The 444829-nt window shown below is 64.0% G+C and carries 461 protein-coding genes, 5 tRNA genes and 3 pseudogenes (1 of these 469 cut by a window edge); 260 read left to right on the plus strand and 209 right to left on the minus strand.

Going from position 1 to position 444829, the window contains the following annotated elements; translation table 11 throughout:
• Positions 1 to 470: 470 nt before the first annotated feature.
• Complete coding sequence (locus tag EPL01_RS07100; protein ID WP_168215833.1) at positions 471 to 1478, plus strand: methyltransferase domain-containing protein; 1008 nt, start codon at positions 471 to 473, stop codon at positions 1476 to 1478.
• An 87-nt stretch (positions 1479 to 1565) separates the two neighbouring features.
• On the plus strand, positions 1566 to 2420 hold the full coding sequence (locus EPL01_RS07105; protein WP_135824570.1) for a TrmB family transcriptional regulator: 855 nt from the start codon (positions 1566 to 1568) through the stop codon (positions 2418 to 2420).
• Positions 2421 to 2423: 3 nt separating this feature from the next.
• Here EPL01_RS07105 and EPL01_RS07110 read toward each other — a convergent pair whose 3' ends face one another.
• The 3 genes from EPL01_RS07110 to EPL01_RS07120 are packed head-to-tail and all read right to left on the minus strand — an operon-like array spanning position 2424 to position 5647.
• Positions 2424 to 3416 (minus strand): NAD-dependent epimerase/dehydratase family protein, encoded by a 993-nt coding sequence (locus EPL01_RS07110; RefSeq protein WP_135824571.1) that lies wholly within the window; start codon positions 3414 to 3416, stop codon positions 2424 to 2426.
• The gene (locus tag EPL01_RS07115) at positions 3413 to 4399 is read right to left on the minus strand and encodes an NAD-dependent epimerase/dehydratase family protein (protein WP_135824572.1); all 987 of its coding nucleotides are present in this window, start codon (positions 4397 to 4399) and stop codon (positions 3413 to 3415) included. Before EPL01_RS07115 ends, EPL01_RS07110 begins: the two co-directional genes overlap by 4 nt.
• A gap of 24 nt (positions 4400 to 4423) precedes the next feature.
• Positions 4424 to 5647: an NAD-dependent epimerase/dehydratase family protein gene (locus EPL01_RS07120; protein WP_135824573.1), complete on the minus strand. Its 1224-nt coding sequence runs from the start codon at positions 5645 to 5647 to the stop codon at positions 4424 to 4426.
• A 446-nt stretch (positions 5648 to 6093) separates the two neighbouring features.
• On the opposite strand from EPL01_RS07120, the gene EPL01_RS07125 reads away from it, so the two are divergent.
• Positions 6094 to 6558, plus strand: a complete 465-nt coding sequence (locus tag EPL01_RS07125; RefSeq protein WP_135824574.1) for a DUF4330 family protein — start codon at positions 6094 to 6096, stop codon at positions 6556 to 6558.
• 3 nt (positions 6559 to 6561) lie between these two features.
• Positions 6562 to 7038 carry a hypothetical protein gene (locus EPL01_RS07130; protein WP_135824575.1) on the plus strand — a complete coding sequence of 159 codons (477 nt, stop codon included), beginning with the start codon at positions 6562 to 6564 and terminating at the stop codon, positions 7036 to 7038.
• 1 nt (position 7039) lies between these two features.
• On the opposite strand, the gene glmS is transcribed toward EPL01_RS07130, so the two are convergent.
• From glmS to EPL01_RS07155, 5 genes are all read right to left on the minus strand, one after another.
• Entirely contained in the window at positions 7040 to 8830 is a 1791-nt protein-coding gene (gene glmS / locus EPL01_RS07135) for a glutamine--fructose-6-phosphate transaminase (isomerizing) (RefSeq protein ID WP_135824576.1), read from the minus strand.
• A gap of 42 nt (positions 8831 to 8872) precedes the next feature.
• Positions 8873 to 10126: a sugar phosphate nucleotidyltransferase gene (locus EPL01_RS07140; RefSeq protein ID WP_135824577.1), complete on the minus strand. Its 1254-nt coding sequence runs from the start codon at positions 10124 to 10126 to the stop codon at positions 8873 to 8875.
• A gap of 231 nt (positions 10127 to 10357) precedes the next feature.
• Positions 10358 to 10810, minus strand: a complete 453-nt coding sequence (locus tag EPL01_RS07145; RefSeq protein WP_135824578.1) for a toxin-antitoxin system TumE family protein — start codon at positions 10808 to 10810, stop codon at positions 10358 to 10360.
• A 22-nt stretch (positions 10811 to 10832) separates the two neighbouring features.
• A complete protein-coding gene (locus EPL01_RS07150; RefSeq protein WP_135824579.1) occupies positions 10833 to 11387 on the minus strand; it encodes a DUF7342 family protein in 555 nt (184 codons plus the stop codon).
• 67 nt (positions 11388 to 11454) lie between these two features.
• Entirely contained in the window at positions 11455 to 12339 is an 885-nt protein-coding gene (locus EPL01_RS07155; protein ID WP_135824580.1) for an undecaprenyl-diphosphate phosphatase, read from the minus strand.
• A gap of 179 nt (positions 12340 to 12518) precedes the next feature.
• On the opposite strand from EPL01_RS07155, the gene EPL01_RS07160 reads away from it, so the two are divergent.
• Positions 12519 to 15899, plus strand: coding sequence for a PKD domain-containing protein (locus EPL01_RS07160; RefSeq protein ID WP_135824581.1), 3381 nt, complete (start codon positions 12519 to 12521; stop codon positions 15897 to 15899).
• On the opposite strand, the gene EPL01_RS07165 is transcribed toward EPL01_RS07160, so the two are convergent.
• Complete coding sequence (locus EPL01_RS07165) at positions 15896 to 16528, minus strand: class I SAM-dependent methyltransferase (protein WP_135824582.1); 633 nt, start codon at positions 16526 to 16528, stop codon at positions 15896 to 15898. The two genes, EPL01_RS07160 and EPL01_RS07165, sit on opposite strands and share 4 nt — an antisense overlap.
• Positions 16529 to 16978: 450 nt before the next feature.
• Here EPL01_RS07165 and EPL01_RS07170 point away from each other — a divergent pair, with 450 nt between their 5' ends.
• Entirely contained in the window at positions 16979 to 17671 is a 693-nt protein-coding gene (locus EPL01_RS07170) for an ERCC4 domain-containing protein (protein ID WP_135824583.1), read from the plus strand.
• A 58-nt stretch (positions 17672 to 17729) separates the two neighbouring features.
• Here EPL01_RS07170 and EPL01_RS07175 read toward each other — a convergent pair whose 3' ends face one another.
• Positions 17730 to 18065 carry a DsrE family protein gene (locus tag EPL01_RS07175; RefSeq protein WP_168215834.1) on the minus strand — a complete coding sequence of 112 codons (336 nt, stop codon included), beginning with the start codon at positions 18063 to 18065 and terminating at the stop codon, positions 17730 to 17732.
• Positions 18066 to 18162: 97 nt separating this feature from the next.
• Between EPL01_RS07175 and EPL01_RS07180 the strand changes: the two genes are divergently transcribed.
• From EPL01_RS07180 to EPL01_RS07195, 4 genes are all read left to right on the plus strand, one after another.
• Entirely contained in the window at positions 18163 to 18453 is a 291-nt protein-coding gene (locus tag EPL01_RS07180; RefSeq protein ID WP_135824585.1) for a hypothetical protein, read from the plus strand.
• Positions 18450 to 18971, plus strand: coding sequence for a PIN domain-containing protein (locus tag EPL01_RS07185; protein ID WP_135824586.1), 522 nt, complete (start codon positions 18450 to 18452; stop codon positions 18969 to 18971). The genes EPL01_RS07180 and EPL01_RS07185 overlap by 4 nt, the downstream gene beginning before the upstream one ends.
• A gap of 36 nt (positions 18972 to 19007) precedes the next feature.
• Complete coding sequence (locus EPL01_RS07190) at positions 19008 to 20378, plus strand: tRNA pseudouridine(54/55) synthase Pus10 (protein WP_135824587.1); 1371 nt, start codon at positions 19008 to 19010, stop codon at positions 20376 to 20378.
• A 289-nt stretch (positions 20379 to 20667) separates the two neighbouring features.
• A complete protein-coding gene (locus tag EPL01_RS07195) occupies positions 20668 to 21429 on the plus strand; it encodes a DUF2270 domain-containing protein (protein ID WP_246045643.1) in 762 nt (253 codons plus the stop codon).
• 24 nt (positions 21430 to 21453) lie between these two features.
• On the opposite strand, the gene EPL01_RS07200 is transcribed toward EPL01_RS07195, so the two are convergent.
• Positions 21454 to 22902, minus strand: a complete 1449-nt coding sequence (locus EPL01_RS07200) for an MATE family efflux transporter (RefSeq protein WP_135824588.1) — start codon at positions 22900 to 22902, stop codon at positions 21454 to 21456.
• A 165-nt stretch (positions 22903 to 23067) separates the two neighbouring features.
• On the opposite strand from EPL01_RS07200, the gene EPL01_RS07205 reads away from it, so the two are divergent.
• Positions 23068 to 23457: a DUF7383 domain-containing protein gene (locus EPL01_RS07205; RefSeq protein ID WP_135824589.1), complete on the plus strand. Its 390-nt coding sequence runs from the start codon at positions 23068 to 23070 to the stop codon at positions 23455 to 23457.
• A gap of 50 nt (positions 23458 to 23507) precedes the next feature.
• On the opposite strand, the gene EPL01_RS07210 is transcribed toward EPL01_RS07205, so the two are convergent.
• Positions 23508 to 23822 (minus strand): hypothetical protein, encoded by a 315-nt coding sequence (locus EPL01_RS07210; protein WP_135824590.1) that lies wholly within the window; start codon positions 23820 to 23822, stop codon positions 23508 to 23510.
• A gap of 408 nt (positions 23823 to 24230) precedes the next feature.
• Between EPL01_RS07210 and EPL01_RS07220 the strand changes: the two genes are divergently transcribed.
• The 3 genes from EPL01_RS07220 to rnhB all read left to right on the plus strand — a co-directional run bounded on the left by EPL01_RS07220 (position 24231) and on the right by rnhB (position 26184).
• Positions 24231 to 25001: a hypothetical protein gene (locus tag EPL01_RS07220; RefSeq protein ID WP_168215835.1), complete on the plus strand. Its 771-nt coding sequence runs from the start codon at positions 24231 to 24233 to the stop codon at positions 24999 to 25001.
• Positions 25002 to 25113: 112 nt separating this feature from the next.
• The gene (locus EPL01_RS07225) at positions 25114 to 25389 is read left to right on the plus strand and encodes a phage repressor protein (RefSeq protein WP_135824593.1); all 276 of its coding nucleotides are present in this window, start codon (positions 25114 to 25116) and stop codon (positions 25387 to 25389) included.
• Positions 25390 to 25521: 132 nt separating this feature from the next.
• Positions 25522 to 26184, plus strand: a complete 663-nt coding sequence (gene rnhB / locus EPL01_RS07230) for a ribonuclease HII (RefSeq protein ID WP_135824594.1) — start codon at positions 25522 to 25524, stop codon at positions 26182 to 26184.
• Between the two features lie 318 nt (positions 26185 to 26502).
• On the opposite strand, the gene EPL01_RS07235 is transcribed toward rnhB, so the two are convergent.
• The 5 genes from EPL01_RS07235 to secF form a co-directional block, all read right to left on the minus strand.
• A complete protein-coding gene (locus EPL01_RS07235; protein WP_135824595.1) occupies positions 26503 to 26784 on the minus strand; it encodes a hypothetical protein in 282 nt (93 codons plus the stop codon).
• Between the two features lie 54 nt (positions 26785 to 26838).
• On the minus strand, positions 26839 to 27192 hold the full coding sequence (locus EPL01_RS07240; protein ID WP_135824596.1) for a type II toxin-antitoxin system PemK/MazF family toxin: 354 nt from the start codon (positions 27190 to 27192) through the stop codon (positions 26839 to 26841).
• Between the two features lie 3 nt (positions 27193 to 27195).
• Positions 27196 to 27462, minus strand: a complete 267-nt coding sequence (locus EPL01_RS07245; RefSeq protein ID WP_135824597.1) for an AbrB/MazE/SpoVT family DNA-binding domain-containing protein — start codon at positions 27460 to 27462, stop codon at positions 27196 to 27198.
• An 83-nt stretch (positions 27463 to 27545) separates the two neighbouring features.
• Complete coding sequence (locus tag EPL01_RS07250; protein ID WP_135824598.1) at positions 27546 to 29123, minus strand: preprotein translocase subunit SecD; 1578 nt, start codon at positions 29121 to 29123, stop codon at positions 27546 to 27548.
• On the minus strand, positions 29123 to 30004 hold the full coding sequence (gene secF / locus EPL01_RS07255; protein WP_135824599.1) for a protein translocase subunit SecF: 882 nt from the start codon (positions 30002 to 30004) through the stop codon (positions 29123 to 29125). Before secF ends, EPL01_RS07250 begins: the two co-directional genes overlap by 1 nt.
• Positions 30005 to 30184: 180 nt before the next feature.
• On the opposite strand from secF, the gene EPL01_RS07260 reads away from it, so the two are divergent.
• Positions 30185 to 30850, plus strand: a complete 666-nt coding sequence (locus EPL01_RS07260; RefSeq protein ID WP_135824600.1) for a hypothetical protein — start codon at positions 30185 to 30187, stop codon at positions 30848 to 30850.
• Positions 30851 to 30954: 104 nt separating this feature from the next.
• On the plus strand, positions 30955 to 31320 hold the full coding sequence (locus tag EPL01_RS07265) for a DUF7968 family protein (RefSeq protein ID WP_135824601.1): 366 nt from the start codon (positions 30955 to 30957) through the stop codon (positions 31318 to 31320).
• A 12-nt stretch (positions 31321 to 31332) separates the two neighbouring features.
• Here the strand turns inward: EPL01_RS07265 and EPL01_RS07270 are convergent, their stop codons facing one another.
• The 5 genes from EPL01_RS07270 to EPL01_RS07290 all read right to left on the minus strand — a co-directional run bounded on the left by EPL01_RS07270 (position 31333) and on the right by EPL01_RS07290 (position 34365).
• The gene (locus tag EPL01_RS07270) at positions 31333 to 31812 is read right to left on the minus strand and encodes a DUF5812 family protein (RefSeq protein WP_135824602.1); all 480 of its coding nucleotides are present in this window, start codon (positions 31810 to 31812) and stop codon (positions 31333 to 31335) included.
• A gap of 66 nt (positions 31813 to 31878) precedes the next feature.
• Positions 31879 to 32424 (minus strand): DUF8056 family protein, encoded by a 546-nt coding sequence (locus EPL01_RS07275; protein WP_135824603.1) that lies wholly within the window; start codon positions 32422 to 32424, stop codon positions 31879 to 31881.
• 95 nt (positions 32425 to 32519) lie between these two features.
• Positions 32520 to 33800, minus strand: coding sequence for an RNA-guided endonuclease TnpB family protein (locus tag EPL01_RS07280; protein ID WP_135824604.1), 1281 nt, complete (start codon positions 33798 to 33800; stop codon positions 32520 to 32522).
• A complete protein-coding gene (gene tnpA / locus EPL01_RS07285; protein ID WP_135824605.1) occupies positions 33797 to 34171 on the minus strand; it encodes an IS200/IS605 family transposase in 375 nt (124 codons plus the stop codon). The genes EPL01_RS07280 and tnpA (EPL01_RS07285) overlap by 4 nt, the downstream gene beginning before the upstream one ends.
• Positions 34168 to 34365: a hypothetical protein gene (locus EPL01_RS07290; RefSeq protein WP_135824606.1), complete on the minus strand. Its 198-nt coding sequence runs from the start codon at positions 34363 to 34365 to the stop codon at positions 34168 to 34170. The genes tnpA (EPL01_RS07285) and EPL01_RS07290 overlap by 4 nt, the downstream gene beginning before the upstream one ends.
• Positions 34366 to 34540: 175 nt before the next feature.
• Between EPL01_RS07290 and EPL01_RS07295 the strand changes: the two genes are divergently transcribed.
• From EPL01_RS07295 to EPL01_RS07315, 5 genes are all read left to right on the plus strand, one after another.
• Positions 34541 to 34774 carry a winged helix-turn-helix transcriptional regulator gene (locus EPL01_RS07295; protein WP_135824607.1) on the plus strand — a complete coding sequence of 78 codons (234 nt, stop codon included), beginning with the start codon at positions 34541 to 34543 and terminating at the stop codon, positions 34772 to 34774.
• Between the two features lie 374 nt (positions 34775 to 35148).
• Entirely contained in the window at positions 35149 to 36441 is a 1293-nt protein-coding gene (locus tag EPL01_RS07300; RefSeq protein ID WP_135824608.1) for a glucose-6-phosphate isomerase, read from the plus strand.
• A gap of 120 nt (positions 36442 to 36561) precedes the next feature.
• Positions 36562 to 37734, plus strand: coding sequence for a BGTF surface domain-containing protein (locus EPL01_RS07305; RefSeq protein WP_135824609.1), 1173 nt, complete (start codon positions 36562 to 36564; stop codon positions 37732 to 37734).
• A 76-nt stretch (positions 37735 to 37810) separates the two neighbouring features.
• The gene (locus tag EPL01_RS07310; protein WP_135824610.1) at positions 37811 to 38908 is read left to right on the plus strand and encodes a CPBP family intramembrane glutamic endopeptidase; all 1098 of its coding nucleotides are present in this window, start codon (positions 37811 to 37813) and stop codon (positions 38906 to 38908) included.
• A gap of 151 nt (positions 38909 to 39059) precedes the next feature.
• On the plus strand, positions 39060 to 39203 hold the full coding sequence (locus tag EPL01_RS07315; protein WP_135824611.1) for a CopG family transcriptional regulator: 144 nt from the start codon (positions 39060 to 39062) through the stop codon (positions 39201 to 39203).
• Between the two features lie 137 nt (positions 39204 to 39340).
• On the opposite strand, the gene EPL01_RS07320 is transcribed toward EPL01_RS07315, so the two are convergent.
• Both EPL01_RS07320 and EPL01_RS07325 read right to left on the minus strand, forming a co-directional pair.
• Entirely contained in the window at positions 39341 to 39805 is a 465-nt protein-coding gene (locus EPL01_RS07320) for an NOB1 family endonuclease (protein WP_135824612.1), read from the minus strand.
• Positions 39806 to 40051: a PRC-barrel domain-containing protein gene (locus tag EPL01_RS07325; RefSeq protein ID WP_135824613.1), complete on the minus strand. Its 246-nt coding sequence runs from the start codon at positions 40049 to 40051 to the stop codon at positions 39806 to 39808.
• 729 nt (positions 40052 to 40780) lie between these two features.
• On the opposite strand from EPL01_RS07325, the gene infB reads away from it, so the two are divergent.
• The gene (gene infB / locus EPL01_RS07330) at positions 40781 to 42583 is read left to right on the plus strand and encodes a translation initiation factor IF-2 (RefSeq protein WP_135824614.1); all 1803 of its coding nucleotides are present in this window, start codon (positions 40781 to 40783) and stop codon (positions 42581 to 42583) included.
• A 227-nt stretch (positions 42584 to 42810) separates the two neighbouring features.
• On the plus strand, positions 42811 to 43083 hold the full coding sequence (locus tag EPL01_RS07335; RefSeq protein WP_135824615.1) for a DUF8015 family protein: 273 nt from the start codon (positions 42811 to 42813) through the stop codon (positions 43081 to 43083).
• A gap of 20 nt (positions 43084 to 43103) precedes the next feature.
• On the opposite strand, the gene EPL01_RS07340 is transcribed toward EPL01_RS07335, so the two are convergent.
• The 4 genes from EPL01_RS07340 to EPL01_RS07355 form a co-directional block, all read right to left on the minus strand.
• Entirely contained in the window at positions 43104 to 43496 is a 393-nt protein-coding gene (locus tag EPL01_RS07340; protein ID WP_135824616.1) for a DUF5811 family protein, read from the minus strand.
• Between the two features lie 81 nt (positions 43497 to 43577).
• Positions 43578 to 44096 (minus strand): pyruvoyl-dependent arginine decarboxylase, encoded by a 519-nt coding sequence (locus tag EPL01_RS07345; RefSeq protein ID WP_135824617.1) that lies wholly within the window; start codon positions 44094 to 44096, stop codon positions 43578 to 43580.
• 73 nt (positions 44097 to 44169) lie between these two features.
• Positions 44170 to 44544 carry a hypothetical protein gene (locus EPL01_RS07350; RefSeq protein ID WP_135824618.1) on the minus strand — a complete coding sequence of 125 codons (375 nt, stop codon included), beginning with the start codon at positions 44542 to 44544 and terminating at the stop codon, positions 44170 to 44172.
• Positions 44545 to 44682: 138 nt separating this feature from the next.
• Positions 44683 to 45636, minus strand: coding sequence for a hypothetical protein (locus EPL01_RS07355; protein WP_135824619.1), 954 nt, complete (start codon positions 45634 to 45636; stop codon positions 44683 to 44685).
• A gap of 176 nt (positions 45637 to 45812) precedes the next feature.
• On the opposite strand from EPL01_RS07355, the gene EPL01_RS07360 reads away from it, so the two are divergent.
• The gene (locus EPL01_RS07360) at positions 45813 to 46355 is read left to right on the plus strand and encodes an XTP/dITP diphosphatase (RefSeq protein ID WP_135824620.1); all 543 of its coding nucleotides are present in this window, start codon (positions 45813 to 45815) and stop codon (positions 46353 to 46355) included.
• A gap of 407 nt (positions 46356 to 46762) precedes the next feature.
• Here EPL01_RS07360 and EPL01_RS07365 read toward each other — a convergent pair whose 3' ends face one another.
• Positions 46763 to 47707: a winged helix-turn-helix domain-containing protein gene (locus EPL01_RS07365; RefSeq protein ID WP_135824621.1), complete on the minus strand. Its 945-nt coding sequence runs from the start codon at positions 47705 to 47707 to the stop codon at positions 46763 to 46765.
• 147 nt (positions 47708 to 47854) lie between these two features.
• On the opposite strand from EPL01_RS07365, the gene EPL01_RS07370 reads away from it, so the two are divergent.
• The 10 genes from EPL01_RS07370 (at position 47855) to EPL01_RS07415 (ending at position 54148) form a co-directional block, all read left to right on the plus strand.
• Positions 47855 to 48055 (plus strand): hypothetical protein, encoded by a 201-nt coding sequence (locus EPL01_RS07370; RefSeq protein WP_135824622.1) that lies wholly within the window; start codon positions 47855 to 47857, stop codon positions 48053 to 48055.
• Between the two features lie 88 nt (positions 48056 to 48143).
• A complete protein-coding gene (locus EPL01_RS07375; protein WP_135824623.1) occupies positions 48144 to 49376 on the plus strand; it encodes a translation initiation factor IF-2 subunit gamma in 1233 nt (410 codons plus the stop codon).
• A 1-nt stretch (position 49377) separates the two neighbouring features.
• Positions 49378 to 49758 (plus strand): PIN domain-containing protein, encoded by a 381-nt coding sequence (locus EPL01_RS07380; RefSeq protein ID WP_135824624.1) that lies wholly within the window; start codon positions 49378 to 49380, stop codon positions 49756 to 49758.
• Between the two features lies 1 nt (position 49759).
• On the plus strand, positions 49760 to 50332 hold the full coding sequence (locus EPL01_RS07385) for a DNA-directed RNA polymerase (RefSeq protein ID WP_135824625.1): 573 nt from the start codon (positions 49760 to 49762) through the stop codon (positions 50330 to 50332).
• Between the two features lie 2 nt (positions 50333 to 50334).
• On the plus strand, positions 50335 to 50532 hold the full coding sequence (gene spt4 / locus EPL01_RS07390) for a transcription elongation factor subunit Spt4 (RefSeq protein ID WP_135824626.1): 198 nt from the start codon (positions 50335 to 50337) through the stop codon (positions 50530 to 50532).
• Between the two features lie 40 nt (positions 50533 to 50572).
• Positions 50573 to 51091 carry a GTP-dependent dephospho-CoA kinase family protein gene (locus EPL01_RS07395; RefSeq protein WP_135825018.1) on the plus strand — a complete coding sequence of 173 codons (519 nt, stop codon included), beginning with the start codon at positions 50573 to 50575 and terminating at the stop codon, positions 51089 to 51091.
• Between the two features lie 52 nt (positions 51092 to 51143).
• Positions 51144 to 51830 carry a hypothetical protein gene (locus EPL01_RS07400; protein WP_135824627.1) on the plus strand — a complete coding sequence of 229 codons (687 nt, stop codon included), beginning with the start codon at positions 51144 to 51146 and terminating at the stop codon, positions 51828 to 51830.
• Positions 51831 to 52071: 241 nt separating this feature from the next.
• Positions 52072 to 52389, plus strand: a complete 318-nt coding sequence (locus EPL01_RS07405; RefSeq protein WP_135824628.1) for a 30S ribosomal protein S24e — start codon at positions 52072 to 52074, stop codon at positions 52387 to 52389.
• Positions 52389 to 52523 carry a 30S ribosomal protein S27ae gene (locus EPL01_RS07410; protein WP_135824629.1) on the plus strand — a complete coding sequence of 45 codons (135 nt, stop codon included), beginning with the start codon at positions 52389 to 52391 and terminating at the stop codon, positions 52521 to 52523. The genes EPL01_RS07405 and EPL01_RS07410 overlap by 1 nt, the downstream gene beginning before the upstream one ends.
• A gap of 5 nt (positions 52524 to 52528) precedes the next feature.
• Complete coding sequence (locus EPL01_RS07415; RefSeq protein ID WP_135825019.1) at positions 52529 to 54148, plus strand: bifunctional N(6)-L-threonylcarbamoyladenine synthase/serine/threonine protein kinase; 1620 nt, start codon at positions 52529 to 52531, stop codon at positions 54146 to 54148.
• A gap of 18 nt (positions 54149 to 54166) precedes the next feature.
• On the opposite strand, the gene EPL01_RS07420 is transcribed toward EPL01_RS07415, so the two are convergent.
• Entirely contained in the window at positions 54167 to 55123 is a 957-nt protein-coding gene (locus EPL01_RS07420) for an AEC family transporter (RefSeq protein WP_135824630.1), read from the minus strand.
• Between the two features lie 105 nt (positions 55124 to 55228).
• Here EPL01_RS07420 and EPL01_RS07425 point away from each other — a divergent pair, with 105 nt between their 5' ends.
• Together EPL01_RS07425 and EPL01_RS07430 are read left to right on the plus strand one after the other, a co-directional pair.
• Positions 55229 to 55504: a ribbon-helix-helix domain-containing protein gene (locus EPL01_RS07425; protein ID WP_135824631.1), complete on the plus strand. Its 276-nt coding sequence runs from the start codon at positions 55229 to 55231 to the stop codon at positions 55502 to 55504.
• Positions 55497 to 55781, plus strand: a complete 285-nt coding sequence (locus tag EPL01_RS07430) for a type II toxin-antitoxin system RelE family toxin (protein ID WP_135824632.1) — start codon at positions 55497 to 55499, stop codon at positions 55779 to 55781. Before EPL01_RS07425 ends, EPL01_RS07430 begins: the two co-directional genes overlap by 8 nt.
• Positions 55782 to 56192: 411 nt before the next feature.
• Here EPL01_RS07430 and EPL01_RS07435 read toward each other — a convergent pair whose 3' ends face one another.
• Both EPL01_RS07435 and EPL01_RS07440 read right to left on the minus strand, forming a co-directional pair.
• On the minus strand, positions 56193 to 57098 hold the full coding sequence (locus EPL01_RS07435; protein ID WP_135824633.1) for an acyltransferase: 906 nt from the start codon (positions 57096 to 57098) through the stop codon (positions 56193 to 56195).
• A gap of 135 nt (positions 57099 to 57233) precedes the next feature.
• Positions 57234 to 58808 carry a heme-binding protein gene (locus tag EPL01_RS07440; protein WP_135824634.1) on the minus strand — a complete coding sequence of 525 codons (1575 nt, stop codon included), beginning with the start codon at positions 58806 to 58808 and terminating at the stop codon, positions 57234 to 57236.
• 170 nt (positions 58809 to 58978) lie between these two features.
• On the opposite strand from EPL01_RS07440, the gene EPL01_RS07445 reads away from it, so the two are divergent.
• Positions 58979 to 59473, plus strand: a complete 495-nt coding sequence (locus EPL01_RS07445; protein ID WP_135824635.1) for a hypothetical protein — start codon at positions 58979 to 58981, stop codon at positions 59471 to 59473.
• 8 nt (positions 59474 to 59481) lie between these two features.
• Here the strand turns inward: EPL01_RS07445 and EPL01_RS07450 are convergent, their stop codons facing one another.
• Positions 59482 to 60483 carry a twin-arginine translocation signal domain-containing protein gene (locus tag EPL01_RS07450; protein ID WP_168215836.1) on the minus strand — a complete coding sequence of 334 codons (1002 nt, stop codon included), beginning with the start codon at positions 60481 to 60483 and terminating at the stop codon, positions 59482 to 59484.
• Between the two features lie 147 nt (positions 60484 to 60630).
• On the opposite strand from EPL01_RS07450, the gene EPL01_RS07455 reads away from it, so the two are divergent.
• Positions 60631 to 61155 carry a PadR family transcriptional regulator gene (locus EPL01_RS07455; RefSeq protein ID WP_135824637.1) on the plus strand — a complete coding sequence of 175 codons (525 nt, stop codon included), beginning with the start codon at positions 60631 to 60633 and terminating at the stop codon, positions 61153 to 61155.
• 144 nt (positions 61156 to 61299) lie between these two features.
• Positions 61300 to 61452, plus strand: a complete 153-nt coding sequence (locus tag EPL01_RS21510; protein WP_168215837.1) for a hypothetical protein — start codon at positions 61300 to 61302, stop codon at positions 61450 to 61452.
• Positions 61453 to 61909: 457 nt separating this feature from the next.
• Here the strand turns inward: EPL01_RS21510 and EPL01_RS07460 are convergent, their stop codons facing one another.
• The 4 genes from EPL01_RS07460 to pyrH form a co-directional block, all read right to left on the minus strand.
• Positions 61910 to 63724, minus strand: a complete 1815-nt coding sequence (locus tag EPL01_RS07460) for a site-2 protease family protein (RefSeq protein ID WP_135824638.1) — start codon at positions 63722 to 63724, stop codon at positions 61910 to 61912.
• A 115-nt stretch (positions 63725 to 63839) separates the two neighbouring features.
• Positions 63840 to 64160 carry a hypothetical protein gene (locus EPL01_RS07465; protein ID WP_135824639.1) on the minus strand — a complete coding sequence of 107 codons (321 nt, stop codon included), beginning with the start codon at positions 64158 to 64160 and terminating at the stop codon, positions 63840 to 63842.
• A 323-nt stretch (positions 64161 to 64483) separates the two neighbouring features.
• Positions 64484 to 66286: a lysine--tRNA ligase gene (gene lysS, locus EPL01_RS07470; protein ID WP_394346243.1), complete on the minus strand. Its 1803-nt coding sequence runs from the start codon at positions 66284 to 66286 to the stop codon at positions 64484 to 64486.
• Positions 66283 to 67008 (minus strand): UMP kinase, encoded by a 726-nt coding sequence (gene pyrH / locus EPL01_RS07475; RefSeq protein ID WP_135824640.1) that lies wholly within the window; start codon positions 67006 to 67008, stop codon positions 66283 to 66285. Before pyrH ends, lysS begins: the two co-directional genes overlap by 4 nt.
• Before the next feature lie 616 nt (positions 67009 to 67624).
• Here pyrH and EPL01_RS07480 point away from each other — a divergent pair.
• The 3 genes from EPL01_RS07480 to EPL01_RS07490 all read left to right on the plus strand — a co-directional run bounded on the left by EPL01_RS07480 (position 67625) and on the right by EPL01_RS07490 (position 70311).
• Positions 67625 to 68479 (plus strand): molybdopterin synthase, encoded by an 855-nt coding sequence (locus EPL01_RS07480; protein WP_135824641.1) that lies wholly within the window; start codon positions 67625 to 67627, stop codon positions 68477 to 68479.
• 302 nt (positions 68480 to 68781) lie between these two features.
• Positions 68782 to 69033 (plus strand): DUF7123 family protein, encoded by a 252-nt coding sequence (locus EPL01_RS07485; RefSeq protein WP_135824642.1) that lies wholly within the window; start codon positions 68782 to 68784, stop codon positions 69031 to 69033.
• A gap of 183 nt (positions 69034 to 69216) precedes the next feature.
• Complete coding sequence (locus EPL01_RS07490; protein ID WP_135824643.1) at positions 69217 to 70311, plus strand: PQQ-dependent sugar dehydrogenase; 1095 nt, start codon at positions 69217 to 69219, stop codon at positions 70309 to 70311.
• Positions 70312 to 70333: 22 nt separating this feature from the next.
• On the opposite strand, the gene EPL01_RS07495 is transcribed toward EPL01_RS07490, so the two are convergent.
• Positions 70334 to 71602, minus strand: coding sequence for an aryl-sulfate sulfotransferase (locus EPL01_RS07495; RefSeq protein ID WP_135824644.1), 1269 nt, complete (start codon positions 71600 to 71602; stop codon positions 70334 to 70336).
• A 132-nt stretch (positions 71603 to 71734) separates the two neighbouring features.
• Between EPL01_RS07495 and EPL01_RS07500 the strand changes: the two genes are divergently transcribed.
• The 4 genes from EPL01_RS07500 (at position 71735) to EPL01_RS07515 (ending at position 75361) form a co-directional block, all read left to right on the plus strand.
• Positions 71735 to 72007, plus strand: coding sequence for a DUF7577 domain-containing protein (locus EPL01_RS07500; RefSeq protein ID WP_135824645.1), 273 nt, complete (start codon positions 71735 to 71737; stop codon positions 72005 to 72007).
• A 93-nt stretch (positions 72008 to 72100) separates the two neighbouring features.
• Positions 72101 to 72799 (plus strand): Nmad3 family putative nucleotide modification protein, encoded by a 699-nt coding sequence (locus EPL01_RS07505; RefSeq protein ID WP_135824646.1) that lies wholly within the window; start codon positions 72101 to 72103, stop codon positions 72797 to 72799.
• A 354-nt stretch (positions 72800 to 73153) separates the two neighbouring features.
• Positions 73154 to 73843, plus strand: a complete 690-nt coding sequence (locus EPL01_RS07510; protein WP_135824647.1) for a hypothetical protein — start codon at positions 73154 to 73156, stop codon at positions 73841 to 73843.
• A gap of 270 nt (positions 73844 to 74113) precedes the next feature.
• Entirely contained in the window at positions 74114 to 75361 is a 1248-nt protein-coding gene (locus tag EPL01_RS07515; RefSeq protein WP_135824648.1) for a hypothetical protein, read from the plus strand.
• Positions 75362 to 75376: 15 nt separating this feature from the next.
• On the opposite strand, the gene EPL01_RS07520 is transcribed toward EPL01_RS07515, so the two are convergent.
• Positions 75377 to 75447, minus strand: a tRNA-Gly gene (locus tag EPL01_RS07520).
• Positions 75448 to 75652: 205 nt separating this feature from the next.
• Between EPL01_RS07520 and EPL01_RS07525 the strand changes: the two genes are divergently transcribed.
• Positions 75653 to 76450, plus strand: coding sequence for an NAD+ synthase (locus EPL01_RS07525; RefSeq protein ID WP_135824649.1), 798 nt, complete (start codon positions 75653 to 75655; stop codon positions 76448 to 76450).
• Between the two features lie 55 nt (positions 76451 to 76505).
• On the opposite strand, the gene EPL01_RS07530 is transcribed toward EPL01_RS07525, so the two are convergent.
• A complete protein-coding gene (locus EPL01_RS07530; protein ID WP_135824650.1) occupies positions 76506 to 77126 on the minus strand; it encodes a hypothetical protein in 621 nt (206 codons plus the stop codon).
• Between the two features lie 104 nt (positions 77127 to 77230).
• On the opposite strand from EPL01_RS07530, the gene EPL01_RS07535 reads away from it, so the two are divergent.
• The 3 genes from EPL01_RS07535 to EPL01_RS07545 all read left to right on the plus strand — a co-directional run bounded on the left by EPL01_RS07535 (position 77231) and on the right by EPL01_RS07545 (position 79059).
• The gene (locus tag EPL01_RS07535) at positions 77231 to 78349 is read left to right on the plus strand and encodes a site-2 protease family protein (protein ID WP_135824651.1); all 1119 of its coding nucleotides are present in this window, start codon (positions 77231 to 77233) and stop codon (positions 78347 to 78349) included.
• A gap of 238 nt (positions 78350 to 78587) precedes the next feature.
• Positions 78588 to 78797, plus strand: coding sequence for a hypothetical protein (locus tag EPL01_RS07540; protein WP_135824652.1), 210 nt, complete (start codon positions 78588 to 78590; stop codon positions 78795 to 78797).
• Complete coding sequence (locus EPL01_RS07545) at positions 78772 to 79059, plus strand: type II toxin-antitoxin system RelE family toxin (RefSeq protein WP_135824653.1); 288 nt, start codon at positions 78772 to 78774, stop codon at positions 79057 to 79059. The genes EPL01_RS07540 and EPL01_RS07545 overlap by 26 nt, the downstream gene beginning before the upstream one ends.
• A 56-nt stretch (positions 79060 to 79115) precedes the next feature.
• On the opposite strand, the gene thiL is transcribed toward EPL01_RS07545, so the two are convergent.
• Entirely contained in the window at positions 79116 to 80015 is a 900-nt protein-coding gene (gene thiL / locus EPL01_RS07550) for a thiamine-phosphate kinase (protein WP_135824654.1), read from the minus strand.
• A gap of 490 nt (positions 80016 to 80505) precedes the next feature.
• Here thiL and EPL01_RS07555 point away from each other — a divergent pair, with 490 nt between their 5' ends.
• The 7 genes and pseudogenes from EPL01_RS07555 to truA all read left to right on the plus strand — a co-directional run bounded on the left by EPL01_RS07555 (position 80506) and on the right by truA (position 86182).
• Positions 80506 to 81549, plus strand: a complete 1044-nt coding sequence (locus EPL01_RS07555; RefSeq protein WP_135824655.1) for a lysylphosphatidylglycerol synthase transmembrane domain-containing protein — start codon at positions 80506 to 80508, stop codon at positions 81547 to 81549.
• Between the two features lie 68 nt (positions 81550 to 81617).
• Positions 81618 to 82073 carry a 30S ribosomal protein S19e gene (locus EPL01_RS07560; RefSeq protein ID WP_135824656.1) on the plus strand — a complete coding sequence of 152 codons (456 nt, stop codon included), beginning with the start codon at positions 81618 to 81620 and terminating at the stop codon, positions 82071 to 82073.
• A 119-nt stretch (positions 82074 to 82192) separates the two neighbouring features.
• Positions 82193 to 82534 (plus strand): DNA-binding protein, encoded by a 342-nt coding sequence (locus tag EPL01_RS07565; protein WP_135824657.1) that lies wholly within the window; start codon positions 82193 to 82195, stop codon positions 82532 to 82534.
• Between the two features lies 1 nt (position 82535).
• Positions 82536 to 83117, plus strand: a pseudogene (locus EPL01_RS07570) (DUF7411 family protein); the annotation flags it as partial.
• A 112-nt stretch (positions 83118 to 83229) separates the two neighbouring features.
• A complete protein-coding gene (gene hisS, locus EPL01_RS07575; RefSeq protein WP_135824659.1) occupies positions 83230 to 84537 on the plus strand; it encodes a histidine--tRNA ligase in 1308 nt (435 codons plus the stop codon).
• 45 nt (positions 84538 to 84582) lie between these two features.
• Complete coding sequence (locus EPL01_RS07580) at positions 84583 to 84969, plus strand: SHOCT domain-containing protein (protein WP_135824660.1); 387 nt, start codon at positions 84583 to 84585, stop codon at positions 84967 to 84969.
• A gap of 409 nt (positions 84970 to 85378) precedes the next feature.
• Positions 85379 to 86182 (plus strand): tRNA pseudouridine(38-40) synthase TruA, encoded by an 804-nt coding sequence (truA, locus tag EPL01_RS07585; RefSeq protein WP_135824661.1) that lies wholly within the window; start codon positions 85379 to 85381, stop codon positions 86180 to 86182.
• A 235-nt stretch (positions 86183 to 86417) separates the two neighbouring features.
• On the opposite strand, the gene EPL01_RS07590 is transcribed toward truA, so the two are convergent.
• Together EPL01_RS07590 and EPL01_RS07595 are read right to left on the minus strand one after the other, a co-directional pair.
• A complete protein-coding gene (locus EPL01_RS07590) occupies positions 86418 to 87059 on the minus strand; it encodes a hypothetical protein (protein ID WP_135824662.1) in 642 nt (213 codons plus the stop codon).
• A 52-nt stretch (positions 87060 to 87111) separates the two neighbouring features.
• Complete coding sequence (locus tag EPL01_RS07595) at positions 87112 to 88452, minus strand: M28 family metallopeptidase (protein WP_135824663.1); 1341 nt, start codon at positions 88450 to 88452, stop codon at positions 87112 to 87114.
• A 189-nt stretch (positions 88453 to 88641) separates the two neighbouring features.
• Between EPL01_RS07595 and pepF the strand changes: the two genes are divergently transcribed.
• The 3 genes from pepF (at position 88642) to pan2 (ending at position 93994) form a co-directional block, all read left to right on the plus strand.
• Entirely contained in the window at positions 88642 to 90435 is a 1794-nt protein-coding gene (pepF, locus tag EPL01_RS07600) for an oligoendopeptidase F (RefSeq protein ID WP_135824664.1), read from the plus strand.
• 473 nt (positions 90436 to 90908) lie between these two features.
• Positions 90909 to 92627: a methyl-accepting chemotaxis protein gene (locus EPL01_RS07605; RefSeq protein WP_135824665.1), complete on the plus strand. Its 1719-nt coding sequence runs from the start codon at positions 90909 to 90911 to the stop codon at positions 92625 to 92627.
• 131 nt (positions 92628 to 92758) lie between these two features.
• Complete coding sequence (gene pan2, locus EPL01_RS07610; protein WP_135824666.1) at positions 92759 to 93994, plus strand: proteasome-activating nucleotidase Pan2; 1236 nt, start codon at positions 92759 to 92761, stop codon at positions 93992 to 93994.
• A gap of 469 nt (positions 93995 to 94463) precedes the next feature.
• On the opposite strand, the gene EPL01_RS07615 is transcribed toward pan2, so the two are convergent.
• Both EPL01_RS07615 and EPL01_RS07620 read right to left on the minus strand, forming a co-directional pair.
• Positions 94464 to 94748: a DUF5808 domain-containing protein gene (locus EPL01_RS07615; RefSeq protein ID WP_135824667.1), complete on the minus strand. Its 285-nt coding sequence runs from the start codon at positions 94746 to 94748 to the stop codon at positions 94464 to 94466.
• A 394-nt stretch (positions 94749 to 95142) separates the two neighbouring features.
• On the minus strand, positions 95143 to 95844 hold the full coding sequence (locus EPL01_RS07620; RefSeq protein ID WP_135824668.1) for an enoyl-CoA hydratase/isomerase family protein: 702 nt from the start codon (positions 95842 to 95844) through the stop codon (positions 95143 to 95145).
• 60 nt (positions 95845 to 95904) lie between these two features.
• On the opposite strand from EPL01_RS07620, the gene EPL01_RS07625 reads away from it, so the two are divergent.
• On the plus strand, positions 95905 to 96603 hold the full coding sequence (locus EPL01_RS07625) for a DUF7114 family protein (RefSeq protein WP_135824669.1): 699 nt from the start codon (positions 95905 to 95907) through the stop codon (positions 96601 to 96603).
• Between the two features lie 65 nt (positions 96604 to 96668).
• Positions 96669 to 96740: transfer RNA gene (locus tag EPL01_RS07630), tRNA-Thr, on the plus strand.
• Positions 96741 to 96821: 81 nt separating this feature from the next.
• Here EPL01_RS07630 and nirK read toward each other — a convergent pair.
• From nirK to EPL01_RS07650, 4 genes are all read right to left on the minus strand, one after another.
• Positions 96822 to 97886, minus strand: coding sequence for a copper-containing nitrite reductase (gene nirK / locus EPL01_RS07635; RefSeq protein ID WP_135824670.1), 1065 nt, complete (start codon positions 97884 to 97886; stop codon positions 96822 to 96824).
• Positions 97887 to 98115: 229 nt separating this feature from the next.
• Positions 98116 to 100410: a nitric-oxide reductase large subunit gene (locus EPL01_RS07640; RefSeq protein WP_135824671.1), complete on the minus strand. Its 2295-nt coding sequence runs from the start codon at positions 100408 to 100410 to the stop codon at positions 98116 to 98118.
• A 425-nt stretch (positions 100411 to 100835) separates the two neighbouring features.
• Entirely contained in the window at positions 100836 to 101141 is a 306-nt protein-coding gene (locus EPL01_RS07645; RefSeq protein WP_135824672.1) for a cupin domain-containing protein, read from the minus strand.
• Between the two features lies 1 nt (position 101142).
• A complete protein-coding gene (locus tag EPL01_RS07650; RefSeq protein ID WP_135824673.1) occupies positions 101143 to 101370 on the minus strand; it encodes a DUF2249 domain-containing protein in 228 nt (75 codons plus the stop codon).
• 244 nt (positions 101371 to 101614) lie between these two features.
• On the opposite strand from EPL01_RS07650, the gene EPL01_RS07655 reads away from it, so the two are divergent.
• From EPL01_RS07655 to EPL01_RS07665, 3 genes are all read left to right on the plus strand, one after another.
• Positions 101615 to 102373 (plus strand): creatininase family protein, encoded by a 759-nt coding sequence (locus EPL01_RS07655; protein WP_135824674.1) that lies wholly within the window; start codon positions 101615 to 101617, stop codon positions 102371 to 102373.
• 129 nt (positions 102374 to 102502) lie between these two features.
• Positions 102503 to 103036 (plus strand): halocyanin domain-containing protein, encoded by a 534-nt coding sequence (locus EPL01_RS07660; protein ID WP_135824675.1) that lies wholly within the window; start codon positions 102503 to 102505, stop codon positions 103034 to 103036.
• Positions 103037 to 103043: 7 nt separating this feature from the next.
• A complete protein-coding gene (locus tag EPL01_RS07665) occupies positions 103044 to 104153 on the plus strand; it encodes a radical SAM protein (RefSeq protein ID WP_135824676.1) in 1110 nt (369 codons plus the stop codon).
• Between the two features lie 153 nt (positions 104154 to 104306).
• Here the strand turns inward: EPL01_RS07665 and EPL01_RS07670 are convergent, their stop codons facing one another.
• The 3 genes from EPL01_RS07670 to EPL01_RS07680 form a co-directional block, all read right to left on the minus strand.
• Complete coding sequence (locus tag EPL01_RS07670) at positions 104307 to 104927, minus strand: helix-turn-helix domain-containing protein (RefSeq protein ID WP_135824677.1); 621 nt, start codon at positions 104925 to 104927, stop codon at positions 104307 to 104309.
• Positions 104928 to 105130: 203 nt separating this feature from the next.
• Complete coding sequence (locus tag EPL01_RS07675; protein WP_135824678.1) at positions 105131 to 105364, minus strand: DUF7511 domain-containing protein; 234 nt, start codon at positions 105362 to 105364, stop codon at positions 105131 to 105133.
• A gap of 30 nt (positions 105365 to 105394) precedes the next feature.
• The gene (locus tag EPL01_RS07680) at positions 105395 to 105868 is read right to left on the minus strand and encodes a universal stress protein (protein WP_135824679.1); all 474 of its coding nucleotides are present in this window, start codon (positions 105866 to 105868) and stop codon (positions 105395 to 105397) included.
• 204 nt (positions 105869 to 106072) lie between these two features.
• Here EPL01_RS07680 and EPL01_RS07685 point away from each other — a divergent pair, with 204 nt between their 5' ends.
• Entirely contained in the window at positions 106073 to 106546 is a 474-nt protein-coding gene (locus tag EPL01_RS07685) for a universal stress protein (protein ID WP_135824680.1), read from the plus strand.
• A 99-nt stretch (positions 106547 to 106645) separates the two neighbouring features.
• Positions 106646 to 107218 carry a DoxX family protein gene (locus EPL01_RS07690; RefSeq protein ID WP_135824681.1) on the plus strand — a complete coding sequence of 191 codons (573 nt, stop codon included), beginning with the start codon at positions 106646 to 106648 and terminating at the stop codon, positions 107216 to 107218.
• A gap of 88 nt (positions 107219 to 107306) precedes the next feature.
• Here EPL01_RS07690 and EPL01_RS07695 read toward each other — a convergent pair whose 3' ends face one another.
• Together EPL01_RS07695 and EPL01_RS07700 are read right to left on the minus strand one after the other, a co-directional pair.
• Positions 107307 to 107582: a DUF7521 family protein gene (locus EPL01_RS07695; protein ID WP_135824682.1), complete on the minus strand. Its 276-nt coding sequence runs from the start codon at positions 107580 to 107582 to the stop codon at positions 107307 to 107309.
• A 1-nt stretch (position 107583) separates the two neighbouring features.
• A complete protein-coding gene (locus EPL01_RS07700; RefSeq protein WP_135824683.1) occupies positions 107584 to 107961 on the minus strand; it encodes a winged helix-turn-helix domain-containing protein in 378 nt (125 codons plus the stop codon).
• A 147-nt stretch (positions 107962 to 108108) separates the two neighbouring features.
• Here EPL01_RS07700 and EPL01_RS07705 point away from each other — a divergent pair, with 147 nt between their 5' ends.
• From EPL01_RS07705 to EPL01_RS07715, 3 genes are all read left to right on the plus strand, one after another.
• A complete protein-coding gene (locus EPL01_RS07705) occupies positions 108109 to 108468 on the plus strand; it encodes a response regulator transcription factor (protein WP_135824684.1) in 360 nt (119 codons plus the stop codon).
• Positions 108469 to 108519: 51 nt separating this feature from the next.
• On the plus strand, positions 108520 to 109203 hold the full coding sequence (locus tag EPL01_RS07710; RefSeq protein WP_135824685.1) for a potassium channel family protein: 684 nt from the start codon (positions 108520 to 108522) through the stop codon (positions 109201 to 109203).
• 714 nt (positions 109204 to 109917) lie between these two features.
• Entirely contained in the window at positions 109918 to 110784 is an 867-nt protein-coding gene (locus EPL01_RS07715) for a dihydrodipicolinate synthase family protein (protein WP_135824686.1), read from the plus strand.
• Between the two features lie 296 nt (positions 110785 to 111080).
• Here EPL01_RS07715 and EPL01_RS07720 read toward each other — a convergent pair whose 3' ends face one another.
• Both EPL01_RS07720 and EPL01_RS07725 read right to left on the minus strand, forming a co-directional pair.
• On the minus strand, positions 111081 to 112277 hold the full coding sequence (locus EPL01_RS07720; protein ID WP_135824687.1) for a carboxylate--amine ligase: 1197 nt from the start codon (positions 112275 to 112277) through the stop codon (positions 111081 to 111083).
• A 224-nt stretch (positions 112278 to 112501) separates the two neighbouring features.
• Positions 112502 to 113194 carry a TOBE domain-containing protein gene (locus EPL01_RS07725; RefSeq protein WP_135824688.1) on the minus strand — a complete coding sequence of 231 codons (693 nt, stop codon included), beginning with the start codon at positions 113192 to 113194 and terminating at the stop codon, positions 112502 to 112504.
• Positions 113195 to 113255: 61 nt separating this feature from the next.
• On the opposite strand from EPL01_RS07725, the gene EPL01_RS07730 reads away from it, so the two are divergent.
• The 12 genes from EPL01_RS07730 to mobA all read left to right on the plus strand — a co-directional run bounded on the left by EPL01_RS07730 (position 113256) and on the right by mobA (position 123628).
• On the plus strand, positions 113256 to 114347 hold the full coding sequence (locus EPL01_RS07730) for a substrate-binding domain-containing protein (RefSeq protein ID WP_135824689.1): 1092 nt from the start codon (positions 113256 to 113258) through the stop codon (positions 114345 to 114347).
• A gap of 3 nt (positions 114348 to 114350) precedes the next feature.
• Positions 114351 to 115406: an ABC transporter permease gene (locus EPL01_RS07735; RefSeq protein ID WP_246045644.1), complete on the plus strand. Its 1056-nt coding sequence runs from the start codon at positions 114351 to 114353 to the stop codon at positions 115404 to 115406.
• A gap of 25 nt (positions 115407 to 115431) precedes the next feature.
• Positions 115432 to 116436 (plus strand): ABC transporter ATP-binding protein, encoded by a 1005-nt coding sequence (locus EPL01_RS07740; RefSeq protein WP_135824690.1) that lies wholly within the window; start codon positions 115432 to 115434, stop codon positions 116434 to 116436.
• A gap of 161 nt (positions 116437 to 116597) precedes the next feature.
• Positions 116598 to 118421 carry an LEA type 2 family protein gene (locus EPL01_RS07745; RefSeq protein WP_135824691.1) on the plus strand — a complete coding sequence of 608 codons (1824 nt, stop codon included), beginning with the start codon at positions 116598 to 116600 and terminating at the stop codon, positions 118419 to 118421.
• A 128-nt stretch (positions 118422 to 118549) separates the two neighbouring features.
• Complete coding sequence (locus EPL01_RS07750) at positions 118550 to 118999, plus strand: GNAT family N-acetyltransferase (protein ID WP_135824692.1); 450 nt, start codon at positions 118550 to 118552, stop codon at positions 118997 to 118999.
• A 465-nt stretch (positions 119000 to 119464) separates the two neighbouring features.
• Complete coding sequence (locus EPL01_RS22405) at positions 119465 to 119596, plus strand: hypothetical protein (protein WP_281275345.1); 132 nt, start codon at positions 119465 to 119467, stop codon at positions 119594 to 119596.
• On the plus strand, positions 119589 to 120068 hold the full coding sequence (locus tag EPL01_RS07755; protein ID WP_135824693.1) for a DUF7384 family protein: 480 nt from the start codon (positions 119589 to 119591) through the stop codon (positions 120066 to 120068). The genes EPL01_RS22405 and EPL01_RS07755 overlap by 8 nt, the downstream gene beginning before the upstream one ends.
• Positions 120069 to 120281: 213 nt before the next feature.
• The gene (locus EPL01_RS07760; protein ID WP_135824694.1) at positions 120282 to 120563 is read left to right on the plus strand and encodes a hypothetical protein; all 282 of its coding nucleotides are present in this window, start codon (positions 120282 to 120284) and stop codon (positions 120561 to 120563) included.
• Positions 120564 to 120648: 85 nt separating this feature from the next.
• Positions 120649 to 120945 (plus strand): hypothetical protein, encoded by a 297-nt coding sequence (locus EPL01_RS07765; protein WP_135824695.1) that lies wholly within the window; start codon positions 120649 to 120651, stop codon positions 120943 to 120945.
• 212 nt (positions 120946 to 121157) lie between these two features.
• On the plus strand, positions 121158 to 122120 hold the full coding sequence (locus EPL01_RS07770; RefSeq protein ID WP_135824696.1) for a DUF5787 family protein: 963 nt from the start codon (positions 121158 to 121160) through the stop codon (positions 122118 to 122120).
• A 69-nt stretch (positions 122121 to 122189) separates the two neighbouring features.
• A complete protein-coding gene (locus tag EPL01_RS07775; protein ID WP_135824697.1) occupies positions 122190 to 122831 on the plus strand; it encodes a universal stress protein in 642 nt (213 codons plus the stop codon).
• Between the two features lie 140 nt (positions 122832 to 122971).
• A complete protein-coding gene (gene mobA / locus EPL01_RS07780) occupies positions 122972 to 123628 on the plus strand; it encodes a molybdenum cofactor guanylyltransferase (protein WP_135824698.1) in 657 nt (218 codons plus the stop codon).
• A 267-nt stretch (positions 123629 to 123895) separates the two neighbouring features.
• On the opposite strand, the gene yqeC is transcribed toward mobA, so the two are convergent.
• The gene (gene yqeC, locus EPL01_RS07785) at positions 123896 to 124639 is read right to left on the minus strand and encodes a selenium cofactor biosynthesis protein YqeC (RefSeq protein WP_135824699.1); all 744 of its coding nucleotides are present in this window, start codon (positions 124637 to 124639) and stop codon (positions 123896 to 123898) included.
• 60 nt (positions 124640 to 124699) lie between these two features.
• Here yqeC and EPL01_RS07790 point away from each other — a divergent pair, with 60 nt between their 5' ends.
• Both EPL01_RS07790 and EPL01_RS07795 read left to right on the plus strand, forming a co-directional pair.
• Entirely contained in the window at positions 124700 to 125071 is a 372-nt protein-coding gene (locus EPL01_RS07790; protein ID WP_135824700.1) for an Ig-like domain-containing protein, read from the plus strand.
• 47 nt (positions 125072 to 125118) lie between these two features.
• Positions 125119 to 126579: an arylsulfotransferase family protein gene (locus EPL01_RS07795; protein WP_246045645.1), complete on the plus strand. Its 1461-nt coding sequence runs from the start codon at positions 125119 to 125121 to the stop codon at positions 126577 to 126579.
• A gap of 15 nt (positions 126580 to 126594) precedes the next feature.
• Here the strand turns inward: EPL01_RS07795 and EPL01_RS07800 are convergent, their stop codons facing one another.
• From EPL01_RS07800 to EPL01_RS07825, 6 genes are all read right to left on the minus strand, one after another.
• Positions 126595 to 127416: an MBL fold metallo-hydrolase gene (locus EPL01_RS07800; RefSeq protein ID WP_135824702.1), complete on the minus strand. Its 822-nt coding sequence runs from the start codon at positions 127414 to 127416 to the stop codon at positions 126595 to 126597.
• 98 nt (positions 127417 to 127514) lie between these two features.
• Positions 127515 to 127763 (minus strand): type II toxin-antitoxin system HicA family toxin, encoded by a 249-nt coding sequence (locus EPL01_RS07805; protein WP_135824703.1) that lies wholly within the window; start codon positions 127761 to 127763, stop codon positions 127515 to 127517.
• 9 nt (positions 127764 to 127772) lie between these two features.
• On the minus strand, positions 127773 to 128048 hold the full coding sequence (locus tag EPL01_RS07810) for a type II toxin-antitoxin system HicB family antitoxin (RefSeq protein ID WP_135824704.1): 276 nt from the start codon (positions 128046 to 128048) through the stop codon (positions 127773 to 127775).
• A gap of 403 nt (positions 128049 to 128451) precedes the next feature.
• On the minus strand, positions 128452 to 129315 hold the full coding sequence (locus EPL01_RS07815) for an SDR family oxidoreductase (RefSeq protein ID WP_135824705.1): 864 nt from the start codon (positions 129313 to 129315) through the stop codon (positions 128452 to 128454).
• A 178-nt stretch (positions 129316 to 129493) separates the two neighbouring features.
• Complete coding sequence (locus EPL01_RS07820; protein ID WP_135824706.1) at positions 129494 to 130885, minus strand: ATP-binding protein; 1392 nt, start codon at positions 130883 to 130885, stop codon at positions 129494 to 129496.
• An 84-nt stretch (positions 130886 to 130969) separates the two neighbouring features.
• A complete protein-coding gene (locus EPL01_RS07825) occupies positions 130970 to 132757 on the minus strand; it encodes a flippase activity-associated protein Agl23 (protein WP_135824707.1) in 1788 nt (595 codons plus the stop codon).
• Between the two features lie 739 nt (positions 132758 to 133496).
• Here EPL01_RS07825 and EPL01_RS07830 point away from each other — a divergent pair.
• The gene (locus EPL01_RS07830; protein ID WP_135824708.1) at positions 133497 to 134645 is read left to right on the plus strand and encodes a thiolase family protein; all 1149 of its coding nucleotides are present in this window, start codon (positions 133497 to 133499) and stop codon (positions 134643 to 134645) included.
• 98 nt (positions 134646 to 134743) lie between these two features.
• Here EPL01_RS07830 and EPL01_RS22590 read toward each other — a convergent pair whose 3' ends face one another.
• The 4 genes from EPL01_RS22590 to EPL01_RS07850 form a co-directional block, all read right to left on the minus strand.
• On the minus strand, positions 134744 to 134974 hold the full coding sequence (locus EPL01_RS22590) for a type II toxin-antitoxin system RelE family toxin (protein WP_210424111.1): 231 nt from the start codon (positions 134972 to 134974) through the stop codon (positions 134744 to 134746).
• 110 nt (positions 134975 to 135084) lie between these two features.
• Positions 135085 to 135357 (minus strand): ribbon-helix-helix domain-containing protein, encoded by a 273-nt coding sequence (locus tag EPL01_RS07840; protein ID WP_135824709.1) that lies wholly within the window; start codon positions 135355 to 135357, stop codon positions 135085 to 135087.
• A 117-nt stretch (positions 135358 to 135474) separates the two neighbouring features.
• Positions 135475 to 137160, minus strand: a complete 1686-nt coding sequence (locus EPL01_RS07845) for an aldehyde ferredoxin oxidoreductase family protein (protein ID WP_135824710.1) — start codon at positions 137158 to 137160, stop codon at positions 135475 to 135477.
• Between the two features lie 340 nt (positions 137161 to 137500).
• The gene (locus EPL01_RS07850; protein ID WP_135824711.1) at positions 137501 to 139372 is read right to left on the minus strand and encodes a cation:proton antiporter domain-containing protein; all 1872 of its coding nucleotides are present in this window, start codon (positions 139370 to 139372) and stop codon (positions 137501 to 137503) included.
• Between the two features lie 142 nt (positions 139373 to 139514).
• Between EPL01_RS07850 and EPL01_RS07855 the strand changes: the two genes are divergently transcribed.
• Complete coding sequence (locus EPL01_RS07855) at positions 139515 to 141797, plus strand: N-6 DNA methylase (RefSeq protein WP_135824712.1); 2283 nt, start codon at positions 139515 to 139517, stop codon at positions 141795 to 141797.
• Here the strand turns inward: EPL01_RS07855 and EPL01_RS07860 are convergent, their stop codons facing one another.
• The 6 genes from EPL01_RS07860 to EPL01_RS07885 all read right to left on the minus strand — a co-directional run bounded on the left by EPL01_RS07860 (position 141798) and on the right by EPL01_RS07885 (position 148642).
• Entirely contained in the window at positions 141798 to 143780 is a 1983-nt protein-coding gene (locus tag EPL01_RS07860; RefSeq protein ID WP_135824713.1) for an AMP-dependent synthetase/ligase, read from the minus strand.
• 63 nt (positions 143781 to 143843) lie between these two features.
• A complete protein-coding gene (locus EPL01_RS07865; protein ID WP_135824714.1) occupies positions 143844 to 145103 on the minus strand; it encodes a Gfo/Idh/MocA family protein in 1260 nt (419 codons plus the stop codon).
• Between the two features lie 190 nt (positions 145104 to 145293).
• Positions 145294 to 146448, minus strand: coding sequence for an RNA-guided endonuclease InsQ/TnpB family protein (locus tag EPL01_RS07870; RefSeq protein WP_135824715.1), 1155 nt, complete (start codon positions 146446 to 146448; stop codon positions 145294 to 145296).
• Between the two features lie 2 nt (positions 146449 to 146450).
• Entirely contained in the window at positions 146451 to 146840 is a 390-nt protein-coding gene (gene tnpA, locus EPL01_RS07875) for an IS200/IS605 family transposase (protein ID WP_135824716.1), read from the minus strand.
• A 130-nt stretch (positions 146841 to 146970) separates the two neighbouring features.
• Positions 146971 to 147510 carry a hypothetical protein gene (locus EPL01_RS07880; protein ID WP_135824717.1) on the minus strand — a complete coding sequence of 180 codons (540 nt, stop codon included), beginning with the start codon at positions 147508 to 147510 and terminating at the stop codon, positions 146971 to 146973.
• A 217-nt stretch (positions 147511 to 147727) separates the two neighbouring features.
• Positions 147728 to 148642: an MBL fold metallo-hydrolase gene (locus EPL01_RS07885; protein ID WP_135824718.1), complete on the minus strand. Its 915-nt coding sequence runs from the start codon at positions 148640 to 148642 to the stop codon at positions 147728 to 147730.
• 612 nt (positions 148643 to 149254) lie between these two features.
• Between EPL01_RS07885 and serS the strand changes: the two genes are divergently transcribed.
• The 3 genes from serS (at position 149255) to EPL01_RS07895 (ending at position 151350) form a co-directional block, all read left to right on the plus strand.
• Positions 149255 to 150637 (plus strand): serine--tRNA ligase, encoded by a 1383-nt coding sequence (gene serS / locus EPL01_RS07890; protein WP_135824719.1) that lies wholly within the window; start codon positions 149255 to 149257, stop codon positions 150635 to 150637.
• A 74-nt stretch (positions 150638 to 150711) separates the two neighbouring features.
• A complete protein-coding gene (locus EPL01_RS21515; protein WP_168215838.1) occupies positions 150712 to 150870 on the plus strand; it encodes a hypothetical protein in 159 nt (52 codons plus the stop codon).
• A 9-nt stretch (positions 150871 to 150879) separates the two neighbouring features.
• On the plus strand, positions 150880 to 151350 hold the full coding sequence (locus EPL01_RS07895) for a hypothetical protein (protein ID WP_135824720.1): 471 nt from the start codon (positions 150880 to 150882) through the stop codon (positions 151348 to 151350).
• Positions 151351 to 151495: 145 nt separating this feature from the next.
• Here EPL01_RS07895 and EPL01_RS07900 read toward each other — a convergent pair whose 3' ends face one another.
• A complete protein-coding gene (locus EPL01_RS07900; protein WP_135824721.1) occupies positions 151496 to 151909 on the minus strand; it encodes an EamA family transporter in 414 nt (137 codons plus the stop codon).
• Between the two features lie 141 nt (positions 151910 to 152050).
• On the opposite strand from EPL01_RS07900, the gene EPL01_RS07905 reads away from it, so the two are divergent.
• On the plus strand, positions 152051 to 153412 hold the full coding sequence (locus EPL01_RS07905) for an FAD-dependent oxidoreductase (protein WP_135824722.1): 1362 nt from the start codon (positions 152051 to 152053) through the stop codon (positions 153410 to 153412).
• 10 nt (positions 153413 to 153422) lie between these two features.
• Here EPL01_RS07905 and EPL01_RS07910 read toward each other — a convergent pair whose 3' ends face one another.
• Positions 153423 to 153791 carry a nuclear transport factor 2 family protein gene (locus EPL01_RS07910; protein ID WP_135824723.1) on the minus strand — a complete coding sequence of 123 codons (369 nt, stop codon included), beginning with the start codon at positions 153789 to 153791 and terminating at the stop codon, positions 153423 to 153425.
• Between the two features lie 459 nt (positions 153792 to 154250).
• Here EPL01_RS07910 and EPL01_RS07915 point away from each other — a divergent pair, with 459 nt between their 5' ends.
• Positions 154251 to 155318, plus strand: a complete 1068-nt coding sequence (locus tag EPL01_RS07915) for a DNA primase large subunit PriL (RefSeq protein WP_135824724.1) — start codon at positions 154251 to 154253, stop codon at positions 155316 to 155318.
• 381 nt (positions 155319 to 155699) lie between these two features.
• Here EPL01_RS07915 and EPL01_RS07920 read toward each other — a convergent pair whose 3' ends face one another.
• Entirely contained in the window at positions 155700 to 155900 is a 201-nt protein-coding gene (locus EPL01_RS07920) for a DUF7472 family protein (protein WP_135824725.1), read from the minus strand.
• Positions 155901 to 156365: 465 nt separating this feature from the next.
• Here EPL01_RS07920 and EPL01_RS07925 point away from each other — a divergent pair, with 465 nt between their 5' ends.
• On the plus strand, positions 156366 to 157091 hold the full coding sequence (locus tag EPL01_RS07925; protein WP_135824726.1) for an SWIM zinc finger family protein: 726 nt from the start codon (positions 156366 to 156368) through the stop codon (positions 157089 to 157091).
• A 310-nt stretch (positions 157092 to 157401) separates the two neighbouring features.
• Here EPL01_RS07925 and hjc read toward each other — a convergent pair whose 3' ends face one another.
• Complete coding sequence (hjc, locus tag EPL01_RS07930) at positions 157402 to 157896, minus strand: Holliday junction resolvase Hjc (protein WP_135824727.1); 495 nt, start codon at positions 157894 to 157896, stop codon at positions 157402 to 157404.
• Between the two features lie 169 nt (positions 157897 to 158065).
• Between hjc and EPL01_RS07935 the strand changes: the two genes are divergently transcribed.
• The gene (locus tag EPL01_RS07935; RefSeq protein ID WP_246045647.1) at positions 158066 to 158899 is read left to right on the plus strand and encodes a formate/nitrite transporter family protein; all 834 of its coding nucleotides are present in this window, start codon (positions 158066 to 158068) and stop codon (positions 158897 to 158899) included.
• 12 nt (positions 158900 to 158911) lie between these two features.
• On the opposite strand, the gene EPL01_RS07940 is transcribed toward EPL01_RS07935, so the two are convergent.
• The 6 genes from EPL01_RS07940 to EPL01_RS07965 form a co-directional block, all read right to left on the minus strand.
• On the minus strand, positions 158912 to 159871 hold the full coding sequence (locus EPL01_RS07940; protein ID WP_168215839.1) for an alpha/beta fold hydrolase: 960 nt from the start codon (positions 159869 to 159871) through the stop codon (positions 158912 to 158914).
• A gap of 106 nt (positions 159872 to 159977) precedes the next feature.
• Positions 159978 to 161282 carry a methyl-accepting chemotaxis protein gene (locus EPL01_RS07945; protein ID WP_246045648.1) on the minus strand — a complete coding sequence of 435 codons (1305 nt, stop codon included), beginning with the start codon at positions 161280 to 161282 and terminating at the stop codon, positions 159978 to 159980.
• A gap of 312 nt (positions 161283 to 161594) precedes the next feature.
• Entirely contained in the window at positions 161595 to 162878 is a 1284-nt protein-coding gene (locus EPL01_RS07950) for an adenosylhomocysteinase (protein WP_135824730.1), read from the minus strand.
• Between the two features lie 387 nt (positions 162879 to 163265).
• Entirely contained in the window at positions 163266 to 164039 is a 774-nt protein-coding gene (locus EPL01_RS07955; RefSeq protein WP_135824731.1) for a hypothetical protein, read from the minus strand.
• Between the two features lie 186 nt (positions 164040 to 164225).
• Positions 164226 to 165524, minus strand: coding sequence for an amidohydrolase (locus EPL01_RS07960; protein WP_135824732.1), 1299 nt, complete (start codon positions 165522 to 165524; stop codon positions 164226 to 164228).
• Between the two features lie 45 nt (positions 165525 to 165569).
• A complete protein-coding gene (locus tag EPL01_RS07965; protein ID WP_135824733.1) occupies positions 165570 to 166889 on the minus strand; it encodes a threonine synthase in 1320 nt (439 codons plus the stop codon).
• Positions 166890 to 167415: 526 nt separating this feature from the next.
• Here EPL01_RS07965 and hisG point away from each other — a divergent pair.
• Together hisG and EPL01_RS07975 are read left to right on the plus strand one after the other, a co-directional pair.
• Positions 167416 to 168282 carry an ATP phosphoribosyltransferase gene (gene hisG / locus EPL01_RS07970; protein ID WP_135824734.1) on the plus strand — a complete coding sequence of 289 codons (867 nt, stop codon included), beginning with the start codon at positions 167416 to 167418 and terminating at the stop codon, positions 168280 to 168282.
• Positions 168283 to 168353: 71 nt separating this feature from the next.
• Positions 168354 to 168695, plus strand: a complete 342-nt coding sequence (locus EPL01_RS07975; protein WP_135824735.1) for a DUF7967 family protein — start codon at positions 168354 to 168356, stop codon at positions 168693 to 168695.
• 55 nt (positions 168696 to 168750) lie between these two features.
• Here the strand turns inward: EPL01_RS07975 and EPL01_RS07980 are convergent, their stop codons facing one another.
• A complete protein-coding gene (locus tag EPL01_RS07980; protein ID WP_135824736.1) occupies positions 168751 to 169098 on the minus strand; it encodes a DUF7473 family protein in 348 nt (115 codons plus the stop codon).
• A 108-nt stretch (positions 169099 to 169206) separates the two neighbouring features.
• On the opposite strand from EPL01_RS07980, the gene EPL01_RS07985 reads away from it, so the two are divergent.
• Positions 169207 to 170079 carry a DUF8172 family protein gene (locus tag EPL01_RS07985; protein ID WP_135824737.1) on the plus strand — a complete coding sequence of 291 codons (873 nt, stop codon included), beginning with the start codon at positions 169207 to 169209 and terminating at the stop codon, positions 170077 to 170079.
• 200 nt (positions 170080 to 170279) lie between these two features.
• On the opposite strand, the gene EPL01_RS07990 is transcribed toward EPL01_RS07985, so the two are convergent.
• Positions 170280 to 170840 (minus strand): TATA-box-binding protein, encoded by a 561-nt coding sequence (locus EPL01_RS07990; RefSeq protein WP_135824738.1) that lies wholly within the window; start codon positions 170838 to 170840, stop codon positions 170280 to 170282.
• Between the two features lie 216 nt (positions 170841 to 171056).
• On the opposite strand from EPL01_RS07990, the gene EPL01_RS07995 reads away from it, so the two are divergent.
• The gene (locus tag EPL01_RS07995) at positions 171057 to 172073 is read left to right on the plus strand and encodes a methyltransferase domain-containing protein (RefSeq protein WP_135825023.1); all 1017 of its coding nucleotides are present in this window, start codon (positions 171057 to 171059) and stop codon (positions 172071 to 172073) included.
• Between the two features lie 6 nt (positions 172074 to 172079).
• Here the strand turns inward: EPL01_RS07995 and EPL01_RS08000 are convergent, their stop codons facing one another.
• From EPL01_RS08000 to EPL01_RS21520, 4 genes are all read right to left on the minus strand, one after another.
• The gene (locus EPL01_RS08000; protein WP_135824739.1) at positions 172080 to 172517 is read right to left on the minus strand and encodes an acyl-CoA thioesterase; all 438 of its coding nucleotides are present in this window, start codon (positions 172515 to 172517) and stop codon (positions 172080 to 172082) included.
• 71 nt (positions 172518 to 172588) lie between these two features.
• A complete protein-coding gene (locus EPL01_RS08005) occupies positions 172589 to 173608 on the minus strand; it encodes an AAA family ATPase (protein WP_135824740.1) in 1020 nt (339 codons plus the stop codon).
• Positions 173609 to 173787: 179 nt separating this feature from the next.
• A complete protein-coding gene (locus EPL01_RS08010; RefSeq protein WP_135824741.1) occupies positions 173788 to 174837 on the minus strand; it encodes a DUF4382 domain-containing protein in 1050 nt (349 codons plus the stop codon).
• A 160-nt stretch (positions 174838 to 174997) separates the two neighbouring features.
• The gene (locus tag EPL01_RS21520; RefSeq protein ID WP_210424099.1) at positions 174998 to 176722 is read right to left on the minus strand and encodes a DUF7282 domain-containing protein; all 1725 of its coding nucleotides are present in this window, start codon (positions 176720 to 176722) and stop codon (positions 174998 to 175000) included.
• Positions 176723 to 177069: 347 nt separating this feature from the next.
• On the opposite strand from EPL01_RS21520, the gene rnz reads away from it, so the two are divergent.
• Positions 177070 to 177996 (plus strand): ribonuclease Z, encoded by a 927-nt coding sequence (gene rnz, locus EPL01_RS08020; protein ID WP_135824742.1) that lies wholly within the window; start codon positions 177070 to 177072, stop codon positions 177994 to 177996.
• A 65-nt stretch (positions 177997 to 178061) separates the two neighbouring features.
• Positions 178062 to 178643 carry a hypothetical protein gene (locus tag EPL01_RS08025; protein WP_135824743.1) on the plus strand — a complete coding sequence of 194 codons (582 nt, stop codon included), beginning with the start codon at positions 178062 to 178064 and terminating at the stop codon, positions 178641 to 178643.
• A gap of 51 nt (positions 178644 to 178694) precedes the next feature.
• Here EPL01_RS08025 and EPL01_RS08030 read toward each other — a convergent pair whose 3' ends face one another.
• Positions 178695 to 178904 (minus strand): hypothetical protein, encoded by a 210-nt coding sequence (locus EPL01_RS08030; protein WP_135824744.1) that lies wholly within the window; start codon positions 178902 to 178904, stop codon positions 178695 to 178697.
• Positions 178905 to 179376: 472 nt separating this feature from the next.
• Here EPL01_RS08030 and EPL01_RS08035 point away from each other — a divergent pair, with 472 nt between their 5' ends.
• Positions 179377 to 181383, plus strand: coding sequence for a DUF460 domain-containing protein (locus EPL01_RS08035; protein WP_135824745.1), 2007 nt, complete (start codon positions 179377 to 179379; stop codon positions 181381 to 181383).
• A 113-nt stretch (positions 181384 to 181496) separates the two neighbouring features.
• Entirely contained in the window at positions 181497 to 182477 is a 981-nt protein-coding gene (locus EPL01_RS08040; RefSeq protein ID WP_135824746.1) for a tyrosine--tRNA ligase, read from the plus strand.
• A gap of 135 nt (positions 182478 to 182612) precedes the next feature.
• Here EPL01_RS08040 and EPL01_RS08045 read toward each other — a convergent pair whose 3' ends face one another.
• Positions 182613 to 182816 carry a DUF7470 family protein gene (locus tag EPL01_RS08045; protein WP_135824747.1) on the minus strand — a complete coding sequence of 68 codons (204 nt, stop codon included), beginning with the start codon at positions 182814 to 182816 and terminating at the stop codon, positions 182613 to 182615.
• A 99-nt stretch (positions 182817 to 182915) separates the two neighbouring features.
• On the opposite strand from EPL01_RS08045, the gene eif1A reads away from it, so the two are divergent.
• The 6 genes from eif1A (at position 182916) to thsA (ending at position 189715) form a co-directional block, all read left to right on the plus strand.
• Positions 182916 to 183206, plus strand: a complete 291-nt coding sequence (gene eif1A, locus EPL01_RS08050; RefSeq protein ID WP_135824748.1) for a translation initiation factor eIF-1A — start codon at positions 182916 to 182918, stop codon at positions 183204 to 183206.
• A 320-nt stretch (positions 183207 to 183526) separates the two neighbouring features.
• The gene (locus EPL01_RS08055; RefSeq protein ID WP_135824749.1) at positions 183527 to 184195 is read left to right on the plus strand and encodes a nitroreductase family protein; all 669 of its coding nucleotides are present in this window, start codon (positions 183527 to 183529) and stop codon (positions 184193 to 184195) included.
• Between the two features lie 284 nt (positions 184196 to 184479).
• A complete protein-coding gene (gene rio1 / locus EPL01_RS08060; protein WP_135824750.1) occupies positions 184480 to 185343 on the plus strand; it encodes a serine/threonine-protein kinase Rio1 in 864 nt (287 codons plus the stop codon).
• Positions 185344 to 185568: 225 nt separating this feature from the next.
• Positions 185569 to 186792, plus strand: a complete 1224-nt coding sequence (locus tag EPL01_RS08065; protein ID WP_135824751.1) for a tryptophan--tRNA ligase — start codon at positions 185569 to 185571, stop codon at positions 186790 to 186792.
• Between the two features lie 212 nt (positions 186793 to 187004).
• Positions 187005 to 187553, plus strand: a complete 549-nt coding sequence (locus tag EPL01_RS08070) for a KH domain-containing protein (protein ID WP_135824752.1) — start codon at positions 187005 to 187007, stop codon at positions 187551 to 187553.
• Between the two features lie 479 nt (positions 187554 to 188032).
• The gene (gene thsA, locus EPL01_RS08075) at positions 188033 to 189715 is read left to right on the plus strand and encodes a thermosome subunit alpha (RefSeq protein ID WP_135825024.1); all 1683 of its coding nucleotides are present in this window, start codon (positions 188033 to 188035) and stop codon (positions 189713 to 189715) included.
• 350 nt (positions 189716 to 190065) lie between these two features.
• On the opposite strand, the gene EPL01_RS08080 is transcribed toward thsA, so the two are convergent.
• Together EPL01_RS08080 and lrp are read right to left on the minus strand one after the other, a co-directional pair.
• Positions 190066 to 190725, minus strand: a complete 660-nt coding sequence (locus EPL01_RS08080) for a helix-turn-helix domain-containing protein (protein ID WP_135824753.1) — start codon at positions 190723 to 190725, stop codon at positions 190066 to 190068.
• 73 nt (positions 190726 to 190798) lie between these two features.
• Positions 190799 to 191260 carry an HTH-type transcriptional regulator Lrp gene (lrp, locus tag EPL01_RS08085; protein ID WP_135824754.1) on the minus strand — a complete coding sequence of 154 codons (462 nt, stop codon included), beginning with the start codon at positions 191258 to 191260 and terminating at the stop codon, positions 190799 to 190801.
• A 125-nt stretch (positions 191261 to 191385) separates the two neighbouring features.
• Here lrp and glnA point away from each other — a divergent pair, with 125 nt between their 5' ends.
• Positions 191386 to 192756, plus strand: coding sequence for a type I glutamate--ammonia ligase (gene glnA, locus EPL01_RS08090; protein WP_135824755.1), 1371 nt, complete (start codon positions 191386 to 191388; stop codon positions 192754 to 192756).
• Between the two features lie 18 nt (positions 192757 to 192774).
• On the opposite strand, the gene EPL01_RS08095 is transcribed toward glnA, so the two are convergent.
• The 4 genes from EPL01_RS08095 to EPL01_RS08110 form a co-directional block, all read right to left on the minus strand.
• Positions 192775 to 193602, minus strand: a complete 828-nt coding sequence (locus tag EPL01_RS08095) for a phosphatase PAP2 family protein (RefSeq protein WP_135824756.1) — start codon at positions 193600 to 193602, stop codon at positions 192775 to 192777.
• Positions 193603 to 193635: 33 nt separating this feature from the next.
• Entirely contained in the window at positions 193636 to 194874 is a 1239-nt protein-coding gene (locus EPL01_RS08100; RefSeq protein WP_246045649.1) for a YihY/virulence factor BrkB family protein, read from the minus strand.
• A gap of 71 nt (positions 194875 to 194945) precedes the next feature.
• On the minus strand, positions 194946 to 196055 hold the full coding sequence (locus tag EPL01_RS08105; RefSeq protein WP_135824758.1) for a tRNA (guanine(26)-N(2))-dimethyltransferase: 1110 nt from the start codon (positions 196053 to 196055) through the stop codon (positions 194946 to 194948).
• A 95-nt stretch (positions 196056 to 196150) separates the two neighbouring features.
• Complete coding sequence (locus EPL01_RS08110) at positions 196151 to 196693, minus strand: hypothetical protein (RefSeq protein ID WP_135824759.1); 543 nt, start codon at positions 196691 to 196693, stop codon at positions 196151 to 196153.
• A gap of 393 nt (positions 196694 to 197086) precedes the next feature.
• On the opposite strand from EPL01_RS08110, the gene EPL01_RS08115 reads away from it, so the two are divergent.
• Together EPL01_RS08115 and EPL01_RS08120 are read left to right on the plus strand one after the other, a co-directional pair.
• The gene (locus EPL01_RS08115) at positions 197087 to 197314 is read left to right on the plus strand and encodes a hypothetical protein (protein ID WP_135824760.1); all 228 of its coding nucleotides are present in this window, start codon (positions 197087 to 197089) and stop codon (positions 197312 to 197314) included.
• 279 nt (positions 197315 to 197593) lie between these two features.
• Positions 197594 to 197941 carry a hypothetical protein gene (locus tag EPL01_RS08120; protein ID WP_210424101.1) on the plus strand — a complete coding sequence of 116 codons (348 nt, stop codon included), beginning with the start codon at positions 197594 to 197596 and terminating at the stop codon, positions 197939 to 197941.
• Between the two features lie 96 nt (positions 197942 to 198037).
• Here the strand turns inward: EPL01_RS08120 and EPL01_RS22185 are convergent, their stop codons facing one another.
• Positions 198038 to 198340, minus strand: a complete 303-nt coding sequence (locus EPL01_RS22185; protein WP_246045650.1) for a hypothetical protein — start codon at positions 198338 to 198340, stop codon at positions 198038 to 198040.
• Positions 198341 to 198659: 319 nt separating this feature from the next.
• On the minus strand, positions 198660 to 199322 hold the full coding sequence (gene hisH / locus EPL01_RS08130) for an imidazole glycerol phosphate synthase subunit HisH (RefSeq protein WP_135824763.1): 663 nt from the start codon (positions 199320 to 199322) through the stop codon (positions 198660 to 198662).
• Between hisH and EPL01_RS08135 the strand changes: the two genes are divergently transcribed.
• The 5 genes from EPL01_RS08135 (at position 199321) to EPL01_RS08155 (ending at position 206658) form a co-directional block, all read left to right on the plus strand.
• A complete protein-coding gene (locus EPL01_RS08135) occupies positions 199321 to 200904 on the plus strand; it encodes a thermonuclease family protein (protein WP_135824764.1) in 1584 nt (527 codons plus the stop codon). The two genes, hisH and EPL01_RS08135, sit on opposite strands and share 2 nt — an antisense overlap.
• A gap of 228 nt (positions 200905 to 201132) precedes the next feature.
• Positions 201133 to 202158: a PhnD/SsuA/transferrin family substrate-binding protein gene (locus tag EPL01_RS08140; RefSeq protein ID WP_135824765.1), complete on the plus strand. Its 1026-nt coding sequence runs from the start codon at positions 201133 to 201135 to the stop codon at positions 202156 to 202158.
• Between the two features lie 48 nt (positions 202159 to 202206).
• The gene (gene phnC, locus EPL01_RS08145; protein ID WP_135824766.1) at positions 202207 to 202989 is read left to right on the plus strand and encodes a phosphonate ABC transporter ATP-binding protein; all 783 of its coding nucleotides are present in this window, start codon (positions 202207 to 202209) and stop codon (positions 202987 to 202989) included.
• A complete protein-coding gene (gene phnE / locus EPL01_RS08150; protein WP_135824767.1) occupies positions 202982 to 203977 on the plus strand; it encodes a phosphonate ABC transporter, permease protein PhnE in 996 nt (331 codons plus the stop codon). Before phnC ends, phnE begins: the two co-directional genes overlap by 8 nt.
• A 425-nt stretch (positions 203978 to 204402) precedes the next feature.
• Positions 204403 to 206658 carry an outer membrane protein assembly factor BamB family protein gene (locus EPL01_RS08155; RefSeq protein ID WP_135824768.1) on the plus strand — a complete coding sequence of 752 codons (2256 nt, stop codon included), beginning with the start codon at positions 204403 to 204405 and terminating at the stop codon, positions 206656 to 206658.
• On the opposite strand, the gene EPL01_RS08160 is transcribed toward EPL01_RS08155, so the two are convergent.
• The 7 genes from EPL01_RS08160 to EPL01_RS08190 form a co-directional block, all read right to left on the minus strand.
• Positions 206655 to 206951, minus strand: a complete 297-nt coding sequence (locus tag EPL01_RS08160) for a hypothetical protein (protein WP_135824769.1) — start codon at positions 206949 to 206951, stop codon at positions 206655 to 206657. The genes EPL01_RS08155 and EPL01_RS08160 overlap by 4 nt on opposite strands.
• Positions 206952 to 207029: 78 nt before the next feature.
• Positions 207030 to 207620 (minus strand): uracil-DNA glycosylase, encoded by a 591-nt coding sequence (locus tag EPL01_RS08165; protein ID WP_135824770.1) that lies wholly within the window; start codon positions 207618 to 207620, stop codon positions 207030 to 207032.
• 137 nt (positions 207621 to 207757) lie between these two features.
• Entirely contained in the window at positions 207758 to 208138 is a 381-nt protein-coding gene (locus tag EPL01_RS08170) for a hypothetical protein (RefSeq protein WP_135824771.1), read from the minus strand.
• A gap of 73 nt (positions 208139 to 208211) precedes the next feature.
• Positions 208212 to 209408, minus strand: a complete 1197-nt coding sequence (locus EPL01_RS08175) for a hypothetical protein (protein ID WP_135824772.1) — start codon at positions 209406 to 209408, stop codon at positions 208212 to 208214.
• 75 nt (positions 209409 to 209483) lie between these two features.
• Positions 209484 to 210455 carry a hypothetical protein gene (locus tag EPL01_RS08180; protein WP_135824773.1) on the minus strand — a complete coding sequence of 324 codons (972 nt, stop codon included), beginning with the start codon at positions 210453 to 210455 and terminating at the stop codon, positions 209484 to 209486.
• A gap of 173 nt (positions 210456 to 210628) precedes the next feature.
• Complete coding sequence (locus EPL01_RS08185) at positions 210629 to 211189, minus strand: endonuclease dU (protein ID WP_135824774.1); 561 nt, start codon at positions 211187 to 211189, stop codon at positions 210629 to 210631.
• Position 211190: 1 nt separating this feature from the next.
• Positions 211191 to 211373: a DUF5786 family protein gene (locus EPL01_RS08190; RefSeq protein WP_135824775.1), complete on the minus strand. Its 183-nt coding sequence runs from the start codon at positions 211371 to 211373 to the stop codon at positions 211191 to 211193.
• 83 nt (positions 211374 to 211456) lie between these two features.
• Between EPL01_RS08190 and EPL01_RS08195 the strand changes: the two genes are divergently transcribed.
• Both EPL01_RS08195 and EPL01_RS08200 read left to right on the plus strand, forming a co-directional pair.
• Positions 211457 to 212068: an MBL fold metallo-hydrolase gene (locus EPL01_RS08195; RefSeq protein WP_135824776.1), complete on the plus strand. Its 612-nt coding sequence runs from the start codon at positions 211457 to 211459 to the stop codon at positions 212066 to 212068.
• Positions 212069 to 212149: 81 nt separating this feature from the next.
• Positions 212150 to 212455, plus strand: coding sequence for a MazG nucleotide pyrophosphohydrolase domain-containing protein (locus EPL01_RS08200; protein WP_135824777.1), 306 nt, complete (start codon positions 212150 to 212152; stop codon positions 212453 to 212455).
• Between the two features lie 15 nt (positions 212456 to 212470).
• Here the strand turns inward: EPL01_RS08200 and EPL01_RS08205 are convergent, their stop codons facing one another.
• Together EPL01_RS08205 and EPL01_RS08210 are read right to left on the minus strand one after the other, a co-directional pair.
• On the minus strand, positions 212471 to 212653 hold the full coding sequence (locus EPL01_RS08205; protein WP_135824778.1) for a hypothetical protein: 183 nt from the start codon (positions 212651 to 212653) through the stop codon (positions 212471 to 212473).
• A gap of 129 nt (positions 212654 to 212782) precedes the next feature.
• Positions 212783 to 212932, minus strand: a complete 150-nt coding sequence (locus EPL01_RS08210) for a 50S ribosomal protein L40e (protein ID WP_135824779.1) — start codon at positions 212930 to 212932, stop codon at positions 212783 to 212785.
• 140 nt (positions 212933 to 213072) lie between these two features.
• Between EPL01_RS08210 and EPL01_RS08215 the strand changes: the two genes are divergently transcribed.
• Complete coding sequence (locus tag EPL01_RS08215; protein WP_135824780.1) at positions 213073 to 214293, plus strand: right-handed parallel beta-helix repeat-containing protein; 1221 nt, start codon at positions 213073 to 213075, stop codon at positions 214291 to 214293.
• Here the strand turns inward: EPL01_RS08215 and EPL01_RS08220 are convergent, their stop codons facing one another.
• The 3 genes from EPL01_RS08220 to EPL01_RS08230 form a co-directional block, all read right to left on the minus strand.
• On the minus strand, positions 214294 to 214818 hold the full coding sequence (locus tag EPL01_RS08220) for a DUF367 family protein (protein ID WP_135824781.1): 525 nt from the start codon (positions 214816 to 214818) through the stop codon (positions 214294 to 214296).
• A gap of 582 nt (positions 214819 to 215400) precedes the next feature.
• The gene (locus EPL01_RS08225) at positions 215401 to 216564 is read right to left on the minus strand and encodes an acyl-CoA dehydrogenase family protein (protein ID WP_135824782.1); all 1164 of its coding nucleotides are present in this window, start codon (positions 216562 to 216564) and stop codon (positions 215401 to 215403) included.
• Positions 216565 to 216645: 81 nt separating this feature from the next.
• On the minus strand, positions 216646 to 217062 hold the full coding sequence (locus EPL01_RS08230) for a DUF7344 domain-containing protein (RefSeq protein WP_135824783.1): 417 nt from the start codon (positions 217060 to 217062) through the stop codon (positions 216646 to 216648).
• 158 nt (positions 217063 to 217220) lie between these two features.
• Here EPL01_RS08230 and EPL01_RS08235 point away from each other — a divergent pair, with 158 nt between their 5' ends.
• Complete coding sequence (locus EPL01_RS08235; RefSeq protein WP_135824784.1) at positions 217221 to 217748, plus strand: HPP family protein; 528 nt, start codon at positions 217221 to 217223, stop codon at positions 217746 to 217748.
• 40 nt (positions 217749 to 217788) lie between these two features.
• Here EPL01_RS08235 and EPL01_RS08240 read toward each other — a convergent pair whose 3' ends face one another.
• Both EPL01_RS08240 and EPL01_RS08245 read right to left on the minus strand, forming a co-directional pair.
• Positions 217789 to 219360 carry a DUF7537 family lipoprotein gene (locus EPL01_RS08240; protein WP_135824785.1) on the minus strand — a complete coding sequence of 524 codons (1572 nt, stop codon included), beginning with the start codon at positions 219358 to 219360 and terminating at the stop codon, positions 217789 to 217791.
• Positions 219361 to 219632: 272 nt separating this feature from the next.
• Entirely contained in the window at positions 219633 to 220349 is a 717-nt protein-coding gene (locus tag EPL01_RS08245) for a type 1 glutamine amidotransferase (protein WP_135824786.1), read from the minus strand.
• 331 nt (positions 220350 to 220680) lie between these two features.
• On the opposite strand from EPL01_RS08245, the gene EPL01_RS08250 reads away from it, so the two are divergent.
• Positions 220681 to 221724 (plus strand): DHH family phosphoesterase, encoded by a 1044-nt coding sequence (locus EPL01_RS08250; protein ID WP_135824787.1) that lies wholly within the window; start codon positions 220681 to 220683, stop codon positions 221722 to 221724.
• A gap of 18 nt (positions 221725 to 221742) precedes the next feature.
• Here EPL01_RS08250 and EPL01_RS08255 read toward each other — a convergent pair whose 3' ends face one another.
• Together EPL01_RS08255 and EPL01_RS08260 are read right to left on the minus strand one after the other, a co-directional pair.
• Positions 221743 to 223203 (minus strand): class I adenylate-forming enzyme family protein, encoded by a 1461-nt coding sequence (locus EPL01_RS08255; protein WP_135824788.1) that lies wholly within the window; start codon positions 223201 to 223203, stop codon positions 221743 to 221745.
• A gap of 430 nt (positions 223204 to 223633) precedes the next feature.
• Entirely contained in the window at positions 223634 to 224437 is an 804-nt protein-coding gene (locus EPL01_RS08260; RefSeq protein WP_135824789.1) for an alpha/beta fold hydrolase, read from the minus strand.
• Between the two features lie 102 nt (positions 224438 to 224539).
• Here EPL01_RS08260 and EPL01_RS08265 point away from each other — a divergent pair, with 102 nt between their 5' ends.
• Entirely contained in the window at positions 224540 to 225706 is a 1167-nt protein-coding gene (locus EPL01_RS08265) for an HD domain-containing protein (protein WP_135824790.1), read from the plus strand.
• A gap of 107 nt (positions 225707 to 225813) precedes the next feature.
• On the opposite strand, the gene dps is transcribed toward EPL01_RS08265, so the two are convergent.
• Positions 225814 to 226566, minus strand: coding sequence for a DNA starvation/stationary phase protection protein Dps (dps, locus tag EPL01_RS22010; protein ID WP_210424102.1), 753 nt, complete (start codon positions 226564 to 226566; stop codon positions 225814 to 225816).
• A 240-nt stretch (positions 226567 to 226806) separates the two neighbouring features.
• Between dps and EPL01_RS08275 the strand changes: the two genes are divergently transcribed.
• The gene (locus EPL01_RS08275) at positions 226807 to 227439 is read left to right on the plus strand and encodes a DUF7529 family protein (protein ID WP_246045652.1); all 633 of its coding nucleotides are present in this window, start codon (positions 226807 to 226809) and stop codon (positions 227437 to 227439) included.
• Positions 227440 to 227554: 115 nt separating this feature from the next.
• Complete coding sequence (locus tag EPL01_RS08280; RefSeq protein ID WP_135824792.1) at positions 227555 to 228604, plus strand: DUF7972 family membrane protein; 1050 nt, start codon at positions 227555 to 227557, stop codon at positions 228602 to 228604.
• Positions 228605 to 228617: 13 nt separating this feature from the next.
• On the opposite strand, the gene EPL01_RS08285 is transcribed toward EPL01_RS08280, so the two are convergent.
• Positions 228618 to 229382, minus strand: coding sequence for a DUF5806 family protein (locus EPL01_RS08285; protein WP_135824793.1), 765 nt, complete (start codon positions 229380 to 229382; stop codon positions 228618 to 228620).
• A 106-nt stretch (positions 229383 to 229488) separates the two neighbouring features.
• Here EPL01_RS08285 and EPL01_RS08290 point away from each other — a divergent pair, with 106 nt between their 5' ends.
• Genes EPL01_RS08290 through EPL01_RS22410 form a run of 4 tightly spaced genes read left to right on the plus strand, consistent with a single transcriptional unit; the run spans position 229489 to position 231055 of the window.
• A complete protein-coding gene (locus tag EPL01_RS08290) occupies positions 229489 to 229857 on the plus strand; it encodes a universal stress protein (protein ID WP_135824794.1) in 369 nt (122 codons plus the stop codon).
• Positions 229854 to 230375 carry a GNAT family N-acetyltransferase gene (locus tag EPL01_RS08295; RefSeq protein WP_135824795.1) on the plus strand — a complete coding sequence of 174 codons (522 nt, stop codon included), beginning with the start codon at positions 229854 to 229856 and terminating at the stop codon, positions 230373 to 230375. Before EPL01_RS08290 ends, EPL01_RS08295 begins: the two co-directional genes overlap by 4 nt.
• Before the next feature lie 57 nt (positions 230376 to 230432).
• Complete coding sequence (locus tag EPL01_RS08300; protein WP_135824796.1) at positions 230433 to 230903, plus strand: hypothetical protein; 471 nt, start codon at positions 230433 to 230435, stop codon at positions 230901 to 230903.
• Positions 230904 to 230926: 23 nt separating this feature from the next.
• Positions 230927 to 231055 carry a hypothetical protein gene (locus EPL01_RS22410; protein WP_281275347.1) on the plus strand — a complete coding sequence of 43 codons (129 nt, stop codon included), beginning with the start codon at positions 230927 to 230929 and terminating at the stop codon, positions 231053 to 231055.
• An 8-nt stretch (positions 231056 to 231063) separates the two neighbouring features.
• Here EPL01_RS22410 and EPL01_RS08305 read toward each other — a convergent pair whose 3' ends face one another.
• Both EPL01_RS08305 and EPL01_RS08310 read right to left on the minus strand, forming a co-directional pair.
• Entirely contained in the window at positions 231064 to 231519 is a 456-nt protein-coding gene (locus tag EPL01_RS08305) for a universal stress protein (protein WP_135824797.1), read from the minus strand.
• 65 nt (positions 231520 to 231584) lie between these two features.
• Positions 231585 to 233930, minus strand: coding sequence for an ATP-dependent DNA helicase (locus EPL01_RS08310; RefSeq protein ID WP_135824798.1), 2346 nt, complete (start codon positions 233928 to 233930; stop codon positions 231585 to 231587).
• 307 nt (positions 233931 to 234237) lie between these two features.
• Between EPL01_RS08310 and EPL01_RS08315 the strand changes: the two genes are divergently transcribed.
• From EPL01_RS08315 to EPL01_RS08330, 4 genes are all read left to right on the plus strand, one after another.
• The gene (locus EPL01_RS08315) at positions 234238 to 235392 is read left to right on the plus strand and encodes a thiamine ABC transporter substrate-binding protein (protein ID WP_135824799.1); all 1155 of its coding nucleotides are present in this window, start codon (positions 234238 to 234240) and stop codon (positions 235390 to 235392) included.
• Between the two features lies 1 nt (position 235393).
• Positions 235394 to 237196, plus strand: a complete 1803-nt coding sequence (locus EPL01_RS08320) for an ABC transporter permease (RefSeq protein ID WP_135824800.1) — start codon at positions 235394 to 235396, stop codon at positions 237194 to 237196.
• Complete coding sequence (locus EPL01_RS08325) at positions 237193 to 238248, plus strand: ABC transporter ATP-binding protein (RefSeq protein ID WP_135824801.1); 1056 nt, start codon at positions 237193 to 237195, stop codon at positions 238246 to 238248. The genes EPL01_RS08320 and EPL01_RS08325 overlap by 4 nt, the downstream gene beginning before the upstream one ends.
• A 254-nt stretch (positions 238249 to 238502) precedes the next feature.
• Positions 238503 to 239492 (plus strand): AI-2E family transporter, encoded by a 990-nt coding sequence (locus EPL01_RS08330; protein WP_135824802.1) that lies wholly within the window; start codon positions 238503 to 238505, stop codon positions 239490 to 239492.
• Between the two features lie 23 nt (positions 239493 to 239515).
• Here EPL01_RS08330 and EPL01_RS08335 read toward each other — a convergent pair whose 3' ends face one another.
• Both EPL01_RS08335 and EPL01_RS08340 read right to left on the minus strand, forming a co-directional pair.
• On the minus strand, positions 239516 to 242827 hold the full coding sequence (locus EPL01_RS08335) for a right-handed parallel beta-helix repeat-containing protein (RefSeq protein ID WP_135824803.1): 3312 nt from the start codon (positions 242825 to 242827) through the stop codon (positions 239516 to 239518).
• 439 nt (positions 242828 to 243266) lie between these two features.
• A pseudogene (locus EPL01_RS08340) lies at positions 243267 to 243605 on the minus strand (sulfurtransferase); the annotation flags it as partial.
• Positions 243606 to 243803: 198 nt separating this feature from the next.
• Between EPL01_RS08340 and EPL01_RS08345 the strand changes: the two are divergent.
• Complete coding sequence (locus EPL01_RS08345; RefSeq protein WP_135825026.1) at positions 243804 to 244649, plus strand: sulfurtransferase; 846 nt, start codon at positions 243804 to 243806, stop codon at positions 244647 to 244649.
• A 118-nt stretch (positions 244650 to 244767) separates the two neighbouring features.
• Here the strand turns inward: EPL01_RS08345 and EPL01_RS08350 are convergent, their stop codons facing one another.
• Complete coding sequence (locus EPL01_RS08350; RefSeq protein WP_135824805.1) at positions 244768 to 245631, minus strand: SDR family oxidoreductase; 864 nt, start codon at positions 245629 to 245631, stop codon at positions 244768 to 244770.
• 112 nt (positions 245632 to 245743) lie between these two features.
• Here EPL01_RS08350 and EPL01_RS08355 point away from each other — a divergent pair.
• From EPL01_RS08355 to EPL01_RS08385, 9 genes and pseudogenes are all read left to right on the plus strand, one after another.
• Positions 245744 to 246396, plus strand: a pseudogene (locus tag EPL01_RS08355) (rubrerythrin family protein).
• Between the two features lie 344 nt (positions 246397 to 246740).
• On the plus strand, positions 246741 to 246902 hold the full coding sequence (locus EPL01_RS21525; protein WP_168215842.1) for a hypothetical protein: 162 nt from the start codon (positions 246741 to 246743) through the stop codon (positions 246900 to 246902).
• A 274-nt stretch (positions 246903 to 247176) separates the two neighbouring features.
• Positions 247177 to 247719: a hypothetical protein gene (locus EPL01_RS08360; RefSeq protein ID WP_135824806.1), complete on the plus strand. Its 543-nt coding sequence runs from the start codon at positions 247177 to 247179 to the stop codon at positions 247717 to 247719.
• Positions 247720 to 247784: 65 nt separating this feature from the next.
• The gene (locus EPL01_RS21530; protein WP_168215843.1) at positions 247785 to 247946 is read left to right on the plus strand and encodes a hypothetical protein; all 162 of its coding nucleotides are present in this window, start codon (positions 247785 to 247787) and stop codon (positions 247944 to 247946) included.
• A gap of 75 nt (positions 247947 to 248021) precedes the next feature.
• Entirely contained in the window at positions 248022 to 250082 is a 2061-nt protein-coding gene (uvrB, locus tag EPL01_RS08365) for an excinuclease ABC subunit UvrB (RefSeq protein WP_135824807.1), read from the plus strand.
• A gap of 273 nt (positions 250083 to 250355) precedes the next feature.
• On the plus strand, positions 250356 to 251591 hold the full coding sequence (locus EPL01_RS08370; RefSeq protein ID WP_135824808.1) for a putative manganese transporter: 1236 nt from the start codon (positions 250356 to 250358) through the stop codon (positions 251589 to 251591).
• An 8-nt stretch (positions 251592 to 251599) separates the two neighbouring features.
• Positions 251600 to 251935: a hypothetical protein gene (locus tag EPL01_RS08375; protein ID WP_135824809.1), complete on the plus strand. Its 336-nt coding sequence runs from the start codon at positions 251600 to 251602 to the stop codon at positions 251933 to 251935.
• A 430-nt stretch (positions 251936 to 252365) separates the two neighbouring features.
• Positions 252366 to 253463, plus strand: a complete 1098-nt coding sequence (locus tag EPL01_RS08380) for a sulfite exporter TauE/SafE family protein (RefSeq protein ID WP_135824810.1) — start codon at positions 252366 to 252368, stop codon at positions 253461 to 253463.
• Between the two features lies 1 nt (position 253464).
• On the plus strand, positions 253465 to 253902 hold the full coding sequence (locus EPL01_RS08385) for a universal stress protein (RefSeq protein WP_135824811.1): 438 nt from the start codon (positions 253465 to 253467) through the stop codon (positions 253900 to 253902).
• A 21-nt stretch (positions 253903 to 253923) separates the two neighbouring features.
• On the opposite strand, the gene EPL01_RS08390 is transcribed toward EPL01_RS08385, so the two are convergent.
• Positions 253924 to 254124 (minus strand): hypothetical protein, encoded by a 201-nt coding sequence (locus EPL01_RS08390; protein ID WP_135824812.1) that lies wholly within the window; start codon positions 254122 to 254124, stop codon positions 253924 to 253926.
• 328 nt (positions 254125 to 254452) lie between these two features.
• Between EPL01_RS08390 and EPL01_RS21535 the strand changes: the two genes are divergently transcribed.
• Together EPL01_RS21535 and EPL01_RS22015 are read left to right on the plus strand one after the other, a co-directional pair.
• Positions 254453 to 255325, plus strand: a complete 873-nt coding sequence (locus tag EPL01_RS21535) for a transposase (protein WP_210424103.1) — start codon at positions 254453 to 254455, stop codon at positions 255323 to 255325.
• Between the two features lie 24 nt (positions 255326 to 255349).
• Entirely contained in the window at positions 255350 to 255703 is a 354-nt protein-coding gene (locus EPL01_RS22015; protein WP_210424104.1) for a zinc ribbon domain-containing protein, read from the plus strand.
• Here the strand turns inward: EPL01_RS22015 and EPL01_RS08400 are convergent.
• Entirely contained in the window at positions 255690 to 256733 is a 1044-nt protein-coding gene (locus EPL01_RS08400) for an SPFH domain-containing protein (protein WP_246045658.1), read from the minus strand. The two genes, EPL01_RS22015 and EPL01_RS08400, sit on opposite strands and share 14 nt — an antisense overlap.
• A gap of 198 nt (positions 256734 to 256931) precedes the next feature.
• Between EPL01_RS08400 and EPL01_RS08405 the strand changes: the two genes are divergently transcribed.
• The 3 genes from EPL01_RS08405 to EPL01_RS08415 are packed head-to-tail and all read left to right on the plus strand — an operon-like array spanning position 256932 to position 257979.
• Positions 256932 to 257273 carry a hypothetical protein gene (locus EPL01_RS08405; RefSeq protein ID WP_135824814.1) on the plus strand — a complete coding sequence of 114 codons (342 nt, stop codon included), beginning with the start codon at positions 256932 to 256934 and terminating at the stop codon, positions 257271 to 257273.
• Between the two features lie 50 nt (positions 257274 to 257323).
• Positions 257324 to 257527: a hypothetical protein gene (locus EPL01_RS08410; RefSeq protein WP_135824815.1), complete on the plus strand. Its 204-nt coding sequence runs from the start codon at positions 257324 to 257326 to the stop codon at positions 257525 to 257527.
• A gap of 2 nt (positions 257528 to 257529) precedes the next feature.
• A complete protein-coding gene (locus EPL01_RS08415) occupies positions 257530 to 257979 on the plus strand; it encodes a type II toxin-antitoxin system VapC family toxin (protein WP_135824816.1) in 450 nt (149 codons plus the stop codon).
• Positions 257980 to 257981: 2 nt separating this feature from the next.
• Here the strand turns inward: EPL01_RS08415 and EPL01_RS08420 are convergent, their stop codons facing one another.
• On the minus strand, positions 257982 to 259790 hold the full coding sequence (locus tag EPL01_RS08420) for an excinuclease ABC subunit C (protein ID WP_135824817.1): 1809 nt from the start codon (positions 259788 to 259790) through the stop codon (positions 257982 to 257984).
• Between the two features lie 9 nt (positions 259791 to 259799).
• A complete protein-coding gene (locus EPL01_RS08425) occupies positions 259800 to 260408 on the minus strand; it encodes a hypothetical protein (protein ID WP_135824818.1) in 609 nt (202 codons plus the stop codon).
• A 234-nt stretch (positions 260409 to 260642) separates the two neighbouring features.
• Between EPL01_RS08425 and EPL01_RS08430 the strand changes: the two genes are divergently transcribed.
• The 5 genes from EPL01_RS08430 (at position 260643) to EPL01_RS08450 (ending at position 264046) form a co-directional block, all read left to right on the plus strand.
• Complete coding sequence (locus EPL01_RS08430) at positions 260643 to 260906, plus strand: DUF7967 family protein (RefSeq protein ID WP_135824819.1); 264 nt, start codon at positions 260643 to 260645, stop codon at positions 260904 to 260906.
• 167 nt (positions 260907 to 261073) lie between these two features.
• A complete protein-coding gene (locus EPL01_RS08435; RefSeq protein WP_135824820.1) occupies positions 261074 to 261997 on the plus strand; it encodes an ABC transporter ATP-binding protein in 924 nt (307 codons plus the stop codon).
• A complete protein-coding gene (locus tag EPL01_RS08440; protein ID WP_135824821.1) occupies positions 261994 to 262884 on the plus strand; it encodes an ABC transporter permease subunit in 891 nt (296 codons plus the stop codon). Before EPL01_RS08435 ends, EPL01_RS08440 begins: the two co-directional genes overlap by 4 nt.
• A gap of 69 nt (positions 262885 to 262953) precedes the next feature.
• Positions 262954 to 263568 carry a winged helix-turn-helix domain-containing protein gene (locus EPL01_RS08445; RefSeq protein WP_135824822.1) on the plus strand — a complete coding sequence of 205 codons (615 nt, stop codon included), beginning with the start codon at positions 262954 to 262956 and terminating at the stop codon, positions 263566 to 263568.
• The gene (locus tag EPL01_RS08450) at positions 263561 to 264046 is read left to right on the plus strand and encodes a toxin-antitoxin system TumE family protein (protein ID WP_135824823.1); all 486 of its coding nucleotides are present in this window, start codon (positions 263561 to 263563) and stop codon (positions 264044 to 264046) included. The genes EPL01_RS08445 and EPL01_RS08450 overlap by 8 nt, the downstream gene beginning before the upstream one ends.
• A gap of 23 nt (positions 264047 to 264069) precedes the next feature.
• Here the strand turns inward: EPL01_RS08450 and ligA are convergent, their stop codons facing one another.
• Complete coding sequence (ligA, locus tag EPL01_RS08455; protein ID WP_135824824.1) at positions 264070 to 266142, minus strand: NAD-dependent DNA ligase LigA; 2073 nt, start codon at positions 266140 to 266142, stop codon at positions 264070 to 264072.
• 218 nt (positions 266143 to 266360) lie between these two features.
• On the opposite strand from ligA, the gene EPL01_RS08460 reads away from it, so the two are divergent.
• Positions 266361 to 267227: a hypothetical protein gene (locus EPL01_RS08460; RefSeq protein WP_210424105.1), complete on the plus strand. Its 867-nt coding sequence runs from the start codon at positions 266361 to 266363 to the stop codon at positions 267225 to 267227.
• Between the two features lie 4 nt (positions 267228 to 267231).
• On the opposite strand, the gene EPL01_RS08465 is transcribed toward EPL01_RS08460, so the two are convergent.
• The 3 genes from EPL01_RS08465 to EPL01_RS08475 all read right to left on the minus strand — a co-directional run bounded on the left by EPL01_RS08465 (position 267232) and on the right by EPL01_RS08475 (position 269607).
• Complete coding sequence (locus EPL01_RS08465; protein ID WP_135824825.1) at positions 267232 to 268671, minus strand: globin-coupled sensor protein; 1440 nt, start codon at positions 268669 to 268671, stop codon at positions 267232 to 267234.
• A complete protein-coding gene (locus EPL01_RS08470) occupies positions 268671 to 269219 on the minus strand; it encodes a hypothetical protein (protein ID WP_135824826.1) in 549 nt (182 codons plus the stop codon). The genes EPL01_RS08465 and EPL01_RS08470 overlap by 1 nt, the downstream gene beginning before the upstream one ends.
• A gap of 151 nt (positions 269220 to 269370) precedes the next feature.
• Entirely contained in the window at positions 269371 to 269607 is a 237-nt protein-coding gene (locus EPL01_RS08475) for a PRC-barrel domain containing protein (protein WP_135824827.1), read from the minus strand.
• Positions 269608 to 269751: 144 nt separating this feature from the next.
• On the opposite strand from EPL01_RS08475, the gene EPL01_RS08480 reads away from it, so the two are divergent.
• The 4 genes from EPL01_RS08480 to EPL01_RS21540 all read left to right on the plus strand — a co-directional run bounded on the left by EPL01_RS08480 (position 269752) and on the right by EPL01_RS21540 (position 272202).
• Entirely contained in the window at positions 269752 to 270939 is a 1188-nt protein-coding gene (locus EPL01_RS08480; RefSeq protein WP_135824828.1) for a pyridoxal-phosphate-dependent aminotransferase family protein, read from the plus strand.
• Positions 270940 to 271000: 61 nt separating this feature from the next.
• The gene (locus EPL01_RS08485; protein WP_135824829.1) at positions 271001 to 271369 is read left to right on the plus strand and encodes a hypothetical protein; all 369 of its coding nucleotides are present in this window, start codon (positions 271001 to 271003) and stop codon (positions 271367 to 271369) included.
• Positions 271362 to 271844, plus strand: a complete 483-nt coding sequence (locus EPL01_RS08490) for a hypothetical protein (protein WP_135824830.1) — start codon at positions 271362 to 271364, stop codon at positions 271842 to 271844. The genes EPL01_RS08485 and EPL01_RS08490 overlap by 8 nt, the downstream gene beginning before the upstream one ends.
• A 184-nt stretch (positions 271845 to 272028) precedes the next feature.
• Positions 272029 to 272202, plus strand: coding sequence for a hypothetical protein (locus tag EPL01_RS21540; RefSeq protein WP_168215844.1), 174 nt, complete (start codon positions 272029 to 272031; stop codon positions 272200 to 272202).
• Between the two features lie 30 nt (positions 272203 to 272232).
• On the opposite strand, the gene EPL01_RS08495 is transcribed toward EPL01_RS21540, so the two are convergent.
• Together EPL01_RS08495 and EPL01_RS08500 are read right to left on the minus strand one after the other, a co-directional pair.
• Positions 272233 to 273456 carry an MFS transporter gene (locus EPL01_RS08495; RefSeq protein WP_135824831.1) on the minus strand — a complete coding sequence of 408 codons (1224 nt, stop codon included), beginning with the start codon at positions 273454 to 273456 and terminating at the stop codon, positions 272233 to 272235.
• A 51-nt stretch (positions 273457 to 273507) separates the two neighbouring features.
• Complete coding sequence (locus EPL01_RS08500; RefSeq protein ID WP_135824832.1) at positions 273508 to 274614, minus strand: S66 family peptidase; 1107 nt, start codon at positions 274612 to 274614, stop codon at positions 273508 to 273510.
• A 63-nt stretch (positions 274615 to 274677) separates the two neighbouring features.
• Between EPL01_RS08500 and EPL01_RS08505 the strand changes: the two genes are divergently transcribed.
• Entirely contained in the window at positions 274678 to 274902 is a 225-nt protein-coding gene (locus EPL01_RS08505) for a hypothetical protein (protein WP_135824833.1), read from the plus strand.
• A complete protein-coding gene (locus EPL01_RS08510) occupies positions 274903 to 275109 on the plus strand; it encodes a hypothetical protein (protein WP_135824834.1) in 207 nt (68 codons plus the stop codon).
• Here EPL01_RS08510 and EPL01_RS08515 read toward each other — a convergent pair.
• Positions 275083 to 276177 carry a family 43 glycosylhydrolase gene (locus tag EPL01_RS08515; RefSeq protein WP_135824835.1) on the minus strand — a complete coding sequence of 365 codons (1095 nt, stop codon included), beginning with the start codon at positions 276175 to 276177 and terminating at the stop codon, positions 275083 to 275085. The genes EPL01_RS08510 and EPL01_RS08515 overlap by 27 nt on opposite strands.
• A 101-nt stretch (positions 276178 to 276278) precedes the next feature.
• Between EPL01_RS08515 and EPL01_RS08520 the strand changes: the two genes are divergently transcribed.
• Both EPL01_RS08520 and metX read left to right on the plus strand, forming a co-directional pair.
• Positions 276279 to 277583 (plus strand): O-acetylhomoserine aminocarboxypropyltransferase/cysteine synthase family protein, encoded by a 1305-nt coding sequence (locus EPL01_RS08520; RefSeq protein WP_135824836.1) that lies wholly within the window; start codon positions 276279 to 276281, stop codon positions 277581 to 277583.
• Positions 277580 to 278806: a homoserine O-acetyltransferase MetX gene (metX, locus tag EPL01_RS08525; RefSeq protein ID WP_135824837.1), complete on the plus strand. Its 1227-nt coding sequence runs from the start codon at positions 277580 to 277582 to the stop codon at positions 278804 to 278806. The genes EPL01_RS08520 and metX overlap by 4 nt, the downstream gene beginning before the upstream one ends.
• Positions 278807 to 278856: 50 nt before the next feature.
• Here the strand turns inward: metX and EPL01_RS08530 are convergent, their stop codons facing one another.
• On the minus strand, positions 278857 to 279075 hold the full coding sequence (locus EPL01_RS08530) for a hypothetical protein (protein WP_135824838.1): 219 nt from the start codon (positions 279073 to 279075) through the stop codon (positions 278857 to 278859).
• 280 nt (positions 279076 to 279355) lie between these two features.
• On the opposite strand from EPL01_RS08530, the gene EPL01_RS08535 reads away from it, so the two are divergent.
• On the plus strand, positions 279356 to 281938 hold the full coding sequence (locus EPL01_RS08535; RefSeq protein ID WP_135824839.1) for an Hvo_1808 family surface protein: 2583 nt from the start codon (positions 279356 to 279358) through the stop codon (positions 281936 to 281938).
• On the opposite strand, the gene EPL01_RS08540 is transcribed toward EPL01_RS08535, so the two are convergent.
• Complete coding sequence (locus EPL01_RS08540; protein ID WP_135824840.1) at positions 281939 to 282220, minus strand: DUF7964 domain-containing protein; 282 nt, start codon at positions 282218 to 282220, stop codon at positions 281939 to 281941.
• A gap of 103 nt (positions 282221 to 282323) precedes the next feature.
• Between EPL01_RS08540 and EPL01_RS08545 the strand changes: the two genes are divergently transcribed.
• The 3 genes from EPL01_RS08545 to EPL01_RS08555 all read left to right on the plus strand — a co-directional run bounded on the left by EPL01_RS08545 (position 282324) and on the right by EPL01_RS08555 (position 285095).
• On the plus strand, positions 282324 to 283415 hold the full coding sequence (locus EPL01_RS08545) for a S1C family serine protease (protein WP_210424106.1): 1092 nt from the start codon (positions 282324 to 282326) through the stop codon (positions 283413 to 283415).
• Between the two features lie 86 nt (positions 283416 to 283501).
• The gene (locus EPL01_RS08550) at positions 283502 to 284395 is read left to right on the plus strand and encodes an NAD(P)H-binding protein (protein ID WP_135824841.1); all 894 of its coding nucleotides are present in this window, start codon (positions 283502 to 283504) and stop codon (positions 284393 to 284395) included.
• On the plus strand, positions 284388 to 285095 hold the full coding sequence (locus EPL01_RS08555; protein ID WP_135824842.1) for a DUF7530 family protein: 708 nt from the start codon (positions 284388 to 284390) through the stop codon (positions 285093 to 285095). The genes EPL01_RS08550 and EPL01_RS08555 overlap by 8 nt, the downstream gene beginning before the upstream one ends.
• A 6-nt stretch (positions 285096 to 285101) precedes the next feature.
• Here EPL01_RS08555 and EPL01_RS08560 read toward each other — a convergent pair whose 3' ends face one another.
• The 3 genes from EPL01_RS08560 to serB all read right to left on the minus strand — a co-directional run bounded on the left by EPL01_RS08560 (position 285102) and on the right by serB (position 287921).
• Positions 285102 to 286130, minus strand: coding sequence for an NAD(P)/FAD-dependent oxidoreductase (locus tag EPL01_RS08560; protein ID WP_135824843.1), 1029 nt, complete (start codon positions 286128 to 286130; stop codon positions 285102 to 285104).
• A gap of 334 nt (positions 286131 to 286464) precedes the next feature.
• Positions 286465 to 286938: an Hsp20/alpha crystallin family protein gene (locus EPL01_RS08565; protein ID WP_246045653.1), complete on the minus strand. Its 474-nt coding sequence runs from the start codon at positions 286936 to 286938 to the stop codon at positions 286465 to 286467.
• Positions 286939 to 287282: 344 nt separating this feature from the next.
• On the minus strand, positions 287283 to 287921 hold the full coding sequence (gene serB, locus EPL01_RS08570; RefSeq protein ID WP_135824845.1) for a phosphoserine phosphatase SerB: 639 nt from the start codon (positions 287919 to 287921) through the stop codon (positions 287283 to 287285).
• A 108-nt stretch (positions 287922 to 288029) separates the two neighbouring features.
• On the opposite strand from serB, the gene EPL01_RS08575 reads away from it, so the two are divergent.
• From EPL01_RS08575 to hisA, 3 genes are read left to right on the plus strand one after another with little or no spacing between them, the layout of a single operon-like run.
• On the plus strand, positions 288030 to 288296 hold the full coding sequence (locus tag EPL01_RS08575) for an antitoxin VapB family protein (protein WP_135824846.1): 267 nt from the start codon (positions 288030 to 288032) through the stop codon (positions 288294 to 288296).
• On the plus strand, positions 288293 to 288682 hold the full coding sequence (locus EPL01_RS08580; protein ID WP_135824847.1) for a PIN domain-containing protein: 390 nt from the start codon (positions 288293 to 288295) through the stop codon (positions 288680 to 288682). The genes EPL01_RS08575 and EPL01_RS08580 overlap by 4 nt, the downstream gene beginning before the upstream one ends.
• Before the next feature lie 54 nt (positions 288683 to 288736).
• Positions 288737 to 289465, plus strand: coding sequence for a 1-(5-phosphoribosyl)-5-[(5-phosphoribosylamino)methylideneamino]imidazole-4-carboxamide isomerase (gene hisA / locus EPL01_RS08585; RefSeq protein ID WP_135824848.1), 729 nt, complete (start codon positions 288737 to 288739; stop codon positions 289463 to 289465).
• Here the strand turns inward: hisA and EPL01_RS08590 are convergent.
• A complete protein-coding gene (locus EPL01_RS08590) occupies positions 289462 to 289641 on the minus strand; it encodes a hypothetical protein (protein ID WP_135824849.1) in 180 nt (59 codons plus the stop codon). The two genes, hisA and EPL01_RS08590, sit on opposite strands and share 4 nt — an antisense overlap.
• Positions 289642 to 289772: 131 nt before the next feature.
• Between EPL01_RS08590 and hisB the strand changes: the two genes are divergently transcribed.
• Positions 289773 to 290360, plus strand: coding sequence for an imidazoleglycerol-phosphate dehydratase HisB (gene hisB, locus EPL01_RS08595; protein WP_135824850.1), 588 nt, complete (start codon positions 289773 to 289775; stop codon positions 290358 to 290360).
• A gap of 201 nt (positions 290361 to 290561) precedes the next feature.
• Here hisB and EPL01_RS08600 read toward each other — a convergent pair whose 3' ends face one another.
• The gene (locus EPL01_RS08600; protein ID WP_135824851.1) at positions 290562 to 291131 is read right to left on the minus strand and encodes a hypothetical protein; all 570 of its coding nucleotides are present in this window, start codon (positions 291129 to 291131) and stop codon (positions 290562 to 290564) included.
• Positions 291132 to 292056: 925 nt separating this feature from the next.
• On the opposite strand from EPL01_RS08600, the gene EPL01_RS08605 reads away from it, so the two are divergent.
• On the plus strand, positions 292057 to 292560 hold the full coding sequence (locus tag EPL01_RS08605; protein WP_135824852.1) for a TrpY family transcription regulator: 504 nt from the start codon (positions 292057 to 292059) through the stop codon (positions 292558 to 292560).
• Between the two features lie 16 nt (positions 292561 to 292576).
• Here the strand turns inward: EPL01_RS08605 and EPL01_RS08610 are convergent, their stop codons facing one another.
• Positions 292577 to 293044: a GNAT family N-acetyltransferase gene (locus tag EPL01_RS08610; protein ID WP_135824853.1), complete on the minus strand. Its 468-nt coding sequence runs from the start codon at positions 293042 to 293044 to the stop codon at positions 292577 to 292579.
• Positions 293045 to 293139: 95 nt separating this feature from the next.
• On the opposite strand from EPL01_RS08610, the gene EPL01_RS08615 reads away from it, so the two are divergent.
• The 4 genes from EPL01_RS08615 to EPL01_RS08630 all read left to right on the plus strand — a co-directional run bounded on the left by EPL01_RS08615 (position 293140) and on the right by EPL01_RS08630 (position 296801).
• The gene (locus EPL01_RS08615) at positions 293140 to 293325 is read left to right on the plus strand and encodes a hypothetical protein (protein WP_135824854.1); all 186 of its coding nucleotides are present in this window, start codon (positions 293140 to 293142) and stop codon (positions 293323 to 293325) included.
• 155 nt (positions 293326 to 293480) lie between these two features.
• On the plus strand, positions 293481 to 294896 hold the full coding sequence (locus EPL01_RS08620; RefSeq protein ID WP_135824855.1) for a PQQ-dependent sugar dehydrogenase: 1416 nt from the start codon (positions 293481 to 293483) through the stop codon (positions 294894 to 294896).
• 65 nt (positions 294897 to 294961) lie between these two features.
• Positions 294962 to 296191 carry an AI-2E family transporter gene (locus tag EPL01_RS08625; protein WP_135824856.1) on the plus strand — a complete coding sequence of 410 codons (1230 nt, stop codon included), beginning with the start codon at positions 294962 to 294964 and terminating at the stop codon, positions 296189 to 296191.
• Entirely contained in the window at positions 296184 to 296801 is a 618-nt protein-coding gene (locus EPL01_RS08630; protein ID WP_135824857.1) for an IMPACT family protein, read from the plus strand. The genes EPL01_RS08625 and EPL01_RS08630 overlap by 8 nt, the downstream gene beginning before the upstream one ends.
• 245 nt (positions 296802 to 297046) lie before the next feature.
• Here EPL01_RS08630 and EPL01_RS08635 read toward each other — a convergent pair whose 3' ends face one another.
• Positions 297047 to 298228 (minus strand): sodium:calcium antiporter, encoded by a 1182-nt coding sequence (locus tag EPL01_RS08635; RefSeq protein ID WP_135824858.1) that lies wholly within the window; start codon positions 298226 to 298228, stop codon positions 297047 to 297049.
• A gap of 387 nt (positions 298229 to 298615) precedes the next feature.
• On the opposite strand from EPL01_RS08635, the gene hisI reads away from it, so the two are divergent.
• Both hisI and EPL01_RS08645 read left to right on the plus strand, forming a co-directional pair.
• Positions 298616 to 299044: a phosphoribosyl-AMP cyclohydrolase gene (gene hisI / locus EPL01_RS08640; protein ID WP_135824859.1), complete on the plus strand. Its 429-nt coding sequence runs from the start codon at positions 298616 to 298618 to the stop codon at positions 299042 to 299044.
• A gap of 2 nt (positions 299045 to 299046) precedes the next feature.
• Positions 299047 to 300195 carry a DUF7118 family protein gene (locus EPL01_RS08645; protein WP_135824860.1) on the plus strand — a complete coding sequence of 383 codons (1149 nt, stop codon included), beginning with the start codon at positions 299047 to 299049 and terminating at the stop codon, positions 300193 to 300195.
• Positions 300196 to 300212: 17 nt separating this feature from the next.
• Here EPL01_RS08645 and glmM read toward each other — a convergent pair whose 3' ends face one another.
• Positions 300213 to 301577 (minus strand): phosphoglucosamine mutase, encoded by a 1365-nt coding sequence (gene glmM / locus EPL01_RS08650; RefSeq protein WP_135824861.1) that lies wholly within the window; start codon positions 301575 to 301577, stop codon positions 300213 to 300215.
• A 227-nt stretch (positions 301578 to 301804) separates the two neighbouring features.
• Between glmM and EPL01_RS08655 the strand changes: the two genes are divergently transcribed.
• From EPL01_RS08655 to EPL01_RS08670, 4 genes are all read left to right on the plus strand, one after another.
• Entirely contained in the window at positions 301805 to 302704 is a 900-nt protein-coding gene (locus tag EPL01_RS08655) for an HVO_0234 family beta-propeller protein (protein WP_135824862.1), read from the plus strand.
• A gap of 165 nt (positions 302705 to 302869) precedes the next feature.
• Entirely contained in the window at positions 302870 to 303286 is a 417-nt protein-coding gene (locus tag EPL01_RS08660) for a hypothetical protein (protein ID WP_135824863.1), read from the plus strand.
• A gap of 20 nt (positions 303287 to 303306) precedes the next feature.
• Positions 303307 to 303915 (plus strand): hypothetical protein, encoded by a 609-nt coding sequence (locus EPL01_RS08665; protein ID WP_135824864.1) that lies wholly within the window; start codon positions 303307 to 303309, stop codon positions 303913 to 303915.
• Between the two features lie 70 nt (positions 303916 to 303985).
• Positions 303986 to 304849 (plus strand): ribose-phosphate diphosphokinase, encoded by an 864-nt coding sequence (locus tag EPL01_RS08670; protein WP_135824865.1) that lies wholly within the window; start codon positions 303986 to 303988, stop codon positions 304847 to 304849.
• 21 nt (positions 304850 to 304870) lie between these two features.
• Here the strand turns inward: EPL01_RS08670 and ileS are convergent, their stop codons facing one another.
• A complete protein-coding gene (ileS, locus tag EPL01_RS08675; protein ID WP_135824866.1) occupies positions 304871 to 308113 on the minus strand; it encodes an isoleucine--tRNA ligase in 3243 nt (1080 codons plus the stop codon).
• A 192-nt stretch (positions 308114 to 308305) separates the two neighbouring features.
• On the opposite strand from ileS, the gene EPL01_RS08680 reads away from it, so the two are divergent.
• The 4 genes from EPL01_RS08680 to EPL01_RS08695 all read left to right on the plus strand — a co-directional run bounded on the left by EPL01_RS08680 (position 308306) and on the right by EPL01_RS08695 (position 311020).
• Positions 308306 to 308707: an Ig-like domain-containing protein gene (locus tag EPL01_RS08680; protein WP_135824867.1), complete on the plus strand. Its 402-nt coding sequence runs from the start codon at positions 308306 to 308308 to the stop codon at positions 308705 to 308707.
• 240 nt (positions 308708 to 308947) lie between these two features.
• Positions 308948 to 309580, plus strand: a complete 633-nt coding sequence (locus EPL01_RS08685) for a hypothetical protein (RefSeq protein ID WP_135824868.1) — start codon at positions 308948 to 308950, stop codon at positions 309578 to 309580.
• 248 nt (positions 309581 to 309828) lie between these two features.
• Positions 309829 to 310341 (plus strand): hypothetical protein, encoded by a 513-nt coding sequence (locus EPL01_RS08690; protein ID WP_135824869.1) that lies wholly within the window; start codon positions 309829 to 309831, stop codon positions 310339 to 310341.
• Between the two features lie 247 nt (positions 310342 to 310588).
• Positions 310589 to 311020 carry an HIT family protein gene (locus EPL01_RS08695; RefSeq protein ID WP_135824870.1) on the plus strand — a complete coding sequence of 144 codons (432 nt, stop codon included), beginning with the start codon at positions 310589 to 310591 and terminating at the stop codon, positions 311018 to 311020.
• A gap of 234 nt (positions 311021 to 311254) precedes the next feature.
• On the opposite strand, the gene EPL01_RS08700 is transcribed toward EPL01_RS08695, so the two are convergent.
• Both EPL01_RS08700 and EPL01_RS08705 read right to left on the minus strand, forming a co-directional pair.
• Complete coding sequence (locus tag EPL01_RS08700) at positions 311255 to 312253, minus strand: cytochrome d ubiquinol oxidase subunit II (protein WP_135824871.1); 999 nt, start codon at positions 312251 to 312253, stop codon at positions 311255 to 311257.
• Positions 312246 to 313676, minus strand: a complete 1431-nt coding sequence (locus EPL01_RS08705) for a cytochrome ubiquinol oxidase subunit I (protein WP_135824872.1) — start codon at positions 313674 to 313676, stop codon at positions 312246 to 312248. The genes EPL01_RS08700 and EPL01_RS08705 overlap by 8 nt, the downstream gene beginning before the upstream one ends.
• Before the next feature lie 233 nt (positions 313677 to 313909).
• Here EPL01_RS08705 and EPL01_RS08710 point away from each other — a divergent pair, with 233 nt between their 5' ends.
• Positions 313910 to 314320, plus strand: a complete 411-nt coding sequence (locus EPL01_RS08710) for a DUF8146 domain-containing protein (RefSeq protein WP_135824873.1) — start codon at positions 313910 to 313912, stop codon at positions 314318 to 314320.
• A 21-nt stretch (positions 314321 to 314341) separates the two neighbouring features.
• Here the strand turns inward: EPL01_RS08710 and EPL01_RS08715 are convergent, their stop codons facing one another.
• Complete coding sequence (locus EPL01_RS08715) at positions 314342 to 314797, minus strand: DUF5814 domain-containing protein (RefSeq protein WP_135824874.1); 456 nt, start codon at positions 314795 to 314797, stop codon at positions 314342 to 314344.
• Between the two features lie 175 nt (positions 314798 to 314972).
• Here EPL01_RS08715 and EPL01_RS08720 point away from each other — a divergent pair.
• Both EPL01_RS08720 and EPL01_RS08725 read left to right on the plus strand, forming a co-directional pair.
• Positions 314973 to 315045, plus strand: a tRNA-His gene (locus tag EPL01_RS08720).
• Positions 315046 to 315216: 171 nt separating this feature from the next.
• Entirely contained in the window at positions 315217 to 315975 is a 759-nt protein-coding gene (locus EPL01_RS08725) for an HNH endonuclease (RefSeq protein ID WP_135824875.1), read from the plus strand.
• A 303-nt stretch (positions 315976 to 316278) separates the two neighbouring features.
• Here the strand turns inward: EPL01_RS08725 and EPL01_RS08730 are convergent, their stop codons facing one another.
• Both EPL01_RS08730 and EPL01_RS08735 read right to left on the minus strand, forming a co-directional pair.
• Positions 316279 to 316959: an SOS response-associated peptidase gene (locus EPL01_RS08730; RefSeq protein ID WP_135824876.1), complete on the minus strand. Its 681-nt coding sequence runs from the start codon at positions 316957 to 316959 to the stop codon at positions 316279 to 316281.
• Positions 316959 to 318146 carry a CBS domain-containing protein gene (locus EPL01_RS08735; RefSeq protein ID WP_135824877.1) on the minus strand — a complete coding sequence of 396 codons (1188 nt, stop codon included), beginning with the start codon at positions 318144 to 318146 and terminating at the stop codon, positions 316959 to 316961. The genes EPL01_RS08730 and EPL01_RS08735 overlap by 1 nt, the downstream gene beginning before the upstream one ends.
• Before the next feature lie 146 nt (positions 318147 to 318292).
• Between EPL01_RS08735 and EPL01_RS08740 the strand changes: the two genes are divergently transcribed.
• Positions 318293 to 319504 carry an RNA-guided endonuclease InsQ/TnpB family protein gene (locus EPL01_RS08740; protein ID WP_135824878.1) on the plus strand — a complete coding sequence of 404 codons (1212 nt, stop codon included), beginning with the start codon at positions 318293 to 318295 and terminating at the stop codon, positions 319502 to 319504.
• A gap of 14 nt (positions 319505 to 319518) precedes the next feature.
• On the opposite strand, the gene EPL01_RS08745 is transcribed toward EPL01_RS08740, so the two are convergent.
• Both EPL01_RS08745 and EPL01_RS08750 read right to left on the minus strand, forming a co-directional pair.
• The gene (locus EPL01_RS08745; protein WP_135824879.1) at positions 319519 to 319965 is read right to left on the minus strand and encodes a hypothetical protein; all 447 of its coding nucleotides are present in this window, start codon (positions 319963 to 319965) and stop codon (positions 319519 to 319521) included.
• A 114-nt stretch (positions 319966 to 320079) separates the two neighbouring features.
• On the minus strand, positions 320080 to 320532 hold the full coding sequence (locus tag EPL01_RS08750) for a helix-turn-helix domain-containing protein (RefSeq protein WP_168215846.1): 453 nt from the start codon (positions 320530 to 320532) through the stop codon (positions 320080 to 320082).
• A gap of 443 nt (positions 320533 to 320975) precedes the next feature.
• On the opposite strand from EPL01_RS08750, the gene EPL01_RS08755 reads away from it, so the two are divergent.
• Complete coding sequence (locus EPL01_RS08755; protein WP_135824881.1) at positions 320976 to 321350, plus strand: cupin domain-containing protein; 375 nt, start codon at positions 320976 to 320978, stop codon at positions 321348 to 321350.
• Positions 321351 to 321361: 11 nt separating this feature from the next.
• Here the strand turns inward: EPL01_RS08755 and EPL01_RS21545 are convergent, their stop codons facing one another.
• Positions 321362 to 321538 (minus strand): hypothetical protein, encoded by a 177-nt coding sequence (locus tag EPL01_RS21545; RefSeq protein ID WP_168215847.1) that lies wholly within the window; start codon positions 321536 to 321538, stop codon positions 321362 to 321364.
• Positions 321539 to 321754: 216 nt separating this feature from the next.
• Here EPL01_RS21545 and EPL01_RS08760 point away from each other — a divergent pair, with 216 nt between their 5' ends.
• The 11 genes from EPL01_RS08760 to EPL01_RS08810 all read left to right on the plus strand — a co-directional run bounded on the left by EPL01_RS08760 (position 321755) and on the right by EPL01_RS08810 (position 333820).
• The gene (locus EPL01_RS08760; protein ID WP_135824882.1) at positions 321755 to 323809 is read left to right on the plus strand and encodes a DEAD/DEAH box helicase; all 2055 of its coding nucleotides are present in this window, start codon (positions 321755 to 321757) and stop codon (positions 323807 to 323809) included.
• Positions 323810 to 323904: 95 nt separating this feature from the next.
• Positions 323905 to 324201, plus strand: a complete 297-nt coding sequence (locus EPL01_RS08765) for a HalOD1 output domain-containing protein (protein WP_135824883.1) — start codon at positions 323905 to 323907, stop codon at positions 324199 to 324201.
• A gap of 106 nt (positions 324202 to 324307) precedes the next feature.
• Positions 324308 to 326134 (plus strand): SLC13 family permease, encoded by a 1827-nt coding sequence (locus EPL01_RS08770; protein WP_368279251.1) that lies wholly within the window; start codon positions 324308 to 324310, stop codon positions 326132 to 326134.
• Between the two features lie 138 nt (positions 326135 to 326272).
• Positions 326273 to 326345: transfer RNA gene (locus EPL01_RS08775), tRNA-Pro, on the plus strand.
• 149 nt (positions 326346 to 326494) lie between these two features.
• Entirely contained in the window at positions 326495 to 330163 is a 3669-nt protein-coding gene (locus EPL01_RS08780; RefSeq protein WP_135824884.1) for an LAGLIDADG family homing endonuclease, read from the plus strand.
• Positions 330163 to 330441 (plus strand): DUF7854 family protein, encoded by a 279-nt coding sequence (locus EPL01_RS08785; protein ID WP_135824885.1) that lies wholly within the window; start codon positions 330163 to 330165, stop codon positions 330439 to 330441. Before EPL01_RS08780 ends, EPL01_RS08785 begins: the two co-directional genes overlap by 1 nt.
• Positions 330442 to 330561: 120 nt before the next feature.
• The gene (locus EPL01_RS08790; protein WP_246045654.1) at positions 330562 to 331194 is read left to right on the plus strand and encodes a DUF7504 family protein; all 633 of its coding nucleotides are present in this window, start codon (positions 330562 to 330564) and stop codon (positions 331192 to 331194) included.
• Positions 331195 to 331231: 37 nt separating this feature from the next.
• Positions 331232 to 331594, plus strand: coding sequence for a DUF7855 family protein (locus tag EPL01_RS08795; RefSeq protein WP_135824886.1), 363 nt, complete (start codon positions 331232 to 331234; stop codon positions 331592 to 331594).
• A gap of 50 nt (positions 331595 to 331644) precedes the next feature.
• Positions 331645 to 332496 (plus strand): DUF7856 family protein, encoded by an 852-nt coding sequence (locus EPL01_RS08800; protein WP_135824887.1) that lies wholly within the window; start codon positions 331645 to 331647, stop codon positions 332494 to 332496.
• Positions 332497 to 332666: 170 nt separating this feature from the next.
• On the plus strand, positions 332667 to 333143 hold the full coding sequence (locus EPL01_RS08805; protein WP_135824888.1) for a DUF7857 domain-containing protein: 477 nt from the start codon (positions 332667 to 332669) through the stop codon (positions 333141 to 333143).
• On the plus strand, positions 333140 to 333820 hold the full coding sequence (locus EPL01_RS08810; RefSeq protein WP_135824889.1) for a nucleotide-binding protein: 681 nt from the start codon (positions 333140 to 333142) through the stop codon (positions 333818 to 333820). The genes EPL01_RS08805 and EPL01_RS08810 overlap by 4 nt, the downstream gene beginning before the upstream one ends.
• Here EPL01_RS08810 and EPL01_RS08815 read toward each other — a convergent pair.
• The gene (locus EPL01_RS08815) at positions 333809 to 334684 is read right to left on the minus strand and encodes a transcription initiation factor IIB (RefSeq protein WP_135824890.1); all 876 of its coding nucleotides are present in this window, start codon (positions 334682 to 334684) and stop codon (positions 333809 to 333811) included. The genes EPL01_RS08810 and EPL01_RS08815 overlap by 12 nt on opposite strands.
• A 171-nt stretch (positions 334685 to 334855) precedes the next feature.
• Here EPL01_RS08815 and EPL01_RS08820 point away from each other — a divergent pair, with 171 nt between their 5' ends.
• Complete coding sequence (locus EPL01_RS08820) at positions 334856 to 335386, plus strand: DUF7858 family protein (protein WP_135824891.1); 531 nt, start codon at positions 334856 to 334858, stop codon at positions 335384 to 335386.
• A 27-nt stretch (positions 335387 to 335413) separates the two neighbouring features.
• Here the strand turns inward: EPL01_RS08820 and EPL01_RS08825 are convergent, their stop codons facing one another.
• Positions 335414 to 336247, minus strand: coding sequence for an AAA family ATPase (locus EPL01_RS08825; RefSeq protein WP_135824892.1), 834 nt, complete (start codon positions 336245 to 336247; stop codon positions 335414 to 335416).
• Positions 336248 to 336337: 90 nt separating this feature from the next.
• Here EPL01_RS08825 and EPL01_RS08830 point away from each other — a divergent pair, with 90 nt between their 5' ends.
• Positions 336338 to 337171, plus strand: a complete 834-nt coding sequence (locus tag EPL01_RS08830; protein ID WP_168215848.1) for a mechanosensitive ion channel family protein — start codon at positions 336338 to 336340, stop codon at positions 337169 to 337171.
• A 120-nt stretch (positions 337172 to 337291) separates the two neighbouring features.
• Here EPL01_RS08830 and EPL01_RS08835 read toward each other — a convergent pair whose 3' ends face one another.
• Positions 337292 to 337936 (minus strand): helix-turn-helix domain-containing protein, encoded by a 645-nt coding sequence (locus EPL01_RS08835; RefSeq protein ID WP_135824894.1) that lies wholly within the window; start codon positions 337934 to 337936, stop codon positions 337292 to 337294.
• 596 nt (positions 337937 to 338532) lie between these two features.
• Here EPL01_RS08835 and hutU point away from each other — a divergent pair.
• The 4 genes from hutU to hutH are packed head-to-tail and all read left to right on the plus strand — an operon-like array spanning position 338533 to position 344216.
• The gene (hutU, locus tag EPL01_RS08840) at positions 338533 to 340320 is read left to right on the plus strand and encodes a urocanate hydratase (protein WP_135824895.1); all 1788 of its coding nucleotides are present in this window, start codon (positions 338533 to 338535) and stop codon (positions 340318 to 340320) included.
• Positions 340317 to 341291, plus strand: coding sequence for a formimidoylglutamase (gene hutG, locus EPL01_RS08845; protein WP_135824896.1), 975 nt, complete (start codon positions 340317 to 340319; stop codon positions 341289 to 341291). The genes hutU and hutG overlap by 4 nt, the downstream gene beginning before the upstream one ends.
• Positions 341288 to 342541, plus strand: a complete 1254-nt coding sequence (hutI, locus tag EPL01_RS08850; protein WP_135824897.1) for an imidazolonepropionase — start codon at positions 341288 to 341290, stop codon at positions 342539 to 342541. Before hutG ends, hutI begins: the two co-directional genes overlap by 4 nt.
• Complete coding sequence (hutH, locus tag EPL01_RS08855; protein WP_135824898.1) at positions 342534 to 344216, plus strand: histidine ammonia-lyase; 1683 nt, start codon at positions 342534 to 342536, stop codon at positions 344214 to 344216. Before hutI ends, hutH begins: the two co-directional genes overlap by 8 nt.
• A gap of 78 nt (positions 344217 to 344294) precedes the next feature.
• Here the strand turns inward: hutH and EPL01_RS08860 are convergent, their stop codons facing one another.
• The gene (locus tag EPL01_RS08860; protein ID WP_135824899.1) at positions 344295 to 344825 is read right to left on the minus strand and encodes a DoxX family membrane protein; all 531 of its coding nucleotides are present in this window, start codon (positions 344823 to 344825) and stop codon (positions 344295 to 344297) included.
• 167 nt (positions 344826 to 344992) lie between these two features.
• Here EPL01_RS08860 and EPL01_RS08865 point away from each other — a divergent pair, with 167 nt between their 5' ends.
• Complete coding sequence (locus tag EPL01_RS08865; RefSeq protein WP_135824900.1) at positions 344993 to 345397, plus strand: universal stress protein; 405 nt, start codon at positions 344993 to 344995, stop codon at positions 345395 to 345397.
• Between the two features lie 151 nt (positions 345398 to 345548).
• Here the strand turns inward: EPL01_RS08865 and EPL01_RS08870 are convergent, their stop codons facing one another.
• The 5 genes from EPL01_RS08870 to EPL01_RS08890 form a co-directional block, all read right to left on the minus strand.
• Positions 345549 to 345938, minus strand: coding sequence for a hypothetical protein (locus tag EPL01_RS08870; RefSeq protein WP_135824901.1), 390 nt, complete (start codon positions 345936 to 345938; stop codon positions 345549 to 345551).
• Entirely contained in the window at positions 345931 to 346167 is a 237-nt protein-coding gene (locus EPL01_RS08875) for a DUF8118 domain-containing protein (protein WP_135824902.1), read from the minus strand. The genes EPL01_RS08870 and EPL01_RS08875 overlap by 8 nt, the downstream gene beginning before the upstream one ends.
• A 208-nt stretch (positions 346168 to 346375) precedes the next feature.
• On the minus strand, positions 346376 to 347029 hold the full coding sequence (locus EPL01_RS08880) for an RPA family protein (protein ID WP_135824903.1): 654 nt from the start codon (positions 347027 to 347029) through the stop codon (positions 346376 to 346378).
• A 1-nt stretch (position 347030) separates the two neighbouring features.
• The gene (locus EPL01_RS08885) at positions 347031 to 347969 is read right to left on the minus strand and encodes a replication factor A (RefSeq protein WP_135824904.1); all 939 of its coding nucleotides are present in this window, start codon (positions 347967 to 347969) and stop codon (positions 347031 to 347033) included.
• Between the two features lie 128 nt (positions 347970 to 348097).
• Complete coding sequence (locus tag EPL01_RS08890; RefSeq protein WP_135824905.1) at positions 348098 to 348772, minus strand: LysE family translocator; 675 nt, start codon at positions 348770 to 348772, stop codon at positions 348098 to 348100.
• Between the two features lie 111 nt (positions 348773 to 348883).
• On the opposite strand from EPL01_RS08890, the gene EPL01_RS08895 reads away from it, so the two are divergent.
• The 6 genes from EPL01_RS08895 to EPL01_RS08920 all read left to right on the plus strand — a co-directional run bounded on the left by EPL01_RS08895 (position 348884) and on the right by EPL01_RS08920 (position 351647).
• The gene (locus EPL01_RS08895; RefSeq protein ID WP_135824906.1) at positions 348884 to 349120 is read left to right on the plus strand and encodes an AbrB/MazE/SpoVT family DNA-binding domain-containing protein; all 237 of its coding nucleotides are present in this window, start codon (positions 348884 to 348886) and stop codon (positions 349118 to 349120) included.
• Positions 349121 to 349125: 5 nt separating this feature from the next.
• The gene (locus EPL01_RS08900; RefSeq protein WP_135824907.1) at positions 349126 to 349557 is read left to right on the plus strand and encodes a type II toxin-antitoxin system VapC family toxin; all 432 of its coding nucleotides are present in this window, start codon (positions 349126 to 349128) and stop codon (positions 349555 to 349557) included.
• 73 nt (positions 349558 to 349630) lie between these two features.
• Complete coding sequence (locus tag EPL01_RS08905; protein WP_135824908.1) at positions 349631 to 349900, plus strand: DUF7322 domain-containing protein; 270 nt, start codon at positions 349631 to 349633, stop codon at positions 349898 to 349900.
• Between the two features lie 40 nt (positions 349901 to 349940).
• Positions 349941 to 350219, plus strand: coding sequence for a DUF7091 family protein (locus EPL01_RS08910; protein ID WP_135824909.1), 279 nt, complete (start codon positions 349941 to 349943; stop codon positions 350217 to 350219).
• A 2-nt stretch (positions 350220 to 350221) separates the two neighbouring features.
• Entirely contained in the window at positions 350222 to 351250 is a 1029-nt protein-coding gene (locus EPL01_RS08915) for a mannose-1-phosphate guanylyltransferase (protein ID WP_135824910.1), read from the plus strand.
• Between the two features lie 127 nt (positions 351251 to 351377).
• Positions 351378 to 351647 carry a hypothetical protein gene (locus EPL01_RS08920; RefSeq protein ID WP_135824911.1) on the plus strand — a complete coding sequence of 90 codons (270 nt, stop codon included), beginning with the start codon at positions 351378 to 351380 and terminating at the stop codon, positions 351645 to 351647.
• Positions 351648 to 351657: 10 nt separating this feature from the next.
• Here the strand turns inward: EPL01_RS08920 and EPL01_RS08925 are convergent, their stop codons facing one another.
• From EPL01_RS08925 to ahaH, 18 genes are all read right to left on the minus strand, one after another.
• Entirely contained in the window at positions 351658 to 352161 is a 504-nt protein-coding gene (locus tag EPL01_RS08925) for a Dph6-related ATP pyrophosphatase (protein ID WP_368279279.1), read from the minus strand.
• On the minus strand, positions 352083 to 352331 hold the full coding sequence (locus EPL01_RS22190; RefSeq protein ID WP_246045655.1) for an adenine nucleotide alpha hydrolase family protein: 249 nt from the start codon (positions 352329 to 352331) through the stop codon (positions 352083 to 352085). The genes EPL01_RS08925 and EPL01_RS22190 overlap by 79 nt, the downstream gene beginning before the upstream one ends.
• On the minus strand, positions 352332 to 353117 hold the full coding sequence (locus EPL01_RS08930; RefSeq protein WP_135824912.1) for an SDR family oxidoreductase: 786 nt from the start codon (positions 353115 to 353117) through the stop codon (positions 352332 to 352334).
• A 76-nt stretch (positions 353118 to 353193) separates the two neighbouring features.
• On the minus strand, positions 353194 to 354582 hold the full coding sequence (locus EPL01_RS08935) for an ATP-binding protein (RefSeq protein ID WP_135824913.1): 1389 nt from the start codon (positions 354580 to 354582) through the stop codon (positions 353194 to 353196).
• Between the two features lie 107 nt (positions 354583 to 354689).
• Positions 354690 to 355169 (minus strand): Tfx family DNA-binding protein, encoded by a 480-nt coding sequence (locus EPL01_RS08940; protein ID WP_135824914.1) that lies wholly within the window; start codon positions 355167 to 355169, stop codon positions 354690 to 354692.
• A 174-nt stretch (positions 355170 to 355343) separates the two neighbouring features.
• Positions 355344 to 355811 carry a TRAM domain-containing protein gene (locus EPL01_RS08945; protein ID WP_135824915.1) on the minus strand — a complete coding sequence of 156 codons (468 nt, stop codon included), beginning with the start codon at positions 355809 to 355811 and terminating at the stop codon, positions 355344 to 355346.
• Positions 355812 to 356009: 198 nt separating this feature from the next.
• Positions 356010 to 356189 carry a hypothetical protein gene (locus EPL01_RS08950; protein ID WP_135824916.1) on the minus strand — a complete coding sequence of 60 codons (180 nt, stop codon included), beginning with the start codon at positions 356187 to 356189 and terminating at the stop codon, positions 356010 to 356012.
• A gap of 119 nt (positions 356190 to 356308) precedes the next feature.
• Complete coding sequence (locus EPL01_RS08955; protein ID WP_135824917.1) at positions 356309 to 356524, minus strand: DUF6684 family protein; 216 nt, start codon at positions 356522 to 356524, stop codon at positions 356309 to 356311.
• Positions 356525 to 356634: 110 nt separating this feature from the next.
• On the minus strand, positions 356635 to 357045 hold the full coding sequence (locus tag EPL01_RS08960) for a DUF6276 family protein (protein WP_135824918.1): 411 nt from the start codon (positions 357043 to 357045) through the stop codon (positions 356635 to 356637).
• A gap of 91 nt (positions 357046 to 357136) precedes the next feature.
• The gene (locus tag EPL01_RS08965) at positions 357137 to 357832 is read right to left on the minus strand and encodes a V-type ATP synthase subunit D (RefSeq protein WP_135824919.1); all 696 of its coding nucleotides are present in this window, start codon (positions 357830 to 357832) and stop codon (positions 357137 to 357139) included.
• Positions 357833 to 358033: 201 nt separating this feature from the next.
• A complete protein-coding gene (locus EPL01_RS08970; protein WP_135824920.1) occupies positions 358034 to 359449 on the minus strand; it encodes an ATP synthase subunit B in 1416 nt (471 codons plus the stop codon).
• A 3-nt stretch (positions 359450 to 359452) separates the two neighbouring features.
• Positions 359453 to 361213 carry an ATP synthase subunit A gene (locus tag EPL01_RS08975; RefSeq protein ID WP_135824921.1) on the minus strand — a complete coding sequence of 587 codons (1761 nt, stop codon included), beginning with the start codon at positions 361211 to 361213 and terminating at the stop codon, positions 359453 to 359455.
• Complete coding sequence (locus tag EPL01_RS08980; RefSeq protein WP_135824922.1) at positions 361210 to 361551, minus strand: V-type ATP synthase subunit F; 342 nt, start codon at positions 361549 to 361551, stop codon at positions 361210 to 361212. Before EPL01_RS08980 ends, EPL01_RS08975 begins: the two co-directional genes overlap by 4 nt.
• Entirely contained in the window at positions 361548 to 362609 is a 1062-nt protein-coding gene (locus EPL01_RS08985) for a V-type ATP synthase subunit C (RefSeq protein WP_135824923.1), read from the minus strand. The genes EPL01_RS08980 and EPL01_RS08985 overlap by 4 nt, the downstream gene beginning before the upstream one ends.
• Positions 362606 to 363187, minus strand: coding sequence for a V-type ATP synthase subunit E (locus EPL01_RS08990; protein ID WP_135824924.1), 582 nt, complete (start codon positions 363185 to 363187; stop codon positions 362606 to 362608). The genes EPL01_RS08985 and EPL01_RS08990 overlap by 4 nt, the downstream gene beginning before the upstream one ends.
• Positions 363188 to 363210: 23 nt before the next feature.
• The gene (locus EPL01_RS08995) at positions 363211 to 363483 is read right to left on the minus strand and encodes a F0F1 ATP synthase subunit C (RefSeq protein WP_135825031.1); all 273 of its coding nucleotides are present in this window, start codon (positions 363481 to 363483) and stop codon (positions 363211 to 363213) included.
• Between the two features lie 214 nt (positions 363484 to 363697).
• Positions 363698 to 365902 carry a V-type ATP synthase subunit I gene (locus EPL01_RS09000; RefSeq protein ID WP_135824925.1) on the minus strand — a complete coding sequence of 735 codons (2205 nt, stop codon included), beginning with the start codon at positions 365900 to 365902 and terminating at the stop codon, positions 363698 to 363700.
• Entirely contained in the window at positions 365889 to 366221 is a 333-nt protein-coding gene (gene ahaH / locus EPL01_RS09005) for an ATP synthase archaeal subunit H (protein WP_135824926.1), read from the minus strand. The genes EPL01_RS09000 and ahaH overlap by 14 nt, the downstream gene beginning before the upstream one ends.
• 175 nt (positions 366222 to 366396) lie before the next feature.
• Here ahaH and EPL01_RS09010 point away from each other — a divergent pair, with 175 nt between their 5' ends.
• Positions 366397 to 367023 carry a methyltransferase domain-containing protein gene (locus tag EPL01_RS09010; protein ID WP_135824927.1) on the plus strand — a complete coding sequence of 209 codons (627 nt, stop codon included), beginning with the start codon at positions 366397 to 366399 and terminating at the stop codon, positions 367021 to 367023.
• A gap of 252 nt (positions 367024 to 367275) precedes the next feature.
• On the opposite strand, the gene EPL01_RS09015 is transcribed toward EPL01_RS09010, so the two are convergent.
• Both EPL01_RS09015 and EPL01_RS09020 read right to left on the minus strand, forming a co-directional pair.
• Positions 367276 to 367737 carry a type IV pilin domain-containing protein gene (locus tag EPL01_RS09015; RefSeq protein ID WP_135824928.1) on the minus strand — a complete coding sequence of 154 codons (462 nt, stop codon included), beginning with the start codon at positions 367735 to 367737 and terminating at the stop codon, positions 367276 to 367278.
• A 180-nt stretch (positions 367738 to 367917) separates the two neighbouring features.
• Positions 367918 to 369171 (minus strand): DUF7096 domain-containing protein, encoded by a 1254-nt coding sequence (locus EPL01_RS09020; protein ID WP_135824929.1) that lies wholly within the window; start codon positions 369169 to 369171, stop codon positions 367918 to 367920.
• A gap of 155 nt (positions 369172 to 369326) precedes the next feature.
• On the opposite strand from EPL01_RS09020, the gene EPL01_RS09025 reads away from it, so the two are divergent.
• The 5 genes from EPL01_RS09025 (at position 369327) to EPL01_RS09045 (ending at position 374352) form a co-directional block, all read left to right on the plus strand.
• A complete protein-coding gene (locus EPL01_RS09025) occupies positions 369327 to 370526 on the plus strand; it encodes a helix-turn-helix transcriptional regulator (protein WP_135824930.1) in 1200 nt (399 codons plus the stop codon).
• A gap of 113 nt (positions 370527 to 370639) precedes the next feature.
• Positions 370640 to 371431: an electron transfer flavoprotein subunit beta/FixA family protein gene (locus EPL01_RS09030; RefSeq protein ID WP_135824931.1), complete on the plus strand. Its 792-nt coding sequence runs from the start codon at positions 370640 to 370642 to the stop codon at positions 371429 to 371431.
• Positions 371428 to 372381, plus strand: a complete 954-nt coding sequence (locus EPL01_RS09035; protein WP_135824932.1) for an electron transfer flavoprotein subunit alpha/FixB family protein — start codon at positions 371428 to 371430, stop codon at positions 372379 to 372381. The genes EPL01_RS09030 and EPL01_RS09035 overlap by 4 nt, the downstream gene beginning before the upstream one ends.
• Positions 372382 to 372556: 175 nt before the next feature.
• On the plus strand, positions 372557 to 373210 hold the full coding sequence (locus tag EPL01_RS09040) for a DUF8172 family protein (RefSeq protein ID WP_135824933.1): 654 nt from the start codon (positions 372557 to 372559) through the stop codon (positions 373208 to 373210).
• 299 nt (positions 373211 to 373509) lie between these two features.
• A complete protein-coding gene (locus tag EPL01_RS09045) occupies positions 373510 to 374352 on the plus strand; it encodes a polyprenyl synthetase family protein (RefSeq protein WP_135824934.1) in 843 nt (280 codons plus the stop codon).
• Positions 374353 to 374375: 23 nt separating this feature from the next.
• Here EPL01_RS09045 and EPL01_RS09050 read toward each other — a convergent pair whose 3' ends face one another.
• Positions 374376 to 375482: a DUF373 family protein gene (locus tag EPL01_RS09050; protein WP_135824935.1), complete on the minus strand. Its 1107-nt coding sequence runs from the start codon at positions 375480 to 375482 to the stop codon at positions 374376 to 374378.
• A 95-nt stretch (positions 375483 to 375577) separates the two neighbouring features.
• On the opposite strand from EPL01_RS09050, the gene EPL01_RS09055 reads away from it, so the two are divergent.
• From EPL01_RS09055 to EPL01_RS09060, 3 genes are all read left to right on the plus strand, one after another.
• A complete protein-coding gene (locus EPL01_RS09055) occupies positions 375578 to 376327 on the plus strand; it encodes a hypothetical protein (RefSeq protein WP_135824936.1) in 750 nt (249 codons plus the stop codon).
• Positions 376328 to 376419: 92 nt separating this feature from the next.
• Positions 376420 to 376587, plus strand: a complete 168-nt coding sequence (locus tag EPL01_RS21550) for a hypothetical protein (RefSeq protein ID WP_168215849.1) — start codon at positions 376420 to 376422, stop codon at positions 376585 to 376587.
• 99 nt (positions 376588 to 376686) lie between these two features.
• Positions 376687 to 377679: a radical SAM protein gene (locus tag EPL01_RS09060; protein ID WP_135824937.1), complete on the plus strand. Its 993-nt coding sequence runs from the start codon at positions 376687 to 376689 to the stop codon at positions 377677 to 377679.
• A gap of 439 nt (positions 377680 to 378118) precedes the next feature.
• Here the strand turns inward: EPL01_RS09060 and EPL01_RS09065 are convergent, their stop codons facing one another.
• Positions 378119 to 379336 carry an RNA-guided endonuclease InsQ/TnpB family protein gene (locus EPL01_RS09065; RefSeq protein ID WP_135824938.1) on the minus strand — a complete coding sequence of 406 codons (1218 nt, stop codon included), beginning with the start codon at positions 379334 to 379336 and terminating at the stop codon, positions 378119 to 378121.
• A gap of 70 nt (positions 379337 to 379406) precedes the next feature.
• Here EPL01_RS09065 and EPL01_RS09070 point away from each other — a divergent pair, with 70 nt between their 5' ends.
• Positions 379407 to 379628, plus strand: coding sequence for a hypothetical protein (locus EPL01_RS09070; RefSeq protein WP_168215850.1), 222 nt, complete (start codon positions 379407 to 379409; stop codon positions 379626 to 379628).
• A 289-nt stretch (positions 379629 to 379917) separates the two neighbouring features.
• On the opposite strand, the gene prf1 is transcribed toward EPL01_RS09070, so the two are convergent.
• Positions 379918 to 381159: a peptide chain release factor aRF-1 gene (gene prf1 / locus EPL01_RS09075; RefSeq protein WP_135824940.1), complete on the minus strand. Its 1242-nt coding sequence runs from the start codon at positions 381157 to 381159 to the stop codon at positions 379918 to 379920.
• Positions 381160 to 381351: 192 nt separating this feature from the next.
• Here prf1 and minD point away from each other — a divergent pair, with 192 nt between their 5' ends.
• From minD to EPL01_RS09090, 4 genes are read left to right on the plus strand one after another with little or no spacing between them, the layout of a single operon-like run.
• Positions 381352 to 383301 carry a cell division ATPase MinD gene (gene minD / locus EPL01_RS09080; RefSeq protein WP_135824941.1) on the plus strand — a complete coding sequence of 650 codons (1950 nt, stop codon included), beginning with the start codon at positions 381352 to 381354 and terminating at the stop codon, positions 383299 to 383301.
• 42 nt (positions 383302 to 383343) lie between these two features.
• Positions 383344 to 383478 carry a hypothetical protein gene (locus EPL01_RS22415; protein WP_281275349.1) on the plus strand — a complete coding sequence of 45 codons (135 nt, stop codon included), beginning with the start codon at positions 383344 to 383346 and terminating at the stop codon, positions 383476 to 383478.
• Between the two features lie 44 nt (positions 383479 to 383522).
• Complete coding sequence (locus EPL01_RS09085) at positions 383523 to 383843, plus strand: DUF433 domain-containing protein (protein ID WP_135824942.1); 321 nt, start codon at positions 383523 to 383525, stop codon at positions 383841 to 383843.
• Positions 383840 to 384169 (plus strand): DUF5615 family PIN-like protein, encoded by a 330-nt coding sequence (locus EPL01_RS09090; RefSeq protein WP_135824943.1) that lies wholly within the window; start codon positions 383840 to 383842, stop codon positions 384167 to 384169. Before EPL01_RS09085 ends, EPL01_RS09090 begins: the two co-directional genes overlap by 4 nt.
• Before the next feature lie 174 nt (positions 384170 to 384343).
• On the opposite strand, the gene argS is transcribed toward EPL01_RS09090, so the two are convergent.
• The 3 genes from argS to EPL01_RS09105 form a co-directional block, all read right to left on the minus strand.
• A complete protein-coding gene (argS, locus tag EPL01_RS09095) occupies positions 384344 to 386119 on the minus strand; it encodes an arginine--tRNA ligase (protein ID WP_135824944.1) in 1776 nt (591 codons plus the stop codon).
• A 48-nt stretch (positions 386120 to 386167) separates the two neighbouring features.
• A complete protein-coding gene (locus EPL01_RS09100) occupies positions 386168 to 389110 on the minus strand; it encodes a transglutaminase-like domain-containing protein (protein ID WP_135824945.1) in 2943 nt (980 codons plus the stop codon).
• Positions 389111 to 389261: 151 nt separating this feature from the next.
• Positions 389262 to 390824 carry a Na+/H+ antiporter NhaC family protein gene (locus tag EPL01_RS09105; protein ID WP_135824946.1) on the minus strand — a complete coding sequence of 521 codons (1563 nt, stop codon included), beginning with the start codon at positions 390822 to 390824 and terminating at the stop codon, positions 389262 to 389264.
• A gap of 313 nt (positions 390825 to 391137) precedes the next feature.
• On the opposite strand from EPL01_RS09105, the gene twy1 reads away from it, so the two are divergent.
• On the plus strand, positions 391138 to 392115 hold the full coding sequence (gene twy1 / locus EPL01_RS09110) for a 4-demethylwyosine synthase TYW1 (RefSeq protein WP_135824947.1): 978 nt from the start codon (positions 391138 to 391140) through the stop codon (positions 392113 to 392115).
• On the opposite strand, the gene EPL01_RS09115 is transcribed toward twy1, so the two are convergent.
• Entirely contained in the window at positions 392116 to 393195 is a 1080-nt protein-coding gene (locus EPL01_RS09115; RefSeq protein ID WP_135824948.1) for a helix-turn-helix domain-containing protein, read from the minus strand.
• Positions 393196 to 393308: 113 nt separating this feature from the next.
• On the opposite strand from EPL01_RS09115, the gene EPL01_RS09120 reads away from it, so the two are divergent.
• Entirely contained in the window at positions 393309 to 394091 is a 783-nt protein-coding gene (locus EPL01_RS09120) for a DUF8170 family protein (RefSeq protein ID WP_135824949.1), read from the plus strand.
• Between the two features lie 21 nt (positions 394092 to 394112).
• Here EPL01_RS09120 and EPL01_RS09125 read toward each other — a convergent pair whose 3' ends face one another.
• Positions 394113 to 394520 (minus strand): cupin domain-containing protein, encoded by a 408-nt coding sequence (locus tag EPL01_RS09125; RefSeq protein ID WP_135824950.1) that lies wholly within the window; start codon positions 394518 to 394520, stop codon positions 394113 to 394115.
• A gap of 184 nt (positions 394521 to 394704) precedes the next feature.
• On the opposite strand from EPL01_RS09125, the gene EPL01_RS09130 reads away from it, so the two are divergent.
• Complete coding sequence (locus EPL01_RS09130) at positions 394705 to 395412, plus strand: DUF120 domain-containing protein (RefSeq protein ID WP_135824951.1); 708 nt, start codon at positions 394705 to 394707, stop codon at positions 395410 to 395412.
• The gene (ribB, locus tag EPL01_RS09135) at positions 395409 to 396065 is read left to right on the plus strand and encodes a 3,4-dihydroxy-2-butanone-4-phosphate synthase (RefSeq protein ID WP_135824952.1); all 657 of its coding nucleotides are present in this window, start codon (positions 395409 to 395411) and stop codon (positions 396063 to 396065) included. The genes EPL01_RS09130 and ribB overlap by 4 nt, the downstream gene beginning before the upstream one ends.
• Before the next feature lie 999 nt (positions 396066 to 397064).
• On the opposite strand, the gene EPL01_RS09140 is transcribed toward ribB, so the two are convergent.
• Positions 397065 to 398420 carry an aspartate aminotransferase family protein gene (locus EPL01_RS09140; RefSeq protein ID WP_135824953.1) on the minus strand — a complete coding sequence of 452 codons (1356 nt, stop codon included), beginning with the start codon at positions 398418 to 398420 and terminating at the stop codon, positions 397065 to 397067.
• A 187-nt stretch (positions 398421 to 398607) separates the two neighbouring features.
• On the opposite strand from EPL01_RS09140, the gene EPL01_RS09145 reads away from it, so the two are divergent.
• On the plus strand, positions 398608 to 399543 hold the full coding sequence (locus EPL01_RS09145; protein WP_135824954.1) for a branched-chain amino acid transaminase: 936 nt from the start codon (positions 398608 to 398610) through the stop codon (positions 399541 to 399543).
• Positions 399544 to 399637: 94 nt separating this feature from the next.
• On the opposite strand, the gene EPL01_RS09150 is transcribed toward EPL01_RS09145, so the two are convergent.
• Together EPL01_RS09150 and EPL01_RS22725 are read right to left on the minus strand one after the other, a co-directional pair.
• Positions 399638 to 400246, minus strand: coding sequence for a DUF502 domain-containing protein (locus EPL01_RS09150; RefSeq protein WP_135824955.1), 609 nt, complete (start codon positions 400244 to 400246; stop codon positions 399638 to 399640).
• Between the two features lie 119 nt (positions 400247 to 400365).
• Positions 400366 to 400722 carry a DUF7718 family protein gene (locus EPL01_RS22725; RefSeq protein WP_449272270.1) on the minus strand — a complete coding sequence of 119 codons (357 nt, stop codon included), beginning with the start codon at positions 400720 to 400722 and terminating at the stop codon, positions 400366 to 400368.
• A gap of 297 nt (positions 400723 to 401019) precedes the next feature.
• Here EPL01_RS22725 and EPL01_RS09160 point away from each other — a divergent pair, with 297 nt between their 5' ends.
• A complete protein-coding gene (locus EPL01_RS09160; RefSeq protein WP_135824957.1) occupies positions 401020 to 401397 on the plus strand; it encodes an HVO_A0114 family putative DNA-binding protein in 378 nt (125 codons plus the stop codon).
• A gap of 104 nt (positions 401398 to 401501) precedes the next feature.
• Here EPL01_RS09160 and EPL01_RS09165 read toward each other — a convergent pair whose 3' ends face one another.
• Positions 401502 to 402338 (minus strand): proline dehydrogenase family protein, encoded by an 837-nt coding sequence (locus EPL01_RS09165; RefSeq protein ID WP_135824958.1) that lies wholly within the window; start codon positions 402336 to 402338, stop codon positions 401502 to 401504.
• Between the two features lie 32 nt (positions 402339 to 402370).
• Between EPL01_RS09165 and EPL01_RS22420 the strand changes: the two genes are divergently transcribed.
• The 8 genes from EPL01_RS22420 to EPL01_RS09200 all read left to right on the plus strand — a co-directional run bounded on the left by EPL01_RS22420 (position 402371) and on the right by EPL01_RS09200 (position 409652).
• Complete coding sequence (locus tag EPL01_RS22420; protein ID WP_281275350.1) at positions 402371 to 402499, plus strand: hypothetical protein; 129 nt, start codon at positions 402371 to 402373, stop codon at positions 402497 to 402499.
• Positions 402500 to 402749: 250 nt separating this feature from the next.
• A complete protein-coding gene (locus tag EPL01_RS09170) occupies positions 402750 to 403295 on the plus strand; it encodes a CDP-2,3-bis-(O-geranylgeranyl)-sn-glycerol synthase (RefSeq protein WP_135824959.1) in 546 nt (181 codons plus the stop codon).
• 504 nt (positions 403296 to 403799) lie between these two features.
• Positions 403800 to 404174 carry a winged helix-turn-helix transcriptional regulator gene (locus EPL01_RS09175; RefSeq protein ID WP_135824960.1) on the plus strand — a complete coding sequence of 125 codons (375 nt, stop codon included), beginning with the start codon at positions 403800 to 403802 and terminating at the stop codon, positions 404172 to 404174.
• A gap of 77 nt (positions 404175 to 404251) precedes the next feature.
• Complete coding sequence (pyrE, locus tag EPL01_RS09180; RefSeq protein WP_135824961.1) at positions 404252 to 404773, plus strand: orotate phosphoribosyltransferase; 522 nt, start codon at positions 404252 to 404254, stop codon at positions 404771 to 404773.
• 395 nt (positions 404774 to 405168) lie between these two features.
• Positions 405169 to 405885, plus strand: coding sequence for a phosphoribosyltransferase family protein (locus EPL01_RS09185; protein ID WP_135824962.1), 717 nt, complete (start codon positions 405169 to 405171; stop codon positions 405883 to 405885).
• A 176-nt stretch (positions 405886 to 406061) separates the two neighbouring features.
• Complete coding sequence (locus EPL01_RS09190) at positions 406062 to 407483, plus strand: NCS2 family permease (RefSeq protein WP_135824963.1); 1422 nt, start codon at positions 406062 to 406064, stop codon at positions 407481 to 407483.
• Between the two features lie 271 nt (positions 407484 to 407754).
• Entirely contained in the window at positions 407755 to 407988 is a 234-nt protein-coding gene (locus EPL01_RS09195) for a hypothetical protein (protein ID WP_135824964.1), read from the plus strand.
• A gap of 248 nt (positions 407989 to 408236) precedes the next feature.
• On the plus strand, positions 408237 to 409652 hold the full coding sequence (locus EPL01_RS09200) for an arylsulfotransferase family protein (RefSeq protein ID WP_135824965.1): 1416 nt from the start codon (positions 408237 to 408239) through the stop codon (positions 409650 to 409652).
• Positions 409653 to 409750: 98 nt separating this feature from the next.
• On the opposite strand, the gene EPL01_RS09205 is transcribed toward EPL01_RS09200, so the two are convergent.
• From EPL01_RS09205 to EPL01_RS09220, 4 genes are all read right to left on the minus strand, one after another.
• A complete protein-coding gene (locus tag EPL01_RS09205; protein ID WP_135824966.1) occupies positions 409751 to 410428 on the minus strand; it encodes a peroxiredoxin in 678 nt (225 codons plus the stop codon).
• Positions 410429 to 410721: 293 nt separating this feature from the next.
• Positions 410722 to 411558, minus strand: coding sequence for a DUF1641 domain-containing protein (locus EPL01_RS09210; protein WP_135824967.1), 837 nt, complete (start codon positions 411556 to 411558; stop codon positions 410722 to 410724).
• A gap of 9 nt (positions 411559 to 411567) precedes the next feature.
• The gene (locus EPL01_RS09215; protein ID WP_135824968.1) at positions 411568 to 412740 is read right to left on the minus strand and encodes an NAD(P)/FAD-dependent oxidoreductase; all 1173 of its coding nucleotides are present in this window, start codon (positions 412738 to 412740) and stop codon (positions 411568 to 411570) included.
• Between the two features lie 110 nt (positions 412741 to 412850).
• On the minus strand, positions 412851 to 413948 hold the full coding sequence (locus EPL01_RS09220; protein WP_135824969.1) for a rhodanese-like domain-containing protein: 1098 nt from the start codon (positions 413946 to 413948) through the stop codon (positions 412851 to 412853).
• Positions 413949 to 414173: 225 nt separating this feature from the next.
• On the opposite strand from EPL01_RS09220, the gene EPL01_RS09225 reads away from it, so the two are divergent.
• The 5 genes from EPL01_RS09225 to EPL01_RS09245 all read left to right on the plus strand — a co-directional run bounded on the left by EPL01_RS09225 (position 414174) and on the right by EPL01_RS09245 (position 419371).
• Positions 414174 to 415352, plus strand: a complete 1179-nt coding sequence (locus EPL01_RS09225; RefSeq protein WP_135824970.1) for an MBL fold metallo-hydrolase — start codon at positions 414174 to 414176, stop codon at positions 415350 to 415352.
• A gap of 336 nt (positions 415353 to 415688) precedes the next feature.
• Entirely contained in the window at positions 415689 to 415946 is a 258-nt protein-coding gene (locus EPL01_RS09230; RefSeq protein WP_135824971.1) for a glutaredoxin family protein, read from the plus strand.
• A 363-nt stretch (positions 415947 to 416309) separates the two neighbouring features.
• The gene (locus EPL01_RS09235) at positions 416310 to 418592 is read left to right on the plus strand and encodes a prolyl oligopeptidase family serine peptidase (protein ID WP_135824972.1); all 2283 of its coding nucleotides are present in this window, start codon (positions 416310 to 416312) and stop codon (positions 418590 to 418592) included.
• 20 nt (positions 418593 to 418612) lie between these two features.
• Positions 418613 to 418924: a YuiA family protein gene (locus EPL01_RS22020; RefSeq protein ID WP_135824973.1), complete on the plus strand. Its 312-nt coding sequence runs from the start codon at positions 418613 to 418615 to the stop codon at positions 418922 to 418924.
• Positions 418925 to 419371 carry a hypothetical protein gene (locus EPL01_RS09245; RefSeq protein ID WP_135824974.1) on the plus strand — a complete coding sequence of 149 codons (447 nt, stop codon included), beginning with the start codon at positions 418925 to 418927 and terminating at the stop codon, positions 419369 to 419371.
• A 16-nt stretch (positions 419372 to 419387) separates the two neighbouring features.
• Here the strand turns inward: EPL01_RS09245 and EPL01_RS09250 are convergent, their stop codons facing one another.
• Positions 419388 to 420347 (minus strand): transcriptional regulator, encoded by a 960-nt coding sequence (locus EPL01_RS09250; protein ID WP_135824975.1) that lies wholly within the window; start codon positions 420345 to 420347, stop codon positions 419388 to 419390.
• A 150-nt stretch (positions 420348 to 420497) separates the two neighbouring features.
• Here EPL01_RS09250 and EPL01_RS09255 point away from each other — a divergent pair, with 150 nt between their 5' ends.
• Positions 420498 to 421808 (plus strand): tRNA(Ile)(2)-agmatinylcytidine synthase, encoded by a 1311-nt coding sequence (locus EPL01_RS09255; protein ID WP_135824976.1) that lies wholly within the window; start codon positions 420498 to 420500, stop codon positions 421806 to 421808.
• A 78-nt stretch (positions 421809 to 421886) separates the two neighbouring features.
• Here the strand turns inward: EPL01_RS09255 and EPL01_RS09260 are convergent, their stop codons facing one another.
• The 3 genes from EPL01_RS09260 to EPL01_RS09270 form a co-directional block, all read right to left on the minus strand.
• Complete coding sequence (locus EPL01_RS09260; protein ID WP_135824977.1) at positions 421887 to 423038, minus strand: threonine synthase; 1152 nt, start codon at positions 423036 to 423038, stop codon at positions 421887 to 421889.
• 3 nt (positions 423039 to 423041) lie between these two features.
• The gene (locus EPL01_RS09265) at positions 423042 to 423998 is read right to left on the minus strand and encodes a succinylglutamate desuccinylase/aspartoacylase family protein (protein ID WP_135824978.1); all 957 of its coding nucleotides are present in this window, start codon (positions 423996 to 423998) and stop codon (positions 423042 to 423044) included.
• A 76-nt stretch (positions 423999 to 424074) separates the two neighbouring features.
• Positions 424075 to 425283 (minus strand): inorganic phosphate transporter, encoded by a 1209-nt coding sequence (locus EPL01_RS09270; protein WP_135824979.1) that lies wholly within the window; start codon positions 425281 to 425283, stop codon positions 424075 to 424077.
• Between the two features lie 123 nt (positions 425284 to 425406).
• On the opposite strand from EPL01_RS09270, the gene EPL01_RS21555 reads away from it, so the two are divergent.
• The 6 genes from EPL01_RS21555 to EPL01_RS09290 all read left to right on the plus strand — a co-directional run bounded on the left by EPL01_RS21555 (position 425407) and on the right by EPL01_RS09290 (position 430146).
• The gene (locus tag EPL01_RS21555) at positions 425407 to 425580 is read left to right on the plus strand and encodes a hypothetical protein (protein WP_168215851.1); all 174 of its coding nucleotides are present in this window, start codon (positions 425407 to 425409) and stop codon (positions 425578 to 425580) included.
• Between the two features lie 57 nt (positions 425581 to 425637).
• On the plus strand, positions 425638 to 426966 hold the full coding sequence (locus EPL01_RS09275) for an MFS transporter (RefSeq protein ID WP_135824980.1): 1329 nt from the start codon (positions 425638 to 425640) through the stop codon (positions 426964 to 426966).
• Positions 426967 to 427544: 578 nt separating this feature from the next.
• Complete coding sequence (locus EPL01_RS22430) at positions 427545 to 427673, plus strand: hypothetical protein (protein ID WP_281275352.1); 129 nt, start codon at positions 427545 to 427547, stop codon at positions 427671 to 427673.
• A gap of 118 nt (positions 427674 to 427791) precedes the next feature.
• Complete coding sequence (locus tag EPL01_RS09280) at positions 427792 to 429066, plus strand: MFS transporter (protein ID WP_135824981.1); 1275 nt, start codon at positions 427792 to 427794, stop codon at positions 429064 to 429066.
• A 342-nt stretch (positions 429067 to 429408) separates the two neighbouring features.
• The gene (locus EPL01_RS09285) at positions 429409 to 429702 is read left to right on the plus strand and encodes a DUF7536 family protein (protein ID WP_246045656.1); all 294 of its coding nucleotides are present in this window, start codon (positions 429409 to 429411) and stop codon (positions 429700 to 429702) included.
• Positions 429703 to 429807: 105 nt separating this feature from the next.
• Positions 429808 to 430146: a DMT family transporter gene (locus EPL01_RS09290; RefSeq protein WP_135824982.1), complete on the plus strand. Its 339-nt coding sequence runs from the start codon at positions 429808 to 429810 to the stop codon at positions 430144 to 430146.
• Positions 430147 to 430173: 27 nt separating this feature from the next.
• On the opposite strand, the gene EPL01_RS09295 is transcribed toward EPL01_RS09290, so the two are convergent.
• Positions 430174 to 431391: a potassium channel family protein gene (locus tag EPL01_RS09295; protein WP_135824983.1), complete on the minus strand. Its 1218-nt coding sequence runs from the start codon at positions 431389 to 431391 to the stop codon at positions 430174 to 430176.
• A gap of 113 nt (positions 431392 to 431504) precedes the next feature.
• Here EPL01_RS09295 and citZ point away from each other — a divergent pair, with 113 nt between their 5' ends.
• Complete coding sequence (gene citZ, locus EPL01_RS09300) at positions 431505 to 432644, plus strand: citrate synthase (RefSeq protein WP_135824984.1); 1140 nt, start codon at positions 431505 to 431507, stop codon at positions 432642 to 432644.
• A gap of 347 nt (positions 432645 to 432991) precedes the next feature.
• On the opposite strand, the gene EPL01_RS09305 is transcribed toward citZ, so the two are convergent.
• Both EPL01_RS09305 and EPL01_RS09310 read right to left on the minus strand, forming a co-directional pair.
• Positions 432992 to 433567: a hypothetical protein gene (locus EPL01_RS09305; protein ID WP_135824985.1), complete on the minus strand. Its 576-nt coding sequence runs from the start codon at positions 433565 to 433567 to the stop codon at positions 432992 to 432994.
• Positions 433568 to 433659: 92 nt separating this feature from the next.
• A complete protein-coding gene (locus EPL01_RS09310) occupies positions 433660 to 435009 on the minus strand; it encodes an MATE family efflux transporter (RefSeq protein WP_135825033.1) in 1350 nt (449 codons plus the stop codon).
• A gap of 426 nt (positions 435010 to 435435) precedes the next feature.
• On the opposite strand from EPL01_RS09310, the gene ilvA reads away from it, so the two are divergent.
• The 4 genes from ilvA to EPL01_RS09330 all read left to right on the plus strand — a co-directional run bounded on the left by ilvA (position 435436) and on the right by EPL01_RS09330 (position 437969).
• A complete protein-coding gene (gene ilvA / locus EPL01_RS09315; RefSeq protein ID WP_135824986.1) occupies positions 435436 to 436647 on the plus strand; it encodes a threonine ammonia-lyase in 1212 nt (403 codons plus the stop codon).
• Between the two features lie 452 nt (positions 436648 to 437099).
• Positions 437100 to 437480, plus strand: coding sequence for a Rid family detoxifying hydrolase (locus tag EPL01_RS09320; protein ID WP_135824987.1), 381 nt, complete (start codon positions 437100 to 437102; stop codon positions 437478 to 437480).
• Between the two features lies 1 nt (position 437481).
• Complete coding sequence (locus tag EPL01_RS09325; RefSeq protein ID WP_246045657.1) at positions 437482 to 437691, plus strand: DUF7981 family protein; 210 nt, start codon at positions 437482 to 437484, stop codon at positions 437689 to 437691.
• Between the two features lie 196 nt (positions 437692 to 437887).
• Positions 437888 to 437969, plus strand: a tRNA-Ser gene (locus tag EPL01_RS09330).
• 105 nt (positions 437970 to 438074) lie between these two features.
• Here the strand turns inward: EPL01_RS09330 and EPL01_RS09335 are convergent.
• Both EPL01_RS09335 and EPL01_RS09340 read right to left on the minus strand, forming a co-directional pair.
• On the minus strand, positions 438075 to 438485 hold the full coding sequence (locus tag EPL01_RS09335; protein ID WP_135824988.1) for a Rieske (2Fe-2S) protein: 411 nt from the start codon (positions 438483 to 438485) through the stop codon (positions 438075 to 438077).
• Positions 438478 to 439563 (minus strand): amidohydrolase family protein, encoded by a 1086-nt coding sequence (locus EPL01_RS09340; protein WP_135824989.1) that lies wholly within the window; start codon positions 439561 to 439563, stop codon positions 438478 to 438480. The genes EPL01_RS09335 and EPL01_RS09340 overlap by 8 nt, the downstream gene beginning before the upstream one ends.
• A gap of 529 nt (positions 439564 to 440092) precedes the next feature.
• Here EPL01_RS09340 and EPL01_RS09345 point away from each other — a divergent pair.
• Complete coding sequence (locus EPL01_RS09345) at positions 440093 to 441421, plus strand: MFS transporter (protein ID WP_135824990.1); 1329 nt, start codon at positions 440093 to 440095, stop codon at positions 441419 to 441421.
• A gap of 43 nt (positions 441422 to 441464) precedes the next feature.
• Here EPL01_RS09345 and EPL01_RS09350 read toward each other — a convergent pair whose 3' ends face one another.
• The gene (locus tag EPL01_RS09350) at positions 441465 to 442175 is read right to left on the minus strand and encodes an acylneuraminate cytidylyltransferase family protein (RefSeq protein ID WP_135824991.1); all 711 of its coding nucleotides are present in this window, start codon (positions 442173 to 442175) and stop codon (positions 441465 to 441467) included.
• 281 nt (positions 442176 to 442456) lie between these two features.
• Here EPL01_RS09350 and EPL01_RS09355 point away from each other — a divergent pair, with 281 nt between their 5' ends.
• Positions 442457 to 443557: a sialidase family protein gene (locus tag EPL01_RS09355; RefSeq protein WP_135824992.1), complete on the plus strand. Its 1101-nt coding sequence runs from the start codon at positions 442457 to 442459 to the stop codon at positions 443555 to 443557.
• On the opposite strand, the gene EPL01_RS09360 is transcribed toward EPL01_RS09355, so the two are convergent.
• Positions 443558 to 444235, minus strand: coding sequence for an FkbM family methyltransferase (locus EPL01_RS09360; RefSeq protein WP_135824993.1), 678 nt, complete (start codon positions 444233 to 444235; stop codon positions 443558 to 443560). It abuts the gene before it with no gap.
• A 248-nt stretch (positions 444236 to 444483) separates the two neighbouring features.
• Here EPL01_RS09360 and EPL01_RS22435 point away from each other — a divergent pair, with 248 nt between their 5' ends.
• Positions 444484 to 444618, plus strand: coding sequence for a hypothetical protein (locus EPL01_RS22435; protein WP_281275353.1), 135 nt, complete (start codon positions 444484 to 444486; stop codon positions 444616 to 444618).
• Positions 444619 to 444719: 101 nt separating this feature from the next.
• On the opposite strand, the gene EPL01_RS09365 is transcribed toward EPL01_RS22435, so the two are convergent.
• Positions 444720 to 444829, minus strand: the 3' portion of a protein-coding gene (locus EPL01_RS09365; RefSeq protein WP_210424107.1) for a carbamoyltransferase family protein. Its footprint extends 1618 nt past the window's final position; 110 of the gene's 1728 nt are visible here — the last part of the coding sequence; its start codon lies off the right edge, out of view — the gene reads right to left on this strand; its stop codon occupies positions 444720 to 444722.

Raw genomic sequence — 444829 nt, forward strand, 5'->3', positions numbered from 1 at the left:
CGTCCGCTCCCGCTGCCAACATTCAAGAGTCGCGGTGTCTAACGTCCTTTTGAGCAGGTTTGCGGCTTGCATGGACACAACCGCTACAACCTGCTCACTTCTTAAACCGCGCTAACTAGACAGTGCCGTGAAACCGAACACCCCAAAGTGGAAAAACCACGTAGTATTTACGCCCCGTTGAACAATCACCCGCCATGGATAGCCGGTTGTTAGACGCTCTTCAATGCCCACTTTGTAAAAACGTGTTCAGGAAGCGTAAGAGGGGAAGGTCAGACAGAGGTTCCGATTTCGGTGTCATAGAGTGTCGATGTTCTGAGTTTCCGGTCGTCGCTGGTATCCCTATCCTGCGGAACGACGCGTTAACGGAACACGTCAAAGACGTAATTCTGAACGACAATCCCTCCGTAGCACTTCACCTACTGCTCAATCGGCCGACCAACTTTCTGCCGGGGCGGCCCTCGTTGGCCAAATTGGCCTCGAAAGTTCGACATCTCCCCGACCCCTTTTCTCTCGTTTCGAGGTATCTCACCGGTGGGGCAACGATAGAGTCTCAGTTCAACTCGGTCGAGTCAATCGACACGTTCGATGAGGCGGTTCGAACAGTCGGCATCACGAACAGATATTGCCAGTATCTCCTCCACCGACCATTCGCGCAGAGCTTTTGGAACTGTCACGCTGTTTTACCGCTCGTTACGGCCGAGACAGGCCCTGTTCTCGACTACGGAGGTGGATGGGGGCACACTGCGCAACTACTCAAGATAGCGACTTCCCGACCGATATTCTCACTCGAAGTCGATTTCAAACCGCTCTACTTTACGAAACGATACCTAGAACCGGAAACGAAGGGAGTCATTATCGAGCGAGGCAACGACCTCCCCTTCAGCGAGGACGCGTTCAAGACCCTCATCGATCTCGACGGTTTCCACTACGTACACAACAAAAACGGGACCGCAAGCGAGTACGAACGAGTTACCCGCGCCGACGGTTCTATCCTGTTATTACACACTCACAACAGTAACATAAATGAGAGAGCGAATTTCGGAGCGCCGTTACGGGCTAGTGAGTACGCTGAATGTTTCTCCCGGGAGACGATAGGTGTCCCAGAGCGCGATTTCCTCACCGACTTCGTAACTGCCTCTGACACGTACACGGCATCTGACACCTCGGTAAGTGAGACCCAGGAGTTCAACTTCTTCATTGGTCACGACGAAGTTTCGATTGACTGGACGGACCACCCGTTGTCGAATCCGAGCGGCGAGTTCACTCTCAATCCACTCTACGAGAAATCTGCCAACGGAATTACACGGGGAACCGTTCTGCCAGCGTTCGCACGAGAATTCGACCTCAGCATGGAAGCCACCAACGAGTATTATTCCCGGGACGAAATCCACGACCGGGCACGAGAGCTACTCTACAAGGGTGTCTTGACGACCCTTCCCCCGACGTACACTTCGTCTGACCGTCGGATTTCTATTTAGTGATCTAGCAACCCGAGCTTCGAAAGGAGAAGCCCCCGTAGCAGTAACGAACAGTCGTTAAGTACTACGAACGAACACAGCTACTATATGCCAGACCCCTCGGACACTTCTCGCCTCTTGGACAAACTCGACCTCAAGGAGTACGAACAAACCGCACTCGAACACCTCTTCTCACTCGGCCGCACGACAGCGCCGAACCTCGCGGAAGCCACCGGCATCCCCAAGGCGCGCATCTACGGCGTCCTCGACTCGCTCGCGGATCAAGGCCTCGTCAAGATAATCCCCGGTCGCCCGAAGAAGTACCAACCCAAATCACCAGCAGAAATCCTCAACCGGGCGCAGGAGAACCGCCGCCAGTCGTTCGAATCCTACCGCAGAGAGATCGAGTCTGTTCGCGGCGAGTTCCTCGACACCTTCGGACCGCTGTACGAGCAGGCGAGCGAAGACATCACTCCGACAGAGGAACTGTTCTACGTCGTGGACGTGGGCGACCCGAGCGAGACCGAGACGCGCCAGCTGTACCACGACGCCGACGAGACCGTCAACGTCCTCACGAAGAGTTTCGAGTACTTCGAGGAGGTCGAACCCGCTTTCGCCGACGCTGTCGAGCGCGACCTCGACGTACAGCTCATCTTTCTCGAACCGGAGTACCTCTCGGAGGAGAACGAGACCGTCCAGCGGGAAATCGTCTCGGCCATCGACGCGACCTACCCCGAGGTCGAGTATCGATTCAGTAAGGAGAAACTCCCGTGGCGGGGGACCCTCGCGGACCCGAGCATGGAGTACGAGACCGGGAAAGCCATCTTCCTCGTCGAGGAGAAGGACGTACCGCTCCACATGCGACAGGCCGCGGTCACGGAGAACGGGTCGTTCGTGGCCGGGATGAAGCGGTACTTCGACCTCATCTGGGAACACGACAGCCGAGAGACGGCCTGCGAGTGAAAATCAGTTCGCCTTCTGCCGAATCAGCTCTCGAATCGACTCCTCGACGGAGTGGGCCGTCTCCCAGCCAAGTTCCTCGTGGGTTCTCGTCGTATCGACCGCGAAGTCGCTAACGAGCGTCTCACCCTCGCGGGGGTTCTCGACCAGCGAGACCTCAGTCTCGATATCGGCCTCGTCGGCCGCAATCCCTTGTACCAGTTCGGCCACTTCCATCACGCTCGGGTCCTCTTCGCTGGCGAGTTCGTACTTCCGGACGCCCGTCTCGTTCGCGTCGAGTTGGTCGAGCATGACTTCCGCGCTCCGGAGGTACGCCCGCGCCACGTCCTTGACGTGGACGTAGTTGCGCGACTGGGTGCCCGGTTCGTAGACGGTCAGCGGTTCGTCGGAGAACACTCGATTCACGAAGAAGTTGATGACCGTGCCCTTCGAGACGGTACGGCCGTCAATCTCGTGTTCGCCATAGAGGTTCGATTTGAGGAAGAGATGGGCGGGGAACTCACCGTCGGCCATGTCCTCAACGAGGTGTTCGCCCAGTAGCTTCGTCCGTCCGTACCAGTTCATCGGGTCGCGCGGCAGGTCGCTGGTGATGGGGAAGGTCTCGGGGTCGCCCAGCACGGCCATGCTGAACGGGAAGACGAGCCCGGCACCGGTCTTTCGGCAGAACCACGCGACGTTGGCGGTCCCTTGGACGTTGACCTCGTAGGCGAGGTCCCGGTTCTCCTCGCAGTCCTCGACCCCGCTGATGGCCGCCAAGTGCATCACGATGTCCGCACCGTCGAGCGCTTCCTCCAATCGGTCTCGGTTTCGGATGTCGAGGTGTCGGACCGAGATGTCTTCGATTTCGCGCACGTCGCCGAGGTAGAAGTTGTCCACGGCGACGACGTTCCAGTCGGGGTGGACCGCGCGGAGTTGCTGTACGACTCGACTGCCGATGTAGCCTGCGGCTCCGGTGACGGCGATCGTGGGATGGTCGCCTTCGGACGTCGTTTCGGTCATGGCTCGAAAGACTCGTCGGCCGCGTTAAACTCGGTCGGTTCGCCGCTCGACGTGAACCGGTCGGCGAGGTCGCGCACGCCGTCGCGGACGGTCCACTTCGGTTCGAAGCCAGTCTCGGCCAGTCGGTCGAAGTTGACGTGGTACGACGGGCCGGGGTGTTCGTCTTCGAGGTACGTAATGTCGAGGTCGCCGTCCACCTCGTCGCGGACGATTTCGGCGATTTCGGCGATGCGGTAGTTCTCGTCGTTCGCGCCGACGTTGTATACTAGTTCGGACCACGCGTCGGGATTGCACGCGGCGTGTTCGAACGCCCGCGCCGCGTCTCGGACGTGGATGAACGGCCGCCAGTTGCTCCCGTCGCCGTAGACGGTCAGCGGTCGGTCGGTCAGCGCGCGGAACACAAAGTAGTTGACGACGAGGTTGAACCGGATGCCGGGCGCGTAGCCGTAGTTCGTGCTCATCCGGAGCGCCGTGCCGTCGAAGTCGCCCGCCGCGACGTGGTCGGAAAGCAGTCTCTCGGCCTCGTGTTTCGTCTCGGCGTACGGATTGAGCGGGTCGGGTTCGGTCTCCTCGTCGATGTCGGTGCTGGTCGCGCGGCCGTAATTATTACACGACGACGCGAACACGACGTTCTCCACGTCGAGCTTTTCGGCCGCGGTCAGGACGTTCTCCGTCCCGTCGAGGTTGACGGCGTAGGTCTCGTCCTCTCGGTCGTGCGTGCTGTTTGCGCCGGTGATGGCCGCGAGGTGGACGACCGTATCGACGGTCCGCATCGCGCTCTCGACGTCACCGTACTCGCGGACGTCGCCGCGTTTGAACTCTAAGTCCGCGTCGGCACCGACTCGCGCCGCGAGGAGATTCCGGGGAGAACCGGACGCGAGGCTGTCAAGAACGGTGACGTTCCCGACCTCATCGTTGGCTTGGAGTCGCGGAATCAGCACGCTACCGATGTATCCGCAGCCGCCGGTCACTAAGACGTTCATTATGGAAGTAAGAAGGGTATCAGGTCAGTCGAGTTCGGCCGCGACCTCGTCTGCGTCTGCCTGCTCTTCCTCGATGCGGTCTTCGAGGACGCCGGGCAGGAAGCGGTCCTCGTAGGCGGTGATAGTCTCCTCGTACTGAGTTAGCGTCTCGAAGATGTCGCGGACGCCCTCCTCGAACGACTGGGCCTGCTCGCCGACGAGGTCCATGTACCGGTCGTTCTCGATCTCCATCTTGTGAGTCTCGTCCTCGTCGCGCGGGTTCTCGAAGTGTTCGACCGCGACATCGTAGCCGAACTCCGAAGCGACGTCCGAAATCGTTTCGGCAATCTCTACGATGCTTATGGCACGCGTGACTTGGTTGTACACTGTGTAGTCGTCGGGGCGCTCGTCGGGGTCGGTCAGCGCGAGTCGAGCGAGGCCTTCGACGGCGTCCTCGAGGCTGACGAACGGCTTGCGCTGCTCGCCCTTGCCGTACACCGTCACGGGGTAGCCAGCGATGGCCTGCGCGCAGAAACGGTGGGCGACGGTCCCGAAGTAGTAGTCGAAGTCGAACCGGGTCTTGAGGTGGTAGTCGTCGCCGCGGGTCTCGGCGGTCTCGGTCCCGTAGGCGATGGCGGTCCGCACGTCGCTGATGGGGATGTCGAACTGCTGGTGGGCCAGCCGCATGTTGGCGGCGTCGTGGGACTTGGTGAGGTGGTACCAGCTCCCCGCCATCGCGGGGAAGGGCACGTCGTCACGCTCACCCTGATTCTCCATCGTGGCACCGCCCTCCGGAATCGGGAACTCGGGGGCACCGTACACGCCGGTCGTGGTCGTCTCGATGAAGTGGGAGTCGGTCAGGTCGTGTTCTTCGAGGCCCCAGAGGAGGTTGCGAGTCGCTTGGAGGTTGTTGTGCTGAGTATAGTTCGCGCGCTCGCCGTTGATCTGGGAGTACGGCGCGGACGGCTGGGCGGCCGTGTGGACCACGGTGTCGGGTTCGTGGACCGAGAGGAGTTCGTCCACGAAGTCCTTGTCCGTCAGGTCACCCTCGACGAACGAGAGGTTGTACACGTCGAGTTTGGCCTTGGCCGCGCCCAGTCGCTCCTCCATCTCGCGGATGGGAATCGCGCTTGTGCTACCGATTTCGCTGACCCACTCGCGTCGCGCAAAGTTGTCTACGGCGACGACGCGGTCGTCAGTACGTTCGGCGATTCGGAGAGCAGTCGGCCAGCCGATGTACCCATCGGCGCCCGTAACTAGTATCGTCATGGGTTACTCAGACTGCGAGTAACCACCCTAAAAAGTATTGTTATTTTAGATTTGGCTGGCGGTTTCACTTGCCGAAGCTGAGACTAAGCAGTACGCTTTCTGTGATAGAACCTTCGAGCCTCCAAAATCGAACGAAACCGACGCTATTCGTCTTCGCGCTGTTCGCTCAGTCGTTCCGCAATCTCGATGCAACCGTCTCCGTCGCCGAGACACTCTAGGTGGTCACTCGCGTCGTCTTCCGGAGCCGAATTAGAGTTACTCATTGTCTGAGTAACCCACCTCATTCGGGACGTATCAGTGTATCGGAACCATCGGGACATATACGACGAAACCGTTCGAGGCCACCGGACGAGCGAGTTCGGGGCATCCAAGTCGGCACCCAAAACACAACAGTTTAGCGGCGCGACGAACCACGGCTTCGAATACGAAGACGGAGTTACGAACCTATGGATATCATCGACGACAAGGGCCGACTCTTCGGCACCGTCAACATCATTGACGCGCTCGCAGTTCTGCTCGTCCTCGCAGTTGCCGCCGCAGGCGCAGCATTTGTCCTCGGTCCGAAAGAGAAAGCGACCGACCGCACGAAAACGACGGTCACGTTCGAGGCAACCGGCGTCCAACCGTACGTCGCCGACGCCATCCCCGAAGGTACCATCGACTCGGACCGCATTGCCGCCGTCGAGAACAAATCGGTTCGTCCGACCGAAGTGGTCGTCACCGACCAGAACGGGACATTCCACGAGCGGAAGCACCCACAGAAAAAAACAGTCACACTTCGCGTTGCGCTTAACACCACGAGCGCGGACGGCGAATCCCAGTTCGACGGCGAACCGCTCGAAGTCGGCCAGCAACTTACGCTCGACTTTGGCCCCGTCACCGTGAAAGGGGCCGTCACGAAGACCTCCTAATCTATGCCGACCGACACCCAGCGCGCGGGCTATGCTGCCGACTCCATACTTGTTAGCCTCACTCGGCACATTGTCGCTCAGCTTCAGATGTGGATAGCCGCCTCGTGGCTCGCCCGCGCGGGAACAGCATTCGTGGATCGCCTTGCCACCGCCGCCGACGCGTCAGTGATAGCCAAGAGCGGCCGTACGTTCGCATTCTGGATACACTTCTCGTTCTTCTATCGTTGGCTCACTAAGAAACCGAACCCGGAGGTTGTCGTCATCGACCTTCGGGAGACCTACACCGTTGGGCCGTTCATTAGACTTCTCAACCGCCTCGCGCCGACCGTCGCTCGCATATGGCAAGGGTCGTTCGTCGCCCGAATCACAATACGACTCCGGACGGCCGCGAATGCAGCGTGGCTGACGGAATCAAAAACGGTTCGACTGCTCCGGGCGGCGTTGGAACCCCCAGAGTTGCCAGACGAAAACGAACGGTAGCCTACTCCACCGTCACGCTCTTGGCTAGATTACGCGGCTTATCAATCGACCGCCCCAGCTTGTTCGCCGCGTGGTACGCCACCAACTGCAACTGCACGTTGGCCAACACCGGAGCCACCCGCGGATGGGTCTCGGGAATCTCCAGCACCTCGTCGGCGTACCGCTCGACCTCCGAGGCCCCGTCCGTAACCGCGACCACGGGAGCGTCCCGCGCTTCGACCTCTTTGACGTTGCCGACGGTCTTGGTCGCGGTCTCGTCGTTACCCGTCACAATCGCAAACACCGGCGTCTTCTCGGTCACCAACGCTAGCGGGCCGTGCTTCAGCTCGCCCGCGGCGAACCCCTCGGCGTGCTTGTAGGTAATCTCCTTCATCTTGAGCGCGGCCTCCATGGAGACGGGGTGGTTGTAGTCCCGACCGATGAAGAAGTAGCCCTCTGCGTCGAGGAACCGCTCTGCGACTTGCTCGGCCCGCGAGGAGTCCAACAACTCCTGCACTTGCCCCGGCAGGTCCCGAAGCGCCTGCACGACCTCACGAGCGTCGCCTCGCCGGGCGAGCGACGACGCGAGCAGGTTGGCCGCCACGACCTGCGAGGAGAACGTCTTGCTCGCGGCGACGCCGATTTCCGGCCCGGCCCGAATAAAGAGCGCCCGGTCGCACTCCCTCGCCGCGGTCGAACCCACGACGTTGGTCATCGCCAGCGTTCGGACGCCCCGCCGCTGGGCCTCGCGGAGCGCGGACAGGGTGTCGGCGGTCTCGCCGCTCTGGGTGATGCCGACGACGAGCGCGTCGTCGGGAATCGGCGGGGGCGCAATGGCGTACTCGCTGGCGAGGAAGGCCTGTGCGTGGACGCCAGCCTCGCGCAAGGCCTGCGCTCCAAACAGCGCAGCGTGATAAGACGTACCACAAGCAACGAACTGCACAGAGCCAGGATTCAACCCTTCGAGGGCCTCGACTTCGACCGACCCCGTGAGTTCGTCCACGCGGCCCCGCAGACACTTCCGGAGCGCGCGGGGTTGCTCGTGAATCTCCTTGAGCATGTAGTGGTCGTAGCCGCTCTTGGCGGTCTCCTCGGCGTCCCACTCGACGCGGGAGACCGACTTCTCCAACAGTTTGCCCTCGGCGTCCGAGACGGTCCACGACCCGGATTCGAGGCGGGCGAACTCGCCGTCTTCGAGGTAGACCACCCGGTCGGTGTAATCGAGGAATGCGGGCACGTCGCTGGCGAGGTAAGCCGCCTCGTCGCCGACGCCGACGACCAGCGGGGAGTCCCGGCGCGTGGCGAGGAGGGCCTCCGAGTCCTCGGAGACCGCCGCGAGCGCGTAGCTGCCGTCGAGTCGCCCGACCGCGGACCGAAACGCCTCCTCGAAGGTCGCGCCCTCGGCGAGGCGCTCCTCGATGAGGTGGGGGACGACCTCGGTGTCGGTGTCGCTGTCGAACTCGTGGCCGCGGTCGGCGAGGTCGGCCTTGAGGTCGTCGTAGTTCTCGATGATGCCGTTGTGGACCACCGCCACGTCGCCCGAGCAGTCGGTGTGCGGGTGGGCGTTCTGGTCGCTCGGCGGGCCGTGGGTACTCCAGCGCGTGTGGCCGATGCCGACCGGCCCGTCGAGACCGCCGTCCACGGCCTCCTGGAGGTGGTAGAGTTCGCCCTCGCGCTTGCAGACCGAGAGGTCGCCGTTCGAGAGCGCGACCCCCGCCGAGTCGTAGCCCCGATATTCGAGGCCTTCGAGACCGTCGAGGAGCACGTCGAGGGTGTCGCCGCTCTGGCCGGCGTAGCCGATGATGCCGCACATCAGCGGACCACCCTAAACGTCTGCAACGAAACAGCACTCATGTCAACGAAACACCTCGGCGCGTTCGTTTATATTTTCGGATACGGTGACGCCGGTGTGGAGGGTGGCGCTCGGCGCGACCAGCGTGCCGGGAGCGACGCTCACGTCGCCCTCGGCCCGGACGCGGTCGGCCAGCACCGCGCCGAGTCGCTGGTCCTCGAAGACGGTGTCGCCGACGCGCACGTCGCCCGGGCCGCCGGGGACCGTGGTGTCGGCCCCCAAGGCGACGCCCTGCCCGGTCACGCAGTCCAGCAGGGTGGAGTTCGGGCCGACGCGGGCGTCGGTGTCCAGCACCGACCGGGAGACGACCGCGTTCGCGCCGACGGTCGCGTTCCGGCCCAAGGCGGCGTAGGGGCCGACGACCGCGCCGGGGCGGACCTCGGTGTCGGGACCGACCACGACCGGGCCTTGCAGGGTGGCGTCGTCGTGGACCGTCGCGCTGTCGGCCACCCAGACCGACTCCTCGCGCTCGGGTTCGGTCACTCGACCGTGGAGCAGGAGGTCCCGAGAGACGTCGAGCAGGTCCCACGGGTAGGTCGCGTCCTCCCATAGCTCCTCGGTGACGACGCCCCGGACCGTGGCGTCGCCGGGCGCGGCGCGGCCGGTTTCCGCGGCGTCGCCATCCTCGGCGTCGACTCCCTCGATGAGGCGGACCAGCGTGTCGGTCAGCGCGAGTTCGCCCTGCACGCGCGGCGTCGCCTCGATGGCGTCGAAGATGGAGGGGTCGAAAGCATAGACGCCCGCGTTGAGCAGGCGGTACTCGTCGGTGTCGGGCTTCTCGACCAGCTCCACGACGCGGTCGCCGTCCATCACGACCGCGCCGTAGTGAGAGACGTCGGCCTGCTCGGTGACCGCGAGCGTGGCGTTGCCGTCGTCTTCCTCGAAGGCGTCCAGCACGTCGGCGACCATCTGGCGCTCGATGACCTGGTCGCCGTTGACCACCAGAAAGCCGTCCTCTTGGGAGACGGCGTCGCGGGCCTGCAAGAGGGCGTGACCGCTCCCCAACTGCTTGTCCTGTGAGACGTAGTTGACCGGGATGTTCCGGTAGGTCGGACCGAAGTGGTCCTGCACCCGGTCGCGCTTGTAGCCGACGACGACGTGGAGGCGCTCGATACCGGCCCCGATGAGCGCGTCGAAGACGTGTTCGAGAATCGGCCTGTCCGCGGCCGGAAGCATCGGTTTCGGACGATTACGCGTCAACGGCCGCAGCCGGGTTCCCTCACCCGCGGCCAGCACGACGGCGGCGCGAACTGTCATGTCCGGATAATCGGCAACGTGCGGTATCAACCTTCGGCTTCACGGGATGGAGATGTTCAGATACGGAGGTCGAGCCGTAGTTCGGGTCGGAAGAAATGTAACTATTTCTTTAATATAGAATTTGATTTGCTAAAGAATTGTTCTCCTATATGACCAGCGCCGCGCCGCCGACCATCGCCAACACGCCGAGGCCGATGCCGACGCCCCAGAACGGGACGCGTTTGACCGACCTCACTCCAAATCGCTCGTCTCGTGGAGTCGCTCGACGCGCTCGCTCGTCCAGTCGAGGACCGTGAACAACACCTCCAGAAAGTGGGCGTCGAGCGGCGACTCCTCGGCAGTACCCGCGTCCGGCGGCGGGTGGAAGTGCGTCCTCGGCGCGTCGGACTTCGGGTGGCGGTCCCATCGACATTGGTACTGGTCGTCGCCGCGGCGCTCGACGTAGTGCAAGGAGTAGTCGTCAGTCGTGAACCAGCGAACGTCGAGCCGAACCGCGTCCACCGCGGCCGGATACGTCTCCGCGTCGATTCGGAGTTCGAGCAATCGCGGCGCGGCGCTCGACGGGTCGAACTGCCACGACTCGACCAGCGGATGCGTATCGGCGCGTCTGCCGATGGTCCGAAGCGTGGGCACGTCGAGTTCCCCCATCGGAACCGAGTCGCCGTCTCGTGGTGACTCAGACATCGCGTTACGGCACCTCGGGAGTTCAGACGGACGCCGCGTCGTTCGCGTCTCCGCCGCGCTCGGCGCGATGGGCGGCCTGCTGAAGCAATTGCAGGTCGCGCCGGACGGTCCGCCAGCGAGTCAGCGCCTCCCACGAGTCGTGAATCTCGTCGTGGTCGCTGGTCTCGAACGTCTCAGGCGAGACGGCGTCGGGGTCGGGCGCGTCGAATCGGTCCTGAAAGTCCTCGTCCTCCGCGAGGAGGTCCTCGATTCGGTCTCGCAGTTCCGCCGCGGAGTTGTTCGTGGCGAGGTCCTCGATTCGCTTCCACCGGAAGTACGAGTCGTTCCGGCGGTAGGTGGCCGGGCGGCCCTCTCGACGTTCCGCGACGCCCATCTCGACCAACTGGGAGAGAGCGTCCCGAGCGCCGTCGGCCGAGCAGTCGGCCGCGTCGGCGATGTCGCTCGCCGACGTGTAGTCTGACGTGCCGGTAATCACGTCGTAGACGCGCTGGAACGTAGTTTGTCCCTCACGCCACCGCCGTTTGCTGTCGCCGGAGTGGGAATTCGACGGTGTGGGTCCGCTCGGCCCGTCGGTCATACGACACGTTTCGAGCTAGTGGAGGATATATCTTTCCCGAAGACGAGATATATCGCTTCCAACCCGCTCAAATCACCAGCGCCGCGCCGCCGACCATCGCCAGCGCGCCGAGACCGATGCAGACGCCCCAGAAGGGAACGCGCTCGACCACTCGCATCAGCGCGTCGATGGTCAGATAGCCAACGACCGCCGCGGTGCCCAGCGCCAGCGCGGCCTCGGTCGGCGCGACCGACGGGATGCCGGTGTCGAGCAGGACGAGGACGCCAGCGCCGAGCGCGGCCGGAATCGACAGCAGGAACGAGAGGCGGAACGAGGAGGGGCCGTCGTGGCCGCGGAACAGGAGCGCCGAGGCGGTGGTGCCCGACCGCGAGACGCCGGGGAGGATGGCGAGTCCCTGCAGAGCGCCGACCAGCACGGCGTCGATGAGGTCGGGGGACTCCCGTCCACCGAACTCGAAATCGTCCGCGACTCGCTGAAGGACGCCCGTCAGCACCAGCAGGACGCCGACCAGCGCGACGAACGCGCCGCCGGTCAGCGCCGAGACGACGTGGTCGAGGGTCTCGTACGCCGCGATGCCGACGACGCCGGAGGCCAGCGTGGCGACCCCGAGGAAGGAGAGGGTCGGGCGCTCGCTGGCGGTTCGTGGTCTGCCGGTACTGTTCGAGGCCGCGGACCCGCCGGACGGCGCGGCCGGTTCGCCGGGGTCGAACGCCGACCGCGGCCGCCACGTCGGAAGCGCACCCAGCACCTCGCGGAGTTCGTCGCGGTAGTACACTGTCGCCGAGAGCGCGGTCCCGGCGTGGAGGAACAGCGAGAACTGGACCGCGGCCTCCGGCGAGGAGCCGAGCGCGGTCAGAAAGACGGTGATGTTGCCCTCGCTGGAGATGGGCAACCACTCGAAGACGCCCTGCAAGGCTCCGGCGACGACCGCAATCAGCGCGGACCGATTCATACAGGGTGGGCGAACGTCGGAGGTAAAAACTGCTCGGAAGTCCGCCGAGTCGAGGACGCGGCGAGCCGGGAAGCGCAGAAAACACTAGAATTTAACTTTTCAATTTGATTTCCAGTATTTTAATAAGGGCCTAGATGAACCAACCGACAACGACCTTTCGGTCGGCATGGCACGCACCTATGGCACGCAAGCACCCCTCTCTTCGCGTCTCCGATAGCGGCGGCGCTCGTCGCACGGTCGCCCTCTTGGCGACGTTTCTCCTCGTGGCGAGCGTCCTCGCGCCAGCACCGATGGCCGCGGCCGTCGGCCTCGGCGACCACGCGCCGGTCGTCGGGGCCGCAGGCAACGCGGACGAAGCGACGGTCGCTAACGACGCCTCGACCACCGTCGCCAACGACGATTCCACGACCGTCACCAGCGATGGCTCGACCACGACCGTCGCCGAAGGCGATACGACCGCCGTCGCCAACGACGACTCGGTCACGATACGCGGCCAAGTCGAGGCCAGCGACGGCGCTCCCGCGACGAACGACAGCGTCCTCCTCGGGTCTGCCGACCGAAACCGGACCGACGAGCGCGGGCGCTTTCACGTTTACAGCGACGACAACCGGAGCTACGACCTGACCTACCGCCAGCGAAACGGGACGACCGGCGACGGTCTCCCGGCAATCTACGCCATCGGGCGAGTGAATTCGACCGACCGGAATCGGACCGTCTCGCTCCCGGCCGCGTCGGTGCTGAACCTCACGGTGGTCGCCGAGAACGGGACCGCAGTCCCGAACGCGACGGTGCGACTGACCCACGCCCGAGGCGGCGCGAACGCGACGCTCTCGGGGGAGACCGACGCGCAGGGGCGGGTCAGGGTCGGCGGTCACGTCGGCGTCGAACTCGCCGGAACCGTCACCGTGTCGGTCGAAGCGCCGAACGCCTCGTTGGCCGACCGCGAGGTCACCGTCCCGGCCGACGCGGGCGACCGGCGGGTGGTCCTCGACCTGACCGAGGAGACCCCGCCGACGCTCCGGTACGACGTGAGCGCCCGGACCGCGAACGTCTCGGAACTGGTCACCTTCGACGCGACGAACTCGACTGACCCGTCGGGTATCGCGGAGACGACGTGGACCTTCCCGGCCGACACCGTCTCGCGCGCGGCGGTCGGCTATCGCTTCTCCGAGCGGGGCAACTACTCGGTGAACCTGTCGGCGACCGACGGCGCGGGCAACGTGAACCGCACGACAGTCCCGATTCGCATCGTGGACCGGCGAGACCCGGTCGCCGACCTCGCGGTGACTGAGGCCGGGGAGAACGCGACGAACCGCGAAGGGAACGCGACCACCGTCACGGTGAACGAGTCGGTCACGTTCGACGCGACCGACTCGTTCGACAGCGAGACGGGCATCGCGGAGTACCGCTGGGACTTCGACGGCGACGGGTCGTTCGAGCGAAACACCTCCGCGGAGTCCCCGGCGACGGCCTCCCCGGCGACGGTCTCGCACGCCTACGCCGACAGCGGCAGGTACAACGCCACGGTAGAAGTCACCGACGCGGCCGGAAATCTGGCGAGGGCCGAGCGGCGAATCGTCGTCGAAATCCCGCCGCCGACCGCGAACTTCACCATCTCCGACGCCCGGCCGAGCATCGGGGAGGCGGTCGAGTTCAACGCCTCGGTGACGGCCGCGGTCGGAACCGTCACCGAGTACGCGTGGGAAATCGAGTACCCGTCCTCCTCGTTCGTCCTCGACGGCAGAGTGGTCAATCAGGAGTTCCCCGACAGCGGAACCTACAACGTGACGCTGACCGTCACCGACGAGGAGGGCCAGACCGACGAACTGACCCGGAGCGTCGAGGTGCCGAACAAGCCGCCGGAGGCCGACGCGCGGGCCGGTGAGTCGGTCGTCGCCGGGTCGCTGTTCGCGCTCGACGGACGCTACTCGACCGACCCGGACGACTCCTTCTCGGTCGCGTGGAACCAGACCGAGGGACCGCCGGTCGAACTCTCGAACGACTCAGCAGAGAACCCGGCGTTCACCGCGCCGGAGGTGAACCGGACGACCACCCTCCGATTCAACCTGACCGTCACCGACGACCACGGCGCGACCGACGAGGACGCAGTCGCAATCGCGGTCGTACCGAGTTCCCTGCCGAACGTCTCGCACGCGCCCGAGGAACCGACCGTCAACGAGTCGGTCGCGTTCGAGGTCAACCGGTCGGGCGAGTACGGCTGGGACTTCGACGGCGACGGAACCGTCGAGGCGACTCCCGAGTCGGCGAACGTGACCGAGAGGAACGCGACCCACCGGTTCGACGCGCCGGGCGAGTACGACGTGACGCTCGTGGACGCCGCGGGCCGCGAGGTCGTCCGGAACGTGACCGTCGCGCTCGCAAACGAGTCGGAAACAGGCGGCTCTGGAACCGGTGACTCCGGAGCAGACGGGAACGCGACCGACGGGGGCGAGAACGCGACCGAAACAGGCGGAAACGCGACGGAGAACGAGACCGATACGAGCGGTGGCGGCGCAGGCGGCGGGTCCGGAGCGCCCGCTGGCAGCGGTGGCGGAAGTAGTGGCGGTAGTGGCGCAACCGGTGGAACCAGCGGCAATTCGGCAGATGGTGCAACCGGCGGCGACTCGACCGGCGCTACCGGCGGCGGTGGAGCAGGAGGCACCGGCGGTGCGACAGGCGGCGCGGCCGGAGGAGCGACCGGCGGTGGCTCGGCAGGCGGCACCGGGGGTAGCGATTCGGCAGGCGGTTCGGCAGGCGGCACCGGGGGTAGCGATTCGGCAGGCGATTCGGCAGACGACAATGCCGGTGCAGACGAATCCGAACGGGCCGAGAAAGCACCCTCCCCTGCGGTGACCGTCGAGCGAGTCGGCGACAGCTCGGACCGCGTCGTCGCGGCGGTCGAGAACGCCTCCGGCGGCGACCGAGCGGCGGTCGAGTTCCCCGAGGAGTTCGGCCGGAATCGCTCGGCGTTCGAGACGCTGTCGGTCGTCACGGACGGCGCGTCGAAGTTCTCGCTTTCGGTCGGTGCGCTCTCGACGCCGCCGACCGGGACGCCGAGTCCGAACGCGGACGCGGTGGTGTCGTACCTCCGAGTCGGCGAGCGGAACATCACCGACACCGCGATTCGGTCGGCCCGGTTCCGGTTCCGAGTCGCCGCGTCGGCGCTCGACGAGTTGGGTGTCTCGCCCGACACGGTGGGACTCTACCGCTTTCACGACGGCGAGTGGCAGACGCTGGAGACGAGGGTGCTGAAGCAAGTCGGCGATTTCTACCGCTTCGAGGCGACCTCGCCGGGGTTCTCGGTGTTCGCGGTCGGCGTCGGTTCGGCAGGCGAAGACGACTCGGAAGCTGCCAAGAACGCGACGACGGCGGACGAGAATTCAGCCTCGGATGAAGATTCCGAGAGCAACGACCGAGCCATGTCCGACCAGAACGTCAAGTCCGGGACGCCGCCGTCGCAGGCGGACGAGTCGAGCGGCATCAGCGACAGCATGCTCTCGCTCGGCCTGTTCGTGGCGGCGCTGTTGGCCGCCGCGCTGTGGGGGTATCTGCTGAGCTAATCGGCCGACGAGTCGAGGCGCGCCGCGAAGAACACCCACTGCTCGTCCTCCTCCGCGAACTGGTTGCTGGCTCCCCACTCGTCGGTGATCTCGAACCCGGCGCTCCGGAGGTGGTCGCGGGTCGCCTCCGCGCCAGCGATGTGCCACTGCATCTCCGCGCCGGCGTCGAGCCAGTCGGGGTTCGACCCGCTCCACTCGTTCGGACCCTCGGAGACGAGGAGTCGCCCGCCGGGTCGCAGGACGCGGGCGAACTCGTCGACGACCGCCTGATGCTCGCCGCGCGGGACGTGAATCAGCGAGTGGAAGGCGGTGAGCGCGTCGAACGCGTCGTCGCGGACGGGGAGTCGCGTCATGTCGCCCTGCAAGACCGGGACGCCCGGGACGTTCTCGGCGGCGAGTTCCAGTTGCGAGCGCGAGAAATCGACGCCCATCGCAGTCGCCGACTCGGCCAACCGGTCGAGGACCGGCGTGCCCTGTCCGCACCCCACGTCGAGGACCCGCACCGACTCCCCGACGGATTCGAGGAACTCGGCGAGGATGCCAGTCTGGCGACTCCCATCGTGGCGCTGCTCGGCGTACGTCTCGGCCAACTCGTCGTACCCGCGGCGAACCGCGTCCTTCTCGACCATTGCAGACGAGTACCGAGCGAGGACTGTTCAATTTTTGCATGGGTTGGGAAGCGTTCGCAGTCGAGCGTCGAACCATGTACCGCATCCACCGACTGGTTTCGACCGGTGAAGCATGTGCTGTCCTGGTGGAATGAAAGGGCGAGCGGGGTTCGCGGTCGTCGTGAGCGAAGCGAACGACTGCTCGGCGGACGCGGTTTGTCCGCCGGTGGCCGCGGCCCGTGGTCGTCTCCGATGGGTCACTATTCGGCGCGCGCAGTTCTGCGCCCGCCGAATAGCCCTCGGATCGACCGCGAACCGCGCGAGGGCTTTCGAAGACTCTGCCGTTCTCTCCGTTCCTGCGGTCCCGAGCGCGAGGGCTTTCGAGACCGATACCCTTCCGGCTGCATTTTCGTCTCTGAATCGACTGAGGAGCCGAGATACTGATACGCGCCAAACCCCTACCCACGGCTAATGCCACTCTCGGTCGTAGTAGACGACAGAGAACCCGAGGGAATCCGACGCGCGGTCGAGGCCCACGGCGACGTGTCCGCGGTCGAGGTCCGCCGACTCCCCGCGGCGGACTTCGCGGTGCTGGACGGCGACGGTGATTCCGGCGGCGAGACGACCAGTTCGGTCGGCATCGAGCGCAAGACCGTCTCGGACTACGTGAACTCCGCCATCGGCACGACCGGCACGGACCTCCGCGAGCAAGTCGCAAAGATGGGGTCGGCCTACGACCACGCTTACGTCCTGCTCGAGGGCGACCTCTCGGAGGTCGGCGCGCGCAGGCCCGGCCTCGACTCGGCGGCGGTCCACGGCACGATGGCCTCGTTCGCCGCGCGTCACGACACGCCGGTCCTGCCCTGCTCGGACCGCGAGCGACTGGTGGACGTGGCGATTCGCCTGCTCCGCAAGCACGGCGAGGAGCCGTCCGCGAGGCCGCTCCCCGGCGGGACGATTACCGGCTACGCCACCCCGACGACGAAGAAGCTGTTCGGCTGTATCGAGGGCGTCGGCCCGCAGACCGCGGGCGCGATTTACGAGGAGTTCTCCTCGGTCGAGGCCCTGCTGGCGGCGACGCCCGAGGAGTTGCAAGAAATCGAGGGCGTGGGCGAGAAACGCGCCGCCGCGATTTTCGAGACGCTCCGCGGTGAACGGGACTAAGCAATATTTCTATGCTTTTTGAATGATTCTGATTGTCTAAGACACTTATAATTATTTCTTAAAGTCGGATATAGGCGTACCCCGCGTCCTGAAGCCGGGTCAGTTCGCCGACGCCCGAGGAGACCACCTCGACGCCCTCCAACAGGTTCTCCTCCGACACGTCGGGGTGCCGGGCCGCGTTGCTACACGCCTTGAGTTCGACGCCCTCGCCGAGCAAGCCCCGGAGGTCGTCGGCGAGGTCCGAGTCGGCGTGGAGTCGCGTGATGGCCTCGCCGTTGTCGAGGACCACCGCGACTGCGTCCATCTCGACCGTCTCGTCGGCGAGCAAGTTGCTGACCTTGGCGACGACGACCCGCACGTCCTCGGGCGTCGAAACGTGGAAGACCGTTCGCATGGCCGGGGAGTCGCGCGGCGGAGCGAAAGGGGTTGCGGTGATGTCCGACTTCTTAGAAGCCGGAAGTTTTGTATTCATTGCATACATTGCATACATCATGGGTACTATTTCATCCCGCATTCCGGACGACCTCGAAGACGATTTGCAGTCGTACATTGAGGAGGAGAATCTCGATAAGAGTACTGCGGTTCGGAAGCTCCTCACGGAAGGACTCGGTGATTGGCGAAAAGAAAAAGCGCTGGAAAAGCTTGAGGCCGGTGAAACAACTCTCTCGGGGGCTGCTGCAATTGCGGAAATGAATGTTTGGGAGTTCGCCGCGCTAGCTAAAGACCGAAACGTGACGTTGGTCTCTGATGACCACTTAGAGTCGGATTTGGACGACCTATGACACTGGTTTTCGACGCGACTCCTCTCATCTATCTCGGGAAAGCCGACCGATTAGGTGTGTTGACGAACTTGGAGGATGACCTCGTCATTCCTGGCCGAGTCTGTAAAGAGGTCGTTGGCGATGGTATGAAACGGGGGTACCCCGACGCGAAGCGAATCAATAACCGTCTTCGGGACGGTCTCTTCGAACAGCGGACTTTCGAGAAAAACGAACGTTTCGCGAATCTCGTGGAAAATACCTCCCTTAGCCCAGCAGATGTAGCGGTCTTGTTACTTGCCGACGATGCAGATGGCACCGCCGTGATGGACGAACGACATGGCCGGGAAATCGCCGACGTAGAGGGTATCGAAACACGCGGAACGGCCTACCTCCTGCTGTCGCTGGTAAAACGCGGCGACCTCCCTGCCGAAGAGGCGCGAGATACTATCGACGAGATGCTCGACGCTGGTTGGCATTGCTCGCCCAATCTCTATGCCAAGATTATCCGCAAACTCGACGAACTTGCGCCGGAGGAATGAGAAACCCGTTTACGGCCCGACCCACTCTTTTCGGACATGACTACCCTCGAAGACGCCCGCCGAGTCGCCGAGAACGGCCCCGTCTGCGATTCCTGTCTGGGCCGGTGCTTCGCCGACCGGAGTTTCGGGCTGACCAACGAAGAGCGCGGCCGGTCGCTCCGGGTCGCGGCCGCCATCGAAGACGACGAACCCTTCGAGCCGACCGACCCCGAGAACTGCTGGGTCTGCGAGGGCGAGAGCCAACGTTTCGACGAGTACGCCGAGAAAGTCGCCGAGTCCTTGGAGGGCTGGAACTTCGACACCTATCAGGTCGGGACGCGCACCCCGCCGCTCGTCGAGGAGAACGAGAGTCTCCTGCGCGAATCCGCCGAACTCCCCGAGGACGCGGGCGAGTCGTTCAAGTCGGAGTTCAACCGCGAGGTCGGCAAGCGCGTCGGCCAGTTGACCGGCGCGGAGGTCGATTTCGAGCGCCCCGACGTGCTGGCTCTCCTCAACGTCGATCCCGAGCGCGAGGACCTCTCGGACCACGCCGTCGAGGTCCAGATCAACTCGGCGTTCGTCTACGGCCGGTACAAGAAGTTGGAGCGCGACATTCCCCAGACCGAGTGGCCCTGTCGGGAGTGCGGCGGGTCGGGCAAGCAACTCGCCGTTGGCGGCGTCTCCGAGCAGGGCTCGGAGGCTCGCGAGACGGAGTCTCGCGGCGGCGAGGAGCCCTGCGACCACTGCGGCGGGTCGGGTTACCTCTACGACGAGAGCGTCGAGCAACTCACCACGCCGCCGGTTCTCGACGCGATGGACGGCGAGGAGGCGCTGTTCCACGGCGCGGGCCGCGAGGACGTGGACGCCAAAATGGTCGGCACGGGCCGCCCCTTCGTCATCGAGGTCAAGCGCCCCCGGACGCGGAACGTCGATACCGACGCGCTCGAAGCCAAAATCAACGAGTTCGCCGACGGGAAAGTCGAGGTCACCGACCTCGCGCTGGCGACCCACGAGATGGTCGAGCGCGTCAAGGAGCTGGACGCGAGCAAGACCTACCGGATGGACGTGACCCTCGAGGGCGACGTGACCGAGCAGGCGCTCGAAGAAGCCATCGAGGAGCTTCGGGGCACCACCGTCGAGCAGGACACGCCCCAGCGCGTGGACCACCGCCGAGCGTCCATCACCCGAACTCGGACCGTCTACGACATCGAGGGGCACCTCGAAGACGCCCGGACCGCCGAGCTCGAAGTCCACGGCGAGGGTGGCCTCTACGTCAAGGAACTCGTCTCGGGCGACGAGGGGCGGACCACCCCGAGCCTCGCTGGCCTGCTGGGCGTCGGCGCGGAGGTCACGGCGCTCGACGTGATTGCGGTCGAGGGCGAAGACGAGGCCTTCGACGACCCCGAGTATCTGAAAGAAGAAGTCTGAAGGTTTCTATGACCTGATTCTGCGACTGACAAATACTTAGGTTGAACCGCAACTGAGGTTTCGAAAGCCCTCGCGCGGTTCGCGGTCGCCCTTTCAGTCCGCCAAGGGTTCGGTTGATTAGCCGAGCGAACCCAGTCGGCTGTAGCACCGAGCGACCCCGGTCGGCTGTAACACCGAGCGCAGTCCGCGGTTGGTCGGCCGAGCGCAGTCGGCGGTCGGTCACGCCTGTCCGAACCTAACCGTCTGAGCCGCCACAAGCAGTAGATACCGGAGCGTCGTACCGCCGGACATGGCGGACTCGAACGACCGACAGCGAGACGGTGGCGGCGACGACGCCGACGCCCGCGAGGAGTTGCCCGACGACGACCCCGGCGACGCGCTCGGCCGGGTTCTCGGCGAGAGCGTGGCTGGCGACCCCTCCGCGATGACGGGGATGCTCGGGCACTTCTACCGCGGCCAGATGTCGCGGGTCACGACGTGGCGGAGCAGACTCGACCAGACCGCCTACTGGGCGGTCACGCTGATGGCCGCCCTGCTGACGTGGGTGTTCTCCAGTCCGAACAACCCCCACTACCTCCTGCTCATCGGGATGGGCGCGATGGTAGTGTTCCTGACGGTCGAGACCCGGCGCTACCGGGCCTACGACGTGTGGCGCGAGCGAGTTCGCCTGCTGGAACAGGACCTCTTCGCCGAGATATTCGACCCCGAGGCCGACCTCCCGCACCCCGACTGGCGGCAGCGCCTCGCCGCCGACCTCCGGAATCCCGCGGTCAAGACCCCGGCCAGCGTCGCGCTGGCCCGACGCCTCCGGCGGATTTACTTCCCGCTCCTGCTGGTCCTGCTGGCGTCGTGGCTGGTCCGCATCACGGTCTTTCAGCCCAACGAGACGTGGCGGGCGACCGCCCGAATCTTCGGGATTTCCGGCCCCGCCGTGGTCGCCGGAGTCGGCCTGTCCTACCTCGCGGTCACGGCGCTCGTGATTTACGGCGTCGTGAGTCGGGGCGAGCGCGAGTTCCACGAGCGCGAGAGCACCGACCCGTGGCAGGAGTAGCGAGACAGGGAAGGAGTGACAGAATCAGTCGTCCGCGGGCGTTCCCTCCTCGGGCCGGAACTCTCGGCTGATGTCCTTCCACTTGCCGGTCGAGAACCGGTAGTAGTTGATGACGGCCGGGACCGACGACTCGGCGAGCAGCGAGAGGTAAATCCCGACGATGCCCAGCGGCGTGACCGCGCCGAGGTACGCCAGCGGGATGGCGACTCCGAACATGCCGAGCGCTTGGCTGTAGAAGGGCCACCGGGTGTCGCCGCTGGCGGTCAGCGGGCCGGACGCCGCGCCCTTCACGGCCTGCGGGACGACCGCGACGCAGGCCGCGTAGACCAGTCCCACCGCGACCGGGACCGTTTCGGACCCCGCGTCGCCGACGAACAGGAGGACGATGGGCTTGGCGAACGCCGCGACCAGCGCGGCCGCGACGAGGTATGTCGCCACCGAGAACAGCACGATTTCCCGGCCGAAGGCCTCGGCGGCGCGCTCGTCGCCCTCGCCGAGTTCCTGTCCGACGAGACTGCTCGACGCCAGACTGAACCCCCAGCCGGGAGTGTTCATCAGGCCGAGGATGCGCCGCGTGATGACGTAGGCGGCCACGACCGTCGGGCCGAACAGGCCGACGATGGCCAGCATCGGGAACTTGGCGACGGTCCAGATGCCGTTCCGGCCGACGACGGGCGCGCCGATTCGCACCACGTCCTCGACGGTCTCGCGGTGGAGGTACGAGCCGAAGGGGTCCACCGAGAGGGGGAGGTCGCCCACGCCGGGGAGGCGACCCCACACGAGGCCCGCGACGAAGGCGGCGGTCACGAGGACGTTGGCGAGGACCGTCCCCAGCGCCGCCCCGGTGACGCCCATCCCGAGGCCGAAGATGAACGCGGCGTTGAACGCGATGTTCGAGAGCGCACCGCCGCCCCGCACGAGCATCGGGGTCCACGAGTCGTCCGCGCCGATGTAGATGCGACTCCCGACGAGGTTGAGGCCCGCGAACGGGACCCCGAGCGCGAGGAGTCGGAGGTACTCCGCGCCGAGTTCGACGGCCCGCGCGTCGTCGCTGAGCAGGGAGACGAGTTCGGTCGGAAACAGCCAGAAGGCGGCCGTGACGGGGAGGGTGATGGCGACGACCACCGCCGCGCTGGCCCGAATCGCCACGCCGAGTTCGTCGTAGGCCTCCGCGCCGTAGCGCTGTGAGACTAAGGCGATGGTCCCGCCCGCGATGCCGCCGCCGAGCGAGAAGGCGACGCCCCAGTAGGGGCTGGCGAAGCCGATGCCCGCGATTGCGACGGGACCGACCGCGAGGCCGACCATCGCCACGTCCACCGCGTTTTTCGACATCCGCGCGAGGCCGGTGACGATGCGGGGCCACGAGAGGTCCGCGGTCCGACGCGCCCGCTCGCCGTCGATGAGTCCGGCGCGGGCCAAGGCCCGACCGACCGCGAGGATGAGCAACCGAACCGGATTCGGGAAGCGTGCCACGTTGTTCGGAGTATTTCGAATCGAAACTAAAATAGTTTCTATGTGTGTGGGAACGCGCCAGAAGGCGGCGCGGACCCACCGGCGCGGCCCCGCGTCGAGAGTCCGGCCGGAGCCGACTCCGAGGAGGCCCCTACGAATTTGGGGACTCACGTCGTGAGAGGGGGTATGGCCTACCGAGCTAACTACGCGCTGGTGAACGTGAGTTGCCACCTCGGACCGGAAAGAGACGCGCTGGACGTACCGTGGGCGGAGTACGTCGGCGACGCCACGCCCGCGTTCGAGTTCACGATTCCGACCGAGAAACCGGTGGACGCCTACGTCGGGATTCAGGCCTTCCGGGTCAGCGAGTACGGCCACGAACTCCAAATCAACGGCGAGTCGCTCGGCGGGTTCGACGTACCGCCCGCCAACGGGTGGCAGTACTGGGAGGACGCGATTACCGACGCCGAACTCGACGAGGGCACCAACACCCTGCGAATCCGGCGCGACGAATCCGCCGACGACAGCTTCGCCGTGAACAACGTCACCGTTCACTGGCGCGAACCCGTCGAGTAGGCCGGCAATGTGGTCCGCGACATTCTCGACTGATGTCCTGATGCCGGGACTCACTCTGTCCGGTCCGCATCGTCTGAGTGCCACGGCGGCATCTCCTCGGAATCACGCCACGATGGCGCTCGCTCGCTATTGTCGGCCCACGGCTCGGCGTCCGCGCAGAACCGTGCTAGGTACTCCTCGGTGACGTACTGGAGTTCGAAAACGACCTGTCGCATTCGTTCGACCTGTTCGGTCGAGAGGTCGCCGTTCCAGTAGACTGTACTGGCGACTTCGTCGGCCGTGATGGTTGCGTCCTCGGCGAGGCGTTTCAATACCTGAAATGTCGCTTCGCGGGCGATGCGCTCGAACTCGTCGGACTTGGTCATCCTGTAAGACATATCCCCCTTGACAGCTACGTTAATCTTCCCATATGCACATTTTTAGAATCCTATCTGCACAGAATTTGTGTTCCATCGGAGCGGTTAACCGACTGTTTCGCCGCGTATTCGCTATGCGCCAGCGTGCAGAGTGGATGAAACCAGCAGACGACGCAATTCTCGAATATGTCCGAGACGCTGGTGAGGTTCCACCTGCGGTCATCGCTCGGAATACGGATATGCATCGAAATTACGCGGGCGAGCGATGCCGAGAGTTGACGAACTATGGACTACTCCAAAAGCGAGAGGGAGGGTACTATCAACTTTCCGACCTTGGTGAGGCGTATTTGAATGAAGAGCTAGACGCGACGACGCTAGAATCCGACGATCAATAAACCCATGAAACCGTCTGCTTCGGTGGTAATTAGTAGTATTCTATCACTTTTTACCTTTTTAATATTCTTATTTTCATATGTATTTATAGCCCTAACACGGCAGGAGAATACATCAACCAAATCAAAAACCAAGCTATTAAAAGAGAGTGGGGCTGGTCTTCGAACTCTCTTGTCAGTTCCCCTAATTATGACGGTGGAAATCGCGCTCAATATCGATCTTCGTCGTGCAGATCGCATCCGAGTAGTTATTAGGAATATTAAGACTCACACAATGTTGATCTCAGCTGTTTTTCTAGCTCTTTGGTATTCCCGCGGTATTTCAGGGATGAAAAATACCGCTTTACAAGTAATCCAAGGGTATGGAAGTCTTGTACTTGCTTTAGAGGCAGTTCGTAGCGGTAAAATCACGATAGGAGAGGTATCAGAGGTAAATACTCATGCTGAAGAAATTCGCAGTCTTATGGACCGTTTCTTTGGTGGCCTATTTTTATTCGGCGGCTTTACCGTCCTGTTGCTTTCAAAAATTGGTGGCCAGCCTGTAGCACAAGAATCAGACCCTCTTTTTATTGCTCTTCTTGTTTTCCTTGCTCTATTCTTCGGTTTTGACTATCTTATTAAGATATTATCTTCGGCATTTTATCTTGTGGTCACAATATTTGCATTCATATATATTTCCTCAAAATACAATATTTATATCGGTGGATCAATCACGATTATTATACTTCTTCTTGGGATAGTTCTCGGTCTCAAGGTATTTAGTAAAAGTTTGGGAGAAGAGATGTTTGACTCATAGCACAGAAACAATCTCTCCATTCACGAAACCTATCTCATGTCCTATTAGACAAATCTTTGCATTGCTAAAACACACAACTATATATACCTCGATAATGAAAATCAGCGTGACCATGCGCAAACACGCTAGCTGGCTGACCCAGACCGACGAGCGAGTCCTCGAATTCATCCGCGAACACGGCAACCACCCGCCGACGGCGATTCGCAACCGACTCGCCGAAATCGGCGACGACCTCGACTACTCGGCCAACCACATCGGCATGCGCTGCCGCGAACTCGACGACTACGGCCTGCTGGAGAACCTCGGCGGCGGCACCTACGCCATCACGGACCTCGGCGAGCAGTTCCTCGACGGCGAGTTCGACGCCGGCGACATCGAGAGCAACTAGTAGCGCCGACGCCGATTTTCTCTCTTTCGCGCACTCCGGAGCGACGGCGACGCTCGACCCGCCGCCGCGCCGGTCCGTGCCAGTCCGCGCCGGTCCGTAAAAGCCAATTAGTCGCGCGCGGACTTCGAGAGCGTGTTCGGAGTAGACGAGGCTGGCAAGGGTCCGGTGTTGGGGTCGATGTTCGCGGCCGCGGTCCGAGTGCCCGACGCGGGTCTCCTCCCCGCGGACGTGGACGACTCGAAGAAGCTCTCGGTCGAGCGCCGCGAGGAGATGGCGGCCGAACTCCGCGCGGACGACCGCATCACAGTCGGCGTCGCCGAGATTCCGGTCGAGCGAATCGACGACCCCGAGACCGACATGAACACCCTCACCGTGGCGGCCCACGCCGAGGCCATCGCAGAAGTGGTCGGAGCGGACGAGGAGAGTCAACAGGAGGGAATCGTAGACGCTGGCGACACCAGCGAACAGCGGTTCGCTCGCCGGGTCGCCGACCGCGTGCCCGCGGCGGTGGATTTGACCGCGGAACACGGTGCCGACGAGGACCACGCGGTCGTCGGCGCGGCCAGCGTCGTCGCCAAAGTCGAGCGCGACGCCCACGTCTCGGCGCTGGCCGAGGAGTATCGCGGCGAGTTCGGCGACGTGGGGTCGGGCTACCCGCACGATTCGGTCACCCGCGAGTTTCTGGAGACCTTCGTGGCCGAGCAGGGGCGGCTTCCGGACTGCGCGCGCCGGAGTTGGTCCACCTGCGAGGACGTGTTGGCCGAACAGCAACAGGCAGGTCTCGGGGATTTTTGAGATAGTCGAGGCTCAGTTACGGAGTGGACTTCTTCGGAGGGTTCGGGGACTGCTACCGGTGATTTGGCGGGAGAGGCGAAGCTAGCTCTCTCCGACTCTGTGGAGTCACCGCGACCGCCTCGCACAGTACCGCGACCGCGTGCCTCACGCCTCCCCACCCTCCTGCGGTCCTCGGTCGCTTCACTCCCTGCGGTCCTCGTCCCTCACGCGAGTCACTCCTTCACTTCGTTCAGTCGCTCCCGCGCGCCGGGTGGAAGGTCTCGCTCCCGCGCGCCGGGTGGAAGGTCAAATGTAGCCCATGTCACCCGAGATGGGAAGCTACACCCGACCGCCTTCGGGAGAGTACGGCGGCAGGTCCCACTTCAGCAGGAGCGTCCGAATCCCGAGGCCGATTAGCGCGACACCGAGCGCGAGGAACGCACCGGTGGCGAGGTTCCACCCCGCGGCGTTGAAACTCATGGTCACGAGTCCGAACCCGGCGAAGATTCCCACGGTGGCGACGAGCGTCCAGAAGATGCGACCGGCGAGCAGTTCGAGTTCGGCGCGAACCGCGCGCCGGACGACCCGGTCTAACTCCTCGTCGGAGGTCTCGGAGGGCATAGCACGGAGTTATTCGGCTTCGTACAAGAAGGTTCGCGTCCAAACTAATCGCCGTTAAACGTCTCGCAGACCGAGACTGTATTCGAGAGCCGTATCAACCGAGGTCATCCGGTCGTCCGGAACTGACCCGAGATTCTCTCGAACACGGTGTTCGACGGAAATAGTCCGTACTTGACTACAAAGTGCGACCGAGTCCTCTCGGAGTGGACACTCCTCGGCTTCTATCAGTGCTTCGAACGGATACAGTTGGTCGCCGAACGAGGTGGTAAATGGGACGACGACTGTTGTCGGTGCGTTTTCGTTTCCGATGTCGTTCTGTACCACTAGACACGGACGAGTTCCGCGCTGTTCGGACCCACGAGTTGGGTCGGGTTCGACAATTACGACATCGCCACGACGAACCTCCATCGCCTACCAGTCCGGAGCATCGCCTAGTTCTTCGTTCGCTTCGCGCGAGACTCCGTCGAACGACTCCGCGATTGGCTGGTCGCGGTCCGCACGGCGACGGTAGCCCTCTGCGAGTTCATCACGAGTTACTGGCTTCTCTATGACTATTTTACCGTCTTCGTTACTGACGACTACCTCGTCACCTCCATGGATACCGAACTGCTCCCGAATCCGTTTCGGAAGCGTCACTTGTCCCCGCTCACCGACTTTTCGGCGTTCGCTCTCACTCATAGAAATTCATATTTAATTCATATCCGTTAGTCTTGCGGTCGAATGACTGCTATCAGGCGAGCAGGAATAGAAAGCAGATAGGGTTACTTGTCCGTTAGCAGGCTCCGCAGGATGTCACCGTAGGCGGGCCGGGTGATCAGCACGCCGATGAGGACGCCGAGGATGGTGACGATGGCGAACCCTTGCAGGTCGCCCAGCGAGAGGACCGCCAGCGGACTCATGGCGATGATGGTCGTCGCGGCCGCCGCGCCGATGACCCAGAACGCCTTGCGGAAGCGGCTCTGGAACACCCGCGAGGAGGACACGTCGCCCTCGGACATGACCTCGTCGGCGATGATGATGAGGTCGTCCACCCCGGTCCCGATGACCGCGATGAACCCGGCGATGTGTGAGAGGTCCAGCGGGAGTTGGACCGCGGCGGCGAACCCGAGCAGGATGACGACCTCCGAGAGCGCCGTCACCAGCATCGGGGCCGCGACCTTCGGGTCGCCGTACCGGAGGAAGACCACGGCGCTGACCGCGCCGACCGCGACCAGTCCGGTGATGAGCGAGTAGAGCTTGAACTCCTCGGCCAGACTCGGCGCGAGGAAGTACGACGTCCCCTGCTCCATGTTCAGCGAGGCCGGGAGCGCACCCGCGTTCAGGTGAATCTGGAGCTCGCGGGCCTCGGACATGTTCGTCGTGCTCATGACGAAGTTGGGGCTCTGGGTGAACTTCTCCTGACGGAAGGTCCCGGCGAGGCGCGACCCCATGTTGGCGGCGTAGACGGTCTCGCCGTCAACCACCGTGTAGAGACAGTAACCGGGGTCGTCGGGGTTGGTCTGCCAGCGACACTGGCCGACGCCCTCGGTGACGAAGCCGAACTTCCGCATCGAGTCCGAGAAGTTCTGGGCCGACTGCTGGTTCAGGACCACCGGGACGTTCGGGCCGAGGGTCCGAGACTCCTGTGCGGTCCCGATGCTCTGAAAGTCGCCCTGCGAGAGGAGCGGAACCCGGCGGTACTGGGTGTCGTTCCCGGTCTGGTTCCGGGCCGGGAACCCCGCGACGATTTGGACCTTCCCGCGCTCGGTCACGAGGTCCTCGACTTGGCTCCGGTTGGTGTTGGGCATCTCGATGACCACGAAGTGTTCGCCCTGCGCGGTCTCGACCTGCTGGACGCGACCGCCGGAGAGTCCGGCCTTCGAGATTTTGTCCCGCAGGATTCGGACGACGGTGTTGCGCGTCGCCTCGGTGACGCCGGACCGGACGTTGCTGTAGTCGTATCCGGACTGGTCGAGCGCCGAGGTGAGCTGGTCTCGCGTGACGTTGTTGCTGAACACCTCGACGGTCGTGGTCTCGTTCTGCGCTCTGGCGAGACGCACCTTCACGTCGCCAGCGCCCACGTTCGAGAGGTTGCCAGCGACCGACTTCTCGACCGTTCCGGGTTGAGTTTGGGGCGAGAGGCTGACCTCCGCGGTCATCCCGTCGACGGGCGCTCTGATGCGAGTCCCGCCGGAGAGTTCGAGGCCGAACTTGAGGTTGGTCGGACCGCTGTCGGTCTCCTCGACGACTGCGCCGCTACTGGTGCTGTCGCCGCCGACGCCGGGGGCGAAGATTGCGAACGTGCTGACGACGAGGAAGATGGCGAGCAGGATGACCCGCCAATTGTCGCGGATGTCCATTACTTGGCCACCCCCTCGTACTTGTACCAGCGAAGCAGACTGAGATTGAGCATGTAGGTGTTCATCAGGTCAGTTGCGAGGCCGAGCACGAGCACGATACCGATGGACGCCAGCAGGTCGATGCCGAACAGGTAGGCGACGAACGCCATGACCGCCATCGACGACAGCGACGTGACGGTCATGGTCACACCGGTCCGCATCGCGCGGTGGGTCGACTCGTAGAAGCCGCCCGACCGCCGCAGGATGTGGTTGTTCAGCAGGATGTCGGAGTCCACCGAGTAACCGATGAGCATCAGGAGGGCCGCGACCGTCCCCAGCGACAGGGGAATGCCCAGCAGATTCATCAGCGCGACCGGAATCATGATGTCGCTGAACGCCGAGATGACCACCGCGATGGAGGGCACGAACGACCGGAACATCAGGAAGACCAGCACGCTCATGCCGACGAACGCCAGTCCGATGCCCATCAGCGCGAGGCGCTGGGTCGATTCGCCGAAGCTCGCCGACGTTCCCTGCACGGATTTCACGATGTCGGCCTTCTGTTGCCCTTGTACGGGCTGTAAGTTGTTTCTGGCCTGATTGGCAATGTTTTGGGCCTCCGGTCCGAACGTCACGATGTACGTGTTTTGAGTAGTTTGAACGGGCGTGACTGTCGCTTCTGAACTAAACGCAGCTGGAATTTCAGAGGGCGGTGTCGACGTCTGAGCTCGTAGCTCCGTACCACCAGTAAACTCCATCCCGAGCTGTACCGGCGCGCCGGTGAAGACGTACCACCCGAGGATTACCAACAGTGCGACGGCGAGCACTGCCAACGGAATCGCCGCCAACTGCCGGTTAGTGTACTGGGTGTAGTCCACCTCCGGCACTTCGAACGCTACCATATGGGTGAGAAATGAGGTGGGGCCGTGAATAAGTGTTCTTATCCATCTTGTTCAGTAGACCAATCTGAGAGTAAATAGGAGACATTATCCCCCTCACCTTCATATATCCGTTCATACATTATTGCCGGTTCTGTATTTTATAGTAATACTTAAGTAATTATATATATATTTTACACGAATATGTCTGAAGAAGACAAAGTGAGCAAACGGCGTGCGCTACAAGCAGTCGGACAGTCTCAACAAACGAATCAAGGAGAAGAAACTGAGCGGCGAGGAATATTAAAGGGAGTTGCGACGAGTCTGTTGGGAATTACAGTCTCGTTACTCGGGATCTCCGACACGGGAAGTGCAACTGGTCAAAAAGACTTCGACACGCAGCCATTAGAGGTTAATCCGAGGCGTGCCCAAGAAGCTATAAAAGGAGTTAACCAACAGTTGTTAGATGCTTTAGTTGCCGATGGGCATATTTCTGAACCATCGGCCAGCGTTTTCCCCACCCATAAAATGTCTGGTGAGGAACGCATAGGCGGTGTGGAACGGCTTTTAGCTGGGGAGATTGACCAACGGATTTTCCACAAGCAAACGAATCAGGGAGGTCGATTGTCGCTTAATGTTCCAACTGGGGAGCATTCATCCTTTGCGGTATTTCACCCAAAGGATGGGTCAAAGCGGGTCTTCTATGATGCCAAAGGTAACAAGGAAGAAATTTCTACCTCCGACCACTGTAATGGGTGTTGGTGTACGTGGGATGCTGCTTGTGTTGGCGATGCATGGGTTTGTGATGAACATTGCCCGAATTGCTGGGTAGGTGATTGTCAAACAGTCAAATATCACTGTGGGTGTTGAAATTTGTGATTTTGGCCCAATAAACAACCCCCTAATAGCAGGACAACCATACTTTTGGTAGGGGTAGCGTTGTGGTTTTATAATTAGAACACGAACCACGAGTCATGGTACGTGGAAACAAGGAGAAGGACCTGAGCCAGCGACACGAAGACCTCGCGCCCGCCGAGCGCGTCGTCGTCTCCTACCCGGAGGACCTGAGCGAGTGGGGTCGGTTCCAAGTCGAGAAAGACGCCTTCGTGGCCTACCTCCGCAAGACCAAGACCGACAGGGTCCGGCAGGGCGACGCGTGGGAGGAGTTCGTCGGCGTCGGGTGCTGCGGGAGTACCCTCGACGTGCCACTCCGCGTCGAGCGAATCGAAGGCGGGGAGACGCTCGGCCCCGAGACGGAGATCGAGTGGGAAATTCGGGAGGCCTGCGGGATTCAGGGCGGCTGGCAAGTGCAGAGCCAGAGCGGACCGAACGAAGTGTAATCAACTCCCTTCTCAGGGCATGTAGCGCACGCTGACGACGCCCTCCTCGGACCGGACCTCGACTCGGGAGACGCCGAGTCGGGCCGCCCGCGAGAGGGTTCCCTCGTCGTCGAGCACGTCGGCGACCGCGTCCTCGGTGTCCTCGGGCGGCACCGTGAGGACGTGAATCTCGCCGTCTCCGGCGCGCTCGGTCCGGGCGATTTCGCCCACGTCCTGCTCGGCGGCGAGGTCACGCTCTTGGGTTGTCGGGGGTTCCTCGCTGCGCTCGGTCGAGAGTTGGCGGCGCTCCTCGACTTCCACGACCGACCACGTGAGGTTCATCGGCGGGTCGGGCGCGACGGTCGCTTCCACGGCGTCTTCCTCCTCGACACCGGGGTTCGAGGAGAGCGTGTGGACCTGCCCGTCGTGGACGTCCTTCAGTACCGCCGAGTCGCCCTCGGCGTGGGTGACGAGGAAGCTGCTGGTCTTCTCCTCGGGGTCAGGGTCGGACATGAACGTAGGTACGACGGCCGTGCTTTTTTCGGTTGCGTTCCCGGTCGCATTGGAGCATATATTCGCTCACTCGGCGAAGTGATGCACGACCAGAACGAGCGCCGCGGCGACGAGGGGCGGCGCGACGGCGTACGTCGCCGGGAGCGAGTAGAGGAACTCCACGATGGGCGCGACCAGCGCGGGCGGGGCCTCGCGCTGGTCCGGCGGCGCGGAGATGAGAAGCGAGACGTACAGCGAGAGGACGAAGACGTAGCCCGAGAGCGCGAGCGACACGTCAGCGCGGGTGTTTCCGGTCCCGCGGGCGTGGCGTCGTCCGGCAGAGACTACCGGCGCGACCAGCGCGACCAAAAGCAAGACCCCGCCGACGATGAGGAAGGCCCGCGAGAAGGTAGCGAGTTCCGAGCCGCCTGCGGTGTTCAGCACCCAGACCGGGAGCGCGAGCAGGAGCAGGAGCGCGAGCAGGCCACCGAGGAAGAGGCTCACGACGACGTAGGACTTCAGCAGTCGGGACTCGGTGTCGGCGTACGCTCGGCGGAAGGACCCCACGAGGACGCTCCGCGACTCCTCGGTCCGGGGCGCGTCTGGTTCCGTGCCGGTCTCTGCGTCGGCCATCTCGTCCGGAGGTTGGGAAGGCGGGGACAAAAGGGGTGCGGTGACATCCTCCCCGCGCTAAAGCGCCGAGCTTCCCACACGGTGGGAATACCAGCCTAAGCGTTCTCATTCCTGGTAGAGGGTTTCGACCCGGAGTAGGCCGAGAGGGTCATCTGCGAGGGTGTCTCGCTCGTCTCTCGGTGGGTCGTGGCGGTGTCACTACCGCTCCCGTCCCGTGGCGAGTCATTCCCGTCCGGATTCAGTGGACAGGTCTCTCCCCACGGGTATATCCGTCGTGCGATGTTCGCGGCCGCGTTGATGTCTGCCTGAAACGTTGATACGTGGCACTCGTCGTTCGGACACCGGAACTCCGCCTGCGAGTCTCGCCGACCGAGACGCTGGCACGAGTGACACGTCTGACTGGTGTACTCCGGCCGGACGTACTCAACCGGAATCCCGGCTTCGCGGGCCTTGTCTTCGACGCGGCCCTGTAACCGGGCGAACGCCCAGTTATGCAGGCGTCGATTCATGTACTTCCCGTAGTCCAAGTTCTCGCGGATGTACGCGAGGTCCTCCATCACCAGCACCGGATTCTGGTAGTCCAGAGCGTAGTCTACGGCCGCCCTGCTGGCTTTCTCCACGATGTCGGTCAGGGCGTTCTGGTAGTAGTCGAAGCGGTCGTCACGCCGCCACTCCGACGCTTCGCGCTCCTGTAGGCGTTTTAGGGTGGTGTGCATCTCGTTCCGCAACTGTCGGGCGCGGCCGCCGTTCCACACGAACGGGTCGGTCGGTAAACCGTCCTTCAGGGCACAGCCCGTAATCAGGGCCGATTCACCGATGTCCAAACCGATGTGCGTCACGTCGCCGTCGGTCGGCGAGTAGTCGGGTGATTCGACGGGGAACTCCACGGTCACGTGAAGCGTCCACGTCGTGCGATTCTGCTGGAGGGTAAGGTCGCCCGCACTCGCGGGGTGGTCGTCGTCGAGAAGGTCCATCCAGCGGTCGCGTTGCTCTGGGTTCAACCGAAGCGGTATCCAGAAGTTGGTGCCGCGACCGGGTTGCGGGACGTTCCAGCAGACGCCGTACTCCCGCGAATCGTCGTAGTCGAACTTCGCGGCGCGGTTGACCAACCGAACCGGGTGGTCGTCGTCCAACTCGCGGGCGTCGTAGGTGTCCCGAAGCTTCGGGACATAGCTCTTGAGCGCGTCTTTCGTCTGATACGGGAGGTCGTAGGGCGTCACGATGTCGTTGGTGGCGGTCATCGTCGTACAGCCCGCGTCGAACGCTTCGTGTAGGGCTTCCCGGTAGGTAGAGAGAAGCGTTTGTAGCTTCTGCTCCTTGTGCTGGGTCGGCGGGGCGAGGGTGGCCTCCAACGTCTTCGTGACGGTCTGGCTCATTGGTTTTCGACATCCTCCTTGAGGTCGTCAAGCGTAACCTGCCCGGTCGTGCAGAGGAAGTATCCCGGTTGCCAGAGCGCGTCGGAGAGTTGGCGTTTCAGGCCGGGAAACTCGTCGCGGAGCGTCTTCGAAGTCGCGCTTTTAAAGTGGCCGACGAACTGCGAGAGGTCGATATCGGGTTCGGCCCGAAACAGCAGGTGGGCGTGGTCGAGGTCGACGTTGATGTCCGAGACCTCGCACCCGTAATCATCGGCAATGTCACGCGCCAGTGTGCGAAACCGTCGGAGAATCGCCGGGGAGGGTACCGGCGTCCGGTACTTCGTGACGGTCACGAGGTGGTACTGAAGGGCGACCGCTTCCCAATCGGTCATTCAGCGTCCTCCTGACCGGTGGGGTAGGAGACGACGGGCGTGTACTGGTCGGTGCGTAGGCGGTCGCTGTGAGTGTCGACCTTCGAAGGGTTGAAGCCCTGCTGTCGTGCCGTCTCGACGCACTCAAGCAGGAGCGCGTCTACAGTGTCCATTGAGTCGATACTACTTTCCGTACTGCGGTCTTTCGTTGCCATTGGGTTCTCAACTCTGGCGAACCCGGCCCGCGTGTCGTCAGCACGCGGGCGTTCCTTCGACAGCCACGCCCCGAGTGGCCGGGTTCGTCATACCACTTGCTCACTGGCAACAGGTGTTAAATCTTCCCCTTGCTATTCGGCAAGACGTAAGTGGCCCGAAATTCATAGTGAGCGTATGACAACTCGGAAACGAAGCGATACCGGGGAATACGATTCTGACATCACGGAAACGGATATTCTTGGTGTGGTTCGGCAGAATGAACCGGCAGGAACACAGGAAGTGGCCGACGAGTTAGGGCTGTCTCGACAAGGTGCTGACTACCGTCTCCGGCGATTGTCTGAGGTGGGCAAGGTATTGAGCAAGAAGGTCGGTGGAACCCTCGTGTGGTCCGTCGAAGACGATTCGTAGCCCGGTCGATATTCAGATTCTCGTAGTCCCGTGGATTGGGACGATAGCTTACGTCTTCCCTCCCGGCCTGAAGGCCGGGATTTCCGACTGACTCAAATCGGAGGTAGATCGCATCGAGGAGTTCCGTTCACTTATTGCTGTGGAGCAGTATCTCGAACAATGAAAAACACTCGATGAAATCGATTTGACTCAGATTATTAGAGGAGGGAGTGATTTATTCAACCAACTAAATAAATATTATAATTAAAACTAGCGTTTGAATCAATATATTCCCTAGTCTGTTTCCCGTGATAAAAGGGGATTTCGACAGTTACAGAGACGGCGACGACTGAAGGAGCAACCATTTAGTCGCCCGCCGACGCCGATACGAACACATGCGAGTAGACCTCGGTAACGCACTCTCGGAAGTCGCCGACCCCGGACTCTCCCGCACCGAACTCGACGAACTCGACGAGCGAGTCGCCGACGCTCACGAGCGAATCGAGCGCGGCATGGCCGACGCCGAACACGGCTACGCCGCGCTGAACCTGCCCGAGACCGCGAACCCCGACGAGATTCGGGCCGCGGTCGAACCGTTCGCCGACGCCGAGGCGGTCCTGACCGTCGGCATCGGCGGGTCGGCGCTCGGCGCGGCCACGCTGGCTCACGGTCTGCCCTCCGAGACCGACGCCTACTTCCTCGACAACGTGGACCCCGAACACGTCTCCCGACTGCTCGACTCCCTCCCGCTCGACTCGACCGCTGTCAACGTCGTCTCGCGGTCGGGCACCACCGCCGAGACGCTGGCGAACTTCCTCGTCGTGCGCGAGGAGATGGAAAGTGCCGGAGTGGACTGGACCGACCGCACCTTCGTCACGACCGGCGAGGAGGGTAATCTTCGCAACCTAGCCGAGAAGGAGGACCTGCCCGCGCTCGACGTTCCCGAGGGCGTGCCGGGCCGGTTCTCGGTCCTCTCGACGGTCGGACTGGCCTGCGCCGCGATACAGGGCCACGACCTCGACGCGATTCTGGCGGGCGCGAGCGACGAGGCCGACCGCCTCGCGGGGTCGCTCTACGACTCCCCGGCCTACGCCTACGGTGCTGTCTCCTACGCCCTCGAAGAGCGCGGCGCGGCGGTCAACGCGATGATGCCCTACGCCGAGTCGCTGGAGACCTTCGCCGAGTGGTTCGCTCAGCTCTGGGCCGAAAGTTTGGGGAAGGACGGTCGAGGTCAGACCCCGGCCCGCGCCCTCGGCGCGACCGACCAGCACTCGCAACTCCAACTCTACCGCGCCGGACCCCACGACAAGATGGTCACGCTCGTCCGACCGGAATCGCGCGCCGACCGCGAAATCCCCGCCACCGACCTCGACGGCCTCTCGTACCTCGGCGGCTCGTCGCTCGGCGAACTGCTGGACGCCGAGTTCGAGGCGACCGAGGCCAGCCTCGCCGCCGCGAGCCAGCCGAACGTCCGGGTCGAAATCGACCGCGTGGACGAGCGCAGTCTCGGCGAACTCCTCTACGGCATGGAGGCCGCCTGCGTCCTCTACGGCGAACTCGCCGAAATCTCGACCTTCACCCAGCCCGCGGTCGAGTGGGGCAAAAAGGCCGCCCGCGGACTCCTCGGCGGGGGCGACTTCGAGGAGGCCGACGCGGTGGCCGAGAAGACGACGCTGACGGTCGAGTAGCGCGGCTCGACCGGAGCGAAACGACCGAAGCGAAACGACCAGCGGGACAGGTTTGCTCTATAACAGAAAACTTTTGACACCTGTCTGAGTAGCTTGGCGGGCTGACATCCGCCCTGAATCATGCTCCGAACTCCTCTCCACCGACAGGTAGCGCTCGCCCTCGCGCTGGTTGCGCTCGCTCTGACCGGCGCAGTTGCGGGCGTTGCTGTCGGGCAGACTGACGTATCGACTGTCGAAAACGGCTCCTCAGCCGTCGAGAGCGGTAATCCGACTGCTGAAAACGCTACCGTGACTATCGCCCACGACGAGCCACTCGTGCTACACTCCGCGCCGAACCAGACCGTCTCCGTCGAGTCGAACGCACCGGCGGGAACCGAACTGTCGGTCACGATTCGGTCGGCCAAGTACAACCTCCTCGTGTCGAGCCAGTTGACTGTCTCCGAGGACGGGACCGGCACCGCGACGTTCGACCTGAGTGATACATCCCCCGGCACGACGTTCAGCGTCACCACCAGCGCGGACGCCGACGCCGAAGCCAGCGGCATCGTAGTGAACGAGTCGGCGACGGTCCACCGAGACGCGACGTTCGCCCCCGCCGACACCGACTCGAACGTCACGATTCGCGGTCGAGTGATAGACCCCGCGGTCACGAAACTCGGCGTTCGAGTCGCGCCGAAGAGCGAGGCGGCGGCTCAGAACCAGACCGTTACCGTCGGCGACGACCGGACGTTCGCCGCCGGATTCGACCTCTCGGAACTCTCGACCGGCACCGAAGTCTCGGTCGAAACCGGTGGGATTCCGCGGTCGGTGACCTCCGTGGTCGTGACCGAGGAGGGGCGCGCACCGACCGTCTACGCCTTCGTGGAGACGCTCCCGTCGGTGACGATTCGGTATCCGCAGGAGACGGTGCTAGTTCACCCGGCGGAGAACCAGACCATCTACGGGGAGACGAACCTCCGGCCGGGCACGGAACTCACCGTGGAAGCCGTCCGCGACGAGCGCAACTCGCCGGACGACTTCACCCGGACCGCGAACGTCACGGTGGGTGAGAACGGCCGGTTCGCCGCGGATTTGAACTTCGGCGGCGTCGAACCCGGCACCAACTTCTCGATACGGGTCGGCGACGGACTCGGAATGGAGGACGGCCGCGTCGTCAACGAGTCGGTGGCGCTCCCGACCGTGACGACGACCGAATCTGAAACCACAGCGACCGAGTCCGACGTCCCCGGTTTCGGCGCGGCGATGGCAGTCGGCGCGCTGCTGGCCGGACTCGCGCTCGCTCGCCGGTCCTGAGAGCACCCGGTTTTCCACACCGCTTTCGGCGCGGACAAACACAGGGATTTTAGCTCGCGCCACCCACGTAGCAGGCATGGACGACCGTTCTGCTGCAAACGTGGGCGTCGTGGTGGCCGGATTCGCGCTGGCGGCGGCCGCGCTTCCGTGGGGAACGCCGGGCGTCGGTCCGGTCGAGAACGTCGCGCTGGCGGCTCTCGGCGTCGCCGCGCTCGGCGCATTCTCGCTCCGACGGCGCGACCTGCTGGCGCGGCGGTCGGGGTCGCTCGCGGCCGGAATCGCCAGCCTCGGCGTCGTCGGCTACGCCGGGACTGCAACCGCCGGAACGCTCGCGGGCGGCGGCGAGTCGATACCCTCGCTGTGGGGACCGGCGCTCGCGCTCGTCGGCGGCCTCGGCGGCGTCATCGCGGCCTATGGCGACGGGCGGGGCCTCCCCGAGTCGCTCGGACGCGCCGTCAAGGCTACGGCGTGGAGCCTCGCGGTCGGATTCGCCGGACTGTTCGCCATCGCGGTGTGGTCGGGCGTGCTGATTAGCCTGCTTTCGGGACTGTTCCCCGGCAGTATCGGCACGGCCTCGCGGCTCGCGGTCGGTGCGCTCGGTCTCGGACTCGGCACCGGGTCGATTGCGCTCGTCTACTTCCAGTGGACCGACAAGACGGTCGCGTACCTCGACTTCCGGATACCGACCAAGCGCGACGTGGGCTACATCGTCGCGGGCGTCGTCGCCATCTTCGCGCTCCAGATGCTCGTCACGGTCGTCTTCGCGGAACTGGGCATCCAGACCGCGGACCACGACATCGAGCAGGCCGCGGCGGGTGGCAACGCCGGAGTCCTCCTGCTCATGATTCCGGCGTCGTGGCTCATCATCGGTCCCGGTGAGGAGCTGCTCTACCGCAACATCATCCAGAAGGACCTCTACGGGACCTTCGGCGACTGGGGCGCGGTACTGGTCGGTAGCGTCGTCTTCGCGCTGGCCCACATCCCGGCCTACTCCGCCGGAGCGACCAGCGTCGCAGCGCTGGTGAGTACGCTGGGGGTCATCCTCTCGCTCTCGCTGGTTCTCGGCACGACCTACCACCTGACGAGGAACACCACCGTCGCGGCGCTGGTCCACGGGACCTACGACGCCGTCGTCTTCGGCACGATGTACGTCCAGATGGCTGGCGTCGCGTGACCGGGGACACGGCGTCATCGACGGAGGGGCGCGGCGTGACCGGCGAGAGACGTTTGAAGTCGAAGATTTCGAGCCGTCTGCCGTGCGTCTGCCTCGCGTCCGCTCTTCGTCTGACGTAGATTTAACAGCTTCAACTACTTTTGAAAAGTTCATGGAGCGCCGCTACTCGATCACCTGCGAACGCGACCGCGCCAAGCGAATCGAGTCGCTTGCCCGGGAGTACGACCTCACGACGCAGGAAGTCCTCCACCAACTCATCGAGGTCGGACTCGACGAAATCGGGACCGACGAATAGCGAGTGTCGAACACCGCCCGGCGAACACCGACGGGCGAACGAAATCCGGCGGACGGCGACGGAAACACCGTCCGGCAGATGCGCGTCGAGCGTGCAGAGTCGGTCGTAGTGTGGCGAATTGGTCGTGGTGCAGTGAATCAGGCGTTCGACGGGTTCTTTCGGGTGAGTTCGCTCCCGCAGATGGGACACCGGTCTTTGTTCTCGTCGAACTCCCGGCCGCATCCCTGACACTGGAACCGCCAGTCGCGCTGTTCGGCGATACCGTCCTGCGCGATGACCTCCACGCTGACGTTCATGTGTTCGGCGACGTTCTGCATCGCGTAGTCGTCGGTGACGAGTCTGGCGTCGAGTTCGAAGGCGGCGGCGATGAGCCGAACGTCGGTGTTCGACAGTTCGTCTAAGTCACCGGTCTCCCCGGCGGCCCGGCGAACTCGCTCGACAGCGCCGTCTTGGGGGATGTGGATGTGCATCCCCGAACCCTCCATCGCGTCGAAGCGATAGGCGCTCTCGTCTTCGAGCTCCTCGCGGACCATCGGGATGGTCGCGGTGTCTTCTGTCGTGTGATACTCGTTGATGAAGGCTGAGGAGTCTAGAACGTACATTTACCGCTGAACGACGATGTAGTCTTTTACTGCCTGCACTCGCTTCACGGGGACTTGAAACCGACCCTGGTCGTCGGCGCTGAACTCCACCGCGTCGCGTTGCAGTTGCTCGTCCGGTTCCACGAGGAGGTCCGCGAGTTCTCCCGTCTTGAGGTCCATGGTGATGTTGTACAACATGCCGAGTTCCGTTCCGTCTGACCCCATGACGGCCTTCCCCGAGAGGTTTTCGGCGAGGATTTCTGGCATACCGGGGGTTACTGAATGCTTCCATATAAAGGATAGGGGGAGCGACGTGAAGCGTTCTGAAGTTGCGTTCGGTCGCTTTGTCTCGACGTGACTCTGGAAACGAACGACAGAATCGGCATGATGTCGTCTTCTTGAAGCCCCTACCCGTTTCGTACCGCGACAGCTACGACAACAGTCGATGTGATGAAGTTTCTTGAAGCCCCCGCCCGGTCGCGGTCGCTGAGGGACATATCGACGCTCTCTGCACCGCCCGCGCCGATAGGAGTCCCTCAGCGACCAAGCGTTGCGCCGGAAGACAAACCGCGTCTCCCGAGGTCACCCTCACTTCGTTCGCGTGACCGCGACCGGGCGGCCCCTTCATCCACCCATGTCGGCTGATTCCCTGAGCGCACCCTGTCGGTTGGTCAGTCGAGCGCACCCCGATGGTTCAGTCGGCCGAGCGCGTCCCCGCAGCTGGTCGGCCTGCCCTCACATTAAAGACATTTATGTATTTCTTTATAAGATAATATCCTATACTAAGGAACGATATTATGGTGTCTCTCGGTCGAAATGTCGGCCGGGCTTCCGCCGCCGAGCGGTCCGCTCCGGTCCGCCGACGCTCTCCCGTCGCCTCGCTATCCCGTCTCTGCTCGGCACCGTCGCCCGAAACGAGCGCTCTCGCTCGCAACAGTTAAATGCCACGCGCAGTACCTCTTGAGTAAGAAACCTTCTTTCCCCGGTGGTAGACCTATGCCTGATACAGATGCACGCGAGAACGAGCAAGGTCTGCGAACCCCTATCGTCGCCGTACTGGGCCACGTAGACCACGGTAAGACTAGCCTTTTAGACAAAATTCGCGGCTCGACCGTCATCGAGGGCGAGGCGGGCGCGATTACCCAGCACATCGGGGCCACCGCGATTCCGCTCGACGTGGTCTCGAAAGTCGCCGGGAGCCTCGTCAACCCCGACGACTTCGACCTGCCGGGCTTGCTGTTCATCGACACGCCCGGCCACCACTCGTTCACGACGCTCCGGTCGCGCGGCGGCGCGCTGGCCGACATCGCCATCCTCGTCGTGGACGTCAACGACGGCTTCCAGCCACAGACGCTGGAGGCTATCAACATCCTCAAGCAGTCCCAGACGCCCTTCGTCGTCGCGGCGAACAAAATCGACACCGTGCCGGGGTGGAAGCCCAACGAGGACGCTCCCGTCCAGCAGACCAAGGAGGCCCAGAGCGACCGGGTCCAGTCGGACTTGGACGAGAAACTCTACGAGATTATCGGCGAGTTGAGCGACCAAGGGTTCTCCGCAGACATGTACTGGCGAGTGCAGGACTTCCGGGGCAACATCGGCGTGGTGCCCGTCAGCGCCGAGACCGGCGAGGGCGTGCCGGACCTGCTGACCGTCCTGATGGGACTAGCCCAGCGATACCTCAAGGAGGACATGGCAATCGACGTGTCCGGGCCGGGCGCGGGCACCGTCCTCGAGGTCAAAGAGGAGAAAGGATTCGGGACGACCCTCGACGTGGTGCTGTACGACGGCACCGTCCGCGAGGACGAGACCATCGTCGTCGGCGGGAAGAACGAACCCATCGTGACCGACGTGCGCGCCCTGCTGAAGCCCCGACCGCTCGCCGAGATTCGGACCGAGGACCGATTCGAGAAAGTCGAGGAGATCGCGGCCGCGGCGGGTGTGAAAATCGCCGCGCCGGACCTCGACGACGCGATGGCTGGCGCGCCGGTCCGGGTCGTCCGCGACCGAGACATCGAGGAGGTCATCGCCGAGGTGCGGGCCGAACTCTCCGAAATTGAGGTCAGCACCCAAGAGCAGGGTGTCGTGGTCAAGGCCGACACCCTCGGGAGTCTGGAGGCCATCGCCAACGCGATGGACGAGGCCGAGATTCCGGTCATGCGCGCCGAAGTCGGCGACGTAGCTCCTCGGGACATCAGCGTGGCCTCGACCGCCAGCGAGGACAAACACGAGACCATCCTCGCGTTCAACGTGGACGTGCTGGCCGACGCCGAGCGGCAGGCCGAGCAGGACGACGTGAAAATCTTCGAGAGCGACGTCATCTATCGCCTCATCGAGGAGTACGAGGAGTACGTCGAGGAGATGGAGAAGGCACAGCAGGAGACGGTGCTGGACAACATCACTCGGCCCGCCCGGTTCCAGATTCTACAGGACCACACCTTCCGCCAGAACGACCCCGCGGTGGTCGGCGTCGAAATACTCTCGGGCACCGTCAAGAAGAACAGCAACGTCGTCAAGTTCGAGGGCAACGACCCGACGCGCGTCGGCCAACTCAAGGGGATTCAGGAGCAGGGCGACGACGTGGACGAGGCCCGGAGCGGCAATCGCGTCAGCGTCGCCATCGACGGCCCGACGGTGGGCCGCCAAATCGAGGAGGGCGACGAACTCTGGATCGAGATTCCCGAGAAGCACGCCAAGATTCTCGAACAGGAACTCGCCGACGACATCCCGGTGGACGAACTGGAGGCGCTCCAAATGTATCTCGACAAACAGCGCAAGCGCGACCCCTTCTGGGGCAAATAGACCATCTTGTTGGTGTTCAGATACGGACTGTCACCTACTTCGCTCGGTGAGACAACTAGCCTCCTGGTGGACTGAAAGGGCGACCGCGAACCGCGCGAGGGCTTTCGAGGTCTTATTCCTGCTCGTCGAACTGATGACTCTATCCATGTATCAAGACACCACACGCTACCACCGAGCGATAATTTTTAGTCGAACCGGCCCGTAGTATCGTACCGGAAGGTGGTTTCATGCTCGGGCGAAACCTACTACCCAGTGGTAACGCCGGAGTACCGTCGCTCTCGTACTACGACCTCGTTCTCGCACTTCTGCCGGTGCCGCTGCTGGTCGGACTGCTCGTCGGAAAATTCGTCGGGATTCCGGTCTCGACGGGCGTGTCGGTTGGCGCGGTGCTGTCCGCGATGGGGGTCGGCCACGTCCTGTTCCGAAAGCCGCCGACCCGGCGCGGCCCGCGCGGTGGAGATGGCGGCCCGCGCGGTCGGATTGGCGGACCCTCGGCGTAGTGGCAGGCGATTTCGACCGATTACCGCGCGGTCGGCGTGATGTCGTCGCCCATGACCTGCTTGACCTGCATCGCGGCGCTGGCCGCGAGACCGCGGGCGACTTCGCTCTCCTCGTGGGTTTCGAGGTCGTTGCCGTCGAAGTCGTCGAGGCCCGGCTGGAAACCGGCGCTGACCGGGCGGCCGACCGGCGGTTGGACCGACACCTGCGCCTGAGGGCCGCTCCCGTTGTCGGCGACTTTCGACCCGACCACGTACTCGTCGGGGAGGAACTCGCGGGTCAGAGTCGCAATCGCGGTGATGCTGTCGCGGAGCGACTCCTTCTGCTCGGGGGAGAGGTCCGGAACGTCGTTGTTCGCGCGTTTACCGGCCGGTGTCTTACCCGGAACGCCCGCGTAGGGGGTATTTCCGTTCATCTATCTGCTGGGAGTTGGTTAGTGCCCGACGTAATAAAAGTTCTCGGCTTCGGCAGGGCGTGTCACGGAATGAGTTCCCGATTAGCAAATCGGCTCGCTCTCGCCGTAGACCGCCAGCACGACCGCAGTCGCGTAGGTTCCCGACTCGGCGTCGGTCGTCGCGGTCCGGACCTCCTCGTCGGTGAAGTTCCACTCGCGGAGGTCTCGGCCCGCCGCGAGGCCGGACCGCACGCGCTCGGCGATTGCCTCGGGGTCGGTCTCGCCCGCCGACTCGTAGAACAGGCCGGGGCCGGTCTCCGCTCCGGATTCGGCTTCGGTTCCCGCTCCGGATTCGGCCTCGCTCGTGGACCATCCCAGTCCGGCCGAGACGGGGCCGGGTCCGGCGCGAGTCGCGCGGGCCTCGACGACCGTCAGGCGCTCGCCAGCGGGACCGAGGTCCGGGGCCGTGCCGACCGCCTCGACCTCGGCGTCGGCGGGAATCACCGACGAGACCGCCACGAGGTTGTAGTTGTGGAGGTTGGCGTCCGCCAAGGCGGCGTCGTAGGAGGACATCTCGGTGGGACCGGTCCCGGTACCCCACGCGACCCGAATCGTGCTCATGTTCGGATGCAGTCGGTGCGAGAGGTAAGGGGTTGCGATTTCCGAGTCGTGGTCGGTAGAGCTACTATGGCTCTCAGAAGTTGGGTTCCAGTCGACGAAGTCCAGCCACGTAGAAAAGCGCCAGCACAACTGCGAGCAGGACCGAAATCACGGCGTCCGAGGTTACGACGCTAAGGAGAGGAACCGGCCCGAACGCCGCGGCGGCGATAGCAACAAGCAGGAGAAGGGCGACGACGCCGAAGAGACCTCCAACGGCGTACCCCATGGCTCGAAGAGTGTCGTTGGTCAACGCATGGGCAAGAAGTCCGACCGCGGCCACTAATGGAACTGCCCGGTACGGGGAGGTTGGATTTTTGAATAGGAGGGTGATAGCGATTCCGACCGCGAAGAGGTAGATGAGGCTCGTGACTAGGGCCCCAATCGACTTCTTGAGCGTGAGCGCCTCCATGAGATTTGGTATCCGCCGAGAGATTATAATCTTTTTCAGCTGTCCAAAATATTACGTCTGTGTTTAGGACAGAAGGCGATTACTCCCACACATCATTTCCGCAAGGAAACGGTAGCAGACAAGCCGTTGCCGAGGGCTTTAGTCCGGCTTGACCCGAAGACTGTTAATCTTGAGTTGGCGAGTTGAACCGTCGGCGTTGACCGTCTGGAAGTCCACAAGCGCGTCGGCGATACCCGAGATACTTGTCTTCAGACGGATACCAAAGTTGTAGACGGTGTCGCTGTTGAAGTTATACTGCACAGCACGCGTTTTGTTCCCGTAGACCAAGTTACTAGTCGTAGCCAGATTCAGCCATGTTTTGTAGCTTTCACCTTCCTCCTGCACCCAGATATCGTACGACGCATTCCCGCCAAGAACGCCGCCGTTCTGCCAGTAGTCACAGACGATATCGTGGCGACCGCCATTCTGAATGTATGCGTTTCCTTCGAGCCATGCCCACTGGGTCAGGTCGCCGATACCGGCCGTCTCGACGATAGACGTGACGATGTCCTGATCCTCGTAGTAGTGAGAGTCCCGGTATCCGACCCCGGTTCCGCCGACCTGCCCGTCAATGAGCAAAATCTCTTGAGTATCCTGTGTCGTGATGTCGGTGACACTCGGACTTGAACGCTTCAGTTCACTGTTGGCGACCTTCCGCTGATTTTCGGACGCGACCCCGGTACGATCCGACGTTCGCGCCCGGCGGGCGTTGTTGATATCAGTTCGGAGCTCAGGCGAGAGTTTCTTCAACGAACTCATGATCCGATCGAATGCCTGTTGTTCGGTGAGACGACCGTTTAGAACCCGATTAGTGTACTGTTCCCAGATTTGGACGACACGTCGGGCGACCTTCGGGTCGTACTGATCGCTGAACATACGGTAGATACCATCGGTGTCGGTCTTACGAATTCGTTCTTCAAGACCGTCGCTGGGTTCAATTTCCTCGTCAGCGGAGGAGGCACCGAGAGCGGGAACTGTAAGTACCGTACTGCCAAGCACGGTTGCACTACTAGCTCGCAGGAAATGACGCCTGCTTCTGTTATTCTTACTCATTGGTTTCCCCACCACATAATTACATAGAATTAATTTAAACTTTTCTAAGTATTAGATATATGCTTTTTTTAATGGGGAAAGAATTATCGGTGCTTCAGCGTCGGTCAGCAACCCGGACTACCAGAACTCCATAACTCAACGCCTATTTGTTCACATTCACGAACTACAACCAGAGCATGACCATCAGGTTCGTGACGAGCAACGAGGGCAAGGTCGAGGAGGCCCGCGAGTACCTCACCGACGACGTGGAGCAGGTCAACTACGACTACACCGAAATCCAGAGCGACGACCTCGCGGAAATCGCGGTCGCCGGAGCGAAGGAGGCCTTCGAGGAGACCGGCGGCGAGGACCCAGTAATCGTAGACGACGCGGGCCTGTTCGTGGACGCCCTCGGCGGGTTCCCCGGCCCGTACTCCTCGTACGTCGAGGACACCGTCGGGGTGGAGCGCGTCTGGAAGTTGACGGAGATGGAAGACAACAGGCGAGCGCGCTTCCGGTGCGTCGTGGCCTACTACGACGGCGAGGAGGCCCAGACGTTCGACGGCGCGGTGCCGGGCCGCATCGTCGCTCCTCGCGGCGACGGCGGGTTCGGCTACGACCCTATCTTCGAACACGAGGGCACGACGATGGCCGAGATGAGTACCGAGCGCAAGAACGCGATTTCGCATCGAGGGCGGGCGCTGGCGAAGTTCGCTGACTGGTTGGCCGAAAATCGGTGATTTCAGGCGTGAGTTTCGTCTTCTAGAGTACTTCTCGCTACTTCGTCTCGACGTGACGGTGACTGTGAACTGCAGAACTGGAGTTGTTTTGTCTTCTTGAAGCCCCCGCCCGGTCGCGGTCGCTCCGCGGCATATCCTCGGCTCTCCGCACCGCCCGCCTCGGATAGAGGCCGCGGAGCGACTGAAGTGAACGCGACCGGGCGGCCCCTTCATCCCACCCATGTCGGTTTCTCGGCTGAGCGCGTCCTGCGGCGGTTGGTCAGTCGAGCGTTTGCCGGTGGTTTGGTCGGCCGAGCGTCCGCTGGCGGCTGTGGCACCGAGGGCAAGCAACGAGGCGCGAGAGAATTTAGAAACAAATAGATATGCTTGACACAGCTATTTAGTGTCTAAAGAATAAATTTTCATTCTTAGTCCGAAATCGCCTGCGCGCCGTCGTCGGCAGCGGACGCCCCGCACGTCCGTTCGATTTCAAGCGGCGTCAGGTCCCCGTCGAGAGTCACCGACAGCACCTCGTCGTCCAGCGGAATCTCCACGAGGAGTTTCCACGGGTCGGCCGAGAGAACCGTCGTGTGCTGGTCGCTCACGCACCACGGGAGGTCCCAGTAGGGCGTCGTGCAGAGGTCCACGCCGTGTTCCCGGTGGAAGGTGACAACATCCGACTGGTCGAGGAGCGAGAGGCCCACCGCCGAGTAGAGTTGGTGGCGACACTGCTGGCACTCGTGGTCCACTCGCACTTCGAGTCCGAGGTAGTCCTCGGTGTCGCGGGTGACGGTGGTGTCCATCCGGCCGTTGCACTCCGGGCAGACGCCGTCGGCGGCGAGGCAATGGAGGTGGCGCACGCGCTGGTTGAACGCGTCCAGAATCTCCTCGCGGGTGCGGTCGTTCAGGCCGCCCGGCGGGAAGGGGTACTGGCCGTGGTTCTTGGCGCACTCGGTGCATTCGATGGCCAGCATCTCGTCGTGGTAGTAGGCTTGCAGGTTCGACCCGCACTCCGCGCAGGTGCCCTCGGCCTCGAACGGCCCCATCTCGGGATGCTCGTTGAACGACCCCGCCAGAATCGACCGGACGACTTTCTTCCCGGCCTGCCGGAAGTCGTAGCCCTCCTCGGTCTGGACGACGAAGTGGTCGGTCAGTTTCTTCAGGTGGTAGTTGAACTGCGCGCTGTCTCGCATGCCGACCTCGCGTCGGAGCTCCGAGAAACTCACCGGCCGGTCCGGGGCCTGCCAGAGCGCCTCCAGAATCGACAGTCGCGTCTCGTTGGCGATGACCGAGAAGGCCTCGGCCGGGGCCACGCAGTCCTCGCAGTCCCGAATCACCGAGTCGTCTGCGTTCGGCCCAGTTGTTCCGCTCATGAAAGGACCTGCGGCCGCGTCCGGCTAAAGTGTTACCTTGATCGCATTTTTGTAGGTTTTCGTATATATTCTTGACCGCCCCACCGAAGATCGACCACCTCACCGAAACTAGTTTCCCGCTGGAAGTGGTGGTTCGTTCGGAGCAAAATGGCCCTGCGAAACCAGAAACAGCGACCACTGAAACCGAAGCCGACGCCGGAGCGAGCGGGCCTCTTCGGGAGTCGAGAAGACCGGCTCATCGTCCTCGCGGGCGTCGTGATCTCGGCGGGGGTCCTCTACGACGTGTATCGACAGCAGACCCAAAGCCGACGAACGAATCGGCGCGAGAGACCGGCGCGGGGGAAGTGACAGCTCTGTCAGACCCCCGAGCGAGAACAGTAGGTTTATCAGGCTTTCAGGGCGAATCTTCCAGTAGAATTACTTCAGGAGGTCAACTTTGACAGGAAATTACGCCCAACCGGAGGTGAATATCGGACTGGTCGGTCACGTAGACCACGGAAAGACGACGCTCGTGCAGGCTCTTTCCGGCGAATGGACCGACCAGCACTCCGAGGAGATGAAACGTGGCATCTCCATCCGGCTCGGGTACGCAGACGCCACGTTCCGGCAGTGTCCCGGTCTCGACGCGCCGGAGCGATACACGGTAGACGAGGAGTGTCCCGACGGCAGCGAGAGCGAGCCGCTTCGCACGGTGTCGTTCGTGGACGCCCCCGGCCACGAGACGCTGATGGCGACGATGCTCTCGGGCGCGGCCATCATGGACGGCGCGGTACTGGTCGTCTCGGCCAGCGAACCCGTCCCGCAGGCCCAGACCGAGGAGCACCTGATGGCGCTGGACATCATCGGCATCGAGAACATCGTCATCGCCCAGAACAAAATCGACCTCGTGGACCGCGAGCAGGCCGAGCGCAACTACGAGGAGATTCAGGAGTTCGTGGAGGGCACCGTCGCGGAGGACGCGCCGGTCGTCCCCATCTCGGCTCAGCAGGAGGTCAACATCGACCTCCTGATTCAGGCCGTCGAAGAGGAGATTCCGACGCCCGAGCGCGACCCGGACGCCGACCCCCGGATGCACGTCGCCCGGAGCTTCGACATCAACCGCCCCGGCACGACGTGGGACGGCCTCGTCGGCGGCGTCCTCGGCGGCAGTCTGGTCGAGGGGAAGCTGACCTCGGACGAGGAGCTCGAACTCCGCCCCGGCCGCGAGGTCGAGGAGGGCGGCGAGACTCGGTGGGAACCCATCCAGACCAGCGTGCGCTCGCTTCAGGCGGGCGGCGAGACGGTGGACGAGGTGACGCCGGGCGGACTCCTCGGCGTCGGCACGGCGCTCGACCCGAGTCTGACGAAGGGTGACGCGCTGGCCGGACAGGTCGCCGGAACGCCCGGCACGCTCCCGCCGACGTGGGAGCGGTTCACGATGGAAGTGGACCTGCTCGAGCGCCTCGTCGGCGTGGACGACCAGGACATCGACGACATCTCGACCGGTGAGCCGCTGATGCTGACCATCGGCACCGCCACGACGGTCGGTTCGGTGACCAGCGCCCGCGAAGGCGAGTGCGAAGTCGCGCTCAAGCGACCGGTCTGTGCGCCTGCTGGCGCGCAGATCGCCATCAACCGGCGCATCGGCGCTCGCTGGCGGCTCATCGGCGTCGGCACGCTCCAAGAGTAGGATGGTCGTCACGGTCGCCATGGACACCAGCGCGCTCATGATGCCGGTCGAGTGCGACGTTCGCGTCTTCGAGGAGCTAGAGCGACTGCTGGGCGATTTCGAGTGCGTCGTCCCCGAGGCGGTCCGCGACGAACTCGCCAAACTCTCGCAAGGCGGGAGCGCGGAGGCCGTCGCGGCCAGCGTCGGCGCGGACTTGGCGGCCGAGCGGTGTCGGACGATTGAACACGAAGCATCGTACGCAGACGACGTGCTGGTCGAACTCGCGGACGAGTTCGATTACGTCGTCACGAACGACGGTCCCCTCAAGGCGCGCCTGCTCGAAGCGGGCGCACCGGTAATTCATATAAGGGGCCGGAACAAACTCGCAATTAGCAAACCTTAGCATGTACAAACGGGTCAGACTCAAGGATACAGTCGAGGTTCCCCCGGAACACCTCGCGGACGTGACGCCGAATCTAGTGAAGAAGCTCCTGCAGGACAAACTGGAGGGTCGGATGGACGAAGACGTCGGGAGCGTCGTCAGCGTCGTGAACGTTCACGACATCGGCGACGGCGCGGTCCTGCCGAACCGACCGGGCGTCTACTACGAAGCGGAGTTCGACGCGGTCACCTACGACCCCCAGATGCAGGAGGTCGTGGACGGGGAAATCGTGGAGGTCGTCAACTTCGGTGCCTTCGTCGGCATCGGTCCGGTGGACGGCCTGCTCCACGTCTCCCAGATTTCGGACGAGTACCTCGCCTACGACGAGGAGGGCCAGATGCTCGCGTCCCGCGAGTCCAACCGCACGCTCGGCGTCGGCGACTCGGTCCGGGCGCGCATCGTCACCAAGAGCATCGACGAGCGCAATCCGCGCGAGAGCAAGATCGGCCTCACCGCAAAGCAGGTCGGACTCGGCAAGCACGGCTGGCTGGAAGAAGAGCGCCAGAAGCGCGAAGCCACGACTGAGAGTGAATAACGATGGCTAGTGACCGTCTCGCCTGCCGCGAGTGTCACGCCGTGGCCGAACCCGACGAGGACACCTGTCCCATCTGCGGTTCGACCAGTCTCACCGAGGACTGGAGTGGCTTCGTCATCATCGCCCACCCCGACGAGAGCCAAATCGCCGAGGAGATGGAAGTGGACAAGCCGGGCAAGTACGCGCTGAAGGTCCGGTAAGGCGACCGTGAGCGACGCTCTCGTCACGTTGCCCGCCGAGATGCGCGGGGAACTCAAGGAGCCGATGGGGCCGATTTTCACCGACGCCGAGTCGCTCCTCTCCGAAACCGGCGAACTCCTCGTCGCCGTCGGCGACGTGGTGACCTACCACCTCGAACGCGCTGGCGTCACCCCCGACGTGGCCGTGGTAGACGGCCTGACCAAGCGCGAGGAGGTCGAAGACGAAGTCGCCGAGGGCGTCGCCCGCCTCGGCGCGACCGCCAGCGAGGTCCACGTCGAGAACCCCGCAGGGGCCATCTCCCGCGAAATGGTCCGAACGCTCCGGGCGGCCATCGCCGACCCTGAGCCGACCGTCATTGTGGTCGAGGGCGAGGAGGACCTCGTCACCCTCCCCGCCATCGTGGCCGCTCCTCTCGGCGCGAGCGTCGTCTACGGCCAACCCGGCGAGGGGATGGTCCACGCGAAAGTCACAGACGACGCGAAGGCCGAGATGTGCGATTTACTGCGTCGGATGGACGGCGATTCCGAGGCGCTGTTCGAGATTCTGGAAATCGAGTGAGGGTGACCTCGTGTCGGTGCGTTTATCATCCAGTCCCGGGGTAGCGACTGGTATGCCGCGCGCCGGAGCGTTGAAACAGATACTTCGGAGTCTGACGGTCGCCGAACTCCGGTCGGTCAGACGCGAGTATTGTCCGCGGGTGACCGAGTACGACGGCGACAAGTCCGCGTTCGTAGAGCGCATCCGCCGGTCGCTGAAGCGGTCGATGGACGACGGCGAGTGCAGTTACGGGGATCTCGTGGAAACGATTCGAGACGAGCTATCTAGCGACGGTCCGGAGCGCGTGACGACGCGAATCCGTCACGTGCTGAACGAGGTAGAAATCTCCTCGAACGCGGGCAGAGAGAGCAGTCGGTCGGTCAGAGAAGGGTGGATATGCTCGGAGATATTCCAAGGACTCCGATATCGACTTGCTGACCGGCCCTACGAAATCGAGCAGGAGGCCACTTTCGGGCGGAGTAGCGTGGATCTTCTAGTCTCACACGTCCGCGAGGACCGCCAATACGTCGTCGAAGTCAAACTCGCGGGAAGCTACAGTAGCCGCGAGCGCCTCCTCTCGCAACTCCGGAAGTACCGGAAGAAGGTGCCGAACCTCAAGCGGTCGTTCGTGCTGATGGTCGCCGAGCGCGAGCGGGACCTGCCGGAGAACAAAGAGTCAGTCGCCCACGTCGTCACCGAGGCCGAAGGCGAACCGAAGACGGAAGTCGTCCTCAAGCCGCCGAGCGATTTGCGGTACTGACGATTTGCTGTCGAACACCGACGCCCTACCGCGAGCGAACGAAGTGAGCGAGCGGACCAAGGAATCCCTCGAACGAGCGCCTCCGGCGCTCGTGAGGGGGTGACGCCGTGTTTTTGATCGACCTTTTGCAAGCGAGAGAGGGCGAGCGCCGGTGGCGCTCGCCCGAACGAGTGCTGGAAAAGGTCGTTCGTAATCCTTTTACAGTCTACGCGGCCAAGTAGTCAGTAACTGAGCGATACACATGGAAGTCGAAATCCTCTCCGAGGAGCAGAATCCGATGCTCCACCGGTCCGAAGTGCGGTTCCAGATCGTCCACGACGAAGCGACGCCCTCTCGGCTCTCGGTCCGCGACAGTCTCGCGGCCAAGCTCGACAAGGACTCCAGCGAAGTCGTGGTTCACGAAATGAACACCAAGTTCGGGATGCGCAAGACCGTCGGCTACGCGAAGGTCTACGACAGCCCCGAACACGCCCGCGACGTCGAGCAGGACTACATGCTCGAGCGCAACAAGATTTCCGCGGACGCCGACGGCGAGGCCGAGGCGGAGGAGGCTGAATAATGGCTCGACACGAGTACTACAACGACGACGGCACCACCGACAAAGAGCAGTGTCCGCGCTGCGGCGACGCGTTCCTCGCCGAACACGACGACCGAAGCCACTGCGGTCGGTGCGGTTACACCGAGTGGCAGTAAACGAAATGCGGGTCCTCGGAATCGAGGGCACGGCGTGGGCCGCGAGTGCCGCGGTCTACGACACTGAAACCGAAAACACCGATTCGATTTTTATCGAGACCGACGCCTACCAGCCGGAGAGCGGCGGCATTCACCCGCGCGAGGCCGCCGAACACATGAGCGACGCGATTCCGCAGGTCGTCGAGACCGCACTCGCGGAGGCTGACGGTCCCATCGACGCGGTGGCGTTCTCCCGCGGTCCCGGTCTCGGCCCGTGCCTGCGCACTGTCGGAACGGCGGCGCGGGCGCTGGCCCAGACCCTCGACGTGCCTCTCGTGGGGGTCAACCACATGGTTGCCCACCTCGAAATCGGCCGCCAGCAGTCCGGGTTCTCCTCGCCGGTCTGTCTGAACGCCTCGGGAGCGAACGCTCACGTGCTGGGCTACCGGAACGGTCGGTATCGCGTCCTCGGCGAGACGATGGACACCGGAGTCGGCAACGCCATCGACAAGTTCACGCGCCACGTCGGGTGGAGTCATCCCGGCGGCCCGAAGGTCGAGGAGGCCGCGAAAGACGGCGAGTACGTCGAACTGCCCTACGTGGTCAAGGGGATGGACTTCTCCTTTTCGGGCATCATGAGTGCCGCGAAGGACGCCTACGACGGCCGACGCGGCGAGAACGGCGAGAATGACGGAGACGGAGGCGTCCCCGTCGAGGACGTCTGCTACTCCCTGCAGGAGAACGTCTTCGCCATGCTGACCGAGGTCGCCGAGCGCGCGCTCTCGCTGACCGGGAGCGACGAGTTGGTGCTGGGCGGCGGGGTCGGCCAGAACGCCCGCCTCCGAGAGATGTTGCGGGAGATGTGCGACCAGCGCGGCGCGGAGTTTTACGCGCCCGAACCCCGGTTCTTGCGAGACAACGCCGGGATGATTGCGGTCCTCGGCGCGGAGATGGTCCGCGCGGGCGACACCATCCCGGTCGAGGAGTCGGCGGTGAACCCGAACTTCCGGCCGGATCAGGTTCCGGTCACGTGGCGCTCCGACGACGAGTCGGTGGCCCGGTGGCGCGAGGAGGGCGCGGAAGTCAAGGGTGCGGAGGCCACGGTCGAAATCGGCGACGAGCGCGTGACCAAGCGCAGGCTTCCGAAGAGCTACCGCCACCCGCAACTCGACGCGCGGCTCCGGCGCGACCGGACCGTCCTCGAAGCGCGCCTCACGAGCGAGGCCCGCAGGCGCGGCGTGCCGACGCCGGTCGTCTACGACGTGGACCCCGAGGAGGGCGTGCTGGTCTTCGAGCGCGTCGGCGAGGCGGACCTCCGGTCGGAGCTGACCGCCGAGCGCGTCCGCGACGTGGCCCGCCACCTCGCTACGATTCACGGCGCGGGGTTCGTCCACGGCGACCCGACGACCAGAAACGTTCGGGTCGGCGACGACCGCACCTACCTCATCGACTTCGGCCTCGGCTACAACACCGACGACGCCGAGGACTACGCGATGGACCTCCACGTCTTCGCCCAGAGCCTCGCGGGGACCGCCGACGACGCCGAGTCGCTCCAGCGGGAGTTCGAGGAGAGCTACGCCGAAGTTGGTTCGGAGACGGTCCTCGACCGATTGCGGGAAGTCGAGGGTCGGGGTCGGTATCAGTAGTGGTTCGCTCGTCTGTTTTCAAATCAGCATCCCGGCTTTCAGCACCGCGATGAGACCCGTCAGCGTCACCATGCTGGCGATGGTGCTGGCGAAGATGGCGGTGCTGACGTACTCCGGGCCGGTGAGTCCGCCGTCGCCGCCCGAGTCGTACTCGATGGTCAGGATGAGCGGCGTGACCGCGGCGGGCATTCCGGTTTCGAGGACGAAGACGCGGGCCACCGCGGGATTGGTCCCGAGTCCGAGGAGCAGGGCGACCCCGACGCCGACCAGCGGCGCGACGAAGAGTTTCAGGCCGTTCGAGACGCCGACCCGCGAGATGGCCGCGCCGTGCTGGGTGTTGGCGAGTTGGATGCCGAGCATCAGCAACATTACGGGGATGGCGGCGTCGCCGACGAGCTTCAGCGTCTCCATCGCGGCGGTGTCTCCGGCGGGCACGACTCCGAGCCATCGGGCGGCCCACGCCGCGACGACCGCGTAGACCAGCGGGAGGCGGAAGACCTCGGCGAAGGCTCCTCGGAGGTCGGTCTCGTCGCCCCGCGAGGCCAGATAGACGCCGACGGTGTACATCAGGATGGACTGGCCCGCGATGAAGAGGACGGCGGTCGAGCGCCCGACCGCGCCGAACGCGAACGCCGAGAGCGGGATGCCGTAGTTGCCCGCGTTCGGGAAGGACGAGGTGAGGACCAGCGCGCCCAGCGCGGGTTCGGACTCGCCCAGCAAGCGCCCCACGCCCTCGGCCAGCGCGACCATCGCCAGCGTGAAGACGGCGACGGCGAGGATGAGTTTCGCGGCCAGCGTGCCGGACATCGAGGAGGTGGCGAGACTGTGGAAGATGAGCGCGGGCGTCAGGACGTAGATGGTGACGGTCCCCAGCGGGTCCACGTCGATGTCGCGGGCCTTCCCGAGGAGGAAGCCGACCGCCGCGACCGACAGGACCGGCAGGATGGCCGTCCCGAGCGCAGAGACGAGTGACACGTCTCGTGAGGTGGTGGTTCTGAGGTACAAAGGTGTCGAAGGCGGCGAGGTCTGAGCGAGACGAACCGGGAAACGCTTTTGAGATGGCGTATGTAATACGCTTGTATGTCGAGAACGAATACAGACGGTGGGGGCGAACCGGAGAAAACGAACATCAACATCCGTCTGACCGAGTCGTTCCTCGAAGACATCGACGCGACGTGGCACGAGGAAGGCTACAACAGTCGGAGCGAGTTTATCCGCGAGGCACTCCGTGATGCGGTCCGGCATCCAGACCTGACGCGCAAGAGTTGGAAAGAAATCGCCGCCGTCGAACACGCACGTCGGACGGGCGAGAGCGAGACGTTCTCTCGCGAGGAAGTTCTCGAAGAGGATGAGTGACGACGATTGGACGTGGAAGTTTCGCGCACCTGCGAAACGGACGTACGACGACTTGGATGCCCACGGGCAGAACCGCATCACCGACAAGCTGGACGAAATAGTGAACGACCAGTGGCGGACTCCGGACGACTATCTGGAACCACTAACCGGGGTCCCGTATTCGAAGCTCCGAATCGGGCAGTTTCGTCTCGGTGCGGACTGCGACCGCGCGACGAAGACACTGGATGTCTATACCATCGAGAATCGAGGTAGTGCCTACAAACCCGGTGACGACTAGAACCACCTCAATCTAACATATCTATTTATAGTCTAGACACAACAATACCTAATTCTAATATATGATGGTATTTTTCTAAGAATTAGAATTGTTCGTGGTTGGCGCGCGGAGTTTCGCTGAGCGTAGCGAAGCGAGGCTGGGGAGGATGAGGCGCGGTTGCTGTTGCAGTGGCGGTGTCGTGACGAGCGAGTCACGGCTCGTCAGAGCTTTGCTCTGACGGTGCTGTGCGGTTGACTCCTGTGTTCAAGTCTGAAGCTAGCTTCTCCCCAACTCTCCATCCCACGTCACCGATTGACAATCCCTACTGTTCACGTACTCACTATCACCCACACAATCGCTACGCTCACACCATCTGACCAACCGCTCCAAACCGTCGCAGAAAAGTCCAGAACTACCCAGAACAGCAGAATCTCATTCCTCGCCCGGTGGGTTCAGGTCGCGCTGGAATTCGTCGAAGACCTCTAAGTCCTCGGGTAGGTCGTACTCGATGCGGCGGTCCTCCTTCCGGCTCTCGACCTCGGCGTCCACCGGTTCGGCGACCTCCTCCCACCCGGGCTTGACCTTGACGCTCTTGGCTGGCTGACCGGCCGCGACGTGGTGGTCGGGCACGTCGCGCTGGACGATGGACTTGGCGGCGACGATGGTGTTCTCGCCGACGCGGACGCCCGCTCGGACCATCGCGTCGTAGGTGACGCGGGCGTCGTCGGCGATGATGGTGTGGTAGTTTTTGACCTCGGTCTGGTCCACCACGTCGTGGTCGTGGCTGTAGACGTGCGCCGAGTCGGAGATGGAGACGCGGTCGCCGATGGTCAACTTCCCGCGGTCGTCGAGATGCACGTCGTCGTGGACCACCACGTTGTCGCCGACGGTGATGTTGTGGCCGTAGGTAAAGGAGATGCCCTTGAAGAACCGGCAGTTGTCGCCGCAGTCCTCGAAGAGGTGGTCGGCCAGCATCGCGCGGAACCGGAGCGCGAACTCGACGTTGTCGGCCATCGGCGTGGCGTCGAACTGCCGCCAGAGCCACTGGAGGTGCTTAGACTCGCGGAACTTCTCTTCGTCCTTCTCGGCGTAGTACTCGCTTTCGAGCGTGGCGTTGCACGGGTCGTAGCTCTGGAGGCGGACCTCCTCGGCGGGCGAAACGCGCTCGCCGTTCTGCCAGCGCTCGTAGGCGTCCCGGTCGCCGTGGAGGTCGACCAGTACCTCCTCGACGATGGCGCAGGTGTCCTCGTCGCTGGCGAGTCGTCGGTCTACGTCGGCGATGAACTCCTCTAACGAGTGTTCCATCTCGTCAGGGAGCGTGACGTGTCGTTTAGTCATGGCGGGCAATCACTTGCTTATACTTGTCATCCGTACTTGATGGGGGTTTTGGTTGCGGCGGGGAGTGTGGAAACTTCGCCCGACGCTCGCCCGGACCGCGAGAAAGAAACCGCGCAGAAACCGCCAGCGAGCCGATTAGGCCAGGAAGACGTGGCGCGGGCGGTCGGCCAGCACGTCCCGACCCCAATCGACCGTGTCCGAGAAGGCGTCGCTCCGGAAGAAGGCCATCGCGTCGTCTTTCGACTCCCACTGGCTGGCGATGAACATGTCGTTTTCGTCCTCGCGGTTGACCAGCAGGTTCGATTCGAGGTGGCCGTCCGTGTCTTCGAGGACGCCACCGACCGTCTCGAACTTCTCCACGAAGTCCTCGCGCTTGTCGGGCTTGACGGTGTAGAACATCCCCATCGTGCCGAAGCCGCTCTCCTCTCCTGCGTGGCCACCGCCACGTTCACCGGCGCGGGCCACAATGCCGGGCAGGTCGGCGAGGAACCCGCCCGCGGTGTCGGCCGCGCTCTGGGTCTCCCAGATGCTCACGACCGCCGAGCGACTGCTGTCGGCCTCCTCGCGGGTCTGATAGACCGCGGTCTTGACGTGGGTGTCGTAGTGGTCGAAGTTCTTCCGGAGGCCGTCAACCTCCTCGAAAAGCTCCTCGGGGTCGGCCTCGGAGTAGAGGACCATGGCGTAGACGTCCTCGCCGTGGGGTTGGCCCGCGTAGATGTCGAGGTCTTCGAGTTCGCCCCGGATGTCGCCCGACTCGTCGGACTCCGAGTCGTCGGAACCGTGGTTGCCCTCGCTGTCGCCGTGGTGGTGGCCCTCGCCGCCGTGGTGGCTCTCGGAGTCGCCGCCTTCGCCGTGGGAGTGACCGCCCTCACCGTGAGGATGACCGCCTTCGCCGTGCGGACGGCCGGACTCGTCGGTCCCTTCCTCGGCGGGAACCGCCTCGCCCGCCATGAACTGCGGGAGGTCCTCGGGCGGGAACTGCCGACCGAAGTAGAACGGGCCGAACTCGGCGTACTTCGAGCTACTCTCGTCGAAGCGGAGTTCGTAGAGGAGGTCCTTGATGTTCGTCGGGTCGTTGCTGAACAGGTCGACGCCCCACTCGTAGTCGTCCATGCCGATGGACCCGGTGATGATTTGCTTGACCTTCCCGGCGTAGGTCTTGCCGATTTCGCCGTGGGTGTCCATCATCTCTGCGCGCTCGTCGAACGGCAGGTCGTACCAGTTCTCGCCGGGCGCGCGGCGCTTGTCCATCGGGTAGAAGCAGATGAACTCGCTGTCTGGAATCTCGGGGTAGAGTTTGCTCTCGGCGTAGCGGGCCAGTCCCGTGTCCTCGATTTCCTCGGGCGGCTTGGTCATCTCCTCGGAGGTGTAGCCGCCGACTTCCGTGACCGAGACGTAGGAGTTCGATTGGTCGGTGTACTCGGCGAACGCGGTGTCCTCGAAGGCGCGCTCGGCCGTGTCGAGGTCGGCCATCGTCGGTCGGTAGTGGACGACCAACAGGTCGGCCTTGTGACCGAGCATCGAGAAGATGGCCGAGGAGCCCTCCTCGGCGTCGGTCACGTCCACGCGATTGCGGAGGAACGAGACGCCGTCTTCGAGCGCCGCCTCTCGCTCTCTGTCGGGCGCGGAGCGCCACGCGTCCCAGTCGATAGTCCGGAAATCGTGTAGCGCGTACCAGCCCTCGTTCGTCGCCGGGGGTTCTCTGGTCATATCTCCCTCTCGGTTCTGGGGCGGTAATAGGTTTTTGAGTTGTACGCGACGGAAAGCCGAAGGGTTTCCATCACCATATCACTTAATATCTATTATATTACCAAATATATTCTGAAATACCGGACTATATTACACAGGAGTTTATTATTATCCAACTGATTCGGTATCGTATGCCGCCTATAGAAAAGAAACGGCGAAGAGTTATCTTACTCGCGGGTGGGATGATCTTCGGGAGTTCGGGATGCCTCTCGAACTTGGAATCACTATCCGGTCGAGACGACCGCTCTCGTTCAACGACAGACAATCAGAAGCCGATTTTGGAATACGTCGTTCTAAGCAATCATCACTCGGAACCCCACGCAGTTACGCTCAGTATCGAGCGTCAGTCGGAGACAGTCCACGAGCAGACGTATCACGTACCGCAGTTCGACGCCGACTCGGATGTGGCCGGGACAAAAATCATCGAACCGCCGACGTTCGACCGAGAGCGTGGCGATTGGACGGTGGGCGCGACACTCGATTCCGGTTCCGAACAGACTCGTCTCGATTTGACAGACGTACCGCACGAGGGCGGTTGTATAAACGTTACCGTTCGGATCACCGAACAGGGCAAGTTGACAGCACTAAACGATACGCCCGACTGCACGACCACAGAAAAGAAGTAGAAACGGACTTACTTTCGGAGTGTAATCGGAGCCTTGTGCGCGAAGAACACCGGCTTACCCCGTTTTATCCTGTCCTGCAGTCGATTCATTTGGGCCGGTCCGAACCCGAGTGCTTTCCCACGCGGTTCGATTTTCCCAGCAGGAATCTTCTCAACGAGCCATCCCTCCTTCGGCCGGAATAGCGTCGTTCCGAATTTCGTTTTTTCTGAAGTTGTGGACGTAGTGAGCGTCCCGACGGTTCCTTCTGTCGGAGTGTAACTATCGTTGAGTTTGAAGTTGAACGTTACGCTACAATCTTGGTCGAGGTATCCCCACGATTCGGTTCCGATGTCGAAGTGACTCTCACCCTTCGTACAGGCCTCTATCCACCGAATATGGGAAGCATCCGCATATCGGTTATTGTAGTCCCACGTATCCGTTATCGCATAGCTACCGCTGTTGTCGCCCCAGTTTCCAAGTTTAGAGAGGGTCTGGGCGGCAGTCCACGCAAACTGCGTTACCGGATTCGCGGACACCAATTTCGAGATGGCATCCTTCACAACTGCTTTTAAGAAGTCGTCGTGATCGTGATTGTCACTATCGGGTACGGGTGCGGCCCCGTAATATTCAGGTAGATATGAGGCTTTCAGATCGCTAAGCCCTCCCGATGTGACCCATAGCTTGTGCTTTTGTACAGTTGGAACGTGTTTGCTCGGGTCGTTCGTATCGCGACCAGAGAGTGTCGTACCGATACGGAAGTCGTGACACCATCCTTCGCGGTCTCCTTCCCAAGTTGCACCGTACCAACCGACTGATGTACTGTGATACTGACCGAAATCCCACGTATTACCGATTTCTGACGAGTCATTCTTCTCCCAATGCTCTTGTGGATCCGACACAGCAGCAGCGAGAGTCGCCTCGTGTGCTGTTACTCCGAGCGATAGGACTGCACCGCTGATACCGGTGGTCGCCGTTTTCTTTAGGAACGATCTTCGAGTTCTTCCATTCCTAGTTTCTATCTTATTCGACATCCAATTCTGTAAATTCATGGCTTTATTATATAATTTTATGACTTTTAGAGACATGTCATTTTAGATTTCTAATTGTCAGTATGACGCCGAGCCGAGACACTTCCCCGACCGAAAACCTTTCAAAAGCACGGTCGGAATCTTCGGCCAATGCGGAAAAGCGGCCCGCCGAAAGGCCTCATCGCGTATCTCGTACTCGAACTGCTGGACGAGAAGCCCCGATACGGCTACGAGATACTCAAGGAAATCAAGGAAATCAGCGGCGGTCACTGGGAGCCGTCCTACGGCTCCGTCTATCCGATTCTCTACAAGTTCGAGGAGAAAGGCTGGGCCCAGCGCATCGAACGCGAGGACGAACCCGACCGCAAGTACTTCGAGCTCACCGACGCGGGCCGCGAGGAGCTACAGGAAAAACGCGAGGAGACCGGCGGCAAGGCGCGGGACTTCGCGGACGTGATTCTCGGTTTCTACCACGTCTTCGCCGCCTTCGCCACCGACGACCGCTTCGAGGTCGAGGACCGCCCGAACGAGTGGCGGTTCGACGAGGACTTCAACGGCTGGATTGTCGAGCAACTCATCCGCCACTACGAGCGGGACTTCGGCGACTTCGAGCGAATCCCCGACACGCCCGAGGAGTTCGCCGAGCGGATGGGGCTGGAGGAAGACGAGGAGTAGTCGGCGCGGCGTCGAGAATCGGGATTCGTTCTTTCGACATTGTTTTTATTTCTTTAACGGTTGCGTAGTTATCTCGTCCGGACGCAATCGGCGACCGATTGCGTCCGAACGTTTTTGTAGCAAAGCGCGGAACACGTAGTCACGATGGCATCTTCTGACGCGAACGCCGACGTTTCCGACGAGGCCGAGGGAGTGGCAGACGACGACTCCGAGGAAGAACGCGAATTTCTCGGTGCAGGGCCGGAAGAAGGGCTAAAAAAGAACTCGTCCGCCGACGAAGCGTTCTCTTCCGAGTAGGTCCCGACGCCCGTACATTTAAATCGGAAAACGGGACCAACGCTCCCCAGAATTACACGTGCAACGATTAGTTTACTATCTCGAAGACGCACGAGACGCGCTATCCTCGCTCGACGGTTCTCGCGAGACGCGAATCCGAAATAAACTCGAATCGTTTCTCGACACGCCTCGAAGCGCGTTTGCAAAGCAACTCGCTGGGCACGTTCGGCAGGTGAAACACAGGGGAAGCAAAACGCGAGCGTTCGTCACTTGGTGTCGCGGTCACTTTCGAGAGGTACTCGTCGTCCACGCGGTCTATCGAAAACGGAACGAAGACCGGTTTTTCGACTACCTTCAAGAGTACAACCACGAGGGAAAACAGTTCGCAGACCGATTCCGAGAACTCTCCGACGAGGAGTTCGAAGCGTGGAGAGCGTCGGCCAAAAACCGAAGCGACGTCTTGTTGGTCGAGTCCTGACTACCCCGACAGCAGTTGCGGCCCGAACACCATCAACAGCAGACTCACGAGCATCACGAGTCCGATGGTCGTCGTGACCATCGTCGTGAGTTGGCGGCCCTGACTCGTCGGCAACCGCGAGACGACCGCCTCGGTCCCCATCCGGAGGATGTGACCGCCGTCGAGCGGGAAGGCCGGGATGCAGTTGAAGAACCCGAGGTTGAGGTTCACCCACCCGGTCCAGAACAGCAGGTTGGCCAGCAGGAACAGTCCCCAGTCGCCGAGGAAGGAGAACGGCCCGCCCGCCGCGGTGTAGAAGCCGCCGTTCCACGCGACGAACCCGGCGAAGTTGTACGAGGCCCCCAGCGAGACGCTGGCGAACGGGAGCAGGAGGACGCCGAAGATGCCCGAGAGGAAGGACAGAATCGGACCGCCGATGCCCGCGAGTTCGCCGAAGCGACCGCCGAGCAGGCCGAGGTACTGACCCGCCGGGTAGAGTTCGACGCCGACGCTGTTGAACGTCACGCCGCTGTAGCCTTGGACGGGAAGGACGCCGACGATGGCGTCGCCCGCGTTGTTCTCGCCGAGCGTGATGTCGTACTGCTGGCGCTCGTAGCCGCCGGAGTTACTCGCGGCGTAGGCCGTGACGTTCACGGTCTCGCCCGATTCGTACCGGTCGGTCGCGGACCGCAGGTCGCTGGCGTTGAGGATTCGCTGGCCGTCGAGCGACGTGACGACGACCGACTCGCCCGACGGAAGCCCTGCCTGCGCCAAGGGACCGTCGGACTGGACCGTCGCCAACACGCCGACGGGACCAGTCGTCGTCTCGCCGCCCTCGGTTCGCAGGGTGACGACCTGCTTGTCCGCGAGCGCGTTCCGGAACTTCTCCTCGGTGTAGACCGTCGTGCCGTCGACCGCGGCGACGGTCGTGGTGTCGTCCGCACTGACCGAAATCGCCGAGGAGAACGGCGAGTCGGGGTGGACGCCGGTCACGAGCAGGGAACGCTGTAACTGCTTTTCGGTCCCGTCCGCCAACGTCACCGACACCGTCCGACTCTCGGCGCGCGAGAGGACCGCGTCGAGGTCGGCGTTGCTCTCGACTTGCTCGCCGTCCACCGAGACGATCCGGTCGCCCGGCCCGATGTCGGCGGCCTCGGCGGCCGAACCGGGGAGCGACCCGCCGATGGCCGCGCCGGGCGCGACCGCGATGGAACCGACGACCGGCCCGAACAGCAGGAGGAAGGCGACCAGCGTCACCGCGAAGTTGTTGGTGACGCCCGCGGCGAACATCCGGCTCTGGCTCCCGCGGTCGGCGTCGGCCCGGCTCTCCTCGTCGGGTTCCACGAACGCGCCGACCGGGAGGACGGCCAGCGCCGCGATGCCCATCGACTTGACCTCGATGTTCTCGACCCGACACATGACGCCGTGGCCGCCCTCGTGGACCACGAGGCCGACCAGCAGGCCGAACAGGATTTCGGGCGCGACGGAGAGCGGGAGGAACTGGTTGACGCCCGGAATCACGAGGACGTTCCGGGGCTGGGTCGCCGGGGTCGCTGGCGGCGGATTTCGGACGACCGCGATCGCCTGCACGAGGAGCAGCAGGAAAGTGCTGACCATCACGACCAGCGCGATTCCGAGACCGAAGTTACCCCACGCGCGCCAGAAGCGTTTGGGCCTGGCGAGCCAGTTCAGCAGCTTCTTCCCGCGTTTGGTGTGAATCGTCAGAATAGGCCCCTGAAGTCCGATATACGACGGCAAAAGCCCTTGGGAGTCCAGCGCCAGCACTCCGAACCAGTAGAGTGCGATGCCGACGACTACCCACACGAGCGTGTTCATCGGGTGAAAAAAGGGACGCACCGGTCAAAGGCGTTTGGGAACGGCCCGAACCGACCGCAGTCGAGGGCCGTCTCGGTTACCGACTGCGAGGACTACCTTACTTCGACTGCGAGGACTACTCGGCGGTCTGCCAGTCTTCTTCGAGTTCCTGTTGCTGGGACCCGGACTTGCGGCGCTGACGGAGCTTTCGGGCCGCGGCGACGCCCGCCGCGGTCCCGCCGAGGAGGACGGCCCGGCGACCGTACCGTCGGATGCGGCTCTTACCGCCCGACTCGGAGGACTCGTCCGCCTCCTCGATTTCGACCGACTCCGCGGCCTCGACGGCCTCGTCGGGGTTGACCGTGGCCTCGATCTGCTCTTCTTCGACCTGTTTCTCTTCGACCGATTCGACGCGCTTGAGCGCGGGTTTCTCGAGGTTGAGTTCGATTATCGCCATAGTATAATCTCCGTTGGGTCGGTGCGAGCGCCGACTGCATCGCCCGACTTTCCAACTACAGTTAACCGCGGCTAACCACTTTGTTATGCTGGCCATACTTCGAGCGTCGCCGCCTACAGGGTGTGTATACGTCACACGGACTCGTAAAGAGAGCTGATACTTTCGAACGAGAATCGGATATTTCGAAAGACACGCCAAAAAGGCGCTGCAATCGGCCGACGCGGCCTCTCGGAGTCGCGCTGGCGAGGAGGAGACGCGAGGTCGAGTTAGGCGCGAGCTAAACCCCCGAGCGACCCCCAGAAGGCAACGTCAAGTCGGCGGCGCTACTCCTCGCGCCGGAGGCGGGCCAGCACGAACTGTTTGTCGAGTTTGGCGAGGAAGGGACCCAACTTCGGCCCTTGGTCGTCGTCGAAGAAGAGCCGATAGCCGACCGAGAAGAACTCGCCGATGTCGATGTCGTGGCGCTTGGCGGTCTCGTAGATTTCGCCCTGAATCTCGTCGGGGTCGTCGTGATTCTCCACGAAGTCCGCGAGTTCGTCCAGCGCGGCCTCCGTGTCGGCGTCCAAGTCCACGTAGGGCATCTCGGTGCGCTTGAGTTCGTAGTCGAACTCGTTGCCGGTCCGACGTGCCCACTCTCTGGCGCGTTCGACCCGCGAGAGCGCCATCTCGACCGCCCACTCGGGCTCCTCTGCGAGGTGGCCCTCGCGGCGGGCGATTGCCTCGCGGAGGTCCGGGTCGTCGGTCATGCCGAGGACCGCCGCGAAGGTGTAGGGCAGACGGACGCGACTGTGGAACGTCTCGTCTATCACTTCGTCGTAGGTCTCGCGGTCGGCGTCGGCGACCGGCACGCTTCCGGTTTCGGGGTCGGCTATCGGGGTTCCGTCGGTCTCGAATCGGGCCGCGATGGTCGGCCGGACGACCGGCGGGTAGGCCGCCGCGGCGATTTCCTCGTCTGTCTCGCCCGACTCCTCGCCGAAGTAGGCGCGCTCGAAGGCGTCGAACTCGTCCACGAGTTGGTCCAAGTGTTCGACGCTGAAGTCCCGGGCCTTGCTCGGGTCCTTGGTGAAGAAGTACCGCAGGACCTCTGGTTCGAGCATTTCGAGCGTGTCCTGAACCATGATGACGTGGCCCGAGGACGAGGAGAACGGTTCGCCGTCGAGGGTGAACCACTCGTAGGCCATCGGGACCGGCGGCTCGATTTCGAAGACGTTGCGGGCCACGTCCGACCCGCTGGGCCACGAGCCTTCGGCGTGGTCCTTGCCGAAGGGTTCGTGGTCCACGCCGAGGACCTCCCACTGGGCGGGCCACTCGAAGCGCCACGGGAGTTTGCCCTCGCGGAAGGTGGCGGTGCCCTCGTGGCCGCATCCCTCGATGGTCTTGTCGCCAGCCTCCATGTCGGTGCAGACGTACTCGACGGTGCCCGCCTCGGTGTCCACCGAAGTCACGGTCTCGGTGATTTTGCCGCACTCCTCGCAGATGGGGTTGAAGGGGACGTAGTCTTCGTCCACCTTGTCCTGATAGTGGCCGAGGACTTCGCGGGCCTTCTGTTGGTTGTCGAGGAGGTACTCGGTCAGCTCCTCGAACTCGCCCGACTCGTAGAGTTCGGTGTTCGAGACCATCTCGACCGGGATGCCGAGCAGTTCGGCGCTCCGCTCGATGAGGTTCGAGAAGTGTTCGCCGTACGAATCACAGCACTCGAAGGGGTCGGGAATCGCGGTGTAGGGTTTGCCGAGGTTGCGCCCCAAGGCTCCGGCGTTCACGTCGCCGAGGTCCACGACGTTGCCGTCCAAGTCGGCGAGCTTTCGGGGGAGCTTGCGGAGCGGGTCGCGGTCGTCGGCGGTGAACACCTGCCGGACCTCTCGGCCCCGGTCACGGAGGGCCTCCGCGACGAAGTACCCCCGGACGATTTCGTTCATGTTGCCCAGATGCGGGACGCCCGAGGGCGAGATGCCGCCCTTGATGACGATGGGGTCGTCCGGGTCGCGGTCCAGAATCTTCTCGGCGACCGACTCTGCCCAGAACGGGTGGGGCTGTGGTCCCTGTAGGACGTAGGGGTCGTCCTCGGCGTGCATCTCGCGGGCAGTCGAATCAGCTTCCTCGCTGGACTCGGTTGCGTCGTCGCTCATTCTTCGTCTCGGACCCAGTAGGTCATCTGGTCGTCCGCGCCTTCGGGCACGATGTCGGTGCCGTCGTGTTCGCCGTACCGGACCGCGTCGGCGATGCGCTCGGGTTCGGTGCCGTCTAAGACGATGGTTCGGACGCCGGACCGCTCGATGAGTTTGGCCGCGACCAAATCGACGGGGGCGGAACTCCCGGCGGTCAGTTCGATGCCCGCGATGACGTCCACGAGTTCCCCGGCGTCGAGTTGGTCGAACTTCTGGGCGTCCTCGACCTCGTTGGGGTCGTCGCTGAAGACGCCGTTGACGCTGGTGGCGTAGACCAACAGGTCGGCGTTGACGTACTCGGCGAGCGCCGCGCTCACGGCGTCGGTGGTCTGGCCGGGCGTGACGCCGCCCATGACAGCGATGTCTCCTCGGTGCATCGCCGCGCCAGCGGACTCGTAGTCCTCGGGCGGACTCGGCGCGGCCTGCTCGGAGAGCGCCGCGATGAGGAGGCGGGCGTTCAGCCGCGTCACGTCGATGCCGATGTCGTCGAGTTCGATCTCGTTGGCTCCCAAGTCGCGGGCCGCGCCGATGTACTCCCGCGCGACGCCACCGCCACCGACCACCGTTCCGACGGTGCAGCCTTCGGCGGCGAGGTCCTCGATTACGTCGGCGTGGTCGCGTACGCGCTCCGAGCCAAGGTCCGGCGCGAGTACGCTCCCGCCGATGGAGACGACTACTTTCATTCTGTGGCCGAGTAGCCCGGTCGCGGCCTTAAGGATTGCCAACTGCCGGGACCAGCGCCCCAGTTTTCGTCACCCAATCGACGTTCTCGAACGCGCCTCGGCCCCGGCAGGAATGGGTCTCGGTCACAGCGCACACGTCCGATTTGCGCGACCGAATCGCGGTGTGGCATCGGCAGAAACAATTGAATAGGTGTCTTAAACACTATTCTTCAATCGGTAAATAATTGTGTAGTTGTCTATCAGGCTCAAGACGGGCTTCCTTATCTTCTGGCGCGCGCTGTCGCGGTCGTCACGAGCGAAGCGAGTGACTGCTCGGCGGACGCGGTTTGTCCGCCGGTGCCTCGTGCCGCGCCATCGGCGTGCGAGGTCTGCACGAGCGAAGCGAGTGCAGGCTCGGCAGACGCAGTTTGTCTGCCGGTGGACGTGGCCGCCTTGCGCGGCCACGAGGCTGGGGAGGCGTGAGGTCCGCGGTCGCGGTGGCGGTGACTATTTGGATTCGGCAGTAGCTAGCTCTCTCCGTCCTTCAGTCGAGAGTCGTGCCGACCGAACAAATTCTCGGCCCACGCCGTCCCCAGTCACCGAAGGCTACAAGCGCGCCGCAGTCCAAAATCGCGGCATGCACGTACTGAGCGTGGTCGGCTCCGACGCGGCCGCCAGAGGAGTCGCCGACCGACTGGCGACCCGCCTCGGCGAGGCGGGGCGCGTCGCGGAGATTCACCGGACCGGAACCGACGCCGAGACCCACGACGAACCCGCGGACGCGAAGTACGAACTCGACTCCGGAGGCTGGTCGGCGACCGGCCACGAGCGGTCGCTCGGCGCTATTCTAGAGGACCTCGCGCCGCGCTACGACTACGCGCTCCTCGTCGGGTTCCCCGAGGCCGACGTGCCGCAAGTCGCGGTCGGGAATCCCGAGGCGGTGGACGCCGAGTCGCCGGAGAGCGAACTCACAGAAACCGAATTCGAGGAGTCCGAACCGGCGGGCGAGGTGCTGGTGCGCGCCGAGAGCGCCGCCGACGTGGACCCCGCCGAGGTCCGGCGACTCCTCGAGGAGACCGACCCCTACGAGACGCTCGAATCGCTCGTCGCCGAGGTCAAACGGTCCGAGGACGCGCCCTACTCCGGCGCTATCGCCACCTTCACCGGTCGGGTCCGAGCGAAGGAAGACGCCGACGACGAGCCGACAGAACTCCTCGAATTCGAGAAGTACGAAGGCGTGGCCGAACAGCGCATGGCCGCCATCAGCGCCGAACTGGAGGAGCGCGAGGGCGTCTACGAGGTGGTGATGCACCACCGAACCGGCGTCATCGAATACGGTGAGGACATCGTCTTCGTGGTGGTGTTGGCAGGCCACCGCGAGGAGGCCTTCCGGACTGTCGAGGACGGTATCAACCGGCTCAAAGACGAGGTTCCGATATTCAAGAAGGAGGTCACGACCGACGAACAGTTCTGGGTCCACGAGCGTTCCTGACTGTTTATCTCTTTTTGAAATCCGGGTTTCGGAAGGTATGACAAACTTTGTCAGCCCGTGCTGAGACCGTGATTTCTCCGTCGGTGTCAGTCGTTCGCATGACGTTTCCGACGCGATGCTGAAGCAGGGAAACAAAGAGCTAGAGGCGGTTTTAAACGATAAAAGAGTCGCAGAAAACGTCGTAAAAAGTGATTTTCACCCCATTTTCCCGCCTCGTGTCGAATCTGCAACCCAAATATTCGGAAAATCACCCTAACCGACTTCCCTTTATATCATCCCCCAACCCCTACGTGGAAACGAAGATGAGCGCAACTACCCAGCCCTCCGACGCCCCCGAACCGCAGTCCAAGGAACAGCGCCTCAAGCAGTTCCTCCGGCGCAAGGCCGAGGACGGGGAGATGTACTTCAAGAGCAAGTTCATCGCGGACGAAGTCGGCCTGTCGTCGAAGGAAATCGGCGCGCTGATGGTCAAACTCAAGGACTCGGCCACCGACCTCGAAATCGAGAAGTGGTCGTACACGAGTGCGACCACTTGGCGGGTCTGCTCGGCGTAATCGTCCCAGTCGCGTGCGCTCCAGTCGAATCGTCGCGTGACGCTGTCCGATTGGTCCCTTTTCGGACGGTCCCCCTTCTTCCACCCTTCGAACCAACGTCGCCGGACTACACCCTTCCAGACACTTATCTGACACACGACCGGAACCACGCTATTTTTCTCGCGGGGTCCCGTTGTCCCGGCCATGAACCGGCGCGCGTACCTGCAGTCGCTGGTAGCGGCGGGAGCGGTCGGGACCGCCGGATGTCTGCGCACTGCCGGGAGCGAACCCACGACCACGACCGAGGAGGGTCCCCAGTTCCGCATCCAGACCGTCACGATGGAACTGGAGGTGCCGTGGGGGACGGCGTTCGCGCCCGACGGCGACCTCTATCTCACCGAGCGTCCCGGCCGAGTCCAGCGCGTCGTCAGCGAGAGCAACCGGCAGGAACTGGTCGCCGACCTCACCGACACCGTGGCGGCCCGCGGCGAGGGCGGCCTGCTGGGGTTGGCTTTCCACCCCGACGATTCCGACTTGGCGTACACCTACCAGACCTACGAGGGCGACGGCGGTCTCGCCAACCGGGTCGTGCGCCACCGCGTCTCGGAGGACTTCGCGCGCGAGTCGATTATTCTCGACGGGATTCCGGCCTCGTCCATCCACGACGGCGGCCGCATCGCCTTCGGCCCGGACGGCGCGCTCTACGTCACGACCGGCGACGCGAGCAGGGGCGACCTCGCCCAGGACCGCGAGTCGCTGGCCGGGAAAGTCCTCAGGCTGACCCCCGAGGGCGAACCACACCCCGACAACCCCTTCGGCAACGCGGTGTTCACCTACGGCCATCGGAACCCGCAGGGGCTGGCGTGGCGGGACGGAACCCTGTTCGTCACCGAACACGGCCCCTCGACCGACGACGAAATCAACCTTCTAGAAGCCGGGAACAACTACGGGTGGCCCCAAGCGAAGGGACCGACGGAGGGCGACAAATTCACCGACCCCATCGCGGCCTACACGCCCACCATCGCGCCGGGAAGCGCGGCCTTCTACCGCGGCCCCGTCAGCGACTGGGAGGGCGATTTCTTCTTCGGCACGCTCGCCGGGACGCACCTCCACCGAGTCCGGATAAACGACCGAAACGAGGTTGTCGAGCAAGAGCGCCTCCTCGACGGGAAGTACGGCCGACTCCGGACGGTCTTCACCGGGCCGGACGACCACCTCTACGTCACGACGAGCAACCGCGACGGGAGGGGGACGCCCGCGCCTCAAGACGACCGAGTGCTTCGGATTCAGCCGGTCTGAGTTCGGATTCCGGCGGTCCGGGTTATTCGCCGCGGAGGACCGCCATTCCGAGTTCGAGGAGGAAGACGACCGCGCACAGCGCCATCCCGGCGAGCGTCAGCAGTTCCGGAAGTTTCACCCACGCGGGGAAAACGAACGCGGCGTAGGCTTCAGCCTGTTTGAGCGTACTCTGGAGGGTTCCGGTGCCTCGGTAGCGACTCCGGAGTTCCGTGCCGGGGACCGTCTCGTGGTCCTCCTCGGGAAGCGAGAGTCGGTCTGCGGTGTAGGGCATCTGGACGCCCGAGTACGACCAGACGACTCTCCCGCGGTCGTTGATTTCCAGCACGCGGTTGTTGAACGTGTCCACGATGAGCGTGTTCCCGTTGGGCAGGCGGTCGGCGTCCCGCGGCCAGTGCAGGAGTCCTTTCCCGCCGTACTGCCAGACGATCTCGTTCGTCGTGGCGTTCAACTCGACCACGCGGTCGTTCCCGCTGTCGGCGACCAGCACCGTGCCGTTCCGGAGCTTGTAGGGGTTGTGCTGTTCGTTCAGGATGGTGTGGTTGCCGGGCTCGCCCACGACGTTCGTGATGTTGTCGGTCTCCGGGTCCACTTCGATCACCACGTCGAAGTTCCGAACCGAGAGCTGGAAGTTGCCGTTGTCCAGCTTGTCGATGTCGTTCATGTGCGTCCAGTCGGCCTCCCCGCCGGGGTCGGGATGGCCGCCGTACTCCTCGTAGAACTCGGTTCCTTGCGCGAGGTGGTTCTCGGCGTGCCACTCCCAGACCACTCCTCCGGACTCGTTCACCACGAACGCGCGGTCGTTGCCCATGTCCACGATGGCGGTATTGCCGTTGTCGAGGCGGTCGACGTCGTGGACCTCGTGGTGGGTGATGTACTCGTCGTACCACGAGTACTCCCAGACGACCTCCTTGGTCTCGTAGTCGAGTTCGAGGACCTTGGCCTCGATGCACTGGTCGGTGTTGACCACGAGGTGTTCGGCGGGGCACTCCGCGGGCGGGAGTTGGGTCGTCACCGCCACGAGGAAGTTGCCGTTGTCCAACTGTTCGGCGTCGAAGACTCTGGAGTTCGGCGGGTCGAACTCCCAGACGACCTCGTTATTTTCGTCCACTTCGAGGAGTTTCCCGTCCAAGCCGTAGCTCTGGACGCTGATGAGGGTGTGGCCCTCGTAGGGTCCTTCCGCAGCCGAAGTCGCCGAGACGCCCTGCTTGGCGGCCAACCCCTGGGCCCCGAGGACCAGCCCGAGCAGAAGTGCAACCCACGCGAGATACCGCATCCGCCGTCGTCGCTCCATACACGTGCCTGTCTCCTCGGTGGATTAAGGGCTGCCGGTCTCGGTCGAAAGAGGCGAATCGACGGCCATCGACTCCGTCGCTCGGCCCGGACCGACAGAAGAGCAAAGTACCATGATACCGTATGACATGATATGGGCGTTTGGGGCTGGATAGTACTCTACGTACTCCTGTTCTCCCTGCTCCAGTTGCTCATCTACCGATACCTCCGGAGCGACGAGGACGCGCCGCTGTTCCGCTCGACGCCGCCGAACCGGGAGACGGCCGCCATCGAGGAGGTTCGAGAACTGGAGGACCGACACCGGAGCGACGACCCCGCGGTGGTGGTCTGTCCGCGGTGCGGCACGGAGAACGAGACGGGATTCACCTACTGCCGGAGTTGCGTGAGTCCGATGACGGCACGGTGAGAGGCCGGGAATCGAACCGGGAGCGTCGCGCCGGGGGCGACTACCGTCGAGTAACGACAGTCCTTTCTCGCTCGCCCCCGACTCAGTACCCGAATGCCCCGCGCAGTCGCTATCAACGTCGGAGCCAACACCAACGCGCCCGGCGTCCGCGGTCCCATCTACCCGGACGGTTCGTTCGAGTTCGTGCCCATCCCCGAGGAGGCCCCGACCAGCGAACCCGTGCCGACCTACGCCGACCTGAATCTCGATACGGAAGTTCCGGCAGACGCAATCGACTCGCCGGTCCACTTAGACCCGGAGTTCGCAGAGTATCCCGAGTGCGAATCGTACACCTACGGCGACCCCTACGGCGTGAAGGCCCGACCCCTGCTGGACCTCCGCGAGGGCGACTACGCGCTGTTCTACGCCACGCTGACGACCCGCGGAACGCCCGAGCGAGAGTGGATTGCCCCCGACTGGGGCGCGTACCTCGTCGGGCAGTTCCGACTGGCGCGCGACCCGGTAGACGCCGAGGAGTACCGCGACCTGCCGGACGACGAGCGAGCGCGCTTCAGGTCCAACGCCCACGTCAAGCGCGAGGAGTTCGACGCCGCAGTGCTACTGCGAGGCGACGACGGCGAGTCGGGCCTCTACGAGACGGCGGTCCCGCTGAGTTCCCCCGAGAAGGGGTCGGAGGCGAACCGCGTCGTGACGGACCTGTCGAGCGACTCCGGCAAGGGACCGTGGTGGCGACGACCGATGAAGTTCGATGCGACCGCGACGGAGGAGGTTTTGGAATTGGCAAAGAAATAAAATCCTATTTTTAGGAAATAGAATTGTTTCTTTCGGGCGTTCGGATGCGCTTGGCTGACCAACCGGTGGGGTGGGATGAAGGGGCCGCCCGGTCGCGGTCACGCGAGGGAACCGAGCGTGACCGCGACCGGGCGGGGGCTTCAAGAAAACATCACAACGAGGGTACTGCTGTTCGTGGTTCTACTCACACCGAGACAAAGCGGGCGAGGGCTTCAAGAAGACACCACGACCCTCATTCTGCGGTTCGGAGTAGCGGTTACACCGAAAGGTCTGGTGCTGACTTCTCACAGTCGTACTAAAACGGATGTCCGAACCACCCACAAGGCACTTTAGCGACGACACGAACCACACCTCATGTCGAGGCTCGCGGTCGTGGCGCTACTCGCCTGCCTTCTCCTCGCCGGATGCAGCGGACCGCTGGGCGAGAGTACCACGACCGACGCGGAGACGACCGCGAACGCGACCAGAGCAATCGCCGCGCCGGTTTCCGAGACCGGAGTGACCGAGACGACCGAAGCGACCGGTGAATCGACCACCGAGCAGACCGCGACCAGTGCTACGTCTGCCGAGGAGACCGCGGCCGAGGAAACGGCCGCCGACGAGACAGTCGCCGAAATCGAGGAAGCCAGCGCGTCCGGCGGAACCGCCGGGGTTGATGCCGCCGAAGTCACTACTCGGACCGCCCCGCCCGAGACGACCAACGGGACCGCGACGAATCAGACCACCACCGAGACCTACGAGCGCAACATGCCCTACGAGGTCCGCGTCTCGAACTCCGGGACGGCCCACCGGAACATCACGGTCAGCGTCACGGCCGTAAACGACTCCGTCGCCGTGTTCGAGGTCTCGACGCGATTCGCACCGAACGAGACCCGCGAGTTCGACTTCACCGTCGCCGACCCCGGCGAGTACGAGGCCCGAGTCGAAGTCGAGGGGAGCGTCACGACGAAGCGGTGGGACATCGAAACGCGGGACCCCAAGCGGGCGCTCTCGGTCCACGTCTCCTCGGACGGGAGAGTCTACGTCGGCTTCCTCGATATTTGAGTTCCACCTACACTAACGTCGCCTGATACGATTTCCCCACTATTCTCGAATAGAGAGGTTCTTCAGCAATTGTCGATTGGAGCCGATAGAAATCGTCGTGTGCTTTTTAGCCTCCTCCCGGCGACGGTGTTCGGAGTCGCTGGGAATCTGATTCAAGACCTCGCGTATCTGGTTCTCGACCCACGGACAGACACGGAATGAAGGTCGCACTTTTTAGAAGCGAACGTCGGGAACAGAACTTTCATCTGTACCTCGGAAAATCGTATTCGCATGGCTAGCGCGGCGCAGAATCTCACGGAACCCCGCGTTCTCGCGCACACGAAGCGTCGCCTCTTTCCCGACGATAGCGCCGACGATTCGTACGCCGTCGTGGATACCCAGTTCACCGCCGACCGATGGCTCGCCGAGGAGCGACTCGACCGAGAACTCGCCGAGGTTCTGGCCCCCTTCAATCACGTTCGAGTCGGTAGCGGATATCCTGACCTCGTCGGCGTCAGACTCCTCGACGACGAGTTCCTCGCGGTCGAGCGATTCGGTGACGACCCACCATTAGTTGCGATAGAAGCCAAGGGGTACACCGAAAGCGGACGCGTCGGAGTCGAACGAGGCGTCGTTCAAGCGTACGACCGTCTCCACGAGGCGAACGCGGCCTACGTCGCGGCTCCCGCCAAAGCGGTGTCCCAATCGGCGCGGACCCTCGCCCGCGAACTGAACGTCGGCGTTCTCGGCGTCGAAGCCGACGGCTCGGTCGAGCCGCTGGAAACGCCCCGGCTCGTGGGCAGTCGAACGACGACGGAAACCTCGGCGATTCGATTTCAGGCGAGTGCGCAAGGCGTTGCGAACAAGTCCTTCGGCCTCAACCATCCGAAGAACTACCTCGGGTACCCGCTCGCCCACTACGCGGACGGCCCGACAGCGGAGTTGATGAAAGAGAACAAAGTCGTTCGAGAGGTCGATAGCGCACGGCAGGGAGCCGCGTTTCTGAACCTCGTCGACGACCGGCCCGAAGGCGTTCGACTGACGCCGCTCGGTCGGGAGGTGGTCCGATTCGCTCTGCACCGCTACGACTCCGCCGAAGACGCGCTAGCGACGTTCCCGAACTGGTATCGAAAGTCGAAGTGCTTCTACGACCTCGCGCCATCGTGGGGGCAACTCACCCGACGAGTCGTCTTCGCGTATCCCGCGACGCAACTCCTCGTCGAGGAGATACAGCACCTCCACGAGGATGGGTTCCCCGAGCCGATGCTCGTCGACCTCGTCGAGTACCTTCACGAACTTCATCCGTCCTTCACTGTCGAGTTGTTCATCCGGGGGACCGACGACGCCAGAGAGCGCGTTCTAGACCGAGACGGTGAACTCCGGACCGCACCGTTAGCCGATGGGAATATCTACCACTCTCCGACCGTGTTCCAACTGAAAGCGATGCTGTTCCACGCCGGGATTCTGACCGAGAGAGGCGCAGAACCCTCCAATCTCGATCCGGAGAGCGACCTCTGGGCGCTCCGTGAACCGCTGTAACTCGTTCGACAGAAATGCGCCGACCGGGAATTGAACCCGGGCTATGAGCTTGGGAAGCTCATGTCCTACCACTAGACCACCGGCGCACTACGTTCGCTTCGCTCACTTGTGCCCCGAGGCTCGAAAACGCTTCGCGTTTTCTCACCACCGGCGCTTGCTCGTCTTTTCTCCCTGCCCGCACTTCAACGTAGCGCTTCAGCCCACCCCTACAACACGCACAGGCCTGCCCATTCGTCCAGAAATCGAAACCTGACACACGTCTTTTAGTCTCCTCCCTCCCTAGACCAATCCATGATAGACCTCCGATTCTCCGAGGAGGAACTCGAAGCGCGCCGAGACCACGTCGTCCAGTTCGTCCGCGAGACCGCCGAGGACGCCGGAACCGACCGGGCGGTCCTCGGCCTCTCGGGTGGCATCGACAGCACGCTCACGGCCTACCTCGCCGTCGAGGCGCTGGGCGAGGAGAACCTCCACGGCCTCGTCATGCCGGGCGCGGTCAGCCGCGAGGAGAACATGAGCGACGCCGAGTGGGTCGCTCAGGAGCTGGAAATCCCCTACGACGTGTTTGAAATCAATCCCATCGTGGACAAACTGCTGGACGCCTACTCCGAGGCTGAGGGCGACCAGTTGGCGGTCGGCAACGCCAGAGCGCGGACCCGAGCGGTCCTGAACTACCTCGTCGCCAACCACGAGGACGCGCTGGTGTTGGGGACGGGCAACCGGAGCGAGGCGCTGGTCGGCTACTTCACCAAGTACGGCGACGGCGCGGTCGATTGCCACCCGCTGGGGAACCTCTACAAACAGCAGGTACGCCAACTGGCGACCCACGTCGGCGTGCCCGACGAGTTGGTCGAGAAGCCGCCGACCGCGGGCCTCTGGGCGGACCAGACCGACGAGGAGGAGATGGGCATCGGCTACGACAGCCTCGACGCGATTCTCGCGCTCCACGTCGACGGCCCGTTGTCGGTCACCGCCACCGCGCGAGAAGTCGAGGAAGTGACCGTGGAGCAGGTCGAGCGCGTCCGGCAGATGTACGAACGGAGCGAACACAAGCGCCGGGTTCCGCCAGCGCCCGAGCCGCTGGAGTAACCGAATCGCTGGAGTAGCCAAACCGCTGGAACAGCCGAACGGCTGGAGTTGATTTTCAGCTACTGGACTGGTTCGCCACGATTCGGACGCTGTCGCCTTTTTTCAGGACGTACTCCGTGGGGTTCACCGACTCGCCGTTGACCTGCACGACGGCGGTCTCGTTCGGGTCGTCGCCGTAGGTCGTCCCGTCGTAGGCGACGGTCCCGCCGGTCACGTCGATACCGAGCGTCTGCATCGCGTAGGCCAGCGTGACCTGCTCGGCGTGGACGTGCCACCGCTCGCCCTTCCCGTTCTCGAAGTGGAAGGCGTCGGCCTGTAGCTGGAACTTTTGGCGACCGAAGTCGAGTTCCTGCCCGCCGACGGTGGCGTCGATGGTGCCGTGGTAGTGGACCGACCCGACGTTCGTCGGTTGGGTCAGACCGCCGGTGTTCGGGTCGCTGGCTCCGCTCCCGCCCGAGAAAAACAGGACGTAGCCCAGCAGTCCGGCCAGCAGGAGGCCGCCGACGAGCGCCCCGAACATCGCGGCGGTCGGGGTCTCGTCGTCGGACTCCAGTTCGGCCACGCGGCGCTGTTCTATCGGCCCGAGTTCGCCCCGATGCTCGTCTCGAAGGTGTCGCAGGTACTGTTCGTCCTCCTGGAACGATGCTCCGCAGTACGCACACTCCCCCGTCCCCATGAAACCCTGATACGCGCCGAAACCATTCAGTCTTTGCGCCGGGAGCTATATTTCCGGCGTTCCGTCCGGGGGTTTATCAACATTCGCGCCGTAGCGTGCGGTGAATGGGTTCGACCGACCCGCCCGCTGACGGTCCGTCGTTGGAGCGACTGAGTGCCGTATTTCGCGTCTACGAGGCCCGCCGCGACGGCGACCAGTTGGTGTACTACGGCGAACCGCTGGTCCCCCGCGAGCGACTGCTGGAGACCGCGTGGCCTCTGTTCAAGGAACACGGCTACGAGGTCGAGTTGACCACCGACACGGGCGAGTACGTGCTGGTGGCCCAACCCGCGGACAACAGCATCGACGGGATTCCGTGGACCAACGTCGTGCTGTTCCTGCTGACGGTCGTCTCAACGCTCTATGCCGGTAGCCAGTGGTATCACCTTCACCCCTTTGAGAACCCTACCCAGATTATCCGAGCGTGGCCATTCACCGTGGCAATCCTTGGTGTACTGCTCGCCCACGAACTCGGTCACTATGTTATGACTCGGTATCACGGCGTAGATGCGACCCTACCGTACTTTATTCCAATACCATCACTTATTGGGACGATGGGCGCGGTCATCCGGATGAAGGGCCAGATGCCCGACCGCGAGGCGCTGTTCGATATCGGGGTCGCTGGTCCCTTAGCAGGGCTAATAGCGACAATTCTCGTGACCGCAATCGGCGTGAGCCTTCCAGCTGAACCTGTACCGGTCGAGTATATCAATGGTACGAGCACAATCGAGGTTGAGTTCGGGTATCCACCACTATTAAAGCTAATCGCGTGGGCACTTGGCGAGCCGCTCGTCTATGATGACCCAACAAAGATGGTCAACCCCGTCGTCATCGGCGGCTGGGTCGGGATGTTCATCACCTTCCTGAACCTCATCCCGGTCGGCCAGTTGGACGGCGGCCACATCGTCCGGGCGATTCTGGGCGAGCAACAGGAGCGCATCGCCGCGCTGGTCCCGGTCGCGCTGTTCGGCCTCGCGGCCTACGTCTTCTACATCGAGGAGGTGAGCAACGCCTCGGTGCTGTGGGTGTTCTGGGGGCTGTTGACCACCTACGTCGCCTACGTCGGCCCGGCCAACCCCATCGACGACGAGGGGTTGGACCCCAAGCGCAAGGCCATCGGGATTCTGACGTTCGTGCTGGGCGTGCTGTGCTTCACGCCGGTTCCCATCGAGATTATCACGTAGAGGTCTGCTTGCGATATTTTCGGTCATTTTCTGCTCTCGCAGATGTTTCTCTCCCGAAGGTTTATGTTGTAAGCGTTGTAAGGATGTGATATGCTTACAGCGACGATGAGTGTCGTGGAGCCAAAAAATGCCTCGACTCTCGGCACCAAAACCGCTGTAAGTAGGAGTGCTACCCCAATGTGTGACCAACCTGACCAACGTGTGTGCGTGCCCAATCTTCGAGGCAAGGGAGGTGCGTATGTCGGCTGATAAACGCATCCCCACCACCGAAGAAACATGGAAAGAGTTGCACGAATTAAAGGAACCCGGACAGACATTCGACGAACTCCTGACGGAACTGATTCAGGAGCATCGAGAGCGTCAGCTCGCCGAGCGAGCGCGCGAGGTCCGAGAAGCGGACCGGGAGGAGCTGACGAGTCTCGATGAGTTACGAAGTACTACTGAGTGAAGAAGCGCGAGACTTCTTCACCACACTTGACGAGAAAAGCCAGCGTATCTGCACCGAGACGCTCGGCTATCTCGAAGAGAACCCGTATCCGGGCCGCGGGCAGGGCGACAAGAAGAAACTGAAGGCGCAAGACGAAGAAATCTACCGGATACACGTCGGCCGGTCGTACACGGCGTTCTACGTCGTGCTGGAAGACGAGAAGGAAGTGCGCGTCACCGACCTGCTGGACATCGACAAAGCCCACAAGGAATACGACCGGTAGGCGTCCATTCTGGCGGTTTTTCGTCGGAAACTGTTGGCCGATAGCAACAAGTCTGGTTAATCGCCGCCGTGCGTGAACCCGCGGTCCGGTAACTCCTCGCCGTCCATCTCGACACCTGACTCGGTAACTTCCCCAATCATCGAAATCGGCGTCGGCGATTCGTTCCGAATCGCCGACAAGTCGTCCTCAGCAATCGTAAACACCAGTTCGAAGTCTTCGCCGAAGAACAGCGAGCATTCGCGCTCGTCGGCCTCGTCTTCGGCCACTTCGCGGACCGCCTCGGCGACCGGCACGCTGTCCCACGAAATCGAGAACCCGCAGTCGCTGGCCTCGGCGAGTTGGTGGAGCGAGCGCGCGAGGCCGTCGCTGGAGTCCATCATCGCGGTGGCGTGGGTGGCGAGCGCTCGGCCCGCCGTGACTCGCGGCTCGAAGCGGAACAGGTCGTTTGCGCGCTCGATTTCTGCGTCGTCGTTCTCGGGCGCGCCGAGCTCGAACAGTTCGAGCGCCGCGGCGGTCCGCCCGAGCGTGCCGGTGACGCAGACGACCTCGCCCGGACTCGCGCCGGAGCGGTAGACGGGGTCGTCGGTCGCGCCGAGTGCAGTCGTGGCGGTGGTGAACTCCCGGCTCTCGTCCAAGTCGCCGCCGACGTACTCCGCGCCGACCGCCTCGCAGACGTCGCTCGCGCCAGCGACGAACTCCGCGAGGTCGGCCTCCTCGAACTCCGGCGCGGCGTAGACCGCGACCGCGGCGGTGGCCTCGGCACCCATCGCGGCCACGTCCGAGAGGGAGGCACCGACCGATCGCCAGCCAGCGGTGTACCGGGTCGTTCCGGCGGGGAAGTCAGTGGTCTCGTGGAGCATGTCGGTCGTCAGCACGTGTCCGTCTACGACCGCCGCGTCGTCACCGGCGCGAGGCAGTCGGTCGGCGAGGAGCGACAATGCGGCCCGCTCGTCCATGCCTTCGGGTTGTCGGGCCGCGGTGAAAGGTCTGCGGTTTACAAATTTGGAGGTTGGAAGTCGGTCCGTTAGAGAGTAGAACTTCGTTTCAGAAAGCTCTCGCCCGGTCGCTTTGCCCCACAACAGTTTCCGCAGTGACCAGAGTCGTGAACGTCTCTTGAAGCCCCGCCCGAACTATCGGCTGTGTCACGGAGCATTAGCCGGTGGGAAGTCCCACCGAGCGCGGGCCTCACACCTCCCCAACCTCTTCCCTCACTCCCTCCGGTCGTTTCGGTCATCCCTCGCGCGACGATGGTGCGGCACAGGGCCGCGCCAGCGCGCGCCGGAGCAAGACAGATACATCGTTATTAGATAATTGTTCTGTTATCCTAAACAAACAATTTAATTTCTTTCCGGTTCCCGATAAGCAAACCCTACCCGACGCGACCGCCACCGACTCGATGCTCGTCTTCGGTGGCTTCAAGCCGTGACCGGTCGTCGGTGGGAGTCGATGGACGTAGATTTCGGGGACGCGCGCTCGATACTCGTCGGGTTCGGCGCTGGCGTCGTCGTCCTGCTGGCGCTGTACTCGCTGGTCGGACTGGAGGACGTGCTGTCCGCGCTCTCGCGGGCCGACCCCCTGCTGGTCGGGGCGGTCTGCGCCGCGGCGGTCGCGTGGCTGTTCGCGTGGGGGTTGGCGCTCCGAACCGTCCTCGGCGTCATCGCTGTGCAGGTGACGATGTGGCGCTCGTTCCTGCTGTTCTCCGGGGCGACGTTCGCCAACAACGTCACGCCGTTCGGGCAGGCGGGCGGCGAACCCTTCAGCGCCCTGCTGGTCTCGCGCTCGACCGGGACCGAGTACGAGAACGGCCTCGCGGCGGTCGCCAGCGTGGACACGCTCAACTTCGTCCCCTCCATCTCGTTCGCGCTCCTCGGCGTGGGCTACTACGCGACCCAGTTCACGGTCGGCGACCGCGTCGAGTTCGCGGCGGTCGCGCTCCTCGCGCTGGCGCTGGCGGTACCGATTGGGGCCTATCTCGGGTGGCGCAACCGCCACCCCATCTCGGACCTCGTGGTCGGCGTCGTGATTTCGGCCGGAGGAGCAATCGGCCGGGTCGTCCCTCGCGTCGAGGCCCCCGAGGAGTCCCGGGTTCGGGACCGCATCGAGGGCTTCTTCGCGGCCTTGGAACGAGTCGCGGGCGACCACCACCAGTTGGCACTCGCGCTCTCGTTCTCGGCGCTCGGGTGGTTCCTGCTGTCGGTGTCGCTGTGGCTCTCGCTGGGCGCGCTCGGCCACTGGGTCCCGTTCGCGGCCGCGCTGTTCATCGTGCCGCTCGGGAGCGTGGCGGGCGTCACGCCCCTGCCCGGCGGCCTCGGCGGTATCGAGGCCGCGCTGGTCCTCCTCATCGTCCCCATCACGGGCGTCGACGCCCAGACCGCGGCCGCCGCGGCGCTCCTCCACCGCGGCGCGACCTACTGGCTCCCGGTTCTGCTCGGCGGGAGCGCGACCGCGATGCTGGAGGCCGACAACGTCCAAGAGTCGCCCAGCGACTGACAACGATTCGCAAATCCGCCACGTTTCGTAACGATGCTTTTAAACGCCGCGGACGGGAATTCGTGGGTATGACGACGCTCTACGACGTTCCCGCGGACGACCTCATCGACGCGGTCGCCGCGAAACTGGAGGACCGATTCGACCAACCCGACTGGGCCGAGTACGTCAAGACCGGCGAGAGCCGCGAGCTTCCGCCCCAGCAGGAGAACTTCTGGCACCGACGCGCCGCCAGCCTCCTCCGCAAAGTCGCCACCGACGGCCCGGTCGGCGTCGAGCGACTCTCGACGGAGTACGGCGACAAGAAGGACGGCTCGAACCGCTACCAGGTCGCGCCCGAACACCGCACCGACGGGAGCCAGAAGGTCATCCGGACCATGCTTCAGCAGCTCGAAGACGAGGACCTCGTCGACACCGAGGGCAACGCGGGCCGCATCGCTACCGGCGAGGGTCGCAGTCTGCTCGACGACACCGCGGGCGAGGTCATGGAGGACCTCGACCGTCCCGAACTCGAACGCTACGCCTGACGACCGACGAGAGTCGCAGATTTTTCCGACGACCGACTGCTTGGGAGCGGCGAGCCTCTCGAAAACCGTCCTCGCTCCGTAATCATTTTTGGCCGCGGGCGTTAACTACGAGACAACACATGAGTGACCAGCCCGACGACGAGCGACTCGAAGAACTCCGCAAGCAGAAGATGCAGGAGATGCAGGAGCAGGGCGACCAGAGCGAGGCCCAAGAGCAGGCCCAGCAACAGGCCGACGCCCAGAAGCAGGCGATGCTCCGCAAGCACCTCACCGACGGCGCGCGCAAGCGACTCAACTCCGTCCGGATGAGCAAGCCCGACTTCGCCGACAAAGTCGAGCGCCAAATCCTCGCGCTGGCCCAGAGCGGCCGCGTCAGCGGCAAAATCGACGAAGACAAGATGAAGGAGTTGCTCCGCGAACTCAAGCCCGATTCCAAGAGCTTCAACATCCGCCGTCGGTGAGATGGACCTCGGGCTACTCTACAGCGGCGGGAAGGACTCGACGCTCGCCGCCCTCCTACTCGAAGATTTCTACGACGTAACGCTCGTTACGGCCACCTTCGGCATCGCCGACGCGTGGGACCACGCCCGACGGACCGCCGACGCGGTCGGGTTCGACTTCGAGACGGTCGAGATGGACCAATCGGTGGCCGAGGAGGCGGTCGAGCAGATGGTCGAGGACGGCTACCCCCGCAACGGCATCCAGAAAGTCCACCTCCACGCGCTCGAAGTCGTCGCGGGCATGGACTTCGACGCGGTGGCCGACGGTACCCGGCGCGACGACCGCGTGCCATCGGTCTCTCGGGCGCAGGCCCAGAGCCTCGAAGACCGCCACGGAATCGAGTACATCGTCCCGCTGGCCGGGTTCGGCCGGGGCGCGGTCGATTCGCTGGTCGAGGAGACGCTCGAGGTGACGACCGGTCCGAGCGAGCAGATTCCGAAGGCCGACTACGAGGCGGAACTCCGCGCCCTGCTGGTGCGAGAACACGGCGAGGAGGCCGTCAGCGAGGTGTTCCCTGACCACACCCAGACCTACGTTCAGGGATTCGCGCGGGCCGACGACGCGTCGGAGAGCGACGCCGAAGCGCCGACCGCCGGGTCCGGCAAGACCGACGCGAAGTAAAAGTTTCAAGCGCGCGCTCCTCTAACGCTCCCTCATGTACGACCGCATCAAGGGCTTCCGCGACTTCTACCCCGGCGAGATGGGGGCGCGCAGGGAGACGTTCGACGCGCTCGAGTCGACCGCGCGCCGGTACGGCTTCCGAGAAATCGGGACGCCCGCGATGGAGCGCACGGAGATGTACGTGGACAAGAGCGGCGAGGAAATCGTCGAGGAACTCTACAGCTTCGAAGATCAGGGCGGGCGCGACGTGGCGCTGACGCCGGAACTCACGCCGACGGTCGCCCGGATGGTCGTGGCGAAACAGCAGGAGCTATCCAAGCCCATCAAGTGGTTCTCGACTCGGCCCTTCTGGCGCTACGAGGAGCCCCAGAGCGGTCGCAAGCGGGAGTTCTACCAGACCAACGTGGACATCTTCGGCTCCTCGGAACCCGAGTCCGACGCCGAACTGCTGGCGTGCGCCGCCGACGCGCTCACCGACCTCGGGTTGACGAGCGAGGACTTCGAGTTCCGGGTCAGCCACCGCGACATTCTGGGCGGTCTGCTCGAAGCCTTCGACGCCGACGTGGACACCGAGGCCGCGATTCGCGCGGTGGACAAAAACGAGAAGGTCAGCCAAGACGAGTTCTACGGCCTGCTCAACGACGCCGGACTCTCCTACGACCAAGCGCGGGAGTTCGACGGCCTGCTGGACACGCCCGAGGAGGAACTCGACGACCTCGTGGCGTTCGCCGAGACCCAGCGCGTCGAGGAGGCGGTCGAAAACCTGACCGACGTGCTGGACGCCGCCGACGACTTCGGCGCGCGAGACTACTGCACGCTCTCGCTGGACACCGCCCGCGGTCTGGACTACTACACCGGGGTCGTCTTCGAGTGCTTCGACTCGACGGGCGACGTGAGTCGGTCCATCTTCGGCGGCGGGCGCTACGACGACCTCATCGAAGGCTTCGGCGGTCAGCCCACCCCCGCAGTCGGGTTCGCGGTCGGCGACGCGACGCTGACGCTCCTGCTCCAGCGCGCTGGCGTCTGGCCGGACGAGGAGCTTTCGACCGACTACTACGTCCTGCAAGTCGGCGACACCCGCGACGTGGCGGCCGAGATTACCAGAGAGCTTCGGGGAGAAGGCCACGTCGTCGAGACCGACGTGTCGGGCCGGAGCTTCGGCGGGCAACTCGACTACGCCGACTCCATCGGCGCTGAGACGGTGGTCATCGTCGGCGAGCAGGACCTCGCCGACGGCAACGTGACGGTCAAGGACATGAACTCGGGCGACCAGACGCAGGTCCCGGTCGAGGACTTCCCGCCCGAAGACGAACCGCGACCGACCTACGAGGACTTCGAGTAACCGAACAGTTCAACCTTTTTAGCACCGTCCGTCCTACCACCGGACATGCACGAGCGTTCGGTACAGTTCGAGAAGAAGCGACTCCTCGGCACGCTGTCGGTCCTGACGTTCGGCCTGACGGCCCTCGCGGCGGTGTTGCACCTGGATTTCATCGTCCCGGTCATCTTCGTGCTGGGCTACTTCGTCCTCGTTCCGATGGTAGCGATGCTGGGCGACTCACTCCCGATGGTCGCAAGCGAGAGCGACGAAGACGCCGCTGTCGAATCGGTGCAGTCGGCGTCGTCCGGCGACGACGCGATAGACGAACTCCGGGCGCGCTACGCCAGAGGAGAACTCACCGACGCGGAGTTCGAGCGACGACTCGAACGACTGATAGAGACAGAGGACGCCGACGCCAAGCGGTCGAAAGAGCGCGTCTTCGACCGCGAGTGAGCGGTCTCCCGGGTGAACCAATCCGTTGCGGTCGCTCCGGACCGCCAGTCCGAAGCGACCGCTGGCGAGCGCGACAGGGAGCGAGACGAGAGGAGCGACTGTCGAAGTGGCGAACAGACGGCACGCGCGAGACGCGGAGGAGGGTGCCGTGCAATCGCGGACTCCTCCGCGGCGGTTCTCAGGTCACGGACGGGGTTGGTCCCGTGTTCGTATTTAAATTCTCGCGCCGACCGGGCGGTGGCGGTCGGGCGTCTCAGACCGGGCTGAGCGACTCAAGTGGAAATAAATACAATCGGTAAAGAATTATCCCTATGTCTTTAGTAAATATCTTGGTGTCTTTTGTCCCGCCTCGCGCGCGCCGGACGCCCTTCCCGCCGAATTAAGTGCCTCCGCGCTCGACTCCGAGTCGATGCGAGCCTTCCGGGTCGCCTACGACGGTCGGCCGTTCCACGGCTTCCAGCGCCAGCCGGACGTGCCAACCGTCGAGGAGGCGATTTTCGACGCGGTCCGGGCGCTCGGCGTGGCCGACGGAAAGCCCGAGGGCTACGCCGCGGCGGGGCGGACCGACGCCGGGGTCTCGGCAGTCGCCCAGACCGTCGCCTTCGAGTGCCCCGACTGGCTGACCCCCGCCGCGTTGAACAGCGAACTCCCCGCCAGCGTCCGAGCGTGGGCCAGCGCCGAGGCCCCGCCGGGCTTCCACGCGACCCACCACGCCGAGTCGCGGGCCTACGTCTACCACCTCTACGCGCCCGACGCCGACCTCGGGCGGGCCGAGGAGGCCTTGTCGCGGCTCTGCGGCGGCGAGAACGACTTCCACAACCTCACGCCCGACGACGAGAACACCGTCAGAGACCTCCGCGGCGAGGTCCACCGAGACGGCGAGTACCTCGTCTTCGAGCTCCGGGCTGGTGGGTTCGTCCGCGAGATGGTCCGGCGCGTCGTCTCGCTGGTCCGCGCCGTCGCGTCCGGCGACGCGGAGGTAGCGAAAGTCGAGCGCGTCCTCGGCCCGGAGCAAATCGACGGCCCGGCAGGTATCGCGCCCGCTCCGGCGTACCCGCTCGTGCTGGTCGATGCCGTCTACCCGCGACTCGACTTCTCGGTGGACGAGGAGGCCGCCGCGAGCGCGCGCGAGGTGTTCGAATCGCTGCGCGAAGAACGCGCGACGGGGGCACGAGTCGCGTCCGAGATTTCGACGCGAGTCGAGTCACCGTAACGATAGATTACCGTTTCGGACTCTGGGATTCAGTCTGTCGTGGAATCGCCAGCAGAAAATAAGCCGTCTTTAAAATACCACGCTGGCAATTAGCGTTATTATCTCGGAGTCCGAAGGTGGAGGTGACGGTAGCGAGTGCTATCCCATGGCACCACCATTTCGGATACCGCACTCCTACCGTCGTTTTACGTGGCTTGGGAGCGTTCTCTCGTCGTTCCAGTGGTGTCGATGCCGGTCAGTCACGAGGATTCCGTATTCGAGGTCGCCGCTCTCGTGAATCGTCGGTTCGCTCTTCTCGGGAAGAGTCGTTTCCCTCGTCACCTCTCTCTGAGTTTTCCGTATGCTGGGCCGGTCCGGGAATCGCGGACAAAAACGGGAGCGACCGGAGCGCGACGAACGCGAAGCTGGCACCGTAGTACCCCAACAGAAAGAACTGCACCGCCAGAACCCACGCTATCTCGTACCTCCGGTTCTGAATCGAGAAGAGCAAAGCGAGATAGAGGGCGATACCGAACATCGAAAGCCCCTTCGCGTGTTCCGCGAGTCGCTGGTTCGTCCGGTGGACAATTTGTCCGATGACGACCACGAACGCGAGTCGGCTGAGCTTCGGGATAATCATGGCCTGCTCCGGTTCGACCGGGAAGATGGCTCGATATATCCGACGAGCGTCGCCGTCGTTGTCCGCTACGCCGCCGTTCCAGACCTCCGCGCCGCTCAGTATCGTCACCAGCCGGTCGAACGAGACGAGACTCGTCATCGTGACGAAGGTCGTGAGCAAGACGAATACGAACAGCGACAGGAGAGCGAGCTGTTCGGTCTCTACTCCGTCTATCCGGTCGGAGACCGTTCTCTTGACAGATTTACTGCCTGAAGCCATACGATAGATTCGCTGCCACTCGACGAAAAAGTTTTTCAGCGTTTGAGCGGTCTCATTCCCACCCCTCGGGCCAGATTCCGGCCGCCTTCATGCCCTCCTCGTAGTTCCCCGCCCGGAGATTCCCGGCCACCGACTCGGCGCTCGGTCGGGGAATCTCGTCGGTCCGGGCCGCCTCGCGGACCAGCAGGGCGGTCAGCATCGCGTGTTCTCGCAGGTTACGGTCGTCTACCTTGTCGCGGGTGTCGGCGTGGGTGTGACCCCAGCCTCGCCCGCGTTCGCTTGCCGCGGCGGTTTGCGCCGCGCGCTCGCTGTGGAGTTGGAGCGCGGGCACCCCGCGCTTGAGGAAGGGCCAGTGGTCGCTGAAGGGGTGGACCTGCTCGCGGACTGCGATCGGCTGGTTGGCCTCGTCGGCGACCGAGTCCACGATTTCCTCCATCCGCTCCGAGCCGTGAGTGTGAGCGCGCAGGTCGCGGAACCGGCCCGCGCCGTCCACGTTCACGACCGCCTTCACCGAATCGAGGTCGAGACGGTCGGCGAGCGCGTCCGCCCCGAGGAGGCCGATTTCCTCGCACCCGACGCCAGCGACCCGGACCCGCGTGTCGAGGTCCATCTCGGCAAGCAGGTGGGCCGCCGCGACGACCACCGTGATGCCACAGCCGTTGTCGAGCGCGCCCTCCGCGATGTCGTGGGCGTCGTGGTGGCCGACGACGAGAATCTCGTCGTCGGTGTCAGGACCGAGTTGGCCGTGCGTGTTGTGACTCGTCGCGGGACTCGTCTCGGCGTCGACTCGGAGGGCCGCCCGCGCGCCGCGGTCGGCGTAGTCAGTTAGCCAGTCGCCGGTTTCGAGACTCACGCCGACGCCCGGAATCGCGGCCTCGCGGTCGAACCGGAGCGACCCGGTTGGGGGCAGCTGGCCGGGCTTGTGATTCCGAAAGACGAACGCCTCCGCGCCCGCCGCGGCGGCGTGGCCGAACTTCTCCATCCGGTGGATGAACCGCGAGCCTTTCGGGGTGGTCGTGGAGGCGACCACGATTTTGCCCTCGACGTCGAGGTCGTCCAGTTCGTCGGGCGTGCCGTAGCCCGCGTCCACGAGCTCGCCTCGGACCTCGCCCGGCGGCGAGTAGGGGAGCGCGATGGTCTCGAACGAACGCTCGACCGGGTCAGTGACAGCGAGTTCGGCGTCTCCTCGGGTCCAGCGGTGCATCTCGAACGACTCTATTTCGACCTCTCGTGCCCCCGCTCGCTCGAACCCCTCGGCGACGACTTGTGCGGCCCGGCGCTCGCCGGGGTGGCCGCCCATCCGGTCGCCGATTTCGGTCAGTTGCGTGATGAACTCCCACGGGTAGTCGTCGCGCCACGCCTCGCCGAGCGTGGCCGCGGTCTCCGGGTTCATAGCGTGCAAATGAGTCGCCGACGCTCAAAAACCTCCGCCCGCAGATTCCCATCCGCGGGTTCTCACCCGCAGCATCCCGCCCGCAGATTCGGCGGGTCTCGGGCCGCGAGCGGACGCTACCGGCCAAAATTTCCGGAAGTGGTCTCCGAATGACAAAGGCTTACAGTACGGGTTTCCTAATCCATGGGTATGAGTTCGGTTCCCGAGCGGTCGGAGATTGACACGGAATACAAGTGGGACTTAGAGAGCATCTACGCGACCGACGACGAGTGGGAGGAGGCCTACGAGGAGGTCCAAGAGCGCTTGGACGAGTTGGAAGCCTACGAGGGTCGGGTCACCGAGGACGGCGAGACCCTGCTCGAGGTACTCGAACTCCGCGACGAAATCATGCGGCAGGTCGAGATGGTCGTGGGCTACGCCCGGATGCGGAAGGACGAGAACACCGCAGATCAGCACTATCAGGCGCTCTCCTCTCGCGGGTCGGCGCTGGCCTCCCAAGCCAGTAGCGCGAGCAGTTTCATCGGTCCCGAGATTCAGGACCTGAGCCGGGACGAACTCGACAGCCTCGTCGAGGAGACCGACGGACTGGAGCAGTACGACCACTACCTCCACGACGTGCTTCGCCTCTCGGAGCACACTCGTTCCGCGGAAGTGGAGAACGTGCTGGCGGAACTCGGCGAGGTCACCGGCGCGTCGGGCGATATCTACAACATGCTGATGAACTCCGACATGGAGTTCCCGACCGTCGAAAAGCCGGACGGCGACGCGGTCGAAATCACTCAGAGCAACCTCACCAACCTCCTGAAGAACCAAGACCGGGAGTTCCGCCAGACGGTCCACGAGCAGTTCTTCGAGGAACTCGGCGAGTTCCACAACACCATCGGCACGGCCTACAAGAACAGCGTGAAGGCCGACGTGCGCCTCGCCCAGATTCACGACTACGACACCGCCCGCGAGGCCGCCATGGACGGCCCCAACATCCCGGTCGAGGTGTACGACAACCTCCTGGACACGGTCCGGGACAACCTCGACAAACTCCACCGCCACGCGGAACTCAAGCGCGAGGCCCTCGGCGTGGAGGAACTCCAGATGTGGGACCTCTACATGCCCATGACCGAGACCGAGACGCCCGACGTGGAGTACGAGGAGGCCCGCGACCACATCGTGGAAGCGGTCGGCGCGCTCGGCGAGGACTACCAGAACCGCGTGCAGGAAGGTCTGGATTCGCGCTGGGTAGACGTCTACGAGACCGAGAACAAGCGCTCCGGCGCGTACAGCGGCGGGGCCTACGACACCCAGCCGTTCATCCTGATGAACTATCAGGACGACATCTCCTCGATGTTCACGCTGGCCCACGAACTCGGCCACTCGCTCCACAGCCAACTGACCAGCGAGAACCAGCCCTACGTCTACGGCGACTACGAAATCTTCGTCGCGGAGGTCGCCAGCACGGTCAACGAGGCCCTGCTGACCCGCCACCTGCTGGACACCGTCGAGGACCCGACCTTCCGGCGACACGTCCTCAACGAGTATCTGGAGCGGTTCCGCTCGACGCTCTACCGTCAGACGATGTTCGCCGACTTCGAGCATCAGACCCACCAGTTGGTCGAGGAGGGCGAGGCGCTGACCCCCGGCAAGGCCGACGAGATTTACGGCGACCTCAAAGCGGAGTTCTACGAGCCAGCGGTCGTGGACGACCACATCGCCCGCGAGTGGGCCCGGATTCCGCACTTCTTCAACTACACCTACTACGTTTACCAGTACAGCACGGGCATCAGCGCGGCCGTCGCGCTGGCCGACGAGATTCTCGAATCCGGCGAACCCGCCGCCGAGCGCTACCTCGACTTCCTCCAGAGCGGTTCGACGGAGTACCCCCTCGAACTGCTCCGGACCGCGGGCGTGGACATGTCCTCGCCGGAACCCATCCAGCGCGCTCTCGACGTGTACGGCGACCACCTCGACCAGATGGAGTCGCTCATCTAGTCGGGTCGGTGGGGAGGAGTACTTCGGGCAGTAATCGGCGTAGCGATCGAGACCTCGACAGTTCTCGAACTCGAAACCGCAGGAGCAGACGGGACAGCGAAGGTTTCGAAAGCCCTCGCGCGGTTCGCGGTCGCTCAGCGGGATATTTCCGCGCCTCGCTGACGCTCGGCGCGAAAATAGTTGCCCGCTGAGCCGACCACGGCCTCCGGCCGCGAACCCCGCTCGCCCTTTCATTCCACCAGGACAGTAACCGGTCAGTCGAGCGCGCCCAGTTGTTTGTTCACCCGACCGAAGCGAGTCGGTGGACGTGCGTATCGGGGTACTTAGATAACTATAAGTTTCTTTTAGACATAAAATACTTTCTCTAGGATACCTCCACGATTTCCTCGACCGAACCACCGACGAGCGCGGACATTTTCATTTTCTGATAACGCCCGCCCCGGTTTATATAGCCCACGTGTAAAGAGCGGGATATGGAACGTCACCTGCTCGCTCGGTACGAAGACGCACTCTGGTGGTCGATGGACCGACTCGGCGTGACCGAGTCGGTCGAGCGCAAGGTGCTGGCCGCGGTCGCAATCCAGTTCGCTATCTCGATCGGACAGGCTGTACTGCCGTTTCTGGTCTCAGGTGTCGCCCGCGTCGCTCTCACGGTCGGTCTGCTCGCCGCCGCGGGAATCGCGTTCGCCAACACCGTGCTGGTCGCTCGCCGGGACATCACCGAACCCATCGCGGCGCTCGACCAAGCGGCCGACGCCATCACGGCCGGGAACCTCGACGCGCCAGCCCCCGAGAACGACCAGTGCGACGAAATCGGGAACCTCGTGACCTCCTTCACCGACATGCGGTCGTACCTCGGCGTGGTCGCCGAGCAGGCCGCCGCGCTCTCCCGACAGGAGTTCGACGACCCCGTGCTGGACGAGGAGGTCCCCGGGGAGTTCGGTGCCTCCTTGGACCGGATGGCCGAGAGCCTACAGAGCTACACCGCCGACTTGGAGGCGACCACGGCAGAACTCGAAGCCACGACCGCAGACCTCGAACGCCGCTCTGAGAACCTCCGGCAACTCGTGACCGCGTTCGGCGACGCCGCCGAGGACGCCAAGGGCGGCGACCTAACCGCGACCATCGACGCCGGGGTCGCCGAGGAGGACCTCCACGAGGCGGTCGTGGACAACTACAACGCGCTCCTCTCGACGCTGGCCGACGCGGTGGGCGAACTCGCTGACTTCGCCGACGAGGTGGCGACCGCAAGCGAGGAGGCCGACGCCGACCTCCGCGAGGTCAGCGAGGCCAGCGACGAGGTCGCATCGGCGGTCGGAGAGATTTCGGAGGGAGCGGCCCGCCAGACAGACCGCCTCAACGAGGCCGCGGCCGAGATGAACACCCTCTCGGCCACCATCGAGGAAATCGCGGCCTCTGCCGACGAGGTGGCCCGGACCGCCGGGACCGCCACCGAGCGCGCCCGGTCCGGCCGGGAGGCCGCCCGCGAGGCCGCCGACGAACTCGACAGGGTCGAGGACGGCATCGACCGGACCGCCGAGGCGGTCGAGGAACTCGTGGCCGATATCGGCGAAATCGACGAGGTGGCGTCGTTCATCGAGGAGGTGGCGACCCAGACCAACCTGCTGGCGCTCAACGCCTCGGTCGAGGCCGCCCGCGCCGGAGAGCGCGGCGACGGGTTCGGCGTGGTCGCCGACGAAGTCAAGAACCTCGCGGAGGAGACCAGCGAGGCCGCCGACGAGATTACGGCGCGCATCGAGCGGATTCAGGCAGACTCCGAGGAGACGCTGACCGACGTGCGAGAGACCCGCGAGCAGGTCGGCCGGAGCGTCGAGACGGTCGAGGACGCGCTGGGCGACTTCGAGGACATCGCCGACGTGGTGGGCGAGGTCGACGCCAGCGTGCGGGAAATCAGCGACGCGACCGACCAGCAGGCCGAGTCCGCCGAGGACGTGGTGGCGATGGTCGAGGAGGTCGCGGCCATCAGCGAGGAGACCACCGCCGAGTCCGAGACCGCGGCCGCCGCGACAGAACAGCAGGCGACCTCGCTGTCGGGCGTCGCCGAGCAGATGGCCTCGCTCTCCTCGAAGGCCGACGAACTCGACGCGCTCCTCGGGGAGTTCCGACTGCCCGAGGAGAGCAAATCGGCCGAGAGTCGCGGGACGGCGCGGCGACCCGCCGGTGCCGACTGACCGCCGACTAATCGCCGACCGACCACCGAGAGAGAATTTTCCGAGCCAGTTCGGCGAAAGGCTTTTTTGCGGGAGAACGACCGAGACCCAAAGGCACTTTTAAGCCGGTGGCCTAAGGGTGAGTAGCAACGATGTCGCGTAGCCCACCCCTCCCCGACCAACCGACACTCGAACTCGACCCCGAAATGACAGACCGGGAGCGGCTCGCGGCGCTCCGCGAACACTTCGCCGAAATCGTCGAGGTGAACGACACGCTCGAAGAGCGCCTCGACGACGCCCAAGAGCGCCGCCGCGACCTGCGCGAAGAGGTCGATAGGCTCGAACGCGAGAACGAGACGCTGAAGACCACTTCCCTGTACGTCGCCACCGCCGAGGAGTTGACCGACGACGGCATCATCATCAAACAGCACGGCAACAACCAGGAAGTGCTGACCGAGGTCTCGCCCACGCTCCGCGAAGAAATCGAGTCGGGCGACCGCGTGGCCGTCAACGACTCGTTCACGGTCCAGACCGTGCTGGAGTCCGAGAAGGACGCCCGGGCGCAGGCCATGGAAGTCGACGAGTCGCCGGACGTGACCTACGACCAGATCGGCGGCCTCGAAGACCAGATGCAGGAGGTCCGCGAGGCGGTCGAGCAACCCCTCGAAAACCCCGAGCAGTTCGAGTCGGTCGGCATCGAACCGCCGAGCGGCGTCCTGCTCCACGGCCCGCCCGGCACCGGCAAGACGATGCTGGCCAAAGCCGTCGCCAACCAGACCGACGCCACCTTCATCAAGATGGCCGGGTCGGAACTGGTCCAGAAGTTCATCGGCGAGGGCGCGAAGCTGGTCCGGGACCTCTTCGAGTTGGCGAGCCAGCGCGAGCCTGCCATCGTCTTCATCGACGAAATCGACGCCGTGGCTTCGAAGCGCACCGACTCGAAGACCTCCGGTGACGCCGAGGTCCAGCGCACGATGATGCAACTCCTCTCGGAGATGGACGGCTTCGAGGACCGCGGCGAGATTCGCATCATGGCCGCGACCAACCGCTTCGACATGCTCGACCGCGCCATCCTCCGGCCCGGCCGGTTCGACCGCCTCATCGAGGTGCCCGAACCCGACGAGGAGGCCCGGCGCAAGATTCTCGACATCCACACCCGCGACATGTCGGTCGCCGACGACGTGGACTTCGGCAAACTCGCGGGCGAGACCGAGGGCAAGAGCGGGGCCGACATCGAGAGTCTGACCACCGAGGCCGGGATGTTCGCCATCCGCGACGGCCGGACCGAGGTCCGCCAGTCGGACTTCGAGGACGCCCTCGACAAACTCGGCGAGGACGACGAGGCGAACATCGTCACCAAGGGGTCGTTCGTCGGCTACGCGTACTGAACCGGGGACGTTCGGGAGTTTGGGCTGGTCTCTCTTTCGGGATTTTTGCGACGAGCCGTGCGGTCGGTGAAGCAGCCGACAGCAAGCACTCGGCGAATCAATCGACGGGGTGGGATGAAGGGGCCGCCCGGTCGCGGTCACGTGAGCAAAGCGAACGTGACCTTGGGAGACGCGGTTTGTCTCCCAGCGTCCGAAGGACGTGGTCGTCTGAGCGACCCCTATCGCGGGCCGGGCGGTGTCTTGCCGAACGAAGTGAGGCAATGGCTCGGAAGACGCGGGGCTTGTCTTCCGGCGCGGAGAGGCCCGCGATATGTCGGTCAGCGACCGCGACCGGGCGGGGGCTTCAAAAAACGTTCATCGCTACAACTCCGTACCCACGCCCGGTTTTAGCAGTCCGTAGCGACCCGTCGAGGACTCCGAAAGCGACCAGACCGACCGCAAAATCGAACGGACAAAAAGTCTTCTGAGTTTAGTCGTCGTCCACGACCACTTCGACCGGACCCTCCTCGGCCGACGCGGCCTGCTGTTCGCCCTTGCGCTCGTGCCAGAGGAGCGCGCCAGCGACGGCCAGCACGATCCACGAGCGCCAGTTGGCGAGGTTGAGCGTGTAGCCGATGCCGAAGGGCTTCTCGACCAACATTCCCTCGTCGGGTTTCCAGTACGACGACAGCATTCGACCGATACTCGGTCGCTCGAAGTTGTACGGCACGCCTAGCAACTCGCCGGTACTGGGCTTGTCTACCTTGTCTGCCATGGAAGAGGAGTACGGCAGAGAGGAATAAAGTGCTTTGGCTCTTGGCGGGATTCGGTCCGTGAATCCGGCAGTCGGTCGTGTGGTGTTTGGTTACTGGCCGTGGGAAATGATTTTTGTTTCCTTTGAGTGTCTAAACATTTGTTAAGTGTTGGTGGAGATTGTTTGGGGGAGATGGGGAGCTAGCTACTCCCGAAGCCTAGGCGTCTACCGCACCGCCCCGCACCGCGACCGCGGGCCACGTCCTCCCCAACCGATTGCGCTTCTCGGCCTTCGCTTCGCTCCGGCCTGCGATGCTCATCCCTCGCACGCCGATGGCGCGGCGACGAGACGCCGCGCCAGCGCGCGCCGGAGAAAAAAGAAGAAATGCGTGAATCCTCCGTCCAAACCCGAACGCTCAGGAGTCCCGCTGGTCGGCGATAGCGTCGGCGTGGCGCTCGACCAATCTGCCGAAGACCTCCGCCTCCCGGCGTTCCTGCTCGTCGGGCGGCGCGTCGTCGCGCATCCGGGCCTTGACCGCCCGGAGGGTCTCGGAGTCGTTGCGCGCCAGTTCGTCGGCGACGGCGCGGGGGTCGTCGGTCACGCGCGAGACCAATCCCATCCGGCGGGCCTGCTGTGCGTCGATGGTTCGCCCCGAGAGCGCCAAATCCAGCGCCTCGCCCTCGCCGACGATTCGCGGCAGGCGGACCGTCCCGCCCCACGCGCCGAAGAGGCCGAGTTTCACGCCGGGTTCCGCGAAGGTGGCCTCCGACGTGGCGACCCGGAGGTCCGCCGCGAGCGCCAACTCGACGCCGCCGCCGCGGGCCGGGCCGTCGACGCCCGCCACGACCGCGCTGTCGGCGGCCTCGATTGCGTCGGCGACTCGCTGGCCCTGTTCGGCGAAGGCTTCGGCCTGCTGGCGGTCGAGGTCCGCGACCACGTCCAAGTCCGCGCCAGCGCAGAACGCCGGTCCCGCGCCCCGGAGGTAGACGACTGGCTGGTCGGCCTCGGTGACCGCGGCTTCCAGCGCGTCGAGTCCCTCGGGGGTGAGCGCGTTGCGTCTGTCGGGCCGCGCGAGCGTGACGACCCGCAGGCCCTCCTCGTCGTCAGTTCGGATCACGTTCGCACCTCGGAGCCAGTTTCCAAAGGTCTTTGGCGATTCCGTCGTAAGGGTCGGCCAATGGAAGCGGCCGTCCGGGCACGAAAAGCGGGACGACAGGCGGTTCGAGACGTGTCGCCCGACCCCCTCCGCGAGCGAATCTACGGGCTGTTGGACGAGTCGGCGATGGTGCCGGGCGTGCTGGCGCTCACGTCGGCACGCGCTGTCGAGGGAGCGACGGCGACCAAACCGCCCGAGACCGCCGGGGGAAGCGGGACTGTCGGCGTCGAGGACCGCGCCGCTGGCGTTCAACTCATCTACGAAGGCCTGCGCCTGACGCGGGCGCTCGCCGACGAACCGCCGTGGGAGCGCGACTCACCGCACACCGACAGCAACATCGACATCCTCGCGGCCGACGTGATGGTCGCCCGCGGATTTTCGCTGTTGGCCCGAACCGAGGCCGCCGACAAGGCGGTCGAGACCGTCCAGTCGTTCGGCCGGAACGAGACCGACGACCAGCAGGGCCGACCCACCGCGCCCCACGCGCTGGAGACCGACGTCTTCGAGTTGGCGGTCCTCGCCGGTTCGACCGCGTTCGGCGCGAGTCCCACTGACTCGCTTTTGGCCTACGCGGCGGATTTGGCCGAATCGCTCGACGGCGACCACCCGGAACCGCCCGAGCCAGTCGCCGAGGAGGTCGAACAGGCCGTCTCGGACGCCCCGAACCCCCGGCAGTTCGCCCCGAGCGACGACCCCCGGCCCTCGGCGACCGACCCCTGACTCGAATCGAAACTCCTAAAGAGGTTTCCGGTCATACCATGAAATGCGCAGAAGAAGCGGAGTGCGCCTGGGTAGCTTAGAGGTAAAGCGCGTCCTTGGTAAGGACGAGAGCCCGGGTTCAAATCCCGGCCTAGGCTCTTTCCTGCGGTTCACTTTCCTTCGTAGCATAACGACTGTCTCGTACCGCAAAAATTAGTGGAAAAGTCGCTACCCCGCCGTCACTTCTTCGGTTCGGGGTCGAAGATTTCGGGGCGCTCCTTCCCCTCGGCTTGGACGATAGCCATGCACCCCTTCCGTGCCACGCGACTCAGCGAGTGGTCGACCAGCTTGAAGTTGCCCGGAACCGGGAAGTTCATCGTGGCGACGGCGGTGCTACCGGGCGCGACCTGCTTGGTCTGGATGTGGGTCTGGGGCCGGGTGGTCAGCGACCCCTCGGGCCAGAGCTCCTCGAAGACGTTGCCGATAGGGTGGAAGCTACTGGTCAGGTTCGGGCCGCCCGTGACGAAGTACACCCGCGCGGTGTCGCCGGTCTCGACTTTTCCTGCGCCGCGCTTGCCCGGCGTGCAGGCGTACTTCTCGCCGTTCATCACGACGTAGGTCGGCTCCTCGCGCTTCATCGCCTCCATGTCGAAGTTGTGCTGGCCCTTCTCGCCGGGGCGCTTGTCGGTGTAGACCTCCATCTGGCCGAAGTAGAACTCGTGGTCCACTTCGGGCAGGCCCTCCTCGGGTTCGACGAGGATGATGCCGAACATCCCCGCCGAGATGTGCATGTCGAGGTTCGGAACCGCGCAGTGGTAGATGTACGCGCCGGGGTAGGTGGCCTTGAACTCCAGGTGGGTGGTCTCGCCCAGCGCGGTCATCGTGGCCTCGGCACCGCCGCCCGGCCCGGCGACCGCGTGGAAGTCCACGTTGTGAGGCATGTCGTTCTCGGCCGGGTTCTCGAAGGCCAGGTTGACCGTGTCGCCCCTCCGGACGCGGATGAACGGGCCGGGAACCTGCCCGTTGTAGGTCATGTAGTTGAACGTGACGCCCTCCTCGATTTCGGCCGTCATCTCCTCGGGCCGGAGAGTCACGTCCACCTCCTTGGGCTCGTCCCGGCTAATCGGGGACGGGATGTCTGTCGGGTCCGCGGCGACGCGCTCGGCCGTCTTCTGTTTCTGTTTGTTCATGGCTTTCTGCGTCTGGGTCGCTTTGGGCGCGGACTGCCCGGAACACCCCGCGAGGGTGGCCGCGCCACCGAGGCCGATACCTTGCAGGACCGTGCGACGACTGGTTGTAGGCATTGGGAGTCACCGTACAGGGATAGATAGTGCCCTCTCCACCTTCAAACGAGAACGCGATTCTCGGCCCGCAAGAAGGCTCACGAACGTGTTCGCGGTATTCTCGCGTTCTGAAAATGGCGCGGTCGAAGAAACGAATCGAGGAGGGAAACGGAGAAACGAGGAGGGAAACCGAGAAAGGAAACGTATCGGGAAAAGAGACCGGCGGTGGTTCAGTCCGCGGCGAGTCTCCTCAGTCGTCGGTCTCGACCGCGGGACCGGTCGTCACCGGGGCGTCGGTGGGCGCGTCGCTCGGCGTCGTCTCGCCCCGCGCAAGCACCTTCTTGACCACGTCGTAGGTGAAGATGACCGTGCCGAGGATGACCAGCGTGTCGCCCGGCATCCGGAGCCAGAACAGCAGCTGGACCAGCTCGCCCTCGTAGAAGGCGAGGCTCCGGGCCGCGTCGTAGGTCTGAGTGAACGCGACCTCCAACTGGAGGAACCCGACCGGGAGGAGACTGAGCAGACACATCAGCGCGAGGCCGACGTTCCACGCCCAGAAGGCCCGCCGGAGGTTTGTGGGGTCCCACTCGGCCTCGGGCACCGCGATGCGGAGCATGTAGGTGACCATGCCGAGCGCGAGAAATCCGAACGCGCCGAACATCGCGGCGTGAGCGTGGGCCACCGTGAGGTAGGTGCCGTGCTCGAAGTAGTTGATGAACGGCAGGTTGATGAAGAACCCCAGCACGCCAGCGCCGACGAAGTTCCAGACGCCGGAGGCGACGATGAACATGAACGGGAGGGTGTAGGGGAAGCCCTCGCCGCTGTTGGACATCGCGCGGTACTGGCCGATGGCCTCGTAGAGGATGAACACGAGGGGGATGAGTTCCAGCGTCGAGAACGCACTCCCGATGGGAACCCACATGTCGGGTTGGCCGACCCACCAGTAGTGGTGGGAGACGCCGATGACGCCCGTGCCCATCACGAGGAGGGCCTGGACCATGACTGCCTTCTCCGCGGAGCGCTTTTTCAGCAGGTTCATGCTGACCAGCGTGAAGCCGACCAGCGCGACGATGAAGAACTCGAAGGCCCCCTCGACCCACATGTGGACGACCCACCAGCGCCAGAACTCGGTGACGACGATGTTCGTCTGGGGCGTGTAGAGGAAGCCCGCGGTGAACAGCAGGGCGATGGAGCCGCCAGCGTACAGAATCATGTGGGCGAGGCCGTACCGGGGTTCGCGGTCGAGCAGCGGCTTGAGACCGCGGGCCGCGAGACCGGCCCACGCGAGGAAGCCCACGAGGATGCCGACCTGCCAGAGCCGACCGATTTCGAGGTACTCCAGCCCCTCGTTGCCGAGGATCCACCAGAGGTCGTCGAAGTAGCCCTTCGACCCGAGCCAGATGCCCGCGAGGGCACCGACGACGACCACGACCAGCGTGCCCAAAAGCAGGTTGACGTACCGGCCCTGATTCTTCGGCTCGCGCTTGGTCAGCAGGGGCGGGAGGAACAGACCCGCGCCGAGCCAGAGCGTGGCAATCCAGAGGATGCCCAAATCGAGGTGCCACGTCTTGGCGATGGCGAAGGGGAGCAACGACAGGAAGTCGATGCCCAGCATCTCGCCGAGGCCGAAGAAGCCTGCGCGCTCGATGTAGTAGTGTGCCAGCAAGCCGCCGAGCAGCACCTGTCCGAGAAACAGGCCAGCGCCGACGACCGCGAACCGGAGCGCCGCGGCCTGTCCGGGGAAGAGGTTGACCTCGTCGGGACTCGGGATGGTGACGCCCTCGGTCTCGGGTTCGGGAAGTTCGATGGACTTGTAGAGCCAGACGCCGACTCCGGCCCCGCCGACCAGCAGGACCATGGCGACGACGCTCCAAATCATCGACGCGCCGGTCGCGTCGTTACCGGCCGCTGGCTGGTAGGGCCACTCGTTGGTGTAACTGTGGTCGGTTCCGGGCCGGTCGGTGTGGGAAATCCACGCCGTCCAGAGCGCGAAGTCCGCGAAGCGCTCGGCCTCCTCCTCCGATTCTATCATCTCGGCGGGGACGCCGCGTTCGTGGCTCCCCTCGTGGTACCGCTCGACGTAGACTTGCTGGACCTGCTCGTGGGCGTAGGCCTCGGCGGCGGTGTACTCGATTTGTCCGCCGGGGGTGCCGTCGGTCAGGTCACCCTTCACGGCCACGTCCACGGTGGCCTGCTCGCTGGCCGAGAGGCCGCCGTAGTCGTCGGTCCCGTACTGTTCTCGGGCGTAGTACTGGCGCATGAACTGCACCTTCAAATCCAGCGTATCGGCGGTGTAGTCCTCGCCGTAGTACGCCCCGTTGCCGAGAATCGACCCGTGGTTCATCATGCCGTTCGACTGGAAGACGGTCTTGCCCTCGCGGACCTGCTCGGCCGTCACGACCGTCCGGCCGTTCGGTCCCTCGACCTCCTTGGGAATCGGCGGGGCCTCCTGATAGGAGTACCACGCGCCGATACCCATCACGACCAGATTGACGACGAAGACCGTCGCAAGGATTTTCGCCAGCGTGCTACGTTTCACTCTCATACAGGTCGAGGTTGCCCGTCAGGGGGCTTTTAACCGGGACGCGATTGCTGTCCTCTGGGAACCCGGCCGAACGTGTTCGGCCGAGGAAGAACACCGGTGGGAAAGAGGCCGAGACGGCCCCGAGTCCAGCGCCTCGGACCGCGTCGAGTGGGGACCGCAATGGGATTTCGTAGTGGATTTCGTGGAGTGTGACCATCCACGGGATGCGCCCGCCGCGCGCAGTTCTGCGCGCGGCGGGCGGGGAGGTCCGGGGCGCGGTGCGGTCTGCGGTGGCGGAGCGGTGCTGTGCAGGTGCGGGGCGGTGCCGTCTTCAGTTGCTCGAGGAGTCGTTCGCTTCGCGGACCAATCAGTTCACGCCAGCCTGTCGAACCAACTCGGTAATCGGAATACTCGACAAAAGAGAACCCAAACCCCCCTGGCTTCTCCTACTCGTCCGCCCGAGGAGCCAGTACCAACAGCGCGGTGCTGTCCTCCTCGGCGGTCAGGACCACCTCCTCCCGGCCGTCGAATCGCAGGAGGTCGCCGGATTCCAGCGCGTTCGACTCGCCGCCGACGGTCACGGCGAGTCGCCCCGAGAGACCGTGAATCACGATGTGGCGCTCGGGGTGGCTGTGGGCCGGAATCTCCTCGCCCGCGTCGAGCGCGAGGCGAATCGTCCGAGGTTCGCTCCCCGGAAACACCAGCTCGCGGGGCGTCTCGGTCAGGTCGTCGAGCGAAGCGGTTTCGGGCATGCTACTTCTTGGGGAAGGTGGCGACGAACTTCTCCTCGGCCTCTTGCTCGACGTCGTAATTGTCGGCGTCGAACGACTCGACTTCGGCCTGCATCTCGTAGAACAGCGGCTTTGGGTCGTGGTCGTTGACGAGTTCGAGGACCTCGCCGCTGTCCAGCTCGGCGAAGGCGTCGTGAATCTCCGAATGGCGCTCCGGCGGCGGCATCTCGCGGACGTCCAGTCTCGGCATGAGGGACAGTTGTCGGGGCCGGGCCTTCGAGGTTGTGTCGAACATGTTCGGTTTCGGTGAGAGACGCGGGGTGGTCAGACGCACTAAAGACATTTTGTGTTTCTTTTGATAATTATCTATTGTGTCTTAGCCATCTATATACGCTCCTGGTGAAACGCAGACGGTGGATATTCGCTGGCGGAGAGCGTCAGTCACGGTCGGTGGAAACCACAGACTTACCCGCCAGACCTCGTATTGGCAGGATATGACAGCAGACGAATCAGTGCTGTTGGCCGAACGGACGTGGCCGGAGGTCGAATCGGCGCTCGAAGCGGGGACGCGGACCGCCGTCGTCGCGGTCGGCGCGGTCGAACAGCACGGCCCGCACCTGCCCCTGTTCGTGGACACGCTCGCTGGCGACGAACTCGCCGAGCGAATCGCCGCGAAGTTGGGCGACGCGCTGGCCGCGCCCACGATTCGGCCGGGGTGTTCGGGCCACCACATGGAGTTTCCGGGCACCATCACGATTCCCGCCGAGACCCTGATGGACCTGATTCGGGGCTACTGCCGGTCGCTCGACCGACACGGCTTCGAACACGTCGTCCTCGTGCCGACCCACGGCGGGAACTTCGCGCCGGTCAACACCGTCGCGCCCGAAATCGCCCACGAAATCGACGCGAGCGTCATCGCAGTCGCCGACCTCGGCGACTTGATGGACCTCCAGAACGAGGGGCTTCGAGAGGGCGGCGTCGAGTACGACGAGCCGGTCGTCCACGCCGGAGCGGTCGAGACCGCCATCGTGCTGGCGGTCGAGGAGGGACTGGTCCGGACCGACGAACTCGAAGTCGGCCACGAGGGCGAGATTTCGACCGCGAGGCTCCTGAGCGAGGGATTCAAATCGATTACCGAGAACGGCGTCCTCGGCGACCCGCGCGAGGGGATCGGCGAGGCGGGCGAGGCGATTCTGGAGCGAATCACGACCGCCTACGCCGAGCGAATCGAGGCCGAGCGAGACGCGATTTGACGGCGGGCCGACGAGTTCAGCGCGTGAAAACCCCAGCGCCGACTGACCCGAACACGTTCGGATGGCATTTTCACCGAGTGGGAATCAGGGCTACCCCCATTTATGTAGCCCTCAAAGCGGGAAACGAAGATGAACCGAGATACCCTCTCCCGACGAACGATGGTGAAGACGATGGCTGTCGGCGCGACCAGCGTGGCGCTCGCTGGTTGTTCCAGCGGCGGCGGAGATTCCGGCGGCGAGGACGGAAACGGCGGCGACGGCGGCGACTCTGGAAGCGGCGACTCCGGCGGTGACGGCGGCAGTTCCGGAAGCAACTCGATGAGCTTCGACGGCTGGTTCGACCAGACCTCGAACTACGACGGCGTGGTAGACAAGACCGGCGAGTCGGAGGTCACGGTCGAGGTCGGCGCGAAGGGCAACAACGGCAACTTCGCGTTCTCGCCCGCCGCGGTCAAAGTCTCGAAGGGGACGAAGGTCGTCTGGGAGTGGAACGGCAAGGGCGGCAGTCACAACGTCGCGGCCGAGAACGGCGACTTCGAGAGCGAGATGACGGGGACGAAGGGACACACTTTCTCCCAGACGTTCGACAGCGCAGGGACCTACAAGTACGTCTGCACGCCCCACAAGACGATGGGCATGAAGGGCGCAATCGTCGTGGAGTAACCCCGCCATGGCGACCACAAGGAATCGTTCCGCCGGGCCGCCACGCCGGGTAGACACCGACGAGCGTCCGTTCGTACTCATCTGGGAGTTGACCCAAGCCTGCGACTTGGCCTGCGAACACTGCCGAGCCGACGCTCAGCCGAACTGCCACCCCGGCGAACTCTCGACCGAGGAGGCCGAGTCGCTCCTCGACCGGACCCGCGAGTTCGGCGAGAACCAACTCGTCGTCTTCTCGGGCGGCGACCCCCTCAAGCGCGACGACGCCGCGGACCTCGTCGAGTACGGCACCGACATCGGCCTGAGCGTGACCATGACCCCGAGCGGGACCGCCGCGCTCTCGCCCGACGCCGTGGCCGACCTCGCGGACGCTGGCCTGCGCCGGATGGCGCTCAGCATCGACGGCGCGACCGCGGAGCGCCACGACGCCTTCCGAGGCGAGGAGGGGAGTTTCGCCGAGACGATGCAGGCCGCCCACGCCGCCCGCGACGAGGGCCTGCCCCTGCAGATCAACACTACGGTCTGTCGCCAGACCGTCTCGGACCTGCCCGAAATCGCGGACCTCGTGGCGGACCTCGGCGCGGTCCTCTGGAGCGTCTTCTTCCTCGTGCCGGTGGGCCGGGGCGCGGCGCTCGACCCAATCTCGCCGGACCGCGCCGAGCGCGTGATGGAGTGGCTGGTCGAAAAGAGCGACGAGTGGCCCTTCGGCCTCAAGACGACCGAAGCGCCACACTATCGCCGAGTCGCGGTCCAGCAGACCGAGGCCACCCCCGAGCGCCAGATGGGCATCACCGCGGGCGACGGCTTCGCCTTCGTGAGCCACCTCGGCGAGGTCTACCCCTCCGGGTTCCTGCCCGAGTCGGCGGGCAACGTCCGCGAGCGACCGATTACCGACATCTACCGGAACGCGGACCTCTTCGAGTCGCTCCGCGACGAGGACGCGCTCCGCGGCAAGTGCGGGGCCTGCCCCTACCGAAACGTCTGCGGCGGAAGCCGGTCCAGAGCCTACGCCACGACCGGCGACCCCCTCGAAAGCGACCCCCTCTGCTCGTTCGTCCCCGAGGACTACGACGGTCCGCTCCCGTGGGAGGACGGCGAGTCCGTGACAGACACGTCGTAGGACTGCAGTCGGTGACCGAGACGGAATCTTCGTCTCGACCTTTCAAATAGGTTGTTTCCCGCGCGTGACCGACACGTCCGCGGCAGTACGCAATCCCCAGAAAGCCCCGACATAACAAATTATTTGTTCAGTGATTGTTTTTATACTCTTAGCCTAACCACAGTATTCTTTGATAATCTTCTCCTCCACTCGATGAAGCGTCTCGCTCGCCGTGGACTTCGCCACGCCCGCTTGCTCGGCCAACTCCGTCAACGAACACTCGCGGGGCGTGTCGTAGTAGCCCTCCTCGACCGCCGCGTTCAGCAGTTCGCGCTGGCGCTGGGTCAGCAGGCTCTCGGAGTTGACCATCTCGCGGACGTACTCCACGTCGAAGTCCATCTCGAAGGCTTCGAGTTGGGCGGTGAACGCCGAGAGGCGGTCGCGCGAGGCGGTCAGTTCCACCTCGGCCTCGCCGTCGATAATGGTGAACGGGAGTTCGAGCGGGAGGCCCGACTCCTGCACCGAGAACAGCAGCAGGGGCGCGGTCGTCTCGAACTCCATCAGCGCTGACTCGCCGGAGGCCTGCTGGAGGTCCAGACAGACGATGTCCTCGCGGTCCTCCATGTCAGCGACGACCGTCGGCAGTTTCGGGGAGGTGATTTCGAGGAGTCCCACCCCAGTCTCGTCGGCGGGGAAGGCCGCCAGCACGCGGAACTCGGCGTCCGGGTAGGCCGACGAAATCTCGGCGATCCAAACCTCGTCGGGGAGCGTGATGTGTAGCTTGGCTCGCGGCATCGCTAGTCGAGACAACAGCACCCGCGAACGCATAACTCTTCCCGAACATGTTCGGCCATGCCTGCGGCTATCGGAGGAACTGACGAACGGGTTCGGGAAAACCGGCTACGCGGGACGGGAGTTCGTCGCGTCCGACGCAGGAATTCGCGTCGAAAACAGGGTCGAACCGCCGAAATCGGGAAGAAAACTGGAGTGTGACCGACTCATCGCATCGAGTCGAGTTCGACGTACGACCCCTCCTCGGCGGTAATCCACTCGGTTACGAGGTCCTCCTCGTCGGCGTCTTCGGGGTAGAGCGTACACGCGTCTAACTCGTCGTCGCGTTCGACCACGACCGCGGTCAGCGAATCGGGGCGGTCTGCGGGGGCGCGGTCGGCGAGCGGTTCCTCGGTCGGAGACGCGCTGTCGTCGTCGTTGGCGGGAGTCGTGTTCGTCATCGTTGAAATAGCGGAGTCCGTGAGTGGGAGTCAGTCGTCGTTCGCTTCGATGGCGGCGTCGAGGGCCGAGGGTTCGTCGTCGATTTCCGCGATGTTGACCGTCAACACCGGGACCGACGAGAGGGTCACGACCTTCTGGGAGACGCTACCGAGCATGTTCCGGGTCGGGTCGGCACCGTGGGTGCCCATGACCACGAGGTCGGCGTCGGACTCGTCGGCGGCCGCCAGAATCTCGTCTGCCGGGTTGCCCTGCCGAATCTCGGTGGTCACGTCCACGCCCTCGAAGGCGGCGGCGGCCTCGTCGGTCGCGCGCTCGCCCTCCTCGCAGAGTTCGTCGGTGACCTCGGGGATGCGCTCGTCGTCGAGGGTCAGGAAGGCACGGTCGTCCACGACGTAGAGGACGCGGACCTCGGCGTCACGCCGCTCGGCGACGTCGCGGGCGTGTTCGACCACAGTCTCCATAGCTTCGCTCCCGTCCGTCGGGAGCAGGACCGTCTCGTACATTACATTTCGTACTTGGCACCCAAGCAGTATATAAACGTACAGTCGTTCCCACTCGGTGAAAACGACCCCGACTCCATCGTGCGAATCCGACCCGCTCGCGTTTCTCTCCTCGGCCAGTCGTGTTGAGCGATTAACAAAATTAACCGTTCCCAGCGATTGAGAAAAGAATGTACGGATATAACCCCGGAGAAATAAAATTTAAATATGACAATCGTAGTTCCGTTCGACGGCTCCGAACTCTCCGAGGCCGCGCTCGTCCGGGCGACCACCCTCGGAGACGCCTTCGAGGAGCGCGTCCTCGCGCTCACAATCGTCCCAGAGGGTGACGTACAGTACGCGCGCGAACGCGACTGGCTCGGGCCGGACGAGGAGTTCGACGTGCAGACCATCGTGGGGCGACTCCACGAGCGCGTCGCCGAGATGGCACCGCAGGCCGACTTCTGGCACGAGACGGTCGGTCGGTACGCTTCGTCGGGCACCATCGCCAGCGAGTTGCGCGGGGCCGCCAAAGACGCCGACGCCTCGCTGGTCGCCATCGGGAGCGACAACGCCGGGCACATGGTCACGTCGATACACAGCGTCGGCAGTACGGTCGCCTCCGACGAGTCCTTCGACGTTCTCATCGTCCGGTGTCCCGTCTCGGCCGGTTCGCCGGTCGAGGAACTCGACGGCTGGTAGCGTCCAAAAACGCATCTGCTCCGATTTTCAAGGTCTGAGAATCGGTGGCGCGTTATACCCTCACTGAGGAACGACGTTCTCCTGTAGGAGTGATTCGCTATGGCCACCGACTCGTCCAAGTTCCGAACCGAGGCGAACGTCTTCGAGACCGACTTCGCGGGCATCACGGTCCGCGGCAAGGCCCACAGCCTGAGCGCGTGGTTCGTCGTCGCGCTGCGACTCATGATGGGCTACGCCTTCCTCCACGCCGGGTGGACCAAAATCGCGGCCGCCGAACCGTTCGACGCGACGGGCTACCTGACCCACGTCACGGCCGCCAGCCCCCTCTCGGACCTGTTCCACGCGATGGGCCAGACCGGGTGGTTCGTGGAGTTCGTCAACCTCGCGGTCCCGTGGGGCGAGTTCCTCGTCGGGATGGCCCTGCTGGTGGGCGCGGCGACCCGCCTCGCGGCGTTCTTCGGCGCGTTCATGATGTTGCTGTTCTACTTCGGCAACTGGGAGGTCCAGCACGGGCTGGTCAACGGCGACTTCGCGTACATGCTGGTGTTCCTCGCGGTCGCGGCGCTCGGCGCGGGGCGACTCCTCGGACTGGACGCCCTCATCGAAAAGTACGACGCAGGCGGCGAGGCGTTGGTGGAACGCTACCCGAGGCTCCGGTACGTCCTCGGCTGAACCGTCCGCGGTTCCGCACTCGGTTCTTCGGTCCCGTACCGAATCTGGTTCTTCGGTCCCGTTTCACTCGGTCGTCCGATTTCGTTCCTCACTCGGCGTACAGCGAGTAGAGGATGATAGCGAATCCGACCGCGGTCAGCGCGCTCTCGACGACCAGCGCCGACGTGCCCGCCGTATCCAACAGGCGGTCTACGACCCCGGCCAACAGCGACCCGAGCGTGACTGTCCCGAATCCGAGCGCGAGGGCCCTGAGCGCTTGCGCGCCGGTCCGGCGGTAGGCCTTGAACGCGAAGTAGGTGATGAGACCGCCCAGCACGAGCGTTATCGTCTTGAGCGCGACGACAGTGGAGGGGATGTGTACCATCTCAGGTCTCCTTGCGGACCTCGGCCCAGAGGCCCGCGAGTTGCTCTTCGGCCGACTGGGTCGGCCGGGAAATCGACACCTCGAACTGGCGCTGTTCGTCCAAGAACACCTTGACCTCCTCGAACGCCAGCGTGTACTCCGAGGTGTGGTGGCCGTCGGTTCGGATGGCGGTCTGTTCGGTCAGAATCGAGGCGTCGGTGAGACGCTCTAGCTTGCGATACGTCGTCGAAGTGGGGATGTCACATTCGGTCGAGATTTCGCTGGCAGTCATGGGTTCGTCGAGCTGTCGGACGATTCGCCTGCAATCGGAGTCGTTCAGCGCGTCGAGGACCGTCTGGAGTTCCGCCGGGTCCTCGGCTCCGAGCGGGTCGCGGACCATCTACTGGGAGTGGCCCTGTCACGAATATAAGCAGTTCGACTTCTACTCCGGTCGAAACGGACTGCAACGGTCTGCAACGAACCGGCTAATCGTTATCCTCCCAGACCCTGATACAGTCGAGGTCAGTCGGTACCGAGAGACCACATCATGTCAGATAATCCGGCAGTACTGGTAGTAGACGACAATCGCCCGCTCGCGGACGGATTCGCCAGTGCCCTCCCCGAGAGATACGAGGTCCAGACCGCCTACACCGCCGAGGAGGCCCGCGCATCCTTCCACGAGGAACTCGACGTGGTGCTGTTGGACCGCAATCTCCCAGACACCCACGGCGACAAACTCCTCGAAGAGATTCGGGACGCCGAGTGCGACTGCCGGGTCGCAGTCGTCCCTGCCGCCCAACCCACTTCGGACTTAGACTGCGACACCTACCTCACGAAACCGCTTTCGGGCGTCGAGGCGGTCCGCGAGACGGTCGCCGACCTGCTCGACGGAAACATCTCGTGCTGAGCGATTAGTTCGACGCGAACCCTTTTGGTCCTTCTCGGAGTACGTGACTCCATGCGATTTGTTATCGTTGGTGCAGGCCGGGTCGGCCTGCGAACCGGCCGCATCCTACACGAGGAGGGACACGAAGTCACGGTGGTCGAAGACGACGCCGACAAGGCCGAACACGCCCGCAACGAGGGGTTCATGGTCATCGAAGGCGACGGTGCCAGCGAGGAGATTCTGACCCAGACCGACCTCGGAACGACCGACGCCATCGCCGGGTTGACCGGCGACTTGAACGTCAATTTCGCGGCGTGCATGATTGGCAAGCACTACGACTGCCGGACGGTCCTGCGCATCGACGAGGACTACCGCGCGGACATCTACCACAAGTTCGCCGACGACGTGGACGAGGTGGTCTACCCCGAGCGCCTCGGCGCGGCCGGAGCGAAGACGGCGCTCCTCGGTGGCAACTTCAACGTCATCGCCGACCTGACCGAGGAGCTACAGTTGACCACCGTGATGGTGCCCGACGAGTCGCCGGTCGTCGGCCAGCAGGTCAGCGCGGTCGAACTCCCCGAGGACGCCCGAATCTACGCTCACGGCAGAGAGCGCCAGCGCATGACGATTCCGCTCCCGAACGCGACGGTCGAGAGCGGCGACCAACTCGCGGTCATCGCCGAGCGCGACGCTCTCTCGGAGGTCCGAAAGCGATTGCAGGGCGATGCCGGAGGAGAAGCCGAAGCCGCAGAATAAGCGGACGATACGCTGTGCTTGGGTGCAAGCTCCCGAAAAATGGCCGCGGAGGGCAGTAGGTAGCGCGGGGTCTTGGCAGGCACCCCGAGACGAGAACTTTCGTGGGAGGGTTGGTGACACTTTGGCGAGAGGCCAGCCCGCCGCCAGGGCCTCCGGCGTCGTCGGGATGCCGACCGGGAGACTGCTGCACGCTTCGCGCCCGAGCCGTCGGGCGCATTTCTTTCATGGGCGGATTCGGACTTTGTTATGTGGCGGCTGAGCGGACGGTAGGCGCGGCGGACTCGGAAGCCCGCACCGGTCAAACAGCGCCTACGAGGACTGTAAGCAGTAGTTACTCGACCGAAATCGGGATTCGCGGTCCGAAATCCGGGTTCTGAGGGGGAACAGAAAGGGGGACCGCCGAAGAGGGAACGAACGTCGTGAAGGCGTACTGCCGAAGGGGGAGAGGGTGTGGGGAGGTGTGGTGGTGTGCCGGGCGCGCGGTGTGGGAGGATGGGGGAAGAGAGGCCGTCAATGCGCGCCCAGTCGGGGGTGTGAACGGCATTAACTTAAAACTACGTCAGACGCTCGGCTGGTGGTCGGGGTGAAACGCCCGCGCCCTCTGGCGGACTGACCTCGACTAACCAGCGCCAGCGAATGCTCTGCCGGACGACGCAATCTCTCACGTTTGCCGACTCGCCTACCTTCAAGGTCACGCACGCCGACTACGCGAGCATGAACGGAACCGGCGTGCCGCTGCTCACGCCCTTCGACGAGGACGGGGACCTCGACGCCGAGGCGCTCCGAGAACTGGTCGAGTGGGTCGAGGAGGGCGGCGTGGACTTCATCGTCCCGTGCGGGTCGAACAGCGAGGCCGAACTGATGAGCGTCGAGGAGCGAACTCGCGTGGTCGAAATCGTCGCCGAGGAGGCCGAGGTCCCGGTCGTCGCGGGCACCGGCCACCCCGGACTCAAGGAGACGCTCCGCCAGACCGAGCGCGCCGCGGAAGTCGGCGCGGACGCCGCGCTGGTCGTGACGCCGTTCTACTACGGCCACGACGACGCGGCGCTGGAGGACTACTACCGGGAAGTCGCCGACGAGAGTCCGATTCCGGTCTACCTCTACAGCGTCCCGGCCTACACCGGCGTCAAGCTGAATCCCGAGGTCGTCGGGCGGCTCGCGGGCCACGACAACGTCGCCGGGATGAAAGACTCGTCGGGCGACATCGAGACCTTCCAGCGCGAGCGCCGCCTGACCGCCGACGAGGAGTTCGACCTGCTGGTCGGGAGCGGGAGCGTCTACGCCCACGCGCTCTCCTCGGGCGGCGACGGCGGAATTTTGGGACTGGCGAACGTCGCCCCGGCGCGCGCCGACGAGATTTTCGACCTGCACCGGATGGGCAAGGACGAGGAGGCCCGGCAACTCAACGCCGAGTTGGTGGAACTCAACCGCGCGGTCACGTCGAAGTACGGCGTGCCGGGCGCGAAGGCCGCGATGCGCTATCGGGGCGTCTCGGCGGGGTACGCGAGGAAACCCCATCGGGAGGTCGGCGACGAGGTGCGCGCCGAAATCGTGGAACTGGTCGAGGAGATGAAACCGTAGGCAGGGGAGAAAGCGCGATTCGACCGGTCCGGAGACAGGAACCGAACGCTGATTTCGAGCAGGGAGACGCAGGTTTCGAAAGCCCTCGCGCGGTTCTCGGTCGCTCAGCGACATATCCGGGCGCGCAGAACTGCGCGCCCGGATAGTTCTGCGCGCCCGGATAGGGGTCGGCTGAGACGACTCAACTGGACGCGAACCGCGCTCGCCCTTTCAGTCCACCAGGAGTGTGGATGGTTCACCGAGCGATGCGCGTGGAAAGCGAAGCTCGCTGACTCCAGAAAACGGCAACAGCGCGACTAGCCCTTAGTGAGCGTCTGAAGCACGCCGCTCACGAAGGGCCGGGGGTCGTCCAGTCGCAGGAAGTCGAACCGGGGTTGGCGGAGCATCGACTCGCCGATTTCCAGCGCCGTCTCCGAGAGCGAGGGGCGCTCGACGTAGGGCGACTCGTCGCTGAGGACGCTGGCGAGGTAGCCCAGTTCGCCGTAGAGGAGGTGGCTCCCGACGCCGATTTCGAAGTCCGGGTCGATTTCCTCGCGGCGGTCGCGCGACTGGAGCCAGTAGTACAGCGGGAAGTCCGCGCCCGCCTGCACCGTCGAGGGGAGCGACTGCCACATCCGGGGGTTGATTTCGGTCAGGTAGTACTCGCCGGTCTCGTCGTGTTCCATGTACTCGATGCAGGCCAGCCCGTGCCAGTCGAGTTCGGCCAGCAGGTCCCGGGCGACCGCTTCGAGTTCCGGGTCGTACATCGATTCGCGGTAGACGCCACCGCCGCCGGTGTAGGAGTTGCCGCGAATCTGGCGGTGCTGGAAGGTGGCGACCGGTTCGCCCTCGTCGTAGAGCGCCGCGAACATGTACTCGTCGCTGGCGGGGACGAACTCCTGCACGATGGGCGTGTGGTTCATCTCGGCGACCAGCTCGTCGCGGTCGGGTTCCTCGTCGGGGTGGACGTGGGTGACGTTGTTGACCTCCTCGCACTCGTTCGGGGCGTGGGTATCGACGTACTGGTCGGCCAGCAGGTTGTACCGGGACTTGACGAGGAGGTCGCCGGTCCAGTCCTCGACGGCGTCGAGCGTCCGGGTCTCGGGCACCGGGACGCCCGCCGATTCGGCCGCCTCCGCGAGTTTCACGCGGTCGTGGACCCGCTCCAGCGTCTCCATCGGCGGGACCTCGACCGCGGCGCGTTCCGCGAACTCCTCGCGGTAGCGCGACAGCAGGTAGGCGTCGTACTCACGAATCGGAATCACCGCCTGCACGTCCTCGCGCTCGGCGAGGTCCAACAGCGCGTTCTTGTACGCCAGCAGGTCCGCGTCGGGCGAGGGGAGTCGCGCCGTCTCGTCGCAGAACCGCGAGGAGAACACGGGCACGTGGTCGTGTTCCGAGGCCGCGATGGTGTGGACGCCGCGCCGCCCCAGCGAACGCAGGCAGGGGTAACTGTACGGCGCGACGCCCGTTGGCACGAGAACCGACGGCGCGTCGTCGTTAGCCGGGGGCATACCCGCAGGTTCGGACGCCACGTGTTTTAGTATGAGCCAGCAAAGCGTCTCCTCAGTCTTCGTAGGGCACTCCTGTCGCGCCGTAGGAGCGGTTTACGGCCGAGGAGTGTCCGGGTGTCGGGCAATACTCAAACGCCATTGAGTAACAAATACAATTCTTTAAACAATATAATTATTCCTCGGCCGGATTCTCCGAATCCGGTCGGCGTCCGGACAGGAACCGGCTACCAATCCTCGCCCGGACTCGCCCGCGTCGCGGTCGCCTTGAACGACGCGACGACCTCGCTCCCCGCCCGCAAGTCCAACTTCTCGACGCTCGACGCCGTGACCAGCGCGGAGAGGGTCGCGTCGGCACTCGCGTCCACGAGGACGCGGGCGACCTGCTCCCCGGCGTCGATGGCCGAGACGGTGCCCGCGAACCGGTTCCGGGCGCTGGTGGCCGCCTCGGCGGGGGCGTCCTCGGGCGCGTGGAGCGTCACGGCGTCGGCCCGGACGGCGACCTGCACCGCGTCGGTGTCGGCCTCGGGAGCGAGCGCGCGGACCCGCCCGGCGGAGGTCTCCACGGTGGCGAGTTCTCCCTCCCGAGCGACGACCCGGCCCGAGAGGACGGTCTCCTCGACCTCCGCGGTCCCCGTGAACTCCGCGCGGAGGCGCTCGAACCGGGCCAGCACGGCGCGGGCCTCGTCCGTGAGTTCCGAGCCACCGCCCCCGGACCCTCCTCGCTGGCGAGTCACGAGGGGGCCGAGCGCGTCTTCGAGCGCCGTGAGTCGCTGGTGAGCGCGGGAGTACGACCGGCCCAACTCGTCTGCGGCCCGGTTGAGCGACCCCTCCCTGTCGACCGCCCGGAGGAGTTCGGCGTCGTCGGCGTCGAACTCCACTCCGTCGGCCCGGAGGTGAGTCTCGAATCCGGCGTCCATACCCTCGCCGACGGGACGAGCGAGCAAAACCGTTATGTCTGGCGCGATAGAACGCAGGGTTATGTCTGAGAGGGAACAACGGTCGAGACGGCGATTTCTGCGAGCGACCGGCGCACTCGGCGCGGCCGGACTCACCGGCCTCGCGGGGTGTACGGCGAGTGAGCAGCCCATTGAAGGGACCACGACCGAGGGCGGCGACGGGACCGCGACGAGTGGCGAAGCCGCCGAGGGCGAGGAGGCCCGAACGCCCTCCTCGGACTCGCTGACCGCCTTCCACGCGGGGAGCCTCGCGCCGCCGTTCAGCGCGGCCGAACCCCAGTTCGAGGAGCAGTACGGCGTCACAGTCAACCGGGAGGCGAAGGGGTCGGTCGCCTCGACGAAGAAAATCACCACGCAGGGCCGGAAGGCCGACGTGCTGGGGGTCTCGGACTTCCGGCTCATCCGCGACATGGTCGTGCCCGACTACGGCGACTGGTACGCCGTCTTCGCCACCAACGCGATGTCGCTCCAGTACCGCGAGGACTCGCCCGGCGCGGACGAAATCGGTCCCGACAACTGGTGGGAGATTCTCAGCCGGGACGACGTGAAAGTCGGCCACAGCGACCCGGCCATCGACCCCGGCGGCTACCGCGCGGTCATGGCGATGCAGTTGGGCAAGGAGAAATTCGAGGGCGAGCGCCTCTACGACGAGCGGACCTTCCAGCAGATTCGGGACAACATGACGATTCCGACCGGGACCGAGACCAAACTGGAGGGCCAACTCGAGTCGGGCAAACTCGACTACGCGCTCTACTACCGGTCTATCGCCTCCCAGTCGGGACTGCCCTACGTGGACCTCCAACCCCACGTGGACCTCTCGAAACTCACCACGAAGTACGCCGAACACTACGCCAAGGCCAAAGTCGAGGCGGGCGGCACCGAGTACGTCGGCGCGCCCATCGCCTACGGCGTGACGGTCCCGAGCGTGGCCGAGGCCCCGGTCCGGGGCGCTCAGTGGGTCGAGTACATGATTACCGAACCCGGTCGGAAGATTCTGCAGGAGAAGGGCCTCATCCCCAAGCAACCCGCCGTCGTCACGAAGGGCGGCGACGTGCCGCCTCGCGTCGCCAAGCACGCGGAGGCAAAGACTTCAATCGGTCCGCTCGAACTCTGAATCGTGAGTACCGACACAGAGACCAGAACCGAGGGCGAGACCACCGCTCCCCGAGCGACCGATTCCGCCGACGAGTCGCTCGTCGGCGGCATCGGCACCGGAACCGCCCTCCTCGCGGTCGTCTCGGTCCAACTCGTCGCGTTCGCCGCGGCGGTCGGGGTCGGCTATCCGGGTGCCTACGCCGGGTTCGCGGTCCTCTCGGCCGGGGCCATCGCCGCCTACCGGAACCGAGGAGCCTTCGGGATTCTCTCGGCCACGCTCGGGACGGTCCTGTTGGTCGCGCTCGGGTTGCCCCTGCTGATGATGGTCGCCCGCCAGAACCCCGACCTCGTGGTCGAGATGGCCGCCGACCCCGGCGTCCAGCAGGCGCTCTACCTGTCGGTGTACGCGCCGCTACTGGCGGCCATCGTCAGCGTCGCGTTCGGCGTCCCGCTGGCGCTGGTCTTGGCTCGGGGGTTCCCCGGACAGGAACTGGTCGAGAGCCTCGTGGACCTGCCCCTCGTGGTCCCCCACAGCGTCGCTGGCCTCGCCATCCTGTTCGGGTTCGGCGAGGGCGGGGCGTTCGGCGGCGTCCAGTTCACCGTTCCCGTCATCGACTTCACGTTCACGTTCGCGGTCCTCCAGACCATGCTCGGGATGGTGCTGGCGATGACGTTCGTCTCGGCCCCCTTCGCGGTCAACGCGGCCCGCGAGGCCTTCGAGTCGGTGCCGACCCGCGTCGAGTGGGCCGCGAGGACGCTGGGCGCGAACCGCTTCGAGACCTTCCGGCGCGTGACCGCCCCGCTGGCGTGGCGCGGCGTCCTGACCGGCGGGGTGCTGGCGTGGGCGAGAGCGGTCTCGGAGTTCGGCGCGGTCGCCATCGTCGCCTACAGCGTCGAGTTCTTCTACCCCTTGGAGGGGGAAATTTCGGCCCAACACGCCCCCGTCTTCATCTACAACACGTACCTCTCGGCCGGACTGGAGGAGTCGGGCGCGGTCGCCACCCTCCTGCTGGCGCTCTCGGCGGTCATCTTCCTGCTGGTTCGGACTGTCGCTTACGACGATGGAGGGTGGCCATGAAGCCGGAAATCGGAGGTGATTTGCCGTGACGCTGGACATCGACGTGTCCGCGACCTTCACCGCCGAAGGCGCAGACCGGTTCGAGGTCGCGGCCGACCTCTCTGTCGCCGACGGCGAGACACTGGTCGTCCTCGGCCCCAGCGGGTCGGGCAAGAGCCTGCTGCTGGAAACCGTGGCCGGGTTCCACGACCACGAGGGCCGGGTGGCGCTGGCGGACCGGGACCTGACCGGCGAACCGCCCGAGGAGCGCGGCCTCGGGTTCGTCTTCCAAGACTACGCGCTGTTCCCTCACAAGACGGTCCGCGAGAACGTCGCGTTCGGCGGGAGGTACCACGACATCCGGAACCCCGACGACCTGCTGACGGAGTTCGGGGTGGCGGACCTCGCCGACCGGTACCCGCCGACGCTCTCGGGCGGGGAGTCCCAGCGGGTCGCGCTGGCCCGCGCCCTCGCCGTCCGACCCGACGCCTTCCTGCTGGACGAGCCCCTCTCGGCGCTCGACGTGCCGACCCGCCAGACGCTCCGGGAGGTCCTCGCGGACGTGCTGGCCGACCAGACCGCGATGTACGTCACGCACAACCGGACGACGGCGCGGGCCATCGCCGACCGGGTGGCGGTGATTCGGGACGGGAGCATCGTCCAAATCGGCACGCCCGAGGAGATTTTCGAGCGCCCCGACTCGCCCTTCGTGGCCCGGTTCACGGGCGCGAACTGCCTCGAACTCGCCGACGACGCGCTGGCGACGCCCGAGGGCCGACTCGACTTCGACGGCACGGACGGACTGGGGACGACAGGCGACGACGCCACCCACCTCGCCATCCGACCGGAACACGTCGAACTGAACCCGGAGGGCCCCGCCGACGCCGACTTCTCGGCGTCGGTCGAGCGCGCGATTCAGGAGGACGGCCGGTGTCTCCTCGCGCTCGACGTGGCGGGCCAGCGACTCGACGCCTACGCCTCCTCGCCGCCGGAGCGCGACGAGGTGGGGATTTCGCTCCCACGAGAGAGGGTGACGCTGTTGTCAGCGTAATTTTTCTGCCACTATCCAAACTTCGCCACGCTCGCGCGAGAAACTTACTTAGGGGAGGCTTCGGAATCACTCCCTATGGCACGCGAACAGCGAACTCAGACGGGGTGGACGAACGAGAGGGAGCAAACGAACAAGACGAACCGAACCGGCGAGGTAGGACGATGAGTCTGGTCGGCGGCACGCTCGGCAAAATCGGAGCGGTTCTGCTGGCAGGACTAGTCGTCTCGGCCGCAGGAGTCGGCGCGGCGGTCTCGACCGGCGTCGTCAGTCTCCAACCGCCCGCGGTCGAATCGGTCGAGAACGAGTGGGGCGAAGTGACGAAGGACGAGACCCAGATTCGGACGACAGTCGTGATGGACAACCCGAACAAAGTGGGCGTCCCGGGGGCCGCCAGCGTCACCTACGACGTGACGATGAACGACGTGACGATGGCAGAGGGGTCCAGCGGCGGCCTCTCGCTGTCGCCCGGTCGGAACGAAATCGCGCTGAAGACCGGCATCGACAACGAGAAGATTCCGGCGTGGTGGGCCAGCCACATCAACAACGGCGAGGAGACAACCCTCTCGGTCGAACCCTCGGCGAAGGTCGCCTTCGTCTCGAAGGGCCTGCCGTCGTTCGACCGCACCTTCGAGACAGACATGCTCTCGTCGTTCGACAGTCAGTCGGGCCAGTCGGTGCAGGTGGGCAACCGGACCCTGCTGACCGTCGAGGAGACCGAAGCGTCGTGGGGCCACGCGACCGAGGACGAGACGCCCCTCCGGTTCGCCGGAACGGTCCACAACCCCAACAGCGCGCCCATCACGTTCTCGAAAATCGGCTACGAGGTGTCGATGAACGACGTGACGGTGGCCGAGGGGACCACCGAGGGCGGCGTCGAGATTTCCGCGAACTCGACCGACACCATCCGAATCAACTCGACGCTGGACAACGGAAAGCTGGACGAGTGGTGGGTTAGCCACCTGAACCGGGGCGAGCGGACCGACCTGAACGTCTCGGTGTTCGCCGTGGTCGAGGGCGAGGAGGGGACCCAGCGAGTCCCCCTGCCCTTCCTGAGCCAGCGCGTCGCGTTCGAGACCGACATTCTGGGCGGCGGAACCGCGACGACTCGCGCACTCGGCCCGCCGGGCGAGGAGAAGGGCCTCGGGGCCAGCCCGCCGCGAGTCGTCTCCATCGACCGCGACTGGGCCGCGACCGACTCGGGCACGCGATTCACCACGACCGTCGTCGTGGACAACCCCAACGCGGCGGATTCGCACCTCGGCAACGTCTCGCTCGACGCGACCTACCGGGTGAGACTCAACGGGATGACGCTGATTCAGGACAGCCAAGAGACGACGCTCACGCCCGGCAGAAGCGAACTCACGGTCTCGAAGGGCGTTAGCGACGCCGCCATCCAGCGGTGGTGGATGAGCCACGTCCGGAACGGCGAGCGGACGAAGCTGACCACCGAGGGCCGGGCGCTCGCCGACCTCGGATTCGCCGAGGTGCCGGTGCCGCTCCCCAAGCAACACCAGACCTTCGAGACCGACATGCTCTCGGGCCTCCGGACGGGTAGCGAGACCGTCACGGTCCGCGGGCGGACGCTCGCCAAACTCCACGGCGTGAGCGCCGAGTGGGGCGAACCCACGATGAAGCGGACGCCGATAGCAATCGACGGGAAGGTGACGAACGAGCGCGACGGCGAGCTGACCGTCAAGCGACTCGGCTACGAAATCGAGGCCAACGGCGTGGTGCTGGCCGACGACGAGACGAACGTCGGAACCACGATTCCGGGCAAATCGACTCGCGCGATTTCGGCGACCGCGGGCCTCGACAACCAGCGAATCGACGACTGGTGGGTCAGCCACCTGACCAACGGCGAGGAGTCCGACCTCTCGGTCTCCTACTACGCCGTGGTGGAGTACCGCGGCAACCAGTTCACGGTCGAACTCGACTCGATGAGCTACGAGAAGACCATCGAGACGAGCGCCTTCGGTAGCACGTAGTGGAACGGGTGGAACAGGGAACCCCGCCACACCACCGTCAAACCACCAGACTACCACCCCACCACACACCGTCACACACCACCGACAGCGATTTTTGACGGGGACGAGTCGAACCGAGACGGAGAGTCATGCCTGAAGTCCGCGAGCTATCGCCCGAGGACGCGCCGGAACTGGTCGCGCTCTACGAGGAGTACGAATGGTGGGAGGACCGCGAGGAGGCGGGAGTCCGCGAGGCGCTGGCCGCGACGGAGGTCGCGCTGGGAGTGCAAGCAGACGGCGACCTCGTGGCCGCGGCGCGAGTTCTGACCGATTACAACTACTACGCCACGGTCTTCGACGTGATTGTCGCGGCCGACCGGCGAGGCGAGGGCCTCGGCGAGACGCTGATGGAGGCGCTACTCGACCACCCCGACTTGCAGTCCGTGCCGGGCCTCTCGCTCCTCTGTCGGGAGGGGTTGGTGGGGTTCTACGAGTCGCTGGGCTTCGAGGTGTTCGGCCCGGAGTTCGAGGTGCCGGAGGGCGGCACGGAGGAGTTGGTCCGGATGACCTACGCCCACGACGACGAGTCTGATTCGTAGGCGAGAACTCTGATTCTGTCCGCGAAAACCACGGTAGCCGAGCGCCCACCACCCGGCGGGCGCTCGGCCGACCAACCGACAGGAATGCACTCAGCCAATCAAACCACCGTTTGGGTGGATGAAGGGGCCGCCCGGTCGCGCCAGAGGCTTGGTCGCTGGTCGGCCCCTATCCGAGGTCGGGCGGTGTCTCACCGAACGGAGTGAGGTGATGGCTCGGAAGACGCGGTTCGTCTTCCGGTGCGGAGAGACCGAGGATATGCCGACCAGCAACCGCCGGAGGACAAACCGCGTCCTCCGAGGTCTCGTTCGCTCCGCTCACGAGACCGCGACCGGGCGGGGCTTTCTAAAACAACATCATAGACTTGTTCTCCGTGGTACAGGTTCTACTTCTTGAACTCGCACCCCAAAGAACACATCATCCCCAGTAAAGCAGACTTTTCCTCACCCCCGCCCAAATCTCAGACCATGAGTTGGGACGACCTCTTCGAGCGCGCCGAGGAGTACGAGACCGACGTCGAGACGATACGCGAGCGACTGGCCGCCCATCGAGAAGACGAGACGACCGAGAGCGACGAGCAGGAGGCCGACGATGCCTGAGACGCCGGAAACCAATCCGGCCCGCATCGTCGCTGATGCCGACGTCCTCGTCGCGGACCTCCTCGTCGGCGGACCGGCACGCGAGGCGATGGACGATATTCGGAGCCACTCGTGGGTCGAACTGGTCGCCAGCGACGCCCTCCTCGAGGACGCCGAGGAGGTAATTCGAGAGTTGGCCGACGAGGACCTCGCCGCGGCGTGGCGCGAGGAAATCGAGGCCCTGCGCGTCGAAGTCGAGCATCCCGAGGGCGACCACCCCGCCCTCGCCAGCGCGTACCGGTCGCAGGCCGCCCACATCCTGAGCTACGACGAGGGCCTGCGGAGCGCCGAGGCCAGCGCGGCGTTCGGGTCGCGCCTGAACGTCAGCGTCAAGACGCCCGCCGGGTTCGCGGGCCTGTTCGACGCCGCGTCGCTCTACGAGGCGGTCGAGGACGGCGAGTATCCGGGACCGGACCGGGACCCGCGAAAGTAGCCCTCTCGTCGCGCTGGCGCTTTCGAGTAGTTTTACATTTCCTAAAGACAGGGGTAGTTGTCTTATCAATCGTTCTGGAAGGTTCGCTATCGAATCCACGATAGAACAGACAACCGTGTTACAGAACGCGATTCCAGTAACGTCGACTACAGAAATATAGTTCAGATTACACTTTTGGGGTCGTGGTTCCTATCTACACGTGAGGAAAGACCGATGAAACTCTACACCACGCTTCGGCGGGTCGCGCCAGCGACTCGGGCCGAACACGGCCGCATCGCTTCGGTTCTCACCCGCTTCACGCTCCCGCTCGCCACGCTGCTGTCGCTGGTGGCGTCGGCCCTGCTGACCGGCGCGACGTTCGCCACCGCGGCGGAGTTGGTCCCGATGACCGTCCCGACCCTGCTCGCTGGCTGGGTCGCCGCCATCGGCGCGACGTTCGCACTCCCGCTGTTGGTCGTCCGCGGCGTGACCGCGGCGCTCGAACGACTCCAATAAGCGAATTGTTTTCGCGCCCGACGTGTCGCAGTGCGTCGAAAATTCTTATCGCGTTCGCCGATGCAGATTCGTGCGGGGAGATAGCATGTGTCACAGACGCGGCGAGTGGTCACGAACGTCCAGCAGAGCCAGCGAACCCGAGGAGGACCCCGACGAGAACTCGGCGTGGGTCGGCGCGCGAGCGAAGGACCTCCTCGTGACGTTCGTCTCGGGTGACGCCGACGAGACGCCGGAGCGCGAGAAACCCGAGGCTCCGACAATCGAGGCCGAGCCGGAGACACCCGAAACCGACCCGAAGACCCCGAGCGCAGACCCGACCGAGGTCGAGGAGGACGCCGAGGAACCAGAGCGCGAGGAGGACCCCATCTCGGCCGACGACTAGCGATGTTTCTTTTTCGGGGTTCTGTACGGTCGTCGTAAAATAGAGGTGCTTTTAGGGATTCCTGTCTAGAATCAAAGAGAAACGTTTCTTGAAGCCCCGCCCTGTCGGGTTCCCCGCCGAGCGCAGCCTCGTGGACGGTTCCACCGAGCGCGTCCCGGCGGTCGGTCCCACCGAGCGCGACGTTTTTCTCCTCCGGGTCCCGAGTCGAGGACGTGCGCGAGTATCCCTTCGAGTTGACGCTGTGCGCGCACCTCGAAGCCACCGAGGAGGCCATCGTCGCCCGCCAAATCGGCGGCGGCGTCCGAGCGCCCGCTAATCGCGTCCTCGACGTGGTCTGCGTCGAACCCGGCCCGGCGATGGCCGACCGGGCGGGCCTGACGCCCGAGACCATCCCCGACGCGGCAATCGAGAGCGAAGTCGGCGTCGGTCGAGCGCGCGACCCCGTCGAAGCAATCGACGCCTCGCCCGAACACGCCCGCCGAGTCGCCGAGCGCGCGGTCGAAATCGGCTTCTTCGAGCGCGCGGTCGGCGGGGGCGTCCGGCGGGTCGCCCGGTACCCCGACGACTGGTTCGAGCGCATCGTCGCCGTCGAGAACAAGCCCGACTTGGGCGACCCCGGCGACCTCGAACTCCAACTTCGGAAGGACGCCGCGCTCGCGCTGGCCGACGAGGTCGCGCTGGCGACCGAGAGCTACGTCACCGGCGCGCACCTCAACCGGATTCCCGACTCGGTCGGCGTCTGGCGCTTTCACCCCGAGACCGGCGAGCGCGAGGAGATACGGGAGGCGACGCCCCTCTCCGCCGACGAGTCGGGCGTCGAGATTCTCTCCGAACACCCCCTGCGGACCGACGTGGCGCTCGTCTCGGCCGCCGAGAAGGCCCGTCGCCGCAGACGGATGGCCGAGGTCGCCTACGGCAAGGGCTGGCGGCCCGACGCCTTCCCCGCCTGCGCCGAGGCCGAGTCGGTCGAGCGCGAGGGGAGCGCCGGACTGCCCTACTGCGCGTGGAAGGGGCGATTCGTCAACCCCGCGACCTGCGGACCGGACTGCCCCGGCCACGACCCCGCCGACCCACCCGAAACCGACCATGATGAGGCCCGAGACGGTCGAACGCCGTGGGTCGCCGACCCCGAAGGGAAGGCGAGGCGGCAGTCGGGCCTCGACAGATTCGGGTGAGTTCGGCGGAACGGAAGCGAGTTCTGCCCCACGGGAGCGTTTTTCTGTCTCAACGTCGAACGGAGGGGTATGTACGACCGAATTCTGGTCCCGACCGACGGAACCGACCAGACCCCCGTGGTCGAACAGGCGCTGAACGTGGCCGAACTCGCCGACGCGACGGTCCACGCCCTCTACGTGGTCAACGAGAAGGCGCTGGACTACCAGCCCTCGGAGTCCGGCCGGAAGAAGACCCGCGACGCCCGACGCGAGGAGGGTGAAGAAGCGACCGCCGAAATCGTCGAGAAGGCCGAGGAGAGAGGTCTCGACGCCGTCACCGCCATCGAGGAGGGCAAGCCCGCCGCGACAATCGTGAACTACGCAGACGACGAGCAGATGGACATGGTCGTGATGGGAACTCACGGTCGGTCGGGCGTGGACCGCTACGTCCTCGGGAGCGTGACCGAGCAGGTCGTCCGCAAGTCCGAGACCCCGGTGCTGACGGTCAACCTCGCGCGCCAGCGCCGCGCGGTCCGGGACGACGAGACCGCAATCGAGCGCGCTCGGCAGGTGCTGGCCGACGAGGGCCACGAGGTCGCCGAGGTGCCCGAGGACCCCTACCGCGAGAGCAACACGTGGATAGTCCGCACCGAGACCGCGTCCGGCGAGACCTACAACGTCCACATCGACGCCGCCTCCGGCGAGGCCCGACTGGCCCGCATCGGGCGGTGAGGTCGGACGCTGTTCTCCGCCCACAGATAGATATTCAATTGTTTAGAAAATATCCTGATTATTAGGGGCGTAGATAGTCATGTCCCCTCGCCTGTCAATCCGCCCCGGAGTATTTCACGCTGGCCGGTGAACGCCGGGACGTGCCAGCGGCAGTCGTCCTCGCGGGCGGTCGCTCGACGCGGTTCGGCGAGGAGGACAAGGCAGTCGCCGACCTCGCGGGCGTCCCGATGATTCGCCGGGTGGCCGACCGCCTCTCGTCGGTCGTGGACGTGCTGGTGGTCAACTGCCGGGCCGACCAGCGCGCCGCTATCGCGGACGCGCTCTCGGGCTACGACCGCCCGGTCCGGTTCGCAATCGACGCCGACCCCGACGAGGGACCGATGGCGGGTATTCGGACCGGTCTCCGCGAAGTCGAGGCCACTGATTCCGAGTACGCCTTCGTCGCGGCCTGCGACATGCCCTTCCTCGACGCCGACCTCGTCGCGCACCTCTTCGAGTCCGCCCGGAGTCCGAGCGAGGTCGCGGGAACCGACGACGCCACAGGGGCCTACGACGCCGCTGTCCCGCGACCCACCGAGTGGTTCGAGACCACTCACGCGGTCTACCGCGCGGGACCGATGGCCGACGCCTGCGACGGGGCGCTGGCGGCGGGCGAGCGCAAAATCATCGCCCCCCTCTTCGAGTTGGACTTCGTCGCGGTCGGCGAGGAGGACCTCGACGAGTTCGATACGGATAGTTTCGAGAGCGTCGATACGCCGGAGGAGTTCGCGGCGGCCGAAGAGCGTCTGGGAGGGTGATTTCGGGAGTTCTCAGATACGAGTCCCAACCACGGACTTCGCTCGGTGGACCGAACAACCGCCTTGGCGGACTGAAAGGGCGACCGCCGGAAGTCAACCCGCGTCTTCCGAGGTGTTGCAAATCAAAGATTTGCCACATCACGAAAATCTCCGATTTTCGAAGACTGCACTCGCTACGCTCGCGCAGCCCTCGCGCGGTTCGGCGCGCTCACGCGAGAGCGCGCCAGCACGCGCCGGGTGGATTTCTCAGTCGGAGCGACCTCTGGCTCACGCCATCACCTCCACAACCGGGTCGTCGGCGACCATCCGGGCCAGCACGACGCGGGCCACCGAGTCGGGAGCGCGGGCCAGCACCTCCTCGGCGATTTCGCGGCCTACAGACTCCAAGCCGGGCGAATCGACCATGTTCACGACCGGAATCACCGTCGCGCCCTCGGGAACGTCCTTCAGACCGCCCTCGTCGCTGGCGAGGACCGCGGCCACGTCCTCGGCGCGAATCTCGTCTCCTCGCTCGCACCCCGCCACCCCGGCCACGCGCTCCGGCCGATGGACGCGCTCCGCCGAGAGGAGTTCGCCGACGATGCGGGCGCTGGCGACGGGAATCACGGTGTCGGCGCTGGCCGGAATCTGCGGTTCGCGCTCGTTCGGAGCCTTGAGCCACCGAGTCCGCGCGCCGTCGGCCTTCACGAGGACGGGGCCGTCGTGGACCTCGGCGAGCGCGGCCACCGTCCCGGGGTCGTAGCCCCGGTAGCGGTCCGCTCGCTCGCGCTCCGGCACCAGACCGGCCGGGAAGCCCTCGACCGCGTCGAGGGCGGCCACGGGGTCCTCGGTGACACGGACCTCCTCGACCTCGGCGTCGAAAACCGGGATGCGGACCGTCGCCGTGACGACGGCATCTGAGAGTCCGCCAGCCAGCGCGTAGAGGGTCGTCTTCTTCCCGCCAGCGCCGACCACGCAGGTCAGGCCGGACTCGGCGTCGAGGGCTTCGGCGAGCGGGACGGGCGAGGTCATGCCGACCGAGTACGCCGACCGGACACAAAGTATTCACGTCGGAAATGCTACCATCCGAGCGTGCATCGCCGCCGCGCCCTCCGCGTCGTCGCCCTCGGAGCGTCTGCCAGCCTCGCAGGCTGTTTCGGCATGGCCCACCGGACCCCGCCCGAGGAGGGCGAACTGACGGTCCGGAACATGGACGACGAACCCCACGAGGTCGCCCTGACGCTCTCGGACGGCGACGAAACCGTGCTGGAGGAGAGCTACGACCTCGACGCGGATCGGTCGAGTCCGAAGGCCATCGTCGAGCCAGCGACCTACGACCTGTCGGTGACCCTCGACGGCGGCCGGACCGAGCAGTTCGAGTGGGACGTGACGAGTTGCCGGAGCATCGGCTCCGTCCAGATTTGGGACGGCGGCGAGATTCGCTTCGAGACCAGTAATTGCTGAGTCGACAACCAGTAGTTAAAAACCGGACAACCTCGATACCAGAATCCATGCGAACGTCCGCCCGGCGGCCACTCGCCGCCACGGTAGCGCTTTTGTGTTGCCTCTCGATGATGACTCCCGTCGTCGCCACGCCCGGCGGAGTTGGGTCCACCGACTCGGTTACGGCCCAAGACGGCGCGTCGAACCCCTGCGTGGGGAACATCACCCAGCCCGCGAACGGGACCACGGTCATCAGCGTGCAAGGGTTCAAGTTCGGCGAGGGCGGCGGGAAGCGCCCCGCCAAACTCGTCGGCGTCGGCCCGAGCGGCGAGGTCGAGTGGGTCCACCAGAGCGCCGAGAAGTACGGCGTGGTCTGGGGCTACGACGTTGACCCGATGGACAACGGGAACATCTTCGTCACAGCCACCCTGAAGAACCACCGGACGCTGGTCTACGAGTTCAATCCCGAGACGCAGGAGCGCGTCTGGTCGAAGACCTTCGACCTCGGGGACACCCACGACGCCGACCTCATCAACAACGGGTCCGAGATTCTGCTGGCGAACATGCGCAACTACAACGCTACTGCCGAGCGCAACGACGACCGCATCTTCGTCTACAACCGCACGACCGACCGAATCGAGTGGGAGTGGCGCTTCGACGACCACTACGACCCCGAAAATCTGGAGGAGAACTACACCGACGACTGGACCCACGTCAACGACGTGGACAAAATCGGCGAGGGTCTCTATCTGGCCTCGCCCCGGAACTTCGACCAAGCCATCGTGGTCAATCGCTCCACGAACGAAATCGTCATGAAACTCGGCGAGGACGGCGAGAAGGACATTCTCGCCGAACAGCACAATCCCGACTACCTCGAAAGCGAGAACGGGACGCCGACCCTCATCGTCGGCGACAGCGAGAACGACCGCATCGTGGAGTACGCGAATCCCGACGGTGACCTGACCGACGGCGACGGCTGGCAGCTGACGTGGACCCTGAAGGGTGACCTCGACTGGCCCCGCGACGCCGACCGCCTGCCCAGCGGGAACACGCTGGTCACCGACTCCGCGAACAACCGCGTGATGGAAGTGACGCCGAAAGGCGAGGTCGTCTGGGAGTTCTACGCCCCGTGGCTGGTCTACGACGCGGCCCGCATCCCGGCGGGCGAACACGGCGGCCCGACCGCGACCGACATGAACGCCACCGGCACCTACCGGATGCAGGGCGACACGGACGTTCACAGGAACGAGACGCGACTGAACGCGTGCCACCAGCGCCTCGAAAACATCAGCGGCCTCGCCGACGGTGAGACGATGTCGGGGACCACCGCCGCGGGCGAGGGCGGAGAGCGAGACACCGCGACCAGCGAGGGCGCGATGAACGACGAGACGAGCGGCGACTCGACCGACCAGACCGGCGCGGACGACCAGACCGGCGAACCAGCCGACCCGACCGGCGTCCCCGGATTCGGACCGGTCGCGGCGCTCGCGGCGCTGGCCGTCGCGCTCGGAATCGCCCGGCGTCGATAAGAGACCGTTCTCTTTTCAGAGGCTGTACTGCTCACCATCGACCGCGAGCGGCTCCTCGAAGGCCTCGTCGGCGGGGTAGAAGTGCGCGACGTGAACCAGCCGCGTCCGGTCGGCGTCGAGTTCGTCGGCGAGCGCGAGCGCCCCCTCTCTGGTCATGTGCTTGGTGCCGAACGTCCGGGGGACGCCGTCTGCGTGGTGGTCGCCGCCGAGCGGGTGGTGTTCGCAGAGGTCCGCCGGGACGATGGCGTCGGCCAGCAGGAGGTCCGCGTCGGCCAGAACCTCGCGGCTCTCGTCGGGAATCGCGTAGTTGGTGTCGCCGGTCAGCGCGAGCTTCGCGCCGGTCTCGGGGTCCTCGACGGCGACGCCGTAGCACAGCATCGGCGGGTGTTCGACCGGGACGAGCGTGACTTCGAGGCCGCAGACCTCGAAGGGTTCGAGGGGCGCGCGGTCGTGGACCGTCACCCGGTCTAAGTAGTCGTACTTCGAGCGAATCGTGTCGGCGACGCTCTCGTCGGTCAAGGGGTCGGTCTCGTTCGCGGCGTGGACCGGCAGGTCGTCGAACAGTCGGTAGGCGTTACCGAGACCGTCGAGATGGTCGAAGTGGATGTGGGTGATAAGGGCCTCGTCGGGGAGGCCGACCTCGTGAGTCAGGAACTGGTGGCGGAAGTCGGGGCTGGCGTCGATGAGGAGGGCCTCGCCGGTGCGCTCGTTGCGGACGTGGACCGAGAACCGCGAGCGCTCGACGCCTCGGCGGCGGGCCTCCTCGCAGGTCTCACAGTCGCAGTCCGGCGTGGGCGTCCCGGTGGTATCCCCGGTGCCGAGCAACGTAATCTGCATTTGCCGGGAGTAGTCGCTTGGGGTACAAAGGTCTCTAGGAGGTGGCCAGCGCATCGTGACCGACGTAAGAAGAACGATTTTCGTTCGAGTCGCCGGACTTATCGGGTTTGATCGATCCACCGACACCACTTGTCGAAACCGTTTGCCCCACATTGTTCGGCGATGCTCCGTAGCGTACCGATTCTTATTCGGTCGTGCATTGGAACACTCACGATGCGTACGTCGTCGGTACGTGCCGGATGTTCGTATCGAAGTTTCACGTGGCTTCCCGTTCGGTCAACGATGCGAACCCGGTTCTTAGTGAGTGCTTTGATAATATCCCGGCCGGAAAAATCAGTCGGCGGCATTCGCACTACTTATTGCATGAAGTCGGGAAGCTCAGAAGATTCCTCACGCGAGTCCGCGACTTCGTCGGGGTCGATTCCCATTTCTTCGAGTGCCTCGCGCTCCTCGTCCCACGAGTCGATAGAATCTCCGCTTTTGTCCGCGTGAAGCGCGAGTGCCTCGTCGAGATTTTCTAACGCCTTCTCACGAGTTGGTCCTTGGGAGGCGACACCAGTCTCGGTATCCTTCGCTACCCACCAGTCGTCTTCTTTCGTGAGCGTAATCGTGGGTTCGGTGCCGGGACCCATCGTATCCGGGATACGAGAGAGAGGATTATAACGTTGCGGGACAAGACCTCTCGCAACGTCTGTCGCGGCCTGTAACTACTGACTTCTCGTCTCCTCGGACAAGAGGGCACGCTTGGGTGAAGCCATCGAGTAGTTCTGAAACAGAGTACGAGCAAGCGGTTAATTAATGTGACTATTTAGTCTTAGTAGGTTATACAGACGCAATATTTTAAGGCGTCGAGAGATAAAATGCGAGCGGGCTTGCGTGGAGTCATCCACGCTTTTGCTGGCGAACTATGAAGGAAGAGCCAACGTCTTATCTCTTTAGGCAATCTCTACAATTCTTTCGCAAATATACTCAATTGTTATCGGGACCTCACACCAGCGAACGCACGGCCCACCCACCTTCGACGCCCGACGCCGCCTACCGTCGGAAGCAGTCGGCGCAGTCTGAGACAAACTCCCGAAAACCCCGCGGTTCTCGACCCAGCACTCGCTCGGCGTCGTCGCTGACCCGCCCGGACAGTCCGAGGCGCGTGACGGTGTAGAGGACGACCATCACGGCAATCATCGGGTAGGGCACGCCCCGAGAGCGCATCCGGCGCGCGAACCGGAGAATCGAGGGGTTCGGGTACGAGACGGGGCGGTCGAGCGCGTCGCTGAACGCCTCGGCGACCTCGTCGCAGTCGAGGGCCTCGGGACCGGTCACGTCGTACGCGCGGTTCTCGTGACCCGGTTCGGTGAGCGCGGCGACCCCGACGGCGGCCACGTCGCGGGCGTCCACGAATCCCATCTCGCCGCCGCCCGCGGGGACGAAAATCTCGTCGTGTTCGACCACGTCGGGGCGGTGAATCTCGCTGAAGTTCTGCATGAAGTTGGCGGCCCGGAGGAAGGTGTAGGCCACGCCAGCACCTTCGAGGTGGCGCTCCATCCGGTAGTGGGGGAGTAAGGGGTTCTTGCCCGCGCCGAGAACCGAGAGGTAGACGACGTGGCGAACGCCGACCCGCGCCGCGGCGTCCGCGAACTCCCGCAGTCGGTCGACGCCGACGTTCGGGGGGCGCACCAGAAACAGGCGGTCCACGTCCTCGAGGGCAGACCCCCACGTCTCGGGGCGCTCGAAGTCGAACTCGACGGTCTCGGAGTCGTCACCCTCTGCATTCGCATCCGTCCGTGAGGGGTTTCGGGTGGCGATTCGGACTCGGACCGAGGTCTCGGCCTCGCGGAGTTGGTCGGCGACCGCAGAGCCGACGGTGCCGGTTGCGCCGGTCACCAGCACGAGGTCGGTCACGTTGCCCCTCCGCCGAGAGTTGCTCCCCCGCTGCGAGTCAGGACGCGCCGGGGGAGTGTGCGCCCACTCCCTGAGGACGTTTCGGTTGCGGTGGTCATTCTTCCGACCGTACACACGCCCATCGACATTTTGTAAGCCACACTCGGACACCGCGGAAGGAAAATCAAGGGGAAGACGCTTAGTGGTCGTGGCCGTGCCCGCCGTCGGCACTCGCGTCGGACCCCGAAATGTCACCACCGGCCACGAGCGCGTCGTGGTCGCCCTCTATCATGTCTAAATCCTTGAGGTTGTCACGCTCCTCGAAGTCCTCGATGGCGTCCACGAAGTCCTCCTGCGTGAGCGCGGTGCGCTCCTCGGTCAGGGCGTCGAGGACGGCCTCGCGCAGGACCATCCGGAGGTCGCTCCCGGTCAGACCCTCGGTCTCCTCGGCCAACTCGTCGGGGTCGAAGTCCACGATGTCCATCGGTCGGGTGATGAGCCGGAGGATGTCGGCGCGCATCTGGACGTCCGGCTTGGGGAAGTTGACGATCTCGTCGAAGCGCCGCCACGCCGCGGCGTCGAGCTGGTCGGGGTGGTTTGTCGCGCCGATGAGGAGCACGTCGTCCTGAATCAGGCTGATGTTGTCGATGGACTTCAGCAGGGTGTTGACCGCGCGCTTGATGGCGGCGTGCTCGTCGCTGGCGCGGGTCTTGGCGACGAAGTCGAACTCGTCCATGAAGAGGATACAGGGCGAGAGGCGCTTGGCGACCTCGAAGACCTTCTCGACGTTCTTGGCGGTCTCGCCGAGGTACTGGCTGGTGATCATCGAGAGCTTGACCTCCACGAACGGCAGGTCGAGGTCGTAGGCCAGCGCCCGAGCGGTCGAGGTCTTGCCGGTCCCCGGCGGCCCGACGAACAGGAGCTTGCCGATTTCCCGCAGGCCGATTTGGGCCAGATACTCCCGATGCTCGATTGCCTTGACGATTTTGTGAATCTCGGCCTCCTGGTCCTCGGTCAGCACGAGGTCGTCCAGCGTGGTCTCGATCTCCTCGGGCGCTCGGATGTCCACGAGGTCGAGCATCTCCTCTTCCTCCTCGTCGGCGAAATACTGGGCGAGGAGCCCGTCGATCCACGCCCGGTCGGCCTGTACCGGCCGGTTAGCGTCTCGGGCCGCCTCGTAGTCTGCGCCATCGACCTCGTCCTCGTAGGCGTAGGCCAGCACGGGATTGTGGATAACTCGCTGTTCGCCCCGGTCCAAGAACCACTCCTCGGCCATGTCCTGCTGGGTGAGTTCCAGCGACCCCGAGAACTCGTCGCGGTCCGTGAACATCAGCCCGGAGATGGCACTCCAGGGGTTCTCGACCCCGGTCGCCCGGCGTGCGGTCTCGATGGTCGGCCGAATCGGGCGCTCGATTCCCAGCGGCGAGTCGTCGCTGCCGGGTCGGTCCGGTCCCGTCGATTCGGCCGCCCCGTCGGGCCAGAACACCTGGCGGTAGCGCGGGGGAAGGTCGTTCTCGTCTAACGCTCTGTTGTCGTTGTAGAGGCTCGCGGTGAGCAGAAACTCGACGACGTCCAGTGCCGCGTCGCTCATTCCCGGGAGTTTTGACGCTAAAGGTGCTTAAGCGCGTCGAAGCCGTCGTCGGAATCGGACCGCCGAAATCGGATGGTGGTGAAGCTATCCCTCGGTCGCGTCCGTATCGACGTAGACGACCGCGCTACTGATGACACAGCCGCTGTCGTGGAGGTAGCGCTGGACCTCGTGGCGCTCGTAACCGTCCATGTACTCGTCGATGTCCTCGGCGTTGTCGTAGTCCTTCGAGCAGGACCCGGAGTCGCCGAGCGCGATGACGACCGGGGGCTTGTCGTCGCCCTTCAGCAGTTCGGCCTGCTTGACGCTGTCAGTCTCCGCGCCGTAGGTCTCCATGTACCACGCGAACGGTAGGCGGGCGAACCAGCCGTTTCCGGCAGGGGGGGCCGCGTGCGACGAGGAGTCCGAGGCGTAGAGGTTGTCGCCGTCGAAGTCGGGGTCGTCGCCGTAGTACATCACGTCGATGCCCTCGTTGGATTGGACCACCTCCCGAACCTCGCCGAGCAGGGGTTTCATCTCCGAGGAGGACTGGGCGTACTGGACGAGTTCGTTCTCCTCGCTCTGGGGGTCGAGGTACGAGGTTCCGACCGCGGTCGCGCCGACCTGCCCGACCACGACCAGCAGGACCAGCGCCGCGGCGGTCGCCGAGATGGCGTCGCCCTCCGAGACGCTTTCGAGGCCGAGTCGGGCCACGAGCGCGAGGCCGACCGCGGCCGGAACCACCAGCGGGACGATGATGTGGATGACCTCCCACGGGAAGGGGTTGTCCACGATGACGGGATAGCCCGCGATGCTGGCGATGCCCCAGTAGCCCGCGAACGCCACCGCGTCGCGGGGTCGCTCGCCGGTGTAGCGGTCCACGACGAAGCCGAGGACGGCGAACGCGAACAGCACGATTGCGGCCTCTTGAACCACGGGCCAGAGCGCCTTCGCGGTCGAGAGGTACGACTCCTCGTTGCCGCCGCCCCACTGGCCGACGAACTTGTCCCACGACCCGAAGGTGGCCTCGTGAGCGACCGCAGGGAGCAGGGTCGGGTCGCCCAGCGCCTCGTAGAGACCGGGCGTGTCGGTGTTGAGGCGGTCGGTGTTTCGGGGCGCGTAGAAGAAAATCACGATGGCGAAAAAGAGGAACACCGACGCCGAGAGGTGTTCGGCCCACTCCCAGACGCCGACCGCGGTGGTCTTGACGCGCTCGGTGGCGACCGTCAGCAGGCCGCGCTCTCCGGCGCGCTCGACGAACAGGCGGTGGTCCCACAGCAGGACCGCGGCCCCGGCCCAGCAGACCGGGTAGACCAGCGCGTTCTCCTTGGTGGTGAACGCCAGCGCGAAGGTGGCGGTCCCGGCGTAGAGGAAGAGCGGTCGGCGGTCGTCGTAGGCCCGGACGAAGAAGCCGAACGCGACCAGCATCAGGCCCGCCAGCAGGACGTCGTTGCGGTAGAACCGCGAGTAGTAGAGCAGGACGGGGTTGAACGCCAGCAGGAGCGCCATCGCCACGACTTCCGAGTCCCGCAGGCGCTGGCGGAACAGGAGCGCCGCGAGGGGGAACAGGCCGCCGATGAGCGCGACGATGAACCGCATCGTGAAGTCCGAGGCCCCGAAGACGCTGAACAGGTGGCCGTCCACGATAGTCAGGAAGGGTCCGTGGACGATGGGCCGGTACTCGTAGGCTCCGTTCTCCATGAAGCGGTAGGCCCAGTAGGCGACCCGGGCCTCGTCCTGATGGGCGACCCGGTGGCCGAGTTGGACGAATCGGGCCACGAGCGCGACCAGCGTGACCCCGAGGACGACTAGCTGGGTCCGCGAGGCGTAGCCGGTCAGCGTCTCGCGTGCGTCGGCGGTCGAACGCGACGAGGAGGTCTCAGTTTTCGATGCCATGTGTCGGCGAGCGATGGAGGTGAGTCGGTCTGCGGGCGACGCGGGCGGCGGAAATCATTATCAAACTATTGCTGCGGGTTCGGACAAATAGTTTCTGGACCGACGCGTCGATGCTCGGCTTACGTATCGAGTCACGAAATCGGCGAGGTGGGGAAATCTGAGGTACCGACGAAAGCCTAGAAAGTTTTCACGCTCGTCACCGCAGGAGCAAACTTGACCGCAATGTCCTCGAAAGCCCTCGCGCGGTTCGCGGTCGCCCTTTCAGTCCACCAGGGAGGGTGGTTGGTTCACCGGTCGAATCGGGTCGGTGGATGCGCTACTGTCGAAGCCGCCATTCGGCTGTGTGATGGCGCGACGCTCTCGTGCGTCGCGCCGCGCGAGGGAGTCGGCCGCCTTGCGCGGCCGACGAGGGTGGGGAGGCGTGAGGTTCGCGGTTGCGGGGCGGTGCTGTGCGGTAGACTCCTCAGTTTCGGCAATAGCTAGCTTCTCCTCGACTTCCGCATTCGTTCCCTGCCGGTGGAATACATATCGCTCATTTCGGTTCATCGGCTCGTCCGTCTCGACCGTAGACCGACAAACGGCCACGCGACTCGTCCGACTACGGGAAAGCAACCAGAACAAGCCCTAAAGAAATTTTTTGGTTTCTTTAGAAAACAAAAATTTATACCTCGCGGAAACTCCCCGCCACGGGACGCGAGTTCTACCGTCATTTAAGAGCATAGAGGCACGACAAGAGAGTATGGGAGACGACACCACTCCAGTCATCGCCAAGGCCATCCGAACGCCGCAGGGCAAGCAGGACGGCGTGTTCGCCGACACCCGGAGCGAAGACCTCTCGATTCCGCTCGTAGACACCATCCTCGAGGAGACCGGCCTCACCAGCGACCACGTGGACGACCTCATGTGGGGCGTCGCACAACAGCGCGACGAGCAGGACAACAACGTGGCGCGCGTCATCGCGCTCCTCTCCGATTTGGGCGAGGAGGTCCCCGCCGCGTCGATTAACCGCTGGTGCGCCTCCTCGATGCAGGCGCTGATGAGCGCGAGCGACGCCATCCGGGCGGGCCAGCGCGAGGTCATCATCGCGGGCGGCGTCGAGAACATGTCCCGCGTCCCGATGGGCGGCGGCTATCAGGGCCGGTCCATCCACCCGCGAATGAGCGAGGAGTACAACCTCCCCGGCCTCCAGATGGGGATGACCGCCGAGAAGGTCGCCGAGGAGTACGAGGTCAGCCGCGAGGCCCAAGACGAGTACGCCGCTCGGAGCCACCAGCGCGCCGCCGAGGCCACCGAGTCCGGGCGCTTCGACGACGAAATCGTCCCCATCGAAACCGACGAGGGCGTCGTCGAGGAGGACGAGGGAATCCGCCCCGACACCGACGTCGAGACGCTGTCGGGGCTCCCCTCGGTGTTCGTCGGCGACGGCACGGTCACGGCGGGTAACTCCTCGCAAATCGCGGACGGCGCGTCCGCCACGCTCGTCACCAGCAAGGCGTTCGCCGAGGACCACGGCCTCGAAATCATGGCCCACGTCGGCGACAACAACGTCGTCGGCGTGGACCCCAGCGTGATGGGCATCGGCCCGGTCCCGGCGACCAAGGGCCTGCTGGAGCGCACGGGCGAGTCCATCGAGGACTTCGACCTCGTGGAACTCAACGAGGCGTTCGCCAGCCAGACCGTCTACGCCAAGAACGAACTCGGCGTGCCGGACGAGAAGTTCAACGTCAACGGCGGCGCAATCGCCATCGGCCACCCGCTCGGTGCCTCCGGCGCGCGCCTGCCAGTGACGCTCGTCCACGAGATGCAGAAGCGCGACGCCGAGAAGGGCCTCGCCACGCTCTGCGTCGGGTTCGGACAGGGTGGAGCGATTACCTTCGAGCGGAAGTAAAGCGTCGGTCTGATTGCGGTCTTTTCATCGACGTTTTGCAAGCGAGGAATGGCGCGGCGCTTCGCGCCGCGAACGGCGAAGCCGTGAGTGAAAACCGTCTACTCACGCCACGTTCCCCACACCTCTCGAAGGCCCGAAAGTTCCCGATAATCGTGCTTTCGTCTCAAGACAGTAACGACATAGATGGTCTCGTGTGCAACCTCCCAATCGACGATAACCCGAAAGTCACCGACGCGAAGCTTGTAGCCGGGGAAGTTTGTGAGCGAATCGAGGAAGTGGTCCGGAAAGTCAGCGACTTCTTCGAGTTTGGAGATGATTCGCTCACCGATTCGCTGTCCAACTCGCTAAGTTCTTCAAGGGCGGTCTCTGTTATTTCGACTGTTGTAGTCATTATTGACTACGCGCAGTCGGAGGTGTTTAAATTACTCGTCTTTCGACACTATTCATCGAGGCCGAGTCGCTCTTTGGCCTCGTCCAAACTCACCGTTCGACCCTGCTCTACGTCCTCGACACCTTCGGCAAGTTGTCGGAGTGCGTCGGCTGTGAGCATAGGGTTCGTCGCGTCGCGGAGGACGTCGCGGATGAACTCCGACCGATTTGGATAGCCCTCCTCGCGCCACATACGGTCTATCTCTTCTTTCCGCTGTTTTGTGACCTTCACGTCGAGTTTGACCATTTCGGGCGAGCCATTCCCGTCAGTATCCGTACTCATCTCACGTCAGTGGTACAGGCGTCTCACGCAAAAGCGTTTCGGGGACCGAACAACGAGCGAGTCGAGACGACCAGAATATCTGCGAACGGGATTATGGCTCGGAAATGGAGCGGAGAATCAGTCGTCTGCACTCACCGCACCGGACCCACCGACTTGACTATCAGGAACGGTCCCGTCGTCGTTCCACCCGCGAACAGCATAGTACTCGTCAAGGGCCTCCTCGAAGCCCGGCAAGTCATACGGAAGACGGTCGGCGTCTCGCGCGATTCCCCGCTGGTTGTTGAAGTGGCGTTCGAGTTCCACCACGCGGTTCCCGACCGCGAGGAGGTCCTCGAAGTCGGCGTCGAAGAGCATCTCGTAGCGGTCGGGACTCATGAAGTCCCGCGAGAACTTGCAGACGATACCGGCGTCGTTGAGCGCCATCAGGTTCTCGCGCTCGACCAATCGCTCGGGCTTGCCCTCCAGACCGGTAGGTTCCATGGCCTCGTCCTTGCCGACGAGGGGGTACTCGACCGAGTAGAAGGTGGCGTACATGTGGTCCGCGCCGCGGTTGGCGACGGCGTAGGAGAGACCCTGCCCGTGGAGGACCCGGCCCTCGTGGGCGGCGAAGTCCATGCCCTTGACCGTCCAGTTCTCGACGCCCAGTTCCTCGTGGGCGCGGTCGATGCCCTCCGCCAGCAGGTCGCCGACGCCCTCTCGGTGGGCGATTTTCTCCACGAGGTCCAAGATTAGCTCCTCGTCGCCGAATCGGTCCTCGCTTGCGAGGTACGCCGAGACCGTGTTCCCGGCCGAGATGGTGTCGAGGCCGTAGCGGTCGCACAACTCGTTGGACTGCATCACGTCCACGATGTCGTCGATGCCCGCGTTCGAGCCGAACGCCATCGCGGTCTCGAACTCCGGCCCCTCGGTCTCGACGCCGCGCTCGTCGTCCCTGGTCGGGAGTTTGCAGGCGAACGCGCAGGCCGAGCAGGTGCCCTTCTTGTACTTCTTCTCGGCGACCGAGTCGCCGTTGATGCCCTCAGCGCCCTCGAAGGACTGCTCGGAGAAGTAGTAGGAGGGCAGGCCGTCCATCTCGTTGGCGAGGTCCATCACGGCGACGGTGCCCTGCTCTTTCATGATGTGGTCGGTCGTGGCGGCCTCGCGGTGAATCTCCATCTGGTCGGCGGGAATCTCGATGTCGGGCCGCGAGTCGCCCTCGAAGGTGACGGCCTTGACGTTCTTCGCCCCGAGGACCGCGCCGAGACCGCCCCGACCGAACGCGCGCTCCTCGGTCGTCATGACGGAGGCGAACCGGACCTCGTTCTCGCCCGCCGGGCCGATGCAGGCGACGTGTTCGGCGTCGAGGTCCCACTCCTCGGCGACGTACTCGCAGGTCTCGGGCACCGTGGCCCCTTCGAGGTCCGGGACCTCCTCGAACTCGACGCCCTCGTCGCTGACGCGGACGACCAGCAGGTCGTCGCTCGCGCCGGTAAGCTCGACCGCGCTGTAGCCGGTGTAGGCGAAGTGCCGGGACATGAATCCGCCCGCGTTCGACGAGAGGAGACCGCCGGTCAGCGGCGAGACGCCGGTCGCGTTCGTCCGCCCGGTGAAACTCATCTGGGAGACCTGCAACGGGCCGGTGGTGAAAAACAGGCTGTTGTCCGGCCCGAGCGGGTCTGCGTCGAACGGGATGCGGTCGTGAGCCAACTTCGTGCCGACGCCCCGACCGCCGACGAACGATTCGAGGACGCTATCGACGCTCTCGGTCCGCGTCTCGCGCTCGCCGACGTCGACGGTCAGGAGCGGTCCTTCGGCGTGTCTCATGTCCGGTAATTGGTCGGAGCGGACAATAAAACGGTGAGGTTCGGTGTTCCACTCGAAGAAAGTACTCTAATTATTTGAGATGTTATTAGCTGTCTTTAACAATTGTGTAGGATTTCGGTGGGTGAATCACGTCGTCTTGAACGCCGTATCCCCGCATTCGTGACACTCCTCGACCAACGGCTCCAGCGTTTTGGCGTCGGGGTCGCTTTCCGACTCGGTGGCGCTCTCGCGTTCGGACTCGGGTCCGCTCGCGCTTCTGAATTCGTCTCCGGCCGTATTTTCGCCTCCGTCGGCGGTGGTGCCGTCCCCTGCGTCGGCGGTCGCACCTTCGTCCTCGTCGTCAGGCCTCCTGGGGGTGACACCGGTCGATGGCCTCCCAGACGGACTCCTTGCGGCCGAGGAAGGTGATGTGGTCGCCGTGTTGGAGGGTGAAGCCCTCGCTGGGCACCTCGCTCTCGCCCTCCCGGCCGACGAGTGCGATGAGCACGCCGTTCGGGAGTTCGTCGTCGAGTTCCGAGATGGTCTTGCCGACGAGGTCGTCGGCGGTGACCTCTATCTCCTGAACGTCGCCCGACCGGCCGAGTTCCGTCATCCAGTCCGACAGCGCCGGACGCTCGATGACGTTGTCGATGGCCCACGCGGTCGCCGACGAGGCGTCGATGGTCTTCACGCCGAGGTCCTCGAACGCGTCGACGTTGTCGGGGTTGTTGGCCCGCGCGATGACGGTCTCGGCGTCGAACTTCGAGTTCGACAGTTGGGCCACGAGCAGATTCGCGTCGTCGTCGCCGGTCGCGGCGACGATTATCTTCGCGTTGTTCGCGCCCGCGCTCCGGAGGACTTCGGTGTCGGTGCCGTCCCCGTGATGGACGGTGAAGTCCTCGGCGCGAGCGAGCTGTACCATCTCTTGGTCTTTCTCGATGATGACCACGTTCTCGCCACGATCTTCGAGGCGTTCGGCGAGCGAACGGCCCACCTTCCCGCCTCCAACGATGATTACACGCATAGGTATCACGTCCAAGTATTCCGCGATGTGTCGGGCGAATCCGCCTTCGAAAACGACCGTCGCCAAGATGACGAGGAAGACGGTCCCGACGAGGACGTTCGCGGTCTGGTCCAGTCCTTGGTTCTGGAGTTGGACCGCGAACAGGGTCGCAACTGACGCGGGGATGATACCCCGCGGTCCGACAGCGCTCATGAAGATGCGCTCGTTGAAAGTGTAACGGTCGCCGGTCGTCGAGACGAGGACGCCCAGCGGCCGGATGAGCAGCGCCACCGCCACGACGACGACGAGGCCCCCGAGACCCAACTGGAGCAGATTCTGGAACTCCAGCAGGGCCGCCAGCGCGATGAACACGAACGAGAGCACCAGCAGGGTGATGTCGCCCTTGAACGCCGCGATGTCCTCCTCGTAGGGGAGGTCAGCGTTGCCGAGGACGATGCCAGCGGTTGCGACCGCCGCAATTCCCGCCTCGGCGGCGAGGGTGTTGGCGCTCCCGAACGCGACCAGCGCACCCGCCAGCGTGATGAGCCGAGCGTTCTGCGGGGCGTTGGTCGGCGAGAGGTCCACGTATCTGAGCAGATACCAGACGATGCCAGCGACGACGAGGCCCGCGAGGACGCCGATGCCGAGCCGTCGGGCGAAGTCGGCGACGACCTTGTTGACGGTCGGGTTCTCGAGGACGACCACCTCGAACGTCACGACCGCCAGAATCGCGGCGGTCACGTCGTTGACGACCCCCTCGGTTTCGAGCGCGATCTCGACCCGGTCGCGGGCCGGGACAACTTCGAGGATGGGCGTGATGACCGTCGGCCCGGTGGCAACTAGTAGCGACCCGACGAGCATCGCCACGTCCCAGCCGACGCCGAGCGCGAACCGGACGACGGCCGCGGTGCCGACGAGCGCGATGACGGCACCGACGGTCACGAGTTTGAGCGTCGCCGAGGGCGCTTCCCGAAGTTTCTCGATGGTGAGGTGGAACGCCCCCTCGAAGACGATGATGGCGACCGAGAGGCCGACGATGGCCGACAGCGCGCCGCCGAACGCCTCGGGGGTGACTATCCGCAACCCCTCCGGCCCGATGATAATACCAGCGATGATGAGAAACAGCACGCTGGGCACCTGAAAACGGTCGGCTAAGACCTGCGCTCCGACACCGAGACCGATGATTGCGGCGACGATCGGGACCAGTTGTGCGCCACCTTCGGCTGCCACTATCTGTAACCTCCTATCAGTGTAAAGTGGCGAAGGACGTTTAAAAGGGTCGGTAGCGGCCGGAGAGTGGGTTTGCGTGTATTAATCGGGGAAGACCGAACCGCCATTTAAATAACCCGACCGACCAACCGTAGCAACCACGATGAACGACGACGGGACGTTCGGGCGTCAGCGCGGCGAGGGCGGCGGATTCGACGCGGCCCTCGTCACCGAGCAGTTGGGCCGCGAGAGCGCGACCTACGAGGCCTACACCGACGCGGCCCGCGACCTGCTGGCGACCGACCGGGAGTTCCGGGCCGCCCGCGAGACGTGGGAGACCTTCTTCGAGACCAGCCACGGCGACGTGTTCGCCGACGTGGCGGTCGAAAACCCCCGAACTCGGCTGTTCGTTGACGCGCTCTACTACGACTTCGTGGTGGACCGCCTCGTCGCGCTCTGCGAGCGCGAGTTCGACTTCGCGCTCGCAAACCGGGAGTCCCGGGCGAACACCGACGCGCTGTCGGTCGAGTTCGGCGCGTTGCACTCCCGCGTGGCGAGCGCCGGAGACATCGCCGACCCGCTCCCCGACGAACTCGGCGCGGACGCTCTCCGAGACGCCGACACCGAGTTTCTGCGGACCCTCTACGAGAGCGTCGTCTCGCGAGAACTCCGACTCGCGCTCGGCGAGTACTACACGCCCCGCGGCGTCGCCGAACTCGCCGTGGACGCGCTCGACGTGGCGAACTCCCGCGTGGCGGCCCCCGAGAACGCGACCTTCCTCGACCCCGGATGCGGGTCCGGGGTCTTCCTCGCGGTCTGCATCGACGAGAAGATTTCCGCGATGCAGGGCGCAGCTTCTCCCGAGGAAATCGTGGACGCCGTGACCTCCTCGGTGGTCGGCATCGACCTCAACCCGGTCGCGGTCAAGAGCGCGAAACTGAACTACCTGCTGTCGCTTCTACCCGTCCTCGAAGACGCCGACCTCGACAGCGTCGAACTCCCGGTCTTCCTCACCGACGCCCTCGGACTGGCCCACGACGGCCCCATCTCGTTCGCGGGCGAAGCCTTCGAGCCGACCGCCGACTACCTCGTCGGGAACCCGCCGTGGATTCCGTGGAGTCGCCTCTCGGAGACCACGAAGCGGCGCTGGCGCGAGACCTACGCCGACGAGGAGGACCTCGATTTGCTCCCCCACGAGGGGCTGGACTCCCGGCTCGGCCACGCCAACGACGACATCTCGCTCCCCTACGTCTGGGTCTGCATCGACCGCTATCTGACCGAGGAGGGCGGCGCGAGTTTCGTCCTCAAGCGCGACGTGACCAAGGGTCCGGCGGGGAGACTCCTCCGGACGCTCCGAGTCGGCGACCGACCGCTCGCGCTCGACCGAATCCACGACTTCAACAAACTCCGGCCCTTCGGCGAGCAGGTCGGCGCGAACGCCGCGATTTACGCGCTCCGGGCCGACGCCGACCACTCCTTTCCGGTCGATGGGACCTCGTGGACCGAGCGCGCCGAGTCGCCCGGTGACTCCGGTCCCGACCCGACCCCCGACTTCGCCACCGCCGAGGAGATGCGCGAGACCCTCGCCACCGAGGAGGTCGGCGTCGTCCCGGTGGACGAGGAGGACACCGAGTCGGCGTGGATACGCGCCGACGCCGAGCGCGCCGCCCTCGGCGAGTGTGCCCACCAAATCCGCCACGGGGTGAAAGACGACGCCCAAGACGTGTTCTCGATTTCCCGCGAGGAGGTGGGTGACCTCGAACCGGACCTGATTTACCCCTACCTCAAGTCGCGCCACGTCGTCAAGTACGGCCTCTTCGGCCACGAACTCCGGCTGGTTCCCCTCCGGAAGGCCAACGAGGACAACGAGGCGGAACTCCGCGAGCAGTACCCCGAGACGTATCAATACCTCAGAACCCACCGCGAGGCGCTCGAAAATCGGTCCTCGTCGTGGCTGGAGAAGGGGCCGTTCTACAACGTCTTCGGTCTCGGCGAGTACACGTGGCGCGACTACAAGGTAGTCTGGTGCCGACTCGGGTTCAAGCCCCACTTCGCGGTCGTCTCGACCGTCGAGGACGACGACGTGGGCGAGAAGCAAGTCGTGCCGGGAGACCACTTCATGTTCGTCGGCACCGATTCGGAGGCCGAGGCCCACTTCCTCTGCGCCCTGCTCAACTCGGCGGTCTACCAGCGGTCGCTCGACGGCGTGGCCTCCGAGGGGAAGGCCAGCCTCTCGAAGACGGTGGTCTCGCGCCTCGACCTCCCCGAGTGGGAGGGCACCGAGGTCCAGCGCCGACTCGCCGACCTCTCGATGGCGGCCCACGAAATCGTGCCCGAATACACCGACACCTCCAAGCGAGCGTACAACAAGCGGACGATTCCCGAGCTGGAGGCGGTACAGGCCGAAATCGACAGTCTCGTGGAGAATCTTGTCGCCGAAGCGTAACTACGCGGTCTCGTACTCCCGCTCGTAAATCTCGTCGATTTGGTCGGCGAACCGCTCCAGGATGTTGCGGCGCTTCTTCTTCATCGTCGGGGTCAGCAGGTCGTTGTCCTCGGTGAACTCCTCGCCGACGACGCGGTACTGCTTGATCTGCTCGTGGGACTCGAATCGCTGGTTGACCGCCTCGACCTCCTCGTCTATCCACGCCTTCACGCGGTCGTCTCGGGCGAGTTCCCGGTCGTCGTCGGGCAGGTCGATGCCCTTCTGGTCGGCCCGGTGGCGGACCTCGTCGAAGTTCGGGACCACGAGCGCGGAGACGAACTTGTGGCCGTCGCCGACCACCATGACCTGCTCGATGATGTCGCAGGGCGCGAAGGCGTCCTCGATGGGGCCGGGCGCGACGTTCTTCCCTGTCGAGAGGACCAGCAGTTCCTTGGCGCGCTCCTCGAAGGCGATGTAGCCGTCGGGCCGGAGTTCCACGATGTCGCCGGTTCGGAACCAGCGCTCGCCGTCGTCCTCGGTGAACGCCCGGTCGGTCGCGTCGGGCATCTCCCAGTAGCCGTCGGTCACTTGGGGTCCCCGCACGAGGAGTTCGCCGACTTCGCCCTCGGCGTCGTCGAAGATTTCCTGCGAGACGGTCGAGGAATCGACTTTCACCGCCGCGTCGGTGACCGGCGGGCCGATAGTGCCGACTTTCGGCTCCTCGGGCGGGTTGACCGAGATGACCGGCGAGGTCTCGGTCAGGCCGTAGCCCTCCAGAATCGGCAGGCCCATCCCGTGATAGAGCGCGCAGAGGTCCGCCGAGAGGCTTCCGCCGCCCGAGATGAGGAAGTCGATGTTGCCCCCGAGCCCCTTCCGGACCTTCCGGAAGACGAGTTTGTCGGCGACGGCGCGCTTGGCCCGGAGCGCGAGGCCGGGACTCTCGGCCTCGAAGTACTCGCGGCCGACCTCGGTCGCCCACTCGAACAGGCGCTCCGAGAAGTCCGAGGACTCGGCCTGCTCGCGGATGGCGTCGTACATTCGCTCGTAGACTCGCGGGACGCTGGTCCCCGTGGTTGGTTGGACCTGCTGGAAGTCCTCCTGAATCGTCTCGGGATTTTCGGCGTAGGCCACGGTCGCGCCCGCCGCGAACATCAGGAAGTGGCCCGCGAGTCGCTCGAAGACGTGGGCGAGGGGCAGGAAGGAGACGGTACTGGACTCCTCGCTGATGGTCGGCAAGTCGCCCTTGTCGGGCCGGGGACCGAACCGCTTGTAGCACTGGTTGACGTTCGACCGGAAGTTCCAGTGGGTCAGTCTGACGCCCTTGGGCTGGCCGGTCGTACCCGAGGTGTAGATGAGCGTGGCCAAGTCGTCGGGGTCGCGGGCGTCGAGCCACGACTCGTACTCCTCGCGGTCGAAGGCCTCGCTGCCGCGCTCGTAGAGGTCGCCGAGGGTCAGGACCTCGAAGTCGGCGTCCGCTGCGGTCTCATCCCCTTCTCCTGCGATTTCGTCCATCACGACCGCGAATTCGAGGTCCAGCGAGTCTTGGACCGACACCACGCGGTCGAGCAACTCGGCGTTCTCCACGACCACGCCGTCAGCGTCGGGGTCGCCCAGCAGGTACTCGACTTGGTTGGGCGAGGACCCGCGGTACACGGTCGTCACGACCGCTCCCGCCGCCAGCAGGCCGAAGTCGGATTGGGCCCACTCCATCCGGGTGTCGGCGAAGATACCCACGCGGTCGTCGGCCTCGACGCCCAACTCGCGGAACCCGGTCGCCAGCGACCGGACGATATCGCGCATCTCGGCGTAGGACAGCGACCGGAACTGGCCGTCCGCCGCCGCGGCGAACGCCGACCCCGCCAGCGACCGGTCGTAGACGCCGCCCTTGTACTGCTGGGCCGGACGGTTCTCGTGTCGGGACGCGCTCTCCTCGAACAGTCGCGCCATCGTGGACCGACCGACCACCTCGTCTTCGTACGCTCGTTCGGCGTCACGCCATTCCATACCATCCCATCAGAACCCCGAACCATTAAGCTACTCCCGAACTTCCGGGGCGTTCAACCGCGTTTATTCGGTCTCGCCCGGGGAAGTTATCTCCTCGCGGGTGACCTCCCGTCCGAGGTCTGCCGAACGATAGATGCCCTCGATGATGGCCATCGACTCCAGCGCGAGGTCGGCGGTCGGCAGCGGAGCTTTGTGCCCGGCCAGCGACTCGACCCAGTGGTAGAGGGGGTCGGGCCAGAGATTCACCTCGTACGCCTGCTCGCCGCGCTCGCCGTCGAGGTACTGCTGGCGGAAGAGGTACTCTTCGAGGTCCGCACTCGCTCGCATCTCCACGTCGCCGACCGTCGAGAAGTACTCGAAGGGGTCGAGGCGGACCCCGCCCGCGGTGCCGACCACGGCGCTCGACTCGTCGTCTAAGTAGCGCGACCAACTCGTCCGGACCGTGAGGACCGACCCGTCCTCGAAGGTGACGAAGGCCGCCGCCACGTCCTCCACGTCGTAGCCAGACGCTTCGAGGCGCTCGGCGTACTCGGGGTCGGCGGCCGCGGCGACTCGCTCGGGCACGGTCTGGAAGGTTTCGCCGCGGACGCGCTCGACGGTGGGGGGTCCCGCGGACGAGGAGTCGTCGGCAGGCGAATCGCCGGACGAATCCATCAGGTAGAGAAGCTGTCCGATGGTGTAGCTCCCCAAATCGAGGACGACCCCGCCGCCCGCGGCGTCCTCGCGGACGAACGCCGGGGAGCCGTAGCCGTCGACGTAGGGCGTCCCGCGGCGGCGCGCGCCGAGTCTGACCTCCTCGGGATTGCCGTCTCCGGCGAAGGCGAACCCCGGCGACCGGGCCGCGAGGCCGTGGTAAATCTCGCCGAGTTCGCCCGCGTCGGCGAGTGCTTTGGCGGCCCGCGCGTCCTTGGTATAGAGGAGCTGGTTCTGGACCGCGAGTCGGTTGCCGGTCCGGTCGGCGGCGTCGGCCATCCGGCGCGCGTCGGCGTAGCTGTCGGCCATCGGCTTCTCGCAGAAGACGTGAACCCCGGCCTCCAGCGCGTCCACCGCGATGTCGGCGTGGAGCGTCGCGTGGACGCAGACGTTCACGGCGTCCAACTCGGCGGCGTCGAGCATCTCGGCGTGGGTCGGGTAGCTCTCGGCGCGGTACTCCTCGGCGAGCGCTTGGGCCTTCGGTTCGTCTACGTCGGCGACCGCCGCGATTTCCGCGCCGGGAATCCGGTCGTAGCGCGCCGCGTGGTTCCGACCGCGGTTGCCAGCGCCCACGAGGCCGATTTTGACTGGTTCGGTAACGTTCGCGTCGGTGGTTGTTTCCGTACCCATCAGGAGTAGGAAACCCGACAACGCCCCGTTATAAACCGATAACGGCTATCAGAAATCGGAGGGGCGTCGGGAATGTCGTACTACATTGACGGTTAGCTGCTAGGGAGTACCGTCGTTGCGAGTGGTCGGGTTCCTGTAGAGGAGGTATCCCATCGCAATCAGGGACACGGCGACTGACATCCTCCCACGGCTAAAGCCGTGGGGTTCCCCCACTGGGGGTTGAACCCACGGAAACGGAGAGGTTCGCAGGTTCGTCGTCGCGTGGGACGATGACCTGCGTTTCGGGCTGTGCCAGTACAGCCCCCGCCTCGGACAGCGGTTTCGAGAACTTGCCCAAGGCTCGTTTGCCGATATTCAGCGCACCGTTCTTGTCCGCGTTATCGTCCAATCCACACACGGGACACTCAAAGCGCCCTTGCGTCTCTCGGGCGCCCTCGCAGGCGCACCGATTGCACGTCTTCGACGTGTCGTATTCTTCGACCAACTGCACGCCGATACCCGCGTCGTGGGCCTTGTACTCAATGTAGTCCAACAGGCGGGCGAACGGCATCTTGTGGGTCTTGTCGTTGACGTACCGCCCCTTGTCGTTGTCCTTGCGAATCCCGCCGAGGTCGCCCACGACGATAACCGCGTTCCGTTCTTCGGCGTCCTCTACGAGCTGGCGAGCAATCTTGTGGAGGCGGTCGTCCACCTTCCGTGCCTCGGCGTCACCGATACGCTCGACCACCTGCTGTCCCTGTCGGGCTTTGGCTTTCCCGATGGACTTGCGGAGTTGCTTGTAGTGTTCGCGGATACGACGGACTTCCCCGCCGTAGAAGGTGGTTTTGCGGTCGGAGAGGAACACGCATGTAGCAACCCACCGTGCACCCATGTCGATAGCCAGTACGTCGTCGTACTCGTCTTGAACGGTCACAGACCGCTTGACGACGAGGTGGACGTACCAGTCACCGTCACGGCGCACTAACTCGCTGTCCCGAATGTCGCCCTCACGGATGAGTTGTTCGTCCTTGTCTGGGACGTGGGCAGGACACCAAATCGAGTTCCCCCGTCCCCGGTCTGGGTCGTAGACGGGGACTTTCATCCACCACGATGAGAGAACGGTGTCCTCGTCGTAGGCCACGTCGAACACGTCATTGCGAAGGACGACGGGTTGGTCGGTGTCGGGGTTCGGGTCTTTCTGTCGCTGGACTTTCGACGCTTGCTGGTCGGTTGCAGAGTACAGGTCGGCGTCTCCGCCGTGTACCTCGGTCTGGAACGCCTCGTACTCACGGGCGAGCAGGTCAGCCTTCCTGTTAGTCAGCGAGTGGAGTTTGACCCGCACCGTGGTCGAGACGGTCCGTTGCATGGCTACTCGCCTGCTTGGGCGTCGATGTACTCCTCAATAACCTCGCTGGATACGTCGCCCGCACTGGAAACGAAGTACGAGCGCGTCCACAGAGACGGGAGGCCGAAGTCGAACTCGTCGCGGAGGTGGCGCGAGGAGTAGCCTTTGACCTGTTGCATTATCTTGTTCGGGGCGAGCGTCGGGTCGCCCGTGATGAACAGGTGTACGTGGTCGGGGCGAATCGCCAACTCCAAGATTTCGAGGTCGAGTTCGTCAGCCTTGTCCTCGATGAGTTCTTCAAGACGGTCGCGTGCCTCGCCCTCAAGCACCGATTTGCGGTATTTCGGGCACCAGATGAAGTGGTACTGGAGTTTGTGGACGTTGGTACGTTCCCTGTCGAATCCACGAGGCATCGCCAGTATATAGATATCTCTCACCTAAAGGTGTTACGCAAGCATCTACCCCCCGGCCGTGGCTACGAGCGTGGATAGATTCCCAGTTGTCGGCTTCATCCCACCCCTGAAGGAGTGGGCTTTCGCCTCACTATCGCTGTAATTCGACGGTCGGAAACCAGTCCGGGACTCGCCCGTTTTTCAGGCTGACAACGTATAGCAGTATCCACGTCCCCGAGAACACGAGTAGTGGAACCCCGACGAAGCGGATGGGAGCGGGTTTCCGGAAGAACGCCAGTCCGAAAGCCCCAGTCCCCATCGTGTACGGGAGCGGACTGAGCCAGAGGAGATACGGGACTCTGGGTACCGGACGAACCAGCAGGGTCAGGAGACCGCTCACGAATAGAATCGGTGTGAGCGCCATCAGCGTGACGCCCACGGCCGCCAGCCGAGGAGCCTCGGAAGTCAGGCGGTGATAGAGGCCGAACAGAGCGACGAACGGGATTGCGAATCCGACGAGGTCGGGGAGTGCCGCAAAGAAAATAAAGCCAGCCCATCCCGGGAGTCTCGCCGGGGTCGTGAACCCGACGAAATCCGGAAAAGTCCGGATTAGCGACTGAATCGAGAGGTATCCGCCCGCAATCAGGAGGAGCGTCCCGGTTTTTTCTTCGAGCAACTCTCGTAGTTCCAAGCGAATCATCGTCAGTACTGTCCGACTACTATCCGTCGCTACATGTTAATCTTATTAATACAAACGGCGTCGCCCCCGGTTCTGTGCGGGGCGGTGCGGCGACGCCTCGGAGTCGGTAATGGCTATCTCTGCCTCTCCAGAGACACCTCGAGACGCCAAGAGCAGACAACAAAACAATGACTAAAGTCAACTATATAATTCTAGAAGAAAGAATTACCTATTCTTCCCGGTTGTCGAGATAGGTTACGACTCCACGGACGTTCAGCCGCGCTTCCTCGCTGGCCTTGCGCTCGCCCCAGACATCCACCATCTCGGCGTTCTCCGCGAAGTAGTCCTCGACCGCCTCGGCGTCGCCCAGTTCCTCGTACTTCTCTTCGACCACAGCGACCCACTCGCGGAGGACCTCGGCGTACTCGTCCATGACGCCCTCCTCGTACTCGCGCGGGCCGAAGTGCGGGTAGAGGAGCGCCGTCGGATGCAAGTCCCGAATCGTCTCCAAGTCGGCGAGACACTGCTCCAGGTCGAAGTTCGGCGGCGGCGAGGTCTGGCGAATCTCCTCGACGGATGGGACCCAGATGCCCGCCGCGTCGGCGGTGAAGACCGCGTCGTCGTCCCGGTCGTGGAAGACGACCTGATGGGGTGCGTGGCCCGGCGCGTGGTAGACGTCGAGGCGGTGGTCGCCGAGGTTGATTTCGTCGCCGCCGTTGAGTTCGACCACGCGCTCCTCGGGGACCGGCTTCGGCTCGACGTAGAACTCCCACTGGTCGCCGACCGCGGCCTTCGTCCCCTCGACGAGGCGCGAGGGGTCCACGAGGTGGCGCGCGCCGATTTCGTGGATCATGACCTCGGCGTTGGGACAGGCCTCGGCGAGGAAGCCAGCGCCGCCCGCGTGGTCGAGGTGGACGTGGGTGGGTGCGATTACTGCGACGTCCTCGCGGGCGATGTCGAGTTCGTCCAGCGCGTCGAGAATGAGTTCGTGGTGGGTTCCGATGCCCGTGTCGATAATCGCGGGCCGGGCGGCGTCGTAGATGTAGACCGCGCCGTACTCGTCGGTGTCGTACATCCCGGTGTCGAGGTAGTAGAGGTCCGAGCAGTCGCCTACTGTGACCTCTCGGAGGTCGCCTTGTTGCATATGGCTTGGTGGGTCGCGGCGGAGTAAAAGGTGTTCGCTCCTCGGAAATTTAGACGCTGGTGTTCGATTTGCTCGGACATCTGGAATAGGGTCCGATACGCGCAACCAATCCTACTTCGCTCGGCGAGACAGACCGCGTCCTGGTGGACTGAAAGGGCGACCGCGAACCGCGCGAGGGCTTTCGAGACTTTCGTCATTCTCCTTTGAGCCTCCTGTGCTTTCGGTTACTGTCGCGGAACACGGAAGAAGTGGCGAGAAGCTAGCTTCAGGCTTGAGCCGAGGAGTCGCCGCAACCGCCTCGCAACCGCACCGCAACCGCACCGCAACCGCACCGCAACCGCACCGCAACCGCACCGCAACCGCACCGCAACCGCACCGCAACCGCACCGCGACAGCCTCATACCTCCCCAACCTCCTGCGCTTCTCGGCCATGGGCCTGCGATGCTCGTCCCTCGCGCGATTCGGCGCGGCGATAAACCGCCGCGCCAGCACGCGCCGGATTCCGAGAAAGCACACGGCGCAGTATCACCTAATCTTGCTACACCTACCTTGCCAACCCCTGCCCCACGAACGATACGGTTTTTTGCCGGGAGTGGGATGTAGCGAGTAGGAATGCTAGACCGGAACTACATCCGCGAGAATCCCGACGAGGTCCGCGCCGCGCTCGAACAGAAGGGCGTGGCCGACGTGGACTTCGACCGGATTCTCGAACTCGACGAGGAGTGGCGTGACCTGAAGGCCCGCGGCGACGACCTGCGACACGAGCGAAACGAAGTCAGCAGCAAAATCGGCGAACTCAAGCAGGAGGGCAAACACGACGAGGCCGACGAGGCCATCGAGCGGTCGCAGGAACTCAAGGACGAAATCGAGGAGGTCGAAGAGCGAGCGGCCGAGTTGGAAGCAACCCTCGAAGAAGAGATGCTTCGCCTGCCGCAGATTCCCGCCGAGGAGGTCCCGGTCGGCGACAGCGAGGACGACAACCGAGAGCGCCGACGCGAGGGCTTCGAGGACCTGCGCGAGTTGCCCGAGGAGGTCACACCTCACTACGAACTCGGCGAGGAACTCGACATCATCGACGAGGCCCGCGCCGCCAAGACCAGCGGGAGCGGGTTCTACTTCCTGAAGGGCGAGGGTGCCCAGCTAGAGTACGCCCTCCTCCAGTTCATGCTGGAACTCCACCGCGAGCAGGGGTACATCGACCTCTTCCCGCCGGTTCCGGTCAACAGCAAGTCGATGGAGGGCACCGGCCAGTTCCCCAAGTTTGTGGACGACGCCTACCGACTCGGCGGGTCGAACGACGAACCCTACGACGACGACGACCTCTGGCTCTGTCCGACCGCGGAGGTCCCGGTCACGAACATGTACCGCGACGACATCCTGCTGAAAGAGGACCTCCCGCTGAAGCATCAGGCCTACACGCCGAACTTCCGGCGCGAGGCGGGCGAACACGGCACCGAGACCCGGGGCATCGTCCGGGTCCACCAGTTCAACAAGGTCGAGATGGTCAACTTCGTGGAACCCGAAAACAGCTACGAGGCCTTCGAGCGGCTCGTGGACGAGGCCGAGGAGGTCCTGCGCCGCCTCGACTTGCCCTACCGAATCTTGGAGATGTGTACTGCAGACCTCGGGTTCACGCAGGCCAAGAAGTACGACATCGAGGTCTGGGCCCCCGGCGACGACATGGAAGACGGCCCCGAGGAGGGCGGCCGCTGGCTCGAAGTCTCGTCGGTGTCGAACTTCGAGGACTTCCAGGCCCGGCGCGCTGGCCTGCGCTACCGGCCCGAGCGCCACGAGTCGGCCGAGTACCTCCACACGCTCAACGGGTCGGGACTGGCCCTGCCTCGCGTGATGGTCGCCATCCTCGAATACTACCAGAACGACGACGGCACCGTGACCGTGCCCGAACCCCTCCGGCCCTACATGGGCGGCACGGAGGTCATCGAGGGCCACGAACCGGTCGGCGAGAGCGCCCTCGGCGCGGGCGAGAAGGAGTAGTTCCAAGGCGAACCGCCCCACTGGAGCATTTACATTCTATCAGCGGCCAACAATTAACACAGAGAGATTTTCCGATGGCGACGAATTCCCGCGATTCGAGTGAGGCGGTCCGGGAGTTCTTGGAGAGTACTACCTCTAGCGCCCCTGACTTGGGTGAACCCCTGAGTGAGGAACACGAGGACCCCTTGCTCGACGGCGAGCGAATCGAGTTGGAAGACGAAGACGAACGCTGAGTATCCCTGATGTCTGGAGTTCGAGACAGAATCCCCGAGCAGGCGCTCGAACGTCACGACCGAGGCGAACTGAATCCGAGTCGCGGCGGACCAGTGCTTCTCGGAGTTGGAAAGGAGGCCCTTCTGACGCGACTGACGACGATTCGACCCCGCGACCATCACGCGGTAATCGACTACATCTTCGAGGAGGCGAAGCGACGGAACGCCTTCGTCTTCACGACCACGTACGTCGTTGCGGAGGTTCTCGGGACCGTCCGGAGTGGCAAAGACTCTAACACCGTCGAATCGCTTTGGAACGACCTGTCCGAATCACATATCTCGGTATTGTACGACGGCGAACCGTGGGACGAGGACGGCTCCGGTGGACAGCAAGCGACTGTCGGTGTCCGGCCACCGAAGCACAGTTCAGGAACGTTAATCGACTCTACGGAGAGCAACCTGACCTCGATTTCAAATTCCACGAGGGAACGCTTCTCCTGAACGCGATTTCACTCGAAGAGCGTCTCGACGCGGAGAGCGCGACTGTCTGTCTCGTCACCTTCGACGGTGCATTAGGGGCACTTGGGAGTCGGTACGGTGTCGAAGTTCTGCCGTATAATACGCCGCTTCGCGCCGACGAGAAGTACTAACTCGTCGTCAGGTAGACGCCGACGGCCGCCAGTACGATGCCGAGGGCCTTCTTCGCGGTCAGCGGGTCGTTCAGGAACACGACGCCGAGTAAGGAGCTACCGACCAGAAACATCCCGAAGATGGGGACGACCGTGCTGACCGGGCCGGACCCGAGCGCCTGATAGTACGCCAGAATGCCGACCGTGAGGAAGACCCCGGCGGCGTACATGTACACCGCGTTCTCGCCGGTGAGATACTGGACGACTGGCTCGTCCCGGTAGGCGATGACCCCGGCGGCACCGAGCGCGAGCATGCTGTTGGCGACCAGCGCGACGACGGTACTCGGAATCTGGTCGGTCGCCAGACTCGCCAGCGGCGTGAAGACCGAGTAGCCGACGAGCGCGACGACTGCCCACGCGACGTAGTTCATGCCACCCCGTTGGAAATCCCCGCACGTATCGGTTGGGGTTCCAGCGAGTTGTGGTACCGTCAAGGGACGCGGCGACGGACCATTCTCGTCTTGTAGAAATCGCGCAAGTCTATTTTAAGTATCGAGTGCGTACTACTGGACATGGGAGAAACGTTCGTAGTAATCGGCGGCGACGCGGCAGGGATGAGTGCAGCGAGCAAGGCCAAGCGCGAGAACCCGGACCTCGACGTAATCGTCTTCGAGAAGGGCGAGTGGGTCTCCTACGGGGCCTGCGGGATGCCCTACTACGTCAAGGGCGATATCGACGAGTTAGAGGACCTCGTCGCCATCACGCCCGAGGAGTTCCGCGAGGAGCGCAACATCGACCTCCGGACCCACAGCGAAGTGGTCGGTATCGACCGCGAGGCCCAGACCGTGACCGTGGAGAACGGCGAAGGGACCTACGAACAGGAGTACGACGACCTCCTCGTGGCGACCGGCGCGCGAGCCATCGAGCCGCCCATCGACGGGATGGACTTAGACGGCGTGTTCACCTTCCACTCGATGGAGAGCGCCCGAGACGTGCGGGACACGGTCGCGGGCGAGTCCGGCGAGAAACCCGAGTCGGTGGGCATCATCGGCGGGGGCTACATCGGACTGGAGATGGCCGAGGCCTTCGACGCGCGGGGCATCGACGTGTCGGTCTTCGAGATGCTCCCGCACGTCCTCGCACCCTTCGGGGAGACCATCGCCGAGGAGGTCGAGGACCACCTCCGCGAGCAGGGCGTCTCGCTCCACCTCGACACGCTGGTCGAGGAAATCGGCGGCGAGGAGGACCGAGTCGCGGCAGTCGAGACCGAAGACGACAGCTATCCCGTAGACGCGGTACTGGTCGCCACGGGCGTCGCGCCGAACTCGGAACTCGCCGAGGAGGCGGGCATCGAGGTCGGCGAGACCGGCGCGATTGCGACCGACGAGTACGGTCGGACCAACGACGACAACGTCTTCGCCGCGGGCGACTGCGCCGAGGCCCACAACGTCGTGGCCGACGCGCCCGACTACGTCCCGCTGGCGCTGACCGCCAACCGGGCCGGGCGAGCTATCGGTTCGACCGTCGGGGGCGACCCCACCGAAGTCGGCGACATCGTCGGTACGGCGGTCGTGAAGGTGTTCGACCTCGAAGTCGCCCGGACCGGCATCACCGACACCGAGGAGGCCGAACAGGCCGGGTTCGACCCGGTCACGCAGGTCATCACCGCCGGGTCGCGCGCTCACTACTACCCCGGCGACGAACCCATCACCATCGAGATGGTCGGCGACCGAGAGACGGGGCGTCTCCTCGGCGCGGCGATGGTCGGCGAGGAGGGCGTCGCCAAGCGCATCGACACCGTCGCCACGGCGCTCCACGCCGGGATGACCGTCGAGGAGGTCCAGAACCTCGACCTGTCGTACGCCCCGCCGTTCAGTCCGGTCTGGGACCCCGTGCTGACCGCGGCGAAGGTGCTGTCCGGCAAGTTGGAGTAGAATACGGAAATTAGCGCGTGTAGGTCCGGATTCGACCGATTTTCGCTTCTCCACCTTCGACCGAATTTTCGAAGTCGAACACGTCTACGAACTCGAACATCGGGTTCCCGTCTGCGCCCCGCAGTCGCCCTTCTATCGCCACCCCGTCGCTATCTCCGAAGACGGACCGGACCTCGTGGGAGGTGTCCTTGTCGGGCCGGTCGTCGCGCATGAACCCGACCAGCGTGTCCCGGCCCTCGATGGTCCGGTCGGGGCGCTCGTGGACGACGTCCGGCGCGAGGAGGTCCGCGAACCGGTCGTAGTCGCCCGCGTCGATGGCGTCGTAGTAGGCCAGCGCGACGGTCTCGGCGTCCACCGGCGCGTCGTCGGTCTCGCTCATGATCGAAGCGAGGGGCCGCGGCCACTCGAAGGCTATGGTGGTCGAAGCGGACAACCAGCGCCGGTATCGCTCGGCCGAACAACCACCAATGCGCTCGGCCGAATCAGCCACCGGTACCACTCGGCCGCGCAACCGAATCCTGGCGTCTGCGCGAGTGAAGCGAGCGCAGGTTCGGAGGACGCGGTTTGTCCTCCGGCGGACTGAAAGGGCGAGCACGGTTCCGTTCACCTCGGTCACCTGCGCAGGCAACTATTCGACGCGCGCAGGTCTGCACGCGTCGAATAGCCTGCGTCAGCGACCGCGAACCGCGAGAGGGCTTTCGAGGACGTTGCTGTCCCGTTTGCTCCCATCGCCTCTAATTCAAGAATCTCCGAAGCCCCGACGCCGAATCCTACTCAGGCTATTACTCCGCGCAAAGGGACCGTCGCGTTTATCCGCGCCGGTCGAAATTGAGCGAGTATGGACCCGTTTCACGCGAACTATCCGTTTCTTGACGCCTCTCAGGAAGTAGTCCGAGAGGCAGATATTGGTCCTGCCGAAGCAATTAGAGCAGACGAAACGGATGAGACACGCCACCCTGCGGTCGAGCGTGGTGTTCAGCGTGTTGAACGTGCTTTACTCGAAGGGACCGTAGATATTCCAGAAGGCCAACGCCATCCGGGGGTCCGGATTGAACTCTTGTCCTATCCTGTTGCACGGATTCTCGTTTCTCTTCTTGACGAACCAGGTGTAATTGACAAATACACGAATGCTGAAGCAGAAACAGCCTACAAACGGTTCACGGAGGACTTTGACGTTTTAGACGACAAGAAACGATTACCCGAGAATGGAAAGGTTCCCCTCCAATATTTCCTTCATGAATTTGGCCTCGCAAGCCAAGTTGAACAGTATCAGTCAGGCTTCTTAATCGCGGTTACTCACTATCTCAGGTTATCATCAAATCTCGAAGGTAAATCGTGGACACTCGCAACAAGACAACTCAGAGATGGGAAAGTAACGATATCTAGGGAGGAATTGTACGAACTGCTTCAAGAGGCAATACGCCAGCGTATCAGCGATGGCTTACCTCCGGAACAAATACCTGAGGAAATCAAAGAGAGTCTAAGTGACGAAATAAGCGAAATAAAGGATGAAATTTCTGAAATAGACATCCAAACCAATATTGATGTCATTGCTCCGGATTGCTTCCCCCCTTGTATTACCTCGCTGGTAGAACAGGCGCAGGACGGTGCGACGCTTACAAATACCGAAGAGTTCACGCTTGTATCGTTTTTTGCTAGTCTAAATTCGGATACCGATGAACTACAGGATTTTTGCGGTGCAAATACTGATACTAGCAGAGTAGAATATATCCGCGACGAGTCGGGTGCCCAGTACGCCCCGCCCTCCTGCGAGACGATGGCGGCCTACGGCGAGTGCCCGGTCGCCGACGAGGAGGACCCGACCGTAGACGCCCGCTGTGACTCGATTTCCCACCCGCTGGCTTACTACGAGGACGCGCTGGACGACGCGGGACAGAGAAATTAGAAGTTGTCTCTAGGAACTACATTACTATTTTATAAATAATAAATTGTTCCTCTAAGGATTGAATAGGATTGTCGGCGCGCGCGTTTCTCGCGCGCGAGGGGCGAGTGAGCGACCGGAGGGAGCGAGCGAGGAGGTTGGGGAGGCGTGAGGTGCGGTTGTGGAGCGGTAGACTCCGTGGCTCAAGCCTGAAGCTAGCTTCCCAGTCCAATCTACCGTCGCGGTGCTGTGCGGTTCGGTCGCGGCTTCCGTCGCTCGACTACCAGCGACTCTGCCGAATCCATCCACAACGACCCTCAAAAACCCGACTTCCTCCAATACCCACAAAACCGCCACACCCGCCACTACCCGAAACTCTCGACACCCACAACCCCCGAAACGATTTCAGTACTGCTGTGCCATCCAGTAGCCGACGCCGGTCATCAACAGCACGAAGAAGACGATAGCCGCCACGATAGCCAACGCGCCCGTCTGCGTGAGACCGCCGTTCCCGTAGGTCGCGCCCACCCAGAGGAGGACCGCGACGAACAGCCCGACGGAACCCACGCCGACGAGTATCTCGCGGCGCGTTTCCTTATCTACCATAGCGGTGGCTTCCGAGGGTATCGGCAAAAGGGCTTCGGAACGACCTTTTGCTGCGCTCCGCGGCGCGGCTCTGCCGCGCCGCTACGCTGGCAAAAGCTCGACCAAAAACACGGCGTCACCCCCTCACGAGCGCCGGAGGCGCTCGTTCGAGGATTCCTTGGTCCGCTCGCTCGTCGCTTCGCTCCTCGCTCGCGGTAGAATTTCTGGCGCGAGCCATCAGATCGCTGAAACGTGGTTAGTGTGGCCGGGCGTTTGCACCCCGATTTATTCTAAGTTTTCCCTGACGAATTTAGCCGTTATTCGTCCATTACTGCTCTGGCGCGCTCGTATAGCTGTTCTGTCAGGTGCAAGACTTAGGAGGGTTCAGGCCCTAATGGATTGTACGCGGAATCGACCGACTGTCTGCCGATTCGGGGGTGGCGCTGATTCTGTCGCGTCGGTCGCCGCACACGAGGTGGGAAGCCCATGGAAAACACAACAGCTTCCGAACGAACGCGAGCATCGCTTGCGCCCGTCCCCGAGGTGACCGACAGCCGGTCCCAGCGGGCGCGCATGGAGCGAATGGCCGTCACGCCGCTCGGCGGCGGCGTCTACGAAGTCGAGAGCCAGAGCGGCAACGCCTACTCGGTGGACCTGCCCGGCGGGCGCTGTACCTGCCCGGACCACAACTTCCGAGGAGTCCGGTGTAAGCACATCCGGCGCGTCGCCATGGAGGTCACCGAGGGACTCGTCCCGCCGCCCGGCGAGCGGGCCGTCGCCTGCGCCAACTGCGGCGAGGAGACCTTCGTGGACGAGAAGAGCGAGGGGCCGCACTTCTGCGAGGAGTGCGGACTCGACCCCGGCGAGGCCGTCGTGGACCGCGAGACCGGCGACCTGCTGGTCGTGGTCCGGACGACCGGCCGCCGGGCCGACGAGGTCGAAATCGCCAACCACGACTGCACGGTCGCGGCGTACCACAACAACGAGGACTACCGCGCCGACGACGTGGTGGTCGAGGCGATGTACCCAGTCCCGGCGGGTCTCGGGACCGAGGACCTCAAGCCCCACCATCTCCGGCGGTACTCCTTCCCGCGGGGGCGACTCGCCCGCCGCGGGGAGTCCGAAGACGGCCCCGAGAGCGCAGTCGCCGACGTGGCCGACCGCGAGGGCGAAGACCAGTCGGAACTGAACGAGTTCGAGGCCCGCGCGTAGCGACGAAAATCATTCGTAACGCAGCGCAGTTGCCCGCGAGGAATCGACAGGGAAGTAGTGACGGCGATCCGGCCCTCCACCGAAGATGCCGCGACGGACCGCCGCCGGGGTGACAATGCTCGAACTCCGTCCAGAGAGTCGATGAGCGGTGGGTCGTTCCGCGTCGGTGACGGTGCCCGCTGACGCGACGGCCGGGAGTGTAGCTACGTCACCGACATTGACGAAATAGTCACAGAAGGAAATATATTTTTCCATACGAGTTCGTGAGAGTGAGAGGAACCCCGAGACGAGACGGAAAAGGGAGAATTACCTACTCCAGCATCGACGCGGCCTCGTCCACCGAGAGGACGCCCTGCTCGACCGCGGTCAGCACGTCGCGGATGCCGTGGTCGGACTCCTCGTCGTCGGCCGCGTCGCTCCCCCGGAGCGCGTCGAGCGGTTCGCCGTCTTCGAGCGCGGTCTCCTTCTTGACTCGGTAGTTGCCCCCGTCGGTCTGATGGACGTCCGCGGGGTGGAAGAAGTACCAGTCCTCGCGGTCGAACCGCACCCCGATTTTGGGCTTCGCGCCGAAGTTCTGCGAGAAGTAGACCAGCGCCTCGACCTCCTCGCCCGTCAGGTAGATGGGGTCGCCCGAACTCGACTTGGCCTCGATAGCGTAGAACACGTCGCCGTCGCCCGCCAGCACGTCCGGTAGTTCGCGCTCGGTCGCACTCCCGCTGGCCGGTGCCCGCATGACCGCGAACCCGGCCTCGTCGAGTCGGTTGACGAGTTCGCGTTCCCGGCGGTCACCCTTCGCGTTGGACATCACCGCACCCCCAGAGACACGTCGTGTCTGCCATGTCGGATACTGCTTCCTTCCGTGTGTTAAGTCCCTCGGGAGCGCGGTGGAAGTGAAGTGGCGGGAGTTGACTGGCCCTCGGTCCGCTTTTCAGCGGCCAGACCGCTTTTTGCCGGAAAGGTCCACTTTCTCCGTAGTGTCGAAGGAAGAACTCGACCGGCGCATCCGGACCGAAGCGCCGGGTGAAGGCCAAAAGTCCAAGCAGGAGATTCTCGCACAGGAGATACAGGAGGGACTCGAGGAACTCGACCGCCCAGCCGACGGCCTGCTCCTCTCCGGCATCTCGGCCGGACTCGACATCGGGTTCGGTCCGCTGCTCATGGCAGTCCTGCTGACGCTGGTCGGCGGCGCGTGGGGCGAACCCCTGACGCGAATCGTCGTCGCCAACGCCTACGCGGTCGGGTTCATCTTCGTCATCGGCGGTCGGTCGGAGCTGTTCACCGAACACACGGCCCGCGCCACCCTTCCGGTCCTCGACGGCAGGGCGAGCGTCGGCGAACTGGCCCGCCTCTGGGCGTTCGTCTACGCCGGAAACATCCTAGGCGGGTCGGCCTTCGCCGTCGGGATGGTCTGGTTCGCGCCGGCCTACCACATCGCCGACTCCTCGGCGTTCACCGAGATTGCAAGGAACCTCACGACCCACGGCCCGTGGCTCTTGCTCGCCGGAGGCATCGCGGCCGGGTGGATGATGGGACTGCTCTCGTGGCTGTTGACAGCCGCCAGAGAGAGCATCGCTCGCCTCGCGGTCGTCTGGCTGGTCACGACCAGCATCGGTCTGGCCCACTTGCCCCATTCCATCGCGGGCAACGTCGAGGTGCTGGCGGGCGCGCTCGTCACCCCCGCTATCAGCCTCGTGGACTACCTCAGTTTTCTCGCGCTCGCCACGGTCGGCAACGCCATCGGCGGGTCGATCTTCGTCGCCTTACTGAAGTACGGTCACGTCGTCCGGACCGGCGACGACGAGGAGTGACGCCGAGACCGACTACACGGGACCGACCTCGTTCGTCAGAAACGCCACGGCCGCGTCGGTGGCTTCGTCGCCGGGTTCCAGCCACGGCGTGTGGCCGTGGTCGGACAGGGTCACGAAGTCGGCGTTCGCCATCGCGCCGGCCACCGGCCGACCCACCGAGGGCGGCCAGAAGTAGTCCTCGGTGCCCCAGACGAACCGGGTCGGGACCTCGATTTCTCGGACCTCCTCGCGCAGGTCGAACTGCGAGTCCATCCCCCGGTAGGTCCCGAGCGTCTCCAACAGCGACCAGAGGCTCTCGCGCTGGCCGGGCAGGTCCTCGCCGACCACGCCCGGTTCGAGGAGCGCGTCGGGGACCGCCGAGTCGTCCTCGACGTTGATTCGCCGGAACTCCGCGCGAGCCTCCGAAACCGTCTCGGTCCTGAAGTAGTCGAACAGCCAGCGCCCGAGGAGGGGCACGTCGAGGACTCGAAAGAGGAGGGGAATGTCGAGCGAGAGGCCAGCAGGTGCGCCGATGAGACAGAGTCGAGTCACGCGCTCCGGATAATCCACCGTCAGCGCGAGCGACTGGAATCCCCCGAGAGAGTTGCCCACGACCGCGGTCTCCTCGACGTCGAGCGCGTCGAGGAAGTCGGTGACGTACTCGACGCCGAACTCTCGGAATCCCGTCTCGCGGTAGTCTACCGCGGTCGAGAGGCCTCGGCCCGGCCTGTCCGGCGCGTAAATCGTAAAGTGGTCGGTCAGCGCGTCGAACATCGGCACCCAGTAAGTCGCGGTCGCGCCGAGGCCGTGGAGGAGGAGCAAGGGCGGTCCCTCGCCCGCGGTCAGGTAGTGAACCCTGTCGGCGGGGTCGGGCAGAGTGACGTAACTCGATTCGGCGTCTACGCCGTAGTAGTCGCAGACCTCCGAGAGGGCGTCGAGATAGGGTCTCGCCGTCGCGCTCGGGTCGTCGGCGTGGTCGTACTGGAGGGTCACGGACGTCGGTACGCACTCCGGAGGAAAAGCGTTAGCGCCCGGCGAGAGCATCGAGGGAATCGAGCGAATCGAGGGCGTCAGGCGAGCGAAATCCGCGTCCGGCGTCTCAGTCTTCCAGTCGCTCTTCGACCCGGTTGACGCTCTCGGCGATTTCGTCCACCATCATGGTCTGCTCCTCGTTCGCCGCCGCAATCTCTTCGACCGCGTTGGCGACCTCGTCGCTCCGGTTCGAGGTCTCGTCTATCATCGTCGCAATCTCCTCGGCGCTGGCGGCCTGTTCGTCGGTGGCGTTGGCAATCTCGTCGATGCCCCGCGAGGTCTCGCGGATGGACTCGAGAATCGTCTGCTGGTTCTCGACCAACTCGTCGATGCGCTCGACGGCGACGTCTACCTTCTCGGCGGAGGCATCCACGCTCTCGACCGTCTCGGCGGTGTTGTCCTTGACCTTCTCGACGATGGTCTCGATTTCGTCGGCCCGCTCCTTGGACTGCTCGGCGAGCGCCTTGATCTCCTCGGCCACGACCGCGAAGCCGTCGCCGTCTCGTCCGGCGCGCGCCGCCTCGATGTTGGCGTTGAGCGCGAGCAGGTTGGTCTGGTCGGCGATGTCGTCGATGACGGTGACGATTTCGTCTATCTCCTCGATTTGGGCCTCCAGTCGGCTGGCGTTCGACCGAACGTCGTCGCTCGACTCGGCCACCTCTGTCATTACCTCGATGGCGTCCTCGGCGGTCTCCTCGGACTCGGCGGCCGCACGCTCGGCGTCTTGGCTCTGGCTGTTGACCTCCTCGGTACTCGACGCGACCTCCTCGATGGTCGCGCTGAACGTCGAGACCTCCTTCGAGACCTCGTCTAAGTTCTGGGACTGCTCGGTCGCCAGTTCGCTTATCTCCTGTGAGCTCTCGGCGACGTTCTCGGCCGACTGCTGGAGTTCGTCCACCGAGGTCTCGACCTCGGTCGTCATCTGGCTCTGGAGCGTCTCGAGTTTCTCGCGCTGCTCGACCAGTTCGGTCACGCGACCGAGGACCTCGATGGCCCCCAAGACGGTGCCGGAGTCGTCCACGAGCGGGATGCCCTTCGCCCGGACGTGAATCGTCCCCTCGGGTGTCTCTGCCTCCCGAATCTGGGACTCCCGAATCGGCTCGCCGGTCCGGACGACCGACTCGGCCAGCGTCTCGTCCTCGCCCTTCGTGCCGAAGAGGTCGTAGGCGTTCTCTCCGACGGCCTCCTCGGCGGTGTACCCGGTCATCTCCTCGGCGTGGTCGTTCCAGAGCGAGACCCGGCCCGAGGCGTCGATGGCGAACGTCGGCTCCGGGAACCACGCGATCGTCGTCTCGAAGACGTGCTTCCAGTCTTCGCCCGAGAGGTCCATGTCGTGCCCGATAACTAACTCCTCTGAGAGGTCAGGCGTCATCAATATCTATCCGAGTGATGGAAGAACACCTACTTGCAATTTTTGAATCATACAGGATTTTCCCGCAAAACTTGCGGATTATCGTCTAGATAGTGCCCATTATTTACATTCTGATGACATATGAGGAGTCGAACCGGGGTCCACAGGATGGCCGCTGGGAAAACGGCACCTCGCGGTATCGGAAATATTTCACTTTTCACGAGAAATTATCGGCTTTCGTCCTATCGGCGAGTTTAGACTCGAAGCCGACGAGAACTATTTTATAGAGGAAAACCCCCGAGAAACTGGCGGGGGTTTCTTCGTAGAAAGCGCTTACGTCCCGTGCTGCCAGCTATCCATGTACTCGGCCTGCTCGTCGGTCAGGTCGTCGTACTCGACGCCCTCGGCGTCGAGTTTGATTTCCGCAATCTCCACGTCCAACTCGTCGGGCACGTCGTGGACGCCGGCGTCGTACTCCTCGCCGTTGTCCACCAGTTCGCGGACGCAGGCGGCCTGCACGCCGAAGCTCTGGTCCATGACCTCGACCGGGTGACCCAGCGCGATGGGGCTGGCGAGGTTGACCAGTCGGCCTTCCGCCAGAACGTTCAGCCTGCGGCCGTCGTCCATCTCGTACTCCCGAACGCCCTCGCGGGCCTCGCGCTCGGCGACGGCGAGGTCCGAGAGTTGGTCGAGGTCGATTTCGATGTCGAAGTGGCCCGCGTTGGCCAGCAGGACGCCGTCCTGCATCTTCTCGAAGTGCTCCTCGGTAATCACGTCGCGGTTGCCCGTCGTGGTGAGGAACACGTCGCCGATTTCGGCCGCCTCCGCCATCGGCATCACGTCGTAGCCCTCCATGTGGGCCTCGAGCGCGCGGCGGGGTTCGACTTCGGTCACGATGACGTTGGCGTTCTGGCCCGAAGCCTTCTTGGCGACGCCGCGGCCGCAGTCGCCGTAGCCCGCGACGACGACGTCCTTGCCCGCCCACGAGAGGTTCGTGGTCATGGCGATGTTCGCCAGCGAGGACTCGCCCGTGCCGTGGACGTTGTCGAACAGGCGCTTCATCGGCGTGTCGTTCACGGCGAAGACGGGGTACTTCAACTCGCCGTCGGCGTCCATCGCGCGGAGTCGGTGGACGCCGGTCGTAGTCTCCTCGGCCCCGCCGACGATGGAGTCGATGAGTTCGGGGTAGTCCTCGTGGATGGCCGCCACGAGGTCCATGCCGTCGTCCACCGTAATCGTCGGTTCGTGGGCGATGACGGACTCGATGGCCGCGTAGTACTCCTCGTCGTCCACGCCGTGTTTGGCGTAGGAGGAGATGTTGGGGTGTTCGTCCAGCGCGGCGCTCACGTCGTCGTGGGTCGAGAGCGGGTTGCACCCGGTGACGGCGACTTCAGCGCCGCCTTCCGCGAGGGTCTCGACCAGCACGGCGGTCTTGGCCTCGACGTGCATCGCCATCCCGATTCGCTCGCCCTCGAAGGGCTTGTCGGCCTCGAACTCGTCCTGAATCGCCGAGAGAATCGGCATGTGTTCGCGCGCCCAGTCCATCTTGCGATGGCCCTCGGTGCGCGACGACTCCAAGTCGTCTACCTGTTCGGAGATTGTCGGATAGTCTGCCATAGCTGAAAAAAGGGAGACCACGCCCAAAACGCTACCGAAGGTGGACGCGAGCGTTTCGGCGGGTGGTGCGGGGGTTCGGCGCGGCGATTTCGCACGGAGACGAGCGACGCGAAATAGTAAGTCGCCGAACCGCTCGCAAACCGCGAGCGGTTCGGCGACGGCTAAGCGCAACTTCAGGTAATTTTGTATTGCTTTAGTAAATGAAATTGTTTTCTTACCGATTCAATACAATTCTCTATGAGGTGGAGAGCCAGCGAAGCGTCAGCAGGACGCTGACCGAGAGCCAACGGAGAGCCAGCGGAATGCCGACAGAGAGTCAGCGAAGCGCCAGCGAATTACCGGCGAAGCGCCGACAGGGCGTCAACACAGCGTCAGCGGAGTCGGGCGTTACTTACCCTTTCCTTTGCCCTTGCCGTTACCGTTGCCCTTGTCGGAATCACTGTCAGAGTCGCTGTCGGAGTCGTCGCCCTTGTCGTTGCCCGCGTTCTCGGGCGGACCCTGCGAGCCACCGTCGTCGTCGGTCTTGTTGGCGGAGCCAGCGTCGTCGGGCTTGCCCTTGTCCTTGCCGTTCTTGCCCGCGTCGTCGGGCTTACCCTTGTCTTTGCCGTTTTTACCCGCGTCGTCGGGCTTTCCGGCGTGGTCGGGGCGCTTCTCGTCGGCGTTACCGGGGTTGTTCTCCGTGACGAACTCCGAGACGGCCTGACCGATGGGGCCGCCGTCGTCGCCCGCGTTCAGCATCTCGTGGACGAACGACGAGACGAGGTCGCCGAACGTCTTCTCCTCGCCCTCGCCGCCGACTGCGTGAATCGTCGCGGTCGTCGAGCCAGTCATGTTACCCTTCGCGGCCGTGACCTCGACGGTCACGTTCTCCTCGGGTTCGGGGGGCGAGACTTCACCGTCCGCGTCGGTGGTGTACTCGCCCACGCCCGTGTAGGAGGTGTTCTGGGTCTCGACGGTCACGGAGGCGTTGGCGACCGCGGTGTCGTTGTGCGACACCGACACCGTCGCGCCGTCGTTCCCTGCGTTCTCGACCGCCACGACCAGCGAGTCGTTCGCCGCCGTGTTCGCCGTCGTACTACTCACTGCGCTCGCGGCCGAGACGCTCGACAGGAGCATGAGCCCTGCGAGCGCGACCGCCACCAGTCGTTTCTTCGAGGTCATTGCACTCGATGCTACGGGAAATGGGAGATTAAACCCCGCCTGCCGTCCATTCTGTTTTCAGTGTTCAAACATGCGCCCAGAAAGTACGAGAGCGCGCTAGAAAGTTTAGAATCGGTTCTAATCGTTCAACGAAACCTTCAATGGTACGTTTCCGACAGGAATTTCGGGCGAAGCTCGCTCGTTTCCCTACTCTGCGCGCTCGACGGCGGCGGCGGCGCGCTCCTCGGCGCGCTCTCGGACCGCCTCGGCGTCCATCGTTAGGACTTCGCCGTCGCGCATCAGCACCGCGCCGTCACAGACGGTGTGGCGCACGTCCGACCCGCGGGCCGCGTAGGCGAGGTGACTCACGAGGTCGTGGTGGGGCGTGAGGTGGGCGGATTCGAGGTCCACGACCGCGATGTCGGCGTTCGCCCCCGCCTCGATTCGACCGCTGTCGAAGCCGATGGCCTCTGCACTCCCCTGCGTCGCCATCCGGACGACCGACTCGGCGGGGACCGCGCTGGCGTCCTCCTCGGCGAGTTTGCCGACCATCGCGGCGTCGCGCATCTCGTCGAACATGTCGAGGTCGTTGTTCGAGGCCGCGCCGTCGGTGCCCAGTCCGACCGTCACGCCCGCGTCGAGGAGTTTCTGGACCGGGGCCATCCCGCTGGCGAGTTTCATGTTCGACGCCGGGCAGTGGACGACGCCGGTGCCCGCCTCGGCCAGCAGATCGATTTCGGTTCCGTCGACGTGGACGCCGTGGGCCACGAAGTCCGAGTCGCCGGTCATGTTCAACTCGCGGGCGAATTCGAGGGGTCGCTCGCCCTGCTCCTCGACGATGGGGTCCACCTCGTCTTCGGTCTCGTTGGCGTGGTAGTGAATCGGGATTCCGTCCTCGCGGGCCTCGGCGACGTACTCGCGGAGGTACTCCTCGCCGACCGTGGTGAGACTGTGGGGCATGAACGCGGTCTTCACTCGGCCGTCGGCCGCGCCGTCGAACTCGCTGGCGACTTCGATGCTGGTGTCGAGGTCCTCGCGCGCCTCCTCGTCGTCCTTGGCGACCGTGACGACGCCGTGGCCGACCCGCGCCCGGAGTCCGGCGTCTTCGACCGCGTCCACGATTTCGGGCACGTGGAAGTACATGTCGGCGAACGCGGTCGTGCCCGACCGAATCATCTCCAGCAGACCGAGCTCGGTCCCGGCGCGCACGTCCTCGGCGGTGAACTCAGCCTCGACCGGCCAGATGTCCTCCTGAAGCCACGCGTCCAACTGCTTGTCGTCGGCGTAGCCCCGCAGGAGCGTCATGGCGACGTGAGTGTGGGCGTTGACCAGTCCGGGCATCACGAGTCCGCCCTCGGCGTCGAGGGTCTCGTCGCCCTCGGGAATCTCCTCGGGGTCGCCCACGGCGACGATGTCGCCGGACTCGGAATCGACCAGTACGTCCGCCTCCTCGACGGTCTCGTCGGGACGGAGGACCTGCCCGCCCGCGATTCGCAGTTTCGTCATGCGAGACGGTTCACACTCGGAGGGCGTGAAACCTCCGGCTTTCCGCTACGTCGAATTCACATCGAACCCGACCGCCTCAGAAATCGAATCCAGCGATGGGTCCACGGTCGGTGACTCGCCGACCGCGCCCGCGGTCTTCTCGGGCCACGCGACCCCAGCGCCGGTTCCGACCGCAACCGCGGTGTCGTCCGGACCGACGACGCCCTCCTCGACCGCCTGGGAAATCACGGCGGGCGCGAGCGCCGAGGAGGGTTCGAGGAAGACGCCGTCTCGACCCACCGCCCGAATCGCGGCCTCGACCGATTCCCGAGAAGCGGCGTAGGCCGCGCCGCCGGAGGCCCGGACCGCGGCGAGAGCGTGGTCGCCCGAGGTCGTTCCCATCGTGGAGGTGCTGAGCGGTTCCGGCCCGTCGTCTCGGCCGACGGACTTGGCCCCGGACTCGAAGGCGGCCGCGAGGGGGTGGCGCTCTTCGCTCTCGGCGCTTATCATCCGGGGCTTGTCGGCGACGACGCCGTTGGCCGCGAGTTCACGGAAGCCCTTCCAGACGCCGTAGAGGCCGTCGCCCGCGCCGACCGGGACGACCACCGCGTCGGGAACCTCGCCCAACTCCTCGACGATTTCGTAGGCGATGGTCTTGTAGCCCTCGTAGACGTAGGGCTGGCCGGTGAAGCGGTCGTCGAGGTTGTACGCGACGAACCACCCGCGGTCGGCCAGTTCCGAGAGGAGACGCTTGCGCTCGCCGTAGTCGGTGAGCCGAATCGCTTCGGCCCCGTAGGCCCGAATCTGACGGTGGTGGGGTGGTTCGCTCGACGGGTGGACGAACGCGAGGACGCGCTCGACGCCGTCGTTTTGCTTCGCTTCACGACGAGCATCGCGCTCGCTCCGCTCGCGCTCAACTCCGGCCCGTGAGGCGTAGGCCGCGACTGCGCTGGCGTGGTTTCCGGTCGAGGCGGTGGCGATGCGGTCCGCGCCATTGGCGACGGCGTGGGGGACGACCACCGGCGCGAGGCGGTCCTTCCACGACCACGTGGGGTTGGCGGTCTCGTTTTTGAGGTAGCAGTCCGGGCCGCCGACCTCGAACCCGGCCGCCGCGGTGTCCGAGAGGTGCGGGGCCTCGACCAGCGGGGTCCAGCCCTCCCCCATCGAGGACGAGGGGGCACCTTCCGACCCGCGGTCGAGGCCGAGGCCCTCGGTCGGGAGCCAGTCGGCGTAGCGCCAGAGGTCGGTCCGGCCGGAGCCGGGGAGCGCGTCGGGTAGCTCCTCGTGGACGACTTCGAGCGCACCGCCGCACTCGGGGCAGTCCGCGGGGCGCTGGTCGGGGTCGATGCTCGCGCCGCACGACAGGCACTCGAAGACGTAAGTCATGGCTCGCGTGTTGGGTGTCTGGAAGGAAAGTGGTTCGGGAATCGGCTAGGTGTGTCAGCGAGAGACCGCAACTCAGCGACTGAAAGAGACGCAGTATTTTCCTCGAAAGCCCTCGCGCGGTTCGCGGTCGCTCGCCGGGATATTCGCGGCTCTCTCAGCACCGGAGGACAAACCGCGTCCTCCGAGCCTGCGCTCGCTTCGCTCGCGCAGACACCAGGGACGTGGATTGTTCGGCCTGTCGTTTCCGGTGGAAAGTCCCCCCGAGCGTCCGGCGCGCGGGAGTGCGCGCAGAACTGCGCGCACTCCTCGTGCGAGGGACGAGTGAACGACCGCAGGGAGTGAGCGAGGAGGCTGGGGAGGACGAGGTGCGGCGACTCCTGTGTCCGAGCCTGAAGCTAGCGTCCTGTCACCTCTACTCTACAGTCGTCGGTCAGCGAGACATTCCACCAAAAACCAAAACTCCAGAATCGGCGAATCTCGCGGGAGGACGAAAGCTAGTTCCCCGAAGAACGCGAAACCTCCATCCATGAGAATCGCCGTCCCGAACAAGGGCCGACTCCACGACCCGGCGATGGAACTGCTCGAACGCGCCGGTCTCCACGCCGTCGACGGCGCGGACCGCAAGTTGTACGCCGACACGGTGGACCCCGACGTGTCCCTGCTGTTCGCTCGCGCCGCCGACATCCCCGAGTACGTCAGCGACGGCGCGGCGGACGTGGGAATCACCGGCTTGGACCAAGTCCGCGAGGCGAACCCCGGCAACGTAGAGGAGATGCTCGACCTCGAATTCGGCCGGTGCAGACTGGTGCTGGCGGCCCCCGAGGAGGGGAACATCCAGTCGGTCGCCGACGTGGCGGGCAGGACCGTGGCGACCGAGTTCCCCAACATCGCCGAGCGCTACTTCGAGGACAAGGACGTCGAGGCCGACATCGTGGAGGTCAGCGGCGCGACCGAACTCACGCCCCACGTCGAGATGGCCGACGCCATCATCGACATCACGAGTACCGGAACGACGCTGAAGGTCAACCGCCTCGCAATCGTGGACGAGGTCCTGTCGAGTTCGGTCTACCTCTTCGCCCGCGACGACGTGGCCGACGACGACAAAGTCCAGCAGGTCGTGATGGCCCTCCAGTCGGTGCTGACCGCCGACGGCAAGCGCTACCTGATGATGAACGCGCCCGAGGAGCGCCTGAGCGAGGTCCGCGACGTGATTCCGGGCCTCGGCGGCCCGACAGTGATGAACGTCGAGAGCAAGGAGAACGGCGAGAAGGACGGGATGGTCGCGGTCCACGCCGTCGTGGACGAGCGCGACGTGTTCGAGACTATCAACGAGTTGAAGTCGGTCGGCGCGAGCGGGATTCTCGTGACCGAAATCGAGCGATTGGTGGAGTAGCCCGCTCGCCGGTTTTCACCCCCTGAGAATCGGCTGTCCCCCTTTTGCTCGCCCGGCGCGTACAGAATCGTATGACTCCCGAACTCGACAGCGCGCTGGACGCGAGCGCCGAGGAGGCACCAGAGACCTCCGAATCGCCCGAGTCCGTGCAGGTCTGGATGGTGGACCGGACGTTCTCGCAGGACTCGCCCCACATTCTGGTCATCCGGTACGCGACCGACGACGGGGCGGCTTACCTCCAGAAGGAGCGCGCCGTCCCGAGTTTCAGTCGCGCCGCAGTCCCCGAGGTCACCGCCGCGATGGAGGTCTCGGCAGACCGCCTCTCGCCGGTCGAGGACGAGGAGACCCGCGAGCGGTACGCTACCGAGGCCGAGCGCATGCGGGAGATGCACGACCCCGACGACGTGGTGTGAGAGACACTAAATTATTGCTTTAGAAAACTTTTTTATTTTCTAAAGGTGGATTTTGTCACGTCGGCGCGGTGCCGAGCAGTCGCACCAGATTGAAGATCGTGATGCCGAACAGCGCGCTCACGGTGTAGTGGGCCAGCGCCACGACGCCCGCGGTCCGGTATCGCAGGCGGTACACGGCGCGGATGGCGAAGAAGTCCGCGGCCAGCGCGATGGCGATGATGACCGCCGGGTTCTGATACGCTTCGAGCGCGAAGGAGATGACCGCCGGGACGACGCCGACGAGGAACGCCCGCGTTATCGGCACGTCGCCGAGGACGTACCGCGCGGCGATGTGTGCGGTGACGCTGTAGAACAGCACCGCCAACAGGAACGTACCGACCAGCGCGACGATGGGGACCGCCATGGGTGTCCCTCGGGAGGGATAGGTCAAGGAAGTAGCGGTTTCCGTGGCCCGAGTCGTAGTCTATTTAGTCAAAATTATGGTCGTCGGTGGGTGAAATTCGGGCGAACGATGGCCGCTGACCTCGTCCACTACCACCACCCTGAGGACCACCAGTTCTCGCTCGGCTTCGTGAACCCCGACACGGACGCAATCGAGAAACGACTCGACTCCTACGAGGACGCGACCGAAACGCGGGTGAGGACCTACAACCCCGACGAGGAGGTCTACGTGATTTACACCAAGACGAACGAAGTGGCCGACACCGAGGAAATCGAGTACGATTTCGACCGCGCGTTCGCCGAGATGGGTCCGGATACGCGGGTCATCGTCCGGTATCTACTCGATTTGTTCGATAGCATTCAAAAGACGAAGCGCGAAGAAGAATCGGTTCCCCTCGGCGCGTACAAGAGCATAGAGATTAGCCGGATTCCGGCCGCACTCGAACGAGTCGATTGGTCGAGAACGGTTCCGGAAGTCGGTGGGCAGTTAGCGTCGAACGTGATACTCTGGCACGCATTACCGAATGCGAACCATCGTACCGCCTTCGGAATGTTCGAGGGATACGCAAACGCGAGTTCTGATTCGTCTTTCCGCCTTCCATCACTAATAACAGACAGTTACGAGTGGCAGACGTTGGTTGACGGGTTCGTCGTTGACTCGAAACGCCTGTTGACCGTTCGCCGTAACGTCGCTCCGTTTCGTTACCTCGCCGAACTCGGATGTCGAACGGTGCGCCGAAAGGGTGGAATCGAGATTCCGCTCTGCGAGTACGACTTAGAACTGCACACGAGCGAGGCACTCTCGGAATACGCATCTCGTCACGAGCAACGAACAGTACAGTTCGCAGCGACGATTCTGAAAAAGACGGGTAACGCTCGGCTAACGAGCGAATCAGGACTTACGAAATCGGAGTTTGCCGGACGAGTCCGCCAGAAAATCTAATCTCGAAGATGGGCGACAGAGCGACCGATTTCACGGGCTTCGGTACAGCTTCCGAGATTGTACTTCTCGTCGATTTCTTCGAGAGTCACGGAAGGGTCACTTGCCAAGAGCTTGTTCGGCGTGAGGAATAAAGCTGTTGTCGAGCCGCTCCTCGTCCGAAAAACGAAAGAAAGGCCGCGTCCGCTCCGCGTTCGACCGCGCTATTCCAGCAGACCGAGTTCTTCGAGCCGCGAGACGATTTTGTCGACCGCCTGCTCTGCGTCCTCGGGTTTCTTGCCGCCCGTGATGACGAGTTTGCCCGAGCCGAACAGCAGCGCGACGACTTCGGGTTCGTCGAGTCGGTAGACGAGACCGGGGAACTGCTCGGGTTCGTACTCGATGTTCTCCAGTCCGAGGCCGATAGCGATGGCGTTGAGGTTGAGGTTGCGGCCGAGGTCCGCGGACGTGACGATGTTCTGAACGACGATTTCCGGGTCCTCGTTCACGTCGATGTTGAGTTCGCGGAGCTTGTCGAAGACGATTTCGAGGCTTTCGTGTACGTCAGCCGTGCTCTTGGCACCGGTACAGACGATTTTGCCCGACCGGAAGATGAGTGCGGCGGACTTGGGATTCTGGGTCCGGTAGACGAGACCGGGGAACTGCTCCGGGTCGTAGTCGGCCCCCTCCAGGTCCATCGCCACGCTCTGCAGGTCGAGTTCCTGCCCGATGCCGGTGGAGGCGACCACGTTTTCAATGTTGATGGTCTCCTTTGGGTCAGTCATGCGCGACTTAAATGTCGTATTTAAGGTTTATAAAGGTTGGTACTCCCTCTTGACAAGTGTGCTGAGGGTTTTTATGGGCCTTTCGGACCCCAACGCCGGGGTTTCGCTTATCAGAGGGGAAAAATCCGGGGCACTCGGAGGCCGATGAAGCGCCCCGACGAGCGGGGTCCGACCGCAGACGAAACCCCCAATAGCCACCGCCGAGTTCGATACACCGTGTACGCGCTGGAACTCGGCGGAGAGGAGGACCGATTCGCGGCCGCAGAGGCGGCGAGCGCCGCGACCGGCGTCGAACTCGTCGCGCCCGGACTCGCCACCGCCAACGCCGTCACCGACCGCGTGCGGAACTTGGCCTACACTCGCCGCGCCAGCGAGTTGGTCGGGCGGACCGACGCCAGCATCGAATCGGCCCGCGTCCTGCTGGAGGCCGCCGGGTTCGACCGAGAGGGAACCGTCGCGGTCAGGGCGCGCGACGTTCGGGAGACCACCGGTATCGACACCCAGCGCGCCGAGCGCGAACTCGGCCAGATTCTCGTAGACCGGGGCTACGCGGTGGACTTGGACGACCCCGACCACGAGTTGCGCGCCCTCTTCTCCGAGGAGACCTGCCTGCTGGGTTGGCTGGAAGCCGAGAGCGTCCGGGACTTCGGCGCGCGCAAGCCGACCGACCGGCCGTTCTTCCAACCCGGCGGGATGGACCCCCTGCTGGCCCGCGCGCTGGTCAACCTGGCGGGCGCTCGCCCCGGTTCGACCCTGCTCGACCCGATGTGCGGGACCGGCGGCGTCCTCATCGAGGCCGGACTGGTGGGCGCGAACGCCCTCGGCGCGGACGCCCAGCGCAAGATGGCTCGCGGCGCGGCCGAGAACTTGGGCCACTACTTCCAGACCGATGAGCGCGCGACCGGCGACTGGGCCACCCTGCAAGGCGACGCGACCCATCTGCCCCTGCCTGACGATTCAGTTGAGGCCGTGGTCTTCGACGCGCCCTACGGCCGCCAGTCGAAGATAGCGAATCTGGACTTGGACGACCTCGTGGCGGGCGCGCTCTCGGAGGCTCGCCGCGTCGCCGACCGGGCAGTCGTCGTCGGCGACCGATCGTGGGCCGACGTGGCCCGCCAGCAGGGCTGGACCGTCGAGGACGAGTTCGAGCGCCGGGTTCACCGGTCGCTGGTCCGGCACATCGTCGTTCTCGACGGAAACGACGACGACGCGCTCGGCTCTGATTTCCGCTGAGTCGGGTCAGGACTCGGCGTTTCTGGCCTGCTCGCGTAGCTCTCGCTCCTCGTCAGTCTCGACCGTTAGCTCCGGGACCGGAACCGGCTTGCCCTCCTCGCCGAGCGCGACGAAGGTGAACGACGAACCGGTCGTGCGCTCGGTCTCGCCGGTCCGAGGGTCCTCGCGCCACGCCCGGAGTCGGACTGTGACGCTGGTCTTCCCGGCGTCGTAGACGTAGGCGTCGATGAGGGCGGTGTCGCCGACCGGGACCGGGCGGTGGAAAGAGAGGTCGTCGACGCCCGCGGTGACGCAAGTCTCGCCAGCAAAGCGCATGGCAGACATCGCGCCGAGTTCGTCCATCCACTTCATGAGTTCGCCGCCGTGGAGCGTCTCGTAGTTGTTGGCGTCGTTGGGCTGAACTCGGTAGCGATTCCGGATGTGGGTCGCTTCGAGGCTCGGCATGGTGGGACTTCGCCGAGGAGCGCCAAGAGTTAGGCGGGCGATTCGCCGACCGGTAGAAGGCCGCCAGCGCGCTACGCTTCGACCCCTTCACCGAGTTCCGCAAGCAGGTGGCCGAGGTGGACCCGGTCGCTCGACCCCTCGGCGAGGTCCACGTCGATTTCGCCCGCGAGGCGGGTGAGTTCTGCCAGTTCGTCGCCGGAGTAGCGGCCCGAGTTGGCCACGTCGAGAATCTCGTGGAGGACCTCCTCGCCGCTGAAGCCCTCGTCCACGAGCAGGTCGTCGAGTTTCTTGCGGGCGTCGGTGAACTCCCCGGCCTCGGCGTCGTCCAGCATCTCCTCGATTTCGGCCTTGATGCCGACGTCTTGGAGAATTTCGAAGGCCGCCGTCTGGGTGAGTTCGCCCTGCTTCTCGACGGTGGTCTGGGCACCGAGGATGGCCTCGCGGAGGTCGCCGCTCGCGTAGCCCGCGACGAACCGCAGGCCCTTCTCCTCGTACTCGATGTCCTCGGCCTCCGCAATCTGTTCCAAGACCCCCACAATCTCCGAGACGGTGGGCGCGCGCATCGCTACCGGGAAACACCGGGACTTGATGGGCGGGATGAGTTTGGTCGGCTGGCGCGTCGTGATGATAAACTGGGTCGCCTCGTGGTGGCGCTCCATCACCCGGCGAAGCGCCTGCTGGAAGTCCTCGCGGATGGCCTCGGCGTTGTCCAGCACGACCGTCTTGTACGTCCCCGAGACCGGCGAATAGCTCGCCGACTCCTTGAGGACGTGGTTGATGAGGTCCGCCTTCGAGGAGTTGCGCCGTCGCTTGCTGTCGATGAACGACGAGAAGCGCGGGTCCGATGCGATTTCCTTCTTGGTCATCCCGAAGAAGTCCGCGACGTTGATTTCCACGAGGTCGTTGTCCGGGTCCTCGTGGGCCTCGCGGGCCAGCGCCCGCACGGCGGCGGTCTTTCCGGCCCCCGACGGGCCGTGGAGGACGAGGTTAATCGGGTCGTCGACGGCCTTCTGGAGGTACTCGCGGACCTCCGACTGGGGGAGGTCTTCGAGGTCGGGCGCGTACCGTTCGGTCCACAGCGGCGCGTCCATCGACCGCGAGTAGGGACCGGCCGGATAAGAATCGGTCGGTTGGCTATCGGCGGGCCGCAGGCGAGTCGTCGCCGTGACACCGACTTCGCGCGGTAGCAATGAAATTCGTTATCTAAAATATATTTGCCTATGTTTACAAGACGTTTTGCGTGCCGAAACCGGTCGGCGAGTTCGAGTGCCTACGCCGTCGTCGTCTGGTTCTCGGTCGTCGTTTCGTCGTCCTCGCGCTCGTCGTCCTCCTCGGACTCGAACTCGCGTTCGAGTTCGACCGCCCCGCGCTCGGTCTCGATTTCGACCTCGAACTCCTCGGCGTCGGGCACCGAGACGGTCAGGCTCCCGTCTGCGGCCGTCTCGCCCACGATGTCGCCGTTCACCGACACCGTCGCGTTCGCCACGGCGCTCCCGTTGTGGGTGACGGAGACGGTGACGTTCTCGCCGCGGGTGACGTTGCCGACGAACGTGGCGTCCAGATCGAGTTCGTCGCCGCCGTCGCGCTCGTCGTGTTCGTCGCGCTCGTCGTGTTCGTCGTCCTCGTCGTGCTTGTCGTCCCTCTTCTCGTCTTTCTCGCCGTCGCGGACCTCGATTTTCTTGTCCGTGCCCGACTCGCTGATGACCGGCTTGAGGATGTACTTTCCGCTCTTCCCGGCCTTGAACACCGAGATGTCGAAGACGTAGTCCACCGACTCGTTCGCGCCGACCGCGAACGACTGGTGAATCTGGAGTTTCTCGCTCGGGAGTTTGACTCGGACCTCCTCGCCGTTCTCCAGCGTTCCGTTGATCTCGCTGACGTAGACGAAGACCGTCTCGTAGGTCCCGTTCCCCACGTCGAAGGACCCGAGACGAGTCGCGTTCGCGCCGGGGAGTCGCGTCAGGTCCACCGTGCGGTCGTCTACCTCGTGGGTCGTCCACCCGCCGCCAGCGCGCTTCATGCCGACCTCCGAGACGGTGACGTTCAGGTGCGCGAAGTCGCCCATCGCGTTCTGTTCGTCGCTCAGGTAGAGGTCCACCGCGCTCGCGTCACCGTCCGTCGAGTCCTCGACCGAACCCCCGGTCTCGGAGTCTGTAGTCGCTGAATCTGTGGTCGCGGCGGTCGTTCCCGCCGCAGTCAGTTCCGCACTCGTCGTTTCGCCGTCGCCCGCGTCCGGCGACGTGGCCGTTCCTCCCTGCCCGCCGATACATCCGGCGAGCAGTAGCATCACTGCGAGACAGACAGTCGCGTATCGCCTCATTACGGTTGGTCCGCACTCAGCAGTCGGTAATAAAGGGTCGTTCCCGTTCGCACCCGTTTTGAACCCGACGCCGTCTTGCGATTAAACGGATTTGAACTCCAAAAACAGTATGAATTTGGGAACGTCTGGTCGGGAACTGACTCCCGACCGCGGTACGGCGTTACGCTTCGGCGGTGGTCGTCTCGTTACCAGCGGCGGCCGTCGTCTCACCGGCGGCAGCAGTCGTCGTCTCCGCGCCGGGTTCTTCGAGGACGATGACCGCGAGTTCACCGAAGTCGCGGGTGTACACGCCGTGGATGTACTGGCCCGCAGGCACGCCTTCGGTGTCGACCTCGAAGGAGACGTTCGTCTGCTCGCCAGCGTCGAGCGTGACGGTCTCACGAGCGATGACGGTGCCTTCGAGGCGGAAGGCGACTGTCTGCGTGGCTTCCTGGTCGTTGGGGTTACTGACGGTCGCGCTCACCGTGATGGTGTCGCCAGCCGTCGCGCTCTCGGGCGCGTCCAACTGCGAGACCTCGAACGAGTTGAGGTCTACAGCCCCAATGGTCTCTTCAGTAGTCGTGGTCTCCTCGACCGCTTCAGTCGTGGTCTCCTCCACTTCTTCCGTGGTGGTTTCCTCGACTTCCTCGGTCGTGGTCTCCTCCACGACTTCTTCAGTGGTCGTCTCCTCGACAACTTCCTCGGTCGTGGTCTCCTCCACGACTTCTTCAGTGGTCGTCTCCTCGACAACTTCCTCGGTCGTGGTCTCCTCCACGACTTCCTCGGTGGTCGTCTCCTCGACAACCTCCTCGGTCGTGGTCTCCTCGGGTGTCGCAGTCGTCTCTTCCACGACTTCTTCGGTGGTCGTCTCCTCGACAACCTCCTCGGTCGTGGTCTCTTCAGGTGCTGCGGTCGTCGTTTCTTCGGGTGCCGCAGTCGTGGTCTCCTCGACGACCTCCTCGGTGGTCGTCTCTTCCACGACTTCTTCGGTCGTCGTTTCCTCAGGCGCTTCCGTGGTGGTCATCATCGGCGGCTGGGGGAGGTCGACGTCCTCCGGAGCCAGAATGACGAACGTCACGTTCTCGACGTTGACGTTCTCGATGACGAACCGGACCGTCTGGATGTCCTGAGTGATGTTCTCTTCGAGTTGTTCTTCGACCTGTTCGGGACTCTGGGTAGTCATCTGACCCATCTGGCCCTGACTGGCTTCGGCCTGCCGAAGCACTTCGGCCAGGTTGATGACGACCCGCCGGTCCTGAACGTTGATGTTGCGGACGGTCTCGGTCCGGTCGGGCGTCTCTTCGTCACCGACGACGAAGGACCACCGGTCGATGCTCATCTCTTCGACCTTGAAGATGAACTGCTCCATCCCGGCGGGCGGCTCTTCGGCCTCGGTCGTGGTTTCGCCGGGTGCCGCGGTCGTGGTCTCGTCCACGACTTCCTCGGTCGTGGTCTCTTCGACACCTTCAGTCGTGGTCTCCTCGGCCTCTTCCGTCGTCGTGGTCGTCTCCTGAGTGACGGTCACGTTGGCCTGGTCGACGACGACCGAACCGTCAGCGGTGTACGGGCCGTCCAACTCGCCGGTCGAGAGGACGAAGTCGTACACTTCGTTATCGTTCGTGTCGAAGTGCGGCATGGCGACGAGCGTCTGGTCCTCGGTGATGGGCCGGGCGAGCGTGATGGTCACGTTCTCGTGAGTGCCCGGTTCGAGATACACCGAGTTGCCGAGGACGCTCGCAATCGGAGCCTCGGCGACCGACGAGTCGTGGATAGCGATGAAGCCACCCTCAGGCATCGTCACCGACTCGACGACGACCTGCTCGCCGTCGGTTTCCTGTTCGTTTATCGTCACGGACGCCGTCTCGTTGTCGTCTTCTGCCGCGGTGGTCGTCTCTTGGACCCCCACCGCGTTCGTCCCTGCGTCTGTTGTCGAACTACCAGTCACTGCGAGCGATACGGCTGTACCGCTCGCCAAAACCAGCAGCACCGCCATGAAGACGGCGCTAATTGTTCTGCTATTACGTGTCATTTGTAACCCCCAATCTGCAGAATATCAGACGGCAAGACCGCGAATAAACGGGCGCGACTGTTTACGAGCGTAACAGCGAGATACGTCGGTTTAGGCCCGGACTATCCCGCGGTTCGGGGCAGGTGCTTCGACTCGTAACCGACTGTTTCCGCCGGGGTAACTCAGCATATCGCGGTCGGGATTTCGAAGGCGCTTTCCCGCGGGCACTCGGAGTACCCTTGAGGATGTCGATGCGCGTGACCTTTCTCGGAACCGGTGGGGCAGTACCGACCACAGAGCGAAACCCGAGTTCGGTGCTGGTCAACCGGGAGGGAGACCGGTTGCTGTTCGACGCGGGCGAGGGCACCCAGCGCCAGATGATGCGCTTCGGCACGGGGTTCACTATCTCCGATATCTTCGTGACGCATCTCCACGGCGACCACGTTCTGGGGCTTCCGGGCCTGATTCAGACCCTCGACTTCAACGACCGCGAGGAGGCCCTGACAATCTACACGCCCGACGGGACCGAGGACGACATCCACGAGTTGGTCCACGCCGCCGACAACCACCCCTCGTTCCCGGTCCACATCTACGGCGTCGGCCCGGACGAGACCGCGGTCCGGCGCGAGGACTACGAAATCCGGGCCTTTCGGACCGACCACGACACCAACTCGCTGGGCTACGCCCTCGTCGAGGACGACCGCAAGGGCCGGTTCGACCGCGAGAAGGCCGAGGAGTTGGGCGTCCCGGTCGGCCCGAAGTTCTCGCAACTCCACGAGGGCGAATCCGTCGAACTGGACGACGGGACGACGGTCGAACCCGAGCAAGTCGTCGGCGACCCCCGACCGGGCCGGAAGTTCGTCTACACGGGCGACACTCGACCGAGTGCCACGGTCGCGGAAATCGCCGAGGACGCCGACATGCTCGTCCACGACGCGACTTTCGCCGACGACCGGGCCGACCGCGCGGCCGACACCGCCCACTCGACCGCCCGGCAGGCCGCCGAAATCGCCAACCGGGCCGACGTTCAGCGGTTGGCGCTGACCCACATCTCCTCGCGCTACGCCGGAAACGTCTCCGACCACGTTCGAGAGGCCCGCGAGGCGTTCGACGGCGAGGCGTTCGTGCCCGACGACGGCGAGAACCGGGACGTTCCGTACCCCGACGAGTAGTCTCCGCCCTCGGCGAAGGTAGTCCGAAACCTAGCTTTTTCTCCCCCCGACGAGACGCCCCGGACGTGACCGAAGCCCACCGAAATCAGAACACCGCTTCTCTTCTCGCGCTCGTCGCCTGCGTAGTCGGCGACCTCGCGGCGGGCCTCCTCGGGTACGCGACCGGCGGCCCCGACGGCGGCGCAATCGGCGCAATCGCGTTCGCGCTCGGCCTCGGCGTCGTCGGCGGTCTGCTGTTGGCGGTCGGCACGACGGTCGGCGGGCCGGACGACATCCTCGTCCGGCCCGCAGTCGGCGGAGCGGTCGCAGTCGCGGGGTGGGCCATTCTGGGCGCGTCGGTCCTCGAACCCGGCGCGCCGATGTGGACCTACCTCGTCGCGGCGGCGCTAGTCGGCGTCGCGCTCGGAACCGCCTGCGAGTCGGCGGCGGGCGGCCTCTGGCACGGAACGCTGGCTGGCGGCGCGGGCGGGGTACTGACGGTCTACCTCGCTATCTACGAGTCGTTCACGATGCGGCCCGAACTCGGGGGCATCGTCCTCCTCGGTGGCGTCGTCGCACCGCTGGCGCTCGGCGTGGCGGGTGGTCTGGGCGGTGCGGTCGGCGTCGTGACGAACGGGGTCGTCGAGCGAGGCCGGGTTTCGGAATAGAGAGGGAATAATATCCAATATATAGAACAATAGAATATTTTCATTCCAATTTTATTTCTTGCTTAAACGTGATTCACGGTCGAGGAGGGCCACGTCGAGGTCGGCTTCGACAACGCCGAGTACCGGACGCTCGCTGGCGACGGCGGCACGCTCCAGATTTACGGCGAGTACGACACGAGCGCCTACGAGCGCGTCTACTTCGAACACTCGGTTCTGAACGCCGACTTCGAGGCCAGCGATTCGGGCGAGAAGAAGGGCCACCAGAAGGAAGACGGGAAGCAGACCGATTCGGCCAGTCTCGCGCCCATCACGCAGGATTCAGCCCCGATTACGGCCGCCGCGTAACGCAGACAGAACAGTTCTCGAAACGACTCTCGACGCTTCTTTTTTGGGTGCGACGCGGGTTTTAGTAATTTCGGGCAGGTATCGGATTTAAATAGATTTAAATAATGTAGTCTGGCGCGCGCGAAGCACGGCGCTCGTGAGCGCCGTGCCCGTGCGCGAGGGACGAGCATCGCAGGGAGCGGAGCGACCGAGAAGCACAGGAGGTTGGGGAGGACGAGGTGCGGTCGCGGGGCGGTCGCGGGGGAGTGCAGTAGACGCCCGTGTTCAAGCCCAAAACTATCGTCTTCCGTCCTTCGACCCTTCCCCACGACAACCTGCACTCCGGAATCGCGGGTAGAAATCCAGCCCCCGCGTCGGATTTATATCCGCCGACCCCCTACGCCCGGCCGTGAACGCCCGCACGAGTGCCCTCGACACGCTCGTCTTCGGCGTGGACGTCCAGAGCGGGGACGTCCGCGGCGACGCACCTTCCTACGCGCTCGTCGCGTTCGATGGCGAGAACATCGACCGCGACGTGGTGTCACACCGCAAACTCCGCCGACTCATCGAACGCGAGGAGCCAGCGCTCGTGGCGACCGACAACATGTACGAGTTGGCCGCCGACAAGGACGCCCTCGTCCACTTCTTGCGCGAGCTACCCGACGGAACCCGGCTCGTGCAGGTCACTGGGGCCGAGCGCCCCGAGCCGCTATCGCGGGTCTCCTCGCGCCACGGGGTACCCTACGACAAGAAGCCGATGAAGGAGGCCGAGGCCGCCGCGCGCCTCGCCGCCGGAAACGTCGGCTACGAGGTCTCCGCGTTTACCAACACGACGAAAATCAAGGTCTCGCGGGGTCGCTCGACCGGCAAGGGTGGGTGGAGCGAGGACCGATACACCCGCCGGATTCACGGGTCGGTCAAGACCCGCGCGAGGGAAGTCGAGTCCGAACTCGACGCGGCGGGCCTCGACTACGAGCGCGACGTGACCGAGAAGTACGGCGGGTTCTCGAACGCCGTCTTCGAGGTCGAAGGCCGACCCGAGGACATCCCGGTCTCGAACGAGCGGTCCGGCGACGTGCGCGTGGAAGTCGAGCGCGAGCGCCGGGACGGCATCGAGTTCGAACCGCTCGCCAAGCGCCGGGACCACGTCCTCGTCGGTATCGACCCCGGCACGACCACCGCGGTCGCGGTGGCGGACTTAGACGGGACAATTCTGGACGTGTTCAGCACCCGGACCGCCGACACCGCCGAGGTCATCGAGTGGATCATCGAGCGCGGGCGGCCGGTCGTCGTCGCCGCCGACGTGGAACCGATGCCCGAGACCGTCGAGAAGATTCGCCGGAGCTTCGACGCCGAGGGGTGGATTCCCCAGTCGGACCTGCCGATAGACGAGAAGCAACACCGGACCCGCGACCACGACTACGACAACGACCACGAGCGCGACGCGATGGCCGCCGCCCTCTGCGCGTTCGACGACCATCAGGACCAGTTCGAGCGCATCGCCGAGAAGGTGCCCCCGAGGATGGACCGCGGGGAGGTCACTGCTCGGGTCGTCGCTGGCGAGGACTCGGTGGAGACGGCGCTCGCGGACCTCTCCGAGGACGACGAACCCGAGGAGGAAGAGACCGAGCATACGCCCCGCGAGCTGACCGCCGAGGAGAAGCGCATCAAGGAGTTGGAGTCGCAGGTCGAGCGACTGGAAGACCACATCGAGGAATTGGAGGACACCATCGAGCGCAAGGAGGGCCGCATCGGCCAACTGAAGGGTGACCTCGAACAGGCCAGAAGCGAGGAGCGCAAGGAGGTCCGCGAGCGCCGGGAGGTCTCCCGACTCGAACGCGAGAACCAGCGCCTCGAACGCGAACTGGACGAGCGCGACGAGAAAATCGAGAACTTGGAGGGCAAACTCGCCCGACTCAAGGAACTCTGGAAGCTCGACCACTCGAACTTCAGCGACGTCTCGGAGAAGAAGGCCGGACTCACCCCGGTCAAACCGGTCGAGAAGTTCACCAAGGGAGCCATCGAGCGCGCCCACGAGAGCTTCGGCCTCGCCACCGACGACGTGGTCTACCTCCGGGACGCTTCGGGCGCAGGGCGCTCGACCGCCGAGCGCCTCGCCGAGGTGGACCCGAAAGTCGTGCTGACCGGCGACGGTGGCCTCTCGGACGCCGCCGACGAAGTGCTGTTCGACAGGGAGATTCCAGTCGGACCCGCCGACGACGTGACGATTCAAGAGGTAGACGAGTTGGCCGTCACCCGCGAGAGCGAGGTCGAGGCCGTCATCGAGGACTGGGAGGACCGCGCCGAGGAGCGCCGCAAGGAACAGAAGGCCGAGCAGTTGGACCGACTCATCAGCGAGCATCGCGCCGACCGGAAGTACGAATCGCGGTCCGGGGCCAGCGGGCAGAGTCCGTGATACAAATTTCAGGATTTTCTATCTAGATAAATACCGCCAGAACCGCCGACGCGCGTCCCAACCGTTAGCACAGTCCCGGAACGCTAAAGCCCCGTGCGAGACACAAACCGCGTATGGACGCCTACGAGTTGATTACGCGGAACGCCGAGGAGGTAGTGACCGACGAGGAGGTCGAGGAACTCGCCGAGGACCCCGAGGGCAAGCGGGTCTACGTCGGATACGAACCCTCGGGGGTCCTCCACATCGGGCACATGCTCACCGCCAACAAGCTCATCGACCTGCAGGAGGCCGGGATGGAGGTCGTCATCCTGCTGGCGGACGTTCACGCCTACCTCAACGGGAAGGGCACCTTCGAGGAAATCGAGGCGACCGCCGAGAAGATGCGCAAGCAGTTCCTCGCCTACGGACTGGACGACGAGAAGACCGAGTTCGTCTACGGCTCCGACTACCAGTTGGACGACGACTACGCGCTGGACCTCCACAAGCTAGAGTTGGACACGACGCTCAACCGCGCCCAGCGAGCGATGGCCGAGATTCAGGGCGACGAGACCGCGAAGGTCAGCCACGTCGTCTACCCGCTGATGCAGGCGCTGGACATCGAGTACCTCGACTTGGACTTGGCGGTCGGCGGGTTGGACCAGCGCAAGGTCCACATGCTGATGCGCGAGGAGCTACCGGAAATCGGCTACGACGCCCGGCCGTGCCTCCACACGCCGATTCTGGCCGACCTCGGCACGGGCGAGGGCAAGATGTCGAGCAGTTCCGGCGTCACCATCTCGATGGAGGACAGCACCGAGGACATCGAGGAGAAGGTCAACTCGGCGTTCTGCCCGCCGACCCGCGACCCGGAGGGCGACCTCGAAAACCCCGTCCTCGAAATCTTCCAGTACCACATCTTCCCGCGCTTCGAGACGGTCGTGGTCGAGCGCCCCGACGAGTACGGCGGCAATCTGGAGTACGACGACTACGAGGCGCTGGCCGACGACTTGGAGAGCGGAGAGCTTCACCCGGCGGACGCGAAGGGCGCGCTGGCGACGTACCTCGACAAGTTGGTCGCGCCGGGCCGCGAGAAGTTGCGGGAGTTGGAGCAGTAGTCCGCGACCCTCAGACACAGCTATATAGTTTTCTAAGAAACAGAATTATTTCTTAGACCAACTATTCTATTGTTTTGCATCGGCGAGAATTTGCGACGAGTACCGACGCTGACTCCGTGTTCCGGTCGGAGAACCCTACTCGAAGCCGCCGCCCATCATGCCGCCCATGCCGAAACTCGCCATGAGGCCCGAGACGAGGCCCCACGCGGTCAGGACGAACCCGAGGACGACGAGTCCGATTCCGGCCGCGATGATGAGGTTCTGGATGGCGATGACGGCGATACCCGCGAGCAAGAGGAGTACGCCGAGGATACCCTTGGTGCCGAGTTTGTCAAGCATACCTCGGGGTGGGTTCGGGCGCGACTTAAAGACCTTGCTCCGGAAACGGGAGGGACAGACGACGGCGGATTTAAACCTCCCCGTCTCCAAACCAAAAATATGAGTGACAACGACGGCGGACGGCGGAAGAACCTCCGCATGCCAGACGACGACGAGGTGTTCGCCACCGTCACCAACATGCTCGGCGCGAATCGCGTGAAAGTACGATGCGCAGACGGGACGGAGCGCACCGCCCGGATTCCGGGCAAGATGCAAAAGCGCATCTGGATTCGGGAGGACGACGTGGTACTGGTCGAGCCGTGGGACTGGCAGGACGAGAAGGCCGACATCAAGTGGCGCTACGACAAGCAGGAAGCCGACCAGCTTCGGGAAGAAGGGCACATCCAATAAGAACGACCTTTTTATTGCGAGCGAGGCCGCCTGCGGCGGCCTCGCGCGATAAAAAGCTCGACCAAAAACACGGCGTCACCCCCTCAGCCTCGCGCCGTCGGCGCGAGGCTTCGAGGAGTTCCTTGGTCCGCTCACTCACTTCGTTCGCTCGCGGTACAGTAGCTAGCCCGTCCCGCACCTGGTTGGCTCTCGCTAGCGATACACCTGACTCGGTGACGCCGACGTAACCTGCTCACCGCCGCGCTATCGACAGCGACCCCCAATCGGCAAGAACGCGGGCTTGCGATTTTCGTTTACTTACCGGCCTCTTACGGTGTCTCGTGACTCTCCAGCAAGCCGAACTCGAAGAGAGCGACGTAGCGCACGACGAGGAGATACCCGAGGCCATCCGTGCCATCCGAACCCGGCGGTCGGGCCACAACTTCGACCCCGAGGCCGAGTTAGACGACGAGACGCTCGAAGCGCTGGTTCGGGACGCCGCGCTCGCGCCCTCGTCGTACAACCTTCAGCCGTGGGAGTTCGTCGCCGTGCAGGACGACGACCGACTCGAAGAGGTCGTCGAACTCGCCTACGGGCAGGAACACGTCCGAGCGGCCGGGACCGCGATTCTGGTCGTCGGCCACACCGAACCCGAGACGGCCGACCGCGTGTTCGACCAGTGGGTCCAAGCGGGCCGTTTCGACGCCGAGACCGGCGAACAGGTCAAAGAACAGACGGTCGCTGGCTACCAGAGCGAACAGGCCGGGCGCGATTACGCTATCCGGAACGCGAGTCTCGCGGCCCAGAATCTCCTCCTGTCGGCCCACGCCCGCGGACTGGCCGCCACGCCGATGAGCGGTTTCGACTTTGAAGGGATGGCCGAGTTCCTCGACCTCCCCGAGGACAAGATTCCCGTGATGCTCATCGCGGTCGGCCCGAGCGGCGGCGAGGAACCCGAGCGACTCCCGCGCCGGGATGTCGAGGAGATTCTCCACCGCGAGCAGTACTGAACCCTCCCGCCTCGGAAGGCGATGTTTAAAACACACTTCGCTTGGTGATACAAGCCATGTCCTGGCGGACTGAAAGGGCGAGCGCGGTTCGCGTCCGAAGGACATGGTCGTCTCAGCGACCCCTATCTGTGCCGGGCGGTGCGGAGAGGCGCAGATATGTCGCTGAGCGGCCGCGAACCGCGCGAGGGCTTTCGAAACTGCGACTCCAGTTTGACTAACTACTCTAAACACCATTCTCCAAGGAAGCCCACCCTTTTATCGCTGGACGCGCTAGGTCGGCACAGATGCCCGAGGAGTACGGCCTACTCGACCTCGAAAACGCCGAGGAACCCGGCGACGAGTGGGAGGAGATCGACGTATCCGACACGGAAGCCGACAAGGTCCAGCGACAGCGCGACCGGGAGTTCAACAAGTTCCGCGAGCGCCTGAAGAACACCGAGCAGTTCAAAGTCGAGCAGTCGGTGTTCGACGACGCCACGCTGGGTGCCCTCTACAAACTGGTTCAGGACGACTACGTCAGGGCCTTCGGCGGCCCCATCTCCTCGGGGAAGGAAGCAAACGTCTACTCGGCGCTCGGCGACGAGGAGCGCGGCGAAGTCGCGGTCAAGGTCTACCGAATCAACGCCTCCGATTTCAGGGACATGCGCGACTACCTCGTGGGCGACCCCCGGTTCGAGGAACTCTCGGGCGACAAGAAGCGAGTCGTCCTCGCGTGGACGCGCAAGGAGTTCGCCAACCTCAAGCGCGCCGCGAAGGCCGGAGTCCGAGTCCCCGAGCCAATCGCGGTCCAGCGCAACGTCCTCGTCATGGAGTTCCTCGGCGCTGACGGCGAGCGAGCGCCCACGCTGGACGACGCTCACCTCGAAAATCCCGAGACCGCCTTCGAGGTCGTTCGGGAGTACATGCGGCGACTCTACGACGCGGGACTGGTCCACGGCGACCTGAGCGAGTACAACATCATCGTCCACGACGGCGAACTCGTCATCATCGACCTCGGGCAGGCCGTGACGATTCACCACCCCAACAGCGGCGAGTTCCTGACGCGGGACTGCGCCAACGTGGCCTCGTTCTTCCAGCGACAGGGGATGGACGTTCGCGGCGACGAACTGGAGGAGTGGATTCGGGAGAACGCTGACCCGGACAAGTAGCTTCTCGACCGACTCGGACGAGCGAAACGTTCAAATCCTCGACGCGACTACGGTAACTCGATGCAGTCCGCTCTCCGGACTTGGCGCTGGCAGACGCCCGGAGAGCGGACAGTGTCGTAACCGACGGCGGTCGGCCTCACCGGGCGTCGGCGGTGGCGGCGCTCACTCGCGTTCTCTTCGTTCTCGCACCGACTTCCGAGCGACAGCCACCGATATCACGACACCATGCCAGCGAACTCGACGGATCGACCGACAGATTCGACAGACCAGCAGTCCGACGGGCCGACGGACCAGCAATCAGACGACTTCACCGTCACGCCCTACGCGGTCGAGGGCGACGTGGACTACCGCGAACTCCTCGACCGATTCGGCGCGGACGAACTGACCGACGACCAAATCGCCCGGTTCCCCGACCACCCGATGGTCCGGCGGCGGGTGTTCTACGCGGGCCGGGACGTAGACCGATTCCTCCGGGCGGCGAACAGCGGCGAAACCGTCTCGGTCGTCACCGGGCGCGGTCCCTCGGGACCGATGCACCTCGGGCACGTCCTGCCGTTCTACTTCGCCAAGCACCTGCAGGAGCAGACGGGGGCACACGTCTACATCCCCCTCTCGGACGACGAGAAGCACTTTACGAAGGACCTCTCGCTCGCCGATATTGACGAGTACACAAGAGAGAACCTGTGGGACCTGCTGGCGGTCGGCTTCGACCCCGAACGGACCCGCATCGTCGTGGACACCGCCGACGCGGACGTAATCTACCCGCTCGCCGCACAGTTCGCCGACCGGGTCACACAGTCCACGATGGAGGCGACTTACGGGCGGCCCGACAACGTCGGGATGGCGTTCTACCCGGCGGTCCAAATCGCCCACCTGCTGTTGCCCCAACTGGTCCACGGACGACACGCCAGCGTCGTTCCCATCGCGGTGGACCAAGACCCCCACGTCCGACTCGCTCGCGACGTGGCCGCCAAGGAGGCGTTCGACGTGGACAAGCCCGCGGCCCTGCTGAGCAAGTTCCTCCCCACGCTCGACGGCCCGGGCAAGATGAGCAGTTCGAGCGAGGTGCCCGCCATCCAACTCACGGACGACCGCGAGACGGTCGAACAGAAAGTCCAGACCCACGCTTACTCCGGCGGGCGGTCCAGCCTCGACGCCCACCGCGAACACGGCGGCGACCCCGAGGTCGACGTTGCCTACCAACTGCTGGCGTTCTTCTTCGAGGAGGACGACCGGACCCTCGACCGCCTCGCCGCGGAGTACCGGGCGGGCGACCTCCTCAGCGGGGAACTCAAGGCCTACGCCGCCGAGCGAATCGCGGACTTCCTCGACGCCCATCAGGAGCGCCGCGAGGCCATCGACGACCTCGAAGCCGAGTTCGAGCAGTACCGCCTTACTCAAGACGAACGTGCGCGTGCGAGACCGGAGGGAGTCGGGCTCTTCGACTGACCGACAAAATCAGTCGAGAGACCTGTCCGCCGGGTTTCGCGCTGGCGGAACAAACTACAGTCCTGACGGACTGAAAGGACGAGGGCTTTCGAGGAATTCGATACGACAATCAGTCCGGAATCTGCGTCGGTACTACTGGGAATCCCGGCCGATTTTACAAAACCTAGCACGCGGACGAAGAGTTAAAACACCCGGAGCGAGTAGGTAATCCCATGCAACACGTGAAGATTCCGCAGGACCGAATCGGTGTTCTCATCGGCGAGGGAGGTGAGACGATGCGCGAAATCGAGAGTCGCGCAGAGGTGCGACTCGACATCGACTCCGAGAACGGGTCGGTCGAGGTCGAGAAGACCGGCGACCCCGTTCGCGGCCTGAAGGGGCCGGAAATCGTGAAGGCCATCGGCCGCGGTTTCGCGCCCGAGGAAGCCCTCACTTTGCTAGAGGACGACATGATGATGTTCGACATCATCGACATCGACGCCGCCGCCCGGAACAAAAACGACCTCGAACGCCAGAAGGGGCGACTCATCGGCGAGAACGGTCGGACCCGCGAACTCATGGAGGAGTTGACCGGCGCGAGCGTCGTCATCTACGGGACCACGATGGGTATCATCGGCAACCCCAAGCAGGTGGACGCGGTCCGGAGCGCCGCCGAGATGATTCTCGACGGTGCGCCCCACGGCTCGGTCTACTCCTTCCTCGAACGCAAGCGCAACGAGATGAAGCGTCAGGGGATGGAGTTCCACCAGTTCCCGGGCTAGACAGTTTTTCTTTTTCGAGTGGGTTTATCCGGTCCGCAGGAGTCAGACAGCATTTTTCGTTCTCGAAAGCCCCCGGTTCGCTCGCGGTCGTTCAGCGACATATCCGACGGACGTAGTTGCGACGGATAGAGGTCGCTGAAACGACCACGGGCCGGAGGCCCGCGAGCGAACCGGCCCCTTTCAGTCCCGCCCCGTCGGTTGTGGCACCGAGCGTTTCCGAGGAAAGAGCAACCGGCACGCTTCCGGCGGTTGTGACACCAAGCACTTCCTGTCGAAAAGTCGTACCGAGCTATCGCCGTGGAAAGTCTCACCGAGCGTGGGAATCGGGGCGAGCGTCGCTCTTCGTAACCTCTTATAAAGGTACTGTGATAAGTATTCCCACAACAGGTTTGGGGTTCTGTGCGCCGGTTTCTCATACGGCTTAGGGAAAGGTTTATATAGAATGGCAATCAATCTATCAGGTGAACATGGCTCAGCGAATGGGTAACCAGCCGATGATTGTACTTTCCGAGGACAGCCAGCGCACCTCCGGAAAGGACGCGCAGTCGATGAACATCACCGCCGGAACCGCCGTGGCCGAGGCCGTCCGGACCACGCTCGGTCCCAAGGGCATGGACAAGATGCTCGTGGACTCCACGGGCGAGGTCGTCGTCACGAACGACGGCGTCACCATCCTCAAGGAGATGGACATCGAGCATCCCGCGGCCAACATGGTCGTGGAAGTCTCCGAGACCCAAGAGGACGAGGTCGGCGACGGTACCACGTCCGCCGTCGTCGTCGCGGGTGAACTCCTCGAGAAGGCCGAGGACCTCCTCGAGCAGGACATCCACGCGACCACCCTCGCGCAGGGGTACCGACAGGCCGCCGAGAAGGCCAAGGAACTCCTCGAGGAGAAGGCGATCGACGTGAGCGCCGACGACACCGAGACCCTCAAGAAAATCGCGTCCACCGCGATGACCGGCAAGGGCGCGGAGAACTCCAAGGACTACCTCGCGGAACTCGTCGTGAACGCGGTCCAGTCGGTCGCCGACGAGGACGGCGTCGACACGGACAACGTCAAGGTCGAGACGGTCGTCGGCGGCTCTATCGACCAGTCCGAACTCGTCGAGGGCGTCATCGTGGACAAGGAGCGCGTCCACGAGAACATGCCCTACTTCGTGGAGGACGCCAACGTCGCCCTCCTCGACACGGCGCTGGAGATTCAGGAGACCGAAATCGACGCCGAGGTCAACGTCACCGACCCCGACCAGCTCCAGCAGTTCCTCGACCAGGAAGAGGAGCAGCTCCGCGAGATGGTCGACAAGCTCGACGAGGTCGGCGCTGACGTCGTCTTCGTGGACGGCGGCATCGACGACATGGCCCAGCACTTCCTCGCCGAGAAGGGCATCATCGCGGTCCGCCGCGCCAAGTCCGACGACCTGAGCAAGCTGGCCCGCTCGACCGGCGCGAATCTCGTCAGCTCCGTGGACGACATCGAGGCCGACGACCTCGGCTTCGCCGGTTCCGTCGCCCAGAAGGACGTCGGCGGCGACCAGCGCATCTTCGTGGAGGACGTCGAGGAGGCCAAGTCCGTGAGCCTCATCCTCCGCGGTGGCACCGAACACGTCGTGGACGAAGTCGAGCGCGCAATCGAGGACAGCCTCGGCGTCGTGCGCGTCACCCTCGAAGACGGCAAGGTCGTCCCCGGCGGCGGCGCGCCCGAGACGGAACTCGCGCTCGAGCTGCGCGACTACGCCGACTCCGTCGGCGGCCGCGAACAGCTGGCCGTCGAGGCGTTCGCCGACACGCTGGAAGTCATCCCGCGCACCCTCGCGGAGAACGCTGGTCTCGACCCCATCGACTCGCTCGTGGACCTCCGTGCCAAGCACGACGGCGGTAGCTTCGAGTCCGGCCTCGACGCCTACACCGGTGAAGTCGTCAACATGGAGGAGGACGGCGTCGTCGAGCCGCTCCGAGTCAAGACCCAGGCCATCGAGTCCGCCACCGAGGCGGCCGTCATGCTCCTGCGCATCGACGACGTCATCGCCGCTGGCGACCTGAAAGGCGGTCAGGTCGACGGCGACGACGGCGGCGACGGCGGCGCGCCCGGCGGTGCTGGCGGCATGGGCGGCGGCATGGGCGGCGGCATGGGCGGCATGGGCGGTATGGGCGGCGCGATGTAAGCTAGGCCCGACGCCTGCTTCACCGCCTCCCTCAACCCATCCGCACCACCGACTGTCCGTACCATCGACTATCCGAACCAGCACCGACCATTCGGTCGAACACTGCGCCGGAACTCTCTCGTTCGGTTTTTCTTTGCGAGTCGATTGCCGAGACGCATCTGCGGCAGAACGTCTACCCCAGAACGTCTGTCGCGGAAGTCGCTTCCGCGGATAGCAGGTTACGTATTACGCTGACACAACAGAGCAATTTCTAAATATAGAAATTTCGTTCTTTAGGAATTAAAGAGTGAGTCTAGTCGGAGGTCCGGGCGGAAGTCCGGCGCGAGCAAAAACGACGCAGACCCGCGCGTTCACCGGTCGAAGTCGCTCAAGAGCGTGTTCGAGACGAGTGCCGAGACGCCCCGCCGGATGCGCTCGGAGGCCGACTGGCCGCTGATGTCCAACTCCTCGCCCAACTCCGCGAGCGCCACGTCGCGGGGGACCTCGAAGTAGCCCACGCGCTCGGCGGTGACGAGCGCGTGGCGCTGTTCCGCGCTCAGGCCGAACTCGTCTTCGAGTTCCGAGTCGCCGGGCGTGTAGAGTCGGTTGAGGCGGAAGTTCACGTCGTTGTCCGCGCAGAACTGGCGCATCTCGACCACGGCGTCCCGGTCGGGAAACCGGACCCGGCGTTGCCACCCGTCGGCCGACCCGGTGGCCGCCAGCGGCGACGCGCCGAGTCGCTGATAGACGGGGTAGATGGCGCAGGCGTCTTCGCAGTCGAGTCGCGTGCGGTAGAGTTGCCGGTCCCCCAGCTCCTCGATGACCGCGTACTCCGTGACCGTCTCGTCGCGTTCGAGTCCCGCCTCCAGTCGCTCGAAGTCGCCGCCGAACGCCCAGAAGACGAACACCGGCGCGTCGAACTCGGTCGCCATCTGCTGTTCGAGTTCGACCGTGACGTTCGGGGCCGCGGCGAGCGCAGACGCCAACACGAGGTCCGGCGACCGGAGCGAGAACTCCGCGATGAGACTCATTGGGACTAACTACTCTCGATTCCTTGAAAGCCTGTCGGAACCCGGTCAAATTTATTACGCGACGGGCTCGAAACTATTCGTCGTCGATTTCGAGGTCGAACTGCTCGTGTTCGCTGGCGGCGTTCAACACGACGCTGGTGTTGGACTCCTTGATGTCGGGGTCGTTGAGGAGCGTCTTGATTTGGCGGTTCATACCGTCGGTGTCGGAGAATTTGCCGACCGCGATGATGTCGTAGTCGCCGGTCACCTCGTAGACGCTTATCATCTGGTCGTGTTCCCGGAGTCGGTCGGTCACGGCGGGTAGGGCGTTGCCCTCGACTTTGAGTTGGAGGATGGCAGTCACGTCGTACCCGAGCGCGTCGTAGTCCACCTTCGGCGTGTAGCCCTCGATGACGCCGGACTCCTCTAAGTCCTTGAGGTGGTTCGAGACCGTCGTGACCGACACGTTCAGATCCTCGGCGAGACTCCGGAGACTGGCCCGACCGTCGCCCAAGAGTGCATTCACTAACTTCGCATCGAGATTTTCGTACGTCATTACGCTCACCAACGTCCTCCCGCCTTTATAATTTTACGAATATCCAATTCTGCGTCGAAAAGCCAGAATTGGGCGAACCGGTAAGGTTTTACTAATGCATGTAGTGGTGTAGAATGCCAACAAAGATGACGGATGGACAAATTGCGGCATCCAAGGATGCGGGGTTGACCGAGGCCGAGCAGGACGTACTGGACCAGATCGAAGAAGAGAACGTCGACTTCGTTCGCCTCCAGTTCACGGACATCACGGGGACGGTCAAGAACGTCAGCGTTCCGGCCTCGCAGGTCGAGAAGGCCTTCGAGGAGGGAATCTGGTTCGACGGCTCGTCCATCGAGGGCTTCGTCCGGATTCAGGAGAGCGACATGCGGCTGGAACCCGACCCCGAGACGTTCGCGGTCCTGCCGTGGCGCTCGGACGGCGACACCGCGAGTGCGCGCCTCATCTGTGACGTCGTGAACACCGACGGCACGCCCTTCGAGGGCGGCCCCCGGCAGGTCCTCAAGAGCGTCCTCGCCGAGGCCGAGGAGATGGGCTACACGGTCAGCATCGGCCCCGAACCCGAGTTCTTCCTGTTCGAGAAGGACGAGGAAGGCCGCGCGACCACCAAGCCCCACGACGCGGGCGGCTACTTCGACCTCGCGCCGAAGGACCTCGCCTCGGACGTTCGCCGCGAGATCATCTTCACGCTCGAACAGATGGGCTTCGAGGTCGAGGCCAGCCACCACGAGGTCGCCGACGGCCAGCACGAAATCAACTTCAAGTACGACGACGCGCTCACCGCCGCGGACAACATCGCCACCTTCCGGGCGGTCGTCCGCGCCGTCGCCGAGCAGAACGACATCCACGCCACGTTCATGCCCAAGCCCATCAGCGCCATCAACGGGTCGGGCATGCACAGCCACATCAGCCTGTTCGACGACGACGGCAACGCCTTCGCCGACGAGTCTGATGAGTTCAACCTCTCGGAGACCGCGTACAAGTTCATGGGCGGCGTCCTCAACCACGCCGAGGCGTTCACCGCGGTCACGAACCCGACCGTCAACTCCTACAAGCGTCTGGTTCCCGGCTACGAGGCCCCGGTCTACGTCGCGTGGTCCGACGTGAACCGCTCGGCGCTCCTGCGGGTCCCCGACGCCGCGGGCGCGAGTTCGCGGTTCGAGATTCGGAGTCCTGACCCGTCGTGCAACCCCTACCTCGCGCTCGCCGTGGTCATCAAGGCCGGACTCGAGGGCATCGAGAACGACGCCGACCCCGGCGAACCCGTCCGTGAAGACATCTACGAGTTCGACGAGGAGAAGCGCGACGAGTACGGCATCACGACGCTCCCCGGCAGCCTCGACAGCGCGCTCGACGCGCTCGAAGAGGACGAGGTCGTCCGCGAGGCGCTGGGCAACCACGTCACCGAGAAGTTCGTGGAGGCCAAGCGCGCCGACTACGCCGACTACAAGACCCACGTCTCGTCGTGGGAGAAAGAGAAGTACCTCGAGAAGTTCTGAGGTAGCACTCGAGCTTTTTTAGGTCGGCGACGCCGACCGCGCTTCTTTCGCCCGCTCGACCACCAGCGGGAGCGTCAGGATACCGACCGGCACCAGCAGATTCAGGACGAACACGCCCGCAAGCGGCAGGGCGAACCGGTTCCCGACGTAGCCGACCGCACCGAGCGCGGTCAGTCCGACGACCGCGGCTGGCCAGTGGACCAACCCGCCCGGTTTGGCGTCCAGCAACGACCACGTCACCCCGGCACCGACGACGCCTGCGACCGTGGCGACCGAGTCGGGAGTGAGACCGTTCGTGGCGAGCGCCAGAAGCGTAATCGCGCCTGCCGCGACGAACCCGCGGGTGGGACTCCACTCGGTCACGTACAGCAGGATTGCGAGATACGTGAGCGCGATAGCGATACCGACGACGACGTCCACGAGGTAGTGGACCCCGATAATCAGCCGCGAGGTCGCCACGACCGCGACGACGGCCCCGGCCCCGATTGCCCGCCAGCGGTGGCTCCCGCGTTCGAGGACGAGCGCGAGGAGCGCCCAGAGCGTCGTCGCGCCGATGGCGTGACCGCTCGGGAATCCGTAGCCCGAGGCGTGGCCGACGTGGAGTTCGGCCGGGGGCCGGGGGAGTTCGAACAGTCCCTTCAGCGCGAGGGTCAGCGCCAGCGCGCCGAGTATCGCCGAGAGCGCGAACGCGCCGCGTCGCCGGTTGCCGAACCAGTAGACCAGCGCGACCGCAGTGAAGAGGAACCACGCGTCGCCCAACTGCGTGAGGACTGCGAATAGCTCTTGGATGACCTCCGGAAGGACCTCCCCCAGAGTTTCCGTGATTCCGAAACCCCGTCCGGGCATCCTCTGTGGCTAGCTCCTCGGGAGGGTTATGCGCTACGACCGGAAGTTGCCGATGCGGTCGCTGATGCGGGCCGGGAGGCTGAGCGCGCTGGCACCGAAGCCGAACATCACCATCAGGACGTACAGCCCCAGCGTCGAGAGCCAGACGACGCCCATGGCGAAGATGGCCCAACCTCCTCGGAGCCAGTAGAACGCCCCGAGGGTCATCGCGGTCCCGTACAGCAGGACGAGGTACGGTCCCCAGCCGCGGGCGTGACCTCGCCGCATCCGCTTTCGGACGTACTGTTTCAGCTCCGACTCGACTTCCGGCTTCTCGACCGTGCGCGATTCGATGTCCTCTTCGAACGATTCCACGTCTGCTCGCAACTCCCGGAGTTCGTCGCGGAGTTCCACGATGTCGGGAGCGGATTCGTCGTCACTCATGTATTGGGAGAGTAGTCGTTGTTTGCGTTCGATGCGCGTCGCTTCCGGTTCTCTGGTGCGCTCGGCGTAACTGCCGCGGTTGGCGAGGACGATGTTCACGACCGCGCCCAGCAGGACGAGGATACTGGCGAAGTAGAGCCACGTCACCAGCAGCAGCGCGGTCCCGAGAAACTGCGAGGGGCCGGTCGAGGAGAATCCCGCGTAGACCCGGAACAGCACTTGGAGTACCGTCCACCCGACCGTGACCAGCGCGGCCCCGGGGAGCGCCTCCCGAATCGACACGTCCGCGTCGGGAAAGACGACGTACAGCGGGAGGAACACCGGGACCAGCGCCACCAACTGAATCACGGTCGTCACGACGCCGACGAACGGGAACTGCGGAAAGAGCGCGGTCACCGTGCCCGCTAGCACGACCACGACGACGCCCACGCCGATGGCGGTCAGCACGAGGAGTGCGTCCTTGACCTGTTCGAGTAGCCCGGTCTTGGCGTCGGTCGCGTAGATGGCCGAGAAGGCCTCGTCGAAGCCTCGGAACACCTTGATGGCGCTCCACGCGAGCACGACCAGTCCGATGACCGTCGTCCCGCCGCGACCGCTCGGGTCGGTGATGAACCGCTGTAACTCGGCTTGACCGGTCGCCGTCAGCAGGCCAGAGGCCTGATTGACGACCTGCCGAGCGAACTGGTCGCCAGCCACGAAGGTCACGACGACGAACGCCAGCACTAACAGGGGGATGAGCGAGACGAACGAGTAGTAGGCCGTACTCGCCGCGAGGAAGGTTATCTCCTGTTCTCGGGCCTCCTCTAAGACCGAGCGGCCGACGTTCAGGGCGTTTCCGAGACTGGGCACGCGACTCATTTCGCCAACGAGATACAAATATTCATTGGCAATACGTCCGGTATGCGGTTTTGCCACCGAAGTTACGAGTCGCGTGTCGCTTCCCTTATGTCTTCGACGGTCGCGGGCGTCTTGAAAGTGGTCCCGCCGTAGTGAGTGCGCGAGGCCTCGAAACCGGCGTCGCGGAGTCGCCCGAGGAACTCGTCCATGCCGGAGGCCGACCGACCCCACTCCTTGCAGAGGCGGTGCTGGTCGTAGTGGGTCGGCAGGTGGAGTTCGCCTTCGAGGTCCTCGAGCAGGCGCTCGATTTTGCTCGCCGTCCCCATCGACTCGTCGCACTCCTCGCGGACCTCGGCCACGAAGTCGGCGTCGTGGGTCGGCCCGAGCCACAGCGGTCCGGCCGCGAGGACGCGCTCGCTCTCACACTCCGGGCAGACGTCGAGCGGGTCGGCGATGAGGCCCTCGTCGTGTTCGCGGTAGAGGCAGTCCTCGCAGTGGTAGACGTGGCCCAACTGGTCGATGGCGGCGTTGGCGTCGGTCGCGCTGTGGTCGAGTTCGAGGTAGGTCCTGACGTAGTGGCTCGTCGCGTGCGTGAGGATCGGCGTCACGCCCGCGTCGTAGCGCGCCGCCGTCCGGGCCATCGCCGACAGCAGGATGCGCACGCCCATCTCGGCGTGGTAGTCGGTGTTGCGCGGGACCGCGCTGTACTTGCGGACGCCGCTGTGGAAGTGCGCGCCACAGAGCGGCGCGGTGTCGGTCGCGGTGACGCAGACCAAATCGCGGGTGTTGGCGAACGCGGCGTCGGCGAAGGGGATGGGCGACCCGAAGGGGTCGATGTCCACCACGTCGAAGACCTCCTCGTGCATCAGCGCGTTGGCGTCGCGCTGGACGACCTCGCCGTCGAGGTCGTTCCGGGCGAGGTTCTCGCGGCAGAGGTCGATGGCCTCCTCGTCGATGTCCGCGAGGGTGACGTTCCAGCCCTCGGCGGCGGCCCGGACTCCTCGGATACCGCTGGCGGCCATCGCGTCGAGGTAGTACTCCGCGCGCGGCTCTCGGTCCCGGTAGGCCCGGAGTGTCGCCACGGTCAGGTCGCGGTTCAGCTCCTGTACCGGGTTGAAGAACACCTCGTCGCCGATTCCCTCGTCTGGCTGTTCGGGGACCTCGACCTCGATTCCGCCTTCGCTGACGCGCATACCGCTACTCGTCACTCCGCCACGAAAAGCGATGCGAACCCGGTTCGTCGGTACAGTCGTTGCCGATAGGGTAACCCTACGCCAATCGCTGGTTTCTATCCGTCCTCACTGTCACCGCCACCGCTTGGCTTCGGTCCGCCAGCGCCACCGGATTGCATCGCTGGATCACCGGGAGAGAGGCCAGTGTCCGAGTCGCGCAATACGAGGAAGTCGGAAACGAGGTACTGGATGAAGTACTTTTGGTATTTTTGTTTCGCGCCACGAAACGTCGTATAGCTGGAAGTCACGACGACTAGCGACCCGAGGACGAGTACGACAGGAGATATTTGTAGTGAGCTTATATACGTGTAGTAGTTCACCATTTCCTGTGAAATCCCGGTTATCCGAATCAGACCGTACCCGACGTAGATAACGACTAACAACAGCGAAATCAGCCACATGCTTCGGTAAAACGAATAGACGGCCTGGAACGTCCGCGACCGGCCGCGAGAGTCGATATGGATGTACGAGCGAACCAGTGCGTACAGAGCGTCGGCTTGGTCGTCAGAAACGTCGCTCCGGTCCTCAGGAAGACCGATATCTTCACCAAAGAGTTCTTTCGACCGTCTGTAGAACCGGTCAACGACGCCCTGGTCCATGTCGCCTTGATCGGTATTCTGCAGTTCCCATCGAAAGTGGTCACGATGGCCGGGATTGTCGAAGTATTCGTCGATAGTGTTCGCAGCAGTGTGGATTGCTCGACCAACACTAAATCCGAGAACCGCTATCGGGATAAGGATGCCAGCACTTCCGACAGGCGTTTTCTTGGGGAGAAAGGGGAGGGTTCCGATGACGAGAGTGGTGCCCGGGAGGAAAACGCTGAAGAAGTCGTAAAGTCGAATCTACGCGTACTCCCGGCAAGCATACAAAACCTGTATAAGTTGTTGGCGGGTAAATGTATCGTTATATGGACACTGAGTCATTTACCCCGGACCGGTATTGCAGTAGTATTAATAGACTCCGGAACAATGCTCTAGTGAGGTGATAGATAGATGAGTCCCCCTCAACGCCAGACAGAGAAGGCTATCGCCGGACTACGGGCGGATACCGTTGGGGACGTAATCGGGCGGACGCTCGACCATTTACGATGGGTGAGCGTCGTCGCCCTAGTCGCGGCACTCGCATTTCAGGAACTCCGCGAAACGTACGCGGTGGTCCTGTTGCTGGGTGCGGTCGCAGTCGCGGGAATCTGGGCGGTTGGCGAAGCCGCCCTCCGGTAAGAGAATTCGGTCTATCTGCTCACAGACAGCTTCGAACCTTCATAGCACAGCGAACGACGAGGGAAACGAGAAACCAGTTCTAACATTCCAATTCATTTCTTAAAGAATTTATTTTATTTGTTATCTCCAGAAGGCCGACCCGTCCACCGGCGACGAGAACGCGACACCGGAACCTGTTTAGGGTGGCCGTCCAAATCAGTCGGGCGTGTTCCCGGCCCTCGCCACCGACCGGCCTCCGTCGTTCGCGTGCCCTGCACGGTTCGAGAGGCGGTGGTATCCGTGAACGAGGTCGAGAAGTGGCACGCCGACCTCGCGGAGGCGGGCGAGTTGACGCCCGAGGTCACGAATCGAATTCTGTCGGTCCACGACGACCGAGGAGCGCAGGCCATCGAGGCCGTCTCGGAGGGGCGAGTCAAGGAGTACCGAGACTTCACCGTCGTCGTGGGTCACGACGACGAGTACGTCGTGGAGGGTCACGGGTGCGGGTGCCGCGACAGCGAGTACAACCTCGACCCCGACGACCCGACTGACCTCTGCTGGCACGTCATCGCGGTCGACATCGCGCGCCGCGTCGGCGAGGTGGACAACCACGACATGTGGTACTCGGACGTGCGGGACTTCTTGTAGCAGGGCGACTCGCTGTAGCAGTGGACTTATCTAGTCGAGCGACGGCGTCGCTCGGCGTATCCCGTGGCCAAAAAATTTGCGCGTCGAGAACGGCCGTTACGCCGTAATCGGACCCGTGATGGGCGACTGCGTGATAGGTCGGTCTGCCGTAATCGGAGCGTCGGCCGTAATCGGCGACTGCGTGATGGGCCGGTCTGCCGTAATCGGACTGTCGGCCGTAATCGGCGACTGCGTGATTGGGGCGGACTCCGTAATCGGTCCCGTGATTGGCGACTGGGTAATCGGTACGTCCTGCGTGATGGGCGCATCAGCAGTAATCGGGGCGGCGGCCGCTCCGCCGGTGAAAGCGATACCAAGGACGACGAATCCGACGAGGATTCCGAATGTTTGCGTATTCATAGCAATCACAACGTAGCGCGGGCCAATATTAGGAAGTCTTTCTTCTAAAAGTTTTCTAACCGACAGTGGTAAAACTACAAGGTTGTTTCTGTACTGAACTAGTAAACTGGCATAGTATCACAGATTCCATACTGATATTTTAAATTCCTATTTCTGCTACTGACGCCCTGAAGCGCGTACTTTTAGCCATTTTTAGTTTTGCACCCACCCTTCGTATAAAATATCCGTTTATTATAATATTGTTTCATGACTGTATAAGTGAACTCGTCTGACACTTAATCAATCGGCAACGCGACAGTATCGAGACGCGGGGCGCACCCTACTCTCGACAGATGTCCACGAAGTTCCGGAGGATGCGGAGACCGGTCTCGCCGCTCTTCTCGGGGTGGAACTGCGTGCCGAAGACGTTGCCCTCCTCGTTGGCGACGATGGCGGGGAACTCCACAGTATACTCTGTCGTCGCTACCACCGCGTTCTCGTCGTCGGGCACCGCATAATAGGAGTGGACGAAGTAGGCGTACTCGCCGTCGACGCCCTCCACGAGTGGGTGGTCGCGCTTCACGTCGAGTTCGTTCCATCCCATGTGGGGCACCTTCTGGCCCTCGGCGAATCGGACGTTGGTGCCCGGAATCAGGTCGAGGCCGCGGACCTCGCCCTCGCCAGCGTGTTCGGCCTCCTCGCTCGTCGTGAGGAGCATCTGCATGCCGAGACAGATGCCGAAGACGGGCGTCCCGCTCTCGGCGACGTCGAGGAGCGCCTCGCGGTACGGTCCGGCGTTCTCGACGCCCTCTCGGAACGCCCCCACGCCGGGGAGGACGACGCCGTCGGCTGACGCGAACGCCTCGGGGTCGTCGCTGATTTCGACGTCCGCACCTGCTCGTTCGAGACCGCGGGTGACGCTCCGGAGGTTCCCCAGTCCGTAATCGACCACGACGACCGATGCACCGGTCGCCTCGGGTTCGTCTCGCTCGATTGTACTCATGCGAGAGCGTTTCGGTGGCACGGCAAAGTCGCTTTCCCTCGGGGCGAAACTCGGTCCGAATCTGCGATTTCCCGCCCATGCTCTGTGCGAACTCGCCGACCTCTGCGACTACGTCAACAACGGCGGGGTCATCTTCCTCCACGACCAGTCGGACTACAACAACTACGACGAGACCGAGAACCTCAACGACATCGCGGGCTACCTCCAGCGCGCCTTCCGGTTCAACGACGACGAAGTGGTTGACTCGACCAACAACTCCGGCAACGACTACGCCATTCTGACGGGCAATTTCAACACGGCGAACTTCAACTACTTCGAGGACCGCTCGGGCCTCGGAAGCGGCGGTTTCGACGGCCCCAAGACCGGCACCGTCTCGACGGTCACCGACGGCGACACCTTCAGCGTGGACTTCGACGACGGGACGACCGAGGAGATTCGCGTCCTCGGCATCGACACGCCCGAGAAAAAGCAGAATCAGGAGTACGAGCGGATTCAGGAGTGGGAGGGCATCGAGAGTCTGAACCACCTCGCCGACTGGGGCAAGAACGCGACCGACTTCGCCAAGCAGGAACTCGACGGTGCGACCGTCACAGTCGGGACCGACTCCGAGGAGGGTGCCTACGACCCGTTCGGTCGCCTGCTCGGTTACGTCTACTACGACGCCGACGGCGACGGCTCGCGCGACGGACTCTACAACCTGAAAGCGATTCAGGGACGCTACGCCCGCGTCTACGGGTCCAGCCTCACCAAGCACGAGAGCTTCTGGGACGCCGAGGCGACCGCCCAGTCGAACGGGACGGGCGTCTGGAACCAGAGCGACCCGACCAACTCCAGCGAGATTCGGGACCGCGACGCCGACGACATCTTCTTCCCGCACACGACCAGCGTCCGGACCTCGGGCGGAGCCATCGCCGACTCGCGGGTCCCGGTCTACGCCGAGTCGACCGCGACCCAGAGCGGCGGTAGCGTGAGCTACGACCAGATTCCGCTGGCTGGCGTGGACGAGAACGCCAACGTCGGCGTCGTCGGGTCGCCGCTCATCGACGAGAGCTACGAGGCCGACGAAGGCTTCGGCACGGACACCTCGGGCTACGAGAACTTCGTCTTCGTGACGAACCTCGCGGACTACCTCAGCGACACCTCCGGCGACATCCTCATCGACGGCGGCCACGGCCAGTTCAACGCCGACTTCGCGCTGTCGAGCGAGGACGCCGCCTACTACCAGCGCTACCTCGAAGGACAGGACGTCGCCTTCGAGCAGGTCAACACGCTGAGTTCCGACAACCTCTCCCGAGGCCGCGCGCTCATCGTCACCTCGCCGACCGAGTGCTTCTCCTCGACCGAGGTCAGCAACATCGAGAACTTCATCAGCAACGGCGGTGCCGTCGTCCTGCTGGGTAGCTCGAAGGCTTCCGACGCCGCCCACGTCACGGTCAACGACCTCGCCAACGCGCTCGGGTCGGACCTCCGACTCAACGACGACGAGATTACCGACTCGACGAACAACGTCAACAGCGACAGCACCATCCCGTACACGACGGTCTTCGACACCTCCTTCCCGCTGTTCGGCAAGTACAGCTAAGGAGTCGAGGAGTCGCTGTCGCGTTCGCGGACGCCACCAGAAAATACAATTTCTTTTGTCCGAGTTCTCGCGCCGAGGAGCGACGGCAGTCGTTCGAGCGATTGTCCTATCAGTGGGTGTGGTGACAAATGTCGTGTTTTTTCTAGTCACAATATAACAATAGAGATAAATTTAGAGTGAATAGGAAGACTTAACCGGCGAGTGTCTGAGAATTAAGACGATTCGGTCATGGCAAATCGACGGAAATTCCTCAAATCGACTGGCGTTGCAGCGACGGTTGGACTCGCGGGTTGTATGGGTGGCGACGGTTCCGGCGACGGGACGACCACTACCGAAGAGACCACCGACACGTCCGGTAGCGAGACAACCGAAACGACGGAGTCCACCACGACCGAGCAGACGCTAGACTTCCAGAACGGCGAGTTGAACTTCAACACCTCGCCCGCTGTCGCACAGGAGAAGCTTCAGGCACAGTACCAGCCGGTCAAGGAGTATCTCGACAAGAGCTTCGACGTCCCCGCGAAACTCAAGCTGGCCAACAACTACAGCGCCGTCATCCAGGCGCTGGGCGCGGGAACCTCCGACATCGCCGAAACCGGTCCGTTCTCGGCCGCGCTCGGCGTCAAGGCCGACAAAGCCGAAATCGTCCTTCAGCGGAAGGGGTACGGTTCCTGGGAGTACAAGAGTCTCGTCGTCGCGGCCGACGACGTCGACGTGTCGAACCTCGACGAGATGAAGACCTACCTCGAGAACAACGACGCCACCGTCGCGTTCGCCGACCGACTCTCGGCGAGTGGCTGCCTGTTCCCGCTCTACGACCTCAAGAAGGCGGGCATCGACATCGGTAGCCTTCCCGAGAGCGGCGGTTCGGACGCCTCGTTCACGCCGAACTTCTCGAGTCACACGGGAGCCTACGAGACGCTCAAGAACGGTCAGGCAGACTTCGCGGGAATCGGCGGCTTCGTCCCCGGTCTGCAGGACGACTTCGACAAGCACGCCACCATCATCAAGGAACACGACGGTCTGCCCCGCGCGCCCATCGTGGTCAGCCCCGAGCTGTCCGACGCGGAGAAGACGGCGCTCGTCGACGCCTTCACCAGCGCGCCCGACAAGATTTACTACGGCAAGGACGGCGAGAAGGGCACCGACGACGACCTCTGGTTCAACGGCGTGCGAGAGACCGATGTCGAGACGTACCAGCCCGTCATCGACGCCGCCAACGAACTTGGTATCGGTGCCGACTACTTCAAGTAACGGTCCGAAATAAATAGATAAATAAAGAGTAATCCTCGTTTTTTACCGATGCCAGCAGTCTCACTCGAAAACGTTAGCAAAATATACGGGGGAGACACGGTCGCCTTAGACGACGTTAGCTTCGAGATTCCCAAAGGCGAGTTCGTGGTTCTCCTCGGTCCGTCGGGGGCGGGCAAATCGACTATGCTCCGCGTCCTCAACGGACTGACAGAGCCGACGGAAGGCGAGGTCCTCATCAATCAGCAACCGGTCGGGGGCGAGCGCAGCGAGGTCGGCATGGTGTTCCAGATGCACTACCTCATCGAGAGCATGACCGCCTTCAGGAACGCGCTCACCGGGGCGCTCTCGCGGTCGAACTTCGCTCAGAGCGCGCTCACCATGTACCCCGAGGAGGACAAGCGAGCGGCGCTGAAGGCGCTCGACACGGTCGGCCTCTTGGACGAGGCGGGCCAGCGCGCCGGGTCGATGTCCGGCGGGCAGAAACAGCGCGTCGGCATCGCTCGCGCGCTCGTCCAGCAACCCGACCTGTTGCTGGCCGACGAGCCGGTGTCGAGTCTCGACCCGAAAGCCGCGAAAGACGTGATGCGGTACATGAAGGAGGCGGCGAAAGAGCGCGAGCTGACGACCGTCGCCAGCCTCCACCAGGTCAACATCGCCCGCGAGTTCGGCGACCGGTTCCTCGGGATTCGGGACGGCGAACTCGTCTTCGACGGCACCCGCGAGGACCTCACGATGGACATCGTAGACCAGATTTACTACGGCGAAGACGGCAAAGAGCGGGCCGAAAACCTCGCCACCACGGCACCCGACCGAGGTGACGACGATGAGTAGTTCGCGCATCGACGAGACCCTCGGCGTGCTGGAGCGTCGGCGGCGCATCCGCCAGCTCCTGCTCGTAGGGTTCCTCGGCGTCATCCTCGCGGCGACCTACTTCGGACTCGACTTCATCGGGTTCGCGCCCAAAGAACTCTGGAAACAGATTCCCCAGGAAATCGAGTTCATCAAGGGCTTCGTGCCGCCGAACTTCGTGGACTTCACCATCTACACCGAGCAGAACAACATCACGGGCTTGAAGGCGATTCCGGCCAGCTTCCGGAACTTCGGCGCGCCCATCGTCGAGAGCATCACGAGCGACAGCGCGTCGCTCGTCCGACTCAGCATGGTGACGATTATCCTCGGGTTCACCGGCACGGTGCTGGGCTTCCCGCTGGCGCTGTTCTTCGGCGTCCTCGGGTCCGAGCAGGTCACGCCCTTCCCGCTCAACTTCATCTTCCGAGGAGCGATGAGCGCGATTCGGGCCATCCCCGCGCTGGTCTGGATTCTCATCTACGTCCCGCTGGCGGGCATCAACGAGGTCAGCGCGGTGCTGGCCATCGCCACCGACACCATCGGGAACCTCGGGCGACTGTTCACCGACGAACTCGAGGAGATCGACGACGGACCCATCGAGGCCATCCAATCGACTGGGGCCTCCCGCCCGCAGGTCATCGGCTTCGGGATGCTGAGTCAGGTCTCGACCTCCTACGTCGCGTGGACGCTCTACATCCTCGAAATCAACACCCGCATCGCAATCAGCCTCGGCGTCGTCGGCGCGGGCGGTATCGGTCGGTACATCCGCCTGCGACAGGACCTGTTCAAGTATCAGAAGGCCGCGGCGGGCATCATCATGGTGTTCGTCATCGTCATCTCGGTCGAGTTGCTCTCCTCGCGCATCCGCGCTCGACTCCGGCCCGACGAACACGAGAGCAAGTCCATCATCGACGCCATCAAGGACCTCGCAAACGGCAACAAGTGGCTCGGCACCGGGTCGAACCGGTAGTCCGTCCCAACCGCTCGCAAATTTTCTTTCGGAGACGGCGACGACGGTCGTAGGGAATCACGTACGATTTCTTTAGAAATAATATCCTGTCTTTAGCAATTGTAATCCCGCCTCGAAGCCAACTATCGACAATCGCTCCGGCCGACCAGACCACCGGCAGACGCTTAGGGAGACAACCACCGTGGCGGGGTGAAGGGGCCGGTCGCTACGCGAACCCCGGCGACGGAAGGACCGCAGGGAGGAGCGAAGCGACGACTGAGGACCGCACCGAGCCGCGGGAGCGTAGCGACCGGGGGCGTCAAGAAGACGAAACCACGCCGGTTCTGCCGTTCGTGACCGCTGGCGTTTTGCTGACACGGCCTGCGTAAATTCCCCACCCACGTAGCTTCCCAAATACTGAATAGCGCCGAGCGTCCGCACCCGATATGGTCCCCAGAGAAACAGGTCGGCGGGAGTTCCTCCTCGGGGCGGGCGCGGCCGGAGTCGGTGCCACCATCGACGGCAAGCACGCCGCGTCCGGCCTCGGAGCGCCCGCGGTGAGTGTTCCGGACCTCGACGCCGACCACCGAGTCCGGTGGGAGTTCGAGGCGGACACCGAGGAGTCATTCGTCTACCCCGTCGCCAGCGCCGACGGCGCGGTGTTCACCTACGTCCGCCGACACGGGTCCGAGGCGGACACTCGTGACGCCGTGTACGCCTTCGAGAGAGAGACCGGCGAGACGCGCTGGAAGCGCGAGACGAACGACTTGCCGGTCGTCAGAACCACCTCGGCCAATCGCATCTACCTCCGCGGCGAGCAGGGCCTCCAAGCGCTCGACACGGCCGACGGGTCCGTGAAGTGGAGATACGACTTGGAAGACATCCGACTGCGCGAGTTCGTGGTCGGCGAGGGCATCGCCGTCGGAGCGTTCGGAAGCGGACTTATCGCGTTCAACGCAGAAGACGGCACCGAGCGGTGGCGAATCCCGCTCGGCGACGGACCACAGCAATCGGAGACGCCGGGCGTCTCGAACCGAGTTCGCGGGTTGACCGTCGCGGGCGACGCCCTCTACTTCGGGAACACCGAGGAGTTCACCGCGCTCTCGCTGGCCGACGGCGAGCGACGCTGGTACGCCCCAATCGAGGAGGACATCGCGTGGCCCGGCGCGGTCCGCGACGGCCTGCTGGTCGGGTGGTCGGACGGCGCGGTCTACGGCGTCGAAGTCGAGAGCGGGCAGCGCCGGTTCCGGACAGAGGTCGGCCACGTCCGCGCTCACGACAGCGGCGGCACCGTCGGCGAGCGCGCCGCCTACGTCTGGGGCGACCGATTCACCGCCGTCGACCTCCGGACCGGCGGGAAGCGCTGGACCTACACCGCCGACGGAACCGAGTCGGGTCCCAGCGACGGACGCGGCTCCTCGCCCGTCGTCGGCGACGGTCTGGTGTTCACCTCCACGGGCGAGGAGAGCGTGGTCGCGCTCGACGCCGATTCGGGCCGCGAGCGCTGGCAGTTCGACAGCGAGACCGCGTTCGGCCGCTGGGGCGAAGTCCGGAACGGGTTCGTCTACGTCACCGGACCCCACCGAATCCACGCCCTCGAAGCCGGTTCCGGCCGCGAGCAGTGGTCGCTCGAAATCGGCGACGAGAACGACACGACGTGGGCCATCGCGTTCGGCGACTCCGTCTTCGTCGGCACCCGGAACGGGCGACTCTACGCCGTCGACCCGCCGTCCCGGCTCGTGACCGCGCCGGTCGAGACCGCCACCGAGTTCGCCACCACCTCGTCCGGGTTGGGGCTGCTCGGCCTCCTCGGCGCGGGCCTGCTGGGCGTCGGCTACCGCCACGCCAAGCGCCGAGCGAGCGCCACCGACCGAGACGCGGACCTCGAACTCGGCCGCCTCGCGCGCCTCGACAGCGGGCCGCTCACCGAGACGTACCTGAAGCGCGTCCAGACCCCCGACGGACCCGAGTTGGTCGCCGAGACGCGACTGTCCGACTCGGCGGGGCCAGACGCCCGGCGCGCAGTCGCCGCGGCCGTCGAGAACTGGGCCGCCCTCGACGCCGCCAGCCCCGCGAGCGGACTCCTCCCGGTCCGCGACTACGGCACCGACCCAGAACCGTGGTTCGAGACGCCCTACCTCTCCGGCGGGTCGCTCGCCGACTCGTGGCCCCGCTCGTACCGCGAGCGCGTCGAAGTCGCCTCGGCGGTCGCACGGGCGCTCCACGCCGCCCACCGCGAGGAGGTCGTCCACGGCAGGCTCGCGCCCCGACACGTCCTCCGAGGTGGCGCGGACGACGCGAACAGACGGCGCGTCGGCGACCCCGAGGTCCGCGTCGGCGGGTGGTTCCTCGCAGACGCACTCGACGAAGTCCGCGAGGACTCGGACCCCTACGCGCCGCCCGAGGTTCGAAACGGTGGCGAGAGCGCGAACTCCGTCGCTGGCGACGTGTACCGCGTCGGCGCGCTGGCCGCCCATCTGCTCACGGGCGAAGTTCCCGGTCCCTCCTCCGAGGCCGAAGTAGAGTCCGGTCCCAAATCTGAACTGGGCTCCAGTTCCGAGTCCGGGAGTCCGGCGACTGCCGGACTTCCGGACGAACTCGCCGCGGTGCTGACCCGGGCGCTGGCGGACGACCCCGAGGCCCGCCACGACTCGGCGCTGGCCTTCGACGACGAGTTCCGGTGGGCGGCGCTGGACCGCTAGCGGGCCGCGACGGCGACGTAGCACGCCGCGACCACGACGCACCCGACGCCCGAGAAGAAGGTCGTCGCGCCCCACGCCAGCGGCGTGAGCGACGCGACCTGCTTCTGAGAGGCGGCTCTGCGCCTCCTCGCGTCGAGGTAGACCAGCGTGGCGAGCGCCAGCGGCGCGAGGACCGCCGCGGCGACCACGCCGAGTGATTCGAGGGCGAGAGCGAGCGATTCGGGAGTCAGGGCGAGCGGTTCGAGGACCGAGGCGAGTACTTCGAGGGTGGGGACGAGGGTCGAGGCCGACATGGACCCCTTTGTTCCAAGCGAAACCCCATTGTTATTGGTTGGTTACTGGGGCGAGAGCCGCGTCGAAGGTAAAGGAAATCAGAAGTCGCCCAGCTGGGACTGGCCGTTCGAGTCGCCGTCGGCCATCGCGGCGGCCTTGTCGAGGGCGGCGTCTAAGGTCTCCTCCTGACTGCGGTCGTAGAGGGTCGCGGCGGGGTGGACGCAAATCAACACGTCGCGGACCGCGCCGCCGAGTTCGGCCTGCTCGATGCTCCCGGCCTCCTTGGTCACCGCCACGTCGCGGTCCAGCAGGTGCTGGCTGGGGACCTTCCCGAGCGTGATGATGAGTTCAGGGTCCACCTGCTCGATTTCGCTTTCGAGGTAGGGAAAGCAGTTGTCCAACTCCTCTCCGGTCGGGTCGCGGTTCTCGGGCGGGCGACACCGGACGCAGTTGGTGATGCGCACGTCCTGTCGGGCCAGCCCTCGGTCGCGCAACTTGTCGTCCAGAATCGTCCCGCTCCGGCCGACGAAGGGTTCGCCTTCCCTGTCTTCCTGTTCGCCGGGTCCCTCGCCGACGAACACCACGTCTGCGTCCGCCGGGCCGGTGCCGTTGACGATTCGGCTCCGACAATCGACCAACTCGGGGCACTTCGTGCAGTCGGTCACTTCGAGTCCGTCCATTTCTCCCATGCGAGGAGGGTTCGGGGTGGCGGTATTAAGAATCGGCGGCCTCGGACAAAATGTCACCCCCAAGTCCAATAAAGTACGAGTCGCCCATTCGTTCATTCGCGGCGTACCAATCAGGGTAAATCAATTTTTAGAGGGTCTTATTCGAAATAGTCCTTCTTCAGGTAGAGATAAGAAGCAAACACAATAGTAAGGACCGTTCTTGTTCCAAAAGTGGACAACTCGATCTCGTTCGTCAAGAAACTTGAGAAGGTGTAAAGGAAAGCAAGGAAGTGAATGAAAAGAGTAACAGTCCAAGCCCAGTGTTTCAATTTCCAGAGATAATATATGAGGATTAATGAAAGGATTGGTACGGGCGTGTAAATCCACATCGCAGGGTCTGTTGAAAGTAGGAGAACGAGAACGGCAAGCCATCCAACTGTGTACAGTCCAATATACAGTTTCAGACCTTGTGGCCGAGCTTTCGGCTTTCTACGCCCTTTTGGCTCCTCTACTTGCTCCGTATGAGAATGATCTGGCATGACCCATATTAGTATTCATTTTAACATATGCCTTTTCCCCAAACCCTCAGGAAAATGCCGGAAATTACAATAGTTACTGAGTAGAATGAAGTCCGAGATTGGATGGCTCAAATTCAGCATGTCCCCCAGCAGGAACGTGGATCTTCCACTCCATCGCATTCTTTGCTAGGTACTCAATAGACGTACTTGGCGTAGAGAATTCCTGATTGATAGTGACATCAACACTCTCGTCTTTAGGAATTTCAATCCTAAAGGCGTCGATTTGTAATATCATTGCTTGGAGATCGCAAAAGTCATATCTCATAGTGACCTTGTTTATCTGAGAATCAGTATAGTATTCACAGGCAGAGCCGTCATTCTGAAGGATTTCGATAGCATCAACCAGAGTAAGGAAATCTCCAAGGATGGGAACCTCGCCTAGAGCCAAAATAAACAGATCCCAAAGTCCCTGGTTTTCCTCTTTCTCGTTCAACTTGTTTCCATCCACTGCTTTGTCTTTCACTTCCTGGCTTGTTGCCCACTCGTGCCAATTGTCGGACTTCCATTGCTCCCAGTCCTCACCTTTGAGATTACCTGCATACGAACGCTGGTCGTTCCAGTACAGGTATTGATTGCTGGAATCAGCCATGTTATTCACGTCCATCGTCACTTCAATTTGTTCCATTAGCTCCCGGAGCCCAACCTCGTCTTTCGACGGGTTCGTTACGTCTTCTTCAACAACGTAAGCATGAGCAAGTGAACCGACGACGAAGTAATGTACGTACTCGTCTGAACCAAGGGGATCCCGTCCATCGTAATCCAAGAAGAAATTGAAATCCTGCATGACGTCAACTGAATCACTGTCCGCATCGTCCCGTTGAGTGTCCGACTTATTCACGATCCCCCATCCACCGCTATGGTACTCAAACTCTCCAACGTTGACGTGATCAATAAAGACTCCTTCAGTAGAGTCACCAAAGTACCCATCAAACCCGATACCCCCACTTGTCCAAGTCAAATCTGAACCCTGTACGGTAGCCAACGTATTATCCTTCAAATCGTAGATCTCGACCCTCTGAGTACCGTCTGATTGCCAGTCAATTTCGGCCCAGTACCACGCGTCTTGAGACATGGACAAGTTATTCGAACTGTCCAAAACAGTACCATCACCGTTCTGGTACTTGAACAAGTAGACATCCCCTGAAACTGGTTTGATTTTTACGTAGTAACGGTCGTCGTGACCTTGGACACCCCATGAAATGTTGAAATTATCTGCGCCACCGGTTGGCATGAAGTAGCAACCCAGTGTATCACCAGCAGACGGGGAGTTCTGAAGTCCCGACGTGCTTATCATTTCAGTATTATCTCAACTAATCTTTAAACCTCGGCGACCGTTATAGACTCCTCCTAGCTCGTTCGGACCAGAGTATTCTGACGCCTTGATTATCTCTGCTCCTGTTTCACCTCTATCAAAGTCGAAAGGTGAAAGACCGAGTGCCTTGTTGAAGTTCGCTACAGTTTGATATTTACCGATTGGACCAGAACTACCGGTGGTCGCGTAGTCGAACTGCGCCGTCTCACTTGACGATCCAAGGTACGCGGAGTACCCGAATCCACGCCCCTCAAAGTTGGGGTCGGCGCTGTCGCTCCCGTCGTAGGTGAACGACGCCAGAGAATTCCCGTTCTGGTCGTACAGCGTCACGTCGTGTGTGTTGGGCGACCCGTCGGTCCACTTTATTTCGAGTTTGTACCACGTGTTCGTCGAGAACGAGGGGTCCTCCGCCGCAGTCGTTAACCACGTGGCACTCCCGTCGTTGACCACGCCCATGCCGAGGAGACTCTTTTCCATGTTTATCTTCACGTAGTAGTGGTCGTCCCGGCCATCGCCGTCCACCGCGCCGTAGTTGACATTCACGTTCTCGGTAGCGTTCGCACCTCGAATCCAGCACGTGATCGTGTCCCCGACTTGTGGATACGACGTCAAGTCGTTGCCATCGTCGTCGTAGGAAATCATCTTGGTATCTCCTTCACCGAGCGTGAGGACGCTATCGCTCGCGTCACCGGTTGCTTTCGTCGATACGGTGTCGAGACTCGCGTTCGATTCCCCGAACTCGAAATAGTAGTGGTCTTTCATCTCCGAAATGGAACCGTAGTCGAAGTCCGCGAAGACCGCTCCACTTGCCGCCTGCGCGGGCATCGTTACCTCCGAACTCAACGCCCCTGTCCCAAGCCCGGCTCCGACTCCCGACCCGGCCATTCCGGCCAACTTGAGGTAGGTTCGGCGGTCGAAAGTCTCAGTCGTCGTTTTGCTGGATTCGCGGGAATTTTTCTCAGACATCGGGAGCAAAAATACGGGCATACATATTAGTTAATTTCTAGTTATAGAATTAAAATAACAGTATATTTTTATTATATTTGAGCTATTATCTTGGGGTGCGAACCGAGGAAGGCCATCGATAGCAGTTGCTCTCTTTCAAGTGCACCACCGCACCTACTCTCCCCGAACCACGGCTAGTCGCCTTCTCGCCGCAACTCGTCGCCCGCTCTGGCCGCCAGCCTCGCCACCCGAAGCGGTTCGGGCCGACCGCCCTCGGGCGTGAAGGCCCGAACTGCGTCCCGAGCCTCGCTCGGGTCCACTCCCACCGAACGCACGAAGACGGTCTGGTCGTTGAGGGCGAGGCGCTCGCGGGGCGGCTGACGGTCGAGAATCTCGGTTCGGGCGCGTAATTCCTCCCCCTCGAACTCGGCTTCAAGGGCTTCGGTCAGGCCGGGACTCTCCTCGAACGTGACCGAGATTACGGGGCGGTCGAGTTCGTCGGCGAGGCGGCGCAGGTCCACGACGTTGTACCACGCCAGCGCGATGCCAGCGACGAAGACGTATCTCACGTCCTCTCGGCCGAGTCTCGAAAAAAGGTCAGCGATTGCATCGGTGGCGTCCAGTCCGCCGACGGTGCAGGTCTCGTAGGCGAAGCCATCGGTGACGCGACTCGCGCGAGTGACGACGCCTGCGAGCGTGCTACGACGTTCCCGATACGATTCGGCGACTCCGAGCGCACGGACGCCGGACTTCACGTCAGGCTTCTTCGTCTTTGATGTCTTTCAGGCGGTCGAGGAGTTCGTCGTTCGACGCGCCGATTTCGAAGTCCACGCTACCTTCGTGGGAGTTCTCTTCTGTTGATACACCGCTGTCGTCGTCCAGGTCAGCGTCGTAATCCTGGTTGTCCTGTTCGGACTCGTCGTAGCTCCCAAATCCCATGTGTAGTTGTACATACACGCTTGGACCACTAAAGTCTCCTGCCGCCCGTCAACGTTTTGAGGGGTGCGGTCGAACACCCCGGCATGCAAGTTCACAACGTCACCGCCGACGCGGAGACGTTCACCTGCAACGCCTATCTCGCCGAGGGCGACCGGACGGTGCTGGTCGACGCCGGAAGCATGCCCGGCGTGGTCGATGTTATCGCGGACCACGTAGACGACGTGGACGCGGTCGTCCTGACCCACCAGCACGGCGACCACGTCGCCGAACTCGACACCGTGCTGGACGCCTACGACCCAGACTTGCTCTGCTACGACGACCACCCGCGCCGGACCCGGAAAATCGAGGACAGCGACACCGTCGAAATCGGCGACGAGGAGTTCGAGGCGGTCTACTCGCCGGGCCACGCCGACGACCACCTCGCCTTTATCAGCGATTCCGCCATCTTCAGCGGCGACGTGGTCGTCTACAACGACGGCGCGTTCGACGACGGGAGTTTCGGCCGGACCGACATGACCGGCCAGTCCCGCGAGCGGGAAATCGAGAGCATCCGCGAGATTCTGGACCGGATGGGCGACGGCGTCGAGTCGATGTACGCCGGGCACGGCGACGAGTTCCACGGCGACGTGCGCGAAGTCGTCGAGCGCGCGCTGGAGCGGGCCGAGCGCCGCGAACCCAAGTATCCCGAGGAGTGACGGACTCCGACGAGTAGCCTCTCCTCCGAGGACCAATCGGAAATCGTTTTCACGCTCCGGCCTCCTGTCTCCAGTCTGGAAATGAAAGCCCAACAGAAAGTCGCGGACTTCTTCGAAAAACACGACATGGAGGGCGAACCGGCCTACCAGATACTCGACCTCGCCTCGGAGGTCGGCGAAATCGCCAAGGACGCCGCCGACTCGACGGGCTACGGGGCCGACCCCGACGAGTTGGACGTGAAGTCCGACGAACTCGGCGACGCGCTGTTCTCGCTGCTGGCGGTCGCCGAGTCGCTGGACGTGGATGCCGACGAGGCCTTGGACGAGGCGCTGGCGAAGTACGAGGCTCGAATCGAGGAGACCGGCGACCCCGGGTCCGGCGAGTGAGTCCTATTTCCCACGTCAGCCCTTGACGTACAGGAGCCACGGGAAGAGCAGCGCCAGCCACAGCACGATGGCGACGCCCGACTGGAGCGACCGGTGAATCGGCAGGAGCCAGCCGACTGCGATTGCCACGACCGCGGGAGCGCCGACCACGACCAGAATCGAGGGGTCGGAGTCGGCGACGGCGTCTCGTCCGAACATCGCTCGCGGCTACTCAGCACGCGAGGAAAGTGTTTGGGTTCCGAGGGTAGAAGTCGTCCGCCGACAAAACGACAGAGAAGTAACTAACAGGGCGTTTCCGGAGCGAGGACGAAACCGAGCGACGCCGGATTAGGCGTTGCGCGGTTCCTTGCTCTTGGGCCGGAGGTTACCGTAGCCGCACTTGCGGCAGTTGTCGGCTCCGTGGGGGTTGCGAGCGTTGCACCGCATGCAGATCATCTTGTCGAGGATTCGGGCTTCCGCCTTCTCGAAGCTAGCCATACCGACCGGTTGGCCGTCACCGCATTTAAACCTTACAGAGTCGCCCGGCCGCCGGGCCGACTCGCGGACCACGGAGGGCGAACTCGCATCCGGCGCAGGCGGCGACAAGCCCTAACTCCCCGTCCGACGAGTACTGGTGCATGGCAATCGGACGCACAGCGAAGTGTCTCGCAATCGCCGCCGTCCTCGGGATGGTTCTGGGAGTCGTCGCGCCCGCAGGAGCGGCGGCAGGGCCGATGCCAGTCGAGCAGACTGCGCAGACCGCCCCGACCGAAATCGAGCGTTGCACCGCCATCACCGAGTCCGGCGAGTACGTCCTCGCGGACGACGTGGCGAACGCCTCGCCGACCAGACCCCGGTCGGGCCTCGGGGCCTGCATCGCCATTCGGGCCGACGACGTGACCCTCCGCGGCGGGAGCCACACCCTCGCCGCCGGACCCGGCGGCGAACCCGGCGTCGTCGGGGTGCTGGTCAGGGGCCGCTCCTCGAACGTCACCGTCACGAACCTCACGACGACTCGGTGGGGCGCTGGCGTCGCCGTGGTGGGCGCGACCGACGCGACCCTCCGGAACGTCTCGGCGGTGAACAACCTCGGCGACGGCTTCTTCGTGGAGAACGCGCCGGGCGTGGAACTCCGGGGCGGCGAGGTCCGCGGGAGCAACACGGGGGTCTTCCTCCGGAACTCGCCCGACGCCCGCCTCGCGGACCTGACCGTCGCGGACAACCTCGCGGGAATCTCGGTCCGGCGCTCCGGCGGCGCGACGGTGTCGGGCGTCAACGCGAGCCAGCACAGCCAGTTCGGACTCGCGGTCTTCGCGTCGGCGAACGCGACGATTGCGGACTCCTCGTTCGCGGAGAACGGCTTCGCCGACGTGGCGCTCTCGCGGGCCGAGGACAGTCGCCTGCGGAATCTCGCGCTGTCCGCGAACTCTGGGACCGAGTGGCCGCTCTACGCCGCGGAGAACTCGACCGCGGTCGGCGAATCGGTCGCTATCGGCGAGACGAACCTCTCTTTCGAGGTCCGCGACGCGGCGCTCGACTCGGCGGTCGAGGCTCCGCCGCTTCCGATAACCGAGCGGCCGGTCGTCGGCGACCCGCTGTTCGCGCTTCCGACCGGCGAGGAGGCCGCCCTCACGCTGTCGGTGACGTACACCGACGCCGCGGTCGAGGGTGCGAGTGTGACCGAGGAGGACCTCTCGCTCTGGCGCTTCGACGCGGGCGAGGGCTGGCGGCGTGCGGCGACGACGGTGGACAGCGAGCGAAACCGCGCGTCGGCGACGGTCGGAAATCTGAGTCGGAACGGGACAGTAATCGCGCTCGTCGGCAAGGGACTCGCCGAATCGGAAAATAGAACCGAGTAGCTACGCGCTCTCGTCTTCCGCCTGCTCGTCTCCGGCGTCGAGATACTCCTGCTGAATCTCGACCACTTCGGTCGAGTCCTCGCAGTCGGCGTAGCGCCGGAGGGGTTCGGCGTTGAGTTCGAGGAAGGTCTCGCCCCACGTGAACTTGGCCAGAATCTCCTCGGCCCGCTCGCGTTCGCCCAGAACGACGAGCGCGGCGGCGAACGCCTCGACGGTGGTGAGTTGGAAGGGCTTGCCGTAGTTGACGGGGTTGGCCGCCACGAGGAAGGGGAGCGCGCGGTGGACGCCGGGCATCTCGAACAGCGCGCGCTCGGCGGTCTCCCACGAGCAGTCGAGCGCGACCAGCGTGTCGGTCTCGGCCCGGTCGGCGGGCGAGAGCGCCTGCTCGGCGTGGGGGTTCAGCACGATTCCGTAGGGGGTCGCCCCGGCGCTCCGGTGGAGGTCGGCGAGGTCGAACCGGGCCAGCTTTCTGGCCGTACACTTGTCGGGGTCGTCGTCGCCCTCGTAGCGGACGTGAAGGTTCACTTTACGGTCGTGGGTTGGGTGCAGGGTGTGAAAAGTGACTCGTTCGGAAGGAGAGTGACGGTAGCAGACAGCAGGACCGGCGTGAGCGGGGGAACCGACGTGGTGTTGTCCTCTAAAGCCCCCGGTCGCTGAACCCGCCGGGACTCGTTGCGCTCCTCGGCCTCCGGCCTGCGGTGCTTCCGTCGTCCGGGCGGGATTCAGCGACCGGCCCCTTTACCCCACCCACGGTGGATTGGTCCACTCGGCGCGCGGGAGTGCGCGCAGTTCTGCGTGCACTCCTCGTGCGAGGGAGTCGGCCGCCACCGGCGGCCGACGAGGTTGGGGAGGACGAGGTTCGGTGCGGCGGCGGGGCGGCAGACGGCTTTGTTCAAGCCTGAAGTAGCCGTCCTGTTGCGGTGCGGTCGCGGTCTGCTTCGTGTCGGAAGTCGCTACCTCGGTGCAACTCACGAGAGTCGTCTATCGAGGTCAATAAACAATGTCTACAATTGCTAAAGAAATATAGATTTAGTCCTTCCGAGTCACTCGTAAGCGGCAATCCCGGTCTGCTCACCGAAATTCCCGACCTACTCAGACGCTAGCGCGTCACTCGTAGGCGGGAATTCCGGTGAGGTCCTCGCCCAGAATCAGCGTGTGGATGTCGTGGGTGCCCTCGTAGGTGTAGACCGTCTCCATGTTCGCCATGTGGCGCATCGGCGAGTAGTCCGTCGTAATCCCGTTGCCGCCGAGCATCTCCCGGGCGACCCGCGACTGGTCGCGGGCCATCCGGACGTTGTTGCGCTTGGCCATCGAGACGTGCTGGGGTCGCAGGTCCCCGCGCTCTTTGAGGTCCGCCAGCCTGTGCGCCAGCAGTTGACTCGTCGTAATCTGGGTCGCCATCTCGGCGAGCTTCTGCTGTTGAATCTGGAAGCGACCGATGGGGCCGCCGAACTGGTCGCGCTCGGTGGCGTACTCGCGGGCCGTCTCGAAGCTATCGCGGGCCGCGCCGACCGCACCCCACGCGATGCCGTACCGGGCCTGCGTGAGACACGACAGCGGCCCTTTCATGCCGGAGACGCCGGGCAGGACGGCGTCCTCGGGGACGTACACGTCGTTGAGGCCAATTTCGCCCGTGACGGAGGCGCGCATCGAGAGCTTCTCGTCTATCTTGTTCGTCGTCACGCCGTCTGTGTCGGTCTCCACGAGGAAGCCCCGGACCGGATTGTCCTCGGCCGAGCGGTCCCGCGCCCAGACGACCGCCACGTCCGAGATGGGGGAGTTGGTAATCCACGTCTTCGAGCCGTTGAGGACGTACTCTCCCGCATCTTTCTCGGCGTAGGTCTCCATCCCCGAGGGGTTCGAGCCGTGTTCGGGTTCCGTGAGGCCGAAACACCCGACCAACTCGCCCGTGCCGAGGCCCGGAAGCCAGCGTTCCTTCTGCTCCTCGGAGCCGTAGGCGTAGATGGGGTACATCACGAGCGCCCCCTGCACGCTCGCCATCGAGCGAATGCCGGAGTCGCCCGCCTCCAACTCCTGCATCAGGAGACCGTAGGCCTTCTCGCTGACGTTCGGCAGGCCGTACCCATCCAAGTTCGGCGCGTAGAAGCCGAGTTCGCCCATCTCGGGGATGAGGTCGGTCGGGAAGGTTCCCTCCTCGAAGTGGTCGGCGATGTCGGGCTTGACTTGCTCCTCGACGAACTGTCGGGCGGTGTCTCGAATCATCCGCTCTTCCTCGTCGAGGTCGTCCTCCAGCGAGACGTAATCGAGCATGACGGGAGTTGCGGGCGGAACCGTGAAAAGCGCTCCTACTCGTCTGGGAGTGTCGCCGAAAATAGCGCGGCTTCGACAGTGCTAGACGTCGATGCTCTCGTCACGACTCGCCGCGATGTCGAGGTAGGCGTCGGTCTGTTCGGCGTACGGACCGCGCGAGACTACCGACTCCTCGTCGTCGTACTCCACCAGCCCCATCATCGCCAGTTTCGGCAACTGGGAGTGGCGAAGCGAGGTGAACACGCGCTTGCAGTGCTCCTCTGAGACGAGGTCGATCGGCTTGTCCGTCTCCCACGCGGCGACGGTGTCCACCAACTCGCGGAGGTCGAGAGGGTCGTCGGCCTCTCGGAGAGCGACGAGGACGTACCGGCTCCGCTTCGAGGACAGCGCGTCGAAGACGTTGTCCTGCGACAGTGGCGGTACGTCGAAGTCGGGTTCGTCCGGGGACGGCGTCGTCGGGGACGAACCTCCGTTACCCTCAGCTAGGTCGTTGTTCATCTCTCTTTATGAGTAGCCCGCGAGACGGGGTGTCGCTGTTGGTTCACTAGTCAAGGTGTTTAAAGAGGGCGAGCGGGAAAACCGGCAGACGGAAACGAGGTATCTCCCGCCAGTCGTGTTCGGGAGGACTTTTCCGGTTCGGTCCGCGATAGGGAGACGTGCGAGAGGAGTTACGCGAGAGTGCGACGGCGGGTGCGCTGCTGGTCGTAGTCGGCGCGCTCGCGGTGCTGTCGGGCCGGACCTTCCTCTTTCCGAGCCTCGGCCCCTCGGCCTTCCTGCTGGCGACCAAGCCGTCGGCCCCGGCGAGCCATCCCCGACGAGTCGCTGGCGGGCACGCTGTCGGCGTGCTGGCCGGACTGGCGACCTACCACGCGCTGGCGTCCGGCGTCGCCGTGACCGCGCCGCCGCCAGCGATGACGACCGCGAGTGCTTCGCTGGCGGTCAGCGGCGTCGTCTCGGTGATGCTGACGACTGCCGGGATGGTCGCCGCCGACCTCCGGCACGCCCCGGCCTGCGCGACGACGCTCATCGTCTCGCTCGGCCTGCTCTCGTCGCCGACCGACGCGCTCCTCGTCGGAGCCTCGATTCTGATTCTGCTGGCGACCCACCGGACGCTTCTTGCGACAGAAATCGCGCCGGGCCAGACGACAGCGGACATCGCCGACGCCGCCGACCGGCCGAGTTGACCGCCAGCAGGACGACCGGCCGAGTTAATCCGGCTACGGGCTACTCCTCCGCGGTGGCGTTCTTCGCCTCGTCGTGCCACGCCGGGCGCTCGACCGTCGTCTCGCCGAGCGCGGTGAACTGGACGGTCTGCCGGACTCGGGTCGTGTTGTTCCCCCGGGTCGCGGTGTACGCGATGCGGTATTCGCGGACGAGGCCCTGCTGGCCGACGATGGCCGACAGCGAGACGTTTCGGACCGAATCGGCCCGGAGTTGTCCGGCCAGCGTGTCGGGGTTGCGGATACCGGTCGATTCGACCAAGTAACTCGCTCCCTCCGGTCCGTCGCCGACGCCTTCGGTCGTCGTGTTCAGCGCGCTGAAGAGGACGAAGAGGGTATCACGGCTCGTTCGAGCGGCGAACGGCGGCCGGAGTTCGTTCGAGACCTTCCGGTAGGTCGTCCCGTTCGGGCGCTCGATGGCGTACCACGTGCCGTTCTCGCTAGCCCAGACCGACATGTCGTGTTGGTAGAGACCCGCGAGTCGAGGATGGCCGCTCACGTCGCTGTCGCTGGTGAGTCGGAGCGGGTCGTGTGCGATTCGTTTGGTCGAGTTGCCGCGCGCTCGGACCGTCCCGTCGAGGTCGCTGACGGTGATGTTCGAGCGAACCGTGTACGACCGATTCCGGAGGTATCGAGCGTGGGCCGAGGAGAGCGCGGCCGCGTCGGTGACGCCCGACTCGTTCAGGCCGGGCGCGAGGTCGTCAGCGAGTGCCTTTCGGGTCTCGTTGGTCGCTCGCTCGGCGTCCTCGACCCACGCCGGGACCGCGACCTCGGTCGCGCCGAGTTGCGAGTAGCGGACCGTCATCGTGCGGTGACCCGAGACGTTCTCTCGCTCGAAGTCGAACTCGTAGGTGACGTTGCGAACGAGGCCGGAGGAGGCGACCAGCACGGTAGCCGTGACGTTGGTCGCGTTGACCTCGGCGGTGCCGTTGGGCGCGTTGTAGCTGAACGTCTCGGCCTCGGTGGTGGCCCGGACGCGGTACCGCGTTCCCTCCTCGCCGGACACGTCCTCGTCACGCTCGACCGCCGAGACGGTCGTCTCGGAGGCGTTCAGCACGTCGGCGAGGAGTTGCTCGCTACTAAAGGTGTTCTCCGCGAAGCCCCGGCCGGACTCCCGACGGAAGTCCTCGGAGAAGATGCTGGTGTTCCAGTACGTGACCGACCCGTTGGTGTAGACGCGGGTGTCGTCGATGGGGACGCCAGCGACGCTGACGCCGGTTCCGGTCTGGGTGTGGTTGAACCGGAGGCGGTCGCTCCCGACTTGCGTGTGCTGGCTCCACTCGCCGAGTTGGGTACCGTTGTCTGCGACGACCCGGACCTCGCGGTCGTAGGTGTACGACTGGCCCGCGAGGGCGTCCTCGTGGGCGGCGGCGAGCGCCCCGGCGTCGGTCACGCCGGAGGCGGAGAGGCCCGGCGGGAGGGCCTCCTCGTTCAGGGTCGGCCCGCCAGCAGTGGTCTCACCCGGCGATGCGGTGGTCGTCTCCTCGACGGCGGGGCCGCCTCCGGGGAGGGCGTTGCACCCCGCGAGGACGAGCAGGAGGCAGACGCAAATCGGCAGGAGGGCGTTGCGGCGCATGTCTCCGGTTTCGACGCTTTCGCATAAAGGTCTATGGACTGACCAGTTCGCCGAGTTAACCGTGTTTCGGGGACCGAGGGCGCTTTCGTCGGCGGAACACCGGTATCTCCCGAACTGTCAGCGTCTCCGGGGTTCGCTGGTTTCGGACTCGGCGAGTGTTCCGAGTCCGGAAGGACGGGGCGGGGCGCAGTTGCGGGGCGATTACGACCGATTCGGTAGACAATATAAATAGGCGGATAACATAGTGTGATGATTCCTAAATAAATAATCCCCTATGCAGAAACCGTCTCGTTATTGCTCTCGGACGCTATCTCGCGCACTTCGCGGACGTACTCGCAGAAGTTCTCGAAGACGAGTTTCGCCTCGCAGGCCGCCCGATAGTTCTCGTCGTTGATGCCAGCCAGCACTTCCTCCATGCGCTCGTCGGGCAACTCCTTGCCCTTCGTGACCGACTCGGCGGTCTCGGCGTCGTACTCGGGGTGGAACTGCACGCCGAAGACGCGATTTTTCCGGAAGCCGTGGTTCGAGTAGTCGTTGGCCGCGATCTCCTCCGCGCCCGGCGGGAGGGACGTCACCGCGTCGGAGTGGGTCGTGAAGACGGTGAACTGCTGGTCGATGCCGTCGAACAGCCGCGAGTCGCCGGTATGCTCGACTTCGCGGTAGCCGATTTCGTACTCGCCCATGTCGGCGACTTCCCCGCCCAGCACGTCCGCGAGGAGCTGGTGGCCCCAACAGACGCCGAGGCAAGGGAGACCGGCCTCGATGGCCTCGCCGACCCACTCCTTCGTGGGCGCAATCCACTCCTCGTCCCAGTAGACCGACGACCGGGACCCCGACACGACCACGCCGTCGAAGTCCAGCGTCTCGGGCAGGTCGCCGCCCGTCGCGTCGAACTCCACGAGGTCGGCGTCCAACTCCCGCCGGAAGTTCCGCCGGGTGTCGGTGCCGTCGTGTGCGGCGTTGACGAACGCGATTCGCAATCGACTCATTGTCGAACACGAAGGGCTCCCGGTTCAAAAGGTGTTGCGCTGTGGGGAGTTCTGCCGGTACTCAGTATCGGCGGCAAGCAAAGACACGACGGGGACTACCGCCGGGAGTACGGGAGAGACTGTTTAGAAAGCCCCCGCCCGGTCGCGGTCGCTCTGTGAGATATTTCCGCGCTCTCCGCACCGCTCGCGCGGAAATAGTGGCTCACAGAGACGACCAAGCGTTGCGCGACCGGGCGGCCCCTTTCAGTCCACCCAAACGAAGGCAAGTGACACCGAGCGCCGCCAGAGGAGGCCACAGCCTCTTAGCCCTGTATCACAAATAACGGCACCAATGACCAAATCAGCGGACCTCTACGACCTCCTCGCCGAGGGTGACGAACTCCTCATCGTCTGCCACAACAACCCCGACCCGGACTGTCTGGCGAGCGCGCTGGCGCTGGGTCGCATCGCGGCCCACGCCGGAATCGACGAGCGGCGCATCCTCTACAGCGGCGACATCTCCCACCAGCAGAACCGGGCGTTCGTCAACCTGCTCGAAGTGGACCTCGTCCAGTTCGAGGCCGAGAGCGTCCGCGAGCGGGCCGAGGACTCGCTGGTCGCGTTCGTGGACCACTCGGTGCCGGGCGTGAACAACGAGGTCCCCGACGACGTGCCCATCGACGTGGTCATCGACCACCACTCCGCCGAAGCCATCGAGGCGCGCTTCGTGGACCACCGCGAGGGAGTTGGCGCGACCGCGACCATCCTCACGGAGTACGTCCGCGAGTTGGACGTGGAGTTCGACGAGATTCTGGCGACCGGCCTGCTGTTCGCCATCCGCCGGGAGACGCTCGGGTTCCTCCGAGGAGTGACCGGCGACGAGTACGGGGCCGCCCAGACTCTCCACGGTCACGCCGACATGGAGATGCTCCGGCGACTCGCCACGCCCGCGGTCAGCGGCGCGACGGTGGACGCCATCGCCGACGCGGTGGGCAACCGCATCGTCCGCGGGTCGGTCCTCATCTCCCACGTTGGCCGGACTAGCGAGCGCGACTCGCTCCCGCAGGCCGCCGACTACCTCGCCACGCTGGAGGGCGTCGAGACCGCCATCGTCTTCGGCATCGTGGACGAGGAGATAGAACTCAGCGCCCGCTCGACCGACCCGCGAGTCCACGTCGGCAACGCGCTCCGCGACATCTTCGAGGACGTGGGGAGCGCGGGCGGCCACCGCGAGATGGCGGGCGGGCAGGTCCCGCTGGGCGTGTTCGCCGACCTGACCACCGACGGAACCGACGCGGAACTCGTGGACATCGTCCGGCGCGTCATCACGAACCGACTCGTCGCCGGTCTCAACCTCGGCGACGAGGGGGCCGACTCGGAGAACGACGGCGCGTAACGCTCAGTCCTCGCCGAGTCACTCTTCACCGAATTGCTCCTCGCCCGAGAGTTGCCGCCGAAGTGCCGCGCGGTCGAGTTCACCGGTCGAGCGCCGGGGGAGCGACTCCGCGCGGTCGAGTTCCGGCAGGGCCGCGCCGTCGGGGAGTTCGTCGCCCAGAAATTCGCGGAGTTCGCTGGGGTCGGCCTCGCCGACGAACGCCGCCAGCACGCCCTCGGACGCCGGAACTACTCCGGCCGCGGTGACGCCGGACCGGGCTTCGAGCGCTCGCTCGACTCGGCCGGGGTCGATACGGGCCGACTCGGATTCCGAGGAGTCCGAGTCGCCCGCCGAACTCACGAGGTAGTAGTCGCCGTCTTCGCGGACGGCGAGGTCGCCCGCGGCGACCCACTCCGAAAATTCGTCGGTACCGCCATCCGCTGTCAGGTATCCGCGGGGCGTCACCGGCCCGCGGAACTGGAGTTCGCCGACCTCGGAGTCAGGTTCCGCGTCCCCCGCACCTGCGATTCGGACCTCGCAGTCGGGGACGGGTCGGCCCACGCAGTCGGGGCCGAAGTCGTCGTCCCCGTCCGCTTTGCTCGCTCGGTCGGGCGGCACGTAGAGGTTGTTCGGCCCGGTATCGACTCGGCCGTAGGTCCGGACCACCGGCGCGCGCCGGGCCAACTCCTCGCGGGCGTCGGCGGGGAGCGCCGAGCGCGTGCCGAACCACTCGACGCTCCCGAGGTCGGCGTCCGCGAACGCCTCGTTCTCGACCAGTTCGCGGTACTCGGTCGCGCCGCCGAGGAGCAGGGTCGCGCCTTCCTCCTCGACCGCCGAGAGCGCGTCCTCGGGGTTGAACGCCCGGAGGAGGGCGGTTCGCCCGCCGACGTAGAGCAGGGGGAGCGCGAGCCGGAGGAGGCCGTCGGCGTCCGAGAAGGGGAACAAGGCGGGCGCGCAGTCGTCCCGGCCGAGGCCCCACGCGGCCGCCGCGGTGATGCAGTTCCACTCGACTGCTCGCGCCGGGAAGTCCACCACGCGCTCGCCGTCCTCGGTGTGGAGGTAGAGCAGGGAGTCTTCTCGACTGCGCTCGACCGATTCGTAGTCGGCCCCCTCGTGGCGACCCAAATCCTCGAACGAGTGGGTCTGCTCGTCGGGGAGGCCCCGGACGAGGTCGCGCTGGGCCTCCTCGTGGACGACGACCTCGGGGTCGATTGTCTCCAGCGGGCGCTCGACGGTGGCGGGCGTGAGTCGGTGAGAGACGGGCGCGAAAATCGCGCCGAGTCGCCGGACCGCGAACAGGAGCGCCAGCGTCTCGACGCGATTCCGAGACACGACTGTTACCGTGTCGCCCGGCCCGACGCCGAGCGCCGAGAGCCTGCGCGCCATCGCGTCGGCCTCGGATTCGAGGTCGGCGTAGCTGACCCGGCGGTCGGCGTCCACGTCCACGACCGCGGTTCGGTCCCCCCAGAGCGCGGCCCGGCGTGAGAGCGAGAGCGTCATGGAAGGAGGTTCGGCGCGGGCGACCGTAGGCGTTGTTGCGGCGACTCGAAAAACGCGATTCAGAGCGAGCAGTCACCGACTTCTTCTCTATGAGAGTCGTGGTCGCTCAGCGGGAGATTTTGCAGGCGCAGAACTGCGCCCGCGAAATAGCGCCACGCTGAGACGACTACAGTGGACGTAAGCGACCGGCCCCTTTCAGTCCACCCAAACGTGCCAATCGTCTCGCCGAGCGTCTGCTGGTGGATTTAGTTGTTGAGTTGCGTCAGCCTTTCCTCCCCGTCACGGTTACTTCTCCAACCTTCTCCACGCTTCGCTCGACACGTCTCCCCACTCCTCGGAGAGTGTTTCAGCGCTCTCGGACGCACTCCGATAGGCAATAGCCAACTCGTTCTCGTCAGGAGTATCCGACTCAGTTTTCCTCATGGCAAGGTCACTCTCCTTCCTCGTAGTCCGCCAAGAACCCGACGAGCGCGTCGTTGACCGCCTTGGACTGCTCCACGAAGAAGAAGCGTTCGCCGGGGAACTCCCGGAACTCGCCCTTCGGGAGGCCGTCTGCCAGCAGACGGCCGTTCTCGGCGGGAATCACCCGGTCGTCGGCACCGTGGAGGACCAGCGCGGGCGTCGTGATTTCGTAGAGGCTGTCGCTGACGTCGAAGTCGGCCATCGCGTCGAGGTGGCCGCGCTGGGCCTCGGGGGTGGCGTCCTCGGCGCGTCGCCAGCGCAGGATTCGTTCGAGGAGGTCCTCGGTCTCGAATAGCTCCTCGCTGGCGACCGGTTCGAGCGACGTTCGGAGCGAGGAGGTCTCCTCGGGGTTGGCCGCCAGTCGCTCGCGCACGTCGTCGGAGATGGGTTCCGCGCGCCGACCGCCCGGCGAGGAGCCGAGAATCGTCAGCGTTCGAGCGCGAGAGTAGTCGAGAGCGTACTGGAGCGCCACCATTCCGCCCATCCCCGCGCCGACGAGGTGGGCCTTGCGCGCGCCGTGGTCGGCGAGGACGGCTTCGAGGTCCGCGGCCATCTCCGCGATGCTGTAGGAGTCGGGCGCGTCGGAGTCGCCGGTGCCGCGCGTACTCGGGACGACGACCTCGTAGGGACCGGCGAGCGCGGGATACTGCCAACTCCACTGCCACGGGCCGTAGCCCGCGTCCGCGAGGAGGACGACGGGGGTGTCGCTCTGGGTCGCGTCGCCGCTGACTTCGTACTGGATAGAGACGCCGCCGTTGTCCGCGTAGGGCATGCGCGGCGATTCGGGGCCGCGGCGTTTCACCGTTTCCTTCGAGCGACGCGTGGTCGGCCGACTGCGCTAGAACTTTGTTCGCGGTGGCGCAACCCGGAAGCCATGAAGGCCATCAAGGACAGCGTCCACGACCACATCCCGGTTTGCCCGCTCGCCTCGGACCTGCTCGACACGCCCGAACTCCAGCGCCTGCGCCACATCAAGCAACTCAGCACGGTCCGACTGGTCTATCCCTCCGCGAACCACACCCGGTTCGAACACAGCCTCGGCGTCTACTACCTCGCCCGCGAGGCCTGCTCGCTCCTCGGCGTCGAGGGGCAGCGGGCGAAGGCGGTCCGGGCCGCCGCGCTCCTCCACGACGTGGGCCACGGTCCCTACGGCCACCAGACCGAGGGCATCATCGAGCGCCGACTCGGCAAGCACCACGACGAGGTCGGCGACCTCCTCGCGTCGGGCCGCCTCGCCGACGTGCTGGAATCCCACGGCCTCAGTCCCGCGGAGGTGGCCGAACTGGTCGAGGGGCAGGGGAAACTCGGCCAACTCGTCGCCGGGGAACTCGACGTGGACCGGATGGACTACCTCGTGCGCGACGCTCACCACACCGGGGTCCCCTACGGCACCATCGACCACTCGCGCCTGCTGGCGGCGCTCCAGTTCCGCGACGACGAGTTGGTCCTCTCCGCGGGCAACGTCCAGACCGCCGAGGGGACGCTGGTCGCCCGGACGCTGATGAACGCGACGGTCTACCGCCACCACGTCTCGCGCATCGCTGGCGAGATGCTCGAACGCGCCAGCGAGCGACTGCTTGACTCGACCGATTTGGACGCCGCCCAGTTCGCCCGGATGACCGACGCGCGCCTGCTGGGGACTTTGCGGGACTGCGAGGAGACCGCCGACGCCGCCCGGCGACTCGAACATCGGGACCTCTACAAGCGCGCGGTCTGGGCCAAGTTCGACGCGGTACCGGAGTCGGTCGTCAGCGCCGACCGCGAGGCGGTTCGGTCGTTCGAGCGCGACATCGCGGGCGTCGCCGGGGTGTCGCCCGAGGAGGTGCTGGTGGACACGCCCGGCGAACCCAGCATGCCCGAGACCTCGACCCGCGTGGTCGTGGACGGCGAAGTGCGGCGACTCGCCGACGAGTCGCCGCTGGTCGAGGGCCTGCGGGCCGCCGGACGCGCCCAGTGGCGACTCGGGGTCTACGCCCCCGAGGAGTCGGTTTCGGAGGTCTGCGCGGCGGCCGAGCGCGTGCTGGGCGTCGAGGTCGAATAGCGCGTGGCGCGAAAGCGCCGCTTCAGAAACCTATAGTTGTCTTAAAGAAATCTATCTGGTTCTTAAAGAACTGTATTTATTTCTTCGCCGTCGCTAACAGTTGGTTCTCAGTAGCCGGAACTGCCGTATCGGCGGTCGGTCCGAGGCGGTTGGCTCTGAGTCTGACCGCTCGTCTGACCGGATTGGCCGCCCGTCTGGCTGGTCTGACTGCTCCGACTACTCATCTGTCCGGATTGACCACTTGCCCGACCGGACTGACCGCCCATCTGGCTCGTCTGGGACTGCTCGCGGTACTGCGAGGGCTGACCGCCCTGCGAGGAGCCCGCGCCCTGCACCCCTTCCTGCATCGACGCGCCCGGACGCTGCGGAATCGCCTCGGGGTCGACCGCTTGCAGGTGCGCTTCGAGGAAGTACAGTTGCTTGTCCACCTCCCGCGAGAGTTCGGTGTACATGTCGGCGGTGTCCTCGTCGTCGCGCTCGACCGCGGCCTCGATTTCGCGCCGGAGGTTGTTTCCGTGGATGCCGACGCGCTCGACCAGCGCCTCGACGTACTCCGGCCCGGTGGTCACGTCCGCCGGAATCTCGGGAATCCGGGTGTTGGACGCCGCCGAGCGGACGGTGCCGTTGGCCTCGCCGCCGAGCGCCGTCGCGCGCTCGGCGATGATGTCGGCGTGTTCTTCGAGCGTCTCGGCTATCTCGTCGAACAGCAGGTGCAGCTGGTAGAAGTTCATCCCCTTGACGTTCCAGTGGGCGAACTTGCATTGGGTCATCAGGTCGGTCGTGTCGGCGAGGCTCTGGTTGAGCATCCCGACCATCGTTCGGCGGGTCTCCTCCGGAAGCCCCACCGCGGACCGGAACATCTGCGGTCGTCGCCCGCCGGATTCGTTACTGCTCCCCATTCGGCCGCCGCGTCGAGACCGACCGCTTCGGCGCGTTTGGCTACTGCGTCGTGACTGTCGAGTCTGACGCTCCCGTTGTGAACTCATAGTTTCTCCCCCACCTCGTGGACGACGACTGCGAGTAAGAAAGTTCGGGCGAAGGGTGGCGCTGAGTGCCCCCGAGTACCAAGACTTTTACCCTTTAAAGCCGCGTTCGAAACCATGAGCGACGACGCCGAGGAGCGCGACGAGTTGGCGGACGACGCCGAAGTACCCGAAGACTTTGACGAAGCGGACCTCGAAGAACTCGCCGAAGAGGACCCGGTCGCCGGGTTCGAGCAGGCGGGCGAAATCCCCGGCACGCACCTCCGGGCCGCGGAGTTCTGGGACGAAATCATCTCCGACATGGAGGCCACCGCCGACGAGTACGAGGCCGACGGGTGGGACACGCTCCAACTCCACCCCGGCGACGTGACCGCGCTCGTGCCCGACGACAACGACGAGCGGTTCGGTCTCGACGTGCTGGTCCCCGACGACGAGTTCGCCGAACTCGAATCGCTGCTGGACGGCGGCGTGGCCTTCGACGCCTACGAGGCCTTCCGGGCGATGGCCGACGGACTGGTCCTGTTCGTGGTCGCCATGGAGGACCGCGACAGCGAAGTCGCCGTCCTCTACCCGGCCTACTACGACGCCCAGAACGCCCAGACGATGCTCACGACCGCCGAGAGCGCCGGAGAGATGCACACCTACGTCCGGACGCTGACCGACGAGCAGATCGAGTTCACCCACGACGAACCCCAGAACTTCGGCCCGCCGACCGGCGAGGGCGAGGAGACGGACGTAGACGCCGAGTGAGGCGACGCGACGAGGAGGCGAACGCGAACGAGCGACCACTTCTACACTCTCACCCGACGAACCAACACGCTCGGCCGATGGACCAATACGGCCGAACGCCGAACCTCCCTGGCGAATGCTCGGAGGGGACATCGACTCGCCGACCGAAATCACCGACACCATCGAGAAACCCGACCGAGGAGCGCTCCGGCGCGCGCTGTTCGACGTCAAGCGCTGGTTCCTGCTCGACGCGAACCGATGGGTCGTCGTCGGCCTCCTCGGCGTCGGCACCTTTCTGCTGACCGTCGCTGTCGGCACCTTCGGCCCGGTGTCGGTCCAGCGATTCCTCACGCGGGGCGTCTCGCCAGCGACTGCGCTCGTGGAACTGATGAAGACCGTCGTCTCGGTCGTGACCATCGTCCTCTCCATCAATCAACTCGTCCTCTCGCCGGAGTTGGGGCCGGTCAGCGACCAGCGCGGCCGATTGGAGGACACGATGGGACTCCGCAGGCGGAGCGAGGGCCTGCTGGACGACACCGTGAGTCCCCTCTCGCCGGGCCAGTATCTCGACGACCTCGTGTCGGCGCTCCGCGACCGGGCCTCCTCGCTCCCCGACGCCATCGACGGCGGCCCGGACCTCCAGTCGGACCTCGAAGCGTTCGCCCGCGACCTCGAATCCGACGCCGGAAGCGTCAACGACGATCTCGAAGACGCGAAGTTCGGCGACTTCGAGGCGGTCGCGGCAGCGATGAATCTCGACACCTCGGGCAAGATACGACGCCTGCGCCTGATTCGCAAGGAGTACGAAGAGCAACTGAACGACGAGGAGAGGGAGGCGCTGGTCGAGATGATAAACGCCATCGAGTTGTTCGTCACCGCGCGGAGTTACCTGAAGACGACCTACATCCGGACCGAGTTCATCAACTTCTCGCGGGCGCTACTCTACGTCGGCCTCCCGTCACTACTGCTGGCGTTCTACGCCACGCAAATCTACGACCCCGGCGTCTTCCCCGCCACGACCTTCGGAGTCGAGAATCGGCTCTGGTTCGTGAGTACCGCGGTCACAATCGCACTCCTCCCGTTCGTGACGCTCATCTCGTACATCTCGCGGCTGGCGACGGTCTCCCAATCGACGCTGTTCATCGGGCCGTTCGTCGCCGGGAGCGAGGAACACGAGGAGGACTGACGGATTAAATCTCTCAGTCGTCGGCTTCCGCACCCGCGTCGGCGTCCGAGGCCTCCATCTCGTGGCCGCAGTTGGGGCACTCCAGTTCGTCGTGGCGCAACTGCTCGCTGGCCGACCGGACCTCGCGCATCACGCCCGAGATTCGGTCCTCGGCCTCAAGTTCCTCGTCGACGGACAAATCGACGCCCTCGACTTCCAGCAGGAACTTGGCGACCTCGGTCACCTCGTACATCATGTCGTCTAGCTCCTCGGCGGTGAAGAATCCGGACATCGCGCCGTAGAGGAAGGTCGCGCCCGCCTGCCGGACCTTGTCCTCGAACGAGGAGCGCGCCTGATTGACCGCCTGCGGGGTGTAGGTGTCGGTCATGAACGGGACGAGTTCCGGCAGGTTCTCGCCGATTTTGGTCATCTCGACCCCGGTTTCTGTCCGGAAGTCGGCGCAGAGCCGGGCGATGGCCCACTCGCGGGCGGTGATGTAGGTCCGGTCGCGCAGGAACTCGTTGACGCGGTCGTACTCCGCGCCGTCCATCTTCTTGAATCGCTCGTACTTGCGAACGTCCGAGGGAATGTCGTCCGACTCGGGGATTTCGTCGTCAGAGGGTACGTCGTCTGTGGCGTCTTCTTCGGCCTCGGTCGCGTCAGCAGTCGCGTCGTCGCTGGCCTCGGATTCGGCGTCGGCAGGGGGGTTCGACTCGCGGTCGGCGTCCGTGGTGCGAGTCGGGTCGGCTTCGGCGTCCTGATTGTCGTTCTCGGAGGGACGCGGTGGGTCGTCTGCCATGAATCGGGGTAGCGGTGGGAGGTGGAAAAGCGTATCGTCTGTCCCGGAGTGGCACGGAGTCGGTCGCCACACAACTGTTTTGTCGGAGGGCGCGGTTGGGGGAGATATGAACGTCCTGCTCGGAATCGGCGGAAGCGACGACTCGCTGCGCGCGCTCGAAGAAACTGTAGAGCGTGCGCAGGCCGCTGGCGACGACCTGACCGTCGTCGTCCTCGAAAACCCCGAAAGCGACCGCGCGACCGACGAAATCGAGTCGCGGGTGTTCCAGACGCTCGAAGACGCCGAGTTCTCGGCCGAGGTCCGCCAGCTCTCGGGCGACCCCGGAAGCCAACTCGTGGACCTCGCCGAGCGCGAAGGGTTCGACCAGATCGTCCTCGGCGGCGGCCAGCGCAGTCCGATGGGCAAAATCAAACTGGGCCACATCTCGGAGTTCGTCCTGCTGAACTCCCCGGTGAGCGTCAAGCTAGTACGATGAGTCGAAGCGAGCGTCGCTACCCCGACGAGGAGGCCGGGTCCTTCCCCGAACCACCGCTGTCGTTCGAGGACAAGGAGGGCCGGGAAATCGAGATTCGGCCCTACGCCGAGGGCGAGTTCGAGGCGGTCGTGGAGATGTACACCGACTTCGCTCCCGCCGACCGCGCGCAGGGCATCCCACCGGCCACCGAGTCGCGGGTCCGCGACTGGTTCGAGAACCTGCTGGAGGGCCTGAACGTGGTGGCGTGGCACGACGACCGAGCGGTCGGCCACGCCACGCTGGTCCCCGACGAGGACGCCCACGAACTCGCCATCTTCGTGCATCAGGACTACCAGCGCGCCGGAATCGGGTCGAAGCTGATGCAGGGCCTCCTCGGTCACGGGCAGGCAAACGGCGTCGAGAAGGTCTGGCTGACGGTCGAGCGCTGGAACCACGCCGCGGTCAACCTCTACGAGTCGGTCGGATTCGAAACCCACGGCACCGAGAGCTTCGAAATCGAGATGGTCCTGCGCCTGTGAGTCGGGTGGTAGAGCAGGTCGAATTTTAAACCGGAAGCCGGGACAACTCCGTTCCGGATGGCACTACACGACGAAGACGAGCGCCGCGAGGTGACGTACGACGAGGCGAGAGCGGTGCTGGAGGCCCAACGCGAGACGCTCGCTGACATGGATACGAAAGCGGTGCGGACGGTCAGGATAACGGTTCTCCTCGTCGGCGCACTCCTTTCGGCGTGGCGAATCGAGGCAGGACTGTTCGACCCTGTGTTCGCTAGCATGGGTAGTCTCGCACTCGTCGGGTCGCTCGTCGCGGGAACGTTCACGTACAGCGAATCGGACATCTATCTCGGGCCGAACGAAGAGTACGTCACACGACTCGCAGACGGTGACTTCGACGACGAGAACTGGAAAGAAAACTTACTCTACAACTTCGGCGGTTGGATAGCTGAAAACGGGTCAGAGATACGATTAAACGGGTATCTGCTGTTGACGACGCAGGTACTCCTCGTCGTTGGTATCGTCTGTACTGCGCTTGCCGTAGCTTTATAGTCGAAAGAGTCGAAGTAGTCGGTATGGCAGAACAGTCACGAACGCCCGCCGAAACAGGCCAGCGCAGTCACCAAGGTCCGGCACTACTGACGAAGTTGCTCCTCCGACGGAACAGGTACGAAGACGACGCAGACGAGGAGAACGACCAGTAACGGCCGTCTCACACCGACAGCACGGGCTGGCTCGCGTACAACAGCACGTACTCGGCGGCCTTCTCCAGTACTTCGCCGGGTTCCCCGCTGAGGGGTTCGCGCGGGATGACGATGAAGTCGGCATCGACGTCCTCGGCGGTGTCGAGGACCGCGCTTCCGGGATGTTGGGTCTTTCTGGTGGTCGAGAAGCCGAAGGCGTTCGAGGTCGAGACGGTCACGTCGTACTCGTCGGCGAGGTCACGGACGGTGTCCATGAACGTCTCGGTGTCCGAGAGGACGTCCTCCTTGGCGACGGCTCCGCTCTCGATGCCTCGGACTAGCTCCTCGCCGAGGACGTACATCGCGTGGACCGACGCGTCGTACTGTTCGGCGACGGCGACGGCGTACTCGACGGCCTCGACCGACTCGTCGCTTCCATCGACGGGGACGAGGACGGTCTCGATTGCAAGCGGCGGCTCGGTCATGTGCCTATCTGTGAGGGCGCTCGGCAAAAATCCTCGCCTCGTTGAAGGGGTGTTCGGGTCGGGGACTACCAGAACCTGTCGAGACCGAGCGAGAGCATGTCGGGAGTGACCGGCTGGAACTCCTCGCGCTCGGTCTCCGGGAAGTACTTCCGGACGCTGTCCCACGAGTCGCGGGCGTACCGGGAGTCAACGAGGACCCGAACTCCGACCTCCTCCGGGCCGCGAATCACGCGACCGAGGGCTTGGCGGGCCTTTCTGACGGCGGGAACCGTCAGCGCGTACTCGAAGCCGTCGCCGAAGGCGCGGTCGTAGGCCGTCCTGACGGCCTTCGTTCTCGGACTCGCGGTGTTGATGATTGGGACGCCACAGACCACCGCGGCGCTGAGTTTGTCCCCCTCGTAATCGACGCCCTCGGTGAGGGTGCCCCTGAGGCTCGTCACGAGGACCTTGCCCTCGCCGCCGAAGAACTCGGCCTTCAAGTCCTCGGTCACGTCGTCGGCGCTGCTCTCGTCCAACAGGACCGGTTTCTCGACGCTAGAGTTCTCTCGCAGGCTCTCGGCGGCCCACTCGGCCTCGGCGTAGTTGGGCATCCCGACGAGGACGTTGCCCGGCGAGGAGGTCGCCACGTCGCGGAGCGCGTCGGCGTAGACCTGCCGGGCTTGGGTCTCTTCTCCGGGGGCACCGCGGTTGTCGTAGGTGAACTTGGGCGCGGCGACGGCGAAGCTCTCGCGGTTCTCCTCGGGGAAGTTCAGGCCGTAGGTTCGGTCCACGACGGGGCGGCCCTGCTCAGTTTCGAGGTGGTTCAGTCCCGTGACCTCCTCGAACACGTCGAGGGGTTCGAGCGTGGCGCTCATCAGGACGCCGCCGCCGAACTCCGCGAGTTGCTCGCCGATGGCGTCGCTGGGCACGCAGTTCTGCATGGCGAGGCGGGCGTTGTAGGCGCGCCGCCACGAGGAGTCGGGTTCCTTCTCGTTCCACGTGCGTTCGAGTTCGATTTCCCGGAAGTAGTGTTCGTGGTCGTTGCGGTACCACTCGCCGAGGACTCGGCCCGCGGCGGGGGCGGCGCGCTCCTTCTCGTCGTCCTCGGCCTCGTCGAGGATGCGGGCGACGACCGCGCCGACCGCCTCGGCCTTGACCCAGATGCCGTCGTGGTAGCCCTCGCTTTCGGCCCACTCCGAGATTTCGTCGGGTTGGGGTTCGGTCGGGTCGCGCAGGGGAATCTCGTCGTCGGGCAGGTCGTGGAGGTTCGACTTCCAGCCGCGGTGTTCGCGTTCGAGGTGGGCCGTGACCCGGCGGTCGAGCTCCTCCCGCAAGTCGCGGAAGAAGTCGCGGGTCGCCTCGATGTCCGAGAGGGATACGTCGCTGTCTTCGAGTTCCCCCCGGACCAAATCGGCGTCGGCGGCGGTGTGGGTCTCCTTGTCGCCGTCGAATTTGAGGGGCTGGATGACCCGAGTGAGTTCTGACTCGGCGTCTCGCAGGGTCTTGTCGCCCACCGCGTCGCTGACGAGGTCCCGGACGCGGGGTTCGAGCATGTGGGCCTCGTCGCAGACGACGAACGTGGACTTGTCCAGCAGCGCGCCCGTGAATCCGGAGGTGGTGACCGGGTCGAAGGCGTGGTAGTAATTTCCGACGACGACCTCGGCGTGGCCCAGCATCGCGCCCATCATCGAGTGCGGGCAGGTACCGTGCTGGACCGACAGGGAGACCAACTCCTCGGGGTCGATGAGACCCATGCTGTCGAAGTCGAAGGGAACGGCCTCGACGGGGTCGCCGTCGTCGGGCACATCTTCGAGAAACTGGGCGTAGAACGGGCAGTATTCGAGGTTGTCGTACTCCGGCATCTCGGGCGGGTAGGGGGTCGGCTCGTCGGCGGTTTCGAGGTACGAGGCCGCGTTCCGGCCCTGCGCGCCCGAGTCGGCGAGGCCGGTCTGTTGGCTCCGCGCACGCGAGACGAGATTCTGCGCGGTGGTGGCTCCGCCCTCGCCGGTGATGGCGCGGGTGTCCTCGCGGAGGGATTCGCATCGCTCGTAGACGTTCGCGTCGTCGATGCCGCCCGCGTTCTCGCGGTTGTACGGACACACGTCGGCCTTGCCGACGAGGGTCAGCGCGGTCACGGGGTCCCAGTCGGCCGGGAGGTTGGCGTTGATGGTCCGGAGGTCCTCCTCGAACTGCCGCAGCTGCTGTTTGACGCTGGTCAGGACGACCACGCGCTCGTAGTCGCTGTCGGGGTTCCGAACGAGGTGGATGCCCGCGGTCAGCGCCAGCATGGTCTTGCCGGTCCCGCAGGCACCCTCCACGACCGCGAACCCGCCTTGCTGGGCGGTGTCGATGGCCGTCTCGATGCCGTCTACCTGCTCGTCGTAGGGGTCGTCGTGGCCGAAGACCTCGCGCCACGAATCGCGGGAAGTCACTGGCGAGGAGTTAGCCCGCCATCCGGTTTGAACGTTTGGATACCGCAGGATGCGGGGTTCGACTATCCGGAAGAAACGCCGGGAGCAGAGTCGTAGCGATGAACGCTCCTCGCGGCCCCGGCCGCTCGTCCCGGTGGAGTGGTCGGTGAGCGTTCTCTGAGGAATGTAAAATTTGCTTTAGAATGAGTCATTAACTGTAAAAACAATTTATTAATTGCGTAGACGCCGCCCGAAGGCGTCTGCCGTCGGACCGTATCAGCGCCCCACATCCGGCCAGTTAAGTATCACCGAATGTAACCACCGAGTAATGAGACGACGAACCCTGTTGAAACACGGCGCGACGGCGACGGTCGTCGGCCTCGCTGGCTGTGTCGGCGGCGACGAGGGCGACCAAGACACCACGACCGAGGCCACTCCGACCGAGACGCCGATGCAGGAGACCACCGAGGAGACAACCGAAACCACGACCGAGAAGTCCCTCAGCGGGACGCTGAAGGTCGCAACCTACAGTTCGTTCATCGACGCGCCCAGCACCGCGCCGGGCGGGTGGCTCAAGAAGGCCTTCGAGAAGCGCCATCCCGACGTGACGGTGAAGTACCAGACGCCCGACAACGAGGTCAACTACTTCATCCAGCGGGCCGCCCAAGGCGTGGACATCGACACCGACGTCTACGTCGGCCTGAACGTCGACCACCTCATCCGCATCGACGAGAAACTCGGCGACAAGCAGTTGTTCGCCTCGACCGGCTCGGAACTCTCGAACTACGGGCAGGTCAAAGACGGGCTGAAGTTCGACCCGCAGAACCGCGCGGTGCCTTACGACACGGGCTACATCAGCCTCGTCTACGACGAGAGCGGCGTCGACGCCGCGCCCGAGACCTTCCAAGACCTGCTGAAAGACCAGTACTCGGGAGACCTCATCGTCCAGAACGCCAAGACCTCCATCACGGGCCGGGCGTTCATGCTCTGGACCGTCAACACCCTCGGCGAGGAGCAGTACCTCGACTACTGGAAGAAGCTGAAGAACAACGGCATCAAGATTCTGGGGTCGTGGAGCGACGCCTACACCGCCTACGAGAACGGCGAGGCCCCGATGGTCGTCTCCTACTCCACGGACCAGGTCTACGCCAACCGGCAGGACAAGGACCTGACGAAGCATCAGGTCGGCTTCCTCAACGACCAGGGCTACGCCAACCCCGAGGGGATGGCGAAGTTCGCGGACACCGACAACCCGGAACTCGCCGAGGAGTTCATGGACTTCGTGCTCACCAAGCGCGCCCAGACCAAAATCGCGCAACTCAACGTCCAGTTCCCCGCGACCGACTGGGCACCCCTCAGCGACGAGTTCCGGAAGTACGCCAAGGAACCCGAGAACCCCGTGACGTTCACCTACGAGGAGCTACAGGGCAACCTCGACGGCTGGGTGGACTCGTGGGCGCGCCAGATTGCTGGCGGTAGGTAACGTGACCCGAGACGGGGAGACCGCGGGCCGACGCGAGCGACCCGACCTCGACCCGAGCGTATGGCTCGAACGCCACGCGCTCGGGGTCCTCGGAGTCGCCACCGCGGCGGTTCTGCTGGTCGTCTTCTACTACCCCGTCCTCACGGTCTTCGCCGACGCGGTCCGCGTCGGCGGCGCGTGGACTCTCGACGTCGTCGTCGAGGTCCTCACCGACCCCTTCTACTTCGGCGCGCTCGCCCCGATTTTCGCCGGGGAGTTCGGCGAGGTCGGGGCCGTCGCCGCCGAGTCGCCGCTGGGCCTGTTCGGCTTTACCGCCTACCAAGCCCTGCTCTCGACGATTGCGAGCGTCCTCCTCGGCCTGCCCGGAGCCTACGTCCTCTCGCGCTACGAGTTCCCCGGCCGCAGGACGATTCGCTCGCTGACCATCCTCCCGTTCGTGATGCCCTCCATCATGGTCGCCATCGGCTTCGTCGCCTTCTTCGGGACAAACGGCCCGCTGAACGCCGCCCTGACCGCGCTCGGGGTCGGCCAAGTCAACCTCCTCTTTACGCTCGAAGCCATCGTCGTCGCTCACGCCTTCTACAACGCGCCCCTCGTGGCGCGAGTCACCACCGCGGCGTGGGAGAGCGTGGACGCCCGGATGGTCGAGACGGCTCGCTCGCTCGGCGCGAACCCGTGGTACGCCTTCCGCGACGTGCTGGCCCCGCAGCTCCTGCCCGCGGTTCTGACCGGCGCGCTTCTGACCTTCGTCTTCACGTTCATGTCCTTCCCCATCGTCCTCGCGCTCGGCGGCTTCCAGTTGGCCACCGTCGAGGTCTGGGTCTACTCGCTCGTGCAGGAACTGGAGTACGCCGAGGCCGCCACGCTCGCGGTCGCCGAGACCGCCGTGTCGCTCGCGCTGACCTACGCCTACCTCCGGTACGAGGCCCGCGAGTCGGGCGGCCGGACCGCGAACCCGCCGCCGCGGAAGCGCCTCTTTCCCGATTCCCCCTCCCTCCTCGCGGCAGTCGAGCGGGTCGGCGTCGTGGCGTACGCCCTCGTCGTCGCCGTCGTCTTCGTCGGCCCCATCGCCAGCATGGTCGTCGAGAGTCTGACCGGTCCCTCCGGCCTCACGCTCCAGTACTACCAGTTCCTCGTCCAGCGACAGGTCGAGGGGGCCTCGTTCCAGACGAAACCGGGGGTCGCGGTCCGCAACTCCCTCGTCTTCGGCGCAGCGACCCTGCTGGTGGCGCTTCCGATGGGCGTGACCGTCTCGGTGCTGACGACCCGAGGAGGCCGGGGAAGCCGACTCGCCGACGCCGCCGCGATGGCTCCGCTCGCGGTCAGCGGCGTGGTCGTCGGCCTCGGGATGCTCCGAGGACTCGTCTTCGGCGTCGAACTGTTCGGCGCTCGCCTGCGGGTCACCGGCCCGGTCGCCATCGTCGCGGCCCACGGCGTCGCGGCCTACCCCTTCGTGGTTCGGAACGTCGCGCCCCTGCTGGGCGGCGTGGACCGCTCTGTCGTGGAGTCGGCGCGGGCCTTGGGCGCGACCCGAGTCCGGGCCTTGCTCGACGTGGAACTTCCGCTGGTGGCCTCCGGGGTCGCGGCGGGGGCCGCCTTCGCGTTCGCCATCAGCGTCGGCGAGTTCGATTCGACGGTGATTTTGGCCACCGGGAGCAGTAGCTACACGATGCCAGTCGCCGTCGAGCGCTACATCGGCAACCGGACCCTCGGCCCCGCCTCGGCGATGGGGACGGTCCTGCTTGTCGTGACCAGCGTGAGTTTCGTGATCGTCGATAGGCTCGGGGGGCGGTGGGAAGCATGACCGACCTCTCGATTCGGGGCATCTCCAAGTCCTTCGACGGCGTGGACGCCTTGCAGGACGTGAGCCTCGACGTGGCCGACGGCGAGTTCTTTACCTTAGTCGGCCCCTCCGGATGCGGGAAGACGACCACGCTCCGGGCCATCGCTGGCTTCGAGACGCCCGATTCAGGGTCTGTCCGGTTCGGCGAGCGCGAGATGTCCGGCGTGCCCCCCGAGGACCGCGACGCGGGCATCGTCTTCCAGAACTACGCGCTGTTCTCGCACATGACGGTCGGCGAGAACGTCGCCTACGGCCTGCGGTTCCGCGAGACGCCGGGCGAACAGTCGAAGGACGAGCGGGTGGCCGACCTGCTGGAACTCGTGGACCTGCCGGGGTTCGAGGAGCGCAGTCCGGACGAGTTATCGGGCGGTCAGCGCCAGCGAGTCGCGCTGGCTCGGGCGCTGGCTCCCGGCCCCGATGTCCTCCTGCTGGACGAACCGATGAGCGCGCTCGACGCCAGACTCCGCCAGAACCTCCGCACGCAGGTCAAGCGAATCCAGTCGGAGTTGGGTATCACGACCGTCTACGTCACTCACGACCAGGAGGAGGCCCTCGCCGTCTCCGACAGGGTGGCGGTGATGAACGACGGGCGCGTCGAGCAGGTCGGGCGGCCCGAGGACGTGTACCGACGCCCCTCCTCGCGGTTCGTCGCGGAGTTCCTCGGCGAGAACAACGTCTTCGCGGGCGAGGTCGACGGAGATGCAGTCCGCGTCGGCGAGGCGACTTTCCGACTCGCGGGCCTCGACGCGCCCGACGGCGGGACCGTCACCTTCTGCGTCCGCCCGGAGAATCTGGTCCGCGGCCCGGCCGAAAACGGCTTCGAGGCCACCGTCGAGACGGTCGAGTTCCTCGGGGAGTCCTTCCGCGTGCATCTGGACTGGCAGGGCCGGGACGTGACGCTCCGGGTTCCGGAGCGACCGGATTCGGAGCGACTGCGGGTCGGATTTTCGCCGGAGGACGCCCACGTGGTCGCCGACGGCGTTCGGGAGCGCGAGGTAGTCGGGGAGCGGTAGTGGAACAGCGGTAGTGGAACAGCGGTAGTGGAGCTTAGACCTCGCGTTCGGGCGCGGCGCGAGCGCGCCGCGCCCGAACGCGACGGAGGAGATAATCGAAATTCATTCCTAAGGAAATAATTTGGTTTCTCAAAGGATTGTTTTTATTGTCTTTCGCGCGGTCAACGGAACCACGCGGTCACGTTCGCGTTGCTCACGTGACCGCGACCGGGCGCAAGCCAAACGTTTTGCCACGGGGGTTCGATTGAGAGCGTATGTCCGCGACGAGACAATGGGTGCTGGCGGGCGTGCTGGCGCTCGTCGGTCTGCTCGCGGCCGCGGTGCTGTTCGACGTGCTGGGCACCGTCTTCTTCGCCATCACGGTCGCCTACGTCCTCGTGCCCCTCCACGAGCGACTGGTCGAACGAGGAGTCCCCCCGTGGTGGGCGAGTGCCGTTGCGACGACCCTCGCGTTCGTCAGCGTCGTCCTGCTGTTCGCGTCGTTCGGCTTTCTGGTCTACCGGCGGCGGAGCGAGTTGGTCGGCTTCCTCCTCGACCTGCCCGAGAGCGTCAGCGTCGAGATTCTGGGCACGATTTACACCGCCGACGCCAGCATCGTGACCGAGTTGGCCCGCGAGTATCTGGGCGTGGTGGCGCTGTCGCTGGCCCGCCTCGCGCCGGTCCTCGCGCTGAAGGGGACGCTGTTCGCGCTCCTGATATTCGCGCTCCTGATTCGCCGCGGACAGGCCCGCCGCGCGCTCCTCGCGCCGGTCCCCCACGAGTACCGGGACCTCGCGGCCGCCTTCCACGAGCGAACCCGACAGACCCTGTTCGCCATCTACGTCCTGCAGGCCGCGACTGCGGCGGCCACCTTCCTCGTCGGGCTCCCGGTCTTCTACGTGCTGGACTACCAGTTCTACGCCACGCTCGCGCTCGTCGCCGGGTTCCTCCAGTTTCTCCCCATCGTCGGCCCGTCGTTTCTGGTCGGCCTGCTGGCGTTCCATCGCCTGACCGCCAACGAGGTCGCCGCCGCGGTTCTCGTCCTCGTCCTCGGCGGCGTCGTTATCGGGTGGCTCCCCGACGCCGTCATCCGGACCCGACTGGCCCGCGAGACTGCCCACCTGCCCGGAAGCCTCTACTTCGTCGGGTTCACGGGCGGTCTGCTCAGCGTCGGGCCGATTGGCTTCATCGCCGGGCCGCTGGTGGTCGCGCTCCTCGTGGAGGCCTCGGAACTCCTCGCGGCCGAGGTGAACGGCCGCGGATGAGCAATCGGAAAATAGCCGCGGACTCACCCCATCAGGAGCCACAGCAGCGCGACGAGCGCGACCCACAGCACGCCGCCGCCGACGCCGACCGCGAGGAGGCCGCCGGTCCCCAGCAGTCCGAAGACGACCCAGACGAGGACGCCGACGGCGGCGAGTCCGTTGATGACTTTCCCGCTGACGGGGACGCCCGCCCGCTGGACGCTCCGAATCACGCCGAACGCGCCCAGCGCCAGCGCCGCGAGGTAGAAGACCAGCCCGAGGAGTCCTCCGAGCGTGGTGAAGACCGAGAGGCTCGGGAGGAGACCGCCGTCCTCGCTCCCGGAGTTCGCGGACGAGTTGCCGACCGTGGTCGCGTTCGACGGCGTCGAAGTCGAGAGCGCCGATTCGGAGTCGGACCCTGCGCCCGGCCCCGGCGAAGCGGTCGTGGTCGCGCCCTGCTCGCGGACCCGAACCGTCGCCGTCGCGGAGTCGGCGCTCTCGACGCCCATCTCGTCGGCCACGACCAGCGAAATCGTGTACTGGCCGGTCTCCTCGAACGAGACTGTCGCGTTCGGGGCCGCCGAGTCGATTGGCGACGGGACGGTCGCGTTCTCCGGTCCTTTCACGACGAATCGGTGGAAAGCGACCTGCCCGTCGCGGTCGCTCGACGCGCGCCCGGAGAGAACCACCGAGTCGCCGACAGTCACGGAGTCGCCGACCGCCGCGGAGTCGCCGGTCGCGGTGCCCGACGAAATCGTGACGTTGGGAACTGGACGAGAGTAGCGCTGGCGGTTCGGCGACGACGAGGAGGGGACGAAATCGACCCACCCGGCGCGGGTCACGACGCGATCGCCGGTCCCCTCCGGGTGAATCGAGGCGTGGGTCGGCCCGGACTCCGCGCCCCAGTAGTTGCGCTCGGCGAGGACGGTCCGCGAGGAGTTGACGAACAACCGCGTGGTGGTGTTCGCGTCGACCAGGGTGCTGACGTTGACCACCATTCCTCGGTCGTGGCCGTAGACGTCGTTGCCCCTGACGACGACGCGCTGGCGGTTCTCGTCGCCCTTCCGGAGGACGACCCCAGTCGGGAGGTCCTCGGAGACCGACCGGACAGCGAGCGCGGCGCGGTTGCCGTTCCAGACGTAGCCGCTCCGGTTCGGCCGGAGGACGACCGTGTACTCCTCGTCGGGGCGGCGGCCTTCGAGGTCTGACTCGACCGCCTGGTCGTCCACGAGTTCGGCGAGTTCCTCGTCCACTTCTCCGGCCCGGAAGATAGCGCCCGCGTCGCCCTCCTCGACGACGATGCCCGTGCCGGGTCGGTAGCTCGGGACGCTCCTCGGCGCGTCGAGGCCGTAGGTGTTGAACACGACCGCGTTGTCCAGAATCCGGCCGCCGAACGCGCCGGCGAGTCGGATGCCGTATGCGTTGGCGGCCACGACGTTGCGGGTCAGCGTGACCCGTCCGGCGTGGGTCAACTCGTTGTCCACGTTCAGGCCGATACCGGCGTTGTCGAGAACCCGGTTGTCGGCGACCGAGAGGTCGTGGACGACCAGCCTCGTCCGGACCGAGAAGCCGTGACCTCGATTGTCCGCGATAGTGTTGTCTGCGACCGCCGAGTTCACCAGACGGTTCGCCCTGAGGCGGACGCCGTCGGCGTTCTCCTCGACCGTGTTGTTTCGCAGGCGAAGCCCAGAGACGGTGTCGCCGTCGAGGAGGACCCCCGCCGCGCCGTTCCCGGTGACGTTGTTCCCGCGGACTGCTCCTCGGAGTCGCGTCGCCTCGGTGACGACCGAAACCCCGTGGCGACGGTTGTCCGAAATCTCGTTGTCGGCGAGCGTCATCGAGAGGCGGTGGGCGTAGCGTGCGACTCGGTGACGGACGCGAACGCCGGTCGTACTCCGAGTGAGGGTGTTGTCCGCAATCCGGACCCCGTCGGCGTTCTCGTTTCTGACGGAGAGTCCGACACCGGCGTCGGCCTCGGAGATTCGATTCTCGCGGACGTTCAGGTTCGCGGCGCGGCGCGTGGCGACCCGAATCCCGTCGGCGTCGTCACCGACCGCGGAGATTCGGTTGCGAGCGACGGTGGCTCCGCGGACTCGCCGTCCTCGGAGCGCGATGGCCGACCCCTGACTGTCCGAGAAGGCGTTGCCCGCGAGGCGGACGTTCCGGGTCGCGTCCGCCGAGACGAACACGCCCTGCTCGCCGATTTGCTCGAACGTCGAACCGGTCACCGAAATCCGGGTCGCGCGGGTCTCCTCCGGGGGACGCCCGGCCATCCGCCGGTCAGGGCCGTATCCGGCCGAGTGAAGTCTGAAGGGAACCGTCGTCTTTGCGGTCTGTGAGACGCCGTGACGCCGGAAATCGACCGCAATCGGATACGTCCCGTAGGTCTGGGGGTTCTCCGTGTGGTTGTACGCGACCCGGACCGTCGCGTCGCCGGGAACCGTGACGGCGCGTCGGAGTCGCAACTCGTAGGCGTTGTCTCCCGTCTCGACCTTCGAGACGAGGGGCCACAGCGACCAGTCCACGGTGCCGTTGTTGTTCAAGTCGAGGCCGAACGTTCTGAAGTGCCCGCGTTCGACGTCGCCCACCTCGCCGTGCCCGCGGTAGGAGACTCGGAAGGTGTCCATCGTCGTGTCCCCGCCGGGCGAGACCGCGAGTTGATGCTCGGTCGTGTTGCCGGGTTCGGTCGAGTTCGACGTGACGCCGAACTCGCCGATTGGACCTCGGCCCGGCGTGACGGCGACTCCTCGTCCGCCGATGGCGGCGAACGTCGAGTCCTCGATGGTCAGTTTCGGCGTGCCGGTGTCGTGGACGACGCGGACGCCGTGGCGACTGATTCGCCGGACGGTGGCGTCGCGCACGTCGACGCGGCCCACCGCGCTATCGACGGTGAGGCCGTTCGTCGCTCGTTCGAGGACGACGTGCGAAAGCGAGAGGCGCGAGTGGGCCGACCCCTCGTAGCGAATCGACCCCCAGCGAACGCGACTCGGGGCCTCCGGCGCGGGCGAGAACGTAATCGGTGCCTGCGCGGTCCCCTCGGCGCTGAGGTTGCCCTCGACCACGAGCGAGATGTCCGCGGCGGGTTGGACGACTGCCCCCGGTTCAACGACGAGCGTCGCTCCCTCCGCGATGGTAACGTCGGCCGCAATCCGGTAGGGGCCGCCGTCGGCGGTCCACGTCGTGTCCTCCGTGATATCGCTCTCGACGAAGGTCACGTCGGACGCGGAGGTGTCCGCCGACGTAGCGTCGGCCGAGAGCGCGTCCGCCGGGAGCGCGACGGTCGGAGCGCCGACTGTCGAGAGACCGACACAGAGTACGAGGAGCGCGGCGAGCGTTCGAGTCGGCACGCGGTTCACGGTGGCTTTTCAAAGATGCAAGATATAAATCGTACCCTTTGCTGACCTGTATCGGGACTGTCTCGACAGAGCCGCCCGACGAGACCGCGAAGCGACGTGCGAACGTCTCTCGTATGAGTATGCGTATGATTCTCCGAGAAGTTTCATATGCAATCGACGTGAATAATATAATCCATGTACGTTGTCTCCCAGACAATGACCGGTCGCACCGCCAAGGACGTGAAGAAAGGTCGAATCAAGCGGCGTTCGACCCAGTTCGCGTTCCTGTAGAAACGAGGACGATTTTTCGCAGTCGCGCAGTGACTTGTCGATGCGTAGTCGAGGCCGGAGAGGCTCCACCGCAGAGTCGCCAAAGAAATATTTGTGAATTCTCGAACTGTGTTTTATTTATCTAACTGTTGTTTAGATTGTTTCTCCGCGATAGGAAACCGCCGATGGACTACGACTCGCCAGTTTCGATAGCGCCGCCGACCTCCGTCCATTCGGCCAGACTCCCCTCGTAGAACGCCAACTCCTCGTAGCCAAGCGACGAGAGGACGACGTAGGTGTGGCTGATTCGCCGGGCGGTGTTGCAGTACAGCACGACGCGCCGGTCGGGCGTGACGCCGTGGCCCGCCAGAGTCTCTGCCAGTTCCGACCGCGATTTCAGCCCGCGGGTCTCGTCGTCCACCAGTTCGCGCCAGTCGAGGTTGACCGCGCCGGGGATGTGGCCCTCGGCGAACTCGTCGTCGTCGCGGGTGTCCGCGAGGACGGCGTCGGGGTCGTCTATCGCCGAGTCGGTCGGCGAGCCAGTCGGCACCGACGACGACGTTCTCGTTCATGGCGCGAGAAATGGCGGAACCTACCGTCAATACAGGGACTATAACCTGAGAGTCCGAACCTGCGGACGTCATGAGCGACGCAGAATACGCGAACGACGTTCTCGTCTCCGCCGACTGGGTGGAGATTGACCCCCTCCCGCCGTAAACGACGTGGAATCCGACCATCGGATTTCGGTCGTGCAACCTATCACCTAGATGAGTTCCAGACCGACGACCCCGAGTACCGACTCGTGGAAGTGGACGTAGACACCGAGGCCTACGACGAGACCCACGCGCCCGGCGCAGTCGGATTCAACTGGGAGACTCAGCTACAGGACCAGACCCGACGCGACATCCTCGACAAGCCCGACTTCGAGGACCTCCTCGGCTCTCACGGCATCACCGAGGACTCCACCGTGGTCCTCCACGGCGACAACGCAAACTGGTTTGCGGCCGACGCCTACTGGCAGTTCAAGTGCTACGGTCACGGCGACGTGCGCCTGCTCGACGTCGGTCGAGACTACTGGCTCGAACACGACTACCCGACCGCCGAGGAGGTGCCGGAGTTCTCCGAACAGGAGTACGACGCTGGCGGTCCGCGCGAGTCCATCCGGGCCTACCGCGACGACGTGGAGAAGGCCATCGACCGCGGCGTTCCGCTCGTAGACGTTCGGTCGCCCGAGGAGTACAGCGTCGAGGTACTGGCCCCGCCGGGACTCACGGAGACCGCCCAGCGCGGCGGCCACATCCCCGGCGCGAAGAACATCTCGTGGGCCGCGGTCACCGACGACGACGGCACGTTCAAGTCCCGCGAGGAACTGCAAGCCCTCTACGCCGAGGAGGGCATCGAGGGCGAGGGCACCACCGTCGCCTACTGCCGCATCGGCGAGCGCTCCTCGGTCGCGTGGTTCGCGCTCCACGAACTGCTGGGCTGCGAGGACGCCGTGAACTACGACGGGTCGTGGACCGAGTGGGGTAATCTGGTTGACGCGCCCATCGAAACTGGCGAGGCTGACGACTAAGTTTGGCGAGGCTGACGACTGAGTGTGACGAAGTCGGAAGCCTCGAAGCGGAACGGCGAGCGAAGCGAGCCGTGAAGCACGGGTGGCGAATAGGTTCGTTTCGCCTCCCCTCTCGTTTTCAGAGCAGTCCGAGCCGCCGAAGCTCCGTCCCCAACTTCCCAATCGCCCAGCGCCCCTTGTCCTGAAGCGAGTCGGGGAGGAACCGCAGGAAGACGAGCCACCGGGCCACGCCGACCGGGTAGCGCGATTTGGGGCTGGACGACGAGGCCGCGCACAGAATCTCCTCGGCGACCTCCTCGGGGTCGACCGCCAGCGGGCCGCCGTCGAGGAAGGGACCCTCCTCGTGGAGTTCGTACACGTCGGCGAACTCCGGCGAGGCGTCGATGGCGTCGAACTGCTCGCGGGCGGTCTCGTCGAATTCGGTTCGGACCCAACCCGGTTCGACCGCCACTACGTCGATTTCGGGGGCGGTCTCCATCCGGAGCGCGTCGGTCAGCCCCTCCAGCGCGAACTTGGCGCTCCCGTAGACGCCGAGACCGGGGAAGGTGACTCGACCGAGGAGGCTGGTCACGTTGATAATCGTCCCGCCGCACTGGTCGTGCATCTTCGGCAGGACGGCGCGAGCGAGTCTGTGGGGACCGTGGACCAGCACGTCGAACTGCTCGCGGGCCTGTTCGGTGGAGACGTCTCCGACCGCGCCGAGGACGCCGTATCCGGCGTTGTTGACCAGACAGTCGATGCCGCCCTCCTCGTCGGCGACGCGCTCGACCACCGCCTCGCATTGCTCCTCGTCGGTCACGTCGAGTTCGGCGGTCTCGCACTCGTCGGCCAGCGGTGCCAGCAGTTCGGGTCGAAGGTCGGTCGCGTAGACCGTCCAGCCCTGTCGAGCGAACTGCCGAGCAGTCGCGCGGCCGATGCCGGACCCGCACCCGGTTATCAGCACGGTTCGGTCGTCGGGGGGATTGCGTCGAGTTGCGGTCATGTCTGAAACCGCACAGAGCGCGACCAAAGATTTCCCGAATGTCCGCTCGTGGGGCGCAGTTTTCGGATTCGGTTCCTGCCAACGTCGCTACTTACAAACGATTCCCCTCCGCATCCGCGGGCATGGACCCGACGAGTTCCTCGCCACCGTCCGCGACGACAACGAGACCGCGCTCTCGCGGCTCGGCTCCTCGAAGTTTCGCTACGCCGAGACCGAGGGCGAGATGGACTCGAAGACCGTGTTCCGCGCCGCCGCGGCGGCCGAACACGCCGCCAGCGAGACCTTCCGGCAGTGGGCCGACGACGAAGACAGCGCCGAGTCGGTCCGCGAGGTCTTCGCCGACTTCGCCGCACAGGAGCGCGACCACTACGAGCAGGTCCTCGGGAAGCTAGACGACGAGACGGCGGATGACCACGAACCCAGCGAGGCCCCGGCCATCCACGAGTATCTGCGGGATTTGGACGGCGTGCGAGTCGAGTCGGTGGATTCCTCGGCCGGACGCTCGCCAGCGAGAAGTCCAAAGAGCAGATGGTCGGCTTCTTCGTCGGGCAGGCCGACCCCCAGACCGCCCAACTGTTCCGCGACTTGGGCGACGACTTGGACGGGCAAATCGAGCGCGGGACGGAGTTGCTGAGCGAAGTGTGCGAGAGCGAGGCAGACTGGGACGCCGCGCTGGAAGCGGCCAGCGGCGCGATTCAGACGGCCTACGACGAGTACACCGAGACGCTGGAAGGGATGGGCGTGAATCCGAAGCCGGTGTGTTAAACCACCTTTTTTCTTCGTCGGGTGTCCTCAGTCGCTTCGCTCCTTGCGGGCACCGCTCCTCGAAAAAATCTGGACCAAAAAAGTGCCGCTCGCTCCCTCCGGTCGCTCGCGGTAGTACAGCTAGTTCGTCCCGCTACCGCATATGCTGACGGCGCGTTCGCTCGGTCGCTTCGCTCCCTCGCGCCGACCGCAACTCTCTGTCTCGGTCGTTTGCAGACAACTAAATCCGTCTTTAGAACATATTTATAGTTATTAAATATAGGAAAATATATTTCTATGTGGCAGTCGTCTCCCTAGTCGAACTCACAGAACGCTTTTTGACCAGTATCGCGTACTGCGGTAGCATGCCACACGAGAAGCACCACCGATGCAACCTCTGCGGGAAGGACTTCGAGACGGGCGGCAAACTGGAGGAGCACATAGAGCGCAGGCACCCGAAGGCCGACGTGCATTGGTGGGTCGTCGCCGAGGACCCGAGCAATCTGCCGTTCGAGGTAGACGATTGAGAGGACTTCGGTGAAATCGTCTCCGCGGCGGTCAGTGGAACCGACTCTACTTTTATCAATCATAACGGGACGAAGGTGGCCCACACGAGGAGACCAGCGCATGACAGACCATCGAAATCCAGCGTCCGAGACCGCGGACACAATCAAGCGAGTCAGTGAACGAGACCCATCGAACGACGAGGAGGCCCCCAATGGGTCCAAGGAGTATCGTCCGCTTTCAGGACTCCGTCGCGCCGTCTCGGACTACCACGGGTCGTGGTACAGAAACGAGACGATGCACGCCGAGGTCCGCGAGACGGTCGAAGGACAAGTAGCGTGGCTCCGCGAAATCGACGACAAGGCGATGCGAACGTTGCGGTTCAACGCCGCCCTCCTCGGTCTCGTCGTGCCGATGTTCTCGTTCGCGGTCAAATTCGAGTTAGTGGCCGAAGCGCAGGCGTTTTACAATCCGCACGTGGCACTCGGAGTTGCGGCCCTTGTCGCCTCGACGGCACTCGCAGGCCTCACGTACACGTCTTCGAGCATCGAATCAGGCGTGTCGAGCGAGGATATCAGAACTGCGAGACGACAGGGGCTCACCGACGCGGAGGTTCACGACGTACTCCTCACGAGTTATGTGACGTGGATTCAGTCGAATCGGAAAACAATTCGGTGGAATAGCGTTCTCGTTACGATGACACTTCTTCTGACAATCGGCGCGTTCGTCTCGTTGACTCTCGGACTCACTTCCGCGCTCGTGACTGATCTCCCAGAAGCTATCACGTATAGTGCATATCTCGGGTTACTCGCAATCGGGATTGCCTCTCAATTCGTCTAATCCCACGTTGTGGACCCGAAATCACCGACCCATGGTTTATATACTATGTAGTCTAAATCGACTATATGCGAAAGAGTGCAACGAAAGATGACGGTCGTTCAGCCCAGGAACTAGAGACAAAAGCTGAGGAGAACGAAGAGACCCTCGTCTTCGAGGGTGAAACCCTCGCCCACAGTCCCCGACTCGGTCGGAAACTCCTCAGGTGGCTCGCCGACCGACGCGACTGAACGGCCACGCTCGGACGTGTCGGGCCAGAATCAAGCGACCATCTCAAGTGCTTCCAATCCCTACCTCGGTCCACAATGAGCGACGCCGACTCCGGACCGCTTTCGCCCGACAGGCCAGAGGCCGAGAGCGAGTTTCGGGTTGAGGCCCCCTTCGACCCCGCGGGCGACCAACCGGAGGCCATCCGGCAGTTGGCCGAGGGGTTCGAATCGGGCATGGACAAGCAGACGTTGCTGGGGGTAACGGGTTCGGGGAAGACCAACACCGTCTCGTGGGTGGTCGAGGAGATACAGAAGCCCACGCTGGTCATCGCACACAACAAGACGCTCGCCGCCCAACTCTACGAGGAGTTCCGGAACCTGTTCCCCGACAACGCCGTCGAGTACTTCGTCAGCTACTACGACTACTACCAACCGGAGGCCTACGTCGAGCAGACCGACAAGTACATCGAGAAGGACGCCTCCATCAACGAGGAGATCGACCGGCTCAGACACTCCGCGACGCGCTCGCTCCTCACTCGGGACGACGTCATCGTGGTGGCCTCCGTTTCGGCAATCTACGGCCTCGGCGACCCGCGCAACTACGAGGACATGAGCCTGCGGCTCGAAGTCGGCGACGAGGTGGGGAGAGACGAACTGCTGGCGCGCCTCGTGGACCTGAACTACGAGCGCAACGACGTGGACTTCACGCAGGGCACCTTCCGGGTCCGGGGCGACACTATCGAAATCTTCCCGATGTACGGCCGGTACGCCGTCCGCGTCGAGTTGTGGGGCGACGAGATAGACCGGATGATGAAGGTCGACCCCTTGGAGGGGGAAGTCAAGTCCCAAGAGTCCGCCGTCCTCGTCCACCCCGGCGAACACTACTCCATCCCCGAGCAGACGATGGACGAGGCCATCGCCGAAATCGAGGAGGACCTCGACAACCGCATCCGGTACTTCGAGCGCAACAACGACCTCGTGGCGGCCCAGCGAATCGAGGAGCGCACCACCTTCGACTTGGAGATGATGAAGGAGGCGGGCTACTGCTCGGGCATCGAGAACTACTCGGTCTACCTCTCGGACCGCGAACCCGGCGACGCGCCCTACACGCTACTCGACTACTTCCCCGACGATTTCCTCACCGTCATCGACGAGTCCCACCAGACCGTCCCCCAAATCAAGGGGCAGTTCGCGGGCGACAAGTCCCGAAAGGACTCGCTGGTCGAGAACGGCTTCCGACTCCCGACGGCCTACGACAACCGCCCGCTCCAGTTCGACGAGTTCGAGGAGAAGACCGACAAGACCCTCTACGTCTCGGCGACCCCCGCCGACTACGAGCGCGAGGTCAGCGAGCAGGTGGTCGAGCAAATCGTCCGGCCCACGCACCTCGTGGACCCGAAAGTCGAGGTGTCGGACGCCGAGGGGCAAATCGACGACCTGATGGACCGCATCGCAACCCGGACCGAGAACGACGAGCGCGTCCTCGTGACCACCCTGACCAAGCGCATGGCCGAGGACCTGACCGAGTATCTGGAGGAGGCCGGTGTCGCAGTCGAGTACATGCACGACGAGACCGACACCCTCGAACGCCACGAACTCGTCCGGGGCCTGCGCCTCGGCGAGTTCGACGTGCTGGTGGGTATCAACCTCCTGCGCGAGGGGCTGGACATCCCCGAGGTCTCGCTCGTCGCCATCCTCGACGCCGACCAGCAGGGCTTCCTCCGGTCCGAGACCTCGCTCGTCCAGACGATGGGCCGGGCCGCCCGGAACGTCAACGGCGAGGTGGTCCTCTACGCCGACGAGACCACCGACGCGATGGAGGCCGCAATCGGCGAGACCCAGCGCCGCCGCCGAATCCAGCAGGAGTACAACGAGGAACACGGCCTCACCCCGACGACCATCGACAAGGAGGTCTCGGAGGCCAACCTGCCGGGGAGCAAGACCGACACCTCCGGCGTCTCCTCGGGCGAACCCGAAACCGACGACGAGGCCGAGCGCCGCATCGAGGAGTTGGAAGAGCGCATGAACGAGGCCGCGAGCAACCTCGAATTCGAGTTGGCCGCCGACATCCGCGACCGCATCCGAGAACTCCGCGAGGAGTTCGAGGTGGACGTGGACGTCGAGGGCGGCGTGCCGGAACCCGACGCCGAGTTCTGACGAGCGGCGATTCGTTTTCTCGCGGCCCATCACCGACGTTTCCCGCGAGTGGCGACTCACGCCTATTCGCCGACACCGCCCCAAGTATTAGATGCATCTAATTCTCTGATTTGATAGGCACTATTTTATGTTTGCGTGTCTCAACTCCACACGCCCGATATCCATGCTAGTCGAAAAAGCGTCGTCTACTCTCCACAGACGCTCGGAAGAGCGAGCAGTTCGGCCGAGCGAGAGCGTCGAATTCGAGGCCACGTTGCCGGAGGTGCTGGCGGCGTGATAGACCTCCAGCAAGCCATCGACATCTTCGTCTTCTCGGTCAGGGACGGCTTCGTGCAGGTCAGCGCGTTCGTCGCCGTCACGGTCCTGTTGTTCAGCTACGTCCAGTACCGGACCGGCGGTCGCATCGTCCAACTCCTCGAAAACAACGAGAAGCTCCAGCCAATCGCTGGCGGCCTCCTCGGTCTGACTCCCGGCTGTGGCGGTGCCATCATCGCCATGCCGCTGTACGTCCGCGGGACGATAAGCTTCGGCACGGTCGTCGCCGCGCTCGCTGCGACCGCTGGCGACTCCGCGTTCGTCATCCTCGCGCTGGCCCCGGAAGCCGCAATCTACGCCTACGGGATGGCGTTCGTCGCCGCGGTTCTGTTCGGCTACGCCATCGACCGCTGGGGCCTCGGCGTCGGGCGAGTGGACGACGCTGTCGAGCGAGTCAGCCGCCCGATGACCGACGGCGGATTCGCCACCACGAGCGTCGCCGAGGGCGGCCCGAGCATCCCGGAGTACGAGCAGGACGCCGCCTGCGGTCACGGCCCCAGTACGGAACCCGGCGAAACCACTGCGTCCCATCTTATGACGACGCTCAGCCACGGCGTCCACGTCCTCTGGTGGGTCGTCGCCGTCGCCGGTCTCGTCGCTGGCGTGGAGTACCTGCGCCGCGGTGCCCCGGAGGTCGCGCTCGAGTTCGGTCCGACGTTCTTCGGCCTGTTCACGGTCGCCGGACTCGTCGGGACCTCGGCCTCGTTCTACCTCTACTTCGTCGGCCGCCGGTTCATCGGCGAGGGCGAGACCGGCCGAGTCCGCGACGACTTCGCCAGCACCTACGAGACCTTCCAGCACGCCGCCATGGAGACCAGCATGGTCACGGTCTGGGTCATCGCGGCCTACCTTCTGTACGAGTACGGCATGGTCGTCTTCGCGCTGGACATCGGTGCGCTCGCCGCCGCGGCGGGCGTCCTCGCTCCGGTCGCAGGTGCGGCGCTCGGCCTCGTCCCCGGCTGTGCGCCCCAAATCGTCTTCGCAGCGCTCTACGCGAACGGCGAGATTCCCTTCTCGGCGCTCACCGCCAACGCCATCAGTCAGGACGGCGACGCGCTGTTCCCCCTGATGGCAATCGACATGAAGGCCGCCATCATCGCCACGATTTACACGACGATTCCGGCGCTCGTCGTCGGCGTCGGCGTCTACGCGCTCTGGCCCTACGCCAGCTTCGGCTTCGGCGTCCTCGGCTGACGCAATCGGTGATTCCGTGCGACCACCCCTTCACCACCTACTTCGTCATCGAACACGAGGAGCCGGAAATCGGGAGCGCGGACGCCACCGAGGCCGATTACTACGAAGTCGAGAAATACAACCGGGTCTGGGGCGGCGGCAGGGGCACGGACGGAGACCGCATCGAGATTCCCTGCTTCCGGCGGTCGCTCCGGGGCGTCGTCGGACCGATGTTCGAGGCGGGGTTCGTTCTGGAGGTCCTGCGAGAGCCGCGGCCGCCGGAGACAGACGGCCCGCTCGCGTACTTCGAGGACCACACGCCGCGGTTTCTGGTCGTCCGGGCGAGAAAATCCGAGAGAGGGTGAGACGAGCCGAAATCAGTCGCTCTCGGCGTCCTGCACGTCGCCATTTCGGGATTTGTCGCGGCGACCGAAGGAGTGGCGGCCTCCTCGACGGCAATGGATGAACCTAATTATCTAACAGCATATTTGTGGCCTTCATTAAGGCTTTTTTACCGCCGTTCTGTTAGACGCGGGCACCATGAATCAGCAGACAGCGGACGCTCGCTCGAACCCCGGACACCCCCTCCAGGCCTCAACAGGAGGGTTCACCTAGATGGACCGCTCGTCGTCTCTCCGGGAGGAACCGAGCGTTGCAGACGAACTCGGTGATAACAGACACTCGTTCTCACGAAAATTCTCGACGCGCTCGTCGGTAGCGTCACAGGTACACTCGACGCGGGGTTCGGTCCCGGCGGAGCAGCAAACCAACTAACCACGAGAGTCATCGACAACAATGCCACTCGAAAACGTCGGGAACACTCCGTCCTACAGCCAGATTCAGAAGTCGTTCCTGAAGTATCAGCACCTGTTCGTGTTCACCGCCCCGGTGCTGTTCGTCACCGCGGTGTACTTGTTCGCACCCACGGGCACCACGAGTTCGGGATACTGGTTAGAGTACTGGTGGCTCTTCCCGTTCTTCCTCGCGGGCGCGACCATCGTCAACACCGTGGGAATCAGCGGGTCGGCCATCTTCGTGCCCTTCCTCATCTTCATCTTCCCGCTGTTCGCCTACCCGCTCGAACCCGAGACCATCGTGAAGGTCGGCCTCATCAGCGAGGCGTTCGGCCTGTCGAGTTCGGCCGTCGCGTTCATCCAGTACGGACTGGTGGACCGCCGACTCGCGCTCACGCTGGTCGCCGGGTCGATTCCGTTCGTCATCGGCGGCGCGCTCCTCTCGTTCGTCATCCCCGAAGTGGTGTTCCACTCGCTTCTGGGACTGGCGCTCATGGCGGCGTCCTACCTCCTGTTCAAGGCCGACCTCGGCCACGGGGAGTCTGACAGTTCCACCGAGTCCGAGACGATGGCCGACGGCGGCGAGTCGCGCGACCTCCCCGACGACAGCGGGAAACTCGGCCCCGCTGGCGTCCGCACCGACGAGGAGGGCACCGTGACCCGAGTGGACCGCGAGGGCGACGACTACGTCTACACTCGCGGGGGCTACCTGCGCCGGTTCGCCAACTACAGCATCGGCGGGACGTTTCAGGGGCTGGCCGGGTTCGGCATCGGCGAGTTGGGCATCATCTCGATGCTCGGCACGTCGGTCCCGGTCCGGGTCGCCATCGGGACCAACCACATCGTGGTCGCGCTGACCGCCATCTTGGCCTCGGTGGTCCACGTCTTCGGCGGCGGACTGGTCGGCGGTCACTCGCTGAGCATCGCCAGCACGCCGTGGAACATGGTGGTGTTCACCGTCCCGGCGACGGTCACGGGCGGCCAAATCGCGCCCTACGTCTCCAACGCGCTCGACACGGGGACCATCAAGAAGTTCGTCGGCGCGCTGTTCGCAATCATCTCGGTCGCGCTGTTCCTGATGGCGGCGGGGGGTTTCTGAGATGTATCAGGACATCCTCCTGCCGACCGACGGCAGCGACGGGACCGTCGCGTCGGTGACCCACGCGGGCGAACTCGCCGAGACCTACGACGCGACGGTCCACGTGCTGGCGGTCGCGGACAGCCGCAACCGGTTCGAGAGTCCGTCGAGCGGCGTGGCCCCCGAAGCGTGGACCGAGGCCGAGCGCGAACGCGCCGAGCAAGCCATCGAGAACGCGACGATGGCGCTCCCCGACGACGCGTCCGTCGAGACGGTCGTCGCCGAGGGCGTGCCCCAGACCCAGATTCTCGACTACGTGGACGCCAAGGACATCGACGTGGTCGTGATGGCGACGCACGGTCGGACGGGTCTGGACCACTACCTCATCGGGAGCGTCACGGAGAAAGTCGTCCGGAAGTCGCCAGCGCCGGTACTGACGGTCAGAATCGACGAGGAGTAGGTTCTCCTCGTTCCGCGGAAACTACTTCTCGCCGGAGAACGCCTCGGTCCGCATCTCGACGTAGCGACTGGGCCACTCGGTCAGGTGCGTCCCGAGCCGTTTCGGGATGGCTTCGAGCCTGTCTACCGCAGAGACGAGTCGCCCCGTTGAACTGCGCTCTCGTCCGTTCTCGTCGGAAGCAACGTCGTCGTAGCCTCTGGGAGGGTCACTCTCGAAGCTCATGCGTGTCAATGTTGTGCATTGAGGATAGTAAACCCCCGTGTTTCGGTGAACGAAACTCCGGCGTGTTGGCCCGAGGCGGAATACGAGCGTAGAGAAATATAATCATACGCTTACCATAACTAATTATGTCTTATAGAAACAATTATATTTGTGAAAAATCGGCCGCGTCCAACGAGCGCGCCCGGCCTCACAGCAGTACAGCGCGGAAGCTCACTCCTTTAGGGTGGGAGGAAGCGCGTAAACTCTATGGCACAGACCACCGATACTAGCAGGGACGACTCCCGAAATAATCGTTGACTATATAAACAAAGTTCCTAAAAAGTCTCACATGGAGGTGCAACGGACCGTCCGGGTCAAACTCGATGTGCCCGACGAGCGACAAGACCACCTCCATCAGACCATCGAGCAGTTCACTACCGCCGTCAATTACAGCATCGAGAACGGCCGCACCGACGACGGCTACCTCATTACCGCGAAAACCACTATCCACGACGAGGTCTATCACGACCTCCGTGGCGTGACTGACCTTCCAGCGAACCTCTGTGTTCGCGCCTACTCGAAGGCGGTCGAGATGATGAAGTCAACAGTCGCCGACTGGAAGCAGGGTAACAGCCGCCCCGTCCCAACGTTCGACCAGCCAACCGTCGTCTACGACAAACGCACCCTGACCATCAACGACCGAAGTGCAACCCTCTCGACAGTCGAGTCTCGTGTCGAGGTCAACTTCGACATCGGTGAGTATCAGGCCAACTACCTCGATGACGACGACTACGAGAAACGGATGGGCACACTCCATTACGACAATCAGGAGGACGAGTTCTACCTCCACATCGTCATCCAGAAAGAGGTTAAGGAGCGTGAAGGCGACCGGGTTCTCGGTGTGGACCTGAATCTCAAGAACGTGGCGGTGACCAGCACGGGGTCGTTCTACGACGGTGGTGAACTGTTGTGGGGCCAGAACCATTATTTCCGGGTGCGTCGGAGCCTCCAAGACAAAGGCACTCGTTCCGCGAGGCAGGCGTTAGCGCGACTGTCGGGGCGAGAAAACCGCTTCGTCTTGGACCGCCTGCACACCATTTCTCGACGCATCGTGAACGAAGCCCGCCAGTACGACTGCTCGTACATCGCCGTCGAGGACCTCACCCACATCCGCGAGCGAATGGACGCTTCCGACGACCAATTGAAACGCCAGATGCACTAGTGGGCGTTCCGCGAGTTACAGGAGATGATTCGGTGGAAAGCCACCGAGTACGGGATTCGCGTCGAGGAGGTGAATCCCGCGTTCTCCTCACAGACCTGCTCGAAGTGTGGACACCAGTCGAGTACGAACCGTGGTTCTGACGGCTGGTTCGAGTGCAACGAGTGTGGGTACAAGGTGGACGGCGATTACAACGCGGCGAAGAACATTGGGAAGCGGCTGTTAGCTTTACCCGAGGGCAAACGCCCCTCGGGGTTGGGCGACGGTCATCTCGCCCTCAAGAGCGGGACGTTGACTCTGAACGGCGAGTACACTGCCTTCTCCACACTGGAGACAGAAGGGGAGTCCCACGCTCAAGCCCACGAGTTTACTCGTGGGTAGATGACCGCTCGCGTTCTTCGACTTCCATCTCGGCGTCGAACTCCTCGCGCTCCGCGCCGACCTCCTCGCCGTTCGACTCCTCGAGCATCTCGTCCACGTCGTCCAGACCGAGCAACTCCTCGGTTTCGGCGTCGAACTCCAGACTCTCCAGCGACTCGCCGTCGCCCGCCACGTCGCTGCCGGTGAGGTGCTTGCCGTAGCGACCCACCAGCGACGAGAGTTCCTGCGGGAGGACGAAACTGGTCGAGTCGCCCTGTCCGATGGCGTCTAACGTCTCCATCCCCTTGTCGATGACCGCGCGCTCGCCCATCGACTCGGCGGACTTGGCGCGCAGGACGGTCGAAATCGAGTCGCCTTGGGCCTCCAGAATCTGGCTCTGCTTCTCGCCCTGCGCCCGGATGACGTTCGAGGCCTTCTCGCCCTGCGCTCGTTCGACCGCGCTCCGGCGCTCGCCCTGCGCTTCCAGAATCATCGCCCGCCGCCTGCGCTCGGCGGCGGTCTGTTGCTCCATCGCGCTCACGACGGTCGGCGTGGGCATCACCTTCTGGACCTCGACGCTCTCGACGCGGACGCCCCACTCGTCCGTGGGTCGGTCTAGCTCCTCGTGGATTCGGCTGTTTATCTCCTTCTGCTGACTCAGGGTCTCGTCGAGTTCCATGTCGCCGATGACCGCCCGGAGCGTGGTCTGGGCGAGGTCCGAGACGGCTTTCTCGTAGTCCTCGACCTCCAGATACGCCTTCTCGGCGTCCATCACCCGGATGTAGATGACCGCGTCGGCGGTGACGGGCGAGTTGTCCTCGGTGATGGCCTCCTGTTCGGGCACGTCGAGGGTCTGGGTCCGCATGTCGAAGGTGTGAGTCTTGCTCACCAGCGGCGGGACGATGTTGAGGCCCGGACTCAGCAGTTTCCGGTACTCGCCGAACACCGTCAGCGCGCGCTTCTCGTAGGGGCCGACGATTTCGACCGCGCTGGACAGCACCGCAATCGCCAGCCCGAGCGCCAGCAGACCGAGGATTACCGCGGGGTCCATGAAAGGCAGCAGAAAGAGGAGGGCGAAGACCGCGACGACGACCGCCAGTAGGCGCGTGATACTGACCCCGGCGGTGAGTCGCCCCAGTTCGTAGAACGGGTTCATGTTGCTCAGTCGATGCTATGGGCGCGTACCCTTTGACGTTTGCGCCGCGGGACACCACGACGTATTTTGTCGCTGGCCGGACAAGGCAAGCGTATGTCGAACACGCGAGTCGCGCTGGCGAAGGGGTTCTCGGTCGCGGTCGTCGTCCTGCTGGTCGCTATCGGCGCGTACGTCCTCCTCGCGCTCGGCGGGTTCTCACAGGACGGACTGCTCTACTACCTGCTGACCCTCTCGTTCGCGCTGACGGGGGCGCGAGGCATCTGGGCCGAGCGCTACAAGATTGCGACCATCGGCGCGGTCGGGATGTTCGTGGCGGCCGCGATTCAGGGCGTACAGGGTGCGCTCGCGGTCGGACTGTCGATTCTGTTGCTGGTCGCGCTTGTCGTGGGGTACTCGGGCCGGACGCGGGAGCAACTGAAGAATACCGACGCCTGAGCCATACCTAATACCGTAAGGCGTTTGGTTCGTCCGACTTATGTGTAGGTATGAGCGACGTTGCCCGCGACGACTTCGATTTTCTTGGCGAGCAACTTCTAAAGAAGTCGCAAACTCGCCCGCTTCGAGAGGAGATGGAGTCGTTCCTCAAAGAACACGAGTCTGAAGAAGACCTCGAATCGCTTCGCCGCCGCGCGAAGGGTGGAGAGAAGTTGTCGGAAATCGTCAAACAGGACCGAGACGAGCGATTCTAACAATGCAAAATCTCTTCTTCGATACCTCCGCACTCGTCAAGCGATACTACGAGGAACCCGGAACGGAATTCGTAGATTCACTCGTTACTGACGACGATACGAAGGTCGTGTTGACTTCCATCGCAGTAGTCGAGACGGTTTCGGCGTTTCGCCGGAAGTACAACCGCGAAGACATCGGCGACGACGTTCTGGACGAACTACTCGCGTCCTTCTTCGACGAGGCCCTTTCCGACTTTCTCATACTACCAACCGAAGAGTCGCTACTGGTCAATTCGTTCGAGTTAGTTCTCGATGACGACCTGCGAACTCTCGACAGCCTACAGCTCTCTGCGGCTCTGTCCGTCTCCGAAAACGTCGAGGAACTGGTTTTCGTTAGCGCCGATAAAGAGTTAGTTTCCCTTGCCGAGAACAAAGGTCTGCAAACCCAAAACCCCGACGAAGCCGAAAACTGATTTCACAACCGCGTCTGAATCGTCTCGGCAGTCTTCTCACCCACACCCTCCACTTCCCGCAGTTCCTCGACCGACGCGGCCCGAAGGCCCTCGACGCTCCCGAAGCGCCGGAGGAGCGCCCTTCGAGTCTTCGGCCCTACACCCGGAACGTTGTCGAGTTCGGTCGAAACGTCGTCCCGCAGGGTCTGGTGGTACTGGACCGCGAAGCGGTGGGCCTCGTCGCGGACTCGCTGGAGGACGTGGAGGTGGTCGGCGTCGCTCGGCCAGTCGTAGGTTCCAGACGGCGTGACGACGATTTCCTCGTCCTTGGCGAGCGCGATTGCTGGCACGTCCCAGTCGGCGTCGGCGAGGGCCTCGCGGGCCGCCTCCAGTTGCCCCTCGCCGCCGTCGATGAGGAGCAAGTCGGGATTCGGGCGGTCGTCTCGGTCCTCGACTGCCCGGTCCGCGCGCCACCTGACGAGGTCGTACATGTTGGCGTAGTCGTCGTTCTGGTCGTCTAGCTTCTTGCGTCGGTAGCCCGACTTGTCGGCCGACCCGTCGGCGAACACCACGTCGCTCCCGACAGCGTGCTTGCCCTGAGCGTGGCTCACGTCGAAGCCCTCGATTCGGCGCGGGACCGAATCGAGGTCCAGCGCGTCCCGAAGCGCCGAGAGCGCGTCGGGTTCGCTCGCTCCTCGGCGGGCGTTCTTCAGCGCGAGGTCCACGAGGGTCGCCTCCCGGCCAGCGCCGGGCACGCGGGCCGCCACGCCCTCGCTTTCGAGCCAATCGAGGACCTCCTCGTCGTCCGGGCGGTCCGAAAAGAGGAGCGCGTCGGGCAGGTCGCGCTCGGTGTAGTACTGGGTCACGAACGCCGAGAGGACGGCGCTGGCCCGGGTATCGGCGTCCTCCGCGTCCCCTTCGGGAATCGTCACGGCGTGGCGCTCGCGGTCCACGAGTTGACCCGACTCGCTGTGGAGGCGCGCGACGGTCGCCGAGTCGCCTTCGAGGGCGACCCCCAGCACGTCCACGGCGCGCTCGTCGCTCTCGGTGGCGACCGCCTCGCCAGCGCCGCCGTGGAACCCCTCCACCGCGTCGAGTTTGTCCCGGAGATTCGCGGCGCGCTCGAACTCCTGATTTCCGGCGGCCTCCTCCATCTCCCGGCGGAGCGGGTCGGCGAGGACGCCCGTCTCGCCCTCGAAGAAGCGGACGACGGACTCCACGTCGGCGATGTACGAACCCCGGTCGATTTCGGCGGTGCAGGGCGCGGTGCAGAGGCCGATGTCGTAGTCGAGGCAGGGTCGGTCGCGGTTGGCGAACTTGTGGTCCGAACAGCCGCGGACGCCGTAGGTCTCCCGCAGGGCCTTCACGACCGTCTCGACGCGGGTCTTCTTCGTGAAGGGGCCGAACACCCGCGGGCCGGAGACCGTCGGATTCTCCGAGGTCGTCGCGCCGCCGTCGCTCCGGGCGCGGGCCTCGGGATTCGGGTCGCGGGTGATTTCGATGCGGGGGAACTCGTGGTCGGTGAGTTGGACGAGCGGATAGGACTTGTCGTCCTTCAGTCGGACGTTGTACCGCGGCTGGAACCGCTTGATGAGGTTGGCTTCCAGCAGGAGGGCTTGGGTCTCGGTGTCGGTGACCGAGTAGTCGATGCTGTCGGCGCGCTCGACCATCCGGCGGATGCGCCGACTCCGCGGGTCGGCGTAGGACCGCACCCGGTCCCGAATGTCGACGGCCTTGCCGACGTAGACGACCGTCTCGCCGTCTTGAAACTGGTAGACTCCGGGTTGGCGTGGCAACTCGGCGGCGCGCTCTCGTACCGCGTCCCCGTCCATCGAGCGAGGCTAGTCGCTACGCGGCTTTGAACTTGTTCCTACGGCGGCCCGCAGGCGTCTGGCGACCTGCTCGGCGTCGTCGCCGTGGACCGGCACCCGCATGGGGTCGCGGCCCGCTCTCTCGATGACGAGTTCCCGCTCGCGGGACTTGAAATAGAGAGCGACGAGCGCACCCGCGACGATTGCCAGCAGCCCGCCGACGACCAGCAGGACGGTGGTGAGCGCGCCGAGCGCCTTCGGGAGAAACGAGACGAGTTGGGCGATGCCCGCACCGGGCGCGTCCTCGGGTGGCTGAGTCGCGCCGAGTTGGTCGAGGACGCCGCTGGCCTTCAGGAGGATGCCGCCGCCGAGAAAGACCACGCCGTAGACGCCCGCTCGAACGCTCCACTCGATGTACGACCCCTTCCCCGTGGTCTCGACGTTCGCGTCGAGGACGTTCGGTCGGTCGGCGTGGTCGAAGCGCCGACCCTCGCCGTTCGGCGTGAACACGAGAACGCGGTGAGTCGTGACGGCGACGCGCGCACCCTCGACTGTGAACTCGTCTTCGACCTCCTCGCCCTGAAAGAGCATCTCGGAGAGGCGGTCGTCGGTCGCCTGAGACAGCGGGGACTGGCTCATCGTCATTACGTGGCCGAGTCGTCGCCAAGACGATTACGGCCGATGCCCGCTACTGCAGATACCCTGCATTCGTGCCACCCGTGGTCTGTCATTCACATCCGGGTACGTCGCTTCCCTTCTTAACGCTACTGGCGCATCAACTACTGGAAATGTTGGACGGCAGAGAGAAATCGGTCCGACGCCAGACGAGAGCCGTCCCGGTGGATTCAACTCGCTTCCGGGAAAGGTTCGAGCATGGACGACGAGCAACTCTGGCTTGTCGAGCGCACGTACACCGACAAGGGCCTCGTCTCGCTGATGTACGCCACCACCGACGGCGAGCGCTGTCTCCACAAGCAACGCTCGATGAACATGCTCCGGCAGGGCGCGGACGTGACCGCCGCCACCGAGGCCGACCCGGCGGACTTGGAGTCGGTCGAGGACGCCGAGACGCGCGAACGCTACGCCAGCGAGGCGACGAAGATGGCAGAGCAACACGACCCGGACGAGGCGGTGTGAACGGGCCGAACGGAGCAATGCTAATCCCTAATTAATATAAATAATTATTGAAGAAATAGTATCGATTCCTTAGTAAGCAATTACGGAGTTCGAAACGTTTCCCTTTTCGTTCGACGCCCGACACGATAAGGCAAGGGTTTACGTAGGGGAGCGCAAAAGGCGCGACTATGACCGCCATCGAAATTGACGGAGTGACCAAGCGGTACGGCGACGTAGTCGCCGTCCGCGACCTCTCTTTCGAAGTCGAGGAGGGCGAGGTGTTCGGCTTCCTCGGCCCCAACGGCGCGGGGAAGTCCACCACCATCAACATCCTGTTGGACTTCGTGCGCCCCACAGAGGGCGAGGTCCGCGTCTTCGGACACGACGTTCACGACGAGAGCGTTACGGTCCGCGAACACCTCGGCGTCCTCCCCGAGGGGTTCTCGGTGTACGACCGACTGACCGGCAGACAGCACCTCGAGTTCGCCATCGAGTCCAAGGACGCCGACGACGACCCGGCCGAGATTCTGGAGCGCGTCGGCCTCTCGGCCGCGGACGGCGACCGGAAGGCCGGGGGCTACTCGAAGGGGATGGCCCAGCGCCTCGTCCTCGGGATGGCGCTGGTCGGCGACCCCGACTTGCTGGTGCTGGACGAACCATCGACCGGACTCGACCCGCAGGGCGCGCGCCAGATGCGTGACATCGTCCGCGAGGAGGCCGACAAGGGCACGACCGTCTTCTTCTCCAGTCACATCCTCGGGCAGGTCGAGTCGGTCTGCGACCGCGTGGGCATCCTCCGCGACGGCCAGCTCGTCGCCGAGGACTCCATCGAGGGGCTGCGCGAGACGACCAGCGCAGACACCGTCCTCCACGTCACGGTCGGCGAGGTGCCGGACGGCGCGCTCGCCGAGGTCCGGGGCATCGAGGGCGTCACCGAAGCCACTCACACGGGCAGTCGCCTCGAAATCTCCTGCGAGAACGACGTGAAGACCAGCGTCCTCTCGACGCTCGAAGAGGCGGGCGTCGAAGTCGAGGACTTCGAGACCGAGGAGGCCTCGCTGGAGGACCTGTTCATGGCCTACACCACCGACAAACAGGAGGTGGAAGCATGAGTTGGCAAGCCATCGCCCGGAAGGACTTCCAAGACGCGGTGCGCTCGAAGTGGCTCTGGGCGTTGTCGCTTCTGTTCGTCGGGGTGTTCGCGCTCCCGCCGATACTGCTGTTCTACCTCGAAATGGGCGCGACGCCCCAGCAGGGCGAGGCCGGAACGACCGACATGTTCGTGTTCCTGATGAAACAGGGCACGTCCATCCTGATTCCGCTCATCGGTATCGTCGTCGGCTACACCTCGATCACCCGAGAGCGCGAATCCGGGTCGCTAAAGCTCCTGCTGTCGCTTCCCCACTCCCGCGAGGACGTGGTGTTCGGGAAGGTCCTCGGACGGTCGGGCGTTATCGCGCTCCCCATCGCGCTCGGGTTCGCCGTCGCGCTGGTGGTCCTGCTGTTCACGTCGCTGTCGCTGAAGCTGGCGAACTTCCTGCTGTTCGCCGCGCTCACGGCGCTGCTGGGACTCGTGTTCGTCGGCCTCTCGGTCGGCCTCTCGGCCGCCGCGAGTACCGGCAAGCGAGCGATGGTCGCCGCCATCGCGCTGTTCGTCTGGTTCGTCGTCCTCTGGAACTCCTTCGCCAATCAGGTCGTCAACGCGCTGGTCAAGTACGTCGGCATCAGCGAGGCCGCCAAGTACGAGACGGTGCTGTTCCTCAAGCTGCTGAACCCGACGCAGGCCTACAAGACGCTGGTGGACGCCTTCCTGATGGATTCGGCGCTCCAGTCCCGCGTCTACATGTTCGGCATCTTCAAGCGAAAGACCGTCGCGCAGGCGTTCGGCGACTCCCTGCCGGTGTACCTCTCGGACCCCTTCGTCGTCGCCTACCTGCTGGCGTGGCTGTTCGTCCCGGTCGCAATCGGCCTCTGGAAGTTCTCGAAAGACGACCTCTGAGCCACCCAGCCATCTGAAAGATATATTTCCACCCTAAAATATTACTTTCCACGGTCCGTACGTTCGAGTATGCCGACCGACGAGAACGCCGACAGACCGCCTTCGATAACCGAAATCGACCCCTTCGACTCCGAGGAACTGTCCGGCGATACTCCGGAGAATGTGGGCGAGGCAGTGACCGAAGAGTGGAAGGCGTCCACGACCGCGTTCCAGCGGATTCACACCGTCCTCAAAAACACCTACGAACCCCGTACTACCGGGGAAGTCGCTGACGCGGCCGCCACCACAAAGCCGACTGTTCGAAAACACGTCGAACCGCTTGTGGAGGCAGGGATGGTCGTCAAGCGAGAGCGTGGAAACGGTGTCCAATACGTCTGGAACCAAACTCAGCGGCGCATCAACCGCGTGGCGGAACTCGCAGACGAACACTCGTCGGTCGAACTCGACAGGAAAATCCGCCGGGCGAAAGAACGAATCGCGGCGTTCGAGCGCAAGTACGGCGTGGAGTCACCGAACGAACTAGCGAAGGCACTCGACCCGGACGACGACGCTGGATGGGATGATTTGGCGACGTGGCGAACGCTCGAAGATGACCTGAAGCGACTCGAAGCCGCCCAGACCGTAGGAGAATATCTCGGAGCCGAGTCGGTAGTCGGCAGACGTGACACGTCGAACCATGCGTAGACAGGATAAGGGAACAATCTCCCGGAGCAAGTTAGAGACGGTCGAAACGACCTTCCGAAATCGCCTCAACGGTCTCGTCAAATCAGGGGAATGGATTCCCGACTACGACGTCGGACCGAACGAGCTTCGAATCGAACTCTGGGACGGGATTCACGCGGATAGGTCTCGTTTCGACGTGGCGTGGTGGACGAAGCACGGCTACAGATACCACTACGTCGAAGACGGCGGAGGAAGTGAAAGCGACAGCCACGATAGCGAGCGAGACAGCACTGGCCTCCAGTTCCGATTCGGGTGGGAGAACAGACCCGAGTACCCGGACAAGCATTTCCACCCGCCGGAAAACCTCGACGCGCATCGGGAGTCCTGCATCGAACACGAGGACGTGAAGCGGGTCACGCTCGCGGTCATCAAGTGCTGGCACGCCGCGGCGACAGCCAGCGACCCCGAGAAACTGAACGCCCTCTCGAATCCACCCTAAGCCGCCCGCTGGCGACCGGCGAACTACAGAACCCCGCGGTCGCTCAGAAGCTCTTCGAACGCTTCCTGCCCGTCCAGCACCGGCACGTCGTTGTCGTCAGCATCGTCGAGTTTCGTCTGGCCGGGGCTGTCGCCCGCGACGAGGAGATCCGTGTTACCAGAGACGCTACTGGTCGCGTTCGCGCCGTGGTCCTCGACCAACTCTTGGGCCTCGCTCCGGGTGTAGTCCTCCAGCGACCCCGTGAACACGAAGGTCAGGCCGTCCAACTCGTCGCCGGTCTCGGTCGCGCTCGGGGTCTCCAGCGGGCCGACTGCCTCGAGCAGGTCGTCGATAACGCGCTCGTTTTGCTCCGATTCGAAGAACTCCGCGATTTGCTCGGCCACCTTCGGGCCGATGCCCGCGACGGCTTCCAGTTCGTCGCGGGTCGCGGTCCGAACCGCGTCGAGGTCGCCGAACTCGCGGGCGAGGTCGGTCGCCGTCGCCGGGCCGACCTTCGGGATGCCGATGGCCGAGAGGAAATCGCGCAGTCGAGGGTGTTTGGAGGCGTCGAGTTCCTCCATCAGGTTCTCGGCGCTGGTTTCGCCCCAGCCGTCCAGTTCCACAAGGTCGTCCGTCTCGATTCGGTAGAGGTCCGCGAGGCTGTCCTCGATGAGTCCGGCGTCGATGAGTCGCTGGACGCGCTCGCCGCCCAGTCCCTCGATGTCGAGGCCGTCCTCGCTGGCGTAGTACTCGACGGCGCGCTGGAGCTGCGCGGTGCAGGCCAGCCCGCCGGTGCAGTAGGCCATCGGGCCGTCGAACTCGACCGCGCTGTCGCAGACCGGGCACCGCTCGGGGAAGTCGTAGTGGCCCTCGGCGTGCTTCTCTACGACCTCGGCGACGTAGGGAATCACGTCGCCAGCGCGCTCGACTTTGACCTCGTCGCCGACGTTGACGTTCATCGAGGCGATTTCGTCGGGGTTGTGGAGGCTGGCCCGGGACACCGTAACGCCGCCCACGTCCACCGGTTCGAGGAGCGCGACGGGAGTGAGCCGCCCGGTCCGGCCGACCTGCACCGTGATGTCCGTGATGGTCGTCACCTCGGAGCGCGCGGGGAACTTGTAGGCGAACGCCCACCGGTAGTGGCGCTCGGTGGTCCCGAGGCGGTCGCAGGTGGCCAAGTCGTCCACCTTGACGACCACGCCGTCGATTTCGTAGTCCAAGTCGGGCCGGTCGTCCATCAGGCGATTCCGGTAGTCGATGACCGCCTCCACGTCGTCGGTGCGCTCCGAGCGGTCGTTGACCTTCAGGCCCCACCTCGGCAGGGTCTCGTGCTGTTCCCAGTGGGTCTCGAAGTCGTACGTCGAGTCCAGCACGTCGAAGAAGAACACGTCGAGGGGTCGCTCGGCGGTCACGGAGGGGTCGAGTTGGCGCAGGGTTCCGGCGGCGGCGTTCCGGGGGTTGGCGAAGGGGTCCTCGCCGCGCTCGACTCGCTCGCGGTTGAGTTCCTGAAAGTCACTCTCGGGGATGTGGACCTCGCCCCGGAGGACGAGACGCTCGGGATAGTCCCCCCGGAGTCGGTGGGGCACGCTGGCGATGGTCCGGACGTTCTCGGTCACGTCGTCGCCCTCGTAGCCGTCGCCGCGGGTCGCCGCCTGCACGTACTCGCCGTCCTCGTAGACGACCTCGACCGACAGGCCGTCGAACTTGGGTTCGCAGACGTAGGTCACGTCCCCGTCGGTCTCGCGCTCCATTCGGTCGGCGAACTCCCGCACGTCCTCGGCCTCGCCGCTGGAGTCGATGGAGAGCATCGGCGTGGCGTGTTCGAGGGTTTCGAGTTCGTCCAGCGGTTCGCCCCCGACGCGCTGGGTCGGACTGTCCGGCGTCTGGAGGTCGAAGGCGTCTTCGAGGTCCTGCAACCGAGTGAACAGCGCGTCGTAGGTCCGGTCGGCGACGACGGGGTCGTTCTCGACGTAGTAGCGGTAGTCGTGGTACCGGACGGCCTCGCGGAGCAGTTGGACCTGCTCGCGGGCTTGCTCGTCGGTCAACTCCTCGACCGGCCGGAAGTCGGTGTCCGGCTCCTCGACGTAGGGGTTCTCGTCCGCGCTGACAGTGGCCATTATCGGGTGCTTGTCCCTTCTGTGGTAAAAATCCGGTCTTCGGGCGAAGGCGTTCGGCGAAAGAAAACCCAACGCGGATAGCAATATAGATAGTTCCTTACTATAATAGATTCTATTCTTAACATAAGGATATATTTCCGAGTTCGGCCACACGCTTCGCGGGACCGGACCGAAACCGAACGACCTAAGGAGGGTGCGTGATACCGCCACCCAAGCCGATGTCCGCCCCCGCAGACTCCTCCGAATCGTCCGACTCGCTCGAATCGACCCCCGAACCGTCCGCCTCCTCCACTCCCGACGACCGCTCGACCGGCGCGTCCGAGGTCGCAGACGACGCCGACGAGTCGGCGTCGTCGGCCCCCGAATCCGCTCATTCCGGCGAAGACCCTCGAATGAACGACGACTACGTCCGCACCGTCACCCACCCCGAGGGCGACGTGACGCTGGTCGGGGTCGTCCACGACCACCCCGCGAGTGTCCACCGCGCCCGCGAGGTGGTCCGCGAGCGCAGTCCCGCGGTCGTCGCGCTCGAATCGCCGCCGCTGGCGACGCCGCTGTACGAGGCCTACGCCAGCGACGCCCGGACCCCGCCGTCGTTCGGCGGCGAGATGAGCGCCGCGGCGCAGGCGGCCCGCGAGGAGAACGCCGAAGTCGTCGGCGTCGACGCGCCCACGACCGACTTCTTCGCGCGACTCGCCAGAAACTGCTGGTCGGAGCGCGCGTCGGTCGGGACGCTCCGGCGCGTCGCCTCTGGCGTCGCCTCCGTGACCCGCCACGCGCTGACCTGCCGGGTCGCCGCGACAGTCGCCGAGCGCACCTCGCTCCGCGTCGAGGTGGACGCCCCCGTCGACCACGACTGCTCGCGCACAGATTCGCCAGCGGAGCAGGCCCGCGACGAGCGCAGGCAGGCCCGGCGCTCCCAGTCGCTGCTCCGGGCGTTCGACCCGCCGCGGCCGGTCCGCCTCCGCGACGACACCCGCGAGGAGTGCATGGCCGACGAACTCCGGGCGCTGCGCTCGGAGGGGAGAACAGTCGCAATCGTGGGTATCGACCACCTCGACAGCGTGGCCGAGCAGATAGAATAGGGGGTTAGTTCTCGACTTCCGACTCGACGGCCATCTCCAGCCCGTTCACGAGCGCGGTCAGTTCCTCGTTCGAGGCCGTGATGGTCTCCATCCCGCTGGAGACCTCCGACATCTCGGTGGCGGCCTCGTCTATCATCGTCGCCACTTCTTCGGCGCTCTTGGCCTGCTGGTCGGTCGCGCCCGCGACTTCTTCGATGCCGTTCGAGACCTCTTCGATGGCCTCGCCGACCTCCTGAAGCGTCCCCATCGCGTCCTCGACGCGGTCGGTGCCGCGCTCGACGCGCTCGCTGGTCGTGTGCAGACTTTCGAGGGTGTCGTCGGTGTACTGCTGGATTTCGCCGATGGTGCCCTCGATTTCGTCGGCGTGGTTCTGGGTCTCCTCGGCCAGTTCCTTGACCTCCTCGGCGACGACCGCGAACCCGGACCCGGCCTCACCGGCGCGGGCGGCCTCGATGGAGGCGTTGAGCGCCAGCACGTTGGTCTGGTCGGCGATGTCGTTGATGACCGCGACCACGTCGTCGATGCGCTCTACCTTCTCCTGGAGCGTCGCAAAGTCCGATTCGACGCTCGACCGGGCGTCCTCGACCCGGTGCATCTCCTCGATGGCCTCTTTCGAGTGGTCGATACCGTCTTCGGCGAGTTCCTCTGCCCGGTCGCTGACGGTGTTGACCTCCTCGGCGCTGGCCGCGATTTCCTCGGTGGTCGCGCTCAGGTCGGCGACCTCCTCGTTGAGGTCCCGAATCTTCTTCGACTGGGAGGCCGACAGCGCGTTGATTTCGTCGGCGTTCTCGGCGATGTCGCCGGTCGCCATCTCGAGTTCTTCGACCGCTGGCTGGACCTCCTCGGTGAGCGTCTCGCGGAGCGACTCGGCCTCCTCGCGTGCTTCGCTCGCGGCGTCCTCCTCGTCGCCCGCCTCGTAGGCGTCGGCCGCGAGTTGTACGTCGCGGGTGGTCGCCCGAAACACGGCCTGCATCCGGTCGGCAGTCTCTCGGACCGCCTGATTGACCGCCTCGTCGTCGCCGAACTCGGCGGACACCTGCGAGACGATTTCGGGGATGACGGCCTCGCGGAAGGCCGCGTACATCCCGACGTGGTCGGCCAGCGACACGTCCGCCATCCGGTGTAACTGCCCGCCGCGGACGCGGTCCCGGAGCAAGTCGTCGCCGTCGACGTCGTCCCGACCGAGTCTCGCCAACTGCTCTTTCTGGGCGCGCTTGAGTTCCTCGGCCGTGTACGAGTCGTCCGCGTCGAGTTCCGGACCGGAGATGTCCTCGTAGACCGATTCGACTGCGTCGTCGCTCGCGGCCTCGAAGTCGAGGCCCCGAAGGTGGTCCGCGTCGGACTCCGAGACGTCTGTGAGCGTAGACGGACGCTCGACTTCCGCGGGAACGAAGTCGCCTGCGAACTCCGGTTCGCCGTCCGTGGAGTTTTCGCTTCGTGACATTACCACGAGACTCGATAGATGCACTCGTCGCCGCCGTCGTCGCGGCAGGTCTCGCTCTCCTCTTCGACCTCGACGATCGCGCTATCGGGGCTGAACTTCTCGGCGACGGCCGTGATGAGGCCCACGTCGAGGTCACAGGGATACGGGTTCTTACAATAGACGAGACGCTCGTTGGGACCGGTCTCCTCGAACTCGTAGTAGCCGATTTCGCCGCCGCGGTGGTTCATCTGATACGCTTCCTCGATGGATTGGAGGCCCTTACCGACCGTGTCGATTCCGGGCGGCCACTCGGCGTTTTCCGGAATTTTCTTGCCGATATTCCGCAAGGTCTGGGGCCCAATCGTGTCGGCGACCGACTTGAACGAGTCGAGATACGCCTGCTGGGGATACCACTCGCCGGGCTGTGGCTCGCCGATACCCTTCTCGTCGAGCGTCTCTTGCATCCGTTTCTCGAAGACGCTAGAAAGTTCACCGACGCCCGCTAACATCGAGCGAACTGCCTGCCCATCGACTTCGACACCATCGTCGAACGCTTCGAACTGCGTCATGTCAACATCTCCCTTTCCAGCCGACATATATCTTTCCTACATTTAAATAAAAATAATAATATGGTAAAGGGGACGAATGCGCCCCGTTCGTATAAAATTCGCTTTGTTTTAGTATGTCATAAAAAGCTTTAAATAATCGGTTAACTCCGGTTCAGCGGTTGCCTCGGAGTCGTATCTCGTCGTCGGTGACGGTATCGACGGCCTGCTCTTGGAGCGGGTAGGTGTCCTCGTCGCGGTCGCCCCAGTCGAGTTTGGCCTTGATTTTGTCGGTGATTCCGGGGTCAGGTTCCACGTAGGCGGTGCCGTGTTCTACTTCCGAGACGATGCCGACTTCGTCGCCGTCTACGACGACTGACTTCCCCTCGTCGTCCTCACTAAATTGTGCCATAGCAACGGTGATACACCGAGGTCCGGTAAGGAAACTTTGGCCTTTGCCTGTCACGATTGGGGCGGAGTCAGACGGCCCCTGAAGACATGGCGGAAATTGCGAAGACCCCGCGTACTTATGCCGGGTCCGGACAAGGATGGACACATGCGCGAGGACTTCCTCCTGCTGAACCCCGGACCAGTCCCGACGACCCGGGACGTGCGACAGGCGATGAGCGAACCGATGGTCTCGCATCGGTCGGCCGAGTTCGAGGCCGTCTACGAGCGTGCCCAAGACGCTCTCGACTACGTGTTCACCCAATCGACGCTCGACGGCGAGGAGACCGCGAGCGACGGCACCAGCCTCATCTTCAACGGGACCGCGACGATGGCGATGGAGGCCGCGGTGGCGAATCTGGTCGGCGGTCTGAGCGGCCGCGAGAAAGACGGCAAGGTCGTCCCGCTGGTCAACGGCAAGTTCGGGCGGCGGTTCAAGCGAATCGCCGACCGGTACGCCTCGGTCGAGCCCGTCGAGGCCACGTGGGGCCAGTCCATCGACCTCGACGCCGTGGCCGAGACCGTGGACGACGACACCGACGTGGTGACGATGGTCCACAACGAGACCTCCACGGGCCTATTGAACCCGGTCGAGGAGGTCGGCGAAATCGCCGCGGAACACGACGCCACCTTCGTCGTGGACGGCGTGACCTCCATCGGCGGCGACGAGTTCCGCATCGACGACTGGAACGTGGACGTGGCCGTGACCGACGCTCAGAAGTGTCTGGCCGCTCCTCCGGGGACCTCGGCGATGTACGCGACCGAGGCCGCCCAAGAGCGCTTCGACGGCGACGCCGCGCCCTTCTACGAGGACTTAGACTGGCACCTCCGGAAGGCCGACTCCCATCAGACGCCGTTCACCAGCGCGGTCCCGCTGTTCCGCGGCCTCGCGGTCGCCGTCGAGAACATCGTCGAGGAGGGCATGCCCGAGCGAATCGAGCGCCACCGCGAGCAGTCGACGGCCTTCCGCGAGGCGTTCACCGCGATGGGCCTCGAACTGTTCGCCGAGCGCAACGAGGCCACCGAGTATTCGAACACCCTGACCGGCGTCTCGCTCCCGGCCCACACCCGCGAGAACCCCGAGGAGTTCTTCGACGCCGTGGAGGCCCGCGGCGTCTCCATCTCGGGCGGGCAGGCCCACCTCGGCGGCGAAATCTTCCGCGTGAGCAACATGGGCAACCTCTCCAGCGAGCAGATTCTGCGCGGCGTGCGGACGATTGGGGAGGCGTTCGAGGAGACCGGCGAGGACGTGGACACCGAGGCCGGAATCGAAGCGGCGCGTTCGGAACTTCGGTGAGATAGTCGATTATGTAAAGTTCGGTAATTTTTTATCTTCCCGGTGGTCGAGAGTTTATTGAATGGCTCCAGAGCCGAGTACCGCCGAGGAGGTGTCGGAGACGCCGGACGGGATTCGAGAGTTGAAACTCGGCATCCTTCGAGAGTGGCTCAAAGTCGTCTACGTCATTTCGACGTTCATCTCGCTAAACGTCATTCCGGGTCTTCTCTTCGCCACGGTCGTCGTTCTCGAAACAGTCGTGACGAACGTACCAAATCTAACGCTACAACCATTAGCGATTCACGCGACGAGTAGCGAAGGAGTACCGGTGACAAAGCTTATAAAAAGTTTCGTCGTATTAGATGTCATACGTAATCTACTCAAACTCTACTGGAAAGGACAGCCGAATATCCAACTGAAACCCGACATTCCGGAGGCAAACGATGACTAAACACGACGTTTACTGGCCCGAGATGGGTATCGAGAACGACGAGGACACAGCCGGGTCAGAGGCCGTGAAAGAGTGGACTGAACACCCCACGCTCCGGAAAGTCCTGCTGACCATCTATCTCGGGACCGAAATCATCCGAATCGCCGCGTTCGGTGCAATCGCGGGTGCGGTACTGGTCGGTGCGGTTCACCTCGGAATCGACTTCGATTCGAATACCGCGATACTCTGGGGATTCATGGCGGCGGTGGCCTTCGTGATGGGCATAGACGAACTCTCGAAGAAAGTGGTGGACTACAGCATCCAGTACGGCGCATTTCTGGTGGCGACAGTCGTCGTGGTTTCGCTCCTCCAGTTGTATCTTGACCTCAAGGAGCGCCGGAACTCGATAGACGACCCCTCCGCGCTCGCGTCGTCGCTCCCCATCGAGAGCATTCCGCTCCTCGAACTCTACGAGCGGCGTAATCGACTGATGTGACTCAGTCCTCGTCGTGATTTTTTACCACTTAGACAACTATAGATGTGTTAAAGGCAATTTTTTAGTTTCTTATCACACATCTATAATTGTCTAGTGGTGACTCTCGGTACTTCTCGTGACGAGAAGCGGAAGTCCCCACTACAGACGCCGACTTTTTTCAAATCCCCCTTCGAAGCCGACACTCGTGCCCTCTGACGGCGCCTCCGACCTCGGTGCGAAACTCGACCGCATCAGCTACCTGCTGGTCGCGGTCGTGGTGCTTCAAATCGTGGAAATACTCGACCTCGACCCGACCGGTCTCGCGTTTCTCGCCGTGGTCGGGTTCTTCATCGGCATGCTCTACAACGCCGACCTGTAGCCGATTCCGGCAACGAGAAACCGCCCCAACTCACCCGCTGAACACGCTCACACCCTCCGGATTGATTCGAAGGAAGGCCGGAATCGAGACCAGCGCGATGGCGATTTCCAGCGCGCCCGCCGTCAGGAACGCCGCGAGGAAGCCGACCTCGTCGGCGACCGTCCCGCCGACGAGGACGCCAGCCAGAAAGCCCAGACTCCCGCAGGCGTTGAACCCGGCCATCGCGGTCCCGCGACCAGCGTCGGAGGCGAGGTCCGAGACCAGCGCCATCGTGGCCGGGGCCATCAGCGCGCCGATGACGCCCACGACCACCATCCCGACCGCGGCGGTCGGAACCGTGGGCGAGACGCCGACGCCAACCACGGCGAAGCCGTAGAGCGCCGACCCGGCGACGATTGGGGCGGTCCGGCCGATGCGGTCCGAGAGGACGCCGAAGGGGTACTGAAGGAGCGCGAAGGGTCCGAAGAACAGACCCAGCATCAGGCCGGTCGCGGCGGCGTCGAGGTCGAACGCCTGCCGGAAGTAGACCGTGCCGACCAGCGCGAAGAATCCCGCGGTGAACCGGTCCACGAACCCGAAGACGTAGGGCAGGCCCAGCACCGGGCGCTCGGCGAGCACGGCGAACGCGCGGCGGACTCGGCCCTCTCGACCTCCCTGTTCGCCATCCCGTCCGTCGCCCGAGGAGGGCGCGCGGTCGGGTATCGACACCGCCAGCGCCCCGGCGACGACCAGCAGGCCGCCCGCGGCGTAGAGCGGGACCAGTCCGCCGAATCCGTAGAGTCGCCCGCCGAGCGGTGCGCCGATGGCGGTCCCGAGGCCGATGGCGATGCCCGCCGCGCCCATGTTCTTGCCGTGGCCGCCCTCCAGGTCCATCAGCATCGTCATCGCCAGCGAGAACGCCCCGATGGTGGTCGCGCCCTGCACCGCCCGGAGCGCCAGCACCCCGCCGAACGACAGCGAGAGCGCGCCGGGCGCGATTGCCAGCGCGAAATAGCCCAGCGCACCGCCGAACGCTCCAAGCACCACGAGCGGGGTCCGGTATCCGAGGCGGTCGCTGACCGCGCCCCAGACCCCGGCGAAGGCGACGAACGCGGCGAACTCGGCGGCGAGGAACCACATGCTGGCGTCGAGCGTCGTGGTCGCGCCGACCGCGGCCACGAGGTCCGGCACGCCGGGATACAGGAGGACCTGCGCGAGGAGGACCGCGAACACGACGACCGCGAGTCGGAGTCGGTCGCATCGAATAGAGGTCACGGAAACGTTCGGAGATGGGGAGCGCGCCGTCTTATAAGCCGTGATAGAACCTCAATCCTCGAACGTGATGGTTTCGCTGGCCGGGTCGATTTCCACGGTCCCACCGATGGGAATCGCCGCGATGGGGGCGGTGTGGCCGAACTCCACGTCGAAGACGACCGGCGCGTCGGGGTTGTACTCGCCGACGACCTCCGCGATGGCCTCGCGCTGGTTCTGTCGGTACTCGGCGCGGGCCTCCGGGCCGGGGTCCTCGAAGAGGTTGCGGGCCTTGGCCCGACCCACGAGGACGCCCGCGAACTGTTCCAGTAGGCCGCGCTCGCCCATCCCGATGAGGGACTGCCGGACGTCCATCGCGGAGGGGAGTTCCTCGGAGGTCTCCAGCAGGAGGACCTTTCCGTCCAACTCCTCGGGGTCGGGAAGGTAGCGCCCGGTCCGGAGTTGCATGTCCACGATTTCGAGGCACCCGCCCCACGTCCGGCCCGAGACGATCGTTTCCGGACCCCGCCACGTCCGGCCCGGATTGGGTTCCAGCTCGCGGTGTCGGTCCAAGTTGTCGGGGTCGGCCCAGTCGAGGTCCTCGTCGGTGAACTCCTCGGCGGGCCGAATCTCGCCGAACTCGCCGAGGTCGTCGGCGAAGAGGGCCGTTTCGAGGTACTCGACCGTGTAGTCGTGCATCGACCCCTGCATGGCGAAGTCGGTCAGGACGGTCCCGCCGTAGAACGAGGCGATGCCGAGGTTCCAGAGGTACAGTTGGAGGTTGGTGTTGTCGCTGATGCCGAAAAAGCGGGTCGGGTTCTCCCGCAGGACCTCGGGGTCGAGATGCTTCAGGATGCGGACTTGGTCGAACCCGCCGAGGACCGTCACGACGCCCGAAATCTCGGGGTCTTCGAAGGCGTCCATCACGTCTCGGGCGCGCTCCTCGGGGTGGTCGTAGAGGTACTCGACGTCCTTCTGGGCGGTCGGGAACTCGACCGGTTCGAGGTCGAAGACCTCGCGCAGACGCTCCAGTCCGAGTTCGTAGACGTGAGGGTACTCGACAGCGCGGTTGGAACCGGGCGCGACGATTGCCACCTTGTCGCCCCGGTCCAGCGCGGGCGGGACGACGAACTCGCCGGCCGAGTCCGGGGCCTCGTCGGTGGATTCCGAAGACTCGTTCATGGCCGGGGATTCGATGTCGGGTTTCGTATGGTTTTCGGAGGGGCGAGCCAATCCCACAGGTTGATGGCGGGCGGTTCCCAGCACTTCCGCATGGCCGACCCCGAACTCCTCGCGCGCCTCGACAGAATCGTCCTCCTGCTCGCCGCCCTCCTCGCGGTCGAACTGCTGGAAGCGTTCGGGTGGGACGCGACGGGGGTCGGATACGCGGTCATCGGCCTCGCAGTCGTCGGATTCGTCTTCCTCTGGGGGAAATCGGTCGTCGGACTCGTCGTCGGGGAGGAGCTTTAGATGACCGACCCGGACGATTTCGCAGACGAAATCGACCGTCTCGGCGACAAACTCGACCGCCTCACCTACCTGCTGGTGGCGCTGGTCGTCTTCCAACTGTTCGACCTCTTCGGCGGTGCGCTCGCTCAGTTCGCCGTCATCGCGGTCCTCGCGCTCGCCGCCGTCTCGGTCGTTGTCCTCCTACTCGGACTCGCCGACGCGTTCTGACGCTCGGTCCGCTACCGGGGGAACCTGCCCCGTCGCGCTCGGCGTCCCGTCCTCGCCCACCACAGGCCACCCGTTCCGCCACCGAATCCGGTCGAGCATCAGGACTCTCCTCGGGGTGTCCTCGACCCACGGATTCGCTCTCTCGTAGGCGTGATAGAGCATCCACCACCCGCCGCGCTCGTCGCGGACCACGGCGCAGTGGCCCGGCCCGGCGAATCGCTCGTCGCCCTCCAGAATCGTGGTCCCGGTCGCGTTCTCGGCGGTCAGACGCTCTCCGGCTCGGTTGCGGTACGGCCCCCGGAGGCGCTCCGCTCGGCCGACGACGACGCGGTAGGTGCTTCGCGCTCCTCGACAGCAGGTGCCCCGCGAGCCGAACAGGTAGAAGTCGCCCTCGCGCTCCACGACGTAGGGTGCCTCGACGCCGTCGCCAGCGACTCGGAATTTCGCGTCCGGACCTCCGGCAATCGAGAGGCCGTCGTCTTCGAGCGGGACGCCGTAGATGCCTCGGCGACTGCCCCAGAACAGGACGGGGCCGTTTTTCGCCTCGAACAGCACCGGGTCGATGGAGTTCGGCACGCCGATGTTGTCGGTTCGGAACAGGCCTCCTCGCGGTTCGAAGGGTCCGGTCGGGTCCGAGGCGGTCGCCACGCCGATGCCCTCGTTCGGCGCGCCAAATTCGGCGTCGGAGTAGTAGAGCAGGATTCGGTTCCCGAGTTTCCCGACGCCGGGTGCCCAGAGGCCGCGGTAACGCGACCAGTCCGGCATCTCGGCGAACGCGGGGCCGACGAACTCCCAGTCCACCAGATTCGGCGACCGCAGAATCGGAATCAGCTCTCGCTCGGGGCCGACCCCCGGTTTCCACGGATGGTAAGTGCCGTAGGCGTAGTAGGTGCCATCGACGCGAAGCACGTCGGGGTCGGGGAAGATGCGTTCGTAGACCGGGTTTCGGTAGGCGTCCTCCACGTGGTCGGGCACGTCCGAGCGCCCGCGAGCAGTTCTGCGCGCGAGGACAGGACCGAGAGCGAGCGCGCCTGCGCCGACGCCTGCGAGGAGTTCGCGCCGATTCACGTCGGAGCCACGACGGGGAGTCGCTAAAGTCCTCTGTCCGTTTCAGCAAGCCTTGCCGTAACTGACGGTTATAACTCCGAGTAGAAATATGCGTGTAGTACATGACCGACGAGGACGCCCAGCGGCGCTTCGCCACCCGGAGCCTCCACGCGGGCCACGGGGCCGACCCCGCGACGGGGGCGCGAGCGCCGCCCATCTACCAGACGACCTCCTACGAGTTCGAGGACGCCGACCACGCCGCGGACCTCTACGCGCTCGACGCCGAGGGTGACATCTACTCGCGCATCTCCAACCCGACGGCTCGCGCGCTCGAGGAGCGACTCTCCTCGCTGGAAGGGGGCGAGGGAGCGGTCGCCACCGCCAGCGGGATGGCCGCGTTCGACTCGCTGGTGTTCGTGCTGGCCGAGTCGGGCGACAACGTGGTCTGCTCGACCGACACCTACGGCGGGACCACCGCCCACCTCCGGCACAACGCCAGCAAGCGCGGCGTCGAACCGCGATTCGTGGACACGCTCGACTACGAGGCCTACGAGGAGGCCGTGGACGAATCGACCGCGTTCGTCCACGTCGAGACGGTGGGCAACCCCTCGCTGGTGACGCCGAACTTCGAGCGGGTGGCCGAAATCGCCCACGACGCCGGGGCACCCCTCGTGGTGGACAACACCTTCGCCACCCCCGCGCTCTGTCGGCCCCTCGAACACGGCGCGGACGCGGTCTGGGAGTCCACGACGAAGTGGCTCCACGGGAGCGGAACCACGGTCGGCGGAGTCGTGGTAGACGGCGGAAGTTTCGACTGGGAGGAACACGCCGAGGAGTATCCCGAACTCGCGGGCCAGAACCCGGCCTACCACGACACCGACTTCTCGCGGGACTTCCCCGAGGCTCCGCTCGCCGCCGCGGTCCGGTGGCGGGCGCTCCGGAGTCTGGGCAACCAGCAGTCGCCATTCGACGCGTGGCAGACGCTGCAGGGCTTGGAGTCGTTCCCCCTGCGGATGGACCGCCACAGCGAGAACGCCGCAATCGTCGCGGAGTACCTCGCCGACCACGACGAGGTCGCGTGGGTCGCCTACCCCGGTCTGGAGAGCCACGAGACCCACGAGAACGCGAGTCGGTATCTTGAGGGCGGATACGGCGGGATGATTGCCTTCGGCCTCGAATCGGGATTCGAGGCCGGAAAGGCGTTCTGCGAGAACGTCGAGTTGGCGAGCTTTCTGGCGAACATCGGCGACGCCAAGACGCTGGTCATCCACCCCGCCAGCACGACCCACGCCCAACTCTCGCCCGAGGAGCAGGAGTCCGCGGGGGTCTCGCCCGACCTGATTCGCCTCTCGGTCGGCATCGAAGACCCCGCGGACCTGCTGGCGGACGTAGAGCAGGCCATCGAGGCGGCCACTTCCACATCATGAACCGGACGCGAGACGTTGCCGACCTCGGGGAGTTCGAGTTCGAGTGCGGCCGGTCGGTCCCGCTCGAAGTCGCCTACGAGACCTACGGCGAGTACGACGGCAACAACGCGGTGCTGGCCTGTCACGCCCTGACCGGGAGCCAGCACGTGACCGGACCGAGGCGCGGGAGCGACGACGAAAACGGCACGAGCGGACAGGCCTCGGCGTGGTGGAGCGACGTGGTCGGGCCGGGCAAGGCTATCGACACCCGCGAGTACTTCGTCGTCTGCGCGAACGTGCCGGGGTCGTGCTACGGGACGACCGGCCCGGCCAGCATCGACCCGGAGACCGGCGACCCCTACGGCACCGACTTCCCGCCGGTCACGGTCGGCGACTGGACCCGAGCGCAGGCCCGACTGCTGGACCTCCTCGGGGTCGGTCCGCTCCGCGCCGTCGTCGGCGGGAGCGTCGGCGGGATGAACGTCTTGGAGTGGGCCAAGCGATTCCCCGAGCGCGTGGACCGAATCGTGCCGGTCGCCACCGCGGCCCGCCTCGACCCGCAGATGCTCGGTATCGACGCCGTGGCCCGGCGGGCCATCACGACCGACCCGAACTGGAACGGCGGGGAGTACTACGGCACCGACGAGGAGGGCGACCCCCGGCCCGAACCGAACGAGGGCCTCGCGGTGGCCCGCCAGTTGGGCCACCTCAGCTACCTCTCGAAGGACTCGATGGACCGGAAGTTCGGCCGCCGGTCGGCGGGCCGGGCCGGAACCGCCGAGGCGTTCGCTCCGGACGACCCCGCGGGGGAGTTCTTCCCCTACCGCGAGGTCGAATCCTACCTCGACTATCAGGCCGAGAAGTTCGTGGAACGCTTCGACGCCAACAGCTACCTCTACCTGACCAGAGCGATGGACGACTACGACCTCGCGGAGGGCTACGACTCGGACGCCGACGCGCTCGCCGGGTTCTCGGGCGAGGCCCTCGTGGTCAGTTTCACCGGGGACTGGCACTTCACGGTCGAGCAGTCCGAGCGCCTCACCGCCGCCTTCGAGACGGCGGGCGTGGACACCGCCCACCACGTCGTCGAGAGCGACCACGGCCACGACGCCTTCCTCGTGGAACCCGAGGAGGTCGGGCCCCCGATTCGGGACTTCCTGTCGGCGGGTCTGGACGGGAAGGCCGTGAGCGACGCCGAGGAGCGAGAGTTCGCGCCGGTTCACGCGAGTCTGTTCGGTGACTGAGAACCGAGATACGGAGTAGCGTAACTTCGGAGGCCGACGCGAGCGGTCGCTCAGTCCTCGCGCCGATACCGTGCGAACGCGAGGACCGACGCCGCCGTACCGCAGAGCGCGACGGCAACGAGGCGGAAACCGACAGATTCGCCCGCGCCTATCGCGCCCCGCAGTTCGAAGCCGAGGACGAATACCGCGGCGAGAACCGTGCCGACGGCCGGACCGCCGAGGAAACTGCGAACGGTGTCGTCGCTGACGAGAGTCGTGTCGCTCGCCATAGCCGGTTTTGTTATCAGTAGTTTTATAAGACGTTGCGGCTCTCGGCGGTCGCGTTCTCCCGACGGAACGTTCGTGGCGAATCGGCGGCCCACTCTAATAGCAAATAAATCATTTGTTTAGTAAATATTTAGTTAGTCTAAAGACATATATACTGTTTCTACTGTCCTCTCGCTCCTGTCGATGGTTCCAACCATCTCTCTCCGGCGTTGAATCCGACGACCCGCGCCCGTAATCTGTCCCAGAGTTTGATGGCCCGCCGCGCCGTTTCCGTGATAGAGAATGACGCACAGACGAATCGCGGTACTGCTCACGGCAGTCGTGGTGGCGGGGACGATAGCGGGCGCGGCGGGGGTCGCGTGGGCGCAGACCGATTCGGCGGTAGAACCAGATTCGGCGGCGGGCGACCTGACGGCAGACGACCAGTCCGCTCGGGCGGCCCAACCGACTATCATCGGCGAGTGTACGACGATTTCCGAGGCCGGGCGCTACCTCCTCGTGGACGACATCCAGAACGCGACGGCCGAGACCTGCATCCGGATTCGAGCCAGCGACGTGGTGCTGGAGGGCAACGGCAACGCCATCGACGGCCGAATCGCGGTGAACCCCGAGGAGGCGACCCAGCGATTCTTCCAGTCCGGGCAGGTCCGGCCCCAGTCGGGCATCGGAATCTCGGTCGGCGGAAATCGGCCGATTTCGAACGTGACGGTCCGCGACGTGACCCTCACCGACTGGCGGTGGGGCGCGGTCGCCGAGTCGGTCCGACGCGGCCAGTTCTCGGGCGTCCGGGTCGCGGACAGCGCCTTCGGCATCACGGCGCTGTCGTCGCCCGGCGTCGAAGTGACCGACGCCGAGGCGGTTCGGAACGCCGTCTACGGCGTCGGCCTGTTCGGGAGCGGCCAGAGCCGGGTTTCGGACACCACGGCCTCGGAGAACGGCGTCGTCGGCGTCTATCAGGGCCGAGGACGGGGCGCGGTCGTCGCCAACGTCACCGCGCGGGACAACGACGTCGCGGGCGTCCTCCTCGACAGGACGCAGGGCGCGACGGTCCGGGACGGCACCTCCTCGGGCAACCAGTTCGGCGTTTACCTGTTCGAGACCCGCAACAGCGCGGTCAGGGGCGCGACCGCGGTCGAGAACGAACTCGCGGGCATCTACGCGCTCAACGGGACGGGAGCGCGAGTCGCCGACAGCGCGGCGACGAACAACAGCCTCGCGGGCGTCCTGATTCAGGGTACTCGCGGGGGCGAAGTAACCGCGACCAACGCCTCGCGGAACCGGTACGGCATCTATCTGTTCTTCGCGGAGCGGACCACCGTCAGCGACTCGACTTCGAACGACGGCGTGACGGGCGTGTTCGTCCGGAACTCGACCGGCGGCGCGGTGCTGAACAACACCGTCCTCGGCAACAGCTTCGACGGCGTCTACCTCGAAAACTCCTCGAACGTTCGCGTCGAGGAGAACCGCGACGGCGCGCTGGTCTTCGAATCGACCGGCAACGAGACTCTCGGCAAGGAGGGCGGCTACTGGTACAACGCGACCATCGACGTGAACCAGTCCGACGGCCTCAACGAGTCGGAACTCCGGGCCTACGTCTACCGGGCCATCGCGCGGGCCGAGTACCTTCGCCAGTTGGAGTACGAGGGCTCGATGTCAGTCGAAGTCATCAGTCAGGAGGAGCTGAACCGGCGCAACGAGGCCGAACCGGAGTCCTCGGCGCGGGCCTCGGCGTGGGAGAACCAGCTCTGGGAGGCGACGTTCGTCGTCGGCGAGGACCGCAACGCCACCGAGACCATCCAGAACGAGTCCTCGCGCGTGCTGGGGTTCTACAACTTCTTCGCCGACAGGCTCACAATCGTCTCCGACGAGGACCCCCTGCAAGTCAGTAGCACGACGCTCGTCCACGAAATCGTCCACGCGCTTCAGGACCAGCACTTCGACCTGAGCCGGAGAGAGACCCTGAATCAGGCCCGGACGGAAGACGGTGCGCGCGCCCGGAGCGGCCTCATCGAAGGCGACGCCCGGTACGTCGAAGAGCAGTTCGCGGACCTCTGCGGCGTGGTGTGGGACTGCCAGCAGGTCGAGTCGAAGGAACCGCTCGGCGGCGAGGTCTCCGAGTCGCGCAACTTCGCCCTGCGCCAGATGGTCCTCTCGCCATACTCCGAGGGACCGGGCTACGTCGCCCAACTGCTCGAACAGGGCGGATGGGACGCCGTGGACGACGACTATCAGAACCCACTCAACACTACTGAACAGCTAATCCACCCCGACAAGCGAAACGAGCCGCCAATTGCGCTCGACTTCGAGGACGCCGCCCGCGGCGAGTGGACCCAGTTCGACCAGTCGAACCTCTCGTTCAGCGGCGTGAACGGCACGACGACGATGGGCGAGGTCGGCATCTTCACGATGTTCTGGTATCAGGGCTACGAGTACGGCAACGAGATAATCGACGTGCAGGAACACCTCTTCCCGAACGGCGGGAGCTACGACTGGTTCAACTACACCAGCGAGCCCTCGGAAGGGTGGGGCAACGACCTGCTGGTTCCCTATCGGAAGCAGGTCGGAAACGACACCCGGTACGGCTACGTCTGGAAGACCGCGTGGGACACCCGGAAAGACGCCCGGCAGTTCCATCGAGCCTACCGCGACCTGCTCCGCGGGCAGGGGGCCGAAAAAGTCGGGCCGAACACGTGGGTCGTCGAGTCCGGCCCCTTCGCCGACGCCTTCCGAGTCGTCCGGCAGGGGTCGAACGTGACCATCGTGAACGCCCCGACGACCGACGCGCTCGCCGACATCCGGCCCGGACTGGCAGCGAGCGCGGGGGCGACTACCGAGACGACCGCAAACGACACCGCAGGCGCGTAGTCAGAAGTCCAGAATCTCCTCGCCGCGCTCTCGCTTCTCCTCGTCGGACAGGCCCTCGGCGTCGAACGACCCCTGCGAGACCCAGCCGTCGAGTTCGTACAGCAGGACGTGGCCGGTGCCGTCGGTTTCGAGAATCCAGGCGTGTATCAGTTCCGGGTTCCGCGGTCCGCCGGTCCGGAGCGCTTCGGTCCAATCGACCGCGTCGCTCTCGCCGATTTGCTCGACCTCGGACTGCTTCATCGACCGGTCGGGGAGCGACTCCACGACGTTCGTTTCGGACATGCGAGTCAGTTTCGAGTCCTCCCCAAAAAGTCCCGCTGGTGTGTGGTAGCGGAAATTCGACGGACCCCCACTTTCTTGGCCGTTCCGACCGTCTCGAACGTCGATGCGCAGGGAGACTCTGCTCGTAGGGGTGCTAGTCGTTGCACTCCTCGGAATGGGACCGGTGGGGGCGATAGGTGCAGGCGAACACGTCGGGGAAACGGAACGGACAGACGCGACACGACAGGCCTCGTGTAACTACCAATCGCTGTACGACCGGGCAATCAGGTCGGTCGTCACGGTCCAAGTTCTCGCCCAAGGCGGGCAAGGCCTCGGGTCGGGGTTCGTCTACGACGACGAGGGCCGCATCGTCACGAACCAGCACGTCGTCGCCAACGCCTCGACGGTCGAGGTCCAGTTCAACCAGGGCGAGTGGCGGACGGCCGAGGTCATCGGAACGGACGTCTACAGCGACCTCGCGGTGCTGGAAGTCGACGACACGCCGGACTACGCCGACCCGCTCGAACTGCAGGCCCAGCAACCGCAACCCGGCCAACCGGTCGGCGCGCTGGGGAGCCCGCTCGGCCTCCAAGCCACCATCACCGACGGCATCGTCAGCGGGACGAACCGGTCGCTCCCCGCGGGTGGACCGCGAGGCCCGCAGTTCACGATTCCGAACACCATCCAGACGACCGCGGCCATCAATCCGGGTAACAGCGGCGGGCCGCTGGTGGACTGCGAGGGCAACGTGCTGGGGGTCAACACCGCGACGCTCTCGGGGAGCGAGAACACCGGGTTCGCGGTCCCTGCGAGTCGCGTCGAGCGCGTCGTCCCGTCGCTCATCGAGAACGGGTCGTACGCCAGTTCCTTCCTCGGTATTTCGAGCATCGACGTGTCGCCGATTATCGCAGAGGCGAACGACCTCGACGTGACCCGAGGCGTGCTGGTTCGACAGGTGCTTCCGGGGTCGCCCGCCGACGGCGTTCTACGGGGGAGTCCGGAGACCGAGGAGGTTCGGGGCCTCGACGTACCGGCTGGCGGCGACGTGATTCTGGCAATCGACGGCAAGCGGATACTCACGGGCGAGGACCTCTCGAGCTATCTCACCCAGACGAGGCCGGGCGACACCGTGACGATGACGATTCTGCGCGACGGCCAGCGAATGCAGGTCCAAGTCGAGTTGGGCGAGCGCCCGCCGCCGGGCGAGGAGACGTAGCAGGCCGCAGCGAGCGGGCCACAGAACTTTTTGCGGAGTTTTCCGGTCGGCGAGGTTTATGGTCGCTCGGCCCGAAGACGGAGAAAATGCGCGTGCTGGTGACGGGAGCGACGGGGTTCGTCGGCGGGAACCTCGTCCCGGCTTTACTGGCGGAGGGCCACGAGGTCGTCGCGTTGGTTCGTGACAGAGACGGGTACGACGCTCCGGAAGGGGTCGAAGTAGTCGAGGCCGACCTGTTGGAGCGCGAGAGTCTGGAGGAGATTTTCGAAGATATCGACGCGGCGTACTACCTCGTCCACTCGATGCAGACCGGCGGGGACTTCGCCGAGCGCGACCGACTCGCGGCCCGGAACTTCGTGGACGCCGCCAGCGGCTCGGACCTGAAGCGAGTGGTCTACCTCGGCGGACTGGGCGAGACGGGCGACGTGCTATCGGAGCATCTCAAGTCCCGGCGGGAGGTCGAGACGATTCTGGCCGAGGAGGCCACCTTCGAGTTGACGACGCTCCGGGCGGCCATCGTCGTCGGCGACGGGAGCGCGAGTTTCCAGATGATACGCGAGTTGGTCGAGAAACTCCCCGTGATGGTTGCGCCCAAGTGGGTCCACAACGAGTGTCAGCCAATCGCCATCTCGGACGTGGTGGCGTATCTGGTCGGCGTCCTCGACGCGCCCGAGACGGCGGGCCAGACCTACGAAATCGGCGGTCCCGAGGTGCTGACCTACGCCGAGATGATGCGCCGGACCGGTCGGGTGATGGGCGAGGAGCCGACTATCGTCTCGGTGCCGGTGCTGACGCCGAACCTCTCGGCCTACTGGGTCGATTTGGTGACCGACGTGCCCAAGTCCATCGCTCACCCCCTCATCTCGGGGCTGAAGAACCCGGTCGTCGCGGACGACGACGCCATCCGGACGCTCGTGGACGTGGAGTTGACGCCCTTCGACGAGGCCGTCGAGCGGGCGCTGTCGGAGCAGAATGAGTGACTCCGCGACCCGGTACGGCGAGACGTGGGTCTACGAGAGCATCGTCGGCGCGATTCCGGGCCTCTCGCTGTCTCAACCGGTCGCGGTCGGGATTCAGTTCCTCCTGTTCGAGGGGCTGATTCTGGCCTTCGCGGCGGTCTACGACCTCTGGAGCGCGGTACCCGCCGGGACCGCCGCGGTGGTGGTCGCCGCCGCCGGGAGCTACCTGATGCTCGCGCTCGGCGAGGAGATTCGGCGGTTGGAGACCCCTCAGTCCTACCGGCGGTTGCTCTTCTCGTCCAGCATCGAGGTCGTGCTGGGCGTGCTGGCGTTCGTCGCGCTCCTGACGTACCTGTTCTCGATGGACGCCCGGAGCGGGCAGGTTCCCCTGTACTCGCTGCTGCTGGGCGAGCCGCCGCCAGCGCCCGCGGTCTACCTCGCGCTGCTGGTGCTGTGGGACCTCTGCTACCGCATCGGCACGGGGTGGTGGGCCAGCCTGACGGGCCTCTGGCGGACGGTCCGGTTCGGCGACCGGTTCGACGCCGAGGCGCGGGGTCGCCTGCTCCGCATCGACCTGTTGACCATCGGGTTCGCGGTGGTTCAGCTCCTGCTGGTGCCGTTCATCTGGGGGCGGACGCTGCTGGTCGCGGCGGTGGTCGGCCACGTCGCAGCGGTGTTGCTGGTCTCCGGAACGTCGGTGGCGTTGCTCCGGCGGGATTGAGTCGAGTTAGAGGGTTTCGCGGATTCGCTCTCCGGCGTCGAGGCCGCTCCGGAGCGCGGCGTGAATCCGGCCCTCGCCCGCCACCCAGTCGCCAGCGAAGAAGAGGTCCGAGTCCGCGGCGCGGTCGAGGGTGTCGGCGTCCGCTCCGGTGTCGGGGAGCGCGTCGCGCCAGCGCACGACCTCGACCCAGTCGAACTGGTAGCGGTCGGGATTATCGAGCAGTTCCGCGGTGCGGTCGGCGACGGCCATGGCGATTTGGTCGTCCGGTTCGTCGTAGTGCTGTCGGGACCACTCGGGCGAGGGTTGGACGACCAGCAGGCTCTCGCCCTCGGGAATGTGGCCGGGCTTGCACTCCTCGCGGGAGACCCACCCGAGGTCGTGTTCCTTGTCGGCGTTGACCAGCGCGTAGTAGGGCAGGTCGGGTCGCTCGGGGTAGTGGAGCGCGACCGACAGCAGGGTGCGATAGGGCACGTTGGCCGCCGCCTCCACGAGGTCGTCACAGAGCGGGTCGTCCCAGTCGGCCCGGTCGAGGAGGTACGCAGTCGTCGGCGCGGGCGGGGTCAGGACGAGCGCGTCGGCGGTCGCTTCGCCGCCCCGGACGCGGAGCCACCACTCGTCGTCCTCGCGGGCGACGGTCTCGACCTCGGTGGCGGTCCGGACCTCGGCACCGCTGGCCTCGGCGAGTCGGTCGCCGAGCGTCGCCAGCCCCTCGCGGTAGGTCCACTTCGGGCCGTCGTCTCCTCGGCCCTCCGAGATTTCGCCCTGAGCGTCGAAGGTCCAGACCGGCCCCTCGGTGTCCACCAGTCCCTCGGAGAGTTCGCCCGTGAGGAGATTACTGACGCGGGCGTCCTCCTCGCTCTCCTTGACGTAGTTCGCGCCGATGTCGAAGGCGCACTCATTTCGGCGGCCGGTCGCGGCCCGGCCCCCGACTCTATCGCGGCGCTCGTAGACCGTCACGTCGGCGTCGGCCTCGCGGAGCGCGTAGGCGGTGGCGAGTCCGGCCACGCCAGCGCCCACGACGGCGATGCTGGTCATGGGCGAACCGTCGGACGCGAGCGGGAAAAGGATACGTGTCCGGACGCTCGGAGATGAACGTCGGAGTGAATCGGTTACGTCGGAGTGAATCGGTTGCCGGAACTCGGAAAACGAGTTCAGAAGGCGGGGTCGAGTGGAGCGACTGCGAGCGGTCGACCACACGAACTGTCACAGATCACGGAACGCGATTGCGGTGCTGTGCAGTTTCGTCGGTTCGGACACCAGTAGCCACTAAGAAGCGAACACAAGAGAAACAAACACAATTGTTTAGTAATTATAAACAATTCCTAAAGACACCTCTAGTCACGTCTAATGACTATCCTAAAAGGAAATCTCAGTCGATGATGTCGATTCTCGACTCGTCGTCAGCCGCGGGTTCCGCGAGCGGCAGGTGGACTTCCAGCACGCCGTTGCGGTAGGAGGCCGCGATTTCGTCCTCGACGATGGACTCCGGAATCGTCACGCGCTCGGCGACGCGGCGCGAGCGAGCGAACTGGCTCCGGATGGCGATTTCCTCGCCCTCGGGGCGAGTCTCCTCGCCGCGGCCGATTTTCTCGCCGCGGGCCGCCTCGCCCACGGTCCGCTCGTCGCTGGTTTCGCTCTCGGCGACGAGAGTCAGCATGCCGTCCGAGAACCGGAGGTCGATGTCCTCGCGCTCGAATCCCGGCAGGTCGGCGACGAAGACGTACTCCTCATCGTGCTTGGTCAGGTCCATGCTCACGTCCTCGCCCTCACGAGCGAGCACTCCTCGACCACCGCTCAGCGACCCCTCAGGGGTCCATACGCGGGTTCGGAGTTGTTCAAACATGCGGTCCATCTCCTCGAAAGGGTCGTATCGAGCCATTCTATTTCACCGACTATACATAGGCTCGCTTAGGTGATAAAGATAGATGGATGCGTGCTATCACGGGGCCGAAATGTAGCGTTTTGGGCGAGAAGCGTGACCAGAGGTTCAGACTGCAGAATCGTAGTGGTGTTTCCTTCTTGAAGCCCCGCCCTGTCGCGGGTCTCCGCCCGCGACAGGGCGGCCCCTTCATCCACCCACGGCGGCTGGTCAGTCGAGCGCATCCACGGTGGATTAGCGTCACCGAGCGCATCCTGTCGGGTGGTCGGCCTGCTATCGCGGACCCGAAATCGCCGTTCGTCGGTCTCTCAGTCCAGCAGGCCCTCCTCGTCGAACACGTCTCGGAGGCGCTCCATCGTGGCGACGACGATGTCGCAGGCGGGCCGGACCGCCGTCTTGGGGATGAAGCCGACCGAGAGGCCAGCGACCTCCAGCATCGGGAGGTCGTTCGCGCCGTCGCCGACCGCGATGGTGTCGCGCATGTCGATTTCGCGCTCGCCAGCGAGGCGCTGGAGGGCGTCGTCCTTCGTGCCCTCGATGAGCGGCCCCTCGACCTCGCCGGTCAGTTCGTCGTCCTCGACCGGCAGGCGGTTGGCGACGATGGTGTCCACCGAGACGCCCTCTCGCTCCAGCGCGACTTCGACCCCGCGCTCGAACCCGCCGGTCAGGATGGCGGTGGTCACGCCCGCCTCGTTGAGTTCGCGGATGACCGTCGCGGCGTCGGGCCGGAGGTAGACCTCGTCGAAGGCGTCCGCGGCCTTCTCGTCCGAGAGGCCTTCCAGCAGGGCGGCCCGGTCTCGGAGGCTCTTGGCGTAGCTAATCTCGTCGTTCATCGCTCGCTCGGTGATGTCGGCCATCTCGTCGGCGACTCCCATCCGCTCGCCGAGGAGGACCGTCATTTCCGAGTCTGAGAGCGTGCCGTCGAAGTCGAACGCGACCAGCGTCATGGCCGGGGATTCGGGTGCGGGGGGCTTGAAACGACCGGAAGGCGCAGGTAGCGCGGGAAGAAATGAGAGCAACGCTTATTGGGTACGCAAACACAAACACAAACACAAATGGCTACGAAGAATATCGGCATCAGAGAGGAGGTGTACGAACACCTCAAAGCCCACAAGCAGGGCGACGAGAGCTTTTCGGAAACCATCCAGCGTCTTCTCGAAGAAGCGGAAGACGACTGGGAAACGAACTTCGGATTTCTCGGCAAAGAAGCGGGAGAAGAGTTTGCCGAGGCCGTCGAGGCCGAGCGTGAACGATTCGACACCGACGTGGCTGAACGCCAGCGCGAAATTCTCGATGCCCTCGGCGAGGACAGCGACGAATGAAACTGTTGGACGCTTCGGTTCTCATCGGCTACGCGCAAGGGGAGCAAGCCGCCGCAGACTACCTCGACCAGAACGATGATACCGTCTTCGGGGCACCGACAGTCGTCCTTTCGGAGGTCTACACCGGACTGTTTCGAACGACTGACTTGAGCCGCGAAGAAGTAAAGTCGAAATACGGGTGGGTACGTGCAGTTCCCTTCACCGACGAGGCCGCAGTCGAAACGGCCGCAATCCGTGCCACACTCAGTTCACGCGGACAGAAAATAAACGCAAGTGACACCTATATTGCGGGAACTGCCCGGTCTCTCGACGTACCACTCGTCACGGCCGACGGCGACTTCGAGAAAGTGGACGACCTCGAAATCGAAAACTACCGCAATCGATAACTCGACCACGACGGACCCGAGGGATTTAGGCCACCTCTCACCTACCACACCCCAATGACGCACTTTCCCGAATTCGAGGTCGTCCCCGCGGTGGACATGCAGGACGGCGAGGTCGTCCAACTCGTCGCTGGCGAGCGCGGCACCGAGAAAACCTACGGCGACCCCGTCGAGGCCGCCGAGCAGTGGGTCGATCAGGGCGCGGAAACCCTCCACCTCGTGGACTTGGACGGCGCGTTCGAGGGCCAACGCGAGAACGCCACCGCAGTCGATGCCGTCCTCGACGCCGTCGGCGAGGACATCGGCGTGCAGTTGGGCGGCGGGATTCGGACCGTCGAGGACGCCACGGACCTCCTCGGACGCGGCGTGGACCGCGTGATTTTGGGTACTGCGGCGGTCGAGAACCCGGAAATCGTCGAGGAGATTTCGGCGGAGTACCCCGGCTCGGTGGTCGTCAGCCTCGACGCGAAGGATGGCGAGGTCGTCGTCTCCGGGTGGACCGAGGGAACGGGCCTCGACCCCGCCGAGGCCGCGGCGCGCTACGAGGAACTGGGCGCTGGCGCGATTCTGTTCACCGACGTGGACGTGGAGGGGCAACTCGCTGGCGTCCAGACCGACCGCGTCCGTGAGGTGGTCGAGGCCGTCGAAATCCCGGTCGTCGCCTCGGGCGGGGTCGCCACGCTGGACGACGTCCGGGCGCTCCGCGAGGCCGGGGCCGCGGCGGTCGTCGTCGGGACCGCGCTCTACGAGGGCGAGTTCACGCTCGAAGAGGCGAAGTCGATTTAGCTCGTCAGCGCGGCCACGGCGGCCGTCACCCGATTCTGAGTCGGCTCTATTTTCGGTCGCGCCAGCAGGTAGGCGCTGGCGACCAACAGCGGCACACCCACGACCAACCCGTCGCCGAGCGACAACAGTCCTCCCACGAGCAGGCTGAGCAGACTCAGCACGTCGATTTTTCGCATTGTCTCGACCAAACTGACAACGAGAAGGGTAAATAACTTTGTCAGACGCTCGTCATCTAATCGCTCCGAAACGCGACAACACCACTCGCCGGGAGGACAACGGCCTTGTGCCTCCGGACGAACTGTCGGGTATGAGCGACCGAACCGCCGCGGTGACCCGAGAGACCGCCGAAACCGACATCGAGGTCACGCTCGACGTGGACGGCGACGGCGACGCCACCGTCGAGACGGGCGTGGGATTCTTCGACCACATGCTCGAAAGCTTCGCCAAGCACGGCCTGTTCGACCTGACGGTCCGGTGCGACGGGGACCTCGAAATCGACGACCACCACACCGTCGAGGACGTTGCCATCACGCTCGGCGAGGCCTTCGCGGAGGCGCTCGGCGACAAGCGCGGCATCGAGCGATTCGCGGACCGAAAAGTGCCGCTGGACGAGGCCGTCGCCGAGGTCGTCGTAGACGTGAGCGGCCGACCCCTATTCGAGTTCGACGGCGAGTTCTCGCAGGCCGCCGTCGGCGAGATGACCAGCCACATGGCCAAGCACTTCATGCGCTCGCTGGCGATGAACGCCGGGTTGACGCTCCACATCGGCGTTTCCGGCGAGAACGCCCACCACGAAATCGAGGCGATGTTCAAGTCCGTGGCTCGGTCGCTGGACGATGCTACTCGGATTGACGAGCGACGTGGGGACGTGGCGAGTACGAAGGGGCAGTTGTAGGTCGTGGGAAGAATCGAAGGCGAATCAGTCGTCGTAGCGCTTACCGAACCACCGGACGATGCGGGTACAGATTTTAGACGGACCGTGGACGCGCTGTGGTTCCACCTCTCGACCAGTTTTCGGCGATTTTCCCATACGAAGTCTCTGTTCGTCTTGTCACTTAAACGTACGTCTCGGCCGTCGGACGCCCAAACTCTCAGGTCAAACGACGGAATCCAAGAGGCCAGTTACTCCCAAAGTGACTCCGGAAACGAGTGCTATCAGTCCGACTCCAAGACAGAGTTGCGCGTAGAGCAGTGCTCGCGCGTCACCGTCTGCGATTTGGTTCGCTTCGGCGAGCCACCGACTGTACTCTTGTAGCATCCATTCGTTCCACTCGCGTTCGGTCCACGACGCTTGCTGAAATTCGCTCAGGTATGCTTCGCTCACACCTGTCGGCCGCTCCGACCCGGACGTCGCCACGACTGCGACGACGGCAGAGAGCATCACACCGACGAAACCGAGGATAGTGAGTCCGTTCAGGAATTTCGTCGGGAACTGGAACGACGAAGCGGCAGTCACCGAGAGGCCGAGAATCACCAAGTCGATTCGGAGCGTCCGCATCGCGGACTGGTCGATGCGTCGAATGGAGTCGATGGTCTCTGTCAGCGACTCGCGGGCCTCGCTCCGGGCGGCGCGAAGCGCGCCCTCCTCGGAGTCCCACGCCGAGAACTGGTTGCGATTCCACTCTGATTCGTCTCGCTGGTCGTCTCTGGAGGTGTCTCGGTCCACTCGTCGGTGCCTCGTGGCGGGTTCCTTCGTCTTCGTATTTGAACGTTGGTTTCGCCGGGATAGAATTGTTATTATTTCTTTAGAACTAGTATACAGGTCTTTAAGCTGTGTTTTTAATTGTTGGTTATCTAGCGGACGGCGCGCGCTGGCGCGGCTTCATGCCGCGCCATCGTCGCGCGAGGGATGAGGACCGCAGGCCCGTGGCCGAGGACCGCAATCGGTTGGGGGAGGATGTGGCCCGCGGTTGCGGTCTGAGAGGAGTTTGTAGAGACATCAAGTAGTACATCATCAATTTATACTCTTGAATAAGCGAGCCGCTATCTCTACTCTGCTACTGAAGTTAGTAGCAGAGGAAAAATAAACAAATTATGAACCAGCACAATTTTGCTAATTACTTCGCTATTCGCAAAGGCTAAGTGATTACTACAAGAATGTAGTAAATGGGTAAGAGACGAGGCGGCCCGACGTAAGTCGGATTCTTCGCCTCTGTTTGCTACCGGACGAGAGACATTGCTGTCAACAACGTAGTCAACAGCATTCCAAGGAGCAGGAGAATTCGAAATTGAATTCGCCGTATTTCCCACATCTCTCGACGGATTCTCAACTTCGTCAGCACTGACTGCTCTACGTCACGAACTAACGACTGGGAATCGTCTCGGTCGCTCGGCTGATGCTTTCCTGCCATTTTTACACCACCCATCAGGCCGATAGAGATGGGTCTCATCGTGTAGCGGTCGAGGAAAGCCTGTCTGTGGGTAAGAGACGAGGCAAGCCCTTTCGCGCTACATCTGAATTTGTATAGGTGGAGATACTTAAATCATCCATTAGAAGTACTTCCGATGGGCGAATGGTGCTTTTTAGAGTTAGATAGACAGTTCTACAACAACACCACTAAGCCCCCAGCCACCCCATTCCAACCCAACGAATGTTCGACGAGATTATGCAGAAGTTCGAGGGAAGCCCCTCCCAACAGGCAGTAATCCGCCTCCTCCTCGAACGCGGCTTCTCGGTCAACGACGACGGCCGGGTCGTCTCCGGCGGTATCGAAATCCCGAACACCCAAATCGCCCGCGAAATCGACGTGGACCGCCGGGTCGTGGACTCGACCACCGACGCCATCCTCGAAGACGAGGAGTTGCGGCGCATCTTCCAGAATATCTCCTCGATTCCGAGTCTGATGGACCTCGCGCCGGTGCTGGACCTCTCGGTGCTGACCGTCGAAGTGACCGACGCCGACGAACCCGGCATCGTGGCGACCGTGACGGGACTCCTCGCCGAGGAGGGCATCTCGATTCGCCAGACCATCAGCGAGGACCCGGAGTTCACCGACGACCCGCGACTCTATCTCATCACCGACGGCGACGTGCCCGGCGACCTGCTGAACGAGTTGAAGAACCTCGAATTCGTGCGGAAAATCGAGCTGGAGTAGAACCGAACTCGAATAGCTAGAGCGACTTCCGGTAGGCCAGCACCTCGAACCGGCCGTGTTCTCGCTGGCCGGTCTGTTCGTAGCCGTGCTTTTCGTACAGCGACTGGGCGGCCTGCTGGCGCGCGGTCGTTTCGAGCGTCAGCGCCTCGTAGCCGAGTCGCTCGGCGGCCGCTTCGAGTTCGGTCAGGACGGCCTCGCCGAACCCCCGCCGATGGTAGTCGGGGGCCACCCGCATCCGGGTGATTTCGGCGGTCGAGTCGTCCACGCGCTTCAGGCCGCCCATGGCGACGATTTTTCCCTCGCACTCGCCGACGAGGAACTCCCCGCCAGCGTCGAGGTACGTCTCCTCGACGGCGCGCAAATCGTCGGTCCACCCCTCGTCGTCGGGGCGGGCGTCCACCGATTCGAGCGCCACCCGTTCCAAGGTCAGCACGCGCTCGCCGTCGCCGGGTTCGTACCGCCGCAGTCGGAGGTCGGCCGACATGTCCGAAGCGAGGGACGGCCGGGGGAAAAGCGGCCGGATTCAAATCGGCTCGAAGGTGGCAATTGTTTTGCCGGGCGACTGCGGAGAACCAGCTAGTGCAACCGCTCGCAGTTCTCGTGCTCGGTTTCGGACTGCTGGTCGCTCGCTCCCCCGAACCGTTCGCAGCGATGCACAACGCCGGGGCCGAGGACCCGACGCCCGGCGTCGGTCAGTTGTGGTTCTTCAGATACGTCTCGGGTGGAGCGCTCGTCCTCCTCGGAGTTCTGTGGTTCGTTTCGTAGGGATTTCTGTGGTTCGTTTCGTAGGGATAGACCTCGGCGCGTTGCGCGCGCATCGCGAGAAACAATTGTATTATATCTTCGAGAGCTTCGCACCGCGGTCTTTCGAGTCGCCGAGCGCGCCCAGCTATTTCCGTGTCGGACCCTAGACGACGCTCATGGACCGCGATTCGACTCGCAGGCGCTTTCTCGCCGTCGCGGCGGCGAGTGCGGCGGCCGGACTCGCTGGCTGTTCGCAGGGGAACGAGGAGTCGCCCGGACGGGTCACGACAACCGGGGCGACCGACGGCACAGGAGCCGATACCGCGACCGAAACCGGAGCGGGAGGCGACTCGCTCCCGAACTCGGTCGGTTTGGAGACGCTGGCGACCGGGTTCGAGATTCCGCTGGACGTTGCGTTCGCGCCCGACGCCGACCGGCGTTACGTCGCCGACCAGCGCGGTCGGGTCTTCGTCCACGGACCCGAGGGTCTCCGCGAGGAGCCGTTTCTCGACCTGCGGGACAGCGTCGTCACCGGGAGCGAGACCGGACTGCTCGGCATCGCACTCCACCCGAACTTCGCCGAGAACCGCCGGGTGTTCGTGCGCTACAGCGCCCCGCCGCGACCGGGAACCCCCTCGGGCTACAGTCACACCTTCGTCCTCGCGGAGTTCGAGGCCACCGACGACGGCAGGCGGGCCGAGCGCGACTCCGAGGAGACGATGCTCGAAATTCCGGAACCGCAGGGCAACCACAACGCGGGGTCGGTCGTCTTCGGACCGGACGGCTACCTCTACGTCGGCGTCGGCGACGGCGGGTCCGGCGGCGACCAGGGCACCGGCCACGTCGCCGACTGGTACGACGCGGTCGGCGGCGGGAACGGCCAAGACGTGACCGAGAACCTGCTGGGAAGCGTCCTCCGCATCGACGTGGACGGCGAGTCCGAGGGGCGAAACTACGCTATCCCCGAGGACAACCCCTTCGCGGAGGGCGGCGAGTTCGCGGACGACGAGGGACTCCCCGAACACTTCGCGTGGGGGTTCCGGAACCCGTGGCGGCTGTCGTTCGACCGGGGCAACCTGCTGGTCGCCGACGTGGGCCAGAGCGCCTACGAGGAGGTAAGTCTGGTCGAGAAGGGCGGAAACTACGGCTGGAACGTCAGGGAGGGCGCACACTGCTACGCGGCCGACGACTGCCCGGACCGGACGCCCGACGACGTGCGCGGCGGCGAACCGCTCGTGGACCCCGTCATCGAGTATCCTCACTCTGGCGACGGCGTCACCGGCGTCTCGGTCATCGGCGGGTACGTCTACCGCGGGTCGGCGCTCCCCGGCCTCGCGGGGACCTACCTCTTCGCCGACTTGGCGGCCCGCGGGCGGTTGTTCGCCGCGAGTCGTCCCGAGAGCGCAAGCGATACCACCCAGAGCGACCCCAGCGACGGACTTTGGCCGACCCGCGTCGTGGAAATCGCGGGCGACGACGCCGGGAAAGTCGGGCGCGTCTACTCGTTCGGTCGAGACGAAGACGGCGAAGTGTACGTCCTCGCAAGCGGAGACGACGGCGGCGGCCTCCATCGCATCGTTCCGGCCGAGTGAGTTCTCGTCATCGCGGCGAACTATCGGCCCGCGGGATTTTACCGTCAGCGTGACAACGGGCGCGTATGGTCGGACTTCCCGACGACCGCGAGCGTCTCGCGTGGTGGATATTTACGCTGGCCGTGGTCGGCGTGTTCGGATTCGTCCTCTGGGCGTTCGTCGGGACGGTCGTGCTGGGCGTGTTCATCTACTACGGGACGCGCCCGCTCTACCGGCGGTTGCGGACCGAGCTCTCGTCGAGTCACGCCGCCGACTTGACTCTCGTCATCGTCCTCGTGCCCGTCTTCGCGCTGGTCGGGTACACCGTCCTCGTGGGTCTCGACCAGTTGAGTCAACTGACCGGGACAGACCTCGAATCCTACGCCCGGTTCGTGCCGGGGTCGCCCGAGCAGGCCTCGGCACTGGTCGAGAACGCAAGGGGCGTCATCGGTCCGGGTCCGGTTCGCGGACAGGCCCAAGAGATGCTCTCAGCGATGATTTCGGCCTTTACGACTGTGACCGCGGGGCTGGCCCATCTCGTACTCGCGTTTCTGCTGGCGTTCACGCTCCTGCGCGAGGACGACCGCATCGCGGCGTGGTTCCGCGACCAGTTCGGACCGGAGGGGTCGGCGGCCAACGCCTACTTCGAGGCCGTGGACGAGGACCTCCACACCGTCTTCGTGGGCAACGTCCTGACGGTCTTCGCGGTCATCGCGCTGGGCGTGGTGGTCTACAACGGGCTGAACCTCCTCGTCGGCACGCTCGCGCCGGGAACTATCGACGTACCGGTGCCGACCCTGCTGGCGCTGCTGACCGGGTTGGCGACGCTCGTGCCGCTCGTGGTCGGAAAAATCGTCTACGTGCCGGTGGGAATCTATCTGACGTATCTGGCCGTGACAGCGCCCGGCCCCGGCCCGCTCTGGTTCCCGGCGGTGTTCTTCGTCACCTGCTTCGTCCTGCTCGACCTCCTTCCGGTGGCGATTCTGCGTCCGTACATCGCCGGGCGGAGCGTCCACGGCGGCCTGATGGTGTTCGCCTACATCGGCGGGACGATGCTGTTCGGCTGGTACGGCCTGTTTCTGGGGCCGCTGCTGGTGGTCGTGGCGGTCCAGCTCGCGCGCATCGTCCTCCCGCCGCTGGTCCACGGCGAACCCGTCACCGGGCGGGTCCAGACCGCCGAGTCGCTGGGGTCGGACCCCTCCTCGATAGTCGAGAGTCGCGCGAGCGAGGAGATTTCCGACGACCCCGCCGACGAAACCACGACCGACGGAGGAAAGGTGGACGAGGCCGAACCCGGAGACGAGACGAATGGCTGAGGAGACTTTCCGGACGGTCGCGGGGCGAGGGCAGGCCACCTTCGAAGTGCAGGGGTCGGAGTTCATCGGGCACGCCGCGCCGGCGGCCGACCGCGAGGCGGCCGAGGCGTTCGTCGCCGAGATTCGCGCGGAGTACGACGACGCGACCCACAACGTGCCAGCGTATCGGGTTCGGACCGGCGGTGACATTTTGCGCGAGTACGGCGACGACGACGGCGAACCCTCGGGGTCGGCGGGCAAACCCGCCCTGAACGTCCTCCAGCAGGAGGAGGTCGAGAACGTCGTCGCGGTCGTGACCCGGTACTACGGCGGGACCAACCTCGGCGTCGGCGGACTGGCCCGGTCGTACTCCAGCGCGGTCAAGCAGGCCATCGAGGACGCTGGCATCACCGAACAGCGACCCCACGAGCGATTCTCCATCGCGGTCGAGTACGACGATTCGGGGACTGTGCGCGGAATCTTGGAGAGCGCGGACGCCGAGTTCGACGCCGACTACGGCGAGCGCGCGGCCTTCGACGTCCGGGTGCCCGAGACGGAGGGCGAGAACCTGCGGGACCGCGTCCGGAGCGCCACCAGCGGCCGGGCCGAAATCGGCGACGGCGGCGAGTGAGCGGTCCGCGGGGGTTTCGCGGATTGTGACAGTCCGCGGAGGTTCCGCGGATTGCGACAGTCCGCGGGACGCGCCGAACGAGCGCCGACAGGCGCGAGGGGACGGGGAGGCACGGGGCGCGGTAGCGGTGCTGTGCTGTCGTGGTGCGGTCCTCCTCGCCTTCGACAGGAGCCCGGCTCAACCAACAGAACAATCACTAAGGAATTATATAGTTGTCCTTAGAAAATATTCTTCATTCTTTGCGGCTATCCGCCGAGCGGAACGCCGCCGAACACGACGAGCGCGACTCCCCAGTAGGCGGCGTAGAGACCGCCGAGCAGGACGCCGTGCCACCGCTTCAGGCGACCCTCGTGGAAGAAGTAGGCCGCGAGTGCGGTGACGACGACCACCGCAGGGAGGTGGAAGCCCAGCACCGACTCGGAGATGCGGAGGTCGCTCAACAGCAGGACGGCCCCGACGTTGCCGGTCAGCGAGAACAGGACGCTCCCCACCACGTTGCCGACGCCGATTTCCGGCACGCCGCGCCGGACCGGTTCGAGCGTGAGCATCACGTCCTCGAAGGTCAGGATGGCGGTCAGCACCGTCGCGCCGAAGACGGTCTCCTCGATGTCCATCTCCTCGACGGCGACCTCCGACCCCGCTTCCAGCAACATCGACGCGAAGACGACGCCGACCAGCGCCAGAACCGCGAGCGCAATCCAGACCCACCCGGAATCGCTCGGACTGCCGACAAATCTGTCCTCTGGAATCGATGACAGGGAGGCGGGGACGGCGACTCCACCGTCCGAGCGTATCGACCGGCCGAGTTCGGAGTTCCGGAAGACCGGCGTCTCTCGCTGGCGCTCGCGGACGACGACGTAGCCGAACGCCAGCGCGAACGCCGCGACCAGCGCGAGTCCGTGGACGAACGTCAGCGTCCCGGCGAGGACGAACGGGACCAGCGCGACCGGTGCGAGCGCGAACAGCGCGACGTAGTCGGTCGGCAGGTCCACCGAGAACGGTTTCACGATTGCGGCGAGCGCGAGCGTGACGCCGACGATTGCGAGGCCGGTCCCGAGCGCCGTCCCGAGCGCCGCCCCTTCGAGGTCCCCCGCCGAGAGGACCAGCGCCAGCACCGTGTCGTCGAACTCGAACCCCGTGAAGACGATGGCGAGCGCGAACAGCGACGTGCGCAGTCCGAGCGCCGCGCGAGTCAGGTAGCTGATTAGCTTCTCGACGCAGGCGGTCAGCAGGAGGCCGCCCGCCAAGAGGACGAGGAGCGCGCTCGCCAGTCCGTGACTCTCCGCGACTCCTCCGATTGCGCCCTCGATGCCGCCCTCGGACTCCGCTGTCGCTCCGTGGTTTTCGTGAGCGAAGGCTGACGCGACCGGAACCGCGACGAGCGCGAGAGCGACGAGTAGCGCGACGACCACCCCCCGGCGTGACATGGAGTAGAGACACGGCGGCGAGACACAAATACCCTCGACTGCGCGTAGTCGAGTTCGTTGAATTGTGCTACACGCGGTCGAGATTGGGACTGCTCGGATAGATACATCATCAAAATAGGAACGATGGTTTCGAAAGCCCTCGCGCGGTTCGCGGTCACGTGAGCGAAGCGAACGTGATCTCGGAAGATGCGGTTTGTCTTCCGGCGCTCGCCCTTTCAGTCCGCCGGAGGACAAACGGCGTCCTCCGAGCCTGCGCTCGCTTCGCTCGCGCAGACGCCAGGACGTGGTTTGTGTCACCGACCGAAGCGGGTGGTTGGTCATGCTTCTCCGAACACCGCTGTCGGTAGACACGCAAAACATTTCGCCGGGAAAGCCGAAGTCGGGGCTATGAGCGACGCCCCTACTGCCGACCCCGAGCAGGCGGACGCCGACTCCGAGGCGGACGGCTCCGCTTCCGCCGTCGAACTCGACTTCGGCGAGACCGGTCGCATCCCCGCAGTCGCACAGGACGCAGACACCGGAGAGGTGCTGATGCTGGCCTACGTCACCCCCGAGGCCGTCGAGCAGACCCGCGAGACGGGACTGGCCCACTACTACTCCCGGAGCAGAGACGAACTCTGGCAGAAGGGCGCGACCAGCGGGCACGTCCAGCGCGTCCGCGAGGTCCGGGCCGACTGCGACGGCGACGCCCTGCTGTACCTCGTCGACCAAGAGGGCGGGGCGTGCCACACCGGTTACGAGTCGTGCTTCTACCGAACCCTCGACGGCGAGGTCGTCGGCGAGAAGGCCTTCGACCCCGACGAAGTGTACGAATAGCGATGAGCAAATCAACCACCGCGACGACCCAGACCGACCTCCCCGCGAGACTCGCCGACGCCGACGAGGAGTACCGCGACGTCGAGCGCCGAATCGAGGAGTACGGCGAGGAGACCGTCGAGCAGGTCGCCGACGCCTACCGGCGAGCGACCGACTTGCTCGACCGCTACGAGGGCCAAGCCACCGGTACCGGCAAGGAGAACTTCCGCAACTTCATCCAGTTTCAGGAGGAGTTCGCCACGCTGGTCGAGGACGTGCCCGACGAGATGCCCGAGCGCGACGCCTTCGAGACCGCAAACGACCGGTTCGACAAGCGCCGACTCAACGACTCGGACTTCGAGGCCGCCCGCGCAGACCTCGAACCCGCGGGCGAAATCGCTGGCCTGCTGGACGAGCGCCAAGCCGCACTCGAACGGTTCCGCGAGATTCGCCGGGACGTGGGCCACGCCATCGCGGACCTCCGCGAGGAAATCGCCGAGCGCGAGCGACTGGTCGAACTCGGCGACGCCGACTTGGACGCGCCCATCGAGGACATCCGCGAGCCAATCGAGCGCTACAACGAGGCGGTCGCCGACGCCTTCGCCGCGTTCAAATCCGAGGCTAGCGCCCGCGAGGTCCTCGGATTCGTCGCCGCCGCCGACGACTACCCCTTGGTCGAGTTCCGCGACGTGCCCGAGAACCTGCGGGAGTACGTCGAGACCCGCGAGGTCGGCACCGAACCCATCGCGGACCTGCTTCAGTACGCCGGGTACTCGAACTCGAAACTCGACCACTACGTCGAGAACCCCGCCGACCTCAAGCGCGCGGTGGCGACCAACCAGACCTACCTCGAACGACTCGACGCCGACCCGCTCGAAGTGGACTGGCCGCCGAAGCCCGCCGCCGACCTGCGGTGGCGCGTCGAGGAGTTAGTCTCGGTCGTCGCCCGGTTCGCCGACGACGAGGTGGTCGCCGACCTCCGGCGAGTCCAGTCGCTCGTCAGGGACGAGGACGAATTCGAGCGCCTGCGGACCGCCGCCGAGGCGAAGACGGAGCTGTCGGATTCGGAGCGCGAGAAGGTGGCGAGTGGTGAAGTAGAGTCGGAGTTAGAGGAGTTGCGAGCGCGGCGAGAGAAGTTAGAAGAAGCGCGGGACGAGTATCCCGAGCGGTAGATTCGATCTCTCGAACCTCAGACCTCTGCCTTCGCCGCCCGCAACTGCCCTTCGAATTCTTCGGCCAACTCCTCGGCGCGGGCCTCGTCGCGGGCCTCGGCGTAGATGCGGACCATCGGTTCGGTCCCGCTGGGTCGAGCCAGCACCCACGCGTCGCCGTAGTCGAGGCGGTAGCCGTCGAGGGTGGTCATCTCGGCGTCCGAGTCTTGGGCCTCGCGCTCTGCGGCCGCCAGCAGGGCCTCGCGCTCGGCGTCGCCGTCGTACTCGATGTTGATGCGGACGTTGTGGTAGCCGTCGTAGGGCGCGACGACCTCGCTGGCCGGGCGGTCGGCCAGCAGTTCGAGGAACTTCGCGGCGGTGTAGGCACCGTCACGCGAGAGTCGGTAGTCGGGGAAGAAGATGCCGCCGTTGCCCTCGCCGGCGACCGGGACGGACTTGCCCTGCTTTTCGAGTTCGCGGATGCGAGTGATGATGTTGGTCGAACCGATGGGCGTGAGTTCGAGGTAGGCGTCCCGCTCGTCGGCCACGTCAACGAGGCGCTGGGAGACGTTGACCGCCGAGACCACCGAGTCGCCCGGTTCGAGTTCGGCCGCCGCGAGCGCCGCGAGGGTGGCGTCGCCCTCGACGTACTCGCCGTTCTCGTCGTAGAAGATGGCGCGGTCGGCGTCGCCGTCGTGGGCGATTCCCACGTCGGCGTCCGTCGCGGCGACGAGTCGGCCGAGGTCGCCGAGGTTCTCGGGGACGGGTTCGGGATTCCGACCGGGGAAGTGGCCGTCGGGCTGGCTGTTGGCGGTGACGACCCGACAGCCGAGTTTCCGGAAGAACTCGGGGCTGGTGAGCGCGCCAGCGCCGTGGCCGGGGTCCACCGCCACCGTGAGGTCGGCGTCCGCAATCTTCTCGCGGTCCACGGCGTCGAGGAGCGCCTCGACGTACTCCCGGCGCACGCCTTCGACGTGGCGGCTCTCGCCGGTCTGGCTCCACGGGACCGACTCGAACTTCTCGGCGAGGAACTTCTGTTCGATGCGCTCTAAGTCCGCGACCGCGAGTTCGACCCCGTCGTCGCCGATGAGTTTGACGCCGTTGTACTTCGGCGGGTTGTGCGAGGCCGTAATCATCACGACCGGGGTCTCCTCGCGCTCGGCGTAGGCCTGTGCCCCCGGCGTGGGGACGATTCCCAACCTATCGACGTTCGCGCCGACGCTGGCGAGTCCGCTGGCGGCGGCGTCGGCGAGCATCTCCCCGGTGGCACGGGTGTCGCGGGCGACCGCCACTCGGTCGGACCGCCACACCGTCCCCGCGGCCTTGGCGACTTTGAGCACGAACTCGGGGGTCAGCGCCTCGTTGGCGACCCCGCGAGTTCCGCTCGACCCGAAAACTTTCATATTCGTGGGTCGGGACCCACGGGCAAAAGTTATTCCGGAGCGCGCCGAGGTGGAGAAGGGTTCTCAGACAGGAGCGCGGTTCTCGCTCTCCTCGCAGCTTTTGTTTCATACTTCCGTCCTTTCAGAAATGTATCTCGACTCGTCACCGGCACACGGTTCGTACTCGCCGAAGCACTCCCCGCGGCCCAATCCGAACGTTTTCCACGCTTCTGCGAGAAGGTCCGGACATGGGCATCAGTATCGACGAGAAGCGGGTGTACGACGCCAGCGAGGGGCCGACGCCGGTCTACGTCGTCGGCGACCTCGGCGTGACGCGGGTCGATACCTCAGACGACCTCGTGGGCGAGTTCGGACTGGCCCGCAGGTGTTCGGCCCGCGACGCCGCGGGCCGGGACGGTCGCCTCGCGGTCGCAACCGACGAGGACGTGCTGGTCGGCGTGTTCGGCAAGAGCGCGCCGGACGAGAACGCCGACGAAGCGAACGGCGAGGGCGACGAGGAGGTCGAGTTCGAGGCCCTCGGCGTCGGCCCGGCCACGGCGGTCGGCCTCGGCGACGCGAGAGGCGGCGAGAGCGGAGAACTGCTGGTGGCGCGCGAGGGGGGCACGCTCCTCCGCGGGAACGCGACGGTCGGCGAGGAGACCGACAGCGACTGGACCGACCTCGGCGAGGTGGACGACGTGCGCGCCATCGACGGCGACTTCGTGGCGACCGATTCGGGCGTCTATCAGGCCACCGACGGCGGCCTCAAGCACGTCGGTCTCGACGGCGTTCGGGACGTGTCCACCGACGGGGTGCCGCTGGCCGCGACCGAGGAGGGCCTCTACAAGCTCGGCAACGGCTGGATGGACGAGCTGAGCGGGGAGTTCAGCGCGGTCGATGCGGCGGCGGCAGATGCGGGACTCCTCGGCTGGGCACACGCCGCGAGCGAGGAAGGCCTGTTCGCCCACGACGAGGACGAGTGGCGCGAAGTCGAGTTGCCAGTCGAGGGCGAAATCGTCGCGCTCGACCACGGCGAGGAGGGCGCGTACGCGGTCACGGAAGACGGCACCTTCCTGCTGTCGGTCGGCGACGGCTGGAACCACCAGATTCTCGGGATTCGCGGGGTGCGGGCGGTCGCCGCGCCGTAGGGACAGAGATAGAATTTAAATCGTTAAGAATATATTTTTGTTGCTCTAGCACGCAATTGTATTTGTTTCGACAATCGATCGGCTAACCGAAGGAAAGGAGAGGAACTGCAACGAGAGGGGTGATGAGGAAAATAGCTAAGTGACCCCGAACGGCTAGAGATACCTATGTCGGACTCGTCTCGGGCGGTGAAGATAACGACGAGCGGACTCGGAAGCGAAGAGGGTCAAGAAGAGGCGTTGCCGCCCGTCCTCGTCGAGCGACTCTCGGTCGTCGCGGAAGCGTTCGGACAGTCCGAAAACCAGTTCGTCAAAACCGCGCTTCGGGAGCAAATCGACGCGATGCTCGACTCCGAAAGCGTCAGGCGGCGTATCGAGAAGGACTTCTACGCAGACGACATCTCCTACGAGAGTCTCGTGTTACTCCTCGGTCAAGAGGAGGCGAGGGCCTATCAGCATCTCAAAGAACGACTAGACCGAGAGCCGAACGAGCTACCCGGTAACTCGGTCGATGAAGACGTGTACGGTGATTTCGACCCCGATACGGCACCGACCCCGACGGGAGACGAGACAGACGAAACGTAGCGAGTGAGAGAGGAATGTCGGTGCCGAGCATCACAGTCGGTGACACGGGCGGATTGATTAGCCTCGCAATTCCTGTGGTCGCCCCCGAGTACCACCACGGAGACAACGTCGAACCGTTCGGACTGTTCTTGACCAACTACGACGTGACCATCCCGCAGACGATTTTTGACGAACTGTACGGTCTTGCGAGCGAGGCAGACGAAACGCTTCTCGGGAACGGCGAATCACCGCCAAAACCGGATTCAGACCGACTCGTCGCCGCTGCCGCAGCGGTCGTGACCAAAGCAGAAGGAAACGGATACGAAGTACGAGAACCGTACGCTGGCGAGGAGGGCCACGACGACCCACCAGATTGGGATTTAGATGGTGGTGAAACCGCGGCAATCGTGCAAGCGAATGGCATTGAGGCCGACGCGATGGTCAGCGACGACTTCAAGAGCAAAACCGCAATTCTCCGGCGACTAAACGAGACCACCGAGTGGCTCTCGTCGTTCGACGTGTTAGTCGAAATGAGCGAAGGCGGATTGGTCTCCAAGCGAGAGGGGCAAGCGGTCGCAGAAGTCATCGTCAACGCTCGAAACTGGGAAGAACAGCCATACGTGCAGAAGACAATCTTGAGACGGCTCTGATTCAGGCGAGAACGGAACCCCGAGAACACAATTGAAAACCGATTTACCCGCCGACGTACACCCCTCGCGTATGATTATCAGCGGGTCCGCCTCGCAGGCCCTCGCGGCCGAACTGGCCGCCGAACTGGACGAACCACTCGCAAGCGTCGAGTACGAGCGATTCCCCGACGGCGAACTGCTGGCGGCCGCGCCCGGATTCGCCGCCGAGGAGGCCGACGCCGAGCGCGCAATCGTGGTCGCCTCGACCGTCTCCTCGGACGCCCACGTCGAACTGCTCCAACTGCAGGACGCCGCCCGCGAGTGGGGTGCCGAAGAAGTCGTCACGGTCCTCCCCTACATGGGCTACGCCCGCCAAGACGAGGCCTTCGAGGAGGGCCACCCCATCTCGGCCCGCGCGGTCGCTCGGGCCATCTCGTCGGGGACCGACCGCGTGCTGACGGTCAACCCCCACGAGAACGCGGTCTGCGACTTCTTCGACGTGCCCGCCGAGCCAATCGACGCCGCGGGGCGGCTCGCGGACCCGCTTCCCGCCGACCTGACCGACCCCGTCTTCCTCTCGCCCGACGAGGGCGCGCTCGACATCGCCGCGACGGTCCGCGACGCCTACGGCGCGGGCGACACCGACTACTTCGAGAAGCAGCGCCTCTCGGGCACCGAGGTCGAACTCACCCCGAGCGACACCGACGTAGAAGGACGGGACGTGGTCGTGACCGACGACATCATCGCCACCGGCTCGACCATGTCCGGCGCGGTCGAGATTCTGGCCGAGAAGGGCGCGAGCAACGTCTACGTCACCTGCGTCCACCCGATGCTGGCCGCCGACGCCTACACGAAGCTCTCGAAGGCGGGCGTCGAGTCGATCTGCGGGACCGACACCATCGAGCGACCGGTGAGCGAGGTCTCTGTCGCGCCCGTGATTGCCGAAGAAATTTAAGACGAGCCGCGGTTTTCCGTTCTACGCTTCTGCTTCCGCCAGCGCCGCGACCGCAATCTCCATCTCGACGCCTTCGACGTCCCACGTCTTGCGGTGGCCGTCCTCGACGTCACCGACCTCGTCGGCGCGGACCTCCTCTTTCACGAGGTCCATGCGCTCTTCCACGAGGCCAGCGACTCGGTCGTCGGCCACGTCGAGGTCGAGGCGGATGCGCTCCTCGATGTCTAAGTCCATCTCCTTGCGCATCTCCTGGACGCGGCGGATGACCTCGCGGGCGTAGCCCTCGCTCTCGATGTCCTCGGTGAGTTCGGTATCGACGTAGACGACGCCGCGCTGGTCGCCGTCGGTGTCGAAGCCGACGCCCGTGACGCCCTCGGGGGTCTGGGTGACGAACTCGACCATCTCCTCGGTCAGGTCCACGTCCATGCCGGTGTCCTCGGCGACCGCGTTTTCGAGCGCGGGGAGCGTCGGCTCCGAGATGCTGGCGTCGTTGAGCGCCTGCATGACGCGACCGGCGTCGTCGCCGAACTCGGGCCCGAGGAGGCTCATGTCGGCCTCGGCGGAGTAGTGGAGTTCGCCCCAGTTCTCGCCGGGCGCGACGAGCTGGATTTCGCGGGCGTTGAGGCGGTCGGCCAGTAGGTCGCGGTGGCGCTCGACCGCTTCGACCGTGCGCTCGTCGTCAGCGTTGACCACGACGCGCGTGACCGGCCAGCGGAGTTTGCGCTCGGCCTGCTGGCGGGCGTTCGACCCGGCCTCCTCGATGGCCCGGAGCAGGCTCACGTCGGTTTCGAGTTGGGCGTCCTGCCAGTACTCGTCGACCTCGGGCCAGTCGAGCATGTGGACCGTGTCGTAGCCCTCGTCGCCGGTGAGCGCGCCGTAAATCTCCTCGGTGACGAAGGGCGCGTAGGGTGCCAGCAGGGCGACGACCGTCGAGAGGACCTCGTAGAAGGTGGCGTAGGCCGCCAGTTTGCTCGCGCTGTCCTCCTCTTCCCACATTCGCTCGCGGACGACCTGAATGTAGAACCGCGAGACGTCTTCGACCACGAAGTTCAGGAGGACGTCGAGCGCCTTGTCCTGTCGGTAGTCCTCCCAGTGGTCGGTCATCTCGCCGACGACCGACTGGAGGCGCGCGAGGACCCACTCGTCCACGAGTTCGAGGTTCTCGTCCACGTCGTCCAGCGTGGTCTCGTCGGGGTCGAACCCGTCGAGGCGCATGTAGGGAAGCGGGAACCGGAAGACGTTCCAGAGGATGTTGAGGTCCCGCTGCATCTCGCCGGTCTCGTCGTACGAGAAGCGCATGTCCTCGCCCTGCGGGTTCGACGAGAGGAGGAACATCCGCATCGGGTCCGTGCCGTACTCGTCGATGACCTCGTTGGGGTCCACGAGGATGCCCTTGGACTTGGACATGCCGCGACCGTCGGGCATGTTGGCGTAACCGTGCATCAGAACCTCCTCGTAGGGAATCTCGCCGACGGCGGCGGTGCCCATGCCGAGTTGCGACCAGAACCACCCGCGGGTCTGGTCGTGGGCCTCCATGATGAGGTCGGCGGGCCAGAGTTCGTCGAACCTGTCGTCGTTCTCGGGGTAGTCGAGGGTGCCCCACGAGGCGACCGACGAGTCCAGCCACACGTCGAACACGTCGGGGACGCGGGTGTAGGTCGTGCCCTCGTCGGTGATGGTGAGGTCGTCCACGGTGCCCTTGTGGAGGTCCACGTCCTCGGGGTCTACGTCTTGGTCCACCTTCTCGGCCAACTCCTCGCGGGTACCGACCACGATTACGTCGTCCATGTTTCCGGACCAGTCTTCAGGGGTCCAGATGGGGATGGGGATGCCCCAGTAGCGCTGTCGGGAGACGTTCCAGTCGGGGGCCTCCTCAACGAAGTCGCGGAACCGATTATCACGTGCCCATTCAGGGTGCCACTCGCTGTCCTCGATGTTGTCCAACAGTTGGTCTTTCACGTCGGTGATGGTGATGAACCACTGGTCGGTGACGATTTGGATGATGCCGGTGCCACACCGCCAGCAGTGGCCGTAGCTGTGGTGGGTCGTGCCCGAAGAGAGCATCAGGTCCTTGTCTTCGAGGTCGGCGATGATGTCGTCGTCCGCGTCCTTGACGAACTGTCCGGCGTACTCCCCGGCGGAGTCGTCGTAGACGCCGTCGCCGCCGACCGGACAGAAGATGTCCAGACCCAGCTCGGTGCCGCGCTCGAAGTCCTCTTCGCCGTGGCCGGGCGCGGAGTGGACCAGCCCGGTGCGGTCCACTTCCACGTAGTCGGCGGTGTAGACCTGTAGCGCGTCCTCGCCGTCGGCGTGGTCGGGGACCTCCTCGTGGAGGGGGTGGTCGTACTTCCAGCCGACCATCTCCTCGCCGGTGAACTCGCCTTCGACTTCGTAGTCGTCGTAGCGACCCTTCTTCAGGACCTCTTCGATACAGCCGTCTGCGAGGTAGAGGACTTCCTCCTCGCCGTCTTTGGTGGCGCGGACCTGCTGGTAGGTTACGTCGCCATCCACTGCGACGAAGGTGTTGGCGGGGATGGTCCACGGGGTCGTCGTCCAGATGACGAGGTAGCCCTCGCGGTCCCGCAGGGGGAACTTGACGTAGATGGAGGGGTCGGAGACGTCCTCGTACTCGACCTCGTTGTTGGCGATGGCGGTCTCACACCGGGGACACTGGGAGATGGAGCGCTGGCCCTGCTCGACCAGCCCCTTCTGGTGGGCCTGCTCGAAGCCCCACCACGCGGCCTCCATGTACTCGGGGTTGACCGTCTTGTAGGGGTTGTCCCAGTCCATCCAGACGCCGAAGGACTTGAAGTCCGACTGGAGGCCCTCCAGTTGGTCCTCGGCGAACTCCTTGCACTCCTCGATGAAGTTCTCCTCGCCGAACTCCTCGATGTCCTTCTTGTTCTCGAAGCCGAGTTGCTCCTCGACTTTGGTCTCGATGGGCAGGCCGTGCATGTCGTAGCCCGGCCTGTCGGTCACGTCGTATCCCTGCATCCGGAGGTAGCGGATGTAGGCGTCTTTCAAGGTCTTGTTCCACGTCGTGCCCATGTGGGCCGCGCCGGAGGTGTACGGCGGCCCGTCCACGAAGAAGAACGTCTCCTCGTCGGCGCGATGTTCCACGGTCTTCTCGTAGGCGTCTACCTCGTCCCAGTAGTCGAACACCCGGTCTTCGACCGCGTCGGGGTCGTACTGGTCTTCGACTTCGCCGAACCGCGTTCGGCTGCTCGACGAGCTTTGGTCGTCGGTGTCCTCGAACCTGCTCATACCTGTTCTGTTCGCCTACGGAGTTAAATTGGGTTCGGTTGTGCAGTTGGGTCTGTAATTGGCGTGGTTCTTGTAACGATTGCTTGGAGATTCGTATTGTAATTTCCCATAACATATAAATTTATTATTATTTTAGAGACAGCTATGTATTATATCGAAACAGCTTTTTTCTACAATTGTTTCCCACGCTATATGACCTCAGAAGAGAGGTTGCTGACCCGACGTCGTGTACTCGCAACGTCAGCTATGACTACTTCATCAGTAGTCGCCGGTTGTTTCTCTCCACAGATGGGAGGAACAGTCAGCGAGATTAGCATATATAATGCCACGAACAGCGAAATAAAGGTTCTCCTTAGAGTATATCGGATAGAAGACGAGCAGAGCCTCATAGACGACACGTTCAGGCTCGCCCCCGGGAATAGTCGAGAATACGAACAACCATTTAGTGAAGATGGGCGGAAACGACTTGAAATAGTCGTCAATGAAAACCGGCGCGCGTCCCACGAGTGGGACGCACGTGCGAAACAGGACAGTACAGGTGTCGATATAACTATCCAACAAGACCAGATTGATATCGACGAAGTGAGCCGCTGATCGAATTTCCATTCCTTATCAGCAGTTATTTTAAGTAGTCTTTACTGCCCTCGAAGACTGAATCTCATAGATTCTTATGCTAGTGCGAGATTTTGTATAATTAAATAACAATTTTATAGACATATATTTATACTTTCAGAATTAGAAAATTATAAGTTTTGGAGTTTAGTTTTCGCTAATTGCATGGTTAGTTACAGTCTGCAATCGTCACGGGGCGATCCAATAGCGGCGGAGAATCGAATGTCCATCTACCAGTACCCGAACAGGTACTTCGACGAGGGTGAAATCGATGGTGCAATGCTGACCGCGCTTGAGAATGCGTGTGACCAACTATACGACAACGGAGTTATCGGGTACTACGAAATATCGAAGACGGGTGAGAACCCACAACTAGGACACGATGGAAGTACCTCAGGGTGTGACGGATACGGACTACTCGATAAGTTCGAAGAGTGGCTGAAACCGAAGAACCCACCAGTCGGGTCGCATCTCCTCGTGACCGAGTATATTTCGTACGGTTGTGGGAATCTCGGGAACAACGGTGCGACACCCTTCAACGGAAATTGGCAGGCCTGTGTAATGGGGACCGAACTGGCCAAAGAGTTTTGGAAGAATGGCGGAATTCACGAAGTCCACCATAACTTCCTCGACAACGGCGTAATCTCCGACAGCTACATCGAGGATTCACAACACGACCTCGGAAAACTCTACTGTGGCGGAGTCAACGATACGTCGCCGATGTGTACGAGCTATGAAAACAAACATGGAGACCACGGGAGTTGCTCTGACAGTTGCTCCTTCGAGCAGGCATATAATACGACGCTCAGCAATTGTACAGTTGATGCGATGGATCAAACGGCTACCTATTACTAAAGATGAGTGAAAAAAATTCGTCTAACGTTCACCGACGTAGCGTTCTCAAATCGGCCGGTGCAGTTGCAGGATTTGGTCTTGCCAGTAGTGTGGTGGAAGCGTCGTCTCACGGGTCGGTACAATTTAGCGAACTACGTATCGGTCACGACGTTACCGTTCCATCGAACGACGAATACTACTACCCGTTTTCACACTTTGACGAGTTCGGACGCACGTACGTCGTTGATCAAGACCAGTCTACGCTCTACGTGAACGAAGAATACGCAGTTGAAGACCTTCGAGTCGTGAAAAATAACGACTCAGCAGTGGCCAATTCGGGCTTTAGTTCCTTGCCGGCGAAACATGGTCAGTGTCAAAACTCGGGCCTCGCAACGAAAGTTCTGGACGATTATCGTGTTACCGAGCGTCTCGCTATCAAAGAGGGATACAACGAACCCAAAATAGCGATAACTGAGCAAAATGGTGATATTACCGCAGATATTAGTGGTAAGAAGGCTTCAATTCGAGCGGGAAAGGAAAAGAAGGTTACGCTCTCTCCACAACAGGTTAGCGTTGAAGCCTACAAAACCGTCGAGAAGAACCCCGAAGACGTAACTATCGCAGGGGGAGAAGAATGGCAAGAACCGTGGCGGAAGCCGAAACAGCGGGAGTACAAAATTAAAACGGTTACAGTCACTCCCGAGGTCCATATCCGTAATCACGGCGAAGTTGAAGTCGTAGGAGTAAGCTCAAAGGCACCAAAGCACAACCCGAATAAGTAGTGCCCAGGTAGAAGCCTCTCCGCTACGCTTTCTTTCAGTAAGTTCAAAAGAGGTTCGAAGAGTAGAGAGACGGGTCGAATACAGTACGTTCAGGCGATGGCTGTTCCCTCGGCGAAAGAATCGTTGTAAGTCGACATCTTCGAGGTCTAGTGCAGGCACATCGTACGACCGTTGTGCGAGCCTCCGTCCAAGTAAGGTGAAGCCTCAAACTTCTTACGCCGCGCGGTCAAACACACCCATCAGAGCCATGAGCGACGACGACTGCATCTTCTGTCAGATAGTGGACGGCAACATCCCGAGTCGCAAAGTCTTCGAGGACGACACCGCGATGGCCTTCCTCGACGCGAATCCGCTCGCGCCGGGCCACACGCTCGTCATCCCGAAGGACCACTACGAGACCCTCGAGGAGACCCCCGAGGACGTGGCCGCCCACGTCTTCGGCGCGCTCCACCGCCTGAACACCGCGGTCGAACACGCCGTGGACGCCGACGGGACCAACGTCGCGTTCAACAACGGCGAGGCCGCCGGACAGGAGGTACCCCACCTCCACGGCCACATCATCCCGCGGTTCGACGGCGACGGCGGCAACCCCATCCACGCCGTGGCGGGCGAGCGCCCGGACCTCACCGACGAGGAGTTGGACGAAATCGCCGAGGAGATTCACACCCAGCGCGACTGAGGCGAACAGCCAGATACAGCGATTTTGCCGTGATTGCGAGTGGAGAGAGTTAGGTTTCGAGAGGCCTTGCGCTCGGAATCGGAGGAAGAGTCGGGACAGCAACGTCCTCGAAAGCCCTCGCGCGGTTCGCGGTCGCCGAACCCATCTGGCCGTTCAGCCACTAAGCAACCTTTACCCACATTTAGAAAACATTATTATATATTAAAGAACCAAATACAGTGCTTAGTCTGTCTCTCAGTACGACTCTCCCACCTCGATGGGACCGCTGAACGCCGAATAGAGGACGGCGAAGTAGGTCAGCACCAGCGGAATCAACAGCGCGGCCCCGATGGTCAGCAACTCGACCGCGGGCGCGCCGATGATGGCCTCCTCGGCGGTCAGCCCCGTCATCGGTTCGATGGTGGGGTAGAGCAGGACCGCGACGAGCGCGATGAACGCGCCAGTCATGCCGCCCGAGGTCCCGAGCGCGACGTAGGGGTGGCCGCCGCGGGCCGCGAGGAGGTATCCGACGCCGAGGAGGACCGACCCGACGACCAGCGCGAGTGGTGCGGGCGCGAGGAGCGCGTCCCGAATCGCCGGGCGGAGCGCGAGCAGGCCGAGGACGACCACGACCAGCGCGAGGTAGGCCACCGTGGCGCGAATCCCGTAGTCGGGCATCTCCTCGCGGAGCGGGCCGGTGGTCTTCAGTCGGAGGAAGGCCGCGCCCGAGGCGACGTTGAGCGCGACGAGCGCGAGGCCCGCCACCACCGAGACGAGCGCGATGCCCTCGATGCCGAGCAACCAGTTCGCGGCGAAGACGCCCAGCAGGAAGGGCGCGCCGACGCTCCCGACCACGAAGGCCCGGCCCCACCACGTCTGCCAGCCCTCGTCCTCGCGCTGTTCGTACATCTCGGGGGCGAGACCCCGGAGGATGAGCGCCCCGAGGACGCCGAACAGCAGCAGGTAGTGGCGACTGAACAGGGTGGCGTACACCGGCGGGAAGGCCGCGAACAGCGCCCCGCCGAAGACCACCAGCCAGACCTCGTTGCCGTCCCAGAACGGGCCGATGGCGGCGAGGCACTGCTCGCGCTCGTGGTGGTCCTCGCGCAGGGCGAAGATGACCCCCACGCCGAAGTCCCACCCGTCGAGGAACAGGAAGATGGCGAGGAAGGCGAACACGACGACGAACCAGAAGTCCGAGAGCGGAATCCCGAACCAGACCGTTTCGAGGGGAAGCGGAGCGACCTCAGTCATCGTCACCCGCCCCGGTCGGTGCCGGACTCGGCGCTTGGTCGCGCTCGGCCTCCTCGCGCTCGGCCGGGCCGCGTCGGACCAGTCGCCCGATGATGTAGGTGTACAGCGACAGCAGGACGAGGTAGCCCCCGACGAATCCCGCCAGCGTCAGGGTGGCCTCCGCGCCAGTCAGGCCGGGCGAGACGCCCTCGGTGGTCTTCATCACGCCCTGAATCACCCACGGTTGCCTGCCGACCTCGGTGACTATCCACCCCAACTCGACGCCGACGATGCCCAGCACCGACGAGGCCATCAGCGCCTTGTGGAGCAGGCGGTCCTCGTAGAGTTCGCCGGACCACCAGCGATAGCCCGCCCAGAACGCCAGCAGCATGAACCAGAATCCGAGCGCCACCATCGCCCGGAACGACCAGAAGACGATGGCGACCGGGGGCGAGCCTTCGAACTCGTTCAGGCCGGTAATCTCGGCCTGCGGATTTCCGCCCGAGGCCAGCCACGAGGCCCCGCCCGGAATCCCGATGCCGAAGATTTCCTTCGCGCGCGGGTTCAGCAGGTCGTCGATGCTGGTCGGGAAGGCGAAGATGTACTCGGGGACGTAGCTGTCGGTCTCCCAGACCGCCTCCATCGCGGCGAACTTCTGTGGCTGGGTCTCGAAGACGTGCCGAGCGTAGGCGTCGCCGTGCAGGACTTGCAGGGGCGCGGAGATGATGAGCGCCACGAGCGCAATCTTCAGGGTCGCGCGCCAGAACCGGTCGTCGAGGTTCCCCCCGTCCACCACGCCGAGGTGGTGGCGTCGATAGACGTGATAGGCCGCGACACCGGCCATGAACAGCGCGACCGAGAGGACCGCGGCGTTCTGCATGTGGACGAACATCCACGGGAACCGCGGGTTGGCGTAGGCCGCGATGGGGTCGGTCAGCAGGATGGTCAGCTGGCCGCTCTCGCGGGCGACTTCGAACCCGCGGGGCGTCTGCATCCACGAGTTCGCCACGAGAATCCAGACCGCCGACAGCCACGTGCCGAGGCCGACCATCAGCGACGACACGAAGTAGAGTTTGTCGCCCACGCGCTCTCTGCCGAAGACGAAGATGCCGAGGAAGGTCGCCTCCAGCATGAACGCCATCATCCCCTCGACCGCGAGGGGACCGCCGAAGAGTTCGCCCGCCGCGGTCGAGAACGCCGCGAAGTTGGTGCCGAACTCGAACTCCAACACCAGCCCCGTCACCGTCCCGACCGCGAAGCTCACCGCGAAAATCTTCGTCCAGAACCGACGCAGACGCTCGTAGAGGGGCGCGCCGGTCCGGATGTCTTTCCACGTGAAGTAGACGAGGAAGGGCGCGAGTCCCATGCTCATCACGGGGAAGATGATGTGGACGATGGTCGTCACCGCGAACTGGAGTCGACTCGCAGTCGCCGGGTCTACCATCGTTTCACCGCCCGCTTCGGTCGCTCATCGCCGGGGGTCGCTCGTTCGGAGACTTTCACACTCCCCACTAGCATTTCCACCCCCAAGAAGCGATTCCCCATTCTCGGCCGAACAGAATCGGGGTCGAACTCAAGTTCTTCGAGTCCCTAGGGGTGGAGCTATCGACCCGGCCACCGAAACCGCCCCGCGTCTGACGAAGCATTAAGTAGTCTCGGGCGCGACGTGTCACAAAGATGGGCAACAAGAACAAGACGATTTCCTTCCGCGTCAGCGAGGACTCCTTCGAGACGCTCCGGGAAATCGCCGAGGAGCGCGACCTCTCGCTCTCGGCAGTCTTCCGCGACTACGTGGACATGCTGGTCGCCCACGACGGCCGAGTCAAAGTCGTCCCCGAGAGCGAGTTCGGCGAGGATGCCGAGACCGACGAGTTCCCGCCCAAGGTCGAGGTTCCCAAGAGCTTCGTCCGCGAACACGAGCGACTCGAACTGGAGGCAGATCACCTCCGCGAGCAGTTGCAGGAGTACAAGCAGTACGTCAACCGCCTCAAAGAGCAGATGGACGACGAGGAGGACGTGGAGGACGTCGTCCATCTGGAGGAGTTAGACGACGAGTTGGAGTCCGACGAGACGTATCGCCTCGGGTAATCGTTCTCGCGGTATCTCCAACTATCCAGACAGGTTTCGCTTCTTCCGCCGGGCGTCCTCGGCCATCTCGCTGTCGCCTTCCACGTCGGCCAGCTCCTCGACCGCTTCGAGGGTCCGGACCGAGTTGTCGAGGAAAGAGAGGATGTCGCCGGGATAGGCGTAGACCATGTAGTCGTCGGTCATCACGTCCACGATGGTGTCGGGACCCATCCCCTGCTCGCGGAGTTCCAGCAGGTAGCGCATGAACTTCTCCTCGGCGCATCCGCAGTAGGGGTTCGACTGGCAGTCGCAGTCGAGGAAGTCCTCGGCGAAGTCCAGCACGCGCTCTTGGGTCGTGTCGTCCAGTTGGGCGAGGTTGTTCCCCTGAAACAGCATGTCGAGGGTCGCCCCTTTGAACGCTCCCTTGGGGATGTTGGTCTCCAACTGAGAGCCGATTTGGCGGTGGTTCTTGACGTAGATTTTGTCGGTGACGGCCACGCTTGGGCGTTGGTTGGGCGCTAGCGCTGAAAAGCGTGTCGTCACCCAAGGCCGTCTGACTCGCCCGCCATCCCTCGGGAACCCCTCTGTTTCCATTGGAGTCTGTCACCCCATCCCAGTATCGCACAGAGTCGTAACGTATTTTAATTCGCAGGCCACTACGTCTACATGCGTGTCCGGGTTGGGGTAGTGGACTATCCTTCAGCCTTGTGGAGGCTGAGACGCGGGTTCGATTCTCGCACCTGGACTCATAAATTTTATCACACATTTTGTGATTCTGTCTTTCTGTTTTCATCAGTCGTTTCTAGAAACTACTATGTAGTCCTAATAGCTATATCAACTATATAGTCGTGGAAAGCAGTTGTCCGACGTGCGATGACGAATTCGAAACGAGGCGAGGACTAGGAGTTCACCACAGTATGGCTCACGATGAACGCCTACCGAACCGAGAGTGTAAGAACTGCGGTGAGGAGTTCTACTGTGAGTACCAAAAGAAGTACTGTTCCGATTCCTGCCGGAATGAGTGTCTCTCGTCTGAGGGACCGTCGGCACGAAACGACGAGAGTAAGACTCAACTGACCGATTGCGAGTTCTGCGAAGTCCAGTTCGAGTATTATCCATCGGCAAAGAAAGGGCTATACTGCCCCACCTGCGTCGAAGAACGCGACTGGCGAACAACCCCTGATGTCAATGGAGCTGATAATCCTCGATGGAGTGGTGGAAAAGTCGAGTTTGAGTGCGAGGTCTGCACCGAAACCGTCGAACGCTATCCGAGCGAAGTGACTGGTGAAGTAACCGTCTGTGGTGAGGAGTGCCGAGCGAAGTGGCTCTCTGAGTCGTTTGCTGGCTCTGGCCATCCGAACTGGGAGGGTGGCGACAACGGTTCCTACGGACGTGGTTGGAATTCCGCTCGGCAGACAGCTCTGGAGCGCGACGACTACGAATGCGTGATTTGTTCGAAATCTAAAGGAGAGATTGGTCGGAACCCGGATGTGCATCACATCGTTCCGGTTCGAGCGTTTGCCGAGTCTGAGAATCACTCGAAGACGGACGCTCACTACCTCGACAACCTGATCTCGCTCTGTATCGGTTGTCATCGGAAGGCCGATTTTGGAAAACTGTCAAGGTCGGAACTTCGGTCACACGTCGAATCTCGCCCTACTCCACCGCTTCAGTAACTTGCTAACCCGTTTTTAGCCACCTCCTTCCGGCGGGAACACGGCCCATAACAAAGTCCGAATCCGACCATTGAATGAAATGCGCCCGACGGCTCGGGCGCAGAGCGTGCAAGCATGCGGCCACTCCCGGCGATGCCGGAGGCGCTGGTGGCGGGCTGGCCTCCCGCCGTCGTGTCACCAACCCTCCCGCGAAAGTTCTCGTCCCGGCGGCCGCGAACTCTCGCTATCTCTCTTCCGGTTTTTGCGACGCCTGCGGTCTCTCGACTGCGGTACTCGGTTCTTTCTCCTGATTTCTGCGACGAGTCAAAACTCGTCCAGTCCCGTCTGTACGTCCTCCTCGGCCGGGACCTCCTCGATGAGGCTCGGCGAGTCGTTTCCGGGGTCGTTGACCGCCGAGGAGACCGGGTAGGCGCGCATCTCCGCTGACGGATAGGGGTCGAGAACGTCGGCGAGCGCGTCGGGGTCGGACTCTCGGAGCCAATACCGTTCCTCCTCGGAGTCCAGCATCACCGGCATCCGGTGGTGAATCGGCTCGACAACGTCGTTCGGCTCGGTCGTGACGATGGTGAACGTCGCGTTTCGGTTGTCGGTTTCCGGCTCCCACAGCCCTGCGAAGGCGAACGGTTCCCGGTCGACGCGCTCGATTCGGTAGGGCTGTTTGCCGGTCGGGGTCGGCTTCCAGTCGTAGAAACCATCCGCGAGGACCAGGCATCGACGTTCGGCGAACGCCTCGCGGAAGCTCGGCTTCTCGCCCAGCGTCTCGGCGCGGGCGTTGATGTGGCCCGAGGAGGGCGAGTCGTCGGCCCACTGGGGCACCAGTCCCCACGTCGGGAACTGGACGGCGTCGAGGGCGTCGTTGCGGATTACGGGATGTTCCTGTCCCGGCGAGACGTTGTACCGGGGTTCGAGGGTTCGGCTGGGTTCGGCGTCGAATCGCTCGGCGACCTCCTCGGGCGGCGCGAACAGCGAGGTCCTCCCGCACATTATCGGGAGGGCTGTTCGGTCTCTTGAACCGGCTGTTCGGTCGGCGTGACGCGGTCGGCCCGGCCGCTCTTCTGGATGATGTTGAAGGCGGTCATCAGGTCGGTCCGGGAGACGAGTCCCGCGAGTTCGCCGTCGGCGTCGATGACCAGCAGGCGACCGATGCCGTGTTGCTGTATCTTCTCGAACGCGGTCATCGCGTCGTCGGAGGCCGGAATCGTCTTCAGGTCGCGGGACATCACGTCGCCGACCGTGTAGGCGTCGCGCTCGACTTCCGGAACCTGCCGGGCGTCGTCCAGCGTGACCATGCCGACGAGTTCGCCGTTCTCCACGACCGGGTAGCCCGTGTGGCGCTGGCGGAACATCGTCTCCATCAGGTCGGCGATGGAGGTCTCGGGCGTGACGGTGTTCAGGTCTTCGACCGAGGTCATCACGTCGCGGACGCGAACGTCCCGAAACGCCGCGTTCATCACGGTCTGCTGGGCCTCGCTGGTCGCACCGATGTAGATGAAGAAGGCGATACCGATCATGATGAGGTTGCCGCCGAACAGGCCGAGGAGGCCGAGCAGGATGGCGAACAGCTTGCCGACCTCGGCGGCGGTCTGGGTGGCGTCCGAGAACGGCCGGTTGCGTGCCAGAAGCGCCCGGAGGACTCGCCCGCCGTCCATCGGGAAGCCCGGCAGGAGGTTGAACACCGCGAGCGTGAAGTTCATCAGCGCGAGGTAGCCGAACAGGAATCTGACGGTCGGAAGCCCAGTGGGAACGACGAAGAGCGCGAGATACGAGATGACGCCGAGCGCGATGCTGACCGCGGGACCGGCGATGGCGATAGCGAACTCCTGCTTCCAGTCCTCGGGTTGCTCGGTGAGTTGGGCGATGCCGCCGAAAATCCAGAGCGTGATGGAGTCGATTGGGAAGCCGAATCGCATCGCAACGAGCGAGTGGCCGAGTTCGTGGAGGACGACCCCGACGAACAGGCCGATGGCGGCGAGCGCGCCGAGTACCCACTCCAGGTTCCCGGCGGTGAGCGCCGCGCGGTCCAAGTTCGTACTCCAGAGCAGATTCAGGTTGTCGACCCAGATGCCGACCTGCGACCCGATTAGCCACGCGAACACCGGCAGGATGAGCAGGAACGTCAGGTCGAGTTTGATCGGAATCCCGAACGCCCGCCCGACCGTGAAACTTCTCATACGTATGCGTAGCCGTGGCAGAGTCTTAACAGTAGGGTCGCGCGAGGGTCCGGTCGATACTTCTGCCAATTCGACAACCAGATCGACTTAGCCTTTGCGGCCAAGCCAAAGTATTCAAGAGGCCCCCTGAGACACAGACGTACAACGTGGCAGACACCGAATATTGCAGACGAACGGCAGTCACCGGACTTTCCGTGTCTCCGACGGACGCCACACGGCTTCGTGAGTTGGTCGAGGAGTGGAAGCGCGGGTGCCAACTCGCGGTCAACGAGGCGTGGGGTGTCTGTCACACGAGGAGCGAAGTCCAACAGTTAGCGTACGACCGCCTGCGAGAAGAGACCGACCTCGGGAGCCAGCACGCGGTGCTGGCGACCCACCGCGCGGCCGAGGCAATCAAGCGCGCTCGGGACGGCGAGGGGTCCAAGCCCCAGTTCACGAGTCCGACAGTCGCGTTCGACACCCGGACGATGACGGTGTTCGACGACCGGACGGTGAGTCTCACCACGACCGGCGAGCGCGTCCGGTGTGACCTCAAACTCCCCGACGACGGCGGCTACCAGTCCCAATATCTCGACGACGAGGAGTGGGAACCCGCCAAGAGTACCCTCCACTACCGCGACGGGGAGTTCACCTTCCATCTGGGCTTTCGGACGCCGAGTCCGGACATCGACCTCCCGACCGAGGGCGCGACGGTGCTGGGCGTCGATTTAGGCGTCGAGAACCTCGCGGTCACCAGCACGGCCGAGTTCTTCCCCGGCGGCGAGTTGACCCACCGCCGCGAGGAGTTCGAGGCCCTCCGGACTGACCTCGAAGCGACCGGCACCCGGAGCGCCGCCCGGACCCTCCGACAGGCGGGCAACCGCCTCGACCGCTTCGTCCGCCAGCGCCTCCACGAGGTCGCCAACGACATCGTGGCCGAGGCCGTCGAGTACGACTGCGAACTCGTCGCGTTCGGCGAACTGAGCGAGGCCGCCGAACTCCTGCCCGAGGCCACCGCTTACCACGAGTGGCTGTTCGACCGCCTGCTCTCGTTCGTGGAGTACCGCGCCGCCGAGCGGGACATCGCGGTCGTGGAAGTAAATCCGGAGTACACCAGCCAGCGGTGCATGGAGTGCGGCTTCACCCATCCGCAGAACCGGAATCTGGACGAGAGCCAGTTCGAGTGCCTCAAATGCGAGGCCTCGGCCCACGACGACTACAACGCCGCGAAGAACATCGCCTTCCGGTGCGTGCGGCGCGGGCCGCTGTCGTCGCGGGGACTGGGCGCGTCGGCGTGTGCCCTTCAGTCGGGTCTCGTGACGCCTGACGACGGGTTTACGCCGTATGCGGAGCTTTCGGAAGCTCCTCGGTCGGATTAGAAACTAACCCCAGGTCAACGCCGATTGGCAATTGGCCCGGGAAGATACGTTATCGCCTCGTCGGCAATCATCTCTACGAACCACCCAGCCAGCTTTCCGATGTACGGGTCGTCGATGATATCGTACGTCGGCGGCGCGACGATGTGTGCGTGCGAGAGGGGATAGACGCACCACGGAGAGACGTAGGAGTCCTTCGGGATACCTCCTCGTACCCAGTGTTTCTCTTTCAAAGGGTGGGAGACGAGCCAATCAGTCGTCGTCATCCCGGCTACGAGATACTGTTTCGGATAGAACGGATGGCCGCTGTCCGAGAGAATCACGCATGGGCGGGGCTTGACGTCGTCCCGCTCGATTTCCACCGGCCCGTTTTCAGTGTCGAGAGCTTCCTTCGCCCGTTTCATCGGCCAAAATGGCTCGATACTCCAGACGACATCTCCTCGCTCGTATCTACGTACCGTCATCAGTCTCGTCACAAACTATGAAATTTGACTATAAGAAGATAGCACAAGTGAAAGCAATGAAAAACGTTTCGGCAAATCGTACGATAGATGGCCTTCGGCTTCTGTAGAGGAGTATCAAGTCCGCCCTGTGTTAGACCGATTTGAACCGTCATCTGGGTATTCACGTGCCGAGGCCGCAGACTGCTCAGTATTTTGGCCCTCCGGATATTCTGCGGCAGCGTCAGCCCATTCCTCCGCTTCCTCTTCGTCCTCGATGAAAGGGGTTTCGTCGTCAAACCCTGCCTTTGCAGACTGTAGGGTACCAACCTTCTCGGCTAGCTCCTCCAATTTCTCCTCGTCTTCCGTGAGCGCCCAGTAGTTACCTCGATGTTCGACGAAGCCTCGGTTCTTCAACCGTGAGAGGTTCGTGCTGACAGTGTTCGGGTTCCTGTCGATGGCGTCAGCAATCTCCTGACGCGTGAACGCTAAGTCGTCGTGGTCCGCGAGATGCTTGATAATCGCCTCGGCCGTCGAATACTCCGTCTCAGATGCCTCCGAGGCATCGAATTCATCACGAGAGATAGGCATGGCTCTATCTTGTAAGCCTGTAAGGTGTACTCTACGAAAAGTGTACTGGTGAAAATCACGCCGGGGCCAACTCGCACGCTGTATTAGGTCTTTGCCGTCAGCACGCAATTTGTGTTTATTTCGGGTCACTTGAGTAGCGGTTTGTGAGATATTCGGCAACATCTCCCGGAACTGGTCAGAGGTAGTTTCAACCTTGAACATAGGCGTCCCCGCCCCGCAACCGCACCTCGTCCTCCCCAACCTCCTGCGGTCCTCGGCTTCGCCTGCGGTCCTCGTCCCTCGCACGCGAGGCGCGACGCCTCGGCGTCGCGCCCACGCGCGCCGACCGCAGGAAATTCAATAGTGGGTTAAAAGACAATATAACAATTCTTAAACAATCATTTTTATTTCCCTACCCCGCTCGCTGACGCAACTTTTTACGACTCCCGCGCGTACCACCGCGCATGAGTCAGCAACCGAAGCCTCTGATTCGCCGGAGCGACGAAATCGAATACGAAGACGTCGGCGCGGCCGACGGCCTGCGCAAGGGCGTCCTCATCGACGAGAGTCGCGGCGCGCCCAACTTCGCCATCCGCCGGTTCGAACTCGACGCCGGCGCGGAGGTCCCCGAACACACCAACGAGGTCGAACACGAACAGTACGTCCTCTCGGGCGAGTACACCGTCGGCATCGACGACGAGGAGTACACCGTCGGCGAAGGCGATTCGCTCCTCATTCCCGCTGGCGTCGTCCACTGGTATCGCAACGAGAGCGACGAACCGGGTGCGTTCATCTGCGCCGTGCCGAACGGCGACGACGAGATAGAACTGGTAGAATAGGAAGTCGGTCGCTACTCGTACTCCGGTAGCGAGACGAGGGCCTGAATGTCAGCGGAAATCCACGCGTCGGCGGCCGACTGGTCCTGCATTCGGACCGTCGGCTTGCCTCCCGCGTCGTCCTCCTCGATTTCAAGCGTCACTTGTTCGTCGAACCGCTCGGGTAACCGCTTGTTGTGTCTCCCCCTCATACTTGGTCGTTCTGTGCGCACTCGCCGCTTACCACGAGAGGGTCTTTGTTATTTGCCGGTTGCCGTACGGGTATTGGCGGAATAACGCTCTGAGGCGTCCGTTATCCCGAGCTTAACGCCCGGTATGGGTACCTTTCCTCGCTGCGACCGGCGACTTGCTGGCGGCGAATCCTCGGTTCCGAACCGCTCAAATACCGCGAGCTATTACCCGTGAACGTGTCGAAGCAGGTCCCGCAGGTGGACGCGCTGTTCCTCCACGAGTCGTCCGGCGATTACGTCGCGGTCGTGAATCGGGACGGCGAGCGCGTCTTCCGAGCCAAACTCGAACTTCAGGAGACGAACGCCGGGCCGCGACCCGGCAGGTTCCGCGTCAAGCGCGGCACGAGCGAGGAGCCTCGAAGCCCCGACCAGTTCGTGGAAATCGCGCGCAGAGCCGACCGCATCCGCATCTCCCAGCAGACCTCCCGCGAGGGCCGCGAGGAGCTACAGGAGATGCTCGACGCCTACCAACTCGACTCGAAGGTGGTCCGAACCTGTCGGTTCTGCGCGTCGAGCGGCCACTACACGCCCATCACGAGCGAGACCGCAGTCGATGCGGGCGACGAACACATCTGCCCCGACTGCGCCAAAGAGGAGTTGGAGCGCCAACTCGCCTTCGAGGGCGATTTGACCAGCGCCGCCAAGGGCCGACTCGAAGACCTGCTCCTCGAAGTGCAGGACTTAGAGCGCATCACGAACCTGCTCAAGGGGCAACTCGACCCCGACCTCACCAAGTTCGACGAGATCAGCGCCAACGTCGAGGACGTCGAGAACATCCGGGTCGATTCGCTGAACCTCCATCCCGGAATCCAGAACCTGCTGGAACCCCGGTTCGAGGAGCTACTGCCGGTCCAGAGCCTCGCGGTCCAGAACGGCCTCCTCGACGGCGAGGACCAGTTGGTCGTGAGCGCCACCGCGACCGGGAAGACGCTGGTCGGCGAGATGACCGGCATCGACCGCGTGCTGAACGGGCAGGGCAAGATGCTGTTTCTCGTCCCGCTCGTCGCGCTCGCCAACCAAAAGCACGAGGACTTCAAAGACGAGTACGGCGACCTCGTGGACGTGACGATTCGGGTCGGTGCGAGCCGAGTCCGGGACGACGGCCACGCCTTCGACCCCAGCGCCGACGTCATCGTCGGCACCTACGAGGGCATCGACCACGCGCTCCGGACCGGCCGGGACTTGGGCGACATCGGGACCGTCGTCATCGACGAGGTCCACACGCTCAAGGAGCAAGACCGAGGCCACCGCCTCGACGGTCTCATCGCGCGACTCAAACACTACTGCGAACAGCGAGCGAGTCGCCGCGAGGAGTACGGCGGTGCCCAGTGGGTCTACCTCTCGGCGACGGTGGGCAATCCCTCCGACCTCGCGCAGTCGCTCGAAGCCAACCTCGTGGAGTTCGAGGAGCGCCCGGTCCCGCTCGAACGTCACGTCACCTTCGCCGACGGCCAAGAGAAACCGGACATCGAGAACAAACTGGTCAAGCGCGAGTACGACACCAAGTCCTCGCAGGGCTATCGCGGCCAGACCATCATCTTCACCAACTCCCGGCGTCGGTGTCACGAGATTTCCCGCCAACTGGAGTACAGTTCTGCGCCCTACCACGCCGGTCTGGACTACGGCCGCCGGAAGAAGGTAGAGCGAATGTTCGCCGACCAGGACCTCGCGGCGGTCGTCACGACTGCGGCGCTCGCAGCGGGCGTGGACTTCCCGGCCTCGCAGGTCATCTTCGACACGCTCGCCATGGGCATCGAGTGGCTCTCCGTACAGGAGTTCCACCAGATGCTCGGGCGGGCGGGTCGCCCCGACTACCACGACCGGGGGAAGGTCTACGTCCTCGTGGAACCCGACGCGGCCTACCACAACAGCATGGAGATGAGCGAGGACGAAGTTGCGTTCAAGCTCCTGAAAGACGAGATGGAGGACGTCCAGACCCTCTACGACGAGAGCGCCGCGGTCGAGGAGACCCTCGCCAACATCACGGTCGCGGGCAAGGGGGCCAAGCGCCTCGGCGACCGGATGATCGGCGAGATTCCGACCAAGCACGCGCTCGGCAGACTGCTGGAGTACGGCTTCATCGAGGGGCTGGAACCGACCGACCTCGGCCGGGTCGTCACCAGTCACTTCCTCGCGCCCGACGAGGCGTTCAAGATTCTCGACGGGATTCGCAAGGAGAAACATCCCTACGAAATCGTCGCCGAGCTAGAGCTTCACGGCGAACAAGAGTAGTCCGACAACCGCCGACAGCCTTCGAATCGCTTTTTGCGAGCGTCTGACGCTCGTCTGCCGGACTTTGATATGGAAGTCTAGCAAATACAGTATCAATGTCAACGGTGGAAAGCAAGAAATCGCGTGGGAGTTCGATTCCGGCTCACGAGGCTCATCACGACCCCGAGGGGAGCGGGGCCGTCAGCGAGACCGTCATCGAGGCCGTCGCCGCCGCCGAGGGTGCGGACCCGACCGACTGCGACCTCGGGTTCTACGGTGCAGTAGACTTAGAAGCCCTCGACACGCTGTTCGAGCGCCGGTCGTGCGAAGGCCACTGGCGCTTCGAGTTCGCCGTCGAGGACTGGGTAGTCGTCGTCGAAGGCGACGGGACCGTCACGGTCTGTGAGAACTGACTGATTCGTCGGTCGTGGCTTCGACATCGCCGTCCGCAGTCGCACTCGTTTCGTCTTCGCCCGCAGTCGCACCCTTTTTGCCTTCGCCGAAACTTGTAGTCGAAACGTGGCACTCTCGCTGACGCCGGGAATCGTCGTCGTCTTCCTCGTCGTCCTCGCGGCGCTGGTGCTGTTCGCCACGGAACCAGTCCCCATCGACATCACGGCCATCGGCATCATGGTGGCGCTGATGGTGCTGGAACCGTGGACGCAGGTCCAACCGGCCGAGGGCGTCTCCGGGTTCGCCAGCTCTGCGACCGTCACCGTGCTGGCGATGTTCATCCTGAGCTACGGGGTCCAGCGCACCGGCGCGGTCCAGATTCTCGGCCGGAAAATCGCGGCGTTCACCCGCGACGACGAGAGCCGACAGCTCGGCGCGACCATCGGCGTGGTCGGCTCTATCTCGGGTTTTATAAACAACACCGCGGCAGTCGCCATCCTCATGCCGATGGTGACCGACCTCGCCCACGAGGGCAAGACCTCGCCGTCGAAACTCCTCCTACCGCTTTCGTACGCTTCGATGTTCGGCGGGACGCTCACGCTCATCGGGACCTCGACCAACATTCTGGCCAGCGACCTCTCGGCCCGCCTCGCTGGCGAGTACCCCGACCTACACGCCTTCTCGATGTTCGAGTTCACCTCGCTCGGAATCCTCGTCTCCATCGTCGGTGTGGTCTACCTGATGACGGTCGGCCGATGGCTCACCCCCGCCCGAATCCCGCCCAAGGAGGACCTCACCGAGGAGTTCGAGTTGGAGGAGTACCTGACCGAGGTCTCCGTGGACGAGGATTCGCCGCTGGTCGGCCAGACCATCGGGGACGCGCTCGCGGACACCGACTTCGACGTGGACCTCGTCCAACTCATCCGCGAGGGCCAGACGTTCGTGGAACCGCTCGGCCCGAAGGAGATTCAGGCCGGGGACATCTTCGCGGTCCGGACCGACCGGGACACGCTGGTCGACCTCATCGACACCGAGGGACTGACCCTGCTCCCGAACGTGGACGTGACCGAGGAGGAACTGGAGAGCGCCGACGCCGACAGCAACCTCGTGGAAGTCGTCATCGCACCGCGCTCCTCGCTGGTCGGCGAGACGCTGGCGACCGCCAGTTTCCGAGAACGCTACGACGCCACAGTGCTGGCCCTGCGGCGCGGCCCGGAGTACATTCGCAAGCGCATGGACCACGCCGAGTTGCAGGTCGGCGACACCCTGCTGATTCAGGCGACCCCCGAGAGCATCTCCCGGCTGAACGTCAACCGCGACTTCATCGTCGCGCAGGAAATCGAGCGCCCGGACTACCGCGAGTCGAAGATTCCCCTCGCAATCGGCATCGTCGCGGCCGTGGTCGGGGTGGCCGCGCTCGACGTGCTTCCCATCATGGTCTCGGCGCTCGCCGGGGCGCTCGTGATGGTCCTGACCGGCGTCCTCAATCCGCCGGAGGTCTACGACGCTGTCGAGTGGGACGTCATCTTCCTGCTGGCGGGGGTCATCCCGCTCGGCATCGCCATGGAACAGACCGGCGCGGCCGGTCTCATCGCCGACCTCGTGGTCCTGTCGGGCGACTTCCTGCCGCCCATCGCGGTCCTCGGCCTGTTCTACGTCGTGACTGCGGTGCTGACCAACATCGTCAGCAACAACGCCAGCGTGGTGCTGATGATTCCGGTCGCCGCGGAGGCCGCCCAGCAGTTAGGTGCCAACGCCTTCGCGTTCGTGCTGGCAGTCACGTTCGCGGCCTCGACGGCGTTCATGACGCCCGTCGGCTACCAGACCAACCTCTTCGTCTACGGCCCCGGCGGCTACAAGTTCACGGATTACTTCCGAGTGGGCGCTCCGCTGCAGTTGTTGTTCGCCGTGGTGACGACGCTGGGAATCGCCTCGATTTGGGGCGTGGCGTAGGTCTTTGCGCGAAAGAGAAATGTTATTCGTTGTTAAAGGCAACGGGATATTTGTTTAGTTGGCAATCAGGTTGCTTTCCCGCTATCGCCCGGCACAAACGAAACGCTTTACACGGTCTGCCGCGCTAGTATCTCGTGCGGGACCGTGGGGTAGCTTGGTATCCTTTCGGCCTTGGGTGCCGATAACCCCGGTTCAAATCCGGGCGGTCCCATACGCTTTTTCCGTGGCTCTCTCGTCCTCGGCTTCGCCAAAGATACCAACATGTGTAGATTAATTCCCCGGTATCCCTTCCCCTCGGCCACTTTCACTTTCGCTCCGTTTACGAAACTTCTTAGCAGATGAAGCACGAAGCGTTGATGAATGGCTCGCGCGGAGAACACGGAGCTGATAGACAACTTCGAGCAGTTCTACCGGCGGTACTACAGCGACGAAATCGGGGAACTCGCCCAGAACTACCCCAACGAACAGCGGTCGCTCTACATCGACTGGACCGACCTCTATCGCTACGACTCGGACCTCGCAGACGACTACCTCTCGCAACCCGAGCAGCTACAGGAGTACGCCGAGGAGGCCCTCCGTCTGTACGACCTCCCGGTGGACGTGAGCCTCGGGCAGGCACACGTCCGGGTTCAGAACCTCGGCGAGACGACCGACATCCGAGAGATTCGCGCCCGGCACGTCAACACGCTAGTCAGCGTGCAGGGCATCGTCCGGAAGGCGACCGACGTCCGGCCCAAGATTCAGGAGGCCGCCTTCGAGTGCCAGCGCTGTGGCACGCTGACCTACATCCCACAGAGCAGCGGTGACTTCCAGGAACCCCACGAGTGTCAGGGCTGTGAGCGACAGGGACCCTTCCAAATCAACTTCGACCAGTCCGAGTTCGTGGACTCCCAGAAGCTCCGGGTACAGGAGAGTCCGGAGGGGCTTCGCGGCGGAGAGACGCCCCAAAGCATCGACGTTCACATCGAGGACGACATCACCGGCGAGGTCACGCCCGGCGACCACGTCAGGGTCACGGGCGTCCTCCACCTCGAACAGCAGGGGAGCGGACAGGACAAGTCCGCCGTCTTCGACGTGTACATGGACGGCGTCTCGGTGACCATCGAGGACGAGCAGTTCGAGGACATGGACATCACCGACGAGGACAAGAAGGAAATCGTCGAACTCTCTCAAGAGGAGAACATCTACGAGCAGATGGTCGGGTCGATGGCCCCCGCCATCTACGGCTACGACGAGGAGAAGCTGGCGATGATTCTTCAGTTGTTCTCAGGAGTTACCAAGCATCTGCCGGACGAGTCGCGTATTCGTGGCGACTTGCATATGCTCCTTATAGGCGACCCTGGGACCGGTAAGTCGCAAATGATTTCCTACGTCGAGAACATCGCGCCGCGCTCGGTGTACACCTCCGGTAAGGGTAGTTCCAGCGCAGGTCTCTGTGTAACCGGCGACACGGTGGTTCATACCGACGACGGATTCCAAGAGATTCGGGACCTCGTGTCGGCCGAACTCCCCAGTCCCGTAAGCGAGGAGACGGCGGTCGAAAAGTCGGTCGGAGTACAGACGTTCGACCGCGGGGCGGGCGAGATAGCCGACGCGAACTCCTCGCACGTCTGGCGAATGCCGGAGAAGCAGTGTCGCCGCATCGAGACGAATTATGGAAAGAAACTCGAAGCCTCGGTCAACACGCCGGTTCTGACCTGTGGAGAGAATGGCATCGAGTGGAAGGAAATCTCGACAGTCAAACCCGGCGACTACGTCGCAGTTCCGAAGTACGACGACCTCGACCGAACGGAGATATCGGTCCGGCAGTTCCTCGAACTGACTACGGAGAAAATCAAACTGACGGACGACTCCATCCAGTTCCTCCGAGAGTCGCTTACCGACGAGTTCGGAACGCTCCGGAACGCCGCGGCCGAACTCGACCTCTCCGAGGACTTCATCTATCTCCATCTCAAGAACCGCCACGTCCCGCTCGACAAACTAGACCGGATGCTCGACGCGGTCGGTGCGGAGCGTAGCGACGTACAGTTCGAGCGGCTGATGATTCGACATGGGGATTCGATTACGATTCCCGACCGCTTCGACGCGGACCTCATGTACCTCCTCGGCCTCGTGTTCGGCGACGGAGACATCTCGCTTGACCGCCGAGACGGCAACCGTGGCATGGTTCGCATCTCGAACAGTGACGAGACACTACTCGAACGCGCCGCGGACATCTTCGCCGAGAAGTTCGACAAGCGCCCCGAAATCGAACGACAGGACGACAGAGTGCCGTGTGTCCGAGTCAATAGTGCGACGATTGCGCGGTTGTTCGCCAACGCCGGAATGGCGATACCGAAGACCGACCTCACCCTCGCGCCGGAACTGACGACTGCGGAACACGCCGACGCCTTCCTCCGCGGACTGATGGATGCCGACGGTTCGGTTTCCGAACGCGACGATGGCGGTTCGAGCGTTCTACTATCCACCATCAGCGAACGACTCGCCGAGCAGGTTCAACTCATGCTCGAATCGTACGGTGTTCGGGCACGGACCCGTGAGCGAGACCGACGCGGAACGTCCGAGCTTGCTGACGGTCGGACGATAGAGTCTCAGCACGTCCAGCACTTCGTCGAGATGTACGGTGCCGACATCGACCGGTACGCCGACGCAATCGGCTTCGAGTCGGTGGAAAAACGGCAGGCACTGGAACGAATCACCGAGGACGAACGCCGACAGTACGAGAAACTACCAGTCGGCTCTGCACTCGCGGTCCCCGACGGAGGCGTCACCAGAAACTATCACAACAACGTCCACAGAGGCGACCACCCGAGCAGGTCCCGAACACAGTCGATGCTGGAAGACATCGACCTTGGTGATGCAACCGGGACCATCCGCGAAGTCGCCGACGCAAGTCTCCGGTGGGACGAGGTCGTCGCTACCGCCGATACCGGCCAGAAGGAAGTGTTTGACCTGACCGTTCCGGAGACACACAACTTCATCGGAAACGGAGTGGTCACGCACAATACCGCCGCCGCCGTCCGCGACGACTTCGGCGACGGCCAGCAGTGGACCCTCGAAGCTGGCGCGCTCGTCCTCGCCGACCAGGGCATCGCGGCGGTGGACGAACTCGACAAGATGGCTCCGGACGACCGCTCGGCGATGCACGAGGGCCTCGAACAGCAGAAGATTTCGGTCTCGAAGGCGGGAATCAACGCGACGCTCAAGTCCCGGTGTTCCCTGCTCGGCGCGGCGAACCCCAAGTACGGCCGGTTCGACCAGTACGAACCCATCGGCGAGCAAATCGACCTCGAACCCGCGCTCATCTCCCGGTTCGACCTCATCTTCACCGTCACGGACCAGCCCGACGAGGAGCACGACAAGCGACTGGCCGAACACATCCTCCAGACCAACTACGCGGGCCAGCTCAACACCCAGCGCACGGAGATGAGCGCGCCCAACATCTCTCAGGAGCAAGTCGAGAGCCAGACCGAGGAGGTCGCGCCCGCCATCGACCCGGACCTCCTCCGGAAGTACATCGCCTACGCCAAGCGCAACTGCTACCCGACGATGACCGACGAGGCGATGGAGACCATCCGGGACTTCTACGTGGACCTCCGGACCAAGGGGGCAGACGAGGACGCCCCGGTCCCGGTCACGGCCCGGAAGTTGGAGGCCCTCGTTCGCCTCTCGGAGGCCAGCGCGCGGGTTCGGCTCTCGGACGAGGTCGAGGTGCAGGACGCCGAGCGCGCGGTCGAGATTACCCGGTCCTGCCTGCAGGACATCGGCGTGGACCCCGAGACCGGCCAGTTCGACGCCGACGTGGTCGAGACCGGGACCTCCAAGTCCCAGCGCGACCGAAAGAAGGGTATCATAGAAATTGTTGATGAACTTGAAGAGGAATATGAGAATGGAGCACCAATTGAGGAGGTTATTTCACACGCAGAAGAAATCGGAATGGAACGTTCGAAGGCTGAAAACGAACTGGACCAAATGACAACTGAAGGTCGTCTTTATAAACCAAGTACTGACCACGTCCGAACTATATAATGGACCGCATCTCTGCCCTCCGGAACATCGAGGAGGCCCTCGCGGCGTTCGAGTCCGGCGAGGCCGACCTCGGCGCGACCGAGCGCCGCGTCGTGAACGTCCTGCGGACCTACGCGACCGAGTTCGAGGACGAGGAGCTATCTCCCTACCGGGCGACGGGGTCGGACTCCGCGGACGGACTCGTCGTGGTCGCGGCGTCCGAACCAGAGGCGAGAGAGCGCGTACGGGGCATACTCGACTCCGGAGAGGACGAGTTCGATATCGAGAAAATCGGCTGACAGGTATCTATTGACGCATTTAATACGGGAAAATAAATAAGCGCGGTTCTCTTAGTCGCTGTTGCTCGAACGTATCAACAACTCGAAGACGAACCCCGACGGGTTCATACCATACCACCGATGGAAACCAAGGGTCACAGCGAAAGTCGGTCGCTCGCCGACGAGGTCGAGTCGGAGACCTGCGTCTTGCTCCTCGCGCCGTCGATTCACGCGGCGACCGAAGACGCCTGTCTCGACCTCCTGTCGTTCGACGCGCCCGCCGAGGAGAACGTCCTGTGGGTGACGTACACTCGCTCGCCCGACGACTGCGTGCAGGACTGGCTGTCGCACGCGGATTCTCAACCCGGAAACGTGCAGTTCGTCAACGTCGGCGAGACGACGCGCGCGGCGGCCCAACCCGGTGGTTCGAACACCTCGAACGTGGCCGACCAGGCCGTCGAGACGCTGTCGAGTCCGGGCGACCTGACCGGACTCGGTATCAAGCTCAGCGAGATTCTGAAGGGGTGGGACCGCAACGACAACCGGACCGTCGCGTGCTTCGACTCGCTGACTGCCCTGCTCCAGTACGCCGACCTCCAGACGGTCTACAAGTTCCTCCACGTCCTGACCGGGCGGTTCGACGCGGCCGACGTGAGCGCGCACTTCCACCTCGACCCCGACGCCTGCGACCAGCAGACGGTCAGCACGCTCACGTCGCTGTTCGACACGGTGGTCGAACTCGACGACGGCGAGTGGTCGGTGCGAAGCAGATAGCGTAATTTTAAATCGTATCGGCATCCAAATCTATCTCGTGTTACTGGTCGTGACCTACTCGCAGGCCGCGCGACAGACGCTCAGAAACGTCTGTAACGGCCACGACGAGACCGTCGTCCAGCGGTTCGGCCGCGCGGCCCTGCTGGAAGCGACCGAACTCGGCGCGTTTCTCGCGCTTCGCCTCCGGGCCAAGCACGCTGGCGACGTGCAAGTCGAGCGAACCGCCGCGTTCAACGAGTTCGAGGAGGCCCCCGACGCGGTCCGAGACGCCGCGAGCGCCTACGAGGACCGCGAGCATTCGAGTACGCCCTACGCCAAGTTCGCGGTCGGCACCGACCATCCGACGCCCGACGCCATGCGCGGCACCGATTTGTCGGGCGACGCCGACCGACGAGGGTGACCACGGACCGATGAGGAGGACGACGGACCGATGAGGAGGACGACGGACCGATGAGGGTGACAGTTGCCGAGGAGAACAGAACTGGTCGAGTCGTCGACCTCCGCGAGTTCGAGACGCCTGCCGACCTTGACGTGTCCGCAGTCGTCGGGGCGATTCGCGCCGCCGAGTCCGCTCGTCCGTTCGTCATCGACTGCCCGGAACCCGGACCCGCCCACGAACACGTCGGCGTGATTCGCGCCGGAATGGAACTTTCGCTCCGGCCAGCGCTCGCGGCCGCGGCCAGAACCCGCGGCCGCTCGGCACCACAGGACGAGGACCTCGCGGCGGTTCGGGACCGACTCGACGCGCTCGACCCGCCGGAAATCGACCTGCGGGCCGCGCGCCGCCGAGTCGCCGAGACCAGCGACGCTGCCGACGAGATGCGCGAGCGCGTCGCCGCCCTCCGCGGTCGGGTGCAGGCGCTCCGCGAGGCCGACGGCGACAGCGAGGCCGCCGAATCGGACCTCGCCGAGGCGACCCGCGAACTCTCGGAGGTCGAGACCGAGCGCATCGCCGCCGAGCAGGCGCTCGCCCGCGCTCGTGAGCGAGCGACCGAGAGCCGCGAGCGCCGACGCGAGCGGCTCCGACTGGAGGACCGCGCGGCCAACCTCCGGCGAGAAGTGCGGGAGTATCTCGCCGGAGCGGTTCGGGAGGCGTTCGAGGAGGCCCGCGAATCGGTCCCGGCGAGCGCGGGAGAGTCGGTTTCGGCGGCGCTCGCCGTGGCCCGCGTGGCGGACCTCGACGCGCCGGTCGTGGTGGCGTCCGGCGTAGTCGGTTCGGTCACGGCGGCCTCTGACGCGGATTCGTTCGGTAGCGTCGAGGAGCTTTCCGCGTGGCTGGACGCGGGTGTAGTAACGGTTTGAATAACTAATTGTTTGTCTTAGTCCTATTATATTGTTCTAAAGCAATTTACCTATGTCTTCGTCGGCGCTCGACTGAACATAGCAAAATGTGGGTCCGTGAGTCCAGCGCACGCCGAAGCTATCTCCTACCGAGCGCAGGTTTATGACCGAAGACGGGACGAATCCGGGGCATGGTCGAACTCGACTCGCGGGTCGAAACCCGCGACGGAGTCGCGCTCGTGGAACTCGTCGTCCGGAACCCGACAGACACCGCCCGCCGGTTTCGGGTGGGGAACCTCCTCGACGGCCCGCTCTGGCCTCCTCGAAGCCGAGGAGTCCCCGAAGCGGGGTGGGACGACGGCGGTTTCGAGGGCGTCGTCCCGGCCGAGGAGCGGCGTGCGCTCGGATACGCGAGTCCCCTCTCCGGCGGCGCGAGGTCCGACTCGCTCCCCGAACCGCCCGCAGAAATCGTCTGGACCGAGCGCGCCGGTGAGACCGAAGCCGGGAACGACGCCAGTTTCGCCGCCGAAGCGACTCCCGAGGGCGTCGTCCGGTCGCTCGGCGACCACCGGCCGCCCGCCGACGCCGTGCCGACGCCACGGTCCGGCGACACAGTATCGACGCCCGAATCCGGGCGGTCCGAACCGGACCCCCGGAGGTCGCCGTGATTCTGGCCGTCGCGGGCGGCAAGGGCGGCGTCGGCAAGTCCACCGTCGCGCTCAACCTCGGCGCACGACTCGACGCCGTGGTCGTGGACGCCGACCTCGCCATGGCCGACCTCGCGGCCCGGCGCGGCCCGGACCTCCACGACGTGCTGGCCGGGCGGGCCGACCCCCTCGAAGCGGTCCGCGAGGAGGGAGCAATCCGCCTGCTCCCCTGCGGGCGAACCCTCGCCGGAGCGCGCGCCGGGGACGTGACGGCTCTCGTCACAGCAGTCGAGGCGGTCGAGGCCGCCTACGACCGCGTGGTCATCGACTGCCCGGCGGGGATGGCCGCCGACGCCGGGATGCCCCTGCTGGCGGCCGACGCCGCGGTGCTGGTCGCGGCCCCACAGGAGTTCGCGCTGGCCGACGCCCTCCGGACCCGCGAGTTGGCCCGCGAACTCGACGCGGGGTTGGCCGCGGTGGCGCTGAATCGGACCGGCGAGAGTCCCCCGACAGCGGAGGTCCGGCGCGCGCTCGGTGCCCCGGTCGTGGCGATTCCCGACGACGAGCGAGTTCGGCGCGCACAGCGCCACGGCTCGCCGGTCGCCGAACTCGCGCCCGAGAGCCGCCCCGCTGGGCGATTCGAGAAGCTCGCAGAAGAGACGCGACTCGCGGTTACGACGCCCTCGTCAGTCCCGTAGGTCCTGATACGCCGACCGGAGGGTGACGGAGGTCACGTCCGCCACCTCGGCGGCCTCCGCCTGCGTCATCCGGTGGCGAGTCCCCCGCGCCGCCAGATAGAGACACGCCGCCGCGAACCCGCCGGGGTTGCGTCCCGAAATCAGATTCTCGTCGTGGCCCTTCTCGACTAGCTCCGCGGCCTCGCGCTCGATTTCGGTCGGCAAGTCGAGCCTGCTGGCGAACCGCGGCAGGTACTCGGCGGGGTCGATGGGTCCGGTCGGCAGCCCCAACTCGCGGTTCAGCGCGTCGTAGGCCGTCTTGAGTTCGCTCCGGGTCGCCCGCGCCACGTCCAGAACTTCGTCCAGCGTCCGCGAGACCGAGGCCGTCCGGCAGGTCGCGTACACCGCGGCGGCCGCGAACCCCTCCAGCGACCGGCCCTGAAGCAGGTCCTCGGACTGGGCCGACTCGAACAGCACGCACGACCGGTCCCGAACGTTCTTCGAGAGGTCGAGCGAACTCACCAGCCGCCGAATCTCGGTGAAGGCGTAGACCTGATTGCGCTCGGTCTTCGACCCGATTCTGGCGCGCTCGTGGTGCTTCCGCATCCGAGCGACCTGTCGACGCTTTCGCCCGGTCATCCGCAGGTTGGTGTCGCGGCCGATTTCGGTCGTCAGGCCCCTGTCGTGGCGCGACCGGGTGAGGGGTGCGCCGGTGCGCTCCTTCTGACCGTTGTCGTCGGCGAACGACCGCCACTCGGGGCCGCGGTCGATTCGGTCCTCCGAGACCACGAGACCGCAGTCGCCGCAAATCGTCTCGTCGCCGTCGATACTCAGTCGTCCGTCGCACTCCGGGCAGGTTCGAGAGGGAGCGTGCGCTTTGCTCATCACATTCGAAACTTCGCCCGAATCACTATTTAAAGGACGGTCGCTGGCGGAGAAAACGCCCGCAGACGGCCGAAAGAACGTACCGGTAACCGGTAGGCTCACCCCTCCGAAGGATTATCAGATTCGATACCGGTCGCGCAGGTTTAAGTCGATGACGCGCCAACTTCGAGTGTGACGCTCTCGGACATCGCCGACGGACTGGAAGTGACCACCGAGCAGCGCGACCGAGGAGTCGCGTCGGTGGACGCGACCGCCGGTGACGGGACCGAGACGGACCTCCGAGAGCGACTCGCCGACTTCGCCGAGGACCTGCCCTGCGACGCCGCCTCGGCGGCCGCGATACTCGACGGCCACACGTCGGGGCGGTCTGTCGGCGACACCGCCCACGAGGCCGGGGTCGCGCCGATTACGGCCTCGAAGACGTTGCATCTCCTCGGGTGCGAGGGCGTCTCGCCGCTGACGCCGCGCGCCCACGACATCATCCGGGACTGGCTCTCGGCGGACCTCTCGCGGACCGAGGCCCGCGAGTTGACGGGCGCGAACGAGACCGAGTTCGCGCTGGCGACGTTCGTCGAGACCCACGACTCCATTCCGGGAGCGAGCGACCTCGTAGAGGGTGCGTTCGCCCGCGAGGGAGACGCCACCGTCGAGAAGCGCGACGCGCTGGCCGGGACGATGAGCGGGACGGGCGAACTTTTCTAACTCCGGATTCGGAACGTCCCTGGAAAATCAGGACAGCGCGTCGGGCAGGAGTTCGTCCGCGTCGAAGTCGAGCAGTCCGGGGTCCTCGAACTCCAGTCCGAGGTCCGCGTCGAAGACGACTTCCGCGGCGTGAGCGACGGCGGGCGCGAACGTCGATCCGGGGTCCGGCGCGCTGGCGGGGACCTCCTCGAGGCTCGCAACCTCGCTCTCGGGAATCGCGGCGTCGGCGCTCTCGACTGGATGCTCGGGGGCGGCGAGGTTGGCGAGGATACAGTCCACGCTCGCGCCGACGTCGGCGATTCGTCCTCGGGTTCGCTGGATTGCGTCCACGCCGCGGTCGTCGGCGGGGGCGACGACCGCGACCTTTTCGGCGGCCGTGACCGCGGCGACGGACTGGTTGGCGGCGACCGGCGGTGTGTCGAGCAGGACGTGGTCGAACGACTCGGCGGCCTCGGCGACGAGGGCCTCGAATCGCTGTGCGGCGTCGGCGGTCTTGGCGCGGGCCATCCGCTCGAAGGGCGCGTAGGCCGGGCAGAGTTCGAGTCGGCCCGCGAGGTCGGCGGTCGCGGGGTGTTCGCGCAGGCCGTCGGAGAGGAGTCGGCCGTCGACGGAGGGTCGATCGTCTGAGAGTCGGTCGTCGGGGCGTCCGTCGTCAACGGACCGGTCTTCGACGAGGAGTTCCGTGAGGTCGGTGTCGATGCGTCCGGTCGCGTGGCGGGCCAGTCCTTCGGTGGCGAACGCGGCGTCGAGGACCGCAATCTCGCGGCCGTCGCGGGCGAGTGTCGCGCCGAGTTCGACCGCGAGTCGGGTCGTGCCCGCGCCGCCGGTCGCGCCGACGAGCGCGGCAGTCGAGTGAGCCATTAGTTCGGAGTTGCCCCGCCCTGATATAAAAGAGTACGCTTGGTCGCTCCGGACACGGATTTTAAGCCAATCGGCGTCGTCGTGCCCGAAGTGACGGCTTCGGACGTTGTACCCCCCGTCCTACAGGTGGACGTGTCGGACCTGCCAATCGACGGCTACCTCGACTTGCTGTTGGACTTCGCGCTGTTCGTCGTGCTGTTCGCGGTGCTGTACCTCGTCGGACGCCGGGGCGTCCTCCCGGTGGTCGAGCGGGCGCTCGGCATTCAGCACATCCAAGAGACCATCGCCAGCGCGGCCGTGAAGACGGTTCACGTCGCCGTGATTCTGGCCGCGGTCCGCCTCGCGCTCGACGCGACGGGCTACGGCTATCTGCTCTCGCTCCCGCCGACGGTCATCGCCGCGCTGACGGTCGCGGTGGGCTTCGCCAGTCGTGACATCGCCGCCAACCTCGTCGGCGGCGTCTTCATCGTCACGGACCCGAAGTTCAACATCGGCGACTGGATTCGCTGGCAGGAAAAAGAGGGCATCATCGAGGACATCAGCTTTCGCGTCACGCGCGTCCGGACCTTCGACAACGAACTGCTGACGGTGCCCAACTCCCAACTCGCCACCAGCGCGGTGGTCAACGCGGTCGCCAAGTCTCCTCGGCGGGTCTCCCACACCTTCCACGTCAGCGACGACGCCGACCTCGGGGAAATCGCCGAGATTCTCGTCGAGGAGGCCCGCGACCACGACGACGTACTGGACCGACCGACGCCGACGGTCAGGGTCACCTCGCTCGACAACGGTCGGGCGGGAATGCAGGCCCGCTACTGGATAGACCAACCCTCGCGCGAGGCGTTCGTGACCATCCGCTCGGAGTACTTCCGACGGGTCAGCAGGCGGTTCGAGGCCGCTGGCATCGAACTGCCGCAGAACTGGTAGCGCGCGGGCGGATTTCAGGTCAGCGAGAGAGTCGCAAGCGAGCGTGCTATCGGCACGCTCGCTGGCGTAGAGAAATAAATATACATGTTAAGAAACTGTTTTTGATTGTTTCAGCATCGTCTACATTGCTTCGGCGAACGACCGGAGGAGTTTGTTCTCCGCGCGCCGGAGGTGTTCCTCGAAGGTGCGGCGCTCGACGCCCAGTTCGGTCGCAATCTCGGCGGTGGTCGCGTCGCGGGGAATCTCGTAGTAGCCCAACTCGACGGCGGTCAGCAGGGCCTCGCGCTGGCGCGGCGAGAGGTCCGGCAGGGCCGAATCGAGCGTGAGCAGGGGTCGGTCGGCCCGGACCGACGCCACCTCGCGCTTGGCGTCCACGACGACCGGGAACTCGGCGGCCACGTCCCGGTAGAACGCGGTCAGGTTCGCGGCGTCGAGCGCCAGCACCCGACACCACTTGCGGCCCTCGGCGTACCTGAGCGGCGGCACGAGCAGGCAGTCGTGGTCCGCCAGCGTGGTCTCGATGGGGTCGTCGCCGCGCTCTTTCAGGCAGGCGTCGGTGATGAGCAGTTGCTCGTCGCCCTCCGCGATGCGCTCGCGGACGCCGACGGCCTCCTCGACGTGGGCGACGACTTTGGCGGACTCCTCGCCGCCGACGTGAAGCAGGTCGCAGTGGTCGTTGCACCAGAGTTCGACCGTCGTGTCGGTGCCCGCGGTGGCCGCCGCGTACGCGCCGGGGTGTTCGATTCCGAGGACCGCTTCGTGCATCTGACTCGGGGTTGGGGAGTCCTACAGTTAAACCGCCTTCTTCGATTTCAGCGATATATTTTATAACACCAATAGCTCTATGAATAGAGGACAGTTCACATCTCGGAAGGTAGTCCCTGGTAGAGGACCAAAGCGCGTCCTGCATTTCTGTCCCAGGAAAGGGACTACAGGAACACCTCATAGTGTATTCACCAGTTCGTAAATATGTATTGTGTTGCACTACGGAGATAGTGTAGATATTAGCCACGGAAACAGCAATTAGAGCCTCGAAAGCCCTCGCGGGGTTCGCGGTCGCTCCGCCGGATATTTGCGGGCCTCTCCGCGCCGGAAGACAAACCGCGTCTTCCGAGCCTCGCCTCACTTCGTTCGGCGAGACACCGCCCGGCCCGCAAATAGGGCCGCCGGAGACGACCACGGGCCTCCGGCCCGGAACCCCGCTCGCCCTTTCAGTCCGCCAGGGGCCGGTTGTGGTGCCGAGCGAAGTACGTGGATTGCGGTATGTAGCAGAACACGCCGGTTCGGCATCTCGTGGTACTTAAACCACCCACCATAGGGCGGTGTTCAGGTATTTGCGTCTCGCGCCCGAATGTCACGGTATGAGCGAAGGCCAACCGGAACAGACAGACGACCGAGACGGCGTACACGGCGTCGGCGAACCCAGCGAGGAGTGGAAGGAGTATCAGGGCGCGCCGACCGGCACCGACATCGAGTGTGCGGGGTGGCGACAGGAGGCCGCCCTCCGAATGCTGAACAACAACCTCGACCCCGAGGTCGCCGAGAAACCCGAGGAGCTAGTCGTCTACGGCGGCACCGGCCGGGCCGCCCGGTCGTGGGACGCCTACGACGCCCTCCTCGCCGAACTGCGCGAGTTGGGCGACGAAGAGACCCTGCTGGTCCAGTCGGGCAAACCCGTCGGGCGATTCGAGACCACGGAGTTGGCTCCTCGGGTCCTCATCGCCAACTCCAACCTCGTCGGCAAGTGGGACGACTGGGAACACTTCCACGAGTTGGAAGCGAAGGGCCTCATCATGTACGGCCAGATGACCGCCGGGTCGTGGGCCTACATCGGCACGCAGGGCATCATTCAGGGGACCTACGAGACCCTCGCCGAACTCGGCGAACAGCACTACCCCGACAACGAGGGCCTCCGAGGGAAAATCGTCGTCACGGGCGGATTGGGCGGCATGGGCGGTGCCCAACCCCTCGCGGTCACGATGAACCACGGCGTCTGCATCGCCGCCGAGGTGGACGAAGAGCGCATCAACCGCCGCATCGAGACGGGCTACTGTCAGGAGAAGACCGACGACGTGGACGAGGCCATCGAGAAGGCCAAAGCGGCCGCACAAGCGGGCGAACCCTACTCGGTCGGCGTCCACGTCAACGCCGCCGACATGCTGGAAGGGATGCTGGAGCGGGATTTCGTCCCCGACGTTATCACCGACCAGACCAGCGCCCACGACGAGTTGGAGGGCTACTACCCCTTGGGCTACACCGTCGAGGAGGCCGACGAACTCCGCGAGGAGGACCCCGAAAAGTACGTCTCCGAAAGCCTCGACACGATGGAGCGCCACGTGCAGGCCATCTTAGACCTGCAAGACGAGGGAGCCATCGCCTTCGAGTACGGCAACAACATCCGCGGGCAGGTCAAAGAGCATCGGGGGATGGAGGACGCTTTCGACTACCCCGGGTTCGTCCCGGCGTACATCCGACCGCTGTTCTGCCGCGGGAAGGGACCCTTCCGGTGGGCCGCGCTCTCGGGCGACCCCGAGGACATCCACCGGACCGACGAGGCCGTCAAGGAACTGTTCCCCGGGAAGGACCACCTCCATCGCTGGATCGACCTCGCGCAGGAGCAGGTCGAGTTTCAGGGACTTCCTTCCCGAGTGTGCTGGTTGGGGTACCAAGCAGGTGACGGCGGAGACGACGGCAAGGACGGCGACGGAGACGACCTCACCGAGCGCGCCCGGTTCGCGCTCCGAATCAACGAACTCGTCGCCGAGGGCGAAATCTCGGCCCCTGTCGTGGTCACCCGCGACCACTTAGACGCCGGGAGCGTGGCGAGTCCCAACCGCGAGACAGAAGCCATGCGGGACGGCTCTGACGCCGTCGCGGACTGGCCGATTCTGAACGCCCTGCTGAACTGCGCCGCCGGGGCCGACATCGTCTCGGTCCACGACGGCGGCGGCGTCGGCATCGGCAACGCGCTCCACGCCAACAACCACGTCGTGCTGGACGGCTCTGACCTCGCCGCCGAGAAGGCCCGGCGAGTGTTCACCACCGACCCCGGCATGGGCGTGATTCGCCACGCCGACGCGGGCTACGACGAAGCAGTCGCAGAGGCCGAGGAGTCGAACGTCGCGGTACCGATGCGGGACCACGAATGACCGAGTGCGAACACACCTTCGATTGGATGGGACCCTCAAACGATTCGAACGACGAACAGTTCGGCCACGTGGTCGAACTGGCGAGTATCGACGACGCAAATCGCTTCGACGCCGTACTCGTCGGGGAACCGTTCGACCGGGCGGTCATCGGTCGAAAGGGCGCGAGCGAGGGACCGGCGGCCCTCCGCCAGCACCTCGCGGGCACCAAGACACACCACTTCGACGCCGGGCCGGTCGGGTCCGTGGCTGACCTCGGTGACGTGACGTTGGGCGACGGAGAATCCGACTCCGGAACAGTCGCCGACCTCCAAGAGCGCGTCCGGACCATCACCGAGCGAGTCCACGACACCGACGCCTTCCCCGTCTTCCTCGGGGGCGACAACTCGATGACTTACCCGAACGCCGCGCCCCTGCTGGAGGAGGGCACCCTCGGCGTCGTCAACTTCGATGCCCACCTCGACGTGCGCGAGGTCGGCGACGACCCGACCAGCGGGACGCCCTACCGCCAACTCTACGAGGCGGGCCTCGACGCCTACACCTGCGTCGGCGCTCGCCACTTCGAGACCTCGACGACCTACGCCGAGTACGTCCGCGAACAGGGCGACGAGGTCGTCACCGCCGAGGAGGTCGGCGACGACGAAGTGGAAGCAATCGACCGGGCGCTGGACGCGCTCGGCGACGTTGACCAGATTTACGTCAGCGTGGACTTGGACGTGCTGGACGCCCCGTCAGCGCCCGGCGTGAGCGCGCCGACCCCCGGCGGAGTGACGACCCGCGAGCTATTCCGGATGCTCCGCCTGCTCGGTGCCGAGGAGCGTCTGGCCGGGTTCGAGGTCGTCGAGTGCGCGCCCGGCCTCGAATCGGGGACCGCGAACCTGACCGCGACCGCGGGAGCCAGAGCAGTCGCCCACCTGCTGAGCGCCCGGCCGAAGGAGTCTACTCAGTCACACCGTTCGGAGGGTCCACGATGACGCTCACCGCGGTCGTCCACGACGCGGCCGAAATCGTCACGCTCGAATCGAGCGAGGACGCGGGCGACGACGGCGAAACCGACGAGGCGGACCTCGGAATCTACGAGGACGCCGCCGTCGCGGTGGTGGACGGCGAAGTCGCGCGGGTCGGCCCGACCGGGCCGGTCACCCGCGAGTTCCCGCCGGAGAACGCGACCCACGAGGTCGACGCGACCGGCAAGTCGGTGATTCCGGGGTTCGTTGACCCCCACACTCACGCCCTGTTCGCTGGCGACCGGTCCGACGAGTTCGAGGCCAAGTTGCAGGGCAAGACGTATCAGGAGATTATGGAGGAGGGCGGCGGCATCCTCCGGACAGTCCGGGCGACCCGCGAGGCGGGAGACGAGCAACTGCTCGACAACCTGCTTTCGCACCTCGACACGATGCTGGCCCACGGGACGACGACAGTCGAGGTCAAATCCGGCTACGGACTCGACACCGAGACCGAACTCCGGATGTTGGAAGTCATCGACCGCGCCGACGACGCCCATCCGGTGGACGTCGTTCCCACCTTCATGGGTGCCCACGCCGTTCCCGAGGGCGAGGATGCAGACGAGTACGTCGAGGAGGTCGTGCAGGACCAGATTCCCGAGGTCGAGTCCCAAGGCATCGCCCAGTTTGTCGACGTGTTCTGCGAGGAGGGCGTCTTCGACGTGGAGCAGTCCCGCAGAGTGCTGGAGGCCGGGAAAGAGGCCGGACTGACGCCGAAGGTCCACGCCGAGGAGTTGGCCCACATCGGCGGCACCCGACTGGCCGCCGACATCGGGGCCGCGAGCGCCGACCACCTGCTTCACTCGACCGAGGAGGACATCGCCGCGCTGGTGGAGGCCGACGTGGTTCCGGTCTTGCTGCCCGGCACGGCGTTCGGCCTCGGCGCGGCGTACGCCGACGCCCGGCAGTTCATCGAGGCCGGTGCCGACGTGGCGATAGCGACCGACTTCAACCCGAACTGCTACAGCCAGAGCATGGGCTTCGCGGCCTCGCTTTCCTGCGTCGAGATGGGGATGACTCCCGCCGAGGCCCTCGTGGCCTCGACCACCAACGCGGCGGCCGCGCTCGACTTGGCCGAATCAGTCGGAACCCTGCGAGAGGGGTCGCCCGCCGACATGGCAGTTCTCGACGCGCCGACGTATGTTCACGTGCCCTACAACTTCGGCGTCAACGCCGTCGAGACCGTACTGAAGGGCGGGGAGGTGGTCCACCGTGACTGATTCGGGTTCCGACCCTGATTCAGAACCCGCCAGCGACTCGGGAACAGGTGCCGACCCGGGACCGGACGCCGACCCGGGACCGGACGCCGACCCGGGACCGGTCGAGGCGGACGGCGAGACTCTGACGCCCGAGGACGTGGCGTCGGTCGCCCGAGAGGACGCCCGGGTGGTCGTGCCGGAGTCGGCCCGCGAGAAGGTCCGGACCGCCCGCGAGCGAGTCGAGGAGGTCGTCGAGAGCGGCGAGGCCGTGTACGGGGTCAATACGGGCTTCGGCGAACTCGTGGACGAGCGCATCCCCCGCGAGGACATCGAACAGTTACAGCTGAATCTGGTCCGGAGCCACGCCGCCGGAGCGGGCCGGGAGTTAGACCGCGAGGAGGTCCGGGCGCTCCTGCTCGGGCGACTCAACGCGCTGGTCAAGGGCTACTCGGGAGTCCGCGAAATCGTCGTGGACCTCCTCGCGTCGATGCTCAACGAGGGCGTCCATCCAGTCGTGAAGTCGCGCGGCTCGCTCGGCGCGAGCGGGGACCTCGCGCCGCTGGCCCACCTCGCGCTGGTGCTGGTCGGCGAGGGCGAGGCCGAAGTCGAGACTGCGGACGGGACCGAACGATTGTCGGGCGACGAGGCCCTCTCGGCGGTCGGTCTCGAACCCCTCACCCTCCGGGCGAAAGAGGGCATCGCGCTCATCAACGGGACCCAGTTGTCGGTCGGACTGGCGGCCTTGGCGGTCGTGGACGCCGAGCGCGCGGTCCGCGCCGGAGACGTGGCCGGGGCGCTCACGACCGAGGTCACGATGGGGACCACCGCCTCCTGCGACCAGTCGATTGCGGCGGTCCGGCCCCACGAGGGCCACGCCGAGAGCGCACGCAACGTCAAGCGACTCACGGCCGAGTCAGAAATCGTCGAGTCCCACCGCAACTGCGACCGGGTGCAGGACGCCTACTCGATTCGGTGCCTGCCGCAGGTCCACGGCGCGGTCCGAGACGCGATTGGCCACCTCCGAGAGGCCGTGGAAGTCGAGTTGAACAGCGCGACCGACAACCCACTCATCTTCGACGCCGCGGACGCAGACGAGCGCGCTTCGGGGACCGAGAACGCCGCAGTCCTCTCGGGCGGTAACTTCCACGGCGACCCCCTCGCGCTTCCCCTCGACTACCTGACGAACGCGATTACCGAGTTGGCGGCCATCTGCGAGCGCCGAGTCGATAGGATGCTGAATCCGAACGTGCAGGAATCCCACCTCCCGCCCTTCCTGACCGAGGGGAGCGGCCTGCGCTCGGGCTACATGATTGCCCAGTACACCGCGGCCGCGCTGGTCAACGAGAACCGGGCGACGGGGCGGCCCTCGATGGACAACACGCCGGTCAGCGGGAATCAGGAGGACCACGTGAGCATGAGCGCCCAGTCGGCGTTCGACGCCCGCGCGGCGGTCGAGAACGCGACGACCGTGGTGGGTATCGAGTTGCTCTGCGGGGCGCAGGCCGCCGAGTTTATTCGGGAGGACCTCGACCACGGCGTCGGCACCGGCGCGGCGTATCAGGCGGTCCGTGACGTGGTTCCGCCGCTGGTCGAGGACAGGCCGATTCACGACGACATCGAGAGCGCCGACGCGCTGGTCTGGTCGGGACTGCTGGAGGAGCGAGTCGAGGAGGCCCTCGGCGAATCGCTGGTCTGAGTCGATTTCGCGTCAGAATCAGCCGGTCGAATCACGTCGCCGAGGAGCTACTTCGGCGGGGAACCGGGGACGCACCCGTCACCCCATCAGGTACCGGAGCAACCCGTTCCGCTCGGCGAACTCCGTCTCCTCGAGGTACTGGTCGAGGCCGAGGATGCGGCCCGCGCCGAACGCCCCGAGGCCGAACAGGAGCATCGCGTAGACGACGTGGTCGTCGATGACGATGCCGTGGGCCAGCGGCAGGCTGGCCGTCCAGTAGAACAGCATCATCACTGCGCCCCAGAACGCGCTCCAGCGGACGAACGCGCCCAGCAGGAGCGCGAGGCCGACCAGCGTCAGGCCCCACTGGTTGAGCGGGTCGATGAGCCAGAGCCAGTCGTTGGCCATCGTCGCCCAGACGCCGCCGAAGGGGTTGCCCTTCGGGATGGCGTGGAGCAGGAAGCCTCCGGCGGACCACTCGGGGTCCAGCACCTTCGTGATGCCAGCGTAGAACAGCGTCCAGCCCATCACGAGCCGGAGGCCGAACAGCGCGTAGCCGACCCACGTCTCGGAGTACCGGAAGTTGGTGCGGCGTCCGAACAGGTCTGCCTCGAGTTCACGGGTGGACATTGGCGGTCACCTCACGTGTGATACTCGTGGCAGAAACCCCTTCAAAGCGGGAAGCGAGTCCCGAAGCGCGAAAATCGGCCGGAAACGGAGCAAAAAGGGTTCCGGTCGTTTCGGGAGTCTGAGAGTCGGGAGGATGACTTATCGTGAAAGAATGCGAATATTCGGACATGTACCGAATCTTGGCCGCCATCGGCACCGACGAGGAGCGCGCGAGAGAACAAGCCCGAGCCATCGCGGACCTGCCCCGCAACGACGACGTAGCGGTCACGCTGTTCCACGACTTCGACGGCGACAACCCGGAGGGCGCGTCGGTCCATCAGGTCGCGGCGGTCCGCCGGGCCGCGGAACGCCTCGAAGACGAGGGCATCGAGGTCGATTACGCCGAGGCGAGCGGGGACGCCGCGCGGGCCGTCCTCGAAACCGCCGACGACGTCGGGGCCGACCTCCTCTGTCTCGCGCCGCGCAAGCGGACGCCGACCGGCAAGGCGCTGTTCGGGAGCGTGACCCAGCAGGTCATTCTGGAGGGGGAACTGCCGGTTCTGGTCGTCGGCGCGGAGAACGCGGGCGAGTAGTCAGCAACCCCTCTCGGAAACAAACACCATCAGTAAAGAAATGTAATTATTTCTGAAGCAATTGTTTTGTTGTCTTTACTGGTCGCGCTCACGGGACCGGTGGATTCGTCGTCTGGCGCGCTCGCGGGACCGACGGGAGGCCGTCCTGCGCTCACACCGGCCCGGCCGACCACCGCGCTCGGCGGGTCGCCTCGTCGTCCGCCTCGGGCGGGTCGTTCTCGTCGTCGTTCGACGCGTTTCGCTTCTCGACGTTCGGCGGAGCGTCGTCCGCGGTCGATTGCGCCGATTCCGACGACTCGCCCGCGCTCGACGGTTCGCTCGCGTCCGACGCCGCCGCGGCGGCGTCGGACGCATCACCACCCGCCGCAGACGCGCGAAACAGACCGTGTTCCTCGCAGTCGTACACGTCGCGGGCGACGTTCTCGCTCGTCCTCCCGCAGTCGGGGCACCGAGCTGTCGCCTCCTCGATTCGGGTGTCGGCATCCATCTCGCGGTAGACCTCGCGCCACCCCGCGCTGGGCGACTCGCGCTCGTCAACCATCCTCGACCTCTCTCGATTCGCTGTCGGAATCCGGCATCCCGGACTGCGAGGCGCGTCGCGCCTCGCCGCACCGGAAACACCCCTCGCGGAGTCGCGGGTCGGTCGATTCGAGGCCACATCGCTCGCATCGCCAGTAGCGGTGGTCTACGTCGCCGTCGCTGTCCCTGCCCTCGTGCGGTCCGGTGACGCTCCCGGTACTTTCTTGTGACCGTGACGTATTCGTGGACATTGGGCTTGCTCGATTGTAGGCACGCCCAGCGTTCGGGTGCTGGTCCCACCCGGCGCATTTCGAAGCGCGGCCGCTGGGCTGTTCGGAGTACGATTCTCGCGGTATCTCGGTGGTCCCCTGTCTCTCGTCACCCCCGGTGAATCTCGTGCGTTCGCCCCCTCGAAAGTTGGCTGTAGGTCGATTCAGTTCGCTGAGAGCCGCGCGCAGGTCAGGCCTGCGGGCCGGGTTCGGCGTCGGCGGCCTCGGTCTGCTCTTCCTCGGTCGTTTCTTCTGGTTCGCTATCGCCGCTCGGCATGTCTTCGAGACTTTCGAGCGCCGAGATGACGAGTTCGCGGTAGGTGTCCAGCGGCCGGTCGTACTGCGACTCGACCATCCCGTCGTACTCGTCGGTCCCGGGGTCGAACGCCTCGATGCGGTCGAGGGTCTGCTCTGCGGTCTCGACCACCCAGCGGTCGCGGGTGTCGGCGTCCACCTGCGTGATGGATTCGGGCCGCACGGAGACGTTGACGTTGCCGTCGTCGGTTTCGTAGGTCCGGGGCTTGCCCGTAATCGCCACGTAGGCGGGCGGTTCCAGTTCCCGAAGCATGCTGGCGGCCTCGGGCTGGTACTGGCCCGCGTAGACGAAGAACGGGTCGCCGTTCGGGTCCACGACGCGGCCCTGCCAGTACTCGCTGTCCTCGCCCACGTCCTCGGTCTCGGTCAGCGTGCCGACGATGAAGATTCGGTTCGCTCGCTCGCCGGTCGGCAGCAGGGCGTACAGCGGTGCGCGCTCTTCGTCCGATTCCTTGAACGTGTGGGTCGCGTCGTTGAACTCGCCGGCGAACACGCGGCGGGCGACCTCTCGGGTAGGTGTTCCAGACATTTCACATCGACCTCGCTTTGATCAGCACTTCCTCGGCGTCTGTCGGCCCGGCGAGCCTCTCCATCTCGTTGACGAGGAGATACCGGCCCATCGTCGGCCCGGCCACGCGGTAGTACAGACCGAGGGTCTGCTCTCGCATCTCTTCGGCGACGACGGTCGTGTCGAGCGCGTCCATCGCCATGTCCTGTGCTTCCTGCAGGCCGATGCCGGTCAGCTCCTCGGTGGCTTCCTTGTCGAAGATGACCTTGTGGACCTCGGTGCCGTCGTCGATGACACCTTTGATTCGGAGGTCGAACTCGCCTTCGACTTCGCCGTGTTCGGAACACCGCCCGTTCTGGAGGACGCGCGTGCAGTCGTCCTCGGGACAGCGCTTGATGAGTCCGGACCCGCTCTGGATGTCCACCAGCGCGCCTTCGACCTCGGCCGAGTCGTCGCCGACCTCGATGTCTTCCTCGACCTCCTCGATGGTGGTCGTGCGGTTGAGCTTCACCGAGTAATCGCCCTGATACTCGTCGGAGACGAGGTTTCCGAATCGGTAGACCGCGCCCTCCTCTAACGCCGGGAGGTCGGAGTCGGCCCACTTGGTGAACTTGATGGTGCCCGTTTCGTCGCCGAGCAGTCCGACCTGTCCGACCGCGTCGCTCCGGGGCTCCCAGAGGTCGACGACTTTGGCCGTGAGGCCGAGCCACTGCTCGTCCTCGGTCACGTCCTCGACGTTGACCTGCTCGGTGCCGCCACCGCCACCGCTCCGGATGTCGTCGCGCTCCAACCCCGCTTCGTCGAGGTAGTGGCTGACGACGCTCCGGCGTGCCTCTTCGAGGGGCACTCGATACTCGTTGACCAAGTTGTCGAGGCGCTCCTCGACGTCGTCGGTCGTCAGGTCTAGATGCTCGGAGAACTGTTCGCGTATCTCTTCGGCGTGCTGGCGCACATCGCTCATGGTGTATCCGTCTCCGCGTCGTTTTCTTCGGGAGACATGCGACTGGTTTGTGCGCTATGGTATAAAAAGCTACGCAACCGGAGTGAAAGTGAAACTGAAGCTATCAGAGCCGCTCAAGCCCTTTTTCCTCACCGCGTTTCCAGCGCGAGCGCCGCCCCGAGGCCGACCAGCACCGACCCCGACACCCACCGCAGGCCGTCGGCGAGTCGCGGCCGAGTACGGAAGGCCGACCGGACTCCGGCCGAGAGGAGGCCCACGACCCCGAGATAGCACGCGGTCAGCACCGCGTAGGTCCCCCCGAGCGCCAGCATCTCGACGGTTGAGGCGGTTGTTCCGGTCCCACCCCCTGCCCCACCGCCCGCGCCGACGAACTGCGGGAGGAAGGCGAGGAAGAAGAGGGCGACTTTGGGATTGAGGACGTTGACGGTTACTCCTCGGAGGTAGCCCCCGCGGAGGTCCGCGTCGGAAGCGTCGCCCGAGGAGGACGCCGTGTCGGGAAAATCGAAGTCGTCTCCTCGCCAGAGCGTCTTCGCGCCGAGATACAGGAGGTAGGCCGCGCCAGCGTACTTGACCGCCGCGTAGGCCAGCGCCGAGGTGCGCAGGAGCGCGGCCAACCCGAGCGTCGCCGCGAGCGTGTGGACCAGAACCCCAGTGCTGACCCCGAGCGCGGAGGCCACGCCCTCGCGTTTGCCCGCCGAGACGCCCTGCGTGAGGACGAAGACGGTGTCCGGACCGGGCGTGAGGACGAGCGCCATCGCGGCCGTGACGAACAGGAGATAGGTCTGGAAATCGATTCCCAGCATTTGGTGACTCGGCTATCGGTCGTAGTCCGAATAAGCGTGGCGTTCGCCGAAATTCGACGCAAGTATTTATTTCCCTGAAGTTTTTGTACCAGAACGGGACGAACACCGACCATGGCAACCGACGATATTCCCAACCAGTCGAGGGTCGGCGACGACTACTCCGTTAGACTCCCCGCGCGAGTCCGCGAGGAGTTAGACGTGAGTCCCGGCGACAGAATCGAGTGGCGCGTCACCGACGACGGCGAACTCGCTGTCGAAGTGGTCGAACAGGAGTACGGCGTCTTCGACGACGCGGAGACGGTTTCGCTGGGCGGTGCCGCAGACGACCACGACTGCATGGGACTGTAGTTCCGATGGCGACCGCCGTTCTCGACTCGAACGTTCTGATAGCGTCGCGTGACGGAGACGACGAGAGATGCGAGTTAAGCCGGACGATTATTCAGAAAATCGACCACGGGGAACTTCCGGAGGTTCGAGTCGTCAGCTACGTCGTCGTAGAGACGTTGAACCTGCTCCACAGTCGACATTCTCATCGATTAGCCCTCGACACCTACGACAGACTGAATCAGAGTGCAGGCTTTCGGATAGAGCACATAACAGAGAGCGACTTCAAGAAAGGGACAGAGCTGTTTCACAGATATAGTGGCCTCTCGTTCGTGGATGCGGTCCTCGTGGCGTACATGAGACGAGAAGGGATTACGTATCTCTACAGCTTCGACAGCGACTTCGACGCGCTCGATTCCGTCACGCGCCTCCAGACCGACGCGAACCCCTTCGGCCCGTAACGAGAGCGATTTCGCTCGCCAGCGAGCGAAATCGCCTACACGACTATCCCTCTCGACCACAAAAGAGAGAGCGATGGTCTTCGGACCGCCGTCCCCGGAAGACGAGGAGGCCGACCGGAACCTCGGTCGGGCGCTCCGAGAGGGACGGACAGAGACGCTCCGGGCGTTCGCCGTGCTGGCCGTCCTGCTTCAGGCGGCCGTGCTGGCGGTCGGGGTCGGTGGCATGCTCGTCTGGTTCCGCGGCCAGCGACTGGTCGGCGGCGCGCTGGTCGTCGCCGGACTCCTCGGGTTCGGCGTCGTCATCGCGGTCTACCGGCGGTTCCAGCGTCGGACCGCGACTTGACGAACAAACCTATCTTTCCCCGACTCGAACACCCTGTCAAATGGACGACCGCCTGAAGAGTTTCCTCCGGTCGAAGATTCGGTCCGCGGGGCGACAGTACGCCGACGCCAAGCGGGCCTACGACAACGCCCGGAAGGCCGCGCTGGCGGACCTCCCGCAGGACGAGGAGGGCAAGGCCAGAATCGTCTGTCGCCGGTACGCCGAGCGCCGGGCCGTCGAGTTGGACACCGAGGCCCGCCCGGCCTGCTTCGACCCGGAGCATCCCGACTGCGAGGGGTGCGTGAGAGACGTGCGCGACGGTCGAATCGAGACGTGGTAGAGATGTCAGAGATTCCGGAGACCGACCGTCCGGTGGTCGCGCTGGTGATGGCCGGCGGGACCGGAACGCGCCTCTACCCCGCGAGCAGGTCCGACCGGCCCAAGCAGTTCCGCTCGCTCGGAACCGGGAGCGCCGACTCGCTCCTCGCCCAGACCGTCTCGCGAGTGCACTTCGCCGACGAAATCTACGTCTCGACCGCCGAATCTCACGCCGGCCGAGTGCGCGAGGAGGTCCCCGAGGCGGGCGTCCTCGCGGAACCCGAGGCCAAGGACACCGGCCCGGCGCTGGTCTACGCGGCTCACCGAATCCAGAAACAGGTCGGCGAGTGCGTCCTGCTCTGCGTTCCGAGCGACCACCTGATAGCGGGCGATTTCGAGTCGGTCGCCCGCCGCGCGGTCCGCGGTGCAGTCGAAACGCGGGGGTTGGTCGCGTTCGGCGTCGAGCCGACTCGACCCGCGACGGGATACGGCTACATCCAGCCGGGCGACCCGCGGGACGAGTGGGCCGAAATCGAGCGGTTCCGAGAGAAGCCCGACGAGGAGACCGCGCGCCGGTTCGTGGAGGACGGTTTCTACTGGAACGCGGGACTGTTCGCGTGGACGCCGGAGGCCCTGCTTCGGGAGGCCAGCAACTCGCCGCTCTCTCCTCTCGTGGACGCGCTGGAGGAGGGGAATCCCGAGCGCGGATTCCGGCAAGTAGAGTCGGTCAGCATCGACTACGCGGTCATGGAGCGGACCGACGACGCCTACGTCGTGCCCGCGGACTTCGAGTGGGACGACTTGGGCGCGTGGGACGCAATCGAGCGCGTGGTCGAGACCGACGAGGAGGGGAACGCGATGTTGGGCGAGGGGCTGGCCATCGACGCCGCGGAGAACGTGATTGCCAGCGATGGAGAGAACCACGTCAGCGCAGTCGGCGTCGAGGGATTGGTCGTCGCGGCTTACGGCGACCGGGTGCTGGTCGCGCCGAAAGGCGAGGCCCAGCGAGTGCGCGAAGTCGTGGCCGAACTCCGGGAGCAGGGGCGGTTTTGAGGGATTACACCGACTTCGACTACGAGTGGGGCGTAGATGCGGACGTGACCAGACGAGACGAGAGGTACACCGACCCCTTCTGACGGCCAACTGAATTTTTACCCTCGCCGTCGTACCGACCACCGTCATGGCCGACTCACCGAGCGTAAAGGCAGTCGAGACCGAGGACGAGTACATCCACGTCCGGTTCCGCGACCCGGACGACTTCGACACCATCCGGACGCCCGACTGGGCCGCTAACGCCGCCCGAGACGTGTCCGAAGGCTCCGAAGTCCGGACCGGTAAGCGGGAGGACAGCGACGACTGGGAGGTCCAGAGCGTCCTCATCAAAAAGAGCGTGGGCGAAGACAAGGCCCGCGAGAAGGCCGAGGAGATAGTCGAGAAGATAGAATCGTAGGGCGAGAGGCTCAGTCCGCAGCGAGCAGGTCGCAGTAGTGGACGACTGCGTCGCCGTGGCCGACTTCCTTCGTGACGCGCTCGCCGGTCTCGACCGGGACCGCGCGGTCGAATATCGGGCCGTCGTAGACGAAGGTGTGGAACTCGCCGTTCTCGCCGCAGGGGTTTACCTCGTCGGGAAGGTCCGCCAGCAGGTCGGCGTCGAACCGGCGGCCCGCGAACGACGAGTCGAGCGCGTCGTCGTCCACCGCGACCACGGTGGCCGCGAAGTTCGCGGCGAACTCACGGGCGACCGTCTCGGTGTTCCGGCCCCAGATGGGCCAGTAGCCCTCGACTGGAGCATTCCGGAGCCGTTCCTCGCGGTAGGCCCGCACGTCTTCGAGGTAGAGGTCGGCGAAGGCGACGCGCTCGATACCGCGGGCCGCATAGTCGGCCATCACCTCGGCCATCGTCTCCTCGTACTCCTCGTTGGAAGCGTCCTCGGGGAGTTCGGCGAATCTGATAGGCAGGCCGATAGCCGCGGCCTGTCGCTCGTAGAGGTCCCGGGGACGCCGTGCATGCTGGCGCGGTCGGTCGCGGCCGAGACGTTGGTCAGGAGTTCGACCACTTCGGCGTCCGACTCGCGGAGTTTCCAGAGCGCGTAGCTAGCGTCCTTGCCGCCGCTCCACGAGAGGACCGTGCGCATCTAACTCCGGAGTCGCCCGCCGTCCACCGGCAGGGCCACGCCGTTGACGAAACTCGCGCGCTCGCTGGAGAGGAAGGCCGCCGTGTCGCCGAGTTCTCGGGGGTCGCCCACCCGATTCAGCGGGATGTCGTCGGCCCACGAGGCCAGCCCCTCGTCGTAGGTGTCGTACTCGCCGCGCTCGACGGCGGCCTCCACGAGCTCCTGAATCCGCGGCGTCTCGTGCGCGCCGGGCAGGACCGCGTTGACTCGCACGTCGGGTGCCCACTCGCGGGCTTGGGTCTTCATCAGGCCGACGACGCCGCGCCGGACCGCGTTCGAGAGGACCAGCCCGTCGATGGCCTCGCGGACGCTGGTCGAGGTCACGTTGACGACCGTTCCGGCGTCGCTCTCCACGAGGTGCGGGTGTGCGGCCTTCGTCAGCCAGACCACGCTCATCACGAGGAGGTCGTAGGCCTCGTACCAGTCGCGCTCGGTGGTGTCGAGGAAGGTGCCGCTGGGCGGCCCTCCGGCGGACGTGACCACGTGGTCCAAGCCGCCGAACTCCTCTACGGTGGCGTCCACCAGCGCCTCGATTTCGTCGGGGTCGGTGATGTCGGTCGGCACCGCCACCACGTCGCCGTCGCCCGCCGCGTCGATTTCCTCCTTGGCGTCTTGGAGTTGCTCCTCGCCGCGAGCGCAGAGGGCGACGTTCGCGCCCTCCTCCGCGAATGACTTCGCGGCGGCCCGACCGAGACCGCTCGAACTCGCCGTCACGAGTGCCGAATTGCCGTCTAATCCGAGGTCCATGCGCGGTTGATTCGCGGGCCGAGATAAAAGGTGTCGGGGTGGCGGTCAACGATTCCGGTGTAGTTCTCGTCGGTTTTCACGAAAGCACGTTCGAGAGTTTCCGGAGGTCGAAGAGATGCCAGTCGTCGCCGAGCGCATCACGGAGACCGTCTTCGAAGCCTGCTTTCGAGAAGAGGGCATACGCTTCCTCCCGTTCGCCGTTCTTCCATCGGACGTGGTCCGTCTTCGCTTGAAGGTCTTCGGCGAGGTCCATTCCGACCGGGGTGTTCGTCCACTTACACTCGCCGAAGATAGCGGCAGGCGTTTGCTCGTTGAGTCCGACGAGGTCGATTTCGTGTTCGCCGTACCACCATCGTCCGATTGCGCCATACGAGCGATCGAATTGCCCGTTTCGAGACAGTTTCCAAAGGGCCTCTTCGCAGACGTCTTCGAACGTCGTCGAAACGAATCGGTCGAGGTCCGGAAGGATACGATTCTCCAGAACTAACTCCGGCGCTTGCTCGATGCCAGACCGGTTCGGTTCGACGAATCTGAACCAGAACCGAAGGAACTCGTCGGAGATAGTGTACACGGACCGCTTCGTCTTTTTGTTCCGGGCCGTCACGGGCACCTCTCGCTCCACGAGTCGGAGGCGACGCAATCGCTGAAGATACTGCGACAGCGGTCCGGAGTCAACGTCGGTCTGACCGGAAATTTCGTTCGGCGTGGTGTACCCGTTCGCAATCGATTCGAGTATACTCATGTATCGACTCGGGTTTCGGAGTTCGGTCCGAAGCAGGAACTCGGGTTCGTCGTATAGTATCGAGGTCTTCGATAGGTGATTGTCCGCGAGGTTCGTTTCGAGAGATTCCTCGTAGTCGAAGAGTGTAAGATACATCGGCATTCCACCCGTGACAGCGAACGAGCGGATGCTCTCCTCGAACGAGTAGTCGATGACTTCAGAGGCAACTTCGAAAGAGAACGGCTGAAGATCGATTTGGGTCGTCCGTCTGCCGTACAGCGGACTCTCGTGGCCCAGAACCTCGGATTCCATGACACTAATGCTAGACCCGCAGAGGAGAATCATCGATTGGGAATCGTCTTTGACCGTATCGACCAAATGCTGGAATGCGGAGAGAACTGTCTCGTCTGACTCAATCAGATATGGAAACTCGTCGATAGCGACGACCTGCTTCCCCTCGGTGAGAATCTCACCCAGATAGTCAGTGGCGTCGTGCCAGTCTTCGATACGGGGCGTTCGCTCGTCTCGGTGAGTCGCAAGTTCCTGAACAAACTTCTCACGTTGTGTCTTCGACGAGTCCTGCGAAGCAAGATGATAGAAGTGAGTGTGGGCGTCACAGAACTCCTTGATGAGTTCTGTCTTCCCGACGCGCCGCCGTCCGTAAACGATAGCGAAACTAAATCGGTCAGTTTCGTACTCCTCTCGAAGCGCGTCAAGTTCCTCGTTCCGATCGTGGAACATTATCTGGATAATGATTATCGTAGTAATGACTTAGTAGTTTCTACTGACCCGGGGATAAGGAAACAGATGCAATTCTCATAGACATCATATTATGGCCTAAGAAAATGTTTTTAATTATGGGAACGCATTTCCCGCGACTTCCGCACCGTCACCTCGCCGTCGGTCGTCACTCCGATGAGGAGGTCCTCGTGGACCTCCCGGCCCTCGACGGCGTCCCCGGCCTCGTCGCTCACGCGCTTCATCAACTCGGGCGCGGCGTGGTTGACCTTCACGCCCGCCTCGTCGCAGGCGTCGTAGACCCGCGAGGGCACGTCGTAGAGGTCGGTGCCCTCCTCGACGACCACCCGGACCGGCGCGCGGAGGGCCTCGGCGAACGCCACCGTCTCGCGAGCTTTCCGGACGTTCTCGCGGGCGCTGGCCTCGACGCTGGAGACGTTGGCGCGCGAGGTCCCGAGCGTCTCGGCGATGGTCGCCTGCGCGACCCCGCGCTCGCGGAGGGCCAAGACCTCGGCCTGTCGGCGGGTCAGGACGCTCTCCTCGGCGTCGAACCCCGCGCGGTCCAAGAGTTCGTCCGCGTCGTATTCGCTCATGGGGGTTGCTACGCGCTCGCGAGCAAAAAACCCGCGACGACTGCGGTCGAGAAAGCGGCGGTCAGACGAACGCGGTCGGAATCGAGTTCGAAAACGAGTTCGCGGTTCGACTGCCGGGACCGAACGCTGTTGGGACTGTCCACCCTACGACGCGGCAGACCCCGGCCCGAGGAGTTAGCTCCCCCAGAAGTTGTCGCGGCTTCCGAGCTGGGGCCGCGAGGGACCGTCGCTTTCGTCGTCGCCCTCGTCGGTCGGCTCGGTGTCGGACCCGGCGTCAGCCTCGTCGTCTGCTTGGTCGTCCTCGCCCTCCATCGGCAGGCGCTCTATCTCCTCGGCGCGGGCGTGGTTGGACTTGACGTTGGTAATCTTGACCTTCGCGCGAGCGTCGGGCAGGACGCCGTCGACCATGACGATGAATCCGTCCTCGGTCCGGCCCACGCCCGCACCGCTCTCGTGGATGTCCTCGACGGTGACGACGACCTCCTCGCCCGGTTTGACGGGCGCGGTCTTGAGGTCTCGAATCGGCTGGCTGTAGTGGTCGCACCACTCGGCCCCGCCGCGGTCGCCGTAGTGTTGGCACCCCATTCCCTCGATTCGCTCCTGAAAACTCGGGCAGTCGTCCGCGAGTGGACAGTCCGGCATGACTGTGGCTACTTGCCGGTGCGCCTAAATCTTTACGTACCACCTTTTGCCGCGGTCGGCGCATAAACGCGCCTCCCTCGCAAAAGCTGGACCAAAAGCCTTCGCTCCTCCCGCCGCTCACTTCGTTCGCTCTCGTCGTCGCTCGGCCCGCTCGCTTCTCGCTCGCGGTAGTAGGCTTCGAGGCGAACCGCTTCCCGCTTACTCCCCGGCCACGAGGAGCGTCGTGTCGCCCTTGCGTTCGAGGTGGACCTCGCAGTCCGCGAACCACTCGGTGACGTACTCGTCGACGCGCTCGGTCTCGACGTCCGAAACGTCGAGTACCGTCCGTCCGCGCTCGTCGTCGGTCGTGCGTTCGCCGCGAGCGAATCGAGCGTTCATGCTCGGACCGACTCGGGGGAGGCGTATGAACCTCATCCGTCCGGAGCGAAAGTGAAAGTAAGGGACAGCGCCGCGTCGGCCATCTCGCGGCCTCTCGGGCAGGCGGCTGGAGTTCGGTGCTACCCCTCGATGGCGACCGCCGCGACGTAGGTCAGCAAGGCGAGCAGGACGAACGGGATGATGTGCAGGCCGAGCGCGACCCCCTCGATGAACCAGTTGGTCGGGTACGGCGACCAGAGCAGGAGGTAGACGATGAAGAACCCCAAGATGACGAGGGGGACGATGTTGACCGAGATGTCCAGCATCGTGTCTTTGTCGAAGACGGAGTCGGCCATGACGAATACGAAACACGGTCCGGACGAGTATAACGTCACCGGCTAGGACCGGATTATCGGTCCGGAAACGACCGCTTGAACCGGCTCGAAATCACCGGTTCGGGACGAAATCAGCCGTAGAGGAGTTGCTCGGCCTGCGTCCGCCGCCGGTCCACGTCGAACTGCGGCTCCAGTTCCGGGTCCGTCGCCAGTCGGTCCAACACGAGCAGCGGGTCGGTCCCCGCGCGCTCGACGCGCTCCAACAGCGCCGCAATCTCGCTCCGGTAGAGCGCCAGCGAGTCGAGCAGACCGACCGCGAGCGCCATCGCCACCCCCGCGTCCCCGCCGGGGAAGGCGTCCGAGAGTCGGCCGAAGTCGGGCGAATCCTCGGTCGCGGAGTCCTCGACCGCAGACTCGCCGGGGTCGAGCGCCAGACAGACGGTGCAAATCGCGGCGCTCTCGGTCTCCTCGGGGAGGTACTCGCGCAAGTCGGCCGGGACGCGGAACGCCACCTGCTCGCTTCCGCACTCGGGACAGGTCATACCGGGAGTTGGTCGGGCGCGATAAAAACGTCGATGGAGCCGGTCGAAAACGTCGGCGGAGTGAATCGAGTGGAGAGAGAATCCGGGTCGCTCAGTCCGCAGTGACGGTCTCGGCCTCTTCGGCGGCCTCGGCCTCCGCGGCGGCGCGCTCCTCTTTCTCTTCTTCTTCCTTCTTGGCCTTGATCTTCTTGAGGCGGAAAATCTCCTCGCGCTCCTGCTCTTCGAGCTTCTGCTCGATGTACTCCTGGTTCTCCTTGAGTTCGGGCAGCAGCTTGAACTCCAGGGCGTTGACGCGGCGCTTGGTGGTCTCGATTTCGGTCAGCATCTTCTTCATCGCGGTCTCGACCTCTGCCGCGAGGATGATGCTTTCGAGAAGCTCCTCGTAGGCCTCGGCGGCCTCGTCGATTCGGCCGCTGGTCCCGAGGACACCGTAGCCGCGCTCGTCGAGGCCCTTCCGGACCTTGCTGGACTCGATTTGGGGGACGACGACGCCCATGATGTTCTTGGACTCGGTGGTGATTTCGGGGTGTTCCTTGAGCGCGGCCGCCGCGCCGCGGACCGCCACGTCGCCCTCCATCGCGCGAGCCATGTTGATCTTCTGCTGGGCGGTCTCGTAGTCCTCCTCGAGGCCCGAGCGCACGTCCTGGGCCTGGTCGAGGATGTCCATGAACTCCATGATGAGGCCGTCTCGTTTCTTCTCCAGCGTGTCGTGGCCTCGCTCGGAGAGCTCGATGCGGTCCTCGATCTGCATCAAGTTCTTCCGAGTAGGCTTGACGTCCTTGGCCATCTTAGGGGGAGTTTGTGGCTCAAGGGGGTTAACCTTTTACAGTCGGCGGCGAGGGAAAGAGCAGTCGAACCCCGGATGCGACGAGTAATCTGGTCTCGACCGCAGCGGTCCGCACCGATAGTTCGTACCCCTCTAAGAGTCACGGCTACGCGGCGTGGAAGCCAACTGCAAAAACGAGTACGAAAGAGTTTCCGCGAGAGTTCAGTCCGCGGCGACTTCTTCGGCTTCTTCCTCGACGTAGTACTTCTCGATGAGTTCCTCGTCCACGCGGTTGAGCTCCTCCTTGGGGAACATACTCAGGAGGTCCCAACCGAGGTCCAGCGTCTCGTCGATGTCGCGGTTCGTCTCGAAGCCCTGGTCCACGAACTCCTCTTCGAACCGGTCGGCGAAGTCGAGATACTGGTTGTCACGCTCGGAGAGCGCCTCACGGCCGACGATGTTCACGAGGTCGCGCAGGTCCTCACCCTCCGCGTACGCGGCGTACATCTGGTCGGAGACGTCGGCGTGGTCCTCGCGGGTCAGCCCCTCGCCGATACCGTCGTCCATCAGGCGCGAGAGGCTCGGCAGGACGTTGATCGGCGGGACGATGCCCTGCGAGTTGAGGTCGCGGTCGATGTAGATCTGACCCTCGGTAATGTAACCGGTCAGGTCCGGAATCGGGTGGGTGTCGTCGTCGCCGGGCATCGTGAGGATGGGAATCTGGGTGACCGAGCCCTCCCGACCCTCGATACGACCGGCGCGCTCGTAGAGCTGCGCCAGGTCGGTGTACATGTACCCGGGGTAACCACGTCGGCCCGGGACCTCCTCACGCGCGGCACCGATTTCGCGCAGGGCCTCGCAGTAGTTGGTCATGTCCGTGAGGATGACCAGCACGTGGTAGTCCTTCTCGAACGCGAGGTACTCGGCGGTGGTCAGCGCGAGGCGCGGCGTGACCGTCCGCTCGACTGCGGGGTCGTCCGCGAGGTTCATGAAGACCACGGAGCGCTCGAGTGCGCCCGTCCGCTCGAAGTCCTCCATGAACTCGTTGGCCTCCTCGGCCGTGATTCCCATCGCGCCGAAGATGACTGCGAACTCCGAACCCTCGTCGTCCGCGCCAGCCTCCTCTTCTTCCGGCACGGTCGCCTGTCGCGCAATCTGGAGCGCGAGTTCGTTGTGGGGCAGACCGGACCCGGAGAAGATGGGGAGCTTCTGACCGCGAACCAGCGTGTTCATGCCGTCGATGGCGGACACGCCGGTCTGGATGAACTCCTCGGGGTACTCGCGGGCGTAGGGGTTGATTGCCGCACCGACGATGTCGTGACGGTCGTCCGGAACGATCTCCGGACCGCCGTCGATCGGCTCGCCGGACCCGTCGAGGACGCGCCCGAGGAGGTCCTCGGTGACGGGCATCTTCATCGTCTCGCCGAGGAACCGAACCGAACTCTTCGTGTCGATACCTTCGGTGCCCTCGAACACCTGAATCGAGACGAGACCGTCGCTCGATTCGAGCACCTGTCCGCGCTTGGTCTCGCCGTTCGGCGTCTCGATTTCGACGATTTCGTCGTACCCGATTGGCTCGTCTACTTCGGCGAACACCAGCGGACCGCTGATTTCCGTGATTGTCTGGTATTCTTTCATTGTTTAGTACTTCTCCCTGAGCTGGTCTTTGAGTTCCGCTTCGAGGTCCTCGATGTACTCCTCCCACTCTTCCTGGACGTTCATGCGGTTGAGGCGCGGCGCGGCGTCGATGTCCTGAATCTCCTCGACCGGGACACCGGCTTCGAGCGCCTTGAACGCCTCGTCGTTGAACGTCTTGATAGCGCCGAGCATCGCGTAGGTCTTCTCGGGGGCGCAGTAGGTGTCCACGTCGTGGAAGGCGTTCTGCTGGAGCCACGCCTCGCGGATGTACCGCGCGACTTCGAGCGTGAGCTGCTGGTCCTCCGGCAGGGCGTCCTTACCGACGAGCTGGACGATTTCCTGCAGTTCGCCCTCCTCGTCGAGGATGTCGACCGCCCACTGACGCCGCTCGGGGAAGTCCTCGGCGACTTCCTCCTGGTACCACGGGTCGAGCTGGTCCTTGTACAGCGAGTAGGACTCGTCCCAGTTGATCGAGGGGAAGTGTCGTCGCTCGGCGAGGTCGGCGTCGAGCGCCCAGAAGCACTTCACGATACGCAGGGTGTTCTGGGTGACCGGCTCGGAGAAGTCACCGCCCGGCGGCGAAACCGCGCCGATGGCGGAGACCGAACCCTCGGTCCCGTTGATGTTCTCGAAGTAGCCTGCACGCTCGTAGAACTCGCTGAGACGCGCGGCGAGGTAGGCGGGGTAGCCCTCCTCGCCGGGCATCTCTTCGAGACGCGACGAAATCTCGCGCATGGCCTCTGCCCACCGAGAGGTGGAGTCGGCCATCAGCGCCACGTCGTACCCCATGTCGCGGTAGTACTCCGCGATGGTAATCCCCGTGTACACGCAGGATTCACGCGCCGCGACGGGCATGTTCGACGTGTTGGCGATGAGGCAGGTCCGGGACATCAGCGGCTTCCCGGTGACCGGGTCTTCCAGTTCCGGGAAGTCGTCGATGACCTCGGTCATCTCGTTGCCGCGCTCGCCGCAACCGACGTAGACGACGATGTCCGCGTCGGCCCACTTCGCTAGCTGGTGCTGGGTGACGGTCTTCCCGGACCCGAACGGACCGGGAATCGCGGCCGTTCCACCCTTTGCGATGGGGAACAGGCCGTCGAGGATGCGCTGACCGGAGACCAGCGGAGTCCGCGGGGTCTGCTTCTCCGCGGCGGGTCGGGCCTCACGGACCGGCCACTCCTGTCGCATCTGGATTTCCTCGCCGTTGTCGAGTTCGGCGACCGTCTCCTCGACGGTGAAGTTACCGCTCTCGATGGAGACGACCTCGCCGCCCTCGTAGTCCGGCGGGACCATCACTTTGTGTTCGATGCTCTCGGTCTCGGGAACCGTCCCGATAATCTGACCGGGGTCGACTTCGTCGCCCTCGCTGACGGTCGGGGTGAACTCCCACGTCTTCTCGAGGTCGATACCGGGCGCGTCGACACCGCGGTCGAGGAAGGCACCCATCTTGTCTTCGAGGACCGCGAGCGGGCGCTGGACACCGTCGTAGATGGAGTCCATCATGCCCGGACCGAGGTCCACGGACAGCGGGTCGCCGGTGTTCTCGACCGGTTCGCCGGGTGCGACGTTCGACGTCTCCTCGTACACCTGAATCGTCGTCAGGTTTCCTTCGATCTCGATGACCTCTCCCATCAGCCCTTCCTCGCCGACGTACACCACGTCGTTCATCCGGGCGTCGAGGTCAGTGGCGGTCACGACCGGTCCACTTACACTCTCGATGACGCCGTCCTCTCGAACGGTGTCGGAATCAGTTGCTTGGCTCATTCGTTGTCACCTTGTTCGTCTTCTTCCATAAGGTCGATACCGATTGCACGCTTGATTTTGTCGCGCAGTCCGCCGCTTCCCGCGCCGCCGCCGATGGAGACCATCGTCGGTTCGACGCTCGTCTCGACCTCCTGTCGAACCTGCCGGGACAGGTAGTCGAGGTCCTCGTCGTGCATCACGACGATGCCGACGTTGTCGTCGTCGAGGACGCGGGTCACCGCGTCGTCGAGTTCCGTCTCCTTCTGGTCGTCCGGGACGTTCTCGAACTTCCGGACGCCCGCGAGGCGGAACCCGGTGGTGAACTCGGGACTGCCGACGACAGCGATTTCCTGGCTCATAGCATCACCAGTTCGTTCTCGATTTCGTCCTCGCTCAGTCCGGCCTCGCGGCCGCGAGCGATGGCGCGGATGTTGTCCACCTCGCGCTCCTTCGCCAACACGTACGCCAGCACCGGACAAATCGACAGCGGGAAGACGTGCGAGAGGTGGTCGGAGTACTCGAGGAGTGCGGCGTCTAGTGCGTGCTCGAAGCCGATGAGACTGTCGGCACGCTCCAGTTCGTCGAGCGCCTCCGAGAGGTCGTCGCCGTAGGTGCTGTCGCGGATGAACGTGACGAGTTCGTCCAGACTGTTCGAAATCTGGGACAGTTCCGACGCGCGGAACAACTCGCCGCCCTCGATGAAGTAGTCGGCGGGGTCGATGTCGGCGTTGCTCCGAGCGATGCGGAGCGCGTTCCGGGCGTTCCGGAAGTCGATCTCCGCCTGCAGGAACTCGGCGTACAACTGGTTCGCTCGGTTGTCCGTCTCGGTGACGCCCGACATCAGACCTTCGTAGTACGTGCGGTCGACCGCGTTCTCCAGCGGAATCAGCACGCCCGTCTCCTCGTAGCTACCGTAGGCCTCGGAGAGCGGCTCGCCGTATCGCGTGCGGTCGAGCATCTCGACGACTTCCTCGATGGAACCGGCTTCGACCAGTCGGTCGAGGAACTGCCGGTCGAACTCACCGGCGTAAATCAGGTCCTCCTCGACGGCCTCGCTCTCGGAATCCGAGTAGACGCCGCGGATGACGGTCTTGACGTTCCACGCGTCGAACTTCCGGAGGTAGCGAGCGATGAACTCGTAGAGCTCACCGTCGGCCCACCGGAGCAGGTCGTTGAAGTGCTTGGCGAGATTGCGGTTCAGGGCGTGTTCGATGAGGTCCACGCCGTCGTAGCGGGAGCCGAGCGCGTTGACTTCCTCCTCGTACTCGGTCTCCTCCATGTATCGAGCAATCTCGCTGGGACCCATCCGGACGAGTTTCCGGTAGTCCTCGTCGTCGAACAGCGCCGCTCGCCGGGCCTGCACCCGCGCGGTGACGTACTCGTAGTTCGAGGTTCCGTCCGTCTCTTTCACGCTCATTGCTCGAAGAGGCGTTTACTGATGTCCTGAAGGTTGTCTTCCCAGACGTTCTCCAGAACCGAGTCGAACGTGTTGTTCACCCGAAGGCGGGACTGCTGGCTCTCGACCACGACGCCGCCGAGGCAGTCGTACTCGCCAGCGTACTCGTAGCCGTCGTAGTCCGCCACGATGTCGGTGAGCAGTTCGTCGTCCTCGGGCTTGCCGTAGACGCGGACGGTATCGTCGTCGTCGAACTCCTCGCTTGCGGCGTCGAGGAGTTCGCGCGTCAACTCCTCGCGGTCGTCGCCTTCGAGGTCGGCGATGCGGTCTTCGACCGAGTCCCGAACGTCCTGCAACACGTCACGGCGGGCTTCGAGGCGCTTCTGCTTGGCTTCCAGCTTGGCGCTGGAGAGCTTCTGCTCGCGCTCCTGGGCGATTGTCTGCTCGGTTTCCCGTTCTTGCTCCGCGAGAATCTCCTCGGCGTCGCTCTCGGCCTCGGAGACGATTTCGTCTGCGCGCTCATCGCCCTCGGAACGGATTTCCTTCGCGCGCTCGCGGGCTTCGTTTCGAATATCCTCAACTACCGTGTCCAGACTCATTGATGAAGAGGGAAAGGGGGTGTTTAGACGAGGAACACGACGACCAGCGCCAGAATGACGAGCGTCTCGGGAAGGACCGTCATGATGAGGCCCGTACCGAAGAGCGACTCGTCCTCGGCGATTGCGCCGATGGCGGCACTACCGATACCACGCTCGGCGTATCCCGCGCCGAGGGCCGCGAGGCCGACTGCGAGCGCAGCAGCAGCCGAAGCCGGAATAGCGGGTTCGGCGGCGGCAGCACCTTCTTGAGCAAGCGGTCCAACAGCGTTCGCGAACGCGAGTAGCATTTCGGACATCATTGTTTGGAATCTCCTGTGGCTCTCGTAACCGGACAGTCGTATTTCCCGCTACTGTGGTCATAAAGCTTCCCAAAAGAGTTGGATAGAACGCCGTCTCACACCCCGTAAATCGGAGGTTGTGCTACCAAATGACAAACAAAATCGGAGATTGCGACGCGGCCAGAGACAGTTAGTTGCGGAACGAATCGGTTCGGCAGAAAGCGAGGGGTCGTTAGTCCTGAGTGGTGTACGACCGCTCGTGACCGAACGGTTCGTACTCCTTGCCGCCGCCCTCGTAGAACTTGCCGAAGAACTCGACGTACTCGAGACGGACCGCCTGCAGACCGGCGCTGGTCACACCGAGCGCCAGCACGAGCAGGTGGCCGATGACGAGGACGAGCAGACCGCCGACGATGCCAGCGATGCCCGAGTGGGCGAGTCCGCTGAACATGATGCTCGTCACCTCGTGGCCGTGGTACATCGTTCCGACTTCGGGCATGTGGCCGAGTCCGAAGTGCCACGCGGCGTGGCTTCCCTCACCCGTCACGTAGACGCCGAAGAACAGGAGATTGACCACGAAGGCCATCCCCGCCTTGGCGAGCAGGACCGCGGCAATCCGGGTGTACGAGAGGGCGTCGGACAGGACGCTCAGGCTCTCCAGCAGGCCGATGAGGAGTCCGGCACCGCCGAGGTGCTTGACCTCACCCGCAACGTAGAGCACGAGTCCCACGAGACCGATGGCGAGACCGAGCGTGCCGATTTCCGCCGAGAAGCCGCCGAATCCGAACGCGAACGGCTCTCCGGCGAAGATGGTGTACAGGAAGTTGGGCTTCACGGTACTCGCCTGCGTGCTGAAAATCCACGTCCAGATACCCCCGAACAGCAGGACCCACGAACCGCTCTCGAGGACCGCGTCAACGGGGTCATGGCTCAGCTCCTCCACGAAGCCGAACAGGTAGCCGACCGTCATGTGGAGAAGTCCCGCGAGTATCGAGATGACCATCCACGTCAGCGCGTAGTCGGCGTTGACGGGCTGGAGACCCTTCTTTATCGGCGCGCTACTGAGTCCGAGCGCACCTTCCCAGAGGTGGGTTGCGATGAGGTGTAAGCCGAACACTTCGCCGTACAGCACGCCGAACAGCGCGGTGAAACCGCCTGCCCACGCCGCGATACCGCCGAGACTCTTGAACGCCGGATTGTCGAAGGAACTGTACAGCCAGTAGCCGATACCCATGTACATGAGACCGTAACCGAGGTCACCGATCATGAACCCGAAGAACGCCGGGAAGGTCAGGAACAGGATGACCGTCGGGTCGAACTCGAAGTACCTCGGTCGGTTGATGGTCTTGACCAGCAGTTCGAAGGGCTTGAACACGCCGGGGTTGTCCTGCACGACCGGGGGCTGGTCGTCGTCCATCGTGGTGCCGCCGTCGGCCGCGACCTCTCCTTCGGCGGTCTCGTCGTGGGCCGCGGGTTCCTCGTGACCGACCGCATCGTGGGCGTCGTAGGACGCGCGTTCGAGTTCGTCGATTTCCACTCGGTCCCCGACCGCGTTACCGAGCGCGGTCGTGAGGTCGGTGTATCGCTCGGTCGGAATCCAGCCCTCGGCGACGAAGGCGTTCTCGGTCGTTGCGAAGTTGAGCGGCGCTTCGGCCTTCTGGACGTCGATGGTCAGCTTCTCCTCGGCCGCCAGCAGGAAGCCAGCGGTGTCGAGCTTGACGTTCTCGATTTCGTTCTCGACGCTGTCGAGCTTGGATTCGAGCTTCTGGCGCTCGTGTTCGAGTTCCTCGACGTACTCCTCGGGACTTCCCTCGGCGTCTGGCACGTCGAGCGTGGCGAAGTCCACGCCGACCAGCACCTCGTCCAGCGCGTCCTCGTCGGCGGACTCGACGGGGTAGGCGAACACCGCGACGGTGCCGTCGCCCGAGAAGGTGCCGAACTCGCGGATGTCCTCGGACGCTTCGAGGGCGCGTCGGACCTCCTCTTCGTCGGCCTCGCCGACCGCGACCTGCAGGGACTCGTAGCCCGAGAGCAGGTCGAGGTCGATACCGAGGTCGGCGAAGGGCTTGACCGAGTCGAGGCGCTCCTCGACGTTGCGAAGCTCGTTTTCGAGTTCGCTCCGGCGGTCGTCGAGTTCGTTGACCTCGTTGCGGACGGATTCGAGTTCGTCTTCGAGGGCCTCGTCGGTGACGATGCGACTCGGTCCGGCGTCCTCCTCGTCGATTTCGAGGATGCTTTCGAGCGACCGGACGGTGACGAGTTTCTCGGACGCCTCGTCCGCGCCCTCGATGGGGTCACCCTGCTCGAAGCCCTCCCACGAACCGTCGTAGTCCGAGAGGTGGACCAGATTCAGCTCGTGGACGGTCTCGATGACGTCGTCCATGACGGCGCGCGAGCCGGTCACGGACACCTTGCTCATTCGCTCAGGTCTGAGCATGCACCGCCTCCTCGAACAGGTCTACCACGTAGTCGCTGACCTCGTCTTCGTTCTCTCGCGCCCGCGATTCGAGTGCCTCACGCTCGCTCTCGCCCTCGGCGAGAACCTCTTCGCGCTCAGCCTCGATTTCCTCGCGGGCCTCGGCGAGGCGTTCCTCGTGCAGGTCAGACGCCTCCTCCTCGGCTTCGCGGCGGATTTCTTCCGCCTCTTCCCGAGCCTCGGAGATGCGCCGGTCGCGCTCCTCCTCGGCCTCGGCGACGATATCGTCGGCCTCTTGTTCGGCCTCCTTGATTCGTTCGAGAACCTCTGGCCTCGGCATACTAATCGTCCGAAGCTTACGCAAGCGGCTATAAACTACTTGCGAACTTTTGCGCAATTTGCGGGCCAACAGTCTACAGCGTGTTACGTGCAAACACACGTTACATCCTCCGATGGCGCTCCTGGGACGGAGAGAATAGCAGGATTATTTGGCTGGCGGTACTAACGGGCGTCCAATGGGTATCCTCGAAGACAAGAGCCGCGCTCGGCTCTTCTACAAGTATCTCTCGAAGGTGTACGACACCATCAACCCGTTCATCTGGAACGAGGAGATGCGCGACCAGGCGCTGTCGATGCTCGACATCGAGGAGGGCGACCGCGTGCTGGACGTGGGGTGTGGCACCGGCTTCGCCACCGAAGGCCTCCTCGAACACACCGAGAACGTCCACGGACTCGACCAGAGCGTCCACCAACTGGAGAAGGCGTGGGACAAGCTCGGCAAGCACGACCCCGTGAGCTTCTACCGGGGCGACGCCGAGCGCCTGCCCTTCGAGGACGACAGCTTCGACGTGGTCTGGTCCTCGGGGTCCATCGAGTACTGGCCCGACCCGGTCGCCACGCTCCGAGACATGCGCCGCGTGGTCAAACCCGGCGGGCAGGTGCTGGTGGTCGGCCCGAACTACCCCCAGACCGCCCTGATGCAGAAGCTCGCCGACGCCATCATGCTGTTCTACGACGCCGAGGAGGCCGACCGAATGTTCCGCGAGGCGGGGTACACGGACATCCACCACTACGAGACGGGACCGAGCTACGACCCGGACGTGGCGCTCGTGACCATCGCGCGCGACCCCGAAGACGAGTAGAGTAGAGCCAGCGAGCGCGCTGAGTGCTGAGACACGATTTTTTGGTGTGGCGAGGTTCACTAGCTACTTCAGGCGCGCGAGGGAGTCGGCCGCCTCGCGCGGCCGACGAGGTTGGGGAGGCGTGAGGCTGTCGCGGGGCGGTTGCGGTGCGGGGCGGTTGCGGAAGACGCCTAGGCTCAAGCCTGAAGTTAGCTTCTTCTCGATGTCCACCTGAAGCTAACTCGACCGGAATTTTGTCGTATCATCTTCCGCTCACGCCGTCTCTTCCACCTCCGCAATCACCGTCCCGTCCACCGAGACGACCACCTCGACCCTCGACTCCGGCGAAATCAGCGGGTCGTTCGTCCCCGCAAGCTGGAAGCTGGCCGTCTCGCCCGCGGTCCACCGGCCGTCGTCCGCGCTGTTGAACGGGCCGGTCGGTCCCGGCCGGAATCCGGTCGCCGAGAAGAACGGGACCGGCGGCTGGGCGTCGAGCGCGGTCCCGTCGACGCGGACCCGGACCGAGAGCGCGCTCGCGTCGAGGGTATCGCCGCCGCGGTGGACGAACGTGAGCCGATTCGCGTCGGCGTCGATTCGCACGTCGATGACGGCGCGGGGCGAGTCCGACGGGACCGGCGTTCCCAGCGCGACGGTGCCGACCGTCCCCGCGAGCGCGACTGTCACGACCAGCAGGAGGACGATACCGAGGACCGGAGAGGTAGCGCGGTGGGGCACGCCGAGGATTCGGCCCGGCTTCGGCCTTCAACCTTCGGACGGGCGGGGAGGCTACGGAGCGTCCGAGCGGAGGGAGGTCCCGAAACAGTTTCGGAAATAAATGAAATTGTTTTCCTAGGACATTAAAGTAGCGTTTAAAGCAATTTATAGATGGTCGAAGGGGAGGCGATGACGGACGAGCTACGACTGCTCGACCGGCGTCGCGGTCACGTTGACCGTCGTGTCCTCGTGGGTCGCGCTCACCCGGAACTGCCCGGCCGGGCCGAGCGCCCAGAGGATGCCGTTCGGGTCAGTTCGGCCGACGGGTTCGCCAGCAATCGAGACCCCGCCTTGGAGCGGCGCGCCCGTGGCGTTCGTGAGTTTCACCCGGAGCGGACCGCCGGGGTAGGTGCGGTTGACCGCGAGAGTGACGTTCTCCGAGGAGTTGGCGACGCTCTCGGAGGTGTTGGTGACGGCCGGACCCGGCGGGACCGAGTGTCCGCCGAAGAGTTGCTTGTAGTGGACCTCTTTGAATATCTTCTCGGTTCCGCCGTCGATGTAGGCGACGAGCTGTCCGCGCTGGTGAGTCACCGCGAGCGAGAAGATGTTGGTCGAGCCGTAACTCCCCGTGTTGCTGCCGAGCGCGTTCGCACGGACCCACGGGTAGTTCGCTAGAATCGCGTCCGGGGCTTCGAGGAAGGAGATTTGGGGCGTCGCGCTCGGGTCGCGGTGGTCCTGACGCACGATTTCCCGAACGTAGGTGTTCCCGTCGATGGTCGAGAGGACGATTCCGGTCTCGGCGGTCGAGACGTAGACCTTCGTCGGCGATGCCTCGCCGCGGACGACCCTGCTAATCCGGTCCCGAACGGGGCCTTCGATGGTCGCAAGTTTCCCCTCCAGGGTGTGGGCTTCGTTCTCCAGGTTGAAGCTATTGATGTTCTCGGCACGGGCTTCCATCGCCTTGATGACTTTCCGGACCTGCTCGGCTTCCGCGTCGATGCGACCGAGGGTCCGGAGATACTCGCTCTCGGAGATTGTCCCGTTCGAGAACGCCTGCGTAGCCTGTCGGTCGGTGGCTTTGAGCGAGATGATGCGGTTCTCGATGTGGTAGCGATACCGGTTCAGGATTTGCTTTTTCCGCTCGACGCTGTCAGTGTCCGCCAACTGGGCGTCGAGAGCGTTGACGCTGAGTTGCGTTCGGAACCCGTCGCGGTCCATGGCGAGGGAACTACCGAGCGCGAGCGAGGGCGTGTCGAACGCCGACCGGGCCGGGTCGGGTCCGAGCGTCATTACAGCGGTCGTGTTGTTACTGGTTTCCGGACCGGCGGTGTCGTTTCCGTTCTGGGCGGGCGCTGGCGCGGACGAAGCAAGCGTGGACGGGGCCGACGCCTGCATCGCAACTGCTCCGGGGGAGAGGGCGAGCAGTAATGCCAACATAACGGGGATGAGTCGCATTACGTGCGGGTATTCGGGCACCCACCATTAAAATATCCATGGAAATGTGAAACGACCCGCGAGCCATCGAGAACGGCCGAGACGTTTTACGGAGCGTTGTGACGTTTTATCTGTGGATGGAAAGTATTTTCTTGTCGGCGCATTCACGCGATGGTATGCGGTCATCTGCCGCCCTCCTCGTCGTCCTCCTCGCCGTTAGCTCCGTGGCCGGAGTCGGGGCAGGCCTCTCGCCCGAGGACCGAGCGCGCGCGCCCCACGCCGCCTCGGACGCCTCGACGGTCGAGAGTCTGGACTCCGCGACGGCCGCAGCTTCGGTAAACGGCACGGAATCGAACGCCACGGTCCGCGACGGCACCGACATGTACGTCTCCATCGGCGAGCGCGGTGACGCCCGCTGGAACGTCACCGCCCGGTTCGTCCTCCGCGACGAAAACGAGACCGAAGCCTTCCGCCAACTCGCCGGGCGATACCGGAACGGAAACGCCGACGTCGGTTTCAGTCCGAAGACCTTCGAGCGCGTCGTCGAGCGCGCCGACGCCGACAGCGACCGACCGATGGCGCTCGGAAACGTCAATCGGTCGGCGCGACTCCGGGACAACGGCTCCGTCGGACTGCTCTCGCTCTCGTTCACGTGGCACAACTTCACGCACGTAGAAGACGACAAAATCCTCCTCGGCGACGCCTTCTGGGTCGGGTCTGACACGTGGCTCCCCGCGCTGACCGACGACCAGACGTTGACCATCGACGGGCCGTCGGGCTACTACGTCGAACTATCGAGCGTCGCGCACAACGGCACGCGAATCAGCTACGACGGGCCGCGGAAGTTCGACCGCGGCGACTTCTCCGTGACCTACTCCCCGAAGAACACGGGGCCGTCGGAATCGTCGGAGTTCCCCGACCTGTCAAGCGTCCCCGGGCTCCTCCTCGCACTCCTCGTCTTCGGTCTGGGAGCCTCCGGCGTGTACGTGTGGTCCCAACGCCGCGACGAGGAGGCCGCGACCCCCGGCGCAGCCGAAGGGTCCGAGGAGCCACGCGGTCCGTCGGCGACCGCCTCGGTCGCGGCGGGCCAAGCGAGCGCCGCCGACAAAGAAGCTGAGGCCGACGAGGGCGACGAGAACGGTGACGACGAACAGGACGTGGAACTGCTGAGCGACGAGGAGCGCGTCCTCCGACTGCTCCGGGACAACAACGGCCGGATGAAGCAGGGCCAAATCGTCAAGGAGACCAACTGGTCGAACGCGAAGGTGTCCCAACTCCTCTCGAAGATGGACGAGAACGACGACGTGGACAAACTCCGAATCGGGCGCGAGAACCTCATCACGCTCCCCGACGAGGACGTGGCGGACGTCAGCTGAGATACGCGGCGGGCGTCAACTGAGGGATTTCGGATTTTCGAGCCGGCGAAAACCCCCGACATCGGGGGGAGCGTTTCGTAAACGTTTACCCCCAAGGCGGCAATTCTTCGCGCATGAAGGTCCTGGTGACTGTGAAGGAGGTCGCCGAAGTCGCCGACGACTTCGAGATAGAGGGGACCGAGGTAGACGAGCGCTACCTCGAGTACGACCTGAACGAGTGGGACGACTACGCCGTCGAGGAGGCCGTCCAGTTGAAGGAGGACGGCCCGGCCGAGGAGGTCGTGACCGTCACCATCGGTCCCGAGCGGTCAGAAGAAACCATCCGGATGGCGCTTGCGAAGGGTGCCGACCGGGCGGTCCGCGTCTGGGACGACGCCCTGGAGGACGTGGACTTGCTGGACGTCGAGACCAAGACGAACCTGCTGCAGTCCGTGGTCGAGGAGGAAGACCCCGACCTCGTGCTGACCGGCGTGCAGGCGGGCGACGACGCCTTCGGCGCGACCGGCGTCTCGCTGGCCGACGAACTCGGCTTCCAGTGGGGCGCGGTCGTCAACGCGCTCGACTACGACGCCGACGAGGAAGTCGCGCACGTCCACCGCGAACTGGAGGGTGGCGTCGAGGAACTCACCGACATCGAGATGCCCGCCGTCCTCACGATTCAGACCGGTATCAACGAACCCCGGTACGCGAGTCTCCGGGGCATCCGGCAGGCACAGAGCAAGGAAATCGCACCCAAGAGCTTAGACGACCTCGGTCTGGACGCCGGGGCCATCGAGAGCGACCTCGATTTGACTTCGATGTACGAACCCGAGAGCGAGAGCGACGTGGAAATCTTCGAGGGCGACGCGGGCGAGACGGCCGGGAAGCTTGCTGAGGTCCTTCGAGAGAAGGGGGTGGCAGAATGAGCGACGTTCTCGCCGTCACCGAACACCGCCGCGGCGAACTCCGCGACGTGAGCTTCGAAGTCATCACCGCGGGCCGCGAACTCGCCGCCGAGACCGGTGGCGAACTCCACGTGGCCGTCATCGGCGGCGACACCGAGTCGTTCGCAGACAGCCTCAACCGCGAGGGCGTGGACGCCATCCACACCGTCTCGGAGGGCGAGGAGTTCAACCACGACATCTACGCCCAAGCCGTCGAGGCGCTCCACGCCGAACTCGACCCCGAGGTCCTGCTGACGCCCAACAGCGTCAACGGCCTCGACTACGCGCCCGCCGTCGCCAACAGCCTCGACCTGTCGCTGGCGACCGACGCCGTGGACCTGGACTACGACGACGGCCTGACCGTCACCCGCGAGATGTACGGCTCGAAGGTCGAGACGACCATCGAGGTCGGCGGCGACCAGCAGGCGGTCACCATCCGCGGCGCGGAGTGGCCCGCCGCAGAGGGCGTCGGCGACGCCGAGGTCTCGGAGTTCGACGCCGACATCGACACCGACACGGGTTCGACCGTCACCGGCTTCGAGGAGGTCGGCGGCGGCGACGTGGACATCAGCGAGGCGGACTTCATCGTCTCCATCGGCCGCGGTATCGAGGAGGAGGAGAATCTCGACCTCATCCGCGACCTCGTGGATGCGACCGACGCGACGCTGGCCTCGTCTCGACCCATCGTGGACAACGGTTGGCTCCCGAAGAACCGGCAGGTCGGCCAATCCGGCAAGGTCGTCACGCCGACGGTCTACCTCGCCATCGGAATTTCGGGCGCGGTCCAGCACGTCGCTGGCATGAAGGGCGCTGACAACATCATCGCCATCAACACCGACCCGAACGCGCCCATCTTCGACATCGCCGACTACGGTATCGTCGGCGACCTGTTCGAGGTCGTTCCGGAACTCATCGAGCAGTTCGAAGGGTAGAGACGAACAACACCGGTTCTTTTTAATGCGCGTTCCATATCACGTTCGGCGCGACGACCGATATTACTCGTACAGTTACCTCCACGATACCCGGACGGAGGCCGAGAAGGACTGCGAACAGCGTTCAGAATTAACCATCGTTTATCCCATCAAACTCGATCAGCAGTATTTCGGTGTGTACACCACCGAGAAGGAGGTTTCGAGGGTTCCGCTGGAAGTGAATCTACCCGAGTACGGCGATAGGACTCATAAATTAGTCAAAACCGTGCGCGACCTATTCGAGTACATCGACGAAGAACAATCGTTGGATTGGTACAAAAAGCCGGAGTTATCAGGGGTTGCCGACGCGATAAATCGGGTTCAGTGGCGACAGTCGGTACCCGAAGTCGGCGGTGAGCTTCTTTCTCGTCTCATCCTTCGTCACGGACTACCGAACGCGAATCACCGAACCGCTATCGCGTTCCTCCAGACGTACCTCGAAACATTGAAACCCGGAATCGGGGTCCCACAAACTAACGTCGGTGACGAATGGAGTGACTGGACAAACGAGTTCATCGTTGACTCCAAAAAGTTGCTTACAGTTCGGCGCAACGCAGGTGGATTTCAGCATTTAGCGGAGCGCGGAGCGACGATCTTGGAGCGAAAAGGTGGTGTGGAAATACATCTCGACGAGTATGAAATCACCACGGACAATCCGTGGAAGCATTTCCGACGAAAACACGAAGAGCGAAGTGTCGAATTCGTGGTCAAGTACGTAAGACGGGCTGGCGGGGACGAGTTACTCGAAGAAATCGATGATGGAAAGCGAGCATTCGCTGATCGTTTATGAGGGGTACGATGCAGTATACTACAATCCTTTTTCACTCACGCAGTATGCTGCACAACACTTTTGAGTAGTGGCGCTCTATCTTGAAGTAGAACGATGCAAGACAACTGTGCTCGAAATATGAGCGAAGAGCGCCTCCGAGAAATTGCTCTGTCGGTCGCTCACCTTCGAGACGATTAAGTCGTTTTTGGGAGTTACTACTCCAAGAACCCTTCTGATTTAGTAGCTACACGAGATTTCCACCGCCGCCAAACGCCATTGTATCGTCACCTACTTTTTCGGTCGGTCCTGAGTAGTGGCCGATGGATTATCCCGAGTCCCGAAGGGCGCTGGTCGAGGAGCGCCTCGAGACGGTCCTCGACCGCGTCGAACCGTCGGAACTCGCCGACGAGGTCCGCCACGTCGCGCTGTCGGGGGGCAAGCGCGTCCGGCCGACCGTCACCGTGCTGTCCTGCGAGGCCGCCGGGGGTGAGGCCGACGACGCCGTGGACTTCGCGGTCGGCGTCGAACTCGTCCACGACGCCTCGCTGGTCGTGGACGACATCATCGACGATTCGGACACCCGTAGGGGGAGCGCCAGCGCGTGGGCCGAGTTCGGCTACGCGCCCGCCATCGTGGCGAGTGACGGCCTCATCGGCGAAGCCTTCGAACTCTTCTCGCCGGACCCCCGCGCGATGGAGGCGGTCGCCGACGCGATGGTCGAACTCGGCGAGGGCGAGGCGACCGAACTCGTCGCCCGCCCGACCGACCGCGAGGGGTACATGGAACTGGCCCGCCGCAAGACCGGGGCGCTGTTCCGGGCCGCCGCCGAGTTGGGCGCGATTGCCGCGGACGCCGACCACGCGACCGTCGAGGCGTTCGGCGAGTACGCCGAGAAGGTCGGCGTCGCCTTCCAGATTCGAGACGACGTGCTGGACGCGACCGCCGACGCCGACGACCTCGGCAAGCCCACCGGCCACGACGCCGAGATGGGCCGACCCTCTATCGTCCGCGTGACCGACCTAACCGCCGAGGAGGCCGACGAGTTGGCCCACGAGAAGTCGGACGCCGCGCTGGCCGCGCTCGACCGGGCGGAGACGCCGGACCTGACCGCGACCGACTACCTGCGGGACTTGGCGGCGTTCGTCGTGACCCGCGAACACTGACTCGGCGAGATTCTTTTCACGAATCAGCTTACTTGCTCCGCCCGTCTCGACTGGCGAGACTCGGCGATAGCGAACGCCAGCGTACTCGTGAGTCCGAGCAGCGTCCCGGCCGTCAGCATCATCGCCAGATAGGTCAACCGGGGGAGCGTGAGCGGGACGCGATGGAGGAAGTACGCGCTGAGAGCGTGGAGAACCACCGCGATGGCGAGGACGTAGAACGGCGCGTTGAGGTAGCGCCACCGGAAGCGACCGGCCAGATACTCGTCGGTAATCTGGCCGAGGCTGGTGGTGATTCCTGCGGCGGTGAACCACGTCACAGCGCCGTAGACCAGCGCCGCGAGGACGCGCAGCGGCCCCATCGAACCGTCGGCCCCGCCCGTGACCGTGTCAAGCATCTCGACGCCCCGGACCCCGCCGATGACCAGCAGGGCGGCCGCGACGACGTAGGTGATGAGCGTGACCCGACCGGCGTAGAGGCTGTTTCTGGCCTTGTCGGCGGCGCGGTCCAGAAGGCGCTCGACGCCGAGGCCCCGACCGAGGACGTAGAGACCGAGGAGGCCGGAGGTGACGCCGAACACCGCCGCGCCGGGGAGGCCCAGCGAGTCCGAGATAATCGAGAGCGGATAGATGAGCAACAAGATTCCGAGGGGGACGAGGATGGTCCCGCGGGTCTCGGGGTCGTCCAAGACCTGCTTGATGGTGTAGTACATCGATTCGAGGTCCTGCGCCTGCCGGACGACGACCCGGCGCACGCCGTCGATGGGGACTCTGGAGCGAATCACCGGGATGACGCTCTCGTCCTGCGCGCCGTCGGTGACGATGACCGCCTGTACCTCCTCGCTGGTCGAGAGACTTGCGAGTACCTCGTCGACCTCGTCGCCGACCGCCCGGTTCGCGGCGATGTCGCCGCCCTCTGTGCCCGTGACGACCGCGACCTCGACGGTCTCGTCCTCGATTCGGTCCGCGAGGTGGACGCCCTCGAACATGACGTTCACGTCGCTGTCCTCGGGGTCAGCCGTGGCTAACGAGACCGCGGCGGCCTCGACGTTGTCGCGGCCGATGACGGGGGTATCGAAGTCGGTCTTGCGACCGAGGTCGTCGTCGAGGTCCACGCACAGGACCAACAGCATTACTCGGGGCTATGCGTCCGGGGTTTAACTTCTTTCGGGGACTAGAATTGGTTTGCGTAATCCATTTATATCCCTCGACGTCCAACATCAATTAGATGACAGCAGGAGCATCGACCAACCGAAGCAGGAGATTCGTCGCTTCGGTTTTGATTTCGTGGGTCGGTGTCCTCGTCGCAATCGGACTCGCATACCTAACTTCGAAAATATCCGCCGGTCTCGCAGTCGTCTTTGGCGTCGTGTCAATATTCTTGATAGCGCTTGGCGAATTCTTTCTCACGTACCAGCCACTATTAAGATACAAAGAAAGACAACTTACTACGTTCTTCACCAATCACCTACGGATGATAGAAAATGATATAGAATCGGTCGCCGCGGGAGACGTTACTCTCCGCGCAAATATTATGCGACCGACCTCGGACGGTTGGTTCGAAGACCCGTCGTTCAAGATCGCCTACACACATACTGAAGATGAATACGAAGACGAGGAATTGACACTCGAATTCGAATCCGGGCAAGGGTGTGTCGGGAACGTGTATCGTGAAGCAGAGCAAAAAGTAGCGATATCACCGGATCACGTCGAAGCGTGGGACTCGGGATGGAACACGACCGAACAGCACGACAGAGTCACCAGCCACCTCAACACGATTATCGGAACGCCGATATACAGACCGACTGATACCGACCAGAGCGAACCGATTGCAGTTCTAATCGTCGATAGCGAACAGCACTTTGAGGACTTCGTAAACTTGGATGAAGAAACGTCTCTCTCGAAAATAGAATTCAAGGAGACGGCAGTAGCGGAACGTGCAGTCGAACATGCACGCGATTTGGGCATATTGTTATAGAATAGTTGCCCACTAGTAATCAGCGGACCATCCGTACTAGTATTGTGCAAAGTGGCATACTTTTATAACCGCAAAGGACACTACTAGTTAGTATGAGTACGGATTCGGTAGGGGATGAGCGTCTTGACGAGAGTGAAGAAGGGATGATACTCATCTCTGCAGGTCGTTCGGAGGAAGAAAAACGCGAGGCATACTCCGTCGAATGGCGGGAACCTGCCAACGCACCGAGTCTTGCCGACCGTATTCGAAGTCTCTTTTGAAATTCTACGCTGTCTCTACAAGTCGGGGCTGCTCGTCGGAACGCATACTGGTAATTCGCACGCTTTTTCAGCGTCGGACGAATAAATCACCACTAACGAATGATTTCGAAGGGTTGCGAACAGTGCGCCGAAGGGGGGAAGATGGTCCTGTTCGTCTACGGCTACTGCGACCAGCGGGACTGCTTCTACTGCCCGCTCGGCGAGAACCGCAAGAACGTGACCGACGTGTACGCCAACGAGCGGAAAGTCGAGTCCGACGAGGACGTCATCGCCGAGGCCAAGCGCATGGACGCGCTCGGCACGTCAATCACGGGCGGGGAGCCCCAAGAGGCGATGGAGAAGACCTGTCGGTACCTCTCGCTGCTGAAAGACGAGTTCGGCGAGGACCACCACACGCACCTCTACACCGGCATCACCGGCGGGCGCGAGAACATGCGTCGCCTCTCGGAGGCCGGACTGGACGAGATTCGGTTCCACCCGCCGCTCGACCTGTGGGGCGAGATGCACGGTACCGAGTGGGAGGAAATCCTCTACATCGCCCGCGAGGAGGGCCTGACTCCGGCGTTCGAGATTCCGGGCATCCGGGCCGAAGAGGAGTTCCTCGAATTCCTAGACGAGGGCGCGGCCGACTTCTGCAACGTCAACGAGTTCGAGATGAGCGACGGCAACTTCCGCCGGATGCAGGAGGAGGGCTACGAACTGCAGGACGGCCACATGAGCGCCGTCGAAGGCTCCAAAGAAATTCTTGACGTGATGGGCGACCACGAGCGCGTCTACTTCTGCACCTCCGTCTTCAAGGACGCCGCCCAGCACCGAAACCGGATGAAGCGCATGGCGCGGAACATCCGCCGGGAGTTCGACGAGGTCACCGACGACGGGACGCTGGTCTACGGCAAGACGTGGGAACCCGAGCGCCGACTCCGCGAACTCGGCGTGCCCGAGGAGTTCTACACCGTCAAATCGGACCACATCGAACTTGCGTGGTGGCTACTGGAGGAGATGATAGAGGAGGGCGACGTGGAGAAGGGCGAAATCGTCGAGCAGTACCCGACCGTCGATGGGCAGGTGGTCGAGCGGACGCCGCTGGCGTAGGATTCCCCGAACCCCTTCGAGGACAACTAATTATTTGTTTTAGAAATATCCTCGTTTCTCTGAGAAACAAATTTATTACTTTTGGCCGATGCGTTCGCCGCTCGCTCGACAGGCGGCCTCCGACGCTCGACGTCCAGCCCCACGGTCCCGGTCACGTTCGACCACCCGTCCTGCGGGCCGCGGAACCCGGTCGAGACGCTGTCCCGATACGAATCGTAGTTCCACCCGAACACCCACCACGCGTTCTGGCCCTCGACGCGAGTGATGACGTCGACTCGCGCAGAGTCGTCGGTCTCGTAGGACGCGTAGACTTTCGAATCGTACTCGTAGCAGACGAGCCAGTCGGCGGCCGGGAAGTCGCAGGTCCCGGGACGGCGGTCCGACCGCGGGGTAAATCGCCTCGGGGTCAAGCCCCGAGGCTTTCGCGTGGACTCCCGTTCTATGCCTCACCCGAGGCAGGGGGAACGTACTCCCCGCTCACGTTCAGCGTCCCGCGATTCAAGCGCACATCTACGGGTGCGCCTCCGTCGTCTGCGTTTTGCCGACGACGGAGATACTGCAAACCGAGGTTTTTCGCGGCGTTGTAGTCGGCGTGGTTCTCGTACCCGCACTGCTGACACTCGAACGACTCGCCTGACCGATTGTCGTCGTGGGTAAACCCACACGTCGAGCAACGCTTCGACGTATTTCGAGGGTCAACCTGTACGGCTTCGATGTCGTGTTCTTCGGCTTTGTATTCGACGTACTCGGAGAGGCGTCGGAACGCCCAGACGTGTTGCCACCTCGCCTCGGGAATGTTCTCCCGAATGTGGGTCAAATCCTCGAACACGATGTGCGAACAGTCGTTCTCGACGGCCTCCTCGATAAGTTCGTTCGCCACCGTGTGCAGGTGTATCTCGAAACGCCCGTACTCTTTCTGTCCGACGCTCTCAATGTTCTCGTGGGCGTGTCTCGATCCACACTGCTGGAGCGACCCGCGACGCTTCTCGTACTCCCGACGCCAGTGGTTGAACTCGTCCGCCGACCAGAATCGCCCCGTCGAAGCGACGGCGAGGTTGTTGACGCCCAAATCCACACCAAGGACTGTTCTGTGCTTGGACTCGGATTCAGACGATTCCTCGTCTGCTTCGACTTTCCGCATTGAGGCGTGGAGATACCAGTCTCCATCACGATACTGCAAGTGTGCCATCCGAAACTCGAAGTCCTGGTCGGAGACGTATTTGGTCGGCGGTGTCTCCGAGTCGTCGGGAAGGATGTACTCGCACTCAATGCGCCCATCTACTGTGGACAGCGATACGTGGTCGCGGTGGAACGTCGCGCTTCGCTTGTCGTACACCGCGCTATCGGCAGAAAAGTGCGGTTGTGACGTGTTCTCACCACGTTCGAGACGCGAGACGCCGCTTTTGACGGCCTCGACCGCCCTGCGAATCCCTTTCTGGACGAGATTCGCGGTCAGGTCGGTTTCGTCGCGGAGTCGGTCGTAGAGGGCGCGTTCTGCTTTCGCTTTGGAAGTGACATGGTAGCCGTCGTCGCCGTGCCAGCACCATTCGCTCGCGGTATTGGCGCAGTATTTGAACTGCTCGACGGTCTCTCGAAGCGAATCGTCGGCTCCTTCGGGAGTGTCGAGTTTGATGACGGCGGTACGACGGTATTCCACTATATTTTCACATATACAGGTGATGTTACTTACACGTTTGGGAGTCGGCCTTGCTATCGTAGCGGGGTTTGTGTCATCGAGTGTCGGCTTCCTCCCCGACCTCAAGGGTCGGGGCATCCGCCTCGTTCCGCCTGTGAAACTCCGGCAACGGTTAGAGATGTCGAGCAAAGACGCTCGGACCGACGACGAGTCGGAACCGGCTACGAAGACTAGTCGGTACCTGCGAATAGCAAACCTCGTCGTCCGGTTCATCACGAACGTCGTCAAGTTGCTGATCATGCTAACGTCGTAGTTGGCCGACTGACCTCGAGTTGAAACACGGACGGCTACCGGAGAGGGATACATCCCTCGATGAAGGTTCAATAAAGCTGGCGCTCGATAATTTAAAACGATGGCGAGACGAGCATCCAGAGGAGCAGCATGGAGAGGCCAGTTTTGCGGCTTGCTACGCTTCTTGGCCCGTCAGAGGCTTTTCCTCTAGAGGGTCGACCGCTGGTACCACTTTCGACTATTTCGACCAATCATATTAAATCTGTCGCCAAGAACCGGTAGAGGAGTTTCCGCAGAAAGACTAAGGGAGATTAGACCCCGGTAGAGTACCGCAGAATCCCCGCAACGCCGCCGAAGGCGGACTGCAACTGCTCGCCCTTCTCGAAGTCGGTCGAGATGAACTTCGTCTCGGTACCGCGCTGGTCAGCGATGTTCATCAGGAACTCGATGGCGTCCTCGCGCTCGTCGGCCTCGACTTCGGTGCCGTCCTCGCAGGTGTGAGTCGGCGTGTCCTGTCGCTGGTCGATGAACTCGTACTCCTCTTTGTCGCCGCACTCGTAGACCACCACGTCCTTTCGGAGGTCCTCGGAGAGGAGCAGTCGGTCCACCGACCCCATGACGAGGTTCTGGCGAGTCGGCTCGAACCCGTAGGTGGCCTTGTCGCCGTCGTGGAGTTGCTTGAAGAACTCCTCCATCTCCTTCTTGTCCTTCATCACCTCGGCGTCGGCGAGCGCGTCCTCCGCGTTGTCCACGAGGTCGTAGAGGCCCGACTCGTCGGTGTAGGCAACGTCGAACTTGCCCAGCACCTTCTGCTGAATCTCGTGGTGGAGGTAGTCGCCGTCGAGGAACTCGTCTTTGGTCGGGGAGGGACCGCCGACGAGGATGCCGTCTAGCTCCTCGCGCTCGGGGACGAACAGGTCGTTTGCCATCTCGGCGACTTCCTGATAGAAGTTGTCGATGGCTTCGAGGCGCAGGCGGGCGAAACGCTGGGCGGACTGACCACCTTTGCGCTGTTTGCCCGGTACCAGCGAGGAGGCGGACTTGACCGGTTCGACGCGCTTGCCCCGCAGCCAACCGACGTTGGCCTCGCGCCGGTCGAGGACGATGAGACCGTAGAGGCCCTTGTCGGCCAGCATGTGTTCCAGCGGTTCGGTCAGGAACTCCGAGTCGCAGTGATAGCGGAACGACTGGATGGGGTCCGGCGGGTCCTCCAGAACCTTCGTGACCATCTCGGTCCGACCGCCGCCGCTGTCGATTGCGCCGCTGAAGATGACGATGCCGTTGTCCGGCGGGTAGGTGTCGTAGTAGCGCAGACGGTCCTTGATGGACGTGAGCGCGTCTTGGACGTTGGTCCGGGTCTGCTTGGACTTGATGTTGCTGGCTTCGCTGTGCTCTTGGGTGACGTGCGCGACCACGTCGCTGATTTGCTTGTCCGGCGGAATGTAGATGGTAACGAGCTGAGTCCCCGAGCCCTCGAAGTCTCTGAGGTCTTCGATGACCTTCTGGAACTCGTACTTCTTCCTGTCGGACTGCTCGCCTTCCTGCTCGCTCATTACTACGTTCTAGCCCGTCCAGAGGGTAAGTAACCTTTGACCTTACAGTCGCGGGGTCGAACGCTGACGGAGCCGCGGCGTCATACGTGCGGCAGACGATTTCGGCGGTCGTCCCGCGAACGCACCGAATATGTCGCCTCCGACGGACTAACTTTATATGCGTGTCACGGTTCGGTTGGGACAACGAGTATCATGTCCGACACGGTATATGCGATAGCGAGCGGCAAAGGAGGTGTCGGGAAGACGACGACCGCCATCAACCTCGGCGCGATGCTGGCCGACCGAGGGCACTCGGTGGTCGTCGTCGACACCGACCTCGGGATGGCGAACCTCGCGGACTTCCTCGATTTCGAAATCGAGACGCCGACGCTCCACGAGGTACTGGCGGGCGACGCGAGTCCCGAGAAGGCAATCTATCGAGCGCCGGGCGACATCGACGTGCTGCCGAGCGCGACCGACATCGAGGCGTTCGTCAAGTCCGACCCCGCGAACCTGCAAGACGTGGTCGCGGACCTCCGCGAGGAGTACGACTACGTCCTGCTCGACACCGGGGCGGGCGTCAGCTACGACACCCTCGTCCCGCTGGCGCTGGCCGACGGCGTCCTGCTAGTGGCGACGCCCGACGTGGCCTCGGTCAGAGACACCGCCAAGACCGGCGAACTCGCCGAGCGCGTCGAGACCAACGTCCGGGGCGCGGTCCTGACCCAGCGAAGTAGCGACATCCTCAACGCCGACGACGTAGAGGAGACCCTCGGCACCGACGTTCTCGCGGTGATTCCCCAAGACGAGGCCGTCCCGATGGGCATCGACGCCGGGCGACCGCTGGCCTCGTTCGCCCCGAACGCGCCCGCCGGGCAGGCCTACCGAGACCTCGCCGCGGTGCTGACCGGCGAGGCCGACCCCGACCCGGCGCTCGACTCGGTCGCCGAGAGCGGAGACGAGTCGGCCGCCGCGAGCGCGGAACCCGCGGCCGCCGTGGAGGCCGGATTCGAGATGTCCGACGCGGAACCGGACGAAGCCCAGTCGCCGGACGCCGACACGTCCGAGACCGACGCGTCTGACTCGGAACCGGGCGAATCCGAGTCCGTCGAGGCCGACGCCGTCGAGGACAAACCAGACGACGCGGGAACCGCGGACGACCCGCTCAGCGCCGACGCGGCCCAGAACGTCCGCGACGCCATCGGCGACGACGCGGGTGGTGACGTGGATTCGCTGTTTGCGAACCAGTCCGCGGACGGAGCCTCTGACTCGGCGGAAGGGGCGCTCGACGCCGACGAGGAGCCACTCAGCGCCGACGGAGAAACCGCCGACGCGGATGTCGCCAGCGAGAGTGCAACCGACGAAAGCGAGACTAGCGAAAGCGCGACCAGCGAGGACGCGGGCGGAGTAGACGACACAGCGGACTCCTCGGCCGGTCTGGGCGGCGCAAGCGCCCGGAGCGTGGACGACCTCATCAACGAACACATCAGCGACGAGCGACTCAGAGGCGACTCCGCCAGCGACGGCGACGACCCGCTGGCCGAGATGGGCGAGGAGTTCTCCGGCGAGCGCGAGGACGCCGAGGAATCGCTCAGCACCGAGGACCCCTTCGCCGAGGAGACAGACGAGAGCGAGTCCTCCGACGACGCCAGCGCCCAGTCCGACGAACCGGACGCCGAGGACGACGAGACTGACGAGTGGGGCGAAGACGAGGCGGAGGACAGCGTGCCGGACTCGGGAATCCCCTTCGACAACGGCGGGCGCGGTTCCCAGTCGAACCGCGGCCAGAGCGCCGTCGGTCCCGCGGGCGACTCCTCGGCCGAAGACCCCCTAGCCAGCCCCGACGAGGGCGACGCGCTGGCCGGTTCCGACGAGGGCGACGCGCTGGCCGGTTCCGACGAGGGCGACGCGCTGGCCGGTTCCGACGAGGGCGACGCGCTGGCCGGTTCCGACGGGGGCGACGGTGAGACGGCCAACGGCGCGACGGGCGGCGATTACGCGACTGGCGGCGACCACGCAACCGGCGACGACTTCGCGGCGGACGAAGCGACCGAGAGCGACGAAGAATCGCTTGACAGCAGTTTAGAGGATGACAACTCCGAAGACGAGAAATCGGGCGAAGACGGCGGCGTTCTCGGGCGTCTCGGGTCCATCTTCAAGTGAAACCGCCAACCTCTAAGTTCCTTCGCGGCCGCACCTATCACCATGGCAGACGATAATTCGGTTTCGATCTGGTGGATACTGCTGTTCGTGTTGCTCACACTGGCGGCCGCCGCGGGCGCGGTCCTGTTCGTCGGCGGCAACCTGATTGCGTCGTCCGCGTTCCTACTTCCGGTCTGAAGGCGGCGACGGCTATTTACGGCTTCCCGCAGAACGTGTATCCAATGAGTGACATCATCTCGACCGAGGACGTACTCTCCGGCGCGCCTCGAATCGAGGGGACCCGAATCGGCGTGCATCACGTCGCGCGGCGAGTGATAGACGGCGACGAGGAGCCAGCCGTCGTGGCGAGTGACTACGACCTCGCCCTCGCCGACGTTCACCGTGCCCTGACCTACTACTACGACCATCCTGAGGAAATGCGTCAGATTCGGAGCGAGCGAAAGGGCGGACTCCCCGGAGCGAAGGAGTTGATGCCGGAAGACGTCGGACTCTACAAACCCGACGGCCGTAAGCAGTTCGAGAAGTCGGAGGAGTCGGCGTGAGGATACTCGCGGACGAACACATTCCAAACCGTTACGTTACAGCGCTTCAGTCCGAGGGTTTCGAGGTAGTTCGGTCCAAAGATGCGCTATACGAAGGTGCCCCCGATTCAGAAGTCCTCGATTACGCCGGAGAGCGGAACTTCGTAGTACTAAGTGAGGACAGGGATTTCGGGGGTGTCGAGACGAGAGACGAAGACCACGCAGGAGTCATCGCGTGCGACATCCGAGCGAAGACCGGAGATGTGGTGACGGCCATCCGGACGATAGACGAGTACGCCGACGATTTGAGCGGAAGCGTCGTCCGCGTTCCCGGCAAGTGGGTCTAACCGACCGCGGCACGCAATTTCTAGCTTCCGACAAGTTCTCCTCCGAATCACAACAACGCGTAGCGACAATAGCTTGAACCGACGATAGAGACACAATTTCAATTCTTTCGTAATTGTATATATTCTCTTAAGAAATAGAAATAATTCTTTCTGGCGGCCTGAAAACCGAGACGATTACATCGAGCGCGGCGCGGCGACGCCCAGCACTTGCAGGGCGTTACCCACGGCGTGCTTCGAGGCCGCGACCAGCGCGAGGCGGGCGTCGCGCAGGTCCTCGTCCACGTCGTCGGCGAGGACGGGGCACTCGCGGTAGAACGTGTTGAACGTCTCGGCGATTTCGCGGGTGTACGTGGCGACGACGTGGGGTTCGAGGTCCTCGGCGGCCTCCTCGATGACGGCGGGGAAGCGCGCGACGACCTCCAGCAGTTCGCGCTCGGCCTCGGTCTCCAGCAGGGAGGCGTCGAAGTCCCCGGCGAGGTCGCTCGACCCGTCGGGGGTGATGCCTGCTTCTTCGAGAATCCCGCAACAGCGGGCGTGGACGTACTGGACGTAGGGCGCGCTCTGGGCCTCGAAGTCGAGCGCGCGGTCCCACTCGAAGGTGATGGCCTTGGTCGGCTGTTTGGAGACGATGTCGTAGCGGACCGCGCCGATGCCGACCTGCTCGGCGATGCGCTCTACGTCCTCGTCGGTCAGGTCGTCGTCGCGGATGCGGTCGTCCAGACGGGTCTCGACCTCCTCGCGGGCGCGGTCGATGGCCTCGTCCAGCAGGTCGTCTAAGTCGATTCCCGTGCCCGCGCGGGTGGACATCTTCCCCTCGGGGAGGTTGACGTAGGAGTAGATGACCTGCCTGAGCTGGTCGGTGTCGTTGCCCAGCAGGTCGAGGCTGGCGTTCATCTGGCGGGCCTGTAGCTTGTGGTCCTCGCCGAGGACGGTCACGGCGCGGTCGTAGTTGTCGAACTTCCACTCGTGGTGGGCCAAGTCGCGGGTCGCGTACAGGGTGGTGCCGTCAGAGCGCAGGAAGACGAAGTTCTTCTCGATGCCGTACTCGTCCAAGTCGAGTTGCCACGCGTCCTCCTCGTAGACGGCCTCGTCCAGTTCCTTCAGCCGGGTTACGACGTCGTCGGCCGACCCGTCGCGGAGGAAGCGCGTCTCCTTGACGAACTCGTCGAACTCGGCGGGCAGGCGGTCTAAGCTCTCGCGCATCCCGCCGAGGACGGTGTCCACGACCTCTTGGACGCGCTGGTAGGTCTCCTCGTCGCCCTCTTCGAGGCCCTGCATGATGGCCTGAATCTCGTCCTCGGCCTCTTCGACCTCGTCTGGGTCGGCGTTTTCGAGGAAGTCGTTGCCCTTGCGGTAGTAGCGCACGAGGTCGTAGTCGGCCTTGTCGCGCTCGGGTTCCGAGTCGAGGTCCGCCTCGTCGAAGGTCTCGTAGGCCCACGTGAAGACGGCCATCTGGCGGCCCGCGTCGTTGACGTAGTAGTGCGTATCGACGTCGTGGCCCGCGAACGAGAGGACTCGCGCCACGGCGTCGCCGACGATGGGGTTGCGAGCGCGACCGACGTGGACCGGACCGGTCGGGTTCGCCGAGGTGTGTTCCACGACGACTTCCTCGCCGGTCGGTTCGAGGTGGCCGAAGTCGGCGCGCTGGGCCTCCTCGGCGGTCTCCTCGTAGTAGGCGTCGCTCGGCACGAAGTTGACGTAAGGGCCTTGGGCCGAGGCCGCCTCGACGAGTTCGTACGCTCCGGCGTCGATTTCGTCGGCGATTTGCCCGGCGACCTGCGGCGGCGGCGCGCCGACCTCGCCCGCGAGTCGGAAGGCCGCGCTGGAGGCCAGCACGGCGTCTACGCCCTCGGGCGGGTCCTCAACGCCGAGGTCGTCTGTCGGGAGGTCGAGTGCTTCGAGTGCGGAGGTCAAGGCGTCCTCCACGTCGTCCCGGAACTGAAGATACATGTTACCCGTTGGTTTTCGACCGGCGGGTAAATGGGTTTCTGAACCGTGTTACTCGTTCCGATCGCGCTGTCCGCCGGACTTCCCGCCGCCGTTTCCGCCCCTGTCTCCCCCTTTGCCTCTCCGTCCGCCGACGACCCGGACCGAATCGCTCCCCTCGAAGGTCACGTCACCGACCTCGCCGGAGACGACGAGTTCCGCCGACGCCTCGCCACCAGCGTCGAGCGTCTCGGCGACCGCCTCCCGCGGGAACTTGACGGCGAGTTCGGGGAAGCCGTCGCCGTCGCGGTCCTCGATTGGCGGGTTCTTCACGAAGCCGTATTTTCGGTCCGTGACCGCCGGGACACCGTTCATCGTCACCGTGTCGAGTGCAATGTCTGCGACCTCGACCCCGAGGCTGTTGTCGCCGAGTTCGACGTAGGCGGTGAGCCACTTGCCCCCGCCCTCGCTCTTCGTCCCGCCCTTCGCCGCCGGATTGATGGCGTCCGGGTCCACGTCGATGGAGGCCGGTATCTTCCGGATTTCGAAGCCGCCGGAACCGCCCGAATCGCTTCCGTCGTCTCCGCCGCCCGATGAGCGTTCGACTTCAAGGTTCTGGGTCTCGCCCTCGGCGACCTCCAGCGTGAGTTCGGTCTCGGACTCGACCCGCAACTCGCCGTCGTCGCCGCTCCGGACCTGCGCGAGGACAGTGGTGTACTCGCCGTCGTCGGTGCCCTCGTAGTCGAGCGAGAGGAGTTCCGAGTCGGCGTCGTCGGGCACGAACAGGCCCTCTCGGAGGTCGTAGGTGCTGTCGGGGTCCGCGGCGTCGGTGAACCCGGTCGCGCCCTTCGGGACGCGGACCGACCCCGGAATGTCGCTGTCGGGGTCGGTCTCGGTGACCTCGGTTCCCGGTCCCTCGGTGAGGGTGGCGTCGACGCCCCGGCCCCGCTCGTCGGTCACGTCGGTCCGGACCGGCGAGTAGTTCGTGACCAGCAGGCCCGACTGGCGCACCGAGCGGTTGAACTCCCACTGGCTCGGGGTTCGGGGGTCGCCCTCGTAGTCGATGCCGAAGTCGTGGCCCCAGCGCGTCGTGCCGTCGGGCATCGTGGTCTCCTCGGCGCGGTAGTTGGTCTCCCAGAGCTTGTAACCGGTGTAGCCGTCGAGGTAGCGGTCGGGGTCCCGCGCTCCCTCGCCGAAGATGTAGCTGTCGTAGAAGTGCCACTCGCCCTCGTAGAACACCTGCGCGGCCGACTCCTGATACCATGTGGTGTAACTGTCGTAGCCGTAGCCACCGCCGGGCGCGGCGAGGCCGACCGTCATCTCGCGGGTCGGCAGGCCGACGGTCCGGGCGAACGACGAGAGCAGGTAGGTGTGTTCGATGCAGATGTGGCCGTTCTGTCGGGAGTAGACCGACAGCGGGAGGTACGACCGGTCCGGCCCGAGGAGCTTCTTGTCTATCCAGCGCGCGAGGTTGATGTCGCGGGTGAACTCGTCGGGTTCGCCGTCGGGCGACAGCGAGATTTTGACGAAGCGCCACACTCGATTCGCGGCTTCTCGGGGGTCTCGGGGGAGTGGGAGGTCGCTGGCGCGACTGGTGTCCTCGCCGTTGGCCGCCGCGCGGAGCGCCCACTCCCGGACCAGCAGCGACTGGTCGTTGTGGTAGTAGTCGTCGCCGTCGAGGTAGAACCGGTCGCGCCCGCCGGTCGGAATCCCCGTCTGGCGGCTGAAGTCGGGGTACTCGACGTGGTTCGGGCCGCCGAGGTTGTTGACCGAGAGGTCGAAGGTGTCGAGCTCGGTGCTGGAGCTGTCGTAGGCGGTGACGGTGACGGTGAGAGGGCCGTCGGTCGGAAGTCGGCCCGCGCCCTCGGGGTCGATGATGTCGGCGCGAATCCGGTCGTGGTCGGGTCCGGCGATGTCGAGTCGATTGATGACGGTCTCGGCGTCGGGGCTGACGGTCTTCGAGTCGTGGAGGAGGCTGGCGTAGTCGTCCGGGTTCTGGAATTCGAGGGTCACGTCGTCCGAGATGCCGGAGATGGAGAGCGGGAACTCCAGCGGGAGGTCGTCGAGGGGCCGGAGTTGGGGCTGGTCCACTGTCGGGTCGCCGAGTTCGACGCCCTGCGTGGTGCCCGTGTTGCCGATGAGGTCCGCGAGCGCCTTCCGGGAGTCCGCGGCACCGAACTGGACCGAGAAACTGGTGGTTTCGTCGGGAGCCAGCGACCCGAGCGACCAGCGCGCGGCCACCACCACGTCGTCGCCGCCGCTGTCGGGGTAGACGCTCTCGTTGTTGAGCGAGGAGTCAAGCACCGCGTCGTAGCCGAAAATGGGTCGGGTGAGCGGGTTGTAGTAGGCGCTCAGGTGGTGGCCGTCGGGGGATTTCTCCCCGGCGAATCCGGTGTAGAGGCCCAGCCCGTCGCCGGTGTCCCGAACGTAGGGCATGTCGGCGTCGGCGTGGTAGCGGGCTTGGTCGGTCAGCGACCGCGCCACGTCGTAGTCGCAGTACTGGTAGAGTCGGAGGTCCCCGACCGACGAGGAGCCGACGTTGGTCGCCTCGTAGGTGACGGTGAACGTGGTCTCCTCGGGGTCGAGACTGACCGTTCGGACGACTTCGAGCGTCGTGGCCCCGACGGAGTACTCCATCGTCGCCGAGTAGGTGGTTCCGGGGTCGCCCGTCTCGGGGAAGTAGTCAACGACCGCGTCGGGGTTGTACGAGGGCGTGACGCTCCCGCTCCCGTCCTGCAGCGCGAAGAACTCGTGGTAGAGGGTGCGGTTCTCGCCGACGAACCAGTCTCTCGTGCCGGTCTCGGTCTCGCCGAGTTCGATGCGGTACGAGCCGTTGTCGATGGCGATGCTGTTGTCGCCGTCGGCCCCCGGCGGCAGGGTCTTCTCGCGCTCGCTGGCGGACGCCTCGCCGACCGCGGCCGCCCCGGTAATCGCGCCGGTTCCGGCGTATTTGAGGAACCGACGCCGCCCCGCGTCGATTCCGGTCCCGTCGGATTCGTTTCCGTTTCCGGTCATATTTTCACAGACATATAGCTGTGGGATAAGTGTTTGGCAGACGCTCGCCGGGGCGATTTACCGACGAGAGAAATGTTTTTATTTTCTAAGAAATAGATCGCTATTGTAGAGAAATGTTTTGAGTTCTCTATCGGGATTGTCTCCGGAGCGCTCAGTCCGCGTCCGACCCGAAAACCCGCGGCATCGTGACCGTGGTGTGTTCGGAGAGACCGTAGGCGGCCCCGCCCAGTACCGGGACGCCGACGGCCAGCAGCACGAGCGGCGAGACGCCGTAGCCGCTGGCGAGGAACAGCCCCGTGGCGACGGTCCCGCAGAGGACCGCGTAGGGAATCTGGGTGTTCACGTGGTCCACGTGGTCCGCCCCGGCGAACATCGACGAGAGGACCGTCGTGTCGCTGATGGGCGAGCAGTGGTCGCCGAACAGCGACCCGGTGAGGATGGCACCGATAGCGCCCGGTAGGGGTGCCCCGAGGTTGAACGCCAGCGGCACGGCGACCGGGAACATGATGCCCATCGTCCCCCACGAGGTCCCGATGCTGAACGAGATGATGGCCGCCGCGAGGAAGACGACCGCGGGCAGGAGTTCAGGCGTGATGATGCCCTCAGCGACCGAGACGACGTAGGGACCGACGCCCAGCGCCTCGCTGACCGACCCGATGGTCCACGCCAGCGAGAGGACCGCGACCGGGAACATGACCATCTTGAACCCCTCGAAGATGGAGTCGCTGATGTCCTCCAACTCGACTCGCGCGTGGCCGACCAGAATCGCCAGCAGCAGACCGCAGGCCGAGAAGACGCCCCAGAGAATCGCGTCGGCGGTCGCCGCGCCCTTCAGCGCCTCGACCGGAGCCTTGCTGGGCCACCCGCCGGAGGTCAGCAGGCCGAGGCCCGTGACCGCCACGAGGACGACGATAGGCGCGGCGAAGTACCACCAGCGCGAATCGACGTGGTCGGGCGTGACGATGTCCTCTTCACGAGTCTCCAGCAGGGGGTCGGCGTCGTCCCGCAGAACCTTGCCCGTCTCCTTGGCGCGCTTCTCGGCGCGCTTCATCGGGCCGAAGTTCCACCCCGTGGCGATGATGATGAAGACCAGCACCACCGCCAGCAGGCTGTAGAACCGGAAGGGGATGCTTTCGAGGAACACCACGAACGCGCTCCGGTCGATGCCCAGCGCGTTGAACTGCTCTTTGATGAGTCCGACCTCGAAGCCGACCCACGTCGAGACCACCGCCACGCTGACGACCGGCGACGTGGTTGAGTCCAGCAGGTACGCGAGTTTCTCCCGACTGATGTCGAACTGGTCGGTAATCGGTCGCATCACCGACCCGGTAATCATCGTACTCGCGTACGAATCCACGAAGATGAGCATCCCGAGGATGCCCGTGCCGAGTTCGGCCTGTCGGCGCGTCCGGACGCGAGAGATGATGCGCTGTGCGAGCGCGTTCATCCCGCCCGAGAGGAATATCATCCCCAGCATCGCCCCAGAGAGGAAGGTGAACAACAGCAGTTTGCTGTTGAACGACCCCGTGATATTGTCGATGACCAACTGAAGGGAGTGGGCCGCCCCGACGACTGGATTCCAACCCATCAAGATGGTCGCGCCTATCCAGATGCCCGCGAATAACGATAGTAGCACCTGTCTGCTCACCAGCGTCAGCACGATTGCGAAGAGTGCTGGTAACAGACTGATGACACCATATGTTTCAGGAGCCATTACGTGGTTACCATTCACACCCACAATTTTAAATCCTGCCCAATTGACTCAATAGAATCGTAATCAGTGGTAGCTATTGATGTTCATTTCTAAATATAAGGTTATTTTTGGATGTTTCGGTTATTCTCGTAGATCGTTCTCGACTTCGTGGAGTACGCCGAGAAACCCGAGGACGTTATTGCTGAAGTCAAGGAGTACTGAGTCGGGTGACACCGAGGATGGACGACTGGGGCGAAGATGGACGATTAGGGCGTGGTACAAACGAGGTCCGAGAAGAAAGAACGTTTTAGCCTTGGACCACATCCATCCCACAATGAGCGAATCGGACGGCCCCAAACAGGTGGACTCCCCGGCCTACCACCACGAGAACCACACCGCCGCCCAGACCTGCGGCTGGACCGCCAACGCCCTTCGGGGAGAGGGCAAGTGCTACAAAAATATCTTCTACGGCATCGAGTCCCACAGATGCATCCAGATGACGCCGGTCGTCAAGTGCAACGAGCGGTGCGTCTTCTGCTGGCGCGACCACGCCGGTCACGCCTACGAACTGGGCGACGTCGAGTGGGACGACCCAGAAGCGGTCGTGGACGCCAGCATCGAACTCCAGAAGAAGCTCCTCTCGGGCTTCGGCGGCAACGACGAGGTGCCCCGCGAGGTGTTCGAGGAGTCGATGGAACCGCGCCACGTCGCCATCAGCCTCGACGGGGAACCGACGCTCTACCCCTATCTGCCCGAACTCATCGAGGCCTTCCACGACCGGGACATCACCACCTTCCTCGTGAGCAACGGGACTCGGCCCGAGGTCATTCGGGAGTGCGACCCGACGCAACTCTACGTCAGCGTGGACGCTCCCGAGCGTCACACCTTCGACGAGGTTGTGAAGGCGATGGAGGACGACGCGTGGGAGAAGTTGGTCGAGACGATGGACGTGCTGGCGGAGAAGGACGAGACCCGGACGGTCCTCCGGACCACGCTCGTCGGCGGCGAGAACGTCCACCATCCGGAGTGGTACGCCGGGTTCTACCAGCGCGCGGACCCCGACTTCGTGGAACTCAAGTCCTACATGCACGTCGGCGAGTCCCGCGACCGAGTCGCCCGCGATTCGATGCTCGACCACGAGGAGGTCGTGGCGTTCACCGAGCAGATTCAGGAGCATATGCCCGAACACGAGTACCTGAAGGAGGTGCCGGTATCGCGGGTAGCCCTGCTGTCGAAGACCGACGACACGTGGGTCCCGAAGTTGAACAAGGACAGCGAGTTCTGGGCGCGGGACCCTGTTACTGGGGACTGATTAGGTTTCGGCGAGTTCGACTGCTTTTTCGGTCAGGCGGTATCTATTGGGAGGGCGAACGTAGTTTATTTTCCCGTATTCGTCGCCTTTCGTAGTCCATTCGCTGTTCTCGATAGCTTCGACTGCGGCGTTCAATTTAGTAAGCTTATCCCCGGCTCGAAGATGAGATTCGACATCTTCGGGAAGCACGTCGAACTCCTTTGCGAGGAGACTTCGAATGGTTTCGCCAGCCCCATCTGCTGCAGCAGGAGGTGAACCGGATTGAAGGTCTTCCGTGCTACTAACACGAAGTTGGCCGTCCATGTGGTTGATGAGTTCTTCCAGATTGCGTTCGACCTCTTCCTCAACTCGCCCATTGATAACCTCGTTTATTCGCTCACTGACGAGGAGCATTTCGGGGCCAGAAGGCTGAATTTCCTCAACAAGACCGACCTCCACCAAATGCATCAGCAAGTTCCGAACAGTATACTCCGAGTCGGTAGTTAGTTTCTTCTGCACGTCACGTTCTGAGAGGCCATCGTGTTCTGGACCAATACCTTCCTCGGCGAACGAGTTCGCTAGTTCTACTTGTTCGTCAATAGTCGGTAGTCGTTCGTTCCTATCACGGATGAACGAATCCAGTTGGGATTCAGTCGTCTGTTCGTCCGACGAAAACGCCTTTCTCACTTTCTCCGGGAGTTCAGGTCGTGGGGCGTTTTCATGACGCTCTATTTTCTCTGATTTTCGAGCGTTGTCGTAGAGTGCGCGAGCCACCGGCACACCGCGAAGATATTTGTACTCGTAGAGGATATCTATTCCTCGTTCCGTCGGTCCGTAGAATTTCGATGGTAAATCTCGTTTATTTTCACTATCTTCGTAGGTGTAGAGAGATAGAATTCCGGCCTCTACGAGTGTGTCAACTTGATCGTTAATTGCCGCCTTGCTTTTCGGGATTGCGTAAGCAAGTTCGTCAAGGGACATGAGATGCTCTGGATGGCCCAGAATGAATTGGATAATGAGGTGGCGAGTTTCCTGCGAGAGAAGTTTAAAGATGTGCCGTTGCTCCTCGAACGGCCCAGAGTCCGTAACGGAATCGTTCATACACGTACTTTGAGAAGACAAGGAATAATACTTTGGGTCAACCGATTCGGTCTAATAGAGAAAACCCAAATCGATTGGAAAACCATAAATGACGAAAGTGGGATAATAAACTAATGCCTGAGTCGTCAGTTCCACCTGATGCGGACGAGATTAAAGCTGTAGTCGATGAAGCTCTACATGGTCTCGAATTGGATTTCGACGAAGTCGCTAAAGTTTTGAATTTTGCCGACAGCGAACTCAGCCAATTACAGACACCCGAAACCACGTACTACGTCCTCGGGAGCTATCGGGACCCCTACATCCGCCGACTCAGAACTGTCGAAAACGAACTGAATAAGCGACTCAGTGCCTACGCTTTCGTCATGGGCGACCTCCAAGAAATCGGACTCGACCGACTTCCTGAGTTCAGAGTTCGGTTTCATCTCTTGGCGGCGTACGCAGATTACCTCGTTGGGGTGTACGAGCAGGACGGCGGCGGAGAGATCACAGAATTGGGGAAAATTAGTGAAACTCCGTACTTCGACAAATCATACGTCCTGCCACGCGATTACTGCTGGATGACTGGGAAGAATTTCGACGGGAAAGCAGATGTCGTCGGTGCTGCGATGGCTATCTACTGTAACGACGACCTGAGCGACGACGAGAAAACGGATAAACTTGAATCGTTGGCGGCGGAAGCGCAAGAGAGCGGAATTGAGGTCTCGGAAGAAGCACTCATCGACGCAGTAGACGAGCGCGAGGAAGATGACACAGTATCCTACAGTTGGGTCCACCTCAACGAGTTCCGACTCTTCGAGTTGCACGACCGCTGTCAACCGTGGGTCGAAGAATCAGAACTCCGCGGCTCGGTGGACATCGTACCTACCCCTAGTCGTCACCCTGATTGGGAGGAGTAATAGACTGCCACCTATTGATTCTCAGAGTCGCTCCAACTTCTCGGTCTCCTCGCTCTCGACGTTCCCCGTGTTCTTCGTCTCTGTCGGCTCGAACAGCAGGACTTCGGCCTCGCCCTCGTCGGCGACCGGGCGGTGTTCGACGCCCGCGGGGACGACCAGCATCTCGCCCTCGTCCAGCGTCACCTCCTCACTCGGTGCCGCGTCTGCGCTCGGTGCCACATTCTCGTCGGTCTCCTCGTCTCGGAACTCGATGCGGAGTCGGCCCTTTCTGACCAGAAAGAGTTCGTCGGCGTCGTCGTGGTGGTGCCAGACGAACTCGCCTTCGAGTTTGGCGAGCTTTACGGCCTGTCCGTTGAGTTCGGCCGCGAGACGCGGCGACCATTGCTCGTCGAACGAATCGAAACCGGCGTCGAGGTTCACTTTCTCCATGCCCGAGGAGTCGCGGGCGTCGGGGATAGGTCTGTGGCCGCGAGTCGAACGAAAGGAATAGGTGCCGGGAATCCCCATTTCGATTCCTGACCGACTGCCGTGCGCCGCCACACCACCCCGTTCCACTTCTGAGAACCGTACCGCATCCGTTATGCTTAAACCGCGAGCGGCCGGAGTGTCAACTATGTCAGCGACACGGCCGCGCGCGGTCGGCTACGACGAACTCGCCGCGCTCAAACTCCTCGCGCTCGACGGCGGGTTAGACGGCGAGGTCAAAGTCTCCTGCTCGGGCCTCGCCGAGCGCCTCGACGCCTCCAACCAGACCGCCTCCCGGCGACTCCAGCGCCTCGACGACGCCGGACTCGTAGAGCGCGACATGGTCAGCGACGGCCAGTGGGTCTCGATTACGGAGGACGGCGAGTGGTCCCTGAAACGGGAGTACGAGGACTACCGTCGCATCTTCGAGACGCCCGCCGGGGTGGACCTGACCGGCACCGTCACCAGCGGGATGGGCGAGGGCCGCCACTACATCTCCCTGCCGGGATACATGGAGCAGTTCGAGGAGCGACTGGGCTACGAGCCGTTCCTCGGCACGCTCAACGTCGAGTTGACCGACGAGAGCATCCGCGCTCGCTCGGCGATGGAGGCGCTGGACCCCGTCCCCATCGACGGGTGGGAAGACGAGGACCGGACCTATGGCCCCGCGGTCTGCTACCCCGCAGTCGTAGAAACGCAGGACGGCGAAGTCTACGAGCAGGCCCACACCATCGCGCCGGAGCGCACCCACCACGACGAGGACCAGTTGGAGGTCATCGCGCCGGAGAAACTCCGCGAGGAGTTGGAACTGGAGGACGGCGACCACGTGACGGTCCACGTCGAGGAGAACGCATGAGTCAGGCCGCCGGAAGCGTCGAGGCCGCAATCGAGGCCTTCCGCGAGGGGTCGCCGGTCCTCGTCCACGACGCCGCCGACCGCGAGGGCGAGACCGACCTCATCTACCCCGCCGGAGCGGTCACGCCGGAGGCCGTCTCGCGCCTGCGCAACGACGCCGGAGGGCTGATCTGCGTCGCGCTCGCCGACGAGGTGGCCGACGAGTTCGGCCTGCCGTTCTTGGAGGACGCGCTCGACCACCCCGCCAGCGCGGCCCACGACCTCGGCTACGACGAGCGCTCGTCGTTCTCGCTCCCGGTCAACCACCGGGACACCTACACCGGCATCACCGACGAGGACCGCGCGAAGACGATTACCGAACTCGCCAGCGCGGCCGAGAACCCGGACGAGGTAGACTTCGCCGACGAGTTCCGCGCGCCGGGCCACGTCCACGTCCTCCGGGCCGCGCCGGACCTGCTCGGCGACCGCGAGGGCCACACCGAACTCGGCATCGCGCTGGCTGAGGCCGCTGGCCGCGAGCCTGCGGTCGTCGTCTGCGAGATGCTGGACGACGAGACCGGCGAGGCGCTCTCGCCCGACGACGCCAAGGCCTACGCCGAGCGCCACGGCTTCCCGTATCTGGAAGGCTCGGCGGTCATCGAGCGACTGGGGTAAAATTGGACTACCCGCTACTAGTTTAATTTCCACCCCCGATTTAAACCCCATATTTCCCTCATTAATGAAACGAGAATATTTATCCAGAAAAGACCATATTCCCCACTAATACATGGAAAGCTGTAGAAAAAGGGAACCAACCAATGGATTTCTTATGGAATTTCTAATAGTTCGAAGGGTGGACTTTGTGCAACACCTGTGAAGAAATCAAAAACCGGCTATAGAGACGTTAAGAGTGTTTAAAACCCTCTTTTTTCCGACCATCGTAACCTTTAGGGTCTAAAAGAGAGTAAGATAAGATGGACTAGGTATGCCACTACCACCGAGTCCATGATCAACGTCAATTCACTGGCGTAATTGATCTCAGCCGCTTCACTATCGGCTGACCGGCCAGTGGCGGTCGCCTTACCAACGGCCGCGATGACGTTGGAAATCATCATCTTCCCGATTTCTATACCTGCTAGAGGTATTACTGCGGAGAAAAGCACTCAAAAGAGTTGTAAGTTCTTGGAGCGAGATTAGCCGCCTATGAAGGCGGTGCCGTTTTACCTAATTCGGTTCTCACCTTTGTCAGGGTTCGGCTTATTTTGGCGGGGCCGCGCTACTGCGTAGCCGAGTATCAGACTCGACCCGCAGATAATCACGCCTGCAGTAGCGACCGGAAGGGTACCACTGAGAAGGCCCGTTCTTATCATCTCTGCGCCAGCCAGAACCCCCATACCAAGGGGGCCGAGAGTAACGTTGGAAACCATCGTCTTCCCGAGTAGACACAGAGGGAACTACCCTCCATGCGCCCTCGTTGTTAAAGGACTCGCGTACCGATAACTTCGTCAAACGTCTTTCTCGTCGAAGAGACGTGCCAAGACTTCTTCTCATAAACGCTAACACTAAATTCTGTCCTGAAGGTTAAAAGTGTTCGTCAATCCAACCATCTCATTATTTTACCGTATATTTGAAGATACTAAGGTAGTATCCCGATCTAGTTAACATAGCATAGAATTATACTCCCATTAGGACTTCGTCGGCGTCGTCCAGATATTCATCCAAATCCGCCTCCCCGTGAGCAAGCGAAAGGTGATGGCGCTTGTACGGATTCGGCGTGAAGAAGTGGCCCCGGTCGCGCATCCCCTGCGCGAAGTCCCGAAATCGCTCCTCGTCCAGTCCGACCACGTCCTCGTAGTCGCGCGGTTCGCCAGTCACCCCGAACTGGAGACTGAAAATACTCCGGAGGCCCACCACGCGACCCTCGACGCCGTGGTCCTCCAGTAAGTCACGCAGACCCGCCCGATACCGGTCACCGAGGTCCGCGAGTTGTTCGGGCACCTCCTCGGAGTCCACGATGTCCAGCGTCTCCCTCGCCGCCGCGAGGCCGACCGGATGGCCCGAGTAGGTCCCGCTGATGACGACGCCGGACTCGTGGTCGCCCCCGGCCTGTTCGAGGAGGTCCCGCCGCCCGCCGACCGCCGCGACCGGGTAGCCGTTGCCCATCGCCTTCGCCACGCAGGTCAGGTCCGGGTCGGCGTCGAGTTCCGACTGCATCCCGCCCGCGGAGTGGCGGAAGGCCGTGATGACCTCGTCGAAGATGAGCGGCACGTCGCGCTCGCTGGTCTCGGCGTCGAGGGTCGCCACGAACTCGTCGGTCGGGCGCAGGCAGCCGACCGAGTGGGGCACCGGTTCGAGAATCACGCCCGCCAACTCGTCGCCGTGAGTCGCCATCGCCTCGCGGAAGGCCGCGGGGTCGTTGAAGGGGACGACGACGGTGTTCTCGACCGCGGCCGAGAGCATCCCGTCGGACTCGGGGTAGGGCCTTCGTTCGGGACCTCCGTCTACGTCGCCGAGTTCCGCCGCCGGGGGATAGACGCTCACGTCCACGTAGTCGTGCCAGCCGTGGTAACATCCCTCGAACTTCAGGATTTTCTCGTTGCCGGTGTGCGCTCTGGCGAGTCGAATCGCGTGGTAGGTGGCCTCGCTCCCGCTGTTGGCGAAGTTGACCATCTCGACGCTCGGGAGGAGGTCGGTCAGTCGCTCGGCCACCTCGACTTCGAGTTCGGTGGTTCCGGTCCCGTAGAGGACTCCTCGGTCGATTGCTTCTTTGACAGCAGAATCGACTCGGGGGTGGCCGTGGCCGAGGACGATGGGTCCAAACGCCAGATGGTAGTCGGTTAGCTCCTCGCCAGCGACGGTGGTGAGGGTCGCGTCCTCGGCGGCGTCGAAGGCCACGTCGCCGCAGTCGTAGGCCTGCGCCCTGAGTCCGGTCTGCGCGCCGCCGGGGACGACCTCCTTGGCACGCGAGACGACGTCGGTGTTGGATAGGTTACTCGCCGAAATCTCCTCGTCGGTTTGTTGGTTCGTCATGCTCGTCCACTCCCGCGGGTCGGGTTTCGCTCACCCACGGGACCGAGCGTGATAGTCGTTTGCACAGTAGCAAGTCCTGGCACCTGTGGATTTCCGGCAAGGAGTTCCGGCAGTCGCCAGCGACTCCGGTAATCGTCCGTGACGAACCGTGAAGACTCTTAAAGGAGGCCTCCGTTCGTTCGCACGTATGAGCTTCGACGAGATGGACGTGGACACGATCTGGATGGACGGCGAGTTCGTCGACTGGGACGAGGCGCAAATCCACGTCCTCACTCACGGCCTGCACTACGGGAGCGGCGTCTTCGAGGGCGTGCGCTGTTACGACACCGAGAACGGACCGGCTATCTTCCGGTGGGACGAACACGTAGAGCGGTTCTACGACTCCTGCAAGCCCTACGACCTCGAAATCGACCACGAACCCGAGGAGATCACCGAGGCGACCAAGACGCTCATCCGCGAGCAGGACTTGGCCTCGTGTTACGTCCGACCCATCGCGTTCTACGGCTACGAGAGCCTCGGCGTGAGTCCGGGCGACTGCCCGACCCGCACCGCCATCGCGGCGTGGCCGTGGGGCGCGTATCTGGGCGACGAGGCGCTCGAAAACGGCGTCGAGGTCATGGTCTCCTCGTGGCGCAAGCACGCCTCCAGCCAGATTCCGACCAACGCCAAGACCACTGGTCTGTACGTCAACAGCATGCTCGCTGGCGAGGAGGCCCGCCGGAACGGCTTCGCCGAGGCGCTGGTCCTGAACAAGGAGGGCAACGTCGCGGAAGGGCCGGGCGAGAACCTCTTCATGGTCAAGGACGGCGAACTCTTCACGCCCGGACTGGCCGAGAGCATCCTCGACGGCATCACCCGCGACGCGGTCATCACCATCGCCGAGGAGATGGGCTACGAGGTCCACGACCAGGCTACCATCTCCCGGGGCGAACTCAACACCGCCGACGAACTGTTCTTCACCGGGTCGGCCGCGGAGGTCACGCCCATCCGGAAGGTGGACAACGTCGAAATCGGAAACGGCGGCCGCGGCCCCGTCACCGAGGAGATTCAGAGCCGCTTCTTCGACATCGTCAACCGGCGCACCGACGACTACGAAGAGTGGTTCGAGTACGTCGAAAAGTAAGGTAGCAAAAAGCGCGAAAACGACCGATTGAACCGCCTACTGGGGCGGTGCTTCTGGCAACCGCCTTACTGGGGCGGTGCTTCTAGCAACCGCCTTACTGGGGCGGTGGCGACTGTGTTTCTTTTTCGTCTCGCACGTCGATGGGGATGCCCGACTCGTTGGTCTCGCCGAATCCGGCGCTGAGGATGCGGGTCAGCGCGTCCTCGACGCTCTCGTCGGTCTCCTCGAAGTCGGCGGGGTCGACTTCCACGACGAACCCGGTGGTGATGTTCGGTGCGGTCGGCAGAAAGAGGAGTTCGCGGCCGTCCTCGGTCGTCTTGCCGGTCTTGAACGCGGTCATCCGCATGCCGGACCAGACCTCGACCTTGACGGGAGCCTGCAAGTCGGTCGAGTCCGAGAGGGCCGTCTCGGCCGCCATCTTCGAGGCGTTGTAGACGACGCGGAGGCCGGGGACTCGGTTCATCACGCCGTCGATGGCCCCCTCCACGAGTGACCCGACCGCGGTCCGCATCATGTAGCCGACGCTCAGGACGAGCATCGAGAAGACGACGAGGACCGTCAGCACGCGGAGTGGTGGTTTGATGTCTTGGAGGACTGGAACCCCGGCGATGGCCATATACAGGTACGCGATGATGTACGCCGAGACGAGGATTGGCAGGATGACGATGAGGCCGCTTGCGATGTCGCGCTTCCACGAGGACATTTGTCGGAGGTATCCGAGCGCAGGTCCATAAACTAGATGTTATCCGGCGAAGACAGGAACTGACGAATTATGATGGAAGACGAGAAATGTCTTCCCCTACGAGAGGGTGAGCGCGATGCTTACCCGTGAACTTTGAGGTGTTCTTCGGCGTACGACCTCCACTCGTCAGTAAGTTTCTCCACGGCTTCCCACATCCCAAGGTCAAGTTCACGCTTGGGTTCGTCCCTCCGATAGAGGCAGTCCATGTGAGTGAAACCGTCGGAGTTATCAATGCGGACGACTTCAACGTGGTCGCCTGTTCTCGGGTTAACGAAGAGGACGACTACAGCAAAGTCGTCGGGTTCTGTCAGCGTCGGGTCGCCTCGATACCGGAGTTGGTACTGGCGACCGCGATAAGAACCAAGGTCAATTGATTGACAGCTCATCGCTACTTTGGTCCGGCACGCTTGGAGCGCGCCGGTAACGAGGGCTTGCATCCAAAGCTATTTAACTGTTTACCTCTAAAGTAAACACGAGCCATGACAGACGATGGTGGCACGTTCCGAGGATATAATACAGTAGACCCTCCGAGATAGTGCCTCAATACGACTGGTGAATCGTCGTCTGGGTCGCCCCAAAGACCCAGGCGAGTCAATGCAACCCTAGCGGGGCATCGCAGTACCCAGCGTTGGGTCGGCTTTAGGGTCGGGTCGATCCACGTTAAATAAAACAATGACTGTCTCATTGCCCAAGACAGTACCCACCCCTGATAGGGAGGAAGGGACCCTAACAAAATGGAAGCCCAACGAAAAACAGACTCAAACACGGACAACCTCGTCCAATACCTAAAAGGAATTCACAGAGCTGGATTCGAAGACGTTCACACGCTACGGCGAGATACCGCCGAAGAAATCCTCACAGAAGCTCGTAATGAGCTTATCGAGGAAATCGCCACAGGCAATGTTGAGTCCGTCCGTGATCTCGCAAGACGGACGGACCGAAATGTGAGTATTGTCAGCCGGGACGTTAAGAAGTTGGTTGAGGCAGGGATTGTCGAGTACGAACATAATGGGTCAAAGAAACGTCCAGTGCTAGCGCATAAGAATATCTTTGTGAAACCTGTGGTGTTCAAAGGAAGTATGTTGGCAGACGACGACTTGGAAAACTCGTAATTCTTTATTTCTTTTCGGCTTTCGGCCGCAGTATCAAAATTCTAGATTATTAGTACACGTATTACATAGGAGAGATATATCGTTAAGGGTCCATCAATTCCTTGTCAACGCCCGATGACCGCCCGGACCGCGAACAGCAGGTTCTCCTTGCGCTCCATCGCGCGCCGGTAGAAGTACGACATCCACTTGTCGCCGTAGGGGACGTACTGCCACATCTCGTACTCGTCGGCGAGGTCCGTCTGGGCGTCCTCGCGCACGCCCATCAGCATCTGAATCTCGAAGTCGGTGCCGTACTCGTCGTGGAGGTCCTTGGCGAAGTCTATCATCTCGGGGTCGTGACTCCCGACCGCGATGCCGCCGTCGAACTCCTCGAACATGTACTCGAGGTACTCCTTGTAGGCGTCGTTGACCTTCGACTTCTCCTTGAGCGCGAGTTCGGCGGGCGGGTCGTAGGCACCCTTGACGAGTCGGACCTTGCCGGGGAGGTCGGCGAGGCGCTTCAAGTCGTCTTCGGTGCGCTTGAGATTGGCCTGCACGCAGACGCCGACCCCGCCCTCGTGCTTCCGGGTGAGCTTCTCGAAGCTGTCGAGGGTCGCGTCGGTGGTGTCGTGGTCCTCCATGTCGATCCAGACGAACACGTCGCGCTCAGCGGCGTAGTCCGCGATGCGCTCGACGTTCTCGCGGAAGACCTCCTCGCCCACGTCGAGGCCGACCTGCGAGGGCTTGACCGAGATGCAGGCGTCGGCCTCGCTCGTCTCGATGTCCTCCAGCAAGCGGAGGTAGGCCTCGGCGTCCTCGTCGGCGGGACCTCGCTCGTGGTAGTGTTCGCCGAGGAGGTTCAGGATGGCCTTCACGTTCCGGTCGTTGAGGTCTCGGGTGTGTTCGAGCGCCTCGGCCGGGGACTCTCCGGCGACGAACTTGCTGGCGATGGGCGGTATCATTGGTCGGGGCTTTCGACCGATGGGTCTTTAACGTGGGCGATTCGCGCCCGACAGTTCCCGACGACCGCGACTCTCGACCAGACTACCGCGAAAGCTACCCCGACCAAACCACCGTGGGTGGGATGAAGGGGCCGGTCGGTCGCGTTTACGTGGTCGTCTGAGCGACCTCTATCGGCGCGGGTGTTGCTGAGAGCGCCGATATGTCGCTCAGCGACCGCGACCGGCCGGGGCTTCAAAAAGACACCACCACAAATCAATTTCCTGCGGTCACATCGAGACAAAGCAACCGAACAGGAGCATTCCAGACCACCACCTCAACCCCTCCACGACGAAGAGCGAAGTATTTCCAGAAACAAAACCGTCCTCCCAGAACCACCCGCATTAAAACCCCGCGTCCGGTTAGTGAATCATATGGGTGTCTTCGAGACTGTCGTAATCGCGCTGTGGGCGATGTTGCCCGCGTACGTCCCGAACAACGCCGCGGTGCTGGCCGGCGGCGGCCGGCCCATCGACGGCGGGCGGACGTGGAACGGCGACCGCTTGCTGGGCGACGGGAAGACGTGGCGCGGGACCGCGATGGGGGTTCTGGCCGGCGCGGCGCTCGCGCTGGTCCTCAACGCGGTTCGGGGGGCCTCCTCGGACCTCCTCGGGGTCGGCCTGCCGGAGTTCCCGCTGGCGGTCGTGTTCGCGCTCCCGACCGGGGCGATGCTCGGCGACATCGCGGCGTCGTTCCTCAAGCGCCGGACCGGCCGCCAGCGCGGCGCGGCCTTCCCCGGCGTGGACCAACTCGACTTCGTGGTGTTCGCGCTCCTGCTTTCGTTTCTGGCCGCTCCCGACTGGTTCGGCGAAGTGTTCACGATTCCGGTGCTGGTCGTCGTGGTCGTGGTCACGCCGCTGCTCCACCTCTCGACCAACGCCATTGCCTACGCGCTCGGACTGAAAGACGAGCCATACTAAACGACGCTACGACCTTTTTATTGCGAGCGCAGTCGCCGCTGGCGACTGCTCTCGATAAAAAGCTCGACCAAAAACACGGCGTCACCCCCTCAAGCGCGCCTCCGGCGCGCTTTCGAGGGATTCCTTGGTCCGCTCGCTCACGTTCGTTCGCTCGCGGTGAGTGACTGGTGTGAACCGCGACTGCACCGCAACCGCAGACCGCAGGCCGCACCGCAAACCGCAACCGGCACCGCAAGCGCGCCCACCGTGGCGATTGTCGATATATCCCGGATTGGGGCACCTTTTGGATTGTTTTATACAGGAATGTAATTATTTAGTAATTGAATAGGTTTCTCTGAGCCTCCGCACAGGGTCGCCCGCAAGCGGCCGACCTGCGCATGCTCCTGACTCCCGGTGCTGAATTTCCAACAGTAGCTTTCACTTTGTTACCTGCTTCGGAACCGAAGCTACTTCGAAACAGAACCTACTTGCAGTTTCGGGAATAAGAGACGAACAGCGACAACCATGCCCTCCACTCAATCCCGAAGCGACACGTCCGAGGAGAAAAACGCCGACGCCTGCCCCGTGGTAGAAGCCATCGAGCAGATCGGCTCTCGGTGGCGGCTCGTCGTCCTCCACGACCTCCACGGGACCGAGAAGCGATTCAACGAACTCGAACGCTCGACCGGCGCGAGTTCCCGGACCCTCTCGCGCGTGCTGGACGACTTGGAGGAGACCGACCTCGTGAACCGGCGCGTCGAGGACAAGCCCATCGCCACCTACTACAGCCTGACCGACAAGAGCCGGGAACTCTGCTCGGTGTTCGAGGAACTCGAAGCGTGGGCCGACGAGTGGGTCGAGATGGGGTCGGCCGAAAGCGAAGCTGTGGGAGACGACTGAACCGCGCTCGGCCGACGCGCCGCGGCCTCGCGCCAAACGAAACGGCTTATCACTCCCGCCGCCCGGACTGTTGGGTAATGACGAACGAGGAACTCATCGCGGCGCTTCGAGACGCAGACGCGGTCAAGTACGGCGAGTTCGAACTCTCCCACGGCGGCACCAGCGACTACTACGTGGACAAGTACCTCTTCGAGACGAATCCCGAGTGTCTCGAACTCATCGCCGAGGCCTTCGCGGAGCGAGTCGGCGACACCAAACTCGCGGGCGTCGCGCTCGGCGGCGTCCCCCTCGTGGCGGTCACGAGCGTCGAGACGGGCAATCCCTACGTCATCGCTCGCAAACAGCAGAAAGAGTACGGCACGGCCAATCTCATCGAGGGCCGCTTGGAGGAGGGCGAGGAGGTCGTCGTCCTCGAAGACATCGCCACCACCGGCCAGAGCGCCGCCGACGCCGTCGAGGCCCTGCGCGAGGCGGGCGCGACCGTCAACCGCGTCCTCGTCGTGGTAGACCGCGAGGAGGGCGCGACCGAGAATCTGGCCGACTACGACGTGGAACTCGAATCGCTGCTGACCGCGACGGAACTCCTCGACGCGGAGTAGCGTGTTTTGAAAGTTCTCGGAACGAAAAGCGGGATTCTCGAAAGCATTCACACTCGAAACCGTAGAGTAGACGCGACAGCAACGTCCTCGAAAGCCCTCGCGCGGCTTCCGGTAAACGAAAGCCACGCTCGCCCTTTCAGTCCGCTGGAAGACAAACCGCGTCTTCCAAGCCTGCGTTCGCTTCGCTCACGCAGACGCCGAGGAAGTCGGCTGGTCGGCCGGGCGCGGCGGTCGGCTGGTCGGCCGGGCGCGGCGGTCGGCTGGTCGGCCAAGCGCAGTCGGTGGTCAGTCGCGCTTCTCGAAATCCGACTACACCCACGATTACGTAGTTCTGCTGAAATTCTGTCCTCCGTGGACCGGGATGTTCAAGTTCGTGGAATACATCCGACGCGGGTATGAACCGCGCAGAGAAGGCGACCCTCCAGTTGCAGGCGGTCGCCGTCCTCCGGATGCTGAAGGAGACCCGGACCTACGACGAGTTGGCCGAGGTGACCGGTCTCCCGGCAGGCGATTTGAATCGCTACGTCAACGGGCACGTCCTGCCGAGCGTGGACCGAGCGGAAGACATCGTCGGCGGCGTCGGCCGCGACGAACTCGCCACCGAACTGGAGTCGCGGATTCGAGTGGACGACGAGGGCTACGTGGACAACTCCAGCGTCGTCTTCGACCAGTCCTTCCTCGACCTCGTGGCCCCGGTCGCCGCCGAGACGCTGGGCTTCGACCGCCCGGACGTGGTGCTGACCGCCGCGACGGACGGCATCACCCTCGGGTCCGCGATGGCCCGGAACTTCGACGCTCGCGTCGCCTACGCCAAGAAGTCCAAGGAGACCGCAGTCGAGGAGTTCATCGAGTCGCGCCAGCGCCTCCAGTCGGGCATCGAACTCACCTACTACCTGCCCTCGTCGGCCATCGACGCCGGGGAATCGGTGCTGGTCGTGGACGACCTGATTCGCTCGGGCGAGACACAGGAGCTCCTGCTCGACATCGTGGACCGCGCCGACGCGCAGGTCTGCGGCGTCTTCGCGCTCATCGCGGCCGGAGACGAAGGATTGGAGCGCGCGAAGGGCCGGACCGACGCCCCGGTCGGCGCGCTGACGACGTTCGAGGAGTAAGCGGACCGCGGCGTCGAGAGTACCCGGCTGACCGCCGAGTTGAGTAGGCACGTCCGTGCAGGGTTTTCGATTTTCTCACGGGTTTCTCCGAAGATTCGATACATGTTTGTGCATATTTGCTGGGATTCGATGAGAACCCTTAAGTACGCTTTCGGGAGTATGCCTACTCGTCCAACATGGGGATCGAAGAAACAAGCGACTCCCGCTCCGAATCGGAGTCCGCCGGTGCGCTCGCGTCGTATTTCGGCTTCGACGAGCACGGGACGGACCTCCGGACCGAGATGGTGGCGGGCCTGACCACCTTCCTGACGATGAGTTACATCGTCGTGGTCAACCCGCAGATTCTGGCACAGGCAATCCAACTACAGGGCTACTCCACGAGTCAGACCCAGTCGATGCTCGCGGTCGTGACCCTCATCTCGGCCGCGGTGGCGACGCTGGTGATGGCGTTCTACGCGAACAGACCGTTCGCGCAAGCGCCGGGACTCGGCCTGAACGCCTTCTTCGCGTTCACCGTCGTCCTCGGAATGGGCGTCTCGTGGCAGACGGCCTTGGCGGCCGTCGTGGTCGAGGGCATCGTCTTCATCGCGCTCACCGCGGTCGGGGCGCGCGAGTACGTCATCCGAATCTTCCCGGAACCCGTGAAACTCGCGGTCGGCACGGGTATCGGACTCTTCCTCGCAATCATCGGCCTCGAAGCGATGGGAATCATCACCGGCGACGCCGGAACCATCGTGGCGCTGGCCCAAATCGGCCAGAGTCCGGTCGCAATCGTCTCCATCGTCGGCCTGTTCGTCACTTTCGCTCTCTACGCCCGCGGGGTTCCGGGGTCGATCATCCTCGGCATCCTGTTCACGTCCGCACTCGGCTACGGCGCGGAGTGGGCCGGTCTCGTGGCTGGCGGCACGCTGACCCCCGGTTCGACGCAGGCGACGTACAACATCGCGCCCCTCGCGGGAGCCTTCCTCACTGGCCTCGGCGACATCGAGGCCTTCTCGTTCGCGCTCGTCGTCTTCACCTTCTTCTTCGTGGACTTCTTCGACACCGCGGGCACCCTCACGGGCGTCTCGCAGATCGCTGGCTTCCTCGACGAGAACGGCGACCTCCCCGACATCGACCGACCGCTGATGGCCGACGCCATCGGGACCACGGTCGGCGGGATGCTCGGCACCTCGACGGTCACGACCTACATCGAGTCGGCCTCGGGCGTCGAGGAGGGCGGCCGGACCGGCATGACCGCGCTGACCGTCGCAATCCTGTTCCTGCTGGCGCTGGCGTTCATCCCCATCGCGGCGGCGGTTCCGATGTACGCTTCCCACATCGCGCTGGTCGTCATCGGCGTCGTGATGTTCCAGAACGTGGTGGACATCGACTGGAGCGACATCACCAACGTCGTCCCGGCGGGCATGACCATTCTGCTGATGCCGTTCTCGTTCTCCATCGCCTACGGCATCGCCGCGGGCATCGTCTCCTACCCCATCGTCAAACTCGCCGCGGGCGAGGTCGAGGACACCCGGCCCGGCCACTGGGCGCTGGCGGCCGCGTTCGTCGTCTACTTCTTCGTCCGGACCAGCGGGATGTTGCAGGGTAACGTCTGAGGTCGCCGCCTCTCTCCTCACCCTTCGCTCGGTCTCGATTCGCTCCTGTCCCCCTCCTTTCGCTTCCACTTCGGTTCGCTCCTCCCCGTTTTTCTCGTGCGAGTCACTCCCCGCCGCGGAAACGCTCATGTCGTTAGCTGTCGATATAGATTTCGACAATGAGCGAATACGACGAACCCGACGCGACGGCGGACCCGATAGCGAAAATCTACTACGCCGACGAGGAGGCCACGCAGGTAGACGCCGCGTTCATCATCGAGGGGTGAAACTGGTGGTCTGGTTCAACCAAGTCGCCACCGACGAGTACGACTACGTCTCCATCCCGGCGGACAAGGTCATCGGCGTCAAGTCGCCGAAGTACGACTCCTTTTCGCTCAACGGTCGCCGCGTGACGGCCTACGGCGTCACCGACAAGTCGAGTCGTTCTCCGACCGATTGGCGGTTTAGTCGAAGGCGCGGGAAAGCATTGTTTTGTCGTGCTAAAAATAGGTTTTTGTTTTTTTAAACACGGCTATAGATAGTCGAAATTCGCTTGGCGGGGCCGTCGCGCTGGCGCGACTGGCCCCGCAACGGTGAGAGCCACGGCACGACCGGCGGCACTCAGTAAGGGCCTTCGAGGACGTCGCTGTCCAATCTATTCCCGTCACTCCGTGCGCGAGAACTTTCCGTGCCGCACCGCGCTCACCTCCGCATATCCTCTAACTGACTCGACACTACCCCAGTTTTAATCGCAATGCGTTCGTGGTCGGTGACATGAATCTCCCCAGTCGCCCGATTCCCCGCAGGTGGGTAGTCCGGGGCGCGGTCGCGCTCCTCGTCCTCGCGCTGGTCGCGCCCGCTGGCATCTCCGGGGCGTCGTACTTCGCAACCGCCGAGGACCCCGGGAACCTCCGCGCGTCGGTGGACGACCCAGCGAACGGAATCACGATCATCTCGATTCAGGGCTTTCACTTCAAGGGGATGGCCAACGCCAACAAGCCCGCGAGGCTCGTCGCGGTCGGCCCGCGCGGAAACGTCGAGTGGGTCCACAACGGGTCCGGATTCGACGCCCGGTGGTTCTACGACGTGGACCCGCTGGAGAACCGCAACCTGCTCGTGACCGCGACGACGCCGAACGCCACGCTGGTCTACGAGTTGAACCCCGAGACCCAAGAGCGGGTCTGGACCGAGCGCCTGCCCATCCACGACACCCACGACGTGGACCTCATCAACGGCGACCAGTTGCTCGTGGCGAACATGCGCGAACCGAGATACGACGACCGCATCTTCGTCTACAACACGACGACCGACGAGCGCGTCTGGGAGTGGGAGTTCCGCGACCACGGCTACCCCGAGGAGGGCGGCGGCGGGCCGAAGGACTGGACCCACGTCAACGACATCGACAAGATCGGGGAGGGCGAGTATCTGGTCTCGCCGCGCAACTTCGACCAAGTCATCGTGGTGAATCGCTCGACCGGCAACGTCACGATGCAGTTGGGGAGCGACGGCGAGCATTCGACCCTCTACGAACAGCACAACCCGACCTACCTCGAAAGCGAGAACGGGACGCCGACGGTGCTGGTGGCCGACAGCGAGAACGACCGAGTGGTCGAGTACGAGAGAACCGGCGGCCCGGCGGGCAACGGGAGTTGGACGAAAACGTGGAGCATCGGCACGCGCGGCCTCAACTGGCCGCGGGACGCCGACCGCCTGCCCAACGGCAACACGCTCGTCGTGGACACGATGCACCACCGCGTCTTCGAGGTGACCCCGACCGGCGAAGTCGTCTGGGAGTTCCACGCGCCGTGGGCACCCTACGACGTCGAACGCATCGCCTACGGCGACGAACCCGACGGCCCGACCATGCGCGACCTCGGGAAGTCCGGCGACTACGACCTCAGCGGGAGCGGCCTGAAGGTCTCCGGCAAGGACACAAAGACGGTCTCGTTCTGGCTGGTCGAGACGTTCGAGGAGACCCCGGTCGCCGCGCAGGCCGAGGAGTTCGCCCGCTTCTGGGCGCACGTCACGCCGTGGATTCGGCCCATCTGGATGACGAGTTGGGAGTTCCTCGCCGCGTTACTGGCCAGCGGCGTCCTGCTGGCGTGGGGCCTCGGCGAAGTGGTCTACCAGCGCAGGCGGATTCGAGGCGGCGTCGCTCGATTGCGGAGGCGACTAACAGAAAGAACGTGAGTCAGGAAAGGCGAGAGTCAGGAAAGGCGAGAGTCAGGAAAAGCGGGAGTCAGGAAAGGCGGGAAACGAGAGTCGATGGACGGAGTCGGCGAGAAACCTTACGCGTCTTCGAGGCAGAACCACCAATCCTTGCAGTCGTAGTCCTCGTCTTCGGCCGCTTCGAGTCGGGCCTCAACGCCCTCGGCGTCACTCGGCGGCGAGAGCAGAACCTTGTCGCCGAACTTCTGGTTGTCGGGCCAATCGCCGGGGACCGCGACGTCCTCGTCGTCCGAGAGCTGGAGCGCCTTCAGCGACCGGAGAATCTCGTCGATGTTTCGGCCGATTTCCATCGGGTAGTAGAGGATGAGTCGCAGAACGCCGTCGGGGTCTACGAGGAATACGGACCGGACCGTCGCAGTCCCGGCACCGGGATGAAGCATGCCGAGTTTCTCGGCGACTCGACCGCGCTCGTCGGCGATGATGGGGAACTCGATGTCTACGTCGAGTTCCTCGTCGATCCACTCGGTCCACTTGAGGTGCGAGTGGACGCGGTCTACCGAGAGACCGACGAGATTCGCGTCGAGGTCCGCAAACTCGTCGCTACGCTGCTGGAAGGCGACGAACTCGCTCGTACAGACCGGCGTGAAGTCGCCGGGGTGGCTGAACAGGACGAACCACTCGTCCTCGTAGTCGTCGGGAAGCGACAGCGTCCCGTGAGTCGTCTCGGCTTCGATTTCGGGGAACTGGTCGCCGATGAGCGGCATACCGTCTCGGGCAGTTTCGGTTTCGTCTGACATCGCAATTGGTCGTAGAACCCCCAAAAATATACCCGCATCCAAAGGGGAAGTTATTACTTCCAAAACTAGCTTAGAGGAATCATAAAACATATTTTCGGGATTCGAAATCAGATAGCACGCTACGGTTCGGCCGAGTCGCGTTCGAGAAATTGCCCGGAGGAGTTGATTCCTTCGATGACACAGAAAGTTGCCACGTACACAAGTCTGCCTTTCCTACCGACAGCTAACGGATAGCTGTCGAAAAAGAAGTACGTGAATATGCCCCGTGAGTATCGGGGGCTAGGCCGACTTCGCTACTTCTTCTGCAGGGCGGTTCCCATCCGGCGGAGCGCCTCGACCAGCGTGCCGAGCGCGCGCTTCACGTCCGAATCCCGAAGCGCCGAGAACAGGCCCAGCGGGCCGACCTTCTTCGGTTCCGTGTCGTCGGTGAACGCGGTCATCCCGGCCTGTAGCGCCTCGGCGATTTCCGGTTGGGCGGCCGTCTCGCCGACCGCGACCAGATTCTCCAAGTTCTGACCCAACTCGTACATGTCGGGCGTCTCGCGCTCGGACCGAGCATCGGCGAAACCGGCGACCAGCATCCGGAGTTCGGCGATGGGTTTGCGGTTCTCCCGCGCGAGGTCGATGCCCTCGGGCACGAGGTCGTCCGCGAGGTCTTTCGTCACTTCGAGCAGTTCGACGTGTTCGAGGAGGACGTCGGTGTTCTGCCCGAGGCGTTCGAGCAGCAGTATCGTCTCCTCTTTCTCGAACGCGTACCGGAGGCGTTCGACGGTCTCCCGGTTCTCGCGGGCAACCACGATGAGTTCCGGAAGCAGGTCCTCGACCAGTCCCTGCGAGACCTCCAGCAGGTCCAGCAGTTCGACCAGTTGCTCGGAGCTCTCGCCGACGCGCTGGAGCAGGACCAGCGTCTCTTCCTTCTCGAAGGCCATCCGTAGCTCTTCGATTGGTTCGCGGTTCTCGCGGGTGACCTCCACGAGTTCGGGCACCAACTCCTCGGCCAGTCCCTGCGTCGCGTCGAGCAGGTCCAACAGTTCCGCGAGGTCGTCGGCGTTCGCTTCTATCTTGGCGACGAGTTCGTCGAGGTCTCGCTCCTCGACGTCTGTCGCCGCCTGTGTTTGAGTGTCTGACATTGTGACCACCTACGGGAGCGGGTCGTAGCCCCGGAGCCAGAGGTTCCAGTAGACGCTGGGCAGGACGTTCACGTCGAGAATCCAGTTGAGTTTGCTCTCGACGGGCGCGGAGATGCTGTCTTCGTAGTCGAACTCCGCCATCATCGCCTTGCCCTTCTGGGTCAGGAGCGGGCACGCCGCGTAGCCGTCGTACTCCGCTTTCATCGGCTTGTCTTCCATGAGCGACGCGATATTCTTTGCGACCACGTGGGCCTCCTTCCGGGCGGCGGCCGCCGTCTTGGAGTGGGGTGCGTTCTCACAGTCGCCCAGCGCGAACACGTCGTCGTACTCGGTGTGCTGGAGCGAGTGCTGGTCGATGGTCACGTACTCGCCGTCCTCGCTCCCGTCGGCCAGCGGGGAGTTCTCCGTGATGGCTTTCTGGCCGTACTGGGGCGTGACCGGCGCGAGGAAGTCGTATTCGAGTTCCCGACCGTCGGCGCTGTGGACGACCTGAGCGTCGGGGTCGATTTCCTCGACCGAGAAGTTCGCCTCGAACGTGATGTCGCGCTCGTCCCAGAGGTCGTAGAGTTTCTCGCGGTAGGGCTGGACGCCGAAGTGATGGTCGGCGTTCCGGGTCATGACGACCTCGGACTCCTCGCGGATGCCCTTCCGCCGGAGGTAGTCGTCGGCGAGCATCGTCATCTTCAGCGGCGCGCCGGGGCACTTGATGGGGGTGTCCGGCTGGGTGACGACGAAGGTGCCGCCGTCGAAGTCCTCGAGGGCTTCCTGCATCTCCATCGCGGCCTCGTAGTGGTAGAAGGGGAAGACGGAGTCGGTCTCCTGCCAGCCTTCGAGCAGGCCGGGGGTGGCCTCGGGGTCGAGGCGGTGGCCGGTCGCCACGACGAGGTAGTCGTAGTCGAGATTCCCGTCGCCCAGTTCGACCGTCTTCTCGTCGGGATTCACGCCGACGACTTCGTCGTTGACGAACTCGATACCGTTGTCGAATAGCTCCGTCACGTCCCGGGCCTGCTCCTCGGCGTCGAGGTAGCCGAACGGGAGGAGATAGAAGGACGGCTGGTAGAGGTGTTTCGTGCTCTTGTCTACGACGGTGATGTCCGCCTCGTCTCGGTCTAGCTTTCGCCGGAGGATGTTCGCGGTCATCGCACCGCCGGTGCCAGCGCCGAGAACGGCAATTTTTGTCATACCGACTGTTTCTTGGGACTCCATACCGATTAATAGAGAGATAGCAACAATAATCTTGTGTACCGTCCCCAAAACCGTAGACAGAGGAAATTCTAACCGGAGTTCGACTGCTACTCGTCGGTCTCGACCGGGGCGTCCACGAGGTTGGCCCACTCGGTCCACGACCCGTCGTAGTTGCGCACGTCGTCGTAGCCCAGCAGTTCCGAGAGGACGAACCAGACGACGGCCGAGCGCTCGCCGAGGTGGCAGTAGACGATGACCTCGTCGTTCGGGAAGATGCCCTCCTCCTCGAACAGCCGCCGGAGTTCCGACTCGCTCTTGAATCGCCCGTCGTCGTCGTCGACCACTTCCGACCACGGCAAGTGAACCGACCCGGGGACGTGACCGCCGACCATCGTCTCGGGGGCGTCGGCGTCGGGCGGCGAGCGCCTATCGCCGGAGAACTCGGCGGCGCTCCGAACGTCGAGGAGTTTCGTGTCCTGGACCAGCGCGGCCTCGACGTCGTCCCGCCTCGCGCGAAGGTGTTCGAAGGGACCGCGCGCCTCGTAGGTCTGGGTCGAGAAGGCCGGGACCTCGGTCGTGGTCTGATAGCCGAGTTCCAGCCAGTAGTTCCGCCCGCCGTTCAACAGCGAGACGCTCTCGTGGCCGAAGTACTTGAACAGCCAGTAGGCGTAGGCCGCGAACCAGTTCGACTGGTCGCCGTAGAGGACGACGGTGCTGTCGTCGGTAATGCCGTGTTCGCCTAGCAGGTCCTCGAACTGTTCTTTCGGAGCAATACCACGGCCGTTCTCGCCGGTCAGGTCGGTCTGCCAGTCGAGGCGAATCGCGCCGGGAATGTGAGACTCCTCGTAGGACCCGGTCGTATCCACCTCCACGAGTCGGAAGGCCGGGTCGTCGCTCCGGAACCGGTCGAGTCGGTCCCGTACCCACTCGGCCTCGACCAGCACGTCGTTGGCGTACTCGTGCCCGCCGCCGACGGTCAGTTCGTAACACGTCTGGCGCGCGTCGTGCAGGGCGGGCATCGACTCGACCAGTCCGGCCTCCTCCAGTTTCTCGATGCCGTATCGGGTGGTCCGGGCCGACAGCATCGTCTCCTCGATGAGGGTCTTCTGGGTGGCACGCCCGTGGCGTTCGAGCGTCTTGAAGATGAACTTGGAACTGGGCGGGAGGTCCTCGAGTTTCTCTCGAACGTCGTCGGAAATCGCCATCGGTATTTGAGACCTAGTACCCGCCGACCGGTTATGTGATTGACGGTCCGTCTGGACCAGTTGTTCAATCGCGCGCACATCTACGCCGGTCGTTCGAGGCCGGAAGTCAGGGAAGCGGAAATAATGTTGCTTACCTCCGTCGGTGCGGCAGTATTTGCGAGAGAAGCGGAAACAAGAGAGTTCTGACCAACCCTTAATATTGTACGGTGAATACAAGATACTGTAATGGTTCAGGAGATCACCGTCGAACGGCTTCGAGACAAGATCGACGCGGACGACGACTTCACGCTCTTCGACACGCGAGCGCCGGAGGACTACGACGACTGGCACATCGCCGAGGCAGTAAACGTCGAGTACTCCGGCTCGAACGACGAACTGGTCGGCGACTTCGATTCGTTCCGCGAGGAGCTATCGAAGGACGACGAGATTATCACCATCTGTGCGACCGGGAACTCGGCGAGTTCGTTCGCCGAGTGGCTCGAAGCGGAGGGCTTCGAGAACGTCAAGACCGTCGAGGGCGGCATGGAGGCCTGGAGCATGGTCTACGACGTGGTTCCCATCTCGACCAAGGACGACGACGTGGAAATCCTCCAGCTTCAGCGGCGCTCGAAGGGCTGTCTCGGCTACCTCGTCGGTGACAAGCGCACCGGCAAGGCCGCGGCAATCGACGTGACGCGCGCCACCCAGACGTTCAAAGAGGCCGCCGCGGAGCGCGGCTTCGACATCGCGCGGGTCTTCGACACCCACGTCCACGCCGACCACATCTCCGGCGGTCGGGAACTCGCCGACGAACTCGGCGTCCCGTACCACCTCGGTCAGCCCGCCGAGACGCGCGACCCGACCTACGACTTCGACGGCATCGACCCCAACGACAGCGTCGATGTGGGCGAAGTCAGCATCAAGTCGGTCCACACGCCCGGCCACACCACGGGCATGACCTCGTGGCTGGTCGAGGACGAGGCCCTGCTCACGGGCGACACGCTGTTCGTTGAGTCCATCGGTCGGACCGAACTCCAGTTCGCCGACGCCGACGCCCGCGACGGTGCCCGCGTCCAGTACGAGACGCTCCACAAGGTCATCATGTCCCTGCCCGACGACGTGAAAATCCTGCCGGGACACTTCTCGGTCACGGACGACGGCGAGTACGTCGACGTGACGCCGGGCCTGCCCATGATGTCCACGGTCGGCGAAATCTGGGAGTCCAACGAGATTCTCCGCCTCGACGAGGACGAGTTCGTCGAACACATGTTCGAGAACCTCCCGTCGAAGCCCCCGAACTACGAGACGGTCATCGCCACCAACGAGGGGAGCTACACGCCCGAGGACGAGGACGAGGAGAACGAACTCGAACTCGGCCCGAACCGGTGTGCCGCCACGGAGGAGAGCGTCGTCGCGGACGACTAAACCGAACCGGCGTCCCAGCCTGACCGCGGTTCCGAACACCCGGACCGCGGATTCAATCCGGGCCGAGATTCCAACCCTGACCTCGGCACTAACCTAGACCTCGATTCCGGCCCGGACCTCGATTCCAGCGTCCACACTCCGTAGCGACGTTCCCATTCGCTTCCCATTCCAGTTTCTGGGTCGCCCGACCCCGAGGTAGGTCGGGCGCTCTCGCTATCGACCGAGCCGCGGCTTCGCTCTCGCCGACGACGAGCCGCGACCGCGCTCGCGTCGTCGATTCCGACACGCGCTACCGACACCATCACGCTCTTGTCTCCGAGACGACTATCCCGCGATATGTCGAACATCGTGCTGTACGACCTGCCGGGATGCCCGTTCTGCGCCAAGGTCAAGAACAAGTTGGACGAGTTGGGCCTCGACTACGACGTTATCGAGGTCCCGCGCTCGCACGCCCAGCGAACCGAAGTCGAGGAGGTCAGCGGCCAGACCGGCGTCCCCGTCATCGTGGACGAGGACCACGGCGTCGAGGGCATGCCCGAGAGCAGCGACATCGTGGAGTATCTGGAAGAGACCTACGGCAACGGCGCGGCCTGAAGCGGTTTTTCTGGCGAGTGGGAGTCGGTTTCAGAGGGACGGCGTAACCAACTCTAGGATTGTTTAACAATTGTTCTTCATTCTTTCCCGGATATATGGCAGTCTTTGTGTAATACGCGACGACGAAGAAAGCCCTCGCAGGCCTCGCGGTCGCTCAGCAGGATATTCGCCGCGCGCAGAACTGCGCGCGGCGAATAGTGCCTGTCTGAGACGACCACGCCGGACGCGAGGCCTGCTCGCCCTTTCAGTCCGCCAGGGGTCGGTTGTACCGCCAAGCGACGCGGCTAAAGGACAACACGAATCGAGCCACTGCGTCCCACGGGACCGCACGCTTTTTTGAGGCCGTCTCCGAACCTCCTCGACATGTCACCGACTTCAGAGGAGTCGTCCGACCCGCCGGAGACCCGGCGCGAGGCCGTCACCGAGGAGGTCCGCGGGACCGAGGTTGCCGACCCCTATCGCTGGCTGGAGGGCGACGGCGAGGCGGTCCGGGCGTGGACCGCGGCGCAGAACGAGTACGCCGACGCGCATCTCGACACGCCGACCAGAGAGCGTCTGCGCTCGAAGCTGGCCGACCTCGCAGACGTCGCCGAGTACGGTCCCGTCGAGGTCGCTGGCGGTCGGTACTTCCAGACGGTCAGACGCCCCGGCGACGACCACGCGCGACTGGTCGTCCGCGAGTCGCCAGAGGGCGAGGAGACTCTCCTCGTGGACCCGAACCGGTGGCCGGGCAACGGCGGAGACGGTAACTCCGAGGACGCGCCCCCGAAGTCGATGCCGTGGTTCCTGCCGTCTCACGACGGCGAGTTCGTCGCCTACGGCGTCACCGAGGGCGGCGACGAGCAAGTCGATATTCGCGTCGCCAGCGTGCCCGGCGGCGAGAAGACGGTCGGACAGGAAGAAGACGTGCAGGAGGTCGCTGTGCGAGCGGACTGCGGGCGCGTCAGCCGCGGATTCGTCGGCTTCGATGCGGTCAGCCCCGGCATGGTTGCGTGGGACGGCGAGAGTCGAGGCCTCTACTACGTCGCCACCGGGTGCGCGAGCGACGGCGGCGGTGAGGGTGAAGCCGAGGAGACGGAAGGGACCGCGGACTCGCAGGCCGACAAGGAGATTCGCTACTGGCGATTCGACGGGACCGAGGCGGTCCTCCTCGAACACGACGACTCGCAAGTCTGGCCGCTGGTTCGGACCGACCCCGAGTCGGGGACGCTGGCGGTCGCGCTCCACGACGTGAGCGGCACCGACTGGTACGTCCGCGTCGAAGATGACATTGAAAGCGAACTCCGGCCCGTCATCGAGGACAGCGACGCCGAGACGTTCGCGGTGTTCCACGACGGGACCGTCCTCCTCCAGACCGACCACGAGGCCCCGCGAAAGCGAGTCCTCGCCTGCTCGCTCGACCGATTCCGGGCGGGCGACCTCTCGCTGGCCGAGTGCGAGACGGTGCTTCCCGAGCGCGAGGGCGTCCTGCAATCGTTCGCCGTCACGCCCGACCACGTCGTCGCGCACTACCTCGAAGACGCCCACTCGCGGCTGGCGGTCTACGAGCGCGGCCACAGCGAAAATTCCTACTGCCGCGACATCACGCTCCCCGACTACGCCTCGGTGTCGGGCCTGCGGAGCAACGACGCCGCCGAGGAGATTTTCTATCGGGTCGAGTCCTTCCACCACCCGCCGACGCTGGTCCGGGCGAATCCCAGCGTAGACGACCGGAACCCCGCCGCAGGGAATCGGCAGGAGTTAGAGCGAATCGACGTGGACGTGCCGGAGAATCTGGTCGTCCGCCAGACGTTCGCCGAGTCGGCCGACGGAACCGAGGTTCCGGTGTTCGTCTGCCACCGCGAGGACGCGACCCTCGACGGCGACAACCCGGCGGTCCTCTACGGTTACGGCGGATTCCGGTCGAGCAGACCGCCGAGCTTCGACCGCTATCGCGTCCCCTTCCTCGCCGACGGCGGCGTCTACGCTCAGGTCTGCGCTCGCGGCGGACAGGAGTACGGCGAGGAGTGGCACGAGGCGGGGATGCTAGCGGACAAACAGCGCACCTTCGAGGACTTTCTGGCGGCCGGGGAACTCCTCTGCGAGGAGGGCTACACCAATCCCGACCGACTCGCGGTCTCGGGGCGCTCGAACGGCGGCCTCTCGGTCGGCGCGGTCGTGACCCAGCGTCCCGACCGCTGGGCCGCGGCGCGGTGCGCGGTGCCCCTGCTCGACATGCTCCGGTTCCACCGCCTCGGGATGGGCGCGTCGTGGACCGGCGAGTACGGAAATCCCGAGGAGAGCGAAGCGTTCGAGTATCTCCGGGACTACTCGCCCTACCACAACGTCGAGGCCGGGGTCGAGTACCCGCCGGTCCTGTTCACCACCGCGATGGACGACACTCGCGTCCACCCGGCCCACGCCCGGAAGATGGCCGCCCAGATGCAGGCCGAGGGCGAAGGCGGGCCGTTCCTCCTGCGGACCGAGACCGACACCGGGCACGGGGTCGGTCGGACGGCCTCCTCGGCGGTTGTCGAGGAAGTCGAGAAGTGGACGTTCTTCTACGAGTGTCTCGGGATGGGTGAGGCGAGGAAAACATCGAGCGATAACGAGAGGGAGAAAGGTCAAGACCGCTGTGGAGAGAATGACCATGAAGATTTTTGTTGAGGGGGTCAAATTATAGGATGATGAGTAGTAAACCGGCGGCGTCGGACACGAAGCTATGTCCCGCCTGTCGCGGAAACGGCCACGTTCAGACGGAGGGCAGGACGGAAACGTGTCCTGTCTGTAGTGGAAGTGGCCGCGTAGATAAGCAGTTCCACGAGCGGATGTCGAAAGGTGAGCGGCAGGCGATGGGCGGTGCTGGCGGTGCCCTGTTCGGCGCTGCCGTCGGCGGTCCCGTCGGTGCTGTCGTCGGAGGTGTTCTCGGTGCGGCATTTGCCAGTTCGACTGACGGAGATGATAACGATTTTGAGAGGAGAGTCAAAAATGACGAATAAATGGACGGCATCTCGTTTCTAAAGACTCTTCTCCCTATTCCTTTCGCTGTCCTCGCGTTGCTCGTGACGTTCCGATACAAGACGTACGACGAGACCCTCACCTATTGTACGGATATAGAGGATTTCGTCACGGCATCTGTCGAACAGACCACAGATGTTTCGCCGGAAGACGTGCATCGGTGGGCGTGGAGTCTCCGGGCAGTTTGGCTCTACAGAAAGTGTTGCCGAGCAACGATATATCTGGGGTTCGGTAGTATCGTAAGCTGGTTCTTGGCCGTTGGACTCTCGAAAGTAGACCCATTTCAGTTAGGGAGCTGGCGCGTCCCGTTTTTAGGTCTAAAAACCGCGGTAATGGCTCAGAATTTCGCTATCGCACTATTAGTCGGGATGTTCCTACTCGTAGCGTGGCTCTTCTACATGGACCATAAACGCAAGGACAGGGACTGACATCAGAAAAACAGACTCAGGCCGGTTTCTCGCCGCGCTCTCGAATCAGGTCTCGCAGTTCGTCGGGGTCGTCGATGGACTCCAACTCCTCGCGCTCGACCAGTCCGGTGCCATCGACGCTCTCGCGCTTGGCCTCGTCCACGAAGTAGACCGAGCGCGTCCGGGCGACCTGCCCGATGGAGGACATGATTCGGGCGCGCTTCTCGGCGGCTTTGGTGAACGCCGAGTGGCCCGTCAGGACGTTCTGCTCGCTGTCGTTGTCCTCGCTGACCGTCTTGAAGGGCGCTCGGACCGTCGGGTGAACCTCGAACCCGGCGCGGGTGAGGACGGTGACGATGCGCTCGTCGTCGTCCTCGGGTTCGGGGTCCTCGGGCGTGGGGTCGCCCTCGCGGACCTCGTCGGCCCCGTCGAGGACGTCCACGGGGCTGGTGAGGTCGCCCTCGAACATGTCTTCGAGTTCGAGCGCGACCTCGACGCTGGCGTTCATGCCGTCCTCGTACTTCGAGACGGTGCGCCGCGAGACGCCCAACTCGTTGGCGAGTCTGCCGAGGCTCCAGTCGCGGTCCTCGCGCTCGTCGCGGAGTACGTCGCCGTCGATGTTGACGTAGAGGCCGCCGGGCGCGGCGTAGACCAGCGGGGCCATGCCTTCAACGAACAGTTCCATCGCGGTGTCGGGACTCAGGACCGGAACGCCGTGTCGGAAGTAGACGACTCCCGGCTCTAACTCCTCGTCGCGGGTCCGAAGTCCGACGACGATCGGGGTCGCGCTGAGATACTCGCCGAGGCGGCGCATCTCCAGCCCCGTCGCGTCGTCGAATGCATCTACGTTTGCCAAAACCTTCAGCAAGAGCAGGTCTGGGCCGCGTCGTGCGGCCACGTCGAAGCTCTTGGGTCGAATTGCGCACCGGTCGCTAACGACGAATCCCGCATCTTCGAGCATTGCGGTCACGTTCCCGACCAGTGCAGACCGGGACATATCCGCATGTAAGTGATTCCCCTATATATGCATTGTGCTGGCTGTACCCCCGAGACTGCTTGCGATTCGGCCCGAGAGGAGCGATAGCTTGATAATGATAGACGGGTGCGCTCCGAAAGTAGTTAACCCGACACGCGCCAAGCGAGGACCGTGACGGTCATCGGCGTGGACGACACCGACTCCCGAGATCGCGGGATGTGTACCACCTATCTGGCGGCCAGAATCGCCGAGCGCGCGGCCGAAGTCGCCAGCGTCGAGCGACTGCTTCTGGTTCGGCTCAATCCCGCGGTCGAACACAAGACCCGCGGGAACGCCGCGCTCGCGGTCCACACCGACGCAGATTCCGAGACGGCCTTCGAAATCGCCCGCGAGGAGGTCGCGGCAGTCGCCGAAACCGACGACCCCCGGACCAATCCCGGCCTCGTCGTCGCGCCGGGGACTCCCGAGGCGGTTCCCGAATCGGTCGCCGAGTTCGCCGAGAAAGCGGTCCGAGACCTCCACGAAGTCGAGGACGCCGAGCAAATCGTCGAGGACGCTGGCTACCGGAGCGCGGGGTGGAAGATGGGCCGCGGAAAAATCGGCGCGCTGGCCGCGGTCGGCGCGTGGCGTGCCTTCGGCGAAGACGGGGCGGTCGGCGGCACGAAGACGGGGGTCGGCGGGGCCGACTGGACCTACGAGTGCATCTCCTACCGCGAACCCGAGCGCGTCGGCACGCCCCGCGAGGTTGACGCCGACTCGGTCTTCGAGGCCGCGAACGCGGCCTACCCCGCGGCGTGGGACACCGTGGACCGCGAGACCGGCGAGTTGGTCTGCGTCCCGCACACGCCCGGCCCGATTCTCCACGGGATTCGGGGCGACGACCCCGAGACCGTCCGCGAGGTCGCCGAGGCAATCGAGAGCGAACCGGTCGAGCGCCGGGTCCTCTTCGTGACGAATCAGGGTACCGACGCCCACCTCCGAGACGGGTCCCTCTCGGAAGTCGAGGACGGCCGAGCCTACTGCGTGACGGGCACAGTCGCCGAGGAGCCGGAAAACCGGCGCGGCGGGCACGTCTTCTTCTCGCTCGAAGAGGAAACTGAAGCGTTGCGGTGCGCCGCCTTCGAACCCACCAAGCGATTCCGCGACCGAGTTCGTGACCTCCGGCCCGGCGACCGCATCACGGCCTGCGGCGAGGTCGCAGACGGGACCCTGAAGCTCGAAAAGTTCGCCGTCAGAGAACTGAACTCGACCGAACTCGTCACGCCCGACTGCCCCGATTGCGGCCGGTCGATGAAGAGCGCCGGAGCAGGTCAAGGCTACCGGTGTCGGGACTGCGAGACGAGTGCGCCGGGGAAGGTCGAGCGCGAGGTGGGCCGGGAGTTAGAGAAGGGATGGTACGAGGTGCCGCCGGAAGCTCGTCGGCACATCGCCAAGCCGTTGATTCGGGGCGGATTCGACGCGCCGATTCACCCGGAGAAGTAATACAGCATTCTTATTATTTCTTTTATAATTGTTTTGGTGTCCGAGAGACACCTATAGATTTGTTTCGGCCGGCGAAGCTCACGACTTCAGTCCACTCCCCGTCAGGGGGACCACCACGTCGTCGCCCGAATCCAGCACCCCGCGCTCGCGGAACTCCGCGAGCGCGGCGGGTGCGACCGCCGAGGTCGGTTCGACGTAGAATCCGCCGCGGTGGAGGCGGTCGAGCGCCTCGGCGACCGGGTCCGAATCGAGCGCGACGGCGTCGCCGTCGGTCTCCGCGACGGCGTCGAGAATCTGGTCTTTCCGGGCGGGGTCGAGAATCTGGATGCCGTCGGCGACCGAGTTCTCACCCGAAGCGGAGCCGTGCAACTCCTCCGCAATCGGTGCGTATCCGGCGGCCTGCGCGCCCAGCAAGCGGGGCATCCGGTCGGTCCACCCGGCCTCCTTCAGGGCGCGGAAGCCCCGGTAGGCACCGAGGAAGAGCGTGCCGTGGCCGAGGGGCGTCACCACGGCGTCGGGGACCTGCCAGTCGCGCTGGGCCGCGACTTCGAAGGCGAAGGTCGCGGTGCCAGCGAAGAAGGCGGGATTCCAGGCGTGGCTTGCGTACCAGCCAGCCTCGGAATCGGATTCGACTGCTTCGATACAGGCGTCGGTCACGTCCTGCCGGGTGCCCTCGACGCGAATCGGATTCGCGCCGACGCGCTCGATGGCCGCCAGCTTCGAGTCCTTGGCGTCGGCCGGGACGTAGATGTCGGCGTCGATTCCGGCGCGGGCGGCGTACTGGGCGATGGCCGCGCCAGCGTTGCCCGACGAGTCCTCGACCACCTTCTCGACGCCCAACTCGGCGGCCCGCGAGAGGGTCGCGGTCGCGCCGCGGTCCTTGAAACTCCCCGAGGGGAAGACGTATTCGAGTTTGAACTGGACGTTCTCCCCCCAGTTGTCCGAGTCAGTCGCCTGCAGGGGCGTGAACCCCTCGCCGAGCGTGACCTCTGGGGAGATGGGCAGGAACTCCTCGAAAGCCCACAGGCCAGCGCGAGTGTCGAGGTCCGCGAAGTCGGGTGCGGGGGAGTCGGACGCGGGGGAGTCGGACGCGGTAGAGTCAGGCAGGGGCCGGTCGGCAAATTCGAGGGGATGACCACAGTCACAGCGCCACGGTTCGTCCGTACCGGCGTCGTAGGTCCGACCGCAATCCGGGCAGGTCAGGTCCGAAGGAGAAGTTTCCGCGGGCATCGCTCAGAACTCGTCCACATCGGTTCCGACCGAGCAGACGTACTCGCCGGTCGCCACTTGGGGCAGTCTCCGCGAGCGCCAGAAGACGCCGCGGTCGTCGGCGGTGACCTCGGCTTTCAACTGGCCGAAAGGATTCGTCACCTCGAAGAGAACGTCGCCCGCCTCGACCACGTCGCCGAGGTCCTTGCGGAACCGGACGATGCCGCCCGAGGGCGACCCGTAGCGGTCGAATCCGGTCGCGCGAATCTGAGAGTCGGGGGAGACGTCGCCGTCGAGGAAGCCGTAGTAGCGCAGGACGTTGAACAGGCCCGAGACGCCGTACTGGATGCTCTCCTCGTCCCACCCGACGCACCCGCCGAGTTCGGGGTCGATGGTCGGGATGCCCTCGTCCGGCCCGGCGCGGGCGAGTTGGCCGTCCGGCCCCTTCTGGTCTAAGACGTGACCGCAGCCGAACACCTTGGCGAGTTCCAGACACTCGTCGTGGAGTCGATGGCGCTGGCCGCATCGAACCCGGACCTCGTTGAGCATCCGACTCGTCGAGCCCTGATGGAGGTCCAGAATCAGGTCGGCCCGCGAGGCCGCCTCGAAGGTGGCCGCCGCGATGCGCTCGCTGGAGGTCCCCGACTCGTCGCCGGGGTAGGTTCGATTCATCTTGGTGTCGTCGATGGGGTTGCGGTGTTCGGCCACCTGAAACGCGTGGTAGTTGACGATGCCGACCACGAGAATCGTGCCGGAGAGTCGCTGGGGGTCGATTTGGGGGATGGCACGCTGGAGGACCCCGAGGCCGTTCAGTTCGTCGCCGTCGCTGACCGCCTGCACGTACAGCGTCGGACCGTCGTCCGCTCCGTTGATGACCGCGACCGGCAGACCGAACTCGCCGCCGTCGCGCGTTTCGCCGACCTGCAACCGCCCGGTATCCATCTCGCCGGGGGCCGCACTCGCCGTTCCGAGCGTCTTCATTACCCATAACGGACGCCTACACGCCCTTTAGCGGTTCGGTCTCGGCGAAGTAGGCGATCTGTGCTCGTTGGAGGAGTCATCCTCCGCCGAGAGCCACCGTCAACACGTGATACAGCGCGAAGCTAACGGCGGCAGCGCCCGCCATCGACCCGACCCACGCGGCGACCGTGTATCCGGTTTTCGCGCCCGAGACCGATCCCGACCCCTCGATCCATCCGCTCCCGACGATGCTCGACACCATCACCTTGTTGAACGAAATCGGGATGCCGAGCGTGATGGCGACCTGCGCGACGAGGAAGGCCGGGACGAGTGCCGCTATCGAGCGGTACGGACCCATCGCGGCGTACTCGTTCGAGACGGCCTGAATCAGTCGAGGTGCGCCGGTCCACGCGCCGAGGAGGATTCCGAATCCGCCGAGACCGAGCAGCGCGAGCCCCGGCACGCCGAACTCCGAGGTCGCCACCGTCTCCAGCGGTCCCGTGGCGAGGCCGACCTGACTCCCGCCGCTCGTGAACGTGACCAACAGTCCGAGTCCGACAAGGAACTGCCGGATTCCCCGGGTTTCGGACCCGGAAACCATGACGTAGACGAGACCGCCAGCGATGGCCGCGAACACCACGCTCACTGCGAGCGTTCCGACCGTGAAAGTGCCGAGGAGGGACCGCACCGGGAGCGATACCGACTCGGCGATGGTCCGGGCGAGCGTGGCGGGTCCGCCGTCGGGCGACGGAAGGAGCGTCAATCGAACGTTCGCAACGACGAACCCGACCACGGCCGCGAGTCCGGGGACGGTCACCGCGTCGGGAACGTCGGTTCGGACCAGCAGGTAGGCGGTGGCGAACGCGAGTCCGCCCTCGACTATCGGAATCGAGAACCAGAACGCGAGAATCCGGCCGTAGGTGACGAGCGCCAGCGACCCGCCGAGCGCGAGTCCCACGCCGATTACCGCTCCGGTCACGGTGAACGCCGCGGGAATCGGATAGCCGGTTCTGACGCCGACCGCGATGAAAGAGGCGGCCGTCAGCAACGCCGCGGCGGCCGCCGTCGTCGTGATGTGGGTACCGTCGATGAGGCCGGTCCCGATAGTGTGCGAGATACTGCCACCCTGCGCGACAGCGCCGAGGCTGGCGACGATGCCGACCAGCAACGCGCCCCGGAGAACGCTGAGCGCGTTGGCACCGACCGCCGGGGCGATGGGCGCGGAGTTGCTGTTGGCTCCGACAGACCACGACATGAACAGACTGGCGACCAGTGCGACGCTGAGGAGGAGAAGTGGGTCCACCAAGGCTATCGAGAGGCTTGGAAACGTCTCGGTGTTAACCGCTACGGTTTCGATAGCCTCGCCGCGCGTTCGAGCGGCGGCGCGACCGTCGTAACTTTTACCGGGTGACACGATTCTAGTCCTCGCGTGGTCAACGACGACTACTGGGGAGTGACGGAGGAGACGTCTCCCACAGACCGTCTCGTCGTCAAGGAGACTGTCGCACCGGACCTGCACCCCGAATCGGAGCAACTCTCGGTCTACTCCACGGTCACCTCGGGAATCTCCACCGCGAAATCGCTCCTCCCGACCGAACGCTGACGATTCGTCCTTAGTCCTCGAACTTTTTATCGGGGCGCCCCCACCAATCACTCGCACATGGCGACCGACCGAGAGCAGGCGGACCCCCTCTCAGCCTTCCGGCAGTTTCTCGCCCTAGAACGCGACGTGCTCGTCCTCTCGCTGGCGATGTTCGCGTTCAGCCTCGGCTTCCAGATGACCGGGCGGTACATGGGTCGGTACCTCGAGTTTCTCGGCGCGGGAAGCCTCGTCATCGGTCTCTACGGGAGTCTGGGCAACCTCATCGGCGCGGTCTACCCCTACCCCGGCGGAGCCATCTCGGACCGGGTCGGGTCGCGGACCGCGCTGACCGCGTTCGGACTGGCCTCGACGCTCGGCTTTCTGCTGTGGTTTCTCGCGCCCGAGTTCGAATTCCTCCCGGTTCCGACGTGGGCGTGGATTTTCGCGGGGCTCCTGCTTGCCCAAGCGTGGAAGTCGTTCGGCCTCGGCGCGACGTTCGCCATCGTCAAGCAGAGCGTCCCGCCCGAGGAGTTAGCGACGGGATTCGCCAGCACCGAGACCTTCCGCCGGACCGCGTTCCTCCTCGGTCCCCTCCTCGCGGCGGGCCTGCTGGCGGTCTACGAGTTCGGCGTCGGCTTCCGGTACGTGCTGGCGGTCGCGGCCGGGTTCGGTCTGGTGGCGACCGTGGCCCAGCACCTCCTCTACGACGCCAGCGAGGACTCGTTGGGCAAGTCCTTCGAGGGCGTCGAGCAGGTGCTGTCGGACCTCCGAGGGATGCCCGCGGTCCTGCGACCCCTACTGGTCGGCGACACGCTGGTCAGGTTTGCGAACGGGATGATTTACGTCTTCGTCGTCCTCGTGGTGACGAACGTCTTGGAGGTCAGCGCGACGCTCCCCGTGGTCGGCTACCTCGGCCCGGACGCCTTCTTCGGGGTCCTGCTGGCGGTCGAGATGGCGGTCGCGCTGGTGGTGATGATTCCCGTCTCGAAGGCGGCCCGCCGGTTCGGCCTCAAGCCGGTCGTCGCACTCGGATTCGTCGTCTACGCCGTCTTCCCGGCTTTGCTGGTCAACGCGCCCGAGGGCGGCCTGACCGTCGCCGGTATTCCGCTCTCGGAGACCGCGCTCGTCACGCTCCTGTTCGGGGTTTCCGGGCTTCGATTCGCCGGTCTGCCAGCGCACAAGGCGCTCATCGTCGGCCCGGCCGAGGAGAACGCAGGGGGTCGGGTCGTCGGGTCGTACTACCTCGCGCGGAACGCGGTGGTCATCCCGAGCGCGGCCATCGGCGGGTGGCTCTACGGCCTCTCGCCGGGCGGGCCGCAGTTGGCGTTCGGGCTTGCGACCGCGATTGGACTGGTCGGGACGGGGTACTTTCTCGCGTTCGGGAAGGAGCTACCGGCCTATCAGTGACGGCGACGTGACTGCTCGGAGACGCGCTCGCGCTGTCGGCCCGCGTACAACAGCGACCAAACGAGAAACAGTGTGCCGAACCACCCGACCGCGACGAAGACGAGCGTGCCTGGCGGAATAGAGACGACCATGCGTCAACCGAGAGCGCAGAGAGACTTTCCTATGCGCCGGGTAATTCGAGAATCGGCGTCACAAACTTGCCGAGCTCGGCGTCTCGATCTGTGCTGTTCCCGACAGCCTCAGTTCCGCCACGGCGAGTGACTGGCCGAAGGAACACTGACCGTCGTACTTTCTCGCGTCTGGGAAAGAACCGCCTGCATATTCGTAGCGTCGTCATTCGGTACTGAGCGGTCAGAACGGAAAGGAAGTATGTTCCCTGACTCAGACTCCCCACTGGCATCGCCAGTGAGTCGCCCCTGCCAGATGTGACGACGTCCGAGATTACCGTGTGACCGAACATAATAGTAACGGTTAGATGGAGGCGTATCGGAGATATTTTTGTTATCGACTATATAGCTACGCCTGCCGGGATGGTAGCCCCTGTCGAATCGTGGCGAAACCCCGGTCGAAGAGGAAGTATGTTCCCGGACGACAACGAAGACGACCAGGCAGTACCCGAACGGCTTCTCAAGTGGGTTCGCGTAGTGGCTTACGCCCTCATGGCGGCCTACTACGGAGGGCGAGTGATTTTCCTCCAAGCCGAGTAAGGAAACCGAACCCGGTTCTTTCTTTCTCGCGTGTCGTCCGGTAAACACAGTAAAACGGCTTGCAAGCCTGGAAGCGTTCCCGAACTCCTTTCACCGACCCGAGAATACCGACCGACAGATGTCCTTCCGCGCCTCCTTCGCCGACCTCCGAGAGTTCGACCGGGCCGTCTTCGTCGTGGCCGCGGCGCGGTTCGTCAACGTTCTCGGGTCGGGCATCGTCTATCCCTTCGCCACGCTCTACTTCTACGGCGAGGTCGGCATCGCGTTCACGCTGGTCGGTACCGGCCTGTTCGCCAACAGCGTGGCCACCGCGGGCGGGAACGTCGTCGGCGGGTACCTCGCGGACCGCTGGGGTCGCAAGCCCGTGATGGTGACGAGTATGGCGCTGTCGGCCCCGACGCTGGCGGCCTACGCGCTGGTGACGACTGCACCTGGATTCATCGCGGCGGCGACCGCGGCGGGCCTCGCGGCCGGACTGTTCGCACCGGCGAGTCAGGCGATGGTCGCGGATCTGACCCCGGACGCCGACCGCGAACAGGCCTACGGACTCCTGAAGGTCGCCAGCAACGCCGGGTTCGGGTCGGGATTCGTCGTCGGCGGCGTCCTCTACGGCATCGCCCAGACCGCCGTGTTCGTCGCCGACGGCCTGACCAGCGGCGTGGTCGCAATCCTGCTCGCGGTCGCACTTCCGAGGGTCGCGGCGGCGGGCGAAGAGACCCCGGCGGGCGCTGAGAGTTCGCTCGCCGCGACCCTCCGAGAGTGGAGTCGCGCGGTCACCCAGCCCACGATTCTGGCGCTCGCGGTGCTGAACGTCGGGTTCGCAATCGCCTACGCTCAGATGCAGAGTACGGTGCCCGTCTTCGCCGAGGAGACCTTCGGCCTGACCAGCGAGCAGTTGGGCACCCTCTACGTCCTGAACCCGCTGGTCATCGTCGTCTTCCAGATGCCCGCCGTCGCGTGGGTCAAGGCGTGGCGGCGGACCCGCGGCCTCGCGCTCTCGGCGGGGTTCTGGGCCGCGAGTTTCGTCGCCATCGTGCTGGCCCAAGGCGCGCCCTTCCTCCTCGGGGTCGGACTCGTCGGCGCGTTTCTGGTCCTCCGGACCGTCGGCGAGATTCTGCACGCGCCGCTCATCACCGCGCTGGCGAGCGACGCGGGCACGGTCGAGGAGCGCGGGTCGCAACTCTCGGTGCTGGAGGTCGCCAAGCGACTCGGGTTCGGCATCGGCCCGGTGGTCGGCGGCGCGTTTTTCGACTACGGCGTCGAGGGACTGCTCTGGCCCGCGCTGGTCGGGATGAGCCTCCTGCTTGGGGTCGGCGTGCTGTCGCTGGAGCGGCGGGTTCCTCCGTCTGCGAACGGTCGGGGTGAGGCGGCGGACCGAGGACTCGATGGCTGATATTCCTCACCACTCCGGCGCGCGCGAGCAACGTGCGCGAGGTCTTCGTGAGCGGAGCGAACGAAGGCTCGGCAGAGCGTGTCTCTGCCGGCGGACGAGTGACGATTCGGAAGACGAGCGAAGCGAGTCTTCCGGAGCGAACGAGGAGGCTGGGGAGGACGAGGTGCGGGGCGGTGCTGTGCGGTCGCGGTGATTCCTGTGTTCGAGCCCGAAGCTAGTTACCTCGACTCTGAGAATCATATATCGGTGTTAAACATATATGAATACATGTGAAAGACAATAAAACAATTCTTAGTGCCAAAAACCGACGCGCCTTTCATCCGGCGCTCCTAACCTCCGAGCGTGTCAGAGAGCGTCCCCGACCGGCCGCGAGCCAACTTCGCGGCGGCGCTAAACGTCCGCCAGAACGCGGTTCGCGGGTTCGCGTTCGCCCTGCTCATGACCGCGACGGTCCTCGCGCTGTTCGTCTTCCTGCCGGGGACGCGCCAGCCGACGCCCTACTATCTGGGACTGGGATTCGTCCTGCTCACGACGCTGGGCGCGCTGGCGACGACGGTGCTGACGCTCGTGTCGGCGTATCGGCTGGCGAAGGAGGAGGGACTACAGGACGGACCGCGACTGGACGAGCGCCAGTAGGAACCTCCTCGGCGCGATTCCGTCGATACAAAGTCCAGACGCGGATACGTTCGCCACTATATTCAGAAAGTAAACATTAACTCGGTCCCGGAAGTCGTGTCGGCTATGCGAGAGTACCTGTATCTGGGCGCGGCTATCGCCGCCGAGGTTACCGGCACGACCGCGCTCAAATTCTCGGACGGGTTCGAGAACGTTCTCCCGACGCTCGTGGTCGTGGTCGGCTACGTCGGGTCGTTCTACCTCCTGAGTCTCACCCTCCAAGAACTCCCGATAGGCCTCGTGTACGCGACGTGGTCCGCGGTGGGTATCGTGGCCGCCGCGCTCGTCGGCGTCGCGTTCTTCGAGGAGTCCATCGACCTCGCCGGAGTCGTCGGCATGGCGCTCATCGTCGGCGGCGTCCTCGTCCTGAACCTCCTCTCGGAGTCGTACTCGCCAGCGCACTAGCGGGAAGAAACTGCGAAGCCGACCGCTCTACTCCGCCGAGTACTCCGACCCCGTCAACTCCGCCAACCGCTCCGCGCCCGACCGGGTTCCCTTGGCGATGAACACGTCACCTGCGCGGAGTTCCGTCTCGGGGCCGGGCTGAATCACCCAGTCGCGCTCGCCGTCGGCCGACCGCCGGACCGCGATGACGCCCATTCCGGTCTCGGTCTTGACCGCGCGGTCGCCCAGCGTCACGCGGTCGAACTCGCTGTCGGGCGCGACCGTCAGGCGGACGATGACCTCGTCGCTCTCCTTGACGGCCTGCTCGACGACCGGGTGGGTGCCGAGACCCCGGAGGACGCCCTCGCTGATTTCGACCGCGGCGTCGCTGATGACCTCGGTGGCGTTGGCCAGATGGACCAGTCCACGGAGCGAGACCGGGTCCTCGACGCGCGCCGCAGCGCGGAGCGTCCACGCCTCGAAGCGCGACTGGAGGGCGTCGACCTCGGCTTCGAGTTCGACCACCTCCTCGGCCACCTCCTTGCTGTCGAAGAGGACGCTCCCGTAGGCCAAGTCCACCGCGAGTTCGCTGATGTTCTTCATCAGGACGATGGAGTCCACGGCGCGCTCCAAGTCCTGAATGCCGGGTTCCGGCGGATCCGGCGGGTCGTACTCCTCGCCGGTCGCGCGCCGGTAGAGGTCCGCGATGCCCTCCTCGGGGCCGCGGAGGAGGAGCGTGTCCTCGGCGCGAAGGTCGGTATCGCGGTCGGGGTTGGTGAGCCAGTCGTCCCCGCGACGGATGGCGATGACGCGCACGCCGGTCTCGGTCTCGACGTTCAGGTCGCCGAGGGTTCGGTCCGCGAGGTCCGAGGTATCTGTGACCTCCGTGCGGACCAGCGTCTCGACCGCCTCGGGGAGCGCGGCCCGCATCGCCTCGGGCAGGCCGATGTCCTCCAAGACGACCTTGGCGATGTCGCCCGCGGCGTCGCTTATCTTCTCGGCCGCGCCGACCACGCCCAGCACGGGAGCCAACTGCTCGGCGTCCTCCGGGCTTCTGGCGGCCATCAAGAGGCTCATCCGGGCCTGCATCTGCAGCACGTCCATCCGGGCTTCGAGGTCCAGCACCTCGCGGGCCACGTCGTCGCTCCCGTTGAGGACCGCGGAAAACGAGAGGTCGATGAGGAGTTCGGCGGTGTCTTTCATCTCCGCCAGCACTTCCTTGACGCTGACGGGCTCGTACTCGACTTCGCCGCCGGACGGGTCCATGTCGGAACGTTGTACGTCTCCCGATAAAAACGTTCGTAGATGGTTGAATGGCGGGCGTTCGTAAGAGGAAAGAAAGATAATGCTTTTCCGGTCTTGCCGAGAAGTATCAGGGTATGTCAGAAGAGGTCAAGAAAGGGTTGGAGGGCGTCGTCGTCGCAGAATCAGCACTCAGCTTCATCAATGGCGACGAGGGTCGTCTGATTTACCGCGGCTACGAGATCGAAGACCTCGCGCAGAAGGCGAGCTACGAGGAAGTGCTGTATCTGCTCTGGCACGGCGAACTCCCCACCGAGGACGAGCTCGCCGACTTCTCCGAGTCGATGGCCGCCGAGCGCCAACTCGACGAGGACGTTCTCGACACGGTCCGGAAACTCGCCGAGGCCGACGAGGAGCCGATGGCCGCGCTCCGGACCGCGGTGTCGATGCTCTCGGCCTACGACGCCGACGACTCGTCGTCCGAGCCGACCGACCGCGAGGTCAACCTCCGGAAGGGCCAGCGCATCACCGCGAAGATCCCGACCATCGTCGCGGCGTTCAAGCGCATCCGGAACGGGAACGACCCGGTCGAACCCCGCGAGGACCTCGGCCACGCCGAGAACTTCCTCTACATGCTCAACGACGAGCAACCCGACGAAGTGCTGGCCGAGACGTTCGACATGGCGCTGGTCCTCCACGCCGACCACGGCCTGAACGCCTCGACGTTCTCCTCGATGGTGACCTCCTCGACGCTCTCGGACCTCCACAGCGCCATCACGAGCGCGGTCGGCACCCTCGCCGGACCGCTCCACGGCGGCGCGAACGCCAACGTGATGAAGATGCTCAAGGAACTCGACGAGAGCGGCAAGGACGCCAAGACGTGGGTCGACGACGCCCTCGACCGCGGCGAGCGCATCATGGGCTTCGGCCACCGCGTCTACAACGTCAAGGACCCCCGCGCGAAGATTCTCGGCGAGAAGAGTGAGGAACTCGGCGAGGCCGCGGGCGACACCAAGTGGTACGAGATGTCGGTCGAAATCGAGGAGTACATGAAAAACGAGAAGGGGCTGGCCCCGAACGTGGACTTCTACTCCGCCTCGACCTACTACCAGATGGGCATCCCCATCGACCTCTACACTCCCATCTTCGCCATGTCCCGCGTCGGCGGGTGGATCGGCCACGTCCTCGAGCAGTACGAGGACAACCGCCTGATTCGGCCGCGCGCGAAGTACACCGGGTCGAAGCAGGAGAACTGGGTCCCCATCGAAGAGCGGTAAATAGAACGCCTGTTTTCGATTCTCTTTTGCTTAGTCGTTCAGCTCTGAGTACCCGTCAACTGATTCTCAGCAATACTGTTCCGACTCCTCCGGGAATCCGTGGAAGAGTACTTTCATCGATTCAGAAAGACGATTCCGCTGGCTTTCGGGGAGCCAGCACCCCACTACACCAACTGCATTCGTGACTATATCGCCTACAAATGTAAATTGTCGGGTAGAGAAATGAGAAACGTCTCTATCGCTACGAATAGCTACTCCGAGTCGTCGTCATCCGACTTCCGTTTTTCCACGAAGTTGATTTCGTATCCTTCGTCGGAGTCCTCTTCTTCATCAGCCATGTTCACATTTCAGTCGTCGTTATACAAGTATCTTCCGTAGGATAGAGAAACTACGACCAGTAAAACAATCACGTAGTCCAACGACGGCGGGAAGTTCCGAATTATCGTCCGCGGAACGAGCGCGGCAAAGAGAAGAATTGCCGCCGCGGAAGACCATAATGCGTTTCGGAAGTGCTTGACCTCAGTATCGTACGAAGACTTAGAATACTCGACCATTTTCTGGAAGGCAATCATGAGATTGCGATAATGCTCGACTCGGCCTCCCTCTTCTTCCACAAGCCGGTCGATTTGGTCTGCCGCTCCCGAACCGATACCATTCGTGAACTTGCGGGGGCGATATACTTGGAGACAACAGCCAAGGGAAAGTAGTAGTGCCCCAGTTCCGGCAAGTACTAACGGAACACCGGTTATTTGCTGCGAGAGACTTGTCGCTGAAACCACGATACTAACCGCAAGAATGTCGATTTTGGCTAGGTCTATCGCTCGTTGATTGAGTTGGTGTTGGTCCGACAGCTGGTTCTCAACTGTGTTCTGAAGTTCCTCGTACCCGGTTCGATAGATTTCCGATTTCTCGTCGTCGTTCATCCGTAGTAGTCTCTGAACACGACATGCTTCGTTGCTGAACGCACTAACCCGATATTTGATAAATCTGCATCAGTATAGTTAAAATTGACTATTTATGCATCCTCCACACTCCCCCGCTCCTCCATCATCTCGGCCGCCTTGTCGGCCCATCCACCCCACCGGAACCCCGCTGCGACCACCAGCAACGCCCACGCGAAGTACAACACGATGCCCGCGTAGACCGCCTCGACGCCCCATCCGAGGCGCACGCCGAGGAGCCACGGAAACCCGACCATGAAACCGAACATCCCGGTGGTCCGGGCGACGAAGGGCGTCCGGGTGTCGCTTCCGCCCTGCAAAGCCCCCGAGAGGACGACGTAGAGGACGAGGAGGGGCGAGGCCAGACCGTAGACCCGAGCGAAGTCCACGGCGTAGTCGAGGGTCGCGGGGTCGTCGGTGAACAGGCGAACGAACCACTCCGCGCCGAAGAAGAGCGCGAGGCCGATGGTGCCGACCGTTACGAGGCCGAGTGCCGAACTCGCCCAGCCGTCGAACCGGGCGCGGTCCGGGTCGCCTTCGCCGAGCGCCTGCCCGACGACGACGCTGGCGGCGACGTGGTAGCCCCGCGAGAGGGGACTCGTGACCTGCTGGTGCATCCGGCGACCGATTTGGTAGGCGGCGTTGACCTCGGTGCCGAACGCGAGTAGGATGGAGTTGAAGGGGAACTCGGCGATGGTCGCCGCGAGGCCCTCGGCGATTCGAGGCGCGCTGACCGACAGCAGTTGCTTGGCGATGGTGGGGCTGGTCGGCCGGGCGAAGGAGGCGTCGGCCCATGGTCCGTGAATAGCCGCCAGCAGTGCGACCGCGGTGAACAGGTTGCCGAACGCGGTGGCGACGCCGATGCCGACGATTTCCCACCGCGGGAAGGGACCGACGCCGAGGCCGAGCGCAATCGTCCCACCGATGTTGAGGAGGTTCGAGACGACGTTGACGTACATCGGCGTCCGGGTGTCGCCGGTTCCCTGAAGCGAGCGGGCGGCGATGAGTGCGACGTGTCTGGCAGGCGCGGTAGCGAAGATGACCGCGAGGTAGGTGCCACCCATCTCGGCGACGTTTTCTGGTGCGCCGAGGAGGGCGATGGCGTCCGTGCCAGCGAGAAAGCCGAACAGGACGAACGGAATCCCCGCCAGAGTCCCGACGAGGAGGGCCTGCGTGATGGCCTCGTCGCGGTTCGCGGTGGCCTTGGTTCCTGTGTCGTCGGCGTCTCCTCGGGCCTGCTCCGACGCGCCGGTGTCCTGACTCGACAGGGCGATGGCTCCGCTTCCGAGGCCGAGACCGATGCGGAGCGGGAGGCGGGCGAACAGGTCGGCGAGGCCGATGGCCGCGACCGCGGCGGGCGAGAACAGGCCGGTCACCACGATGTCGGTGGTCCGCATCAGCGTGCGGAGGACCTGCTCGGCCATCACGGGCCACGACAGCGAGAGGACGCGCCGCCAGACCGCGAACAGGCGAGTACGGACGGACTCGGCCCGGCTAGTCTCGCCTCGGCTGGACTCGGCCATGCGTGGTTCGCTCGTGCGACGGAATCGGGTTTAGTGTATCGGAAATCGTGAGTGGATCGGCCGTCAGCTTTACGTCAGACATCTCCGTGTGCCATCCGTCAGACATCGGTCCGACCCCGACGCATTCCTGCGGTTCTACTTTCACTCCGTCCACGGTGGCTTTAAGTGTCTGCCGTGACAGCGTCTAAGTGCGCGTCACACGCTTCGCGCCCACTTCCCCCTTTCCCCCTGTTCCAACTTCGGTAGCGACGGCTATCGCCTGTGGCAGTCGTGGTCGTCACGACTGTTTGGTAAACTGTTAATGAGGCACCGCGATTAGTTCGAGCCATGATAGAACTCTCGGACGTTCTCGACGCTCGGGTGCGAGTCGAGGAGACGGCCCGGCGGACGCCGCTGGACTACACCCACACGTTCTCGGACATGACAGGGGCAGAGATGCACCTGAAGCTGGAGACCTTCCAGCGCACCGGGTCGTTCAAGATTCGGGGCGCGACGAACCGCGTCAAGACGCTTTCGGACGACGAGAAATCTGCGGGCGTCGTCACGGCGAGTGCGGGCAACCACGCGCAGGGCGTGGCGCTGGCGGCGACCAAGAGCGGCGTGGACTCGAAAATCGTGATGCCGGAGAACGCGCCCATCTCGAAAATCAAGGCGACCCGCGACTACGGCGCGACGGTGGTCCTCCACGGCGACGACTACGACGAGGCCGCCGAGAAGGCCCACGAACTCGAAGCCGAGGAGGGCCGGACCTACGTCCACGCCTTCGACGACGACATGGTGATGGCCGGGCAGGGCACCATCGGGCTGGAAATCATCGAGGACCTTCCGGAGGTCGAGACGGTCGTGGTCCCCATCGGCGGGGGCGGCCTCATCGCTGGCGTCGCCACCGCCATCAAGGAGCAGAAGCCCGAAGCGCGGGTCATCGGCGTGCAGGCCGAAGGGGCCTCCAGCGCGGCGACGTCGCTCGACAAGGGCGAGGTCCACACCCTCGACTCGGTGGACACCATCGCCGACGGCATCGCCACCCGGAAGGTCGGCGGCAACACCTTCGAGGTCATCGAGGAGCGCGTGGACGAGGTCGTGACGGTCTCGGACTCGGAAATCGCCATCGCGGTCACCCACCTCCTCGAACGCGCCAAGACGCTGGTCGAGGGTGCCGGGGCGGTCCCCCTCGCGGCGCTCCTCTCGGGAGCCATCGAGTACGACAAGGACGAAGTCATCGTGCCCATCCTCTCGGGGGGCAACATCGACATGAACACCCTCACGACGGTCGTGATGCGCGGACTGGTCGAGACCGGCCGGTACGTCAAGGTCCGGACCGTCCTCAAGGACCGCCCCGGCGCGCTCGACGACCTGCTGGACGTGATTTCGGCCCAGCAGGCCAACATCTACGGCATCCAGCACGACCGGACCTCGCGGGACATCGCCATGAACGCCGCAGAGGTCGAGTTAGACCTCGAAACCCGCGGCCGGGATCACGTCGAGGAACTGCTGTCTGCGCTCCGCGAGGAGGGCTTCGACGTGGAAGTCATCGCGTAGTACCGCGATTGCGGCCGAACCGGCCTTCGGGCGCTCGGTGGAACAGCCACCAGCGAACGCTCGGTGGAACAGCCGACAGGTCGCGCCCGGCGAACCAGCCGAATTCCTGGTGGACTGAAAGGGCGAGCGGGGTTCGCGGGCCGACAGGCCCGTGGTCGTCTCAGCGACCCCTATCCGGAGCGAACGAAGTGAGCGAGGAATATGTCGCTGAGCGACCGTCACGCGAGCGGAGCGAGTGTGACCTCGGAAGTCACAGCCCGCGCAGGCCGAAGGCCGAGCAGGAATGTCTTCCGGCGGCGAACCGCGCGAGGGCTTTCTAAACGCTACTTCTCCGATTCTACTGACGCTCGGAGAATTCCGCAGGCCGTGTCGAAGAGTATCGAGAACTCACGAACGATTCCACTCAGTCGGTCCCGCCTACGTTTAAGTGCCATAGCGCGAATGATACGTACATGAAGCGAATCATCAGCACGCAGGACGCGCCCGAGGCGGTCGGCGCGTACAGTCAGGCGACGACCAACGGCGACATGGTCTTCACCGCGGGCCAGATTCCGATGACGCCCGACGGCGACCTGCTGGACGACGAGGAGATCGCGGTCCAGACCCGCCAGAGCCTCGAAAACGTCAAGGCCATCCTCGAAGAGGAGGGCCTGACGATGCAGAACGTTCTGAAGGTCACCGTCTTCCTCGACGACATCGACGACTTCGACGAGATGAACGAGGCCTACAAGGAGTACTTCCAGGACAACCCACCGGCCCGGAGCGCCGTCGAGGCGGGCAACCTCCCGAAGGGCGTCGGCGTCGAGATCGAGGCCATCGCCACCAGCGAGTAACGTGGCGCTGAAGGTGGACGTGCGCCCTAGAGTGAAAGCCAGTCTCCTCTGGGGACTGGTCGGCCTGTTCGCGTTTCTGGTCGCGCTTCAGGGGTACGAACTGGCAACGGGGTACCGCTACGCCCTGACGGTCAAGTTCGGCGTAGCGCTGGCCGTCGGCGTCGGCGCGACGGGACTGGCGTATCTGGCCGAGGGCAAGTTGTTCGGGTAGCGGGCGGCCGAAAGACAACTGGTCATTTGCTTCGGCATTGTTCTATTAGGGCAGGGAAATAAGATTGTGTCTCTTCTGCGGAGGGGTTCGCGCGGCCACGCACGGAGCCGTCGAGTCGCGGCTCGTCTTCGACGCGCCGCTCGCTGCGAAAGAAAAGGGAAGGGTTTAAACGCACGACGGGACTACCTTCGCATGAGCCAGGATGGCCGAACGGTAAGGCGCACGCCTGGAAAGCGTGTTCCCTTACGGGATTCAGGGTTCAAATCCCTGTCCTGGCGTTGTTCCGTTAATTATACCGCGAGCGCCTCGTGAGTTCACGACGTCGTGAGGTGGGAAGTGGAGAAAGATAGCTTCGAGCACCGACGGAATCCACGGCGAACCGCCTATACTTCGACGTACAGTTCGCCGTCTTCGACAATCGTGTCGTAGGTGGGGAGATTGTACTTGGTCGGAGCGACGTGCTCTCCCGTTTCGAGTTCGTACTCCCATCCGTGCCACGGGCAAGCGACGGTCGGTACGTCCGAGTCCTGTGATAACTCCCACGCGTCTTTACTCTTCGTCGAGTCGAGCGGATTCAGCATTCGGCCCTTGCACATCGGTCCACCCTGATGCTGACAGTAGTTACTGATGGCGTAGAATTCTTCGCTCCCCCTGAAGATAGCGAGACTCTGTCCGTCGATATCCACGAGCAATCGGTCCCCCTCTTCCATGTCGTCTACCGACGTGACGTGGTAGACCGTGGACTCCGAAGACGAATCGCCCCGTTCCGTGTCGTCCGTCGAAGCGTCAGTCATGTTGGTCGATGTCGAAAACGTCCAGGGCCGTTTTCCCGGCGATCTTTTCTCGCTCTGCCTCCGGAAGTCGTTGCAAACGATTCATGACGTCTTCGGTGTTGTCGAAGTCGAAGTGGGGGTAGTCGGTCGCAAACATCAGGCTGTCCGATCCGACGAGTTCGACCACGTACTCCACGTATTTCTGCTCTTGGACGGCTTCGAACGGCTGAGAGCTGAAGTAGAATTGGTCTTCGATATACTCGCTCGGCATCTTCTCGAGCATCGGCGCATCGCTACGGTGGTTGAGATACTCGTTGTCCAGTCGCCGCATCATGAACGGAATCCACCCGACACCGGCCTCCTGCATCACGATTTTTAGGTTCGGGAACTCGACCGGAATCCCCTGTACGATCATATCCGCGAGATGGACCATCTGTTGCATCGGGTGAAGGGTCGCGTGACACGTCAGATTCCGGCTGAACTCTTGGAAGAGTTGTGGAAAAGCGGTCATTATCGTCGTAACGGCGTTGTGCATCACTATCGGCAGTCCCGCCTCCTCCGCGGCCTCGTATATCGGATGATACCGGCGATTCCCGAGGGGCGGGTGAACGCCGCCGCTCGGAATTCCCACGCTCACGAACTCGTCCGCGTCTTTTCTGTCTCGTATCTCGGCCGCGGCGGTCTCGGGGCGCTGTGGCGCTACCAGTATCGAGCCGTAAATTCCCTTCTCCGAGTCGAGAATCTCGTTCGATGCCCACTCGTTGTACGCGTTCGCTAATGCGGTCGCAAATTCGTCGTGATGGACACTACCGAGATGCATGCAGTTGGACGGCTGGATGAGCGCGTAGTCAATATCGAACTCGGCCATCGCGTCGCTGACATCCTCCCGGGTTTGCACCTGCCGCGGAGACTGCTTGCCCATTCGGTCGGGAGCGAACCACCCCGCTTGAGGGAATGGATCCCGGTACTCCTCGCCGTAGTCGCGCTCGTACAACGTCTTGTACGGGTCTACGAGATACGGTACGAGATGTTCCATCCCCTCGTTGAGGTGAAAGTCCGTGTCGAAAACGATGGGACCGTCGTTGTCTACTTCGCCCATACGCAATCAAGTAATCTAGCTCATTATAAATTAAACGGAAATAGTCATTTATTAATAGATTCAAGTTTTGGTTACAAGGTCGGAGGATAGACTCGAAGTCACCAGCAGTTATGAGAGACCACCGAAACGAGCAGGGTCCCGCCGTTCTTTCACGTCCGCTAAATCGGCGTCTTCGCTGATTTCTTCAAAATCGACAGCCATATATATCTAATCAAGTTATGGGAGGAGTAAAGCATATGTCCATCGGTGCGTTCAGAATGCGTACTTTTCGCCCCTTGAACGCCAATCCGCGTTATACATCACGTAGATATAATATTCGTCCTCACGGCGTGTTCCGTAATTGCGACTGTATATCAGAGAATGCATCCACCATGTCAGCACCAAAGGGTTCGATGGTTTTCCATAGTCAGCGTCCGCGTGAAGATGCAACGACACGGAGTGCTGGCCGTCTCTGGCCGACGCATCGGTCGAAACCGATACGTAGCGATGCCGAGTCGGACTTTGTTATCGCCCCTCGCGGAGGAGACAGATGAGTGAGATAGAAGAGTTCCCGAAGGAGAGTACAACGGGCTATCCCTCTCTCTGGCGGAATCCGGACTTCCTCAAGTTCCTCTCCGGGGAATTCATCACGAACCTCGGAGATAGCCTCTATAGTGCCGCTATCCTCTGGTTGGTCTTCCAGTTGAGCGGTTCGACTTTCCTGACCGGCGTGGCAAACTTTCTGTTGCTCCTCCCGTGGCTATTACAGTTCGTTGCCGGTCCCATCATCGACCGATTCTCGATCAAACACGTTCTGGTGCTGATGCAGTTCGTGCAGGGGATCACAATCCTCACGCTCCCTGTTGCGAAGTACACCGGCCACCTATCTGTCGGACTCATCCTCGCAGTAATCCCGGTCCTCTCGCTGATGACGCTGGTACTCTCTCCAGTCCAGACTGCTCTCGTCCCCCGAATCGTCACCTCCGACAGACTCTCAAAGGCGAACTCGACGCTCGCGACGGCTACGCTCGGACTAGATACCGTCTTCGAAGCGTTCGGCGCACTCCTGATTCCCGCCTTCGGCGCGATAAAGCTGTTCGTCGTGGATTCGCTCACGTTCCTCGTGTCGGGTCTACTGTTTCTGGGCATGACTATCCCGCGGGTAGAAAATAGCGACGAGGAGTCCGAAGAGTCCGAAGAGTCCGAAGAGTCCGAAGAGGCGGGTTTCTCGGGGTACGTCAACGACCTGCGGGAGGGAATCTCCATCCTCCGGGGAACGGTCTTCGTGGATATGATGTTTACCTCGGCGGTATTTCACTTTGCGCTGGGTATGATGCTCGCAATTCTCCCGGCCTTTGGTTCGCTACGCGGCGGGCCAACGATGTACGGACTGTTACTCGGAGCGTTCGGCGTCGGGCGGATGGTGGGAACGGTAGTTGCTCCCCGACTTGAATCCGTCCCGTACGGTCGGTGGAAGGCGGTTGCGTACGTCATCTCGGCCGCCCTCTGGGTCGGCTCCGTGTACTCGTCGTCGACGGTACTCACCGTCGGACTGTTCGGTCTCGCGTGGATTCCGGCTGGCGTCAACGGCGTACTGGTCTCGACACTAAACCAGAGGGTGTTCCCCAAAACGATTCTCGGCCGTATCTCCTCGGTCAAGGGTACGGCGTCCACGGCCACCTTGCCGGTCGGGTCGCTGGTCGGCGGATTTATCGCCAACTACTTGGGAACGCCGACGACGATGGGCTTGGCAGCGTTCGGCTTCTGCTTTACCGGCGTCTTCTTCGCGTTGCGGCCGTCCCTCCGCGAGCTACCCGCAGTTCGGAACGCCGACCGGTCGGACTTCAATATCGGCGATATGAGAAGCGCGGACGACTGATTACGACACGTGAGTACCGCCCAATCGAGAAAAGACTCCTCCCCTAGTCGTCAAAGACGTTCCGTACCTCGGACGTCGTCGGGTGTTCGCCAAACTTCTCTTTGTGGAAGTACTCGGCCATGTCGAAGTCCGCTTGTTCGTCGATGTCGACAGCTTCGATTTCGTCCATCTCGTAGAGTTTTGGGCTTTCACCGATTCTATTGTCCTTCTTGCGGAAAGACGACTCGGAGAAGAAATACATGTTGCTGTTCTCCTCGTAGAGCGGTTCGAGCTTTTGTGTCATCGTCAGCCGTTCGTCGTTGACGTGATTTATCGGGGTTTGGTCTTGCGACCAGAAGAATTTCCGATGTGGAGTCACACTAAAGAGAGAATCGAAGTCCTCGGCGTTGCGAAACTCACGAAAGGCGTCCTCGATAGTTCTCGGCGAGAGCAACGGATTCGTACAATGGGTTTGGAGATACCAATCCGAGTCTGTCTGGTCAATATCGTATTCGATTATCCGGTTCATAGAAACCTCGTCTCCCCGAATCCGTTGCGGTCGCTCGTGGACTGTGACGTCGAAGTGTTCACGTACTCCCTTGGAGATTCGATCTGAGTCCGTGTTTACGATGATTTCGTCGATAGTAGGGGTCATCTCTAAAGTCGTTAGAATCCAGTAGAACAACGGACGGCCGTTAAACTCCTTGATATTTTTACCAGGAATGCGCTCGCTGTGTCCCTTCATCGGGACGAGAGCGGTCAGCGTATCGGACATAGGCACTAAACTGTACTTCCTACGTTTATTTTTTCCGGTGTAAATATAATAATATAGCTGTGGAAGATACAAGGATTCTGTGTAACTGTCTCGGTTCGTCACCTACAATGACTCGAAATGCAGGCTTCGAGGGAGATTCTTCTCGGCCAGCGACGATACCGCCGGGCGGCACGGATTGAACTCGGCCAGTAAATTGGGGTAGAATCGCATCACTACTTACTGGACTAACACTATGTGTAATCAGCAATCTTTATGCAAACAGACATCACCTAATTACAATTATGAGTGAATATCCTAAAAGCACGTCAGAAGTTCCAAACAGGACTCACGACGTCGTGTATCGCTCTGACGACGAGTACTGCGCGTTCCCGTTCTTGGGAGGGCTATGGAAGTTCGGTGACGGGGAAATCCTGACAGCGTTCTTCACTATCGACTGTGATTACTCCGTCAGGGGGCAGGGAGAACACGAGCGATTGGGACGATTCGGATCGATACGAGGGATGCGAAGTTTCGATTCGGGCAGAACGTGGGTCGAAGACGGCGAGATAGCCGACCTTCCAGAAGTCGCCGACACCGTGATGTTCGGCTTAGACGCTCGACCGACGTCGTTCGATTTGAACGACGACGAGACGATACTCGCAAGTTTTTCGGCCCCTCATCAGGAGCCAAGCCACAACCATCCGTGGTTCATGATCTCGAATAATAAGGGTCAAGAGTGGACGAGGGCGTTTCCTTTCCCGAAGTTCGAGTTCAAGTCCGTGTACGGCCAGCCAAATTACGTAACCAGACCTGATGGAGCGTGCCTGCTGATGATGCCCGTCATCAGGGACGACCTCGACCACGACCAGCAACGACCTGCTGTCTTCGCTTCGTTCGACGGAGGGAGTTCGTGGAGTTTCCTGTCGTTCATCACCGAAAAGCGTTCGTACGGGATGATCCATCCGTCCCCATTGGTATTACCGGATGGGACGATTCTAGCGGCGGTCCGCGCGAATCCCGAGTCTGATACCGCTTGGACGGAGATTTATCAGTCGGAGGACAAAGGCCGTTCGTGGTCGAGGTTGTCACGACCGAACGACCACGGTGCGCCGGGGACGCTCACCTTATTAGACGACGGGCGGATTCTCCTCGTGTACGGGTACCGAAAGCCGAGCTACGGAGTCAGATGTAGAATCAGCGAGGATGGTGGGAAATCGTGGGGTAAAGAGTGGATTATTCGGCAGGGTGGCGGAAGTGTCGATTTAGGCTATCCGCGGACTATCCAGCTTTCTGATGGGAAGGTTCTCACCGTGTACTACTTCAACGAGAAGGAAGCCGAAGTCTCACTCCGAGGAACGGGGGTTCGGTACATCGCTTCGACCATCTTCGAGGCCCCCTCGTAACTACTCAGGTCTCGCAAAGATAGTGTAAGTGGGTATCTCTGCTTGCCTGCTGATGGGCGGATCACCTTTTCTTCGACACCACTCCATGGGGTAGGTTCGGTGATTACCGACGAGCACGTCATAGTCGTTCTCCTCGAGTATCTCGTGAATCTCCTCGACCTCGGCATCAAAGTGTGAGAGGAAAGCAGGATGTACCTCCACGAAAACGATTGGGTTTTCTGTTGCGACCGTCCTGCGGAGACCTTGTAGCGCTCTGACTTCCAGTCCCTCGATATCTATCGTAACGACGTCCGGTGCCGGATTCGACCGAGTATACGAGTCGATTGCTATCGTTTCTCCGTCCCCGTCGCCGACAGGACTCCGATTCAAGGTGGCTTCGGGATGGTTCTCAGAGCATATTTCCGCTCGTTGCTCGTCAATCTCAAAGAGGTGGAGGTTCTCCTGGGGCACGGAGACCGACCGAGCTACAGTCCCGTTGTATCCGAATCCAGCCCCGATATCGTATAGAACGTCATCGGGCTCCAGAACAGCGGCCAGTGTGTGAACGAGACCCGGCTCGTATCCACCGAACGTTTCGGTCTTACTCGCTAACAGTCCGTCCGAGTCCCTGGAAATCTGCATCGCTACTTCGCCGATTGGGGTCTCGAAGGAAACTTCCTTTGTCTGGATTGAATTCATCCGTCCTACGTGATAAAGGAGTGGCTCGTATGTCGTAATAAAGTTGTCGTCTATTCAGTAATATCCGAGTACTTAGTCGGAAGAGCGAAGCAACCCGGAGTATCTGTATGAAAAGAGAAATGATGAGCGAGGAACACGTGGTCGGACAGAGCAGATGTGTCCACATCGAGTTGGGTTGATACCTCTATTTAGAGTTTCGAGCATTAGTTTTATTAATTAAAGGCGTGACGTAAGAATCGGAGTTCAACATGTCCAAAGCAGAAACTCCTGACGTGGAAGAGCAGATCGTCGACGAAAAGGTCCAGAACGCAGACGAAGTCTCCGGCGTCGAATCCATCGAAATCAAAGAGATGAAATCGATGAACGCCGGCGAGTCCTACTAATCCCGGACCGACGTAGACCACTTCTTTATATTTGATACGCGACTGCCTCAGTACTGGCAAGTACGTCACGAATGAGCATTACTGGCTGACAGGACAATCGGTCAACCCTCTTTTTGGATGACCGCTCCTCCCAAGACTAACACGTCGAGTTCCGTCGAGAAGAAGTCGTCCAGAGCTTCCATCGGGGTATTCACAATCGGTTCGCCGTTGT

It is taken from the genome of Halorussus ruber, from assembly GCF_004765785.1.
Classification (GTDB): Archaea; Halobacteriota; Halobacteria; order Halobacteriales; family Haladaptataceae; genus Halorussus; species Halorussus ruber.

Bases quoted from the DNA above. Each gene is read 5' to 3' on its own strand.
- EPL01_RS07105 (WP_135824570.1), top strand. From the start codon at position 1,566: ATGCCAGACCCCTCGGACACTTCTCGCCTCTTGGACAAACTCGACCTC.
- EPL01_RS07110 (WP_135824571.1), bottom strand. From the start codon at position 3,416: ATGACCGAAACGACGTCCGAAGGCGACCATCCCACGATCGCCGTCACC.
- EPL01_RS07115 (WP_135824572.1), bottom strand. From the start codon at position 4,399: ATGAACGTCTTAGTGACCGGCGGCTGCGGATACATCGGTAGCGTGCTG.
- EPL01_RS07120 (WP_135824573.1), bottom strand. From the start codon at position 5,647: ATGACGATACTAGTTACGGGCGCCGATGGGTACATCGGCTGGCCGACT.
- EPL01_RS07125 (WP_135824574.1), top strand. From the start codon at position 6,094: ATGGATATCATCGACGACAAGGGCCGACTCTTCGGCACCGTCAACATC.
- EPL01_RS07130 (WP_135824575.1), top strand. From the start codon at position 6,562: ATGCCGACCGACACCCAGCGCGCGGGCTATGCTGCCGACTCCATACTT.
- glmS (WP_135824576.1), bottom strand. From the start codon at position 8,830: ATGTGCGGCATCATCGGCTACGCCGGCCAGAGCGGCGACACCCTCGAC.
- EPL01_RS07140 (WP_135824577.1), bottom strand. From the start codon at position 10,126: ATGACAGTTCGCGCCGCCGTCGTGCTGGCCGCGGGTGAGGGAACCCGG.
- EPL01_RS07145 (WP_135824578.1), bottom strand. From the start codon at position 10,810: ATGTCTGAGTCACCACGAGACGGCGACTCGGTTCCGATGGGGGAACTC.
- EPL01_RS07150 (WP_135824579.1), bottom strand. From the start codon at position 11,387: ATGACCGACGGGCCGAGCGGACCCACACCGTCGAATTCCCACTCCGGC.
- EPL01_RS07155 (WP_135824580.1), bottom strand. From the start codon at position 12,339: ATGAATCGGTCCGCGCTGATTGCGGTCGTCGCCGGAGCCTTGCAGGGC.
- EPL01_RS07160 (WP_135824581.1), top strand. From the start codon at position 12,519: ATGGCACGCAAGCACCCCTCTCTTCGCGTCTCCGATAGCGGCGGCGCT.
- EPL01_RS07165 (WP_135824582.1), bottom strand. From the start codon at position 16,528: ATGGTCGAGAAGGACGCGGTTCGCCGCGGGTACGACGAGTTGGCCGAG.
- EPL01_RS07170 (WP_135824583.1), top strand. From the start codon at position 16,979: ATGCCACTCTCGGTCGTAGTAGACGACAGAGAACCCGAGGGAATCCGA.
- EPL01_RS07175 (WP_168215834.1), bottom strand. From the start codon at position 18,065: ATGCGAACGGTCTTCCACGTTTCGACGCCCGAGGACGTGCGGGTCGTC.
- EPL01_RS07180 (WP_135824585.1), top strand. From the start codon at position 18,163: ATGGGTACTATTTCATCCCGCATTCCGGACGACCTCGAAGACGATTTG.
- EPL01_RS07185 (WP_135824586.1), top strand. From the start codon at position 18,450: ATGACACTGGTTTTCGACGCGACTCCTCTCATCTATCTCGGGAAAGCC.
- EPL01_RS07190 (WP_135824587.1), top strand. From the start codon at position 19,008: ATGACTACCCTCGAAGACGCCCGCCGAGTCGCCGAGAACGGCCCCGTC.
- EPL01_RS07195 (WP_246045643.1), top strand. From the start codon at position 20,668: ATGGCGGACTCGAACGACCGACAGCGAGACGGTGGCGGCGACGACGCC.
- EPL01_RS07205 (WP_135824589.1), top strand. From the start codon at position 23,068: ATGGCCTACCGAGCTAACTACGCGCTGGTGAACGTGAGTTGCCACCTC.
- EPL01_RS07210 (WP_135824590.1), bottom strand. From the start codon at position 23,822: ATGACCAAGTCCGACGAGTTCGAGCGCATCGCCCGCGAAGCGACATTT.
- EPL01_RS07225 (WP_135824593.1), top strand. From the start codon at position 25,114: ATGCGCAAACACGCTAGCTGGCTGACCCAGACCGACGAGCGAGTCCTC.
- EPL01_RS07235 (WP_135824595.1), bottom strand. From the start codon at position 26,784: ATGCCCTCCGAGACCTCCGACGAGGAGTTAGACCGGGTCGTCCGGCGC.
- EPL01_RS07240 (WP_135824596.1), bottom strand. From the start codon at position 27,192: ATGGAGGTTCGTCGTGGCGATGTCGTAATTGTCGAACCCGACCCAACT.
- EPL01_RS07245 (WP_135824597.1), bottom strand. From the start codon at position 27,462: ATGAGTGAGAGCGAACGCCGAAAAGTCGGTGAGCGGGGACAAGTGACG.
- EPL01_RS07250 (WP_135824598.1), bottom strand. From the start codon at position 29,123: ATGGACATCCGCGACAATTGGCGGGTCATCCTGCTCGCCATCTTCCTC.
- secF (WP_135824599.1), bottom strand. From the start codon at position 30,004: ATGGTAGCGTTCGAAGTGCCGGAGGTGGACTACACCCAGTACACTAAC.
- EPL01_RS07260 (WP_135824600.1), top strand. From the start codon at position 30,185: ATGTCTGAAGAAGACAAAGTGAGCAAACGGCGTGCGCTACAAGCAGTC.
- EPL01_RS07265 (WP_135824601.1), top strand. From the start codon at position 30,955: ATGGTACGTGGAAACAAGGAGAAGGACCTGAGCCAGCGACACGAAGAC.
- EPL01_RS07270 (WP_135824602.1), bottom strand. From the start codon at position 31,812: ATGTCCGACCCTGACCCCGAGGAGAAGACCAGCAGCTTCCTCGTCACC.
- EPL01_RS07275 (WP_135824603.1), bottom strand. From the start codon at position 32,424: ATGGCCGACGCAGAGACCGGCACGGAACCAGACGCGCCCCGGACCGAG.
- EPL01_RS07280 (WP_135824604.1), bottom strand. From the start codon at position 33,800: ATGAGCCAGACCGTCACGAAGACGTTGGAGGCCACCCTCGCCCCGCCG.
- tnpA (WP_135824605.1), bottom strand. From the start codon at position 34,171: ATGACCGATTGGGAAGCGGTCGCCCTTCAGTACCACCTCGTGACCGTC.
- EPL01_RS07290 (WP_135824606.1), bottom strand. From the start codon at position 34,365: ATGGCAACGAAAGACCGCAGTACGGAAAGTAGTATCGACTCAATGGAC.
- EPL01_RS07295 (WP_135824607.1), top strand. From the start codon at position 34,541: ATGACAACTCGGAAACGAAGCGATACCGGGGAATACGATTCTGACATC.
- EPL01_RS07300 (WP_135824608.1), top strand. From the start codon at position 35,149: ATGCGAGTAGACCTCGGTAACGCACTCTCGGAAGTCGCCGACCCCGGA.
- EPL01_RS07305 (WP_135824609.1), top strand. From the start codon at position 36,562: ATGCTCCGAACTCCTCTCCACCGACAGGTAGCGCTCGCCCTCGCGCTG.
- EPL01_RS07310 (WP_135824610.1), top strand. From the start codon at position 37,811: ATGGACGACCGTTCTGCTGCAAACGTGGGCGTCGTGGTGGCCGGATTC.
- EPL01_RS07315 (WP_135824611.1), top strand. From the start codon at position 39,060: ATGGAGCGCCGCTACTCGATCACCTGCGAACGCGACCGCGCCAAGCGA.
- EPL01_RS07320 (WP_135824612.1), bottom strand. From the start codon at position 39,805: ATGTACGTTCTAGACTCCTCAGCCTTCATCAACGAGTATCACACGACA.
- EPL01_RS07325 (WP_135824613.1), bottom strand. From the start codon at position 40,051: ATGCCAGAAATCCTCGCCGAAAACCTCTCGGGGAAGGCCGTCATGGGG.
- infB (WP_135824614.1), top strand. From the start codon at position 40,781: ATGCCTGATACAGATGCACGCGAGAACGAGCAAGGTCTGCGAACCCCT.
- EPL01_RS07335 (WP_135824615.1), top strand. From the start codon at position 42,811: ATGCTCGGGCGAAACCTACTACCCAGTGGTAACGCCGGAGTACCGTCG.
- EPL01_RS07340 (WP_135824616.1), bottom strand. From the start codon at position 43,496: ATGAACGGAAATACCCCCTACGCGGGCGTTCCGGGTAAGACACCGGCC.
- EPL01_RS07345 (WP_135824617.1), bottom strand. From the start codon at position 44,096: ATGAGCACGATTCGGGTCGCGTGGGGTACCGGGACCGGTCCCACCGAG.
- EPL01_RS07350 (WP_135824618.1), bottom strand. From the start codon at position 44,544: ATGGAGGCGCTCACGCTCAAGAAGTCGATTGGGGCCCTAGTCACGAGC.
- EPL01_RS07355 (WP_135824619.1), bottom strand. From the start codon at position 45,636: ATGAGTAAGAATAACAGAAGCAGGCGTCATTTCCTGCGAGCTAGTAGT.
- EPL01_RS07360 (WP_135824620.1), top strand. From the start codon at position 45,813: ATGACCATCAGGTTCGTGACGAGCAACGAGGGCAAGGTCGAGGAGGCC.
- EPL01_RS07365 (WP_135824621.1), bottom strand. From the start codon at position 47,707: ATGAGCGGAACAACTGGGCCGAACGCAGACGACTCGGTGATTCGGGAC.
- EPL01_RS07370 (WP_135824622.1), top strand. From the start codon at position 47,855: ATGGCCCTGCGAAACCAGAAACAGCGACCACTGAAACCGAAGCCGACG.
- EPL01_RS07380 (WP_135824624.1), top strand. From the start codon at position 49,378: ATGGTCGTCACGGTCGCCATGGACACCAGCGCGCTCATGATGCCGGTC.
- EPL01_RS07385 (WP_135824625.1), top strand. From the start codon at position 49,760: ATGTACAAACGGGTCAGACTCAAGGATACAGTCGAGGTTCCCCCGGAA.
- spt4 (WP_135824626.1), top strand. From the start codon at position 50,335: ATGGCTAGTGACCGTCTCGCCTGCCGCGAGTGTCACGCCGTGGCCGAA.
- EPL01_RS07395 (WP_135825018.1), top strand. From the start codon at position 50,573: ATGCGCGGGGAACTCAAGGAGCCGATGGGGCCGATTTTCACCGACGCC.
- EPL01_RS07400 (WP_135824627.1), top strand. From the start codon at position 51,144: ATGCCGCGCGCCGGAGCGTTGAAACAGATACTTCGGAGTCTGACGGTC.
- EPL01_RS07405 (WP_135824628.1), top strand. From the start codon at position 52,072: ATGGAAGTCGAAATCCTCTCCGAGGAGCAGAATCCGATGCTCCACCGG.
- EPL01_RS07410 (WP_135824629.1), top strand. From the start codon at position 52,389: ATGGCTCGACACGAGTACTACAACGACGACGGCACCACCGACAAAGAG.
- EPL01_RS07415 (WP_135825019.1), top strand. From the start codon at position 52,529: ATGCGGGTCCTCGGAATCGAGGGCACGGCGTGGGCCGCGAGTGCCGCG.
- EPL01_RS07425 (WP_135824631.1), top strand. From the start codon at position 55,229: ATGTCGAGAACGAATACAGACGGTGGGGGCGAACCGGAGAAAACGAAC.
- EPL01_RS07430 (WP_135824632.1), top strand. From the start codon at position 55,497: ATGAGTGACGACGATTGGACGTGGAAGTTTCGCGCACCTGCGAAACGG.
- EPL01_RS07435 (WP_135824633.1), bottom strand. From the start codon at position 57,098: ATGACTAAACGACACGTCACGCTCCCTGACGAGATGGAACACTCGTTA.
- EPL01_RS07440 (WP_135824634.1), bottom strand. From the start codon at position 58,808: ATGACCAGAGAACCCCCGGCGACGAACGAGGGCTGGTACGCGCTACAC.
- EPL01_RS07445 (WP_135824635.1), top strand. From the start codon at position 58,979: ATGCCGCCTATAGAAAAGAAACGGCGAAGAGTTATCTTACTCGCGGGT.
- EPL01_RS07450 (WP_168215836.1), bottom strand. From the start codon at position 60,483: ATGTCGAATAAGATAGAAACTAGGAATGGAAGAACTCGAAGATCGTTC.
- EPL01_RS07455 (WP_135824637.1), top strand. From the start codon at position 60,631: ATGCGGAAAAGCGGCCCGCCGAAAGGCCTCATCGCGTATCTCGTACTC.
- EPL01_RS21510 (WP_168215837.1), top strand. From the start codon at position 61,300: ATGGCATCTTCTGACGCGAACGCCGACGTTTCCGACGAGGCCGAGGGA.
- EPL01_RS07460 (WP_135824638.1), bottom strand. From the start codon at position 63,724: ATGAACACGCTCGTGTGGGTAGTCGTCGGCATCGCACTCTACTGGTTC.
- EPL01_RS07465 (WP_135824639.1), bottom strand. From the start codon at position 64,160: ATGGCGATAATCGAACTCAACCTCGAGAAACCCGCGCTCAAGCGCGTC.
- lysS (WP_394346243.1), bottom strand. From the start codon at position 66,286: ATGAGCGACGACGCAACCGAGTCCAGCGAGGAAGCTGATTCGACTGCC.
- pyrH (WP_135824640.1), bottom strand. From the start codon at position 67,008: ATGAAAGTAGTCGTCTCCATCGGCGGGAGCGTACTCGCGCCGGACCTT.
- EPL01_RS07480 (WP_135824641.1), top strand. From the start codon at position 67,625: ATGCACGTACTGAGCGTGGTCGGCTCCGACGCGGCCGCCAGAGGAGTC.
- EPL01_RS07485 (WP_135824642.1), top strand. From the start codon at position 68,782: ATGAGCGCAACTACCCAGCCCTCCGACGCCCCCGAACCGCAGTCCAAG.
- EPL01_RS07490 (WP_135824643.1), top strand. From the start codon at position 69,217: ATGAACCGGCGCGCGTACCTGCAGTCGCTGGTAGCGGCGGGAGCGGTC.
- EPL01_RS07495 (WP_135824644.1), bottom strand. From the start codon at position 71,602: ATGGAGCGACGACGGCGGATGCGGTATCTCGCGTGGGTTGCACTTCTG.
- EPL01_RS07500 (WP_135824645.1), top strand. From the start codon at position 71,735: ATGGGCGTTTGGGGCTGGATAGTACTCTACGTACTCCTGTTCTCCCTG.
- EPL01_RS07505 (WP_135824646.1), top strand. From the start codon at position 72,101: ATGCCCCGCGCAGTCGCTATCAACGTCGGAGCCAACACCAACGCGCCC.
- EPL01_RS07510 (WP_135824647.1), top strand. From the start codon at position 73,154: ATGTCGAGGCTCGCGGTCGTGGCGCTACTCGCCTGCCTTCTCCTCGCC.
- EPL01_RS07515 (WP_135824648.1), top strand. From the start codon at position 74,114: ATGGCTAGCGCGGCGCAGAATCTCACGGAACCCCGCGTTCTCGCGCAC.
- EPL01_RS07525 (WP_135824649.1), top strand. From the start codon at position 75,653: ATGATAGACCTCCGATTCTCCGAGGAGGAACTCGAAGCGCGCCGAGAC.
- EPL01_RS07530 (WP_135824650.1), bottom strand. From the start codon at position 77,126: ATGGGGACGGGGGAGTGTGCGTACTGCGGAGCATCGTTCCAGGAGGAC.
- EPL01_RS07535 (WP_135824651.1), top strand. From the start codon at position 77,231: ATGGGTTCGACCGACCCGCCCGCTGACGGTCCGTCGTTGGAGCGACTG.
- EPL01_RS07540 (WP_135824652.1), top strand. From the start codon at position 78,588: ATGTCGGCTGATAAACGCATCCCCACCACCGAAGAAACATGGAAAGAG.
- EPL01_RS07545 (WP_135824653.1), top strand. From the start codon at position 78,772: ATGAGTTACGAAGTACTACTGAGTGAAGAAGCGCGAGACTTCTTCACC.
- thiL (WP_135824654.1), bottom strand. From the start codon at position 80,015: ATGGACGAGCGGGCCGCATTGTCGCTCCTCGCCGACCGACTGCCTCGC.
- EPL01_RS07555 (WP_135824655.1), top strand. From the start codon at position 80,506: ATGGACGTAGATTTCGGGGACGCGCGCTCGATACTCGTCGGGTTCGGC.
- EPL01_RS07560 (WP_135824656.1), top strand. From the start codon at position 81,618: ATGACGACGCTCTACGACGTTCCCGCGGACGACCTCATCGACGCGGTC.
- EPL01_RS07565 (WP_135824657.1), top strand. From the start codon at position 82,193: ATGAGTGACCAGCCCGACGACGAGCGACTCGAAGAACTCCGCAAGCAG.
- hisS (WP_135824659.1), top strand. From the start codon at position 83,230: ATGTACGACCGCATCAAGGGCTTCCGCGACTTCTACCCCGGCGAGATG.
- EPL01_RS07580 (WP_135824660.1), top strand. From the start codon at position 84,583: ATGCACGAGCGTTCGGTACAGTTCGAGAAGAAGCGACTCCTCGGCACG.
- truA (WP_135824661.1), top strand. From the start codon at position 85,379: ATGCGAGCCTTCCGGGTCGCCTACGACGGTCGGCCGTTCCACGGCTTC.
- EPL01_RS07590 (WP_135824662.1), bottom strand. From the start codon at position 87,059: ATGGCTTCAGGCAGTAAATCTGTCAAGAGAACGGTCTCCGACCGGATA.
- EPL01_RS07595 (WP_135824663.1), bottom strand. From the start codon at position 88,452: ATGAACCCGGAGACCGCGGCCACGCTCGGCGAGGCGTGGCGCGACGAC.
- pepF (WP_135824664.1), top strand. From the start codon at position 88,642: ATGAGTTCGGTTCCCGAGCGGTCGGAGATTGACACGGAATACAAGTGG.
- EPL01_RS07605 (WP_135824665.1), top strand. From the start codon at position 90,909: ATGGAACGTCACCTGCTCGCTCGGTACGAAGACGCACTCTGGTGGTCG.
- pan2 (WP_135824666.1), top strand. From the start codon at position 92,759: ATGTCGCGTAGCCCACCCCTCCCCGACCAACCGACACTCGAACTCGAC.
- EPL01_RS07615 (WP_135824667.1), bottom strand. From the start codon at position 94,748: ATGGCAGACAAGGTAGACAAGCCCAGTACCGGCGAGTTGCTAGGCGTG.
- EPL01_RS07625 (WP_135824669.1), top strand. From the start codon at position 95,905: ATGGAAGCGGCCGTCCGGGCACGAAAAGCGGGACGACAGGCGGTTCGA.
- nirK (WP_135824670.1), bottom strand. From the start codon at position 97,886: ATGCCTACAACCAGTCGTCGCACGGTCCTGCAAGGTATCGGCCTCGGT.
- EPL01_RS07640 (WP_135824671.1), bottom strand. From the start codon at position 100,410: ATGAGAGTGAAACGTAGCACGCTGGCGAAAATCCTTGCGACGGTCTTC.
- EPL01_RS07645 (WP_135824672.1), bottom strand. From the start codon at position 101,141: ATGCCCGAAACCGCTTCGCTCGACGACCTGACCGAGACGCCCCGCGAG.
- EPL01_RS07650 (WP_135824673.1), bottom strand. From the start codon at position 101,370: ATGCCGAGACTGGACGTCCGCGAGATGCCGCCGCCGGAGCGCCATTCG.
- EPL01_RS07655 (WP_135824674.1), top strand. From the start codon at position 101,615: ATGACAGCAGACGAATCAGTGCTGTTGGCCGAACGGACGTGGCCGGAG.
- EPL01_RS07660 (WP_135824675.1), top strand. From the start codon at position 102,503: ATGAACCGAGATACCCTCTCCCGACGAACGATGGTGAAGACGATGGCT.
- EPL01_RS07665 (WP_135824676.1), top strand. From the start codon at position 103,044: ATGGCGACCACAAGGAATCGTTCCGCCGGGCCGCCACGCCGGGTAGAC.
- EPL01_RS07670 (WP_135824677.1), bottom strand. From the start codon at position 104,927: ATGCCGCGAGCCAAGCTACACATCACGCTCCCCGACGAGGTTTGGATC.
- EPL01_RS07675 (WP_135824678.1), bottom strand. From the start codon at position 105,364: ATGACGAACACGACTCCCGCCAACGACGACGACAGCGCGTCTCCGACC.
- EPL01_RS07680 (WP_135824679.1), bottom strand. From the start codon at position 105,868: ATGTACGAGACGGTCCTGCTCCCGACGGACGGGAGCGAAGCTATGGAG.
- EPL01_RS07685 (WP_135824680.1), top strand. From the start codon at position 106,073: ATGACAATCGTAGTTCCGTTCGACGGCTCCGAACTCTCCGAGGCCGCG.
- EPL01_RS07690 (WP_135824681.1), top strand. From the start codon at position 106,646: ATGGCCACCGACTCGTCCAAGTTCCGAACCGAGGCGAACGTCTTCGAG.
- EPL01_RS07695 (WP_135824682.1), bottom strand. From the start codon at position 107,582: ATGGTACACATCCCCTCCACTGTCGTCGCGCTCAAGACGATAACGCTC.
- EPL01_RS07700 (WP_135824683.1), bottom strand. From the start codon at position 107,961: ATGGTCCGCGACCCGCTCGGAGCCGAGGACCCGGCGGAACTCCAGACG.
- EPL01_RS07705 (WP_135824684.1), top strand. From the start codon at position 108,109: ATGTCAGATAATCCGGCAGTACTGGTAGTAGACGACAATCGCCCGCTC.
- EPL01_RS07710 (WP_135824685.1), top strand. From the start codon at position 108,520: ATGCGATTTGTTATCGTTGGTGCAGGCCGGGTCGGCCTGCGAACCGGC.
- EPL01_RS07715 (WP_135824686.1), top strand. From the start codon at position 109,918: ATGAACGGAACCGGCGTGCCGCTGCTCACGCCCTTCGACGAGGACGGG.
- EPL01_RS07720 (WP_135824687.1), bottom strand. From the start codon at position 112,277: ATGCCCCCGGCTAACGACGACGCGCCGTCGGTTCTCGTGCCAACGGGC.
- EPL01_RS07725 (WP_135824688.1), bottom strand. From the start codon at position 113,194: ATGGACGCCGGATTCGAGACTCACCTCCGGGCCGACGGAGTGGAGTTC.
- EPL01_RS07730 (WP_135824689.1), top strand. From the start codon at position 113,256: ATGTCTGAGAGGGAACAACGGTCGAGACGGCGATTTCTGCGAGCGACC.
- EPL01_RS07745 (WP_135824691.1), top strand. From the start codon at position 116,598: ATGAGTCTGGTCGGCGGCACGCTCGGCAAAATCGGAGCGGTTCTGCTG.
- EPL01_RS07750 (WP_135824692.1), top strand. From the start codon at position 118,550: ATGCCTGAAGTCCGCGAGCTATCGCCCGAGGACGCGCCGGAACTGGTC.
- EPL01_RS22405 (WP_281275345.1), top strand. From the start codon at position 119,465: ATGAGTTGGGACGACCTCTTCGAGCGCGCCGAGGAGTACGAGACCGAC.
- EPL01_RS07755 (WP_135824693.1), top strand. From the start codon at position 119,589: ATGCCTGAGACGCCGGAAACCAATCCGGCCCGCATCGTCGCTGATGCC.
- EPL01_RS07760 (WP_135824694.1), top strand. From the start codon at position 120,282: ATGAAACTCTACACCACGCTTCGGCGGGTCGCGCCAGCGACTCGGGCC.
- EPL01_RS07765 (WP_135824695.1), top strand. From the start codon at position 120,649: ATGTGTCACAGACGCGGCGAGTGGTCACGAACGTCCAGCAGAGCCAGC.
- EPL01_RS07775 (WP_135824697.1), top strand. From the start codon at position 122,190: ATGTACGACCGAATTCTGGTCCCGACCGACGGAACCGACCAGACCCCC.
- yqeC (WP_135824699.1), bottom strand. From the start codon at position 124,639: ATGACCTCGCCCGTCCCGCTCGCCGAAGCCCTCGACGCCGAGTCCGGC.
- EPL01_RS07795 (WP_246045645.1), top strand. From the start codon at position 125,119: ATGCGAACGTCCGCCCGGCGGCCACTCGCCGCCACGGTAGCGCTTTTG.
- EPL01_RS07800 (WP_135824702.1), bottom strand. From the start codon at position 127,416: ATGCAGATTACGTTGCTCGGCACCGGGGATACCACCGGGACGCCCACG.
- EPL01_RS07805 (WP_135824703.1), bottom strand. From the start codon at position 127,763: ATGCCGCCGACTGATTTTTCCGGCCGGGATATTATCAAAGCACTCACT.
- EPL01_RS07810 (WP_135824704.1), bottom strand. From the start codon at position 128,048: ATGGGTCCCGGCACCGAACCCACGATTACGCTCACGAAAGAAGACGAC.
- EPL01_RS07820 (WP_135824706.1), bottom strand. From the start codon at position 130,885: ATGAGCGACGCGGCACTGGACGTCGTCGAGTTTCTGCTCACCGCGAGC.
- EPL01_RS07825 (WP_135824707.1), bottom strand. From the start codon at position 132,757: ATGGCATCGAAAACTGAGACCTCCTCGTCGCGTTCGACCGCCGACGCA.
- EPL01_RS07830 (WP_135824708.1), top strand. From the start codon at position 133,497: ATGGGAGACGACACCACTCCAGTCATCGCCAAGGCCATCCGAACGCCG.
- EPL01_RS07840 (WP_135824709.1), bottom strand. From the start codon at position 135,357: ATGAGTACGGATACTGACGGGAATGGCTCGCCCGAAATGGTCAAACTC.
- EPL01_RS07845 (WP_135824710.1), bottom strand. From the start codon at position 137,160: ATGAGACACGCCGAAGGACCGCTCCTGACCGTCGACGTCGGCGAGCGC.
- EPL01_RS07855 (WP_135824712.1), top strand. From the start codon at position 139,515: ATGAACGACGACGGGACGTTCGGGCGTCAGCGCGGCGAGGGCGGCGGA.
- EPL01_RS07860 (WP_135824713.1), bottom strand. From the start codon at position 143,780: ATGGAATGGCGTGACGCCGAACGAGCGTACGAAGACGAGGTGGTCGGT.
- EPL01_RS07865 (WP_135824714.1), bottom strand. From the start codon at position 145,103: ATGGGTACGGAAACAACCACCGACGCGAACGTTACCGAACCAGTCAAA.
- EPL01_RS07870 (WP_135824715.1), bottom strand. From the start codon at position 146,448: ATGCAACGGACCGTCTCGACCACGGTGCGGGTCAAACTCCACTCGCTG.
- tnpA (WP_135824716.1), bottom strand. From the start codon at position 146,840: ATGCCTCGTGGATTCGACAGGGAACGTACCAACGTCCACAAACTCCAG.
- EPL01_RS07885 (WP_135824718.1), bottom strand. From the start codon at position 148,642: ATGCAACAAGGCGACCTCCGAGAGGTCACAGTAGGCGACTGCTCGGAC.
- serS (WP_135824719.1), top strand. From the start codon at position 149,255: ATGCTAGACCGGAACTACATCCGCGAGAATCCCGACGAGGTCCGCGCC.
- EPL01_RS21515 (WP_168215838.1), top strand. From the start codon at position 150,712: ATGGCGACGAATTCCCGCGATTCGAGTGAGGCGGTCCGGGAGTTCTTG.
- EPL01_RS07895 (WP_135824720.1), top strand. From the start codon at position 150,880: ATGTCTGGAGTTCGAGACAGAATCCCCGAGCAGGCGCTCGAACGTCAC.
- EPL01_RS07900 (WP_135824721.1), bottom strand. From the start codon at position 151,909: ATGAACTACGTCGCGTGGGCAGTCGTCGCGCTCGTCGGCTACTCGGTC.
- EPL01_RS07905 (WP_135824722.1), top strand. From the start codon at position 152,051: ATGGGAGAAACGTTCGTAGTAATCGGCGGCGACGCGGCAGGGATGAGT.
- EPL01_RS07910 (WP_135824723.1), bottom strand. From the start codon at position 153,791: ATGAGCGAGACCGACGACGCGCCGGTGGACGCCGAGACCGTCGCGCTG.
- EPL01_RS07915 (WP_135824724.1), top strand. From the start codon at position 154,251: ATGGACCCGTTTCACGCGAACTATCCGTTTCTTGACGCCTCTCAGGAA.
- EPL01_RS07920 (WP_135824725.1), bottom strand. From the start codon at position 155,900: ATGGTAGATAAGGAAACGCGCCGCGAGATACTCGTCGGCGTGGGTTCC.
- EPL01_RS07925 (WP_135824726.1), top strand. From the start codon at position 156,366: ATGGAAAACACAACAGCTTCCGAACGAACGCGAGCATCGCTTGCGCCC.
- hjc (WP_135824727.1), bottom strand. From the start codon at position 157,896: ATGTCCAACGCGAAGGGTGACCGCCGGGAACGCGAACTCGTCAACCGA.
- EPL01_RS07945 (WP_246045648.1), bottom strand. From the start codon at position 161,282: ATGACGCCTGACCTCTCAGAGGAGTTAGTTATCGGGCACGACATGGAC.
- EPL01_RS07950 (WP_135824730.1), bottom strand. From the start codon at position 162,878: ATGGCAGACTATCCGACAATCTCCGAACAGGTAGACGACTTGGAGTCG.
- EPL01_RS07955 (WP_135824731.1), bottom strand. From the start codon at position 164,039: ATGACCTCGAAGAAACGACTGGTGGCGGTCGCGCTCGCAGGGCTCATG.
- EPL01_RS07960 (WP_135824732.1), bottom strand. From the start codon at position 165,524: ATGACGAAACTGCGAATCGCGGGCGGGCAGGTCCTCCGTCCCGACGAG.
- EPL01_RS07965 (WP_135824733.1), bottom strand. From the start codon at position 166,889: ATGACTTACGTCTTCGAGTGCCTGTCGTGCGGCGCGAGCATCGACCCC.
- hisG (WP_135824734.1), top strand. From the start codon at position 167,416: ATGAGAATCGCCGTCCCGAACAAGGGCCGACTCCACGACCCGGCGATG.
- EPL01_RS07975 (WP_135824735.1), top strand. From the start codon at position 168,354: ATGACTCCCGAACTCGACAGCGCGCTGGACGCGAGCGCCGAGGAGGCA.
- EPL01_RS07980 (WP_135824736.1), bottom strand. From the start codon at position 169,098: ATGGCGGTCCCCATCGTCGCGCTGGTCGGTACGTTCCTGTTGGCGGTG.
- EPL01_RS07985 (WP_135824737.1), top strand. From the start codon at position 169,207: ATGGCCGCTGACCTCGTCCACTACCACCACCCTGAGGACCACCAGTTC.
- EPL01_RS07990 (WP_135824738.1), bottom strand. From the start codon at position 170,840: ATGACTGACCCAAAGGAGACCATCAACATTGAAAACGTGGTCGCCTCC.
- EPL01_RS08000 (WP_135824739.1), bottom strand. From the start codon at position 172,517: ATGCCGAGCCTCGAAGCGACCCACATCCGGAATCGCTACCGAGTTCAG.
- EPL01_RS08005 (WP_135824740.1), bottom strand. From the start codon at position 173,608: ATGGACGCGCCGCTGTGGACCGAACGGTACGCGCCCGACCTCGAAGAC.
- EPL01_RS08010 (WP_135824741.1), bottom strand. From the start codon at position 174,837: ATGAGGCGATACGCGACTGTCTGTCTCGCAGTGATGCTACTGCTCGCC.
- rnz (WP_135824742.1), top strand. From the start codon at position 177,070: ATGTCGATGCGCGTGACCTTTCTCGGAACCGGTGGGGCAGTACCGACC.
- EPL01_RS08040 (WP_135824746.1), top strand. From the start codon at position 181,497: ATGGACGCCTACGAGTTGATTACGCGGAACGCCGAGGAGGTAGTGACC.
- EPL01_RS08045 (WP_135824747.1), bottom strand. From the start codon at position 182,816: ATGCTTGACAAACTCGGCACCAAGGGTATCCTCGGCGTACTCCTCTTG.
- eif1A (WP_135824748.1), top strand. From the start codon at position 182,916: ATGAGTGACAACGACGGCGGACGGCGGAAGAACCTCCGCATGCCAGAC.
- rio1 (WP_135824750.1), top strand. From the start codon at position 184,480: ATGCCCGAGGAGTACGGCCTACTCGACCTCGAAAACGCCGAGGAACCC.
- EPL01_RS08065 (WP_135824751.1), top strand. From the start codon at position 185,569: ATGCCAGCGAACTCGACGGATCGACCGACAGATTCGACAGACCAGCAG.
- EPL01_RS08070 (WP_135824752.1), top strand. From the start codon at position 187,005: ATGCAACACGTGAAGATTCCGCAGGACCGAATCGGTGTTCTCATCGGC.
- thsA (WP_135825024.1), top strand. From the start codon at position 188,033: ATGGGTAACCAGCCGATGATTGTACTTTCCGAGGACAGCCAGCGCACC.
- EPL01_RS08080 (WP_135824753.1), bottom strand. From the start codon at position 190,725: ATGAGTCTCATCGCGGAGTTCTCGCTCCGGTCGCCGGACCTCGTGTTG.
- lrp (WP_135824754.1), bottom strand. From the start codon at position 191,260: ATGACGTACGAAAATCTCGATGCGAAGTTAGTGAATGCACTCTTGGGC.
- glnA (WP_135824755.1), top strand. From the start codon at position 191,386: ATGACGGATGGACAAATTGCGGCATCCAAGGATGCGGGGTTGACCGAG.
- EPL01_RS08095 (WP_135824756.1), bottom strand. From the start codon at position 193,602: ATGCCCGGACGGGGTTTCGGAATCACGGAAACTCTGGGGGAGGTCCTT.
- EPL01_RS08105 (WP_135824758.1), bottom strand. From the start codon at position 196,055: ATGCGCGTCAGCGAAGGCGGAATCGAGGTCGAGGTCCCCGAACAGCCA.
- EPL01_RS08110 (WP_135824759.1), bottom strand. From the start codon at position 196,693: ATGGACCAGGGCGTCGTTGACCGGTTCTACAGACGGTCGAAAGAACTC.
- EPL01_RS08115 (WP_135824760.1), top strand. From the start codon at position 197,087: ATGAGTCCCCCTCAACGCCAGACAGAGAAGGCTATCGCCGGACTACGG.
- EPL01_RS22185 (WP_246045650.1), bottom strand. From the start codon at position 198,340: ATGAATACGCAAACATTCGGAATCCTCGTCGGATTCGTCGTCCTTGGT.
- EPL01_RS08135 (WP_135824764.1), top strand. From the start codon at position 199,321: ATGCGAGAGCGTTTCGGTGGCACGGCAAAGTCGCTTTCCCTCGGGGCG.
- hisH (WP_135824763.1), bottom strand. From the start codon at position 199,322: ATGAGTACAATCGAGCGAGACGAACCCGAGGCGACCGGTGCATCGGTC.
- EPL01_RS08140 (WP_135824765.1), top strand. From the start codon at position 201,133: ATGGCAAATCGACGGAAATTCCTCAAATCGACTGGCGTTGCAGCGACG.
- phnC (WP_135824766.1), top strand. From the start codon at position 202,207: ATGCCAGCAGTCTCACTCGAAAACGTTAGCAAAATATACGGGGGAGAC.
- phnE (WP_135824767.1), top strand. From the start codon at position 202,982: ATGAGTAGTTCGCGCATCGACGAGACCCTCGGCGTGCTGGAGCGTCGG.
- EPL01_RS08155 (WP_135824768.1), top strand. From the start codon at position 204,403: ATGGTCCCCAGAGAAACAGGTCGGCGGGAGTTCCTCCTCGGGGCGGGC.
- EPL01_RS08160 (WP_135824769.1), bottom strand. From the start codon at position 206,951: ATGTCGGCCTCGACCCTCGTCCCCACCCTCGAAGTACTCGCCTCGGTC.
- EPL01_RS08165 (WP_135824770.1), bottom strand. From the start codon at position 207,620: ATGGGAGAAATGGACGGACTCGAAGTGACCGACTGCACGAAGTGCCCC.
- EPL01_RS08170 (WP_135824771.1), bottom strand. From the start codon at position 208,138: ATGCCAGATCATTCTCATACGGAGCAAGTAGAGGAGCCAAAAGGGCGT.
- EPL01_RS08175 (WP_135824772.1), bottom strand. From the start codon at position 209,408: ATGCCAACCGGTGGCGCAGATAATTTCAACATTTCATGGGGTGTCCAA.
- EPL01_RS08180 (WP_135824773.1), bottom strand. From the start codon at position 210,455: ATGTCTGAGAAAAATTCCCGCGAATCCAGCAAAACGACGACTGAGACT.
- EPL01_RS08190 (WP_135824775.1), bottom strand. From the start codon at position 211,373: ATGGGATTTGGGAGCTACGACGAGTCCGAACAGGACAACCAGGATTAC.
- EPL01_RS08195 (WP_135824776.1), top strand. From the start codon at position 211,457: ATGCAAGTTCACAACGTCACCGCCGACGCGGAGACGTTCACCTGCAAC.
- EPL01_RS08200 (WP_135824777.1), top strand. From the start codon at position 212,150: ATGAAAGCCCAACAGAAAGTCGCGGACTTCTTCGAAAAACACGACATG.
- EPL01_RS08205 (WP_135824778.1), bottom strand. From the start codon at position 212,653: ATGTTCGGACGAGACGCCGTCGCCGACTCCGACCCCTCGATTCTGGTC.
- EPL01_RS08210 (WP_135824779.1), bottom strand. From the start codon at position 212,932: ATGGCTAGCTTCGAGAAGGCGGAAGCCCGAATCCTCGACAAGATGATC.
- EPL01_RS08215 (WP_135824780.1), top strand. From the start codon at position 213,073: ATGGCAATCGGACGCACAGCGAAGTGTCTCGCAATCGCCGCCGTCCTC.
- EPL01_RS08225 (WP_135824782.1), bottom strand. From the start codon at position 216,564: ATGCTCGATTACGTCTCGCTGGAGGACGACCTCGACGAGGAAGAGCGG.
- EPL01_RS08230 (WP_135824783.1), bottom strand. From the start codon at position 217,062: ATGAACAACGACCTAGCTGAGGGTAACGGAGGTTCGTCCCCGACGACG.
- EPL01_RS08240 (WP_135824785.1), bottom strand. From the start codon at position 219,360: ATGCGCCGCAACGCCCTCCTGCCGATTTGCGTCTGCCTCCTGCTCGTC.
- EPL01_RS08245 (WP_135824786.1), bottom strand. From the start codon at position 220,349: ATGAGTCGATTGCGAATCGCGTTCGTCAACGCCGCACACGACGGCACC.
- EPL01_RS08250 (WP_135824787.1), top strand. From the start codon at position 220,681: ATGACCAAATCAGCGGACCTCTACGACCTCCTCGCCGAGGGTGACGAA.
- EPL01_RS08255 (WP_135824788.1), bottom strand. From the start codon at position 223,203: ATGACGCTCTCGCTCTCACGCCGGGCCGCGCTCTGGGGGGACCGAACC.
- EPL01_RS08260 (WP_135824789.1), bottom strand. From the start codon at position 224,437: ATGCCCTACGCGGACAACGGCGGCGTCTCTATCCAGTACGAAGTCAGC.
- EPL01_RS08265 (WP_135824790.1), top strand. From the start codon at position 224,540: ATGAAGGCCATCAAGGACAGCGTCCACGACCACATCCCGGTTTGCCCG.
- dps (WP_210424102.1), bottom strand. From the start codon at position 226,566: ATGTTCCGGTCCGCGGTGGGGCTTCCGGAGGAGACCCGCCGAACGATG.
- EPL01_RS08275 (WP_246045652.1), top strand. From the start codon at position 226,807: ATGAGCGACGACGCCGAGGAGCGCGACGAGTTGGCGGACGACGCCGAA.
- EPL01_RS08280 (WP_135824792.1), top strand. From the start codon at position 227,555: ATGCTCGGAGGGGACATCGACTCGCCGACCGAAATCACCGACACCATC.
- EPL01_RS08285 (WP_135824793.1), bottom strand. From the start codon at position 229,382: ATGGCAGACGACCCACCGCGTCCCTCCGAGAACGACAATCAGGACGCC.
- EPL01_RS08290 (WP_135824794.1), top strand. From the start codon at position 229,489: ATGAACGTCCTGCTCGGAATCGGCGGAAGCGACGACTCGCTGCGCGCG.
- EPL01_RS08295 (WP_135824795.1), top strand. From the start codon at position 229,854: ATGAGTCGAAGCGAGCGTCGCTACCCCGACGAGGAGGCCGGGTCCTTC.
- EPL01_RS08300 (WP_135824796.1), top strand. From the start codon at position 230,433: ATGGCACTACACGACGAAGACGAGCGCCGCGAGGTGACGTACGACGAG.
- EPL01_RS22410 (WP_281275347.1), top strand. From the start codon at position 230,927: ATGGCAGAACAGTCACGAACGCCCGCCGAAACAGGCCAGCGCAGTCAC.
- EPL01_RS08305 (WP_135824797.1), bottom strand. From the start codon at position 231,519: ATGACCGAGCCGCCGCTTGCAATCGAGACCGTCCTCGTCCCCGTCGAT.
- EPL01_RS08315 (WP_135824799.1), top strand. From the start codon at position 234,238: ATGAGACGACGAACCCTGTTGAAACACGGCGCGACGGCGACGGTCGTC.
- EPL01_RS08325 (WP_135824801.1), top strand. From the start codon at position 237,193: ATGACCGACCTCTCGATTCGGGGCATCTCCAAGTCCTTCGACGGCGTG.
- EPL01_RS08330 (WP_135824802.1), top strand. From the start codon at position 238,503: ATGTCCGCGACGAGACAATGGGTGCTGGCGGGCGTGCTGGCGCTCGTC.
- EPL01_RS08350 (WP_135824805.1), bottom strand. From the start codon at position 245,631: ATGACCGCAACTCGACGCAATCCCCCCGACGACCGAACCGTGCTGATA.
- EPL01_RS21525 (WP_168215842.1), top strand. From the start codon at position 246,741: ATGCCACACGAGAAGCACCACCGATGCAACCTCTGCGGGAAGGACTTC.
- EPL01_RS08360 (WP_135824806.1), top strand. From the start codon at position 247,177: ATGCACGCCGAGGTCCGCGAGACGGTCGAAGGACAAGTAGCGTGGCTC.
- EPL01_RS21530 (WP_168215843.1), top strand. From the start codon at position 247,785: ATGCGAAAGAGTGCAACGAAAGATGACGGTCGTTCAGCCCAGGAACTA.
- uvrB (WP_135824807.1), top strand. From the start codon at position 248,022: ATGAGCGACGCCGACTCCGGACCGCTTTCGCCCGACAGGCCAGAGGCC.
- EPL01_RS08380 (WP_135824810.1), top strand. From the start codon at position 252,366: ATGCCACTCGAAAACGTCGGGAACACTCCGTCCTACAGCCAGATTCAG.
- EPL01_RS08385 (WP_135824811.1), top strand. From the start codon at position 253,465: ATGTATCAGGACATCCTCCTGCCGACCGACGGCAGCGACGGGACCGTC.
- EPL01_RS08390 (WP_135824812.1), bottom strand. From the start codon at position 254,124: ATGAGCTTCGAGAGTGACCCTCCCAGAGGCTACGACGACGTTGCTTCC.
- EPL01_RS21535 (WP_210424103.1), top strand. From the start codon at position 254,453: ATGGAGGTGCAACGGACCGTCCGGGTCAAACTCGATGTGCCCGACGAG.
- EPL01_RS22015 (WP_210424104.1), top strand. From the start codon at position 255,350: ATGATTCGGTGGAAAGCCACCGAGTACGGGATTCGCGTCGAGGAGGTG.
- EPL01_RS08400 (WP_246045658.1), bottom strand. From the start codon at position 256,733: ATGGACCCCGCGGTAATCCTCGGTCTGCTGGCGCTCGGGCTGGCGATT.
- EPL01_RS08405 (WP_135824814.1), top strand. From the start codon at position 256,932: ATGTCGAACACGCGAGTCGCGCTGGCGAAGGGGTTCTCGGTCGCGGTC.
- EPL01_RS08410 (WP_135824815.1), top strand. From the start codon at position 257,324: ATGAGCGACGTTGCCCGCGACGACTTCGATTTTCTTGGCGAGCAACTT.
- EPL01_RS08415 (WP_135824816.1), top strand. From the start codon at position 257,530: ATGCAAAATCTCTTCTTCGATACCTCCGCACTCGTCAAGCGATACTAC.
- EPL01_RS08420 (WP_135824817.1), bottom strand. From the start codon at position 259,790: ATGGACGGGGACGCGGTACGAGAGCGCGCCGCCGAGTTGCCACGCCAA.
- EPL01_RS08425 (WP_135824818.1), bottom strand. From the start codon at position 260,408: ATGAGCCAGTCCCCGCTGTCTCAGGCGACCGACGACCGCCTCTCCGAG.
- EPL01_RS08430 (WP_135824819.1), top strand. From the start codon at position 260,643: ATGGACGACGAGCAACTCTGGCTTGTCGAGCGCACGTACACCGACAAG.
- EPL01_RS08435 (WP_135824820.1), top strand. From the start codon at position 261,074: ATGACCGCCATCGAAATTGACGGAGTGACCAAGCGGTACGGCGACGTA.
- EPL01_RS08440 (WP_135824821.1), top strand. From the start codon at position 261,994: ATGAGTTGGCAAGCCATCGCCCGGAAGGACTTCCAAGACGCGGTGCGC.
- EPL01_RS08445 (WP_135824822.1), top strand. From the start codon at position 262,954: ATGCCGACCGACGAGAACGCCGACAGACCGCCTTCGATAACCGAAATC.
- EPL01_RS08450 (WP_135824823.1), top strand. From the start codon at position 263,561: ATGCGTAGACAGGATAAGGGAACAATCTCCCGGAGCAAGTTAGAGACG.
- ligA (WP_135824824.1), bottom strand. From the start codon at position 266,142: ATGGCCACTGTCAGCGCGGACGAGAACCCCTACGTCGAGGAGCCGGAC.
- EPL01_RS08460 (WP_210424105.1), top strand. From the start codon at position 266,361: ATGTCCGCCCCCGCAGACTCCTCCGAATCGTCCGACTCGCTCGAATCG.
- EPL01_RS08465 (WP_135824825.1), bottom strand. From the start codon at position 268,671: ATGTCACGAAGCGAAAACTCCACGGACGGCGAACCGGAGTTCGCAGGC.
- EPL01_RS08470 (WP_135824826.1), bottom strand. From the start codon at position 269,219: ATGACGCAGTTCGAAGCGTTCGACGATGGTGTCGAAGTCGATGGGCAG.
- EPL01_RS08475 (WP_135824827.1), bottom strand. From the start codon at position 269,607: ATGGCACAATTTAGTGAGGACGACGAGGGGAAGTCAGTCGTCGTAGAC.
- EPL01_RS08480 (WP_135824828.1), top strand. From the start codon at position 269,752: ATGCGCGAGGACTTCCTCCTGCTGAACCCCGGACCAGTCCCGACGACC.
- EPL01_RS08485 (WP_135824829.1), top strand. From the start codon at position 271,001: ATGGCTCCAGAGCCGAGTACCGCCGAGGAGGTGTCGGAGACGCCGGAC.
- EPL01_RS08490 (WP_135824830.1), top strand. From the start codon at position 271,362: ATGACTAAACACGACGTTTACTGGCCCGAGATGGGTATCGAGAACGAC.
- EPL01_RS08500 (WP_135824832.1), bottom strand. From the start codon at position 274,614: ATGAACGAGTCTTCGGAATCCACCGACGAGGCCCCGGACTCGGCCGGC.
- EPL01_RS08505 (WP_135824833.1), top strand. From the start codon at position 274,678: ATGGCGGGCGGTTCCCAGCACTTCCGCATGGCCGACCCCGAACTCCTC.
- EPL01_RS08510 (WP_135824834.1), top strand. From the start codon at position 274,903: ATGACCGACCCGGACGATTTCGCAGACGAAATCGACCGTCTCGGCGAC.
- EPL01_RS08520 (WP_135824836.1), top strand. From the start codon at position 276,279: ATGACCGACGAGGACGCCCAGCGGCGCTTCGCCACCCGGAGCCTCCAC.
- metX (WP_135824837.1), top strand. From the start codon at position 277,580: ATGAACCGGACGCGAGACGTTGCCGACCTCGGGGAGTTCGAGTTCGAG.
- EPL01_RS08530 (WP_135824838.1), bottom strand. From the start codon at position 279,075: ATGGCGAGCGACACGACTCTCGTCAGCGACGACACCGTTCGCAGTTTC.
- EPL01_RS08535 (WP_135824839.1), top strand. From the start codon at position 279,356: ATGACGCACAGACGAATCGCGGTACTGCTCACGGCAGTCGTGGTGGCG.
- EPL01_RS08540 (WP_135824840.1), bottom strand. From the start codon at position 282,220: ATGTCCGAAACGAACGTCGTGGAGTCGCTCCCCGACCGGTCGATGAAG.
- EPL01_RS08545 (WP_210424106.1), top strand. From the start codon at position 282,324: ATGCGCAGGGAGACTCTGCTCGTAGGGGTGCTAGTCGTTGCACTCCTC.
- EPL01_RS08550 (WP_135824841.1), top strand. From the start codon at position 283,502: ATGCGCGTGCTGGTGACGGGAGCGACGGGGTTCGTCGGCGGGAACCTC.
- EPL01_RS08555 (WP_135824842.1), top strand. From the start codon at position 284,388: ATGAGTGACTCCGCGACCCGGTACGGCGAGACGTGGGTCTACGAGAGC.
- EPL01_RS08560 (WP_135824843.1), bottom strand. From the start codon at position 286,130: ATGACCAGCATCGCCGTCGTGGGCGCTGGCGTGGCCGGACTCGCCACC.
- EPL01_RS08565 (WP_246045653.1), bottom strand. From the start codon at position 286,938: ATGTTTGAACAACTCCGAACCCGCGTATGGACCCCTGAGGGGTCGCTG.
- serB (WP_135824845.1), bottom strand. From the start codon at position 287,921: ATGACGCTGGTCGCGTTCGACTTCGACGGCACGCTCTCAGACTCGGAA.
- EPL01_RS08575 (WP_135824846.1), top strand. From the start codon at position 288,030: ATGGCTACGAAGAATATCGGCATCAGAGAGGAGGTGTACGAACACCTC.
- EPL01_RS08580 (WP_135824847.1), top strand. From the start codon at position 288,293: ATGAAACTGTTGGACGCTTCGGTTCTCATCGGCTACGCGCAAGGGGAG.
- hisA (WP_135824848.1), top strand. From the start codon at position 288,737: ATGACGCACTTTCCCGAATTCGAGGTCGTCCCCGCGGTGGACATGCAG.
- EPL01_RS08590 (WP_135824849.1), bottom strand. From the start codon at position 289,641: ATGCGAAAAATCGACGTGCTGAGTCTGCTCAGCCTGCTCGTGGGAGGA.
- hisB (WP_135824850.1), top strand. From the start codon at position 289,773: ATGAGCGACCGAACCGCCGCGGTGACCCGAGAGACCGCCGAAACCGAC.
- EPL01_RS08605 (WP_135824852.1), top strand. From the start codon at position 292,057: ATGTTCGACGAGATTATGCAGAAGTTCGAGGGAAGCCCCTCCCAACAG.
- EPL01_RS08610 (WP_135824853.1), bottom strand. From the start codon at position 293,044: ATGTCGGCCGACCTCCGACTGCGGCGGTACGAACCCGGCGACGGCGAG.
- EPL01_RS08620 (WP_135824855.1), top strand. From the start codon at position 293,481: ATGGACCGCGATTCGACTCGCAGGCGCTTTCTCGCCGTCGCGGCGGCG.
- EPL01_RS08625 (WP_135824856.1), top strand. From the start codon at position 294,962: ATGGTCGGACTTCCCGACGACCGCGAGCGTCTCGCGTGGTGGATATTT.
- EPL01_RS08630 (WP_135824857.1), top strand. From the start codon at position 296,184: ATGGCTGAGGAGACTTTCCGGACGGTCGCGGGGCGAGGGCAGGCCACC.
- EPL01_RS08635 (WP_135824858.1), bottom strand. From the start codon at position 298,228: ATGTCACGCCGGGGGGTGGTCGTCGCGCTACTCGTCGCTCTCGCGCTC.
- hisI (WP_135824859.1), top strand. From the start codon at position 298,616: ATGAGCGACGCCCCTACTGCCGACCCCGAGCAGGCGGACGCCGACTCC.
- EPL01_RS08645 (WP_135824860.1), top strand. From the start codon at position 299,047: ATGAGCAAATCAACCACCGCGACGACCCAGACCGACCTCCCCGCGAGA.
- glmM (WP_135824861.1), bottom strand. From the start codon at position 301,577: ATGAAAGTTTTCGGGTCGAGCGGAACTCGCGGGGTCGCCAACGAGGCG.
- EPL01_RS08655 (WP_135824862.1), top strand. From the start codon at position 301,805: ATGGGCATCAGTATCGACGAGAAGCGGGTGTACGACGCCAGCGAGGGG.
- EPL01_RS08660 (WP_135824863.1), top strand. From the start codon at position 302,870: ATGTCGGACTCGTCTCGGGCGGTGAAGATAACGACGAGCGGACTCGGA.
- EPL01_RS08670 (WP_135824865.1), top strand. From the start codon at position 303,986: ATGATTATCAGCGGGTCCGCCTCGCAGGCCCTCGCGGCCGAACTGGCC.
- ileS (WP_135824866.1), bottom strand. From the start codon at position 308,113: ATGAGCAGGTTCGAGGACACCGACGACCAAAGCTCGTCGAGCAGCCGA.
- EPL01_RS08680 (WP_135824867.1), top strand. From the start codon at position 308,306: ATGACCTCAGAAGAGAGGTTGCTGACCCGACGTCGTGTACTCGCAACG.
- EPL01_RS08685 (WP_135824868.1), top strand. From the start codon at position 308,948: ATGTCCATCTACCAGTACCCGAACAGGTACTTCGACGAGGGTGAAATC.
- EPL01_RS08695 (WP_135824870.1), top strand. From the start codon at position 310,589: ATGAGCGACGACGACTGCATCTTCTGTCAGATAGTGGACGGCAACATC.
- EPL01_RS08700 (WP_135824871.1), bottom strand. From the start codon at position 312,253: ATGACTGAGGTCGCTCCGCTTCCCCTCGAAACGGTCTGGTTCGGGATT.
- EPL01_RS08705 (WP_135824872.1), bottom strand. From the start codon at position 313,676: ATGGTAGACCCGGCGACTGCGAGTCGACTCCAGTTCGCGGTGACGACC.
- EPL01_RS08710 (WP_135824873.1), top strand. From the start codon at position 313,910: ATGGGCAACAAGAACAAGACGATTTCCTTCCGCGTCAGCGAGGACTCC.
- EPL01_RS08725 (WP_135824875.1), top strand. From the start codon at position 315,217: ATGGCTCACGATGAACGCCTACCGAACCGAGAGTGTAAGAACTGCGGT.
- EPL01_RS08730 (WP_135824876.1), bottom strand. From the start codon at position 316,959: ATGTGCGGGAGGACCTCGCTGTTCGCGCCGCCCGAGGAGGTCGCCGAG.
- EPL01_RS08735 (WP_135824877.1), bottom strand. From the start codon at position 318,146: ATGAGAAGTTTCACGGTCGGGCGGGCGTTCGGGATTCCGATCAAACTC.
- EPL01_RS08745 (WP_135824879.1), bottom strand. From the start codon at position 319,965: ATGACGGTACGTAGATACGAGCGAGGAGATGTCGTCTGGAGTATCGAG.
- EPL01_RS08750 (WP_168215846.1), bottom strand. From the start codon at position 320,532: ATGCCTATCTCTCGTGATGAATTCGATGCCTCGGAGGCATCTGAGACG.
- EPL01_RS08755 (WP_135824881.1), top strand. From the start codon at position 320,976: ATGAGTCAGCAACCGAAGCCTCTGATTCGCCGGAGCGACGAAATCGAA.
- EPL01_RS21545 (WP_168215847.1), bottom strand. From the start codon at position 321,538: ATGAGGGGGAGACACAACAAGCGGTTACCCGAGCGGTTCGACGAACAA.
- EPL01_RS08765 (WP_135824883.1), top strand. From the start codon at position 323,905: ATGTCAACGGTGGAAAGCAAGAAATCGCGTGGGAGTTCGATTCCGGCT.
- EPL01_RS08780 (WP_135824884.1), top strand. From the start codon at position 326,495: ATGGCTCGCGCGGAGAACACGGAGCTGATAGACAACTTCGAGCAGTTC.
- EPL01_RS08785 (WP_135824885.1), top strand. From the start codon at position 330,163: ATGGACCGCATCTCTGCCCTCCGGAACATCGAGGAGGCCCTCGCGGCG.
- EPL01_RS08790 (WP_246045654.1), top strand. From the start codon at position 330,562: ATGGAAACCAAGGGTCACAGCGAAAGTCGGTCGCTCGCCGACGAGGTC.
- EPL01_RS08800 (WP_135824887.1), top strand. From the start codon at position 331,645: ATGAGGGTGACAGTTGCCGAGGAGAACAGAACTGGTCGAGTCGTCGAC.
- EPL01_RS08805 (WP_135824888.1), top strand. From the start codon at position 332,667: ATGGTCGAACTCGACTCGCGGGTCGAAACCCGCGACGGAGTCGCGCTC.
- EPL01_RS08815 (WP_135824890.1), bottom strand. From the start codon at position 334,684: ATGAGCAAAGCGCACGCTCCCTCTCGAACCTGCCCGGAGTGCGACGGA.
- EPL01_RS08825 (WP_135824892.1), bottom strand. From the start codon at position 336,247: ATGGCTCACTCGACTGCCGCGCTCGTCGGCGCGACCGGCGGCGCGGGC.
- EPL01_RS08835 (WP_135824894.1), bottom strand. From the start codon at position 337,936: ATGCACGAAGCGGTCCTCGGAATCGAACACCCCGGCGCGTACGCGGCG.
- hutU (WP_135824895.1), top strand. From the start codon at position 338,533: ATGAGCGAAGGCCAACCGGAACAGACAGACGACCGAGACGGCGTACAC.
- hutG (WP_135824896.1), top strand. From the start codon at position 340,317: ATGACCGAGTGCGAACACACCTTCGATTGGATGGGACCCTCAAACGAT.
- hutI (WP_135824897.1), top strand. From the start codon at position 341,288: ATGACGCTCACCGCGGTCGTCCACGACGCGGCCGAAATCGTCACGCTC.
- EPL01_RS08860 (WP_135824899.1), bottom strand. From the start codon at position 344,825: ATGTCCACCCGTGAACTCGAGGCAGACCTGTTCGGACGCCGCACCAAC.
- EPL01_RS08865 (WP_135824900.1), top strand. From the start codon at position 344,993: ATGTACCGAATCTTGGCCGCCATCGGCACCGACGAGGAGCGCGCGAGA.
- EPL01_RS08870 (WP_135824901.1), bottom strand. From the start codon at position 345,938: ATGGTTGACGAGCGCGAGTCGCCCAGCGCGGGGTGGCGCGAGGTCTAC.
- EPL01_RS08875 (WP_135824902.1), bottom strand. From the start codon at position 346,167: ATGTCCACGAATACGTCACGGTCACAAGAAAGTACCGGGAGCGTCACC.
- EPL01_RS08880 (WP_135824903.1), bottom strand. From the start codon at position 347,029: ATGTCTGGAACACCTACCCGAGAGGTCGCCCGCCGCGTGTTCGCCGGC.
- EPL01_RS08885 (WP_135824904.1), bottom strand. From the start codon at position 347,969: ATGAGCGATGTGCGCCAGCACGCCGAAGAGATACGCGAACAGTTCTCC.
- EPL01_RS08890 (WP_135824905.1), bottom strand. From the start codon at position 348,772: ATGCTGGGAATCGATTTCCAGACCTATCTCCTGTTCGTCACGGCCGCG.
- EPL01_RS08895 (WP_135824906.1), top strand. From the start codon at position 348,884: ATGGCAACCGACGATATTCCCAACCAGTCGAGGGTCGGCGACGACTAC.
- EPL01_RS08900 (WP_135824907.1), top strand. From the start codon at position 349,126: ATGGCGACCGCCGTTCTCGACTCGAACGTTCTGATAGCGTCGCGTGAC.
- EPL01_RS08905 (WP_135824908.1), top strand. From the start codon at position 349,631: ATGGTCTTCGGACCGCCGTCCCCGGAAGACGAGGAGGCCGACCGGAAC.
- EPL01_RS08910 (WP_135824909.1), top strand. From the start codon at position 349,941: ATGGACGACCGCCTGAAGAGTTTCCTCCGGTCGAAGATTCGGTCCGCG.
- EPL01_RS08915 (WP_135824910.1), top strand. From the start codon at position 350,222: ATGTCAGAGATTCCGGAGACCGACCGTCCGGTGGTCGCGCTGGTGATG.
- EPL01_RS08920 (WP_135824911.1), top strand. From the start codon at position 351,378: ATGGCCGACTCACCGAGCGTAAAGGCAGTCGAGACCGAGGACGAGTAC.
- EPL01_RS22190 (WP_246045655.1), bottom strand. From the start codon at position 352,331: ATGCGCACGGTCCTCTCGTGGAGCGGCGGCAAGGACGCTAGCTACGCG.
- EPL01_RS08930 (WP_135824912.1), bottom strand. From the start codon at position 353,117: ATGGACCTCGGATTAGACGGCAATTCGGCACTCGTGACGGCGAGTTCG.
- EPL01_RS08940 (WP_135824914.1), bottom strand. From the start codon at position 355,169: ATGAGCGAATACGACGCGGACGAACTCTTGGACCGCGCGGGGTTCGAC.
- EPL01_RS08945 (WP_135824915.1), bottom strand. From the start codon at position 355,811: ATGCCGGACTGTCCACTCGCGGACGACTGCCCGAGTTTTCAGGAGCGA.
- EPL01_RS08950 (WP_135824916.1), bottom strand. From the start codon at position 356,189: ATGAACGCTCGATTCGCTCGCGGCGAACGCACGACCGACGACGAGCGC.
- EPL01_RS08955 (WP_135824917.1), bottom strand. From the start codon at position 356,524: ATGGCCGACTCCGTCTTCGACAAAGACACGATGCTGGACATCTCGGTC.
- EPL01_RS08960 (WP_135824918.1), bottom strand. From the start codon at position 357,045: ATGACCTGTCCCGAGTGCGGAAGCGAGCAGGTGGCGTTCCGCGTCCCG.
- EPL01_RS08965 (WP_135824919.1), bottom strand. From the start codon at position 357,832: ATGGCCAAGGACGTCAAGCCTACTCGGAAGAACTTGATGCAGATCGAG.
- EPL01_RS08970 (WP_135824920.1), bottom strand. From the start codon at position 359,449: ATGAAAGAATACCAGACAATCACGGAAATCAGCGGTCCGCTGGTGTTC.
- EPL01_RS08975 (WP_135824921.1), bottom strand. From the start codon at position 361,213: ATGAGCCAAGCAACTGATTCCGACACCGTTCGAGAGGACGGCGTCATC.
- EPL01_RS08980 (WP_135824922.1), bottom strand. From the start codon at position 361,551: ATGAGCCAGGAAATCGCTGTCGTCGGCAGTCCCGAGTTCACCACCGGG.
- EPL01_RS08985 (WP_135824923.1), bottom strand. From the start codon at position 362,609: ATGAGCGTGAAAGAGACGGACGGAACCTCGAACTACGAGTACGTCACC.
- EPL01_RS08990 (WP_135824924.1), bottom strand. From the start codon at position 363,187: ATGAGTCTGGACACGGTAGTTGAGGATATTCGAAACGAAGCCCGCGAG.
- EPL01_RS08995 (WP_135825031.1), bottom strand. From the start codon at position 363,483: ATGTCCGAAATGCTACTCGCGTTCGCGAACGCTGTTGGACCGCTTGCT.
- EPL01_RS09000 (WP_135824925.1), bottom strand. From the start codon at position 365,902: ATGCTCAGACCTGAGCGAATGAGCAAGGTGTCCGTGACCGGCTCGCGC.
- ahaH (WP_135824926.1), bottom strand. From the start codon at position 366,221: ATGCCGAGGCCAGAGGTTCTCGAACGAATCAAGGAGGCCGAACAAGAG.
- EPL01_RS09010 (WP_135824927.1), top strand. From the start codon at position 366,397: ATGGGTATCCTCGAAGACAAGAGCCGCGCTCGGCTCTTCTACAAGTAT.
- EPL01_RS09020 (WP_135824929.1), bottom strand. From the start codon at position 369,171: ATGCGACTCATCCCCGTTATGTTGGCATTACTGCTCGCCCTCTCCCCC.
- EPL01_RS09025 (WP_135824930.1), top strand. From the start codon at position 369,327: ATGCGGTCATCTGCCGCCCTCCTCGTCGTCCTCCTCGCCGTTAGCTCC.
- EPL01_RS09030 (WP_135824931.1), top strand. From the start codon at position 370,640: ATGAAGGTCCTGGTGACTGTGAAGGAGGTCGCCGAAGTCGCCGACGAC.
- EPL01_RS09035 (WP_135824932.1), top strand. From the start codon at position 371,428: ATGAGCGACGTTCTCGCCGTCACCGAACACCGCCGCGGCGAACTCCGC.
- EPL01_RS09045 (WP_135824934.1), top strand. From the start codon at position 373,510: ATGGATTATCCCGAGTCCCGAAGGGCGCTGGTCGAGGAGCGCCTCGAG.
- EPL01_RS09050 (WP_135824935.1), bottom strand. From the start codon at position 375,482: ATGCTGTTGGTCCTGTGCGTGGACCTCGACGACGACCTCGGTCGCAAG.
- EPL01_RS09055 (WP_135824936.1), top strand. From the start codon at position 375,578: ATGACAGCAGGAGCATCGACCAACCGAAGCAGGAGATTCGTCGCTTCG.
- EPL01_RS21550 (WP_168215849.1), top strand. From the start codon at position 376,420: ATGAGTACGGATTCGGTAGGGGATGAGCGTCTTGACGAGAGTGAAGAA.
- EPL01_RS09060 (WP_135824937.1), top strand. From the start codon at position 376,687: ATGATTTCGAAGGGTTGCGAACAGTGCGCCGAAGGGGGGAAGATGGTC.
- prf1 (WP_135824940.1), bottom strand. From the start codon at position 381,159: ATGAGCGAGCAGGAAGGCGAGCAGTCCGACAGGAAGAAGTACGAGTTC.
- minD (WP_135824941.1), top strand. From the start codon at position 381,352: ATGTCCGACACGGTATATGCGATAGCGAGCGGCAAAGGAGGTGTCGGG.
- EPL01_RS22415 (WP_281275349.1), top strand. From the start codon at position 383,344: ATGGCAGACGATAATTCGGTTTCGATCTGGTGGATACTGCTGTTCGTG.
- EPL01_RS09085 (WP_135824942.1), top strand. From the start codon at position 383,523: ATGAGTGACATCATCTCGACCGAGGACGTACTCTCCGGCGCGCCTCGA.
- argS (WP_135824944.1), bottom strand. From the start codon at position 386,119: ATGTATCTTCAGTTCCGGGACGACGTGGAGGACGCCTTGACCTCCGCA.
- EPL01_RS09100 (WP_135824945.1), bottom strand. From the start codon at position 389,110: ATGACCGGAAACGGAAACGAATCCGACGGGACCGGAATCGACGCGGGG.
- EPL01_RS09105 (WP_135824946.1), bottom strand. From the start codon at position 390,824: ATGGCTCCTGAAACATATGGTGTCATCAGTCTGTTACCAGCACTCTTC.
- twy1 (WP_135824947.1), top strand. From the start codon at position 391,138: ATGAGCGAATCGGACGGCCCCAAACAGGTGGACTCCCCGGCCTACCAC.
- EPL01_RS09115 (WP_135824948.1), bottom strand. From the start codon at position 393,195: ATGAACGATTCCGTTACGGACTCTGGGCCGTTCGAGGAGCAACGGCAC.
- EPL01_RS09120 (WP_135824949.1), top strand. From the start codon at position 393,309: ATGCCTGAGTCGTCAGTTCCACCTGATGCGGACGAGATTAAAGCTGTA.
- EPL01_RS09125 (WP_135824950.1), bottom strand. From the start codon at position 394,520: ATGGAGAAAGTGAACCTCGACGCCGGTTTCGATTCGTTCGACGAGCAA.
- EPL01_RS09130 (WP_135824951.1), top strand. From the start codon at position 394,705: ATGTCAGCGACACGGCCGCGCGCGGTCGGCTACGACGAACTCGCCGCG.
- ribB (WP_135824952.1), top strand. From the start codon at position 395,409: ATGAGTCAGGCCGCCGGAAGCGTCGAGGCCGCAATCGAGGCCTTCCGC.
- EPL01_RS09140 (WP_135824953.1), bottom strand. From the start codon at position 398,420: ATGACGAACCAACAAACCGACGAGGAGATTTCGGCGAGTAACCTATCC.
- EPL01_RS09145 (WP_135824954.1), top strand. From the start codon at position 398,608: ATGAGCTTCGACGAGATGGACGTGGACACGATCTGGATGGACGGCGAG.
- EPL01_RS09150 (WP_135824955.1), bottom strand. From the start codon at position 400,246: ATGTCCTCGTGGAAGCGCGACATCGCAAGCGGCCTCATCGTCATCCTG.
- EPL01_RS22725 (WP_449272270.1), bottom strand. From the start codon at position 400,722: ATGCAAGCCCTCGTTACCGGCGCGCTCCAAGCGTGCCGGACCAAAGTA.
- EPL01_RS09160 (WP_135824957.1), top strand. From the start codon at position 401,020: ATGGAAGCCCAACGAAAAACAGACTCAAACACGGACAACCTCGTCCAA.
- EPL01_RS09165 (WP_135824958.1), bottom strand. From the start codon at position 402,338: ATGATACCGCCCATCGCCAGCAAGTTCGTCGCCGGAGAGTCCCCGGCC.
- EPL01_RS09170 (WP_135824959.1), top strand. From the start codon at position 402,750: ATGGGTGTCTTCGAGACTGTCGTAATCGCGCTGTGGGCGATGTTGCCC.
- EPL01_RS09175 (WP_135824960.1), top strand. From the start codon at position 403,800: ATGCCCTCCACTCAATCCCGAAGCGACACGTCCGAGGAGAAAAACGCC.
- pyrE (WP_135824961.1), top strand. From the start codon at position 404,252: ATGACGAACGAGGAACTCATCGCGGCGCTTCGAGACGCAGACGCGGTC.
- EPL01_RS09185 (WP_135824962.1), top strand. From the start codon at position 405,169: ATGAACCGCGCAGAGAAGGCGACCCTCCAGTTGCAGGCGGTCGCCGTC.
- EPL01_RS09190 (WP_135824963.1), top strand. From the start codon at position 406,062: ATGGGGATCGAAGAAACAAGCGACTCCCGCTCCGAATCGGAGTCCGCC.
- EPL01_RS09200 (WP_135824965.1), top strand. From the start codon at position 408,237: ATGAATCTCCCCAGTCGCCCGATTCCCCGCAGGTGGGTAGTCCGGGGC.
- EPL01_RS09205 (WP_135824966.1), bottom strand. From the start codon at position 410,428: ATGTCAGACGAAACCGAAACTGCCCGAGACGGTATGCCGCTCATCGGC.
- EPL01_RS09210 (WP_135824967.1), bottom strand. From the start codon at position 411,558: ATGTCAGACACTCAAACACAGGCGGCGACAGACGTCGAGGAGCGAGAC.
- EPL01_RS09215 (WP_135824968.1), bottom strand. From the start codon at position 412,740: ATGACAAAAATTGCCGTTCTCGGCGCTGGCACCGGCGGTGCGATGACC.
- EPL01_RS09220 (WP_135824969.1), bottom strand. From the start codon at position 413,948: ATGGCGATTTCCGACGACGTTCGAGAGAAACTCGAGGACCTCCCGCCC.
- EPL01_RS09225 (WP_135824970.1), top strand. From the start codon at position 414,174: ATGGTTCAGGAGATCACCGTCGAACGGCTTCGAGACAAGATCGACGCG.
- EPL01_RS09230 (WP_135824971.1), top strand. From the start codon at position 415,689: ATGTCGAACATCGTGCTGTACGACCTGCCGGGATGCCCGTTCTGCGCC.
- EPL01_RS09235 (WP_135824972.1), top strand. From the start codon at position 416,310: ATGTCACCGACTTCAGAGGAGTCGTCCGACCCGCCGGAGACCCGGCGC.
- EPL01_RS22020 (WP_135824973.1), top strand. From the start codon at position 418,613: ATGAGTAGTAAACCGGCGGCGTCGGACACGAAGCTATGTCCCGCCTGT.
- EPL01_RS09245 (WP_135824974.1), top strand. From the start codon at position 418,925: ATGGACGGCATCTCGTTTCTAAAGACTCTTCTCCCTATTCCTTTCGCT.
- EPL01_RS09250 (WP_135824975.1), bottom strand. From the start codon at position 420,347: ATGTCCCGGTCTGCACTGGTCGGGAACGTGACCGCAATGCTCGAAGAT.
- EPL01_RS09260 (WP_135824977.1), bottom strand. From the start codon at position 423,038: ATGCCCGCGGAAACTTCTCCTTCGGACCTGACCTGCCCGGATTGCGGT.
- EPL01_RS09265 (WP_135824978.1), bottom strand. From the start codon at position 423,998: ATGAAGACGCTCGGAACGGCGAGTGCGGCCCCCGGCGAGATGGATACC.
- EPL01_RS09275 (WP_135824980.1), top strand. From the start codon at position 425,638: ATGGCGACCGACCGAGAGCAGGCGGACCCCCTCTCAGCCTTCCGGCAG.
- EPL01_RS22430 (WP_281275352.1), top strand. From the start codon at position 427,545: ATGTTCCCGGACGACAACGAAGACGACCAGGCAGTACCCGAACGGCTT.
- EPL01_RS09280 (WP_135824981.1), top strand. From the start codon at position 427,792: ATGTCCTTCCGCGCCTCCTTCGCCGACCTCCGAGAGTTCGACCGGGCC.
- EPL01_RS09290 (WP_135824982.1), top strand. From the start codon at position 429,808: ATGCGAGAGTACCTGTATCTGGGCGCGGCTATCGCCGCCGAGGTTACC.
- EPL01_RS09295 (WP_135824983.1), bottom strand. From the start codon at position 431,391: ATGGACCCGTCCGGCGGCGAAGTCGAGTACGAGCCCGTCAGCGTCAAG.
- citZ (WP_135824984.1), top strand. From the start codon at position 431,505: ATGTCAGAAGAGGTCAAGAAAGGGTTGGAGGGCGTCGTCGTCGCAGAA.
- EPL01_RS09305 (WP_135824985.1), bottom strand. From the start codon at position 433,567: ATGAACGACGACGAGAAATCGGAAATCTATCGAACCGGGTACGAGGAA.
- EPL01_RS09310 (WP_135825033.1), bottom strand. From the start codon at position 435,009: ATGGCCGAGCAGGTCCTCCGCACGCTGATGCGGACCACCGACATCGTG.
- ilvA (WP_135824986.1), top strand. From the start codon at position 435,436: ATGATAGAACTCTCGGACGTTCTCGACGCTCGGGTGCGAGTCGAGGAG.
- EPL01_RS09320 (WP_135824987.1), top strand. From the start codon at position 437,100: ATGAAGCGAATCATCAGCACGCAGGACGCGCCCGAGGCGGTCGGCGCG.
- EPL01_RS09335 (WP_135824988.1), bottom strand. From the start codon at position 438,485: ATGACTGACGCTTCGACGGACGACACGGAACGGGGCGATTCGTCTTCG.
- EPL01_RS09340 (WP_135824989.1), bottom strand. From the start codon at position 439,563: ATGGGCGAAGTAGACAACGACGGTCCCATCGTTTTCGACACGGACTTT.
- EPL01_RS09345 (WP_135824990.1), top strand. From the start codon at position 440,093: ATGAGTGAGATAGAAGAGTTCCCGAAGGAGAGTACAACGGGCTATCCC.
- EPL01_RS09350 (WP_135824991.1), bottom strand. From the start codon at position 442,175: ATGTCCGATACGCTGACCGCTCTCGTCCCGATGAAGGGACACAGCGAG.
- EPL01_RS09355 (WP_135824992.1), top strand. From the start codon at position 442,457: ATGAGTGAATATCCTAAAAGCACGTCAGAAGTTCCAAACAGGACTCAC.
- EPL01_RS09360 (WP_135824993.1), bottom strand. From the start codon at position 444,235: ATGAATTCAATCCAGACAAAGGAAGTTTCCTTCGAGACCCCAATCGGC.
- EPL01_RS22435 (WP_281275353.1), top strand. From the start codon at position 444,484: ATGTCCAAAGCAGAAACTCCTGACGTGGAAGAGCAGATCGTCGACGAA.